411 protein-coding genes, 3 tRNA genes, 3 rRNA genes, 10 pseudogenes, 1 CRISPR repeat array and 3 riboswitches (2 of these 431 running past the window's edge) are annotated in these 461,373 nt (G+C 65.8%); of the genes and pseudogenes, 168 read left to right on the top strand and 259 right to left on the bottom strand.

The features are described 5' to 3' along the window. A CRISPR array of direct repeats spans positions 1 to 1,164; the repeat unit is 28 nt; unit sequence GTGCTCCCCGCGCGAGCGGGGATGGTCC; it reaches 517 nt to the left of the window's first position. A 137-nt stretch (positions 1,165 to 1,301) separates the two neighbouring features. From istB to ERC79_RS16020, 6 genes and pseudogenes are all read right to left on the bottom strand, one after another. Beyond that, positions 1,302 to 1,888, bottom strand: a pseudogene (gene istB / locus ERC79_RS16040) (IS21-like element helper ATPase IstB); the annotation flags it as partial. Then, positions 1,886 to 2,605, bottom strand: a pseudogene (locus tag ERC79_RS23280) (IS21 family transposase); the annotation flags it as partial. The pseudogenes istB and ERC79_RS23280, both read right to left, overlap by 3 nt. Before the next feature lie 56 nt (positions 2,606 to 2,661). Further along, positions 2,662 to 2,949, bottom strand: a complete 288-nt coding sequence (locus ERC79_RS23540; RefSeq protein ID WP_242676596.1) for a hypothetical protein — start codon at positions 2,947 to 2,949, stop codon at positions 2,662 to 2,664. A gap of 16 nt (positions 2,950 to 2,965) precedes the next feature. After that, complete coding sequence (locus ERC79_RS16030) at positions 2,966 to 3,691, bottom strand: ATP-binding cassette domain-containing protein (protein ID WP_242676595.1); 726 nt, start codon at positions 3,689 to 3,691, stop codon at positions 2,966 to 2,968. Beyond that, positions 3,688 to 6,432: a branched-chain amino acid ABC transporter permease/ATP-binding protein gene (locus ERC79_RS16025; protein ID WP_131579443.1), complete on the bottom strand. Its 2,745-nt coding sequence runs from the start codon at positions 6,430 to 6,432 to the stop codon at positions 3,688 to 3,690. The genes ERC79_RS16030 and ERC79_RS16025 overlap by 4 nt, the downstream gene beginning before the upstream one ends. 63 nt (positions 6,433 to 6,495) lie before the next feature. Further along, positions 6,496 to 7,716, bottom strand: a complete 1,221-nt coding sequence (locus tag ERC79_RS16020) for an ABC transporter substrate-binding protein (protein WP_131579442.1) — start codon at positions 7,714 to 7,716, stop codon at positions 6,496 to 6,498. A 279-nt stretch (positions 7,717 to 7,995) separates the two neighbouring features. Here ERC79_RS16020 and ERC79_RS16015 point away from each other — a divergent pair, with 279 nt between their 5' ends. Continuing rightward, positions 7,996 to 9,006, top strand: coding sequence for an endonuclease/exonuclease/phosphatase family protein (locus tag ERC79_RS16015; protein ID WP_131579441.1), 1,011 nt, complete (start codon positions 7,996 to 7,998; stop codon positions 9,004 to 9,006). A 13-nt stretch (positions 9,007 to 9,019) separates the two neighbouring features. Here the strand turns inward: ERC79_RS16015 and pstB are convergent, their stop codons facing one another. The 6 genes from pstB to ERC79_RS15985 form a co-directional block, all read right to left on the bottom strand. Next, complete coding sequence (gene pstB / locus ERC79_RS16010) at positions 9,020 to 9,796, bottom strand: phosphate ABC transporter ATP-binding protein PstB (protein ID WP_114720809.1); 777 nt, start codon at positions 9,794 to 9,796, stop codon at positions 9,020 to 9,022. A gap of 94 nt (positions 9,797 to 9,890) precedes the next feature. Further along, complete coding sequence (gene pstA, locus ERC79_RS16005; protein ID WP_131579440.1) at positions 9,891 to 10,796, bottom strand: phosphate ABC transporter permease PstA; 906 nt, start codon at positions 10,794 to 10,796, stop codon at positions 9,891 to 9,893. A gap of 3 nt (positions 10,797 to 10,799) precedes the next feature. Beyond that, positions 10,800 to 11,849, bottom strand: a complete 1,050-nt coding sequence (gene pstC, locus ERC79_RS16000) for a phosphate ABC transporter permease subunit PstC (protein WP_131579439.1) — start codon at positions 11,847 to 11,849, stop codon at positions 10,800 to 10,802. A gap of 73 nt (positions 11,850 to 11,922) precedes the next feature. Beyond that, complete coding sequence (pstS, locus tag ERC79_RS15995; protein WP_131579438.1) at positions 11,923 to 13,041, bottom strand: phosphate ABC transporter substrate-binding protein PstS; 1,119 nt, start codon at positions 13,039 to 13,041, stop codon at positions 11,923 to 11,925. 220 nt (positions 13,042 to 13,261) lie between these two features. Beyond that, complete coding sequence (mshD, locus tag ERC79_RS15990) at positions 13,262 to 14,182, bottom strand: mycothiol synthase (protein WP_131579437.1); 921 nt, start codon at positions 14,180 to 14,182, stop codon at positions 13,262 to 13,264. Next, a complete protein-coding gene (locus tag ERC79_RS15985; RefSeq protein WP_131579436.1) occupies positions 14,183 to 14,947 on the bottom strand; it encodes a response regulator transcription factor in 765 nt (254 codons plus the stop codon). It lies immediately after the preceding gene. Positions 14,948 to 15,088: 141 nt separating this feature from the next. Here ERC79_RS15985 and ERC79_RS15980 point away from each other — a divergent pair, with 141 nt between their 5' ends. The 5 genes from ERC79_RS15980 to ERC79_RS15960 all read left to right on the top strand — a co-directional run bounded on the left by ERC79_RS15980 (position 15,089) and on the right by ERC79_RS15960 (position 18,255). Further along, on the top strand, positions 15,089 to 15,871 hold the full coding sequence (locus tag ERC79_RS15980) for an LmeA family phospholipid-binding protein (RefSeq protein WP_165497146.1): 783 nt from the start codon (positions 15,089 to 15,091) through the stop codon (positions 15,869 to 15,871). Then, positions 15,868 to 16,341, top strand: a complete 474-nt coding sequence (locus ERC79_RS15975) for a thioredoxin family protein (protein ID WP_131579434.1) — start codon at positions 15,868 to 15,870, stop codon at positions 16,339 to 16,341. The genes ERC79_RS15980 and ERC79_RS15975 overlap by 4 nt, the downstream gene beginning before the upstream one ends. Before the next feature lie 235 nt (positions 16,342 to 16,576). Beyond that, positions 16,577 to 17,047, top strand: coding sequence for a DUF4395 domain-containing protein (locus ERC79_RS15970; protein ID WP_131581221.1), 471 nt, complete (start codon positions 16,577 to 16,579; stop codon positions 17,045 to 17,047). Between the two features lie 63 nt (positions 17,048 to 17,110). Then, entirely contained in the window at positions 17,111 to 17,944 is an 834-nt protein-coding gene (locus ERC79_RS15965; protein ID WP_131579433.1) for a sulfurtransferase, read from the top strand. Between the two features lie 5 nt (positions 17,945 to 17,949). After that, entirely contained in the window at positions 17,950 to 18,255 is a 306-nt protein-coding gene (locus ERC79_RS15960; RefSeq protein WP_131579432.1) for a DUF1416 domain-containing protein, read from the top strand. Positions 18,256 to 18,315: 60 nt separating this feature from the next. On the opposite strand, the gene ERC79_RS15955 is transcribed toward ERC79_RS15960, so the two are convergent. Then, on the bottom strand, positions 18,316 to 19,653 hold the full coding sequence (locus ERC79_RS15955; protein ID WP_242676594.1) for a cutinase family protein: 1,338 nt from the start codon (positions 19,651 to 19,653) through the stop codon (positions 18,316 to 18,318). Positions 19,654 to 19,913: 260 nt separating this feature from the next. On the opposite strand from ERC79_RS15955, the gene ERC79_RS15945 reads away from it, so the two are divergent. Further along, on the top strand, positions 19,914 to 20,621 hold the full coding sequence (locus ERC79_RS15945) for an FABP family protein (RefSeq protein ID WP_131579431.1): 708 nt from the start codon (positions 19,914 to 19,916) through the stop codon (positions 20,619 to 20,621). On the opposite strand, the gene cydC is transcribed toward ERC79_RS15945, so the two are convergent. The 5 genes and pseudogenes from cydC to ERC79_RS15920 form a co-directional block, all read right to left on the bottom strand. Further along, positions 20,609 to 22,327 (bottom strand): thiol reductant ABC exporter subunit CydC, encoded by a 1,719-nt coding sequence (gene cydC / locus ERC79_RS15940; RefSeq protein WP_131579430.1) that lies wholly within the window; start codon positions 22,325 to 22,327, stop codon positions 20,609 to 20,611. The two genes, ERC79_RS15945 and cydC, sit on opposite strands and share 13 nt — an antisense overlap. Then, positions 22,317 to 24,023, bottom strand: coding sequence for a thiol reductant ABC exporter subunit CydD (gene cydD, locus ERC79_RS15935; RefSeq protein ID WP_131579429.1), 1,707 nt, complete (start codon positions 24,021 to 24,023; stop codon positions 22,317 to 22,319). Before cydD ends, cydC begins: the two co-directional genes overlap by 11 nt. Then, a complete protein-coding gene (cydB, locus tag ERC79_RS15930) occupies positions 24,023 to 25,057 on the bottom strand; it encodes a cytochrome d ubiquinol oxidase subunit II (protein ID WP_131579428.1) in 1,035 nt (344 codons plus the stop codon). The genes cydD and cydB overlap by 1 nt, the downstream gene beginning before the upstream one ends. A 9-nt stretch (positions 25,058 to 25,066) precedes the next feature. After that, entirely contained in the window at positions 25,067 to 26,578 is a 1,512-nt protein-coding gene (locus ERC79_RS15925; RefSeq protein ID WP_131579427.1) for a cytochrome ubiquinol oxidase subunit I, read from the bottom strand. A 152-nt stretch (positions 26,579 to 26,730) separates the two neighbouring features. Then, positions 26,731 to 27,585 (bottom strand): annotated as a pseudogene (locus tag ERC79_RS15920) (aminodeoxychorismate lyase); the annotation flags it as partial. Positions 27,586 to 27,670: 85 nt separating this feature from the next. On the opposite strand from ERC79_RS15920, the gene ERC79_RS15915 reads away from it, so the two are divergent. From ERC79_RS15915 to ERC79_RS15900, 4 genes are all read left to right on the top strand, one after another. Beyond that, a complete protein-coding gene (locus tag ERC79_RS15915) occupies positions 27,671 to 28,801 on the top strand; it encodes a folate-binding protein YgfZ (RefSeq protein WP_131579425.1) in 1,131 nt (376 codons plus the stop codon). After that, entirely contained in the window at positions 28,798 to 29,445 is a 648-nt protein-coding gene (locus ERC79_RS15910; protein WP_131579424.1) for an MOSC domain-containing protein, read from the top strand. Before ERC79_RS15915 ends, ERC79_RS15910 begins: the two co-directional genes overlap by 4 nt. Further along, the gene (locus tag ERC79_RS15905) at positions 29,446 to 30,399 is read left to right on the top strand and encodes an asparaginase (protein WP_131579423.1); all 954 of its coding nucleotides are present in this window, start codon (positions 29,446 to 29,448) and stop codon (positions 30,397 to 30,399) included. Positions 30,400 to 30,583: 184 nt separating this feature from the next. After that, positions 30,584 to 30,799, top strand: coding sequence for a DUF3073 domain-containing protein (locus tag ERC79_RS15900; protein ID WP_131579422.1), 216 nt, complete (start codon positions 30,584 to 30,586; stop codon positions 30,797 to 30,799). Positions 30,800 to 30,961: 162 nt separating this feature from the next. On the opposite strand, the gene purM is transcribed toward ERC79_RS15900, so the two are convergent. From purM to ERC79_RS15855, 9 genes are all read right to left on the bottom strand, one after another. Further along, complete coding sequence (gene purM, locus ERC79_RS15895; RefSeq protein ID WP_131579421.1) at positions 30,962 to 32,041, bottom strand: phosphoribosylformylglycinamidine cyclo-ligase; 1,080 nt, start codon at positions 32,039 to 32,041, stop codon at positions 30,962 to 30,964. Between the two features lie 148 nt (positions 32,042 to 32,189). Then, positions 32,190 to 33,776: an amidophosphoribosyltransferase gene (gene purF / locus ERC79_RS15890; RefSeq protein ID WP_131579420.1), complete on the bottom strand. Its 1,587-nt coding sequence runs from the start codon at positions 33,774 to 33,776 to the stop codon at positions 32,190 to 32,192. Between the two features lie 109 nt (positions 33,777 to 33,885). Further along, the gene (locus ERC79_RS15885; RefSeq protein ID WP_131579419.1) at positions 33,886 to 34,272 is read right to left on the bottom strand and encodes a sterol carrier family protein; all 387 of its coding nucleotides are present in this window, start codon (positions 34,270 to 34,272) and stop codon (positions 33,886 to 33,888) included. A gap of 69 nt (positions 34,273 to 34,341) precedes the next feature. Beyond that, positions 34,342 to 35,007, bottom strand: coding sequence for a CPBP family intramembrane glutamic endopeptidase (locus ERC79_RS15880; RefSeq protein ID WP_242676593.1), 666 nt, complete (start codon positions 35,005 to 35,007; stop codon positions 34,342 to 34,344). Further along, positions 35,004 to 36,722 carry an alpha/beta hydrolase gene (locus ERC79_RS15875; RefSeq protein ID WP_242676896.1) on the bottom strand — a complete coding sequence of 573 codons (1,719 nt, stop codon included), beginning with the start codon at positions 36,720 to 36,722 and terminating at the stop codon, positions 35,004 to 35,006. The genes ERC79_RS15880 and ERC79_RS15875 overlap by 4 nt, the downstream gene beginning before the upstream one ends. Before the next feature lie 66 nt (positions 36,723 to 36,788). Beyond that, the gene (gene purL, locus ERC79_RS15870; protein WP_131579417.1) at positions 36,789 to 39,068 is read right to left on the bottom strand and encodes a phosphoribosylformylglycinamidine synthase subunit PurL; all 2,280 of its coding nucleotides are present in this window, start codon (positions 39,066 to 39,068) and stop codon (positions 36,789 to 36,791) included. A 195-nt stretch (positions 39,069 to 39,263) separates the two neighbouring features. Next, positions 39,264 to 39,977 (bottom strand): hypothetical protein, encoded by a 714-nt coding sequence (locus tag ERC79_RS15865; RefSeq protein ID WP_131579416.1) that lies wholly within the window; start codon positions 39,975 to 39,977, stop codon positions 39,264 to 39,266. Between the two features lie 161 nt (positions 39,978 to 40,138). After that, complete coding sequence (locus ERC79_RS15860) at positions 40,139 to 41,440, bottom strand: M18 family aminopeptidase (protein ID WP_165497145.1); 1,302 nt, start codon at positions 41,438 to 41,440, stop codon at positions 40,139 to 40,141. A gap of 68 nt (positions 41,441 to 41,508) precedes the next feature. Next, positions 41,509 to 41,859, bottom strand: coding sequence for a VOC family protein (locus ERC79_RS15855; protein WP_131579414.1), 351 nt, complete (start codon positions 41,857 to 41,859; stop codon positions 41,509 to 41,511). 116 nt (positions 41,860 to 41,975) lie between these two features. Between ERC79_RS15855 and ERC79_RS15850 the strand changes: the two genes are divergently transcribed. Then, positions 41,976 to 42,923: a Dyp-type peroxidase gene (locus ERC79_RS15850; RefSeq protein WP_131579413.1), complete on the top strand. Its 948-nt coding sequence runs from the start codon at positions 41,976 to 41,978 to the stop codon at positions 42,921 to 42,923. 99 nt (positions 42,924 to 43,022) lie between these two features. Here the strand turns inward: ERC79_RS15850 and purQ are convergent, their stop codons facing one another. Beyond that, positions 43,023 to 43,724, bottom strand: a complete 702-nt coding sequence (gene purQ, locus ERC79_RS15845) for a phosphoribosylformylglycinamidine synthase subunit PurQ (protein ID WP_131579412.1) — start codon at positions 43,722 to 43,724, stop codon at positions 43,023 to 43,025. A gap of 2 nt (positions 43,725 to 43,726) precedes the next feature. Then, entirely contained in the window at positions 43,727 to 43,963 is a 237-nt protein-coding gene (gene purS, locus ERC79_RS15840) for a phosphoribosylformylglycinamidine synthase subunit PurS (RefSeq protein ID WP_013414946.1), read from the bottom strand. A 142-nt stretch (positions 43,964 to 44,105) separates the two neighbouring features. Here purS and ERC79_RS15835 point away from each other — a divergent pair, with 142 nt between their 5' ends. Further along, positions 44,106 to 44,753, top strand: coding sequence for an MBL fold metallo-hydrolase (locus ERC79_RS15835; protein ID WP_131579411.1), 648 nt, complete (start codon positions 44,106 to 44,108; stop codon positions 44,751 to 44,753). Positions 44,754 to 44,765: 12 nt separating this feature from the next. On the opposite strand, the gene ERC79_RS15830 is transcribed toward ERC79_RS15835, so the two are convergent. The 3 genes from ERC79_RS15830 to ERC79_RS15820 all read right to left on the bottom strand — a co-directional run bounded on the left by ERC79_RS15830 (position 44,766) and on the right by ERC79_RS15820 (position 47,600). After that, entirely contained in the window at positions 44,766 to 45,470 is a 705-nt protein-coding gene (locus ERC79_RS15830; protein ID WP_131579410.1) for a DUF2334 domain-containing protein, read from the bottom strand. Positions 45,471 to 45,570: 100 nt separating this feature from the next. After that, positions 45,571 to 46,065, bottom strand: a complete 495-nt coding sequence (locus ERC79_RS15825; protein WP_131579409.1) for a glutathione peroxidase — start codon at positions 46,063 to 46,065, stop codon at positions 45,571 to 45,573. Between the two features lie 86 nt (positions 46,066 to 46,151). Beyond that, the gene (locus ERC79_RS15820) at positions 46,152 to 47,600 is read right to left on the bottom strand and encodes a cation:dicarboxylase symporter family transporter (protein ID WP_131579408.1); all 1,449 of its coding nucleotides are present in this window, start codon (positions 47,598 to 47,600) and stop codon (positions 46,152 to 46,154) included. A 175-nt stretch (positions 47,601 to 47,775) separates the two neighbouring features. Between ERC79_RS15820 and ERC79_RS15815 the strand changes: the two genes are divergently transcribed. Next, on the top strand, positions 47,776 to 49,377 hold the full coding sequence (locus tag ERC79_RS15815; protein WP_131581214.1) for a sensor histidine kinase: 1,602 nt from the start codon (positions 47,776 to 47,778) through the stop codon (positions 49,375 to 49,377). Continuing rightward, entirely contained in the window at positions 49,374 to 50,075 is a 702-nt protein-coding gene (locus tag ERC79_RS15810) for a response regulator (protein WP_131579407.1), read from the top strand. Before ERC79_RS15815 ends, ERC79_RS15810 begins: the two co-directional genes overlap by 4 nt. A 64-nt stretch (positions 50,076 to 50,139) precedes the next feature. Here ERC79_RS15810 and ERC79_RS15805 read toward each other — a convergent pair whose 3' ends face one another. Then, positions 50,140 to 52,257: a S9 family peptidase gene (locus tag ERC79_RS15805; protein ID WP_131579406.1), complete on the bottom strand. Its 2,118-nt coding sequence runs from the start codon at positions 52,255 to 52,257 to the stop codon at positions 50,140 to 50,142. Position 52,258: 1 nt separating this feature from the next. Beyond that, complete coding sequence (locus ERC79_RS15800; protein WP_131579405.1) at positions 52,259 to 53,143, bottom strand: phosphoribosylaminoimidazolesuccinocarboxamide synthase; 885 nt, start codon at positions 53,141 to 53,143, stop codon at positions 52,259 to 52,261. A 318-nt stretch (positions 53,144 to 53,461) separates the two neighbouring features. On the opposite strand from ERC79_RS15800, the gene ERC79_RS15795 reads away from it, so the two are divergent. Continuing rightward, positions 53,462 to 53,983 (top strand): hypothetical protein, encoded by a 522-nt coding sequence (locus tag ERC79_RS15795; RefSeq protein ID WP_131579404.1) that lies wholly within the window; start codon positions 53,462 to 53,464, stop codon positions 53,981 to 53,983. A gap of 43 nt (positions 53,984 to 54,026) precedes the next feature. Further along, a pseudogene (locus tag ERC79_RS15790) lies at positions 54,027 to 54,655 on the top strand (hypothetical protein). 49 nt (positions 54,656 to 54,704) lie between these two features. Here ERC79_RS15790 and ERC79_RS15785 read toward each other — a convergent pair. The 3 genes from ERC79_RS15785 to ERC79_RS15775 form a co-directional block, all read right to left on the bottom strand. Then, positions 54,705 to 57,170, bottom strand: coding sequence for a hypothetical protein (locus ERC79_RS15785; protein WP_207390344.1), 2,466 nt, complete (start codon positions 57,168 to 57,170; stop codon positions 54,705 to 54,707). Further along, positions 57,167 to 57,826 carry an ABC transporter ATP-binding protein gene (locus ERC79_RS15780; RefSeq protein WP_242676592.1) on the bottom strand — a complete coding sequence of 220 codons (660 nt, stop codon included), beginning with the start codon at positions 57,824 to 57,826 and terminating at the stop codon, positions 57,167 to 57,169. Before ERC79_RS15780 ends, ERC79_RS15785 begins: the two co-directional genes overlap by 4 nt. A gap of 120 nt (positions 57,827 to 57,946) precedes the next feature. After that, positions 57,947 to 58,255 carry a peptidase inhibitor family I36 protein gene (locus ERC79_RS15775; RefSeq protein ID WP_131579402.1) on the bottom strand — a complete coding sequence of 103 codons (309 nt, stop codon included), beginning with the start codon at positions 58,253 to 58,255 and terminating at the stop codon, positions 57,947 to 57,949. 241 nt (positions 58,256 to 58,496) lie between these two features. Here ERC79_RS15775 and ERC79_RS15770 point away from each other — a divergent pair, with 241 nt between their 5' ends. After that, positions 58,497 to 59,900 (top strand): MDR family MFS transporter, encoded by a 1,404-nt coding sequence (locus ERC79_RS15770; protein WP_131579401.1) that lies wholly within the window; start codon positions 58,497 to 58,499, stop codon positions 59,898 to 59,900. A gap of 331 nt (positions 59,901 to 60,231) precedes the next feature. Continuing rightward, a complete protein-coding gene (locus tag ERC79_RS15765; RefSeq protein WP_131579400.1) occupies positions 60,232 to 60,834 on the top strand; it encodes a hypothetical protein in 603 nt (200 codons plus the stop codon). Between the two features lie 171 nt (positions 60,835 to 61,005). Here ERC79_RS15765 and ERC79_RS15760 read toward each other — a convergent pair whose 3' ends face one another. Further along, positions 61,006 to 61,971, bottom strand: coding sequence for a nitroreductase/quinone reductase family protein (locus ERC79_RS15760; protein WP_131579399.1), 966 nt, complete (start codon positions 61,969 to 61,971; stop codon positions 61,006 to 61,008). Between the two features lie 604 nt (positions 61,972 to 62,575). Then, a riboswitch (M-box (ykoK) riboswitch) is annotated at positions 62,576 to 62,752 on the top strand. 524 nt (positions 62,753 to 63,276) lie between these two features. Here ERC79_RS15760 and ERC79_RS23140 point away from each other — a divergent pair. The 4 genes from ERC79_RS23140 to ERC79_RS15745 all read left to right on the top strand — a co-directional run bounded on the left by ERC79_RS23140 (position 63,277) and on the right by ERC79_RS15745 (position 67,209). After that, a complete protein-coding gene (locus ERC79_RS23140; protein WP_165497144.1) occupies positions 63,277 to 63,483 on the top strand; it encodes a hypothetical protein in 207 nt (68 codons plus the stop codon). A 56-nt stretch (positions 63,484 to 63,539) separates the two neighbouring features. Continuing rightward, positions 63,540 to 64,475 (top strand): CorA family divalent cation transporter, encoded by a 936-nt coding sequence (locus tag ERC79_RS15755; RefSeq protein ID WP_165497143.1) that lies wholly within the window; start codon positions 63,540 to 63,542, stop codon positions 64,473 to 64,475. A 468-nt stretch (positions 64,476 to 64,943) separates the two neighbouring features. Then, positions 64,944 to 65,336: a hypothetical protein gene (locus ERC79_RS15750; protein WP_131579397.1), complete on the top strand. Its 393-nt coding sequence runs from the start codon at positions 64,944 to 64,946 to the stop codon at positions 65,334 to 65,336. 1,333 nt (positions 65,337 to 66,669) lie between these two features. Then, a complete protein-coding gene (locus ERC79_RS15745; RefSeq protein ID WP_131579396.1) occupies positions 66,670 to 67,209 on the top strand; it encodes a LiaF domain-containing protein in 540 nt (179 codons plus the stop codon). A 676-nt stretch (positions 67,210 to 67,885) separates the two neighbouring features. Here the strand turns inward: ERC79_RS15745 and ERC79_RS23535 are convergent. From ERC79_RS23535 to ERC79_RS23530, 3 genes and pseudogenes are all read right to left on the bottom strand, one after another. Next, a pseudogene (locus ERC79_RS23535) lies at positions 67,886 to 68,050 on the bottom strand (helix-turn-helix domain-containing protein); the annotation flags it as partial. Between the two features lie 145 nt (positions 68,051 to 68,195). After that, entirely contained in the window at positions 68,196 to 68,618 is a 423-nt protein-coding gene (locus ERC79_RS15735) for a hypothetical protein (RefSeq protein WP_131579395.1), read from the bottom strand. A 351-nt stretch (positions 68,619 to 68,969) separates the two neighbouring features. Continuing rightward, positions 68,970 to 69,068, bottom strand: a pseudogene (locus ERC79_RS23530) (ABC transporter permease); the annotation flags it as partial. Positions 69,069 to 69,071: 3 nt separating this feature from the next. On the opposite strand from ERC79_RS23530, the gene ERC79_RS15730 reads away from it, so the two are divergent. Continuing rightward, complete coding sequence (locus ERC79_RS15730) at positions 69,072 to 69,380, top strand: DNA polymerase III subunit beta (protein ID WP_242676591.1); 309 nt, start codon at positions 69,072 to 69,074, stop codon at positions 69,378 to 69,380. A 210-nt stretch (positions 69,381 to 69,590) separates the two neighbouring features. Here the strand turns inward: ERC79_RS15730 and ERC79_RS15725 are convergent, their stop codons facing one another. From ERC79_RS15725 to ERC79_RS15710, 4 genes are all read right to left on the bottom strand, one after another. Further along, positions 69,591 to 69,986 (bottom strand): SRPBCC domain-containing protein, encoded by a 396-nt coding sequence (locus ERC79_RS15725; protein WP_165497142.1) that lies wholly within the window; start codon positions 69,984 to 69,986, stop codon positions 69,591 to 69,593. A 709-nt stretch (positions 69,987 to 70,695) separates the two neighbouring features. After that, positions 70,696 to 71,697 (bottom strand): pyridoxal-phosphate dependent enzyme, encoded by a 1,002-nt coding sequence (locus ERC79_RS15720; protein WP_131579392.1) that lies wholly within the window; start codon positions 71,695 to 71,697, stop codon positions 70,696 to 70,698. Between the two features lie 4 nt (positions 71,698 to 71,701). Next, on the bottom strand, positions 71,702 to 72,133 hold the full coding sequence (locus ERC79_RS15715; protein ID WP_131581211.1) for an HIT family protein: 432 nt from the start codon (positions 72,131 to 72,133) through the stop codon (positions 71,702 to 71,704). A gap of 148 nt (positions 72,134 to 72,281) precedes the next feature. Then, entirely contained in the window at positions 72,282 to 74,198 is a 1,917-nt protein-coding gene (locus ERC79_RS15710) for an ABC transporter ATP-binding protein (protein ID WP_131579391.1), read from the bottom strand. An 89-nt stretch (positions 74,199 to 74,287) separates the two neighbouring features. Between ERC79_RS15710 and ERC79_RS15705 the strand changes: the two genes are divergently transcribed. Further along, complete coding sequence (locus ERC79_RS15705; RefSeq protein ID WP_131579390.1) at positions 74,288 to 74,719, top strand: MarR family transcriptional regulator; 432 nt, start codon at positions 74,288 to 74,290, stop codon at positions 74,717 to 74,719. A 138-nt stretch (positions 74,720 to 74,857) separates the two neighbouring features. On the opposite strand, the gene ERC79_RS15700 is transcribed toward ERC79_RS15705, so the two are convergent. From ERC79_RS15700 to ERC79_RS15670, 7 genes are all read right to left on the bottom strand, one after another. Beyond that, positions 74,858 to 76,993, bottom strand: a complete 2,136-nt coding sequence (locus ERC79_RS15700) for an Ig-like domain repeat protein (RefSeq protein WP_165497141.1) — start codon at positions 76,991 to 76,993, stop codon at positions 74,858 to 74,860. Between the two features lie 346 nt (positions 76,994 to 77,339). Continuing rightward, a complete protein-coding gene (gene purB / locus ERC79_RS15695; RefSeq protein ID WP_131579388.1) occupies positions 77,340 to 78,761 on the bottom strand; it encodes an adenylosuccinate lyase in 1,422 nt (473 codons plus the stop codon). Positions 78,762 to 78,797: 36 nt separating this feature from the next. Next, entirely contained in the window at positions 78,798 to 79,415 is a 618-nt protein-coding gene (locus ERC79_RS15690; protein ID WP_131579387.1) for a TetR family transcriptional regulator, read from the bottom strand. A gap of 121 nt (positions 79,416 to 79,536) precedes the next feature. Beyond that, positions 79,537 to 80,703 (bottom strand): pyridoxal phosphate-dependent aminotransferase, encoded by a 1,167-nt coding sequence (locus ERC79_RS15685; RefSeq protein WP_131579386.1) that lies wholly within the window; start codon positions 80,701 to 80,703, stop codon positions 79,537 to 79,539. A gap of 111 nt (positions 80,704 to 80,814) precedes the next feature. After that, entirely contained in the window at positions 80,815 to 81,159 is a 345-nt protein-coding gene (locus ERC79_RS15680) for a pyrophosphatase (RefSeq protein WP_131579385.1), read from the bottom strand. 31 nt (positions 81,160 to 81,190) lie between these two features. After that, entirely contained in the window at positions 81,191 to 82,528 is a 1,338-nt protein-coding gene (locus tag ERC79_RS15675; protein ID WP_131579384.1) for an aminotransferase class III-fold pyridoxal phosphate-dependent enzyme, read from the bottom strand. Between the two features lie 38 nt (positions 82,529 to 82,566). Continuing rightward, positions 82,567 to 83,937 (bottom strand): aminotransferase class I/II-fold pyridoxal phosphate-dependent enzyme, encoded by a 1,371-nt coding sequence (locus tag ERC79_RS15670; RefSeq protein ID WP_131579383.1) that lies wholly within the window; start codon positions 83,935 to 83,937, stop codon positions 82,567 to 82,569. A 66-nt stretch (positions 83,938 to 84,003) separates the two neighbouring features. Between ERC79_RS15670 and ERC79_RS15665 the strand changes: the two genes are divergently transcribed. Further along, positions 84,004 to 84,795 carry a YggS family pyridoxal phosphate-dependent enzyme gene (locus tag ERC79_RS15665; protein WP_207390342.1) on the top strand — a complete coding sequence of 264 codons (792 nt, stop codon included), beginning with the start codon at positions 84,004 to 84,006 and terminating at the stop codon, positions 84,793 to 84,795. A gap of 58 nt (positions 84,796 to 84,853) precedes the next feature. Here the strand turns inward: ERC79_RS15665 and purD are convergent, their stop codons facing one another. After that, positions 84,854 to 86,107 (bottom strand): phosphoribosylamine--glycine ligase, encoded by a 1,254-nt coding sequence (purD, locus tag ERC79_RS15660; RefSeq protein WP_131579382.1) that lies wholly within the window; start codon positions 86,105 to 86,107, stop codon positions 84,854 to 84,856. 177 nt (positions 86,108 to 86,284) lie between these two features. On the opposite strand from purD, the gene ERC79_RS15655 reads away from it, so the two are divergent. Continuing rightward, positions 86,285 to 86,845 carry a sugar O-acetyltransferase gene (locus ERC79_RS15655; protein ID WP_131579381.1) on the top strand — a complete coding sequence of 187 codons (561 nt, stop codon included), beginning with the start codon at positions 86,285 to 86,287 and terminating at the stop codon, positions 86,843 to 86,845. A gap of 38 nt (positions 86,846 to 86,883) precedes the next feature. Here the strand turns inward: ERC79_RS15655 and ERC79_RS15650 are convergent, their stop codons facing one another. Beyond that, positions 86,884 to 87,543, bottom strand: a complete 660-nt coding sequence (locus tag ERC79_RS15650; protein WP_131579380.1) for a YdcF family protein — start codon at positions 87,541 to 87,543, stop codon at positions 86,884 to 86,886. Positions 87,544 to 87,733: 190 nt separating this feature from the next. Here ERC79_RS15650 and ERC79_RS15645 point away from each other — a divergent pair, with 190 nt between their 5' ends. The 3 genes from ERC79_RS15645 (at position 87,734) to ERC79_RS15635 (ending at position 89,515) form a co-directional block, all read left to right on the top strand. Beyond that, positions 87,734 to 88,159: an HIT family protein gene (locus ERC79_RS15645; RefSeq protein ID WP_131579379.1), complete on the top strand. Its 426-nt coding sequence runs from the start codon at positions 87,734 to 87,736 to the stop codon at positions 88,157 to 88,159. Positions 88,160 to 88,176: 17 nt separating this feature from the next. Next, positions 88,177 to 88,238, top strand: a riboswitch (guanidine-III (ykkC-III) riboswitch). Between the two features lie 12 nt (positions 88,239 to 88,250). After that, positions 88,251 to 88,565 carry a multidrug efflux SMR transporter gene (locus ERC79_RS15640; RefSeq protein WP_131579378.1) on the top strand — a complete coding sequence of 105 codons (315 nt, stop codon included), beginning with the start codon at positions 88,251 to 88,253 and terminating at the stop codon, positions 88,563 to 88,565. A 113-nt stretch (positions 88,566 to 88,678) separates the two neighbouring features. Further along, entirely contained in the window at positions 88,679 to 89,515 is an 837-nt protein-coding gene (locus tag ERC79_RS15635) for an ABC transporter (protein WP_131579377.1), read from the top strand. On the opposite strand, the gene ERC79_RS15630 is transcribed toward ERC79_RS15635, so the two are convergent. Beyond that, complete coding sequence (locus ERC79_RS15630; RefSeq protein ID WP_131579376.1) at positions 89,495 to 90,214, bottom strand: dienelactone hydrolase family protein; 720 nt, start codon at positions 90,212 to 90,214, stop codon at positions 89,495 to 89,497. The two genes, ERC79_RS15635 and ERC79_RS15630, sit on opposite strands and share 21 nt — an antisense overlap. Positions 90,215 to 90,352: 138 nt before the next feature. On the opposite strand from ERC79_RS15630, the gene ERC79_RS15625 reads away from it, so the two are divergent. Then, entirely contained in the window at positions 90,353 to 90,589 is a 237-nt protein-coding gene (locus ERC79_RS15625) for a hypothetical protein (RefSeq protein ID WP_131579375.1), read from the top strand. A gap of 16 nt (positions 90,590 to 90,605) precedes the next feature. On the opposite strand, the gene ERC79_RS15620 is transcribed toward ERC79_RS15625, so the two are convergent. Continuing rightward, entirely contained in the window at positions 90,606 to 91,199 is a 594-nt protein-coding gene (locus ERC79_RS15620; protein ID WP_131579374.1) for an XRE family transcriptional regulator, read from the bottom strand. Between the two features lie 80 nt (positions 91,200 to 91,279). Between ERC79_RS15620 and ERC79_RS15615 the strand changes: the two genes are divergently transcribed. The 3 genes from ERC79_RS15615 (at position 91,280) to ERC79_RS15605 (ending at position 93,227) form a co-directional block, all read left to right on the top strand. After that, positions 91,280 to 92,266, top strand: a complete 987-nt coding sequence (locus ERC79_RS15615) for an NAD(P)/FAD-dependent oxidoreductase (protein ID WP_131579373.1) — start codon at positions 91,280 to 91,282, stop codon at positions 92,264 to 92,266. Further along, complete coding sequence (locus tag ERC79_RS15610; protein WP_131579372.1) at positions 92,263 to 92,901, top strand: class I SAM-dependent methyltransferase; 639 nt, start codon at positions 92,263 to 92,265, stop codon at positions 92,899 to 92,901. The genes ERC79_RS15615 and ERC79_RS15610 overlap by 4 nt, the downstream gene beginning before the upstream one ends. A 140-nt stretch (positions 92,902 to 93,041) precedes the next feature. After that, a complete protein-coding gene (locus ERC79_RS15605) occupies positions 93,042 to 93,227 on the top strand; it encodes an enoyl-CoA hydratase (RefSeq protein WP_131579371.1) in 186 nt (61 codons plus the stop codon). Between the two features lie 68 nt (positions 93,228 to 93,295). Here the strand turns inward: ERC79_RS15605 and ERC79_RS15600 are convergent. Beyond that, positions 93,296 to 93,367: transfer RNA gene (locus tag ERC79_RS15600), tRNA-Thr, on the bottom strand. Positions 93,368 to 93,449: 82 nt separating this feature from the next. Here ERC79_RS15600 and ERC79_RS15595 point away from each other — a divergent pair. Next, positions 93,450 to 93,830 (top strand): nuclear transport factor 2 family protein, encoded by a 381-nt coding sequence (locus ERC79_RS15595; RefSeq protein ID WP_131579370.1) that lies wholly within the window; start codon positions 93,450 to 93,452, stop codon positions 93,828 to 93,830. A 189-nt stretch (positions 93,831 to 94,019) separates the two neighbouring features. Here ERC79_RS15595 and ERC79_RS15590 read toward each other — a convergent pair whose 3' ends face one another. From ERC79_RS15590 to ERC79_RS15580, 3 genes are all read right to left on the bottom strand, one after another. Beyond that, the gene (locus ERC79_RS15590) at positions 94,020 to 94,253 is read right to left on the bottom strand and encodes an MbtH family protein (RefSeq protein WP_031937199.1); all 234 of its coding nucleotides are present in this window, start codon (positions 94,251 to 94,253) and stop codon (positions 94,020 to 94,022) included. A 391-nt stretch (positions 94,254 to 94,644) separates the two neighbouring features. Beyond that, the gene (locus tag ERC79_RS15585) at positions 94,645 to 95,445 is read right to left on the bottom strand and encodes an alpha/beta hydrolase (protein ID WP_131579369.1); all 801 of its coding nucleotides are present in this window, start codon (positions 95,443 to 95,445) and stop codon (positions 94,645 to 94,647) included. Positions 95,446 to 95,837: 392 nt separating this feature from the next. Beyond that, on the bottom strand, positions 95,838 to 97,661 hold the full coding sequence (locus ERC79_RS15580) for an NAD(P)/FAD-dependent oxidoreductase (RefSeq protein WP_131579368.1): 1,824 nt from the start codon (positions 97,659 to 97,661) through the stop codon (positions 95,838 to 95,840). Positions 97,662 to 97,880: 219 nt separating this feature from the next. Here ERC79_RS15580 and ERC79_RS15575 point away from each other — a divergent pair, with 219 nt between their 5' ends. Beyond that, positions 97,881 to 99,062, top strand: a complete 1,182-nt coding sequence (locus ERC79_RS15575) for a GAF domain-containing protein (RefSeq protein WP_131581208.1) — start codon at positions 97,881 to 97,883, stop codon at positions 99,060 to 99,062. A 7-nt stretch (positions 99,063 to 99,069) separates the two neighbouring features. Here the strand turns inward: ERC79_RS15575 and ERC79_RS23135 are convergent, their stop codons facing one another. The 8 genes from ERC79_RS23135 to ERC79_RS15540 form a co-directional block, all read right to left on the bottom strand. Next, positions 99,070 to 99,219 carry a hypothetical protein gene (locus tag ERC79_RS23135; RefSeq protein ID WP_165497140.1) on the bottom strand — a complete coding sequence of 50 codons (150 nt, stop codon included), beginning with the start codon at positions 99,217 to 99,219 and terminating at the stop codon, positions 99,070 to 99,072. Between the two features lie 331 nt (positions 99,220 to 99,550). Next, entirely contained in the window at positions 99,551 to 100,828 is a 1,278-nt protein-coding gene (locus tag ERC79_RS15570; RefSeq protein WP_131581207.1) for a Glu/Leu/Phe/Val dehydrogenase, read from the bottom strand. A 56-nt stretch (positions 100,829 to 100,884) separates the two neighbouring features. Next, positions 100,885 to 102,249: an aspartate aminotransferase family protein gene (locus tag ERC79_RS15565; protein WP_131579367.1), complete on the bottom strand. Its 1,365-nt coding sequence runs from the start codon at positions 102,247 to 102,249 to the stop codon at positions 100,885 to 100,887. A gap of 276 nt (positions 102,250 to 102,525) precedes the next feature. Beyond that, positions 102,526 to 103,995, bottom strand: a complete 1,470-nt coding sequence (locus ERC79_RS15560; protein ID WP_131579366.1) for an aldehyde dehydrogenase family protein — start codon at positions 103,993 to 103,995, stop codon at positions 102,526 to 102,528. Positions 103,996 to 104,032: 37 nt separating this feature from the next. Further along, positions 104,033 to 105,643, bottom strand: coding sequence for a PucR family transcriptional regulator (locus tag ERC79_RS15555; RefSeq protein ID WP_131579365.1), 1,611 nt, complete (start codon positions 105,641 to 105,643; stop codon positions 104,033 to 104,035). A gap of 241 nt (positions 105,644 to 105,884) precedes the next feature. Further along, positions 105,885 to 106,973: a Zn-dependent alcohol dehydrogenase gene (locus ERC79_RS15550; RefSeq protein WP_131579364.1), complete on the bottom strand. Its 1,089-nt coding sequence runs from the start codon at positions 106,971 to 106,973 to the stop codon at positions 105,885 to 105,887. Positions 106,974 to 107,033: 60 nt separating this feature from the next. Continuing rightward, entirely contained in the window at positions 107,034 to 108,395 is a 1,362-nt protein-coding gene (locus ERC79_RS15545) for an aldehyde dehydrogenase family protein (protein ID WP_207390527.1), read from the bottom strand. Positions 108,396 to 108,597: 202 nt separating this feature from the next. Beyond that, on the bottom strand, positions 108,598 to 109,401 hold the full coding sequence (locus tag ERC79_RS15540; protein WP_165497139.1) for a gamma-glutamyl-gamma-aminobutyrate hydrolase family protein: 804 nt from the start codon (positions 109,399 to 109,401) through the stop codon (positions 108,598 to 108,600). A 137-nt stretch (positions 109,402 to 109,538) separates the two neighbouring features. Between ERC79_RS15540 and ERC79_RS15535 the strand changes: the two genes are divergently transcribed. The 3 genes from ERC79_RS15535 to ERC79_RS15525 all read left to right on the top strand — a co-directional run bounded on the left by ERC79_RS15535 (position 109,539) and on the right by ERC79_RS15525 (position 113,533). Then, positions 109,539 to 110,243 carry an FCD domain-containing protein gene (locus tag ERC79_RS15535; protein WP_131579361.1) on the top strand — a complete coding sequence of 235 codons (705 nt, stop codon included), beginning with the start codon at positions 109,539 to 109,541 and terminating at the stop codon, positions 110,241 to 110,243. Positions 110,244 to 110,785: 542 nt separating this feature from the next. Then, positions 110,786 to 111,439 (top strand): type 1 glutamine amidotransferase, encoded by a 654-nt coding sequence (locus ERC79_RS15530; protein WP_207390340.1) that lies wholly within the window; start codon positions 110,786 to 110,788, stop codon positions 111,437 to 111,439. Positions 111,440 to 112,078: 639 nt separating this feature from the next. Then, positions 112,079 to 113,533, top strand: a complete 1,455-nt coding sequence (locus ERC79_RS15525; RefSeq protein ID WP_131579360.1) for an APC family permease — start codon at positions 112,079 to 112,081, stop codon at positions 113,531 to 113,533. A gap of 46 nt (positions 113,534 to 113,579) precedes the next feature. On the opposite strand, the gene ERC79_RS15520 is transcribed toward ERC79_RS15525, so the two are convergent. The 5 genes from ERC79_RS15520 to ERC79_RS15500 all read right to left on the bottom strand — a co-directional run bounded on the left by ERC79_RS15520 (position 113,580) and on the right by ERC79_RS15500 (position 119,375). Beyond that, a complete protein-coding gene (locus ERC79_RS15520; RefSeq protein WP_131579359.1) occupies positions 113,580 to 115,412 on the bottom strand; it encodes a GAF domain-containing protein in 1,833 nt (610 codons plus the stop codon). A gap of 6 nt (positions 115,413 to 115,418) precedes the next feature. Further along, the gene (locus tag ERC79_RS15515) at positions 115,419 to 116,588 is read right to left on the bottom strand and encodes an FAD-dependent oxidoreductase (RefSeq protein ID WP_131579358.1); all 1,170 of its coding nucleotides are present in this window, start codon (positions 116,586 to 116,588) and stop codon (positions 115,419 to 115,421) included. A gap of 2 nt (positions 116,589 to 116,590) precedes the next feature. Further along, the gene (locus tag ERC79_RS15510) at positions 116,591 to 116,794 is read right to left on the bottom strand and encodes a ferredoxin (RefSeq protein WP_131579357.1); all 204 of its coding nucleotides are present in this window, start codon (positions 116,792 to 116,794) and stop codon (positions 116,591 to 116,593) included. 4 nt (positions 116,795 to 116,798) lie between these two features. After that, entirely contained in the window at positions 116,799 to 117,965 is a 1,167-nt protein-coding gene (locus ERC79_RS15505; RefSeq protein WP_131579356.1) for a cytochrome P450, read from the bottom strand. A gap of 81 nt (positions 117,966 to 118,046) precedes the next feature. Beyond that, positions 118,047 to 119,375 (bottom strand): glutamine synthetase family protein, encoded by a 1,329-nt coding sequence (locus tag ERC79_RS15500; RefSeq protein ID WP_207390339.1) that lies wholly within the window; start codon positions 119,373 to 119,375, stop codon positions 118,047 to 118,049. A gap of 395 nt (positions 119,376 to 119,770) precedes the next feature. Here ERC79_RS15500 and ERC79_RS15495 point away from each other — a divergent pair, with 395 nt between their 5' ends. Next, a complete protein-coding gene (locus ERC79_RS15495; protein WP_131579354.1) occupies positions 119,771 to 121,462 on the top strand; it encodes a 4Fe-4S binding protein in 1,692 nt (563 codons plus the stop codon). A gap of 138 nt (positions 121,463 to 121,600) precedes the next feature. Then, the gene (locus ERC79_RS15490) at positions 121,601 to 123,139 is read left to right on the top strand and encodes a CoA-acylating methylmalonate-semialdehyde dehydrogenase (protein WP_131579353.1); all 1,539 of its coding nucleotides are present in this window, start codon (positions 121,601 to 121,603) and stop codon (positions 123,137 to 123,139) included. A gap of 79 nt (positions 123,140 to 123,218) precedes the next feature. Here ERC79_RS15490 and ERC79_RS15485 read toward each other — a convergent pair whose 3' ends face one another. From ERC79_RS15485 to ERC79_RS15470, 4 genes and pseudogenes are all read right to left on the bottom strand, one after another. Further along, positions 123,219 to 123,866 (bottom strand): methyltransferase domain-containing protein, encoded by a 648-nt coding sequence (locus tag ERC79_RS15485; protein WP_242676590.1) that lies wholly within the window; start codon positions 123,864 to 123,866, stop codon positions 123,219 to 123,221. 174 nt (positions 123,867 to 124,040) lie between these two features. Next, complete coding sequence (locus ERC79_RS15480) at positions 124,041 to 125,708, bottom strand: metallophosphoesterase (protein WP_207390338.1); 1,668 nt, start codon at positions 125,706 to 125,708, stop codon at positions 124,041 to 124,043. Positions 125,709 to 126,102: 394 nt separating this feature from the next. Then, positions 126,103 to 126,213 (bottom strand): annotated as a pseudogene (locus tag ERC79_RS15475) (IS481 family transposase); the annotation flags it as partial. Positions 126,214 to 126,456: 243 nt separating this feature from the next. After that, a complete protein-coding gene (locus ERC79_RS15470; RefSeq protein WP_131579352.1) occupies positions 126,457 to 127,944 on the bottom strand; it encodes a thioesterase domain-containing protein in 1,488 nt (495 codons plus the stop codon). Positions 127,945 to 128,615: 671 nt separating this feature from the next. Between ERC79_RS15470 and ERC79_RS15465 the strand changes: the two genes are divergently transcribed. Then, a complete protein-coding gene (locus ERC79_RS15465; RefSeq protein WP_131579351.1) occupies positions 128,616 to 134,876 on the top strand; it encodes a type I polyketide synthase in 6,261 nt (2,086 codons plus the stop codon). A 46-nt stretch (positions 134,877 to 134,922) separates the two neighbouring features. Then, the gene (locus ERC79_RS15460; RefSeq protein ID WP_242676589.1) at positions 134,923 to 136,461 is read left to right on the top strand and encodes an NAD(P)/FAD-dependent oxidoreductase; all 1,539 of its coding nucleotides are present in this window, start codon (positions 134,923 to 134,925) and stop codon (positions 136,459 to 136,461) included. 432 nt (positions 136,462 to 136,893) lie between these two features. On the opposite strand, the gene ERC79_RS15455 is transcribed toward ERC79_RS15460, so the two are convergent. The 3 genes and pseudogenes from ERC79_RS15455 to ERC79_RS15445 all read right to left on the bottom strand — a co-directional run bounded on the left by ERC79_RS15455 (position 136,894) and on the right by ERC79_RS15445 (position 148,234). Beyond that, positions 136,894 to 137,616, bottom strand: a complete 723-nt coding sequence (locus tag ERC79_RS15455) for a hypothetical protein (protein WP_131579349.1) — start codon at positions 137,614 to 137,616, stop codon at positions 136,894 to 136,896. A 440-nt stretch (positions 137,617 to 138,056) separates the two neighbouring features. Further along, positions 138,057 to 138,258, bottom strand: a pseudogene (locus ERC79_RS15450) (integrase core domain-containing protein); the annotation flags it as partial. A 157-nt stretch (positions 138,259 to 138,415) separates the two neighbouring features. After that, positions 138,416 to 148,234 (bottom strand): type I polyketide synthase, encoded by a 9,819-nt coding sequence (locus tag ERC79_RS15445; protein WP_207390337.1) that lies wholly within the window; start codon positions 148,232 to 148,234, stop codon positions 138,416 to 138,418. 751 nt (positions 148,235 to 148,985) lie between these two features. On the opposite strand from ERC79_RS15445, the gene ERC79_RS15440 reads away from it, so the two are divergent. After that, entirely contained in the window at positions 148,986 to 149,930 is a 945-nt protein-coding gene (locus ERC79_RS15440) for a class I SAM-dependent methyltransferase (protein ID WP_131579348.1), read from the top strand. Positions 149,931 to 150,022: 92 nt separating this feature from the next. Here ERC79_RS15440 and ERC79_RS15435 read toward each other — a convergent pair. Then, positions 150,023 to 150,208, bottom strand: a pseudogene (locus ERC79_RS15435) (transposase); the annotation flags it as partial. A gap of 231 nt (positions 150,209 to 150,439) precedes the next feature. Between ERC79_RS15435 and ERC79_RS23130 the strand changes: the two are divergent. Together ERC79_RS23130 and ERC79_RS15430 are read left to right on the top strand one after the other, a co-directional pair. Then, entirely contained in the window at positions 150,440 to 150,613 is a 174-nt protein-coding gene (locus ERC79_RS23130; RefSeq protein ID WP_165497138.1) for a hypothetical protein, read from the top strand. 154 nt (positions 150,614 to 150,767) lie between these two features. Continuing rightward, on the top strand, positions 150,768 to 152,171 hold the full coding sequence (locus ERC79_RS15430; RefSeq protein WP_242676895.1) for a trehalose-6-phosphate synthase: 1,404 nt from the start codon (positions 150,768 to 150,770) through the stop codon (positions 152,169 to 152,171). Positions 152,172 to 152,249: 78 nt separating this feature from the next. Here the strand turns inward: ERC79_RS15430 and ERC79_RS15425 are convergent, their stop codons facing one another. From ERC79_RS15425 to ERC79_RS15370, 12 genes are all read right to left on the bottom strand, one after another. Then, on the bottom strand, positions 152,250 to 152,828 hold the full coding sequence (locus tag ERC79_RS15425; RefSeq protein ID WP_242676588.1) for a h domain protein: 579 nt from the start codon (positions 152,826 to 152,828) through the stop codon (positions 152,250 to 152,252). Then, positions 152,825 to 153,610 carry a hypothetical protein gene (locus ERC79_RS15420; RefSeq protein ID WP_207390336.1) on the bottom strand — a complete coding sequence of 262 codons (786 nt, stop codon included), beginning with the start codon at positions 153,608 to 153,610 and terminating at the stop codon, positions 152,825 to 152,827. Before ERC79_RS15420 ends, ERC79_RS15425 begins: the two co-directional genes overlap by 4 nt. Then, positions 153,577 to 154,992, bottom strand: coding sequence for an MlaD family protein (locus ERC79_RS15415; protein WP_131579344.1), 1,416 nt, complete (start codon positions 154,990 to 154,992; stop codon positions 153,577 to 153,579). The genes ERC79_RS15420 and ERC79_RS15415 overlap by 34 nt, the downstream gene beginning before the upstream one ends. After that, positions 154,989 to 156,212: an MCE family protein gene (locus ERC79_RS15410; protein ID WP_131579342.1), complete on the bottom strand. Its 1,224-nt coding sequence runs from the start codon at positions 156,210 to 156,212 to the stop codon at positions 154,989 to 154,991. The genes ERC79_RS15415 and ERC79_RS15410 overlap by 4 nt, the downstream gene beginning before the upstream one ends. Further along, positions 156,209 to 157,504, bottom strand: coding sequence for an MCE family protein (locus ERC79_RS15405; protein ID WP_131579341.1), 1,296 nt, complete (start codon positions 157,502 to 157,504; stop codon positions 156,209 to 156,211). The genes ERC79_RS15410 and ERC79_RS15405 overlap by 4 nt, the downstream gene beginning before the upstream one ends. Continuing rightward, positions 157,501 to 158,553, bottom strand: a complete 1,053-nt coding sequence (locus tag ERC79_RS15400) for an MCE family protein (RefSeq protein ID WP_131579339.1) — start codon at positions 158,551 to 158,553, stop codon at positions 157,501 to 157,503. The genes ERC79_RS15405 and ERC79_RS15400 overlap by 4 nt, the downstream gene beginning before the upstream one ends. Continuing rightward, positions 158,540 to 159,574: an MCE family protein gene (locus tag ERC79_RS15395; RefSeq protein WP_131579337.1), complete on the bottom strand. Its 1,035-nt coding sequence runs from the start codon at positions 159,572 to 159,574 to the stop codon at positions 158,540 to 158,542. Before ERC79_RS15395 ends, ERC79_RS15400 begins: the two co-directional genes overlap by 14 nt. Further along, on the bottom strand, positions 159,574 to 160,755 hold the full coding sequence (locus ERC79_RS15390; RefSeq protein ID WP_131579335.1) for an MCE family protein: 1,182 nt from the start codon (positions 160,753 to 160,755) through the stop codon (positions 159,574 to 159,576). The genes ERC79_RS15395 and ERC79_RS15390 overlap by 1 nt, the downstream gene beginning before the upstream one ends. Before the next feature lie 12 nt (positions 160,756 to 160,767). Further along, on the bottom strand, positions 160,768 to 161,619 hold the full coding sequence (locus ERC79_RS15385) for an ABC transporter permease (protein ID WP_131579333.1): 852 nt from the start codon (positions 161,617 to 161,619) through the stop codon (positions 160,768 to 160,770). A gap of 20 nt (positions 161,620 to 161,639) precedes the next feature. Next, entirely contained in the window at positions 161,640 to 162,404 is a 765-nt protein-coding gene (locus tag ERC79_RS15380; protein WP_131579331.1) for an ABC transporter permease, read from the bottom strand. Between the two features lie 622 nt (positions 162,405 to 163,026). After that, the gene (locus tag ERC79_RS15375) at positions 163,027 to 163,953 is read right to left on the bottom strand and encodes a 3-oxoacyl-ACP reductase (RefSeq protein ID WP_131579329.1); all 927 of its coding nucleotides are present in this window, start codon (positions 163,951 to 163,953) and stop codon (positions 163,027 to 163,029) included. Between the two features lie 114 nt (positions 163,954 to 164,067). After that, a complete protein-coding gene (locus ERC79_RS15370; RefSeq protein ID WP_131579327.1) occupies positions 164,068 to 164,259 on the bottom strand; it encodes a ferredoxin in 192 nt (63 codons plus the stop codon). Positions 164,260 to 164,524: 265 nt separating this feature from the next. On the opposite strand from ERC79_RS15370, the gene ERC79_RS15365 reads away from it, so the two are divergent. The 3 genes from ERC79_RS15365 to ERC79_RS15355 all read left to right on the top strand — a co-directional run bounded on the left by ERC79_RS15365 (position 164,525) and on the right by ERC79_RS15355 (position 168,572). Then, positions 164,525 to 165,706 (top strand): acyl-CoA dehydrogenase family protein, encoded by a 1,182-nt coding sequence (locus tag ERC79_RS15365; RefSeq protein WP_131579325.1) that lies wholly within the window; start codon positions 164,525 to 164,527, stop codon positions 165,704 to 165,706. A gap of 14 nt (positions 165,707 to 165,720) precedes the next feature. Next, complete coding sequence (locus tag ERC79_RS15360) at positions 165,721 to 166,842, top strand: acyl-CoA dehydrogenase family protein (protein WP_131579323.1); 1,122 nt, start codon at positions 165,721 to 165,723, stop codon at positions 166,840 to 166,842. A 98-nt stretch (positions 166,843 to 166,940) separates the two neighbouring features. Next, positions 166,941 to 168,572 carry a long-chain-fatty-acid--CoA ligase gene (locus ERC79_RS15355; RefSeq protein WP_131579321.1) on the top strand — a complete coding sequence of 544 codons (1,632 nt, stop codon included), beginning with the start codon at positions 166,941 to 166,943 and terminating at the stop codon, positions 168,570 to 168,572. Positions 168,573 to 168,634: 62 nt separating this feature from the next. Here ERC79_RS15355 and ERC79_RS15350 read toward each other — a convergent pair whose 3' ends face one another. Further along, positions 168,635 to 169,747, bottom strand: a complete 1,113-nt coding sequence (locus ERC79_RS15350) for a nitronate monooxygenase family protein (RefSeq protein ID WP_131579319.1) — start codon at positions 169,745 to 169,747, stop codon at positions 168,635 to 168,637. Beyond that, positions 169,747 to 171,396 (bottom strand): acyl-CoA synthetase, encoded by a 1,650-nt coding sequence (locus ERC79_RS15345; protein ID WP_131579317.1) that lies wholly within the window; start codon positions 171,394 to 171,396, stop codon positions 169,747 to 169,749. Before ERC79_RS15345 ends, ERC79_RS15350 begins: the two co-directional genes overlap by 1 nt. 79 nt (positions 171,397 to 171,475) lie before the next feature. Between ERC79_RS15345 and ERC79_RS15340 the strand changes: the two genes are divergently transcribed. The 4 genes from ERC79_RS15340 (at position 171,476) to ERC79_RS15325 (ending at position 175,196) form a co-directional block, all read left to right on the top strand. Further along, positions 171,476 to 172,300: a crotonase/enoyl-CoA hydratase family protein gene (locus ERC79_RS15340; RefSeq protein WP_131579315.1), complete on the top strand. Its 825-nt coding sequence runs from the start codon at positions 171,476 to 171,478 to the stop codon at positions 172,298 to 172,300. Positions 172,301 to 172,490: 190 nt separating this feature from the next. Then, complete coding sequence (locus tag ERC79_RS15335; RefSeq protein ID WP_131579313.1) at positions 172,491 to 173,114, top strand: TetR/AcrR family transcriptional regulator; 624 nt, start codon at positions 172,491 to 172,493, stop codon at positions 173,112 to 173,114. A gap of 83 nt (positions 173,115 to 173,197) precedes the next feature. Next, entirely contained in the window at positions 173,198 to 174,391 is a 1,194-nt protein-coding gene (locus ERC79_RS15330) for an acetyl-CoA C-acyltransferase (RefSeq protein WP_131579311.1), read from the top strand. A 43-nt stretch (positions 174,392 to 174,434) separates the two neighbouring features. Beyond that, the gene (locus tag ERC79_RS15325) at positions 174,435 to 175,196 is read left to right on the top strand and encodes a 3-hydroxyacyl-CoA dehydrogenase (protein WP_131579309.1); all 762 of its coding nucleotides are present in this window, start codon (positions 174,435 to 174,437) and stop codon (positions 175,194 to 175,196) included. A 79-nt stretch (positions 175,197 to 175,275) separates the two neighbouring features. Here ERC79_RS15325 and ERC79_RS15320 read toward each other — a convergent pair whose 3' ends face one another. Then, positions 175,276 to 176,316, bottom strand: coding sequence for an LLM class F420-dependent oxidoreductase (locus ERC79_RS15320; RefSeq protein WP_131579307.1), 1,041 nt, complete (start codon positions 176,314 to 176,316; stop codon positions 175,276 to 175,278). Positions 176,317 to 176,433: 117 nt separating this feature from the next. On the opposite strand from ERC79_RS15320, the gene ERC79_RS15315 reads away from it, so the two are divergent. The 5 genes from ERC79_RS15315 to ERC79_RS15295 are packed head-to-tail and all read left to right on the top strand — an operon-like array spanning position 176,434 to position 180,965. Next, entirely contained in the window at positions 176,434 to 177,390 is a 957-nt protein-coding gene (locus ERC79_RS15315) for an OB-fold nucleic acid binding domain-containing protein (RefSeq protein WP_131581194.1), read from the top strand. A 14-nt stretch (positions 177,391 to 177,404) separates the two neighbouring features. Beyond that, complete coding sequence (locus tag ERC79_RS15310; protein WP_131579306.1) at positions 177,405 to 178,469, top strand: thiolase domain-containing protein; 1,065 nt, start codon at positions 177,405 to 177,407, stop codon at positions 178,467 to 178,469. After that, complete coding sequence (locus tag ERC79_RS15305) at positions 178,469 to 179,644, top strand: thiolase domain-containing protein (RefSeq protein WP_131579304.1); 1,176 nt, start codon at positions 178,469 to 178,471, stop codon at positions 179,642 to 179,644. The genes ERC79_RS15310 and ERC79_RS15305 overlap by 1 nt, the downstream gene beginning before the upstream one ends. 12 nt (positions 179,645 to 179,656) lie before the next feature. After that, the gene (locus ERC79_RS15300; RefSeq protein ID WP_131579302.1) at positions 179,657 to 180,520 is read left to right on the top strand and encodes a TIGR03619 family F420-dependent LLM class oxidoreductase; all 864 of its coding nucleotides are present in this window, start codon (positions 179,657 to 179,659) and stop codon (positions 180,518 to 180,520) included. Between the two features lie 25 nt (positions 180,521 to 180,545). Further along, positions 180,546 to 180,965, top strand: a complete 420-nt coding sequence (locus tag ERC79_RS15295; protein WP_131579301.1) for a nuclear transport factor 2 family protein — start codon at positions 180,546 to 180,548, stop codon at positions 180,963 to 180,965. A 220-nt stretch (positions 180,966 to 181,185) separates the two neighbouring features. Here ERC79_RS15295 and ERC79_RS15290 read toward each other — a convergent pair whose 3' ends face one another. Beyond that, entirely contained in the window at positions 181,186 to 182,436 is a 1,251-nt protein-coding gene (locus ERC79_RS15290) for a cytochrome P450 (RefSeq protein WP_131579299.1), read from the bottom strand. Positions 182,437 to 182,610: 174 nt separating this feature from the next. Between ERC79_RS15290 and ERC79_RS15285 the strand changes: the two genes are divergently transcribed. The 3 genes from ERC79_RS15285 (at position 182,611) to ERC79_RS15275 (ending at position 185,034) form a co-directional block, all read left to right on the top strand. Next, positions 182,611 to 183,774: a steroid 3-ketoacyl-CoA thiolase gene (locus ERC79_RS15285; RefSeq protein WP_131579297.1), complete on the top strand. Its 1,164-nt coding sequence runs from the start codon at positions 182,611 to 182,613 to the stop codon at positions 183,772 to 183,774. Positions 183,775 to 183,790: 16 nt separating this feature from the next. Beyond that, the gene (locus ERC79_RS15280) at positions 183,791 to 184,261 is read left to right on the top strand and encodes a nitroreductase family deazaflavin-dependent oxidoreductase (protein WP_131579295.1); all 471 of its coding nucleotides are present in this window, start codon (positions 183,791 to 183,793) and stop codon (positions 184,259 to 184,261) included. A gap of 101 nt (positions 184,262 to 184,362) precedes the next feature. Beyond that, positions 184,363 to 185,034: a GNAT family N-acetyltransferase gene (locus tag ERC79_RS15275; protein ID WP_131579293.1), complete on the top strand. Its 672-nt coding sequence runs from the start codon at positions 184,363 to 184,365 to the stop codon at positions 185,032 to 185,034. 72 nt (positions 185,035 to 185,106) lie between these two features. Here the strand turns inward: ERC79_RS15275 and ERC79_RS15270 are convergent, their stop codons facing one another. Next, positions 185,107 to 186,021, bottom strand: a complete 915-nt coding sequence (locus ERC79_RS15270; protein ID WP_131579292.1) for an SDR family oxidoreductase — start codon at positions 186,019 to 186,021, stop codon at positions 185,107 to 185,109. After that, positions 186,018 to 186,794, bottom strand: coding sequence for an SDR family oxidoreductase (locus ERC79_RS15265; RefSeq protein ID WP_131579290.1), 777 nt, complete (start codon positions 186,792 to 186,794; stop codon positions 186,018 to 186,020). The genes ERC79_RS15270 and ERC79_RS15265 overlap by 4 nt, the downstream gene beginning before the upstream one ends. A gap of 97 nt (positions 186,795 to 186,891) precedes the next feature. On the opposite strand from ERC79_RS15265, the gene echA20 reads away from it, so the two are divergent. The 4 genes from echA20 to ERC79_RS15245 are packed head-to-tail and all read left to right on the top strand — an operon-like array spanning position 186,892 to position 190,412. Next, complete coding sequence (gene echA20 / locus ERC79_RS15260) at positions 186,892 to 187,653, top strand: (7aS)-7a-methyl-1,5-dioxo-2,3,5,6,7,7a-hexahydro-1H-indene-carboxyl-CoA hydrolase (RefSeq protein ID WP_131579289.1); 762 nt, start codon at positions 186,892 to 186,894, stop codon at positions 187,651 to 187,653. A gap of 13 nt (positions 187,654 to 187,666) precedes the next feature. Further along, on the top strand, positions 187,667 to 188,551 hold the full coding sequence (ipdA, locus tag ERC79_RS15255) for a cholesterol ring-cleaving hydrolase subunit IpdA (RefSeq protein ID WP_131579287.1): 885 nt from the start codon (positions 187,667 to 187,669) through the stop codon (positions 188,549 to 188,551). Then, complete coding sequence (ipdB, locus tag ERC79_RS15250; protein WP_131579285.1) at positions 188,548 to 189,321, top strand: cholesterol ring-cleaving hydrolase subunit IpdB; 774 nt, start codon at positions 188,548 to 188,550, stop codon at positions 189,319 to 189,321. The genes ipdA and ipdB overlap by 4 nt, the downstream gene beginning before the upstream one ends. Then, entirely contained in the window at positions 189,318 to 190,412 is a 1,095-nt protein-coding gene (locus ERC79_RS15245) for a nitronate monooxygenase (protein WP_242676587.1), read from the top strand. Before ipdB ends, ERC79_RS15245 begins: the two co-directional genes overlap by 4 nt. 71 nt (positions 190,413 to 190,483) lie before the next feature. Here ERC79_RS15245 and ERC79_RS15240 read toward each other — a convergent pair whose 3' ends face one another. The 4 genes from ERC79_RS15240 to ERC79_RS15225 form a co-directional block, all read right to left on the bottom strand. Continuing rightward, the gene (locus tag ERC79_RS15240; RefSeq protein WP_131579284.1) at positions 190,484 to 191,260 is read right to left on the bottom strand and encodes a hypothetical protein; all 777 of its coding nucleotides are present in this window, start codon (positions 191,258 to 191,260) and stop codon (positions 190,484 to 190,486) included. Beyond that, on the bottom strand, positions 191,257 to 191,760 hold the full coding sequence (locus tag ERC79_RS23525; protein WP_242676586.1) for a hypothetical protein: 504 nt from the start codon (positions 191,758 to 191,760) through the stop codon (positions 191,257 to 191,259). Before ERC79_RS23525 ends, ERC79_RS15240 begins: the two co-directional genes overlap by 4 nt. A gap of 383 nt (positions 191,761 to 192,143) precedes the next feature. Continuing rightward, entirely contained in the window at positions 192,144 to 193,295 is a 1,152-nt protein-coding gene (locus ERC79_RS15230) for a hypothetical protein (RefSeq protein ID WP_131579280.1), read from the bottom strand. A 363-nt stretch (positions 193,296 to 193,658) separates the two neighbouring features. Continuing rightward, positions 193,659 to 193,943 carry a DUF2277 domain-containing protein gene (locus ERC79_RS15225; RefSeq protein WP_131579279.1) on the bottom strand — a complete coding sequence of 95 codons (285 nt, stop codon included), beginning with the start codon at positions 193,941 to 193,943 and terminating at the stop codon, positions 193,659 to 193,661. Between the two features lie 103 nt (positions 193,944 to 194,046). On the opposite strand from ERC79_RS15225, the gene ERC79_RS15220 reads away from it, so the two are divergent. Continuing rightward, positions 194,047 to 195,453: a cytochrome P450 gene (locus ERC79_RS15220; protein ID WP_131579277.1), complete on the top strand. Its 1,407-nt coding sequence runs from the start codon at positions 194,047 to 194,049 to the stop codon at positions 195,451 to 195,453. Between the two features lie 192 nt (positions 195,454 to 195,645). Further along, on the top strand, positions 195,646 to 196,566 hold the full coding sequence (locus tag ERC79_RS15215) for a bile acid:sodium symporter family protein (protein ID WP_242676585.1): 921 nt from the start codon (positions 195,646 to 195,648) through the stop codon (positions 196,564 to 196,566). Here the strand turns inward: ERC79_RS15215 and ERC79_RS15210 are convergent, their stop codons facing one another. The 4 genes from ERC79_RS15210 to ERC79_RS15195 all read right to left on the bottom strand — a co-directional run bounded on the left by ERC79_RS15210 (position 196,567) and on the right by ERC79_RS15195 (position 200,467). Next, entirely contained in the window at positions 196,567 to 197,718 is a 1,152-nt protein-coding gene (locus tag ERC79_RS15210) for an acetyl-CoA C-acetyltransferase (protein ID WP_131579275.1), read from the bottom strand. A gap of 20 nt (positions 197,719 to 197,738) precedes the next feature. Next, a complete protein-coding gene (locus ERC79_RS15205) occupies positions 197,739 to 198,362 on the bottom strand; it encodes a TetR/AcrR family transcriptional regulator (RefSeq protein ID WP_131579274.1) in 624 nt (207 codons plus the stop codon). An 87-nt stretch (positions 198,363 to 198,449) separates the two neighbouring features. Then, positions 198,450 to 199,259: an SDR family oxidoreductase gene (locus ERC79_RS15200; protein WP_131579272.1), complete on the bottom strand. Its 810-nt coding sequence runs from the start codon at positions 199,257 to 199,259 to the stop codon at positions 198,450 to 198,452. Beyond that, positions 199,256 to 200,467 carry an acyl-CoA dehydrogenase family protein gene (locus ERC79_RS15195; RefSeq protein WP_131579271.1) on the bottom strand — a complete coding sequence of 404 codons (1,212 nt, stop codon included), beginning with the start codon at positions 200,465 to 200,467 and terminating at the stop codon, positions 199,256 to 199,258. Before ERC79_RS15195 ends, ERC79_RS15200 begins: the two co-directional genes overlap by 4 nt. Positions 200,468 to 200,544: 77 nt before the next feature. On the opposite strand from ERC79_RS15195, the gene ERC79_RS15190 reads away from it, so the two are divergent. Genes ERC79_RS15190 through ERC79_RS15170 form a run of 5 tightly spaced genes read left to right on the top strand, consistent with a single transcriptional unit; the run spans position 200,545 to position 206,228 of the window. Continuing rightward, complete coding sequence (locus ERC79_RS15190) at positions 200,545 to 202,122, top strand: FadD3 family acyl-CoA ligase (protein WP_131581188.1); 1,578 nt, start codon at positions 200,545 to 200,547, stop codon at positions 202,120 to 202,122. After that, positions 202,119 to 202,982, top strand: a complete 864-nt coding sequence (locus tag ERC79_RS15185; RefSeq protein WP_131579269.1) for an enoyl-CoA hydratase — start codon at positions 202,119 to 202,121, stop codon at positions 202,980 to 202,982. Before ERC79_RS15190 ends, ERC79_RS15185 begins: the two co-directional genes overlap by 4 nt. Continuing rightward, entirely contained in the window at positions 202,982 to 204,121 is a 1,140-nt protein-coding gene (locus ERC79_RS15180) for an acyl-CoA dehydrogenase family protein (protein WP_131579268.1), read from the top strand. The genes ERC79_RS15185 and ERC79_RS15180 overlap by 1 nt, the downstream gene beginning before the upstream one ends. Further along, on the top strand, positions 204,118 to 205,104 hold the full coding sequence (locus tag ERC79_RS15175) for an acyl-CoA dehydrogenase family protein (RefSeq protein ID WP_131579266.1): 987 nt from the start codon (positions 204,118 to 204,120) through the stop codon (positions 205,102 to 205,104). Before ERC79_RS15180 ends, ERC79_RS15175 begins: the two co-directional genes overlap by 4 nt. Beyond that, positions 205,101 to 206,228 (top strand): acyl-CoA dehydrogenase family protein, encoded by a 1,128-nt coding sequence (locus ERC79_RS15170; protein ID WP_242676584.1) that lies wholly within the window; start codon positions 205,101 to 205,103, stop codon positions 206,226 to 206,228. Before ERC79_RS15175 ends, ERC79_RS15170 begins: the two co-directional genes overlap by 4 nt. 62 nt (positions 206,229 to 206,290) lie before the next feature. Here the strand turns inward: ERC79_RS15170 and ERC79_RS15165 are convergent, their stop codons facing one another. Beyond that, entirely contained in the window at positions 206,291 to 207,109 is an 819-nt protein-coding gene (locus ERC79_RS15165) for an HAD family hydrolase (RefSeq protein ID WP_131579265.1), read from the bottom strand. Positions 207,110 to 207,221: 112 nt separating this feature from the next. On the opposite strand from ERC79_RS15165, the gene ERC79_RS15160 reads away from it, so the two are divergent. From ERC79_RS15160 to ERC79_RS15140, 5 genes are all read left to right on the top strand, one after another. Next, entirely contained in the window at positions 207,222 to 207,551 is a 330-nt protein-coding gene (locus ERC79_RS15160; RefSeq protein ID WP_131579264.1) for a metalloregulator ArsR/SmtB family transcription factor, read from the top strand. After that, entirely contained in the window at positions 207,551 to 208,210 is a 660-nt protein-coding gene (locus tag ERC79_RS15155) for a cation transporter (protein ID WP_131581184.1), read from the top strand. Before ERC79_RS15160 ends, ERC79_RS15155 begins: the two co-directional genes overlap by 1 nt. Before the next feature lie 46 nt (positions 208,211 to 208,256). Continuing rightward, positions 208,257 to 208,763 carry a nuclear transport factor 2 family protein gene (locus ERC79_RS15150; RefSeq protein WP_242676583.1) on the top strand — a complete coding sequence of 169 codons (507 nt, stop codon included), beginning with the start codon at positions 208,257 to 208,259 and terminating at the stop codon, positions 208,761 to 208,763. A 40-nt stretch (positions 208,764 to 208,803) separates the two neighbouring features. Then, the gene (locus ERC79_RS15145) at positions 208,804 to 209,682 is read left to right on the top strand and encodes an aldo/keto reductase (protein WP_131579261.1); all 879 of its coding nucleotides are present in this window, start codon (positions 208,804 to 208,806) and stop codon (positions 209,680 to 209,682) included. A gap of 94 nt (positions 209,683 to 209,776) precedes the next feature. Next, positions 209,777 to 210,226, top strand: coding sequence for a cupin domain-containing protein (locus ERC79_RS15140; protein WP_131581182.1), 450 nt, complete (start codon positions 209,777 to 209,779; stop codon positions 210,224 to 210,226). On the opposite strand, the gene ERC79_RS23520 is transcribed toward ERC79_RS15140, so the two are convergent. Further along, positions 210,223 to 210,738, bottom strand: a complete 516-nt coding sequence (locus ERC79_RS23520) for a hypothetical protein (protein WP_242676931.1) — start codon at positions 210,736 to 210,738, stop codon at positions 210,223 to 210,225. The two genes, ERC79_RS15140 and ERC79_RS23520, sit on opposite strands and share 4 nt — an antisense overlap. Here ERC79_RS23520 and ERC79_RS15135 point away from each other — a divergent pair. Together ERC79_RS15135 and ERC79_RS15130 are read left to right on the top strand one after the other, a co-directional pair. After that, positions 210,647 to 211,942, top strand: a complete 1,296-nt coding sequence (locus tag ERC79_RS15135; RefSeq protein ID WP_242676582.1) for an HNH endonuclease signature motif containing protein — start codon at positions 210,647 to 210,649, stop codon at positions 211,940 to 211,942. The two genes, ERC79_RS23520 and ERC79_RS15135, sit on opposite strands and share 92 nt — an antisense overlap. Before the next feature lie 63 nt (positions 211,943 to 212,005). Next, positions 212,006 to 212,587, top strand: coding sequence for a hypothetical protein (locus ERC79_RS15130; RefSeq protein WP_131579260.1), 582 nt, complete (start codon positions 212,006 to 212,008; stop codon positions 212,585 to 212,587). Between the two features lie 46 nt (positions 212,588 to 212,633). Here ERC79_RS15130 and ERC79_RS15125 read toward each other — a convergent pair whose 3' ends face one another. Continuing rightward, complete coding sequence (locus ERC79_RS15125) at positions 212,634 to 213,833, bottom strand: cytochrome P450 (protein ID WP_131579259.1); 1,200 nt, start codon at positions 213,831 to 213,833, stop codon at positions 212,634 to 212,636. Between the two features lie 127 nt (positions 213,834 to 213,960). Between ERC79_RS15125 and ERC79_RS15120 the strand changes: the two genes are divergently transcribed. From ERC79_RS15120 to ERC79_RS15110, 3 genes are all read left to right on the top strand, one after another. Continuing rightward, positions 213,961 to 214,821 (top strand): SDR family oxidoreductase, encoded by an 861-nt coding sequence (locus ERC79_RS15120; RefSeq protein ID WP_131579258.1) that lies wholly within the window; start codon positions 213,961 to 213,963, stop codon positions 214,819 to 214,821. Further along, positions 214,818 to 215,549 (top strand): acetoacetate decarboxylase family protein, encoded by a 732-nt coding sequence (locus ERC79_RS15115; protein WP_131579257.1) that lies wholly within the window; start codon positions 214,818 to 214,820, stop codon positions 215,547 to 215,549. The genes ERC79_RS15120 and ERC79_RS15115 overlap by 4 nt, the downstream gene beginning before the upstream one ends. A 110-nt stretch (positions 215,550 to 215,659) precedes the next feature. Next, on the top strand, positions 215,660 to 217,717 hold the full coding sequence (locus tag ERC79_RS15110) for a neutral/alkaline ceramidase (RefSeq protein WP_131579255.1): 2,058 nt from the start codon (positions 215,660 to 215,662) through the stop codon (positions 217,715 to 217,717). A gap of 83 nt (positions 217,718 to 217,800) precedes the next feature. Here the strand turns inward: ERC79_RS15110 and ERC79_RS15105 are convergent, their stop codons facing one another. Genes ERC79_RS15105 through ERC79_RS15095 form a run of 3 tightly spaced genes read right to left on the bottom strand, consistent with a single transcriptional unit; the run spans position 217,801 to position 220,267 of the window. Continuing rightward, on the bottom strand, positions 217,801 to 219,420 hold the full coding sequence (locus ERC79_RS15105; protein ID WP_131579254.1) for a cation acetate symporter: 1,620 nt from the start codon (positions 219,418 to 219,420) through the stop codon (positions 217,801 to 217,803). Next, positions 219,417 to 219,719, bottom strand: a complete 303-nt coding sequence (locus ERC79_RS15100; RefSeq protein WP_131581180.1) for a DUF485 domain-containing protein — start codon at positions 219,717 to 219,719, stop codon at positions 219,417 to 219,419. Before ERC79_RS15100 ends, ERC79_RS15105 begins: the two co-directional genes overlap by 4 nt. Before the next feature lie 56 nt (positions 219,720 to 219,775). Beyond that, positions 219,776 to 220,267, bottom strand: a complete 492-nt coding sequence (locus ERC79_RS15095) for a nuclear transport factor 2 family protein (RefSeq protein ID WP_131579253.1) — start codon at positions 220,265 to 220,267, stop codon at positions 219,776 to 219,778. A 172-nt stretch (positions 220,268 to 220,439) separates the two neighbouring features. Between ERC79_RS15095 and ERC79_RS15090 the strand changes: the two genes are divergently transcribed. The 9 genes from ERC79_RS15090 (at position 220,440) to ERC79_RS15050 (ending at position 229,970) form a co-directional block, all read left to right on the top strand. Next, positions 220,440 to 221,069, top strand: a complete 630-nt coding sequence (locus ERC79_RS15090; protein ID WP_131579251.1) for a TetR/AcrR family transcriptional regulator — start codon at positions 220,440 to 220,442, stop codon at positions 221,067 to 221,069. 111 nt (positions 221,070 to 221,180) lie between these two features. Next, positions 221,181 to 222,374: an acyl-CoA dehydrogenase family protein gene (locus ERC79_RS15085; protein ID WP_131579250.1), complete on the top strand. Its 1,194-nt coding sequence runs from the start codon at positions 221,181 to 221,183 to the stop codon at positions 222,372 to 222,374. Beyond that, a complete protein-coding gene (locus ERC79_RS15080; RefSeq protein ID WP_131579249.1) occupies positions 222,371 to 223,138 on the top strand; it encodes a hypothetical protein in 768 nt (255 codons plus the stop codon). Before ERC79_RS15085 ends, ERC79_RS15080 begins: the two co-directional genes overlap by 4 nt. After that, complete coding sequence (locus tag ERC79_RS15075) at positions 223,135 to 223,995, top strand: alpha/beta hydrolase (protein ID WP_131579248.1); 861 nt, start codon at positions 223,135 to 223,137, stop codon at positions 223,993 to 223,995. Before ERC79_RS15080 ends, ERC79_RS15075 begins: the two co-directional genes overlap by 4 nt. Next, positions 223,992 to 225,689, top strand: coding sequence for an AMP-binding protein (locus ERC79_RS15070; protein ID WP_131579247.1), 1,698 nt, complete (start codon positions 223,992 to 223,994; stop codon positions 225,687 to 225,689). Before ERC79_RS15075 ends, ERC79_RS15070 begins: the two co-directional genes overlap by 4 nt. Then, a complete protein-coding gene (locus ERC79_RS15065; protein WP_131581178.1) occupies positions 225,673 to 226,914 on the top strand; it encodes an acetyl-CoA C-acetyltransferase in 1,242 nt (413 codons plus the stop codon). The genes ERC79_RS15070 and ERC79_RS15065 overlap by 17 nt, the downstream gene beginning before the upstream one ends. Next, complete coding sequence (locus tag ERC79_RS15060) at positions 226,911 to 228,116, top strand: CoA transferase (protein WP_131579246.1); 1,206 nt, start codon at positions 226,911 to 226,913, stop codon at positions 228,114 to 228,116. The genes ERC79_RS15065 and ERC79_RS15060 overlap by 4 nt, the downstream gene beginning before the upstream one ends. Next, positions 228,113 to 228,967, top strand: a complete 855-nt coding sequence (locus tag ERC79_RS15055) for a CoA ester lyase (RefSeq protein WP_131579245.1) — start codon at positions 228,113 to 228,115, stop codon at positions 228,965 to 228,967. The genes ERC79_RS15060 and ERC79_RS15055 overlap by 4 nt, the downstream gene beginning before the upstream one ends. Before the next feature lie 4 nt (positions 228,968 to 228,971). Beyond that, positions 228,972 to 229,970: a MaoC family dehydratase gene (locus ERC79_RS15050; RefSeq protein ID WP_131579244.1), complete on the top strand. Its 999-nt coding sequence runs from the start codon at positions 228,972 to 228,974 to the stop codon at positions 229,968 to 229,970. Positions 229,971 to 230,059: 89 nt separating this feature from the next. On the opposite strand, the gene hsaB is transcribed toward ERC79_RS15050, so the two are convergent. From hsaB to hsaA, 4 genes are read right to left on the bottom strand one after another with little or no spacing between them, the layout of a single operon-like run. Beyond that, positions 230,060 to 230,650: a 3-hydroxy-9,10-secoandrosta-1,3,5(10)-triene-9,17-dione monooxygenase reductase subunit gene (gene hsaB / locus ERC79_RS15045; protein ID WP_131579243.1), complete on the bottom strand. Its 591-nt coding sequence runs from the start codon at positions 230,648 to 230,650 to the stop codon at positions 230,060 to 230,062. Beyond that, positions 230,650 to 231,549 (bottom strand): iron-dependent extradiol dioxygenase HsaC, encoded by a 900-nt coding sequence (hsaC, locus tag ERC79_RS15040; protein ID WP_131579242.1) that lies wholly within the window; start codon positions 231,547 to 231,549, stop codon positions 230,650 to 230,652. The genes hsaB and hsaC overlap by 1 nt, the downstream gene beginning before the upstream one ends. Next, on the bottom strand, positions 231,549 to 232,454 hold the full coding sequence (gene hsaD / locus ERC79_RS15035) for a 4,5:9,10-diseco-3-hydroxy-5,9,17-trioxoandrosta-1(10),2-diene-4-oate hydrolase (protein WP_131579241.1): 906 nt from the start codon (positions 232,452 to 232,454) through the stop codon (positions 231,549 to 231,551). The genes hsaC and hsaD overlap by 1 nt, the downstream gene beginning before the upstream one ends. 12 nt (positions 232,455 to 232,466) lie before the next feature. Further along, complete coding sequence (hsaA, locus tag ERC79_RS15030; protein WP_131579240.1) at positions 232,467 to 233,642, bottom strand: 3-hydroxy-9,10-secoandrosta-1,3,5(10)-triene-9,17-dione monooxygenase oxygenase subunit; 1,176 nt, start codon at positions 233,640 to 233,642, stop codon at positions 232,467 to 232,469. 190 nt (positions 233,643 to 233,832) lie between these two features. Between hsaA and ERC79_RS15025 the strand changes: the two genes are divergently transcribed. Together ERC79_RS15025 and ERC79_RS15020 are read left to right on the top strand one after the other, a co-directional pair. Beyond that, the gene (locus ERC79_RS15025) at positions 233,833 to 234,972 is read left to right on the top strand and encodes a Rieske 2Fe-2S domain-containing protein (protein ID WP_131579239.1); all 1,140 of its coding nucleotides are present in this window, start codon (positions 233,833 to 233,835) and stop codon (positions 234,970 to 234,972) included. A 2-nt stretch (positions 234,973 to 234,974) separates the two neighbouring features. Then, positions 234,975 to 235,346 (top strand): hypothetical protein, encoded by a 372-nt coding sequence (locus ERC79_RS15020; protein ID WP_131579238.1) that lies wholly within the window; start codon positions 234,975 to 234,977, stop codon positions 235,344 to 235,346. 106 nt (positions 235,347 to 235,452) lie between these two features. On the opposite strand, the gene ERC79_RS15015 is transcribed toward ERC79_RS15020, so the two are convergent. The 5 genes from ERC79_RS15015 to ERC79_RS23125 all read right to left on the bottom strand — a co-directional run bounded on the left by ERC79_RS15015 (position 235,453) and on the right by ERC79_RS23125 (position 241,098). Beyond that, positions 235,453 to 238,035: a LuxR C-terminal-related transcriptional regulator gene (locus ERC79_RS15015; RefSeq protein ID WP_165497137.1), complete on the bottom strand. Its 2,583-nt coding sequence runs from the start codon at positions 238,033 to 238,035 to the stop codon at positions 235,453 to 235,455. Positions 238,036 to 238,179: 144 nt separating this feature from the next. Further along, positions 238,180 to 239,214 carry a 4-hydroxy-2-oxovalerate aldolase gene (gene dmpG, locus ERC79_RS15010; protein WP_131579236.1) on the bottom strand — a complete coding sequence of 345 codons (1,035 nt, stop codon included), beginning with the start codon at positions 239,212 to 239,214 and terminating at the stop codon, positions 238,180 to 238,182. Between the two features lie 9 nt (positions 239,215 to 239,223). Next, positions 239,224 to 240,144, bottom strand: a complete 921-nt coding sequence (locus ERC79_RS15005; protein ID WP_131579235.1) for an acetaldehyde dehydrogenase (acetylating) — start codon at positions 240,142 to 240,144, stop codon at positions 239,224 to 239,226. 8 nt (positions 240,145 to 240,152) lie between these two features. After that, positions 240,153 to 240,938, bottom strand: coding sequence for a 2-keto-4-pentenoate hydratase (locus ERC79_RS15000; RefSeq protein WP_131579234.1), 786 nt, complete (start codon positions 240,936 to 240,938; stop codon positions 240,153 to 240,155). Positions 240,939 to 240,957: 19 nt separating this feature from the next. Continuing rightward, on the bottom strand, positions 240,958 to 241,098 hold the full coding sequence (locus tag ERC79_RS23125; RefSeq protein WP_165497136.1) for a hypothetical protein: 141 nt from the start codon (positions 241,096 to 241,098) through the stop codon (positions 240,958 to 240,960). Between the two features lie 27 nt (positions 241,099 to 241,125). Between ERC79_RS23125 and kstD the strand changes: the two genes are divergently transcribed. From kstD to ERC79_RS14980, 4 genes are all read left to right on the top strand, one after another. Continuing rightward, a complete protein-coding gene (kstD, locus tag ERC79_RS14995; protein ID WP_131579233.1) occupies positions 241,126 to 242,826 on the top strand; it encodes a 3-oxosteroid 1-dehydrogenase in 1,701 nt (566 codons plus the stop codon). A 14-nt stretch (positions 242,827 to 242,840) separates the two neighbouring features. Then, complete coding sequence (locus ERC79_RS14990) at positions 242,841 to 243,701, top strand: MaoC/PaaZ C-terminal domain-containing protein (protein ID WP_131579232.1); 861 nt, start codon at positions 242,841 to 242,843, stop codon at positions 243,699 to 243,701. 108 nt (positions 243,702 to 243,809) lie between these two features. Beyond that, positions 243,810 to 245,639 (top strand): cholesterol oxidase substrate-binding domain-containing protein, encoded by a 1,830-nt coding sequence (locus tag ERC79_RS14985; RefSeq protein ID WP_131579231.1) that lies wholly within the window; start codon positions 243,810 to 243,812, stop codon positions 245,637 to 245,639. Between the two features lie 156 nt (positions 245,640 to 245,795). Further along, the gene (locus ERC79_RS14980; protein WP_131579230.1) at positions 245,796 to 246,170 is read left to right on the top strand and encodes a CD225/dispanin family protein; all 375 of its coding nucleotides are present in this window, start codon (positions 245,796 to 245,798) and stop codon (positions 246,168 to 246,170) included. 25 nt (positions 246,171 to 246,195) lie between these two features. Here ERC79_RS14980 and ERC79_RS14975 read toward each other — a convergent pair whose 3' ends face one another. From ERC79_RS14975 to ERC79_RS14935, 9 genes are all read right to left on the bottom strand, one after another. Then, positions 246,196 to 246,528 (bottom strand): DUF202 domain-containing protein, encoded by a 333-nt coding sequence (locus ERC79_RS14975; RefSeq protein WP_131579229.1) that lies wholly within the window; start codon positions 246,526 to 246,528, stop codon positions 246,196 to 246,198. Further along, positions 246,528 to 246,893, bottom strand: coding sequence for a DUF202 domain-containing protein (locus ERC79_RS14970; protein ID WP_131579228.1), 366 nt, complete (start codon positions 246,891 to 246,893; stop codon positions 246,528 to 246,530). Before ERC79_RS14970 ends, ERC79_RS14975 begins: the two co-directional genes overlap by 1 nt. Positions 246,894 to 247,059: 166 nt before the next feature. Continuing rightward, positions 247,060 to 247,734, bottom strand: coding sequence for a TetR/AcrR family transcriptional regulator (locus tag ERC79_RS14965; RefSeq protein WP_242676580.1), 675 nt, complete (start codon positions 247,732 to 247,734; stop codon positions 247,060 to 247,062). A 108-nt stretch (positions 247,735 to 247,842) separates the two neighbouring features. Further along, positions 247,843 to 249,012 (bottom strand): lipid-transfer protein, encoded by a 1,170-nt coding sequence (locus ERC79_RS14960; protein WP_131579227.1) that lies wholly within the window; start codon positions 249,010 to 249,012, stop codon positions 247,843 to 247,845. Continuing rightward, positions 249,009 to 249,428 carry a MaoC family dehydratase gene (locus ERC79_RS14955; RefSeq protein ID WP_131579226.1) on the bottom strand — a complete coding sequence of 140 codons (420 nt, stop codon included), beginning with the start codon at positions 249,426 to 249,428 and terminating at the stop codon, positions 249,009 to 249,011. Before ERC79_RS14955 ends, ERC79_RS14960 begins: the two co-directional genes overlap by 4 nt. Further along, positions 249,428 to 250,456, bottom strand: a complete 1,029-nt coding sequence (locus ERC79_RS14950; protein ID WP_131579225.1) for a bifunctional MaoC family dehydratase N-terminal/OB-fold nucleic acid binding domain-containing protein — start codon at positions 250,454 to 250,456, stop codon at positions 249,428 to 249,430. Before ERC79_RS14950 ends, ERC79_RS14955 begins: the two co-directional genes overlap by 1 nt. Then, complete coding sequence (locus ERC79_RS14945) at positions 250,453 to 251,601, bottom strand: acyl-CoA dehydrogenase family protein (protein WP_131579224.1); 1,149 nt, start codon at positions 251,599 to 251,601, stop codon at positions 250,453 to 250,455. Before ERC79_RS14945 ends, ERC79_RS14950 begins: the two co-directional genes overlap by 4 nt. Continuing rightward, on the bottom strand, positions 251,586 to 252,659 hold the full coding sequence (locus tag ERC79_RS14940; RefSeq protein WP_131579223.1) for an acyl-CoA dehydrogenase family protein: 1,074 nt from the start codon (positions 252,657 to 252,659) through the stop codon (positions 251,586 to 251,588). Before ERC79_RS14940 ends, ERC79_RS14945 begins: the two co-directional genes overlap by 16 nt. A gap of 126 nt (positions 252,660 to 252,785) precedes the next feature. Then, positions 252,786 to 254,978: an acyl-CoA dehydrogenase gene (locus ERC79_RS14935; protein WP_131579222.1), complete on the bottom strand. Its 2,193-nt coding sequence runs from the start codon at positions 254,976 to 254,978 to the stop codon at positions 252,786 to 252,788. 92 nt (positions 254,979 to 255,070) lie between these two features. Here ERC79_RS14935 and kstR point away from each other — a divergent pair, with 92 nt between their 5' ends. Further along, positions 255,071 to 255,709, top strand: a complete 639-nt coding sequence (kstR, locus tag ERC79_RS14930; protein ID WP_131579221.1) for a cholesterol catabolism transcriptional regulator KstR — start codon at positions 255,071 to 255,073, stop codon at positions 255,707 to 255,709. Between the two features lie 78 nt (positions 255,710 to 255,787). Continuing rightward, positions 255,788 to 258,349, top strand: coding sequence for a trehalose-phosphatase (otsB, locus tag ERC79_RS14925; protein WP_131579220.1), 2,562 nt, complete (start codon positions 255,788 to 255,790; stop codon positions 258,347 to 258,349). Between the two features lie 23 nt (positions 258,350 to 258,372). Here the strand turns inward: otsB and ERC79_RS14920 are convergent, their stop codons facing one another. Next, positions 258,373 to 259,464, bottom strand: coding sequence for a LacI family DNA-binding transcriptional regulator (locus ERC79_RS14920; protein WP_131579219.1), 1,092 nt, complete (start codon positions 259,462 to 259,464; stop codon positions 258,373 to 258,375). Positions 259,465 to 259,651: 187 nt separating this feature from the next. Between ERC79_RS14920 and ERC79_RS14915 the strand changes: the two genes are divergently transcribed. The 3 genes from ERC79_RS14915 to ERC79_RS14905 are packed head-to-tail and all read left to right on the top strand — an operon-like array spanning position 259,652 to position 262,364. Then, a complete protein-coding gene (locus tag ERC79_RS14915) occupies positions 259,652 to 260,605 on the top strand; it encodes a zinc ABC transporter substrate-binding protein (RefSeq protein WP_131579218.1) in 954 nt (317 codons plus the stop codon). Further along, positions 260,602 to 261,474 (top strand): metal ABC transporter ATP-binding protein, encoded by an 873-nt coding sequence (locus ERC79_RS14910; protein ID WP_242676579.1) that lies wholly within the window; start codon positions 260,602 to 260,604, stop codon positions 261,472 to 261,474. Before ERC79_RS14915 ends, ERC79_RS14910 begins: the two co-directional genes overlap by 4 nt. Then, on the top strand, positions 261,471 to 262,364 hold the full coding sequence (locus ERC79_RS14905; RefSeq protein ID WP_131579217.1) for a metal ABC transporter permease: 894 nt from the start codon (positions 261,471 to 261,473) through the stop codon (positions 262,362 to 262,364). Before ERC79_RS14910 ends, ERC79_RS14905 begins: the two co-directional genes overlap by 4 nt. Positions 262,365 to 262,413: 49 nt before the next feature. On the opposite strand, the gene ERC79_RS14900 is transcribed toward ERC79_RS14905, so the two are convergent. From ERC79_RS14900 to ERC79_RS14885, 4 genes are all read right to left on the bottom strand, one after another. Continuing rightward, a complete protein-coding gene (locus ERC79_RS14900) occupies positions 262,414 to 263,256 on the bottom strand; it encodes a class I SAM-dependent methyltransferase (protein WP_131579216.1) in 843 nt (280 codons plus the stop codon). A 232-nt stretch (positions 263,257 to 263,488) separates the two neighbouring features. Next, a complete protein-coding gene (locus ERC79_RS14895; protein WP_131579215.1) occupies positions 263,489 to 264,730 on the bottom strand; it encodes an alkaline phosphatase family protein in 1,242 nt (413 codons plus the stop codon). After that, positions 264,727 to 265,632, bottom strand: coding sequence for a LysR family transcriptional regulator (locus tag ERC79_RS14890; RefSeq protein ID WP_165497135.1), 906 nt, complete (start codon positions 265,630 to 265,632; stop codon positions 264,727 to 264,729). Before ERC79_RS14890 ends, ERC79_RS14895 begins: the two co-directional genes overlap by 4 nt. Before the next feature lie 11 nt (positions 265,633 to 265,643). Continuing rightward, positions 265,644 to 267,020, bottom strand: coding sequence for a cation:dicarboxylase symporter family transporter (locus ERC79_RS14885; protein WP_131579213.1), 1,377 nt, complete (start codon positions 267,018 to 267,020; stop codon positions 265,644 to 265,646). A 424-nt stretch (positions 267,021 to 267,444) separates the two neighbouring features. Here ERC79_RS14885 and ERC79_RS14880 point away from each other — a divergent pair, with 424 nt between their 5' ends. Genes ERC79_RS14880 through ERC79_RS14870 form a run of 3 tightly spaced genes read left to right on the top strand, consistent with a single transcriptional unit; the run spans position 267,445 to position 269,645 of the window. Continuing rightward, positions 267,445 to 268,221, top strand: a complete 777-nt coding sequence (locus ERC79_RS14880) for a thioesterase family protein (protein WP_131581172.1) — start codon at positions 267,445 to 267,447, stop codon at positions 268,219 to 268,221. A 57-nt stretch (positions 268,222 to 268,278) separates the two neighbouring features. Beyond that, positions 268,279 to 269,037, top strand: coding sequence for a 5-oxoprolinase subunit PxpA (locus ERC79_RS14875; RefSeq protein ID WP_131579212.1), 759 nt, complete (start codon positions 268,279 to 268,281; stop codon positions 269,035 to 269,037). After that, on the top strand, positions 269,037 to 269,645 hold the full coding sequence (locus ERC79_RS14870; RefSeq protein ID WP_131579211.1) for an allophanate hydrolase subunit 1: 609 nt from the start codon (positions 269,037 to 269,039) through the stop codon (positions 269,643 to 269,645). Before ERC79_RS14875 ends, ERC79_RS14870 begins: the two co-directional genes overlap by 1 nt. Before the next feature lie 7 nt (positions 269,646 to 269,652). Here the strand turns inward: ERC79_RS14870 and ERC79_RS14865 are convergent, their stop codons facing one another. Continuing rightward, a complete protein-coding gene (locus ERC79_RS14865; protein WP_242676578.1) occupies positions 269,653 to 271,260 on the bottom strand; it encodes an AMP-binding protein in 1,608 nt (535 codons plus the stop codon). A gap of 200 nt (positions 271,261 to 271,460) precedes the next feature. Next, positions 271,461 to 272,150, bottom strand: coding sequence for a ZIP family metal transporter (locus ERC79_RS14860; protein ID WP_131579210.1), 690 nt, complete (start codon positions 272,148 to 272,150; stop codon positions 271,461 to 271,463). A gap of 45 nt (positions 272,151 to 272,195) precedes the next feature. On the opposite strand from ERC79_RS14860, the gene ERC79_RS14855 reads away from it, so the two are divergent. After that, positions 272,196 to 273,059, top strand: coding sequence for a biotin-dependent carboxyltransferase family protein (locus ERC79_RS14855; RefSeq protein ID WP_131579209.1), 864 nt, complete (start codon positions 272,196 to 272,198; stop codon positions 273,057 to 273,059). Between the two features lie 3 nt (positions 273,060 to 273,062). Here the strand turns inward: ERC79_RS14855 and rlmB are convergent, their stop codons facing one another. From rlmB to carD, 5 genes are read right to left on the bottom strand one after another with little or no spacing between them, the layout of a single operon-like run. Then, positions 273,063 to 274,049, bottom strand: coding sequence for a 23S rRNA (guanosine(2251)-2'-O)-methyltransferase RlmB (gene rlmB, locus ERC79_RS14850; RefSeq protein WP_131579208.1), 987 nt, complete (start codon positions 274,047 to 274,049; stop codon positions 273,063 to 273,065). Then, positions 274,049 to 275,458: a cysteine--tRNA ligase gene (gene cysS / locus ERC79_RS14845; protein ID WP_131579207.1), complete on the bottom strand. Its 1,410-nt coding sequence runs from the start codon at positions 275,456 to 275,458 to the stop codon at positions 274,049 to 274,051. The genes rlmB and cysS overlap by 1 nt, the downstream gene beginning before the upstream one ends. 11 nt (positions 275,459 to 275,469) lie before the next feature. Beyond that, positions 275,470 to 275,946 carry a 2-C-methyl-D-erythritol 2,4-cyclodiphosphate synthase gene (gene ispF / locus ERC79_RS14840; RefSeq protein ID WP_131579206.1) on the bottom strand — a complete coding sequence of 159 codons (477 nt, stop codon included), beginning with the start codon at positions 275,944 to 275,946 and terminating at the stop codon, positions 275,470 to 275,472. Between the two features lie 3 nt (positions 275,947 to 275,949). Continuing rightward, on the bottom strand, positions 275,950 to 276,642 hold the full coding sequence (gene ispD, locus ERC79_RS14835; RefSeq protein ID WP_131579205.1) for a 2-C-methyl-D-erythritol 4-phosphate cytidylyltransferase: 693 nt from the start codon (positions 276,640 to 276,642) through the stop codon (positions 275,950 to 275,952). Between the two features lie 2 nt (positions 276,643 to 276,644). Continuing rightward, entirely contained in the window at positions 276,645 to 277,133 is a 489-nt protein-coding gene (gene carD, locus ERC79_RS14830) for an RNA polymerase-binding transcription factor CarD (protein ID WP_107984697.1), read from the bottom strand. A 296-nt stretch (positions 277,134 to 277,429) separates the two neighbouring features. On the opposite strand from carD, the gene ERC79_RS14825 reads away from it, so the two are divergent. Together ERC79_RS14825 and radA are read left to right on the top strand one after the other, a co-directional pair. Beyond that, positions 277,430 to 278,026 (top strand): copper chaperone PCu(A)C, encoded by a 597-nt coding sequence (locus ERC79_RS14825; RefSeq protein ID WP_131579204.1) that lies wholly within the window; start codon positions 277,430 to 277,432, stop codon positions 278,024 to 278,026. Positions 278,027 to 278,113: 87 nt separating this feature from the next. Next, positions 278,114 to 279,502, top strand: a complete 1,389-nt coding sequence (gene radA / locus ERC79_RS14820) for a DNA repair protein RadA (RefSeq protein WP_131579203.1) — start codon at positions 278,114 to 278,116, stop codon at positions 279,500 to 279,502. Between the two features lie 9 nt (positions 279,503 to 279,511). On the opposite strand, the gene ERC79_RS14815 is transcribed toward radA, so the two are convergent. After that, positions 279,512 to 280,072, bottom strand: coding sequence for a PaaI family thioesterase (locus ERC79_RS14815; RefSeq protein ID WP_131579202.1), 561 nt, complete (start codon positions 280,070 to 280,072; stop codon positions 279,512 to 279,514). A gap of 149 nt (positions 280,073 to 280,221) precedes the next feature. Between ERC79_RS14815 and disA the strand changes: the two genes are divergently transcribed. Next, positions 280,222 to 281,307 carry a DNA integrity scanning diadenylate cyclase DisA gene (gene disA, locus ERC79_RS14810; protein ID WP_131579201.1) on the top strand — a complete coding sequence of 362 codons (1,086 nt, stop codon included), beginning with the start codon at positions 280,222 to 280,224 and terminating at the stop codon, positions 281,305 to 281,307. A gap of 17 nt (positions 281,308 to 281,324) precedes the next feature. On the opposite strand, the gene ERC79_RS14805 is transcribed toward disA, so the two are convergent. Together ERC79_RS14805 and ERC79_RS14800 are read right to left on the bottom strand one after the other, a co-directional pair. After that, positions 281,325 to 282,035 carry a DUF4232 domain-containing protein gene (locus ERC79_RS14805; RefSeq protein ID WP_131579200.1) on the bottom strand — a complete coding sequence of 237 codons (711 nt, stop codon included), beginning with the start codon at positions 282,033 to 282,035 and terminating at the stop codon, positions 281,325 to 281,327. A 99-nt stretch (positions 282,036 to 282,134) separates the two neighbouring features. Beyond that, entirely contained in the window at positions 282,135 to 282,767 is a 633-nt protein-coding gene (locus ERC79_RS14800) for a carbonic anhydrase (protein WP_131579199.1), read from the bottom strand. 100 nt (positions 282,768 to 282,867) lie between these two features. On the opposite strand from ERC79_RS14800, the gene ERC79_RS14795 reads away from it, so the two are divergent. Continuing rightward, positions 282,868 to 283,746: an A/G-specific adenine glycosylase gene (locus tag ERC79_RS14795; RefSeq protein ID WP_131579198.1), complete on the top strand. Its 879-nt coding sequence runs from the start codon at positions 282,868 to 282,870 to the stop codon at positions 283,744 to 283,746. A gap of 3 nt (positions 283,747 to 283,749) precedes the next feature. Here the strand turns inward: ERC79_RS14795 and ERC79_RS14790 are convergent, their stop codons facing one another. Continuing rightward, positions 283,750 to 284,490 carry an alpha/beta hydrolase gene (locus tag ERC79_RS14790; RefSeq protein WP_131579197.1) on the bottom strand — a complete coding sequence of 247 codons (741 nt, stop codon included), beginning with the start codon at positions 284,488 to 284,490 and terminating at the stop codon, positions 283,750 to 283,752. 44 nt (positions 284,491 to 284,534) lie between these two features. Between ERC79_RS14790 and mhuD the strand changes: the two genes are divergently transcribed. The 3 genes from mhuD to ERC79_RS14775 all read left to right on the top strand — a co-directional run bounded on the left by mhuD (position 284,535) and on the right by ERC79_RS14775 (position 286,057). Beyond that, entirely contained in the window at positions 284,535 to 284,849 is a 315-nt protein-coding gene (mhuD, locus tag ERC79_RS14785) for a mycobilin-forming heme oxygenase MhuD (RefSeq protein ID WP_131579196.1), read from the top strand. A 216-nt stretch (positions 284,850 to 285,065) separates the two neighbouring features. After that, positions 285,066 to 285,260 (top strand): CbtB-domain containing protein, encoded by a 195-nt coding sequence (locus tag ERC79_RS14780; RefSeq protein ID WP_131579195.1) that lies wholly within the window; start codon positions 285,066 to 285,068, stop codon positions 285,258 to 285,260. Then, positions 285,251 to 286,057, top strand: coding sequence for a CbtA family protein (locus ERC79_RS14775; RefSeq protein WP_131579194.1), 807 nt, complete (start codon positions 285,251 to 285,253; stop codon positions 286,055 to 286,057). Before ERC79_RS14780 ends, ERC79_RS14775 begins: the two co-directional genes overlap by 10 nt. A gap of 1 nt (position 286,058) precedes the next feature. Here ERC79_RS14775 and ERC79_RS14770 read toward each other — a convergent pair whose 3' ends face one another. The 3 genes from ERC79_RS14770 to ERC79_RS14760 form a co-directional block, all read right to left on the bottom strand. Next, on the bottom strand, positions 286,059 to 286,802 hold the full coding sequence (locus tag ERC79_RS14770; protein WP_242676577.1) for a DsbA family oxidoreductase: 744 nt from the start codon (positions 286,800 to 286,802) through the stop codon (positions 286,059 to 286,061). 42 nt (positions 286,803 to 286,844) lie between these two features. Next, positions 286,845 to 288,515 carry a class I adenylate-forming enzyme family protein gene (locus ERC79_RS14765; protein WP_131579192.1) on the bottom strand — a complete coding sequence of 557 codons (1,671 nt, stop codon included), beginning with the start codon at positions 288,513 to 288,515 and terminating at the stop codon, positions 286,845 to 286,847. 200 nt (positions 288,516 to 288,715) lie between these two features. Next, complete coding sequence (locus ERC79_RS14760; RefSeq protein ID WP_207390334.1) at positions 288,716 to 289,651, bottom strand: helix-turn-helix domain-containing protein; 936 nt, start codon at positions 289,649 to 289,651, stop codon at positions 288,716 to 288,718. 127 nt (positions 289,652 to 289,778) lie between these two features. On the opposite strand from ERC79_RS14760, the gene ERC79_RS14755 reads away from it, so the two are divergent. Beyond that, on the top strand, positions 289,779 to 290,384 hold the full coding sequence (locus ERC79_RS14755; protein ID WP_131579191.1) for a TIGR03086 family metal-binding protein: 606 nt from the start codon (positions 289,779 to 289,781) through the stop codon (positions 290,382 to 290,384). 85 nt (positions 290,385 to 290,469) lie between these two features. Here the strand turns inward: ERC79_RS14755 and ERC79_RS14750 are convergent, their stop codons facing one another. Further along, complete coding sequence (locus ERC79_RS14750) at positions 290,470 to 293,016, bottom strand: ATP-dependent Clp protease ATP-binding subunit (RefSeq protein ID WP_131579190.1); 2,547 nt, start codon at positions 293,014 to 293,016, stop codon at positions 290,470 to 290,472. A 310-nt stretch (positions 293,017 to 293,326) separates the two neighbouring features. Beyond that, on the bottom strand, positions 293,327 to 293,920 hold the full coding sequence (locus ERC79_RS14745; RefSeq protein WP_165497134.1) for a TetR/AcrR family transcriptional regulator: 594 nt from the start codon (positions 293,918 to 293,920) through the stop codon (positions 293,327 to 293,329). Positions 293,921 to 293,983: 63 nt separating this feature from the next. Between ERC79_RS14745 and ERC79_RS14740 the strand changes: the two genes are divergently transcribed. Further along, a complete protein-coding gene (locus ERC79_RS14740) occupies positions 293,984 to 295,555 on the top strand; it encodes an MFS transporter (RefSeq protein ID WP_207390333.1) in 1,572 nt (523 codons plus the stop codon). Beyond that, positions 295,552 to 296,229 (top strand): pentapeptide repeat-containing protein, encoded by a 678-nt coding sequence (locus ERC79_RS14735; protein WP_131579188.1) that lies wholly within the window; start codon positions 295,552 to 295,554, stop codon positions 296,227 to 296,229. The genes ERC79_RS14740 and ERC79_RS14735 overlap by 4 nt, the downstream gene beginning before the upstream one ends. A 40-nt stretch (positions 296,230 to 296,269) precedes the next feature. On the opposite strand, the gene ERC79_RS14730 is transcribed toward ERC79_RS14735, so the two are convergent. The 21 genes and pseudogenes from ERC79_RS14730 to dacB form a co-directional block, all read right to left on the bottom strand. Then, positions 296,270 to 298,126: a hypothetical protein gene (locus ERC79_RS14730; protein WP_131579187.1), complete on the bottom strand. Its 1,857-nt coding sequence runs from the start codon at positions 298,124 to 298,126 to the stop codon at positions 296,270 to 296,272. Positions 298,127 to 298,400: 274 nt separating this feature from the next. Continuing rightward, positions 298,401 to 298,704 (bottom strand): annotated as a pseudogene (locus tag ERC79_RS23515) (lipase); the annotation flags it as partial. A gap of 158 nt (positions 298,705 to 298,862) precedes the next feature. Then, complete coding sequence (locus ERC79_RS14720; RefSeq protein WP_131579186.1) at positions 298,863 to 299,210, bottom strand: Lsr2 family protein; 348 nt, start codon at positions 299,208 to 299,210, stop codon at positions 298,863 to 298,865. Between the two features lie 129 nt (positions 299,211 to 299,339). Beyond that, the gene (lysS, locus tag ERC79_RS14715; protein WP_131579185.1) at positions 299,340 to 300,851 is read right to left on the bottom strand and encodes a lysine--tRNA ligase; all 1,512 of its coding nucleotides are present in this window, start codon (positions 300,849 to 300,851) and stop codon (positions 299,340 to 299,342) included. Between the two features lie 147 nt (positions 300,852 to 300,998). Further along, positions 300,999 to 301,421 (bottom strand): rhodanese-like domain-containing protein, encoded by a 423-nt coding sequence (locus ERC79_RS14710; RefSeq protein WP_131579184.1) that lies wholly within the window; start codon positions 301,419 to 301,421, stop codon positions 300,999 to 301,001. Next, complete coding sequence (locus ERC79_RS14705) at positions 301,418 to 301,993, bottom strand: cysteine dioxygenase family protein (RefSeq protein WP_131579183.1); 576 nt, start codon at positions 301,991 to 301,993, stop codon at positions 301,418 to 301,420. The genes ERC79_RS14710 and ERC79_RS14705 overlap by 4 nt, the downstream gene beginning before the upstream one ends. Positions 301,994 to 302,130: 137 nt before the next feature. Further along, positions 302,131 to 302,949 carry a type III pantothenate kinase gene (locus tag ERC79_RS14700; protein ID WP_131579182.1) on the bottom strand — a complete coding sequence of 273 codons (819 nt, stop codon included), beginning with the start codon at positions 302,947 to 302,949 and terminating at the stop codon, positions 302,131 to 302,133. A gap of 2 nt (positions 302,950 to 302,951) precedes the next feature. Continuing rightward, a complete protein-coding gene (panD, locus tag ERC79_RS14695; protein WP_131579181.1) occupies positions 302,952 to 303,374 on the bottom strand; it encodes an aspartate 1-decarboxylase in 423 nt (140 codons plus the stop codon). A 19-nt stretch (positions 303,375 to 303,393) separates the two neighbouring features. After that, a complete protein-coding gene (gene panC / locus ERC79_RS14690; protein WP_131579180.1) occupies positions 303,394 to 304,350 on the bottom strand; it encodes a pantoate--beta-alanine ligase in 957 nt (318 codons plus the stop codon). 7 nt (positions 304,351 to 304,357) lie between these two features. Then, positions 304,358 to 305,284: a DUF2520 domain-containing protein gene (locus tag ERC79_RS14685; RefSeq protein ID WP_131579179.1), complete on the bottom strand. Its 927-nt coding sequence runs from the start codon at positions 305,282 to 305,284 to the stop codon at positions 304,358 to 304,360. A 146-nt stretch (positions 305,285 to 305,430) separates the two neighbouring features. Next, the gene (locus tag ERC79_RS14680) at positions 305,431 to 306,357 is read right to left on the bottom strand and encodes a DUF6779 domain-containing protein (RefSeq protein WP_131579178.1); all 927 of its coding nucleotides are present in this window, start codon (positions 306,355 to 306,357) and stop codon (positions 305,431 to 305,433) included. Between the two features lie 77 nt (positions 306,358 to 306,434). Next, positions 306,435 to 306,902, bottom strand: a complete 468-nt coding sequence (locus ERC79_RS14675) for a DUF3180 domain-containing protein (protein WP_131579177.1) — start codon at positions 306,900 to 306,902, stop codon at positions 306,435 to 306,437. A 5-nt stretch (positions 306,903 to 306,907) separates the two neighbouring features. After that, complete coding sequence (folK, locus tag ERC79_RS14670; protein WP_131579176.1) at positions 306,908 to 307,414, bottom strand: 2-amino-4-hydroxy-6-hydroxymethyldihydropteridine diphosphokinase; 507 nt, start codon at positions 307,412 to 307,414, stop codon at positions 306,908 to 306,910. After that, complete coding sequence (gene folB, locus ERC79_RS14665) at positions 307,411 to 307,812, bottom strand: dihydroneopterin aldolase (protein WP_242676576.1); 402 nt, start codon at positions 307,810 to 307,812, stop codon at positions 307,411 to 307,413. The genes folK and folB overlap by 4 nt, the downstream gene beginning before the upstream one ends. Continuing rightward, a complete protein-coding gene (folP, locus tag ERC79_RS14660; RefSeq protein ID WP_131581164.1) occupies positions 307,805 to 308,626 on the bottom strand; it encodes a dihydropteroate synthase in 822 nt (273 codons plus the stop codon). The genes folB and folP overlap by 8 nt, the downstream gene beginning before the upstream one ends. 32 nt (positions 308,627 to 308,658) lie before the next feature. Next, positions 308,659 to 309,276, bottom strand: a complete 618-nt coding sequence (gene folE, locus ERC79_RS14655) for a GTP cyclohydrolase I FolE (RefSeq protein WP_131579174.1) — start codon at positions 309,274 to 309,276, stop codon at positions 308,659 to 308,661. Between the two features lie 98 nt (positions 309,277 to 309,374). Beyond that, positions 309,375 to 311,711, bottom strand: coding sequence for an ATP-dependent zinc metalloprotease FtsH (gene ftsH / locus ERC79_RS14650; protein WP_131579173.1), 2,337 nt, complete (start codon positions 311,709 to 311,711; stop codon positions 309,375 to 309,377). 384 nt (positions 311,712 to 312,095) lie between these two features. Then, positions 312,096 to 312,650 (bottom strand): hypoxanthine phosphoribosyltransferase, encoded by a 555-nt coding sequence (hpt, locus tag ERC79_RS14645; protein WP_131579172.1) that lies wholly within the window; start codon positions 312,648 to 312,650, stop codon positions 312,096 to 312,098. A gap of 12 nt (positions 312,651 to 312,662) precedes the next feature. Next, the gene (gene tilS, locus ERC79_RS14640; protein WP_242676575.1) at positions 312,663 to 313,643 is read right to left on the bottom strand and encodes a tRNA lysidine(34) synthetase TilS; all 981 of its coding nucleotides are present in this window, start codon (positions 313,641 to 313,643) and stop codon (positions 312,663 to 312,665) included. Next, positions 313,640 to 314,698 carry a zinc-dependent metalloprotease gene (locus tag ERC79_RS14635; RefSeq protein ID WP_131579171.1) on the bottom strand — a complete coding sequence of 353 codons (1,059 nt, stop codon included), beginning with the start codon at positions 314,696 to 314,698 and terminating at the stop codon, positions 313,640 to 313,642. The genes tilS and ERC79_RS14635 overlap by 4 nt, the downstream gene beginning before the upstream one ends. A 13-nt stretch (positions 314,699 to 314,711) precedes the next feature. Further along, positions 314,712 to 316,124, bottom strand: a complete 1,413-nt coding sequence (gene dacB, locus ERC79_RS14630; RefSeq protein ID WP_131579170.1) for a D-alanyl-D-alanine carboxypeptidase/D-alanyl-D-alanine-endopeptidase — start codon at positions 316,122 to 316,124, stop codon at positions 314,712 to 314,714. Between the two features lie 165 nt (positions 316,125 to 316,289). Here dacB and ERC79_RS14625 point away from each other — a divergent pair, with 165 nt between their 5' ends. Then, positions 316,290 to 316,781, top strand: a complete 492-nt coding sequence (locus ERC79_RS14625; protein ID WP_131579169.1) for an inorganic diphosphatase — start codon at positions 316,290 to 316,292, stop codon at positions 316,779 to 316,781. A gap of 110 nt (positions 316,782 to 316,891) precedes the next feature. After that, positions 316,892 to 317,554, top strand: coding sequence for a transcriptional repressor LexA (lexA, locus tag ERC79_RS14620; RefSeq protein ID WP_131579168.1), 663 nt, complete (start codon positions 316,892 to 316,894; stop codon positions 317,552 to 317,554). A 13-nt stretch (positions 317,555 to 317,567) separates the two neighbouring features. Here lexA and ERC79_RS14615 read toward each other — a convergent pair whose 3' ends face one another. Continuing rightward, positions 317,568 to 319,001, bottom strand: a complete 1,434-nt coding sequence (locus ERC79_RS14615) for an amidase family protein (RefSeq protein ID WP_131579167.1) — start codon at positions 318,999 to 319,001, stop codon at positions 317,568 to 317,570. 137 nt (positions 319,002 to 319,138) lie between these two features. Here ERC79_RS14615 and ERC79_RS23510 point away from each other — a divergent pair, with 137 nt between their 5' ends. The 4 genes from ERC79_RS23510 to ERC79_RS14595 all read left to right on the top strand — a co-directional run bounded on the left by ERC79_RS23510 (position 319,139) and on the right by ERC79_RS14595 (position 322,387). Then, complete coding sequence (locus tag ERC79_RS23510; protein WP_242676574.1) at positions 319,139 to 320,161, top strand: helix-turn-helix transcriptional regulator; 1,023 nt, start codon at positions 319,139 to 319,141, stop codon at positions 320,159 to 320,161. Between the two features lie 135 nt (positions 320,162 to 320,296). Beyond that, on the top strand, positions 320,297 to 321,259 hold the full coding sequence (locus ERC79_RS14605) for a carbon-nitrogen hydrolase family protein (RefSeq protein ID WP_165497218.1): 963 nt from the start codon (positions 320,297 to 320,299) through the stop codon (positions 321,257 to 321,259). Next, entirely contained in the window at positions 321,256 to 321,669 is a 414-nt protein-coding gene (locus ERC79_RS14600) for a hypothetical protein (protein WP_131579165.1), read from the top strand. Before ERC79_RS14605 ends, ERC79_RS14600 begins: the two co-directional genes overlap by 4 nt. 43 nt (positions 321,670 to 321,712) lie before the next feature. After that, positions 321,713 to 322,387, top strand: coding sequence for a TetR/AcrR family transcriptional regulator (locus ERC79_RS14595; RefSeq protein WP_131579164.1), 675 nt, complete (start codon positions 321,713 to 321,715; stop codon positions 322,385 to 322,387). Between the two features lie 4 nt (positions 322,388 to 322,391). Here the strand turns inward: ERC79_RS14595 and ERC79_RS14590 are convergent, their stop codons facing one another. Genes ERC79_RS14590 through ERC79_RS14580 form a run of 3 tightly spaced genes read right to left on the bottom strand, consistent with a single transcriptional unit; the run spans position 322,392 to position 325,421 of the window. Then, positions 322,392 to 324,077, bottom strand: a complete 1,686-nt coding sequence (locus ERC79_RS14590) for an MDR family MFS transporter (protein ID WP_131579163.1) — start codon at positions 324,075 to 324,077, stop codon at positions 322,392 to 322,394. 36 nt (positions 324,078 to 324,113) lie between these two features. Next, the gene (locus ERC79_RS14585; RefSeq protein ID WP_131579162.1) at positions 324,114 to 324,944 is read right to left on the bottom strand and encodes a crotonase/enoyl-CoA hydratase family protein; all 831 of its coding nucleotides are present in this window, start codon (positions 324,942 to 324,944) and stop codon (positions 324,114 to 324,116) included. A 39-nt stretch (positions 324,945 to 324,983) separates the two neighbouring features. Further along, a complete protein-coding gene (locus tag ERC79_RS14580; protein ID WP_131579161.1) occupies positions 324,984 to 325,421 on the bottom strand; it encodes a carboxymuconolactone decarboxylase family protein in 438 nt (145 codons plus the stop codon). A gap of 260 nt (positions 325,422 to 325,681) precedes the next feature. On the opposite strand from ERC79_RS14580, the gene ERC79_RS14575 reads away from it, so the two are divergent. After that, complete coding sequence (locus ERC79_RS14575; protein WP_242676573.1) at positions 325,682 to 326,248, top strand: 2-oxo-4-hydroxy-4-carboxy-5-ureidoimidazoline decarboxylase; 567 nt, start codon at positions 325,682 to 325,684, stop codon at positions 326,246 to 326,248. Positions 326,249 to 326,252: 4 nt separating this feature from the next. On the opposite strand, the gene ERC79_RS14570 is transcribed toward ERC79_RS14575, so the two are convergent. Continuing rightward, a complete protein-coding gene (locus tag ERC79_RS14570; protein WP_242676894.1) occupies positions 326,253 to 326,891 on the bottom strand; it encodes a TetR/AcrR family transcriptional regulator in 639 nt (212 codons plus the stop codon). Between the two features lie 156 nt (positions 326,892 to 327,047). Here ERC79_RS14570 and ERC79_RS14565 point away from each other — a divergent pair, with 156 nt between their 5' ends. The 4 genes from ERC79_RS14565 (at position 327,048) to ERC79_RS14550 (ending at position 331,895) form a co-directional block, all read left to right on the top strand. Next, entirely contained in the window at positions 327,048 to 328,049 is a 1,002-nt protein-coding gene (locus ERC79_RS14565; RefSeq protein WP_242676893.1) for a hypothetical protein, read from the top strand. 15 nt (positions 328,050 to 328,064) lie between these two features. Further along, positions 328,065 to 328,538, top strand: a complete 474-nt coding sequence (locus ERC79_RS14560) for a YbaK/EbsC family protein (protein ID WP_131579159.1) — start codon at positions 328,065 to 328,067, stop codon at positions 328,536 to 328,538. A 204-nt stretch (positions 328,539 to 328,742) separates the two neighbouring features. Then, a complete protein-coding gene (locus ERC79_RS14555; RefSeq protein ID WP_242676892.1) occupies positions 328,743 to 329,207 on the top strand; it encodes a flavin reductase family protein in 465 nt (154 codons plus the stop codon). Positions 329,208 to 329,369: 162 nt separating this feature from the next. Further along, the gene (locus ERC79_RS14550; RefSeq protein WP_131579157.1) at positions 329,370 to 331,895 is read left to right on the top strand and encodes a LuxR C-terminal-related transcriptional regulator; all 2,526 of its coding nucleotides are present in this window, start codon (positions 329,370 to 329,372) and stop codon (positions 331,893 to 331,895) included. Positions 331,896 to 332,007: 112 nt separating this feature from the next. Here the strand turns inward: ERC79_RS14550 and ERC79_RS14545 are convergent, their stop codons facing one another. The 3 genes from ERC79_RS14545 to ERC79_RS14535 form a co-directional block, all read right to left on the bottom strand. Then, complete coding sequence (locus ERC79_RS14545) at positions 332,008 to 333,321, bottom strand: aminotransferase class V-fold PLP-dependent enzyme (protein WP_131579156.1); 1,314 nt, start codon at positions 333,319 to 333,321, stop codon at positions 332,008 to 332,010. A 55-nt stretch (positions 333,322 to 333,376) separates the two neighbouring features. After that, positions 333,377 to 333,491: riboswitch (SAM riboswitch) on the bottom strand. Between the two features lie 61 nt (positions 333,492 to 333,552). Then, positions 333,553 to 334,782, bottom strand: a complete 1,230-nt coding sequence (locus ERC79_RS14540; protein WP_131579155.1) for a sigma-70 family RNA polymerase sigma factor — start codon at positions 334,780 to 334,782, stop codon at positions 333,553 to 333,555. A gap of 31 nt (positions 334,783 to 334,813) precedes the next feature. Next, positions 334,814 to 335,518 carry a YciI family protein gene (locus tag ERC79_RS14535; RefSeq protein ID WP_131579154.1) on the bottom strand — a complete coding sequence of 235 codons (705 nt, stop codon included), beginning with the start codon at positions 335,516 to 335,518 and terminating at the stop codon, positions 334,814 to 334,816. Between the two features lie 211 nt (positions 335,519 to 335,729). On the opposite strand from ERC79_RS14535, the gene ERC79_RS14530 reads away from it, so the two are divergent. Together ERC79_RS14530 and ERC79_RS14525 are read left to right on the top strand one after the other, a co-directional pair. Further along, positions 335,730 to 339,656, top strand: a complete 3,927-nt coding sequence (locus ERC79_RS14530; protein ID WP_131579153.1) for a Pls/PosA family non-ribosomal peptide synthetase — start codon at positions 335,730 to 335,732, stop codon at positions 339,654 to 339,656. Continuing rightward, a complete protein-coding gene (locus tag ERC79_RS14525) occupies positions 339,620 to 340,969 on the top strand; it encodes a M1 family metallopeptidase (RefSeq protein ID WP_242676572.1) in 1,350 nt (449 codons plus the stop codon). Before ERC79_RS14530 ends, ERC79_RS14525 begins: the two co-directional genes overlap by 37 nt. Here ERC79_RS14525 and ERC79_RS14520 read toward each other — a convergent pair. The 13 genes from ERC79_RS14520 to ERC79_RS14465 form a co-directional block, all read right to left on the bottom strand. After that, positions 340,955 to 342,229 carry an MFS transporter gene (locus ERC79_RS14520; RefSeq protein ID WP_131579152.1) on the bottom strand — a complete coding sequence of 425 codons (1,275 nt, stop codon included), beginning with the start codon at positions 342,227 to 342,229 and terminating at the stop codon, positions 340,955 to 340,957. The genes ERC79_RS14525 and ERC79_RS14520 overlap by 15 nt on opposite strands. A gap of 94 nt (positions 342,230 to 342,323) precedes the next feature. Beyond that, entirely contained in the window at positions 342,324 to 342,446 is a 123-nt protein-coding gene (locus ERC79_RS23750) for a hypothetical protein (protein ID WP_278249707.1), read from the bottom strand. A gap of 50 nt (positions 342,447 to 342,496) precedes the next feature. After that, positions 342,497 to 343,318: an ATP-binding cassette domain-containing protein gene (locus ERC79_RS14515; RefSeq protein WP_165497132.1), complete on the bottom strand. Its 822-nt coding sequence runs from the start codon at positions 343,316 to 343,318 to the stop codon at positions 342,497 to 342,499. Then, positions 343,315 to 344,001: an FCD domain-containing protein gene (locus tag ERC79_RS14510; protein ID WP_131579151.1), complete on the bottom strand. Its 687-nt coding sequence runs from the start codon at positions 343,999 to 344,001 to the stop codon at positions 343,315 to 343,317. The genes ERC79_RS14515 and ERC79_RS14510 overlap by 4 nt, the downstream gene beginning before the upstream one ends. Before the next feature lie 150 nt (positions 344,002 to 344,151). Beyond that, a 5S ribosomal RNA gene (rrf, locus tag ERC79_RS14505) occupies positions 344,152 to 344,268 on the bottom strand. A gap of 131 nt (positions 344,269 to 344,399) precedes the next feature. Beyond that, positions 344,400 to 347,528: ribosomal RNA gene (locus ERC79_RS14500) — 23S ribosomal RNA — on the bottom strand. A gap of 328 nt (positions 347,529 to 347,856) precedes the next feature. Continuing rightward, a 16S ribosomal RNA gene (locus ERC79_RS14495) occupies positions 347,857 to 349,373 on the bottom strand. Together the 16S, 23S and 5S rRNA genes form the textbook arrangement of a ribosomal RNA operon. Before the next feature lie 500 nt (positions 349,374 to 349,873). Continuing rightward, the gene (locus tag ERC79_RS14490; protein ID WP_131579150.1) at positions 349,874 to 350,071 is read right to left on the bottom strand and encodes a hypothetical protein; all 198 of its coding nucleotides are present in this window, start codon (positions 350,069 to 350,071) and stop codon (positions 349,874 to 349,876) included. Between the two features lie 373 nt (positions 350,072 to 350,444). After that, positions 350,445 to 350,517 (bottom strand) — tRNA-Thr (locus ERC79_RS14485). Between the two features lie 61 nt (positions 350,518 to 350,578). Next, entirely contained in the window at positions 350,579 to 351,766 is a 1,188-nt protein-coding gene (locus ERC79_RS14480) for a DNA polymerase III subunit delta' (protein ID WP_131579149.1), read from the bottom strand. Positions 351,767 to 351,801: 35 nt separating this feature from the next. Continuing rightward, positions 351,802 to 354,711 carry a type I DNA topoisomerase gene (gene topA / locus ERC79_RS14475; protein ID WP_131579148.1) on the bottom strand — a complete coding sequence of 970 codons (2,910 nt, stop codon included), beginning with the start codon at positions 354,709 to 354,711 and terminating at the stop codon, positions 351,802 to 351,804. A gap of 144 nt (positions 354,712 to 354,855) precedes the next feature. After that, a complete protein-coding gene (locus ERC79_RS14470; protein WP_131579147.1) occupies positions 354,856 to 355,440 on the bottom strand; it encodes a hypothetical protein in 585 nt (194 codons plus the stop codon). Between the two features lie 172 nt (positions 355,441 to 355,612). After that, positions 355,613 to 355,816, bottom strand: coding sequence for a cold-shock protein (locus ERC79_RS14465; RefSeq protein WP_005515803.1), 204 nt, complete (start codon positions 355,814 to 355,816; stop codon positions 355,613 to 355,615). A gap of 411 nt (positions 355,817 to 356,227) precedes the next feature. Between ERC79_RS14465 and ERC79_RS14460 the strand changes: the two genes are divergently transcribed. After that, positions 356,228 to 358,579 carry a DEAD/DEAH box helicase gene (locus ERC79_RS14460; RefSeq protein WP_131581150.1) on the top strand — a complete coding sequence of 784 codons (2,352 nt, stop codon included), beginning with the start codon at positions 356,228 to 356,230 and terminating at the stop codon, positions 358,577 to 358,579. Here ERC79_RS14460 and ERC79_RS14455 read toward each other — a convergent pair. The 8 genes from ERC79_RS14455 to ssd all read right to left on the bottom strand — a co-directional run bounded on the left by ERC79_RS14455 (position 358,555) and on the right by ssd (position 363,724). Further along, positions 358,555 to 358,809, bottom strand: a complete 255-nt coding sequence (locus ERC79_RS14455) for a hypothetical protein (RefSeq protein ID WP_131579146.1) — start codon at positions 358,807 to 358,809, stop codon at positions 358,555 to 358,557. The two genes, ERC79_RS14460 and ERC79_RS14455, sit on opposite strands and share 25 nt — an antisense overlap. Positions 358,810 to 359,037: 228 nt before the next feature. Next, positions 359,038 to 359,403 (bottom strand): Rv3654c family TadE-like protein, encoded by a 366-nt coding sequence (locus tag ERC79_RS14450; RefSeq protein ID WP_131579145.1) that lies wholly within the window; start codon positions 359,401 to 359,403, stop codon positions 359,038 to 359,040. Further along, positions 359,400 to 359,765 (bottom strand): TadE family type IV pilus minor pilin, encoded by a 366-nt coding sequence (locus tag ERC79_RS14445; RefSeq protein WP_131579144.1) that lies wholly within the window; start codon positions 359,763 to 359,765, stop codon positions 359,400 to 359,402. Before ERC79_RS14445 ends, ERC79_RS14450 begins: the two co-directional genes overlap by 4 nt. Further along, positions 359,762 to 359,965, bottom strand: a complete 204-nt coding sequence (locus ERC79_RS14440; RefSeq protein ID WP_131579143.1) for a DUF4244 domain-containing protein — start codon at positions 359,963 to 359,965, stop codon at positions 359,762 to 359,764. Before ERC79_RS14440 ends, ERC79_RS14445 begins: the two co-directional genes overlap by 4 nt. A gap of 60 nt (positions 359,966 to 360,025) precedes the next feature. Beyond that, positions 360,026 to 360,619, bottom strand: a complete 594-nt coding sequence (locus tag ERC79_RS14435) for a type II secretion system F family protein (RefSeq protein ID WP_131581148.1) — start codon at positions 360,617 to 360,619, stop codon at positions 360,026 to 360,028. Then, entirely contained in the window at positions 360,616 to 361,422 is an 807-nt protein-coding gene (locus ERC79_RS14430; RefSeq protein ID WP_131579142.1) for a type II secretion system F family protein, read from the bottom strand. Before ERC79_RS14430 ends, ERC79_RS14435 begins: the two co-directional genes overlap by 4 nt. Then, a complete protein-coding gene (locus ERC79_RS14425; RefSeq protein ID WP_131579141.1) occupies positions 361,419 to 362,597 on the bottom strand; it encodes a TadA family conjugal transfer-associated ATPase in 1,179 nt (392 codons plus the stop codon). The genes ERC79_RS14430 and ERC79_RS14425 overlap by 4 nt, the downstream gene beginning before the upstream one ends. A gap of 5 nt (positions 362,598 to 362,602) precedes the next feature. Continuing rightward, positions 362,603 to 363,724, bottom strand: coding sequence for a septum site-determining protein Ssd (ssd, locus tag ERC79_RS14420; RefSeq protein ID WP_131579140.1), 1,122 nt, complete (start codon positions 363,722 to 363,724; stop codon positions 362,603 to 362,605). A gap of 452 nt (positions 363,725 to 364,176) precedes the next feature. Here ssd and ERC79_RS14410 point away from each other — a divergent pair, with 452 nt between their 5' ends. Further along, the gene (locus tag ERC79_RS14410) at positions 364,177 to 364,995 is read left to right on the top strand and encodes an HAD-IB family hydrolase (RefSeq protein WP_131579138.1); all 819 of its coding nucleotides are present in this window, start codon (positions 364,177 to 364,179) and stop codon (positions 364,993 to 364,995) included. Positions 364,996 to 365,378: 383 nt separating this feature from the next. Here the strand turns inward: ERC79_RS14410 and ERC79_RS14405 are convergent, their stop codons facing one another. Both ERC79_RS14405 and ERC79_RS14400 read right to left on the bottom strand, forming a co-directional pair. Further along, on the bottom strand, positions 365,379 to 366,128 hold the full coding sequence (locus ERC79_RS14405) for an oxidoreductase (RefSeq protein ID WP_131581146.1): 750 nt from the start codon (positions 366,126 to 366,128) through the stop codon (positions 365,379 to 365,381). Between the two features lie 160 nt (positions 366,129 to 366,288). After that, a complete protein-coding gene (locus tag ERC79_RS14400) occupies positions 366,289 to 366,972 on the bottom strand; it encodes a helix-turn-helix domain-containing protein (protein WP_131579137.1) in 684 nt (227 codons plus the stop codon). Positions 366,973 to 367,128: 156 nt separating this feature from the next. Between ERC79_RS14400 and ERC79_RS14395 the strand changes: the two genes are divergently transcribed. Together ERC79_RS14395 and ERC79_RS14390 are read left to right on the top strand one after the other, a co-directional pair. Then, positions 367,129 to 367,485, top strand: coding sequence for a DUF1801 domain-containing protein (locus ERC79_RS14395; RefSeq protein ID WP_131579136.1), 357 nt, complete (start codon positions 367,129 to 367,131; stop codon positions 367,483 to 367,485). 142 nt (positions 367,486 to 367,627) lie between these two features. Beyond that, positions 367,628 to 368,023 (top strand): VOC family protein, encoded by a 396-nt coding sequence (locus ERC79_RS14390; RefSeq protein WP_131579135.1) that lies wholly within the window; start codon positions 367,628 to 367,630, stop codon positions 368,021 to 368,023. 20 nt (positions 368,024 to 368,043) lie between these two features. On the opposite strand, the gene ERC79_RS14385 is transcribed toward ERC79_RS14390, so the two are convergent. The 7 genes from ERC79_RS14385 to ERC79_RS14355 form a co-directional block, all read right to left on the bottom strand. Then, positions 368,044 to 369,075: a LacI family DNA-binding transcriptional regulator gene (locus ERC79_RS14385; protein ID WP_165497131.1), complete on the bottom strand. Its 1,032-nt coding sequence runs from the start codon at positions 369,073 to 369,075 to the stop codon at positions 368,044 to 368,046. Next, complete coding sequence (locus ERC79_RS14380) at positions 369,068 to 369,937, bottom strand: endonuclease/exonuclease/phosphatase family protein (RefSeq protein ID WP_131579133.1); 870 nt, start codon at positions 369,935 to 369,937, stop codon at positions 369,068 to 369,070. The genes ERC79_RS14385 and ERC79_RS14380 overlap by 8 nt, the downstream gene beginning before the upstream one ends. A 2-nt stretch (positions 369,938 to 369,939) precedes the next feature. Next, positions 369,940 to 370,821: a hypothetical protein gene (locus ERC79_RS14375; protein ID WP_131579132.1), complete on the bottom strand. Its 882-nt coding sequence runs from the start codon at positions 370,819 to 370,821 to the stop codon at positions 369,940 to 369,942. 38 nt (positions 370,822 to 370,859) lie between these two features. Next, complete coding sequence (locus ERC79_RS14370) at positions 370,860 to 372,620, bottom strand: iron ABC transporter permease (protein ID WP_207390331.1); 1,761 nt, start codon at positions 372,618 to 372,620, stop codon at positions 370,860 to 370,862. Then, positions 372,617 to 373,609, bottom strand: a complete 993-nt coding sequence (locus ERC79_RS14365; protein WP_131579131.1) for an ABC transporter ATP-binding protein — start codon at positions 373,607 to 373,609, stop codon at positions 372,617 to 372,619. Before ERC79_RS14365 ends, ERC79_RS14370 begins: the two co-directional genes overlap by 4 nt. A 35-nt stretch (positions 373,610 to 373,644) precedes the next feature. Further along, positions 373,645 to 374,694, bottom strand: a complete 1,050-nt coding sequence (locus ERC79_RS14360; protein WP_131579130.1) for an extracellular solute-binding protein — start codon at positions 374,692 to 374,694, stop codon at positions 373,645 to 373,647. Positions 374,695 to 374,963: 269 nt separating this feature from the next. Then, positions 374,964 to 375,413 (bottom strand): GNAT family N-acetyltransferase, encoded by a 450-nt coding sequence (locus ERC79_RS14355; protein ID WP_131579129.1) that lies wholly within the window; start codon positions 375,411 to 375,413, stop codon positions 374,964 to 374,966. 278 nt (positions 375,414 to 375,691) lie between these two features. Between ERC79_RS14355 and ERC79_RS14350 the strand changes: the two genes are divergently transcribed. Together ERC79_RS14350 and ERC79_RS14345 are read left to right on the top strand one after the other, a co-directional pair. Beyond that, complete coding sequence (locus ERC79_RS14350) at positions 375,692 to 376,657, top strand: ATP-binding cassette domain-containing protein (RefSeq protein ID WP_131577074.1); 966 nt, start codon at positions 375,692 to 375,694, stop codon at positions 376,655 to 376,657. Continuing rightward, a complete protein-coding gene (locus ERC79_RS14345) occupies positions 376,654 to 377,406 on the top strand; it encodes an ABC transporter permease (RefSeq protein WP_131579128.1) in 753 nt (250 codons plus the stop codon). Before ERC79_RS14350 ends, ERC79_RS14345 begins: the two co-directional genes overlap by 4 nt. Before the next feature lie 153 nt (positions 377,407 to 377,559). Here ERC79_RS14345 and ERC79_RS14340 read toward each other — a convergent pair whose 3' ends face one another. The 9 genes from ERC79_RS14340 to ERC79_RS14300 all read right to left on the bottom strand — a co-directional run bounded on the left by ERC79_RS14340 (position 377,560) and on the right by ERC79_RS14300 (position 385,974). Continuing rightward, the gene (locus ERC79_RS14340) at positions 377,560 to 378,753 is read right to left on the bottom strand and encodes an MFS transporter (protein ID WP_131579127.1); all 1,194 of its coding nucleotides are present in this window, start codon (positions 378,751 to 378,753) and stop codon (positions 377,560 to 377,562) included. 74 nt (positions 378,754 to 378,827) lie between these two features. After that, positions 378,828 to 379,379: an NUDIX domain-containing protein gene (locus tag ERC79_RS14335; RefSeq protein WP_131579126.1), complete on the bottom strand. Its 552-nt coding sequence runs from the start codon at positions 379,377 to 379,379 to the stop codon at positions 378,828 to 378,830. Beyond that, positions 379,376 to 380,245, bottom strand: a complete 870-nt coding sequence (locus ERC79_RS14330; protein ID WP_131579125.1) for a metallophosphoesterase — start codon at positions 380,243 to 380,245, stop codon at positions 379,376 to 379,378. The genes ERC79_RS14335 and ERC79_RS14330 overlap by 4 nt, the downstream gene beginning before the upstream one ends. Next, positions 380,242 to 381,105: an HAD hydrolase family protein gene (locus tag ERC79_RS14325; protein ID WP_131579124.1), complete on the bottom strand. Its 864-nt coding sequence runs from the start codon at positions 381,103 to 381,105 to the stop codon at positions 380,242 to 380,244. Before ERC79_RS14325 ends, ERC79_RS14330 begins: the two co-directional genes overlap by 4 nt. Continuing rightward, positions 381,065 to 382,117 (bottom strand): ABC transporter ATP-binding protein, encoded by a 1,053-nt coding sequence (locus ERC79_RS14320; protein ID WP_131579123.1) that lies wholly within the window; start codon positions 382,115 to 382,117, stop codon positions 381,065 to 381,067. The genes ERC79_RS14325 and ERC79_RS14320 overlap by 41 nt, the downstream gene beginning before the upstream one ends. Next, positions 382,114 to 383,385 carry an extracellular solute-binding protein gene (locus ERC79_RS14315; RefSeq protein ID WP_131579122.1) on the bottom strand — a complete coding sequence of 424 codons (1,272 nt, stop codon included), beginning with the start codon at positions 383,383 to 383,385 and terminating at the stop codon, positions 382,114 to 382,116. Before ERC79_RS14315 ends, ERC79_RS14320 begins: the two co-directional genes overlap by 4 nt. Positions 383,386 to 383,420: 35 nt before the next feature. Further along, the gene (locus tag ERC79_RS14310) at positions 383,421 to 384,233 is read right to left on the bottom strand and encodes a carbohydrate ABC transporter permease (protein WP_131579121.1); all 813 of its coding nucleotides are present in this window, start codon (positions 384,231 to 384,233) and stop codon (positions 383,421 to 383,423) included. Further along, on the bottom strand, positions 384,230 to 385,111 hold the full coding sequence (locus tag ERC79_RS14305; RefSeq protein WP_131579120.1) for a sugar ABC transporter permease: 882 nt from the start codon (positions 385,109 to 385,111) through the stop codon (positions 384,230 to 384,232). Before ERC79_RS14305 ends, ERC79_RS14310 begins: the two co-directional genes overlap by 4 nt. Beyond that, entirely contained in the window at positions 385,108 to 385,974 is an 867-nt protein-coding gene (locus tag ERC79_RS14300; RefSeq protein ID WP_165497130.1) for a MurR/RpiR family transcriptional regulator, read from the bottom strand. Before ERC79_RS14300 ends, ERC79_RS14305 begins: the two co-directional genes overlap by 4 nt. 416 nt (positions 385,975 to 386,390) lie before the next feature. Here ERC79_RS14300 and acs point away from each other — a divergent pair, with 416 nt between their 5' ends. After that, a complete protein-coding gene (gene acs / locus ERC79_RS14295) occupies positions 386,391 to 388,322 on the top strand; it encodes an acetate--CoA ligase (RefSeq protein WP_131579118.1) in 1,932 nt (643 codons plus the stop codon). 17 nt (positions 388,323 to 388,339) lie between these two features. Here the strand turns inward: acs and ERC79_RS23120 are convergent, their stop codons facing one another. Next, on the bottom strand, positions 388,340 to 388,510 hold the full coding sequence (locus ERC79_RS23120) for a hypothetical protein (RefSeq protein WP_165497129.1): 171 nt from the start codon (positions 388,508 to 388,510) through the stop codon (positions 388,340 to 388,342). 43 nt (positions 388,511 to 388,553) lie between these two features. Here ERC79_RS23120 and ERC79_RS14290 point away from each other — a divergent pair, with 43 nt between their 5' ends. Next, positions 388,554 to 390,893 (top strand): LuxR C-terminal-related transcriptional regulator, encoded by a 2,340-nt coding sequence (locus tag ERC79_RS14290; protein WP_131579117.1) that lies wholly within the window; start codon positions 388,554 to 388,556, stop codon positions 390,891 to 390,893. A gap of 140 nt (positions 390,894 to 391,033) precedes the next feature. After that, complete coding sequence (locus ERC79_RS14285; RefSeq protein ID WP_131579116.1) at positions 391,034 to 391,408, top strand: OB-fold domain-containing protein; 375 nt, start codon at positions 391,034 to 391,036, stop codon at positions 391,406 to 391,408. 137 nt (positions 391,409 to 391,545) lie between these two features. Here ERC79_RS14285 and ERC79_RS14280 read toward each other — a convergent pair whose 3' ends face one another. After that, a complete protein-coding gene (locus ERC79_RS14280) occupies positions 391,546 to 392,913 on the bottom strand; it encodes an MFS transporter (protein WP_131581142.1) in 1,368 nt (455 codons plus the stop codon). Positions 392,914 to 393,206: 293 nt separating this feature from the next. On the opposite strand from ERC79_RS14280, the gene nhaA reads away from it, so the two are divergent. The 3 genes from nhaA to ERC79_RS14265 are packed head-to-tail and all read left to right on the top strand — an operon-like array spanning position 393,207 to position 395,912. After that, positions 393,207 to 394,415, top strand: coding sequence for a Na+/H+ antiporter NhaA (gene nhaA, locus ERC79_RS14275; protein WP_131579115.1), 1,209 nt, complete (start codon positions 393,207 to 393,209; stop codon positions 394,413 to 394,415). 37 nt (positions 394,416 to 394,452) lie between these two features. After that, positions 394,453 to 394,980, top strand: a complete 528-nt coding sequence (locus ERC79_RS14270) for a phage holin family protein (protein WP_131579114.1) — start codon at positions 394,453 to 394,455, stop codon at positions 394,978 to 394,980. Then, positions 394,977 to 395,912: an alpha/beta hydrolase gene (locus tag ERC79_RS14265; RefSeq protein WP_131579113.1), complete on the top strand. Its 936-nt coding sequence runs from the start codon at positions 394,977 to 394,979 to the stop codon at positions 395,910 to 395,912. Before ERC79_RS14270 ends, ERC79_RS14265 begins: the two co-directional genes overlap by 4 nt. 34 nt (positions 395,913 to 395,946) lie before the next feature. On the opposite strand, the gene marP is transcribed toward ERC79_RS14265, so the two are convergent. Genes marP through nth form a run of 4 tightly spaced genes read right to left on the bottom strand, consistent with a single transcriptional unit; the run spans position 395,947 to position 399,264 of the window. After that, positions 395,947 to 397,137 carry an acid resistance serine protease MarP gene (gene marP, locus ERC79_RS14260; protein WP_131579112.1) on the bottom strand — a complete coding sequence of 397 codons (1,191 nt, stop codon included), beginning with the start codon at positions 397,135 to 397,137 and terminating at the stop codon, positions 395,947 to 395,949. Continuing rightward, positions 397,134 to 397,913 carry a CoA pyrophosphatase gene (locus tag ERC79_RS14255; protein WP_131579111.1) on the bottom strand — a complete coding sequence of 260 codons (780 nt, stop codon included), beginning with the start codon at positions 397,911 to 397,913 and terminating at the stop codon, positions 397,134 to 397,136. The genes marP and ERC79_RS14255 overlap by 4 nt, the downstream gene beginning before the upstream one ends. Continuing rightward, a complete protein-coding gene (locus ERC79_RS14250) occupies positions 397,910 to 398,578 on the bottom strand; it encodes a TlpA disulfide reductase family protein (protein ID WP_131579110.1) in 669 nt (222 codons plus the stop codon). Before ERC79_RS14250 ends, ERC79_RS14255 begins: the two co-directional genes overlap by 4 nt. A 5-nt stretch (positions 398,579 to 398,583) precedes the next feature. After that, on the bottom strand, positions 398,584 to 399,264 hold the full coding sequence (gene nth, locus ERC79_RS14245) for an endonuclease III (RefSeq protein WP_242676891.1): 681 nt from the start codon (positions 399,262 to 399,264) through the stop codon (positions 398,584 to 398,586). 175 nt (positions 399,265 to 399,439) lie between these two features. On the opposite strand from nth, the gene ERC79_RS14240 reads away from it, so the two are divergent. Both ERC79_RS14240 and ERC79_RS14235 read left to right on the top strand, forming a co-directional pair. Continuing rightward, entirely contained in the window at positions 399,440 to 399,712 is a 273-nt protein-coding gene (locus ERC79_RS14240) for a hypothetical protein (protein WP_131579109.1), read from the top strand. Positions 399,713 to 399,900: 188 nt separating this feature from the next. Then, positions 399,901 to 400,575: a Crp/Fnr family transcriptional regulator gene (locus ERC79_RS14235; RefSeq protein WP_005515884.1), complete on the top strand. Its 675-nt coding sequence runs from the start codon at positions 399,901 to 399,903 to the stop codon at positions 400,573 to 400,575. Between the two features lie 85 nt (positions 400,576 to 400,660). Here ERC79_RS14235 and ERC79_RS14230 read toward each other — a convergent pair whose 3' ends face one another. Together ERC79_RS14230 and ERC79_RS14225 are read right to left on the bottom strand one after the other, a co-directional pair. Beyond that, the gene (locus ERC79_RS14230) at positions 400,661 to 401,446 is read right to left on the bottom strand and encodes an MBL fold metallo-hydrolase (protein ID WP_131579108.1); all 786 of its coding nucleotides are present in this window, start codon (positions 401,444 to 401,446) and stop codon (positions 400,661 to 400,663) included. Between the two features lie 139 nt (positions 401,447 to 401,585). Beyond that, the gene (locus ERC79_RS14225; protein ID WP_131579107.1) at positions 401,586 to 402,350 is read right to left on the bottom strand and encodes an SDR family NAD(P)-dependent oxidoreductase; all 765 of its coding nucleotides are present in this window, start codon (positions 402,348 to 402,350) and stop codon (positions 401,586 to 401,588) included. A gap of 136 nt (positions 402,351 to 402,486) precedes the next feature. On the opposite strand from ERC79_RS14225, the gene ERC79_RS14220 reads away from it, so the two are divergent. After that, positions 402,487 to 403,110 (top strand): TetR family transcriptional regulator, encoded by a 624-nt coding sequence (locus ERC79_RS14220; protein ID WP_131579106.1) that lies wholly within the window; start codon positions 402,487 to 402,489, stop codon positions 403,108 to 403,110. Between the two features lie 68 nt (positions 403,111 to 403,178). Here ERC79_RS14220 and ERC79_RS14215 read toward each other — a convergent pair whose 3' ends face one another. Both ERC79_RS14215 and ERC79_RS23115 read right to left on the bottom strand, forming a co-directional pair. Next, complete coding sequence (locus ERC79_RS14215; protein ID WP_131579105.1) at positions 403,179 to 403,649, bottom strand: RidA family protein; 471 nt, start codon at positions 403,647 to 403,649, stop codon at positions 403,179 to 403,181. 5 nt (positions 403,650 to 403,654) lie between these two features. Continuing rightward, positions 403,655 to 403,819, bottom strand: a complete 165-nt coding sequence (locus tag ERC79_RS23115; protein ID WP_165497128.1) for a hypothetical protein — start codon at positions 403,817 to 403,819, stop codon at positions 403,655 to 403,657. Between the two features lie 54 nt (positions 403,820 to 403,873). Here ERC79_RS23115 and ERC79_RS14210 point away from each other — a divergent pair, with 54 nt between their 5' ends. Both ERC79_RS14210 and ERC79_RS14205 read left to right on the top strand, forming a co-directional pair. Next, positions 403,874 to 404,914 carry an ArsA-related P-loop ATPase gene (locus ERC79_RS14210; RefSeq protein ID WP_131579104.1) on the top strand — a complete coding sequence of 347 codons (1,041 nt, stop codon included), beginning with the start codon at positions 403,874 to 403,876 and terminating at the stop codon, positions 404,912 to 404,914. Further along, positions 404,911 to 406,050 carry an ArsA family ATPase gene (locus tag ERC79_RS14205; RefSeq protein ID WP_131579103.1) on the top strand — a complete coding sequence of 380 codons (1,140 nt, stop codon included), beginning with the start codon at positions 404,911 to 404,913 and terminating at the stop codon, positions 406,048 to 406,050. Before ERC79_RS14210 ends, ERC79_RS14205 begins: the two co-directional genes overlap by 4 nt. 64 nt (positions 406,051 to 406,114) lie before the next feature. On the opposite strand, the gene ERC79_RS14200 is transcribed toward ERC79_RS14205, so the two are convergent. Continuing rightward, positions 406,115 to 406,438 carry a WhiB family transcriptional regulator gene (locus tag ERC79_RS14200; protein ID WP_131579102.1) on the bottom strand — a complete coding sequence of 108 codons (324 nt, stop codon included), beginning with the start codon at positions 406,436 to 406,438 and terminating at the stop codon, positions 406,115 to 406,117. A 315-nt stretch (positions 406,439 to 406,753) separates the two neighbouring features. Here ERC79_RS14200 and ERC79_RS14195 point away from each other — a divergent pair, with 315 nt between their 5' ends. Together ERC79_RS14195 and ERC79_RS14190 are read left to right on the top strand one after the other, a co-directional pair. Further along, positions 406,754 to 409,063, top strand: coding sequence for a transglycosylase domain-containing protein (locus tag ERC79_RS14195; protein ID WP_131581138.1), 2,310 nt, complete (start codon positions 406,754 to 406,756; stop codon positions 409,061 to 409,063). A 292-nt stretch (positions 409,064 to 409,355) separates the two neighbouring features. Further along, a complete protein-coding gene (locus ERC79_RS14190) occupies positions 409,356 to 410,357 on the top strand; it encodes an AraC family transcriptional regulator (protein ID WP_165497127.1) in 1,002 nt (333 codons plus the stop codon). A 66-nt stretch (positions 410,358 to 410,423) separates the two neighbouring features. Here ERC79_RS14190 and ERC79_RS14185 read toward each other — a convergent pair whose 3' ends face one another. From ERC79_RS14185 to ERC79_RS14170, 4 genes are all read right to left on the bottom strand, one after another. Beyond that, a complete protein-coding gene (locus tag ERC79_RS14185) occupies positions 410,424 to 411,896 on the bottom strand; it encodes an aldehyde dehydrogenase family protein (RefSeq protein ID WP_242676571.1) in 1,473 nt (490 codons plus the stop codon). Positions 411,897 to 411,930: 34 nt separating this feature from the next. Further along, complete coding sequence (locus ERC79_RS14180) at positions 411,931 to 412,494, bottom strand: NAD(P)H-dependent oxidoreductase (RefSeq protein WP_131579100.1); 564 nt, start codon at positions 412,492 to 412,494, stop codon at positions 411,931 to 411,933. A 30-nt stretch (positions 412,495 to 412,524) separates the two neighbouring features. Further along, positions 412,525 to 413,664 (bottom strand): LLM class flavin-dependent oxidoreductase, encoded by a 1,140-nt coding sequence (locus tag ERC79_RS14175; RefSeq protein WP_131579099.1) that lies wholly within the window; start codon positions 413,662 to 413,664, stop codon positions 412,525 to 412,527. A 252-nt stretch (positions 413,665 to 413,916) separates the two neighbouring features. After that, on the bottom strand, positions 413,917 to 414,393 hold the full coding sequence (locus ERC79_RS14170; protein ID WP_131579097.1) for a GatB/YqeY domain-containing protein: 477 nt from the start codon (positions 414,391 to 414,393) through the stop codon (positions 413,917 to 413,919). Between the two features lie 63 nt (positions 414,394 to 414,456). On the opposite strand from ERC79_RS14170, the gene ERC79_RS14165 reads away from it, so the two are divergent. From ERC79_RS14165 to ERC79_RS14155, 3 genes are all read left to right on the top strand, one after another. Next, complete coding sequence (locus ERC79_RS14165) at positions 414,457 to 415,437, top strand: metallophosphoesterase (protein WP_131579095.1); 981 nt, start codon at positions 414,457 to 414,459, stop codon at positions 415,435 to 415,437. Positions 415,438 to 415,491: 54 nt separating this feature from the next. Beyond that, a tRNA-Pro gene (locus ERC79_RS14160) sits at positions 415,492 to 415,565 on the top strand. Positions 415,566 to 415,762: 197 nt separating this feature from the next. Further along, the gene (locus ERC79_RS14155; protein ID WP_131579093.1) at positions 415,763 to 416,107 is read left to right on the top strand and encodes a hypothetical protein; all 345 of its coding nucleotides are present in this window, start codon (positions 415,763 to 415,765) and stop codon (positions 416,105 to 416,107) included. A 112-nt stretch (positions 416,108 to 416,219) separates the two neighbouring features. Here the strand turns inward: ERC79_RS14155 and ERC79_RS14150 are convergent, their stop codons facing one another. The 14 genes from ERC79_RS14150 to ERC79_RS14085 all read right to left on the bottom strand — a co-directional run bounded on the left by ERC79_RS14150 (position 416,220) and on the right by ERC79_RS14085 (position 432,641). Continuing rightward, entirely contained in the window at positions 416,220 to 416,936 is a 717-nt protein-coding gene (locus tag ERC79_RS14150; RefSeq protein ID WP_131579091.1) for a maleylpyruvate isomerase family mycothiol-dependent enzyme, read from the bottom strand. Positions 416,937 to 416,944: 8 nt separating this feature from the next. Next, the gene (locus ERC79_RS14145; RefSeq protein ID WP_131579089.1) at positions 416,945 to 417,766 is read right to left on the bottom strand and encodes a fumarylacetoacetate hydrolase family protein; all 822 of its coding nucleotides are present in this window, start codon (positions 417,764 to 417,766) and stop codon (positions 416,945 to 416,947) included. 5 nt (positions 417,767 to 417,771) lie between these two features. Continuing rightward, on the bottom strand, positions 417,772 to 418,842 hold the full coding sequence (locus tag ERC79_RS14140) for a cupin domain-containing protein (RefSeq protein ID WP_131579087.1): 1,071 nt from the start codon (positions 418,840 to 418,842) through the stop codon (positions 417,772 to 417,774). A gap of 104 nt (positions 418,843 to 418,946) precedes the next feature. Further along, positions 418,947 to 419,753, bottom strand: coding sequence for an IclR family transcriptional regulator (locus ERC79_RS14135; RefSeq protein WP_131579085.1), 807 nt, complete (start codon positions 419,751 to 419,753; stop codon positions 418,947 to 418,949). A gap of 187 nt (positions 419,754 to 419,940) precedes the next feature. Then, positions 419,941 to 421,695 (bottom strand): cholesterol oxidase substrate-binding domain-containing protein, encoded by a 1,755-nt coding sequence (locus ERC79_RS14130; protein WP_131579083.1) that lies wholly within the window; start codon positions 421,693 to 421,695, stop codon positions 419,941 to 419,943. A gap of 183 nt (positions 421,696 to 421,878) precedes the next feature. After that, positions 421,879 to 422,694 carry a metal-dependent hydrolase gene (locus ERC79_RS14125; RefSeq protein WP_131579081.1) on the bottom strand — a complete coding sequence of 272 codons (816 nt, stop codon included), beginning with the start codon at positions 422,692 to 422,694 and terminating at the stop codon, positions 421,879 to 421,881. Between the two features lie 546 nt (positions 422,695 to 423,240). Further along, the gene (locus tag ERC79_RS14120) at positions 423,241 to 424,707 is read right to left on the bottom strand and encodes a catalase (RefSeq protein ID WP_131579079.1); all 1,467 of its coding nucleotides are present in this window, start codon (positions 424,705 to 424,707) and stop codon (positions 423,241 to 423,243) included. Beyond that, positions 424,704 to 425,258, bottom strand: coding sequence for a Fur family transcriptional regulator (locus ERC79_RS14115; protein WP_131579077.1), 555 nt, complete (start codon positions 425,256 to 425,258; stop codon positions 424,704 to 424,706). The genes ERC79_RS14120 and ERC79_RS14115 overlap by 4 nt, the downstream gene beginning before the upstream one ends. A gap of 153 nt (positions 425,259 to 425,411) precedes the next feature. Continuing rightward, a complete protein-coding gene (locus tag ERC79_RS14110) occupies positions 425,412 to 426,461 on the bottom strand; it encodes an alpha/beta hydrolase family protein (protein WP_131579075.1) in 1,050 nt (349 codons plus the stop codon). A gap of 451 nt (positions 426,462 to 426,912) precedes the next feature. Then, complete coding sequence (locus ERC79_RS14105) at positions 426,913 to 428,637, bottom strand: AMP-binding protein (RefSeq protein WP_131579073.1); 1,725 nt, start codon at positions 428,635 to 428,637, stop codon at positions 426,913 to 426,915. Next, on the bottom strand, positions 428,634 to 429,983 hold the full coding sequence (locus ERC79_RS14100) for an MFS transporter (RefSeq protein ID WP_131579071.1): 1,350 nt from the start codon (positions 429,981 to 429,983) through the stop codon (positions 428,634 to 428,636). The genes ERC79_RS14105 and ERC79_RS14100 overlap by 4 nt, the downstream gene beginning before the upstream one ends. Further along, positions 429,980 to 430,513, bottom strand: coding sequence for a 3-isopropylmalate dehydratase (locus tag ERC79_RS14095; RefSeq protein ID WP_131579069.1), 534 nt, complete (start codon positions 430,511 to 430,513; stop codon positions 429,980 to 429,982). The genes ERC79_RS14100 and ERC79_RS14095 overlap by 4 nt, the downstream gene beginning before the upstream one ends. Next, positions 430,510 to 431,766 (bottom strand): aconitase family protein, encoded by a 1,257-nt coding sequence (locus tag ERC79_RS14090; protein WP_165497216.1) that lies wholly within the window; start codon positions 431,764 to 431,766, stop codon positions 430,510 to 430,512. Before ERC79_RS14090 ends, ERC79_RS14095 begins: the two co-directional genes overlap by 4 nt. 5 nt (positions 431,767 to 431,771) lie before the next feature. Then, on the bottom strand, positions 431,772 to 432,641 hold the full coding sequence (locus ERC79_RS14085) for an isocitrate lyase/PEP mutase family protein (protein WP_131579067.1): 870 nt from the start codon (positions 432,639 to 432,641) through the stop codon (positions 431,772 to 431,774). 147 nt (positions 432,642 to 432,788) lie between these two features. On the opposite strand from ERC79_RS14085, the gene ERC79_RS14080 reads away from it, so the two are divergent. Then, positions 432,789 to 433,583 (top strand): IclR family transcriptional regulator, encoded by a 795-nt coding sequence (locus ERC79_RS14080; RefSeq protein ID WP_131579065.1) that lies wholly within the window; start codon positions 432,789 to 432,791, stop codon positions 433,581 to 433,583. A gap of 320 nt (positions 433,584 to 433,903) precedes the next feature. On the opposite strand, the gene ERC79_RS14075 is transcribed toward ERC79_RS14080, so the two are convergent. Continuing rightward, complete coding sequence (locus tag ERC79_RS14075) at positions 433,904 to 435,751, bottom strand: multicopper oxidase domain-containing protein (protein ID WP_131579063.1); 1,848 nt, start codon at positions 435,749 to 435,751, stop codon at positions 433,904 to 433,906. A 308-nt stretch (positions 435,752 to 436,059) separates the two neighbouring features. Between ERC79_RS14075 and ERC79_RS14070 the strand changes: the two genes are divergently transcribed. From ERC79_RS14070 to ERC79_RS14060, 3 genes are all read left to right on the top strand, one after another. Continuing rightward, the gene (locus ERC79_RS14070) at positions 436,060 to 437,037 is read left to right on the top strand and encodes a hypothetical protein (RefSeq protein ID WP_242676570.1); all 978 of its coding nucleotides are present in this window, start codon (positions 436,060 to 436,062) and stop codon (positions 437,035 to 437,037) included. A gap of 144 nt (positions 437,038 to 437,181) precedes the next feature. Beyond that, the gene (locus tag ERC79_RS14065; protein ID WP_131579062.1) at positions 437,182 to 437,472 is read left to right on the top strand and encodes a hypothetical protein; all 291 of its coding nucleotides are present in this window, start codon (positions 437,182 to 437,184) and stop codon (positions 437,470 to 437,472) included. A 407-nt stretch (positions 437,473 to 437,879) separates the two neighbouring features. Continuing rightward, entirely contained in the window at positions 437,880 to 438,143 is a 264-nt protein-coding gene (locus tag ERC79_RS14060) for a hypothetical protein (RefSeq protein WP_131579060.1), read from the top strand. Positions 438,144 to 438,236: 93 nt separating this feature from the next. Here ERC79_RS14060 and ERC79_RS14055 read toward each other — a convergent pair whose 3' ends face one another. Further along, positions 438,237 to 439,199, bottom strand: coding sequence for a hypothetical protein (locus ERC79_RS14055; RefSeq protein WP_131579059.1), 963 nt, complete (start codon positions 439,197 to 439,199; stop codon positions 438,237 to 438,239). A gap of 193 nt (positions 439,200 to 439,392) precedes the next feature. Between ERC79_RS14055 and ERC79_RS14050 the strand changes: the two genes are divergently transcribed. Both ERC79_RS14050 and ERC79_RS14045 read left to right on the top strand, forming a co-directional pair. Continuing rightward, complete coding sequence (locus tag ERC79_RS14050; protein ID WP_131579057.1) at positions 439,393 to 439,848, top strand: DUF6069 family protein; 456 nt, start codon at positions 439,393 to 439,395, stop codon at positions 439,846 to 439,848. 172 nt (positions 439,849 to 440,020) lie between these two features. Further along, complete coding sequence (locus ERC79_RS14045; protein WP_131579056.1) at positions 440,021 to 440,362, top strand: Imm51 family immunity protein; 342 nt, start codon at positions 440,021 to 440,023, stop codon at positions 440,360 to 440,362. A gap of 69 nt (positions 440,363 to 440,431) precedes the next feature. Here the strand turns inward: ERC79_RS14045 and ERC79_RS14040 are convergent, their stop codons facing one another. Together ERC79_RS14040 and ERC79_RS14035 are read right to left on the bottom strand one after the other, a co-directional pair. Beyond that, positions 440,432 to 441,496, bottom strand: coding sequence for an aspartate-semialdehyde dehydrogenase (locus tag ERC79_RS14040; protein WP_131579054.1), 1,065 nt, complete (start codon positions 441,494 to 441,496; stop codon positions 440,432 to 440,434). An 8-nt stretch (positions 441,497 to 441,504) separates the two neighbouring features. Further along, positions 441,505 to 442,770: an aspartate kinase gene (locus tag ERC79_RS14035; RefSeq protein WP_131579053.1), complete on the bottom strand. Its 1,266-nt coding sequence runs from the start codon at positions 442,768 to 442,770 to the stop codon at positions 441,505 to 441,507. Between the two features lie 136 nt (positions 442,771 to 442,906). Between ERC79_RS14035 and ERC79_RS14030 the strand changes: the two genes are divergently transcribed. Further along, positions 442,907 to 444,103, top strand: coding sequence for a low temperature requirement protein A (locus ERC79_RS14030; RefSeq protein WP_131579052.1), 1,197 nt, complete (start codon positions 442,907 to 442,909; stop codon positions 444,101 to 444,103). Between the two features lie 171 nt (positions 444,104 to 444,274). Here the strand turns inward: ERC79_RS14030 and ERC79_RS14025 are convergent, their stop codons facing one another. From ERC79_RS14025 to ERC79_RS14015, 3 genes are all read right to left on the bottom strand, one after another. After that, positions 444,275 to 445,558 carry an MFS transporter gene (locus ERC79_RS14025; protein ID WP_207390329.1) on the bottom strand — a complete coding sequence of 428 codons (1,284 nt, stop codon included), beginning with the start codon at positions 445,556 to 445,558 and terminating at the stop codon, positions 444,275 to 444,277. Between the two features lie 146 nt (positions 445,559 to 445,704). Beyond that, positions 445,705 to 446,691 (bottom strand): amidohydrolase family protein, encoded by a 987-nt coding sequence (locus ERC79_RS14020; RefSeq protein WP_207390328.1) that lies wholly within the window; start codon positions 446,689 to 446,691, stop codon positions 445,705 to 445,707. 217 nt (positions 446,692 to 446,908) lie between these two features. Continuing rightward, positions 446,909 to 447,661 (bottom strand): IclR family transcriptional regulator, encoded by a 753-nt coding sequence (locus ERC79_RS14015; RefSeq protein WP_165497126.1) that lies wholly within the window; start codon positions 447,659 to 447,661, stop codon positions 446,909 to 446,911. A gap of 253 nt (positions 447,662 to 447,914) precedes the next feature. Between ERC79_RS14015 and ERC79_RS14010 the strand changes: the two genes are divergently transcribed. Further along, positions 447,915 to 448,373, top strand: a complete 459-nt coding sequence (locus ERC79_RS14010; protein WP_131579046.1) for a cupin domain-containing protein — start codon at positions 447,915 to 447,917, stop codon at positions 448,371 to 448,373. 182 nt (positions 448,374 to 448,555) lie between these two features. On the opposite strand, the gene ERC79_RS14005 is transcribed toward ERC79_RS14010, so the two are convergent. Then, entirely contained in the window at positions 448,556 to 449,194 is a 639-nt protein-coding gene (locus tag ERC79_RS14005; protein ID WP_242676569.1) for a hypothetical protein, read from the bottom strand. 111 nt (positions 449,195 to 449,305) lie between these two features. On the opposite strand from ERC79_RS14005, the gene ERC79_RS14000 reads away from it, so the two are divergent. Continuing rightward, complete coding sequence (locus ERC79_RS14000) at positions 449,306 to 451,954, top strand: LuxR C-terminal-related transcriptional regulator (RefSeq protein ID WP_242676568.1); 2,649 nt, start codon at positions 449,306 to 449,308, stop codon at positions 451,952 to 451,954. 111 nt (positions 451,955 to 452,065) lie between these two features. Further along, positions 452,066 to 452,299: a hypothetical protein gene (locus ERC79_RS13995; RefSeq protein WP_131579044.1), complete on the top strand. Its 234-nt coding sequence runs from the start codon at positions 452,066 to 452,068 to the stop codon at positions 452,297 to 452,299. Between the two features lie 7 nt (positions 452,300 to 452,306). Here ERC79_RS13995 and ERC79_RS13990 read toward each other — a convergent pair whose 3' ends face one another. Further along, the gene (locus ERC79_RS13990) at positions 452,307 to 452,663 is read right to left on the bottom strand and encodes a hypothetical protein (protein WP_131579043.1); all 357 of its coding nucleotides are present in this window, start codon (positions 452,661 to 452,663) and stop codon (positions 452,307 to 452,309) included. Between the two features lie 228 nt (positions 452,664 to 452,891). Between ERC79_RS13990 and leuA the strand changes: the two genes are divergently transcribed. Next, the gene (gene leuA / locus ERC79_RS13985; RefSeq protein ID WP_131579041.1) at positions 452,892 to 454,700 is read left to right on the top strand and encodes a 2-isopropylmalate synthase; all 1,809 of its coding nucleotides are present in this window, start codon (positions 452,892 to 452,894) and stop codon (positions 454,698 to 454,700) included. A gap of 194 nt (positions 454,701 to 454,894) precedes the next feature. Continuing rightward, positions 454,895 to 456,358, top strand: coding sequence for a DNA-3-methyladenine glycosylase 2 family protein (locus ERC79_RS13980; protein ID WP_242676567.1), 1,464 nt, complete (start codon positions 454,895 to 454,897; stop codon positions 456,356 to 456,358). A 69-nt stretch (positions 456,359 to 456,427) separates the two neighbouring features. Here the strand turns inward: ERC79_RS13980 and ERC79_RS13975 are convergent, their stop codons facing one another. Further along, the gene (locus ERC79_RS13975) at positions 456,428 to 457,186 is read right to left on the bottom strand and encodes a glucose 1-dehydrogenase (protein ID WP_131579040.1); all 759 of its coding nucleotides are present in this window, start codon (positions 457,184 to 457,186) and stop codon (positions 456,428 to 456,430) included. 304 nt (positions 457,187 to 457,490) lie between these two features. Between ERC79_RS13975 and ERC79_RS13970 the strand changes: the two genes are divergently transcribed. The 5 genes from ERC79_RS13970 to ERC79_RS13950 all read left to right on the top strand — a co-directional run. Beyond that, entirely contained in the window at positions 457,491 to 457,868 is a 378-nt protein-coding gene (locus ERC79_RS13970) for an SHOCT domain-containing protein (RefSeq protein WP_131579039.1), read from the top strand. Between the two features lie 141 nt (positions 457,869 to 458,009). Then, on the top strand, positions 458,010 to 459,266 hold the full coding sequence (locus ERC79_RS13965) for a MurT ligase domain-containing protein (protein ID WP_131579037.1): 1,257 nt from the start codon (positions 458,010 to 458,012) through the stop codon (positions 459,264 to 459,266). Next, the gene (locus ERC79_RS13960; protein ID WP_131579035.1) at positions 459,259 to 459,972 is read left to right on the top strand and encodes a glutamine amidotransferase; all 714 of its coding nucleotides are present in this window, start codon (positions 459,259 to 459,261) and stop codon (positions 459,970 to 459,972) included. Before ERC79_RS13965 ends, ERC79_RS13960 begins: the two co-directional genes overlap by 8 nt. A 349-nt stretch (positions 459,973 to 460,321) precedes the next feature. After that, on the top strand, positions 460,322 to 460,837 hold the full coding sequence (locus ERC79_RS13955; RefSeq protein ID WP_131579033.1) for a DUF4334 domain-containing protein: 516 nt from the start codon (positions 460,322 to 460,324) through the stop codon (positions 460,835 to 460,837). Positions 460,838 to 460,878: 41 nt separating this feature from the next. Next, positions 460,879 to 461,373, top strand: partial view of a site-2 protease family protein gene (locus ERC79_RS13950; RefSeq protein WP_131579031.1) — the beginning only. The gene runs 660 nt beyond the window's last position; 495 of the gene's 1,155 nt are visible here — the first part of the coding sequence; it begins with the start codon at positions 460,879 to 460,881; its stop codon lies beyond the right edge, outside the window.

The raw sequence follows: 461,373 nt of genomic DNA, 5'->3' as shown, positions 1-461,373 counted from the left end.
CCTTCAACGGCGTCGGCCAGCCGAACCGCACGACCGGTGCTCCCCGCGCGAGCGGGGATGGTCCCAGGAACCCTTGAGGGTCAGTGCCGAGGGTGACGTGCTCCCCGCGCGAGCGGGGATGGTCCGCGCCTTAGGGGGTTGGCTAAGGCTGCTCCTAGGTGCTCCCCGCGCGAGCGGGGATGGTCCCTGTATCACGCGATACAGATAAAAAGTCAAACAGTGCTCCCCGCGCGAGCGGGGATGGTCCCTGACGTACGCCATCCCACGACAACACAAGCGGGTGCTCCCCGCGCGAGCGGGGATGGTCCGGCCGAGGGCGCCATGGACTTCCGCAAGCAGACGTGCTCCCCGCGCGAGCGGGGATGGTCCCAGCCCCGTGCCCTTGAGGAACGCATTCAGGTCGTGCTCCCCGCGCGAGCGGGGATGGTCCGCCGGGGTTGACGGCGGTCTACAACGGTACTGGGTGCTCCCCGCGCGAGCGGGGATGGTCCCGGGATCACCGACACCTACCTGTTGACCATTGAGTGCTCCCCGCGCGAGCGGGGATGGTCCCGTCTGCCCCGTCTCGCAGCTGCGCGGGGCCGGGGTGCTCCCCGCGCGAGCGGGGATGGTCCCGTCGACCAGGGCTGCCAGTTGGTGCCGCCGCTGTGCTCCCCGCGCGAGCGGGGATGGTCCCGCCATCTTCGCCACGCCGATCGCGGGCCCGAGGTGCTCCCCGCGCGAGCGGGGATGGTCCGGCCGCGATGAAGTCGGCGGCGTGGGACCACCGCGTGCTCCCCGCGCGAGCGGGGATGGTCCCCTTGTCACGATTCCTCCTCTGTCAAGACGTCAGTGCTCCCCGCGCGAGCGGGGATGGTCCTGGGTGGTAGGTGACGTCGTCTTCGGTGCCGCAGTGCTCCCCGCGCGAGCGGGGATGGTCCGTGGCTGCACGACGACGCGGCTACCGATTTCGCGTGCTCCCCGCGCGAGCGGGGATGGTCCCTCCCACCCCTGGGCCAGGATCGCGCCCGTGTCGTGCTCCCCGCGCGAGCGGGGATGGTCCCATGCGTGTGCGGGTCCCGTCCGACAGCGGTGCGTGCTCCCCGCGCGAGCGGGGATGGTCCCTGCGTCGGCCCGTCCGAGGTCGCACTTCCCGGGTGCTCCCCGCGTGAGCGGGGATGGTCCCACGGCCCGCAGCCGCTCCGGCAGGCACGTTGAGGTTCCCCCGGGCAGCGGACACCGAGATAGCGGGATCGGAGTGTCAACGACGGACCAAAACTGATCAGTGAGCGACGGATGAAAACTGACCACCCTGGCGTCGGTTAGTTGTTGCCAGCTCGGTCTTTGGCGAGGAGTTCTCGTCGTTGCCGGGTGCGGTAGGAGTCGCCGGTGAGGGTGAGGACTTCGGCGTGGTGGACGAGGCGGTCGATCATGGCGGCTGCGACGACGTCGTCGGAGAAGGTCTCGCCCCAGCGTCCGAAGGGCAGGTTCGAGGTGACCATGATCGAACCTTGTTCGTAGCGGGATGCGGCGAGCTGGAAGAACAAGTTGGCGGCGTCCTGGTCGAACGGGATGTAGCCGACCTCGTCGACGATGATGAGTTTGTAGCGGCGGATCTTCTTCAGCTCGGCTTCGAGCCGTCCTGCGTGGTGTGCGGCGCCGAGTCGGGCGATCCAGTTGCTGGCGGTGTCGAACAGGACCGAGTAGCCGGCGTGCGCGGCCTTGATCCCGAGCCCGATCGCGAGGTGGGTTTTCCCGATGCCGGGTGGGCCACGGAGGATCACGTCTCTGCTTTCGCGACGAACGTTCCGGTGGCCAAGTGCGCCAACACGTCACGCCGCAAGCTCGGTAGGTGGTCGAGGTTGAAATCTTCGAGGGTTTTAATCGCCGGGAAGTGCGCGGTGCGGATGAACGAGGTCTCCAAATAGCCGTTGTGGCGTTCGACCATGCCTTTGTATTCCGGATCCCGGGGCGGGCCGAGCTTGATCTGCGTCGCCAACGTTCCCGCGAACCCGGCCGCTGGGGTCGTCACCTTCCCGGTCCCCCCCCCGATGGCGGCTTCCCGATCCCAGACCAGGGTCTTGGCGACCCTCCCGACCTGGGAGATCGACGCCCACATGCCTGACAGGATGTCGCCGCCCTGACGGGACGGGATCATCGTCGCAGTGATGAACCGTGAGAACGCCAACGTCATCACCAGCACCGGCAGCACCCCGTCCTGACCAGGTGCGACCGGGACCTTCGTCTCCGGGAACCACAAGTCGCACTGGGCTATCTGCCCCGGCTCATACGAAACCCGGTCGACGGGGTCGACACCGAGATACTCGGGCCGGATCAGCCGGATGCGGTCCTTGAGCGTGGTCATCGAGTACTGCCACCCGATTCGCTCGGCGATCACCGTCGCCGGCATCGTCGGCCACTCCGCCAGCAACACCCGGATCTGCGGCTCGACAGCGTCCGCAAGGTTTGGTCGTGGCGGCTGCTCATACTTCGGCGGACGGTCCTTGTTCAACGCGGACCTGACTGTGTTCCTGCTGATCCCCAGCCGCCTCGCGATCTCGCTGATCGGCAACTCATCGGACCGATGCAACCGGCGGATCTCCGCCCAACCCTCCACACTCATCACCCCACAAGGCTTGTTGCAGGGTGGTCAGTTTTCGTTCGTCGACACCTGATCAGTTTTCACTCGTCGTCGACAACAAGATCGAGGCCGCCCACCGCGTGATCGATTCGGGCCGCACGATCGCCGAGGTCGCCCGTGACCTCGGGCTCAACGAGGGCCTGCTCGGTAAGTGGGTCGCCAACCAGGAGAAGGACATCGCCTTCCTGAAAAAAGCGTCGGCTGGGGGTCCCTCCCTGGACGTAGTCCTTGGGGGAACTCTGCCGCGAATCAGCAGAAGTAGAGCGCTTCGAGCTGATGGCCGCGGAGTGCGCCACCACCGAGATCACCCGGATGTCCTGACTGCTCAACGTTGTTCGCGCGCGGTCAGTCTCCGCCGGACAGGTAAGCCCGCTGAACTGCATCGAGGTCGGCGGCGATATCGGAGGCGGCACCTTCGAGGATGATCCGACCCCGGCGCATCACGTACACCCGGTCCGCCACCTCGAGGACCTGGCGGACGTGCTGCTCCACCAACAGCACTCCGAGGTTCTCACTCGTGGCCGCCTCGCGGACTACGGCCAGTAGCCGGCGCACGATCTGTGGGGCCAGGCCCAGCGAAAGCTCGTCCGCGAGTAGCAGTTTCGGCTTTCGGGCCAGCGCCCGGGCGAGGGTCAGCATCTGCTGCTCGCCGCCCGACAACAATCCGGCGGGCCGCGCGAGGAGGCTGCGTAACTCGGGGAAGATCGCGCACGCCGAGTCGGCAGTCACCCCCGCCAACCGAAGATTCTCGCCCGCCGTCAATCCACGGATCACCGAACGCTCCTCGGTGACGTAGCTCAGTCCGCTCCGCGCGAGCCGCGCCAACGACGTCGGCCGCGACGCGTCGAGTACCCGCAGTCGGCCCGCGATCGGGGGCAGCTCCCCGGCCGCCGTGAGCATCGTGGTGGTCTTGCCCGCACCGTTGGCGCCGATGAGGGCGACCACCTCACCCGCGTGCACGGTGAGATTCAGGTCCCGGCACACCGCGGCGCCGCCGTATCCGGCGCTGACGCCGTCGCATTCGAGCACCGTCGTGCGTTCCGCGGCCCGATCGTCCGTCATGATCGTCATGTGGCCGTACCCGTCATCTCGTTGTCCTCCTCCACGCCCAGGTAGGCGTCGCGCACTCGCTCATCGCGCGCGATCTCGGCCGGGGTGCCCTCCGCGATCACCCGTCCCGCCTCCAGCACCACCACCCGATCACAGGTCGACATCACCAGGTCCATGTCGTGTTCGACGAGCAGTACCGATGCTCGCTGTCGATCCGCCAATTCCCTTATGCAGTGCGCCAATTCACGACTCTCTGCGTCATCCAGGCCGGCAGCTGGCTCGTCGAGCAGCACCACCGACGGACCGGAGGCGACTGCACGGGCAATCCCGACCAGACGGCGACGCCCGTACGAAAGCTGACCGGGGAAGGCGTCCAGGTCGTCGGCGAGTTCGAAGTCGCGTAGCGCGGCCGATGCCGTCGGCGAGAAGCGGTGGCGTCCGGGCATGATCAGGTCCGTCAACCAGGTCCATCCGCGGGCGGCGTCGTCGCCCGCATGGATGTTCTCGGCGACGGTGATGTCCTCGAACAGCTCGAGCGACTGGAACGAGCGCCGCAGGCCGGCCCGCGAGCGTCGCGCGGCACCCCACTTGACCACGTCACGGTCCCCCAGCAGGACCGCACCGGACGATGGTGCAACGAATCCGGTGACGGCATCGATCACCGTCGTCTTACCCGCCCCGTTGGGCCCGATCAGCCCGACAACCTGTCCCGGCTCCACCCTGAGACTCACGCCCTCGACGGCCGTCACGCCGCCGAACCGCACGGTGAGATCGCGTACCGTGAGCGTCACCGGGGCAACGGGTTCGAGCTCGAAGTTGCGGACCTCGGACAGCCGGTGCACTCGATGGTGTCGGGCAGCGCGATGGGGAATCCTCCGCTCCACCGCCCCACGGACCCGCGAGAACATGTCCGCGATGCCGTTCTGGTTGGTGAGCAGGATGAGGATGAGAACGACACCGCCGATCAGTGTCGCGGCAATTCCGGTCCCTGAACCACTTTCGACCAGACGACTGAGTATCGCGCCCGGTGCCAGCATGGCACCGATGACGCTGCCCAGCACGAATCCCAGGCCGCCGGTAACCGCCTGGACCACCGCGTTGATCGATGCGAAGACGTTGAAATCGCCGTAGGTGACCGCGATATTGCGCAGCCCCAACAGAATCCCGGCGACGGCAGCGAGCCCGGCAGCGACCGCGAACGCGTAGATCTTCACGGCGAACACGCTGATCCCCAACGATGCAGCAGCGCGCTCGTTGGTACGCACGGCGATGAGCCGACGTCCGGTACCTGAGCGCCGCAAGTTCGCGACCATCAGCGCTGCCAGCACCAGCACGATCAGGCACAGCAACGCCCAGCGCTCCGGGTGCCGGGTGGCGGAAACGTCGAATCCGAGCAGCATCACCTTCTCGATGCGAACGGCGCCCTCGATCTTGTCGCCGGTGAGGGTCGGGTTGTTGAACACCATCTCCTGCACCGTGAATCCGAGCCCGAGTGTGACCACCGCCAGGTTCACGCCGCGTGTGCGCAGAGCCGGCAACGCGAACAACACACCGACCGCGATCACACCTGCCACGCTGACCAGGGCTGCCGGGCCCAGCGGCCACCCGGCCTGACCGACGAGACGGGCCGCGACCAGCGCGCCGAGCCCGCCGACGGTGTACTGCGCGAGGGACAGCTGGCCCGCGAAGCCGGTAAGCACGACGATCGAGAGCAGGAACACCGCGGCCGCCAATGTGAAGGTCAACGACCGCAGCCAGTCGCCACTGAAGGCGATCACGACAGTCGCGAGCGCCGTCACGGCGACGATCATTGTTACCCAGCGGATCTCGCCGGATCCCAGCCGCGGCAGCCGATCAGAGACGTGACTGCGAAGCGGCAGCCCCTTACCCTGCACGACGAGTACCACGAGGATCACCAGAAAGGGCACCGCCCGGTTGATCCCGGTGAGCGTCTCCATGCCGAGCAGGTCTCGAATGTCGTCCTGGTACAGGACCACCACACTCTCTCCGACCCCGAGCAACAGTCCACCGAGGAGCGTGAGCGGGAAGGAGCGGAAACCTCCGAGCAGCGCCGCCGCGAGCGCCGAAACGGTGACGATGACGACGAACGCGGTGGGCGTCAGGCCCGTGAGCGGCGCCACCAGGACACCGGCCGCCCCGGCGAGGGCGCCACCGACCGTCCACGTGAGCGTCGCCAATCGTTGCGGGGACCACCCGAGTGCGGCGGTGGCCCGTTCGTTCTCCGCGGCCGCGGTGATCGCCAGTCCCACCCGTGTGTACCGCGTGCCCGCCCACAGTGCCACGGTGGTCGCCACTGCGATCGCGAGCAGGATCAGACGGTCCTGCTGAACGACGATGTCACCCCAGTGGTAGGCATCGTTGGGCAGAAATGCCCGCACCCGAATGGATTTCGAACCGTAGTACTGCTGCACACCGGCCTGCAGAATCACCAGCAGACCCAACGTTGCGGCAAGCCGGACGATCGGCGCCGCCGCGGCGAGCCAGCGCAGCACCAACTGCTGGAACGCGAACCCGATGGCTCCCGCCACCAGTACCGCCACCGCAAAGGCAGGCAGCATCGACCAACCGTGATCGCGCTGCAGGGTTTCCAGACACACGTAGGCGGCGACCATGGCGATCGCACCCTGTGCAAAGTTGACGACGCCGGATCCGCGGTAGACGAGGACGACGCCCTGTGCCAGCAACGCATACGCCGAGCCCGCGCCGAGTCCGAGAATGGCGAACTGCAGCAGTTCTGTCATGCATTCCTCCGGTAGAGCCGGTTCGGGGCGCGGTGGTCGATCCCGCGCCCCGAACCGAAGGTGTTACTGAGTCCGCAGATCGAACATGTTCGGATCGGTGACCATCGAGTCACCGTCGAACGTCATGCGGTACATCATCGAATTCGATACGCGCTGGAAAATCCCGAGCGGCTGAACCGCATTCGGGGTCCAGGTCGGCACCAGGCCGAGCATGTCGATGTCCTTCGCATTCTGGAAGCCAGTCATCACCGAGGGCGCGTCGATGATGTCGATCGTCTTGACGACCTCACTGAACGCGCGCACCGAAAGCCAGGAGAACAGTTCGGTGCCATTGAGGTTCGGGCGCTCGAGCGCCTGCTCCTTCGCCGCCGACATGTCCTCGAGGAACGGAACCAGACCGGGGAACTGGTCGGTACTCGACGACGGCGCCGGCACCGGGCTCGTGTAGATCGACGAGGTCGCGAACGTTCCGAGATTCTGCAGATCGGTCTGCGTGAATCCCGTTGCAGCGAGTGCAAATCCAAGCTTGGATCCGAGCTGTTCGAAGGCCTCGGCGATCTGGTTGGCCTCGGTGGCAGTCAGTGCCATGATCACGCCCTGCGCACCGTTACGCTCGGCAGCCGCAATGAACTGCGTGTAGTCGGTAGCACCGGCACCCACCGCCACCTCGTTGACGATCTCGGCGCCCTTGGCCTGGACGGCAGGCGCGAGCATCTTGCTGAGCATCGCCGCGACCGGCACATCGGGTCGCATGAGCGAGAGCTTCGTCTTACCCTGCGAAACCAGCGCGTCGACGTTCCCGTACAGAGTCAGAAGCGATCCGGAGAACGGGGTGAACACGTTGGGAGAGGTGAAGTCCGCGATGTTCATCGGGTTCATGCCGATCCGCGCAATGCCTGCTGTCGCGAGGATCTGCGATACCGATTCCGGTGAAGCCGGGGTGAAGTCGGCCAGTGTCGCAGTCACGCCCTCCGTGACCATCGTGTTGGCGCAGTCGACTTCCTTGTTGGGGTTGCCCATCGAATCACACTGGATGAGCTCGAGCGGGCGGCCCTCGACTCCCCCACGGTCGTTGAGCGCCGCGATCGAGGCCTTCATACCAGCCGCCTGGCTTCCGACCGAAACGCCTCCCGCCTCGATCGGAAGGATCTGACCCACTTTGATCGGGTTTCCGGTTGCTGCGTTCTCCGTGGGCTCCGCGGAGCTGTTGTCACTGCAACCGGTAACCACGAGACCGACCGCAGCGAGCGCCGCGATTGCCGGGGCGAATGTCTTCAGTTTCACCTGTCATCCTCTTCGGGTTGGCAACTCCGTTTCGGGCGCAACGCGGTCCTCTCAACGCACCCGGCGTGGCACCCGACTTGCCGCTGGAGCGTAGTCAAAGACACAGCAATGTTTGGGCGATTCGGACATTTGCATCAAGGTTGCAGTTAACGCCCAAACCTTCGTTCGGCGTGAGACACTCGGCTCATGTTTCGCTACCGATCCGAATGACACGGTGAGCACGACCGTCGTCAAGAAAGCCGTGGGTCGACAGTCCGCGGAACCAGGCATGATCGAACGGTGATCGATCGCGAGAACACCCGGAGGACCGCTGGGTCCTTCGCGGCATGCTGCGGACTACTGGGCGCGATGGGTCTGTTGGCGTCGAAGGTATCCGTCGAGAACCGCTTCGTCGTGCTCCTCGCCGGGCAGACCCCGGTGCTGCTCCTCGTGGCCATGCTCGGCGCGGTCGTCGCCGCGGTCTCCCGGCGATGGGTAGCCGAGGCCGCGTGTCTCGTCGTATGCGCGCTCGGCGCCTGGATGCTCAGCCCGCTCTACATTGCCAGCGCGGACGGCGCCGCGCCCGCCGACCCGTCCGGCCCCTCGATCACGATCATGCAAGCCAACATCAAGATCGGGCAGGCTGATCCCGACGCGCTGGTCCGCACCGTCCAGGATCGCGGCGTCGACATCCTCACCGTCCAGGAACTCACCGACGAGTACATCGAGGCACTGGGCACCGCAGGACTGGACGTCCTTCTACCGCACCGCTTCGTCGTGTCGTACGGTCCGGGTGGGGAGGGCAGCGGCATCTACAGCCGGTTCCCACTGTCGAATACCCGCAACCTCGACGGATTCCAGTCGGCGAATCTCGCAGCCGACGTCGATGTCGGTCTCCGGGAACCGGTGGCCCTGTTCGCTGTTCACCCCGCGCCCGCCTACCTGTTCCCAGCACAGCAGTGGGCGGCGGACCTGCGGAGGCTGCGCGGCGAGTTCGAATCGGATGCGCTGCGCGACAACGTAATCGCGAGCGGGGACTTCAACGCGAGCTACACCCAACGCCAGTACAGAGACCTACTCACCGGCGGTTACTCCGACGCCGCCGACCAGGTGGGCGCGGGACTGCTACCGACGATGCCGGCAAACCGCCGGCTTCCCGCGTTCATCGGGATCGACCGCATCATCACCAAGGGTGCCGCCGTGACGTCACTCGAACGGATCGAGATCGTCGACTCGGATCATCACGGCCTGCTCGCCGAAGTCCGGCTGGCGAATTCGTCCACGGGTCAGACAACCCCTGTAGCCGAGTAGCGCCGCGACCAGATCAGCCGAAGCGGCCGGAGATGTAGTCCTCGGTAGCCTTCTGGGTGGGGTTGGAGAAGATCTTCTCGGTGTCGTCGATCTCGATGAGGCGGCCCGGCTTACCGGTGGCTTCGAGGTTGAAGAACGCCGTCTGGTCACTCACACGCGCGGCCTGCTGCATGTTGTGCGTGACGATCACGATGGTGAAGTCCTTCTTCAGCTCCGTGATGAGATCCTCGATCGCGAGGGTCGAGATGGGATCCAGCGCGGAACACGGCTCATCCATCAGCAACACGTCGGGTGAGACCGCGATGGCCCGTGCGATGCACAGACGCTGCTGCTGACCGCCGGAAAGGCCGCCGCCCGGCTTGTCCAGCCGGTCCTTGACCTCGTTCCACAGGTTGGCGCCGCGCAGCGACTCCTCGGCGACCTCGTCGAGCTTCTTCTTGTTGCGCTCACCCTGCAGCTTGAGGCCGGCAACAACGTTGTCGCGAATGGACATGGTGGGGAAAGGGTTCGGTCGCTGGAACACCATGCCGATGGTCTTGCGCACCCCGACCGGGTCGACGGACGAGCCGTAGATGTCCTCGCCGTCGAGCAGCACCGAGCCTTCCACCCGAGCGCCCGGGGTGACCTCGTGCATGCGGTTGAGCGAGCGCAGCACCGTCGACTTGCCGCAACCAGACGGGCCGATGAAGGCCGTCACGCTGCGCGGGGGCACCGACAGACCGACATCGGCGACGGCATGGAACTTGCCGTAGTAGATGTTGACGTCCTTGAGATCCAGACGCTTGGCCATTACCGGCTCCCTACTGATGTGAGCGCTAGCTCGAGTATGTGCTGACGAGATTCGGGGGATGTGACGATTTCGTCGATCGCCACCGATTCGGTGCTCATTTGTTGCGCGCCGACGTGAAGTGACCGATCGTCTTGGCGACGATGTTGAGCACTGCAATCAACAGGATCAGGGTCAGCGCAGCGCCCCAGATCCGGTTGGATCCGGCGTCCGTCGGGTTGTTCATCTCGGCCACCATCACACCGGGCAGCGTGCCCATCTCCCCACCGAACAGGTTGAAGTTGATGAACGGTGCGTATCCCACCAGGATCAGCAGCGGCGCAGTCTCGCCGAGCACGCGGGCCAGCGCGAGCATGACGCCGGTGATGATTCCGGGCAGCGCCGTCGGAACCACGATGCGCGCGATGGTCTTCCACTTCGGCACACCTAGCGCGTACGACGCTTCTCGCAGGTCGTGGGGCACGATCCGCAGCATTTCCTCCGTGCTGCGGACCACGACCGGAACCATCAGTAGCACCAGCGCAAGTGAAACCGCGAATGCAGACTTCGGGAAGCCGAACGTCGCAATCCAGAGCGCGTAGATGAACAGTGCCGCGACGATCGACGGGACGCCGCTGAGGATGTCGACCATGAACGTCGTGAGCTTGCCGAGCCGGGACTTACCCGCGTACTCGACGAGGTACACCGCAACGAACAGGCCGAGCGGAACGGACAGCGCCGCGCACACCAGCCCCTGGATGAGCGTTCCGACGAGTGCGTGGTAGACGCCGCCACCCTCCGCCGACGCGGACAGGCCGCTGAGCGAGTTCGTGAACCACGTCTGCGATGTGACGGCCCCGATCCCCTTCACGACCACCGTCCACAACACCCACACCAGCGGGACGAGCGCTACGAGGACGGACAGGGTGACCAGCACCGTGGCGGTGAGATCGGTGGCGCGGCGGCGGAGGCCGACACCCTGAAACGCAGGCGCCTTGATCGGCTTGTCGAGCAGGCTCGTCATAGGTCAGTCCCGCTTTCCGGCGATCGCGGCGCGAGCCGCCGCGTTGACCACGAAGGTGAGCACGAACAGAACCAGGCCGGCCGCGATGTAGGCACCTGCCTGAATGTTGTTGTTGAATTCGGCGTATCCGAGCGCGATCTTCGACGCGATCGTCGAACCGCTGTCGAACAGCGATCCGCTGAACGCCTGCGACGTCGTGCGCAGGATCATGTACAGCGCCATCGTCTCGCCGAGCGCGCGGCCGAGGCCGAGCATCGAGCCGCTGATGTAGCCGGACTTGCCGAACGGGATGACCGTGGTACGCACCACTTCCCAGCGAGTCGCGCCGAGCGCGAGCGCGGCCTCGATGTGCGTCTTCGGTGTCTGCGCGAACACCTCGCGGGTCACCGCGGTGATCACCGGCAGAATCATCACTGCCAGGACGATTCCGGCGGTGAAGATCGTGCCGCCGCCACGGATCGAACCGGATCCGTCTGCGAAGATCGGGATCCACCCGAGGTTCTCGTTGAGCCACACCGCGACGGGCGCGATCGCCGGCGCGAAGATCAGCAGACCCCACAGGCCGTACACGATCGACGGGACGGCCGCGAGCAGGTCGATCACATACGCCAGCGGCCGTGCCAGCTTGTTCGGCGCGTACTCGGTGAGGAAAATCGCGATCCCGAGCGCGACCGGCATCGCCAGCACGAGCGCAAAGACCGAGACCATCACTGTCACCTGCAGCAGATCCAGGACACCGAACGCCATCGAGTTGATGCTGTCGGTATCCCAGACCCGGCTGGTGAGGAAGTTGACCTCGTTACGCTGCAGAGCCGGAACCGCCCGCCAGATCAGGAAGACTCCGACAGCCGCGACCAGCAGCGTGATGAAGACCGCGGACCCGGAGGCCAGCGAGCTGAAGATCCGGTCTCCCGGGCGGGTGACCGTCTTACGTTTTGTGCCCTGTGGGGAAGTGATCGGGGCCTCCGGGTTGCCGTTCGGACCGCCCACCCCGGCCCCGCCTTCCGCGGGGCCGGAGGCGCGAGGTGTTGACCGTATGCTCGCGTCAGTCATCTGCGCTCACATTCTCCGTCTGAATATAGAGCCACTCGAGATCCACGGACGGTCCGTTCATTTCGAATCCGAATCAGGCGATCGCGGAGATCGACTCGTTGATCTTGGCTCGGAACGACTCCGGCAGCGGCACATAGCCCTGCGTCGCCAGAGTCTGCTGGCCCTCGTTGGCAGCGCTGGTGAGGAAGGACTTCATGGCTGCGGCGGTCGGGGCGTCGTAGCCCTTGGAGCAGACGATCTGGTAGGTCGCGAGCACCAGCGGGTAGGCGCCGGCTTCCTTGGTGCCGTAGATCGACTTCAGGTCCAGCGTGAGGTCGCCGGTGCCCGAACCCTTGAACGTCGCGTTGGCAATGGCCTTGGAGGCCGTCTCCTGCGACAGCTCCACCGGGCCGGCGCCGGTGTCGATCTGAGCGGACGGCAGCTTCTGCTGATCGGCGAACGACTTCTCGACGTAGGTGATCGAGCCGGGTGCGGACTTGACGGCCTGTGCGACACCGGCCGAGCCCTTCGCACCCTCGCCGACGCCGCCCTTGAAGTCCGAACCCGCGCCAGCGGTCCACGCGCCGTTCGAGGAGGCCTCGAGGTACTGCTGGAAGTTGTCGCTGGTGCCGGAGGAATCCGAACGGACAACGGGGTTGATCTTCTCGTCGGGGAGCTTGACGCCGGAGTTGAGCGCTGCGATCGCCGGATCGGTCCACTTGGTGATGCCGCCGTTGAAGATCTTGGCGATGGTCTCGCCGCTCAGCACCAGATTGTCGACACCGTCGAGGTTGTAGGCGATCGCGACCGGGCCGAACACCAGCGGCAGGTTCCACGCGTCGTTGCCCTGGCAGCGGGCCTTGGCCTGCGCGGCCTGATCACCCTTGATCGCCGAATCCGAGCCCGCGAAGTCGATCTGACCGGCAATGAACTGCGTGCGGCCATCACCGGATCCGCTGGGGTTGTAGGCGACGTTGACGGACTTGCCCTTCTGCTGGCAGGCCGCGATGTAGGTCGAGGTGAACTCGTCCATCGCATTCTTCTGCGCAGACGATCCAGCGCCCGACAGCTTCTCCTTGCCGTCGCACGCGGCGGTCGATGCCGATGTATCGACCGAGGACGATGCAGCGTTGTTGTCGCTGCCGCACGCCGCCAGGGTCATGGCGCCGACGGCCACCACTCCGAGCAGTGCACCGTTTCGCTTGAGGTTCACCCTTGTCCTCCGCAGTTCGCTACCGTCTCGCCCGGGGTCGGGCGGCATGGGAGGCGCGAATCAACTCGAACTCGCACCGGGCGACTGAATGCCACCCAGGCCAGAAAGGTAGGGGGCGCCGGTAGCCAACTGGACCCGGTTCGGTGAACAGAAGGTGAACTCCCGAGAGAAACCTCATCCGAGATGCGTCGCGCCCCCTCCGAACGTGCACGAACGGACGTTATCGGGACGGCTGGGCGTATGCGACGTCGATGTGGAAACGCTCGAAGGCGAGTCGCTCGTACGTGTGCAGCGCCGCCGTGTTGTCGCCCTCGACGTACAGCAGTACCGTCTCCAGCCCGCGGTCGCGCAGGTAGTGCAAACCAGCCAGAGTCAGCACGCGTCCGAGCCCGCGCCCCTGTGCATCCGGATCGATGCCGACCACATACACCTCGCCGAGCGCAGGAGCGCCGCCCTGCGGCGCGTGCACCTTGGTCCAGTGGAAACCGAGTAGGCGATCGGTGTCGCCCTCGGCCGGGTAGGCGAGGAACAGGCCCGCGGGATCGAACCACGCTTCGGCACGACGCTCGTCGACCTCACGCTGCGTCCACGCCCCCTGCTCGGGGTGCCATGCGAACGCGGCGGAGTTGACCCTCAGTAGTTCCGCGTCGTCCTCCGGCCCCCGGTAGGTGCGCAGCGTCACACCGGCGGGCACGACGACGTCCGGGAGTTCGGGGGTGGCGAGCGGACGGCGTAACTGCAGCAGCTCACGTACTCCGGTGAGCCCCAGCCGCTGCGCCACCGAGACCGCCGACGGCAGATTCCCATGCGCCCACACCCGTGTGCCGGGTCCGCCGACCTGCAAGACCTCGGTCACGAGCCGGCCACCGATACCCGCACCACGAGCCGACGGGTCGACCACGACCTCCGCCATCGCCGGGTGCTCACCGTGGCCGGGCTCGAGCTGGGCATAGCCGACGGTCCGGCCGTCGGACACATACACCAGGTGCCGCGCCGCGCCGCCCGCAGAGAGGGCATGCACCGCCTGTTCGGAGATCGGCGCGGTGCCGTCCTGCGCGGCTGCCCGCTCGATCACCGCGCGCACCTCCTCCGTGACTGCACTCGGGGGTGTATCGATCCAGTCGAGCTGCTGGGTGTCCATCTAGTAAGCCGATCCATTCGTTGGGGTCAGATCGGGTTCGTCGGCGTCGTCGGGTTCGCTGACGCCCTGTGCACCACCGCCGGACCGGTTCGACGGCCGCGCCGGGCGCACGGCCTTGTAGCCGACGTTACGCACGGTGCCGATGAGCGACTCGTACTCCGTGCCGAGCTTCGCGCGCAGTCGTCGAACGTGGACGTCGACGGTGCGGGTACCGCCGAAGAAGTCGTATCCCCACACCTCCTGCAGCAGCTGCGCTCGGGTGAACACCCGCCCCGCGTGCTGCGCCAGGTACTTGAGAAGCTCGAACTCCTTGTAAGTCAGATCGAGGGGACGACCCCGCAATCTCGCGGTGTATGTCCCCTCGTCGATCACCAGTTCACCGAGCGTGATCTTGCCTGCCGATTCCGGGCTGGCCGCACCTCCGTTGCGCCCGACCAACAGACGCAGACGTGCGTCGAGTTCGGCCGGACCCGTGGCAGGCAGCAGGATGTCGTCGAGACCCCAGTCGGAGTTGACGGCCACCAGTCCGCCCTCGGTCAGAACCGCGACCACGGGCACTGCGGAACCGGTGCTGCCGAGCAAGCGACAGAGACCCCGCGCGGCGGCCAGGTCGGTACGGGCGTCGACGAGCGCCACATCCGCGGACCCCGCCTCGAGCAGGGAGGACACTTCCGTCGGCGCAGGTCGGACAGTATGTGACAACAGCGCCAGCGAAGGCAGGACTGTCTCCGGATTTGGGTCGGAGGTCAGAAGCAGGAGCTCCACTCAACCTCCCTCTCTTGCGCCGCGAATGCCGGCGGAGGGGCCGACACCGAGTGGACCGACGTTCATGTTCGGGGACAGATTAGCGCGATTCCACACCGTACCGTCGCACCGGCATCGATGGTGCCCAGTAAGAATGATGTGGTGCGCAAACTCATCATCGGCCTGGTGTGCCTCATCGGACTCGCCGTCGTCATCGATTTCGGAGCGGCGGCCTACTCCGAATTCCGGGTCTCTCGTGCGCTACGCGACGGCGGCTCCCTCCCCGCCGACCCGGAGGTCACCATCCACGGCTTTCCATTCCTCACACAGGCCTGGAAGGGGAAGTACGACAACATCGAGATCCGGGCGCAACAGGTCCCGAACGACATGATCGGCGAGGTGACGATCGAGGCCACCCTCAACGGCGTGACGATCCCCACATCCACACTGCTCGACGGATCGGTGAGCGCGGTGCCGGTGGACCATCTCGACGGCCGCATGATGATCGACGCCACCGACCTGGGAAAGTTCCTCGGCATCCCTGACCTGCAGGTTTCCGCACCCCCAGCCAGCAAGTCCGATGGCACCGGCGGCTCCGGCGGCTCCGGCTCCCCCACCACCGGCGGCATCGTCCTGACCGGCACCGTGCCGGTCGGACCGATTCAGACGTCGGTGAGTGTGCAGGCCGCGCTGATGTTGCGTGGCGAGCAGGTGATGATCGTGGCGACCGACTTCTCCGTCGGCCATGAGGGCCAAGCCGACTCCACCGTGCCCGGGCCCCTCAAGCAGGGGGTCCTCGGCCTGTTCACCAAGACCATCGACCGGCAGGAACTGCCGTTCGGCGTCATGCCCACGGACGTGTACGCCGAGGGTTCCCGCATCGTGGTCGAGGGGTCCAGCAACAACGTCGTTGTCAACCTCGACGAGCTGCAGGCGTCGATGTGACTGCAATCACGATTCTCGTCATCGCACTCGCCGTCACCCTCGCCGTCGGGATCGTCCTGCGAAGCAGAGCCGGCAAGGTGCGTGTGAGCGCCCCCGCTCCGACGGGCACGCCGGATGACGAGCGCACGGCGCTGCTCGAAGCCGCCGGCGTGACACCGGGAAACGGACCCATCGTCCTGCACTTCTCGGCCGATTGGTGCGGCCCGTGCGCCGCCGTGCGCCGCGTGGTCGGCCAGGTGCTCACGAAGCTCGACGGCCGTGAGTCCACCCTGCCGACAATCACCGAGGTTGAACTCGATATCGACGAATACCCCTCTCTTGCAAAGACACTCGGAGTCCTCTCCCTACCCACCACATTCATCCTGGATGCCGCCCTCGGCGAACGGTTCCGGATCTCCGGAGTTCCGTCGGCGGCCGATCTGGAAGCGGCCCTGAAACCGATTCTCGAATTCGGGGGACCCAAATCCTGAAAAAGCAGGTACGCTGCACCACGTGTACGCCAACCATGAGCTGATGCTCACCCGTCGCCGCACAGTGGATCTGTGCCGCCTCGGTGGTTGTTGCTGTCCCTGCTGTTGATCACGCAGACGGTCGAAATCTTCTCTCCCCAGCGTTATCGCTGAAGGTCCCTGTCCGTGATCGGCAATGCCCCGGAATCCGGTCCTTGCCGCGTCGGCACTCGGTAACTCGCAGGAGCACTTCCAGATGTCCACACCCACCTTTCAGACCAAGCAGGTCGACGTCCGCGGTCCACGGTTCGCCGCATGGATCACGACCGCAGTCCTGGTCGCCGTGCTGATTCTCTCGAGCATCTCGACGCTCGCGGCCGGACTACTACTGGCCGTCCAGGCTGTCGTCTTCGCGATCGGCGCGGCGTTCGGCCCGCGCCGCAGCCCGTACGGGCAGCTGTACGCAGCGGCAGTCGCTCCGCGACTGAGCCCCACTGTCGATCTCGAACCCGTTGCGCCACTGCGCTTTGCACAGTTGGTCGGCCTGGTCTTCGCAGTCACCGGAACCGTGGGCTTCCTGCTGGGAGCCGGCCTGGTCGGCGGGATCGCAACCGGCTTCGCCCTGTTCGCCGCACTCCTCAATGCGGCCTTCGGGATCTGCCTCGGCTGCCAGATCTACCCGCTGGTGAGCCGGCTGCGCGGACCCGCTACCTCACCCGCAGCCTGACTGTAATCCGCTGCACCCCATAGTTTTCACACCACCACCGTCCCAAAACCGAAAGGACAATTCATGGCTCGCTCCGATGTCCTGGTCTCCGCAGACTGGGCAGAGCAGAACCTCGAGGCCCCCAAAACCGTCTTCGTCGAGGTCGACGAGGACACCTCCGCGTACGACGGTGGGCACATCGCGGGTGCGATCCGCCTCGACTGGCGCAAGGACCTACAGGACGGCGTCCGACGCGATTTCCTGAACCAGGAACAGTTCTCCGCGCTCCTGTCGGCCAAGGGCGTCGCCAACGACGACACCGTAGTGCTGTACGGCGGCAACAACAACTGGTTCGCCGCGTACGCCTACTGGTACTTCAAGCTGTACGGCCACCAGGACATCAAGCTGATCGACGGCGGCCGGAAGAAGTGGGAACTGGACGGCCGCCCGCTGTCCAAGGACGAGGTCACCCGCCCGGTCACCGAGTACAAGGCCGCCGCGCCCGACACCTCGATCCGCGCATTCCGTGACGACGTCATCGCCGCTATCGGCAACAAGAACCTGGTCGACGTGCGCAGCCCCGATGAGTTCTCCGGCAAGATCCTTGCGCCGGCACACCTTCCGCAGGAGCAGGCTCAGCAGCGCGGCCACGTCCCCGGCGCCATCAACATCCCGTGGAGCACCACCGCGAACGAGGACGGCACTTTCAAGTCGGATGACGACCTGGCAAAGCTGTACGCGGACAAGGGCTTCGACGAGAGCCTCGAGACCATCGCTTACTGCCGGATCGGTGAGCGATCGAGCCACACCTGGTTTGTGCTGCAGGAGATCCTGGGCAAGCAGAACGTGAAGAACTACGACGGCAGCTGGGTCGAGTACGGCTCGCTGGTCGGCGCACCGATCGAGTTGGGAGCATAAGAGTTATGTGCGGAGCACCTGTTCAGACCCAGACCCTGCCCGCGGGCGTCGACGTCGAGAAGGAGACGGTCATCATCGGCCGCGTGTTGGCCACTGACGGCCAGCCCGTCGGCGGCGCGTTCGTGCGCCTGCTCGACGGCACCGGCGAGTTCACCGCCGAGGTCGTCGCCTCCGCGACGGGCGACTTCCGCTTCTTCGCGGCCCCCGGTAATTGGAAGGTGCGTGCACTCTCCAGCTCCGGTAACGGCGACGTGACGATCAGCCCGGACAGCGCCGGCGTCTACGCCGTCGACGTGACGGTCAGTAAGTAGCGAACCCGTACCGAGGGCCCCGCTCCGAATCGGAGCGGGGCCCTCGGTCATTGACGGTCGTCACGAACCGGTGTTCATCGACCTGGCACTGCCCGAGCCCGTGCTTCCCGCACCGCCGGCGCCCGACGGCTGACCGCCTGCGAGCTCGGTGATCCAGTCGACGATCTGCTCGCTGTCCCAGTACCAGGGATCATCGGGATTGTCGTTCCAATAGAACGCGTGCTGGAGCGGCCCCAGCAGGATGTACGGCCCGAGGATCAGGTCGACGATGCCGCTGTTGTCCGCGACGAATCCCGGTCCGTCGGCACGGAGCTTCGCACGCACCACTCCGGCGCCAGGCCCGTTCATCCAGGCCACCATCGCCGCAATCTGCTCGGGGGTCACGGCCTCCGCGGCGTCGTCGCGGTAGGTGCGGTCGGCGACCTTCCGCAGGACGTCGAGCAGCGACTCGTCGGAGGTGAACCAGCCGCTCCTCGCCGCGATGTGCGCGAGTGTGCGCGCCCGCATCTCCGACACCACCCGATCGAGGTCCGCGACCGTCTGGATCGGGTCGAGCAGGGTGAACCGCACCTGACCGAGGACACCGAGCGCCAACTCGAGCAGTGCGATCTGCTGTGGTGCGTCGCATGCGATGTCGTAGGGACGGCACACCGAGAGGATCTTGCCCTCGAGGGAGCCGTAGTCGGCCGGCTCCGACGACATGAAGCCGCCGCCGCTCGGACCGGCCCCGTCGAGTGACGGCGTGCCCGCAGGGCGGTACGGATCACCGATGAGAGCCACCCCCGCGATGTCGTCCGCGGTGACCAGCGCCGACGGGCCCCGATGGCCCAGCTCGCGTGCGACGCGTTCGACCACCTCGCCGCCGACGCTGTACCCGAGCAGCACGAATTCGGTCGCGCCCGCGCACTGGGTCTTCTTCTCATTCAGGATCCGGTTGGTCGACGCGACGCCCGCGGCCACCGAATCCTGATAGGTCGGGACATCCGTGAGCAGGCCCAGGCCGTAGGTCGACGGGTACGGGACATACATCCAGCCGACGGCACCCGGGCGGTCCCGATTGGCCTCACCCAGCGGAACGGTGATGTTGGCCAACCAGTTCGACCACGGCACCGCCCGCTTGTCGTCGAACGGATCGCGGTCGGCACTCGAATCCGTCGCACCCGACACCGCGACCACCAAGATGTCGGGGCAGCCGTCGCCGTAGTTGTCCGAGCTCTTGGTCGGGAGCCGCCAGGAGCCGGTGGACGCCGAGCCCTCGGATCCCGCGCTCGCGCTACCGATGTCCGCACCCACCGAGCCGGAACTGCGAATCTCCGCCGCCGACGGACCCGCGGAAACGATCAGCATCAGTACCGCGATCACACCGCTCGACGCGGACGCGCGCATACGACGGCCCATCCATACCTCCGACTGTGTGCTCCCCCAACGCGGAACAGTTGGTGACCCCGCGAGCACGGTACTACCGCAGGTCAGCGCTGATCGCGATTCCGTCGAATCCCCTCCCACGCGACGGATTCGTCCGCCGATTTCGGACCCTCCGGGGGGCCGGTCTAAGATGGTCCGGTGGTCATTTTCTTCGAGGTTCTCCTGGTTCTTGCCGCCATCCTGATCACCTGGTTCTCGCTGTACGTCGTGTACCGACTGGTCACCGACAAGCCGTGAGCCAGGACCGGGACGCGGGCTCTGAGACGCAGCCTGCGCACCCTGACGGCGCCGAGTCGCCCGTTGCCCGTGGCAGCGGCGACCGAGCAGTCGCGGGTGCCGTAGAGCGCGCCAAGGAGACGTCGGGGCGAAACATCCCCGTACTTCCTGATCTCCCTCTGCCCGAGGACACCGCGAATCTGCGACTCGGGCCGGATCTCCATCCCGGAATGCTCGCGCTGCTGCCGCTCGTCGGCGTGTGGCGCGGCGAGGGTGAGGGTCACGATCCGGCGACCGGCGGCTACCGCTTCGGGCAGCAGATCGTGGTTTCACACGACGGTGGCAACTACCTGTCCTGGGAAGCGAAGTCCTGGGTTCTCGACGCCGAAGGCGAGTACGTCCGCCCCGATCAACGTGAGAGCGGCTACTGGCGCGTCGCCGGAGACGGCACTCCCGGCAGCGTCGACGAAGAGGTCGTCGAACTACTCCTCACCCACGCCTCCGGCGTCGTCGAGCTGTTCTACGGCCAGGCGCTGACGCAGTCGTCGTGGGAACTGGCGACGGACGTCGTGATCCGCAGCCAATCCGGTGAGCTGATCGGCGGCGCCAAGCGCCTCTACGGCATCGTCGAGGGCGGCGACCTGGCCTATGTCGAGGAACGCGTCGTCGCAGACGGCCCCCTCGAGCCCCGCTTCTCCGCGCGGCTCTCTCGCTACATCGGCTGAGACGGCGCCGCAAGGTCCCGTTCGCGGTTACCATCAGCCGCCGTTGGAGTGCAGGTCACGATCCGGTCGGCATGAGTTCCGGACGGCAGCTGATGGGTGACCACCACCACCGTCCGGTCACCGTCGACCAGTGCGCCGCCCCGGTCCAGGAGCTCGCGCAGGATCGCGGCGCCGTCTGCCGCGTCGAGGTGTTCAGTGGGCTCGTCGAGCAGTAGCACCCGCGCCGGCGACACCAGCGCCCGCGCGAGCAACAGCCGTCGTCGCTGCCCACCCGAAACCGCGCGGGCCCCACCGCCCAACGAGGTGTGGACGCCTTCCGGCAACTGCTCCACCCAGTCGCCCAGCCCCACCGCGTGCAGCGCCGTCACCGCGCCGTCCTCGTCGAGGTCCCCACGGGCTACGCGCAGATTCTCGAGCACCGACGTGTCGAACAAGTGGGCATCCTCGGCAAAGAACCCGACCTCCCGGCGCAGCGCGTCGGGCACCAACTGCCCGACCGGCACGCCGTCGACCGTCACCGTTCCGTCGATCGGCGGCAGCAGACCCGCCAACGTCATCAGCAGCGTCGTCTTGCCGGTACCGCTGCCGCCCACGACCGCAACCCGCGCGCCCGGCGGCAGATCCACGTCGAGCGCAGCGGTCACCTTCTCCCCGCCGGGCCAGCCGCAGCGCACGCCGCGCGCCTGGACATGTCCGGGGCCGGACGGCGCCTCGGCACCCTCCGGCATCGGCGTATCTGCGCGGTCGAGCAGCGACAGGATGCGGCCTGATGCGATTCGCGCGCGAGTGAGCGCAACCGCCGCCGCCGGCAATGCCCCGGTAGCCTCGAATGCGGCCAGCGGCACCAGCACGAGGATCGCCAGTGACATCGGCGTCATCGCGCCGGACGCACCGCCGTCGGGGCCGTACAGCGTGATGCCGATCAATAGCGCACCGATCACACTCGCACCGATCGCCAGCGGCGTCGCAGCGGCCGCGAACGCCGACGGCATCGCAGCCCGGTCCGTCGCGCGGACGGCCTCGTCGTCCGCCGCGGCGGCCCGGGCGAGGACGCCTTCGAGACGGCCGGCCACCCGAAGTTCGGCGGCGTGATCGAGGGCGGTCACCGCGGCCTCACTGAATCGCGCGTTTGCTGCGGCACTCTCGGACTCCGCAAGTCGGGCCGCGCGCGCGGACAGCGCGGGCGCGAGCACACCCGACACCAGCAACGCGATCGCGAGTACCCCGGCCGCGGCCGGGGAAATCAGCGCGAGCAGCGCGACGGCCGAGAGCGCCATGAGCACCGCGACCGCGATCGGGATCAGGGCCCGCACCACGACATCACCGAGCGCGTCGACATCCGCACCCGTGCGGGCAAGCAGATCGCCGCGACGCAGCCCGGCGGCTGCCGCAGGATCACCGTCGGCGAGCCGGCGGTAGATCAGCGTGCGCGCCTCGGTGGTGCCGCGGAGCGCGGCGTCGTGGGTGGCAAGGCGCTCGAGGTAACGGAACACTCCCCGGGAGATACCGAGCGCCCGCACCGCGACCACCGCTACGGACAGATCCAGGACCGGCGGCATCTGCCAGGCACGAGTGATCAGCCAGGCCGACAACGCAGCCAGTGCCAGCGCGCTCCCCAGCGTCGCGGCGCCGGCGAGAACCGCCCGCAGGATCCGCCCCGGCTGTAGGTCCAGCAGACGCAGTGCCCGCACCAGGTCACGATTCATACTGCTGGGCCTCGACTTCCACGATCCGATCGGCGGCCGCGAGCACACTCGGCCGGTGCCCCACCACAATGACGGTCCGCCCCGACTCGGCCAGCCGCCGCAACGACGTGAGCACCGTCGCCTCGGTAGCTTCGTCGAGGTGTGCCGTCGGCTCGTCGAGCAGCAGCACCGGGCGTGGTGACATCAGCAGCCGGGTCAGCGCGAGCCGCTGCCGCTGTCCCAGCGACAGACCGGTGCCACCGGCCCCGACCGTGGTATCCCATCCGCGCGGAAGGTCCTCCAGCACTGCGTCGAATCCGGTTGCGATACAGGCATTGTGCAAACCGTCGCCTGTCCGGTCGACGTGACCGGTGAGCTCGAGATTCTCGGAGAGAGTTCCGGGCACCAGCACCGGATGCTGGGGCAGCCAGGCTATCTGGCCCCACCACTGTTCCCGGTTCAGGTCCGCGACGTCGATCCCGTCGACCCGGACCGCACCTTCGGCGGGATCGGCGAGACCTAGAACCGCCTGTAGTGCAGTAGATTTGCCGGAACCGTTGGCGCCCGTCAGCACCGTCACCTCACCCGGACGGAACGTCGCGTCCAGCCGGTGTGGCGCCATCCCGGACCTGGATCGCATGCTCAGCCCGTGCAACTCGATGACGGCGCCGCCGGCGGCCACCGCGACCGCGCCGGGCCGCTGCTCGCCGGGTGCCTCGTCGAGCACACCGAACGCCTTGTGCGCCGCAGCCAGCCCGTCCTCGGCCGCATGGAACTGTGCTCCGACCATCCGCAGCGGCAGGTACACCTCCGGCGCCAGAATGAGCGCGACGATGCCTGGTTCGAGCTCCATTCCGCCGTACACGAGCCGCAGGCCGATGCTGACCGCGATGAGCGCCACGGACAGTGTCGCCAGCAGCTCGAGCACCATCGACGACAGAAAGGCGACCCGCAGCGACGACATCGTGGTGCGCCGGTGCGCGTCGCCGAGTTCCCGGACCCTGGCGACCGGTCCATGTTCGCGTCCGAGCGCTCGCAGCGTCGGCAGTCCCGCAAGCAGATCGAGCAGCTGCGACGACAACCGCGTCATCGTCGCGAGCGTCTTTTCCGACTTCCCCTTGGTGAGCAGTCCGATCAGGATCATGAAGACCGGGATCAGCGGCAGCGTGACCACCACGATCAATGCGGCCGTCAGGTCCTGGAAGAAGATGACCGCCAGGGTTGCCGGAGTCAGTGTGGCCGCGAGGATCAAGGCCGGCAGATAGCCCGTCAAGTAGGGTCCGAGCCCACGGATTCCGCGGGTGACGACCGTTGCTACGTCGTCCCGGCGAGGATCGAGCTGCCGCGGCGGCATCCGTACCGCCGCGGCGAGCACCTCCATCTCGAGTTCGGCAACCACGCGGTTGGCGGCACGATGCGCGTATCGCGCCTGCAGCCACGCCGCCAGCACCCGCACCCCGATGGCACCGGCCAGCAGCAGCAGGTCGACGCGCCACTCCGCGAGGCTGCGTCGATCGGACGTGATCACCCCGGCGAGGATCGTGCCGATCAGCACCGCGGAGACGATCACCATCGCGACGTTGATCGCCGACAGCACCACCGTGAGAATCAGGTAGCCGCGGGCCGATGCCGAGTACTTCCACAGCCGGGGATCCACCGGACCCCGACGCCCCGCCGGCCGATCGGGCCGGGCGGGGCTGTCGGTCTCGATGCTCATCAGGCCTTCGTGGATCCGGCCTTGCGGGACAAGCCGATCGACGGCGGAATGTGCTTGGTGGAGATCCGCTTACGGAACACCCAGTACGTCCAGCCCTGGTACATCATCACGATCGGCGTGAGAATCACCGCCGCCCAACTCATCACCTTCAGCGTGTACGGACTCGACGACGCATTCTCGATGGTGAGGCTGTACGCCGGATCGGTGGTCGACGGCATCACATTCGGGAACAGCGACGCGAACAGGAGCACCACCGTGGCGATCACGGCGACCGTCGTGAACACGAACGCCCACCCCTCGCTCTCCGCGCGGGTCAGGAACACCACCGCGATGACCGCGACCGCGGCCAGTGCGACAAGGATCCACGTCCAGCCCTTACCGTGGGCCAGCTGCGTCCACAGCACGAATCCACCGGCGACCGGCACGGCCGGGATCGCGAGCTTCTTCGCCAGATCGGCCGCGTCGATCCGCACGTCGTCCGCAGTCTTCAACGCGATGAACACCGCACCGTGCAGCGCGAACACCAACGCGGTGGTGGCACCGCCCAGCAGCGCGTACGGGTTGAGCAGGTCGAAAAATCCTGACGTGACCTTCTTGTCCGCGTTGATCGCGACACCGCGGATGATGTTCGCGAACGCCACGCCCCACAGCACCGCCGGCACCCACGACCCGATCATGATGCCCCAGTCGGCGCGGGCCCTCCACTTGTCGTCGTCGATCTTGCCGCGCCACTCGATCGCGACGATCCGCAGGATCAGCGCCACCAGAATGATCAGCAACGGTAGATAGAACCCGGAGAACAGGGTGGCGTACCAGTCCGGGAACGCCGCGAACAGCGCACCACCGCCGACGATCAACCACACCTCGTTGCCGTCCCATACCGGGCCGATCGTGTTGAGCAGCACGCGACGGCGCTTCTCCGTCTTGCCTAGTACGGGCAACAGCATTCCCACACCGAAGTCGAACCCCTCGAGTACGAAGTACCCGACGAAGAGCACCGCGATGAGGATGAACCAGAATTCCTGCAATCCCATGACGGTCTCCTAGTACGCGAACGACAGTTGTTCGTCGGCTTCCGGCTCGCCCGGTTCACCCGGGCCACCGGCCTTCGGTCCCTGCCCCGGCGGATGCATATCGTGCGGCGACGGCCCCTCGATCGCGTACCGGCGGATCAGGTAGAACCACACGACACCCAGCGCGCCGTACAGCAGCGTGAACACCACCAGCGATGTCACGACGAGCGCGGTCGGATGATCGGAGACACCCTGATCGACGGTGAGCCGGATGAGGTCTACGCCTGTCGGATTCGGATGCACCACCCACGGCTGACGGCCCATCTCGGTGAAGACCCATCCGGCACTGTTCGCGAGGAACGGTGTCGGAATCGCGATGAGCGACAACCACTTGAACCAGTTCTGGTCCGGGACCCTGCCGCGCCTGGTGACCCACAGCCCGGCAAGCGCCAGGGCCAGCGAGCCGACGCCGAGGCCGATCATCGCGCGGAACGACCAGTACGTGACGAACAGGTTCGGGCTGTAGTTGCCGGGTCCGAACTGGGCCTCGGCCTGCGCCTGCAGATCCTCGACGCCCTGGAGAGTCACCCCGCTGAACTTGCCCTCGGCCAGGAAGGACAGCACGCCCGGCACCTTGAGCACGTGCGTGACACTGTCACAGTTGTTGTGCGTGCCGACGGTCAGGATCGAGAACTCCGGATCTGTCTCGGTGACACACAACGATTCCGCCGATGCCATCTTCATCGGCTGCTGCTGGAACATCAGCTTGGCCTGGATGTCGCCGGTGAAGATCAAGGCGACACCCGAGATGATCATCACCAGCATGCCCATCCGCGCGGCCGGCCGGAACATGTTCCGTGCGTCGGAGACGAAGACCTCCGCCTCCTCGGGAGCAGCAGTCTTGGCCTTACGCATGTTGCGCACCATCCACCAACCGGCGATACCGGCGACGAACGTCGCAGCGGTGAGGAAGCCGCCTGCGACCGCATGGAAGTACGCAGCGATCGCGGTGTTGTTGGTGAGCAGCGCCCAGATGCTCTCCAGCTCGGCACGTCCCGTCTCCGGGTTGTAACGTGCGCCGACCGGATGCTGCATGAACGAGTTCGCGACGATGATGAAGTACGCGGAGGCATTCACCCCGATCGCGGCCAGCCAGATCGTGGCGAGGTGGACGCCCTTGGGCAGCCGCGTCCAACCGAAGATCCAGAGCCCGAGGAAGGTCGACTCCAGGAAGAAGGCGATCAGCCCCTCGAGCGCGAGCGGCGCGCCGAAGACATCACCGACGAATCGGGAGTACTCGCTCCAGTTCATGCCGAACTGGAATTCCTGCACGATGCCGGTCGCGACACCGATCGCGAAGTTGATCAGGAAGAACTTGCCGAAGAACTTGGTGAGTCGATACCAGTGGTCCTTCTTGGTGACCACCCACATGGTCTGCATGATCGCGACGAGCGGAGCCAGCCCGATCGTGAGTGGTACGAAGATGAAGTGATAGACGGTGGTGATCCCGAACTGCCACCTAGAGACATCCAAGACATCCATGGCTACTCCGAAAAATCGGCCCGTAGGACAGGCTTCGGTATCGAGACGTGGGCGTCCGCTCGATCCCTGTTCACAAAGCTACTGCTGGTGGTATCCCGCCGCAGCTGATTGTTACTACGGAATGTAGTAGACCTTTCGGTCGACAGCCAACCGGAACCCACCGCCTCCACCGCCAGGTCCACCATCGAGGCGACGTCCTCGGCCGCCGGGGCGACCGGCAGCGCGAGTCCGTCCAGAGTATGCACGCGGGCCGCCAGCGTCACACTGGAAACCAGCCAGATACCTTCTGCCACAACGAGATCCATGGGTAGAAGGGTGTCGTACTCGCACCGGTAACCCTTGTCCGCGGCCACCTCGAAGAGCGCCTTCTGGGTGGTGCCGGGAAGGATGCCCTGCTCGGGCGGCGGAGTGATCAAGGTCTTACCGCGGGCGATCACCACCGTCGAACGAGGACCCTCCAGAACTCGGCCCTCACTGCTCGTGAAGACGACATCGTCGACCCCGAGTGCGCGCGCGTGCCGCAGCGCCGCCATGTTCGTCGCGTAGGACAGCGTCTTGGCGCCGAGCAACTGCCACGGCGCCGCCTGCGACAGATCGACCGAGAAACCCCTGGGCAAGGTGATCACGGAGATCCCGTCCCGGCGCGCCCGCAGCACGTGCTCCCCCACCGGCCCGACCGTCACGAACGCCGTCGGCGGGCCGCCGCTCTCCCGACCCCGACTGAGGACCAGCCGCATCAGCCCCTCGCGATCGCGTCCCCATTCGCGTGTAGCCGTCTCGACCGCCGTCCGCCAGTGCGCACGGTCCGGCTCCGGCAACTCCAGCGCCGCCGCCGAGGACGCCAGACGGTCCAGGTGCAGCGCGACCTTGCATGCCCGCCCGTCCCGCACCAGCAACGTCTCGAAGATGCCGTCACCGCGCACCGCCGCGAGATCGTCGGCATGCAGGTGCGGGACGTCCGCATCCCGCACCTGTCCGTCCAGCGTGACCAGTACTTGCTCAGCCATGGCGCTCACCCTAGCCAGAACCCGGCACAACCAGCAGTTCCCTGCATCACGCGGCCCTGTCACTCGGCGCTCCTAGAATGGGGCGGTGGCCGACACCTCGCAAGTTTCACCCAGTCCACTGCTCTCCACGCCCGGCGCCGTGCCGCCACCCGACGAATCACCCGACACCGGAGTCGCGTGGCACTACGGAGACCCGTTCGCCGAACAGCGCGCCGCCGTCGAATCCGTCGCAGTGATCGATCGTTCCGCGCGGTTCGTCATCGCGATCGCCGGCGAGGAGCGGCTCACCTGGCTGCACACCATCTCCAGCCAGCACATCGCATCGCTCCCCGACGGAGCCAGTGCCGAAAACCTCAGCCTCGACATCAACGGCCGGATCGAGCACCACTTCGTGCAGACCGACCTCGGCGGCACAACCTGGATCGACACGGAGGCCGCGCGTGGGCCGGCGCTCCTGAGCTTCCTGAAAAAGATGGTGTTCTGGTCCAAGGCCGAGCCCCGCGATGGCAACGACATGGCGGTCTCGAGCCTGATCGGCCCGGCCGTCGACTCCCCCGAGATCCTTGCCGCGCTCGGACTGCCCGAACTCCCCGGCACGTACGCGGCGGTCCCACTGCCCGGCGGCGGGTTCCTGCGACGGATGCCGTGGCCCACATCCGACTCGTTCGACCTCGTGATACCCCGCGCCGCGCTCACTCAATGGTGGTCTGCGCTCACCGCGGCCGGCGCGCGGCCCGCGGGCTCGTGGGCGTTCGAGGCTCTGCGCGTCGCGGCCATCCGCCCGCGCATCGGTCTCGACACCGACGACCGCACCATCCCGCACGAGGCGAGGTGGATCGGCGGTCCCGCCGAGCACGGCGCCGTACACCTGGACAAGGGCTGCTACCGGGGACAGGAGACGGTGGCGCGCGTGCACAACCTCGGCAAACCACCGCGGCACCTAGTGCTGCTGCACCTCGACGGATCTGCCGAAGGGCGCCCCGAGGTGGGCGAGGACGTCACGGCGGGTGGGCGCACGGTGGGGCGCCTGGGCACGGTCGTCGATCACTACGAGTGGGGTCCGATCGCGCTGGCGCTGGTAAGGCGGACCGTCCCGGTGGACACGGCGCTGGTCGCCGGTCCCTGCGCCGCGTCGATCGACCCGGACTCGGTGCCGCACCACGACGAGGTGCAGGCGGGCCGCGCCGCCGTCGACCGCCTGCGCGGACGCGGGTGACGGGCCGGCTCGAGGCGGTGTGCGTGGTCTTCGCCGACCGGGACGCCCCGAGTAGACGGGCACCGCGGACCGCGATCGACAAGCGGCCCCTGAACGGCCCTGTGCGCGTCGACACCGCTGGGGTGACCGGAGACCACGTGTGCGACACCCAGTTCCACGGGGGCCGCGACAAGGCCGTGTACGCCTACTCGCAGGAGGAGTCCGACCGCTGGGCCGACGAACTCGGCCGTGTCCTGCCCGCTGGGTGGTTCGGTGAGAACCTGCGCGTATCCGGTGTCCCTGCCACCGACGCCGTGATCGGAACCCGCTGGCGGATCGGGACCGTCGAACTCGAGGTCACCGGCCCGCGCGTGCCGTGCGGCACCTTCGCGCACTGGGCCGGCGAACCGCGGTGGGTCAAGCGGTTCACCGAACGCGCCGACGTCGGGGCGTATCTGCGGGTGCTCACGCCGGGTCATCTCCGGGCCGGCGACGCCGTCGAGATCGTGTCGGCGCCCACCCACGGAGTCACCGTCCGCGACGTGTTCGTCGGCGACGATTCCACGCGCCTGGCAGCTCTGCTGGCCGCGCAGACCGACCTGGCGGACACGGTCGAGGCGCGGGTCCGCAAATCTCTCCATCAACTGGAAGCGCAGGTGTCGTAGGTGAGTGTCGAACTGGTGGAGGTCGTTCGCTCCGGATTCCGCGAGTGCGTGCACCGCGGGTCGCTCGTGGTGCTGGCGCCGGACGGCACGCCAACCTTCACGCTCGGCGAGGTGCACACCCCGATCTACCCGCGGTCGTCGAACAAGCCGCTACAGGCGGTCGCGTTGCTGCGCAGCGGCTTCGTCCCCGAGAGCGCCGAGCAGCTGGCGATCGCGTCGGCGTCCCACGACGGCGAGGCCGCGCACGTGGAGTTGGTGGAGGAGATCCTGGCCCACTGCGGACTCCTCGAGACGCAGCTGCTGTGTCCGCCGGATCTGCCTGCCAACGAGCTCGCCCGCGCCGAGGTCCTCGCCGCCGGCCGGCCGCCGCGGGCGGTCTTCATGAACTGCTCCGGCAAGCACGCCGCCATGCTCGCCGCGTGCGCCGCGAACGGCTGGCCGATGGACACCTATCTCGATCCCGCCCATCCACTGCAACGCGTGGTGATCGAGACCATCGCCGAACTCAGCGGCGAGCCGGAGACCGAACTCGGCATCGACGGCTGCGGCTTGCCGATCATCCCGGTGTCGCTGACGAACCTCGCCCGCGCATTCGGCCGGCTGGTGACCGCCTCGCCCGGGACCCCGGAACGCTCGGTGGCCGACGCTATCCGGCAGAGCCCGCATCTGGTGTCGGGCACCGGCCGCGACGACGCCCGGCTCATGCCCGCCGTGCCCGGACTGCTGTGCAAGGCCGGCGCCGACGGCGTCCACGCCGGCGCGCTGCCCGACGGGACGGCCTTCGCGTTCAAGATCGACGACGGGCACGACCGGGCTCGGCTGCCCCTGACCGCGGCACTGCTGCATCGCCTCGGCGTCGAGTGGTCCGAGGACCACGCGGCACTCGCATCGCAGCCGGTCCTCGGTGGCGGTGCCCGCGTGGGCACGATACGCGCCGTCCCGGGTGTGTTCTAACCAGCACACATCATGCATTACTGCTGTTCACTGGGGTGCTGAGACAAATCAGACACCTCGGTGAGCGCCGCATGGAGGCGGAAGCGACTTTTGCACGCTAGAGTGTGAGTCAGGAAAACATCAACACTCACGCGGGGCCGCCAAATTCCCCAGGCCGCCCCGCGAAAGCGCGAGGGGGTCAGCCATGGGCCGCGGCCGGGCTAAGGCAAAGCAGACCAAGGTTGCACGGGAGCTCAAGTACAGCTCACCGTCCACGGATTTCGACAGCCTGCAACGAGAGCTCTCGAACGGTGGTGCACCGAGCTCGCCCCGCAATGGCGGAGTGATCGCGGACAAGCGCACCGACGAGGATCCTCGCTCGCGCTGGGACGAGGACGACTACGACGACTGGCGTCGTTGACTGTCGTACTGACGTCACCTGAAAACCATGAAATGAGGGGGAGCCCGACGGCTCCCCCTCATTTGGTGGTTGTCGAATTCCTCCGCGCCCGTAGTACCTGAAAAGCGGCATCGTCCCCGGCCCCAAACGGGACCGGGGACGATGCCGACGGTAAGCCAGGTGTCAGAAGCGTGGGTGATCACCCAGGAGAATCGCGCGGGTCGCATCGGAATCTGATGCCTTCTTTACGCTGCCGAGCGTCCAGCAGTCGATGTGCCGTGCCGTGAGCACCGCGAGAGCGCGGTCGACGTCCTCGGGCGCGACGATCGCAACCATGCCGACGCCCATGTTGAACGTCTGCTCCATCTCGGCGCGCTCGACACGACCACGCTGCGCGATCATCGCGAATACCGGAGCCGGACTCCAGGTTCCGCGATCCAGCTCTGCCACGAGGCCCTTGGGCATGACGCGGGCGAGGTTGTTGGCCAAGCCGCCGCCGGTGACGTGGCAGAAGGTGCGCACATCGGTCTCGGCCGCGAGGGCCAGGCAGTCCTTGGCGTAGATCTTGGTGGGCTCGAGCAGCTCCTCGCCCAGCGTGCGGCCGAACTCCTCGACATGACCGGTCAGCGACATGCGATCGATCTCGAGCAGCACCTTGCGGGCCAGCGAGTACCCGTTGGAGTGCAGACCCGACGAGCCCATGCCGATCACGACATCGCCGGGTCGGACGCGGTCCGAGCCGAGCACCTGATCGGCTTCGACCACGCCGACGCCAGTCGCGGACAGGTCGTAGTCACCGTCGGCCATCAGGCCGGGGTGCTCGGCCGTCTCGCCGCCGAGCAACGCACAGCCGGCCAGGATGCAGCCGTCGGCGATGCCGGAGACCAGCTCCGCGACCCGCTCGGGAACTACCCGGCCGACCGCGATGTAGTCCTGCAGGAACAGCGGCTCGGCGCCGCACACCACCAAGTCGTCGACGACCATCGCAACGAGGTCGAGGCCGACGGTGTCGTGCTTGTCCATCGCCTGCGCGACAGCGATCTTGGTTCCGACGCCGTCGGTCGAGGCGGCAAGCAGAGGCTCCTTGTAGCCGCCCTTGAGGGAGAAGAGTCCGGCGAATCCGCCGAGACCACCCATGACCTCGGGGCGGCTGGCCTTCTTCGCCAGTGGAGCGAAGAGCTCTACTGCCCGATCGCCAGCGGCGATATCCACTCCGGCGGCGGCGTAAGAAACGCCCTGGGTGCGGGTACTGTGCTCGGTCATGGGGTTCTGGCTCCAGCCTTGATACTCGGTGAACGTCTCAACTGACGCAGTATCTCAGTGTTCACGCATGCGTCTGCACACGCGCAGTCACCTCGATTGCGTCCTTACGGTACCGGAGTTGCTCGGGTACCCGACTGCGTCCTGTCGACTACGGCCGCGAGAGGGCGTCTGCGTTGTCGTTCTCGTGCGTCATTGCCGCGCCCGCAGCGGACTCCAACAGCCCCTCCAGGACGTTCTTGCCCATCGACGCCTCGCTCGGCAATGCGATCGGGTAATGCCCGTCGAAGCACGCCGAACACAGCCGCGTCGAAGGCTGTTCGGTCGCGGCGACCATGCCGTCGATCGAGATGTAGCCGAGAGAGTCGGCGCCGATGGACCGGCGCACACCCTCGAGCATCTCGTCGAACGTGTCGGTCGTCGGGCCGCTGCCCTCGGCGCCGTTCGCGATGAGCTCGGCCGGAGAAGCGAAGTCGATGCCGTAGAAGCATGGCCACTTCACCGGCGGCGACGCGATCCGCACGTGGATCTCGAGCGCACCGGCCTCACGGAGCATCCGGATCAGCGCGCGCTGCGTGTTGCCGCGGACGATCGAGTCGTCGACGACCACCAGGCGCTTGCCGCGGATGACTTCCTTGAGCGGGTTGAGCTTGAGCCGGATACCCAGCTGGCGGATGGTCTGCGACGGTTGGATGAAGGTGCGGCCCACATACGCGTTCTTCATCAACCCCTGGCCGTACGGGATACCCGAGCCCTGCGCATAGCCGACCGCGGCAGGGGTACCGGACTCAGGCACCGGAATCACCAGGTCGCCGTCTGCGGGATGTTCCTTGGCCAGGCGCCGGCCGATCTCGACGCGGGTGGAATGCACCGAACGGCCGCCGATGACGCTGTCCGGCCGGGCCAGATACACGTACTCGAACACGCAGCCCTTGGGTTCCGGGTTCGCGAAGCGCGACGAACGGACGCCATCGGCATCGATCGCGAGCAGCTCACCGGGTTCGATGTCGCGGACGAACGACGCGCCGACGATGTCGAGCGCGGCGGTCTCGCTGGCGACCACCCAGCCGCGATCGAGGCGACCGAGGCACAGTGGGCGGATGCCGTGTGGATCACGCGCCGCGTACAGCGTGTGCTCATCCATGAACGTCAGGCAGAAGGCGCCGCGCAGCGTCGGGAGCAATTCCATCGCGGCCTGCTCGAGGGTGCGGTCGGCGGCCCCGTGCGCAAGCAGCGCGCCCACGACGTCCGAGTCCGAGGTCGCAGCACCGGGGCGCTTGTCGTTGATCAGTCGCGCCTCACGGGCCCGCTGCGCGAGCTCCGCAGTGTTGACCAGGTTGCCGTTGTGGCCCAGGGCGACTCCCGTGCCGGCCGCGGTGGTGCGGAAGATCGGCTGCGCGTTCTCCCACGTCGTGGAACCAGTGGTGGAGTAGCGGCAGTGACCGATGGCGACGTGCCCGGGCATGGCACCGAGCGTCTGCTCGTCAAACACCTGACTGACCAGACCCAGGTCCTTGAAGACCAGCACCTGCGCGCCGTCGGCGACGGCGATGCCCGCCGCTTCCTGACCGCGATGCTGCAGCGCGTAGAGGCCGTAGTACGTCAGCTTCGCAACGTCCTCACCCGGCGCCCAGACACCGAAGACGCCACACTCTTCGCGAGGTTCGTTCTCGTCCTCGTCTGGTGCGGTCGTAGCGAGAAGATTCTGACTGTTGACCGACAGTTCGGCACGAGTCACGGCAAGCGCTCCCTTAGGGGATTCGGTGCGGGGGGCGTGGCCCAGTCTACGTTCCGTACTCGAAGGCCCCAACGCTCGGTGCGCCGGATCAACGTCGATGCGACCCGCATCACAGGCGCAACAGCGGCAGCCAGTGTGCGATCTCACCCGCCCGGCTGCCCGAAGCGGTGAGCACCCCTCCCGTTGACGCCTCGTCGAATCCCAAGAGCCCGGTCGCGAGCAGCAGCCAGGTCCGGGGGTCGGTCTCGACCACATTCGGCGGAGTTCCGCGCGTGTGCCGCGGGCCCTCGATGCACTGCACCGCGACGAACGGCGGCACCCGCACCTCGACGCTGGACCCGGGCGCGACATCCTCGAGCGTGCGGGCGCTGAGCCGCACCGCGGCGGCCAGCTCGGCGCGGGCCGGCTTGGTAGCCTCCTCGCCCCGCAGCCACAGCCCCACGGCGAGCAGCGCGCTGCGGAGTTCGGCGGGGTCGACGGCGCGGCGGGCAGGCATGGGCGTCAATCTACTGAAGCGATCGCGGAGGCCCGAACAAGCCCGGTATCGGCGGGACTCACGCCCTCCTCACACGGGCGGTAGCGGGGTCTCGGCGACGCCCCGAACGACAGTGATCCGCCGAAGCGCCAGCGCGCCACCGACATTGATCACCAGGTGCAGCAACGCGGGGGCGAGGACGCTACCGCTCGCGCGGCGCAGCCCGTCGAACAGCAGCGACGAGGCCGCCGTCAGCGCGACCGTGCCCACCACCGGATCCCCCGCCACCCGAGCCGGGTGCACGTGCCACAGACCGAACACCGCAGCCCGGACCGCGGCGGCCGCCCCAGGCGGCCAAGCGCGCTCGGTCAGCGCGGTCAGCACACTGCGGAACAGCAGTTCCTCCGTGACTACGGTCCCGAACGGGATGTGTGCGGCGACCCACTCGGCGAAGTCGTGCCGCACCTCGGCGGTGAGGGCGAGCCTGTCGTGCAGCGCCGGCACCGCGAGCAGCACCGCGTATGCAGCGACCGGCACGCCAGCTGTCACACTCCCCCACCGCAAGCCCGAGCGAATGTTGCCCAGCCCCAGTTCGTTTCGGCTCAAACCAGCCGCCAGCGCCGTCCCGGTCGCACCGAGCGCGAGCAGTGTCCCTGCTGTCGCACGACCCCGCGGCGACAGCCCCATCGACGGCAGCAGCCCGTTGTTCCACGCCACCAGCGCCGCCGCCGCGAACAGCGCCGGTGGCCGTCTCACTTCTCCGGCCCGTCGTGCCCACTCAGCGATTCGAGCACTCCCCGAACCCGCTCGGTGTCCGCAGGCGTCCAGCCATCGGGGGTCGTGACTGCGACCCAGCCGTCGAGGATGACGGTGCCATAGTTGTGTCCGTGCCCGTCAGGTACGCCCGCCGCATTCGCGAGATCCGCGCTGACCTGCCAGAACGTGACGAACGGGAACCACTTCATCGACGGCAGTCGATCGAATCCGGGCGGCTCGGAGAGCCAGTCGGGGCGCGTGAAGGCGAGATCGGTGGACCACCACACCACCGGATCCGACGGATGCTGGATGTACAGCACGCGAGGATCGAGCCACGGACCCGGTGTACCGGGAATTGATCCGGCACCGTCCGCGAACCGCGCCACGAGTCCGTCCGCATATACCGGCAGCACCTCGGGGGTGCCCGGGTCACGGCGCTCGGTGAGCGCACTCCACAGCGGATTCGAGTTGGGCGGACCGACCCACAGCACACCGTCGACGGTGTCCCGAATGTCAGCGAGACCGTCGAAGGCTCCCTCACCTGCCTGCGTGCCGAGGCTCTCGCCGTAGACGTACAGCTTGGGTCGGGTGTTCTCGGGCTTGGTGAGCCACCGGTCGTGCACCGCACGGATCAGTGCGTTGCCGGCGACCGCGGCCCGGCCTCGGTCGGCGATGAACGAAATCCAGCTCGGCATGTACGAGTACTGGGCCGCGACGAGCGCGCTGTCCCCGTTCTCGACGAGTTCGATCGCCTGCGCGGCGGTGGGGTTGACCCAACCGGTGCCGGTGGTCGGAATGATGACGAGCGTCTTACGTTCGAAGGCCTTGGTCCGCTCGAGTTCGTCCAGCACGATGTCCATGCGCGCGGCCGTATCGTCGGCGGTCTCGAGACCCGCGTATACCCGGATGGGTTCTTTCGCCGGTGTGCCGTTCGCCGCGGTGAGCTCGTCGGCGTGGATGCCACCGGAGACGAAGTTGCGCCCCTCGAATCCGAGACTGTCCCACGGCGCCAGCGACATCGGGCTGCCGGAGCGCTCGGGCTGTGCCGGTTGCACGGCGCCCGCGCGAGTCTGGTTGTTCTGCAGGCTGAAGACCGAGTTGATCGCGGCATACGCGCCGCGCAGCAGAATGCCGTCGACGAGCATGAACACCAGCACCAGCACCACGGCCAGACCGGCGGCCGAAGCTGCGGGGCGTGGGATCTTGAGCCACTTGTTGAGCTGCCGGGCAACCCACCGGACGAGGTCGCGCAGGACCCGCCACAACGAGATCAGGGCGGCCGCGACCAGCAGACTCAAACCGCCGGTGCGAATGTAACCGGTGGTGGTGGTGCCTTCCGCGTTCATGAGCGCGGACAGTTCCCGCTGCCACCCGGCGGCGTAGACCAGCATGATCACGGCGGCCAGCGCCGAGGCCACCGGCACGAACACCTTGATCGCGAACATGACGCGGGCGGGAAGCGGCCACCAAGGGCGGCGGGCCAGTCCGAATTCGTAGACCAGCCAGCCGGCCGCGGTGCCGACGCCGTAACCGATCGCGGCGCTGATACCGCCGATGAGTCCCTGGAACAACCAGTCACGCGGCAGCAGCGAGGGTGTCAGGGACCAGCAGAAGAACAGTGATGCGAACGCAATGCCGGTGAAGTCGAGCTTCAGCAGGCTCCACGCCCAGACGACGAAGGGGTGGCGATCGTCGAACCGGGAGACGGCAGGAATCACCGGCTGCGGGTCCTCCCGCAGCTCAGTGACCGCCTCCCGTTCGACCCCCGAGTCCGTCACACATCATCCAAACAGTGCCGGCAAGGTCGATTCGGCCGTCTCGCGCAGCTTGGCCATCGTGACCGAGAACTGGCCCTGCACCTCGACGGAGTCGGAGCCCTCGTCGACGACACCGATCCGGACCCACGGCAGGCCTCGGGCGGAGCACATTCCGGTGAAGCGGGTCTCCTCGGTGCGCGGCACCGCAACCAGCACGCGACCGGCGGACTCGGAGAACAGCATCACGAACGGGTCCGCATCCTCCGGAAGCAGGATCCGGCAGCCGGTCTCGCCGGCCAGCGCGGCCTCGACGACGGCCTGCGCGAGGCCACCCTCGGACAGGTCGTGCGCAGCCGAGATCAGGCCGTCACGCGATCCGGCCAGCAGGATGTCGGCCAGCAGCTGCTCGCGCTCGAGGTCGACCTTCGGCGGCACGCCGCCGAGGTGGCCGTGTTCGACCTGCGCCCAGATGGAGCCGTCGAGCTCATCGCGAGTCTCCCCCAGGAGGATCAGCGTCTCGCCGGGCTCGAGGCCGACTCCGGTCGGGATGCGACGGTGCACGTCGTCGATCACACCCAGGACCGCGACTACCGGGGTCGGCAGGATCGCGGTCGCGCCGGTCTGGTTGTAGAAGCTGACGTTGCCGCCGGTGACGGGGATGCCGAGCTGCGCGCAGCCGTCCGCCAGACCGCGGACGGCCTGCTGGAACTGCCACATGACGCCCGGATCCTCAGGCGAACCGAAGTTGAGGCAGTTGGAAACGGCCTTCGGGGTCGCTCCGGTGACCGCAACGTTGCGGAACGCCTCGGCCAGCGCGAGCTGCGCGCCGGCGTACGGGTCGAGCATGGTGTAGCGGCCCGACGCGTCGGTGGCCAGCGCGATGCCACGTCCGGTCTCCTCGTCGATGCGGACCATGCCACCGTCGGCGTTCTCGGCGAGCACGGTGTTACCGCGCACGTAGCGGTCGTACTGCTCGGTGATCCACTTGCGGCTGCACAGCGCCGGCGACGCGATCATCTTCAGCAATGTCGCCTCGAGTTCGTCCGCGGTCGCGGGGCGCTCGAGCCCCGCGGTGGAGTTCGCGATCAGTGCGTCCTGCGTGTCGGGACGCTTGACGGGGCGCTCGTACACCGGGCCCTCGTGCGCGACAGTGCGCGGCGGGACGTCGACGACGGTTTCGCCGTGCCAGTCGATGACGAGGTGCTCACCATCGGTGACCTCACCGATGACAGTGGCGAGGACGTCCCACTTCTTGCAGACCTCCATGAACGCATCGACGTTCTCGGGAGTGACCACCGCGCACATGCGCTCCTGAGACTCACTGGAGAGCACCTCGGCAGCAGTCATGCCGGTGGCACGCATCGGGACCAGGTCGAGGTCGATGTGCATGCCGCCGTCACCGGCAGCTGCCAGCTCCGACGTGGCGCAGGACAGTCCGGCGCCGCCGAGGTCCTGGATACCGACGACCAGCTTGGCCTTGTACAGGTCGAGGCAGCACTCGATGAGCACCTTCTCGGTGAACGGGTCACCCACCTGGACGGCGGGGAGCTTCTTGGGGCGTCCGCCCGAGCTCTCGTCGAAGGTCTCCGATGCGAGCACGGACACGCCGCCGATGCCGTCGAGCCCAGTGCGGGCGCCGAACAGAATGATCTTGTTACCCGCGCCGGACGCGAACGCCAGGTGCAGGTCCTCGACGCGCATCGCGCCGGCGCACAGTGCGTTCACGAGCGGGTTGCCCTGGTAGGACGCGTCGAAGACGGTCTCACCGCCGATGTTGGGCAGGCCGAGGGAGTTGCCGTAGCCGCCGACGCCGCGCACGACACCGTCTACGACGCGACGGGTGTCGGCGTGATCCGCGGCGCCGAAGCGCAGCTGGTCCATGACCGCAATCGGACGCGCGCCCATCGCCATGATGTCGCGGACGATGCCGCCGACGCCGGTGGCCGCGCCCTGGTACGGCTCGATGTACGACGGGTGGTTGTGCGACTCGACCTTGAAGGTGACCGCCCAGCCGTCGCCGATGTCGACGACGCCCGCGTTCTCGCCGATGCCCGCGAGCATCGAGGCTTTCATCTCGTCGGTGGTGGTCTCGCCGAAGTACTTGAGGTGCACCTTCGAGGACTTGTAGGAGCAGTGCTCGCTCCACATCACCGAGTACATCGCGAGTTCGGCATCGGTGGGACGGCGGCCGAGAATCTCCTTGATGCGGGCGTACTCGTCGTCCTTGAGGCCCAGCTCCTTGAAGGGCTGGGCGACGTCGGGAGTCGCGGAAGCGTGCGTGACGGTATCTACCTGCGGAGACACGGGGCTTATGGTCCCTTCCCTCTGGGATCGAATCGGCAGGCCGGGCGGCGCGCTGCCAGGGCAAAGTCTAGCCGGGGTCACCGACACGCCACGCACCCGCCGCGCACCCGCGGATCGAGTCTCGTGGCGATCACCCCGGCCACAGCGCGACCGCCCCCGGAAGCGAGGCTTCCGGGGGCGGTCGAAGGCTTTGTACTAGCTACCGTTCTGCAGGATACGGCTGATCGTGTCGCCGAGGACGTCACTGATCGACCCGGTCGAGGACATCTGCCCGTCCGAGGAGCCGAGGCCTGCCCCGTCGAGACTGCCGTTGACCGACTCGCCGGCGTTCTTGGCGCGGACGGTGAAGCAGGCCGTCAGGTTCGAGAAGGTTTCCGCGACGCCGACGGTTCCGCCAGTCGAGATCCCGCGGCTCACCACCTGATCACCGACCGAAACGTTCCCGGGAACCTTGTAGGTGATCTCGAGCGTCACGGGATTGCCGGAGTTGACGAACCAGCCGGTGCTGGTGACCTTCCAGCCGATCCCGTCGACAACCGGAGTCACCGGCTCGGTGACCTGCCCCAGCGGCAGGTGGTAAGCCGTCACCTGCGCCCGAACCGGCGCGCCGAAGCCGACCGGCGGGATATCGGTGATCCGATCGACGTAGGGGTTACCGATCCCGGTGGTGCCCACCACGATCTTGTAGGTGACCTCGGTGTCCGCCGCAGCCTGCTCGGTCATCACAGTCTTGCTGTAGGTGTGCGTCACACCCCAGGTGGAAATATCGTTCTTGGTCGTGTTCGACGACGGCGAGCAGGTCGGGGCAGCCCCGGCGACACCCGAGCCGAGGCCGACGGTGACACCGGTGGCGACTAGGGCGGCAGCGGCGGTTGCCGCCGCAAAGCGGCGCATCGAGATACGGGACATGTAGATCTCCGTTCAGTACGAAAGATTGCAACTACTGTGTGCCGGAACTCCCCGAGGCCCGCACATGGGCAGCACCCGCATCGCAGAGACGACACGAGGACAGCCGAGTCCTTTCTACTGGACCTTCGTCCAACTTCGCAGGAGAACGGGAAAAATCGCCCCTACCGTGCAGGAGTGAGGAATGCTGCCAGTGCGTCCGCGTACATCCGGATGTCATCGACACCCATCAGTTCACGCGAGGAGTGCATCGCCAGCTGCGGCGCACCGACATCGACAGTGGACAGGCCGGTCCGCGACGCGGTGATGGGACCGATCGTCGAGCCACACGGCAAGTCCGCTCGATGTACGTACCGCTGCAGCGGTACCCTCGCTCGGTCGCACGCCAACGCGAACTCGGCGGAGCCGCGAGCATCGGACGCGTAGCGCAGGTTCTGGTTCACCTTCAACACCGGTCCGCCGTTGACCGCAATCCGGTGAGCAGGCTCGTGCCGGTCCGGATAGTTCGGGTGCGTCGCGTGCGCCATGTCGCCGGACGCACACACCGAGCCGGACATCGCACGCAGGAAATCCTCACGCCCACCGCCGCGCAGCAGCACGATTCGCTCGAGCACGGAGTTCAGCAGGTCCGAGAACGCACCCCGATCAGACATGCTGCCCACCTCTTCGTGATCGAACAGCGCGAGCACGGGGGTGCACCGGCCCGGCTCGTCGACGGCCGCGAGCAACGCCCGCATCCCCGCATAGCAGGTGCCCTGATTGTCCAGCCGGGGCGCACTGATCAGGGACGCGTCCCCACCGACCACCACACTGGGTGCGAGGTCGTGCGTCATCAGCTCCCACCCCAGCACCGACTCCGGCGAGACCCCGGCCTCGGCAGCGAGGAAGCCGATGAAGGACCGCGGCTCCGTGCCCGTCCCCCACACCGCGTTCACGTGCCGCTGCGGGTCCAGCTGAATGCCCTTGCGGTCCTCGGACAGGTGAATCGCCAGCTGCGGCACCCGCAGGATCGGCCGGTCGACCCGGATCAACACGTCCTCGACAGTGTCGCCCGCCCGGACGCTGAGCCGACCGGACACCCCGAGGTCGCGGTCCAGCCACGAATTGAGCAGCGCACCGCCGTAGGGCTCGAGGCCCACCAGCTGCCATCCGGCCGACAACAGGTCCGGGTGCTGCTTGACCCGCAGGTTCGGGCTGTCCGTGTGCCCGCCGACGATCCGGAACGGCTGCGAAGCAACAGCCGCACCGGATTCCCGCACGCCCTCTGTGCTCCATGCGATCAGCGATCCACCACGAATCAGGTAGTACCGACCGGGCGCCGAGGGCCAGGCCTCGGTCTCCCGTAGTGCGGTGAATCCGTGCTCGGTGAGCGCGGCCGCGACCGTCGTGCACACGTGAAACGGCGACGGCGACGCGTCAACGAACGAACACAATCCGGGGGCGTCGGCCTGCGTCATCAATGGCATACCGACAATCATGCAATACCGGTATCAGTGCGCTCGGGATACCCAGATCAGTGCGCTCGGGATACCTATCAGTGCGCACCGGATACACAGAACTGGTTGCCCTGCGGGTCGGCGAACACCACCCAGCGGAAGCCGTCCATGTTCTCCCGGCGTACCTCGACGGCGCCCGCCGCAAGCACCCGGTCGACCTCCGCGTCCAAGTCGAGAGAACCCAAATCCATGTGGAGGCGGTTCTTGCCGGCCGCCGGATCATCGACCTTCTGGAATCCCAGCTTCTGCCCCCAGCCCGGAATCCCGACCATGTAGAACCAGCCGTCGTTCTCCGTCTCGATCGTGCCGCCCGTGAGGTCTGCCCACCAGCGCGCAAGCGGCCCGGGGTCCGTCGAATCGAACGTGATCATGCCCAGTGTCAATGTCATGCTCGGACGCTAGCGCGTGGGACCGACATTCGCCTGTCCGAATCAGACGCTAGATTGACCACGCCCAGATCGACTGCGGTCGCACGTGCGGCCGCGCCGCACGAACCGGAGTCCCGATGCCCGACGCTCCCCTCCCCCAGTCTCAGCCGGTGGCCACACCGCTGTCCCCGGCCGCGATCTTCCTCGTCGCCACCATCGCACCCGGAGGGGAGACGACGGTCCGAACCCTGCTCACCGACGTCACCGGGCTGGGCCGCGCAGTGGGCCTGCGGGTTCCCGGATCCAACCTCGAACTCGTGGTCGCGATCGGATCGACCGCCTGGGACCGGCTGTTCACGGGCCCGCGGCCGGCGCAGCTGCACGAGTTCGTCGAACTGCGCGGCGACAAGCACCTCGCGCCCGCCACCCCGGGCGACCTGCTGTTCCACATCCGGGCGCAAACACCGGATGCGTGCTTCGAGCTCGCCCACCAGATCGTCAAACGTCTCGACGGTGCAGCCACCGTGGTCGACGAGGTGCACGGCTTCCAGTACTTCGAGAACCGTGACCTCATCGGATTCGTGGACGGCACCGAGAACCCGAGTGGACAGCAGGCGGTCGCGGCGGTGACCGTCGGCGCGGAGGATGCGCGATTCGCCGGCGGCTCGTACGTGCACATCCAGCGCTACGTACACACAATGGCCGACTGGGAGGCACTGCCCGTCACCGAGCAGGAGCGAGTGATCGGCCGCAGCAAGCACGACGACATCGAGATGACCGCCGATGTCAAGCCCGCCAACTCACACGTCGCGCTCAACGCCATCAAGGACGAGGACGGCAACGCACTCGAGATCCTGCGCGCCAACATGCCGTACGGCCGGGTCGGCGACGAGATGGGCACATTCTTCATCGGCTACTGCCGGAAGCCCGCTATCACCGAGCAGATGCTCGAGAACATGTTCCTCGGCAACCCGCGTGGCAATTACGATCGGCTGCTCGACTTCTCGGTCGCCGTCACCGGTTCGCTGTTCTTCGCCCCCACCGAGGACTTCCTCGACGCACTGCCGCCGGCCCCGGCGATCTGACGCGGAGGGGTTGCCGCCGCCCGAACCATTCAGACGAAGGGACCCTTCGGTCGCTCGCAGCGACCGAAGGGTCCGTTCAGGTCTCGAAAAGCCGGTGGCTCAGGCCGTCAGCACGCTCTCGAGCGCGGAGTAGAACATGCCGAGTCCATCGTCGCTCGGGCCGGTGAGCGCCTCGGTGGCATGCTCGGGGTGCGGCATGAGACCCACGACGCGGCCGTTGGCCGAGGCGATGCCGGCGATGCCACGCTGCGAGCCGTTCGGATTCTCGCCGGCGTAGCGGAACACCACGCGGCCCTCACCCTCGAGCTCGTCGAGCACCCGCTCGGAGGCCTGGTAGCGGCCCTCACCCGACTTGAGTGGAACGAGGATCTCGGCACCCACCTCGTAGCGAGACGACCATGCCGTCGAGTTGGACTCGACCTTCAGCCACTGGTCGCGGCATACGAAGTGCAGACCCGCGTTGCGGGTCAGCGCGCCCGGCAACAGACCCGCCTCGCACAGCACCTGGAAGCCATTGCAGATGCCGAGGACCGGCATGCCGCCGTCGGCAGCCTTGACGACCTCGCCCATCACCGGCGCGAAGCGTGCGATGGCACCACAGCGCAGGTAGTCGCCGTACGAGAAACCACCGGGCACGATGACCGCGTCCACGCCCTTGAGGTCGGCGTCGCCGTGCCACAGGCTGACGGCCTCGCCGCCGGCCAGGCGGACAGCGCGGGCAGCGTCGACGTCGTCGAGCGTGCCCGGGAACGTGATGACTCCGATACGCGCGCCGGTCTTACCGGTCGTCGCTGCGCTCATGTTCACTGGACTCGCGTGACCTTCCAGTCCTCGATCACCGTGTTCGCCAGCAGCGACTCGGCGATCGTCGCGAGCTCGTCGTCGCTGACGGTGTCGTCGACCTCGAGTTCGAATCGCTTACCCTGCCGAACATCCGACACACCGGCATGACCGAGTCGAGACAGGGCCCCGACAATGGCCTGCCCCTGAGGGTCGAGAATTTCGGCCTTGGGCATGACATCGACAACGACACGGGCCACGTGCTGCTCCTCGCTATGGCTGGGTTCCGCCCGGGATCTCACCGGGCATCCAGGAGTTTACCGTTGAGGCAAACCGCGCTCCGCATCGAGTGATCGTCCGACGCCACTCCCACTGCCGGATGTGATCCCGCATACTCGTCTCATGCGACTGACGCACTTCGGCCACTCCTGTGTCCTCGTTGAACTCGATGGCGCGAAAATCCTGTTCGACCCGGGCAACTTCTCGCACGGATTCGAGGGGATCACGGGCCTCGACGCCATCCTGATCACCCACCAGCACCCCGACCATGCCGACCCGGCACGGCTCCCCGCGCTGGTCGACGCGAACCCCGGCGCGGGCTTGTACGCCGACCCACAGACGACGGCGATGCTGGGCGATGCGTGGACGGCGGTGTACCCGGGCGACGTCTTCAACGTCGGCGAGGTCCAGGTGACCGGCACCGGTGGCACGCACGCGGTGATCCATCCGGAGATCCCGCTGATCGACAACACCGCGTACCTGCTCGGCGATGCCGAGAACCCGGCCAAGCTGATGCACCCGGGTGACTCGCTTTTCGTCCCGGAGCAGAAAGTGGACGTGCTGGCGATCCCCGCGGCGGCCCCGTGGCTGAAGATCTCCGAGTCGGTCGACTACCTGCGCGCGGTGCATCCGAGGGTCGCGGTCCCGATCCACCAGGGCATCGTCGCAAAGGAGGCCCGGGGCATCTACTACGGGCGTCTCACCGAAATGGGACCGGGCGGAACGGAATTCCGCGTTCTCCCGGAAGAGTCGAGCGTCGAGGTTTCCTGAGCGGCCGCTGGGTCAAGCCACCTCGCGTACCCCGTCCTGCAACGGCCAGCGGTAGACCGTCGGCCGAGCGCCGTGGTGCAGTGCGAGATCGACGGCGTCGAGTACGGCCTGACGCGGTCCGGGCTTGCCAAGTTGCTTCGCGGAGATCGCGAGCCGGACGAGGCGTCCGCGCCGAGCGCCGCGGGAAGCGCCGAGAACCATCGCGCGGCACCGCCACGGCTCGGCGCGGAAGCCATCACCGACACCGATGACGTGGCTGCGCACGGTGGCCCCGTCGGCGAGATCGCGGACCGCGGTCATGCCGGCGAGTAGCCGGAATCCGACACTCGGCAGCACAGTGACGGCGCCCGGCGAGGCGATCCAGCGCGGCGGTGCGAACAGCCGAGTCCGCAACCCCACCTCCTCGAGCACGCGGTCCGCAGCGAGCAGGCGCAGCCGCGCCTCGTGCTCGGGCAGTGCCGCGAACTCGGCCCGGCGATGCTTGGTGGCGGCCTGGTCGTAGCCGTGCAGAACGATCGCGTCGCCGCGATCGCGCCGGTCCCGCAACCAGTCCTGTGTGACGGCGTCGGAGACCAGCCGGTACTTGTCCTTGAGCCGGGGCGCCACGAGCAGCGACAGCGGGACGGACCGGCAGTCCATCTCGGTGGCGAAGTCAGCAACCACCTGGGCGGTCTCGTCCCTGATTCCCGACACCGACACGATCAACTGTCCGGTCATGATTCCGAGGATGCCAGCCGCAGGTGAACAGGCGCTTACGCGCCCGTGCGCCTTTTTGGTCGTTCTGGCTACCAAAAAGGCGCACGGGCGTCGAAGCCGCCTACCGGGGCAGGACGGCCTCGATGGCTGCGATCACCTCGGGTGCGTCGGGCTCGGTGCGAGGACGGAACCGGTTCACGACGGTGCCGTCCGGGGCGATCAGGAACTTCTCGAAGTTCCACTGGATGTCGCCGGCCTCGCCGTCGGCGTCCGCGGTCTTGGTGAGCTCGGCGTACAGCGGGTGCCTGTTCTCACCATTGACCTCGACCTTCTCCATCAGCGGGAACGTGACGCCGTACGTGGTGGAGCAGAAAGTCTCGATCTCCTCGGGCGTGCCCGGCTCCTGGCCCATGAACTGGTTGCACGGGATGCCGATCACGGTGAGGCCGCGCTCGGAGTACTCGGTGGCCAGCTTCTCGAGGGCGGTGTACTGCGGAGTCAGTCCGCATTTGGAGGCCACGTTCACCAGGAGGACGGCGCGGCCCCCGTACTCACCGAGCGAGGTCGGCACACCGCCGAGGGTGTTGATACCGATGTTCTGCAGTGGGGTCGTCATGGTGTCCAACCTAGCGAAGGTGACCTGTGTGCGCTCCATCCACGCGCGGGTCCCGTCCACCGGGAAAGGCATCCGTCTCATGAACATCATGCGCTTGCCAGTTCCCGCTCGGCGGAGGCCGGTAGTGCCGTTGGGCGCACCGGCCCCTCCACCGGCTGTTGCGGCGGCTCGGCAGGCACGTCGTGGTCGTCGACCATACTGCCCTCGTCGAACGGCAGTTCACCTGCGAGCACTGCACGGACGCGCTCGGTGTCGACGGACTTGGTCCACGTCCCGACCAACAGCGTGGCGACGGCGTTTCCGGAGAAGTTGGTGACCGCACGAGCCTCGGACATGAATCGGTCGATACCGACGATCAGTCCGACGCCGTCGAGCAGTTCGGGCCGGTGGCTCTGCAGGCCGCCCGCCAGGGTGGCGAGACCGGCACCGCTGACACCCGCCGCACCCTTCGACGCGATGATCATGAAGACCAACAGCGACAACTGCTCGGGAAGTGCCAGCGGTTGCCCCATCGCGTCGGCGATGAAGATCGACGCCATGGTCAGGTAGATCGCGGTGCCGTCGAGGTTGAACGAGTAGCCGGTGGGCACGACGACGCCGACAGTGGTGCGCTCGACACCGACGTGCTCCATCTTCGCGATGAGGCGCGGCAGGGCCGACTCCGACGATGACGTCGCGAAGATCAGCAGGTACTCCCGTGCGAGGTAGCGCACGAGCTTGAAGATCGACACCCCGGCAACGACCCGCAGTATGCTGCCGAGCACGCCGAACACGAAGATCAGGCACGTCAGGTAGAAGCCGAGCATGAGGGCGCCGAGCTGCACCACGGCCCCGAGGCCGGTCTGACCCACGACGTTCGCGATGGCGCCGAATGCACCGATGGGCGCGAGCCACAGGATCATCGACAGCACCTTGAACACGAGCTTCTGCACGTACCCGATGCCACGCAGCACCGGCTCGCCCTGGCGGCCCATGGCCTGCAGTCCGAATCCGACCAGCAGCGCGACGAAGAGGGTCTGCAGCACGCTGCCCTCGGTGAGCGACGAGAGCATCGAGGTAGGAATGATCGACCCGATGAAGTCCATGGTGCCGCCGGCCGCATGTGCCTTCTCGGCTAGGGCCGCGCCGGTGCTCGCGGTGTCTGCGGTGATATCGAGCCCGCTACCGGGGTTGAGCAGGTTGCCGACGACCAGCCCGATTCCGAGCGCAGCGGTGGACATGCCGATGAAGTACGCAAGGGCGAGCCCGCCGACCTTACCGACGCTGGCGGCCGCCCGCACCGATCCGATTCCGAGGACGATGGTGCAGAAGATCACCGGGCTGATCATCATCTTGATCAGATCCACGAACATCGTGCCGAGCACGCCGAGGGACTTGCCCGCCTCGGGGGCCAGCCAGCCGACTAGGACTCCGGCGACCACGGCGATGATGACGCCGACGTACAGCCAATGTGTGCGGTCGCGGGTCTTCTTCTTGTCCGCCGGTTGCGGCGTCAGTTGCGCGGCGCCCGGCTTCCCTGTTGCACTCGTGCTCATGAGGTGTCCTCTTGATCGGGTGGTTTCTCGAGGAGCCGAAGCAGGTGATCTTCGAGTGATCGGGGTCACCTTGGGCTCGTCAGTGAATGCTGGTCCCGATCGACGGGCCGGTGAAGTTTGTGTTCATTAGTTTCACGAGTGGATCGAGGTGACCCGGGCCGTGTCCCGCAAGCCGATGAGCGTCGCCAGGCGGCTGCTGATCCTCCAGCTGGTCGTGTTGACGCTGGTCATCACCGCGATCTCGGTGCTGGCCGTCCTAGACGAGCGCCACGACTCCGACGCCGCGATCCGCCGTGAGGTGACCGGAATCGCAGAGACCCTCGCGCTGTCCAAGTCGACGGTCGCGGCGCTGCGCAGTCCTGACCCGACCGCATTGCTACAGCCGGAGACCGAACGCATCCGCGCAGCCACGGACACCGATTTCATCGTCGTCATGGCGCCGGACCGCACGCGATACACCCACACCGATCCGACGTTGATCGGGCAGCGCTTCACAGGGAGCATCGAGCGGGCCCTGGCCGGCGAGACATTCACCGAGACTTACGCCGGATCGCTCGGTCCGTCGATCCGGGCGGTGACGCCCGTCCGCGACGGCGGCGAACTACTCGGCTTGGTCGCGGTCGGGGTCACCCGCGAACGGATCGGCAAGGAATTCGAGCGGGGGCTGCCATCGCTGCTGGGGATCGCCGCGCTCGCGGTCGGGATCGCTGCGATCGGTGCGATGTGGGTGAGCAATCGCATCCGACGCCAGACGCTGGGGCTCGACCCGGACGAACTGCGCCGTTTGTACGAGCATCACGACGCGGTGCTGCGTTCCATCGGCGAAGGACTGATCGTGTTCGGTCGCGAGCACGACGGGCGCGGGCGGGTGGACGTCGTCAACGACGAGGCACGCCGGTTGCTGTGGCTTCCGGACGGGCCGATCACGCTCGATCAGTTGCCCGAGACGCTGCGCCGGATCGGACCCGACGCCGACGAGGAGCAGGATGAGGTCCATGTGACGGCCGACCGGGTACTACTCGTAGGACGTGCCCCCGTGCTGTGGGAGGGAAGGCGGATCGGCACGGTCGTTACGTTGCGCGACCGCACCGAATTGCAGAACACCCTGGGCGAATTGGACTCGGCGCGCAGTGTCGCAGAGTCGCTGCGCGCCCAGGCCCACGAGTACGCCAATCGTCTCCACACGATTGTGACAATGGTGGAGTTGGGCCGGCACGACGAGGCCGTCGCTTTCACCACTGCGGAACTGCAGATGTCGCAGCAGTTGATCGACAGACTGATGACGGCGGTACACGAGCCGGCGCTGGCAGCGCTGCTACTCGGCAAGGTCAACGAGGCCGCACAGCACGGTGTGGAGCTGACGATCACCGAGGACACCGCACTCGGACCGGTCCGTACGCTGAGCCCAATCGAGTTGGTGACCGTGGTGGGCAACCTGATCGACAACGCCGTCGACGCGGCACGATCTGCCGACGCGGAAGGCTCGACGCCTTGGGTGGAAGTGACCGTCTCGGAGGAGGATTCGAATCTCGTGATCCGCGTTGCCGACAGTGGTCCAGGCCTGGATCCGAACACACTGGCGCGCGCGATGACCCGCGGATACTCGACCAAGCAGGTGAACGGTCGACCGGCGATGCAGCGCGGGCTCGGCCTGGCACTGGTAGCGCAGGTGGTGACCCGGCACGGCGGGCGCCTGCGGACCGAACCGTCGCTCGCCGGAATGCTGGTCGTCGAGATCCCCTTGCACGGCCCCGAAACGAAGGACGGAACCGCATGATCCGGGTCCTGATCGTCGAGGACGAACCACTGATCGCGGAGGCACATCGCTCGTATGTCGAACGGATGGAAGGCTTCTCGGTTCACACCGTGGTGCATACCGCGAACGCCGCAATTCGTGCTGTCACCGACGCCGCCGTCGGTGACGACCCGATCGATCTCGTCCTGCTCGACATCGGTCTGCCCGACGCCAGCGGGCTGGACCTCGCGGGCGCGCTGAGTGGTCTGCGCCCCAGCCCCGACATCATCGCCGTCACCTCGGCTCGCGACCTCGCGGTGGTCCGGGCGGCGGTGACCCGAGGAGTTGTGCTGTACCTGCTCAAGCCGTTCACGTTCGCCGCACTGCGGGACAAGCTCGAGCACTTCCGCGAGTTCCGGGCCGCGCTGACCGAGGGCGGCACCGCCGCGAGCCAGCGGGACATCGACCGCGCGATGGCGGTGCTGCGCAGCGTCGACGAACGCGCCACCTCACCGAAAGGCGTTGCGCCGCAGACTGCGGACCGCATCGGCGCGTGCATCCGCGACGCCGATCGGCCGATGACGGCAGCGGAGGTCGCCGCTGCCGTCGGGGTCTCGCGTGTGACGGCGTGGCGGTATCTCGAACGCCTAGCCGACGACGGGGCACTCGCCCGGGAAACCGAATACGGTCGGGCAGGTCGGCCGCAGGTGCGATACGCCTGGGCCGACGCCGCGCACTGACTGCGGTGCTACTGCCGTCGACAAGGTCGGAACCTCGATACCGCGCAGGTGGCGTCCGAGCGCGCTACACCGCGCCTGCGGTGTCGAGCACCCACGCGTACTCGAATGCGACTTCCTTCCACTTCTCGTAGCGTCCGCTGACGCCACCGTGCCCGGCACTCATCTCGGTCTTGAGCAACAGTGGTGTGTCACCGGTCTTTGTTGCCCGCAACGCCGCAACCCATTTCGCGGGCTCGACGTACAAAACTCTGGTGTCGTTGATGCTGGTGATCGCGAGGATCGCCGGATAGTCCTTGGCCTCGACGTTCTCGTACGGGCTGTAGGACCGCATGTACTCGTACACCTGCGGATCCTCGAGCGGGTTGCCCCACTCGTCCCACTCGATCACCGTCAGCGGAAGTTCCGGGTCCAGTATCGAAGTGAGCGGATCGACGAACGGCACGTTCGCGAGGATGCCGGCAAACAGCTCGGGCGCAAGGTTCGCGACGGCTCCCATCAGCAGACCACCCGCACTGCCACCGTCGGCCACCAGTTGCGCTGGCGTCGTCCAACCTTCAGCGACGAGATGCCTTGCGCAGGAAACAAAGTCCGTGAAGGTGTTCTTCTTGGTGAGCGCCTTGCCGTTCTCGTACCAGTGCCGCCCCATCTCGCCACCACCGCGCACGTGCGCGACAGCGAACACCATGCCCCGGTCGAGTAACGACAGTCGAGCCACCGAGAAGGCCGGGTCGATGCTGACCTCGTACGACCCATACCCGTACAGCAATGTCGGAGCCGGGCCACTGCCGACCCCCTTGCGCCGCACCATCGACAGCGGAATGCGAGTGCCGTCTTCTGCGATAGCCCACTCACGCAACTGCTCGTACTCGGCCGGATCGAACCCGCCGAGCACCGGCTGGGTCTTGCGCAGCAGCAATTCACCGGTCGCAAGCTGGTAGTCGTACACCCGAGACGGCGTGATGAACGATGTATAGCCCAGACGCAGGGTGGGCTGGTCCCACTCAGGATTGGAGCCCAGGCCCACCGAGAACAGTTCCTCGTCGAACTCCATCTCGGTGAGCTCGCCGTAGCCGTCCGCGGTGAGCGGCCAGATTGCCAACCGGGTCAGCACGTCCCGGCGGTAGCTGAGCACGAGGTAGTCAGCGAACGTGTCGATGTCCTCGAGGCGCACATCGTGACGGTGCGGGACGAGGATCTCCATCGCGGCCGGATCCGACGCCGGGGCCTGCGCGAGCACAAAGTTCTCGGCCTTCTCACCGTCGACGACGTCGTTGTGCAGGATCAGGAAACGGTCCTCGCCGGCGATCACGGCATGTTCCGCCGAGTATTCGACACCCTCACGGCGGGGCAGGATCACCCGGAAACTGCCCTCGGGATTCGCCGACTCGAGCATCCAGCCCTCAGTCGTCACCTTCGACCCGAGCCAGATCATCAGGTACTTCTCGCTACGAGTGGACCCGACCGCCACCCAGTAGCGCTCGTCCGGCTCGTGGAAGACCTGGACGTCCTGGTTCTGCGTGGTGCCGAGCTTGTGCCGCCACACGGTGTCGGGCCGCCACGACTCGTCCACCGTCAGATAGAAGACGTGCTGGTGATCGATCGCCCACGTGACACCCGGCGCGGTGTCGGGAATCTCATCGGCAAGCAGCTCACCGGTGGTGAGGTTCTTGAACCGCAGCGTGTAGCGCTCGTCGCCTATCACGTCGACGGAGTACGCCAGCAGAGTGCCGTCGTGGCTCACCGAGAACGCGCCGAGCGAGAAGAACTCGTGTCCGTCGGCCAGGGCGTTGGCGTCGAGCAGCACCTGCTCGCCGGGGATGACGGTATCGACGGACAGTTCGGGCGGAGTCCAGTCGTCCGGTCCCGCGATCGGGCACCGGCATTGCACGCCGTACTGCTTTCCCTCGGTGGTGCGGGCGTAGTACCACCAGTCGCCCAGCCGCGTCGGCACCGACATGTCGGTTTCCTGCGTGCGAGACTTGATCTCTTGGAAGAGCTTCTCGCGCAACGGCTCCAGATGCTCGAGCTGCTGCGCGGTGTACGCGTTCTCGGCCTCCAGGTACTCGACGACCTCCGGATCCTCCTTGGCGCGCAACCACTCGTAGTGGTCCACGAACGTGTCACCGTGATGGGTGCGCTCGAGGGGAACCCGATTGGCCACGGGAGGAGTGAGCGCAGTCATCTCAGCCCGCCCAATCCTCGAAGGAGAGCCCGGAGATGCGCTCGTACGCCTCGATGTAGCGCGCGCGGGTCGCATCCACGATCTCCTGCGGCAGCGCCGGCGGCGGGGTGTCCGACGCACGGTCCCAGCCCGACGCAGGGCTGGTGAGCCAGTTGCGCACGAACTGCTTGTCGAAGCTCGGCTGCACCTTGCCCGGCTCGTAACCGTCCGCCGGCCAGTAACGCGACGAATCCGGCGTCAGCACCTCGTCGGCGAGGACGAGGTTGCCGTCGGAGTCGAGCCCGAACTCGAACTTCGTGTCGGCGAGGATGACTCCGCGTTCGGCTGCGAAGCTCGACGCCCGGAAGTAGATGTCGAGGGTGTCCTCGCGCAACTTCACCGCGAGATCCTGACCCACCTTCTCGATGACGGTCTGGAAGTCGATGTTCTCGTCGTGATCGCCGAGGTCGGCCTTGCTGGCCGGGGTGAAGATCGGATCCGGCAGCTTGCTCGCCTCGACCAGGCCCTCCGGTAGTTCGACGCCGCACACCGCGCCCGTGCGCTGGTAGTCCAGCAGTCCCGAGCCGGTGAGATACCCCCGGGCGACGCACTCGACGGGGAGCATGTTCAGCTTGCGGACCACGAGGGCCCGACCGAGGACCTCCTCGGGGATGCGCTCGTCCAGCGGGTCCCCCGCCAGGTGGTTGTTGCCACCGAGCTTCTCGAAGAAGAACACGCTCATCGCGGTGAGCACACGGCCCTTGTCGGGGATCGGGGTCGTCAGCACGTGGTCGTAGGCCGAGATCCGGTCACTCGCGACCAGCAGCAGGTGCTCGTCGTCGATCGTGTACAGATCGCGGACCTTGCCGCCTGCCAGGTGGGTGTAGGACTCGAGTGAAGGACGCACGTTGGCTACCCTATCGGGCCCGCGGATCGGTGCACGGCACAGCACACGCGTGGCCGGTCATCCGGACACCGGCGACCACGACCGCCCCTCCCTCCCGCGTTTTGCGCACTTATCGCCCGGAATCGGTCCCCGAAACCGCGACAAGTGCGCAAAACGCGGAGAGGGGCATCGCTGTGTTCGCGGTCGGGGCGCTGCTGACGGTGTCGTCGACGCTGATGCCGCGGGCCGAGCAGGCGAACGCGGGCTGATCCGGACGACCGGACTCACCGAAAAAAGAAGGATCTCGGTTTGTGGCAGGCACTGTGGCAGCCTGGCGGGATGAGCGAGCTGCATGGAACGGACGCACCCGCCGGCCCCGGGATCGACAACCCCTCCCGGCACGACACCGGGTGGCACCCACGTGACGCCGCCTGGGTCACGTGGGTGGCGCTGCTGCCGATCCTGCTGCTCATCCTTTCGGTGCTGGCGGCAGCCGTCGAAGGCAATCGTTGGCCGCTGATCGACGATGTGGTGCTCACCTGGCTTTTCGCGGGCTTCGTCGGCCTGGTCGTGTTCGTGCCGGCGATCCTGGTGTCACTGTTCGGGGCAACCGCCCTGAAACGACGGTTCCGCTTCGGACGCCGGCTCGCCTCGATCGGCAGTGCGGCAGTCGTGCTCGTCGTCGCGGTCCTCGCCTACAACATCGTCGCCGACACGGTGGCACTCGCCGGGCAGCACGATCCGAGCAGCTCGGAGCTGTCGTTCTCGCCCTTGGCAGCGTGCGTGGTCCTCATCCCGTACGTCGCGATCGCCGCCCTCAACGGGTACGTGATCGTCCGGCTCTGGAGGCGAGCCCTCTAGGTGTCTTGAGTCATAAATTGTCCATCAGTAGATACTGTTGGGTATGGCGACTCGGGGTCCGCGTGCTGCTGTGATTGTTCTCAGCGATGCGGAGCGGGCCGAGTTGGAGGGTTGGGTTCGCCGTCCCACGAGTGCGGCAGGATTGGCGATGCGGTCGCGGATCGTTTTGGCGTGCGCGGATGGTGGATGACGCGAAGATCGAGGACCTGATCACCGCGACGCTCGAATTGACACCGAAGGATGCGACGCATTGGTCGACACGGTCGATGGCGGAACATCTGGGCATGTCACAGTCCACGGTGTCGAGGGTGTGGCGGTTGGCTCCACACAAGCAGGATTCGTGGAAGCTCGAAGGATCCGCTGTTCACCGAGAAGGTCCGTGACGTAGTCGGCCTGTACCTGAACCCGCTGGAGCGGGCGTTGGTGCTGTGCGTGGATGAGAAGACCCCGATCCAGGCGCTGGACCGGACTCAACCGATCTTCCCGATGCTGCCGGACAAGTGGCTTCGCCGCTCCGCTCACCGATCCGTACGTGAACTCAACGCCGACATCCGCGCCTGGAACGACAAACCGCGACCCTGCACCGCCGATCAGATCCTCGAATCCATCGCGAACTACTGCGGCCGAACTAACGACTCAGAACACTGGAAGGGATACACCAAGCATCGGTAGTGTCGGCCGTTCGCTTCTGGCTACTGCGTTTGTGGTTGGCAGCGCTTGTTCACCTCAGGCTGGCGCGTTCCTTCGTTTGGAGTCTGTGTCCGGCCAGCCGGTACGCGGCGAGCCCGCCGACGAGGAAACTCGCCGAGATCACGCCGTAGAGGTTCCAGGGAGCAGCGAAGACCATGATGTCGGAATGCAATGCCACCACCAGAGCGACTCCGGCGAGCGAGGAGCACACTGCCCCCACAAGTGCGAGCGCCAGGATGGGTGCCAGGTAGGCGCCAACCACGGCGCGGCCCCATCGGCGGGGTACCCCAGCCGCGTGCAGGGACGCGAGCGTGGGACGTAACTGGGCGATGACCCCGCGAGAGGCGAGTAGCGCGACGAGGATGACAAGCAGCGCGAACGCCCATACAGCCGCTTGCACACCGGCAGGTATAGGGCTCTGATCGGCCGGGGTGTGACGGGAGAGGAAGACACGGTCGAATCCGGCGTTCTCGGGAGCGTGGGCGACCTTCTCGTCCTGTTCGGCCGTCACGCCGCTGTAGACGAAGGCATGAGAGCCGGTCGGCAAGGAGAGCTGTGTTGCGGTCTCGACCAGAATCACCCCGCGTGCGGTCGACACTTCCCATTCTCGGGGGAACTGCGCGTGGGTGTAGGCCAGGCTGAGAGGGTGTGCAGTTCCACTGGGGTCCATCACCGTGACCGCATGGTCACCCTGTTTGTCGTCGGCTCCGAGCATGCCGCCCGTGGACAGGGTTTCGCGCTGACGATCGGTCAGAGGAGCGCCGAGCCATCGCTCCACATCATCTGGAGTATTGAAGGCGACCAGCATGCCTTTCCCACGAGCGTAGAGTGCAGCGGATCCAGTCGCGTCGCTCAGATACAGCATCTGCACCGGATCGCTCAGCCCTGTAACGTCTTCGAATCTTTGACGCAGAGACATCGGAAGGTCCATTCCAGATGTACCGAGGAGTGCCTGTCTCGCGGGAACGTGCGGTATCTGGTCACGATTGATGCTTGCCTCGAACATCGTCGCAGTGGTGGCCAGCGTCAGTGGCAGTGCCGCTGCGACAATCAAGGTCGCTACTGCGGCAGTGACCTTGCCCCGGTCTCTAACATGGATCCGCGTCGCCAGTAGTGGTGCCGAGCCCAGGCCGCCGAGCCGACGGATCAGCGGGGTCACCGCACCGGCGAGTCCGCAGGTAGTCAGTAGGACGACGCCTATACCGGCAGCATTGATCTCTTCGACCTGCGGTATGCGGGTCGATACGCGGATGATCGCCAGTACCGAACCTGCGACGACGAGAGCGATTGCAGCCCAACCGATACGGCGTGCCGATGCACGCCATCTACTCCAGGCTGCGAATCGGCGGACCGGGTCGGACCACAGCAAGGCAGCCCCCGCCGTGACACCGAGCACGGGGGCCAGGATGAGCCCCGGCAGTTCGGAGACTGGCCACGTCACTGGAGACAGCGGAGTCGAAATTACCTCTGCTACCAGTGGCCGGACCGACCAGCCGATCACACTTCCCACCGCGACACCGGAGATGACCGAGGCCGTGGCGCCGGCAAGGAGCACTGCGAGCGCTGCGGTGAGTGTGGCACGTCGCGGGACACCGACCGCGAACATCGTCTGCCCCACTCCCCTCAGCCATCGGGAACTGAAGGACACACACAGAATGCCGAGTGCCAGCGGAATGAGGAGCGCTGGCCACCGATAGAGCAGCGGAATGGACTCGACCATCGTCGACGGTGTGGAGCTCAGGAGCGTCTCCCGACTGAGCATCGATGCCCGGGCTGTCTGGTCTGCGGATCCGCGATCTACACCGCCAGCAGCAGCCGAGTCGATGATGCTCCGCAGGACCGGGTCTGCGTCCGTTCCGTCCCAGTACAGCGAACCGGAGGCCGATACCGTGGGGTAGTCCTCTCGTGCCCGCGCACCCATCGCTTCCCATGTACCTGGCCCGGCAACCATTTCGTAACTGGTTTGCGCGTAACGATTTTCATAAACTCCCGTTACAGTCCACTGTCCAGAGCCGGACAGCACACTGAAAGTGCTGCCCACGGGGTGATCCGCTTGAAGAGTGGTCGATACCGCCACTTCGCTGGGGGAATCGGGAAACGTCCCCTCTGCGAGGACCATGGCGTCGGGGAACGGGTTGGGATCCCATTCGGACTCGATGAAACTGATTCGACGATCCGGTTCACCGTCGATGCGGACGCCGACCGAGACCAGCGCCACCCGGCCGAGGGCGTCGAACTCAGCTCTGCCCGGCAGCTGTTCCGCGGGCGGTGCACCCACAGCCATCGATGCGGTGAAGTCTGCGAACCCGAGACTGCGTTCGACCCGCTGCACGGAAGTCAGGGTCACCGCATGCGCCGTCATGAAGATCACCACCAGGACGGCCGCGGTCACACCAAGCACCGCGAAGGAACGACGCAGTGGCCGGTAGCGCGCTAGGCCGCGGGCGATGAGCCCGACCACGGGCGGTTGTAGCCTGTCCCCCCTCGTCCGGGTCATGCGTCGACCAGCTCTTCGGAGACCGCGCCGTCGACGATGGAGAACACTCGGTCTGCGTACCGCCTGGCCAAGGGATCGTGGGTGGCGACGACGACAGTCAATCCGCCGTCTGCAAGCTCGCGCAGCAGCGCGAACAGCGACTCGGAGTTCGCCGTGTCCAGTGCGCCGGTCGGTTCATCGGCGATCAGTACCTTCCGCGCCCCGACCAGGGCGCGCGCGACGCCGACGCGCTGACGCTGCCCACCGGAGAGTTGATCGGGAAACCGGTCACCCAGATCCGCCAGGCCCACCTTCTGTAGTGCGCCCTCAGCATCCTGTTTCGCGGTGCGTACCCGTGAGCCTCCGGCTACCTGCGGAAGCGAAACATTCTCCGCAGCAGTGAACTCGGCGATCAGGTTGTGATCTTGGAAGACCACGCCGATCGTCTCCCGGCGCATCGCCGCACGCTGGTCTTCGTCGAGGGCAGTGATCTCCACACCTGCAACTTCCACCGTTCCCGAGTCCGCGTCATCCAAACCGGCGATCAGGTTCATCAACGTGGTCTTGCCGGATCCACTGGCTCCGTACAGCGTGACAAGTTGGCCCGGCCCAATTGCGAACGAGACCCGATCGACAGCATGCACCTCCTCGATTCCGGAGACATAGGTCTTACTCACTGAATCGACGACTATCACGAACCCTCCCACCCCCGAGGTTGCCTCCGGGGGCCCACCCCCGGAGGCAACACTGTCAAACTCTGTCAGTCAACGATCAGCACAAACTCTGTCAGTCAACAATCAGCACGCGCCCCTCGTCTTCCAGGAGCTGGCCTCGTCGTTGTCCGCGAACCCGACGTAGCTGTTCTCACTGAAGGCGAACATGGTGTGGCAGATGCCCTGACCGTTACCGTGCTCATACCATGCAGCGTGGGCGGAGGACCTGTTCTCCCAGGAACTGAGCTTGTCGTTGGCGGTCCCCGACATGTTCTCCACATTGGTGCTGGTGCCCCAGCGCCATCCGAGCTGCGCACCGAAGCCCTGGTTGTCGTAGATGCACACCTGATTCACCCGGCGCAGGTTGCTGCCCGCGAGAGCCGTACCAGGCACAGCAACCGCTGCCCCCGCTGTTACCGGCGCCGATGACGGCGATCATAGCAAGCTTCGCCAACTTCATAGTTCCCCCCAAACCTAGCGCGGATTCACCGGGGGCACTGGAGCGCTAGGTGCGCAAAACGCGAGGTAAGAGTCTCCGGGAATACCTGCACGCCGCAGATCGTTAGCTATGTTTCGCAACTACTGTGTGTCTGGACGCCGTGGATCGGACCAGGCTTCGATCGGCGGGAGGGTGATGGCGACCGATACCGCCGCCACATCGGTAGGACTGCGCTCGGAGCGGGGTCCCATTCTGCTCTCGCTGATGCTCAGCACCTCACTCGTCGCCCTCGACAGCACCATCATCGCGACCGCGGTGCTTACGATCGTCGGCGATCTCGGCGGCTTCTCGCAGTTCCCGTGGCTGTTCTCGGTGTATCTGCTGGCGCAGGCAGTATCGGTGCCGATCTACGGCAAGCTAGCCGACATGTTCGGCCGCAAACCGATCATGCTGCTGGGCATCGCACTGTTCGCGGCCGGGTCGGTGCTGTGCGGTCTGGCCTGGAGCATGCCGGCGCTGATCGTTTTCCGTGCGATCCAGGGACTGGGTGCCGGCGCAGTGCAGCCGATGAGCCTGACGATCGCCGGCGACATCTACACCGTCGCCGAGCGCGCTCGGGTGCAGGGCTACATCGCGAGCGTGTGGGGTATGTCGTCCGTGCTCGGGCCGACGCTCGGCGGCGTCTTCTCCGAATTCCTGTCGTGGCGCTGGATCTTCCTCATCAACGTTCCGCTGTGTGCGCTCGCCGCCTGGATGCTGATGCGCAAATTCGCCGAGAAGACGATCACGCAGAAGCGGCGCATCGACTACCTGGGCGCAGCCCTCCTGACCGGCGGCGCCTCCGCAATGATCCTCGGCCTGCTCGAAGGTGGTCAATCGTGGGAGTGGCTGTCCCCGATGGGGATCGGCACGTTCGTCGTCAGCGCCATGCTACTGGTCGGGTTCGTGTTCGTGGAACGCCGCGCGGACGATCCGATCCTGCCGCTACACATGCTGACCCGGCGGGTGCTGGTGGCGAGCAGCCTGGTGTCGCTGTGGGTCGGCGCGATCCTGATGGGCCTCACATCCTATGTGCCGACCTTCGTGCAGGGTGTCCTCGGAACCGGTGCGCTGGTAGCAGGATTCGCGCTCGCCGTACTCACGATCGGCTGGCCCATCGCTGCGTCACTGGCCGGACGACTGTATCTGCGCGTCGGGTTCCGAACCACCGCGCTCATCGGCAGCACCCTCGCCCTCGTCGGCACTGCCCTGCTGGTTCTTCTCACCGAAGGCTCGCCCGTGTGGCAGGTGGGCGCGACATGCTTCGTCATCGGCTCCGGCATGGGCCTGATCGCCACTCCGACGCTGATCGCGGCGCAGTCGAGCGTCGACTGGTCCGAGCGCGGGGTCGTCACCTCGACCAACATGTTCGCGCGCTCGATCGGCAGCGCCGTGGGTGTCGCGGTGTTCGGTGCACTCGTCAACTCACGAGTGGGCGATGCCGCCGAGCCGGATCCGGGCGGTCTGGCGGACGCGATCCAACTGGTGTTCCTCGGCCTGCTGGGAATCGCGGCGCTGCTGGCGGCGTCGTCCGCCCTGATGCCGAGAGCAGAGAAGTAGAACGCACGCGATCACGTCGAGGATCAGGCAACTCCCGACGAAGGCGCAGACTGTCCTCGCCGATCTCGGGTTCCCGGGTCCCGCAGCTCGATTCGCCGATGGGCGGCAAGACTGTCGACAGCATGGACTTTCGGACTCCGACTTTTGGAGGATCTTCCTGCCGCACGGTGAGCAGTAGGGGCCGTAACCGGCGGTCCCGCACTGGTCAGGCGCTTGCATCCCCGTGCGCGGGCGGAAGCTGCGATGCGCACGCATTGATGCGCATCGCCATAGGGCAGCACGATCGCGACAATCGGCGGATACACCGGCGTCGGGAAGGACCACACAAGCCATGAGCGTTACTGCCGCGGAGGCAACCGCTTCCAGCAGTCCGATTCTAACGATGATCATCGCGTGCGAGATCGGATTCTGGGTACTCGTCCTTGGCGGACTGACAGTCCGCTACCTGCTGCGATTGCGGCGAACGTCCACGGTGCTGCTGTCCCTTCTGCCGATCTTGGACGTCGTGCTCCTCATTGTCGTTGCCATCGATATCCACAACGGCGGCGAGGTCGGATCGGCGCACCGTCTCGTCGGCATCTATCTAGGCTGGACAGTGATGTTCGCGCATTCGACAGTGCAGGCGCTCGACATACGATTCGCCCACAAGTTTGCAGGTGGGCCACCTCCCGTGAAGCGCCCGAAGTCCGGTCCAGAAGCATTTGCATACGAGATGCGGGCTTGGTTGAAGTGGCTGTGCGCCGCAGGAATCGCGCTGGCCGTGACCTTTGGACTGGCCGGGACTGTCGCGGACCCGGAGCAGGCAGCACAGCTTCGACAGACTGTCATGCCCGTCGGGATCATCACCGTCGGCTGGCTGTTGTTCGGACCTTTGTGGGTCAACTCGCGCAACGACAGCGGCGCGGATTCGACCCCCCGATCCGGTCACCGCTAGCTGCACCGGTCATGACGTTGGCCACGCCGCTGTAGCGCTCGGTTGTCGTACCGGGGCGGGTCGAGGAACCGGCGGCAGGCAACTCCCGATGCGCGAGTTGCCTGCCGACGAATCACACCGAGACAGTGACGCCGTCACCGGCCAGTTCCAGCCGATGCGGCGGCGGCGCCATCATCCCTCGCGAGCAGATTCCGACTCCCCTCCACCATCCAAGGGGGGTGCATCAGCAACGGCATTGAGTGCTTCGGCGATCGCAGCTTCCTCGAACGCGAAGTGCTCGCGCAGCCGGGAAACGAGACCGTCAAGCGTGTCCCGCAGTTCACCTATGTCGCTTGCTCCCGGCACATAACCTTCGAGTAGTTCACGGATCGAGCGATTGGTCTCGGCCACCACGACATGCTCGGTCCGGAGCTTCTCCAGTGTCGGGGCAAGAGCGGGGAGCGCCTCCGCCAGCATCGGGAAGGCGCCGAAGTCTTCACCCGTATGGTGCCGTTCGAGCGCACCACAGAAGGCAAGGCAGCGTTCACGCAACTGAGCGTGCAGATCCATCGGTGGCATCACCACCGGTGTCGTGATGTCGTTTGCCGCGATGAGTGTGTCGACCTGCATCAGCACGACATCGAGTTCCGCAGACAGCCACTGGTGCACTTCCTTCAGGAAATCACCCATCCCACGCACCCGGTCGAGGCCTTCGCGAGACACGAGAGGGTTGAGCTCCACCAGAGGGATGACCCGGGTGGTCAGCTGCTGGTAGTCGCCGTAGCCGGGCTCCCCGCGCACCACCTCCTCCCAGAGACGGTCGCGATCCGCACCGGGCAGGATGGTCGCAACAGCCCGATAGGTTTCATCGCCCACCTCGACGGTCACCACCGGATGCGCCCGCAAGTTGTGCAGCCAGGCCGGGCTTCGGTCGGCGCCACCGGCAGAGGCAACGACAATGCGCTTGCCTTCGATATCCACATAGCCCAACGGGGTGGTGTGGTGACGCCGGCTCCGAGCACCCACGGTGGTGAGCAGAAGGAGAGACGAACCGTCGAAGGGGCCACCGACAACTCCGGCGTTCGCGCGGAAGTCATCGATCAGGCGTTGCTGAAAGCCATTCGACGTCGACAGTGAATTGGGATCGTTCGAGTACATACGAGGTTCCTTTTGTCCGCAGCGCTGGATGCGGCACCGCCAAGACCTCCGCACGACTCGCCGCCGAACGCAGGCGGGTGGGACGGGCGCATACCAGCAACGAAAGAGAGCACTATGACAGCGCCGTCGAACTTCCTCAGCGGACGAAAGTAGACCTGAGGCATCGATTCACGCCTGGAGGACGTCTGAATCCTCGTCCGCCTCCATCACGGACACGCTGCATACGGCAGAGACACCGACATCCGGCACCATGCTGCCATCGACAGGTGGAGCGAATCAACCGCTCCCCGACAAAGCGCGACAGCGACAATCCCGCCGCCGATCGGCCGGTGGCGCAGCACCACGGATCGATGGGGGCGCGTCGACTCCACTCACCGCGGTCACGGGTACACCGATTCCCACAACCTCCCCGGGTGCGTGCACCCGTTTCGAGATCGAAGACGGACGTGCAATCAGCCTGCGGAACAGAGAGATTGCACGTTCAGCGAGGCCGTCACTCGGACCAGCAGCTTCGTGGCCGACCGAACACGAGTTCGTCAGGAACACGTCAACAGGACTTGCGGTAGTCAGTGAAATGTGACTAACTTGGCTGAGATTCAATGGGAAGGCACCTTGTTCGGTGAGGCTCCTTCGCGGATACAGGCCAGCGACCCCGAACGTCGAGAGACGCCCCGGGTCAGGACAGGCATCCCCGACTTAAGGGGTTGCCCCGATTGGCTCCCGACTCCTGTGTCGGGTTCACGCCGCGAAGTGCCAAAGCTCTGACGAGTTGGGGTGAACCAGCCGCGGTGGTTGGTCCGCTCCTTGCCGAGTCGAGGACGACGCCGTTTCGAGGCGTCACCGGCCGGAAGGAGGCGAGGATGGACAGTAGCCCGGGCCATAGTTGGCCCTATTCCGAACTTCTCGCTATCACTTCCGCACGCCCCGGCGACTCCCTCATCGTCGCCGTCCGCACGTAGACCAATCCCGTAGGCCGCAGGGCATGTATGCGGCCGTGCGAGCGCACTCCGGTGCCGGCGCACGGTCCAATCCTGCGCCCGCGCGCCGGCCTCTCTTCACCGGGTGAGTGTCTGCGCCGGACCCAAGGCGCTCATCACCGACGGACATTCCTCATGAACAACCTGAATCATGCTCGACCTCAACCCATTTCAAATGATCCGCGATCGCTGAGGGCGCACTGGTCGATCGATCCCGCAGACGGCCGGATGCGATGCCGCTGGCGGCTCGATGCGCCACCCCAGAACGGGCCGCACCCGCTCGCCGTCAACCGATTTCACCGCTGAACCACCCTCACAGGAGCTCCTCATGACCACCCTCGTCTCCCGGCCGCGCCCAGCACAGAAGGGCTCACGGCTCGAGAAGCAGGCGATCTCGTTCACCATCGGCCTGTACCTGTTCATCTGCGCGGCGCTGTTGGCCATTCACTACGGTGCACCGGAACCCGCCCCGGCGCCGGCGGACGGCGCGTCCACCACCTCGGGCAGCTCGTCGACTTCGCCGTTCAACCCCTGACCAACCCTGCCCCGCGCATCCCACCCACGGACTGCGTTGTCCCTCAGGAGCACACCGTGACCACTCGAACCATCACTCCCCGCTACGACCCACTCGTGCTACGCAGCCGTTGGCTCCAGTTGCCTGCCGGCGACCCCGATGCGATCGCCGCCGCGCGCAGCAACGCCGGCGTCGACTTCGCCGCTGCCAGCGGACGCATCTGGGAGACCGACGACTACATCTACCTGCCGGTGACCGTGAACGTGCGCGACGGTGACACCATCCGCCGCGAACGGGTGTCCTTCGCCCTCGGTAGCGACCTGTTGGTCACTCTCCAGCCGGTCGCCAACTTCGCCCCGTTCGGTAAGGCGCTGGCCCGGATCAGCCGCACGCCGCACCTGGCCGACAGCCCACACGGAGTGATGTATGCACTGCTCCACGCATTGAATGAGGAATCCGAACGCGTCATCGACCGCGCCAGTGAGGTTCTCGAGTCGATGAGCGACGAGATCGACCTCGCCACCACCGGCTACAACGAACGGGGCCGGGAAATCGGCGTCAGCGACATGCAGGACACCATCGCCCGAATGAACGACGCGGAGGAGATCGTCTCTCGCTGCCAGGAAACGCAGCTACTACTGGCTCGGGCCGCCAGGCACCTGCGCGCAGATCTGCCCGCGGAGCAGACACAGCTCGCCAGCCTCCTCGACATTCTCATCGCCGACATCAACGGCGTCCAGGAGCACGCCAGCTACGAACACGACAAGGTCCGCTACCTTCAGCAGTCGATCATGACCTCCCTCGATGTGAAGCAGAACCAGATCGTCAAGGTGTTCACCATCATCACTGCCGTGTTCCTCCCACCCACCCTGGTGGCCACCTTCTACGGGATGAACTTCACCTTCATGCCTGAACTCAGTTGGGAGCACGGCTTTCTCACCACCACGCTACTCACTCTGATCTCAGCCATGATCCCGCTGTGGTACATCCATCGCAGGGGCTGGCTGCGCTGACTGGCACCAGGAAGCAACCGCATCGGAAACACTTGGATCCCAGGTGTTTCCGATGCTTGCAGCTGAATCAAAACCGATTGGGAAGCCGAACTGGGCGGCCACGACTGATGCGGTGGCTTCGGTGGCGATCAGGAGCATCAGCTGATCGAACTTTCCCGAAGAAGACGCAGCAGACACCGTAGGCTTGGATCCTTCTCATGGTTGTTATGCCCTCGCACCGAACCCCTCGTCGATATCGTCGACACCATGAAGGTGAGGGACGTCGGCGTAGTCGCTCTGGCAGCAGGCCTTGCGACTGCCGGATTGGTCTATCTGCATGAACGGCCACCGGGCCGACCCGCCACGGCACAGGCTGTTACGGAGGCGACCTGTCTGGATCCAGGCATGTTCCCAGGTCACTTCCCGCCACCGGAGCCACAAACCTTCACACCACCTGAACCAGGCACCGTCCCCGAGAGTTTCGATCCGGTGGCTGTAGTGACCTGCAGCGGCGGCTCGGGCAGAACCTACTTCGGCCCAGATGGACAGCAGCCTGCCGGGACGGCGGTGGTAGTCGAGGAAGTGCGACGCGAAGGAGATCTTCGTGACCTGCTGACCGCACTGTCCGAACACTCGGACCCGCAGGGATGGTGGATCGAGGCCTGGTTCGGAAAGACTCGCCAGCCGCCGTCCGGTCATTGCATCTCCGGGACGACGTGCCCGCTGCTGTGGCTGGTCGACCGCGATGGCCGTGCGATCCGCCCGTCGATTCCAGTCGACCGTTCCGGAGCAGACAAGGCCGATGCTCGCCACGCCATCGCGCACTTGCCGATCGTCAGCCGCGTCGAACACAGTCTGGACGTGCCAACCGCCTCTGGTTGAGTTCAGCGCGTCGCCGGCTCCACGAGTGCCTCGGCGGGCTTCGACGTCACACCGGTCGGACGCCCCGAAACTCTCAACCCTCGGAACCGTGTCATCCATCGCTGAAGATCACTGTCAGTTTCAGAATTCGGTTGCACGACGCGGTGGGCAAACCGAGCGTCGTGAGGAGGTCTTCCGATCGTCCTCGAGGATCATCCATCCTCTGCCTCCTCACCTCCATCCGAGAATGTGGTGATCTTCGAAGATATGCAGCTCTCCAGGGTGTCCACGACAAGGCGGGCGAACTGGTCCCGGCGTCACCTCGTAGCCGTGTCGTGCGACTTGCGGCGAACCGTTGCCATCGTCGGACCTGGCGGACCCTTCTCTGGCTCAACTACAAGGTCACTCAGTTCGATTTCCCATACCAAAGCGCCATTCGGGTTGTAGACTCTCCACCCCGTCAACAATCCAATCCCGGTGTCGAGGAACAACTCGGCCCACGCTTGCGGATTCAAGCGATTCCTCACGTGGATTCGGAAGCCTTCCTTCGACAGCCTCGGCGGCTTGCAGCGCCCATTGGTCACCAGCGCGTGGCCAGATTTCGAGATCCAACGGAAAACACAGACGGATGGAGGTCTTGTGCCCTCGGGTTCAGCGTGAGACTCCAGAGATGCGTTGCACGCGGTCGATGTCGAGAACGGCGCCGACTGCGCGCAACGTGATCGAGTGAGCATTGACAGCCAGTGGACACGCCATACTCAATCTCGCTCCCCCAACCGCAGAACCGATTCCTATGTCTCCCCGCAGGTTTCGCTGTATGTCAGGGTGAAGTTATTTCAGCGGTTCACACAACCCGGTCGGCAAGGCAAGATACGGATCAACCCGACGATGACGATTTCCAGCCTGGGCGGTGGTCGACAGTGTTTCAGACATCCTGGTGCGCAACGGTTTACAAGTTGACCGCTAGGGTGCGCGCTGGTCGACGCGTTTCGACGACGCGTCAGCGTTCCTCGGATCTTTGTCGTCGGCGATTGTGCCGCCGTCCCCAGTGCCTGGCTAAGCGCGCCACCGTGTCGGTGCAAGGTGCGCACGCGTCCGGTACATTCACGCGAATAGTCAAGGGACACAATCCTAAACCGTAATCGATGGACTGCATCGGACCAGCCCTGAGATTGGGACGCAAGAACGCGGTGGTGCAGGCAAGTCTTCGCGACGAGAGACCGCGGCGGCTGTATGTCACCGGCCGACTTGCAGTCACCATTATGGAGTTGGTGTGCAGATACACAAAGTACGGACCACGGAAGGCGAACTACGCATGGCTACCCGGCAAACGGAATCGAGTTACGGTGCATGCATGACAGCTGCTGAAGAGGACCATGAGGTTGATCAACTTCGCGTCGTTGCACAAGCCCTCCTGGAAGCGGCGGTGGGAGAAGGGCGCCTGACGCTCGAAGAGTACTCGGACAAGGCGGCAGTGGTCTGGTCGCCGACCGCCGATCAAGCGCAACTTGCGGAGATCGTGCCATACAGCGCGGATCCGCCGGCGGTAGTGTCGCCGCCGCAGTCGACTATCGTGGGTGTCTTCGGTGACACGAAGCGGTCCGGTCGTTGGTCTTTGGCAACAAAGACATTGGCGTTGCTGTTGTTCGGGGATCTCAAGTTCGATCTGCGTTCCGCGGTTATCACGGCGCCCTCCTCGTCGATCACCGTCGTGTCATTTTTCGGTGACACCAGTGTGGTGGTTCCGGAGGGAGTCTCGGTGGAGCTTGGTGGTTTCGATCTCTTCGGGGATCGTGACTTCGACGGAGGTCGGCAGGATGCCGGGCACGGTGCGCCGGTCATCCGCGTTGTCTCGTATTCGTTGTTCGGTGATCTGAAAGTACGTACGCGATAGCTGGGATCATGCGCGCGACACAGCTGAACTGCGGTGCCAGGTCCGGCAGTGGTGTTCGGAGGCGTGGGCACGCCGATGTGCTTGGAATCGTTCGATCTTGCTTGTGGGCGGCGTGAGGACGAATGTGTCGACCGCACTCCGGAGAAACGGAGGCACGATAATCAAATCCGGTGTAGCAGGAGGTTTGGTTGACATCACTGTTGTTGTCCTGGAAGAGGAATGGCGGATTCTGACAGTCATTGCAACAGCAGACGGTCCATCTCTTCGATGGACGTCCGAACTTCTAGCCGTTTACGAGGTTGCTGATTGAGTTCCCGGGCAACCCCCTCGAATTCGGTTTTCGAGTGCATACTGAGATCCGAGCCTTTCGGGAAATATTGTCTGAGTATGCCGTTGGCGTTTTCGTTGGACCCCGCTGCCACGCGAATGCGGATCACAGGAATAGATGGACCGGGTGAGGTTATGTTCGAGTGCTCCGCGCCAGGGCTGGTAGAGGGATTGATAGATGGTTTCGATACTCACCCGCATCTGTGGATCGTCGGGGAACTCGAGCCGGAGTCGATCTACGATCTGTTCGGGTGAACGACGCAGGGTCAGGGTATTGTCCATGTTCTCACGCGGGGGTCGCATTGGTGGCGAGTTTGGCGGGCTTCGGGCGGGAGGCTCGGTGGTAGGCCGCTGCGTGCGCTGATCGTGCTCGATACCGTCCGGAAGTTTCGCGGTTGCGGGTGACCTCCCGCGAGATCGTCGATGGACTCCGCGTCAGGGTTCGGGCGATGTCACGGATACTGTGGCCTGCAGCGACGCCGACGGCGATCTCCTCGCGTTCGGCGTAGGTCAGGCATCGTCCTTTGAGGTTGCAGCCGCGGCGTGGACGTACTCCGCCACATGCGGTGAGCCATGGTCAAAACGCACACCGAAACCCGAAAAAGCGGTCTGAGAAAAAATCGGTCGTCGAGGTCCACGAATCCGAACTACATCGTGAATCAGTGTGCAGAATCTGCGGGATAGTACACGGATGCTGCGCCGAAGGAAATGGCTGAGATCGTCAACGCAGGCCAGGTGATACTCCACCCATCCGCTCCTGCGACGGAGAGCACAGCAGTGACGATCATCGCGACCACCACAGCCGTCGACGTTGCGAATGCGAGCCGCCACGTCGTCGGCGCCGCGGCGCGGACGTTTCGCTCGCCGACCGCGAGGACGCCCTTCCCCGTCAGGATTGCTGCCATTCCCAACAGCGCGCCGGCAGGAAGCGAGCACAACGACCCGACGCAGACCGCGGTAAGAACACTACTGACATCGCTGGAATCTGCGAAGAGAAGCGCGAAGTAACTTCCGAATACAGCTCCCACGATCAGCGGCCACGCCATCGCTCGGCTCTGCCAGGAAACATCGGGACGGGTCATACCGCGACGATACCGATCAGGTGGCAACGTCCCCCTCGAATCACCTGACGGTCAAGCCTATGCCGAATAATTCGGTGAAAAACGTGCCAGATAGTTCCGGAAGTCGCAGTGTATGTCAGCAGATAAGTGTCCGGGGCGATCTCGCGTAGCCGGAATTCGCTGGTCTCCCGGAGGTCCGCGTCCGTGATTCGATTGAAGCCTTCCCGCCTGGTGCCCAGCTCTGAAAGGTGGAAGATGGGCTCTCGAAGTTTGAGTTCCTCGAGCAGTGGAGTTCGGCTTCGGCGTTTTGGTCGGGCTCGCTCGCGGTTCGTTCCACGGCGTTGAGTATTCGGCACCTGTGCCATGGCAGGCCATCTGCCTCCACACCAGACGATAGACGTGCACACTCAGCGCCGACGGCAACTGCTTGATCAGGCCCACGTTCGTAATGAAGACCTCGAAGCCATCAAGCGAGTGTCGCCCCTGGCCAGTCGGGGATCGAAGATCCTGTTCTCGTTCTCCGACGGTGCCGTCCATCTCTCCGCTGGCAGCGACGGTGAAGGACGTGGCGAGGAGACGCTTGCTTGTGAGTTCGAGGGTGAACCTCTGACCATCGCATTCAGCCCGCGGTATCTGATGGATGGCCTCGGCGCAGCACGTGCAACCAAGATCGAGATCGTCATGAACGGATCGATCCGCGCCGCCACCTTGCGGCCTGTCGATGATTCCGGGGACGCGGACCTGGCATCTGGACGTCGTCTGTATGTGCTGATGCCGCTCTAGCCTTCGTGAGTCGCGCGTGAGAGCCGGATGGCGAGCACGTCGGGGAACCAGTGCCACACCTGTGGTGATCTGCAGTCTTCTCCCCAGGGTGCGCTGATCTCCGAAAGCGTCTCTGCGAGTGTCCATCTCGATCAGGTGCCACGTGGTCACCGGCGAGCCCGCGCCCGACGGAGAGTCGAGAGCCTACGCGTCGCTTCGATGAGACGCCGGCTAAGTGCGGGGCTCTGTTCGGTTGAATAGTACGAAATCCTCGAGTTGACTGAGTGCCTTGAGGTGACCGTTGCGGTGTCCTTCGATCATGCTGTCCCCAACGAATGAGGTGACCTGGTTCGTGACTTTGACCGTCGTATAGCCATCGTGATCGTCAGTGAACTCCCAAGTCAGCAGTGCGGCGGCCAGCAGGTCCCCGTTCGTGGTCACTGTGTCGGTATGGACGATGAGCGCCGAAGATGCAATGTGTAGGTAGTCAACCACTCCATGGAACGGTAACGAGTCGATCGGCCCGCATCGGTACTCGTCCCGCCCTCCTGGGCGAAAATCCGTACGGTCGAAGACCAGCGCTTCGCCAGCTGGCACCGACCAAATGGCCCGTGCAGACGGGTCCATGTAAGCCCTCCATACGACATCTGGCGTCGCCGGAATTTTACGTTCGAAAGTCAAGGTATCGCGAATGATGGGTGATGACGTCATGCTGATACTGACCTCCGGCACAGCAGAAAGTAATCGCACAGCCCGGGGTTATCTTGCCATCCTTTCCCGCAGCCCCTCCAGTCGATTACCCACGGCCGCCGGGACGCTCTACTCGAATAGATGCGGACTCGTCGGGGCTTCATAGATGTTCACCGCGCAGGTTTCGAAATTATCGAATACATATTCGAACTATGGCACCATCCTGTCCGTCGGGTGCCCGCGCCGACGGGAGTAGCACTCCGACGAAGCATCACGTCAGGTGATTGCTCCGGACCGGATTGTCGTGCCACACCTGTTGCAATCTGCTATCTTCGCAGCGAAAGCTGTTGGGCTGCATAGACCGTGCTCCCGAATTCCTGCGACAGCTCTGCACCCCAAGAGAAGTCGCTGCGGTACCGGTCGACAGGATCGACCTCGTCCTGCTCTCACTCAGCGGTACTGACGTGCCGCCGGGCTGAGCCCGGGCCGTCACCGCTCGCGCCCGCCGCAAAGTCCTCCCGTTTGAGCGGAAAGTCCATCACGACCACCTCTCCAGGTCCGGTGGAAGGTGCATCGCGCCTCACCCTCCGGGTGTTGCAGGCGGTGGCCCGGCCCGCGGACCGGCATCACCCAGCCGGGGCCACCGTCAGTCCGGCCGGGGCCCGAATGTGTCGAGCATGACGATAGGGCCATCGTCGACCAGCGTCTTCGCGTCGATTTCGAGCAATCCGGCAAACGCCTTGGCGGTGTAGACGGGGTCGAGCGGGATCCCATGCTCGAGCCCGACGCGCTGCGCCGCCCGCCCCTCGGCGGTGGCGTATCCGTATCCGGGACCGAGATATTCACGGGTCACTGTCAGCTTCCCCGACGTCAGATCGATGTCGCCGAGCTTCGCACCACGCCGACGCAGGAGAGTCTCGGTCCGACCCGCAAGATCACGAATCTCCCGTGGTCCCAAAGGCAGGGTGTCGTTGACCACCACCGCGACGACGCCCGTCCGCAGCCCGGCCAGACGCAGGCCCAGCAGTAGACCCGCGGCGGTACCTCCGGACCCGACGGCTGCTACGACGTGTGCCGGCTCCGGAATGTCGCCCGCCTCAACCTGCGCCGCGATCTCCAGACCCGCCTCGACATACCCGAGCGCACCGACCGGCGACGAACCACCAGGCGGCAGATAGTACGGCAATCGTCCACCACGAGTATGCCGCAGCATCAGCCAGGGTGCGCACGCCACGGTACGGGCCTTGTTCCGGGTCAAATGCAGCGTCGCGCCCGATCGACGCAGCCGCTCGAGCTGCGCACGCACATGGTCGTCGACGGGCTGATCGATCAGGGCAAGTGCGGTGCCTATTCCGAATCTCTTGGCATACAACGCCGTCGCCAGACCCCAGTTGGTACCGAGCCCACCGACGGTGATGATCCGCCGCGATTTCCGTGCCAGAACATCGGGAAGGATCCACTCGAGCTTGCGAACCTTGTTACCACCCCAGCCACCGTCGCCGAACACACTCTCGTCCTTGAGCCACAGCCGGTTCCGGCTTCCCAGACCGTCTAGTCTCCGGACCGGGGTAGGCGCCGTACCGAGCCGCACGTATGGCAGTCTCGACACGAGCTCGGGAAACTTGTGATGCAGCAGTGGCTGGTTCATGACGTCAGGCCTCCCGGCCGGAACCGAGGCGGCCACGAATCGAACCGGCGAGATAGTCCAGATCGGGTCGCGGCGGCATGGTCGGACGCGCCCGAATCCCGAAGCCGTCCCCCACCGTCCGGGGGATCACGTGCAGATGCACGTGAAACACTTCCTGGCCGGCCTCCACCCCGTCAGCGAGGAAGAAGTTCACCCCAGCTGCATCGACCTCACTGTCCCGCAAGGCGCGGGCCAATCGCTGACCGACCCGGAACATCCTGCCGCCGGCGCCGGGATCGAGTTCCGACAAATCCGCGGCATGCACCCTCGGTACCACCAGCAGGTGCCCGGGTGTGAGGGGCCGGATATCCATGAACGCGACCGTGTGCTCGTCCTCGTACACGACGCTCGATTCTGCCGCGCCAGCGACGATGGCGCAGAAGACGCAGCGAGTCATGGGAATCGGGCTCATGAGAAGATGTTAGGTGCCAGATGCGGGCGCGGCGAAGAGCCGGACGATATACCGCTTCGTGTCGGAGTTGGTAGAGGATGCGCACGGATGGAGGCGCCCTGACAGTCGGCTGCGCCGGCGCGGCGGCCGCACCTCAGACCTCGACGGCGACCCGCTCCCCGGACTCCTCGCGGCCGGCAGCATGACGTCGGCACGGCACCTCAGCGGCCGCACGGTCGTCGCTCCCGGCGCTGTCCCCGCGAGCGAGCAGCGCGGCATAGCGACCGCCCAGCACACGCAACTGATCGTGGTTGCCGCGCTCGGCAACCCGGCCATGGTCGAGAACCACAATCTGGTCGGCGTCACGGATCGTGGAGAGCCGGTGCGCGATCGATATCGTGGTGCGACCGCGGCTGACGACGTCGAGCGCGGCCTGCACCGCCCGCTCAGTCTCGTTGTCGAGGGCGCTGGTGGCCTCGTCGAGCACGAGAATTCGGGGGTCGCGCAACAGGGTTCGCGCGATGGCGATGCGCTGCTTCTCGCCACCGGAGAACCGGTGGCCGCGGGCGCCGACGACAGTGTCGTAGCCGTCGGGCAGCGACTCGATCAGCTCGTGTACCTGCGCGGCCCGTGCCGCGGCAACGATCTCGGCGTCGGTCGCCGCCGCCCTGGCGTGCCGCAGATTCTCCCGGATCGTCGCGTGCAGCAGGTACGTCTCCTGCGAGACGACGCCGACCAGTTCGGACAACTCCGCGAGCGAGATGTCGCGGAGGTCGACGCCGTCGATCATCACCCGGCCGGACGTCGGATCGTGTAACCGCGCCACGAGCGACGCGAGAGTGGTCTTACCCGAGCCGGTTTCGCCGACCAGCGCCAGCGACGACCCGGCGGGCACGTCGATGGTGACACCGGCGAGGGCGTGACGGTCGGCGTTCTCGTAGCGGAAGCCGACGTCCTCGAACCGCACAGCACCGGACACCTTCTCGCGCGGCATCGGCACCGGCTTGTCGGGGTCGTCGATCTCGACGGGCAGGTCGAGATACTGGAAGATGCGGCTGAACAGGGCGAGTGAACTCGTCACGGACACACCGACGTCCAGCAGACCCATGAGCGGCCGGAACAGCGTGGTCTGCAGACCGGTGAACGCAACCAGGGTGCCGATCGTCATGCCGCCCGACGTCGCAGGCAGGCCCGCCGCAAGGTACAGCAGCGCGGGGATGGCCGAGAAGACGATGCTCATCGTCGCCATCCGCCACCGGCCGGACAGCTGCGAGCGAACCTCGAGATCCACCAGCCGGTGCGACGTGTCGGCGAAGCGGCCGGACATCGCCGGGCCGGCGCCGAGCGTCTTGCCCAGCTGCACACCACTGATCGACAGGCTCTCTTCGATCTGGGTCTGCATGTCCGCGAGTGCGTGCTGGCGCTGCGCGGTGATCTCGCGGCGCATCAGCGCGACCTTACGAGTGAGCCAGATCGCCGGCGGCAGCACGATCAGGGAGAGCAGGGACAGCCGCCAGCTGAGGACGGCCATCGCGATCACGGTGCCGACGACCGTGGTGACGTTGGAGGCGATCGACGTCGCGGTGGACGTGACGACGGTCTGCATGCCGCCGATGTCGTTGGTGAGTCGGGACTGGATCTCGCCGCCGCGAGTACGGGTGAAGAAGCCGAGTGACTGCCGCTGCAGATGCGTGAACACGCGGGTGCGCAGATCGTGCATGATGTGCTGCCCGACGGTGGTCGAGATCCACGTCTGCACTACACCGAGCACGGAGCCGGCAATCGTGATGGCGAGCATGCCGAGCACGGCCCACACAAGCAGGCTCACGTTCTGGTCGGGAATCGCGCGGTCGATCACCTCTCGGACCAGGAAGGGGTTGGCCAGAGAGATCGTGGACGACACCACGATCAGCACCATCACCACGCAAATCTGCCAGCGGTACGGCGCGAACAGTGAGCCGATCCGGCGCAGACTCACCGGGGAATCCTCGAGCTGGGCACGGTCGGCGGGATCGATCTTGCGGGTACGTATGGGACCCCCGCCGGGCCCACCGAAGTGAGGGCTTGTCACTACACCACCCCTCTCGGAAGTCGGGGCAAGCCAATTACTGAGGTTGCCTCAACATGAGGTAGCTGTCAAGTGAGGTAAGCTCCGGCACCATGACGGAGGTACCCGCCGAAGAGCTCCGCGATCTCGTGATGTCGACATCCCGGACCCTGCGTCGGAACTGGTTCACCGCGCTCGAGCCATGGGAACTCTCGCCCCACGAGTTCCGTGCGCTGCGCGTCATCCACCACGAGGCCGACGGCCGACCACGACTGGGCGACGTCGCGAAGGCACTGAGCATCGCGCCCCGATCAGCCACCGAGGTGGTCGACCGGCTACAGAAACGCAATCTCGTCGAGCGCGTCGCCGACGGCGTCGACCGTCGTGCCGTCTGCGTGCAGCTCACCGACACCGGCCTGAAGCTGATCACCGAGATGTCGGCCGCACGCGACGCCCAGGCCGCGGACTTCTTCGGCTCGCTCGATGCCCACGACCGCGCCGAGCTGCGCCGGATCCTCGGCAAGCTCGCGCCCGACGACTGCTGACTCTCCTCGACCGTCGGCCACGGCTCGACGCACAACCCCGCCGCGGCGACTGAAGTACCGAACGAGCCCCCAACGGATCTCTCCGATGGGGGCTCGTTGCCGAATGGCGTACTTACGCTGCCCGACTGATTTTACCGACTAGCTGGATCCCAGCAATCCGGCCAACGAACCGAGAGATCCGGTGGGACTGCCCGGGACCTCCTCGGCTTCGACGGTGACGACCTTGGTGACCGTGTTCGCGGTACCGCCCACGGTGACGTCCACGGTCAGAACCTGGCTGCCCGCAGCGGTCGGGGTCCAGGTACAAGTGGCCGTTCCGTCCGCAGTAACCGTTGCGGTGCAGATGGTCTCGGCGCCAACCTTGATGGTCACGTCCGTTCCCGTGTCTGCGCCGGTGACCGTGATGGCTGAAGGGGCGCCCGAGATGGGTGCGGCCGGGTTCACGGCGATCACTACGCTACCGACCGGAGCCGCAGCAACCGTGCCCGTCTGCGCCACCGACACCGACGCCGCATTCGAGGCATCACCCAGATACTTCGCAATCACCGAAAACGACTGACCCGCATCCGCAACACCCGGAGTCCACGAATACGTCGCAACACCATCAACCGCAGTACCAGTCCCCAGAACAACACCATTGTTCGAGAACTCGACAACACCAGCGACACCACCAGACACAGTCGCCGTCAACGTCGACACCGAATCAACCTGCGGAACAGGAGAAACCGTCAACGAAGTCGCCGTCGCACGCTTGGAAACCTCGACAGAAACCGGAACCGACGCCGGACCACTACCGACACCATTGCTCGCAACCGCAGTCACACTCACCGAACCGACAACATCAACGACGACATCACAACTGAAAACCCCACCGACATCCGCCGTCGCACTACAAGTCTGACCACCCGCAGTCACCACCACAGACGAACCAGCCTCAGCCTTACCCGACACAGTCACCGTGTCCCCGACCACCACAGCAGCCGGAGAAACAACCACATCACTCGGAGCCGCCGGCACCGCCGGAGCCGCAGCAACCGTGCCCGTCTGCGCCACCGACACCGACGCCGCATTCGACGCATCACCCAGATACTTCGCAATCACCGAAAACGACTGACCCGCATCCGCAACACCCGGAGTCCACGAATACGTCGCAACACCATCAACCGCAGTACCAGTCCCCAGAACAACACCATTGTTCGAGAACTCGACAACACCAGCGACACCACCAGACACAGTCGCCGTCAACGTCGACACCGAATCAACCTGCGGAACAGGAGAAACCGTCAACGAAGTCGCCGTCGCACGCTTGGAAACCTCGACAGAAACCGGAACCGACGCCGGACCACTACCGACACCATTGCTCGCAACCGCAGTCACACTCACCGAACCGACAACATCAACGACGACATCACAACTGAAAACCCCACCGACATCCGCCGTCGCACTACAAGTCTGACCACCCGCAGTCACCACCACAGACGAACCAGCCTCAGCCTTACCCGACACAGTCACCGTGTCCCCGACCACCACAGCAGCCGGAGAAACAACCACATCACTCGGAGCCGCCGGCACCGCCGGAGCCGCAGCAACCGTGCCCGTCTGCGCCACCGACACCGACGCCGCATTCGACGCATCACCCAGATACTTCGCAATCACCGAAAACGACTGACCCGCATCCGCAACACCCGGAGTCCACGAATACGTCGCAACACCATCAACCGCAGTACCAGTCCCCAGAACAACACCATTGTTCGAGAACTCGACAACACCAGCGACACCACCAGACACAGTCGCCGTCAACGTCGACACCGAATCAACCTGCGGAACAGGAGAAACCGTCAAAGAGGTCGTCGTCGCGGACTTCGCGACCGTGATCGACGGACCCGCGTTGGCGGTTTCGGAGCCGGTGCCCTGGTTCGCGGAGATTCCGGCGCCGGTTGTCAGGGCGACGTCGCGAGCGCAGTTCTGACCGACGGTGTACTGAACCGTGTAGTCGATATTCCGGTCGACGGCACTACGAATCCACGATCCCGTCATGCGCACGACAGTCGGGTCGCTCGAATCAGTGCCGACACCCTTGCCGGAGACTCGCGACGAATTCGCGACGTACGTCAGGCAGGCCGGGTGAATGTCCTTGAAGGCGCTGATGGTCGGTGCGAGGCCGCCGTTCCAACGAATGTTGTTCGTGACGGTGATCGTCTCGCCCGGGACCGGCGTGCCGTTGCTGATCGTTCGGTTGAACGTCCAACTGCCGGAATTTGTCGATCCGCTCACGGGTGCCGCGGATGCTGTCCCGACGCCCAACGATGCGGCGAAGCCTGCTGTCATGGCGACTGCGCTCGCGCCGGCTAGCAGCCGGCGTGTGTTCTTTTTCTTCAACTTCGTTCAGCCCCTCTTTGGATGATGCACCAACCCCGACAGTTGGACACGCGTCCAACCGCCGCCGAATGAGGTCACAGTACTGCATCGATCACGGCGCAACCGGCGGTTTCGCCGAACGCTCGCGCCCCGCCACCAGGACGGACGACATAGCGCGACAGCCGAGAACGTCGGCAGGCCGGCGCCTCACTCCTCGGAGAGGGGCGCCGGCCTGCCGGCAGTCGTAGTTCGGGGGGCCGACCTAGAGGATCGCTCCGGGTGCGTATCGGGCGGCGTCCGGGTTGGCATCGACGAGCTTCTGTACCTGCGCCACCACCGAGTCCACCTGCGCGCCGGCGGCACCGACAAACGCGGACTTGTCGGCGAGGGCCTCGTCGAGCGCGGCGCGATCGAGCGGCAGACGGTCGTCGGCGGCCAGACGATCCAGCAGGTCCGGATCCTTGCCCTGCTCACGCATCGCGAGCGCGACCGAGACGGCATGCTCCTTGATGACCTCGTGTGCGGTCTCGCGTCCGACACCCGCGCGCACCGCGGCCATGAGGACCTTGGTGGTCGCGAGGAACGGCAGGTAGCGGGTGAGTTCCTTCTCGATGACGGCCGGGTACGCACCGAACTCGGCGAGCACGGTCAGGAAGGTCTCCATCTGTCCGTCAATCGCGAAGAACGCGTCGGGCAACGCGACGCGGCGGACGACGGAGCAGAACACGTCGCCCTCGTTCCACTGCGCACCCGCCAGTTCGGCGGCCATCGACGCGTAGCCGCGCAGCACCACCTGCAGGCCGTTGACCCGCTCACACGAGCGGGTGTTCATCTTGTGTGGCATGGCCGACGAGCCCACCTGGCCGGGCTGGAAGCCCTCGGTGACCAGCTCGTGACCGGCCATCAGGCGGATCGTGTGCGCAAACGACGACGGTGCTGCGCCCACCTGGACCAGCGCGGACAGCACGTCGTGGTCGAGCGAGCGCGGGTACACCTGGCCGACGCTGGTGAACACGTGCGCGAAGCCGAGGTGCTCGGCAACCTTCTTCTCGAGCTGCTCGAGCTTGGCCGCATCGCCGTCGAGCAGGTCCAGCATGTCCTGTGCGGTACCCATCGGGCCCTTGATGCCGCGCAGCGGATAACGGTCGATGAGCTCCCGCAGACGGGTGAGCGCAACGAGCAGCTCGTCGGCGGCCGACGCGAAACGCTTCCCGAGCGTGGTGGCCTGTGCGGCGACGTTGTGGGAGCGTCCGGCCATAACGAAACCGGTGTACTCGGCTGCCCGCTCGCCCAGGCGGGCGACGATCGCCACGCCGTGGTCGTAGACGTGTTCGAGCGACCGCAGCACCTGCAACTGCTCGACGTTCTCGGTGAGGTCGCGGCTGGTCAGACCCTTGTGCACATGCTCGTGGCCGGCGAGGGCGTTGAACTCCTCGATGCGCGCCTTCACATCATGGCGGGTGATGCGCTCACGCTCGGCGATCGAGTCCAGGTCGACCGTCTCGAGCACCCGCTCGTAGTCGGCGAGAGCCTCCTGCGGAACGTCGATTCCGAGCTCTGCCTGCGCCCGCAGCACCGCCAGCCACAGCTGACGCTCGAGCACGATCTTGTACTCCGGCGACCACAGCGCCTTCAGCTCGGGGCTGGCGTAACGGTTGGCAAGGACGTTCGGGATGCGGCTCACGAGGCCCCAGTTTACGGCGAGACCCGAAGCCCCTCGTCAGCGCGTGCTCGGAGGCGCGAACTCGTCGATGAGGTCGAGCAGCATTGCGCGCGCCATGCCCCGGGGATCAGGGTCCACCTCGCTGAGCGCACCGACCACGACACCGTCGACCACGGCCACCAGCCGACGTAGTTGGGGCTCGCGCACGATGCGGCCGGACCGGCGCAGCACCTCGGTGAGCAGGTCGTCGAGCTGAGCACGCAGCCGCAGCTGCACCTCCCGCAGCTCCGGATGCCGGGCCGACGCGACGAACCGTTCGTACCGCGCGATCAGCCGCTCGCGGGCGCCGTCACCCTCGCCATCCAGATCCGGGCCCACCAGCAGGTCGACGATGAGGTCGACGGTGGACTCGACGCCGCGGCGGCGCTGCGTCACCTCCTCGATGCGTTCGCGGATCGCGTCGAGTTCACGGTTTCCGTTGTGCTCCACGGCGAGCGCCACCAGCTCGTCCAGCGAACCGAAGTAATACGTGGTGGACGCCAGTGGCAGGCCCGCCCGCGTTGCCACTGCACGGTGGCGGACGGCGTCGAAGCCACCCTCGAGCAACAGATCCGCTGCGGCAACGACGAGTGCCTGACGACGCCGCTCGCCCTTGGGGGTCGCCGCGGAAGTCATCCCCCCATGGTGCCAGCCGCCGGTCAGGTACCACGACGGATTGTGCGAAGAGTGGGGCTTTGACACAGAAGGAGGAGGGGGACACAGAAGGAGGGGGACGCAGGGGAAGGGGCCTTCTCCCCTAACGTGGCGCGGGCAACCACCGCTCGAGACGCGCGAGGGCGTCGCGGATCTCCGCCGTCGACCCGGCGAACGACAGGCGGACGGTGTGGTCGCCGTGCACGGTGTCGAAGTCGATGCCCGGCGCCAGCGCGAGGCCGGTATCTGCGAGCAGTCGTGCGCACCATGCCGTCGAGTCGCCGGTGAGGTGCGAGATGTCGGCGTATACGTAGAACGCGCCGTCAGCCGGCGCGAGCTCGGTGAGCCCCAGCTTCGGCAGGCCGGTCAGCAACAGCTCCCGATTCACCGCGTACCGCCGGACGTGACCGTCGAGCTCGGCACGCGACTCATCGGTGAACGCAGCGGCGGCCGCGTACTGCGAGATCGCCGGCGGACACACCGTCATATTCGACGCGAGCCGCTGCAACGGCCGGCGCAGGCTCTCGGGCACGAGCATCCAGCCCAGACGCCAGCCGGTCATCGAGAAGTACTTCGACACCGAGCCGATGACGACGGCCTCACGCGAGGTCTCCCACGCCGACGCGGTCACCTGCCCACCCCCGAATCCGATCCCGTGATAGATCTCGTCGGAGATCAGCAGCGTGTCGTGCTCCTCGCACCAACGGGCCAATGCCGCCAGTTCGGCGGGATCGATGACGGTGCCGGTGGGGTTGGCGGGGCTCGCGACGATCAGCCCAGCCGGCGGGGTGTCCATCTCCTCGAGCATCGCGACGGTCGGCTGGAATCGGGTCTCGGGACCGCAGTCGATCTCGATCACGTTGCAGCCCAACGCCGTCAGCGTATTGCGGTAGGCGGGGTAGCCGGGCCGGGCGACGACGACGGTGTCTCCGGCATCGAACGCAGCCAGGAACAGCAGCGTGAACGCGCCCGACGAACCGGTGGTAACCACGACATCGTCGGCATCGACGGCGATCGCGGAGAGCCTGCTGTGGTAGTCAGCGATGGCCTCACGCAGCGACTCGATCCCGAACGTCTCGGTGTATCCGAGGAGATGATTGTCCAGCGCTTCCCGGGCAGCACGCAACACCGGCTGCGGCGCCGGCGTAGACGGTTGCCCCGCCGCGAGCGACAACACGTCGCCATGAGTGCGCTGCCGCTCGGTGGCGGCCTTCCACACGTCCATGACGTGGAAGGCCGGGATGGTCGATCGCTGAGATTCGGTACGCACGCCTTCGACGCTAGCAACGGCGTCGAGGTACCGAAATCCGGTGTCTACTCTGCAGTCGAGCAGCAGGTCATCGCTGATCCATCGGGTCGCATCTCCTTCAGGTCAGCATCTTCAGGTCACCATCGCGACGGCGGGATCGTCGGGGCCGAAGTCGTATCCCCACGACCGGTAGCGCGCCACGACCTCCGCCTCGCAATCGACGCCGTGTTCGTCGGCGATCAGAAGCACCTGGCACAGCACATCGGACAACTCGAGACGGAACCGATCGTCCAACTCTTCGGAGCTCAGGCCTTTGTCCCGGGCCTGCCCGGCGCGCATCAAATAGACCTGCACCAGCTCGCCGACCTCCTCCTGCAGCTTCAACAGAAACCAGGCCGGGTCCCTGACGATCGCATTCTCGACGGCGTACTGCTCCGACCGGGCGCGCACATGCGCCTGCAACCGGGCTAGGTCCATGACCGTCCCGCTGGATGCACGGATCGTGTCTTCATCGGCCGTTCCCCCCCTGGGCGATGTCCGCCAGGGCCGCGTCGAGCACTTCGAGGGTGTAGTCGATCTCCGCGTCTGGGGTGGTGAAGTTCGGCAAGAGGCGAACAACGTTTCCGTCGCTTCCTGCAGTGACGAGGATGACGCCGCGGCCGGCCGCGTAGCGGCTGATCGTCCCGGCCGCCCCGGCCAGCGGCAGACCAGTGTTCGGGTCGGTGAGCTCGAATGCCTGCATGGCTCCGATTCCGCGGACCTCCCCCACCGTCGGATGCCGACGCTGGAGAGCATCGAGGCCGGTGCGCAGTCTCGACCCGATCCGATCTGCTTCGGCAAGCAGTCCGGCACGGTCGATCTCGTCGAACACGGCCGCCGCCGCGGCGACTGCGACGGGATTGCCACCGAACGTTCCCCCGATCCCGCCGACGTGGACGCTGTCCATGATCTCGGCGCGCCCGGTGACACCGGCCAACGGCAGACCCGCGGCGATGGCCTTCGCGGTCAGCACAATGTCGGGGGTGATACCGAAGTGCTCGCTGGCGAACCACGCGCCGGTGCGCCCCATCCCGGACTGAATCTCGTCGGCGATGAACACGACTCCGTTCGCGTTCGCCCAGTCCTGGAGGGCGGGCAGATAACCGTCGGCGGGAACGATGAACCCGCCCTCGCCCTGAATGGGTTCGACGATCAGTGCGGCCAGGGCGGACGCGCCGATGCGCTGCTCGATGTGGTCGATGGCGCGGTGCGCGGCGGCGACGCCCGAGAGCCGGTCGCGGTACGGGTAGGAGTTCGGGACGTGGTGCACGTCGGAGGCGAACGGGCCGAACCCGAGCCCGTAGGGCGTCATCTTGTGGTTCATCGTGATGGTCAGGTTCGTGCGGCCGTGGAATGCATGGTCGAGGACCGCGATGCCGGTCCGCCCAGTGTGCTTGCGGGCGATCTTGACCGCATTCTCGACCGCCTCGGAACCCGAGTTCACGAGCAGAGTCTTCTTCGGATGGGTGCCGGGGGTGGTGCGGGCCAGATGCTCGGCGACAGTGACGTAGCCCTCGTAGGGCAGGATTCCGAACAGGGTGTGGGTGAAGCGGCCGATCTGCTCGGTGACGGCATCGATCACGGCCTGGTTCGCGTGACCGATGCTGGTCACGCCGATCCCGGATCCCATGTCGACGAACGCGTTCCCGTCGACATCGATCAGATAGGCACCGACAGCGCGATCGATGTAGACGGGCAGATTCCACGGAATTCCCGCGGGGACGACCGCGGTCCGGCGGGCATGGATGGCCTGGCTCTTCGGCCCCGGAATCGGGGTGTGTACGGCGGGCTGGAGGGTGTCGGTCATAGTCTGCCTGGTTTCCTGATCGGTTCGTGGTGATGGGCTCAGTCGAGAAGGGCGGTGCGGGTCGGCGGGCGCCTGCGACGGGCGCTGCGGTCGACGTCGTCGAGCGCGGCCGCCAGTGCCGACGCGAACGTGGTGGCGATGCTCTCGGTCATGGTCGCGATGGTGACGCGGATGGCATTGCGGGCCGGGTCGGTCGCCGCGGAGAAGCTGCGTCCGGCACGGACGAGCCAGCCGCGACGCATGAGCGCCGCGCCGACCTGTTGCGCATCGACATCCAGGTCGATCCACACATTCAAGCCCTCCTGCGGCCCCCGCACGGCGATGTCCTCGGCGGCGAGCGCGGTGACGAGCATCCCGGCCCGGCGCCGATAGGTGTCCGCGGCGGCGACGATCGCCGTCTCGGCGGTCGTGCTGTTCAACAGGGCGGCGGTGAGGCGCTGCAGCAGGTGACTGACCCAGTTGGTGCCAGGCCCGAAGCGGGCACTCACCAGTGCCGCGGTCGCCTCGTCGGAGGCGAGTAGCCCCACACGCAGGTCGGGACCGAAGAATTTCGACACCGACCGCACCAGTGCCCAGTGCTGCGTCCCAGCGGAAGCGACGCGTCGATACGGTTCGGCGGCAAGTAGCGAGTAGTGATCGTCCTCGATGACCAGCACCTGCGGGAACTGCGACACCACCTGCTGCAACTCCTGGGCGCGTGCGGCCGTCAGGCTGACGCCGGTGGGGTTGTGGGCGCGGGAGGTGACGATGACAGCGCGGGCGCCGCCGGACAGGGCGGCCCGCAACCGGTCCGGGCGCATCCCCTCCGCATCCACCGGGACGGGCACCGAGCGCAGTCCCGCGTGGTTCAGCGCGTTGATCGAGGAAAGGAAGCAGGGATCCTCGACGGCGACCTGGTCGCCGGGCGACAGGTAGGCGGCGAGGATCCGCTCGTGCGCATCGACCGCACCGCCGGTCACCGACAGCACCCACCCGGCGCGGGTGATCTCGGCCGTTAGGTCTGCGAACGTGCGCTCGGCGGCGTCGGCCAGGCCCGGATCGATGGTCGCTCCGCCGTACAGCTTCGCCGTCACATCGAGGCCCACCAGGGCCGTGGTCAGGTCCGGCAGGAGTGCCGGGTCGGGGTTACCACTGGCCAGGTCCGTCAACGGAGTGCCCTCGGCGGAGCCTTCCTGCTCGCCCGCGTCACGGTTGTCGCGCAGCACCGTGCCACCCCGCCCGCGGGTCTCCGCAACACCCGCAAGGACCAGGGTCCGGTAGGCCGCGGCGACCGTGTTGCGGTTGACCCCCAACTCGGCCGCCAATTGCCGCACCGGAGGCAGGGTCGCTCCAACCGTCAGGGCACCCTCCTGTAGAAGGCCCCGGACGCTGTCGGCGATCTCCTGTGCCGTACCACCCTCGATGCCCATGCATACCGCCTCATGATGCTAGTTTTGTCCTATGACATTAACATTTTTGACTCGGAACACAATCCGATGGGAGGGCTGATGTACCCGACAGCGGCAAGCGTGGCCGACTTCGATCGCAACCTTGCGCACGTACGAGCCCGGATCGAGCAAGCGCGGGCGCGCTCGCCTTTCGGTCAGGACGTGCGACTGCTTCCGGTGAGCAAGACGGTTCCCGAAGAGCGGATCCGGCTGGCCATCGAAGCCGGGTGCGGGCAGCTGGGCGAGAACAAGGTGCAGGAGGCCCACCGCAAGTGGAGGTCCCTGGCCGATACGCCGGTCTCCTGGTCGGTGATCGGTCACCTACAGACGAACAAGGCGAAGCTGGTGGCCGAATTCGCCACCGAGTTCCAGGCATTGGACAGCCTCCGCGTTGCCGAGACGCTCGACCGGAGACTGCAGGCCGCCGGGCGTTCCCTGGACGTCTTCGTCCAGGTGAACACCTCCGCCGAGGACAGCAAGTTCGGCCTGGCACCCGGCGAGGTCGAGGCGTTTGTGCGTCAGCTGCCGTCGTACTCGGCGCTGCGCGTCCGCGGGCTGATGACGCTCGCGATCTTCTCGACCGACACCGACCGCGTCAGGGCGTGTTTCGCCAGGCTGCGCACCCTGCGCGACCAACTTCGGCAGAGCGCCCCAGACGGTGTCGGACTGGATGAGCTGTCGATGGGGATGTCCGGCGACTTCGAACTGGCCATCGAGGAGGGGGCCAGCGTGGTCCGCGTCGGACAGGCCATCTTCGGCGCCCGCGCCCTACCCAACGATCACTACTGGCCCGAGCCGACCAACCCCGGAACGAGCCCGGGAGGCGCTGCGCGGATCTGAGTGGAGCGTGCGAGTTCCCTCGCGGCAGAAGGCTCCTCGGAGTTCCGGAGGCCTACCTTCAGATCGAGATGCGTCCCTCGACTGCAGCCAGGCCGATGTCGGTGCGGAAGTGCCCGCCGGGCAGTTTGACCTCCGCGAGGCGCGCGTACGCGTCCTCGCGGGCCTCGGTCAGATCGGCGCCGACGCCGACGACGCTCAGCACACGACCACCGGCGGAGACGACGGCGCCATCCTCACGGGCGGAGGTGCCTGCGTGCAGGACACCGTCGGCCTCGGACCCGGTGATGACGTCGCCGGTGCGCGGGGTGGCCGGGTAGTTCTCGGCGGCCAGCACGACGGTGACGGCGGCGCCATCCCGCCACTGCAGCGGGGGCACCGATTCGAGCGTGCCGGTCGCGGCGGCGTTGAGGATCTCGCCGAGCGGGCTGTCGAGCAGCGCCAGGACGGCCTGCGTCTCGGGGTCGCCGAAGCGGCAGTTGAACTCGACGACGGCGGGGCCGTTCTTACCGACCGCGAGGCCGGCGTACAGCAGGCCAGTGAAGCCGCAGCCGCGCTTGACCATCTCGGCCGCAACGGGCTTGACGACATCCTCGACGATCTCCGTGACGGTCTCGGCGGGCAACCACGGCAGCGGTGTGTAGGCGCCCATACCCCCGGTGTTGGGGCCGGTGTCGCCGTCGCCGACGCGCTTGTGATCCTGCGCGGGCAGCAACGGGACAACGGTCTCGCCGTCGACAAGACAGAACAGAGACACCTCGGGGCCGTCGAGAAACGACTCGAGCAGCACCGGATGGCCGGTCTCGAGCAGTTCGGCGGCGTGATCGCGCGCGGCACTGCGGTCGGTGGTGACGACGACGCCCTTGCCGGCGGCCAGCCCGTCGTCCTTGACCACCCAGTTGGGGCCGAAGCGATCCAGGGCCGCGTCGAGCTCGGCCGGGGTGTCGACGATCTCACTGTGCGCGGTGCGGACACCAGCGGCGGCCATGACATCCTTCGCGAACGCCTTGGAACCCTCGATGCGGGCGGCGTCAGCGGACGGGCCGAAGCACGCGATGCCGGCTGCGCGAACGGCGTCGGCGACACCGAGAACCAGCGGCACCTCGGGGCCGATCACCACCAGATCGGCCAACAGCGTTTTCGCGAGTTCGGTGACTGCATCGCCGGAGGCGACGTCGACGGGGTGAGTCTCGGCGATGCGGGCGATTCCGGCGTTGCCGGGGGCACACATCAGCGTGTCCACACCCGGGTCACGGGCGAGGGCCAGCAGGAGGGCATGTTCACGGGCTCCGGAGCCGATCACGAGTACGCGCACGGGTCCCAGACTACGGGCCGATGTTCCCGCCTCGACCACGACCTCGCCGCAACCCGACGTCGCTCCGGTTTCCGATTGCCGACTCCAGATTGCCGACTCCAGGCCCAGTCGGCCGAGTGACGCGACGCCATCTGCGCCGTCCCCGCACCGACAGTTGCTCCTCTATGGTCGATTCTCGTGAGCGAACAGCGTGAACGCATGTTGAGTGGCGACCTCTACCGGGACAACGACAACGATCTGGTCGCCGGCCGCAAGGCATGTCAACGGCTTCTCGACCGGTTCAATTCGACCGTCGCCGACGAGGATGCCCTGCGGCGAGAGCTGCTCGACGAGCTCCTCGGGTCACTGGGCGCGGGCTCGTGGATCATGCCGCGATTCCAGTGCGACTACGGCATCTACATCCGGATCGGCTCGAACAGCTTCCTCAACTACGACGCGGTCCTGTTGGATTGCGCGCCGATCACGATCGGCGACGACGTGTCGATCGGCCCCCGAGCGCAACTACTGACCGCACTGCACCCGATGACCGACCATCAAGCTCGCCGAGAACGCTGGGAATCTGCTGCACCCATCGTGATCGGCAACAACGTCTGGATGGGGGGCGGCGTCATCGTCTGCCCCGGTGTGACGATCGGCGACAACACGGTGATCGGCGCCGGAAGCGTCGTCACTCGAGACATCCCGGCGCACGTGTTCGCGGCCGGGAACCCCTGCCGCGTCATCAAGGCGCTGCCGTAGACCGGGTACCGACCGGAGTCATCCTCACCGCGACGCGGTCAGGGCGCGATGACGCCCGCGATCGGGATACGCCCGCGGACCGCGTAGCGGAAGTCGACCATTGCGCGCTGCAGGTGGTCGGGACTGGTGACGACGACGGCACCGGGCGCACCGCGCTGCTGTAGGATCGCATCGGTTCTCGCGGCGTTCTCGACGGTGGACCGCGAGGTGTTCTCCTCCGTGATCCGGAAAGGCAGGACGCCATTGGCGACGAGCCACTGCCGCATCGCCTGTGCCTCGGTCACGCCGGACTTCGGCACACCGCCGCTCACGATGATCGGTGCGAACGGATACTGTTGCGCCAGTTGCAGAGCCGCTCGCAGGCGAGACACCAGGACCGGACGCATCGTCCCGTCGTCGTGCAGGCCGGCTCCGAGAACGACGACGTGCGTGGTGAACGGGTTGAGGGCCAGCATCACGGGCACCTGGGTGGTCAATGTCTCGAGCCGCGTACAGGTCACGATCAGGTCCCGGCTCGGCGTCTGACACCCCCCGACCACCGACAGCGCACCGTTGACGAGTGTGACCGGCGAGATCGCGTTGACGACATCGAGAGAGGACTCGGCACCGGCCTGCGCAGGCAGTGCCAATCCGGCGGCAGCGGCCGCGATGACGGCGGAAATCAGGATCCGGCGGGGACGGAACGAACGCATGGACATGCGACTCCTTCGAGTAACGGTCCCCCGACCGGTATATGAAAGCCGAGATACATTGTGGCCTACATCATGTGACCCCGCATCCTGAACCGTGACATTCGACGGTCACAGAGCGTGTCCTGCCGGCATCCGACACGATCCGCGCCGGAGGACCGGCATGTCCTCATGGGCGGTCGCAACCTATCCTCGCGGTATGCCTTCAGTGTTCAGCGCCATCATCGCCGGAGACCTGCCCGGACGTTTCGTATGGGAAGACGAGGACGTCGTCGCCTTCCTCACCATCGCCCCGGTCACCCAGGGCCACACCCTGGTCGTGCCGCGTCGGGAGGTCGACCAGTGGCAGGACATCGACGACGAACTGTTCGCCAAGTGCACCACCGTCGCTCGCACGATCGCCAAGGGCGTCCGGCAGGCGTTCGACGCTCCCCGCGCGGGCTTCCTGATCGCCGGACTCGAAGTGCCGCACCTGCACATGCACGTGTTCCCGGCCTACGACATGGGCAACTTCGACATCAGCAAGGCCGACCCGAACCCCTCACCGGAATCGATGGACGAGGCCGCGACCAAGCTCAAGGCCGCGCTGCGCGACCTCGGGTACGGCGAGCACGTCCCCGCCTGACGAATTCGGTACCCTAGTACCAGTCAGTAGGACATCCGGACGAGCACACCGTACCCGGCCAGCGACAAGACGGTGTTGGGAGTTGAACACCATGGCCTGGATCGTTCTCGTCGTATCCGGAATTCTCGAAGCAGTGTGGGCGACGGCCCTCGGCAAGTCCGACGGCTTCACTCGCCTGGCCCCGTCGGTCGTATTCGGCGTCGGCCTGTTGCTCAGCATGGCGGGCCTCGCATACGCGATGCGCACCCTCCCGACCGGCACCGCCTACGCCATCTGGGTGGGCATCGGCGCCTCGCTGACTGTGGCCTATGCGATGGTCACGGGCGCCGAGAGCACGTCGGTCGTGAAGATCCTCCTGATCCTCGGCATCGTCGGCTGCGTGATCGGCTTGAAGGTTCTGCACTGACGCGCATGCCACGCACAGCCTTTGCGCGCCGACTGTTCCGGACCCCGGAGTGACAGTGGTGCTCGCGTGTGCTCTCCCCCGCTCACCAGTGTGGCGGGGGTTACTGTAAATCCATGAATCTGGTGTCAGCGATCACACTGCCGATCCGCGCGGGCCTCGCCATTGCGGACGCAGCGCTCGACGTCGCCGAAACTGCGCTGGCCACGACAAGGTTGGCCATGGCCAGCACCAACGTCACCGGCGTGAGCGCGGTAGCGCTGGCGAACCCGAGGGGCCCGCTGCAGCTGGTGCAACAGTTGGCCGAGCTTGCTTCCGACGACCGGCCATTGGGTCAGGCACTCCGGCCGGGCGGACCGCTCGATCGGCTGTTGGCACCGGGCGGCGTCGTCGACCGACTCACCTCCGACGGCGGCACCCTCGAGCGACTGTTCGAGCCCGGCGGCGCGCTCGATCGGGTACTGGCGCCGGGCGGTCCGCTCGACCGGGTCACCAAGGAAGACGGCCCGCTCGAGCGGGTGCTGTCCGAGGACGGGCCACTCGAACGCCTGCTCGCACCGGGTGGGCTACTCGATCGACTCACCGCCGAGGACGGACCGCTCGAACGCCTGACCTCGGAGGACGGTGCGGTGGAACGACTGACGAAGAAGGACGGCATCGTCGATCGGGCGCTCGCGGAGAACGGCGTCCTCGAGACTCTGCTCGCCGAGGACGGCGCCATCGAAAGGCTCATCGCCGAGGGCGGGCCGCTCGACCAGATCGTCGCGCTGTCCGAGACGCTGACGGCGTTGGCACCGAACCTGCATCGAATGAGCGCCAGCGTCGACCTGCTGCAGGAGACCGTTGGGGTGCTCAGCGCCGCCGTCGGCCCGCTCGGCGATCTGGCCGGACGCCTGCCCGGCCGCTGGCTCAAGGGTGGACGCGGACCCGATCTATCCCTCGGCCCCGCCTGACAGGTGCGCGTCGAAGAACTCGAAGACTCGACGCCACGCGTCCTCGGCCTTCTCGTGGTCATACCCCATTCCGGCGATTCGCAGCAGGGGATTCGCCCTGTCCGGGACCAGCCGGTTCGCAAAGCTGTGCCCCACACCGGGATACGTCTCGACATCGTGCTCGACTCCCAGTCCGGTGAGCGCGGCGTCGAGCTTGCGACCGGCACCCCACAACATCGGGTCGCGTGCGCCATAGCTGCCGACGATCGGGCATGCGCCGTCGAGCGCCTCGTCGAGGCGCCGCGGCAGCGGACCGTAGAACGGCGCCGACGCGTCGAACCCTTTGGGCGCCAACACCAGCGCGAATCCACCACCCATGCAGAATCCGACGACACCGACCGCCCCGGTGCAGTCGGGGCGCGCCGCCAGCAGGTCGCGGGCCGCGAGCAGGTCGTCGACCGCCCTGCCCCGACGGGCGATCAATTCGCGGAACACCCGCGTGACGCACCGCGTCCGCCCGCCCCGTGAGTACAGGTCGGGGGTGAGCGCGAGGTATCCATGATTTGCGAGGCGCGCAGTGATGCCGCGAATGTCGCGCCCCAACCCCAGCGCGTCGTGTACCACCACGACGCCTGGCCACGGGCCCGAACGCCCGCCTCCGGGAACCTCGAGCACCGCGTCGATCGGACCGTCCGGCGTGGACACAGTCGCTAGGGGCATTGCCCAAGCGTAATTCGCGCAATCCTCCGCACACTCCGGATCGGTAACGATTCGACGCCTCCATTGCGGCGATCATTCCGGTTGCATAACCACTTTGCCGCCGCCCGCGCTGAGCGAGATTCCGTCGCTAGCCTGGCCTTGGCGCCGTTGCTCCGGCTCGGACGCGGCGCCGCCGGACATCCCGGGCGCAAAGACCGGGACGGCAACGGATGTACCTGGAAGGGCACGGGAACAGTCGATATGAACTTCATCTCGAACACGCGTGAGACCACGCCGAGCGGAATCCGTTCCGGATCCATCAGCACCGAAGAGATCAAGTCCCGCATCGCGGCGATGTTCGGAGACACACCCGCACCAGCCCACCAGGACAAGTAGGCTCCCCCACTTTCGATCACTCCCCAGCCGGACGCGCCCGAATGTGCGCGCGTTCGCCCTGTCGGCCGAACAGGCCCAGGAATTCCACCGCGTCCGCGTCTGCAGCCCCGAACCAGTGCGGCACGCGGGTGTCGAACTCGGCCGCCTCCCCCGGTAGCAGGATCAGGTCCTGGTCGCCGAGGACCAGACGTAGCCGCCCATTGAGGACGTAGAGCCATTCGTAGCCCTCGTGCACGCGCGGGTCGGGGACCTGTCGGTCCTTCGCGCCGGGGATCACGTGCTTGTATGCCTGGATGCCGCCCGCCCGGCGCGTCAGCGGCACGATGGTCTTGCCGCCGCGGCTGATCGGCTTCAGATGGATACGCGGGTCCCCGGTCGGAGGTGCCCCGACCAGCTCGTCGAGCGGCACTCCGTGCGCCCGCGCCAGCGGCAGCAACAGTTCCAGATTGGGCTTGCGCCGGCCCGACTCCAGCCGCGACAGCGTGCTCACCGAGATGCCCGTGTCCGCGGACAGTTCTGCAAGCGTCGTGCCGTGTTGTCGGCGCAGCGCCCGCAGTCGCGGCCCGACGGCATCGAGGATCCGGTCCATATCGGCAACGTCGCCATCCATGACCCCAGATTGCCACTTCGGCAACAAAGCTTGCACCCTTCCGTACCGAATCGGCATGGTGGACGGCAAGGGAGGTCTTGATGAGCGATCAGGTGGAGCAGGCAATGAACAGGTACGACGTGGTAGTGATCGGCGGTGGAGCCGCCGGACTGAGCGGTGCACTGATGCTGGCGCGGGCGCGCCGCAGCGTGCTGGTGATCGACGCCGGAGAGCCACGCAACGCACCGGCCGCGGGCGTGCACGGGTTCCTGTCCCGGGACGGCGTAGCACCCGCTGAATTGACGGAAGTCGGCCGCGACGAGGTACTCCGGTACGGCGGGCAGGTCATCCGCGGCGAGGTGGCCCGTATCGACCGCGATGCCGACGGCTTCACGTCGGCCCTGGCCGACGGCCGGACCGTACACGCGCGTCGACTGCTGGTCGCGACCGGACTCGTCGACGAACTGCCCGACCTCCCCGGCCTGCGGGAACGCTGGGGCCGCGACGTGCTGCACTGCCCGTACTGCCACGGCTGGGAGGTCAACGATCAGGCCGTCGGCGTGCTCTCGACCGGGCCCATGGGGGTGCATCAGGCGCTGATGTTCCGGCAGTGGAGCGACGACGTCACCCTCTTCCAGCACACCGGTCCGGAACCCACCGAGGCCGAGAGGGAACAGTTCGCCGCCCGCAACATCACCGTGGTGACCGGCGCGGTGGACTCGCTCGTGACCGACGGCGACCGTCTCGCGGGGGTCCGCCTCATCGACGGCACCGTCGTCTCACGACAGGCCCTCGTCGTTGCGCCGCGGTTCGTCCCCCGCATCGCCGCCATCGCCTCACTGGGCATCGAGACCGCCACGGATCCGTTGACCGGCGCGCAGTTCATACCGGCCGATCCGTCCGGGCAGACGGCGGTGCCGGGGGTGTGGGTCGCGGGCAACGTCGCCGACTTCAAGGCGCAGGTGCTCGGCGCCGCCGCGGCCGCCGCTGCCTGCGCGATCGCGATCAACAACGACCTGATCACCGAAGACACGAACCGTGCCGTGGCCGAGTACCGGTCGCGTGAATCGAAGGGAGTCAACGCATGACCGAGATGTTCACCCAGGCGTTCTGGGACGAGCGCTACGCCTCGAGCCATGACCACCTCTGGAGCGGCAAACCGAACGCCAGCCTGGTGAACGAAGTCGCGGACCTGACTCCGGGCACCGCGCTCGAGGTCGGCTGCGGAGAAGGCGCCGACGCGATCTGGCTCGCCGGACGAGGCTGGCGCGTCACCGCGCTCGACGTGTCGACCGTCGCCATCGAACGTGCCGCACGTCACGCCGCCGATGCCGGGGACGAGATCGCCGAGCGGATCACGTGGACGCAGGCCGACGTGCTGGGGTGGGAGCCGAGCACCGATCGCTACGACCTGGTGACCGCCCACTATGTGCATCTGCCCACCGATCCGCGCGACATCCTGTTCCGGCACCTCGCGGACGCCGTTTCGCCAGGCGGAACACTACTGATCGTCGGCCATCATCCCTCGGACCTGCAGACCTCGATTCCCAGGCCACCCATTCCGGAGCTGTTCTTCGCCCCGGACGATGTTGTAACGCTGCTCGATCCACAGGAGTGGACGGTGGTCACCGCGACGGCGGCGTCCCGGAGCGCAACCGATCCCCACGGCAACGACATCACCATCCACGACGCGATCGCACGGCTGAGGCGCAACCCCGCCTGATCTACGCGACCGGCGCAAACCGATCCCGCCGACACAGACCGAACACAGGTAGTGGAACAGGTAGTTCTGACGTGGCCCCGCCACCCCTCCGAGAGAGAGCCTGGAGTAAGTCATCGGGGATGAAGTCTGAGGAGAGGTTCATGATGCGTCGCGGACGCAAGACACTCGTTGCTCTCGACAGCGGCGACTGGTGCTTCGGCAGGATCGTCGGAAGACGACGCTGCGAGTCCGGCGTCCGCGTGCAGTTGCTCGAGCACGACGCGCGGGGCAAGCACCTGATCTTCACAGTCGCCGATTCGAACACGGGAGATGGCTTCGCCCTGTGAGGCGACACCCCGTACACCAGGCTGACGGCCCCTCACCGGCATCTACCGGCGAGGGGTCTTCCCTGTTGAGCCCCCTGTCAGGATTGAACTGACGACCTTTCGCTTACAAGGCGAGTGCTCTACCACTGAGCTAAGGAGGCAGTCGGGCGCGCCAATCATATCCATAGCCCACCGCGGCGTGGTAACTGTGCCCCGACCGCCCGTTTTCGTTAGCGTTGTCCCATGCGCATCTCTGAGATCGCCACGGTTCTCGCGTGGCACGACGCCCTCAACTCGTCGGACATCGACACGCTGCTTGCCGTGTCGAGCGACGACATCGACCTCGCCGGCACGGAAGGTGCAGCTCAGGGCCTGTCCGCGCTGCGCGAATGGGCCACCACCGCGGGTCTGACCCTGGTGCCCGGCCGGATGTTCATGCACGACGGTGTCATCGTCATCGAGGAGCAGGCCACCTGGGCGTCGAAGCCGAATGAGCCTCGGACCGTCGCGACCGCGTTCCGAGTGGTCCACGACCAGGTGACCGCCGTCTTCCGGCACGACACCCTCGAATCGGCACTCGAGGCCACCGATCTCAGCGAGAAGGATCTCGTTACCGACATCTGACGTATGCAGCGTCGCCCGGCCGTCCCTCGAGGAGCGCCGGGCGACGGCCGAATCGGTCTCCGCAACCGACGTACCGAAATGCGACACAACGGCCAAACACGACGCTGCGCCGTCCAAGGTTCGGACAGCGCAGCGTGTTGATGAGCGACCGCGTGGCATCAGCCAGCGGGCCGGACCCAGCGGTTCGGGCTACTTCCCGGCGTTCTTCTGGTCCTGCTCCATGGCCTCGCGGAGACTCTTGGGGCGCATATCGGTCCAGTTCTTCTCGACGTATTCGACGCATGCTTGACGCGAATCCTCGCCGAAAACGATCCTCCAGCCCTGCGGCACCTCGGAAAAGGTGGGCCAGAGGGAATGCTGATCCTCATCGTTGACCAGCACGTAGAAGCGGCCGTCTTCGTCGTCGAACGGATTGGTGCTCATCTAACCTCGCTTGTCGCGTACGGGTTGTCTGCGCTCAGCCTAGCAAGGCTACCGCCGAGATCTCGATGAGCGAGAATCGAATTGGAAATCGCTCCGGTAAACACTGCTGCATTGAACCGCGGGGACACCGCAAGACCGTGGGTCTTCCCTGCGGCCGGCCGGGCCGGCCTCGAACCGGTAGTCGCCGCCATTCGGTACGAAACGAAGCTCCCACAAAGGCTCTGCCACGACAGTTTCCGTCGCTCCGCTCGCAGCCGACGCAAGGCCGTAAACCCTTCGGTACCAGCATTATCCGCTGGTGAAACCGCGAAGTACACGCTCGACACCCCAGATTCGAAATCACGGGTCGCAGGTGCGTGTGAACTGATGACGAACGTGCAGACGACGTGGGTCAGCCGGCGAGGAAGTCCAGAACCACCTTGTTCACGGCCTCCGGGCGCTCGAGGTAGCCATAGTGCCCGGTGTCGGGAATCTCCTGATACACGGCGCCAGGGATCGCGCTGGCCAATTCCTTCGACAAGTAGGCCGGGATCATCCGGTCATCGGCGAATCCCACCGACAGACACGGACGGGTGATCGCCCGATACGCGTCGACGCGGTCGAAGTCCCGGGCCATCGCGAGCTGGGCACGCACACCGGCCGACGTCTTGGCGCCGGAGAATTCGAACACGTCGAGCCAGTCCCGAGCGGCGTGCTGATCGGCCAGCGTCGCCGGCGAGAGGTTCATGACTGCCGTGACGGCCGCGCGGTACTTGGGCGGCAGTGCGATCCCGGCGTCCTCGAGTTCTCTCTCACCCTCGTTGAGAGTGCGCTGAAACTGGTCCATCCGGGCATGCCCGGCAAGGAACACGGCCTTGCGCACCAGTTCCGGTCGTGCAAGCGCCAGCTCCTGCGCAACCCTGGCGCCCATCGACGTGCCGACGACGTGGGCAGGTCCGCCCAGCAACTCGATCAGGCCCGCGGTGTCGGCCACCATGTCCTCGATCGTGATGCCGTCGAGGCTCTCCCCCGACGGCGCGATACCGCGGTTGTCGAATGTGCACACCCGGTATCCCGCGGCCAGCAGCGCCGGAACCTGATGTAGATCCCACACCCGGCCGGGGCTGCCGGTCCCCATGATCATCACGACCAGGTCGCCGTCACCCTTGACCTGGTAGTTCAGAGGAATCCCGTTGATCGTGGCGATGGGCATGTCGGCCTTCCTCATGGCGATTGAACTGAGCAAACAGGGCTGGGTAACCTAACCCAGGCTCGGGCACCAGGCCTGGGGCCACCACCGTACCTTGCAGGTCGCTCTCGATACGGATCACGAGCGGCAGCCTGTTGGTGGGCCTGCACCCAGGCCCACCCGCCGACCCCGGGTTCCGTCCGACACACCCGCTCCGCCCCACCGGACTCGGGAATGCTCAGGGAAATGTGCTCCATCAGGGTCGGCGCCCCGCACCACAGCACCGGCCGGCGGCCACGGATCGCCGGACGCGAGCTGTCATTCGGATCCGATTCGGGCACAACACAGCCCATTGCCGGATTCGAATCCGGCCAGGAAGTGCCGTACTGGATGGGAGGCGCCGGCACCGGACTCCACTATCGCAGATGATGAACCTCTTGCAGTCCGTAGACCGGGGTGGGGATGCCCTCATAACGCGCCTTGAGCTGCAACGCCAGATACAGCGAATAGTGCCGCGACTGATGCAGATTGCCGCCGTGGAACCACAGCGCCTCCTGCTGGGTGGGCTTCCACATGTTGCGCTGCTCGCCCTCCCACGGCCCGGGGTCCTTCGTGGTGTCGGAGCCGAGACCCCACACCTTGCCGACCTTGTCCGCAACGTCCTGGCCGATCAGGTCCGCGACCCAGCCATTCATGGAGCCGAAGCCAGTCGCGTACACCACCAGGTCCGCCGGCAACTCGGTGCCGTCCTCGAGGATCACGCTGCGCTCGGTCAATTCCCGGACGTTGCCGTGCGCCAACTTGATGTCACCGTTCGCGACCAGTTCCGCGGCGCCCACGTCGATGTAGTAGCCCGATCCTCGCCGCAGGTACTTCATGAACAGTCCGGAACCGTCGTCACCCCAATCGTGCCGGAAGCCCGCCGCCTCGAGTCGGTCGTAGAAGTCCTTGTCCCGCTCGCGAATCGCGTCGTAGATCGGAATCTGGAACTGGTGCATGATCCGGTACGGCAGCGATCCGAAGGTGAGATCCGCCTTGGCGGTGGTCATTCCGGCGGCCAGCGCTCGCTCCGAGTACAGGTCACCGAGCCCGAGGTCCATGAGCGAATCCGACTTCACGATGTGCGTCGAGGAGCGCTGCACCATCGTCACGTCGACGCCGGCCTCCCACAGTGCCCCGCAGATGTCGTGCGCCGAGTTGTTGGCACCGATGACCACCACCTTCTTACCGACGTAGGCGTCGGGGCCGGGGTGTTTGCTCGAGTGATGTTGTTCGCCCGCGAACACGTCCTGTCCGGGGAAGGCCGGCACGTTCGGTTTGCCCGACATCCCGGTCGCCATCACCAGATGCTTAGGCCGCAACGTGAGCCGCTCGCCGGCCCGGTTCACGTGCACCGCCCACTCCCCGGCATCCTCGTCGAAGGCGGCGGACGTGCACGTCGTCGAACTCCAGTACGGCACCTCCATGACCTTGGTGTACATCTCGAGCCAGTCGCCGATCTTGTCCTTCGGCGCGAATACCGGCCAGTTCTCCGGGAACGGCAGGTACGGAAGGTGGTCGTACCAGACCGGATCGTGCAGGCACAGCGACTTGTAGCGGCCGCGCCACTGGTCGCCGGGACGCTCGTGACTGTCGAGAACGAGGGCGGGCACCCCGAGCTGACGCATCCGGGCGCCGAGCGCGATGCCACCCTGGCCGCCGCCCACGATCACCACGTACGGCTGCTCGGTATATCCGAGTTCGCGCGCCTCGATCTCGCGCTGTTCGGACCACGTCACCCGGTTCGGGTCGGCGCCGTGCTTCGCGCCGCGCGGACGGCGGACGCCCTTGCTCTCCTCGTGCCCGTCGAGCTCCTGCAGTGCGGTCAGCAGGGTCCAGGCGCCCTCGTCGGTGAGCCTCAGGTGCCCCACACCGCGGCCGACTCCTGTCTCGAACCCGATCCACGCGCTGATCACGCCGTCGGCCTCCACCGGCGGTTCGGTGGCATGGAATCCCGACGGGTCGGTGGTGTCGAGCTGCGCCGTCAGCATGTCCGCGATTCCGTCGCGGCCCTCGACGGTCTTGATGTTCCACGTGAACGCGGTCAGATCTCGCCAGAAGCTGTCGACGGCGAACAGCCCAGCGGCCGCGTCGACGTCACGGTCGGCCAGGGCGGTCTCGAAGGCCGCCAACCAGGAGTCGACGCGCTGCTGAGGGGTGCCTGCCTCCGTCAGCAGGGCCGGATCGAGGGTCTGGGTCATCACTGTTCCTTCCATCGAATGTGACCCACAGCACACTCGCTCGGAAGGGTGGCGGCAACCGTTGCATCACGTTGCACGACTCGGCCGGACCTACACCCTCGATGTGGCGTGGACCACACTCCCGGGCCTATCATCGCGGGGACCGATGGAGAGGATGCCGTGGACGGATTCGGAGGAATCGGGGCGGGGACGGACCTGTCCCGGCACGCCCACGAACTGATGTCCCTGCACAACGCCGTGATCGGCGGCAGCCGCACCTCCCTGCGCCCCCGCGAAGTGGTAGCCCGCTCGTGGTCCCGCTCACTGGGCGCCGGATTGGCCCCCGACGGCTCCAACCCCCGCGCGCTGCTGCCACTGGACGAGGTGGAGCGGCGCCGTCAGCGATCCTCCTTGCGCGAAGTGATCGACGACCTCGGCGCAGTGGTCGCGGGAGTGGGAGACGCCTCGCAACTGATGATGGTCGTCACCGATGCCGACGGAATCGTGTTGTGGCGCAACGGGTCGTCGCGAGTCCGGCGGCACGCGGACGGGCTCGGTTTCCGCGAGGGCGCCACCTGGACGGAGTCGGCGGTCGGCACCAACGCAATCGGCACTGCACTGACGGAATCCGCTCCGGTGCAGCTGTTCTCCGGGGAACACTTCGAGCAGTCCCAGCATCCGTGGTACTGCTCCGCCGCCCCGATCCACGACCCGAGGACGGGGCAGCTGCTCGGGGTGGTCGACCTCAGCGGTCCCGCCATGACACTGCACCCGGCGGTCACCGCATTGGTCGCCACCGCCGCCAGGATGGCCGAATCCCAACTGTGGCGACGCCAGGAGGACCGGCTCGAACGACTACGCACGGCCTCCGCGCCAGCGGTGGCAGGGCTGTCCGGACCGCTGCTGGTGGTGGACGAACACGGCTGGGTCGCGCACGCCACCGGCGTGGCCGGAACGCGACGGGTGGCGGCACCCCGGATCGACCGTGCCGTCAACGTGCCAGGCCTGGGCCTGTGCACACCGGAACCGCTCGGCGGCGGGTGGCTGATCCGGCCCCTCGGCGGTGCGGAACGAATCCGAATGAGACTGGACCTCAACGACACCCCGAGCCTGGTAGTAACGGGCGGGGACTCCACGTGGCACAGTCCGCTGACCGCTCGGCACGCCGAGATCCTGCTGCGGCTGCACCTGTCCGGGCCCGCCGGACTGAGCGTCACCGCGCTCAGCGAGGCGCTCTACGGCGACGCGGAACACGCCGTGGCAGTCCGCGCCGAACTCTCCCGGCTGCGTCGCGCCCTCGGTCCCGTCGTGGACAGCCGCCCGTACCGTCTGAGTAGAACCGTTGAGCTGACAGTGGATTTCGGTGACGTCGAGACGCCTGGGGACTGCGCGTTCGTCCGCTCACTGCGCGTAGAGACCTAACCAGCGGTCAATGCCTCAGGTCCTTCGCTGCGGCGTTACCCTTCAACGCCGCATAGATCGGGACGATGAACGCCGCCCTGCACACGACCGTTGCAGCGGCAGCTGACACCACGGATCCGAAGTCGGCCACGACACCGATCACTATCTGAATGCACAATCCCACAACGGACGTCCACACCGTCCGTCGGAGGAAAGGCCGCGCAGCCCCGCGGGCAACCTGCCATGCTTTCGGGCTCGACATCATCGACTTCGTGTGTCAGCACATTGCGGCCTGGCGGAGATTACCTACGAACTGGCCCAGGCATGCTGCTGGGCTCACCCAGCTGCATGCGAACCCGACATTGACTCCGTTCAGGACACGCGACAGCACCGAGTTCGGTGAGCGGGCTCCGTACCCGAGCGGCACGACCGACCGCTCACCGATCTCGCCGCACTGGACAACCATCTCCTACACCCCGGCCATGTACGTCACGCGGGCACAGTGGGGTCTACGGGTAGAGGCCACGCTGCTGATGCGCTTGCGCGACGCGCTCGACCGCAATTGCGGTCGCCGCGGTACGCAGTGGAACGTCGAGCTGTGCACTCTTCTCGAGTACCGAACGCCACGCATAGGTCATCCGTTCGGCAAGTCGCTCCTCGACGTCGCCGACACTCCACCAGTAGGCCTGATTGGCCTGAACCCATTCGAAGTACGAGACGATCACGCCACCCGCATTGGCGAGGATGTCCGGCACGATCAGGCAGCTCTTGTTCGCCAGGATCTTGTCGGCTTCCTTGGTGATCGGACCATTGGCACCTTCGACGATCACACGAGCCTGAACTCGATTGGCGTTGCGTTCGTTGACAGTGCCCTCGATTGCAGCGGGCACGAGCAGGTCCACGGGGAGCTCCAGTATCAACTCCCGTTCTGTTTGCTCTGCACCTGGGAACCCGGCGACAGTTCCGTAGGCGTCCACGTAGGCTTCGAGAGCGTCGATGTCGAGACCCTCCTCGAGGGTGACAGCACCGTGCATGTCGCTTACCGCGACAACCCGAACGCCGGCATCGGCCAGGAAACGCGCCGCGTGTCGACCGACCTTGCCGTACCCTTCAATGGCTGCCGACGCGCGTATCGGGTCAATTCCACACTCGCGCAACGCCTCCAACGCTACGTGAACGACCCCGCGGGATGTAGCGGTAGCCCTACCCAAGGATCCGCCGAGACTTATCGGCTTTCCAGTTGTCACCCCGAGGACCGTGTGACCATGCTGGGCGGAATAGGTGTCCATCATCCACGCCATGGTCCGTTCGTCGGTACCGACATCAGGTGCCGGGATGTCCCGTTCCGGGCCGATGAGCGGACTGATCTCGCTCGTGTATCGACGAGTGACCCTTTCGAGTTCCGAATCGGAGTAGAGGGTCGGATCAATCTTCACACCACCCTTCGCACCGCCGTAGGGCACATCGAGAAGTGCGCACTTCCACGTCATCCACATCGCCAAGGCCCTGACCTCGTCGAGCGACACATCGGGGCTGTAGCGCAGACCGCCCTTGGCAGGCCCTCGCGAGAAGTTGTGCTGCACTCGATGACCGGTGAGGACTTCGACGCGACCGTTGTCGCGACGAAGAGGAATGCTCACCGTCACCTCGCGGCGCGGCTGAGACAACAACGTGAAGAGTCCGTCGTCATAGCCGAGTAATTCCACAGCCTCAGCCAACTGGGACTGTGCATCGATTAGCGGGTTGGGAGCTTGACGGGTAGCTTCCGGGGGAAGAACAGTGAGCATGGTCACGTCGCCGTATTCCTTCCAGTTCCTTGTCGGACCTCGTTGTCCTTGTAGCTTCAGGCCTCGGTGTGAGCATCCGCGATGTCGAGCGCAGCATCGATGAGACGGAGTCCCTCGTCGGCGTCGGCGTCGGCGATGTTGCACGGCGGAACCACGTGCAGGCGATTGAAGTTGATCATCGGCAACAATCCGTTCGACTTGAGGAATCCGGCGAGTTCGGTCATTGCCGGGCTCGTTCCGCCATACGGAGCCAGGGGCTCACGCGTCTCGGCATTCGCGACGAGCTCGATCGCCCACATCGCACCGAGACCACGAACTTCGCCGACGCTCGGATGCCGCTCGGCGATCTCACGCAGGCGCGGCCCGAAAACCTCCGTGCCGAGTCGGGCAGCGTTCTTCACGATGCCCTCGTCCTCCATCGTCTCGATGGTGGCAACAGCGGATGCGGTGGCGAGTGGGTGCCCGGAGTAGGTGAGGCCGCCCGGGTACTGCTTGGGGCCGAAGTAGTCGGCTATGCGATCGTTGATCGCGACGCCTCCGAGCGGAATGTATCCCGAGTTCACCCCTTTCGCGAAGGTGATGAGATCGGGAACGACTCCCTCCTCCCCCATCGCGAACCACGCTCCCGTGCGACCGAAACCAGTCATGACTTCGTCCGCGATCATGACGATGCCGAATCGGTCGCACAGCTCGCGAACACCACGCATGTAGCCGGCCGGAGGAACCATGACGCCGGCGGTCCCGGGAACTGCTTCGAGTACCACTGCGGCGATCGTGTTCGGACCTTCGAACGAAATCGTCTGTTCGAGGTGCTCGAGTGCTCGTTGGCACTCCTGTTCCTCGGTCTGCGCGTGAAATGCGCTGCGGTAGAGGAAGGGACCCCAAAAGTGGATCGTTCCGGTAGTGCCATGGTCATTCGACCACCGACGTGGGTCTCCGGTCATGTTGATCGCGGTCGATGTACCACCGTGGTACGAGCGATAAGTCGTCAATACCTTGTATCGACCGGTGACCTGCCTCGCCATTCGAACAGCATGTTCGTTGGCGTCCGCTCCACCGTTCGTGAAGAAGACGCGATCGAGGTCGCCGGGTGTGCGTTCGGCAATCAGACGGGCGGCCTCACTCCGCACATCGTTGGCGTACTGCGGCGCGATAGTGCACATCCGTCCAGCTTGTTCCTGGATCGCCGCGACAACCCGTGGATGCTGGTGTCCGATGTTGGTGTTGACGAGCTGGCTCGCGAAGTCGAGGTACCGCTTGCCGTCGCCGTCCCACACGTGAGAACCCTGGGCCTTGACGATGACCATGGGGTCCAACAGTTCTTGCGCGGACCAAGAATGGAAGACGTGTTTGCGGTCGAGGCGGTACGCACGCTGCGCTTCGGTTTCGTCTGTTTCCCGCTGAATGTCTGCAATACTCATGAGGTATTTCCTTTCCTGGAATCGGGTAGTAGCAGGCCTTCTCGGCCTCTCTCCTTCTGCTCCCACTTTCCCAATATCGGCAAACCTCCAGTACCGACAAAACGTCCGTTCCCTGCGCAGAGCCCAACATCTCGTCGCGGGGCGGCAAGCCATGGCCGATACGCAGGGTGCGCCACGCCCGATGACGTGACAAACACGTTCTCGCCGGCGCAGCCGACGGCAGCGCAGAGCGGTTGGAGGGGTGAAGTTTTCGTCCAGCGCGCGCTTGCAGTGCCGTCAGTGAGCGAGGTTCACCGAAACATGCTTCTGCTGCGTGTAGCTCTCCACCATTCCCTCGAGGGAGAACTCGCGACCGATACCGCTCTGCTTGTAACCGCCGTATGACTGACCCAGCGCTTGGCCCCCACCCTGGTTGACCTGCACCCACCCGGCCTCGACTCGATGAGCTGTCCGAACGGCCTGACCCAAGCCCTTTGACCAGATGAAGGCCGCAAGCCCGTAGTGCGAGTCGTTTGCCATCTCGACAACCTCGTCCTCGGCACTCCATGGGATGACAACCACGACGGGTCCGAAGATTTCCTCGCGGGCCAGTCTCCACGAATTGTCCACGCCGGCAATGACCGTCGGCCGGATCGACAAGCGTGGATCCTCAGGCCCGGGCACACCGCCGGCAAGTAGCCGCGCGCCCGGCTGCTGGAGTCCGTCCTCGATGTAGGCGCAGATCTTGTCGTACTGGCTTTGGTTGACGATGGACCCCATGTCCGAGGTCTCGTCGAGCGGGTCACCGACCTTCAGTTCGGTCAGTTCCGCGACCAACTTCTCGGTGAAAGATTCGAAGATGTCACGGTGGACGAATAGCCGAGATCCTGCAGTACAGGACTGGCCCTGACGGAAGAAGCGCATGCCCGCGATCACGCCCTGCACGACCCAGTCCTCGTCGGCATCGGGAAAGACGATCTGAGGACTCTTCCCTCCCAGTTCGAGCGAGACCGGGACGATGCGCTCCGCTCCCTTCTCCATGACACGCCGACCGACACCCGTGGACCCGGTGAAGGAGAGCTTCGCGACGTCTGGATGCGAGGTCAGCGCTTCGCCAGCTTCACGTCCATAACCCGTGACGATGTTCAGTACCCCTGGAGGCAGGAACCGCTGGCAGATACGAGACAGCTCCAGCACGGCAAATGGTGCGTCCTCGGCGACTTTCATCACCATTGTGTTGCCCATGACCAACGCGGGGGCGATCTTCACCGCTGCGAGCATCAGAGGGGCATTCCACGGAATGATCGCACCCACGACCCCCAATGGTTCACGGCGCGAGTAATCGAGAACGTCCTGCCGGATCGGAATGGTCTCACCCTTGGCTTCCTGGGCAAGCCCCCCGAAGTAGCGGAAGCAATCGACCAGGAAGGCGGCCTCACCCCGGGTCTGTGTTCTGAGAGCATTGCCGTTCTCGAGCGAAGAGATCCTGGCGAGGTGCTCCAATTCGGCGACGAGTGCAGTCGCGATGTCGGAAATGATCTTTCCTCGCTCACGAGAAGGTCGGTCACGCCATTCCCGGAACGCACCACGAGCTGCGGCCACAGCGGCGGCCACCTCAGCGTCACCGCCACGAGGAACCCTGCCGATGATCGAGCCGTCGCGGGGGCTCTCGACCTCGATCCAGCCCTGCTCCGCCGAGAGTCCGGAGCCATCGACCAACATCTCCACGTCCCCGACGAAATAGGGGGATGCATCTACTCGAGTCATGAGCCCCATTGCACCCGGCTGCATCAGCACGCGGGCGTTACGAAACGTCGGATTTCCTCCGCTGTCCCGACGCCGCGTCACCAATCAATGAGTGCGCGATGATCGCGGTGTGCAGTGACGTCTTGATGTGTGGATCCTCGAGGTCAACTCCCAGAATCGATTCGATTTTCGCCAGCCGCTCGTACAGAACGGGACGCGACAACAACAAGCGCTTTGCTGCTGCCGTCTTTCCTCCCTTGTGTTCCAGCACTACGAACAGCAGCTCGACGAGCGAGGTTCCTCGTTTGTTGTCGTATTCGAAGAGCGGCCCCAATTCCCGCAGTACGAAGAGCTCCAAACGCTCGTCGTCGCGCATCAGGTGCAGGAGGCCTCGCAGATGTACGTCGGCGAGAGTCACCCAGGGCCGTTGGTCGTCCGCGTCCGCCGCAGCGAGAACGTTCTTCGCACCGATCAGCGTCCGGAAGGTGTTTTCGATGCCGTCGACCACTTCGCCCTGGGCGATCACAATGTTCGCGGCCCTGTGAAGCCCCTGAGCCAATCGGGTCATCACCGCCTCGGCCGCCAGTGTCTCCTGAATGCTGAGAAGTCCGATGACGTGGTCGGTGTCGATCCCCACCAGAGTAGGGACTTGCATGGATCGAGTGGTCGAGGCGAGTACCGAGGCCAGATCCGTCAAGGACCATTGTTTGTGGTCCTGGGCGGTTAGCCGGCCGCGCACCGCCACAGCGAAGAACCGGCGTGACCTGGTCGGTATGTTCGCTGCCTCACATCGCATGGTCAGTTCGGGGGTAATCCGCGCAGAACGCAACTCCGCCAGGAGGATTGCATGGGCATTCCGTTCGACGCTGTCGCGTGCGCGAGCACGCATCTGAGATAGCGTGAGAGCTGCGGCGGCGCGTTCGATCAGGACATAGTCCCTGCGGTTCGGGAGCGCGTTCGTCATGAGAATCAGCCGACCCCAATCGTCGCCGCGGGATCCGACTATCGTCATCAGCCAGCCCGATCGGCGATCGTAGCCCGTGCGTCCCGACAACACCGCCCCCCGCGAACGCCGCGGCCAGTCGGCGAGGATCTCGGCGGCGTCCTTCGTGGCGGTGTCGTAGCCGATGACCTGATGTCGTGACGATTCCAGTACGACTGGAACGTTGGACAATCGGACCACCGCCGACAGGGTTTCTTCCGTCGTGGCGGATTCGAGGTCCAGGCGGGTGAAGGTCTCATGGATGAATTCACTGACACGAAGGTCTTCGACCTGAGCCTCCAGAATGAGCGCCCCCACCTCCTCGACTACCGCCGCGAATCGGACCTCGCGGTGCAGGGCGATGAGAACGAGGCCGGCCTCGCGACACGCCTCGACGAATGGCCGAGGTAGCGACGACCACCTTCGTCCCAGTTCGACAAGCACACCGACTACCCCGGCCTCTGCCAACGACTCCACATATGCGCGAAGCGCCGTGCCGCTGTCCGGGAGATACAAACCAGTGGTCAGGACAATCTCGTCGCCACGCAGCAGGTGCGCGATATCGGCGACCTCGGCTGGGTGCAGCCAACGAACTGGACGTCCGAGTTGATCCTGGCCGGCAAGGACCTCAGGGTCGGCCTCAGCGAGTATCGGCATGGCCAGAACCTGGCGCACAGTTGGCAACATCACTTGCTCCTCGACAACACTGGTACGCAACCACTTCCGTGCACCGACCCGGCGCTCCAGCGGAGGGCACCCGACCCGGCTGACCGTGTGGCGCTCGTTGCTGTCAACGCCAATCCCACGATTGCCGGGGGGCGAGGCCGGACGCTACGGCGAGAGTCGCGGCCTCGGCCCTGATGGCGTGCGCGGGCGAAGATGACGCTGCGGGCACTGATGTAGGGCTGAGTTCACACAAAAGTCCAACTCAGAAGACGACGACGTCCCGCAGGGTGTCGCCTGCCTCCATCGCCCGGAACGAGGCACCGATACCGTCCAGTTCAATTCTGGAACTGACCATTTCGTCCAGAAGGAGACGCCCGTCGAGATACATGTCGACATACCTCGGCATCGCCATCCGGAAGTTCATCGCGCCCATGTAGGCGCCTTGGATCCGGCGGTCGTCGAGTAGAAGCCTGCCCTGAACAGGAAAGGTCTTCCCGGAAGGCATCAGACCGACGATGGTGGAGGTTCCGCCGATACCCAGTGCTTCGACCGAGGCGGTGGCAGTCATGGCTGATCCGACCGCCTCGATGGCATGGTCGACGCCTCCCGAGGTGAGATCGCGAATTGCTGCGGCCACGTCGCCGTCCTCCAGTTGAGAGCCGTCGACGATATCGGTCGCGCCCATCGTTCGGGCGGTCTCGAGCTTGTTGGCGTTGAGGTCGACCGCAATGATCCGTGATGCGCCGGCGATTCGTGCCCCTTGGACTGCACTGAGGCCGATCCCCCCACATCCGATGACTGCAACGGTGTCACCGGGCGCGACGCGCGCCTTGTTCAGAACGGCTCCGAGACCGGTGGTCACGCCGCAGCCGATCAACGCAGCGAGGTCCAAGGGCATCTCGGATTTGATGCGAACCGCTGCGGTCTCGTGCACGAGCAACTGTTCGGCGAAGCTGGACACATTGAGGAATTGATGGACCTCGGTGGTGCCCTGATGTAGCCGGGGAGGTTCTCCTGCAGCCCGAACGCTGTGCTGACCGGCGCAGAGGTATGACCGGCCAGTAAGACACAGCGAGCACTTACCGCAGAACGGCGCCAAACAGGTGATGACATGATCGCCCGGTGCAAAGTCGGTGACATCGCTGCCGACTTCCACCACCACACCCGCTGATTCGTGCCCGAGTACCGTCGGCATGGGCAATTCGAAGACTCCGCGCAAGTGGTACAGGTCGCTGTGGCACAGACCCGCGGCTGCCGTCTGGACCAGCAACTCGCGAGGTCCCACGGCCGACACCTCAACGTCTTCGACGGCGAGTTCTGATTCCGGGCCTCGGAAGACCGATGCTTTCATTCTTTGACTCCTGGGGAATGAGGTGCGGCCGAGGCCAATGGCTCTGCCGCAGAGGCCGACCTAAGTGGTCGAGATGAAGACCGTCTTCTTCTCGGTGAACTCGAACGGGGCGTCAGGACCAAGTTCGCGGCCGATACCTGATTGCTTGAAACCGCCGAACGGCGTCTGGTAGCGGACCGCCGAGTTGTTGTTGACCGAGAGGTTTCCTGCACGAACTCCACGTGCGGTTCGCATCGCGCGCGCAATATCTCGCGTCCAGATCGAGCCGGCCAGACCGTAGTCGGTCGAGTTGGCCAACCGGATGGCGTCGGCCTCGTCGGCGAATGGGGTGATCGTCACCACCGGCCCGAAGATCTCTTGGCTCACGCTGGGCGCGGATCCGTCGTCCGAGCGCAGCACCGTCGGCGGAAACCAGAACCCGGGACCATCCGGAATCTGCCCCTGTGTAACGATCTGCTCGTCCTCGGTGACGAATGAGGCGACGCGCTCCCGATGACCGGCACTGATCAGTGGGCCAACTTGAGTCTTCTCGTCCAGCGGCGAGCCGACAATGATGTCGTTCACAGCGGGGACCAGATACTCGACGAACTCGTTGAGAATGCTGGACTGGACCAGCAAACGCGAACGCGCACAACAGTCTTGTCCGGTGTTGAAGAACACGCCCATGGGAGCGGCGGCGGCAGCGGCGGCAAGATCGGAATCCGCATAGACGATGTTGGCCGACTTGCCGCCCAATTCCAGGGTGACCTTCTTCAGGTTGGCCGCAGCGCTCGACATGACCTTGCGTCCGACGTCCGTCGAGCCCGTGAACACCACTTTGTCCACAAGAGGATGGTCCAGCAGGGCCTGTCCCACGACGGCGCCCTCGCCGACGACAACCTGGACCACATCTCGGGGCAGACCCGCCTCGAGGGCGAGCTCGGCAAGCCGGACAGTGGTGAGTGGCGTGAGTTCAGACGGCTTGAGTATCACGGTGTTACCCGCCGCGAGCGCTGGCATCATGCCCCAGACCGCGATCATCAGCGGGAAGTTCCACGGCGCGATCACTGCGACGACGCCGATCGGTTCGTGGAAGGTGAGCGCGACACCGTTGGGCACCGGGATCTGTTGACCGATCATCCGTTCGGGAGCTGCGGCGTAATACTCCATGCAATCGACCACAGCTCGCAGGGTCCCGTGCGAATTGCTGATCGGGTGGCCACAGTTCGCGGTCTCCATGTGCGCGAGATTCTCCGCGTCGGCCTCCACCATGGCGGCGAATCTCCGCAGCAACTTGGCTCGGTCGGCAGCATCGACCCGCTGCCACTCCTCGAAGGCGCGTGCCGACCGCCGAACCACGTCGTCGGTCTGTCGCGCGTCCATGAGCTCGATCGTCGACAGAACCTGCTCGGTCGCTGGATTGAGTACCTTCGTTTGCATCAGTTCACATCCTTTGGTTTCGCGATGCCTTTCCCAGTTGGTCATGGGCGCTGTCATGCCCGCACCTCCTCGGCGCTGCCGCGTCGAATGTGCCGGCACCGTGCTTGCCCGGGATGGCAAGAGAAGTTGTGTAATTGTCCTCGTCACGGCGTGTGAGTCGGTTTCGAAAGCACCCACATTTCTGGTCGGCTCCGAAGGAACCGATTCAGGTCGATGCGCCAGAGCCTCGTGACACCGGGGCTGCGACGCCACTCGATGTACTGGGTTTGACGATGCGAGTCACGAAATACGTGAAGACGGCATTATTTTCGGCGACTTCAGGATGCCACTGGACAGCGAGGATCCGGCCGTCCGCATCCTCGAGCGCCTCGATTGTCCCGTCCTCGGCCCAGGCGACAGCGCGGAAACGTGATGACACATTGTCGACCGCCTGGTGATGGTAGGACGGCACGTCGACGCGCGTGCCGATGCCCTCGGCGAGAAGGGCATCAGGGGACACGGTCACCGAGTGGATACCGAAGTCGTCCTTGGTTGGATTGTGGGACTCGTTGTCGAGAACATCCGGAAGATGCTGGGTCAGCGTGCCGCCGAGTATGGCGTTGAGCAACTGCATTCCGCGACAGATGCCGAGTATCGGAATGTCGCGAGCCAGTGCCGCGTGGGCCAGGGCTACTTCCCAATCATCACGCGTCCGGTCGAAGGGACCCGCCGCCGGATGGGGCGCGGCACCATAGAGACCGGGATCGACGTCTCCGCCTCCGGGGAGGACGAGTGCATCGAGCCGATCGACGAGCTGGTCCGCGTCGGGCTTGCTGCCGCCGACGGGCAGCATCACCGGAATAGCTCCCGCGCTCCACAACCGATCGGCATAAGCACTGGAAAGCAAGTGCGCCTCCCTGTTCCACACTCGCCATGTGGCGTTCTCGACCGGCGCCGGCACGCCGATGACAGGCTTGGGGGCGTCGCCGAGGACGCTTGCGGGGGTGGCTACCGAGGCTTTAATGGACACACCAAATAAGTACCATCCAGGACAGAGGACTGCAATGGTGTGTACAAATAATCCTGGTAGGCAGAACCTGAGAGACTTCACCTGTGCACACAGGGTGACGAGCGCACTCGTGGCGACGGAAGGAGCAAGCGCCAAACATGACAATTCAGACAGGCAGCGGTTCCGCAGGGCGCAACCCATTCGAGGAGGCCCTGCGTCAGCTCGTCGACGAGATCCACGCCGGAAGGTTGCCGGCAGGCACTCGCTTGCCTCCCGAGCGCGAGCTCAGCGAGCAGCTGTCCATCGGCAGAACCACACTGCGAGCGGTGATCCGGGCGCTTCAACAGGCTGGATACATCCAGACTCAACGAGGTCGCAGCGGCGGTAGCGTCGTCGTCTGGGAACCGCGCGGCGATAGGGCCGCACCTACGGCCCTCACCGACGAAATGAAGACTCGCCTCTTCGACATGCTGAAGTTCCGATCCGTACTGGAGCCTGGATCGGCGGGGCTGGCGGCTTCACGTCAGCTCACCGAACAGGAATCGCAAGCCTTACAGGACCGCCTACACGCCGTTGCCTCGAGTGGGAGCGATTTCAGGCGAGCCGACTGCAATCTGCACAGCTACATCGCAGACCTCAGTGAATGTCACGCCCTCGTGGAGGCCATCGCGAATGTGCAACTCATCCTCAACGAAAGCCTACTTCGGGTGGTGCCGGTGATGGGTCCGGCGCTGGAGCATTCGAACGAACAGCACGAGATGATCGTCGAAGCAATCTTGAAGGGAGATCCTGATCGGGCCCGACAGGTCATGAGCGACCATGTCGAGGCGACCGCCGAACTGGTTCGCGGCTTCCTCAGCTGACACGAGTTGACGAGGACGAGATCAGCGGTGAGAGTCGTCCCACTCCTTCGATCGGTGAGGGTTGCGAACCGCACGGCCGAGATCCGCTGTCCGCGTAGCCGCGGCGCGGCGGGATAGGCCCATCCGGCGGAACCGAAACCACTTTGGCTGGCATCGTATTCAGTATGGATACCCGGACGAAGCGGAAGTAGCCGCGCACCATCAGGGTCAGCGAAATTCGCGTCGAAGGGCGCAAGAGCTGTCCGACGGACCAGAGCAATCGTTATGGAACAGCACAGGCATGGGCGCGCGCGGCCCGACCGATATGATCCGTTTCCATCAAGGTCAACAGACGGTCGGTGTCGATGACGCCCGCCGCACGAAATGATCAAACCACCGGTGAGATGCGAGAGGGAATAGAAGTGGACGCCAGCGGTCGGACGGAAGTACGAAGGGCCTCTCATGGGGCAAATGAACCGGCGAGGTCGCCCCGCGTCCTCGTCATACAGCCGGACCCCGACGTCCCGATCGGTCAATTCGGCCCCTGGCTGGAGGAGTCCGGCGTGATCATCGAGATGGTGTGCCCGTTCAATGGCGATCCTGTACCTTCGCGGCTCGACGCAGACGGTCTCATCGTGCTCGGTGGGGACATGAGCTCGCTCGACGATGCCAAATACTCATGGCTGGAGGACATTAGGAGCCTGGTCCGGAGTGTGGCGACAGATAGCCGACCCGCCCTGGGCATCTGCCTCGGCGGCCAGCTGATGGCACAGGCATTGGGTGGGGAGACCGCGGTCGGCGACCACGGACTCGAGACCGGTGTGGCATCTGTGCAGTGGAGGCCAGCGGCCACGGACGATCCGATCTTCTGCGATCTGCCGAATCCGTTCACGGTCGGAACCATGCACCGCGACGCCATTTCTGTATTGCCGCCTGGAGCTGTCTGGCTAGGTGAATCGACCCCCTACCCCCACCAGGCCTTCCGAGTGGCGGACAACATGTGGGGTATTCAGTTCCATCCGGAAGCCGATCATCGGCAGTACGAGTTGTGGGCGGAAGCCATCGGGGGGCCGAACAACCCTGCATGGCAACAGATTCAGGACGGCGCTCACGCCTTCGCGCTTGCAGAGGGTTCAATAGCGCTACACTGCAAGAAGATAGCGATTAGGTTCGCCGGTATCGTCCATGTCGACACTCGCGCTAAGTCGCGCGCCTGATGCGATCGCCGGTTCAACCGATGTGATCACATCGGCATGCATGAATGACGGACGTCGACCCGGCAGCACCTGGATCGCCTCTCGCCAATATCCGTCAGCGGGTAGTCCAGGGCGCGGTCGACATAACCTCACCTGACCACCGAGCTGCGCCGGCCAAGCAGCTACTGCGCCAATGCCGCTGCTGCAATAGGCAATCCAAGATGGACAGTGAGCGATCGACGTCACCCTGCCGCCCTGTCTCACTCCAAGACAAATCGCCCTCATTCCAGGTCCTGGCGCACCCTCCCGGATAACAGGAGGCGCGGGCGCCTGCGCGTAGAACTCCGTCCATGAAGCACAGACGGAGTTCTACGCGCTGAAGAACCAACCCGCGGCACTGCCACCAACACGCCGATCCAGGCGGCCCCGATCACGTGACGAGGCAGTCAGTCCTGATCGCGTCGAGTCCGCCTAGCGAGGTAGCGGCACATATGCGTGATCGATTGTGTACCAAAAGCACATAGAGCCCAAGTGTGATCCATGCCACGCTCATCGGGTCCACGCCCGCTGAGACACCAACTGATGGCGAAGCGGCCCATCGAGATTTGGCATCCCCCGGCGTATGTGAGGCGCACGCCCTAGGAAGAGGAGTCCACTCAAATGTCCCAGGAATCAATCGAAGGTGCCGCCGGAGGAACGCTGCTACCGGGGGTCGATGCCCCTGACGGATCAGCCGAGCGCCGGCTGTCCGGTTCACTCGGAGTCTGGTCGATCGTCTTCATGGTCGTTGCTGCAGCCGCACCTTTGACCGTGGTGGCGGGGGTCATGCCGCTCGGTATCGCGCTCGGTAACGGATCCGCCTTCCCCGCTGCTTACATTCTCTGCTCGATCGTGTTGTTGCTGTTCGCAGTTGGCTTCACACGAATGACACCCCACCTACCGAATGCTGGGGCCTTTTACACGTATATCCGGTCCGGCCTGGGTCGCCCCTTCGGCTTGGGCGCCGCGTACCTGGCTCTGGCGACGTATGCATCCGTCATGCTCGGGGTTTTCGGCTACGTCGGCGCAGCGACACGCGACCTCGTCGACAGCTACACAGGATTCAGCTGTCCGTGGTGGGTCTACTCGGCGATAGCGGTGGTGTCGGTTGCATTGCTGGGGTATCGACACATCGAGGTGTCCGGAAAAGTTCTCGCGGTGCTGCTCGTCTGCGAAATCGGCGTAGTTCTCATTCTGAATCTCGTTGTCGTGGTAAAGGGCGGAGAGTCCGGCTTGTCCACGGATATCATCAACCCGGCCGAGTTCCTGTCCGGATCGCCAGGCATCGCTTTGATGTTCGCGATCGCGAGCTTTCTGGGTTTCGAGGCCACCGTCGTCTACCGGGATGAGGCCAAGGACCCGGACCGCACCATCCCGCGAGCCACCTACCTCGCGCTGGTTCTCATCGGTGGCTTCTACGCGTTCTCGGCCTGGGCACTGGTCACGGCGTGGGGCGATGACGGCGCGGTGGCGGAGGCAAACAACGATCCGGGTGGCATGCTTCTGAGCACCGTGGACCGATATCTCGGTGGTGTGGGAACTGACATCGTCCTGGTCTTGCTGGTCAGCAGCATCTTCGCGGCAATTCTCTCTTTCCACAATGTGGCGTCACGGTACATCTTCTCGCTGGCAAACGCCGGCGCACTGCCGGGACGTGCCGGCCGAAGCCACACGCGCCACGGGTCGCCGTACGCAGCATCTCTGGCCCTGAGCGTCTTCACCGTCATCATGCTGATCATGTTCGTGGCGTTCGATATGGACCCGGTCGCGCAGATCTTTGCGTGGCTCGTCGGCACCGCAACGCTCGGCGTGCTGACCCTCATGTCCCTGACGAGCGTGTCGGTCATCGTCTTCTTCCGGCGCTCCAGCCTCGAACGGAACATGTGGACCACGACGGTGGCGCCTGTGGCAGCGCTCGTCGGCCTCGGCGTATGTCTGATTCTCACCGTGAAGAACTTCTCGCTGTTGATCGGAGGCTCGATGGGACTTGCACTGGCCATCCAGGCAGTCCTGGTCGCGTTCTTCACCACCGGTGTATGCGTGGCACTGTGTCGGCCGAATGCCGCAACCGTCTGACCGAACCGGTGTGAACCATCCCCCGAAGCGTGACGCGGATTCCGCGTCACGCTTCGGCATGACCGGTCGGCGATTTCTCTCCCGCTCTGTCACCGTTGTTTTCAGGGCTTCGCGACAGGAGAGCATCCCCCGAGAACGTCATGCGTGCAGCGAGAGAGGCGACGGCCCCATCACCGAAATCCTCGACCGGACGGCCGATAATCTCCTCGATGCGAGTCAGCCTCTGTCGCAGCGTATTGCGGTGAATGAACAGCGTCTTGGCTGTCTCGACCGCCGAACAACGCGTCGCAAGATAACAGTCGAGAGTGGCGGCCAAGTTCGTTCCATGGCGATGGTCGTACCGGGAGACCGCATCGAAACGGCCGGCCACTTCTCTCAGTTCATCGCCGATGTCGAGGGCGACTCTGGGTAGACGCCTGAGGTGTTCGACATCGACGTGCCTCACCACCGGCACCGGATCGTCCAGCAGATCTGCCCAGGCGAGAGCGGACTCCGCGGAGTCGAGTGCGGACAGCAGATCGTCCGCGTCGCGAGCCGGGGGCCCTATTCCGACGGCTACGTCGAGTCTGGAGTGCCGGATGACCTGCCTAAGCGAGGCCTCGAATTGCCGCAGAACCTCAGGTGAGTAAGGCACGAGGACAGTCACCAACGGAGGTGAGGGGACAACGAGTGTTCCCTCGGTCAGCGAACTCACCTCGAACATCGCGTTGCTGAGCTGCTCCGCAGCGAGGTGCGACATGTGCTTCGCCGATCGGAGACGTACGAGGATCGGGCAGGAAGCCCCGCCCTTCCACCCGAGATCGCGAAGTATCTCGTGCGGAAGGCGCTGGCCTGCGGCCACCGTGAGCCGCCCGGCGAGTGGAGTGGGTGACGAGTCGTTGCGTAACGAGGAGAGGAGGACACCAGCTTGAGCACCCAGCGCTTCCAGGAGGCCGGCGGCAGACTCTGGGAACTGACGAGTTCGATAGCACGTAACAGCGCCCTCCGGGAACTGCGCGCCGAACGAACTACTGATCTTGGTCAGGCGTCCGCCCATCTGATCGACCAGTTCGGAAAGGTCTGCTCGGCTCCGTACCCGACGGCCGGCCGATACTACGGACGCTTCGACGTTCTCCGAAAATGCCAGCCCCGGAGAACAATGGGACCTGGTGGGAGACCGCTCAGCCATCTCGACCACACACAGGTCGGCGTCGACTTGCATGCGGACCGACCGAGCAAGCTCGTCGACACATTGTTGCAGAGATGTCGTGGCCTGAGGTGAAACGTCCAGCAAGAATCGGGCCGCCGACGACTGCCGCCGTAGATCATCCAGCATCTCCGCCTGGGTGAGCCCGTTGGCGAGGAGAACGCCGACCTCGGTGGCCAACTCGACGTCATGCTTGCGGAATCGTGACGACTGTTCGGAATACAGGCTGAAAACCCCGAGCAGATCACCACCGGGCACCGCGATGGGTACCGCCAGCATCGAGCGAAATTCTTCTTCCTCGATGCCTGGAAGCCCGACAAACCGTGGATCCTCGGTGATCGCATCGTCGATGACCACGGTTTGTCGCATCAAGGCGGCCCAGCCGTTGATGCCCTCGCCCAGACGGAGTTTGATCTTCCCCAGATAGGAAGCGACCCGGCCGGTTGTCGCTACCCTCATGACCAGACGCTCACTCTCGGCGTCCCAGCGATAGACGTACGTGCCGGACGCACCGGTGGCCCGCATGACGAGATCGACGGCGCGTTGGGCGAGCGCCAACGGATCGCTCCCCTGTGACAGCAGCCTGTTCAGCTCGGCCAGCGTCTTGGCGCGCCGCTCCAACACGACGAGTTGGGCCGTCATCTGTTCCAGCTGGGTGTGGAACCCCTCCGAGCTGTCCTCGTTGGCGAGCATCGCGGGCTACACGACCAACTGGATGGCGTCTTGCATTGCCCTAGCAAACTCGCGTGGGGTGTTCACCGCAACCCATGCTGTCGGGCGGCCGTCACTTTCGATGGTGTAGAAGGCCGCTCGACGCTCGGGGATATCCACGTGCTGGACGAGGCGGGCATCGCGGTCGGGGGTGCCGAGTATCTGAATCCGCCGACCGAACTGGCGTGTCCAGAAGTACGGCAATTCCCGGTCGGGAGGAGGAGCGTCGCCGAACAACTGTTTGGCCACGTGGCTCCCCTGTCGCTGTGCGGAGGTCCAGTCCTCACGACGTCGATGCTTCCCATTGCCGTCCTGCCAGGAGGCGACGTCACCGATCGCGTACACGGCGGCCACGGGATCGCCGTCGGACCCGAGCGCGCGGCCGTCACCGTCACACATGATCCCGTCAGAGATGTCCAAGCCGGAATTCTCCAGCCATCCGGTACACGGCCTCGTCCCGACGGCGCTGATGAGAATGTCGGAGCGAAGTAGTGCGTCGTCCAGCTGAACGCTCCAGCCCCCTCCGTCTCGATTGATCCTGTTGATCGACGTCCCGAAGTGCACCTCTACCCCAGCACCTGTCAGCCACTGCGTCGTCTCCGATCCCAGATGACCTCCCAGGAGACGCTCGAGGGGGTGGTCGGCCCTGTCGACCACGCTCACCCGGCATCCCGCATCCGTCAACGAAGACGCGAGTTCAGTGCCCACGGTTCCGGCACCGATGATGATCACAGAAGCATCTGCGCGCGCTGAGGCACGCAGTCGCCGTGCGTCATCCGCGGTACGTAGCCGCAGCACGGACTCGGGCTCGTCAGGCAGTCGAACCGGCGTGGAACCTGTCGCAATCACGATGCGCGCACCGCTGATGCCCTGGACGGAGCCATCGGCCATCTTCACCTGGACTCTGCCCGCCTCGGCATCCAGGCCGAGGGCCCGACCGTTCACCAAGCGGCAATCCCCATTCCACCACGGCGCAGCCGGTTGCTGATCGTCAGATGTGAGGAACTCCTTCGACAACGGCGGGCGGTCGTACGGAGCGTCTGGGTCAGCATCGATCACGACAATCGGTCCACGGTGCCCCAGAGCTCGCGCTTCGGTAACGAAAGACGCCCCAGCGACTGATGCACCGATGACGACGACCGCCTCGCCGGTCGGCACGCTCAGTCCTCCTTCACGATCACGGCACGCTCTGGACAGTTCGCCTCAGCGAGGCGGAGCTCCGCAGACACAGTCGGCACCTCGCGATGGCCTTCGAGGACGAACGAGTATCCCTCATCGTCGAGGTCGAACACCTTGGGCGCGAAGGCGAAACAGCGTGCGTGACCCTGACACCGCGCAGTGTCCACATGTACGTGGGCGGTCATGGCCTCATCCTCCGATCTCGAGATCGAGAGGACCGACTCCATGCCACGGTTGGCTCTCATCTGCCAGAGAGAACTGCGGTACCGCGTTGAGGAACTCCTCGAGACCGACGATCAGCTCCTGACGCGCCAGGTTCGAACCGAGGCAGCGGTGGACTCCGCCGCCGAATGACAGGTGGCGATTGTTCTCGCGGTCGAGGATGATCTCGTCCGGATCGTCGAAGGTCTCCGGGTCGCGGTTACCAGCACCGAAAACCAGGACAACTCGCTCCCCGCTCTTGATTTCCTGACCGGATACCTCCGTGTCCCGCATACAGGTTCGCGCCATGGCCTGGACCGGTGACATCGTCCGTAGCCATTCTTCGACTGCGGCAGGAAGCAGTTCGGGATCTTCGCGAAGTCTCGTCTGCTCCTCTGGATGCTGGGCAAGATGCCAGAGACTGGATCTGATCGCCCACGCCGTGGTGTCGAGACCGGCCAGAAAGAGCAGATAGCAATAGGACACGAGTTCGGGACGGCTCAACGGGCGTCCGTTGACCTCGGCCCCGAGAAGGTACTTGATCAGGTCGTCGGCATCGATCGGATTGTCGATCCGTGATTCGAGGAGGGCGTCGAAGTACTGTTCCACTTCGCGACTCGCTGCTGTCGAACGGTCGTGATCGAGGACTCGTTCGTAGATGACCTCGTCGACCCAACGATCGAACTTCGGCCAATCGGATTCCGGGAAGCCGGCGAGACGGCTGAAGATGATCGTCGGCATCGGGCGCGCGAACAATGCCGAGACGTCGGCGACGTCCTGTGCTGCGACCTGGTCAGCCAATCGCTTGGCCGTCTCACGCATGCCAACGGTCAACTGCGCGATCTTCTTCGGCGTGAAGAGTGGGAGGAGGATACGTCGGTACTCACCGTGATCCGGCGGGTCGATATCGATCGGAATCATCGGGGTTTCATTGCCGAAGCTGGGCAGGAGCATCGAGGGAGTCACCGAAAATGTCTCCGGATCCTGCTCTGCGGCAAGGATGTCTTCGCTACGGGTCAGGAACACGAATCCGCCGAGCTGCTCACTGCGCCCGACCGGGCACTTGTCGAGCAGCTCTTTGTAGGTTTCCGTGATGGTGTCGAGCGCAGGCCCGTGGTAAGTGAACTTGCGGGCGATGTCAGGAGTGGCGGACATTGCGTTCTCTTTCTGTCTTGCGGGCGATCTCTCGACCGCCCTTCGGAGGCCGGAGGGAAGAGGGCTGGGCTTGCCCCACCGCTAGATGGGCTCGAGATAGCGGGCGATCTCCCAATCGGTGACGGCGGCGGCGCTCTGCTCGACCTCCCAGCGTCGAATCGCAGCGTAATGATCTACGAAACGGTCTCCGAAGAACTTGCGCGCCACGGTGCTCGACGTCATCTGAGTGATCGCGTCCGCCAGTGTCATGGTGACCGCAGTCGTTCCGGTCTTCGCTTCAGTGGGGCCATCACAACTCGCGGCAGGCGGGGGGACCGATTTGTTCTCGAGTCCGCTCAGCCCGGACGCCAAGCTGGCGGCGATCACGAGGTACGGGTTGGCGTCTGCGCCGGCAATACGATTCTCCACTCGCGCGGCCGGGCCGGCGCTCGGTATGGCGCGCATCGCGACGAAACGATTGTCCACTGCCCAACTCATGGTCGTCGGAGAGAACTCGGCTCTGGCAACTCGCTTGTAGGAGTTCATGTTCGGCAGATATGTCGCCATGAAATCGGGGGCGTTCTCGATCAGTCCTGCCATGAACTGCAATCCGATCTCGCTGAGCGCAGAGGGGTTACCTGGGTTCGCGAACGCCGGTTCGCCATGCTCGTCCTCGAGGCTCAGATGTACATGTCCCGACGAGCCGGACCACTCGGAGTTCAGCTTGGCAATGAACGTCGCGGTATAGCCGTGCCGGTTGGCTATTTCCTTGACTGAGTGCTTGAGCAGCATCGCACTGTCCGCCGCGGAAAGTGCGTCCGCGTAATGGATGTTGACCTCGAACTGTCCAGGTCCGTACTCGCCGTTGCTGGCCTCGATATCGACTCCGTACTCAGCCAGTTGTCGGCGGATATCGCCGATGATGAAATCGACTCCGCTGTCGCGGACGATGCTGTAAGTGTGGTGCCCCTTGGAGATCGGTTCCAGCTCCCGCCATCCGCGAGCAGCTAGGTCGTCAGCAGCGCCTTTGAGGAGATAGAACTCGAACTCGTAGGCAGCGACCGGGCGATACCCCAGGGCCTCCGAACGCTGCACCAACGATCGCAGCACATCCCGCGGCGACAGGTCGAGCGGCGAACCGTCGCGCTCGAAGACATCACAGATGACCGATGCCACCCCCGGTTCCCATGGCACGAGTGCAAGCGTCGACATGTCCGGACGGAAGTTGATGTCCGGATAGCCGGTGTGGCTGCCGGTGTACTCGAGTCCTGGGATCGGCTCGTCCAGCACGTCCCAGGCAAACAGGATGTTGCTGATGAAGCAGCCCTTGTCTGCAACGCTGTCCACGAAGTAGTCGGCAGCGACTCGTTTACCTCGCCAGATTCCGTCAAGGTCGACTGCACCGATCTTGAACGTGTGAATTCCATTCATCTCGACATAGGCGCGCAAGTCGTCCTTGTCAAGACTTTGCGGTACTCGTTTCATGTGATCCTCGCTAAGTCTGTGGGCTGCAAGTGACTCTAAGGTGAACGATTGCGATCGTCAGTGTTCGTCGTGCACATGATCGGCGACCAGACGGGGCGATCTGCATGTTGTTCATGCGGGACAGGTCGTCAAGTATCGGCGAGGAGGGTGTTGCGTCGCCGTTCAGCGTCGGACCTCGGCGGGTGCGCTCGCGCAGAGCTGGCCGGCCGACAGTCCCGATGCTGTTGAGGTGCCGGACAATCCGCCCACCTCGCGAGTCACGAGGCTCCGAGTGGGCGTTCTGCACACATGCAGCGCACAGGCCGCGACGAAATCGATTGATGTCATGAGTGGAGATACGAATGGCCCACGTGGTCACCCAGAATTGCTGCAACGACGCCACCTGCGTCTCGGTGTGCCCGGTCAACTGCATCCACCCGACACCAGAAGAGTCGGGTTACGCCACATCGGAGATGCTGTACATCGACCCGGAGACATGTATTGACTGCGGCGCGTGTGTAGAGGTGTGTCCGGTCAACGCGATCACGCCCGACTTCGAACTCGTGGATTCGGAGCAGATCTACCTCGAGGTGAACGCACAGTACTTCGCCGATCCCACACACCGTGACTACGACCAGGCCCCCGTCCGCACACGAGCGCCGTCGGTGTCCATTGTCCAGCCCCAGCCCCTGCGCGTCGCCGTGGTCGGCTCTGGGCCTTCGGCCCTGTACGCCGTCGAGGAGCTGAAGTCCTATCGCGGACTCGACGTCGAAGTCACCATCTTCGAACGGCTCCCGAGCTTCGGTGGGCTGGTTCGATATGGAGTCGCACCGGACCACCAGTCGACGAAGTCGGTGGACAAGCTGTTCATGACCACCGCGCGTCGCGCCGGCGTTTCGGTCCACCTCAACGTCGAGGTGGGCAGCGACCTGAGCTTGGCCGAGTTACTCCGCCACCACCATGCGGTGATCTGGGCAGGGGGAGCCTCCAGCGACCGCCAGTTGGGCATCCCCGGGGAAGGCCTGTCCGGCAGCCATGCCGCGACCGACTTCGTCGCCTGGTACAACGGGCATCCCGAGCACACGAACGCCGAGTTCGATCTGACCTGCGAACGCGCCGTCATCATCGGCAACGGCAATGTGGCATTGGACGTCGCCCGTGTTCTCACCACTCCGGTCGACGAACTGGCCAGGACCGACATCGCCCAGCACGCTCTCGATTCCCTGGCAGCTAGCAAGATCCGCGAAGTCGTGATCATGGGGCGCCGCGGACCGGGTCAGGCAGCGTTCACGACGCCGGAGTTGGTCGGGCTGATCTCGAACGACGCCCTCGACGTCACCGTCCTCGCAGACGATCTGGGTCTCGACGCCACCGGCCTTGCTGCAACCGATCCCCCACCCGGATCGATGGCCGAGCTGAAGGTCAGGTTGATCCGAGGACTCCCCCGCGCACACGTCAGCAGCGAGGCCCGGCAGATCTGTCTGAGATTTCTGGGGTCGCCGATCGCCATCAAGGGCGCCGACCGCGTCACCGGCGTGAGTTTTGCACGCACAGAACTGGATCTCGTCGACGGTCGTGCTTCGGCCCGGACAACGGACACGGCATTCGACATCGACTGCGGTCTGGTTCTTCGATCGATCGGATACCGAGGAAGCGTGATTCCGGATCTGCCCTTCGACGAGACCACGGGAACGGTACCCAACATCGCCGGCAGGGTGATCGATCCCGGCACAAACGAGGCGCTCGCGGGACTCTACACAGCCGGGTGGATCAAGCGCGGACCTTCGGGGGTGATCGGCACGAACAAGCGCTGTTCGCGAGAGACGGTCCGTGCCCTGATCGAGGATTACTCGAGCGGGAAGCTCCCGGCGCCCGAGGCCGACGCAGCAGCGCTCGCCGGTTTGCTCGCCGAACGGAAACCGGACTCCTTGACGCTCGAGGATTGGCGTGTGATCGACAAGTTCGAACGAAGTCAGGGCAGATCACAGCAGCGCGCTCGAACAAAGCTCGTGACAATCGAGGAACTACTCGCCACGGCGCGCTCGAGTAGATAGGGCACACTTCTCCGGAACGGTCTGATGGTCGCGGGACTCGAATTCCCCCATTTGGAGGCCCATTTCGCGAACCGGATCTGTACTTCTCGTTCGAACGTGGATTCCCCACAATACGTCCCCCATCAGTTAGGACAGAAAATGACACGAGAGCTCTCCCATTTCATCGGCGGCAAGCACATCCCGGGATCGTCCGGGAGGTTTGCTGACGTTTTCGATCCCAATACCGGGCGGGTGCAGGCACGGGTTCCGCTTGCGGACCAGGCCGAGACCGAGGCCGTGATCGCGAATGCTGTTGATGCGCAGCGTGAGTGGGCGTCGTGGAATCCGCAGCGCCGCGCCCGCGTGCTGATGCGGTTCCTGCAGCTGATCCAGGAGGAGATGGACCCGCTCGCGCGTCTGCTCTCGTCCGAGCACGGTAAGACCATCGCCGACGCCAAGGGCGACATCCAGCGTGGCCTCGAGGTCGTCGAGTTCGCTGTCGGGATCCCGCACCTGCTCAAGGGCGAGTACACCGAGTCCGCCGGCAACGGCATCGACGTGTTCTCGATGCGCCAGCCCCTCGGTGTGGTCGCGGGTATCACCCCGTTCAACTTCCCGGCGATGATCCCGTTGTGGAAGGCCGCGCCCGCTCTGGCGTGCGGTAACGCGTTCATCCTCAAGCCGTCCGAGCGGGACCCGTCGGTGCCGCTGCGGCTGGCGGAGTTGTTCCTCGAGGCGGGGCTGCCGCCGGGGGTGTTCAACGTCGTCAACGGCGACAAGGGTGCGGTGGACGTGCTGCTGACCGATCCGCGGGTCAAGGCCCTCGGTTTCGTCGGCTCCACCCCGATCGCGCAGTACATCTACGAGACCGCGGCCGCGCACGGCAAGCGTGCCCAGTGCTTCGGTGGCGCGAAGAACCATGCGATCGTGATGCCCGACGCCGACCTCGACCAGGTCGCCGATGCTCTCGTCGGTGCCGGCTACGGCTCTGCCGGTGAGCGGTGCATGGCGATCTCCGTCGCGGTCCCGGTCGGTGAGGAGACCGCGGACGCGCTGGTGGCGAAGCTCACCGAGCGGGTCGCCACGCTCCGTATCGGCACCTCCGACGACGAGAACGCCGATTTCGGCCCGCTCGTCGGCGCCGACGCCCTCGCCCGGGTGAACGACTACGTGCAGATCGGTGTCGACGAGGGCGCCGAGCTGGTCGTCGACGGCCGCGGTTTCACCCTCGACGGCCACGAGGACGGATTCTTCGCCGGCGCAACCCTGTTCGACCGGGTCACCCCGGACATGCGGATCTACCAGGAGGAGATCTTCGGTCCCGTCCTGCAGGTGGTCCGCGCGGGTGACTACGAGGAGGCGTTGCGTCTGCCGTCCGAGCACCAGTACGGCAACGGTGTCGCGATCTTCACCCGTGACGGTGACACCGCCCGCGACTTCTGTGCTCGTGTCGATACCGGCATGGTGGGCGTCAACGTCCCGATCCCGGTCCCGATCGCCTACCACACCTTCGGTGGCTGGAAGCGCTCCGGATTCGGTGACCTCAACCAGCACGGCCCGGACTCGATCCGTTTCTACACCAAGACCAAGACCGTCACCCAACGCTGGCCGTCGGGCGTCAAGGAGGCGTCCTCGGGTCGCTCCGCAAGCTCCGCTCCTGAAGCGTCCAACCACTTCGTCATCCCGACGATGGACTAGATGCCGGATGGCAAGGGTGGCTTCGCGACCGATTCTGGTTGCGGGGCCACCCATTCCGTCCAGTCGTAGGGGTGACCGTCTAACCGGCAGCTGTCCCTGGCTTGTGTGCCAGGACCCGAAAGACGATGCCGCCGCGCCCGGTACGCTCGACCTGGTCGATCTCGAACCCGGCATCCACTAGATACGGCACAGGGTTTCGGGTGAGGTGATCGGCACCGAAGCGAACGCTCAACGGCTCGACCACCCGCATCAGTGCCCGGCCGAGCGCGTTCGTAGACGGCCCGTGCTCGGCCAGAACGAATTGCCCGCCCGGCACCAGGACCCGAAATGCCTCCTCACTCGCCAGTTTCGGGTCGGGGATAGTGCAGAACGTGAACGTGGAAACCACGGTGTCGACCGAATCGTCCGGCAGGTCCAAGGCCTGCGCGTCACCCTGACGTAACTCGATCCGCGCCGTGTCGGCGCGGGCCACCTTCCGCCGGGCGATGTCGAGCATGCCCTCCGACAGATCCACTCCCACGATGTGATCGACCTGTGAGCCGTAGAGCGGCAGGTTCAACCCGCTGCCCACCGCGATCTCGAGCACCGCGCCCTCGGCCTGCGCGACAGCCCACTGGCGAGCCCGCCCCAGAACGAACCGCTCGAACAGGCCCATCTGCTTCTCGTATCTGGCAGCCATCCTGTCGAAGACCTCGACGACCTTGTCATTTCCGGCGTCCTGCCCCACCCCAATCCCCTTCCGATCGTCCGACCGCTCTCGGCTCTGTCAGTCTGCCTCGAGCGGCGGCGCTGGATCGGTGTTTGCCTCTCTCGTCCATGCATTCGAGACAAGCGGGGTATTCGCGAAGTTCGGCCCGGGGTGGCGGGTGCACCGACCCGCCACCCCGGAAGTCCCGCGCGATCAGCGCGTGAACGTCAGAGCCGTCTCCGGAGACGCGTTGCCGTACGCGTCCACCGCAACGACCTTCGCCTCGTACGCGTTACCAACCACCGCGTCCGGGACCGGGATGTCCAGACTGTTCGGGCGCGGCATGAAGTAGAAGTCCGACAACACCTTCGACGACACGACCTTCGCGCCGGTAGTCGTATTCGTGATGTCGACCCGGTAGTGGTGGACCATCTGGTCGTCCCGAGCCTGCGCGATCCGCACGGACGTCGCACCGTCCGCGCCGGTCACCATCGACAGCGGGGTGGTCGAGGTGAACTCCGGGGGCACCGTGTTGCGTGCGGCGGCCGCGTACCGGAAGTTGTCCTTGATCTGCTGGCTCGTCGATCCCTTCAGCTCAACCTTCCAACTCGATCCGCTCAACGTGCCCGCGCTCGAGTACGGCGGCTGCCAGTCCGAAGACCACTGTCCGCCGGTGTAGATGTCGTGCTTGTCGGCGGCCATATTGACGCGGCCGATCTCAACGCGGTCCTGGTAGACCTCGACGAAGAGCGCCTGGGAGGTCGGGGACTCGAAACGATTCGCGAGCCCTGTCTCGGTGACCATCTGATAACCACGATCGAACTCGATGTACGACATGGAACCGTCGTTCACGGACGTGAAATCTCGCTGATGGATGGACCGGTCGTCATTGTTGTTCAGATGCGAGTGCCCTGAGAAGTAGAACACCTGAGGGAACGCCTTCAGATCCTCGGCCAGCCGCGGATTGGACGCCTGCTGGCCATCCATTGCCGTGCCGGTGGTGGGACGGTGCCCCTGAACGAGAATCGGCTTGGTGACCTGAGCCGGATCGGCAGTAAGCTCGGTCAGCCTGCCCTTCAACCAGTTTCGCTGCGCAGTGTCGTTGTTGTACTTCTCCGTGTTCACCGTGAACACGTGCACACCGTTGACGTCGGATTCGTAGTAGCCGCCGCCGGAGTCCGGGAACCACTCCTTGGGATAGCCGGCACGCATGTCCTCGAGGTACGCGTCGTGGTTGCCGTACGACATCAGCACCTGGGTGTCCGTCATGCCCTTGCGCTCGAGATTCTCCTGGAAGATCCTCGAGACGATCTTGTGGTCCGGTCCCTTGCCATTCCAGTTGTCGTTGATCATGTCGCCGTTGGACAAGATCGCGTCGGGCTTCGGGAAGATCGATCCGATGGTGTCGAAGAAGCTCTCGTACTTCTTCGTGTTCTTGTCGTAGTCGCCCACATGGACATCGGACATTACGACGACCTGCGCGATCGGCTTCTCCGTCGTCCGGATCAGGTAACCGAACGAGACGGGTGCGCTTGCCTTGTCGCCGCGGAACGCGACGGCAGTCACGTTCGTGTCCGCGGTGATCTTCAGCGGGTGGCCCGGCCGGTAGGCCTGGCTGTCGCTGGTCGGGGTCGTCCCGTCCAACGTGTAGCGGACGGTCGCTCCCCACTCGGTGCTGAACTTCAGCTCGACGGCGTGCTCGTACCGTCCACCGGGAACACTGACGCCCGGCGCTGCGGGCGCCGCGTCGTTCCCGCCAACCGAGCTGCCCCACCCGGGGCCGAGGCTTCCCGCGCTACCCCACACAGGGTCTGCCTGGGCAATGCCCGGTGCAGCGAGCGCCGCAGTCACGGCGGCAATCACAAGAGTTTTGCGTCTCACGAGGATTCCTTGTCTTCGGCGTCACCAGACCACATCCAGAAATTGGTCTGGACCAATCAAGTTAGGTGGCGTCGGACACTGAAGAGGGGTGCGCGGATTGACAGGAGGGTGAAAAGATCATGAACTTCACAATTCGGGCATCACCCGGACTCGGCTGCTGGTATCGCACCCAGCCATCCATTGGTGGCGTGCGTCATGGCATGAGTCGATACACCTCGACGACCGTCGCGGCCCCGCTTGCCAACTCGACGTACGACTCTCCTCGACGCGCAGCCCTGCCGTTGCCCGCGTCACCGGCGCCCCTCACCCTCCAACCCGTTGCCAGACCACAAAGGTAAGCGCACCCCAACTCCGTGGCGAGTGGCGCTGACCGGTGCAATTCCTGCAGAGGCGCGGGCCGGTTCCAGGCGGCGGTGTGGGGTCGAAGGCAGTTGTAGTGAATGTTCCGGACCGCGAGGGCAGCGGCCCGTTGGGATTCCGACGTCGATTCGCGGGTGTAGAGGAAACCTATTGCCGTGGCCACTTTTTCATCGGGCAACCTTCTCGATATCGACATGCACGAGGTGGCCTTCGATATCGGGAAACGATGGTGATCGCAGGCTTGCGGTCGCCGGTGCCGTTCGGGTCGAGGAAGCGACGCCGCCTGTGCTCAGACCAACGTGGCGGCAGCGGTGTTGCCAGGCACCCGACCCCGGCTCCATGGCGACCTCGCCATGGAGCCGGCCGCGCCGAATGACATCGGACTAGGTCAACCGTCGTTTGCGCTCAACTGCCTCAACCATTGGTCAACCACCTGTGCGGTCGTATGCGCCTCAGTACTGCACAGTGCGACATGTTCCGCATCCACGGTCTGGACAGTCTGTTCGGTTGACCAACTTTCGATGGGCCACTCGTTGAGGTTGTGCGTTGGTGACGGTTTCGTGCACCTGATGACGAGCGCCTTGCATTCGACAGGCTGGTACTCGAGTTGCAGTAACAGATCGAGCCAGCACGCTAGAGCGGTCAACCGTTCAGTGGTGAAGCCGGCAAGGTCGGGGATCATTGCTTCCGTATCGACCACAGCGTCTCTCGCGGTTCCCACTTGGCGCTCGTTCGCCTCTCGAGCAATGAAGGAATCGAAGATGATCAAACCCTGCAGCCGGCTATTGCCTTCTTTCAGCAATCGAGCTGCAGTGGCGTGGGCGAGGTTTCCTCCTCCTGACATGCCGGCCAGGACGAATTCGTCGTCCCCAACCGTATCGAGGACGGTCTTGGCGATACTTTCGATGGCGGCGTCGAGCGACGCCGGCAAGGGCTCCTCCGGCTCGTATCCCGAGAGCGGGATGACCGATACACGGCGGTGACCGCCCAAATGCGCGGCAAGCAGAATGTACTGAATGTATCCGCCGAGGAATGCCGGGGTGCAAATCAATACAACGTGAGGCAGGGTATCTCCGCCACTATTATGGGGCGTGCCACCACTGAGTCCGATGCCGCTCGGTATTCCTGTCGTATGGTGGTCGAACGCCGGTCGGAGCTTCGCAGCCGCAAGAAGGAACTCCAGGCCGTCGCCGAACTTGTCGTCCGCGACCGCCTGTCTGAACATGCGGACAATTGATGGGTCAGCGGATTCCGAGCTCACTGCGGGAGACTGCTCGACGTCCTCGGCGGCCACGGCGGCTCGGTCTGGGGCGTGTCCGGTCCCGTCGCGTCGCGGTGCAAACAGGATGTCTCCGCGCATGGCGAGGCGAGGTTCGGCGCTGGCGACTGCGGTGACGGTCATGTTCCGCACAGCCATGAGCCCGGACAATTCCCCGAGGCCTTTGTCGGGAGAGTCGGTGTCTACGAGAATGATCCGCCCCGGGTTCTCTGATTGAGCCGACTTCACAAGCTCCCATATCGCCGATCCTGTCGGGTGCACAACTTCGTCAGTCGATACCGAAACAGCGCCGCGGGTGAGCACCAGGAACGTGCTGGAATCGAACCGTTGTTGCCCGGACCAGGACCGCAAAGCGGCCGACACCTTCTGGGTCATGGCATTCGTGTCGGCTGGAAGCGCACCGGATTCATCTCTGCGGCAGTCCAGAACTATGACCTGGTTATTGTCAATTTCGGGCCCGTTCAGCGCTTCAGTCCAGTCGCAGGGCGCCACCGCGGGCAATGATGTAGGAGTGGGAATTTTGGACCACTCGATGGGGTGATTCTCATCCATGGATTCGCCCGATGCCTCGACGAGCTGGCCTTTCTCTTTGGTCATTTCTCAAAGCTCCCGTACAGTCGACAATTTCGGCGGAATGGACGTATGTTCACAATCGACAATGGCTACTTCTTTCCGGATTGCAGCTGCGGCACCCCGAGGTGTAGAACCTGTTCTCGCGACTGACATGCAGAGCCTTGCCGAGGCCGCGCCGGCGGTCTGCAATGAACCGACCGCACGGAGTGCTCTGCGCTGCACCATGGCGTCGCCGGCCTGACATGCCGCCAGCATGCCATGAGGAACTGGCGCCGTCCATCGCTTGACTAGAACGTGTTCTTGCGTGATGCTGATACGCACTTTTCGAGTTAGCTAATGGGGGCGGGCGGATGGACCGGGCGACGGCAATGCGGAACGATGGCAGTCGGCTTTCCGCAGACGTCGGTGGTACCTGGCAAGGTGCGCAACTGACGGCACGGCTGGCAGACCAATGGCTCACGCAGTCGAGCGCAGACTGAAGTCGAGTGTGCCGCGACCCTCGTGACAGATGCTGTCGAGCTCGAGCCGATCGCGGCCGATGTCAAACGAATTCATCGCCCCGTCGAACTCTGCTCAGTTGGCATATATCGAATCGACGACAGATGATGAGGTTTCCGCTTTGTTGAACGACGAGTTCGGCATACCCCAGCCTCTACCTGGATTCGGTTCTTGCTATTTGGAATAGAGGTTCCGAAATGGTCGATCAGCAAAAGTTGCAACATCTCCTACGACGTGTCACAGCCGAGCTTCAGGAAAGCAGGGCCAAGCTGCGCGAGTTGACGCAGCAGGCCTCGGAGCCGGTAGCGATCATCGGTATGGGGTGTCGTTTTCCGGGCGGTGTGGAGTCGCCGGACGATCTGTGGCGTCTGGTTACCGAGGGTCGTGACGTGGTGTCGGTGTGGCCATCTGATCGTGGGTGGGATCAGTCGGGCTTGTTTTCCCCGGAGCCGGGTGTTGCGGGAAAGTCGTATGTGCGGGAGGGCGGGTTCCTCTACCAAGCGGGCGATTTCGATCCGGAGTTCTTCGGGATCAGTCCGCGAGAAGCGATTGCGATGGATCCTCAGCAGCGATTGCTGTTGGAGACGGCATGGGAGGCGTTGGAACGGGCGGGTATCAGGCCGGATTCGTTGCTTGGCAGTGACACTGGCGTGTTCGTCGGTGTCCTCGGACAGACTTTTGGCGGGATACTCGGAGTCGGGGCTGACCATGAAGTGGAGGGGTATCGACTGACCGGCTCTTCGCCCAGTGTGGTGTCGGGTCGGGTGTCGTATGTGCTGGGGTTGGAAGGGCCTGCGGTATCGGTGGATACGGCGTGTTCGTCAGGTCTGGTGGCGTTGCATCAGGCGGTGGCGGCGTTGCGGTCGGGGGAATGTTCGCTGGCGTTGGCCGGTGGGGTCACGGTGATGACAACCCCGGGGACGTTTGTGGAGTTCTCCCGGCAGCGAGGGTTGGCGCCGGATGGCCGGTGCAAGCCCTTCGCCGACGCGGCCGACGGGACCGCGTTCGGTGAGGGTTCGGGTGTGCTGGTGTTGGAGCGGTTGTCCGATGCCCAACGTAACGGGCATCGGGTGTTGGCGGTGGTGCGGGGCAGTGCGGTCAATCAGGATGGTGCGTCCAATGGTTTGACCGCGCCGAACGGTCCTTCGCAGCAGCGGGTGATTCGGCGTGCGTTGGCCAATGCGGGGGTGTCCGCGGCTGAGGTGGATGTGGTGGAGGCGCACGGTACGGGGACCAGGTTGGGTGATCCGATCGAGGCGCAGGCTTTGCTGGCCACGTATGGGCAGGATCGGCCGGAGGATCGGCCGGTGTGGTTGGGTTCGGTCAAGTCGAACATCGGGCACACGCAGGCGGCTGCCGGTGTGGCCGGGGTGATCAAGATGGTGCAGGCGATGCGTCATGGGGTGTTGCCCAAGACGTTGCATGTGGATTCCCCGTCCTCGCATGTGGATTGGGATGCGGGGCGGGTGGCGCTGCTCACTGAGCAACGGGACTGGCCTGAGGCCGGTCGTCCGCGTCGTGCTGCGGTGTCGGCGTTCGGTATCAGTGGTACCAATGCCCACGTCATCCTCGAGCAGGCACCGGAGTCGGTGACCGAACCGGTGACCGACTCCGGTCCTGGTGGGGACGGGCCGGTGGCGTGGGTGGTCTCGGGTCGCACGCCGGAGGCGTTGACGGGGCAGGTGCGGCGTCTGCGAGATTTCGTGGCCGGTGACCCGTCGATGAACGTGCAGGACGTGGCGCGGTCGTTGGTGTCTCAGCGGTCGCGGTTCGACCACCGTGCGGTGGCGGTAGGTGCGGATCGTGACCAGTTGCTTGCGGGGCTGACTGCGCTGTTGGAACAGACTCCGAGGCCTGGCGTGGTTACCGGTGTGGCTGGAGTGCCGCGCAAAACCGTGCTGGTATTCCCTGGTCAAGGGGCTCAATGGCTGGGCATGGGAAGACAGCTACTGGACTGTTCGCCGGTGTTCGCTCGGAAGATGGCCGAGTGTGACGCTGCGTTTTCTCCGCTGGTGGATTGGTCGCTGTTTACCGTGCTCGCGGGTACGGAAGGAACGCCGTCGCTGGATCGCGTCGACGTGGTTCAACCTGTGCTGTTCGCGGTGATGGTGTCGCTGGCCGAGCTGTGGCGCTCGGCCGGTGTTGTTCCGGACGCGGTCGTGGGTCATTCCCAAGGCGAGATTGCTGCGGCGTGTGTGGCCGGGGCCTTGTCTCTCGAGGATGCCGCTCGGGTAGTAGTCCTGCGGTCGGCGGCCTTGATTGCTGTGACCGAGCAGGGCGGGATGGTGACGGTGTCCTTGCCTGTCGACCCGGTCACCACGCTGCTGGCCGGATACGACGAATTGTCGGTGGCTGCGGTGAACGGCCCACAGGCAACGGTGGTGTCCGGTGCGGCAGAGCAGCTCGAGGATTTCCTGGAAGCATGTGCACGCGACAACGTTCACGCCCGCCGGATCCCGGTGGACTACGGCTCACATTCGCCGCAGGTCGACGTGCTCCGCAAACCGCTGTTGAAGGCGCTGACCGAACTTTCGCCCAGATCGTCACAGGTGGCGTTCTGGTCCAGCGTGACCGGTGGTGTACTGGACGGCACCGAGTTGGACGCGGACTACTGGTTCCGGAATCTGCGGGAACCAGTGTGTTTCCAACAAGCAGCTCAGGCCCTACTGGAGGACGGGTACAACGTCTTCGTCGAGGTCAGTCCGCATCCACTGCTCACGGTCGGTATCGAGCAAATTTGTGACCTTCAGGTGAGCGCAGATCCGGTGACCGTGGTGGGTTCGCTGCGGCGTGACGACGGGGGCATGGACGCGTTCCTACTGTCCGCGGCGCAGCTCGAGGTGTCGGGTGTGGGAGTGGATTGGGCCGCGTTGCTGGGACCTGCTCATGGGGGCGGGGTGTCTTTGCCGACGTATGCGTTTCAGCGGCGCAGGTATTGGTTGGATGGAGTCTCGAGTAGTGGGGATGCCTCGTCATTGGGGTTATCGGCGGCTGGTCATCCGTTGTTGGGGGCGGTGGTGACGTCCCCGGACGGGGACGGTGTGGTACTGACCGGCCGAGTCGGCCTGGCGACCCATCCGTGGCTGGCCGATCGTGCCGTGGGTGGGTTTGTGCTGTTACCGGGGACCGCCTTCTTGGAGCTGGTGTTGCGTGCGGCAGCGGAAGTGGGGTGTGCGCTGGTGAAGGAGCTGACTTTGCTGACGCCTCTCGTGCTCCCAGACGAGGTCGGGATGCAGTTGCAGGTAGTGGTGGACAGTGCCGACGAGCTCGGCTACCGGTCGGTGTCGGTGCATTCCCGTGCCGAGGCCGCCGACAGCATGTGGGTTCTTCACGCACAGGGCGTGTTGGGTATCGAAGGTGTGCCGGAACTGGATGCGGGGTTGGCAGTGTGGCCGCCGGATGGTGCGGTCGCCGTGCCTGTGGATGGTCTGTATGACCGGCTGGCTGTTGCCGGTGACGAGTATGGACCGGCGTTCCAGGGGTTGCGATCGGTATGGCGGTGTGGCGCGGAACTGTTCGTGGAGGTCGAGCTGCCTGAGTCGATGACCGATGTCTCGCGGTTCGGGGTACATCCGGCCTTGCTCGAGTCGATGTTGCACGGACAGCTCGTCGACGTCGATCCCAATCCCGGACGAGTGAGGTTGCCATTCTGCTGGCAGGGGGTGACTTTGCACGCGACCGGAGCCTCGCTGCTGCGGGCGCGTATCACCCCAGTACCTGGCGATATCGATGCAGTATCGATCCAGGTCGCCGATGCGGTTGGCCGGACGGTGCTCACAACGCGGTCCTTGACTGTGCAGGAGGTGTCTTCCGCACAGCTGGACTCCGTCTCGGTACAGAACGGGTTGCATGGAGTGCAGTGGACGCCCCTAGCGGCGCAGGTTATCTCGCAGGTCGATGCCGAAACCTTCGTCGATGGCGAGGTTTTCGGTAGCCGGGTGCAGAACCAGGACGTGACCGTTCCTGCGGTAGTCGTATTCGATCGTGGTGCAGTCGTTGCCGGTGAAGACCAGGATGTGCCGAGACGTGTCCGCGATTCGACCCATGAGATGTTGCGGGTGTTGCAGGTCTGGCTGGGTGGGGTGCGGTGTGCGGCGAGCACCCTGGTTGTGGTCACTCATGGTGCGGTCGGCCAGGCTGGGCACGATGTCACTGATTTGGCCGGATCCGCGGTCTGGGGTCTGGTGCGTTCAGCTCAGTCGGAGGCTCCGGGTCGTATCGTGCTGGTCGACACCGACACTGACGAGCTGACTGCCGAAGGGCTGGCAGCGGTGATCGTTTCGGGTGAGCCCCAGGTTGTGATCCGTGCCGGTGTCGTGCACGTAGCCCGATTGACCCGGCTACCCGTTCCGGCCGCGCGGGATACCGGGAAGACCATCCGCCCGGTGCCCGTCGACTTGCCACGGCCGGTATCGGGCGCGGGTGGTGTGGTGTCGGCTGGGACGGTGCTCGTAACCGGCGGTACGGGTGGTTTGGGTGCGGCGTTGGCGCGGCATCTGGTGGCCAACCATGGGGTGCAGTCGCTGGTGTTGGGAAGTCGTCGTGGTGCGGCTGCGCCGGGAGCGTCTCAGTTGGTGACGGAGTTGGGCGAGCTGGGTGCACTGGTGCGGATTGTGGCTTGCGATGTCGCGACTCGCGAGGGGGTGGCCGAGTTGTTGGCGGCGGTGCCTGAGCAGTTTCCGTTGACGGGTGTGGTGCATGCGGCCGGTGTTCTCGACGACGGTGTGATCGCATCGCTGACACCGGACCGGATGGACAAGGTGCTGGCAGCGAAGGCTGATGCCGCCTGGTATCTGCACGAGGCCACGAGCCGTATGGATTTGGGGATGTTCGCGCTCTACTCGTCGGCGGCGGGTGTGCTGGGCAATGCAGGGCAGGGCAACTACGCAGCCGCGAATGTGTTCCTGGATGGGTTCGCCGAGCATCGGCGCGCAAGTGGGCTGGCCGCGACTTCGATCGCGTGGGGGTTTTGGGCTTCCAACACCGGGATGACCGGGCATCTGGCCGATACCGACACCGCTCGGTTGGGTCGTGTCGGGCTGTCACCTATCTCGACCGAGCAAGGTCTGGCAATGTTCGATGCTGCGCTCGTTGCGGGCCGTGCCGCAGTGGTTGCCGCACCGCTGGATCACGTTGCACTGGATGCGCAGGTCAGGGCTGGGACGTTGATCCCGCTGCTGCGGGGATTGGTATCGAGTGCACGGCGTCGCCCGATGCCGGAGCAGTCGCGGGCGCGTGAGGCCGTTCTGCGAGAGCGGGTTTCAGCGCTGGCGGATGCCGAGCGACTGCCGATGCTACTGGGCGTGGTGCGAGACCAGATGGCGGTTGTGCTCGGCCATGATGGTCGCGACGCGATCGATCCCGCTCGCCACTTCCGGGAGTTGGGCTTTGATTCGCTGGCCGCGGTCGAGGCCCGCAACCGACTCAACACGATCACGGGACTGCGACTGCCCGCGACCCTGATCTTCGACCATCCCACACCGGCCACCCTCGCCCGACACATTCTGGACGAACTACTCGGATCCCATGGGGAGACCGTGGCAGCACAGATGCGGCCGTCGGATGCGGTTCACGAATCCACCGAGGTTCGGGCGGCGGAACCCGCCGCTCCCGAAGGGACTTTGGTCGGTCTCATCCGGCAAGCGATCGCAGACAACAAGTTCACACAGGGTTTGGCGTTCCTGCGAGCAGCAGCGAAACTCCGTCCACGGTTCGACCACTCCAGCGGGAGAATGCCGGCCGCCATCGGAATCAGTGGCGGCGATGTCATGCCGCACTTGGTATTCATCAATGCCCCGGAAGTCCTCGGCGGATCCGTTCAGTACACGCAGCTTGCCGCCCATCTGGGCGACCATCGCCGCGTCTCTGCCATCCCGCTGTCGGGATACGAACCGGATGAGCCGCTCCCGACCTCGCTCGACGCCGCTATCGACAGCATCGTCAAGACGGTCCTCGATACGGTGGGCCAGGACGAATTCGTCCTGGGCGGTTACGCGGTTGGAGGAAACATCGCCCACGCGGTAGCGGCTCGGCTGTTGGAACAAGGAGATACCCAGCTGCAGGGTCTGGTCATCCTTGACGGCCATATCGCCCACGAGGCGAATGAACGCCAACTGAACGGCCGTGGGGACCACATGCTCGAGATGGACACGACGATGCCCGACGTCGCCGGCCTGACCACCGCACGATTGACTGCATTCGGTTGGTGGTTCGACCTGGCGATGCAGATCGAACACAAGCCTCTTGACTGCGCGACGCTCTTCGTCGCGTTCACGCGATCGTCGCCTGTGCATCAGGGGCTCGATGAGGTGCCGATCGAAGAGTGGTCGACCGCGCAGACGGTCCGGGCCGTTGATGCGGATCACGCTGCTCTATCCGGCGCCGAGGCCCGAGTGACGGCACGGCTCATGGACCAATGGCTCACGCAGCTGAGCGCCGGAATCCGACCAATTCAGTGAGGGAGACTCCATGAGCACTACGACATCGGAACCAGATCACGAGATCGTGGTGATCGGGGCGGGTCCCGGCGGCATCGCAGCGGGTGCGCTGCTCAAGCGCGCGGGGATCGAAGAGTTCACCATCCTGGAACGCGCGGGCGAGGTCGGCGGCAGTTGGCGCGAAAACACCTACCCGGGGATCAGCGTGGACGTACCCGCGCTCATTTACCAGTACTCGTTCGCCCGCAAGGCCGATTGGCCAACGGCGTTCCCCACAGGTGCCGAGGTTCAGGCATATCACCAGGACGTCGCCCGCCGCTACGGTCTCTATCGGCATCTACGGTTCCACACCGAGGTCGTTCGCGAAGTCTGGGACGAGAAACACCACCGATGGGCGTTGCACACCGCTGACAACGAGATCATTACGACCAGGTTCGTGATCAGCGCAGTCGGTGCCTTTCTGCGACCCAAGGTCGATCGTGGCATAAAGGGGCTCGATGACTTTGCCGGTAGCGTGCAAAGCCCGGCCACCTGGGACCATGCACTCGACATGACGGGTAAGCGCGTGGCTGTGGTCGGTACCGGCGCGAGTTCCGTGCAAATAACGCCCGCGATCGCGCCTGAGGTCGGTCATCTTGATGTCTACCAGCGGACGCCTGCGTGGTGCTTACCCAAACCCAACTTCTCGATCCCGCGCTGGCTCCAAGCCGCCTTGCGGGTGCCAGGCGTGGCAGCGGCCCAGTCCGGGATGATATTGCTGGGGTTGGAACCCATCGCGAGACTGGCTACGTATTTGCCTTTGGCAGTGGCGAAACCGTTGATGGCCGCATTCGATTCCCTCACCAAACGGGCTTACCGAGCGTATCTCCGACGAGTCATTGACGACCCCGAAACGGCGGCCGCATTGACACCCAGCTATGGACCCATGGCGAAACGACTCGCCCTGTCAACCGGATATCCGGCGGTGTTCAATCGCGACAATGTTCGCCTGGTCACCGACGACATTGAGCGGTTCATCGAGCAGGGCATCCGGACCAGCGATGGCGCCGATCATCCATACGACATCATCGTGCTGGCAACCGGCTACGAGATGCACACCGAGCCGGAAAGCTACACCGAAGGCACCGTTGTCGGGCGGGACGGATTCGATCTCGGTCAGTTCTTTCACACCAATGGCGTACAGGCCTACGAGGGTGTAGCCATTGCCGGCCTGCCGAACCGCTGGATGCTGGTCGGACCGTACTCGTTGTCCGATATCGGATGGCACGGGATGGTGGAAACAACTGCATCACACGCTATTCGAGCGATAGCGGAGGCGCGGCGCCGGCAGGCGTCGACTGTCGAGGTGAGCGAAGAGGCGCACGCCACTTACCATGCCGAGATCTGCAAGCGTGGTCAGGTCCTTCGACACTACGTCGGGACGCAGGGTGTTCCAACCTACTACCTCAACTCGCACGGCGACACGCCGTACTTCCGTCCCGCTGGCGCCCTCGAAACGCGTTGGCGTGGAAGACATTTCCCATTCACTGACTACAACTTCGACGCGGAGAATCAGATTCCGGGCCGACGCGTGGACCATGATCAGCAATCGGGGCGCGTCGAGTAGTCCTCGGCGCGCCGTCGCCAGGCTTGTGCCGAAGTTCGGAAACACGAATATCATTACAGGACAGCCATTTTCAATCACAACCCCTATCGTCGACAGCGGCGGTTGCGGAAGCCTTCGATGTACCCGTTACAACAAACTCGCACTCGTCTACCGCGCGAGCATGACCCTCTCGCCACTGTTCACCTTGCTTGGAGCGATCACGAAACGGGATATACACCCTAGTTCTGTCGACGACGAATAATCATGGCAATGGGGTTTCTACGAGGATTGGTGGATGGCAGGGAGGTGCGGGCGCGATTCGTGCCGCACCCCCCTTCCACGGTCCAGTGGATGCCCGACAGGCGAGGGATCCGAAAACTACTGGATCGCGCGCCCAGACATTCTGTCCGCTTCGATCTTCGGACCCATCGGAATCCGAGCACTTTCGCTGTTTCAGGAGTGCAGGACTCCAGCACCGGCGTTCAGTATGGGAAACGCCCCGACACTCGGAAACTGGACGTTGGTCGGCAGGCAGGTTGTCGGCGCGGTCACCGTACCGATGAGGGGAACGGTGACAATCGAATCGAAGGTGAAGAAGTTGCCCGCACCATAGCCGTACTTCCCCTCGTTCTGGGTCGCGGCAATGCCGTTGCCTCCGTTACCGGTGGAGAACTTCGGCGCGACAGTGGACCCCTGGACAACGGTCAAGGTCGGCAGCGTAACTGTCACACCCGCGGGTATGTTGGGGATTGCAATCTCGATGATGGCGCTGCCCGTCGGAGTACTCGTCGTCTTGGTCGCGGTGGCCGTCCCGGAGTAGCCCGATCCACCCGACAACGAGTGTGAAACGTATGTGCTGCCGTCGATCTGGACGCGGATCTTGGTATTCGAGAGTCCACTCACCTTGTAACCGAGGGCCGTGGATGGCACCGTTTGCGAGTCGAACGAGATTGCGAACGACTGGTTGGAACCAGAAACCTGATGGTCCACGGTCGCTCCATACGACTGCGCCTGGCTCTGCGAGAGCCCCATCGCAGTTCCAACACACGAGATGGAAAACGCCGTGTAGGTCGATCCGACAGTTGCCGAAGCTGCCGGCGTGACCCCCAGGGCGATTCCGGCGGACGCTGCCACCGCGCAGAGCGCGATGGGCAGCTTCCGGTTGATCTTGGACATATGATCTCCTTCATTCTGGTTGTTGGTGATCGATCCTTGATGTCGCAGACTCCCGGAAGCCCCCACCTACTCGAGCCCACGGTCCCCCAATCCAGAATTGACGGTGTCCACCCGATTGGTAGCAAGTCCGTTGCCCAATCAGAAATAGCTGTCGCTACCGCAGCAAGGGTCTGCTACAGAATATCCGGACAAAGGGTGGTCAGCGCAGGAATCATCCGAAAAAGAAAAGATTTGCGCAAAAATTCCTCTGGACTCGGGTTCTTCCAGCCAAGCCTGTGGCTCCCTAAACGTTCAGAATGTGGGCGATCATCAGCCTGGTTTCGCGGGACACGAACTGACGGCCGATACAGCTCTGCGGCCCGGGGTGGAGCGTCAGAGTAGTGGACGCCGGTTCGGTGGTCTCGGGCAGCTGTTGCTGCGCTTCGATACTCCGCGAGCGCTTCGACGGGGGTGCGGTAGCCCAGCGTCGAGTGCAGACGCTTCCGGTCGAAAACACCGCGATGTACTCGGCGACGGCGAACCGTGCCCGACCTCTGGTGTCGAACGCCTACCGGGCAATACATCTTGTTCTTCGAGGTCGTGAAGAACGACTCGGCGGCGGCGTTGTCCCAACACCCCGGTCCGCCCAGCACTGGTCCGCACGTCCCGCGAACAGATCCTCTGGAACATGAAACGGTGTTCGCTGACTTCTTCTACGCCACCAAAGAATTCGATCAGTTACCCAAAATCCGATTCGACTCGCTGCTCGGATAGGCTCCAAAACCTGGACCGCCCGTTCTCCATCAGCAGGTTCCCCGAGCTACGAAATGCCGAATTCGTCCTCTAGCAGATCCAGCAATTTTTGGTCACTCATGGCCATGACGTCCTCCGACGGCGATGTACCCCGCTCTTCGTTCGCCCGACTGGCAATTCGGGTCAAATCCAACAACCTCGAGTAGAATTCATTGGTCATTGTCTTGCCGTCAACCATCTCTATCACCTCTTTTTCTAGGCGCGACAAGGAGTCGGAGATTCCACTGTCCGAGATTTCGGTGTCGGTGAGCTGACTAAGGATGTGCGCGGTCACCGCGTCCGGTGTCGGATAGTCGAAGACCAGCGTCGCGGGCAACCGCAACCCGGTGACGGAGTTCAACCGGTTGCGTGTCTCGACCGCGGTAAGCGAGTCGAAACCCAGGTCCCGGAAATTGCGGCCGGCATCGATGACCACACCGCTGTCGTGACCCAACACGGCCGCGACCTGACCGCGAACTGTATCCAGAACCAATGCCTCTCGCTCTGCGCCGGTCAATCCCGCCAGCCGCTGACGCAGGCCCGCCACAATTCCCGTGACGCGGCGGCCCTCCGGCAGCAAGCCCTCGAGCAACGGAGCCAGAGTCCCCGCGCGTGCACCGGCAGCCAACGAAGCCGTGTCCACGCGAGCAGCGACCACACCCGCGCGATGTTGCGCCACAGCGGCGTCGAACAATGCCAAACCCTCCTCGTCCGACATCGCGACCACTCCACCCCGACCCAGACGTGTGGTGTCGGCCTCGCCGAGATGCCCGGTCATCGCCGTGCCCGCAGCCCACAAACCCCACGCGATCGACACCGCCGTCCGACCCTCGCCACGGCGACACTCGGCCAACCCGTCCAGGAACGCATTCGCAGCCGCATAGTTGCCCTGACCCGCAGTGCCCAACACACCCGCAACCGAGGAGTACAACACGAACAGTGCCGGATCCAAGTCGCGAGTCAACTCATGCAGATGCCACGCCGCATCCGCCTTGGCCGCCAACACCGCATCGGCCCGCTCCGGGGTCAACGACACCACCACACCGTCATCGAGCACACCCGCGGTATGCACCACACCGGTCAACGGTGCATCCTCGGCTACCGCGGCCAACAACTCCACGACCTCACCGCGATCGGATACATCACACGCCAACACCCGCACCCGGGCGCCCAACCCGGTCAACTCCGTGACCAAGTCCTCCGCCCCCGACGCCGCCAGGCCACGACGACTGGCCAACACCAACGACCGCACCCCATACTCGGTCACCAGATGCCGCGCCAGCATCGACCCCAACCCACCGGTACCACCGGTGATCAACACAGTGCCCGCCGACACCGCCGAAACCACACCCGAATCCACACCACCGGAACCCGCCGGGATGGACAAGGCGATCTTGCCGATATGACGTGCCTGACTGAAGTATCGGAACGCATCGCGCGCGCGCCGAATGTCATATGTCCTGACGGGTAGCGGAACGATCACTTCCCTGTCGAACATCGCCTTGAGATCGGCCAGCATCTCCGCGATCCGGTCCGGTCCGGCATCCCATAGGTCGAACGCACGGTAGTGCACTCCAGGATAGCGAGCGGCAATGTCTCCGCTATCGCGTATGTCGGTTTTGCCCATCTCCAAGAAACGACCACCGCGCGGCAGCAGCCGCAAAGACGTGTCGACGAATTCCCCGGCCAGCGAGTCCAAGACGATGTCCACACCACGACCACCCGTGGCCGTCATGAACTGTTCCCCGAACTGCAGAGACCGGGAATCACCGATGTGCTGCTCATCGAACCCCATGGAAGCCAAGGTGTCCCACTTACCCTGGCTCGCGGTCCCGTACACCTCGATTCCCCAGTATCGGGCCAGCTGGGTAGCCGCCATACCCACCCCGCCGGCAGCCGCGTGCACCAGCAAGGTCTCTCCCGGCTGGGCCCGAGCCAAATCCCGGAGCCCGTAATAGGCGGTGAGAAAGACAATCGGAACCGTGGCCGCATCGACGAACGACCACCCCTCGGGCATGTGGACCATCAATCGCTGATCCGTCACCACAAGAGGACCCAGACCATCCGTGATCAGCCCCATCACCCGGTCTCCGAGGGCGAAGCCCTTTACCCCCGGGCCGACCTCGACGACCACCCCGGAAACTTCCATGCCCATCGCGGTGTTCCCCACGTCCACCGCACCCAGGCAGATGAGAACGTCTCTGAAGTTCAGGCCACCGGCCCGCACCGCAACACGGACCTGCCCGTCCCCCAATTGTTGATCCGCAGCACGGCACGCGTTCAGACTGAGCCCATCAACAGTGTCGTCACCGGCTTCCAGTCGCCACGAGACCGACTCCGGCACAACCATACCCAGCGAATCGGTCAGCCGGGTAAGTCGGGCAAGGTGCAGCACCCCGCCGCGAACCATCACCTGGGGTTCACCACAAGCCAGCACTTCGGTCAGATCCACCCCCAGCATCGACGAGTCCGCGGCGACCGAGCTGACCCCGTTCTCGGGATCGGTATCAGCGGAAAGGCCGTTGGGATGATCGGTGTCGACGAGCACGACCCGGCCCGGGTCCTCCGACTGCGCCGAACGCACCAACCCCCACACCGCGGCACCCGCCAGATCGGTGACCGGCTCACCCTCGCGCGCAACCGCCCCACAGGTCCACACCACCAACACACTCGCAGCGAACCGCGACTCACCCAGCCAGGCCTGCAACCCGACCAAGGTGTCGGCGACCGCCCGATGCACCCGCCCCGGCACATCGACACCGGTGTCACAGGTCTCGCGCCGGTCCAACACCACCACCGGAGGCACCGATGCAGTTTCGTCGCGCGCCCACGCCAAAAATCCCTCGACCGTGGTGAACACCCGAGACTCCGGTACCGACCCCGGGATCGGCGTCGGCGCTGGTGCCCACTGCACCGCGCACAACCGCTCACGCGTGCCCGCGGCACCCAATTGTCCCGGCGACACCGGCCGCAAGGTCAACGACCCAGCCGTCAACACCGGGCGCCCGGCAGGGTCGGCAACCTCGATCGCCACCGCGCCGGTACCGGAATCGTTCGGCGAGATCCGGGCCCGCACCATCGACGCGCCGACCGCATGCAGCGACACCTCCGACCACGCGAACGGCAACATCACCTCGCCACCGGCACCGGCGTCGGCCATCACCGCGGCATGCAGCACCGAATCCAACAACACCGGATGCAGTCCGTATCGCGATGCATCGGCGACTGTTTCGGGCAGCGCCGCTTCGACGAACAACTCCTCACCACGATGCCACAATGACCGCAACCCCTGGAAAGTCGGACCGTAGTCATATCCGAGTCCGGCCAACACCGAATACAGATCGTGCACTGCCACCGCCACCGCGCCACGCGGCGGCCACACCGTCAATCCCTCCAACAGCGCTTCGGCGGCAACCGAATTCGCGAAATCGACACCCTGCCGCTCGAGCACCCCCTCAGCATGAGTGACCCACCCCGCCTGCGGGTCCCCGGCAGCACGGGAATACACCACCACCCGCCGAACACCCTGCTCCTGGTCATCGGCGTCGTCGACCACGACCTGCACCTGCCGCGCAGTCTCACCCGCCAAGATCAGCGGAGTCATCAATGTCAGGTCCCGCACCACCGGGCACCCGACCTCCTCCCCGGCCCGCAACACCAACTCCACGAACCCGGTACCCGGGAACAACACCACCCCACCAACCGCGTGATCGACCAACCACGGCTGCGACGCCAACGACAACCGACCCGTCAACACCACGCCACCCGAACCCGCCGACGCCATCACCGCACCCAACAACGGATGCCCAGCCCCGGCCAACCCCAACGACACCGCATCACCGGTCCCGGTCGAGGTCAACCAGTAATGGCGACGCTGGAACGCATACGTGGGCAACTCGATTCGACGACCACGACCCGGAAGCATCGCTTCCCACACCACACCCACACCCGACACCTCCAGCTGGGCCATCGAACGCGTGAACGCGACCGCGCAATCCTCGCCACGCAGCAACGAACCCACGATCACCGGCGAAGGAGAATCGGAAACTTCTGTGTCGCAAGCCTGTTCGATGTCCACGGTCAGCAGCGGGTGCGGGCTCGCCTCTACGAACACGCTGTATCCGTCACGGCGCAACGCCTGCACCGTCTCCTCGAAACACACCGTGTCCCGCAAATTCCGGAACCAGTACCGGGCATCCAACTCCGTCGGGTCCAGAATCGTACCGGTGACCGTGGAATAGAACACCACCCCCGACGAACCCTCCGAACCGGCGGAACCCTGCGAACATGGCTGGATGTCGCCGAGCACCTCGAGCAGCTGATCACGGAGTTGTTCGACCTGCGGCGAATGCGAGGCATAGTCCACCGCAATCCGACGTGCACGAACATCACGTCGCTCACACTCGGTCAGGAACGACTCCGCCTGCCCGACATCGCCGGACACCACTGTCGACCCCGGGCCATTGACGGCCGCCACCGTCAACCCGTCGAACCGCTCGAGCAACTCCTCGACCCGCTCCCGCGACGCGAACACCGACACCATCGCGCCCTGACCAGCCAACACCGCCAACGCCGCCGACCGCCGGATCACGATCCGGGCAGCATCCTCGAGCGACAATCCGCCCGCGACATGAGCTGCGGCGATCTCGCCTTGAGAATGACCCACCACCGCATCAGGTTCCACGCCGACCGAACGCCACAACTCCGCCAGCGACACCATCACCGCGAACAACACCGGCTGCACGATCTCGACGTGTTCGAGCCACCCCTCATCATCAGTAGCAAGCACATCCAGCAACGACCACTCCACCAAAGGAGCGAACACCCGATCACACTCGGCCATCTTCTGCGCGAACACCGGAAACCGAGCCGACAGTTCCCGGCCCATCCCCAGCCACTGTGCACCCTGACCCGGGAACACCAACACCGTCTTGCCGTGTGCGCGTGCGGTCCCCGACACCACACCATCGCCGGGCACCCCGTGGACCACCGCGTCGAGCCCACCCGACAACGCCGCCCGGTCCCCGCCCACGATCACCGCACGATGATCGAACCGCGACCGACCCGCCAACGTCGCCGCCACATCCACCGCGTCCACATCCGGACGCTCGATCAGATAACGCGACAACCGAGCCGCCTGCCCCGCCAACGCCTCGTCGGTCCGCGCCGACACCACCCACGCCACCGGCACCGACCCGTCCCCACCGACACCAGTCGCGGGATCGGTCACCGGTTCGGTCACAGGATCGGTCTCCGACTCCGGCGTCTGTGGTCGCGGCGCCTGCTCACTCACCGGCGCCTGCTCGAGAATCACGTGCGCATTCGTGCCACTGATACCGAACGCCGACACCGCAGCACGACGCGGACGACCGGCCTCAGGCCAATCCCGTTGCTCAGTGAGCAGCGCCACCCGCCCCGCATCCCAATCCACATGCGAGGACGGGGAATCCACATGCAACGTCTTGGGCAACACCCCATGACGCATCGCCTGCACCATCTTGATCACCCCGGCCACACCGGCAGCCGCCTGCGTGTGCCCGATGTTCGACTTGACCGAACCCAACCACACCGGCCGATCCTCCGGCCGATCCTGCCCATACGTGGCCAGCAACGCCTGCGCCTCGATCGGATCACCCAACCTGGTACCGGTACCGTGCGCCTCCACCACATCCACCTCAGCCGCGGACACCCCCGCATTGGCCAACGCCCGCCGAATCACCCGCTGCTGCGAAGGACCGTTCGGCGCGGTCAAACCATTGGACGCACCATCCTGATTGACCGCACTGCCCCGCACCACCGCCAACACCCGATGCCCGTTACGTTGGGCATCGGACAACCGCTCCAACACCAACACACCCGAACCCTCACCGAACGCGGTCCCGTCGGCCGCGTCGGCGAAGGGCTTGCACCGGCCATCCGGCGCCAACCCTCGCTGCCGGGAGAACTCCACAAACGTCCCCGGGGTTGTCATCACCGTGACCCCACCGGCCAAAGCCAGCGAACACTCCCCCGACCGCAACGCCGCCACCGCCTGATGCAACGCCACCAGACCCGCCGAACACGCCGTATCCACCGATACCGCAGGCCCTTCCAACCCCAACACATACGACACCCGACCCGACACCACACTCGCTGTCACACCGGTGAATGCGTTATCCCCGACCCCGTCACTACCAGCGGCGCCATAGGACTGGTCGATCACACCGACGTACACGCCGGTGTCGCTTCCGCGCAACGTCGCAGGCCGAATCCCGGCGTGTTCGAGTGCCTCCCAAACCGTTTCCAGCAGGATCCGCTGCTGGGGGTCCATCCCGATCGCCTCACGCGGACTGATCCCGAAGAAGTCCGCGTCGAACTCTGCCGCGTCGTACAGGAATCCGCCCTCATTCGTGTACGACTTGCCTGCCACACCGGGCTCCGGATCGAATACCCCGTCCCAGCCGCGATCGGCCGGAAACCCCGCAATCACATCACGCCCGTCAACCACCAGCTGCCACAATTCTTCTGCGGAATTGACCCCACCCGGAAGGCGGCACCCCACCCCCACGATCGCCACCGGCTCCGAAGACGACAGCGACACCACCGACGCGGATTCCGAAGCCGCAGCGACATCGGTGTCGATTAGCTGGGTAAGGATCTGCGCGGTCACCGCGTCCGGTGTCGGATAGTCGAAGACCAGCGTCACAGGCAACCGCAACCCGGTGAAGGTGTTCAACCGGTTGCGTGTCTCGACCGCGGTCAACGAATCGAAACCCAGATCCCGGAAACTACAGCCGGCATCGATGGCTGCACCGTTGTCGTGGCCCAACACGGCCGCTACCTGATCGCGAACAGTGTCCAGTACCAATGCCTTTTGCTCGGCATCGGTCAGTCCCGCCAACCGCTGCCGCAAACCCACCACAGTTCCTGGGCCGCGATGGGCCCCCGGATTCCCGGCCTCTGACAACCCCGACGACACCGCGTCACCGACCCCCGACGAACCCAACCAATACCGGCGGCGCTGGAACGCATAAGCCGGCAACTCCACACGCCGCCCACGGCACCCCAACACCGCATCCCACACCACACCCGCACCCACCACATCCAAGTGGGCCATCGAGCGGGTGAACGCGAGAACACTGTCCTGGTCGCGCTGCAACGAGCCCACGATCACCGGGTCTCGGCCATCATCGGAAGCCAAAGCCTCACAGATCTGTTCGATGTCGACAACCAGTAGCGGATGCGGGCTCGCCTCGACGAACACGGTGTACCCGTCCCCCCGCAACGCCTGCACCGCCTGCTCGAAACACACCGTGTCCCGCAAATTCCGGAACCAGTACCGGGCATCCAACTCCGTCGGGTCCAGAATCGTACCGGTGACCGTGGAATAGAACACCACCCCCGACGAACCCTCCGAACCGGCGGAACCCTGCGAACATGGCTGGATGTCGCCGAGCACCTCGAGCAGCTGATCACGGAGTTGTTCGACCTGCGGCGAATGCGAGGCATAGTCCACCGCAATCCGACGTGCACGAACATCACGTCGCTCACACTCGGTCAGGAACGACTCCGCCTGCCCGACATCGCCGGACACCACTGTCGACCCCGGGCCATTGACGGCCGCCACCGTCAACCCGTCGAACCGCTCGAGCAACTCCTCGACCCGCTCCCGCGACGCGAACACCGACACCATCGCGCCCTGACCAGCCAACACCGCCAACGCCGCCGACCGCCGGATCACGATCCGGGCAGCATCCTCGAGCGACAATCCGCCCGCGACATGAGCTGCGGCGATCTCGCCTTGAGAATGACCCACCACCGCATCAGGTTCCACGCCGACCGAACGCCACAACTCCGCCAGCGACACCATCACCGCGAACAACACCGGCTGCACGATCTCGACGTGTTCGAGCCACCCCTCATCATCAGTAGCAAGCACATCCAGCAACGACCACTCCACCAAAGGAGCGAACACCCGATCACACTCGGCCATCTTCTGCGCGAACACCGGAAACCGAGCCGACAGTTCCCGGCCCATCCCCAGCCACTGTGCACCCTGACCCGGGAACACCAACACCGTCTTGCCGTGTGCGCGTGCGGTCCCCGACACCACACCATCGCCGGGCACCCCGTGGACCACCGCGTCGAGCCCACCCGACAACGCCGCCCGGTCCCCGCCCACGATCACCGCACGATGATCGAACCGCGACCGACCCGCCAACGTCGCCGCCACATCCACCGCGTCCACATCCGGACGCTCGATCAGATAACGCGACAACCGAGCCGCCTGCCCCGCCAACGCCTCGTCGGTCCGCGCCGACACCACCCACGCCACCGGCCCGCCCCCACGAGCACCGACGTCGGTCACCGACTCCGGCGCCTGCTCGAGGATGACGTGGGCATTGGTACCACTGACACCGAACCCCGATACCGCCGCCCGCCGCGGGCGGTCCGACTGCGGCCAGTCCCGCGCCTCGGTCAGCAGCCCGACATGTCCCGAAGTCCAGTCCACACGGGAGGACGGCGCGTCCACGTTCAGGGTCTTCGGAAGCAGCCCGTGACGTAGGGCTTGCACCATCTTGATCACACCAGCCATACCCGCAGCCGCCTGAGTATGACCGATATTCGACTTGATCGAACCCAGCCACAACGGCTCCCGATCACGATCACGCTGGCCATAAGTCGCCAGCAAGGCGTGCGCCTCGATCGGATCCCCTACTCTGGTGCCGGTACCGTGCGCCTCCACCACATCCACCTCAGCGGCAGACACCCCCGCATTGGCCAACGCACGCCGAATCACCCGCTGCTGCGAAGGACCGTTCGGCGCGGTCAAACCATTGGACGCACCATCCTGATTGACCGCACTGCCCCGCACCACCGCCAACACCCGATGCCCGTTACGTTGGGCATCGGACAACCGCTCCAACACCAGCACACCCGAACCCTCACCCCACGCCGTCCCGTCGGCCGCATCGGCGAAGGGCTTGCACCGGCCATCCGGCGCCAACCCTCGCTGCCGGGAGAACTCCACAAACGTTCCAGGGGTGGACATCACCGTCACCCCACCCGCCAGCGCCAGCGAACACTCCCCCGACCGCAACGCCTGGACTGCCAGATGCAGCGCCACCAGCGATGACGAAGCCGAAGTGTCCACCGACACCGCCGGCCCCTCCAACCCCAACACATACGACACCCGACCCGACACCACACTGGATGAACCGCCGGTCAATCGATAGCCTTCGACATCGACCGGGACCTCCCCGCCGGCTCCGACCCCATAGTCGTTGTGCATCACCCCGCAGTACACGCCGGTGTCGCTTCCGCGGAGTGCCGATGGGTCGATGCCCGCTGATTCCAGCGCCTCCCATGCGGTTTCCAGCAGCACTCGCTGCTGAGGATCCATCGCCAACGCCTCGCGCGGACTGATACCGAAGAATTGGGCGTCGAAATCGGATGATTGATGGAGGAATCCGCCCACGCGCACATAGGATTTGCCTGGCACACCCGGCTCTGGGTCGTACAGGTGTTCCAGGTCCCAGCCGCGGTCCGTCGGAAAATCCGAGAACCCATCACGACCGTCAAATACCAACTGCCACAGGTCTTCGGACGACTCCACACCGCCCGGAAACCGGCAGCCGGTTCCCACTATCGCGATCGGCTGGCTCATAACCTGCCCATCGCTGGGCTGCGTCCACTCAGGCTCATCGTTGAGAAGCTCAGCGCGCCCTGGATACAGCCGAGTCATACAATCCCCTGTTGAGTCGAGTGGAGTTGGGTTGCGATGTGTGGCCGTACGGATCCGTCGGGTTGAACCACGAGAGGGTCGTGAAGGGCATCGGCCACGTCGATGATCTGGCGTGTTGCGCACTAGACAAGCTCAGGATCGAACTGGGCCCAAACTGCTAGATGCTTGCTTAGGCATAGTCCGCTGAACTCGGATTCAGCTGACGAGCCGGCCACATTTCATACTGAGCGGTCGCCACCAAAGGTCGACATTGCATTCGCAACGATGGGCGTAGGCACCACGTCTCCGAAACGCCGCAATCGCCGACATATGACTCCTCATACCTGATTTCACACCCCTCGGATCTGCCCGGACTGGCGAGCAGAACCCGAAGGCCGGTACGGGTGCCCTCGCAGAGACGGTCGATCCCCGAAGCCGTCTTGCTCGTGCCCGGCAGGATCGTCGGGCCGGTCAGGATCGTTTTCATCAAGGTAGAACACGTTCCTGCCTGATGCAAGCAGTCGCGACCGCGACCGCTGAAGCACGAGGCCCTTCCCATGCCTATTCGTCCCAAAGCTGTTTGGTGGACAACAGACTTCACAGAATCGGCGACCAGTCACCTCCTGAATGCCGCCATCCCCAGACCCGAAGTCGCCCAGGGCCAGATTGCCCCGGGTTGCCGTAGTTGGCCCCAATGTACTCACGAAAGGACTGGGCCGGACGCGCCTGCCAAGCGGTCGACTAGGCGACGTCCGAAAGTTCAGGTGCCGCATGGCCTGTCACGTACAGTCGCTCGAAAGCGGCTGTACGTATTCCGACGACATCGGTGTGCACAGACTGCTAGCATCGGCGAGCGGCCCAGCATGTCGGCTGGGTTCCAGCGAGGGGGCAAACCATGACAGTTGTGGAGTTCCGCGACTCCGAGAGCTCAACCCGACGTATTTTGCGGTGGGTCCGCGAATGGGGTTGGTTTGCATCCCTGGTCTTCGTGCCCGCGATTCCCGATCGATTCAGTCGGGTGTACGACGATATTCTCACTGCATCGAACTGGCTAGGTGAGGAATCGCTGTTCTTTAATCTGGGCTACTGGAAAGACAATCCCCGAACCTTCGATCAAGCAGGCGCGGCGTTGGCTCGGTTGCTAGCAACCGAAGCGCACCTCGGGCCCGACGACATAGTGGTTGACGTCGGCTGCGGATTCGGCGATCAAGATTTTCTCTGGGCTGATGAATTCGGCCCGAAACGAATTACAGGCGTTAACATATCCGCGAAACAAGTCGAAATCGCGACCGCGCGGGCCGCCGAACTGGGGCTCAGCGATATCATAGAGTATACGCACGGGTCCGCAAGCGATCTGCCTCAGCCCAGTGCATCTGCAACGAAAGTGACCGCGCTCGAATCGGCGCTTCACTTTCCGTCGCGTTCACGGTTTTTCGATGAAGCATTCCGAGTCTTGGCACCTGGGGGTCGGTTGGTGACCGCCGACGTTGTGCCGCTCGCAAATGAGCATGTTTCAAGCAGGACTAGTCGGCTACGCCCACTGGAAAAATTGGTGCACGGCATATTTACAACTTCCCGCCAGAATCACACCAATGCAGAGGAATACCGTCAAGCGCTCGTAACAGCCGGATTCAAAGATGTGAGGGTCTACTCCATCCGCAATCACGTCTACCCTCAATATGCGGAATATGTGAACCTGAAGCTCAGGCAGCCGGAGATGAGGAGAATTAATCCGTTGATTCGGACCTTCTTCGGCCGAAGAGGGGTCTCTTTCTGGGCCCCTTGGCTGGACTATATCGTTGCTACTGCAGACAAGCCGCCGTCAGGAGATGGTCTTTAGTCTCGATCTCTCGTGAGCCTGGCGCGTCGGCCTGATCGAGTTCTGATTACTTGTCCGGGAGATGGATTCGGGTGTGTCGAGGTGGAACGGGTGATACGGCCAGCGATGGAGAACAGACGCAGCCTGAGTCGCTCCGGTTCCCATCGGCGGGCCTCTTCGGAGTCGAACGCGAGCAGTTGCGTCCAGGCGATCAGTTTGCCGGCGAGTTGCACGATCTGAAGCCAGATCCGGTTCTGGTCGAACCCATGTAGCGGAAGGTTCTGCAAACCGCTGTCTTTCTCGACAACCTCGTGCAGGCTCACCAACACTCGAGCGGTCGTCCCCCGTTCTCGTGCGGGTGTGCGGCGCAGAACCGCGGCACCAACCGCAATCAACCCTCCAGCCCGCGATGCATGTGCAGGTACGGAGACCCTAACCGGGCGGTGAGTGGCGCTACACGGTGCGGTTCTCATAGAGTCGCAGTCAGGAACTACCTGCTAGCCAAGTAGCAGCAAGCCGGAAGGAACAAGATGGCCGCGAAGACAACCACCGAGAACGACATCGCGGACGAGGACCTCGAGCCCGTAGCCGACGAGACCGCCCGGCAGGCGCAGCGCGTCGTCGCCGCATACGCCGCCGACGCCGATGAGTGCCGCATGCTCCTCTCCATGCTCGGCATTGCGCCGATCGCGAAGCTAGACTGACGAATCACAGCTGAGAAAGAGTAGGGAATCCGTGTCTTCGCTCTCGGCGTCACCGACGAGTTCCGAGAGGCCTACGGGCACCGAGCCGGGTAGCAACACCGGAGGGTCCGACTTCGTCGTAGTCGCCAACCGTCTACCCGTCGACCTCGAGACACTGCCCGACGGCACGTCTCGCTGGAAGCGCAGCCCTGGTGGCCTTGTCACCGCGCTCGAGCCGATACTGCGCAACAACAAGGGCGCTTGGGTCGGATGGCCCGGAGTGGCCGACGTCGACCTCGACCCGATCGTCGAGGACGGTCTCGACCTCTACCCCATACCGCTGAGCGCGCAGGAGGTTGCGGACTACTACGAAGGCTTCTCCAACGCAACCCTGTGGCCGCTTTACCACGACGTCATCGTGAAGCCGGAGTACCGGCGCGAGTGGTGGAACGCCTATGTCGAGGTGAACCGGCGGTTCGCCGAGGCCACCTCGAAGGCCGCCGCCGAAGGCGCCACCGTATGGATACAGGACTACCAGCTACAGCTGGTGCCGAAGATGCTGCGCATGCTGCGCCCCGACCTGACCATCGGATTCTTCCTGCACATCCCGTTCCCGCCAGTCGAGCTGTTCATGCAGATGCCGTGGCGGCGCGAGATCGTCGAGGGCCTCCTCGGCGCCGACCTCATCGGCTTCCACCTCCCCGGTGGCGCAGAGAACTTCCTGTTCCTGGCCCGGAGACTGGCAGGCCAGCAAACCTCCCGCGGGTCTGTCGGAGTGCGCTCCAAACTCGGTGTCGTACAAGTCGGGTTCCGCAACGTGCGGGTCGGTGCGTTCCCGATCTCCATCGACTCCGGGCAGCTCGACGAACTGTCCCGCCGCAAGTCGATTCGTGACCGCGCCAAGCAGATCCGCAAGGAACTGGGCAACCCGAAGCACATCATGCTCGGCGTCGACCGGCTCGACTACACCAAGGGCATCGACGTCCGACTCGACGCGCTGTACGAACTGCTCGAGGAAGGCCGGGTCGATCCCGCCGATACCGTCATGGTGCAGCTAGCCACCCCGAGCCGCGAACGCGTCGAAAGCTATGTTCAGATGCGTGGTGCGATCGAGCAGACGGTCAGCCGAATCAACGGCGAGTACGCCGAGGTGGGTCGGCCGGTGGTGCACTACATCCACCGCGCCATTGCCCGCGATGAGTTGGTTGCATTCTTCGTGGCCGCTGACGTCATGTTGGTGACTCCGCTGCGCGACGGCATGAATCTGGTCGCCAAGGAGTACGTGGCCTGCCGAAGCGACCTCGGCGGCGCCCTGCTGCTGAGCGAATTCACCGGGGCCGCAGCCGAACTCCGCCAAGCCTTCCTGTGCAACCCCCACGACCTCGACGACGTCAAGGACAAGATGGAGGCGGCCCTCACCGTGGGCCGAGAGGAAGGCCGACGCCACATGCGCGCTCTGCGCCGTCAGGTCCTCGCGCACGACGTCGACCGGTGGGCGCATTCCTTCCTCGATGCCCTGGGCCAGCAGGGGGTAGCCGGTGCGGCGCTGCTGCCGTCCGATGGTGAGTACACCGAGTAGTTCTGCACCACAAATACATACGACGGAGGGCTCCCGAATTTTCGGGAGCCCTCCGTCGTGGAACCTGTGCGCGAATCGCTACATCGGCGTCAGTCGCCCAGTAAGCCAGCGATCGCCTTCCTTGTGCATCTCCATCCGCACGCGACTTCCGGTGGTCGCGGCGTCCGGCATCTCTTCGCTGGTCGTAATCTGGTTGACATACAACAGCACCACAGCGTCGTCCGGGCTCGCCGATTCAATCGCCCCGGCCTGCACGGTGGCCTCGACGGTGATCTTCTTCTCCTTGGCGCCCGGAGCGATCGTCTCCTTCACCAACTTGTCGTAGTCGCCTTTGAAGTCACTCGTCAGACCGTCTGCGGCGGCAGCCAACTGCTGGTCGACCTCGTTGAAGTTGTAGGACAGCATCGCAGTTGCCTGAGCAGTCGCCGCCTGGACAGCGTCCGAACGGGCCTGTTCGGTCGCACGGTCCTGCAAGTAGCCCCAGCCCAGAAAACCGACACCCACCAAAAGGGCGGCAACCACGACACCGGCGACAGCCAGGAGCGCTGTCGGCAGCGACGACTTCGTAGGAACAACAGCTGGCGTGGTCTGGATCGGCGACGCATCCGTCTCGGTGGTCACACCACCACCCTCATTCTCGGCACGATTCTCGGTCACGGCACGAACTCCACCTTCGATGCGGTCAACGTCCCGTCGTCATCGGTCACCGTGACACGCATCCGGAAGTCACGCGGACCGTTCTGATCACCGTTCGCACTGCTCACATCGGCTCGAGCCGACACGAGAACCGTTGCGGTGTTTCCATTCTCGCTCTCGAAGCCCGTCGCCACGATCCGGCCGACGGTGGTCACGCCGGCCTCCTTCACGATGCTGACGAAGGGGTCCTCACGGCCGTCGAACTCCGACTTGAACTCCCCACTCGCACCCGCCAGGATCCTCTCGACGTCTTCTTTGGCCGTATCCGGCTTGATGGTCGTCAGGTTCAGCACTGTCTGTTGAGCAGTGTCTACGAAGGCCTGCCGCTGAGCGTCCCGATCGTTCGCAGCCGCCCGCTCGAACAGTAGCCATCCGCCGACACCGAGAAGAGCGACGATCACCAAGCCCAATGCGACCGCAGCGGCCAGAGGGCCGCGACTCTTCTTGGGCGTGGTCGGATGCCATTCCTCCGGCGTGGCCTCCCCCGCCGACAGCGGGAGCGCAATTGTCTCTGTCTGCGTGACTGCTTCATCGACCGCGACAGCCTCAACCGCCCGAGTTCGATCCTTCTCCAACGTGATCGTGCCAGTGGTGGCCCCACCAGAGTCGACAACCCGCGCTTCCTCCACCGACCGCACACCGTTGCCACTTGCCGGTCCCGCACTGCGACTGGCTCGCCGACGCATCGGCCGCTTGCGCTCGTCGGGTGTCAGCCCTGCTGACGTGTCATCATCGTCTGCCACGTCGTGTCCTCTCTCGGTGTTCCGCCAGCCAACCCCGGCTGCGAGTACAGCAGGCCGTCGGGCCCGACGTACTTGCCAGTCGTCGGGTCGTAGGGGCGCGCTGTGGCAGGAACATTCGTACTCCCCTGAGCGCTCGCCGGTGCCGTCGTGTACGAGGGTACAGACGGATCCTGCGGCGGCCCACTGGGCGGGTTGTTTCCCAGTGGAACGTATCCCGCTGCGCTGCGGCATTCCTCGGGCGACGCCGCATACCTACCCGGGAACTCCATGCACGGGTAGTTGCGGGCGCCACGAACCACACTCGGGTCGTCCGGTGCCACCTTGCAGAACAGGTCCGACGGCGTGGGGACCGGTGCGTCGTCGTCGGGTGAACGCCACTGATCTGCCGGGAGGAAGCCCGTGGTGCACGGCGGCGGATCGTTCACCTGCAGAGCAAAGTTCACGATCGCACCGTCATCGAGAGGCCCGAGCGTGGCCGAAGTTACGAGCCAGTTCACGAGGGGCGGATAGATCACGAGTACCTGTTCGATGCTCTTGTGGTAGATCGTGGAGACCTCACCTACGCTCACCAGATTGGCGAGCAACAGCGGCAGCGTCGGCCTCAACTCCTGGAACAGGGCGTTGGCCTCATCGGCCGCGTTCGGCGTCTGCGCCAGCACGCTGCGAATCTGAGGATCGCTGGCCCGCAACTGATTCGAAAATGTCACGAGGTCCTGCGTCCACGCCCGGATCGCGTCGCTCGTGACCACCTGCGTATCGAGCAGGCCCTCGGCCTGCTCGATCAGGTTCTTGGTGGCGTCAGAGTTCGCGTTGGCCTCCTGTACGAACAGCCGCGCCGAGTCGATGAGCCGCTGCAGATCCGGACCCGCGCCGTTGAACGCCTTGAACGACTCGTCGACGACCTTTCGTAACTGGGTGTTCGAGATGCTCTGCACGAGGGTGTTCGCCTCGTCGAGCATCACGCCCACGTCCTGCGGAATACTCGTTCGGTCAACGGGAATCACGTCCCCGTCGGTGAGGTACGGCTCCGAATCTGTGCGCGGAATCAGATCGACATATTGCTCACCGACCGCGGACACACTCTTGACCGCCGCGTCGAGGTCGGCGGGGATGTCGTAACTGTCGCTGATGGACAGCTTCGCGTCGACGCCTTCCTCGGTCAGCACCACGTCCTCGACCTTGCCGATATTGGTGCCACGGAACGCGACGTTGGCGTTGACATACAGCCCACCACTCGAGGGCAGCTGCACGGTCACCCGGTTCTGTCCGATGCCGAACAGAGCGGGCAACTGCACGTATTGGCTGGCCATCACGACCAGACCGACGACAGTCAGGATCGAGAAGATCACCAACTGGATGCGGACGAACCTCGAGAGCATCATGGGGTCGGCGCTCCTAGTTGCGGAAGTCCGGGAATCTGCAGCGACGGAAAGTCGTTCGCCGTCGCAGGCTTGGGCTCGGCCTGCAGCAGGTCAGGCTTCTTTGGATTGGGGATCTGCAGCGGATCATTGACCTGTCCGGCCGTGCCCGCCAATCTGCCGAGCGCGCCCTCGACGCCCGCGAGTGTCGGTCCCAGACCCGTCTGATCGATGAAGTTGGTGGTCAGACGCTCATTCGTCATGTCGATCATCATGTTCAGGTTGCTGTAGTCGCCCCGGAACACCTGGTCCAGCGTCCTCATCGTGAATGGGAAGGTGAGCATCATCGACAGCGAATCGGTCAGGCTACTGCCGGTACCGGCAAGCTGTTCCAGCAGCGGAGAGAGCGAAGCCAGATTGGCCTTCAGGTCGTCTCCGCTCTCGTTGATCACCCGCGTCGCAGTATCGGAGAAACTGCCCAGCGCCACCAATGCATTCGTAAGATTCTGACGCTGCGATACCAGTACCTCGAGGGCAGGCGGAATGCCGTCCAGGGCCCGATTCAGCGTTTCGGTCTGTTGGTTGACGGTTCCGGCGAGCCGATCGATCCCCTCCATTGCGGAGATGATCTGTGTGCGCTGATCGTCGAGGCTGCCGACAAGCTGGTCGAGCTGCGGCAAGAGGTCCCGGATCGAGCCCTCTCGCCCGTCGAAGGCTGCGTTGAGCTCCCGGGTGATGTCGTTGATCTGAGCAAGGCCGCCGCCGTTGAGCACGACCGACAGCGACGACAGCGTCTGCTCCGTCGTGGGGTACGCGCCCGCACGCTCGAGCGGGATAACGTCGCCGGCCTGCAGGGTGCCCTGCGGCGCGATACCCACTGGCGCAGCGAGTTCGAGGTGCTGCGAACCGAGCAGGCTTGTCTGCCCGATCTTCGCCGTCGCGTTGGCCGGCAACTGCACATCCTTGTTCAGTGACACCGTGACGAGGGCGTGCCAGTCCTGGACCTCGATGCCGGTGACGGCCCCGACGGTGACGTCATTGACGCGAACCGGCGAGTTCTGCGACATGGTCGTCACGTTCGGCATCTGGACCTGAACGGTGTAGGAGTCGTCTCCACGACCTTCCGTGCCCGGCAACGGAACCGAGTTGAGGCCATTCCACTCACAGCCTGTCACCGCCATGGTGAGTGTCAGGGCAATGGCCGATGTGGCCACCGCCCGGGCACGCTTGCTATTCCTGGTCATCGTCCACCTCCCGGATTGAGCAGGGCTTCGAGATCCTTGGGGACGTCGATCGACGGCATCGTCGCAAGCGGCGCGGCGATGGGTGCCGGTGCCGGACGCTCCGGCACCTGACCGGCCAGGCTCGGCGGGCTGAACACAATCTGCTCCGGCAGAGCAAGCTGAGTATCGGCGACACGCGTCAGGATGGGCGGGTAATTGGTGGTGATCGAGTTCAGTACCGGCCCGAGGAACTGGGCACAGAGGTCGGCGGTCCGGTCCGAATCGTTATCCTCGAGCCCTCGGATCAACCCACAGACCATGTTGATCGGGTTTCTCGCGTTGCTGGCCGCCAGCACACCGTTGATCGAACCCGTCTTGGGGCTGTAGATGTTGTTGAAGTTGGCCAGCGCATTGGGTGCCACGTGCAGTACCTGCTCGAGCTGCGGACGCTTCTCGACGAGCACGGACGTCGCGTCAGCGAGTCGGCCGACCTGCTCGGTGAGCGAGGCCCGGTTGTCGGTGACGAAACGATTCACGTCGCCGATCGCGACGTCGAGATCCTGCAGCGCCGTTCCGAGTTCGTCGCTGGTGTCCGCGAGCAACGAGGACACCGACTGCAGACGTCCGCCGAACTGCACGATCTGCTGGTTGCTCGACGACAGTGCGGACACGAAGACCTGCAGGTTACGGATCGTCGCGAACAGATCGGTTCGGCCGTCGGACAGCGTCTTCATGGTGTCGGACAGCTCACGCAGCGTGTCGCGCAGTGCATCGCCGTTACCGTCGAGATTGTCTCCCACGGTGTCGATGAAGTTGCCGAGTGAACCCTGATCGGCACCGCCCTGCGGACCGAGCGCCTCCGACAGCTTGGTCAGCTCGGTCTTGATCTCGTCCCACTCGACCGGGACAGCGGTACGTTCCATCGGAATCTCGGCGCCGTCTGGCATCGCCTCACCCCCGGTGTACACCGGGGTCAGCTGCACGAACCGCGCCGCAACGAGGCTTGGCGCGATGATGACGGCTTTCGCGTCGGCCGGGATGTCGACGGAACGATCGACATTCATGACGACCGTCGCGCCGGTGCCGTTGGGGTCGATGCTCTCGATCGAGCCGACCGATACCCCGAGCACTCGGACGTCGTCACCGGCGTAAAGGCCCGTGGTCGATGGAAACTGGGCCGTGATGGTGGTCTTGCCCAGCCCGGGGAAGAGGTAGACGACCCCGGCAACGAGAACGGCAACCACGACGGCCGCGGTCGCACCGATCGTCAACCACTTCTTCTTGGCACTCATGTGCTTCTGTTCGTCGCTCATCGGTTCGGATCCTTGAGCTCGGTCTTCAATGGCGGGAACTGCGAGAGGTCCTGCGGTACATGCTCGGGCCACAACAGTTGATCGACCGCCGTCTGCGCCATCGGGCTGACGCTGAAGTTCGCGACGTATGCCATGAAGAATGGACCGCTGCCGACAGCCTCGCCCAGCGAGCGCGCGTACGGCGCCAGGCCATCGAGGGCCCGGCCGATATTGTCCTTGTTGTTCTGCAGATTCGCGACAACAGCATTCAGCTTGTCGAGCGTCGGCTTCATCTGCTGCTCGTTGTCCCGGACCAGACCGGTGAGCTGCTGCGATACTGCCGAGACGTTGACGATCAGCTCGCTGATCGCGTTACGGCGGCGGTCGAGCTCGCCGAGCAACTGGTTACCGTCGAGGATCAGGGAACTGATCTGGTCACTGCGGTCCGCGAGGATCTTCGTCACCCCCTCGGCCTGGCCCAGCAGGTCCTGTAGGGACTCGTCTCGCGAGTTGATGCTCTGCGACAGCCGCGTGACGCCGTCGAGCGCCGCCCGCAACTCCGGCGGCGTGTCGGACAACGTCTCGGACACCGCGTTGAGCGACTCGTTGAGCTGGTTGGTGTCGAGATCAGCGACGGTCGACGTGAGGTCCCCGAGTGCATCGTTGAGCGAGTACGGAGAGTTGGTGCGCTCCAACGGAATGGTGCTGCCGACCCGCATGACGTCCGAGCCTTCAGAAGTCACCTGCATCGACTTGCGTCCGAGCACCGTGTTGGTCTTGATATCGGCGCCCGTGCTGTCACCGAGGCGGATGCCCTCGTTCATGGAGAAGGCGACCCTCACTTCGGCACCGTCGAGTTCGACGCTCTCGACCTCGCCGACGTTGACGCCGGCGAGCGTCACGTAGTCGCCCGGCATCAGCCCGCCCGCGTCCTCGAACAGCGCCTCGTACCGCACGTTGCCGAACAGGAACGGCAGGCGGTCGTACTGTAGGCCGGCCAGCACGAGGCACGCCGAGACCGCGACACCGATGATGCCGATCCGCGAAAGATCCCGCTCACCCTTGGCCATCGAATGTGCACCTCCCCGTCGTCTGAGCCGGTGTGGTGGGCAGGTCCACATGCAACTCCTGCCCATCCGGTCCGGAGAACTTGAACTTCACCGAGCACGTGTAGAACTGGAAGAACGCACCATACGAACCGGTTCGAATCATCTTCCGATACGACTCCGGCAGCCGCTCGAGCACCCAGTTGATGTCGTCCTGACCGTTCTGCAGGTTCGTCGCGAGATCGCCCGCGCGCGCAATCGTCGATTGCAGATCCGGACGCGCGCCCTGTAGCAGCTGTGCCAGGTCACCGGTGGCCGTAGCGATCTTGGGAATCGCGGCCCCGATCGGATCGCGGTCCTGCGCCAGTCCACTCACCAACTGCTGCAACTGGTCGATCGTGGTCGAAAACTGATCGCCCTTGTCGTTGATCGTCGTCAACGTGGTGTTGAGGTTCGTGATGACGTCACCGATCAGCTTGTCCCGGTCCGCCAACGTGGATGTGAACGAGCTGGTGTTGCCGAGCAGCGACACCAGCGTGCCGCCCTGGCCTTGGAGAACCTGTAACAGTGCGCCGCTGAGGTCGTTCACCTGTTCTGCGCTCAGCCCCCGAAGGAGCGGCTTGAAGCCGCCGAGCAGCAGATCCAGGTCCAGAGCGGGGGCGGTCTGCGACTCCGGGATCGTCTGTCCCTTAGCGAGGGGCTCGGACGAGCCTTCCCCGTCGAGGAGCTCGAGGTATCGGTCTCCGACGAGGTTCTCGTAGCGGACCGTCGCCCGGGTGCTCTGGAGCAGGGGGTACTTCGTATCGACGTCGAACGTCACATTGGCGAGGTTGTCGGTCCCCACCTCGACACCCTTGACAGTGCCGACGGGCACGCCCGCGATCCGCACCTTCTCCCCCGATTTCAGGCCGGAGGCGTTGGTGAATTCGGCACGATAGCCGTCCGTGCTGCTGAATCGGGCCTGGCTGAACACGATCGCCAGCCCGGCGAAGATCAGCACCATGACGACGGTGAACGCGAGGAACTTTGCTGTGGTCGCGCGCATCAGTTCTGACCTCCCGCAACCGGAGTTCCGCCATAGAGCATCTGAAACAGCGTGGGCATGCTGATGGTCGACCTCGTCGACGGCATGTACGGAACGTTGCCGGTGTCGGTCACGACGAACGGCGCCTTGCCGTCACGTCGCGGGTTGGGGTTGGGCAGGGTCCAGCAGTTCGGACCACCCGTGGCGTTGACCTTGGGGAGGTCCCTCGGGTACGTGTACGGCTCGATGCCGCCCAGGAAGTTGGTGCTCATCGCGAAACCGGACTGGGCACCGCCCTCCATTCGTTCGGCGAGAGGCAGGAGGTTGTCGATGCCGACGACGAGGCACGAGATGGCTGGCGAATATCCGGACAGCAGAGCCGTGGTCGGTTCCAGCAGGGCTAGCGCCCGGGTCAGGTTCGCCTCGTTGTCGGTGAGCAACTGGTTACCGTTGTTCGACAGCGCCACCGCGTTCTCCAGCGTCATACGCAGGTTCTCCCGCTCCTCGACGATGCTGCCGCTGGTCGCGGTCAGATTGCCGAGCAGAGTCATCAGATCCGGTGTGACATCGGCGTAGGTGTTGGTCACAGTGGCCGCAGCGTCGAGATCCCGCTGCAGTTGCGGCAGAACCGGATTCATCTTCTTCAGGTACGTGTCGGTCTCGCTCAGCAGCTCACCGAGCTCGTTGCCGCGTCCGTTCAGCGCCGACGAGATGGCACCGAGGGTGGCGTTGAGCTTGTCCGGCTCGATCTGCTGCAGCAACGTCGACAGGTTCTGGAACAACGTGTTGAACTCGACGGTGACACTCTCGGCGCCGATCACCGAGCCCGGCTGCAAGGACTTGGGCGAGGGATCGGTGGGCGCAACGAAATTGACGTACTTGGAACCGAACACGGTGGTCGACTTGATCTCGACGGTCGAGTTCGCGGGGATGAGGTGCAGCTGCGACGGATCCATGTCGAGCTCGAGCCGGGCCTGACCGTCGACCTCGTCGATCGAGGCCACCCGACCCACCTCGACGCCGCGGAGCTTCACCTTGGCATCTGGTTCCATGACCAGACCCGAGCGTGCGGCCGTCACCGTCACCGGCTCGCTCTTTGTGAAGCCGCCACCGAACATCGTCAGTGCCACCCCAATGATCGCCACGAGGCCGAACACCAAGACGGCTGCAGCGAGTTTCGTCTTCCACCTTGCTTCGGGCATTGTTCCTCCGCCTTATCCCGAAAGGTTGAAGTTGCCGGACTGGCCGTAGATGGCCAGCGAAATCAACAGGGTCACGGTCACGACGGCGATGAGCGAGGCGCGGACCGCGTTACCGACCGCGACACCGACGCCGACCGGTCCGCCGCTGGCGTTATAGCCGTAGTAGGTGTGGATCAGCATCACAGCCACGCCCATCACGATCGCCTGCACGAACGACCAGAGGATGTCCGTCGGGATCAGGAATGTCGAGAAGTAGTGGTCGTAGACGCCGCCCGACTGCCCGTTGAACACAACCGTCGCAAATCGGCTCGCCATGAACGACGCAATGACGGCCAGCGAGTACAGCGGGACGATCGCGATGATGCCGGCCATGACGCGCGTCGAGACAAGGTACGGAATAGACGGGATGGCCATCGATTCGAGCGCATCGATCTCCTCGGAGACCCGCATGGCACCCAACTGCGCGGTGGAGCCGGCCCCGATGGTGGCGGCCAGGCCGATGCCCGCGATCACCGGTGCGGCGATGCGCACGTTGATGAACGCGGAGAAAAAGCCTGTGAGTGCCTCGACGCCGATGTTGCCGAGCGAGCTGAAGCCCTGGACGGCGATCACACCGCCGGTGAACAGGGTCAGGAAGCCGACGATGACCACGGTGCCGCCGATGACGGCGAGCGCGCCAGTGCCCATACCGATCTCGGCGATCAGGCGGACTACTTCTCGCCTGTAGTGCACAAGGGCGCGCGGCGCCCACACGAGCGCGCGCCAGTAGAACAGCGCCTGCTCGCCGATCTTGTCCACCGCCCGCGAAGATCTCGCGATCCGCCGACGAGTTCGGACAAAACGCCCCGATGCCACCAGAGCCATCTAGTTCACCACCCTGTCACTCATCCGGACGTCAACTTGATGCCGATGGCGGTGACGAGCACGTTGACCACGAACAGCGCCATGAACGAGAACACGACAGTCTGATTGACGGCATCGCCGACGCTCTTCGCGCCGCCCCTGACGTTGAGGCCCAGGTACGCGGCCATGAGACCGGCGATCATGCCGAACAGGCCTGCCTTGAGCATCGAGATCATCAACTCGCCGAAGCCGGTGAGCAGCGTGATGCCGTTGACGAAGGCACCCGGATTGACATCCTGCACATACACGGAGAAGAGGAAACCGCCAAAGATGCCGATCGTGCAGACCAGCCCATTGAGCAGTAGGGCGACCGCGGTTGAGGCGAGCACGCGCGGGACCACCAGCCGGTGGATCGGATTGATGCCGAGCACCCGCATCGCGTCAATTTCCTCGCGAATGGTTCTCGCCGCGAGGTCCGCACAGATGGCTGTGGCTCCGGCTCCCGCGACGATCAGCACCGTCACGATGGGGCCGACCTGGGTGACCGCGCCGAGCGCGGCGCCGGCGCCGCTGAGATCGGCAGCACCGATCTCGCGCAGCAGGATGTTGATCGTGAAGCTGACCAGGACCGTGAACGGAATTGCAACCAACACCGTCGGAATCATCGACACGCGTGCCACGAACCACGCCTGATCCACGAACTCGCGCCGCTGGAACGGACGCGCGAAGACGGCCTTGAGCGTATCCGCCGACATCGCGAAGAAGCCGCCAGCAGCCCGTAGTGGGACCTCGAGGAGGTCGACCATGTTTCCCTCCTCATTGGTCGTCGTAGCCGATCGGATTACCCTTTGCCGCCAGATGGCACGGCGCAAGCCACGGGGCGTCCAGAAGATACAGACGTCCTGTGATCCAAGTCATAGTAACTAGAACGTGTTCACCTGTCAAAGACTTGAAAAGCTGTCTTCATCACCCGAACCGCGGACCCGGCTCGAGAGCAACCGGGCGCGGCACTTCTGCCGAGATTGCCCCGTTCCGCCGAGTCGCGACCGATCGCACCACAACCGGGCCGCGCGCGATACCGAAACGGGCATTTGAACTGGGGTTTAAAAATTTCGAGGAGGAGGACCCGACCGGATAGACGTTCCCCGAGGCGACCCCGAGTGAGCCGCTGCACGCCACGGCCCAATCGACTGACCCGGACCTTTCACGCATGGCCAATCTCGGACTCGCCGCAATTCCTGACGCCCTGGCCGCCAACAAACTAGAACATGTTCTAGCAAAAGGTGGGTGCGTACAATTGCTTCGCACGGCCGACCGCTCCACTCCATCCTGACCGCGATCTGTCCTGTAGGTATCGAAAATCCCGCAATCTCCCGTTACTCGAGAGACTGCGGGATCGACCGTCCAAATCAGTCGAGCGCGTCTAGGTCAGCCGAGGGCGAGAGCCGCGGACGCCGAGAAGGTGCGCTCGGGATCGCGGTCCTCGAAGTACGCACCCATCTCGGCCGCGAGGCCTTCCGGAGTCCACTGCGCCGAGTCCGCGTCGAACCGCCGCTCGACGACGGGCGCCGCCATGAGCGCCACCATCGGGCCGTATACGACGAAAACCTGACCGTTGACCTTGTCCGCGGCCGGCGACGCGAGGTACGAGACGAGTGCCGCAACATGCTCGGGCGAGAGCGGATCGATCTGACCCTCCGGCGCATCGCCGAAGACGGACTCCGTCATCGACGTCCGCGCGCGCGGACAGATGGCATTTGCGCGCACGCCGTACCGCGACAGACCCCGTGCAGCGGAGAGGGTCAGCGCGGTGATCCCAGCCTTGGCCGCCCCATAGTTCGGCTGCCCCGCAGGGCCGAGCAGTCCAGCCTCCGATGAAGTGTTGACGAGTCGGCCGTAGACCGGGGCGCCGACAGCCTTCGATTTGTCCCGCCAGTAGGTAGCGGCATTGCGGCTCAACAGGAAATGCCCCCGCAGGTGCACCTTGAGAACCAGATCCCAGTCCTCGTCCGACATGCTGAACAGCATCCGGTCCCGAACGATGCCCGCGTTGTTCACAACGATGTCGACGCCGCCGAGACCTTCGGCGGCGGCCATCATTGCATCCGCGGTCGAGCGCTCGCCGACGTCACCGGCGACGAACTCGACCTTGCCGCCGAGCGCACGAATCTCGTCGAGCGTCGCCTCCACAGCCTCGTTGGCCTTCAGGTCGTTGACGACGACCGAGGCGCCGGATTGCGCAAGGCCGATGGCCTCGGCCCGACCGAGCCCCGACCCCGAACCGGTCACAATGGCAACCTTGCCCTCCAGACCGACTCCCCCGACCCTCAAATCGGAGTTGCTGACTGCATTCATGAACGCGCTCCCGTACCCGTGACGTCGACCAGCCTCGGCCGATCGGTGCCTTGTCGCCGCGGCTGTCGACGACACGGCAAATGTAGAACGCGTTCTACATTTGCCGCAAGATCCCTAAGGGTGCTCGGTGAGCGCCGCACGCGGGCACTGGGCGATCGCCGAGCGCACGTCCGCCTCACGGTCCGCGGGAGGGATCGGTGCCGAGATGATCAGCTCCTCGTCATCGTTCAGTTCGAAGATGTCGGGCGCAATTCCGACGCACACCCCGTTCGCTTCGCAGCGATCCGTGTCGACCCTGACCTCCATGGACATTCCTCATTTCGCGTTGGCTCGAAGATTCGGCAAAAGACGTCACACCGGGCTGTGGTCCAACGACTTCCGCCATAAGACTAGAACCCGTTCCACTGCTGTGCAATGATTCGGACAACCATCCTCGACGCGCCCCGCCACACGGTCGACAACGGTGTCTGACAGCCCGCCTCACAGCCCTCGGCCGTGGCCGCGACTTCGTTCCAGAGCCAGTCCCCGATCCGGCGTGGACCGCCGATGATTGCCCGGATTGGAGAGGTACGTGGATATCACCTATACCGCAGAACAGCAGGAGCTTCGGGCGGAATTGCGAAGCTACTTTGCAGCTCTGATGACCCCGGAGCGTCGCGAGGCACTGTCGGCAACGACCGGCGAGTACGGCGAAGGCAATGTCTACCGCGAGGTCGTTCAGCAGATGGGCAAGGACGGGTGGCTCACACTCGGCTGGCCCAAGCAGTACGGCGGTCAGGAGCGCTCCCCGATGGAGCAGCTCATCTTCACCGACGAAGCCGCAATCGCGGGCGCGCCGGTGCCCTTCCTGACGATCAACTCGGTCGCGCCGACCATCATGCATTTCGGTACGCCGGAGCAGAAGGCGTTCTTTCTCCCGAAGATCTCCGCGGGCGAGCTGCACTTCTCGATCGGCTATTCCGAGCCCGGCGCCGGCACCGACCTGGCATCGCTGCGCACATCCGCGGTCAAGGACGGTGACGACTACGTCATCAACGGCCAGAAGATGTGGACGAGCCTCATCCAGTACGCCGACTACGTCTGGCTGGCGTGCCGCACCGATCCGAACGCCAAGAAACACCGCGGCATCAGCATGCTGATCGTGCCGACCACCGCCGAGGGCTTCTCGTACACCCCGGTCCACACGATGGCCGGACCGGACACCAGCGCCACCTACTACCAGGACGTGCGCGTGCCGCAGAGCTCGCTCGTCGGCGAGGAGAACGGCGGCTGGAAGCTGGTCACCAACCAGCTCAACCACGAGCGGGTGGCGCTCACCTCGGCCGGTCCGATCCTCACCGCACTGCAGGAAGTGCGCGAGTGGGCGCAGAACACCAAGCTCCCCGACGGCCGCCGGGTCATCGACCAGGAATGGGTGCAGATCAACCTGGCCCGCGTCCACGCCAAGACCGAGTACCTGAAGCTGATGAACTGGGAGATCGCCTCCGCGACCGATCATGCGCCCGGACCCGAGGCCGCATCCGCGAACAAGGTGTACGGCACCGAGTTCGCGACCGAGGCGTACCGCCTCCTCATGGAGATCCTCGGTCCGTCCGCGACGCTGCGGCAGAACTCGCCCGGCGTCATCCTGCGTGGCCGGCTCGAGCGGATGCATCGCTCGGCATTGATCCTCACCTTCGGCGGCGGCACCAACGAGGTCCAGCGCGACATCATCGCCATGACAGCGCTCGGCCAGCCCGCATCCAAGCGATAGACAAGGGACCGACAATGGACTTCTCTCTCACCGAGGCCCAGCAGGACCTGGCCGGCCTCACCCACGGCATCGTCGCCGACATCGTCACCAACGAACATCTGCGGGAGCTCGATTCGGCCGAGGATCGGTTCGACCGCAAGCTGTGGGACGCGCTCGCCTCTTCCGGCGTGCTCGGCGCTGCCCTGCCAGAGTCCGTCGGCGGCGACGGTTTCGGCGTGCTCGAGCAGTGCAGCATCCTCATCGAGCTCGGTCGCGGTGTCGCCCCTGTTCCGTACCTGTCGTCGATCGTCATGGGCGCCGGAGCGATCGCTGAGTTCGGCTCGGACGCACAGCGTTCCGAATGGGGCACCCCCGCCGCAACTGGTTCGAAGATACTGGCCGTAGCCCTCGCCGAGGAGCTCAACGACAATCCGGCGGCACCGGTGACCCGGGCGGAGCCGAACGGAGACGGTTGGACGCTGAGCGGCACCAAGATCCTGGTGGACGGCGCGCCCGTCGCCGATCTGCTGCTGGTGCCCGCAACCACCCCGGACGGCATCGCGATCTTCCTCGTCCGCACCGGCGGGGCCGGAGTCACGGTGACCCGACAGCAGACGACGGACTTCGGGAGCACCGGCATCGTCGAGTTCGAAGACGTCCAGCTGGGCGCCGACTGCATTCTCGGCAGCGTTACGCAGGGCCGCGAGATCGTCGAGTGGATCCTCGACCGCGGGGCGGTCGGCTCGAGCGCCTTCCAGTTCGGCGTACTCGACCAGGCACTGAAGATCACCGCCGACTACGCGCGTGAGCGCGTCCAGTTCGAACGGCCGATCGGCAGCTTCCAGGCCGTCGCACAGCGGCTCGCAGACGGCTACATCGACGTCAAGGGCGTGCGGCTGACCCTGTGGCAGGCCGCGTTCCGCCTCGCATCCGGCCTGCCTCTCGAGGGCGAGATCGAGACCGCGAAGTTCTGGGCGGCGGACGCGGGCCACCGCGTCGCGCACTCCGTGGTGCACATCCACGGCGGCGTCGGCCTCGACGAGGACCACCCGGCGCACCGGTACTTCCTCGCGGCCAAGCGTCAGGAGTTCCTCCTGGGTTCGGCCACTGACCAGCTGCGCCGCCTCGGTGCGGAGCTGGCTACCGTGACCGCGTAAACGCTACGGCCACAACTGGTCCCACAAGAAGAGCCGAGCGAGCGGTCCCGAACAGTGAAATCGTCGACATGACGGGCATCACACGTCATGATGTGGGCATGACAGTGACACCGACGGTGGCGGACCTGCTCACACAGCTTCGTCACATCGACACGCACGGAATCCGATTCGAGGATGCGTACATTCCGTGGACCGACCATGTCCGCGGGATGTACGACCGTGCAGCCGCTTTGAACGAACTGCTCGATCCCGGGCGGCCGCGGCATTTCGGCGTACTCATGGACAACACCCCCGAGTTCTCCTCACTGATCGGTGCCGCCGCCTTCTCGGGTGCCGTTCTCGCCGGTCTCAACACCACCAGGCGCGGAGAAGCGCTGGCCCGCGACATCGCGCTCGCCGACTGCCAGATCGTCTTCACCGAGAACTCCCAGGAAGCGCTCCTCGATGGACTGGACTTGGGTGACGTCCGCGTCATCAACGTGGACTCCCCGGAATGGACGAAGATTCTGGCGCCCTTCCTCGGCAGCCCGGTCATTCCGGCCACCGCCGCCACCGACGACCTGCTGATGCTCATCTTCACGTCGGGAACGAGTGGCGATCCGAAGGCAGTGCGCTGCACGCACGGCAAGATCGCCGGTCCCGGTGTGATGCTTGCGGATCGATTCGGCCTCTCCCCCGACGACATCGTCTACATGTCGATGCCGATGTTCCACTCCAACGCGATGATGGCGGCGTGGGCGGTTGCACTGCGGGGCCGCACGGGTCTCGCGATGCGGCGCAGATTCTCCGCCTCCGGCTTCCTTCCCGATATCCGCCGCTACGGCGTCACGTACGCCAACTACGTCGGAAAACCGCTGTCCTTCGTCCTCGCGACGCCCGAGCAGCCCGATGACGCCGACAACACGCTGAGGATCATGTACGGCAACGAGGGCTCAGCCCCGGCGGTCCAGGAGTTCTCCCGCCGATTCGGGGCCCACGTCATCGACGGCTTCGGCTCCACCGAGGGCGGCGTCTTCGTCTCGGCGCATCCCGACTCTCCGTCCGGCGCCCTCGGGCTCCTCCCCGACAACGTCGAGATTCGCCACCCGGATACCGGTGCCGTCTGTCCTCCAGCAGAATTCGACGCCTCCGGCCGCCTCGTCAATGCTGAGGAGGCGACGGGTGAGATGGTCAACGTGACGGGCGCTGGCTCATTCGAGGGCTACTACAAGAATCCCGAGGCGGACGCCGAGCGCCTGCGGGACGGTATGTACTGGAGTGGCGACCTCGCATACCGCGACGCCGACGGCTTCGTCTACTTTGCGGGACGCAGCTCCGGGTGGCTTCGGGTCGACGGGGAGAATCTGGGCGCCGCACCGATCGAACGGATCCTGGTCCGCTACCCCGGCTTCGCGCAGGTTTCGGTGTACGCCGTGCCGGACCGCGAGGTCGGCGACCGCGTCATGGCCGCGGTGATTCCGAACACGGATTCGACGGACTTCGATCCGGTCGCCTTCGCCGAATTCCTGGACGCACAGCCCGATCTGGGGCCCAAGCAGCGACCGACCTTCATCCGCGTGTGCGTCGAGTTCCCGCGCACGGCGACGTTCAAGGTCGTCACCCGCACACTCAGCGCGGAACGCTGGCAATGCGCCGACCCGGTGTGGATCCGCGAACGCGGTCAGGACGAGTTCACGCTCCTCACAAAGGAAGTAGCGCGCACTCTCGAGCGTCAGTCCACATCCGCCTGACATGAAAGGCCCGCGGCGCCCGGAACGGATCTCGTTCCGGGCGCCGCGTGGTGGTTACCGGCCTACTTGAGGCTGTCGAGCCGGGACACTGCCGCCTCGAACCCTTCGACCAGTTCCGCCATGATCTCGGCGACGGGACGAATCTCGTTCATGCGACCGACGATCTGGCCGACGGGCATTGCGACGACCTCGGGATCGTCACTCGCCGAGATACGCTGGTGCGCCTCGCTCACGAGGATGTTCTGCAACGGCATCGGCAGCGGCTCGGGCGCATCGGGCTTGGCCCACGCCTGCGTCCACTTCGTCTTGAGCAGACGTGCCGGCTTGCCCGAGTAGATCCGCGAACGGACGGTGTCCGCCGACGTTGCACTCAGCAGCGCGCGCTGGATCGACGACGGCCCCTCGGCGGCACTGCCGAGTTTGTACTCGGAGGTCGTGAGCCAGTACGAGCCCATCCAGACTCCCGACGCACCGAGCGCGAGTGCCGCGGCGATCTGACGTCCGCTGCCGATGCCACCGGCGGCAAGGACGCCCGCGGAATCTCCGATCGCGTCGACGATCTCGGGCACCAGCACCATCGAGGCGATCTCGCCGGTGTGACCGCCGGCCTCGTACCCCTGCGCGATGACGATGTCGACACCGTTCGCGACGTGGCTGCGCGCGTGCTCGACAGCTCCGGCGAGTGCCGCGACCGGCACCCCCTTCTCGTGCGCCTGATCGATGACATCCTTCGGCGGCGAGCCGAGCGCGTTGGCGATCAGTGCGATCCGGTGTCCCAGAGCCACATCGACGTGCGAGCGGGCCACCGAATGCAGCCAGCCCAGGACACCGGTCGCGTGCTCGACGTCATCGGAAAGTTGCGGCACGCCCAGCTCGTCGAGCGTGCGGTTGACGAATGCTCGATGCTCGGCCGGGATCAGCTTGTCGAGGTCGACGGCCGCGCCCTCGGTGGGCACCTTGGCCGGCATCACGATGTCGACGCCGTACGGCTTGCCGTCAGTGTTCTGGTCCATCCAGGTCAGGGTCGCCTCGAGCTCCTCCGGGTCGTTGAACCGGACGCAGCCCAGGACGCCGAGCCCGCCGGCCCGCGAGATCGCGGCCGCAACGTGCTCGGACGGCGTGAAGCCGAAGATCGGGTATTCGATGCCGAACTTCTCGGCGAGATCGGTGTGCATCAGGCGTCCTTACCGGTTGTGAGGTGATCGTCGGCCGCACGCGACTGCGTCTGCGCGGTGGCCCATTTGTAGTCGGGCTTACCGGCGGGGGAACGCTTGATCTCGTCGACGACCCACATGCTGCGCGGCACCTTGTAGCCCGCAATCTCCTTGCGGGCCGCCTCGACGATGTCGGCGAGACTGGGCGTGGTGCCCGGTCGCGGCGCGACGACCGCCGCGACTCGCTGACCGAACCGCTCGTCGGGCACACCGACCACGAGGACGTCGAAGACGTCAGGATGCGACTTCACGGCGCCCTCCACCTCTTCGGGGTAGATCTTCTCGCCGCCGCTGTTGATGGATACGGACCCCCGGCCGAGCATCGTGACGGTGCCATCGGCCTCGACCGTTGCATAGTCACCCGGGATCGAATAACGGACGCCGTTGAAGACCTTGAACGTCGCCTTGGTCTTCTCCTCGTCCTTGTAGTATCCGAGCGGAATGTGGCCGTGTCGCGCCAGCAGTCCGACCTGACCTGATCCGGGCTCGACCTGGTTGCCCTCATCGTCGATGACGACCGTCGCGGCATCGATCTTCACCCGCGGGCCACCCGTGTGCTCGAAGCCCTTCGTGATGGCACTCAGGCCACCGAAACCGGTCTCCGACGAACCGATCGAGTCGGTGAGCAGGCGGTTGGGCAGCAGATCGAGGAACTGCTCCTTGAGCGCCGGCGAGAACAGAGCTGCGCTGCTGGCAATCACGTACAACGACGAAAGATCATACGGCTCACCGGTCTCCGGATTGCCGGCGACTATTGCGTCGATCATCGGCCGAGCCATCGCGTCGCCGGTGATGAAGATGAGGTTGACCTTGTGACGGTCGATGACCTGCCACACCGCGTGGCCGTCGAACTCGGGGTGCATCACCAGGGTTCCGCCACCGAAGAGACTGTGGAACACCGCGGACTGCGAGCCGCCATGGATCATCGGGGGGATCGGGAAGCGCACCATCGCCGGGTTCGCGGCGCCGACCTTGGCGAGCTCCCATTCGTCCTCGACCCGCTCACCGGTGACGAAGTTGACGCCGCCACCGAGTACGCGCCACCAGTCCTCATGCCGCCACATGACCCCCTTGGGCATACCCGTCGTGCCGCCGGTGTAGAGCATGAACATGTCGTCGGGGCTCCGCTCGCCGAAGTTGCGCTCGGGCGAAGCCTGCGACAGTGCCTGCTCGTACTCGACTCCGCCGTAGGACGAGTAGTCCAGATCCGACTCGTCCTCGACAACGACCACCGTCTTCACGAGCGGTGTCTTCGGCAGGACGTTGGCTACTCGGTCCGAGTAACGGCGCTCGTGGATGAGCGCAACCATGTCCGAGTTCTCGAAAATGTACTGCAACTCGTTCTCGACATACCGATAGTTGACGTTGACCATCACCGCTCGGGCCTTGAACACCGCGACCATGGCCTCGATGGCCTCCGTGGTGTTGCGGCTGAGGATGCCCACCTTGTCACCCGGCTTGACGCCGTGATCCCGCAGGTAGTTGGCCAGCCGATTCGCCCGCTCCTCCAGCTGCGCGTATGTGAATTCGCGGTCGGCGGATACCAGCGCGATACGGTCCGGGTTGAGGTCGATCGAGTGCTCTACGAGGTCTGCGATATTAATGGCCACGTCAACAAAGTAGAACGTGTTACTGTCGGTGACAAGACCCAGCTTGAGACTCAACTCACACACAATTCGGGAGCCTCCAGTGTCCACCGAAACCACCGAACACGCTGAAGCTCCGGCGAGCTCGCCCCATTGCCTCGTGGAGAAGCGCGGACACGTCCTGATCGTGACGATGAACCGCCCCGAGGCACGCAATGCTCTGTCCGGCGAGATGATGGCAATCATGACCGAAGCCTGGGACCAGGTCGATTCCGATCCCGACATCCGGGTAGCGATCCTCACCGGCGCGGGTGGCGCATTCTGCGCGGGCGCCGACCTCAAGGCCATGAACGAGAACTCCCCCGGAGACAAGTTCGAGGGGGGCGGCTGGGACCTGTCGAAGCTGCCCGCCCTGCTCAAGGGCCGTCGCCTCACGAAGCCGCTCATCGCGGCTGTCGAGGGCCCCGCAATCGCTGGTGGCACCGAAATCCTGCAGGGCACCGATATCCGAGTCGCCGGCGAGAGCGCCAAGTTCGGTGTCTCCGAAGCGAAGTGGGGCCTGTTCCCGCTCGGCGGTTCCGCGGTCCGGCTGGTGCGTCAGATTCCGTACACCGTCGCCGCCGACATCCTGCTCACCGGACGCCACATCAAGGCGACGGAAGCCAAGGAGCTCGGACTGATCGGTCACGTCGTGCCCGACGGTCAGGCACTCGAGAAGGCGCTCGAGATCGCCGAGACGATCTCGAACAACGGCCCGCTCGCAGTCCAGGCGATCCTCAAGACCATCCGCGACACCGAGGGTATGCACGAGGAGGAGGCGTTCCAGATCGACGCCAAGCTCGGCGCCGACGTGTTCAAGAGCGCAGACGCCAAGGAAGGCCCCCGCGCGTTCGCCGAGAAGCGCTCCCCCAACTTCTCCGGCAAGTAGGGCCCACCACACTCCAGCTGAAAGGTCCCTTCACGCGCCCACCGCGCATGAAGGGACCTTTCAGTCATTACTGGGCCGGCCCACGGCTCGTCGACGGGGTCGGCGCCCGAGCCGCGCGTATTCTCGACGGGCATTGACCGACGATGAGCATTGACCGACGATGAAGAGGTTTGGACAGGTGACGCCGCCCATGGGCACTACTGCAGGTGATGCGGCCCGGCCCGACTGGCGACGTGTCGAGCCCCTCGAACTCACCCCGATCCTGTCCGCAGCACTCGACGCGTTCTACGAGTTCGGCTTCCACGGCACCTCAGTACGCGAGATCGCCCGCCGCGTGGGGCTGACGGTGCCGGCTCTGTACTACCACTACGAGAGCAAGGAAGGGCTGCTCGTCGCGCTCATCGAGCTGTCCACCTGCGACGTCCTGACCAGGGCACATGCCGCCGATAACGCAGGCGGCAATGATCCCGCGAGCCGACTCGTGAACGTGGTGTCGGCAATCGTGCTGCAGATGACGAATCGAGCCCGCCTGGCCGCCGTCGAGGGCGAATCGCGGTACCTGAGCCCGGAGAATCGCGGGCGCTATCGCGCCGTCCGCAAGGGCGTCGAGAACCTCGTTCTCGACATCGTGCAGGAGGGCGTACGCATCGGCGCGTTCGACGCCGAGGATCCCGCCGAGACCACCCGCGCGATTCTCGGTATGTGTCAGGCGATCCCACGCTGGTATCACGCAGAGGGCGAGGTCGGACCACAGGCGGTGGCCGCCCGGTACGCCGCAATCGCGACGAGAATCGTCGGCGCCCGCACCGGATGACCCGCAGAATTGACCCCCGGGAGGTCGCCGTGATACCAAACTTAACGAGCGATAAGTAAGTGTTCCGCCGAGAGGAGACCACCATGCCCGAGGCAGTCATCGTCGACACCGTTCGGCTCGCGTCCGGCAAGGGGAAACCCAGCGGAGCGCTCGCGGGTACCCACCCAGTCGAACTGCTCGCCTACGTCCTGCGTGCGCTGGTCACCCGCAACGATCTGGATCCCGCTCAGGTCGACGACGTCATCGGCGGCTGCGTTCAGCAGGTCGGCGAGCAGGCGCTGAACATCTCCCGCTCCGCCTTACTGTCCGCAGGGTTCCCGGACTCCGTTCCGGCCACGACGATCGACCGGCAGTGCGGGTCCAGCCAGCAGGCCGCACATTTCGCAGCTCAGGGCGTCATCGCCGGCGCCTACGACATCGTGATCGCATGCGGCGTCGAATCGATGAGCCGGATCCCGATGGGCACCTCCTCGATCGGAATGGACACGTCGGGCCCGGGCATCGCCGCCCGCTACCCCGACGGCCTGGTTCACCAGGGCATCTCAGCCGAGCTGATCTCGGCGAAGTGGAAACTCGACCGGGACGCCCTCGACGCCTACGCCGCGCGCTCACACCAGCGGGCCGCCGCCGCGATCGCGAACGAGGCGTTTCAGCACGAGATCCTGCCGATCGACGTGGTCCGTGCGGACGGGCGCACCGTTGCGCACCGGATCGACGAGACTGTTCGCGCAGACACCACCGCCGAGGGCCTCGCGAGGCTGACGCCGTCGTTCCGCACCGAGGAGTTCGCGGCTCGCTTCCCCGAAGCGCCCTGGCAAATCACTCCGGGCAACTCGTCGCCGCTCACCGACGGCGCCTCCGCAGTCCTGATCATGAGCGAGGCGATGGCGGCCAAACTGGGCCTGACGCCACGTGCCCGCTTCCACTCGTTCGCAGTCGTCGGCGACGACCCGACACTCATGCTTACTGCCCCCATCCCGGCGACCCGAAAAGTGCTGGAGCGTGGCGGTCTACACATCGACGACCTGGACGCCTACGAGGTGAACGAGGCGTTCGCGCCGGTGCCACTGGCCTGGGCGCACGAACTCGGCGCCGATCCGGACAAGCTCAACCCGTGGGGTGGGGCGATCGCGCTCGGCCACGCCCTCGGATCGTCCGGAACCCGACTGCTCGGCACCCTCGTCAACTATCTCGAGGCGACCGGCGGCCGATACGGCCTGCAAACCATGTGCGAGGGCGCGGGCATGGCCAATGCCACCGTCATCGAACGACTCTGACCCGAACAAGGCTCGTACACAACCTGATCCGAAGGGACCCCACATGATCGTCAACGACAGCGTCGCCCTCGTCACGGGAGGCGCGTCCGGCCTCGGCCTGGCCACCGTCAAGGCTCTCCTGGCCGACGGCGCCAGCGTCGTGATCCTCGACCTCCCGTCCTCCGACGGCGAGGTCGTCGCGAAGGAACTGGGCGACCGCGTCCGGTTCGCTGCCGGAGACGTCACCGACGAGGCCTCCGTCACCGCAGCACTCGATCTCGCCGAGTCTCTCGGCCCGCTGCGTGTGACGGTGAACTGCGCGGGCATCGGCAACGCGGTCAAGACAATCGGGAAGAAGGGGGCGTTCCCGCTCGCCGACTTCAGCCGCGTCATCAACATCAACCTCGTCGGCACGTTCAATGTGATCCGCCTGGCAGCCGAGCGGATTGCGCGGACCGAACCGATCGACGGCGAGCGCGGCGTCATCATCAACACCGCATCGGTCGCCGCGTTCGACGGGCAGATCGGCCAGGCCGCCTACTCGGCATCGAAGGGCGGCGTCGTCGGCATGACCCTGCCGATCGCCCGTGACCTCGCGTCGCTGCTGATCCGCGTCGTCACCATCGCACCGGGCCTGTTCAAGACTCCGCTGCTCGGGTCGCTGCCGGAGGCGGCGCAGGCATCGCTGGGCCAGCAGGTGCCGCATCCGTCGCGTCTGGGCGATCCCGCCGAGTACGGCTCGCTCGCTGCGCACATCGTCTCGAACCCGATGCTCAACGGAGAGGTCATCCGCCTCGACGGCGCGATCCGCATGGCGCCGCGCTGACCTGTCGAACGATGATGACGGCGTGGGCCGTGGTGGATGTATCCACCACGGCCCGCGCCGTTTTCGTGCCGTCGAAGGATCAGACCGTTCCGACCGCCGCGGCGAGTTCACGCATGTGCTCGACGCTGCGGCACGTCACGAGCAGCATCGTCACGCCCGCGTCCTCCCACTGCTTGACCTGCGTTCGCACCTCTTCGGCGTTGCCGACGATCATGGTGTCCGCGACCATCTGGTCCGGGACGATCGCGGCGGCCTCCTCCTTACGGCCGGACAGGAACAGCTTCTGGATCTCCTTGACCTCATCGCCGTAACCCATCCGGGTGTAGACCTGAGCGTGGAAGTTCAGCTCGGCCGCGCCCATCCCGCCGACATACAACGCGGTGATCGGCTTGAGCTTCTCGATCTCGGCCTGCCGGTCGTCGGTGACGACGACCTGACACGTCGCGGCGATCTCGAAGTCCTCGCGACTGCGGCGCGCCCCCGGCCGGGCGAAACCCTCGTCGAGCCACTCGTTGTACATCGGCGCGAGCCGCGGCGTGTAGTAGATCGCGAGCCACCCGTCGGCGATCTCGCCGGTCAGCGCAACGTTCTTGGGGCCCTCCGCACCGAGCCAGATCGGTAGGTCCGCACGCAGCGGATGGGTGATCGGCTTGAGCGGCTTACCCAGGCCCATCGACCCGGAACCGTTGTACGGCAGCGGGTAGTGCGGTCCGTCACTGCGCACCGCCGCCTCGCGGGCGAGGACCTGACGCACGATCGATACGTACTCACGAGTCCTGGCGAGCGGCTTCTGGAAGGGTTGGCCATACCAGCCCTCCACGACCTGAGGGCCCGACACCCCGAGGCCGAGAATCGCCCGGCCACCGGAGAGGTGATCGAGCGTCAACGCGTGCATCGCGCAGTTCGTCGGCGTCCGCGCGGACATCTGCGCAACCGAGGTGCCCAGGCGGACCCGGTCGGTACTCGACCCCCACCACGCCAGCGGCGTGAACGCGTCGTTACCCCAGGATTCGGCGGAAAAGACGGCGTCGAAACCTGATGCGTCGGCCTCGTTCACCATCTCCTGTGCATTGGACGGCGGCTGCGCACCCCAGTATCCGAGTTGTAACCCCAGCTTCATTGTGTGCCTCCGAGTTTTCCCATATCCGCCGCGCTTCAGAAGTGACCCTTGCCACAATAATAGGAACCTGTTCTACTCGAATCCGTGACCCCAGGAAAGACAGCAAGCAAGAGCGGCGTGGCCGAGCAACCACTGAGAGCGCCACTGAATCTGAAATTCGACTACACCCGATCGGTAGGTCCGACCATCGGTGCATTCGTGACGGCCCTCCGCGACAGAAAGGTCATCGGCGCCCGCGGATCCGACGGCCGCGTACACGTGCCGCCGCCGGAATTCGATCCGGTCACCGCGGAACCGATGACCGACTTCGTAGACGTCTCCGACACCGGCACCGTCGTGAGCTGGTCGTGGATGGCCGAGCCCATCGAGGGTCAGCCACTGGCGCGTCCGTTCGCATGGGCACTGGTGAAGCTGGATGGCGCGGACACCTCGATCCTGCATGCGGTCGACGCCGGCTCCCCCGATGCAATGAGCACGGGCATGCGGGTGCGAGTTCGCTGGGCCGACGAGCGCAGCGGCCGCATCCAGGACATCGCGTGCTTCGAGCCGGGTGAGAGCGATTCCGATTCGTCCGCAGCGGTTTCCGGCGGCGAGCCGGTCACGATGATCACCACGCCGATCGACCTCAACTACACGCACACCGCGTCCGCAGAGGAGAGCTACTACCTCCGCGGACTGGCGGAGGGCAAGATCATCGGCGGTCGCACCGGTCCCGGCGCCAAGGTCTACGTCCCGCCGCGCGGCGCGAGCCCCACCGACGGAATCCCCACCAAGGAGCAGGTCGAGCTCACCGACAAGGGGGTCGTCACCACCTTCTGCATCGTCAACGTGCCGTTCCTGGGCCAGCAGATCAAGCCGCCCTACGTCGCGGCATACGTGCTGCTCGACGGCGCCGACATCCCCTTCCTGCACCTGATCCTGGACTGCGATGCGTCGGAGGTCCGGATGGGCATGCGCGTCGAGGCCGTGTGGAAGCCGAAGGAAGAGTGGGAGTACTCGCTCAAGAACATCTCCCACTTCCGCCCATCGGGTGAGCCGGACGCGGACTACGACACCTACAAGCACCACCTCTAGGAGCCTCGAGAACCATGACAGACATTGCAGTCGTCGGCTTCGCACAGGCCCCCCATGTGCGTGAGACCAGTGGCACCACCAACGGCGTCGAGATGCTGGTTCCCTGCTTTCAGGAGCTCTACTCCACTCTCGGAATAACCAAGTCGGACATCGGCTTCTGGTGCTCCGGTTCCTCCGACTACCTGGCCGGGCGTTCGTTCTCGTTCATCTCCGCGGTCGACGCGATCGGCGCCGTACCGCCGATCAACGAGTCGCACGTCGAAATGGACGCCGCGTGGGCGCTCTACGAGGCCTGGGTCAAGCTCATCACCGGCGAGGTGGACACCGCGCTGGTGTACGGCTTCGGTAAGTCCTCCGCCGGAAACCTCCGGCAGATCCTGTCGATGCAGATGGATCCGTACCTCGTGACCCCGCTGTGGCCGGACTCGATCTCCGTCGCAGGTCTGCAGGCCCGCCTGGGCCTCGACGCCGGCAAGTGGACCGCCGAGGACATGGCCCGGGTCGCACAGCGCAACCGCGCGTCGGCCATGAGCAACCCCAACGCGCAGATCTCCGGCGAGGTCGACCTCGAGGAACTACTCGCCGCCGAGTTCGTCGCCGATCCGTTGCGCGCACATGACTGTGCTCCGGTCACCGACGGCGCAGCCGCGATCATCCTGGCTCGCGGCGACCGTGCCCGCGAACTGTGCGAGCGTCCCGCGTGGATCTCCGGCATCGAGCATCGAATCGACTCACCCAACATGGGGTCCCGCGATCTCACCACGTCCCCGTCGACGGCCGCCGCAGCGCGTGCCGTCACGGGCGGCGATGTCGCAAGTATCGAATTTGCGGAGTTGCATGCGCCGTTCACGCATCAGGAGCTGATCCTGCGCGAGGCGATCGGACTCACCGATGCCACCGCGATCAACCCGTCGGGCGGTCCGCTCACCGGCAACCCGATGTTCGCCGGCGGACTCGAGCGCATCGGCTACGCCGCCCGCAAGATCATGAGCGGTGACGCACAGCGCACCCTCGCCCACGCCACCAGCGGTCCTGTGCTGCAACAGAACCTGGTCGCAGTCTTGGAAGGACGCAACTAATGGCGAAGCAGAATGCCGCTGTCCTCGGCACCGGCCAGACCTACTACGTCGCCAAGCGCCTCGACGTCACCATGGCCGGTCTCATTCGGGAGGCGATCGACCGCGCGATGGCCGATGCCCGCGTGGGCTGGGACGACATCGACGCCATCGTGATCGGCAAGGCGCCCGACCTGTTCGAGGGTTCGATGATGCCGGAGCTGGCGATGTCGGATGCGCTCGGTGCCAACGGAAAGCCGCTGCTGCGCGTGCACACCGCCGGATCGGTCGGCGGATCGACAGCCAACGTCGCGGCCAGCCTCGTGCAAGCGGGTGTCCACAAGCGGGTACTCGCCGTGTCGTGGGAGAAGCAGTCCGAGTCCAACGCCATGTGGGCGCTGTCCACTCCGGTGCCGTTCACGATGCCGGTCGGCGCGGGCGCTGGCGGCTACTTCGCACCGCACGTACGCTCGTACATCCGCCGCTCGGGCGCCCCTGAGCACATTGGCGCGATTGTCGCGGTCAAGGACCGCCGCAACGGCGCAATGAACCCGTACGCTCACCTCAAGCAGCCCGACATCACCATCGAGTCGGTGCAGGCATCCCAGATGCTGTGGGATCCCATCCGCTACGACGAGACATGCCCGTCGTCGGATGGTGCGTGCGCCGTCGTGATCGGCGACGAAGACGCAGCCGCCGCCATCCTCGCGGACGGTCGCAAGGTCGCTTGGATCCACGCCACCGCGATGCGCACCGAGCCCACCACGTACGCCGGACGCGATCAGGTCAATCCGCAGGCCGGTCGGGAAGCCGCCGCCGCGCTGTGGAAGGCCGCGGGCATCACCAATCCGCTGAAGGAGATCGACGCCGCCGAGATCTACGTACCGTTCTCGTGGTTCGAGCCGATGTGGCTCGAGAACCTCGGCTTCATGCCGGAAGGGCAGGGTTGGAAGCTCACCGAGGCGGGCGAGACCGCGATCGGTGGCGAGCTCCCGGTCAATGCGTCCGGCGGTGTGCTGTCGTCGAATCCGATCGGCGCGTCGGGCATGATCCGCTTCGCCGAAGCGGCCATCCAGGTGATGGAACGCGCCGGTGACCATCAGGTGGACGGCGCACGGAAGGCTCTCGGCCACGCGTACGGCGGTGGTTCACAGTACTTCTCGATGTGGGTGGTCGGCTCCGACCGTCCGACGAACTAGAAGGGTGTATTCATGAAGTTCACCGTCGGCGTCGCGATGTGCCCGCTGGACCAACTCACCGGGCTCGCCCAGACCGCCGAGGAATGCGGGTTCGCGAACATCGCACTCCCTGATTCGCTCTTCTTCATGGAGACGGCTGTTGCGGACTATCCGTACACCCCCGACGGCTCCCGGATGTGGAACGAGGAAACACCCTGGGTGGATCCACTGATCGCCGCCGCCGCGATGGGCGCGGTCACCACCACGATCGGCTTCTACACCAACGTCCTCAAGCTCGGCTCCCGCAATCCCCTACTGATTGCGCGGCAGGTGGGGTCGGTCGCGAACCTCACCGGCAACCGCTTCGGCTTCGGCGTCGGAATCGGCTGGGCACCGGAAGAGTTCGAGTGGTGTGGCGCTCCCTACAAGCGTCGCGGGGCCCGCGTCGACGAGATGATCGAGATCATCAAGAAGTTGCTGGCCGGCGGAATGGTCGAACACCACGGGGAGTTCTTCGACTTCGATCGACTGCAGATCAGCCCGGCGCCGAGCAAGCCCGTGCCGTTCTACGTGGGCGGCCACACCGACGTCGCGCTGCGCCGCGCTGCGCGGGAGGGCAACGGCTGGACGTCGGCGATGATCAAGTTCGACGACCTGGTTGCCACCATTGCCCGGCTCGACGAGCTTCGCGCCGAGTACGGTCGGGCCGACGAGCCATTCGAGATCCAGTCGGTGTGCATCGACCGGTTCGGCAAGGACGGGTACGCCCAGCTTGCCGACGCCGGAGTAACCGACAGCATTGTTGTCCCATGGATCTTCGACGGTCTCGGATTCGACGCCCCGCTGGAGGCCAAACAGGACTCGCTGCGCAAGTTCGCCGACATGTATCTGGATTGACACAGCCATCCACTAGGAGCACGCGATGACAACAACGGATACCGAACACCCGGCCCGGGCCGCCGCGAAGGCGTCCCAGTCCGCAGCAAGTGGCAAGCGCAAGGAGGAGTGGCTGGACCTCTTCGCGGAGGACGGCTGGGTCGAAGATCCCGTCGGCCCTTCGGGATTCGACCCCGAGGGCAAGGGTCATCATGGGCGCGAGGCGATTTCGAGGTTCTACGATATGACGATCGCCAACACCGAATCGCTGAAGTTCATCGTCAACGACTCCCTGGTGTGCGGTGACGAGAACGTCAACATCGGCACCATTCGCACCGTGATCGCCGGCAACCAGATCGACGCCGAGGGTGTCTTCATCTACCGCGTCAACGCCGCGGGCAAGCTGCAATCACTACGGGCCTTCTGGGAGGTCGACCGGGCGATGAAGACGCTGAAGAAGGTCTGATTCTCGAGACCCAGTTCCCGAAAAGCGATGGGGCGGTTACCGGATCCGGTGACCGCCCCATCCTCGTGTGTGCAATGCCGTGCACCGCCAGTCGGTATCAGCCGCGCCATCCACATACACAAAAGCAGTAGCGCCAGCGAGGGATGAGGGATCTCGCTGACGCTACTGCGTCCGTGTGGCCCGACTCTTGGTCGATTCGAGCCCGAGGAGAGCTTCGAGCCTAGTGTGCGACCGGGCAGCCCGAGGTCTTGTAGTCGACCTGGTACTCCTTGAGGCCGTTGAGCCAGCCGGAGCGCAGACGACGCGGGTTCGCGACCTCGGTGATGTCCGGAAGGAAGTCGGCGATCGCGTTGAAGATCAAGTCGATCTCCATGCGAGCCAGGTTCGCACCGAGGCAGTAATGGGCGCCGGTACCACCGAACGACAGGTGCGGGTTCGGGTCCCGCAGGATGTCGAACTTGTACGGCTCGTCGAAGACCTCTTCGTCGAAGTTCGCCGAGTTGTACATCATGACGACGCGCTGGCCCTTCTTGACCTGCACACCGCCGACCTCGGTGTCCTCGAGCGCGGTGCGCTGGAAGGAGCTGACCGGGGTGGCCCAGCGAATGATCTCGTCGGCCGCCGTCTTCGGGCGCTCCTTCTTGTACAACTCCCACTGATCGGGGTTGTCCATGAAGGCCTTCATACCGTGCGTGATGGCGTTACGGGTGGTCTCGTTACCGGCCACCGCGAGCAGGATCACGAAGAAGCCGAACTCCTCCGGGCTGAGCTCCTCGCCGTCGACGTCCGCTTCGATGAGCGTGGTGATGATGTCGTTGCTCGGGTTCTTCTTACGCTCGTCGGCCATCTGGTAGGCGTAGCCGAGGATCTCCATCGACGCGGCCTGCGGGTCGATGTCGAGCTCCGGGTCGTCGTAGCCGGTCATCTGGTTGGACCAGTCGAAGACCTTGCCACGGTCCTCCTGCGGCACACCGATCAGCTCGGCGATGGCCTGCAGCGGAAGCTCACATGCGACCTGGGTGACGAAGTCGCCCTTGCCCTCTTCGGCAGCAGCCTTGACGATCGCCTCGGCGCGCTCGGTGAGCTCCTGCTTGAGGCTGTTGATCGCGCGCGGCGTGAAACCACGGGCCACCAGCTTGCGCAGCTTGGTGTGCTGCGGCGCGTCCTGGTTCAGCAGGACGAAGCGCTGCAGCTCGATGTTCTCGCGCTGCATGTCGTCGGCGAAGCGCGGGATCGCCGTGTTCTCGTAAGTCGAGAACACCTCGCTGCGCATCGAGATGTCCTTGACGTCCGCATGCTTGGTGACCAGCCAGTAGCCGCCGTCGTTGAAGCCACCGACGCCGTCCGGCTGTTCGACCCAGAAGACCGGTGCGGACTTGCGCATCTCGGCCAGTTCCTCGACCGGGATCCGATGTGCGTAGATGTCAGGATCCGTAAAGTCGAACCCTGCGGGAATGTTGGGCTGCGCCACTGCTGTCTCCTGCCCTCGCGGTCAGGCCGCGAAGTGATGTGGAACACGTTCTACATGCATTGAATCACAGAGCGCCTATCTGGGAAAGACTAGGCAAATAACTACCCTACGCGCCCTTGCTCAATAGGGAGAACCTGTTCTACTTTTCGAAGTAGAGAGTGAAAGGAGCCCGCCGTGGGCACACCAGTAATCGTCGAGGCAGTTCGCACCCCGATCGGAAAGCGCGGTGGCTGGCTGTCCGGCCTGCACGCGGCCGAGATCCTCGGGGCCGCCCAGAAGGGAATCGTGGACCGAGCGGGTATCGATCCGCTGTTGGTCGAGCAGGTCATCGGCGGGTGTGTCACGCAAGCCGGGGCGCAGTCCAACAACGTCACCCGCACCGCGTGGCTCGCCGCCGGTCTGCCCTGGCAGACCGGCGCCACCACCGTCGACTGCCAGTGCGGCTCCGCACAACAGGCCAACCACCTCATCGCCGGTCTCATCGCCACCGGTGCGATCGACATCGGCATCGCGTGCGGCGTCGAGGCCATGAGCCAGGTTCCCCTGGGCGCCAACGTCGGCACCGAGGCCGGGCCGCGTCGTCCAGCGTCCTGGGACATCGACATGCCCAACCAGTTCGAGGCCGCCGAGCGCATCGCACGCCGCCGCGGCGTCACCCGCGACGACATCGACGCCCTCGGTGTCCGCTCACAGGCCCTCGCGAAGCAGGCGTGGGCCGAGGGCCGCTTCGCACGCGAGGTGCTCCCGGTGACCGCCCCCGTCATCGGCGCGGACAAGCTACCCACCTCGGAGACGAATGTCGTCGACCGCGATCAGGGCCTGCGCGACACCACCGCCGAGTCCCTCGCGAAGCTCAAGCCCGTCCTCGAGGGCGGCATCCACACCGCCGGCACCTCGTCACAGATCTCCGACGGCGCCGCGGCCGTCCTGCTCATGGACTCCGATCGCGCCCGCGCACTCGGACTGACACCACGCGCCCGTATCGTCAGCCAAGCCCTCGTCGGCGCCGAACCCGAGTACCACCTCGACGGCCCCGTCCAGGCCACCTCGCGGGTACTCGAGAAGGCCGGCATGAAGATCGGCGATCTCGACCTGTTCGAGGTCAACGAGGCGTTCGCGTCCGTCGCCCTGTCCTGGGCGCAGGTCCACGGCCCGGACATGGACAAGGTCAACGTCAACGGCGGCGCGCTCGCGCTCGGACATCCCGTGGGCAGCACCGGTTCCCGACTGATCACCACCGCCCTGCACGAGCTCGAACGCCGCGACGCGTCGACCGCGCTGATCACCATGTGCGCCGGCGGCGCACTGGCCACCGGCACCATCATCGAGCGGATCTGATCGGAGCCCCTGACAGATGACCACGCGGCGCCCGTCGGGCCTCGATTCGAAGTACACGGTCGACATCATGAAGTGGATGTCGAGGATCAACGTGAAGCTGTATCGGGCCACCGGCGGGCGTCTGGGTGGCAAGTGGCGGGTGGGCAGCGCATTCCCGTGGGGAATCCCCATCTGCCTGCTCACCACCACCGGGCGCAAGAGCGGACAGCCCCGGGTCAGTCCGCTGCTGTTCCTCGAGGACGGCGACCGCGTCGTGCTCGTCGCGTCGCAGGGCGGGCTGCCGAAGAATCCGATGTGGTACCTGAACATTCGCGCGAATCCGTCGGTGACCGTACAGATCAAGTCCGCGGTGCGAACGATGCAGGCCCGCGTCGCGACCGACGAGGAGCGCGCGCAACTGTGGCCGCGGCTGGTGGAGCTGTACGCCGACTTCGACAACTACCAGTCCTGGACCGACCGGCAGATCCCCGTCGTCATCTGCGAATAGCGCGCGGCACTCCCCCTGCTCGGCGCTGGGCGGGAATAATGGTGAACGACGCCCGGCACACCGGCGCCGGGCACCCGGTTCTCGAGGAGGAATGTCGCAACATGACAGTGAAGAACCACGACCAGGTGATCGATCGGCGCGAGATCGCTTCAGCCCTGCTGAAGGCGCTGGACCGTCGCCACGAGGTCCTGGACACAATCGTCGAGAGCAAGGATCGTGACGCCGCCGTTGCAGCCGTACGCGATCTGCTCGGGACCTCGGAGTTCTGCGCCGAGGCTGTACTGAACCTTCGTTTCGATCGACTGACGGTCAAGGAACGCGACCGTATCCGTACGGAGCTCGAGGACCTCGACGCCACCCTGCAGTGGCTGCCGGAGCAGCGACCGTACAGCACGGGAGCGGGAGTTCGACTGCGTCCCTTCAGCGATTCGAAGGATGACACCGAACTGTTCCGTACGCGGTCCACCGAGCGCCTCGACGAATCCGGTAGCCCGTGGGACCAGGAGCGCGTCGAGCAGGAGCGGCGCGACGGACTCAAGCGCATCGACGACGAGGCTGCGGCCTGGTTCGTCGCGGAATGCACGACGGGTGACGAACCGAGCAGCGTCGGCCTGGTGTTCGGCGAACTCGCCGACAACGAGGTGGACGTCGCGATCTGGGTGGCACCCGACGCCCGCAAGCAGGGCTACGGCACCGCCTCGCTCAAGCAGGCGCGCAGCGAGCTGGCCGCCTACTTCCCGGGCACGACGTTGATCATCCGCACCCCGGCATAGGCGCTTCGCGCCCGTGCGTGTTTCGCGAGTGTAGAGACTCGCAAGACACGCACGGGCGGCGTAGCCGCCTATCTACGCGCCGTAGACCGGAGTCGGGGTCTCTGCCTTCTCGAGTAGATCGGCGACGACCGGTCCGAGCTCCTTGGGATCCCAGCGCTCACCCTTGTCCTGCGTGGGACCGTGGCGCCAGCCCTCGGCGACCGTGATCTTGCCGCCCTCGACCTCGAAAACACGTCCAGTGACGTTCTTCGACTCGGCGGAGCCCAGCCACACGACCAGCGGGGAGATGTTCTCCGGCGCCATCGCGTCGAAGCCCTCCTCCGGTGCCGCCATCGCCTCGGCCATCGCGCCACCGGCACCGACGGTCATGCGGGTGCGGGCTGCGGGGGCGATCGCGTTGACGGAGACGCCGTAGTTCTTCAGCTCGGCGGCGGCCTGGATGGTCATCTCTGCGATGCCGGCCTTGGCCGCGGCGTAGTTGCCCTGGCCGATGGAGCCCTGCAGGCCCGCGCCCGAGCTGGTGTTGATGATGCGGGCGTCCACGGGACGCCCGGCCTTGGACTCGGCACGCCAGTACGCGGCGGCGTGGCGCAGCGGGGCGAAGTGGCCCTTGAGGTGCACGCGGATCACCGCGTCCCACTCCTCCTCGCTCATCCCGACGAGCATGCGGTCACGCAGGAAGCCCGCGTTGTTGACCAAAACGTCGAGGCGGCCGAAATTGTCCAACGCGGTCTGGATCAGGTTCTGGGCACCCTCCCACGACGCGACGTCGTCGCCGTTGGTGACGGCCTCGCCGCCAGCAGCCTTGATCTCGGCGACAACCTGCTCGGCCGGGGTCTCGCCGGTGGTGGAGCCGTCGCCGCCGACACCGATGTCGTTGACGACGACCTTGGCGCCCTCGGCCGCGAAGGCCAGCGCGTGGGCACGACCGATTCCACGGCCGGCGCCGGTGATGATGACGACTCTGCCGTCAAGCAATCCACTCACTTGTTCTCCTCTGTTTCTGCCGCAGCCAGGAAGGCAGGGCGCTCGCCGCCGCCGTGGACGGTCAATGTCGAGCCGCTGACGTAGGCCGCCAACGGTGATGCCAGGAATGCCGCAGAGTTGCCGATGTCCTCGGGCAGCGCCATCCGCCCCAGCGGGACGGTGGCGCCGACAGCCGCGACACCGGCCTCGTCGCCGTAGTGCAGGTGGCTCAGCTCGGTCTGCACCAGGCCGACGACGATCGAGTTGACCCGCACCTTGGGAGCCCACTCGACGGACAGGCTCGCCGCGAGCGAGTCGATACCGGCCTTGGCCGCGCCGTACGCAGCGGTGCCCGGCGACGGACGGCTGCCGCTGACGGAGGAGATCATCACGATCGATCCTCCGCCCTCCTGCTTCTGCATGACAGCATTGGCGATCTGTGAGATCAGCAGGGGTGCAAGCAGGTTCAGCTCGACGATCTTGGAGTGGAACTTGGGGCTCGCATCGGCCGCCATCGCGAACGGGGCGCCGCCGGCGTTGTTCACGACAGTGTCGAGCCGTCCGTGCCGGGCCACGATCTGATCGATCATCGACTGCACCTGGTCTGCGTCACGTACATCGCACGGGATGAACTCGACCTCGCGACCGTCTACCTCGACCGGTTCGTCGGCCGGACGACGCGCACACGTAACCACCGTCGCGCCCGCACGCAGGAAGGTACGGCTGATGCCCGCACCGATTCCGCGCACTCCACCGGTCACCAGCACGACCTTGCCTTCGAGACCGAGATCCACGTTCTTCCTCCCTGCAGCGGCACGGGTCATTCGCACCCGTCTGTGATAACTTACCAAGCAATCGCTTGGTTCGGTCAATAGACGTAAGGAACATGCCATGGGCATCACTTCGACCTCGGACGGTGCCGGGATCACCACGGTGACCGTCGACTATCCGCCCGTGAATGCCATCCCCTCGAAGGGCTGGTTCGAGTTGGCCGACGCCGTCCTCGCTGCGGGCAAGGATCCCGAGACCCACGTGGTGATCCTGCGAGCCGAGGGGCGCGGCTTCAACGCCGGCGTCGACATCAAGGAAATGCAGGCCACCGAGGGACACGGCGCGCTGATCGACGCCAACCGCGGCTGCGCTGCGGCCTTCTCCGCGGTCTACGACTGCGAGGTTCCGGTCGTGGTCGCCGTCAACGGCTTCTGCGTCGGTGGCGGCATCGGCCTGGTCGGCAACGCCGACGTCATCGTCGCGTCCGACGATGCGATCTTCGGTCTGCCCGAGGTGGACCGCGGCGCACTCGGTGCGGCCACGCACCTCGCTCGTCTGGTCCCGCAGCACATGATGCGCACGCTGTACTACACAGCCAAGAACGTCGACGCCCAGACGCTCAAGCACTTCGGCTCCGTGTACGACGTGGTCCCGCGCGCCGAGCTCGACGACGCCGCAATCGCGATCGCCACAGATATTGCCAAGAAGGACACCCGGGTCATCCGCCGCGCCAAGGAAGCCATCAACCGCATCGACGTGCAGGACGTGCACACCAGCTACCGGATCGAGCAGGGCTTCACGTTCGAGCTGAACCTCGCCGGCGTCGCCGACGAGCATCGCGACGAGTTCGTCGCCACCGGCAAGCCGCGCGCGAACAAGTAGGGAGTGATCAACAATGCGTGACAAGAGGATGTCGCTCGACGAGGTCGTCGGCGAACTGCGCAGTGGTATGACCATCGGCCTCGGTGGCTGGGGTTCGCGTCGTAAGCCGATGGCTTTCGTGCGCGCGATCCTGCGTTCGGACATCAAGGACCTGACCGTCGTCACTTACGGCGGACCGGACCTGGGCCTGTTGTGCTCGGCCGGCAAGGTCAAGAAGGCGTACTACGGCTTCGTATCCCTGGACTCGGCCCCGTTCTACGATCCGTGGTTCGCGAAGCGTCGACTCGAGGGCAGCATCGAATCTCGAGAAATGGACGAGGGCATGGTCAAGTGCGGCCTCGAGGCCGCCGCGGCCCGCCTGCCGTTCCTGCCGATCCGTGCCGGACTGGGCTCGGACGTCCGCAACTTCTGGGGCGACGAACTCAAGACCGTCACCTCGCCGTACGCCGATGCGTCGGGCAAGGCCGAGACGCTGATCGCGATGCCGGCCCTGAACCTGGACGCGTCGTTCGTGCACCTGAACATCGGTGACGCGCACGGCAACGCCGGCTACCAGGGCGTCGATCCGTACTTCGACGACCTTTACTGCATGGCCGCCGAGAAGCGCTACGTCTCCGTCGAGAAGGTCGTCGAGACCGAGCAACTCGTCAAGGAGGTTCCGCTGCAGCAGCTGATCCTCAACCGCATGATGGTCGACGGGGTCGTCGAGGCCCCGGGCGGCGCACACTTCACCCTCGCCGGCGAGAGCTACGGCCGCGACGAGAAGTTCCAGCGCCACTATGCCGAGGCATCCAAGACCGCCGAGTCGTGGCAGGCGTTCGTCGACCGATTCCTGTCCGGATCCGAGGACGACTACCAGGCCGCCGTCAAGAAGTTCGCAGAGGAGCAGCAGGCATGACCTCCACGGAAAGCACCGACACCCACACTGTGACCCGCGCCGAGTACTGCGCGATCGCGTGCGCTGAGATCTTCTCCGGTGCAGGCGAAATCATGGCCAGCCCGATGGCGACGCTGCCGCTCATCGGCGCCCGTCTGGCTCGCCTGACCTCCGAGCCGGATCTGCTCATCACCGACGGTGAGGCGCTGATCTTCGCGGACACCCCCGGCGTCGGTCAGAAGGGCGCCGTCGAGGGCTGGATGCCGTTCCGCAAGGTGTTCGACGTCGTCGCCGGTGGGCGTCGCCACGTCGTCATGGGCGCCAACCAGATCGACAAGCACGGCAACCAGAACCTCTCGGCGTTCGGCCCGCTGCAGCAGCCGACCCGTCAGATGTTCGGTGTGCGCGGCGCCCCGGGCAATACGATCAACCACGCCACCAGCTACTGGGTGGGCAAGCACTCCTCGCGCGTCTTCGTCGACAAGGTCGACGTCGTCTCTGGCGTCGGCTACGACCAGTTCGAGGAAGGCGACCCGGCCTTCCGCTTCCTGCACCTGCACCGCGTGGTCACCAACCTCGGTTCCTTCGACTTCGGCGGCCCGGGCCACACTCTGCGAGCGCTGACCCTGCACCCCGGCGTCTCGGCCGAGGACGTCGCCGCGAACACCTCCTTCGAGGTCGCGGGCCTGGACACGGCGGGCATCACCCGCGAGCCCACCGCCGAGGAGCTGCGGATCATCCGCGAGGTCCTGGATCCGCGCAACCTGCGTGACCGCGAGGTCTCGGCGTGAGTTCGGGCGAGCGAAGCGACGGGGGATCGAAGCAGGTGCTGAAAACACCGTTCACCGAACTGGTGGGCGTCGAGCATCCAATCGTGCAGACGGGCATGGGCTGGGTGTCCGGCCCGCGCCTGACCGCGGCCACCTGCAACGCAGGCGGCCTCGGCATCCTCGCCTCGGCGACGATGACGTACGAGGAGCTCGAGGCGGCGATTCGTAAGACCAAGCAGCTCACGACCAAGCCGTTCGGCGTCAACATGCGCGCCGACGCGTCGGACGCCTCGAAGCGGTGCGACCTGCTGATCCGCGAGGGTGTCAAGGTCGCGTCGTTCGCGTTGGCGCCCAAGAAGGATCTGATCGCCAAACTCAAGGACAACGGGATCGTCGTGGTTCCGTCGATCGGGGCCGCCAAGCACGCCGTGAAGGTCGCCTCGTGGGGCGCCGACGCGGTGGTCGTGCAGGGCGGCGAGGGCGGCGGCCACACCGGTGGCGTCGCGACGACGCTGTTGCTACCGTCCGTGCTCGATGCGGTCGACATCCCGGTGATCGCCGGCGGCGGCTTCTTCGACGGTCGCGGCCTGGCCGCGGCGCTGTCCTACGGGGCTGCAGGTGTCGCGATGGGCACCCGTTTCCTGCTCACCAGCGATTCGGCGGTGCCGGACTCGGTCAAGCAGGAGTACCTCAAGCGTGGTCTGACGGATACCACCGTGTCGGTCAAGGTCGACGGCATGCCGCACCGCGTGCTCAACACGGACCTGGTGAACAGCCTCGAGAAGTCCAGCTACATCAGGGGACTCGTCGCGGCAGCCAAGAACGCGCCGAAGGTCAGGAAGATGACCGGCAACTCGTGGCCGACTCTCCTCAAGGAGGGGCTGGCGATGCGCAAGAACACCGACAAGACGTGGCTGCAGATCGTCATGAACGCCAACACCCCGATGCTGCTCAAGGCCGGACTGGTCGACGGCGACACCGAGGCAGGCGTGCTGGCGTCGGGTCAGGTGGTCGGCATGATCGACGACCTGCCCAGCTGCCAGGAACTGATCGACCGGATCATGGCCGACGCCGCGGCACGGATCGATGCGCTCGGAGCCCTCAGGGCCTGACCGCTCGCTCCGGTTTCCAGCTGAATGGACCCTTCATGCGCCGCCAGCGCGTGAAGGGTCCCTGCGTCCGTTCAAGCGAGCTCCTCGCTGGCCGACGACGCCTCCTGCTGCGGCCGGGAGAACAGTCCGCCGAGCGCGTCGAGGGCATCGGTCCAGGCGTCGAGGGTGGCCGGTGCGAGCCGACGGTGGTCGAGCACCCCGGGCTGCGCGAGGGCCGCGTCGAACGGGACCTCGACGAATCCGGCGAGGCGCGGTGACAACGCGTCCCGGATCGGCCCCAGGTCCATCGGCCCCGCCGGCATCTGGTGCGAGAGGACGACGATCATCTCGCCGAGCACATGGGCGCCGTAGGTGTTCATCACCCAGGTCAGCGCGTCCCGCATGCGACTCAGCGGCTCGGAGCGCGCGGGTGCAACCACCACCAATGCGGCGCCGGACCGAATCAGCGGAGCCAGGCGTGGAGAGCGCAGCGCGGTACCGACATCGTGAACCCGCGCACTGTGGCGCGCGGCAAACAGTTCGTCGACTATCGCGGGGTCGACCGCCTGCGCGTTGCCGCCACCGACCACCACCACACCGGCCGACGTGAGCGCCATGCGCGATTCGAACTGCCGGATCGACCGGGCCGAGTCGATGGCGTCGACACCAGTGCGCGCGAGCAGGTTTCCGCCGTCACTGGTCGCATCAATGGCAGACACATCCTGCCCGGTTCCCAAACGCAGTGCCGTCGCCAGTCCGTACGCCGTCGTGGTTGTCGCTGCGCCGCCCGAACCCGCGACCACCATCGCAGACACCCGTGTGGGCTCCGGCACCTTGGGCGTGCGGCGCAGCGAGACAACGTTGCTCATCGCAGATCCTCCACCTTTGCGATCCTGAAGCCCGTCGGCGCGGGTGCCACCGTGATGCGTTGACGGATAACGCCTTCCGATCCCGCTGGCATTCGCAACCCAAGATCGACCGTGTAGACGTTCGGCTCCGGGGTGGCGGTGATGGTGACGCAGTGCTCCGTACCGAGTGGAACCTCGTCGATCCACTTCTGGATCTCCGGAACGGGATTGGGCGCGACCATGAGCGACGCAACTCGGCCGCCGTCCCGTTCGACGTAGTACGCGTGGTCGAACGCCCTGATCACCCCGGGCCCGTCGGCAATGCTCCCGGACCCTCGACCGACGCTGCGGCCGTCTGCGAAGGAATCCGCGCACCACACGGACGTGGCCGCCGGCGACTCGGCGACCACTGCCTCGCCCGGAGGTGCGACCGCGGGACTGGGCGCAGCGTTGGCCGCACCTGCGGTTTCACGGTCGGTTCCGCCCCACACCAGAACTGTTGCGGCCGTCGCAATAGCCACGAGCGAGGCCGCAGCACTGCCTATCAGGAGGTGCTTCCCTCTGCCGGAAGGCTTCTCTGCCGATGACGGAGAGTCCGTGGTCACCAGCCACTTCGGCAACTGTCCGAACTCCGTCGATTGCCCAGGCTGCACAGGCAGATCCAGAACCGGCGGATCCGGAATCGCCGCGGGCCCCACCCCCGCGTCTGATCGAGGGGCCAGGTCCGATACGGGGCTGTCGCTCCCGATCGATGCAGTAACATCCCCCCGGTTGCCGGAGTCCGCGTTCGGTCCGTAATGCTCGGGCACGTCCGGGAAGAGCGCGTTCTCCGTCCGGTTGTCCGCCGCCATAGTTCCTCCGAGGTAGGGCGGGTGGGGCGGATACGAACCGCCCCACCCGTGACTCAAGCTTGGATGCCGGCCCCGACGGCTTCGCTGATCATGCTCGATGCGACACCGAGGGACGAGTCTGTGAAAAACGTCGCCAGACCGGCATCAACCTCGTTCAGCACCTGCTCGCCGCCCGGCTGTGCCGCGACGAAATCGCGGGCCTGCTGGTCGATTCCGGGTGCCGCCGCGACAACGTCGCGGATTGCGGACGCGGCCACCGCTCCAACAGGCGTGCTATCCCACTCGGCGAGGGTGTTCTGCGTCTGGGCAGTCACTGCAGGCTCGTCGATGTCGGGGACCGTGATCTCCCGCGGTTCGCCCAGGTCACCAGCGCCGAACGCGGTGCCGGTGATGATGCCGAATCCGGCGCCTCCGACGGCACCGACAGCGGCTGCCGGGATGCCCGCGACCGCCGCCCCGATCGCGGTACCGGCTACTCCGCTTGTCACGACGGGAAGGCCGGGAATCACGAACGGCAGCGGAATGATCGTACCGATCTGCGCGCCCACGATTCCACCGACCGTTCCGCCGGCCAGTGCGGCCGGAACCCCAACCAACGCTGCACCCCCGACCGCACCGGTCGCTCCGCCGCCGATCTGCGCTGCCGCGAGACGGTTCGCACGCGGGGTCTCGACGCCGATCGACCGCCAGAACGTAGCGACCTCGGCCTCGATGATCGCCGAGGTGTTGTTGGTTCGCGCGAGATCTCCGTCAGTGAACCAGTTCGGCTGCGCGATGAGGAAGTCGCCGAGACGCAACGTGTTACGCGGGGCGATGATCGGCGCCGTCGGGTCGACATGGGTCGGCAGGTGCAGATCCTGGACCTGAATCGGGGCCACGTAGTAGTTCTGCGGTTGGGTGTAGGTGTTGGTGTCGTAGTCGTAGTTCTCGAGCGGCTGGTACTCGATGTTCTGATACTGGGCCGGCGGCTCCACCCAGTACACCGGTTCCGGCTGCGCGGGAGACGAAGTGACGCCACCCTGCGTCGACGGAGCCGAGGTCACGCCGCCCTGGGACGGCGCAGACGTGACGCCACCCTGCGACGGAAGCTCGTTCGGAGCAGCCGACGCCGTGCCTGTGGCCGCGGCGATCACTGCGACAGCCGCCGACGGAACCAACGCGGCCCGCGCGATGGCCCGCGCCCGGCTCTTGCGGTGCTTACCCATCAATCCACTTCCCTTCGGTGATTCAGGCTTTCGGTGATTCAGGCCGGAGGGACCCGTCCTGAATGGAGAGATCGCGAGAGATCCGGACCGGAAGAGCGGCACATCGGAAGAAGGTGATGAGCACAGACCCCGCATGTTCGTGGGGGCAGAGAAGGTGTGGGAGTACGGGGGCGCCGGAGGCAGTACATGCCCATACCCGGCAGCGGGCACGTGCGTGCCCGACCATCCCCCCGGCAAACAATGCCGCCCCCTCGCGAAGATCCTCCCCCGCCGATCCTCACCCCCGGATCGACCCTTTGTACGTGGAAATAATACAGAAGCGGCGGGCGGTCCCAGCGCGCCCGCGGTGGGGCCTGGGAGCGGTCAGGAACTCGGCGCCGCCTCCTTCGCCGCGATCCGAGCCCGGACCTCGGGGCGTCGAAGCGGCGGCACCGTGGCCGGTGGCTGCCTACGGGGCGGGAGCGCCGCGAGTAGCTCGGCCGTGGTCGCCGTGACCTCCTCGACGGCCTTCTCGAACGCGTCTCGGTTGGCGTCGGACAGCTTCTGTATCCCGCTGACCTTGCGGACGTACTGCCGGGCCGCGGCCTCGATCTCCTCGGGAGTGGCAGCCGGTTCGAGCCCGCGCAGCTCGGTGATGTTTCGGCACATGCCTCGAACGGTAGTCCTGCTTCGACGCGCCCGAAACGCGCTCACATACCGGAGATATCGCGTACTTTCGGTATCAGACACTGGACAGCAATTCGGGGGCACGATGCACGTCTCAGAGAACCTGCACAAGAGCACCGCCGCCACGGCAACCGTTCCCCATCCACCCCGGCGGCTCCCGATCCTCGGCGACGTACTGGGCGTCTCACTGCATACCCCGGTACAGGATTCGATGCGGCTGGGCCGGCAACTCGGTCCGATCTTCGAACGCAACGCACTCGGGCACCGCTTCGTATTCGTCTCGGACCCCGGCATGGTGGCCGAGCTGTCCGACGAGTCGCGTTTCGCAAAGAACGTCGCCCCCGGAATCGCGGAACTGCGCGGCATCGGCGGCGACGGGCTGTTCACTGCTTACAACGACGAACCGAACTGGGGCAAGGCGCACAACTTACTGCGTCCGGCGTTCACCCAGTCAGCAATGCGCTCCTACCACGACATCATGGTCGGCGTCGCCGGCGAGCTCACCGCGCACTGGGACAGCCGGATCGGCGGTACCCCTGTCGACGTTTCCGCCGACATGACGAAACTGACACTCGAGACCATCGCGCGTACGGGCTTCAGTTACTCTTTCGACTCGTTCGAGCGCACCAGGCCACACCCGTTCGTCGAGGCCATGGTTCGGGCTCTCACATATGCGCAATGGCGGACGTTCCGGAACGTACCGGGCCTGGGGAAGTACCTGTACCGCAAGTCGGATCGGCAGAACGCCGCCGACACCGCGTACCTCGCGGAAGTGGTCGACGAGGTGATCCGTAGCCGCCGCGACGCGTCCGGACCAGGTCACGAAGACCTGCTCGAGATCATGCTCCGTGCCGCCCGCGAGAACGACCCCAACCGACTCGACGAAGTGAACATCCGCCACCAGGTCGTGACCTTCCTCGTCGCGGGACACGAAACCACTTCGGGTGCACTATCGTTCGCACTTCACTACCTTTCCCGGAATCCCGATGTACTCGCGAAGGCGCGCGCAGAGGTGGACGAGGTGTGGGGCGAGGAGGTACCGCCGTTCGAGAAGGTCGCGAAACTCCGGTACGTCCGTCGGGTCCTCGACGAGACACTGAGGCTGTGGCCCACCGCCCCGGCGTATGCACGTGAAGCGCGCACGGATACCGTGCTGGCGGATCGCTACCCGATGAAGGCGGGAGACTGGGTCCTGGTGCTGATCCCGTCGCTGCACCGCGACCCCGCGTGGGGCGCCGATCCTGAACTCTTCGACCCGGACCGCTTCACGCCCGAACGCGTCCGGGCTCGTCCAGCGCACATCTACAAGCCGTTCGGCACGGGGGAACGTGCGTGCATCGGCCGCCAATTCGCCATCCACGAGGCCCTTCTCGTACTGGGGACGATCCTGCGCAGGTACGACTTCTCCGCCGATCCCGACTACCAGCTGCGGATACAGGAACGGCTGACGCTCATGCCGGTGGGGTTCAACCTCACCGTTCGCCACCGCTGACCGCTGCACCCGGCCCGCGAACGGTCGAATCCAGCCAGGTCGCAGACGCCCCGAACAGCTGATCCTCCGCAGCGAATCGGATTCGCGCTGAGCAGATCCGGTCGAATCGCCCACACGGTCCGGGTGCTGCCGTTACTGTGCGCTCACCTGGCCCCATCCGCTGCACCGCACACAAGAACGGCGAACATCGACATGGACTCTGCTCTCACCTCGGTGGCCCTACCGGCCGCATTGGCGATCATCATGTTCGGGCTCGGGCTCTCGCTGACATCGGCGGACTTCGCCCGCGTCGCAAGGCATCCCAAGGTGGTCACCATCGCCCTGGCGTGTCAGCTGCTGATCCTGCCCGCAGTCGCATTCGGCCTGGTTCTGATGTTCGATCTACCGCCGCTGCTGGCGGTCGGCATGATGGTGCTCGCGGCGTCGCCGGGCGGCACCACAGCGAACCTCTTCAGCCATCTCTACCGCGGCGACGTCGCCCTCAACATCACACTTACCGCAGTGAACTCGGTGATCGCGGTCGTCACGCTGCCGATCATCACGAACTTTGCCCTCGGCTATTTCGACCCCGCAGAGACCGGCGGAACGATGGGCCTGCAGTTCACGAAGGTCCTGCAGGTGTTCGCGATCGTGCTCATCCCGGTCGCGATCGGGATGGCGGTCCGCGCGCGGCGCGAGGACTTCGCGCGGCGAATGGACCGGCCGGTGCGGATCGCGTCGGCCGTCGTGCTGGTGGCGGTGATCGTCGGCACCATCGCGGCGGAGCGGGAGAACGTGCCGTCGTACCTCGCAGACGTCGGCGTGATCGTGACCATGTTCTGCCTAGCCAGCCTCGGGTTGGGTTACTGGGTTCCGAAACTGCTGGGAGTCCATCGGCGGCAGGCGATCGCCTGCTCGATGGAGATCGGGGTGCACAACAGCACGCTGGCCATCGCGATTGCGATCAGCGTCCTCGACAGTGTCGACCTCGCGATCCCTGCGGCCGTGTACGGCGTCGTGATGTTCCCCGCCGCCGCAGCCGTCGGCTGGCTGATCAGCCGGGGAGCGCGGGCCGAAACGGCGGATGCCCTCCCGGTTCAGGATCGAACCGAAAGGGCATCCGAGAGCGGGTAGCTACTGGACTCGCTCGATGATCGTGACGTTCGCGGTGCCGCCACCCTCACAAATGGTGAGCAGTCCGTAACGGCCGTTCGTGCGCTCGAGCTCGTTGAGCAGCGTCGCCATCAGCTTGGTGCCGGTGGCACCGAGCGGGTGGCCGAGCGCGATTGCCCCACCGTTGACGTTGACCTTGGCCGGGTCGGCGCCCAGCTCCTTGATCCAGGCGAGGACGACGGGTGCGAAGGCCTCGTTGATCTCGATCAGGTCGATGTCGTCGAGGGTCAGGCCGGTCTTCGCCAGCGCGTGCTGGGTGGCCGGGATCGGCGCGCTCAGCATGAAGATCGGGTCGTCGCCGCGGGCGCTCATGTGGTGGATGCGGGCACGGGGCTTCAGGTTGTACTTCTGCACGGCCTCCTCCGACGCGAGCAGCAGCGCGCTGGCTCCGTCGGAGATCTGGCTGGCGACGGCGGCGGTCAGGCGGCCACCCTCGACGAGAACCTTGAGGCTCGCCATCTTCTCGAGGCTGGTCTCGCGCGGACCCTCGTCGGTGGTGACGTCTCCGAAGGGGACGATCTCGCCGTCGAAGCGGCCCTCGACGATCGCGGCCTTGGCACGCTCGTGGCTCTGCAGAGCCCACTTCTCGAGCTCCTCGCGGCTGATGTCCCACTTGTCGGCGATCATCTCGGCGCCGCGGAACTGCGACACCTCCTCGTCGCCGTAGCGCTCGGTCCAGCCCGTGGACTCGGCGGTCGGGGTGCTGAAGCCGTACTGCTCGCCGACGATCATGGCGGCCGAGATCGGAATCTGGCTCATGTTCTGGACGCCGCCGGCGACGATCAGGTCGGCGGTGCCGGCCAGGATCGCCTGCGCGCCGAACTGGATGGCCTGCTGGCTGGAGCCGCACTGACGGTCGACCGTCACTCCGGGTACGTGCTGTGGCAGACCCGCGGCCAGCCACGACAGGCGGGCGATGTTGCCAGCCTGTCCACCGATCGCGTCGACACAACCGAAGATGACGTCGTCGACGTTCGATGGGTCGATGCCGGTGCGCTCGACGAGCGCCTTGATGATGTGCGCGCCCAGGTCGATCGGATGAACGGGGGCCAGACCACCGTTCTTCTTGCCGATCGGGGTGCGGACGGCGTCGACGATGTAGACCTCGGGCATGAACAGCTCCTGGATTCGGGTTATTTGCGGGAGTCGGGGCTGGCAAGCCCGTCGAGAACGATGGAGAGGTACTGCTTGGCAACGGCCTCGGCGGTCATCGATCCACCGGGCCGGTACCAGCGCACGGCAACCCACACCGTGTCGCGCATGAAACGGAAGACAAGCTCGATGTCGAGGTCCTGACGGAAGCTGCCGTCGGCGACACCGGCCTCGAGCACCCCGACCCACAGGTCGCGGAACTCCTGGTTACGCTCGGCGAGGTACGCGAACCGCTCGTTGGACGCGAGGTGCTTGACCTCGTCCTGGTAGATCGCGACCGCGCTGTGCGAGGCGTCGATCGCCTCGAACGACGCGATCACGAGCGCCTCGAAGGTTTCGCGCGAGCCCACGCCGGCGGCGACGATCTCGCGGTAGCGGCCGAACAGGTCGTCCTGGAAGCCGCGCAGGATCTCGTCGACCATCGACTCCTTGGAGTCGAAGTGGTGGTAGAGGCTGCCGGAGAGGATGCCCGCCGCGTCGGCGATGTCGCGCACCGTGGTGGCCCGCAGACCGCGTTCGGCAAACAGGCCCGCGGCGAGTTCCAGGAGCTCGGCGCGACGGCCGGACTTGCTCGAAGACTCGTCGGCGTCTCGGGGTGGAGTCATGCCGGACATCCTACCAACCAAGCGATTGCTAGGGTATCGGCGAGTTTCACCCAGTTTGCACTCTCCCACAACGGTCACGGGCGTCAGTTACGCGCGCTGGCTCGAGATCGAGACGATCTCACCGGTGAGGTAGGTGGTGTAGTCGCTCGCGAGCATCGCAATGGTCGCGGCGATCTCCCACACCTCGGCGGCACGGCCGAACGCCTCGGACGAAGCCAGCTGATCCAGCAGCTCCTCGCTGGTGACCTTCGCCAGGAATGCATGGCGCGCGATGGACGGTGCGACGGCGTTGATGCGGACGCCGTACTCGGCCGCCTCGATCGCGGAGCAGCGGGTGAGCGCCATGACACCGGCCTTGGCAGCCGCGTAGTGGGCCTGCGAGTGCTGCGCACGCCAGCCGAGTACCGACGCGTTGTTCACCAGAACACCGTTGTGGTCGACGGACTTGAAGTAGCGCAGCGCCGCGCGGGTGGCGCGGAAGGTACTCGTGAGCGTGATGTCGAGGACGCGATCCCACTGCTCATCGGTCATGTCGACGACGGGGGTCTCGCCGCCCAGGCCGGCGTTGTTGACGAGAACGTCGATACGGCCCAGCCTCTCGGCCGCACCGGTGATGAGCGCGTCGACCTGCTCGGTGCTCGAGACGTCACACACGAGAGACTCGACCTGCTGGCCGCCGAACTCGGCAGACAGCTTCTCGACGGTCTCACCGAGGCGACGCTCGTGGAAGTCGGAGACCAGGACGTCGGCGCCCTCGAGCAGCGCGCGGCGCGCGGTCGCGAAGCCGATGCCGGTACCGGCGGCGGCGGTCACGACGACCTTCTTGCCCCCGAGCAGGTTGTGACCCTCGATCTCCTCGGGTGCGGCGGAGAGCGGGGACTTGATGGTGGCGGTCACGGGCGTGCCTCTCGAGGAAGGCCGAGCACGCGCTCGGCGATGATGTTGCGCTGGATCTCGTTGGATCCGCCGTAGATGGTGTCGGCGCGGGTGAACAGCCACAGCCGCTGCAGGTCGCCCAGTTCCTCGCCGGGCTCGGTGTTCTCGACACCGACCAGGGAGGCCGCACCCTGGACCTCCATCGCGAGCTCACCGAGACCGCGGTGCCAGTTGGCCCACAACAGCTTTGCGACCGAGGCTTCACCGCCGTTGGTGCTGGCGTCGACCGTCGCGAGCGTCCGCAGCGCGTGGGCGCGCATGACCTGCAAGCCCATCCACGCACGGGTGATCTTGTTCCGGATGGCCGGATCATGCGCCGCACCATTACGCTCGGCCAATTCGACGATGGACGCGAGCTCGCGGGCGAAGCCGGTCTGCTGCCCCAGCGTCGAGACGCCGCGTTCGAAGGTGAGCGTGCCCATCGCAACGCTCCAACCGTTGCCCTCGCCGCCGACGACGAGGTCGGCGTCGGTGCGGGCGTCGTCGAAGAACACCTCGTTGAACTCGGAGGTGCCGGTGAGCTGGATGATCGGGCGGACCTCGACACCTGCCTGGTTCATCGGAACCAGCAGGTACGACAAACCCTTGTGGCGAGACGAGCCCGGCTCGGTGCGCGCGACCACGAAGCACCAGTCGGACAGGTGCGCGAGCGAGGTCCATACCTTCTGCCCGTTGACCGACCAATGGTCGCCGTCGAGGCGCGCCGTGGTCGCCACGTTCGCGAGGTCGGACCCCGCACCGGGCTCGGAGTAGCCCTGGCACCACAGTTCGGTGACAGTCTTGATCCCGGGCAGGAAGCGCCGCTTCTGCTCCTCGGTTCCGAAGGCGATGAGCGTCGGCCCGAGCAGCTCCTCACCGATATGACTCACGCGTGCAGGCGCATTCGCCCGTGCGTACTCCTGATGGAAGATGATCTGCTGACTCAGCGTCGCCTCACGCCCGCCGTACTCCTTCGGCCATCCGAGGCAGGTCCAGCCGGCCGCAGCCAGATGACGGTCCCACTCGAGGCGTTCCTCGAACGCTTCGTGTTCGCGTCCCGGCCCGCCCAGGCCCTTCAGCTCGGCAAACTTCCCGGAGAGGTTCTCTTCGAGCCATTCACGAATTTCCCGCGCAAAGGCCTCGTCAGCGGCTGCACTCTCGCTGGTCTCAATACCCTGGCTATCGTCCACAGCGATACGGTACCCTACCAAGCACTTGCTTTGTATAGAGGTTCCGCCTCGCCTTAGGAGAGATTGTGAGCACGAAAGTGACCACCGAGCCCCGGACGACTCCGGCCGCGCTGTGGCGCGCCGTTGAACAATTCGGATCGAACGAGGCTGTTGCGGACGGTTCCGACCGGACCACTTACACCGAACTGCTCGAGCGTGTACGCACTGCGGCAAGGGCTTTGATTGCCAAGGGCGTGGAGGCTGGCGACCGCGTTGCGGTCTGGGCGCCGAACACCCATCACTGGGTCGAGGCCTTCCTCGCCGCTCAGTACGTAGGCGCCATCCTGGTGCCGATCAGCACCCGCTACACCGGTCATGAGGCCCTCGACCTCCTCGAGCGCACCAAGGCGAAGGTCCTGGTCGCCCCTGACCGCTTCCTCGGGAGCGATCGCCTCGCGGCCGTCCTGAAGGCCGCTGGCCCCGAGGGCATCCCGATGCTCAGCCTCGTGCTGCGCACCCCGTCGGACGACCCCGCGTCCGGTACGCCGACCACGACACTGCCCGGCGGCGAGATCCTCGAGTGGGATCAGCTCGCCGTCGCCGCCGAGTCGGTCACCGTCGAGGAGGCCGACACGCGTGCCCGCGCCGTCTCCCCCGACGACGTCGCAGACATCCTCTTCACATCCGGCACCACCGGAAAGAGCAAGGGCGTCATGAGCGCTCACCGGCAGACCGTCGGCATCGCCGACGCATGGGCCGACTGCGCGGAGGTCGTCGCTAGCGACCGATATCTGGTGATCAACCCGTTCTTCCACACCTTCGGCTACAAGGCCGGAATCATGGTGTGCATCCTGCGGGGCGCCACGATCGTGCCGGCCGCTGTTTTCGACGTCCCCACGATCATGGCGACGATCGCGAACGAGAAGATCAGCGTGCTGCCGGGTGCCCCGACCATCCACCAGACGATCCTCGACTTCCCGACCCGCGACGACTACGACCTGTCGAGCCTGCGCGTCGCGATCACCGGCGCGGCAGCGGTTCCGGTCGCGCTGGTCGAGCGCATGCAGTCCGAGCTCGGTTACGACGCGGTCCTCACCGCGTACGGCCAGACCGAGGCGGTCGTGGTGACGATGTGCCGCACGGACGACGACCCGGTCACCGTCTCGACCTCGTCCGGCCGGGCCATCCCCGGCATGGAGGTCAAGATCGGCGAGCAGGGCGAGATCCTGGTCCGCGGCGAGAACGTCATGCTCGGATACCTCGATGATCCCGAGGCCACCGCCAACACGATCGACCCGGACGGCTGGCTGCACACCGGCGACGTCGGAGTCCTCGACGAGCGCGGCTACCTCGACATCACCGACCGGCTCAAGGACATGTACATTTCGGGCGGCTTCAATGTGTACCCCGCCGAGATCGAGAACGCACTCGCCCGTTTGGATTCGATCGCGGAGTCGGCCGTGATCGGCATCCCCGACGAGCGGATGGGCGAGGTCGGTCGCGCGTACGTCGTACCGAAGGCCGGCGCGGCCGTGACCGAGGACGAGATCATCGCGTTCTGCAAGGAACGCCTGGCGAACTTCAAGATTCCGCGCGAGGTCAAGATCGTCGGTTCCCTACCGCGCAACCCGTCGGGCAAGGTGCTCAAGAACGATCTGCGGGAGGGCAAGGCATGACCGACCCCCACGGCGTTCCCGACGAGGGGGAAGTCGTCACCTACGAGGTTCGCGACCGAGTCGCGTTCGTGACACTGAACCGCCCCGAATTCCGCAACGCGCAGAACTCGGTCATGACGTACGCGCTCGACGCCGCCTTCGAGCGTGCGGTCGAGGACGATGACGTGAAGGTGATCGTGCTGGCCGGCAACGGCGAGCACTTCAGCGCCGGCCACGACATCGGTACGCCAGGCCGCGACCACCACGTCCACTACGAGAACAAGGCCGCCATCTGGTGGGACCATCTCGGCAAGGCCGGTGGCGATCAGCGCTTCGCGCGCGAGACCGAGGTGTACCTGGGGATGTGCCGCCGGTGGCGCGAGATCCCGAAGCCGATGATCGCGCAGATCCACGGCGCCTGCATCGCCGGTGGCCTCATGCTCGCGTGGTGCTGCGACCTGATCGTCGCCTCGGAAGATGCGTACTTCTCGGATCCCGTTGTGCGCATGGGCGTTCCGGGTGTCGAGTACTTCGCACACCCGTGGGTGCTGGGATCGCGGTTCGCGAAGGAGATCCTCTTCACGGGCGATCGCTTCTCCGCGCAGCGCGCGTACGAGGTGGGCATGGTCAATCGGGTGGTTCCGCGCGCCGACCTGGGGGCCGAGACCCTCGCGCTGGCCGCCCGGGTCGCGGAGATGCCGCAGTTCGGTTTGGCACTGACCAAGAAGGCCGTCAACCAGTGCGAGGACCTGATGGGTCAGCGCGCCGGAATGGATTCGGTGTTCGGTCTGCACCACTTTGCCCACGCACACAATGCCGAGGTGGGCAGGGACTCGCTGGGTGGAATGGACGTCAACAGTATGAAAGCGAAGGCGAAATAGTGGATCTCGAACTGGACGAGAAGGCCCGCGCCTTCCAGCTGGAAGTGCGTGAGTGGCTCGCGGCCAACGTCCCGGCACAGCCGCTGCCGTCGATGGATACCGCGGAGGGCTTCGAGGCCCACCGGGAGTGGGAGCACAAGCTCGCCGACGCCCGCCTGTCGACCGTCTCGTGGCCGACGGAGTTCGGTGGCCGGGACGCGTCGATGATCGAGTGGGTGCTCTTTGAGGAGGAGTACTACAAGGCGGGCGCCCCTGGACGAGTCAGCCAGAACGGCATCTTCCTCTTCGCACCGACGCTGTTCGAGCACGGGACCGAGGAGCAGCTCGCGCGCATCATGCCGCGCATGTCCCGCGCCGACGACATCTGGGCGCAGGCATGGTCCGAGCCGGAGGCCGGCAGCGACCTCGCGGGCATCCGCTCGACGGCCCGCCGCACCGAGGGCGGCTGGATCCTCAACGGCCAGAAGACGTGGAGCTCGCGTGCCGTGTACGCGGACTGGGGTTTCGGCATGTTCCGCACCGACCCGGAGGCCCAGCGCCACAAGGGCCTGACGTACTTCATGTTCCCGCTGAACCAGAACGGCGTGACCGTCCGCGCCATCCCGCAGCTGGACGGCGAACCCGGCTTCGCGGAGATCTTCTTCGAGGACGTCTTCGTCCCGGACGCCGACGTCGTCGGTGAGGTCGACAACGGGTGGCGCGTCGCGATGAGCACCGCTTCCAACGAGCGCGGCCTGTCGCTGCGCAGCCCGGGTCGCTTCACCTCGGCGGTCGACCGTCTGGTCGAGGTGTGGAAGGCGAACACCGACGACACCGACACCGCCGCACGCGACCGCGTCGTGGACGCGTGGATCGGCGCCGAGGCGTACCGCCTGCACACGTGGGGCACCGTCACCCGCATGCTCGAGGGCGTGCCCCTCGGCGTGGAGGGCTCGATCAACAAGATCTTCTGGTCCGAACTCGACGTCCGCATCCACGAGACGGCCCTCGACCTGATGGGCGCCGACGGCGAGCTCGCCGGCAAATGGCAGGACGGCTACCTGTTCTCGCTCTCCGGCCCGATCTACGCCGGCACCAACGAAATTCAGCGCAACATCGTTGCCGAGCGTCTGCTCGGACTCCCGAAGGCGGATCGATGAAATTCTCCCTGTCCACCGAGCAGCGCGATTTCGCGGACAGCCTCCGCAACCTGCTCGCCAGCGCCGACACCCCGGCCGTCGTCCGGTCGTGGGGCGAGAACGACACCGCGCCGGGCCTTGCCCTGCTGCAGCAGCTCGCCGAGACCGGCGTGACCGCGCTCGCCGTGCCCGAGGACCTCGACGGCATCGGCGCGCATCCGGCCGACCTGGCCGTCGCGTTCATCGAACTGGGCCGCGCCGCGGTCCCCGGCCCGATCCTCGAGACGGCCGCCGCCGTCCCGGCTCTGTTGTCGGCGCTGGACGACCAGGAGCTGGCCAAGCGCTTCCTGCCCGGCATCGCCGAGGGCACCCTCGCATCGCTGGTGCTCGAGCCGTCCACGCCGCGCGCCCTCGACGCCGACGTCGCGGAATCGGTGCTGCGGGTTTCGGGCGACACCCTCGAGCTGGTTCGTGCCACCACGCAGCTCGAGTCGGTGGACCCGGCCCGACGCCTGTTCGAGGTCGAGTCGGTCGAAACGCTCGCGCAGGGTGCGGACGTCGTCGCCGCCGCGGACAAGGCGTACGACCTCGCGGTCCTCGCCGCGTCGGCGCAGCTGATCGGCGCCGGCCACGCGATGATCGAGACCGCCACCGAATACGCCAAGAACCGTTCGCAGTTCGGCCGCGTCATCGGCAGCTTCCAGGCCGTCAAGCACCACCTGTCGGACGCCCTGGTTGCCGTCGAGATGGCGAAGCCGCTCGTCTACGGCGCGGCGATCTCCATCGCCGAGGGATCCGACACCATCGCTCGCGACGTCTCGGCAGCGAAGGTCGCCGCCGCGAACGCCGCCTACGTGGCCTCGCGCAAGGCGCTGCAGGTACACGGCGCCATCGGTTACACCCTCGAGTGCGATCTGTCCCTGTGGCTGACCAAGACGCGGGCACTGCAATCCGCGTGGGGCACCGCCTCCGCACATCGCGCACGGATTGCGAGCGCGCTGTGAGCGGGGTCGGAGTGTTCTCGGAGGAGCAGCTCGAGCTACGCAAGACCGTTGCGGCGCTGCTGGCCAAGCGCGCCGATCCGGCCGCGCTGCGCAAGACGCTCGAGTCGGGCGAGGCGTTCGACCGCGGCCTGTGGGACGTGCTGTGCCAGCAGGTCGGTGTCGCGGCGCTCGCGATCCCGGAGGAGTTCGGCGGCTTCGGTGCCACCTTCGTCGAGCAGCACCTGGTGCTCGAGGAGCTCGGCGCCGCGCTGACGCCGTCGCCGATGTTCGGTTCCGCGGTCCTGGCCGCGCAGGCGATCCTGGCGACCGGCAACGCGGAGGCGTGCGAGCGCCTGCTGCCCGGCATCGCCGAGGGTGCGTCCATCGCTGCCCTGTGCTGGGTGGGCCCCGAGGGACACTGGCGCAGTGACGATGTCGCGTGCACCGCGATCGGCAACGATGCCGACGGCTACACCGTCTCGGGCTCCGCGCACTACGTGCTCGACGGTGCGCACGCCGATGTGCTGATCGTCGCCGCAGCAGTCGACGGGATCATCGCGCTGTTCGAGGTGGACCCGTCAGCCGACGGCGTCGCCCGTCGTGCGCTGCCGACGATGGACCTCACCCGTCCGATGTCGTTGGTGGATTTCACATCCGCGAATGCCGTCCGGCTCACCGCCGATGATGCGACCGCCGCACTGAACCGGGTCCGCGACATCGCCCTGGTGGCCCTGTCCGCGGAGCAGGTCGGCGCCTCCGCGCGCTGCCTGCAGATGACGGTGGACTACAGCAAGGATCGCGTCCAGTTCGGTCGTGCGATCGGCAGCTTCCAGGCGCTCAAGCACCGCATGGCAGACCTGTTCGCACTGGTCGAGGTGGCCCGTTCCGCCTCGTACGCGGCGGTCTACGCACTGTCGGAGGGTCTGCCGTCGGCGTCCGCGGACGCTGCTGTCGCCAAGGTCTACTGCTCGGAGGCGTTCAACGCTGTGACCGGCGATTCGATCCAGCTACACGGCGGCATCGCGATCACGTGGGAGCACGACGCGCACCTGTTCTTCAAGCGCGCTCACGGCAGCTCGCAGCTGTTCGGTCAGCCGGAGGAGTACCTCACCCGGATGGAGTCGCTCGCGGGTCTGCCTGCCTGATTCGATCCCACCGACGCCGAGGGCCGGTCCGGAATTCTCCGAGCCGGCCCTCGTGCCGTCCGTCAGGACTGGTCGCACAGCTCCTCGAGGTACTGCGCGACGCCGTCGTCGTCGTTGGACGGGAGCACCCGGTCGGCCAGCGCCAGGATCTCCGGCAGTGCGTTGGCCGGGGCGAGGGCCGTACCCGCCCACGTCAGCATCGGCACGTCGTTGTGAGCGTCGCCGATGACCGCAACTTCCTCGGCCACAATTTCTCTCGCCGCGCACAGGCCCGCGAGAGCGCTGGCCTTCGACACCCCGGACGCCGCCATCTCCACGTAGGGCGCACCGGAATGCGTCAGCTCCACCCCGTCCACCCCGGCCGCCACCGCGAGCCGATACAGCTCGGGACTGGGCACCTCCGGATGCCGAGCCACGATCTTCACCATCGGCTCGCCCGTCCGTGGCAACCGCTCCTCGAGGACCATCTCGTCGAGGGTGCGGTGGTGGTCGGCGTAGTCGCACAGCGCCGCGTACTCGGGCTCTGCGACGAACGTCGTCGGCCCCACGTTCGCGAACACCGTACCCGGAACGAGCGTGCGCACCCGGTCCATCGCGGCGAGGGCCTGAGAAACCTCGATCGAGACGGTGCCGGTGATCTCGGGGGTGCCGTCCGCGAGGTCGAGGGTGACGGCCCCGTTGGCGCAGATCACCTCGCCGCGAAATCCGCACGAGCGGGCCAGCGCATCCACCGAGTGCCGGGCGCGGGCCGTCGCCCACACCACCTCGACGCCGGCGTCCCGGGCAGCGGCCATCGCCCGCGCCGTGCGCGGTGAGACCGTCCGGTCGGACCGCAGCAGTGTGCCGTCGAGATCGGATGCCACCAGTCTGATTCGCCTCACCTGTCCATGGTCCCAGCCTCACGACCACGGCCACGGACCCCGTCCGTCGGGGAGCCCGAATGCCCATCGGTTCAACCTTTTCTGAATACAGAATCCGATGTACTGTCAGGGAATGGAGACCCTCGTCCACAGGGACGCCTTGGCGCGCTTCGGATACGCCCTCTCCGACGCGACCCGCGCGCAGATCCTGCTGAGCCTGCGGGCCGGTCCGGGCTACCCGTCCGATCTCGCCGATACCATCGGGGTATCGCGGCAGCTGGTTTCCAATCACCTTGCCTGCCTGCGCGGCTGCGGGCTGGTGGTCGCGGCGGCGGAGGGCAGACGCAGCCGCTACGAACTGGCCGACCCTCGGATCGGGCGCGTGCTGGACGATCTGCTGGGCCTCGTGCTCGCGGTGGATCCGTCGTGCTGTCCGAACGCCGAATCCGAGAACTGCTGCTGATGACACCTCCGGCCGGAGTCTCCTCTCCCGCGCGCCGGGCCCTACTGGCGCGCCGGATCCGGTTCCTGGTCGCCGCCACCATCACTTACAACGTGATCGAGGCAGCGGTCGCGCTCACCGAGGGCGCCCGGGTGTCGTCGGCGGCGCTGATCGGCTTCGGACTCGACTCGGTGATCGAGGTGTCGTCGGCCGCGGCGGTCGCGTGGCAGTTCGCGGGACACGACCCCGAGTCGCGGGAGAAGGTGGCGCTGCGGATCATCGCGTTCTCGTTCTTCGGCCTCGCGGCATACGTCACCGTCGACGCGGTTCGCTCGCTCATCGGGGTGGGCGAGCCGCAGCACTCGACGGTCGGCATCGTGCTGGCGGCAGCAAGTCTGGCGATCATGCCGATGCTGTCGTGGGCGCAGCGCCGGACGGGCCGGGAGCTGGGATCACTGTCCGCAGTGGCAGATTCGAAACAGACGCTGCTGTGCACCTATCTGTCCGGCGTCCTATTGGTGGGGCTGCTCCTCAACAGCCTTTTCGGCTGGACCTGGGCCGACCCCATCGCCGCACTGGTCATCGCCGTGATAGCCGTCAAAGAAGGCGTGAACGCTTGGCGGGGCGACACATGTTGTCCCGCACCCGCTGCCCCACGCCCGGATTGCTGCGAGTCCTGATGCGAATCGCCTGCGGGTGGCCGACACAACGTGCCATGCTCCGCGCGTGACCCTCCGCACTGTCGAGGAACTCGACGCCCTCGAAGATCTCCGCCAGCTCAAGTACCGCTACTTCCGGACTTTGGATCTCAAGCGCTGGGACGAGTTCGCGGACACGCTGGCCGACGACATCGTCGCCAGCTACGGCACGCACGCGCTGCGCGACCCGCTGGTCTTCCGTGGCCGCGACGCCCTCGCCGGATTCATGCGGGACGCACTCGGCCCCGCAGTCACGACAGTCCACATCGCAAACCATCCTGAGCTCTCCGTCGAGGGCACGGATGCGACCGGAACCTGGTCTTTCGAGGACACGGTGATCGTGCCCGACGCCAAGAGCATCATCCGCGGCGCCGGTTACTACACGGACCGCTACCGCCGTGACGACGACGGCCGCTGGCGGATCACCGAGACGTCCTATGAGCGAATCTACGAGTCGATCACCTCCCTCGACGACATCCCGAGCTTCCGATTCCTCTCGCACATGTGGGCCGTTCCACCGACTGCGAGCGCGTGACCGTGCAGCGGAAGCGGCCGCCAGCTCCTAGCCTGGATACATGACCACCCCCGAGATCACCCTGAATTCCGGAACCGTCATCCCGCAGCTCGGCCTGGGCGTATGGCAGGCCACCAACGACGAGACCGAGCACGCCGTCCGCTTCGCGCTCGACGACGCCGGGTATCGGCATATCGACACCGCCGCTGCGTACGGCAACGAGGAGGGCGTCGGCCGCGGTATCGCGTCCTCGTCGGTGCCGCGCGAGGACATCTTCGTCACCACCAAGCTGTGGAACTCTGACCAGGGCTACCAACCCGCCCTCGACGCATTCGACGCCAGCCTCACCCGCCTCGGCCTCGACTATGTCGACCTGTACCTCATCCACTGGCCGCTGCAGGACCCGGCGCGACGCCTGCACACGTGGGAGGCGCTCGAGAAGATCGCCGATTCGGGCCGCGCGAAGGCAATCGGCGTGTGCAACTTCGAACCCCATCACCTCCAGGAACTCGTCGACCGCGGCGGCATGCTACCGGCCGTCGACCAGGTGGAACTGCACCCGCATCTGCCGCAGCACGCCATCCGGGACTTCGCGGCCCTACACGGCATCGCGGTCGAATCGTGGAGCCCGCTCGGCGGCACCAGCAACTCCGGCTGGGGCAAGGCCTCCAAGCCCAACACGCTGCTCGACGACCCCGTCATCGCTCGGATCGGTGAGCGCCACGGCAAGTCGGCGGCGCAGGTCCTCATCCGCTGGCACCTGCAGAACGGGCTCATCGTCATTCCGAAATCGGTGCACGACAGTCGAATTGCGCAGAACTTCGACGTCTTCGACTTCTCGCTCACCGAACAGGATCTCGACGACATCGCAACCCTCGACGACGGCGTCCGGGTCGGCTTCCATCCGGACCAGATGAATCTCGGAGCCCCCACCGGGTAGTGATTCGTACCCGACATTCACGAAAAGCCCGCCGCTGTCTCCGACCTGCGCGCACTATGTTCTCGCACCTCCACAGGTTCGGGAAAGGACCATGATGCGCAGTCGGTATCGGCTCGCTCTCGCCACCACTTCGGTCGCCCTCGCTGTGGGCCTGACGCCCGCCACAGCCGCAGCGACCCCGAGTTCCGGCGTCACCGGGGAGATCCTGGCGCAGGCGACGGTCGGCAACCAGGATTACATCCTCCGCAAGATCACGATTGCGCCCGGCGGCACGACAGGCTGGCACTTCCACGACGGCATGCTCTACGGCATCGTCACCGAAGGCACCCTGACGCACTACAAGTCGGACTGCACCACCGACGGCATCTACAACGCCGGCGGCACCATCGTCGAGCCCAGCGGGAACGGCTACGTCCACATGGGCCGCAACATCGGGTCGACGCCGATGGTGCTGCACGTGCTGTACGTGCTTCCGACCGGCAGCCCCCTCTCCGAGGACGCGCCCGCGCCGAGTTGCACACTCGTAGCTGGGGTGCGCGATTAGTCGAGGCCGAACCGGCAATAGATCGAGATCAGCGTCGACGCCTGAAAGTGTCGGCAGGTCCCGCTATGATCGAAAACATGTTCGATACCGGGGTGGTGGACGGCGCGGTGGTGGATGGCGTGGTGGTGGATGGCGTGGTGGTGAACGCTGATGTGTCCGCCGTGCTCTCCGAGCAGCACGCCCGCATCGCCCGTGAACAGTTCCGCGAGATCGACTCGGTGACCACACTGTTCGTCGTGCGCTGCGAGGAAGATGCGCGCGCGGGACGCAACGAGGCACGCCACGGCGAGTTCGCCGGCATCCTCGGTCTCACCGAGACCTCGGCGCGGCGCATGATCGGACTGGGCTGCGATCTGCGGTGGCATCTGCATCAGGTTCGTGCCGCGTTCCAAACGGGGCGGATCGACCTCGCGAAAGCGTATGCACTGTCCGAGGCGCTGGCGAACGTCTCCGACGACAAACTCGAAGACATCGAACGCCTCCTGCTCGACGGCGCGGCCCCGCTCGAACACCTCCCGACTCAAGGACCGTGCCCGACGGCTGATCGCCCGACTCGACCCCGACGGCACACGGGAACGACGTCTCCGCGCCGCCGGGGACCGCGACGTCCGGGTGATCGCGGGCGACAATGCGACCTCACATCTCGAGGGGCTGCTCCCCGCCGAGGGCGGCCGCATCCTCGCCGGCCGCCTCCGCGCGATGACCTTCGACGTCTGCGCCCACGACCCCCGAACCCAGGCGCAACGCCGCGCAGATGCGCTCGTCGCCCTGGCCGCCGGCCACACCCACCTCGACTGCCGCTGCGCCCGCCCCGACTGCACCGCTCGAACCAGCACCCCAACCACCAGTGCTCCAGCCGCCAGCACCCAAACCACCAGTGCTCCAGCCACCGGGGGCAGGGGTGTCGGGGTGCAGGTACTCGTCGGAGTGGATGCGTCGACCCTCCTCGGGTTCGACGACAACCCCGGTTACCTGTCCGGCTACGGGGCCATCGACGCCGACCTCGCCCGTGAACTCGCCGCGGATGCCACCTGGAAGCAGGTCCTCACCCTGTCCGCAGGAGATCGCGCCCGGCTGACCGCAGATCTGCCCACCGGACCGGTACTCGGTATCGGTCACCCCTTACCTGCCCCCGAGTGTTCCCCGCGCTCGGTAGCGGCAAGAACACGAGCGCACCGGCAGGAAAGAACGTATCGGCCTGCCGCCGCGTTGGCGGACATCGTCCGTACCCGCGATGGCGGATGTCGATTCCCGAACTGTGCCGCACCGGCCACCGACTGCGACCTCGACCACACGGTTCCGTTCGATCACGACAACCCCGATCGGGGCGGGCTCACCACCGAATCGAACCTGGCGTGTCTGTGCAGGACCCATCACCGACTCAAGACCCTCGGCTACTGGGCTGTCCGTCACATCGGGGAAGGCCACCTCGAATGGATCGACCCCACCGGCCGGGCCACCGTGACACAGCCACACGGACCGTTCTGCGATCCGGCAATGCCGCCCGGTCTCACCGCCGGACTCGACGACGAACTCCTCGCCCGACTCACCGACACCCGCACCCTCACCCGGCTGAACTACTCGAGCGCCGAACTCGACCTCGACTACCTACTCGACAGCCTGATCCCCGCACGCCACCGACACCGCACCACCCCGACACCCCCCACACCCCCGCCGCCGCGGATCATCGACTTCGACGAGCCCCCGCCCTTCTGAAACGGCTACTCCGCCATGTCCGTTCTCGCACGATCCCGACCCCCAGTCCGTAGGGTGCCCGATATGGGGCCTTCAAGGATCTTCGTCGGGATGATTGCAATCGCGGCGCTGGCAGGCTGCGGAACGCAAGACGAGGACACCACCGCGGCCGCACCGCCGCCGACCACCTCGACGGAAGTGCCGGGCCTGGTCGAGCCGACGTGCCTGGCCGGAAATCTGCTGGGCTTCTCGGGGCTGCCCCAGACCGCGCCGCCCGCACCCGAACCCATGCCGATCCCAGCCGGCTTCGCGCCGGTCCGGGTTGTCACGTGCGAGAACGACTCGGGTCCCGGCACCGGCGCAGACACTGCGGCGTGGATCGAGGAGCAGCGCGAAGGCGACTTGACCGCAGTTCTCGAGGGCTACGCCCTGCCGTCGGACCCTCCACAGACCACGCGGATCAATGGCGTAGACGAGCGGACCTGCTTCGTAGATCAGCCGAATCCCCCGATCGTCTGGCTCGTCGATGATCGCGGGCTGGGCATGCGACCGACTCTCCCCGTCGACGACTGCGGAGGATTCAAGTGGGACGCGATCACCGCCATCCGCGCGCTTCCGCTCGTTGAGCGAATCGTGCACCAGGTACCGATGTCACCGGGGCGGTAGACCGGCGGCACCGCCGCTGCATCAACCTCGCGGCACCGCCGCTGCATCAACCTCGCGGCACCGCCGCGGTGAACTTCACCGGCATCTCTTCGAGCCCCGACACAAAGTTCGCCGGCCGCAGCGGTAACGGCGCCGAGGTGGCCAGCGCCATGTCCGGCAGCCGGGCCAGGAGCCGCTCGAACATCATGTTCCCCTCGAGCCGGGCCAGTTGGTTGCCGAGGCAGAAGTGGGTGCCGAAACCGAAGGCCACGTGCGGGTTCGGCGAGCGTCCGATGTCGAAGCGGTCGGGATCGTCGAACACTGTCTCGTCGAAGTTGGCGGACTCGAAGAGCAACAGCATCTTCTCGCCCTCCTTCAAATCGGCGCCGAAGAAGGTGGTGTCGCGGGTGACGGTCCGGGCCATGTTCTTGATCGGCGAAACCCACCGCAGCATCTCCTCGATCGCGAGTGGGATACCCGAGCGGTCTGCCAGCAGCCGGTCACGCTGATCCTCATGTCTCAGCAGCTGTTCCATACCACCGCTGAGTACATGGCGGGTGGTCTCGTCGCCGCCGATGAGGATCAACAACGACTCGTTGACGATCTCCTGATCGGACAGCCGCTCGCCGTCGATCTCCGCGTGGACGAGGACGCTGATCAGATCGTCTGCAGGGTTCTCCCGCCGCTCACCGATGGTGCGGAAGGTGAACTCGGTGAACGCGACATACGCGTCGATCATCGCCTTCAGTTGCTCTTCGGAGGCGTTGCTGCCCAATGCCTTCACCAGATCGTCGGACCAGCGCAGGAACGTCGCTCGATCCTCGGGCCGGACACCGAGCATGTCCCCGATGACAGCCATCGGCAGCGGCGCCGCGAGATCGGCCACGAAGTCGCACTCCCCCTGCTCGCACACCGAGTCGATCAACTGATCGCAGATCTCCCGGATCCGGCCGATCTTCGCCTCCACCTTCTTGCGGGTGAACCCGGTGTTGACGAGTCGCCGACGTTGCAGATGCGCCGGATCGTCCATGTCGATCATCTGCGGCAGCGGGCCGGTCTCCGGGCGGATCCCGCCGGCGTTGGAGAACAGGCCCGGATCCCGTTCCGCAGCGATCAGCGCCGCGTAGGTCGACGCCGCCGCGAGCCCGTTCCGGTCCCGGTACACCGGCTCGTTTTCACGCATCCACGCATACGCCGCGCGGGGGTCACCGAGATCACCCGAGTAGAAGCGCCCGTCCAGCAGATCGAAGTCGTTCCCGATAGTCATCCACGCACTCCTCAGCCCGGTGTCCCGGCCAGTATGGAAAGTCCTGTGAATCTGGCAAACCTGCCCCGATAGTAGAACTTGTTCCTACTATCGGCGGGGGTATCGGATCTACGACGGGAGAAGTTGGATGGATTCGCAGCCGAACTCCGGTTCGTTCGAAAGAAGGTCCGTCCTGATCACCGGCGGAGGCAGCGGGATCGGACTCGGGATCGCCGAGTTGCTCGCTGCCGATGGAGTCCACGTGACGATCTGCGGCCGCAGCGCCGAGCGGCTGGCCACCGCGGCCGAGAAGATCTCCGCCACCGGCGCGCTCGCCTCCGGCGGATCGGTCACCACCGTGGCCGCGAACGTTACTGACGAGACCGATGTAGAACGCGCCGTCGCCCGCGCGATCGAGACCACCGGCCGCCTCGACGGCGTCGTCGCATGCGCCGGCGGAAACGAGACCATTGCCCCGGTCACGCAGCTGGACGTGGACGCCTGGCGGCGCACGGTCGACCTCAACGTCACGGGCACGATGCTCACCATCAAGCACGGCGCCCGCGCCCTGGTCGCGGCCGGCGGCGGATCGATCGTGGCAATCTCCTCGATCGCGGCCAGCAACACCCACCGCTGGTTCGGCGCGTACGGCGTCTCGAAGTCCGGCGTCGACCATCTGGTGCAGCTAGCCGCCGACGAGCTGGGTGCCAGCGGCGTGCGGGTCAACGGCATCCGTCCCGGACTCACCGGCACCGATCTGGTTTCAATGATCACCGACGGTGGTCCCATCCTCGACGACTACCTGGAGTGCACCCCGCTGGGCCGGGTCGGCGAGGTCGCCGACATCGCCGGTCTCGCCAAGTTCCTCCTCGGCCCCGAGTCGACGTGGATCACCGGGCAGGTCATCAACGTCGACGGCGGTCAGATGCTGCGCCGCGGGCCGAACTTCCGGTCGATGCTCGAACAGGTCTACGGCGCCGACGGCCTGCGCGGGGTGGTGGTCCCGTGAGCTCACACCAGGTACTCGGCAAGCAGATCGACATGCCCGTCGAAATCCGCAGCGCATCGGCCTTCATGGCCATGTACTCGGTGCCGACTACAGCAGCCCAGGCGCTCATCGACTACTCCGGGCTCGAGATCCTGCAGTTCCGTCCGGGCCGAGGGCTGTGCGGGCTGGTGTTCGTCGACTACGTGGACGGAGACCTCGGTCCGTACAACGAATTCGGCGTCACCTTCATGGTCCGTGACCATCGTCGGCGCGGCCGCACCTCCGTGTTCGGGGACATCCGGAGCCTGGCGACCGGTGAAGCCGGTGCGCTGATCCACCAGCTCCCAGTGGACGGTGATTTCACGCTCGCCGCCGGCCGGGGCATCTGGGGATTCCCCAAGGTGCTGGCCGACTTCGAGGCCGACCACACGAGCTCGGTCCGGCGCGGCAGGGTAAGTCAGGATGGCAGACTCATCGCCGAACTGACGGTGAAGCCCGGACTACCGATGCCCGGATCCGGAACCAACACCTCACTCGAGGCGTACTCGCACCTCGACGGAATCACTCGTCACACTGCCTGGGACATGAACCCCAGCGGCGTCCGCTCCCGGATCGGGGGCGCAGACCTGCGACTGGGCAATCACCCGATCGCCGCCGAACTCCATTCCCTCGGCCTGCCGAGGAGAGCACTGATGACCACAACGATCCCGGATCTGCAGATGACGTTCGGCGAGGCCGCGACCGTCTAGGCACAACACCCCGGGCGAGTGGTCTTGCGATTCGAGACCGACTGGTGTGTGCTGAGAACTTGGACATTTGATCAACTCCTGATTCTATTCCTCGCGCAAAGGATTACGTCGTGAAGATCAGTCGACGCAGTGTGCTGGCCGGAGCTGCGGCCGCACCGGCGATCGCAGCACTTGCCGGAACTACCGCCGAAGCACTGCCCCGTTCAATCTCCTCACCAGCCCGCCGTGCCCCCTCCGGCCAGGGCTTCCGCGTGGGTGTCGGCCTCTCCGACATGACCGGCCCCGTTGCCGAGAACGGCATGATGGGCTATTCGAGCTTCGAGCAGCGCGCGGAAGGTCTGCACCAGCGGACCCGGGTGCGCGCGTACATCTTCGCCGACGCCCAGGACAACCGAGTCGTCTTCGCCTGTGCCGACACCTGCATGGTGTTCCAAGCCGTGCACGACGCTGTTCTTCGCCGCCTAGCCGAGAAGTACGGCAACCTCTACACCGAGAAGAACGTGATGCTCACGGCCGTACACTCGCACGCCGCGTGTGGCGGTGCGTCGCAGGATTATGCGTACAGCCTTGCGACGCTGGGCTTCCAGCCGCAAGTGTTCGACGCCGAGGTCGACGGCATGGTCGAGGCGATTGTCGCCGCGCACGACAATCTGGCCGCGGGCACCGTCTCGTATGGCCGCAGCGAACTGAAAGATGCCAGTGTCAACCGCTCGCGCGCCGCGTTCGAGCGGAACCCGCAGCGCGACAGGGACTACTATCCGCTCGGAATCGACACCTCGATGCGGGTGCTCAAGATCAGCCAGGGCGGCGACAACATCGGTGGCATCGGCTGGTTCCCCACTCACGGCGCGTCGCTCACCAACGATAACCATCTGATCTCGGGCGACAACAAGGGTGCCGCAGCGTACTTCTGGGAGCATGACATCGCCGGGGTGCGCTATCTCGACGGCAAACCCGGATTCGTCGCGTGCTTCCCGCAGACCAATACCGGCGACATGTCCCCCAACCTGGATCTCGAGCCGGGTCGCGGCCCCACCGACAACGACTTCGAGAACACCCGGATCATCGGGGAACGCCAGGTGGCCGCGGCCCGGACCGCATTCAAATCGGCGACACCGCTGGCCTCCACCACCGTCGACAGCCGAATCATGTACCTGGACATGGCGGATCAGCTCGTCGACGGCAAGTACACCTCGGACGGCCAGCCGCGCCGCACCGCACCGGCGTGCATCGGCGCCGCGATGGCCGCGGGCAGCACCGAGGACGGACCGGCCATCGAAGTCTTCACCGAGGGCACCCGCAACCCGGTGATCGACGCCCTCGGCGGCATCGACACGCCTACCCCACAGTGGCTGGCCGACGCTCAGGCCCCCAAGCTGGTGCTGGTCCCGGTCGGGCTGCTGCCCCCGGACGGCTGGGTACCGCACGTGCTCAAGATCCAGCTCATCCGGATCGGCGACGTCTACGTGGTCGGCGGTCCGGCCGAGTTCACCATCGTCTCGGGCCTGCGGATCCGCCGCACCGTCGCCGAGGAGCTCGGTGTCCCGCTCGAGAACGTCATCTTCCAGGGCTACGCCAACGCGTACTCGAGTTACTGCACCACCCCCGAGGAGTACGACGCGCAGCAGTACGAAGGCGGTTCGACGCTGTTCGGCCGCAACACCCTTCCCGCTTACCAGCAGGGCTTCGCGACACTCGCCGCAGCGATGAAGACCGGAGCCGAGGTTCCCCGCGGACCGGCGCCGCGCGACCTGTCGGGATTCCAGCCCGGATTCGGACGCGACTACCCGTTCGACGAACCGCTACCGGGCCGCGCGTTCGGCGACGCAATCCTCCAGCCCGCGGGCAACGTCGGCGCAGGCCGGCAGGTCGCCGTCGAGTTCGTCACCGGCCACCCCAAGAACAACCTGCACCGTCGCGGCACGTACTTCGAGGTGCAGCGCCGCGACGGCGACCGCTGGGTGCGGCACGCCGACGACGGCGACTGGGCCACCAAGTACCACTGGCGCCGTGAGGGTTCCAACGCCTCGGTCGCGCGAATCACCTGGGACGTCCCGGCGGGAACCCCGTCGGGCACCTACCGGATCCAGCACTTCGGCGACCACAAGGCACCGAACGGCGCGGTCTTCCCCTTCACCGGGACGTCGGCGGAGTTCACCGTCGGCTGACACCTCCCCAAACGACTGAAAGGTCCCTTCACACGCGTACAGCGCATGAAGGGACCTTTCAGTCAGTGATCGTGGCGCCGAACTCAGTGGGAAGCCGCGGCTTCCGCCCCGATTCCGGTCTCCGCACGGACGAGCATCTCGGCGAACTTCTCATCGGAGGCCGCCCGTGAACCGACTCCCCGCTCCCCCGCCAGCGAACCGACGACACAGGCCAGAAGGCCGAGCGGCAGCGTAATGACCACCGGCAACTGGATGTGCAGCGGTGCCGGGCCACTACCCATCCACAGCGCCTCGGTGAGCATCAGGCTGACGATCGTCGACACCAGTCCGACGACAATTCCCCACACCGCACCGGTGCTGTTGAACCGGCGCCAGTTCAGGCTCAACAGCAGGCTCGGCAGGTGAGCGCTCGCCGCCACCATGAATGCCATGCCCATGAAGTACGTGATGTTCGTGCTGTCGCCGATCGCCATGGTCAGCAGGATCGCGATGACACTGAGGCCGACCGCGCCGAATCTGGCGACCTTCGCATCCCGTGCGTCGTCGGCAGCAGTATCCGCGACGACATCCGCACTGTTCCCGCGGTCGCGGCGGGTCAGCGTCGGCCACACGTCGCGCGCGAAGGTACCGGCGGCCGAGATGACCACACCGGCGACGACCGCCACGATGCTCGCGAACGCGACCGCCGAGACCAGTGCCAACGCGATGGACCCGCCAACTGTTCCGATGCCCCCACCGAGTTCGGTCACCAGCACTGGTGCAGCGAGATTGCCTCCGGGACCGACACGTTGAGCGCCACCGTCACCGAGCACGGCCGCGGCGCCGAAGCCCATCAGCACCACGACGAGGTAGAAGCCGCTGCACAGGGCGACGGTCCAGCCGAGCGAGCGCCGCGCGGTGGCGGCCTCGGGCACGGTGAAGAAGCGAATCAGGATGTGCGCCATACCTGCCGTACCGAGCGCGAAGGTGAGGCCGTACGAGATGAGGTTGACTGCCCCGCCCGAGGCGAAGATCAGGCCGGGCGAGAGTACGGCATCACCGGCGACGGCGTGCTCGGTGGCACTCGACAGCACCTTCGGGAAGCTGAAGCCGAACTTCGACAGGATGCCCAGGCCGACGATCAGCGCGAGAATCGACAGGATCGACGACTTGATCACCTGGACCCAGGTGGTGGCGAGCATGCCTCCGACGAAAACATAGATACCCATGAGGCTTCCGGCGACAATCACCGACAGCCAGAATGGGATCCCGGATACGGACTCGAGCAGCACACCGGCCGCCACGAGCTGCGCCAGTAGGACGAACATGCCGGTCGTGATGGTGCTGAACGCGACGACCACCCGCACCCGCCGCGCCTGGGTGCGGAACACCAGCACGTCCGCGAGCGTGTACTTGCCGACGTTACGCATCTTCTCCGCGAGCAGGAACAGTACGGGCAGGAACGAGACCACCGACGCGCACAGGATCACCGTCCCATCCACACCCTTGTAGAAGATCAGGCCCGTTGTTCCGAGAAAGCTTCCAGCCGAGATGAATTCGCCCGCAATCGCGAATCCGTTCTGCCAGCCGGTGATTGAGCGGCCGGCAGCGAAGAAGCCGTCTGCGCTACGGCTTCGACGCGAGGCAGCGAAGGTCACCCACAGCGTCAGGGAGATCACCGCCGCGCAGATGGCGATGGCGAGGAAATCGGGTTCGCCGGTCATGCCACATGCTCCTGTCGATACTGCTCGATGGCCGTGAGAGCTGCGTCGGCCGCGGGCTGGATGTAGGTACGGGTAAGGCGGAAGTACAGGTAGACCAGCACCCAGGTGCCGGCGAACTGGGAGAACATCAGCCACAGCGACAGCGGAATTCCGGCCATCGTGGTGCCGCCGAGCTGATCAGGGAAGTACGCGAAACCCAGCAGGAAGGTGGCAAGCAGCGCGATAGCCGCGCCGCCGAGACTGTTGGTCAGCGCGCGCCGACGGCGGCGCAATTCGACGAACTCGGCGACGGTGAGCATGTCGGTCCATCGCACGTCCGGAGCCGAACCCGTGCGGTCCCCGTGGACCGGCGCGCTCACGGATTGACCGCCGCACGCCGCGCGGTGTCCAGTGCAAAGAGGTTCTCGTCCCAGCCTGCGGCGAGGGGGCCGAAAAAGTGGAACCGGACCTGTTTGACGCGGTACATCCAGCGACCGTCGACCCGGACCACCTGATCCTCGTAACGCCCCGCTGCGATCGACGGAGCGCCGTCGGTGACGCACGGCTGCCACAGGAACGATCGAACGGTGGCGCGGTCTCCGTCGAGCTCGATCTCCATATTGGTGATGAAGTGCCAGAACGCGGTGAGGCCGCCGTCGGCCAGGCCCGCGAAGAACTCGCGCATTTCTGCGCGGCCCTTCGGGTGGGACAGTCCGTCGAACTCGCCATCCTCGGTGAACAGGTCCATCAACTGGTCCCAATCGCCGTCGTCCAGGTGGCGGCAATAGCGGGCGTCGAGCTGGCGGATCGCCTCGATGTCCTCCAGTCGGCGGATCCGGGCTTCGAGTCGGTCTTCGGAAGTGCTCATGGGGGTAAGCCTCCTCGTGAGGGGAATGAGCGGGGGCATGGGGGAAGTATTCGACACAGTTTGATTAACGTACGTTCATGTGATGCAGACCATATGACTAGTGGCCCGATTTGGTCAAGGCCCCTGGGCGAGTCCTTGATCAGCGGGGTCGTGCCGCTCTACCCTCCGAGGCATGAACACTCGATCGGGCGCGAACGCCCTGACCAGGACGCGTGGCACGGCGCACGAGGGTGTCCGCGAACGCATCCTCGAGACCGCACTCGACGAGTTCTACACCGCCGGCTTTCACGGAGCGACCATGCGGAACATCGCCACCAGCGCCGGTTGCAGCGCCGCCAACGTCTACAACCACTTCGAGAACAAGGCCGAACTGCTGGTCGAAATCCTGCGGGCCGCCAGCGACGAACAGTTCACCGCCACGCGCAATGCCCTGCGCAAAGCCGGTTCCGCACCAGCCGATCAGTGGCGGACCGCCGTCACCGCACACGCGCTCTACACGGCCCGCAATCAGCGGGCCTGCCTCGTCGCCAACACGGAATTGCGTTACCTCGAAGAGATCGACCGCAAGCGGGTCGTCGGATCCCGTGACGCCCAGGAGCACCTGTTCGTCACGATCGCCGAGGAAGGCATCGCCCAAGGAACATTCGATGTTCCCCACGTTCACCAAGCAGTGACCGCAGTGCTGACCATGTGCGCGGGAATCGCACTGTGGTTCCGCCCAGACGGCGCACTATCAGCTCAAGAGGTCGCCGACACGCACGGCGTTTACGCCCTCAACCTGGTCGGATACCACGCTCCCTGAGCCAATCCGGCACCACGGTCCCGCCGTCGTCAATCTCGCAGTCCGTTGACTCGTCCCGCGACCACATGCTCTACTTGGTTAACAAGCGTTAATCTTTACTAGGGAGAGCGCATGACTCACCGACCTTCACAGCCGCGTGTCGATTCACCGCGGTACCTCACCGAGGAACGCCTCGCCATCCGGGATCTGGCGCGCGAGTTCGCCATGAAGCAGGTACTTCCGGTCGCCAACGAACTCGACCCGGTGCAGGGCACGATTCCCGATTCGCTCAAGCAGGCTATGGCCGACATCGGCTTCTTCGGAATCATGATCCCCGAGGAGCACGGTGGCCTGGGCCTGGGCGTATTCGAATACTGCCTGGTCGCCGAGGAACTCTCCCGCGCCTGGATGAGCGTGTCGGGCCTGCTGGCCCGCGGCAACGGGATGGGCGGCGGCTTCACCGCCGAGCAGGAAGCGGCGCTGCTGCCCAAGGTTGCGCGCGGCGAATACCTCGGCGCGTACGCGCTGTCGGAAGCAGAGGCCGGATCGGACGTTGCGAACATCTCGTGCCGCGCGGTACGCGACGGTGACGAGTGGGTCGTGAACGGCACCAAGATGTGGTGTACCTACGCCGACGACGCGGACTACCTCGTGCTGTTCGCCCGCACGGATCCGAACAGGGATCCGGCCAAGCCGCACCGCGGCATCAGCGCCTTCCTGATCGAGAAGGAGCGCGGCTCCTTTCCCGACGGCATCTCCGGTAACAAGGTCCGCAAGATCGGCTACTTTGGTTGGAGCACATGGGAGTTGGCTTTCGACAACTTCCGGATTCCGGCCGGGAAGATGCTCGGAGAGGAAGGCAAGGGCTTCTACCTCGCCGTCAGCGGTCTCGAGGTGGGCCGCGCGCACACCGCCGCTCGCGCGATCGGCCTGGCGCGCGCCGCGCTCGAGGACTCGATCGAGTACGTCCACACCCGTCGTCAGTTCGGCAAGCCGATCGGCGATTTCCAGCACCTGCGGTTCAAGATTGCCAAGATGGCCGCCGACATCGAGGCGGCCCGCCAACTGATGTACTCCGTCGCCACCGACATCGATACCGGTCGACGCTGCTCGCTCGAGGCGTCGATGGCCAAGCTGGTCGCCACCGAGATGGCCGAACAGGTCACCAGCGAGGCCGTGCAGATCCACGGCGGCGCCGGCTACACCACCGACTTCCAGGTCGAGCGGCACTGGCGTGATGCTCGTCTGACGAAAATCTTCGAGGGCACCAGCGAGATCCAGATGCGGATCATCTCCGACGAGCTGCTCGGTCGGGCCACGTCATGAGCCCCGGCACAACCTCAGGCCACACGCTTCGCGTCGGGACACAGACGCAGAGCCGATACGCCCGGGTCAACGCCCTACTCGCCGAGTCCGGCATCGCTCTGCCCGCAGGCACCTCGCTCCTGGGTCCGGCTGTGGCCGAACTGCTGACGCCGCCCCCCGGCACCTCCTCAGGAGTACGGGAGTACCTGTCGTGGCGCGCGCACGATCCCATCGAGCCGGACGACAGCGTCCGCACCGAGTCCATGATCACCCGGGTGGTAGCAGACGGCGACACGACGATCGTGGTACGTCGGGTTGTCCTGCGGGACAATGTGAACGCTCTGCGCGAGGAGGCGGTCGAGACATGGCAGCTTCGCGATGTCGGCACCGCCCTCGCCCTGCCCGCCACGGACTTCTGCACCGACCGGTGGGGCGTACTCGTGCGTGACTCGCTCGCAGCAGACCCCGACTTCGCATCGTCCCTGGCCACGTGGGACGGGACCATCGGGCTGCGCTGCGACGACCGTGAGATCCACCTGCGCGTCTACCGCGGCCGGATCATCGACGTCACCCGGCGCACCCCCGGCGGCGCGACCTTCACGTTCGTCGCGCCGGGCCACACCTGGGTGGATGTGATGCTCGGCGAACGCGACGACTTCATGCGCCGCGCAATTGCCGGCGAGTTCTCCTCCACGGGGAACGGTTACGAGTATCTGCGGCTGACCAAGCCGCTCAACATCATCATCGCGCACGCTCGCACGATCGCTCAGGAGGCACAGTCGTGATCGAAGCCCGCTACCTGATGATCGACTCGGCGCTGGGCTTCGTCGAGATCGTTCATCCGACAGCCGGATCCACTGTGGCCGAGGCTGACGCACCGACCGTGCTGTGCATCCATACGGCCGGACAGAATGGTGTGCAGTGGCGTCACGTCGCTTCTGCGCTCGCAGACAAGGGATACCGGGTGATCGTGCCCGACCTACCCGGCCACGGCCGATCGGAGCCCGCCGTCGGCGGCCCGGTCGTCGACCTCACGGTGTACGGCGACTGGCTGTGGAAACTGCTCGACGCCCTCGATGTCGAGCGCCCGTTCGTGATCGGCTGTTCGATCGGCGGCAAACTGACACTCGAACTTGCCACGCGACCGGAGCGCCCCCTTGCCGGCGCCATCGCCATGGCCGCCGAGGCCGGGCCGGGCCGGGTGAATGTGGCCGGCCTGCGACGGGAACTCGAGGACGTCGCCGGACCGTCACGTGGCGAACGCACGTACCTCGGCACCCTGGCATCGGTGGGCGACAGCGTTCCCGCCCACCGGGCAAATCTGATCGCCACCATGCACCGACGCGAAGATCCGATGATCTCGTCCTCCGATCTGATCGGCTGGGGCATCCACGACGTCCGCGACCGGCTGTGCCTGACCACCTGCCCCGTGCACATGGTTGCGGGAGAGCAGGATCCGTGGATTCTTCCCGACACGGTCAAGACCGACTCGTCCCGCATCCGCGGCGCCCGCTTCACGCTCCTGACCGGCATCGGCCACTATCCGATGGAGGAGGTCGAGGACTTCGCCGACATCGCATCCGGGTGGCTGGACGAACTGGCGGAGCGTGCCGCGCCCGAACGAGTGGAGGCCGCATCATGACCCGTGTGACACTCGCATCGTTCCTCGACGAGTTCGTCGCCGCAGCTCCCCAGGCGACCGCAGCAATCGACCTGATCGGTACGGACCCCGTCACCAGCACCCGAACTCGACTGCGCGACCGTGTCCGCGTCCTCGAGGCGGAACTGGCCGAGGTCGGGCTCCGGCGCGGACAATGCGTCGCGGTATTCCTGCCCAACTGGTCCGACACCGTGGTCTGGCAGTTCGCGGCGTCTGCGCTGGGGGCCCACGTCATCGGTATCAACACCCGCTACAACATCGGCGAGGTCGAGCACGTGCTCCGCGCCACACGGCCCGCCGTGGTGGCCGTTGCCGAGAACTTCCACGGTCTCGACCTGTTCGGCATGCTCGGCCAGGCGCTGTCGGCCACCGCTGGTGAAGTTGATCCCCCGGCGGTCGCAGTCGTGCGGGCGCCCGGCATCGCACTGTCGTCTACGGCCGATTTCGACTCCGCGGCATTCGATCTCGGATCCGGTTCATGGTCCGCCGGTAGCGGCGACACGCGCCGAGCGTCGGCGCCTCGCACGCCCTCGACCGCGACCGTGACCGTGGCGGGTGCTCTCGGCGACCCCGACGATCCCTTGGCCGTCGCCTTCACCACGTCGGGCTCGACGGGCACCCCCAAACTGGCCGCCCACCGGGAATCGGCGGTGGTGCGCCATGCGCGTGCCGACGCTGCAGGGATGGGCATCGTCCCCGGCGACGTGACGCTGTGTGTGCTGCCGCTGTCCGGAGTGTTCGGCTTCAACACCGCGATGGCGACGCTCGCAGGCGGCGGCGCTGTCCTCATGGTTCCGGTATTCGACCCCGTCGAAACCCTGCGCGCCATGGAGTCCGAACGGGTATCGCACATCGTCGGCGGTGACGATCTCTACGGCCGGCTCCACGACACATGGTGGGACGTTCGCGCGGACCTGTCCTCGCTGGAGTGGCTCGGCATCGCAGATTTCCTCGGGCGTTCTCACGAGATCGCGCGCTGGGCGCGGGACGAGTTCGGCGCCCTCACCACCGGTGTGTTCGGGTCGTCGGAAGTCTTCTCGCTCATGCTCTTCTGGAACTCCGACGATCCGGAATCGGTGCGGTGGAACGGCGGTGGACGTCCGGTGAGCCCCGAGATCTCGGTGCGCATCGCCGACCCGTACGACGACTCCGTCACGCCCGACGGTGAGCAGGGCGAACTCCAGGTCCGCGGACCTAACGTCGCGGACGCGTACCTGGGCAACCACGAGGCGGCGGCCCAGTCGTTCACGGCGGACGGCTGGTTCCGCAGCGGCGATCTCGCGGTCGCGACCGGAGACGGCGGCTTCACCTATGTGTGCCGGGCCGGAGATGCGCTGCGGCTGCGCGGATTCCTCGTCGACCCCGCCGAGATCGAGACCCGCCTCGCCGCACACGCCGGCGTCCAGACCGCGAAGGTCGTCGGGATCACCGGGCCCGGCGGCTACGCGCAGGCCATCGGGTTCGTCGTTCCCGTCGAGGGTTCGGCGGTCACTGCTGCCGACCTCAGACAGTGGTGTGCGGACTCACTGGCCGCATTCAAGGTGCCGTCGGCCGTGCACGTGATCGAGAAGATGCCCACCACCGTGGGCGGGAACGGTACCAAGATCCGGGCAGTCGAACTGCGCGAGTGGGCGCAGCAATGGACCGATCGTGAAAGGGATTTTCGCAGTGAGTAACTCACCGTCAGCAACCGATATCGTCGTCTGCGAGCCGCTGCGTACCCCCGTCGGGCGGTACGGCGGGGTGTTCCGCGATGTTCCCGCCGCCGACCTCGGTGCCCGAGTGATCTCGGAGCTCCTGCGGCGCACAGGGGTTGCCCCCGAGTCCATCGACGACGTCATCTTCGGCCAGTGTTACCCCAACGGTGAAGCCCCGGCGATCGGCCGGGTGGCCGCCCTCGACGCCGGCCTGCCGGTCACCGTGCCCGGCCAGCAGCTGGACCGGCGTTGCGGCTCCGGTTTGCAGGCGGTACTCGACGCGGCCATGCGAGTCCAGACCGGCGTCGCCGATCTGATCATCGCCGGCGGCGTCGAATCCATGAGCCGCGCCGAGTATTACACCGAATCGATGCGCTGGGGCGCCAAGGGCGCTCCAGCGGCCCTCCACGATCGCCTGGCCCGAGGACGCGTCACCGCCGGCGGCCGAAACCACCCGGTGCCCGGCGGCATGCTCGAGACCGCCGAGAACCTGCGCCGCACCTACGGCATCGGCAGGCAGGAGCAGGACGAGCTTGCCGCAGCATCCCACCAGAGCGCCGTGGCGGCAATCGAGGCAGGGCTGTTCGCGGAGGAGATTGTGCCCGTGGATGTCCCGGTCAAGGGTGGTGGTACTGACACCGTCACGCGGGACGAGCACCCCCGCTCCGACACCACCGTCGAATCGCTCGCCCGCCTGCGTCCGGTCATGTCGAGGACCGACCCGGACTCGACAGTCACCGCAGGCAACTCCAGCGGCCAGAACGACGGTGCCGCAGCATGCCTCGTGACGACGCGAGCCAATGCGGAGCGGCTGGGACTCAATCCACTCGCGCGCCTGGTCACATGGGCCGTCGCAGGCGTGCAGCCGTCGGTCATGGGTATCGGTCCGGTCCCTTCCACCGCCCGCGCACTAGAGCGCGCCGGACTGGAGCTGTCCGCAATCGATCTGATCGAACTCAACGAGGCCTTCGCAGCACAGGCCCTCGCGTGCATGCGGGAGTGGAACTTCGGCCTCGCCGATCACGAGCGCACCAACGTCAACGGATCGGGCATCTCGCTCGGCCACCCGGTCGGTGCCACCGGCGTGCGTATCCTCGCCACTCTGTTGCGTGAGATGCAGCGCCGCGATGCACGCTACGGCCTCGAGACGATGTGCATCGGCGGCGGGCAAGGACTGACCGCGATCTTCGAGAGGGTGTCATGACCGCACGGCCACTGGACGGTATCCGCGTCGTCGACATGTCATCGTTCGTCGCCGGACCCACCGCCGGACGCGTTCTCGCCGAACTCGGCGCCGAGGTGATCCGGGTCGATCCGATCTCCGGCGCGGTCGACGGCGCCCGCTGGCCCGTCACCGACGACGGCGCAAGCCTCTACTGGGCCGGCCTCAACCAGGCGAAGAAGTCGGTGACCGTCGACCTGCGCAGCGCGGCCGGTCGCGACTTCGTCACCGACCTCGTCGCCGAGGCCGGGATCCTGCTGGAGAACGCAGCACACGCGCGGTGGCTGGACAACGCCGTCCTCACCCAGCGCTGTCCCGGTCTGATCCACCTGCACATCGAGGGCCATGCCGACGGCGCTCCCGCCGTCGACTACACCGTCAATGCCGAGGTCGGGTTACCGCTCATGACGGGGCCGCAGGGTTCCGACGCCCCTGTCAATCATGTTCTGCCCGCATGGGATCTGCTGACCGGGCTGTACGCCGCAGTGGGGCTGGTGACGGCGCTGCGCCGGCGCGAGCAGACCGGGGAGGGCGCGTATCTGCAACTGGCGCTGGGTGATGTCGCACTGTCCGCTGTTGCCAGCATGGGCTGGGTCGCGGAGGCCGACCGCTGCGGTACCGGGCGCGCACGACAGGGCAACGCGCTGTTCGGTAGCTACGGCGCCGACTTCCCCACCGCTGACGGCCGCGCCGTCATGGTTGTGGGCTTGACGACCGGCCAGTGGCGTGCACTCGTCGACGTCACCGGCACTGCCGACATCTTCTCCGCCTTCGAACGCCACCGCGGGCTCGACCTGAGCGTGGAGGCCGATCGGTACGCGGCCCGAGACGCCGTCACCTCCATCCTGCGCCCCTGGTTCGAGTCCCGCACGCTCGAACAGATAGAAACCGAGTTCGACGGAACTCGCGTTCTGTGGAGCGCGTACCGCACACTCGCGGAGGTTGCCACGGATATCCGCCAAACCGCGGGTGACGCCGTCGTTCAGGAGATCGATCAGCCGGGCATCGGGGCCATGCTGACCTCACGTTCCCCGCTCCGGTGGTCCGGTGTATATACCGATGCCGCACCGGCTCCGACGTCCGGAGCACACACCAGGGAGGTGGCCGCGGCTGCCGGACTGGACGACAGCGCTATCGACGCCCTCGTCGACGCGGGCATTCTCGGGAAGCCAGGGACGATATGAGCAGTCCTACGACTCCCGTCCGCCGCCGATGCACCCTGGTCGCCCCGGGCTCGGACGAACGCAAGATCGCCAAAGCTCTCGAATCGGCCGCCGACGAGGTTGTGCTCGACCTGGAAGACGCGGTCACGTCCGCGCGCAAGGATGAGGCGCGTGCCCTGGTGTGCCGGACTATCCGGGAACTCCGGACCGGTCGATCGATCTCCGTCCGCGTCAACGGCCTCGGCACGGAGTGGGCACGGGACGACCTCAGAACGGTCGGGGCGCTCGACGGCGTCGGAATCGTACTACCCAAGGTCGACACCGCGGACGACCTGATCACCGCCGACCGACTACTCGCCGAGCTGGGCTCGACGGCCCGGCTGCAGGCACTGGTCGAGACGCCGCAGGGAGTTCGTTCGATCGACGAGATATGCAGTGCCACTGGACGTCTCGAGGCCGTCGTGATCGGGTACGCCGACCTTGGAGCAGCGCTCGGTCGAGTTGGCGGGTATACGGCCGAACGTTGGCTCCACGTCCAGGACCGGATCCTGATCGCCGCCCGCGCCGCTGGTATCCAGGCAATCGACGGACCACATCTGTCCATCCTCGACGACGCCGGCTTCCGGGCTGCGGCGCAGTGGACCCGCGATCTCGGCTTCGACGGAAAGTGGGTCATCCACCCCGGACAGATCGACGCAACCACCGAAATCTTCACGCCCACAAGCGCAGCCGTCGAGCACGCTCGCCGAGTTCTCGATGCCATGGCCGAGGCCGAGACCACCGGAGCCGGGGCCGCGCAACTCGACGGGCACATGCTCGACGAGGCCGTCGCGGTGGCCGCTCGACGCGTACTGGCACAGACTGGAGGCTGAGGACATGACCGGACCACACTTCGTCGGGGGACCCTACTTCGACGAGTTGACCGTCGGCATGGTGTTCGACACCGCGCCCGGCGTCACCCTCACCGACGGACTCTCCGCCGCGCATCAGGCCATTCTCGGCGACCGGATACGACTGGCCCTCGACGCTCACCTGTCTCGGGCGGTCACCGGGTCCCGGACCGCGGTTGCGAACCCAGGCCTGGTGTGCGACATCGCCATCGGGCAGTCGACGCTGGCCACCCACCACGTGAAGGCCAACCTCTTCTACCGGGGGCTCCACTTCCACCGGTTCCCGCACCTGACCGATACTCTGTACACGCGAACGGAAGTGGTCGGACTACGCGAGAACTCAGCGCGTCCGGGCCGGCGACCCACCGGTCTGGCGGCGCTCCGGATGACGACGACCGACCAGGAAGATCGGACCGTCCTCGACTTCTATCGGTGCGCGATGTTGCCGTTGAGCGACGCCCCCGACCCGGCACGTGTCGTTCACGCTGCCGATCTATCCTCGATCGGACCGTCCGGCGTCCCCGCATGGTCGATCCCCGAGGGTTGGGACATGAACACCTATCGGCACCGGGTTCCCGGCGAGCACTTCTCCCCAGATCTGGTCGGTGCGGAGTTCACCAGCAGCGGCGACGCCGTCACGAGCGCTCCCGAACTGGCCCGGCTGAGCCTGAACATCGCCGCCGTCCACCACGACGAGCGCATCAGCGGGTCCCGCTTGGTCTACGGCGGACACACGATCGGAATTGCGCTGGCGCAAGCAGTCAGGGCGCTGCCGAACCTGGTGACCGTGTTGGGCTGGCAGTCGTGCGACCACACCGGTCCGGTCCAGGAGGGTGACACCCTCACCAGCACCCTGCAAGTCGTTCGTGCCGACCTGATCGCTGACGCGTGGGCCGTGCAGCTGCGCTCGGTGGTGCATGCTCACGGCGACGCCGGGGCCGATCGCCCGGTGCTGGATTGGCACTTCACCGCCCTGATGGCCTGAACAGCTCGCTCGCCGAACGGTTGAATGGTCCCTTCGCACGCTCGTAGCGTACGAAGGGACCATTCAACCTCACCCCCGATGGGCGGAACCTACAGCCAGGTGTCCTCGCTGGCGGTGGTGAGGAACGCCTCGAGGTCGTCCCGCCACGGCGCCGGCACCGTCTTGTCCGGCTCGATTCCGGTGTACTGCCCGCGGTAGAACAGCAATGGCCGCTCGGTCTTGATCTCACTCATCGAATGCACCCGCCCGAAGACCACATAGTGGTCACCGCCGTCATGCACGGTCTCGACCGTGCAGTCGATGTGAGCGAGCGATCCGGTGAGGATCGGCGATCCCAACGGTGATGGTGTCCAGTCGATTCCAGCGAACTTGTCCGGCTCCCGTGACCCGAAGCGGGCGCAGGTCGACTGCTGTTCCTCGGCAAGGACATTGACACAGAATCGGCCGGACCGTTCGATCGCCGCCCACGACCGCGACCCCTTCGTCGGGCAGAACAACACCAGCGGCGGCTCCAGTGACAGCGCCGCAAAGGACTGGCACGCGAATCCGACGGGCTCACCGTCGTCGACGGTCGTGATGATCGTGACGCCGGTACAGAACTGACCGAGGACGGTCCGGAACTGGCGCGGATCGATCTCCGCGGCGGTCTCCGACGTCCCCGGCGCCTCCTGCGCAGTCATTACTTCATTCCCACCGTGAAGTCGTGGCCCCACAGGCTCACTGCCGTGCTCTCCCGGGCAATCCAATTCTCGTCCTCGACTTCGAGCCCCTCACAACCGAACTCGATGTCGAATCCGCCGGGCGTCTTCATGTAGAACGACAGCATCAGATCGTTGACGTGGCGGCCCAGAGTCGCCGACATCTTGACCTTCTTGCGTAGCGCGCGATCGAGGCACAGTCCGACGTCGTCGGAGTTTTCCACCTCGACCATGAGATGAACGATCCCGGTGGGATTCGGCAGCGGCAGGAACGCGAGGCTGTGGTGGCGCGGGTTGCAGCCGAGGAAGCGCAGCCACGCCGGGTCGCCGTCGGCAGGACGGCCCACCAACTGCGGAGGCAGTCGCATCGAGTCCCGCAGTTTGAAGCCGAGTACGTCGCGGTAGAACCGCAACGAAGCCTCGTCGTCGTTGGTGGTGAGCACGACATGGCCCAGACCCTGCTCGCCGGTGACGAACTTGTGCCCGTACGGGCTCACGATCCGGCGGTGCTCGAGTGCCGCCCCATGGAACACCTCGAGGGTGTTACCCGAGGTGTCCTCGAAGGTGATGAGTTCGACGACACGACGGTCCTTCAGCTGATCGGCCGTGCCCTCCTTGAAGGGCACGCCGGCGGCGCTCAGGTTGTCCCGAACCTCCTGAAGCTCTGCGGCATTGGCAGTCTCCCAGCCGGACACCTGCAGCCGGTCGCGCTCGCCGGGCACGATCACCAAACGGGCGGGGAAGTCGTCCATTCGCAGGTACAGGGCGTCGGGATTGGTGCCCTTGCCCTCGATCATGCCGAGAACTTTGAGTCCGTACTCGCGCCAGGCGGCCATGTCGGTGGCCTCGACGCGCATGTACGCGAGTGAACGAATACCCATCAGTTGCCTCCATCTCGGGCGGAGCCTCGGGCAATGTCACTGTCGAGCAGGAAGTCGCCTGCGAGCCGGTTGAACTCGTCGAACTTCTCGAGCTGCGCCCAGTGACCGCAGCCGCCGAACACATGCAGCTGCACCCGCGGGATCATCTTGAGTGCCACCAGGGCGCCGTCGATCGGGTTGACCCGATCCTCGCGCCCCCAGATGAGCAGCACACGCTGGCGCAGCTTGTAGGCGTCGCGCCAGAGCATGCCGAGCTCGAAGTCCGCGCTGGAGAACGACTTCCCCATCGCCTTCGCAGCCGCCAACGACTCCGGGGTGCTGGCCGCGGCGAACCGCTCGTCGATCAGCTCGTCGGTGATCAGCTTCTGATCGAAAACCATGATCCGCAGGAAGGCCTCGAGGTTCTCCCGCGTCGGCTGGTAGCTGAACTTGCCTAGATTCTTCACGCCCTCGGTGGGGTCCGGAGCGAAAAGGTTGACGCTCAGGCCGCCGGGGCCCATGAGCACGAGGCGTCCCGCGCGGTCCTGGTAGTCGAGCGCGAACCGCACTGCGGTGCCACCACCGAGCGAATTACCCAGCAGGTGAACGCGATCGGTGATCTCGAGCGTGTCGAGCAGGTCCTTCAAGGCCGATGCGCTGTGCACGAAGTACTGCGGGTGGTCGGTGGGCTTGTCCGACCGACCGTAGCCGGGCTGATCGACCGCAATCACGTGGAACTGCTGCGCCAGAACAGGGATGTTCTTCGAGAAGTTCGACCACGACGACGCGCCGGGCCCGCCGCCGTGCAACAGCACGATCGTGGGACCGTTGCCGACGCCAGCCTCGTGGTAATGCAGCTTCAGGTCCGGGCGGACCTGAGCGAAACGGGACGTCGACTCGTACGTGAGCTCTTCGGTAATCGTCATTCGAGCCAGCCCCTAGACCATCGTGTCGGTGAGCGGCAGGCCGAACTCGGCTCCACCGAACATCACGTACGCGCGCTCGGCGTCGTTCGCAGCGTGCACCCGGCCGGCATGGGCGTCACGCCAGAATCGCTGGATCGGAGTGCCGTTCGCGAGCGCGGTGGCGCCGGAGTTCTCGAAGAGCAGATCGATCGAGGCGATCGCGCGGCCGGTCGCCCGCACCTGGTCGCGGCGCGCGCGCAGACGCAGCTCCATCGGAACCTCCTCGCCCGCGAGCAGGTGAGCGTACTCGTCGGCGACGTTGCCGGACAGCTGACGCCACGCGGCATCGATGTCGCTGGACGCCTCCGCGATCCGCACCTTGGCGAACGGATCGTCCTTGGCCTTCTCGCCGGCGTAGGCCGCACGCACACGCTTGCCCTGATGCTCGACATGAGCGTCGTAGGCGCCGTATGCCATACCGACGATCGGCGTCGAGATGGTCGTGGGATGGATGGTGCCCCAAGGCATCTTGTAAACCGGAGCGGTGTTGTGCGCGAGACCCGGAGCGGTGAGGTCGCTCATCGCCTTGAAACTCAGGAAGCGGTGCCGTGGCACGAAAACATCCTTGACGACGACCGTGTTGCTGCCGGTACCGCGCAAACCCACCACATTCCAGACATCGTCTATCTGGTAGTCCTCGCGCGGAATGAGGAAGCTGCCGAAGTCGACCGGACGCCCGTCCTTGATGACCGGGCCACCCACGACGACCCACGTCGCGTGGTCGCTGCCGGACGACCAGGCCCATGCCCCGTTGACCTTGTAACCACCCTCGACAGCCTCACCGGCGCCCATGGGCGCGTATGACGAGGAGATCCGGACATCGGTGTCCTGGCCCCACACGTCCTCCTGCGCCTGCTGGTCGAACAGCGCAAGGTGCCAGTTGTGCACACCGATGATCCCGGCGACCCAGCCGGTGGAGCCGCAGGCGCTCGCAATGTTGCGCACCGCGGTGTAGAAGGTGACCGGGTCGGCCTCGTAGCCGCCCCACTGCTTCGGCTGCACCAACCGGAAGAAGCCGGTCTCCTGCAGTGCCTTGATGGACTCGTCGGGGATACGGCGCAGATCCTCGGTCTCCTGCGCGCGTTCACGCAGCGCCGGCAGTAGTGCGTCGATCCGCTGCATCACCTCAAGGCTGTCATGGTCACCCACTGGACGCTCCCGTCTGTAAGAGATGTTCACTTGTTCCTGAGACTAGAACACGTTCCCATCCATGTCGAGGAAACCTCGAATCCAGCGGTAACAGGTGTTCCATGCGGATCCCCGGCCGTTGAAATCTAGCGAAATCCGATGAAGTTCTATAACGTGTTCTACTGACAGCTAGAAGGGATGTGAGGTACTGATGGCGCAGATTCGTGAGATCGACGTGGGAACGCTGCAAACGCGTTTCGCACGAGGCTGGCACTGCCTCGGCCTGACCAAGACTTTCAAGGATGGCAAACCACATTCAGTGGAGGCCTTCGGCACGAAGTTGGTGGTCTTCGCCGACAGCAAGGGCGAGCTCCAGATCCTCGACGCGTACTGCCGTCACCTGGGTGGGGACCTGAGTCAGGGCACGATCAAGGGTGACACCGTCGCGTGCCCGTTCCACGACTGGCGCTGGAACGGTAAGGGTAAGTGCACCGAGATTCCCTACGCCCGCCGCGTGCCACCTATCGCGAAGACGCGTGCGTGGATCTCGCTCGAGCGGAACGGGCAGCTGTTCGTGTGGAACGACCCGGAGGGAAATCCGCCGCCGGCAGACGTCACCATCCCCCGGATCGAGGGCGCCTACAGCGACGAATGGACCGACTGGACGTGGAACTCGATGCTGATCGAGGGCTCCAACTGCCGTGAGATCATCGACAACGTCGTGGACATGGCCCACTTCTTCTACATCCACTACGCATTCCCGACGTACTTCAAGAACGTCTTCGAGGGCCACCTTGCGTCGCAGTACCTCAACACCAAGGGCCGCCCGGACATCGGCATGGCGTCGCAGTACGGCGGCGACTCTCTTCTTCGGTCGGAGGCCTCCTACTACGGCCCCTCCTACATGATCAATCCGCTGTGGAACAGCTACAGCGGATACGAGGTCGAGAGCGTCCTGATCAACTGCCACTACCCGGTCACTCCTAACTCGTTCGTGCTGCAGTGGGGCGTGACAGTCAAGAAGCCCACCGGCATGGCCGATGAGATGTCCACCAGGCTCGCGGAGAAGTTCACCGAGGGCATCAGCGCGGGCTTCCTCCAGGATGTCGCGATCTGGAGGAGCAAGACCAAGATCGAGAATCCGCTTCTCTGCGAGGAGGACGGTCCGGTCTACCAGCTGCGCCGTTGGTACGAGCAGTTCTATGTGGACGTCGCGGATATCACTCCCGAGATGACTCAGCGTTTCGAGTTCGAGGTCGACACGACCAAGGCGAACGAGGCGTGGCACCGCGAAGTCGAGGAGAACCTGGCTCGGCAGCAGGCCGAGAAGCAGCAGAACGCCGAGGTGTAGCGATGGGAACTTCGACCGGGCCGGACGAGCGCAGCGCGAGCTGGGCAAAGGCTCCGGACTTCGCCGGGCAGCCGGCCCGTGTCGAGGCCATCCATGCTCAGACCGTTCTGGACAAGCAGAACTATCTCGATTCGGGACTGCATCCCATCGAGTGCCGTACGTGCGGTACCCACGTGCTGGTGCGAAAGAACAGCTTCAAGCACACCAGTGTCCAGTGGACATCGGATCCCGCCGAGAGCTGCCCGACGTTCAAGGCAGCCGTGGCGGCAGGACACATCACCGCCCTCCAAGACGGCTGTCCCAGACTGCGTGACAGCATCAATCACGCAGTGATGGAAGGCTTCCTGGACGTTCCGGACGACACCAGGCGCTGAGCGATCTGATGAGTGTGGCCCCCTCGAGAGGCGGAGTCTGCGCGTCGCATTGCCCGGCGTTTGCCCCGGGTGGCAACGAACGCGATCAGGCGGCGGGATCACGGGATCACAGCAGACCGAGTCGCCGGGCCTTTGCCAGGGCGTCCTGCCGCGAATTCACGCCGAGCTTGCGATACGCGCTTCGGAGCTGACTTTTCACAGTGTTGGGCGAGACGAACAGTGTGGCAGCAACTTCTGCTACCCCGGTGGCGTCCCCGAGTGCCCCCAGCACCACCCGTTCACGATCACTCAGTTCGATCACGGGGACCGATTCGGGGAAGATCCCCTGAGCGTAATCGGGGGCCAAACGAACCCACGCGCCGGGAAGTTCGGCGTCGAGAGCAAGCGCCTCGAGAGCTGAGGCCGGCAGGGCGGCGAAGGACCGCAGCGAACCGGTCTGCTCCGCGAGTGAGAGCACGCGGCCGAATGCCCGCCGCGCGCGATCGACCCGGCCCTGGTCGAGATGTGCCAGCGTTTCGACTACGGCGACGTCCATCTGCAACCTCGTGAATGACGGCAGTTTTCGCCCCAGCAACCGACATTCCGCCAGGGCCGCGGCGGGGTTGCCGGTGAGCAACTCGATTCGTGCGCACGCAAGACGGACGAAGGAGTGGTCCTCGTGACTGCGGGTAACGAGGACCCGCGCCTCGTTACCCCTGCCCATCGCGCACAGAAGCTCAGCCTCCGCGGCAACGAGCAGGGGTGCCGCGGCCGACGAACCGGTCATCCATCGGCCGAAGATACTCTCAGCTCGATGAAGATGCAGGCGTCCTCGCTCCGCATCACCGGTCAACAGTTTGTACTGGGCCTGTGCGTACTGCGCAAACGCCCAGAATTCGTCGTTGTCGAATGTCCTGTCCAGCTCGGCGAGTGTGCTCTTGGCACACACCATGTCGAGCCGCTCCAACGCGATCAGCGCCCGCGCAATCTGCCCGGGCACCCTGATCAGGTCGGCGAGCCTGCCCGTCGCTCCCTCGTGGCGTTCCTCACGCGCGATCCATTTTTCGGCATGTACCAGTTCGCCGGCCATCGCGAAGTGCAGCGCGAGCAACCCAGCGGCCTTCTCGGCGATCCAATCGAAGCCCGCTGTCGCACCCGCCATGTAGGCAGATCGAAGGGTCGTCACCGCTTGCTCGTAGTGCCCCGACAACTGCAGGGTGATCCCCCATTGCAGTTGGAGCGCAGACCTCTCCGGATCGCCCACGCCATGTTCGGGTGCACGTTTGACAAGCTCGGCCATCCGTTTCGTCAGTGCTGCCGCGCGGTCGTACTCACCCGCGATCCGAATGCTGATCGATTGAACTGTTCCGACCGAGATCGCCCCCGCCAGATCCCTTGACGAACTTGTCAATACAGGATCATCCAAGTCGACCACCGATTCGAGGGCCAACGCCCAGCCGGCACGATATCCCAGGAGCATCTGCCGAGCGGCGCTCATCGTCGGCTCCCCCTGCACCGCATACTGGGGGAGCGCCAATATCGTTTCCACGAGCAGCATTCCGTGATCGGGAAGCAGTTGGAGCCAGCCTCGTTTGAGGATGACAACGACCAGATCCCAATCCTCGGCCTCGGCCGCATGCAACAGTGCCGCCGAGTAATTCCCCTCGGCGAGCAGAAACCGTGCCAGGCGCGCGGACGCCGGCAGCGGGCGAGTCGTCGTGGCGACGCGAGTCCTTCGCATCAAAGCCTCCCGCACCGGCGGGAACATCTTCCACTCCAGCACTCCCGGTATCGGCGAGCGCATCAGAATCCCCGCGTACTCCAGGTCGATCAGGCGCCGCAGGCTGTCCCCGTCGCTGCTGAGCATGATTGCTGTTCGTGGTGTCAGGTCGACCGCAGTCGAACTGGCGATGAGGAAGTCCGCCGATTCTGCGACAACAGGATCAGCCATGATCGTGTTCTCGACATACGAATCGATGACCCGCTGGAGGGAAGCGAGCGCGCGACCCCGATCCGCGGCAAACTCGCCCCCGAACGCGCGCGCGATAGACATCGCCGTGCCCGCCAGCACGGGGAGACCGTCGACCAGTTCGCGGATCCGATCAGTGACTTCCCGCCCCAGATCGAGGTCGTTCTGCTCGAAGAATGCGGCCGTCTCGCCGGCCGTGAACCGAAGATCGGCATACGAGACGACGTACCGGCCGAGATCGAGTTGATCGAGAGTGCCGAAGTGCACGACAGTGCGCACCATCGCGACGGCGCGCACGTGGCCGAATCGAAAGAGGACCTCCGAGATCCTGTCCCTGAATAGTGGATCCGCGACCCGATCCGGATGATCGAGCACCAGTACGACCGGCACATCGACGTCGGCGAGCGAGCTGCAGAAGGTCCTGAAGGCGTCCTCACTCGAGGCGGTGGCGTCCTCTGCCGCAGCAATCCCAGCGGCCCGTGCCGCGGATGCTACGGAACGCCAATACACACCGGAATCGCAGCGCATCTCGGGCTCAGGTACCGAGACGACGACCCGATGCGGTTCACTCGCTGACGACGCGCCGAGCCATTGCGAGACGAGAGTGCTCTTCCCCGACCCGCGGGGTCCCCGGAGAACGGTGAGCGCCGAGCCACTGTCGAGTGTCGCCTGTAGCCGAGGACGGTCGAGGACCAGGCCTCCCGATCGGAACGGCCCACTCCCCCAATTCCCCCTGTGCATACCGGCTCCGTCGACATCCATCCCCGACAGACGAATTAGAACACGGCCAGTTTACGACCGAACGGTTTGTCAATCGACGGGGGGATGCCACTGAGCCGGGACGGCGAGAGCGACCGCCGGCGCTCACGCCGTCCCGATACACACCTACGCGGAGGCAGCCGCCTCGCGCTGCAGCTCGAGTGCGATGTCGATGAGCTGGTCCTCCTGACCGCCGACGAGCTTGCGCTGACCGGCGCGCACCAGGAGCTCCGCAGAGGAAACGCCGTAACGCTCGGCCTGACGCTCCGCGTGCTTGAGGAAGCTCGAGTACACGCCCGCGTAGCCCATCATCAGGGCCTGACGATCGAGCAGGCACTCCTGCGGCATCACCGGACGCACCACGTCCTCCGCAGCATCAGCGATCTTGAAGAAGTCGATACCCGTCTTGATACCGAGCTTGTCGCACACGCCGACGAACGCCTCGACCGGAGTGTTACCGGCTCCGGCACCGAACCGGCGAGTACTGCCGTCGATTTGGGTGGCGCCGGCCCGCACCGCGAACACCGAGTTCGCGACGGCGAGATCCATGTTCTCGTGACCGTGGAAGCCGACCTGCGCGTCGTTCCCGATCTCGGCGACGACCGCGGCGACGCGATCAGAGACCTGCTCGAGCACCAGCGCACCGGCCGAGTCGACGACATACACACACTGGCAACCCGCATCGACCATGATGCGCGCCTGCTTGGCGAGCACCTCCGGAGGCTGGGAATGCGCCATCATGAGGAAGCCGACGGTCTCGAGACCCTGCTCGCGGGCAAGACCGAAGTGCTGGATCGAGACGTCTGCCTCGGTGCAGTGAGTGGCAATACGGCAGATGGACGCGCCGTTGTCCTGGGCGACGACGATGTCCTCTTTGATGCCCAGTCCCGGCAGCATGAGAAACGCGATCTTGGCGTTCTTGGCGGTCTCGGCCGCGATCGAGATCAGTTCCTGCTCAGGGGTCTTCGAGAAGCCGTAGTTGAGCGAGGAACCGCCGAGACCGTCACCGTGGGTGACCTCGATGACCGGAACGCCGGCACCGTCCAGGGCGGCGACGATGTTGCGCACGTCGTCGGCGGTGAACTGGTGGCGCTTGTGGTGCGAGCCGTCACGCAACGAGGTGTCGGTAACGCGGATATCGAGTGTGTCCGAAAAAGTCATGCTGTTCCCCTAGACCCGTGCGTTCTGAGATGAGCGGCTGTCGACGATCTTCCGGGCGATCTCCTCGCCAACCTTGGTCGCGGCGGCGGTCATGATGTCGAGGTTGCCCGCATACGGCGGCAGGAAGTCGCCGGCGCCCTCGACCTCGACGAAGATCGAGACGGTGGCGTGGCCACCGGAGACGATGCTCGGCTTGTCGAACTGCGGGTCATTGAGCAACCGGTAGCCGGGCACGTACTCGGCGATGTCCTTCGCCATGCGGTGCACCGATTCGGAGATCGCGTCCGTGTCGGCATCCTCGGGAATCGCGCAGAAAATGGTGTCACGCATGATCATCGGCGGCTCGGCCGGGTTCAGGATGATGATGGCCTTGCCGCGCTCGGCGCCACCGATCACCTCGACACCGCGGCTGGTGGTCTTGGTGAACTCGTCGATGTTGGCGCGGGTACCCGGCCCCGCACTCTCCGAGGCGACCGATGCGACGATCTCGGCGTAGGGCACCGGCACAACACGAGACACCGCGTGCACCATCGGGATCGTCGCCTGGCCGCCACACGTGATCATGTTGACGTTGGGCGCGTCGAGATGGGCGTGCAGGTTCACCGGGGGCACGACGGCGGGGCCGACGGCGGCCGGTGTCAGGTCGATGGCCTGGATCCCGGCCTCCGCATAGCGCGGAGCCGCGGCGCGGTGCACGTACGCCGACGTCGCCTCGAAAACCAGATCCGGCTTCTCATCCTGATTCAGCAGCCAGTCCACACCCTCGGCGGAGGTCTCGAGACCCATCTTGCGCGCGCGGGCAAGGCCCTCGCTGGCGGGATCGATACCGATCATCCAGCGCGGCTCGAGCCACTGGGACCGCTGCAGCTTGTAGAGCAGGTCGGTGCTGATGTTGCCCGAACCCACGATTGCGACACTTGCCTTGGTCATGAGAACTCCTACTTGAACTGCAGGGACACCGAACCGAGCCCAGCAAAATCGGCACGGAAGTGGTCGCCCGGATGGGCGTCGATCGCGCGGGTGCACGACCCGGGGAGGACGATGTCGCCGGCCTTGAGACGCACGCCGAAGCTCTCGACCTTGCGGGCCAGCCAGGCCACGGCAGTCACCGGATTCCCGAGGACCGCGTCGCTGCGGCCCTCCGCGATGCGCTCACCGTTGCACGTGAGCACGGCGTCGATGGCCTTGATGTCGATGTCGGCCGGGGCGACACGGGCCTTGCCGAGCACGAAACCCGCCGATGACGCATTGTCGGCGATGGTGTCGGCCAGACCGATCTTCCAATCCTTGATGCGGCTGTCGATGAGCTCGATCGACGGCGCGAACGCGATGGTCGCGTCGAGCACATCCTGCTCGGTACAGTCGGCGCCGGGCAGGTCCGCCCCGAGCACGAAGCCGACCTCGACCTCGACGCGGGGGAAACAGTAGCGCGAGGTATCGACCGGCTGTTCCTCGAAAACTTCCATCTCGTCGAGGAGATGGCCATAGTCCGGCTCATCGACCCCCATCATCTGCTGCATTGCCAGCGAGGACAGCCCGACCTTGTGCCCGACGACCTTCGCACCCGCGTCGAGCCGACGACGGATGTTCACCAGCTGGATCTCGTACGCGTCCACGACGTCGATGTCGGGGTGTGCGGCGACGAGCGGATCGATGGGCACGCGCCCGCGTTCCGCGGCGTCGAGCCGGTCCGCGATTTCGGTACGGAGTTGGGTCGACAGCATGTCCTGTTCCTCTTCGGCCTCAGTGCTTCCCGGGATGCCCCGGCGGTTTCCAGCAGATCTCGTACGCCGTTCGCTGCTGCAACAGCTCCCGGTGCAACGTGTTTTCGTTTGCCAACGCCGCGTTCGCCAGCGCCAGGTGATACTTACTGGCAGCAAGCATGGACTATCCGCCTCATCATTCTATAACGTGTTCTACATGAGCAAGCAGGAATACGACATCGTCGTCGTCGGCAGCGGTGCCGCCGGTATGACCGCAGCCCTGACCGCCGCGCACCAGGGTCTCAGCGTGGTCGTCGTCGAGAAGGCGGCCCACTACGGCGGCTCGTCCGCACGGTCCGGCGGAGGTGTCTGGATCCCCAACAACGAGGTGCTACAACGCGACGGCGTCACCGACACGACCGACGCCGCACGCACGTACCTGCACAGCATCATCGGCGACGTCGTCGCCCCGGAGAAGATCGACACCTACATCGATCGCGGCCCGGAAATGCTGTCGTTCGTGCTGAGGAACAGCGCACTCGAGCTGCAGTGGGTTCCGGACTACTCGGACTACTACCCGGAGGCGCCCGGGGGACGCCTCGGTGGACGCTCGGTCGAGCCTGTCCCCTTCGACGGCAATCGGCTCGGCGACGACCGTCGCAACCTCGAGCCCGACTACGTGAAGGCCCCCAAGAACTTTGTCATCACCCAGGCCGACTACCGCTGGCTCAACCTGCTGATGCGCAACCGCCGCGGACCACTGCGCGCGATGAAGGTAGGCACCCGATTCATCGCTGCGAAGCTGCGCGGCAAGGATCTGCTGGTGCGCGGCCAGGCACTGATGGCCGGCCTGCGCCTGGGCCTGCGGGACGCCGGCGTACCGATCCTGCTCAACACGCCCCTGACCGAGCTCTACACCGAGGGCGACGTCGTGCGCGGCGTGAAGGTGCTCGTCGACGGGCAGGAGCAGATCATCCACGCCCGCCACGGTGTCGTACTGGGCTCCGGCGGCTTCGAGCACAATGACGAGATGCGTAAGAAGTACCAGCGTGCCCCGATCGGCACCGAGTGGACCGTCGGCGCCAAGGCCAACACCGGCGACGGCATCATTGCGGGCCAGAAGCTCGGTGCAGCAGTCGAATTCATGGAGGACGCGTGGTGGGGTCCGTCGATCCCACTGACCGGCGGCCCGTGGTTCGCACTGTCCGAGCGCACGCTGCCCGGCTGCATGATGGTCAACACCCGAGGCAAGCGCTTCGGCAACGAGGCCGCACCGTACGTCGAGGCCACGCACATGATGTACGGCGGCAAGTACGGCCAAGGCGAGGGTCCCGGCGAGAACATCCCCACCTGGATGATCCTCGACCAGCGCTACCGCAACCGCTACACCTTCGCCGGCATCACGCCGCGCTCACCGTTCCCGGGTCGCTGGCTCAAGGCCGGCATCATCGTCAAGGCCGGCACCATTGCCGAACTGGCCGAGAAGACCGGGCTTCCGGCGGACACACTTGCCGAAACGGTGGAGCGGTTCAACGGCTTTGCCCGAGCCGGCAAGGACGAGGACTTCGGCCGTGGAGACAGCGGATACGACCACTACTACGGAGATCCGCGCCTGAAGAACCCGAGCCTCGCCGAGATCTCCAAGCCGCCCTACTACGCGATCAAGATGGTCCCGGGCGACCTCGGCACCAAGGGCGGAATCTCTACCGATATCGACGGTCGCGCGCTGCGCGAGGACGGCAGCGTCATCGAGGGCCTCTACGCCGCAGGAAACGTCAGTGCACCGGTAATGGGACACACGTACGCCGGCCCCGGCGCCACCATCGGTCCCGCGATGACCTTCGCGTACCTCGCCGTCCTCGACATCGCCGACCGTGCCCGCGCCGCAGCGCAGTCCGTCAACAACTGATAGGAGGATCGACAGTGCCCATCGATCCCGCGATCGCCATCGGCGCCGAGCTTCCGGCGCAAGAGTTCTCCTGGACGGCATCGGACGTCCAGCTCTACCACCTGGGTATCGGTGCCGGTGCGCACCCACTCGATCCCCGCGAGCTGATGTACCTCGACGATTCCAAGCCCCAGGTGCTTCCGACGTTCGCCACTGTTGTGGCGAACATCCACGCAACCGAGGCTCCCCGAGTCTCGTTCCCCGGCGTCGAGATCGACCTCGCGAAGGTCGTACACGGAAGTCAGGAAGTCACCGTTCACCAACCGATTCCGTCGTCCGGATCGGCCCGCACGACGACGCGGATCGCCGAGGTGTGGGACAAGGGCAAGGCCGCGGTCATCGTGCAGGAGTCTTCGACGGTCGCACACGACGGAACCCCGCTCTGGACCGCCCGCTCGTCGATCTTCGCGCGTGGCGAGGGTGGATTCGGGGGTGAACGCGGCCCGTCGGATGCGATCGCGCTGCCCGACCGCGAACCCGATTTCGAGGTACTCTCGCCGACCCTGCCGCAGCAGGCTCTGTTGTACCGGATGTGCGGAGACAGGAACCCGTTGCACTCGGATCCCGAATTCGCCACCGCGGCGGGGTTCCCTGCACCTATTCTGCATGGACTGTGTACATACGGGATTATTTGCAAGGCCGCGACCGACACCGCCCTTGGCGGTGATGCGAATCGCGTCAAGGGATTCCGGGCTCGCTTCGCTGGGGTTGTCTTCCCCGGCGAGTCTCTGCGAACTCGGATCTGGCGCGAGGACGATCGGTTGCTGATCTCGGCAACCGTTCCCGAGCGCGAAGATTCGCCGGCTCTGGCCGACGTCGTGCTCACCATCTCGTAGCGAACGGCGTACACGAAGCTGTGCCGATCGGATCGACCTCACCGTCGATCCGATCGGGTCTATCTGCATACGGACTTTCTCCCCCACAACACACTTTGGAGTACACAAATGACGGCACAAGATGAGCAGCTCCGCTTATCGCGGAGAGGATTCCTCGCCGCCGGAGCGGGCGCCCTGGCAGTAAGCGCAGCCGGCGCCTGGACCCCTGCTTTCGCAGTTCCCGCCGGCTCCTCCGGCTCGCTCGGCTCCCTCGGTTCCTCGGGCCCGGTCGCGCCGCTGCCCACGCCGCCGAACTTCCCGAACGGCATCGCGCTTTTCCAGCAGGCGTACCAGAACTGGTCCAAGGAGATCATGCTGGACGCGACCTGGGTCTGCTCACCGAAGACTGCGGACGATGTCGTCCGGCTTACCAACTGGGCGCACGAGAACGGTTACAAGATCCGTCCCCGAGGCGCGATGCACGGTTGGACCCCGCTCACCGTCGAGAACGGTGCGAACGTCGACAAGGTGATTCTCGCCGACACGATGACGCACCTCAATGCGGTCACAGTGCACCCGGGATCCCCGGCGACCGTCACCGCCGGTGCCGGTGCCAGCATCGAGGCGATCGTGACCGAACTGCAGAAGCACAACCTCGGTTGGGCCAACCTGCCGGCTCCCGGTGTGCTGTCGATCGGCGGCGCACTTGCAGTCAACGCACACGGTGCGGCCCTGCCCGCCGCTGACGAGGAGCCGGTGCCGGGCCACACATTCGGCTCGCTGAGTAACCTGGTCACCTCACTGACCGCGGTCGTGTGGGACGGCAACAAGTACGCGCTGAAGACGTACCAGCGCAACGATCCTAAGATCACCCCGATGCTCGCGAACCTCGGGCGTTGCTTCATCACCTCGGTGACGATGCAGGCTGGCCCGAATGTCCGGCAGCGCTGCCAGAGCTTCACCGACATCGGCTGGCGGGAATTGTTCGGCCCGAAGGGTGCGCCCGGCCGGACTTTCGAGAAGTTCATCGCGGAATCCGGTCGCGCGGAAGCTATCTGGTACCCCTTCACCGACAAGCCGTGGATGAAGGTCTGGTCGAACTCACCGACCAAGCCGGACACGTCCAACGAGCTCGGCAGCCTCGGTAGCGCCGGATCGCTCGTGGGCAAGCCTCCGCAGTCGCGTGAGGTCACCGGCCCGTACAACTACATCTTCTCCGACAACCTGCCGGAACCGCTCACCGACATGATCGGTGCTATCAATGCCGGGAATCCCGGTATCGCACCACTGTTCGGTCCCGCGATGTACGAGATCACCAAGCTCGGACTCGCCGCGACGAATGCCAACGACATCTGGGGCTGGTCCAAGGATGTCCAGTTCTATATCAAGGCCACGACGCTGCGGCTGACCGAGGGCGGCGGCGCCGTCATCACGAGCCGCGCCAATATCGCGACGGTTATCCACGACTTCGCCCACTGGTTCAACGAGCGCATCGAGTTCTACCGCGCCAAGGGCCAGTTCCCGCTCAACGGCCCAGTCGAGATCCGCTGCTGCGGTCTCGATCAGCCCGCCGACGTCCAGGTGCCGTCGGCCGGTCCGCCGACCATCGCGGCTACCCGTCCGCGTCCCGATCACCCCGAGTGGGACGTCGCCATCTGGCTGAACGTGCTGGGCGTTCCGGGCACCCCCGGAATGTTCGAGTTCTACCAGGAGATGGAGCAGTGGATGCGGACGCACTACAACAACTCCGACGCCACGTTCCGTCCCGAATGGTCGAAGGGCTGGGCGTTCGGTCCCAACCCGTACACCGACGTCGACATCGTCACGAACAAGATGCCCGCCACCTACCGCCAGGGCGTTCCGGTCACCGAGAACTGGGACACGGCCCGCGCGCGTTTCAACGAGATCGACCCGCACCGCATCTTCACCAACGCCTTCATGGATCAGCTGCTGCCGTAACGCACGCAGAACCCGTTCCATCGATGCCGGTGATGCCTGCGCAACTGCACAGGCACCACCGGCATTTCTCGTACCGCGAGCTCCTTCCGCTTTCGGAGTACCGTCGAAGGTGATGCACGACAACCGGTGACAGACGTGACCTTAGGGAGTGCCGTCATGACCGCATCCACGCCGGATCCCACTCCGCCCCCACCGTCGGAGCCGATCCCTCCCGCGCCCTCGCCGCAACAGCCGCCGCCGCCGCCGAGCAACGCCGGCTGGGCGGTCGCCGCTCTCGTCGCGTTCTGGCCTCTCGCGTTCGCCGCCTTCAGCAACGCATTCGACGTGTACCCACGGTGGGCACGGGGGGACTTCGCCGGAGCCCAGTACGCATCCGATCGCGTCCGTAAGCTCGGCCAGCTGTCGCTGTGGATCCTCGGAGGAATCCTCGTCCTGGTCGCGATCGCGTACATCGTGATGGCCGCGGTGTGGATCTCACACGGCGGTGACTACGACGATTCGTGGCGACGCCACGGCCGGATGGACTGGTAACCGGTACCGAGCAAGACCCGAGGCATCACCGGCCGGTCGCGAGGATCACGACGGCACAGGCCCCAGCGAGACCGGACACCGTTGCGGCCACCCCTGCCATCAGCAGGAAGGGCGGTTCCGACCGTTCGGCACCGAACTCCTCCGCCGCCCGCTCGTAACGGCGTCGAGCCGTCACCACCACGACCGAGGCGGCCGCAATCGCCCACAGCCCCACCGCTTGCACGACGACCGACGACCCAGGCACGTACCGCAGACAGAGGAACGCGACGGCCGCCAGACTCGCTGAGGTGCGTACCCACGCGAGTGTCGTTCGTTCGGGCTGCAGACCCGGGTCTCGATGCGACGCGGCCGGGGCCATCAGCGCCCCGCCACCACGATCAACAGCGTGACACCCGCCCCTGCGATCAACCCGACGAGCAGCGCCGCGACCGCGGGCACCGGCAGACTCCGCCCCATCCGCATCGCCGCCTCGACGCCCATCCAACGGAGAAACGCAAACAGCACCAGCAAGATCGCGCCCACCAGCAGGCCGATAACCAGAACTCCGTGGACGACGGGACCAACGACACTGTCCCCGAACGCCTCGAGCCCGACGGCAGCGGCAATCAATCCGAGCGCAGTCCGGATCCAGGCGAGGAAGGTGCGTTCGTTCGCGAGCGTGAACCGGGGATCCGGGTCGTCGCCGTCCCGGAATGCCTTGGGCCGCCACCCTCGAACCGTCAAAGCCAAGGTCCTTCCTCGCCGTTCGTGTACCTCATCGGACGTCACCCGGCCGTTCGGCGAGTACGTCGTCGAACCTCACCTTAGTCGGCGGATCGGTATCGGTGGAGCCCCGCGCGCGCCATGACTTGCGGCGCCGCCTCCGGATGAGTGCGAACGATCTGCTGACTCAATCCACCTGGGTATGTGGAGCTTCGAGCGCGCCCACCGACATGTCGATCAGATGGGCCACCGTCTGGTCGGAGCTGACCTGCAGAATCTGGGTTCCGTTTGCGCGGCGCTGCTCGAACACGGCGAGCGCGGACATCGCCATCGTGAGCATCAGGTCCACCCGCGCCGCCGCGACACTGTGCGGAAGGTGCGTGAGAGCTTTCAACAGCCTCTCCGACACTTGACCACTGGCCTCGGTAATCGACGACAGTCCGGGACTGGTGAGGTCCACCGACGGCGAAACCCGTGCAATGAACTGCACATGGAACGAGTCGGTACTCGAGGTACGTAGCATGTCCGCGAGCGGCACCACGACCGCTTCGACCAGTGCACGCACGTCTTGCCCACGCCCCTCGGCGTCGATCTGATCGAGAAAACGGTGCCTCGTGCGGTCGATCTCCTTCATCCGCCGCCGAAACACCTCCAGCACAAGCCCCTCCCGGCCACCGAAGTGGTACTGCACGGCCGAGTTGTTCTTCTGCCCGGACGCCGAGGCTATGTCCCGCATCGAAACTCCGTCGAGACCGCGCTCAGCGAACATGCGTTCCGCCACCTCGATCATGGCATGCTTCGAATTGCCGGGGTTCGACACGGTGTCGACGCTAAAAATCGCTGACGGGAAAGTCAATACCACCGCTCGCCGATGCACCCGTGGCGGGCCTAACGAACGACCCACCGCCTGGACGAGAAGCGGGGTGAGGCAATGAATCCACTGCCCCACCCCGTTCCACGTCTGTTCGGACTAGACCGAAAGCACAAGCCCCGATGTCGGGACTCCGGTGCCGGCGGTCACGAGAACGTTCTCGACATCCGGCACCTGGTTCACCGAGGTCCCCCGAATCTGCCGCACGCCCTCCGCGATGCCGTTCATGCCGTGGATGTAGCCCTCGCCGAGCTGGCCACCGTGAGTGTTGAGCGGTAGTCGTCCACCCAGCTCGATCGCACCGCCGGCGATGAAGTCGCGCGCCTCGCCCCGGCCACAGAACCCGAGCTCCTCGAGCTGCATCAGCACGAACGGCGTGAAGTGGTCGTACAGCACCGCGGTCTGCATGTCCGACGGCCCCAGACCCGACTGCCCCCACAACTGGTTGCCGACGAGCCCCATTTCCGGCAGCCCTGTGAGACCGTCCCGGTAGTAGCTGGTCATGATGTACTGATCGGTGCCACTACCCTGCGCGGCCGCGGCGATGATTGCGGGTGTGTTCGGCAGATCACGGGCACGCTCCGCGGACGTCACGACGATCGCGATGCCGCCGTCGGTCTCCTGACAGCAGTCCAGCAGGTGCAGCGGCTCGGCGATGAATCTCGAATTCTGGTGGTCCTCGAGCGTGATCGGCTTGCCGTAGAAGAACGCCTTCGGATTTGTGGCCGCATGCTTGCGGTCCGCGACCGCGACACGGCCGAAATCCTCACTGGTGGCGCCGTACACGTGCATGTACCGCTGCGCGACCATCGCGACGAACGAAGCCGGTGTGCCCAGCCCGTGTGGGTACGAGAACGCATTGTCCGTGCCGGACGAGTTGACTTGTTGCACCAGTCCGGCATTGACCTGACCGAAGCGGGCACCCGAGCGCTCGTTGAACGCGCGATAGGCCACCACGACATCCGCGATGCCGGTCGCGACCGCCATCGCGGCCTGTTGAATGGTTGCGCACGCCGCACCGCCGCCGTAGTGGATGCGGCTGAAGAACTTCAGGTTCGGAATGCCCACTGAACGGGCAACGGCCGCCTCAGTATTGGTGTCCATCGTGAACGACGTGAGGCCGTCCACTTCCGACGGCTTCAGACCCGCGTCGTCGAGCGCGGCCTGGACTGCCTCCGCCGCGAGCCGCAGCTCGCTGCGCCCCGAGTCCTTCGAGAAGTCGGTGGCGCCGATGCCGACGATCGCGGCCTTACCGGAAAGCCCGCTCATTTCGCTACTCCCTCAATGTCATTGACTACGAGGGTGACCGTGGAGGTGATGTGGTCGCCGAGGCTGTCAGTGCCGACCACCGTGACAGTCACGAGGCCGTCCGCAGCGGCGGTCACCTCACCGGACAGGTGCAGCGTGTCGTAGGCGTACCACGGCACACCGAGCCGCAGCTTGATGGACGTGATCCGCGCCCGCGGTCCGGCCCAGTCGGTGACGAATCGCTGCACGAGCCCGGTGTCGGTCAGGATATTGACGAAGATGTCCTTCGACCCGCGCTGCTGAGCCTTGTCCCGATCGTGGTGCACGTCCTGGAAGTCCCTGGTGGCCAAGGCCGTCGAGACGATGAATGTGGGATCTCCGTGGATCGACAGGCCCGGGAGCTTGTCGCCGATGGAGATATCGAGTGCGCTGGTCATCACGACTCCTTCACCGGACGCCATGCGTACAGCGTCCAGGGTTCGTTCCCGGTCTCGTCATCACCCGGGAAGTCGAGGTAGATCGCCTCCACGGGCATGCCGACGGTAACCTCGGACGGATCGGCGACACGCAGCTCGCCGAGCATGCGCACGCCCTCCTCGAGTTCGACGAGGGCCACCACGAACGGCAACGACCGACCGGGCACCTTGGGGGCGTGGTGGACGACGAAGCTGAACACCGTTCCACGACCCGACGCGATGACATAGTCGGTGGTCTCGGACTTGTCCTTCCACAACGCGGGCACCGGCGGATGCTGCAGCGTCCCGTCGGGCCGCTGCTGAATCCGCAGCTCGTGTGCAGCAACGCCGTCCCAGAAGAACTGGGTGTCGCGCGACGGTGTGGGGCGCAACATCCGCTTCGGATCGAGATCCTCAGGGACTCCGGATGTCTCGGATGCGGACAGCTCCGATACCTTCGCCGGCGGCGCAAACTTCAGGATGCGGAACATCATCTCGGCGACGACCTCGTCGCCCACCTTCCAGAAGTTGCGGGTGGTGAAGAACCAGCCCTCGCCGAGGCCCGTCTTCTTGGGCCCGACAACGTCTTCGAGGGTCGACTCGATGGTCACCTCCTCCCCCAGGCGGAGGTACCGGTGGTAGATCTGATCGCAGTTGGTGGCGACGACGGACGTATAGCCGGCGTCGTCGAGGATCTGCGTCATCCGCCCCAGCGGATCGTCTTCCTCTCGGACCGCGCCGAGCCCACGCATCGTCCACACCTGCGCCATCGCGGGCGGTGCGACGATGCCGCCGTGACCGGCCGCTACCGCGGCGTCGGCGTCCACGTAGATCGGGTTCTCGTCGCCGATCGCCTCGAGCCAGCTGCGGATCATCGGCATGTTCACCGGGTCGCGGCCGGCTCGTGCCTTGCTCTCGCCGTCAGCCTTGATCTGCGCGGCGCCGGCGAGGATCTGCGCGGCGCTGTCGTCTTCGTCGGAAACAGCGCTCACCTTGGTTGCGTCGGTCATCGCGGCACCTTCGGCAATCCCAGGCCGGCCATGGCGATGAGCTCACGCATCACCTCGTTGACACCGCCGCCGAATGTGATGACCACGTTCCGCTTGACCTGAACGTCGAGCCAGCGCATCAGCGCGGCCGTCTCCGGGTCGCCGGGGTCTCCGTGCGTGCCGATGATCTCGTCCGCAATCCGGCCGACCCGTTGAATCCGTTCGGTGGCAAAAACCTTGGTTGCCGAAGCATCGGCGATGTCGACGTCACCGGTCGCGGCGGCTACCTGCCAGTTCAGCAGCTCGTTGAGCCGGTAGGTGGCATGGATCTCGCCGAGCCCACGCTGGACATCAGGTAGGGCGAGCAGGTCATGCTTCGCGGCCCACCCGTGCACCTTCTCGTACAGGCCCGCGACTCGGCCGGCCGGGCCGAGCATGACGCGCTCGTGGTTGAGCTGCGTCGTGATCAGCCTCCAACCCTTGTTCTCCTCTCCGACAAGCATGCTCGCGGGCACGCGGACGTCGGAGTAGTACGTCGCGTTGACGTGGTGGGCGCCATCCGCGGTGATGATCGGGGTCCACGTGAAACCGGGATCCTTGGTGTCGACGATGAGGATCGAGATGCCCCGGTGCCGCGAGTCGGCGGCACCGGTGCGCACCGCGAGCCAGATGTAGTCCGCGTCGTGGCCGCCGGTGGTGAAGATCTTCTGTCCGTTGACGACATAGTCGTCACCGTCGCGCACCGCCGTCGTCCGCAACGCCGCCAGGTCTGTGCCGGCGTCGGGCTCGGAGTAGCCGATCGCGAAGTGCACCTCGCCGGCGAGGATCGCCGGCAGGAACTTGCGCTTCTGCTCCTCGGTTCCGTAGGTCTGCAGCGTCGGCCCGACCGTCTGCAGCGTCACCGACGGCAACGGAACATCCGCTCGCACAGCCTCGTTGACGAAGATCTGCTGTTCGATCTCACCGAAGCCGCGGCCGCCGAACTCGACCGGCCAGCCGACACCGAGCCAGCCGTCCTTGCCCATCCGGCGGATGACCTCGCGATAGGTGGTGCCGTGCCGTTCGGTCAGCATGATCTCGGCCTCGGCCGGCGAGATCAGTCCGGAGAAGTAGCGGCGCAGTTCCGCCTGCAGCTCACGCTGCTCGGGTGTCAGATCGATGAACACCGGGCCCCCACGAGGTCGAGTCGGTACGAGGCGCCGCCGACGAGGCGCGCCAGGTCTTTGGCAATGGAGAAGTAGCGGTGCATCGGGTAGGTCACGTCCACACCCAGCCCGCCGTGCAGATGGTGCAGCGTGCGCATCGCGGCCGGCACCTCGGCTGCGATCCAGTAGGCCATCACCTCGAGATCGTCATCCGCGTCAAGCCCCTCGGTGACCCGCCATACGGCTGCCAGGGCCGAGACGTGCAGCGTCCGGGAAGTGACGTAGACGTCAGCGATCTGCTGGGCCACCGCCTGGAACGTGGCCAGCGGCTTGCCGAACTGCTCGCGGGTGGCCAGGTGACCGGCGGCGAGGCCGGTGGCACCGGCGAGCAGTCCGTCCGCGTACGCGCCGATGCTCGCCAGCGCGATCCGGTAGAGCGTCGCGACGCCGTCCACGCCGCCCGTCAGGACATCGGCGGCCGGAACGCGCACGCCGTCGAGGCGTAGCGAGAACTCCGGTCCACCAGACGAACTCGGGCTACGGGTGAGCGTCACACCCGGAGCATCCGGCGCCACCAGCACGACACCGGCATCGGTGGGTACCAAGATCCGGAATGCAATGTCCGCGAACGGAACCGCAATCTTGTGACCGGTCACCACAACGCCGTCACCGTCCGCGACTGCGGTCGTCGACGGCTGCGCCGGGAAGGCCGCACCCCGCTCCGCAAGCGCCGCGGTGAGCACCCGCCCGGCCGCTATCTCGCCGAGTAGCGAATCCTGCTGCTCGGGCGTGCCGAGTGCGAGCACGGGCAGTACGCCGAAACCGAGCGTCGCGAGCGCTGGCACCGGAGCGGCACCGCGGCCGATCTCGGTGAGCATCGTCGCCACCTCGGCCAGGCCGAATCCGTCGCCACCGAGCCGCTCCGGCACGGCGAGCGAAAGCAGATCCGCCTTCGCCAGGGCCTGCCACAGCTCTGGGCTGAATCCACTGGTGTCAGCGGGATCGGTGTGCTCGCGGGCCAGCAGGCCCACGACGATCTCCGCCACCGTTTCTTGAGTCTGATCCTGAGAGAAGTCCACGCTGACAATCCTGCCTACGAGTTAGAACGTGTTCCAGTTGTATCACCTGAGGCAGTGCGGCGAAAGGCCTGGCACCGGGACGGCCCGCTCATCACGTTCCGCCCCGGGCCAGGCCGTCTCACCTGGTCAGTCGCGCGGCAGTCCCAGCAGGCGTTCGGCCGCCACCGTGAGCAGGATCTGCGTCGTACCCCCCGCGATCGACAGGCAGCGCGTGTTGAGGAACTCTCGCGTGAGCGGGCCCTCCAACCAGCCGTCCGAACCGGCCAGTTCCATCGCGAACTCGGCGACGGCCTGCCGATTGCGGACGCCGACGAGCTTGCGAACACTCGAGCCCGGACCCGGGTCCTGCCCGTCCAGCTGCCGGAGCGTCGTGCGGAGCTCGAGTAGCGAACCCACGAGTGCCTCGGCGATGAGCGCCCCCAGATGGTCGGCAGTCACCGCGTCCGGCTCGCCGGCCAGCTCGAGGAGTTCCTCGACGGCCTTGCCCAGCGACGAACCTCCACTCATGGCGACCCGCTCGTTGGCCAGGGTCGTGCGGGCGAGCTTCCAGCCGCCGTTGACCTGCCCCACGACGCAGTCGTCCGGCACGAAGACGTCGTCGAGGAATACCTCGTTGAACAACGCGTCGCCGGTGATCTCCCGCAGCGGCGAGATCCGGATCCCGGCGGTGCGCATGTCGAGCACGAAGTACGTGATGCCCTTGTGCTTGGGCGCGTCCTTGTCCGTGCGCGCCAGGCAGATCGCCCAGTCGGCCTCGCGGGCCAACGACGTCCACACCTTCTGGCCGTTGAGTTTCCAACCGCCGTCGACCTTCTCAGCCGTAGTGCGCAGGGCGGCCAGATCGGAGCCTGCGCCAGGCTCGCTGAACAGCTGGCACCAGGTGAGCTCGCCGCGCAACGTCGGCAGCGCAAACCGCTCGATCTGCTCGGGGCTGCCGTGTTCGAGGACGGTCGGCACCGCCCACCATCCGATCACCAGATCCGGCCGGTCGATGCCCGCCTCGTTGAGCTCCTCACCGATCAGGATCTGCTCCGCGGCACTGGCCCCTCGACCGTACGGGCGGGGCCAGTGCGGCGCCGCGTAACCGGACTCTGCAAGCGCCACCCGGCGCTCCGCCTCCGGCAGCGCCACCAGCGCGGCCACCTCGGCACGGATGGAAGCCCGCTCGGCCTCGAGCTCGGACAGATCGATCGACAGGTGTCGGCGGGCACCTGCGCGCGTCAGTTCGGTGACCCGGGCGCGCCACACATTGCTGCCACCGAGCACCTGCCGCAGCGATACCGCGCGACGCAGGTAGAAGTGCGCGTCGTGCTCCCACGTGAAGCCGATGCCGCCGAGGATCTGGATGCAGTCCTTGGCGGTCTGTGCGGCAGCGTCGAGCGCTATGGAAGCGGCGACTGCGGCAGCGATCGACAGCTCGGGCTCACCGCCCACGCGATCCGAATCTGGATCCGGCAGTGCGTCCTCGGCCGCCACCGCGGAATCCCATGCGACTGCACGAGCCTGCTCGACCCGGCAGAGCATCTCCGCACACAGGTGCTTGATCGCCTGGAACGAGCCGATCGGCTTGCCGAACTGCTCGCGGATCTTGGCGTACTCGACCGCGGTGCGCAGGCACCAGCCGGCGACACCGGCCGCCTCGGCGGCCCCGAGTGTGGCGGCCAGATCTCGCACCAATTCCGGGGTGACGCCGGTGACGATCCGGTCCGCCGAGACCGCCACGCCGTCCAAGCGAACGCGGGCGAGGGAGCGACTCTTGTCGATCGAGTCGGCAGCCTCCACCGCGAGCCCCCCTGCAGCGCCGTCGACCAGGCACCACACCGGGCCGTCGGCGGAATCGCCCACGGCAGCCGGCACGAGCACCGCGACACCCTGCTCGCCGCCGAGAGCGAAGCCCGCGTCACCGGTGAGCACGAGACCGCCATCGGCGTCCCGCACAGCGGACACGGCCGGTCCGTCGAGTGCCACCGCACAGGGCAATTCGCCCTCCGCGATCTGCGCAGCCCACTGTTTCGCGGCGGCGCCGCGGGTGCGTCCGAGCACCAGAGATGCGAGCGCGGTCGACAGAACCGGACCGCCGACAAGTTCGGTTGCGGCCTGTTCCAGCATCGCGGCCAGGTCCACGATCTGACCCCCCACACCGCCGACCGATTCCGGAACACCCACCGCGAACAGCCCCAGATCGGCCACCGCGGGCCACATCCGACGCCACGAATCCGCAGGTCCTTCGCGTAATGTATCTATTGGGGCCGCGGAGCGGGCCCACGCTCGAATCGACTCCTGGACGGCCCTCTGCTCGTCGGTGGTGGCGATTGTCACAACGTCTGCCCGCCTTTCATGGATGACATTTTCATCTAGAACGTGTTCTAATATGCTCGGCCGTCAAGAGTCAAGGCGCGAAGGAAATGTCGATGACCACCTCATCTCGATCCCAAGCTGCAGGGGGCACCGTCACTACCCTCAGCGAGGACGATCTCAGCTCGAACGCTCAGCGCGAGCGTCGCAAGAGAATCCTGGACGCCACCCTGGCGCTCGCCTCCAAGGGAGGCTACGAGGCCGTGCAGATGCGCGCAGTGGCCGAGCGGGCCGATGTCGCCGTCGGAACCCTGTACCGCTACTTTCCGTCCAAGGTGCATCTCCTGGTATCCGCCCTGGCACGCGAGTTCGAGAAGATCGAGTCCAAGGGCAAGATCCCCCCTGGCCAGAGCGCGCTCGAGCGGATGCAATTGATCCTCGGCCAGATCACGAAGGCCATGCAGCGCGACCCCCTCCTCACCGAGGCGATGACCCGCGCCTTCATGTTCGCCGACGCGTCCGCGGCCGCCGAGGTGGACCAGGTCGGAAAACTCATGGACACCCTGTTCGCGCGTGCCATGACCGACGGTAAGCCCACCGAGGAAGAGCTCGCGATCGCGCGGGTCATCAGCGATGTGTGGCTGTCGAACCTCGTCGCCTGGCTCACTCGCCGGTCCTCGGCTACCGACGTCGCAAAGCGGCTGGAACTGACCGTCGAACTCCTCCTCGGCGAAGGATTCCGCACCCCGCTGTAAGACCTGGGCGGCACGCGAAAGCGCCGGTGTGACGTATGCAGCGCGCCTCCTCGTCCGTCATCGCTTAGGTTTGAACCTGTGAGCGCCCTGGATCTGCCGATCGAACTCCGCCGAGCCCTGTCCACCGTTGCCCGGACACCACGGTTACTGGTGGCATCCGACTACGACGGCACAATGGCCCCCATCGTGTCGGACCCCGAGAAGGCCTACCCGCACGCGGAATCGGTACGGGCATTGCGCGCCCTCGCGGGACTGGCCGCCACCACTGCAGCGGTCATTTCCGGCCGTGCGCTCAAGGATCTGGCGACGCTGTCCCGCCTGCCCGTGGAAGTCCAGCTGGTCGGCAGCCATGGTTCGGAGTTCGACGTCGGCTTCGTGCACGCGATCGACGCCAACGCCCGCAAGCTCCTGAGCGAGGTCACCTCCGAACTGACCCGGATCGCCCACCTGCACTCCGGTGTCACCGTCGAGACGAAACCGGCCAGCGCAGCTCTACACGTGCGCAACGCGAGCCCCGAAGCGGGCGCGATGGCCCTCTCTGCCGTCCGCGCCGAGGCCGCACTGTGGACCGGCGTCCAGGTCACCGAAGGCAAGTCGGTCATCGAGCTCGCCGTCGTCGCAACCGACAAAGGCAACGCACTCGACATCCTGCGCCACCAGGAGGGCGCAACGGCCGCGGTGTTCTTCGGCGACGATGTCACCGACGAGAAGGCCTTCGGCCGCCTGCAGGGTCCCGATCTCGGCATCAAGGTCGGCGACGGCGACACCCTCGCCGAGTACCGCGTCGAATCCACCGAGGACGTCGCGGCGGCACTGGCGTTCCTGTTCGAGGAGCGCCGCACCTGGCTGTCGGGGGCGGACGCGCCTCCCATCGAGCGGCTCACGATGCTCGCGAGCCCGCGCTCGGTCGCGCTCATCACGCCCGATGCGAACATGACCTGGATGTGCCACCCCGAGCCGGATTCGGCCGCGGTGTTCGCGCACCTCCTCGGAGGAACCGAGGCCGGACACTTCAGCGTCGGCCCCCAGCGGGCGGCGCTCCCGCTGAGCCAGCAGTACCTCGACGGAACCATGACGGTGCAGACCCGCTGGGCCAGCCTGACGGTCACCGACTATCTGCCGCACGACGTCCAGCCGAGCCGCACCGACCTCACGCGCGTTATCACCGGCCGCGCGAAGGCAGTCGTGAGTTTCGCGCCGCGACCCGAATTCGGCCAGGTGCCCGTCCAGCTCGAGCCGGAGGCCGAGGGTCTGCGGGTCTCCGGCACCAGCGAACCGATGGTGCTGCGCTCCCCCGGCGTGCGCTGGAACATCACCACCGACGGCACCCAGCAGACCGCGCACGCGGTCATCAATCCCTCACAGGGACCGATCGTTCTCGAACTCCGTTGCGGCACCGAAGATCTGGGCCCCTCACTGCTGTCGGAGTCGGAGCGCCGGGAGATCGCCGAATCGTACTGGCGGGACTGGGCCAACACGCTCGACCTGCCGCCGCTCAAGCCGGATCTGATGAAGCGGTCGGCTCTCACGCTGCGCGGCCTGGTACACGCTCCCAGCGGATCGATCCTCGCGGCGGCCACGACGTCGCTGCCGGAGGAGATCGGCGGCGTCCGCAACTGGGACTACCGCTACTGCTGGCTGCGCGACGCGGCACTGACCGCGTCCGCGCTGGTGAGCCTCGGCTCCCTCGGGGAGGCCGAGAACTACCTCGAGTGGGTGCACCGCGTGCTCGAGACGTTGCACGGTCCGGAGCGGTTGCACCCGCTGTACACGCTGTACGGCACCGGCCTGCCGCCCGAGGCGGTGATCGACTCGCTGCCCGGGTATGCGGGATCGCGCCCCGTGCGCGTCGGCAACGCCGCGAACCAGCAGGTCCAGCTGGATGTGTTCGGCCCCATCGTCGACCTGATCTCGAACCTGGCCCTGGCCCGACAGAAGAAGGGCATCACCGGATCGGACGCACTCACCGACCGCGACTGGGAACTCGTGTCCGCGATGGTCGAGGCGGTCGAGCGGCGTTGGAGCGAACCGGATCACGGCATCTGGGAGATCCGCGACAACCCGCGGCACCACGTGTACTCGAAGGTGATGGGCTGGCTCACCGTCGACCGCGCCCTCACGCTGGCCGAGAGCTTCGGCCGCCAGGCGGGCGATACGTGGACGGCGCTGCGCGACGAGATCTCCGAGGAGGTGACCGAGAAGGGGTGGAACGCGGATGTCGAGTCGTACACCGCCGCGTACGACGGCACCGATCTCGACGCCGCAACGCTGCACATCGGACTGTCCGGGTTGATCGACCCTTCGGACGAGCGTTTCGCCGCGACCGTGGTCGCGACCGAGGCCGAGCTGCGCAGCGGTTCGACGGTGTACCGGTACCACCACGACGACGGACTGCCCGGCACCGAGGGCGGGTTCCACCTGTGCGCGGCATGGCTGGTGGAGGCCTACCTACTGATCGGTCAGCGCTCAGACGCCGAGGCATTGTTCAAACAGCTGGTGAACGCGGCGGGCCCGACGGGCCTGCTCGCGGAGGAGTACGACCCCGTCGCGGAACGCTCGCTGGGCAACCATCCACAGGCATACAGCCACCTGGGTCTACTGCGCTGTGCGCAGTTGCTCAGCGCGGACGCCCGGCGCTGACACTGTCGGCGTCCCCGCCGAGCCTATGGCTCGGGCGGGGATGCTGCCGTGTGGCCGCGCACGAGCTCGGTTTCGAGCATCTCCACGGTGGTGACACCGGAGTCCGACCGCGACATCAGTAGCGCACCGGCGCGACGCCCCTTGTCCTCCTGCGGCTGACGTACCGTGGTGAGGCCCTCTCGCAGGGCGTCCTCGACGCCGTCGAATCCGGTGATCGACAGCCGCCCGGGAACATCGATGCCCTCGCACCGCGCCCAGTCCAGCGCGCCGAGAGCAAGGACATCCGTGGTGCAGATCAGTGCGGTGATCCGGGGATTGACGACGAGCGCCTGCGCCGCCGCGGAGTGCCCCGCACGTCCGTTGTGCTCGTAGCGTTCGATCACGGTGAGCGACTGCGGGTGTAAGCCGGCGGCCGCCATCGCGTCGCGCACCCCGAGTATCCGCTCGCGCTGGACGTGGAAGTTGGGCGAGTGCAGCCGGGTGCCGTCGACGACACCATCGGACCGGTCGCGCCCGAGTCGCATGCAGAGAACACCGATCTCCTTGTGTCCCAACGAAATAAGATGGTCGGCAACCTTGCGCATCGCCCCCCGGTCGTCGATGCCGACGAGTGAGGCCCCCGGCATCTCGCGGGGCTGGTCACAGATGACGGTCGGCAGGTTCCGTTCGCGCACCGCGGTCAGATAGGGATCGTCGTCGGCAACGGAATACACCACGAAGCCGTCGACACCGGCTTGCTGCACCACAGCGGCGGCTTCGACATCGTGACGACCGGGGCCGGCTGGAATGAGCAGCAGACCCTGCCCGGCCGCCTCACACGACTCGGTGAGGCCCGCCAGGAAGCTCATCGCGGCCGGATCACGGAACGAGTAACTCAAGGCCTCGGTGAGCAGTAGGCCCACCGCGCCGGCGCGGCGGGTGCGCAAGGACCGGGCCACCGGGTCCGGCCCCGGGTAGCCGCGGCGCTTGGCGGCCTGCAGCACACGCTCGCGCAGCTCAGCCGACAGCTGGTCGGGGCGGTTGTAGGCATTGGAGACGGTCGTCCGCGAGACCTTCAACTCGGCGGCGAGCGACGCCAGAGTGGCTTGGCGGCGTGGCTGTCGAGACCTTGGCATAACGGGACGGTAGCGGGTGACGGAGCGATCAGGGAACTGAGCCGCGACCCCGGGTGACGCGACCTGCGAACTTCCGCTAATGTGTAAACGGGAACCGTTACCAATAGCGTTTTCGGTCGATCCGGAACAGCAGACGTTTCCGGTTGACAGCAGAACAGTCGTCAGCGACCAGGAGAGATTTGTGAGCATGCCCCGCAGGTCCCGTGTCTTACGTTCCGCCACGGCGGCCGTCGGGTTGTCCCTCGCTGCAGTGGCACTGACCGCGTGCGGCGGCTCGGGAGGATCCGACGGCGAGCTCCGCGTAGTGGCCTCCACCAACGTGTGGGGCAGCGTCGCGCAGGCCGTCGCCGGCGACCGAGTCCAGGTCACGTCGATCATCTCGGAGCCGTCGGCCGACCCCCACTCGTACGAGGCCAGCCCATCCGATGCGGCCAAGGTCACCGACGCATCGCTGGTGATCCTCAACGGCGGCGGCTACGACCAGTTCGCCGAGAACATCCTCGAATCCACCGGCTCCAAGCCCACCGTCAACGCCTTCGACCTGTTCGAGGAGCGCACCGGCACCCACGCGGCCGAGTCCGAAGGCGAGCACGCGGACCACGCACACGGCTCGGTCAACGAGCACATCTGGTACGACATGCCCACCGTCGACGCCACCGCGAGCGCGATTGCCGAACAGCTCGGCACGCTCGATCCGGACGGCGCCGCCACCTACCGCAGCAACGCCGAGGCGTTCCGCACGCAGCTGCGTCAGGTATCGGAGACATCCGCCGCGATCGCCGCCGCGCACCGCGACGCTCCGGTCGCGCAGACCGAACCGATCGCCTACTACCTCCTGCAGGCCGCCGAGTTGAAGGACCGCACCCCTACCGACTTCACGAGCGCCGTCGAGAACGGGACCGATCCGTCGCCCGCCGCGATCGCCGCGACCCGTCAGCTGATCACCGACCGGCAGGTACGGATCCTCGTCTACAACATCCAGACCCAGGACAAGGTGACTCGCAACATCCGTGAGACCGCCGAACGCTCGGGCATCCCGATCGTCGAGATCACCGAGACGCTGCCCGAGGGCCTGGACTTCGTGCAGTGGCAGACGCGGACAGCGCAGTCACTGGCCGACGCGCTTGACTCCGCGTCGTGAGCGTCTCCATCGATGTGGCCGGTTCCTCCGCCGCGCCGCCCGCAGTGGAACTGCGCGACGCGTGCCTCGCGTTCGGCGACCGCACCCTGTGGTCGGGCCTGAACCTGGCCGTCCAGCAGGGTGAGTTCATCGCCGTCCTGGGACCCAACGGATCCGGGAAGACATCGCTGCTGAAGGTGCTGCTCGGGCAGCTGGCGCCGACCTCGGGAACGGTGACGATCGCGGGGACTCCGGCACAGGCGGGCAACTCGCACGTCGGTTACGTGCCACAACAGAAGTCGATGGACGACGGACTACCACTGCGCGGACGCGACCTCGTCGGCCTCGGCTTCGACGGGCACCGTTGGGGCACAGGACTACTGGGCCGCAGCAAGCGGCGCACGATAGTCGACTCGGCCATCGCGCAGGTGGGGGCGCAGTCCTATGCCGACGCACCGATCGGATCGATGTCGGGAGGTGAGCAGCAGCGGCTGCGGATCGCGCAGGCCCTCGTCGGCGACCCCAAGGTACTGCTGTGCGACGAGCCACTGCTGAGCCTGGATCTCGCGAACCAGCACCGCGTTTCCGAACTGATCGACAGGCGCCGTCGTGAGCACGACACCGCGGTCCTGTTCGTCACCCACGAGATCAACCCGATCCTGCCGCTCGTCGACCGCGTGCTCTACCTCGTCGACGGCAAGTTCAAGATCGGCACCCCCGCAGAGGTCATGACGGCCGAGGTCCTGTCCGAGCTGTACCGCACTGACGTCGAGGTGCTGCACGTGCGTGGGCGCCTGGTGGTCGTCGGCACCGGCGATGCCATCGACGCGCTCGGCGGCGGCGGGCCGCGCCCCGGCGAGGGTGTCCACCACACCGAGGACCACGCATGAGCATCGAGTTCAGCAGCAAATTCTCAGACGCGATGTCGCGGATGTTCGACTTCTCCGCAACCGCGGACCTGCTGCAGTACGACTTCGTGCAGCAGGCCCTGATCGCGGGCGCGATCCTCGGCCTGCTCGCCGGCGTGATCGGCCCACTGATCGTGAGCCGGCAGATGTCGTTCGCGGTGCACGGGACGTCGGAGCTGTCACTGACCGGTGCATCGGCCGCGCTGCTGATCGGAGTCGGTGTCGGCATCGGCGCTGTCGTCGGCTCCGTTGTCGCGGCAGTCCTGTTCGGACTTCTGGGAACTAAAGCGCGCGAACGTGATTCGGTGATCGGCGTCATCATGGCGTTCGGCCTGGGTCTGTCGGTGCTGTTCCTGTGGGCATACGACGGCCGCACCGGCACCAGTTTCTCGCTACTCGTCGGGCAGATCGTGGCCCCTGGCAACTCCGGCCTGGCATTGCTGCTCGGCTGCGCCGTCGTCGTGATCGGCACGCTCGCCGTGATCTACCGGCCGCTGCTGTTCGCGAGCACCGACCCCGACGTCGCCGCCGCCCGCGGCGTCCCGGTGCGCGGGCTGTCGATCGTGTTCGCCGTCCTCGTCGGCATCACTGCCGCGCTGGGCGTGCAGATCGTCGGCGCACTACTCGTCATGGCGCTGCTGATCACCCCGGCCGCTGCAGCCGCGCACGTCACCGCGAGCCCCCTGCGTGCGACCGTGCTCGCCGTCCTGTTCGCCGAGCTCGCTGCCGTCGGCGGCATCCTGCTCTCGCTCGCGCCCGGCGTTCCGGTGTCGACGTTCGTCACCGCCATCTCGTTCGTGATCTACCTGGTGTGCCGAGCCGTCGGATCTGTCCGTCGCCGATCGGCGGGGCGCGTGCTCGTCACTGCCTGACCGCGAGGCACGAATCGCTATCGCATTCGGAAACTCTGGCAGGTGGCGTTCACGACTTCCGTGCGGTGATCGAGAACATCAGCGGGATACTCGCGAACTCTGACGGTGGAGCGAATCGCCGCCCGGGGAGTTCCTCCATGCGGTCGAACCCACGCCATCCGTTCGCATAGGGGTACTCGGATATCGACTCGATCGTCAGTCCCGCCGACCTCAGCGCTGTAGCGATCTCGGCGATGGACCAATTGAACTCGGTCGACGGGTACGGGTTGGCAAACACGGCAGCACCCGGAGCAGAGTCCGGGGCGATGGTGTCCGCAACGTAGTCACCGACACCGGTCGATTCGACGATCGGAGTTGCACCCCCATAGGGGTAGGCCGGTCTCCAGTTTTCGTCGAACACGAGCGAGAATGGATGGAAGTCGATCAGTACGAACAGCCCTCCGGGGGCGAGCGCCCGGGCAATGCCCTGCGCCCAGGCGGTGAGATCGGTCAGCCAGATGACGGCTCCGTAGGAGGAGAAGACGCGGTCGAAACGGTTGCTGCCACACGCGGCCGAATCGAACCAGTCGTAGATGTCTGCGCGCTCGAACAGCGCATCGACTGGCACCTCCGCGGCCAGTTCTCGCGCGAAATCGATGGCCTCGTCCGAGATATCGACGCCCACGACGTCAGCGCCCAGCAGGGCAAGACTGAGAGAGTCCTGCCCGCTGTTGCATTGCAGATGAACGACTTTGCGGCCGGAGAGTTCGCCGAGCAACTCGATCTCCTCGGGAAACAGAGTGCTGCCGCCCGATCGGAAGTACTCGGCCTGATCCCCCTTGTGCGAGTTGTGCGCGACGGTCGCGGCATTCCACGACCGACGGTTGACCTCATGTACAGCGCGGTCGACCATATCTCCCTAACTACTGTTCGAATGTCCGGATTCGGAACCTACGCCGATCACACCTGAATCGGCCACCCATTTTCCGCACAGCCGCGCCCAACACCGAGGAGTGGACAGTCGCAGACCCGCCACGGGCGAGATAGGTGTGGTTGCGTCACGCAGACCCGCGAGCCTGGGGGCCCGCGGGTCCGAGCGGCAATGCGACATCCGCGGCTGCCCGTCGATGCGGCCGGGCAGGCCTCTATGTGGTCTGCGCGAGGTGGTTGAGGACGAGTTCATGCACATCACGGCTGCGCAGTGTGTTCGCATCGAATCGGGTCTTCAGGTCCCCAGTGACCGGGTGGCTGACGATCAGCGGAATCAGCTGCTCGTGGCGTCCGCCGTGTGAACGTAGCGGTCCGTGCAGTCCGGTGAGGTCATGCTCCGACGACCGTGTTCCCAGGGCGGTAGCAGCGCCCGCCACAATCGCCAGGTCGCCGATCCGGTCCGCTGGGTGCTCGAAGATCGATGCCGCCTCCTCTCGGCCATAGATCTCCTCGATACCGGCAGTGGCCGACAGGAGGTCGATGGCACGTGCGCGGGCACTTTCCGGCAAGTACACCCAAGCGAACGATCCGAGTGCCCCATGGTGCTTGACGTAGGGATCGGTGATGGGCAACACGACCTCGTCGAAGACGATCCCGGCGCGATCCAGATGGTCGGCAAGATAGATGACGTTCGGGTCCCCTTCGGCACCGTGCTTGGCGCTCATGCCGTGATCTGCGGTTATTCCGACGACAAAGCCCTCGTCGAGGTACTCCCCCAACAGTCGGTCGAGTTCAGCGAGGTATTCGTCCGACTGGGGCGTCCCCGGACCGAAGGCATGCTGGACCCGGTCGGTCAACGAGACGTACATCAACCGGACGTGGGGATTCGCACGGAAAACTGCCAGACCGATTTCCATCGCGTAATGGCTGGCTCCGAAGTCGTACACTCCAGGCGCTGGGCGCCCCACCAGCGTCTCGATGTCATCGATACCGTAATCCGTTGCAAGGCTGTGCTCGTGAACCTTCTCGACGCTGACGCTCGGCACGTTCCCGTGACCGAGCAGCCTCCGCAGCTTGTCCTTCGCAGTCACCATGAGGCACGGCACTCCCGCACCGTGCATGACCGAATGAATACTCGGCGCTCGCAAGAACTCGGGGCTGTTCAGTAGTTGCAGACTCCCGTCCGGGAGACGGCAGTAGTTTCCCGGAATACCGTGCAACGCAGGAGAAACACCGGTGACGATCGACAGGTTGTTCGGATTGGTCAGACTCGGCATCTCCGACGCGCCGAGGCGCATCTGCCCGCCATCGGTGAGCATGGCAGCCAATCGCGGCATCTGTCCACGTTCGAGAGCGTCACGAAAGTACTCCGGGTCACCGCCATCGACGGTGAGCACCATCGTGGGGGCTTGCGGAACACGGTAGGCGCGCCCGTTCGCCATAATGGACGTGGTCATCGATCTACTTTCCCTTCCCTTATTTCGGCGCCGGCAAGCGGCGCCATCTTGACGAACAGCTCCTCGGGCCGGGTAAGTGGATGGCCCCGGCGGTGTATGAGGTTGATCGATCGTGTCGGTGGCGACGGAGACATCTGGATTGCCGCGATGCGCCCGGACGCCAGCGCGTCCGCGGCAGCCGATTCCGGGACGATGGCAAGTCCCAGACCCGCTGCCACACACGCGACGATCGCGTGCGTGCTCTCGACCGTAGATGTCGAAAGATCGCGAATTCTCCAATGTCCCAATGCTTCTTCTTGGTATCGGCGAGTATTCGATCCGGCCTCGCGCAACAGGAACCGAGATCCACGTAGCAGCGAAGCGGTGGCGTGCGATCCCGCTAAGGGATGTGTCGGCGCTGCGACGAGAAGGTGCTCCTCATCCAGGATATGAGTTGTCTCGAGACTCGGATGCGACGGTGAACCAGCCACGACTGCGACCGAAGTTTCTCCGTCACAGACGCGCTGGGTGAGATCGGCGACGTTTGCCACGATGAACTCGATGCTCACTTGCGGGTACAGGTCGGCGAATCGAGCCAGCAGGTCCGGAAAGACACGCGCTCCAGCGGTGGTGCTTCCGCCGACGCGCAGCTCACCCGCCACTGGCCCGGGCGCCGATCGATTGACCCGGTCCAGCGCAGCCTGGCCCAATGAGACCACCGAGTACGCGTACTCCAGTAGGATTTCGCCCTCGGGCGTGAGCTTGGCAACCGAGGTCGACCGGTCGAACAGCGTTGCGCCCACTTCGATTTCGAGTTGACGAATATGCGATGACACTGTCGATTGCGAGAGCGGGAGGACGCGAGCGGCCGCCGAGAAGCCACCCGTTTCCACGATCGCGATCAGGACCTGAAGTCGGTGCACACCAGGGATCGTCACTGCAGACTTCCCACCCGGTCGTGCGGTGTCGTGTCCTCGGCAGGGGTAGCGGGTGCGCTGTCCCGACCCGATGCGATGTAGTCGGCCATCCGGGCACAGACGTCGGAGGGGTCGATCTCCCGCTGCCATCGCGCCACCACCAGACCTGCCACCGCGTTGCCGAGGGAATTGACCACCGCACGGCACTCTGACATGAACCTGTCGATGCCGAGCACCAGCATCACACCCGCAGTAGGGATGAACGACAGCGACGAGACGGTCGTGGTGAGCATGACGAATCCACCACCAGTGACGCCCGCCGTACCCTTCGACGTCAGTAGCATCGTGCCGATCATGACCAACTGCTGTTCCAGCGTCAGGTCGATTCCCAACGCCTGCGCGATGAACACAGTCGAAAGGGTCAAGTAGATGCTCGTGCCGTCGAGATTGAACGAGTAGCCTGCTCCGACGGTGACCCCCGCGGTCGACTTCGGAACCCCCGCGGCCTCGAGTTTGCGGACGATCCCGGGTAGCGCGACCTCCGACGAAGATGCGCCCAGCGCCAACAGGATCTCGTCCTTGAGATACCGCCACACCAGGAACGGCTTCAACCCGATGGCGGCAAGAATGCCCCCGAGCACCACCAGAACGAAGATCAGCGACGTCAGATAGAAGGTACCGACCAGCGCTGCAAGGGCGCCCAGGGTGGCCGCGCCGTAGTTCCCGACGGTGTATGCCATGGCACCGAAAACACCGACAGGCGCAACCCACATGACGATCTGCACAACCTTGAACAACGCGTCGCCGACACGGGTGATGGAGCCGGCGATCTGTCGTCCGGTGTCTCCCATCGCCAGCAGAGCTGCAGCGAACAGCACTGAGAAGACAAGGATTTGAAGGATCAGGTTCTCGGCGAAAGCTTCCACGATGTTCGACGGGATGACCTGGAGTATGTAGTCATACCAATGCAGTTGACCACCTGCCTCGATACTGGACTGAACCTTCTCACTGACCTCGAGGTCATCGGCGTCGGCGTTCATCCCGGCGCCAGGCTGAATCAGATTCACGGCAAGTAGACCCAGCAGCAAGGCGATGGTGGTGACGATCTCGAAGTAGATCAGCGACCTGCCCGCCACACCGCCGAGACGTTTCATCGAGCCAGCCGAAGCGACACCGCCGACCACCATGCAGAAGACGATCGGGCCGATCACCATCGTCAACAGGTCGACGAATGCCTCGCCGATCGGTTTGAGTTCGACTGCGACATCCGGTGTCACGAGGCCGAAGACTGCCCCCGACGCCATCGCGATCAGTACCCATACATACAGTTGCCGGTACCAGTCTTTACGAATCTGACGTCGCCGGGCGCCACGCGCCCATGGGACTGATGCCATCACAGTATTCCTCAACTTTCCGCGCCGCAGTGCTGCCAACTCCCCGTCGGGACTCACTATCAGCCACCGGACATGCACCGATCAGAACTGCGGACAGTCGGTTCGCCAACACGGGGTGAACACCTGATGACTCGTCGATGGCACCGATCGAACAGATCGATCTGCGGGTCGACGCCAAACTCAATCGACTACCCCGGCCCGCATTCTCTTCTGAAAGATGTTGCAAGGAAACGTCTTCAAACAATCGTCGCGACTAAATCCAGATGATTGTCCTGGCCGGTGTCCGCACGGCGATCGACCTCGATACCGAACCCTCCAACCTGCCGTTCACCGGGTACCCCCGATCGGGGGTACCCGGATCGGTACCGTCCCCCTAGATTCGGTGCGCAACCGCGCGTCGGCACCGAACACGAGGGAGAGAACGATTCACTACTTCGAGCGACTTTCCGAAACGGCCTTCCTCGCGAGTAACCACACCGGCGGCGCCTGGAACACCGAGGAACAGCACATCGCGCCCGCACTGGGGCTGCTGGCACACGCCATCGAGACCGACCGCGACCAACGCCGCGAAGACCGCCCGACCATCGGCAGGCTGTCTTACGACATCCTCGGGACCCTCCCCATCGGCGTCGTGGACACGTCCGTTCGGACGCTTCGCCCCGGTCGCACGATCGAACTGGTCGAGGCCACGCTCAGCCACGACGGCCGCGCCGCAGTCGTCGCGCGGGCCTGGTTGATGCAGTCCTTCGAAACCCAGCCGTTCCACGCAACCCCCTTCTCCACCATCGCCGCACCGGAGGACATGCCGGCGTGGGACGCGACGACGGTCTGGCCGGGCGGGTTCATCGAATCGGCCGATGTGCGTCGCGACCAGATCGAACCTGGCCGCGCCTCGTTCTGGGTACGTACACCGGTCGACCTGGTCGCCGGCGAGCCCGTCAGCGCGGTCGCGCGAACCGCGGGATTGCTCGATATCGCCAACGGCATGACCACCCGCATCAGCCCGGCCGATGCGGCCTTCCCCAACCTCGACCTCACCGTCCACCTATTCGCAGAACCGCATGGAGAATGGGTCGGGTTCGATACGAACGTCAGCTTCGGCGCTTCGGGGATCGGGCTGACGCACAGCGTCGTCAGCGACGTCAGAGGTCCCATCGGAACGTCATCGCAGATCCTCACCGTCCGCCCCGCCACGCGGTAAGGAAGTCGCGCGACCAGCCGCCAACGGCGCCGCGCCGCGCGGAACTAGGATCGAAGTGTGGGAATGATCGATCTCAACAGCGACCTGGGCGAGAGCTACGGCGCATGGACGCTCGGCGACGACACGGCGATGCTGGGCCTCGTCACGAGCGCGAACGTTGCCAGCGGGTTCCACGCCGGTGATCCCGCGACACTGCTGCGCACGTGCCGCGAGGCCGCCGCACTGGGTGTGCGGATCGGTGCGCAGGTGGGCTACCGCGATCTCGCCGGGTTCGGGCGCCGTTTCATCGACATCGCACCCGTCGACCTCACCGCCGAGATCATCTACCAGATCGGCGCCCTCGATGCCCTCGCGCGGACTGTCGGCTCGGCCGTCACGTACGTCAAACCACACGGTGCGCTCTACAACGCAATCGTCCACCACCGTGAGCAGGCGCGCGCCGTGGTGGCGGCGGTACGCGCGATCGATCGATCCCTGCCGGTGCTAGGACTGCATGGATCCGTCTTTCTCGAGGAGGCCGAAGCGGCCGGGCTGCGCACGGTGACAGAGGCTTTCGCAGACCGCGCCTACACGCCCGCCGGAATTCTGGTCCCCCGAACCGAGGGCGGTGCCGTGCTGCACGACCCCGAACATGTGGCAGCAAGGGTGCTGGATCTGGTGACCACGGGCACCGTCGAGGCGATCGACGGGTCGCGGATAACGGTGCCGGCGGAGACGATCTGTGTGCACGGCGACAGTCCCGCCGCGGTCGCGATGGCGACCGCGATCCGCAAGCTGCTCGACTCCGAGCGGATCCACGTGAAACCGTTCGTGTGATGCGCATCCTCGACGCGGGAGACCGGGCGTTGCTGATCGAGTTCGACGGACTAGATGCTGCGCTGGCCCACTACCGCGCGCTGGAGGCGGACCGGCACCCCGAGGTCATCGACCTGGTGCCGGCAGCCCGGACGATCCTGGTGCGCTACCGCCACCGCACCCACCGTGAACGCGTCGCGGCATGGCTTCGCACGGTGACCACTGCAGCCACCCACATCTCGGACGCACCGAGCACTGTGCAGATCCCGGTCCGGTACGACGGCCCGGATCTTGCCGAAGTCGGCGCACTCACCGGGCTCGGAGCCGACGGCGTCGTCGCGGCGCACACATCGCAGATATGGACGGTGGCATTCGGCGGGTTCAGTCCCGGCTTCGGCTACCTCGTCGGGGCCGACACCCGTCTGCACGTGCCGCGCCGGGCCACACCCCGCACCGCCGTTCCCGCCGGCGCGGTCGGGCTGGCGAGTGAGTTTTCCGGCATCTACCCGCGCAGTTCGCCCGGCGGCTGGCAGCTTATCGGGACCACCGCTGAACAGTTGTGGAACGTGGACCGCGACCCGCCTGCACTGCTGCAGCCGGGTGCGGTGGTCACGTTCGTCGCGATCTGACGGGCCCTCACCCCACCGACAGCATCGCCGCCCGCAGCTCGTGCTTTCGCGTCTTGCCGGTCGCGGTCTTCGGGAGGGCGTTCAGTACCACCACCCGCTTGGGCACCTGGAAACCCGCGAGGTGCTCCCGCGCGTGCGCGACGATCAGGTCCGGCAGAGCGTCTTCGTCACAGTCCGGCGTCGGCACGACTGCAACACAGACCGCCTCCCCCCAACGTTCGTCGGACAGACCGACCACCGAGCACTCGAGCACCCCGGGCACATTGGCCACGACCCGTTCGACCTCGATCGAGGACACGTTCTCGCCACCGGACTTGATGATGTCCTTGAGCCGGTCGGTGAACCACACGACGCCCTCGTCGTCGATATGACCGATATCGCCGCTGTGAAACCAGCCATGCGCGAACGACTTCGAGTTGGCCTCGACGTTGTTCCAGTAGCCGCTGCACACATGCGGGCCGCGGTAGACGATCTCGCCGGTCTCACCGGTCGGCAGCAGCGTGCCATCCGCTCCCATGATCGCGACCTCGACCGTGGGTACCGGAGGGCCCCACGAGCCAGGCTTGGTCGTGCGATGCTCGGGCCACTGCAGCACGGTCGCCGGGACCACCTCGGTCTGCCCCGAACCCAGGATCACCGCAGCATTGGTGAACACCGCATCGACGCGGTCGAGGACATCGGACGGCATCTGCGCCATCGCGTAGAGGCACAACCGTACGGAGCCGAGATCCCGTGGCGCCAGCGAGTTGACGTCGACCAGCGCTTTCCACATGACCGGCAGCAGCATCGCATGGGTCACGCCCAATTCCTCGATGGAGTCCAGCACCACGGCGGGGTCGAACCGCCCGGGCAGCACGACACGCCCCCCGGTGATCAGCATCGGCAGGACAAGGGTATTCAGGCCGGTCGTGTGGAAGAGCGGCAGCACGTTGAGCAGCGTCGCCGGCGTGCTCCCCCAACCCGATCCCTGCAGGAGCGCGTTGGTCATACCGCCGATCAGTGCCGAGACATGGCTGGTGAGAACACCTTTGGGGTTGGACGTGGTGCCCGAAGTGTAGAGGCACTGGACGAGGTCACGATCCTCGACCATCACCTCCACCGGACCGGCATACCTGCGGGTGGCCAGTTCCTCCCACCGGTCCACGGGTCGGTCGGCAAGTTCGCGAATCTCGGCTTCCACCGCGACCACCATCCGGACCGACTCGAGCCGCGGCAGCATCGATTCGAGCAGCGGCACGAATACCGGGTCGACTACGACTACCGTCGCGCCGGCGTCCCGCAGGATCCACTCGATGTCGTCTGCGCTGAGCGCCACGTTGACGGGCATCGCCACGAGCGCCGACTTCGCGCACGCGAAGTAGGTGGCCAGCAGCTTCCATCCGTCGAGCATCAGCATCGCCACCGGCTGCTGACGCTCGATTCCGCCTTCCAGGAAGGCGTGGCCGAGCGCCTCCGCGGCGCTGTTCAGTTCGGAGTAGGTGATCGATTGCCCACGATCGACGATCGCCTCACGCGCACCGAACGTCCGGGCGACGCGGGTCAGGGCGTCGCCCATGCTGACCCGTGTCGCGAGGTTGACTTCCAACGAATCCAGGCCGGACAAATCGGACTCCATGGATGCGATTCTCCTTCTGCTGTAACGAACCGTGCCTGCATCGAACCGAGTCGGCGATCCTCGAGCGGGCCGCCGCATGCCAGGCCACCGACCGCCGATCGGTGACCTGGATCACTTCTGACCGAAGCCGCAGCCAGCATTCCACCCGAAGCGAAACAAAGCAAGCACGCTTGCTTGTTGTCTGGTCCAGCGGAGGAACGTCAGGCTCCGAGAGCGAACGCGACCAGGAACCCGAGGGCAGTGGACAGCCCGACCCACCAGCCGCCCTCGCGGTACGCCTCGGGCATCAGCGAATCCGCAAGCACCGCAATGGTGGCACCGCCTGCGAAAGCCTGGATGACGGCGATGCGGCTATCCGGGATGGTGTCGGAGACGGCGTTGGCCGCGATGACGACGAGTACGAGCACGACCGCGGTGATCGCCCAGACCCTGAACGCCCGACGCGAGTTGAAACCGGGCTGCCCCCGCATCGACGCTGCGCCCGCGACCGCCTCCGGGACGTTGCCCACCGCCACCGCAACGAGCAGTACCACTCCCCCGCCCTCGATGAGGGAGACGCCGAGAGCCGTGTTCTCGGGAATACCGTCGAGTAGCGCCCCGAGCATCAACGCCCACCCCAGAGCAGCGGGGCCGAGCTTTTTCTCGATCAAATGGTCGGCCACCACATACACCAGTGCACCAGCCAGCAGAGCCGACCCCGCCACCCACACACCCTCGGTCGCGAAAGCCGGCGCGAAAAGTTCCGACGACACCGCCGCCACCATCGTGCCCGCACCGAACGCCATCAACGCGGCGAGCAACGGGCGAGGCAGGTCGTAACGCAGGCCGACGAACGCGCCGAACAACAGCGGCAGCGCCGTCCCCAGACCGTAGAGCGCGGCTGTCAGCATCGATCGATCGTAGTGAGCGGACCCCGATGGGCGACAATCGAACGCATGGCATGGCTCGAAGTCCTGCGCGCCGGCGCACGCACCACCGTCCAGGACCGGGGCCGGCCCGGGCACGCCGCCCTCGGGGTCGGGACCTCCGGTGCGGCCGACATCGTCGCCCACGACAGCGCGAACCGCCTCGTCGGCAACGATCCCGCCGCCGCGACCCTGGAGATGACGCTCGGGGGGCTGCGGGTGCGCCTGCACGGAGCCGCCACGGTCGCCGCCACCGGCGCGTCGGCACCGCTGACGGTGAACGGCGAACCCAGGCCGCTGTACTCGACGCTGCACGTCCGGGACGGTGACGAGCTCGCATTCGGAACCGCACCCACCGGTCTGCGCAGCTACCTGGCGGTGCGCGGCGGCATCGACGTGCCTCTCGTCCTGAGCAGCCGGTCCACCGACACGCTCTCGGGAATCGGGCCCGAACAGATTCGCGACGGCGATCGGCTGGCCATCGGAAACCTCCACGGCGAGTTGCCGATCGAGGAGCTCATCCCGCCCCCTGCGGCAGCGAAGGATCCAACCGAGCTGCGAATTCGGATGGGCCCGCGCGACGACTGGTTCACACCGGCGGCCCGAGCCGCACTCGTGGAGCGGACATGGACCGTCACCGCCGACACGGACCGGATCGGTGCACGCTTGACGGGGCCGGGTCCGCTGCACCGCACCCGTCGCGGGGAGCTGCCGAGCGAGGGCATGGTGACCGGCGCCCTCCAGGTACCGCCCAGCGGGATGCCGGTCCTTTTCCTCGCCGACCACCCGGTGACCGGCGGATACCCGGTGATAGCCGTGGTTGTGGACCGCGATATCCCGGCTGCAGCGCAGCTACGGCCGGGACAGCGAATTCGGTTCAGGCAGGACCGGTGAACGCTATCCGCGTCGCTGGCGGGCGATCTCCGACAACACAACTCCCGCGGCGACGGACGCGTTGAGCGACTCCACCGGACCGGCCATCGGGATACTGAGTACGGCGTCGCAGGTCTCGCGGACCAACCGTGACAAGCCCTTGCCCTCGGAGCCGACCACGATGACGACCGGACCGGTCCCGTCGTAGCTGTCGAGGGTGGTGTCGCCGCCGGCGTCGAGACCGACGACCTGAATACCCTTCGCCTGCCAATCCTTAAGCGTGCGGGTGAGATTCGTGGCACGTGCGACCGGCAACCGTGCCGCAGCACCGGCGCTGGTTCGCCACGCGACGGCCGAAACGCTCGCGCTGCGGCGCTGCGGAATGACTACACCGTGACCACCGAACGCGGCAACCGACCGCACGACGGCACCGAGGTTGCGCGGATCGGTGATGTTGTCCAGCGCCACCAGCAGCGCCGGCTCCTGATGGGTACGGGCCGAGGCGATCAGATCGTCCGGGTGCGCGTACTTGTACGGCGGCACCTGCAGCGCGATGCCCTGGTGCAGTCCGTTGGCGCTGAGCCGATCCAGGTCGGTGCGGGGCACCTCGAGGATGGAGATCCCGGCGTCGGCGGCACGCTGGACAGACTCCTTGAGTCGGTCGTCGCTCTCCGTGCCTACCGCGACGTACAGCGCCGTAGCGGGGACTCCCGCGCGCAGGCACTCGACGACGGGGTTGCGTCCGAGCACGGTCTCGGGACCGTCGTCGGACTTGCGGGTGACCGGTCCGCGACCGCCACCGGGACGCCCGCCGCCGGTGGACCGCTGGTCCGCCGCCTTGGCAGCGGCCCGCGCCCGCTTGGCAGCGGGATGCTTGGTGCGCTCCTCGGCGGGAGGCGTCGCACCGCGGCCCGCGAGACCACGGCGATGCTTACCGCCGGATCCGCTGACCTGGCCCTTCTTCGTGCCGTCCTTGCGGACCGCGCCGCGCCTGCTCGAATTACCAGCCATCACTGTCCCGATTCATTGGAAGAAGCTTGTTCGAGGGACCACTCGGCCCCGTTCGCGGTGTCGGTCACCGCGATACCCGCCCGGGCGAGCCGGTCACGAACCTCGTCGGCCACCGCCCAGTTCTTCTCGGCCCGCGCCTGCTGACGCCGGTCGAGCTCGGCACGCACCAACACGTCCAGCGCGTCGAGTGCGGTCGAGTTGTCGCTCGCCGACGCCCACTGCGGATCCAAGGGATCCACGCCGAGAATTCCGAGCATCGCCCGCACCTGGGATGCCAGCGCCCGGGCCCCGTCGAGGTCACCGGATTCGAGCGCGATGTTGCCCTCACGCACCCGGCCGTGGATCTCGGCCAGCGCCGCAGGCACTCCGAGATCGTCGTCCAGAGCGCTCGCGAACTCGTCGGTCCACTTGCCGATCGCAACCTCACCGGCCCGCTCGACCACTCGCAGCACGAACGACTCGAGTCGTCGGTACGCCGCCGCACCCTCGTGCAGCGCGGCCTCGGAGTACTCGAGCATCGACCGGTAATGGGCGCTGCCGAGGTAGTACCGCAGTTCCTGCGGACGGACCTGCTCGAGCACATTGGGCACCGACAGCACGTTGCCGAGCGACTTCGACATCTTCTCGCCGCCCATGGTGACCCAGCCGTTGTGCAGCCAGTACTGTGCGAAGTCGTCGCCCGCGCACTTGGCCTGCGCGATCTCGTTCTCGTGATGCGGGAACACCAGATCCATTCCACCGCAATGGATATCGAAGGCTGCACCCAAGTAGTACTCGGCCATCGCGGAGCACTCGAGGTGCCAGCCCGGCCGGCCGCGGCCCCACGGCGTCGGCCAGGACGGCTCGCCCGGCTTCGCAGCCTTCCACAGCGTGAAGTCCCGCGGATCGCGCTTACCCTCGGCCACACTCTCGCCCTGGTGCACGTCGTCGAGCTTGTGGCCGGACAGTCGGCCGTACTCCGGGTAGCTCACGACATCGAAGTACACGTCGCCCGCGGACGCGTACGCATGGCCTTTGTCGATGAGGCGCTGCATCATCTCGACCATCTGCGTCACGTGCCCGGTGGCCCGCGGTTCGATGGACGGCGGTAGCACGCCGAGCTGCTGGTACGCCCAGTCGAATGACCGCTCGTACGTCGCGGCCCATTCCCACCAGGGGCGTCCGGCCTCGGCAGCCTTGTTCAGAATCTTGTCGTCGATGTCGGTGACATTCCGCACGAACGCGACGTCGTAGTCGTGCGCGAGCAGCCAGCGTCGCAGCACATCGAACGCGACACCGCTGCGCACGTGACCGATGTGGGGGTGCCCCTGAACGGTTGCCCCACACAGGTACACCGAGGCATGTCCGGGGCGCAGCGGGACGAAGTCACGCATAGCCCGTGTCACGGTGTCGTATAGGCGCAGGGTCACGACGAACGATTCTACCGGGCGCCATCTGCGGAGATGACCAACGCCGTGGCGATCGCGGCGATCCCCTCACCACGGCCCGTGAGCCCGAGTCCGTCGGTGGTCGTAGCCGACACGGACACCGGTGCGCCGAGCACCTCGCCGAGCAGCCGCTGGGCCTCCTCGCGGCGCGGTCCGATCTTGGGTCGGTTGCCGATGATCTGGACGGCCGCATTGCCGACCACGAGGTCGGCGTCGGCCAGCAACCGGCGGACCTCGGTCAGCATCCTCACACCACTGACGCCGTCCCATTCGGGTCGGCCGGTGCCGAACACCGAACCCAGGTCGCCCAGGCCAGCGGCCGAGAGCAGCGCATCACACAGCGCATGTGACGCGACGTCACCGTCGGAATGACCGGCGCAGCCGTCCGCATTCTCGAACAGCAACCCGGCTATCCAGCAGGGACGGCCCGGTTCGATCGGATGGACGTCGGTGCCGATTCCGACTCGCACGCGTCAGCTCCCTTGCTCGGATCCCGACCGCCCGAGGAGAACTCGAGCCAGAGTGAGATCCCATGGTGTGGTGATCTTGAATGCCTCAGGTTCGCCGACGATCGTGCGGACCCGTTCCCCCAGCCGCTCGACCAGGCCGGCATCGTCAGTAGCATCGCCGTTGACGTCACGGTAGGCGCGGCGAAGTAGTTCGGTAGTGAAGCCCTGCGGCGTCTGCACGGCCCGCAGTTCGGACCGCAACGGGGTTCCGGTGACAGCCCCGAGGACGTCGACAGTCTTGATGGTGTCGCTGACCGGCAGAACCGGAATGACCGCGGTGCGTCCGGCCTGAAGTTCAGCGACCACGCGCGCGATCAGTGACGGCGGAGTGAGTGCCCGGGCCGCATCGTGCACCAGCACGAACTCGGCTCCATCGACCACGGAGAGTCCGGCACGAACCGAATCGGCCCGCTCCTCACCTCCGGCAACCACAACGACACCGTCAGGCAATCGAGCCCGCGCGGTATCGATGAGATCCTCGGGAACGATCACGACCACAGTGTCCACGGCGCCCGACTCCAGCAGCCCGTCCACCGCTCGCCTCAGCATGCTGCGTCCGCCCAGTTCGACGAACGCCTTGGGAACGGACTCACCCAACCGGACGCCACGCCCGGCCGCAGGGACGAGCGCTACGACCGGCCCCCGATTCTCACTCACTGTCAGGAAGCTGCGGCGAGAACCTCATCGAGGATGATGTCAGCCTTGGCGGCGTCGGTGCCTTCCGCCAACGCGAGCTCACCCACGAGGATCTGCCGCGCCTTTGCCAGCATCCGCTTCTCGCCGGCGGACAGACCACGATCCTGCTCACGACGCCACAGGTCACGAACGACCTCGGCGACCTTGTTCACGTCACCCGAAGCCAGCTTCTCGAGGTTCGCCTTGTACCGGCGCGACCAGTTCGTAGGCTCCTCGGTGTGCGGCGCCCGAAGCACCTGGAACACCTTGTCGAGACCCTCCTGCCCGACCACGTCGCGCACACCGACATACTCGGCATTGTCCGCGGGAACGCGAACGGTGAGATCGCCCTGCGCGACCTTGAGAACTAGGTATTCCTTCTGCTCACCCTTGATGGTGCGGGTCTCGATTGCCTCGATCAGCGCCGCTCCGTGATGGGGGTATACGACGGTGTCTCCGACCTTAAAAATCATCTGTCCCGTGCCCCTTTCGATCTTCCGAGTTTAACACGTAACCAAAGGACCGTCCCATCAACGGTGCAGGTCAGGGGCATCCCGGCCCCACTGTGGGGCTTGACACGCTGCAGCAATCGTGCATTTCGGGCCGAGTGAGCGTCCCTCTCGAAGCGCCCGAACCTGCACTCGGACAACCCTTGTGCCGTCGGCGGAGACCCGCCACGACCACGCTGGCAGTACCCAGCGCACAGCCGCTCGAGGCTGACTACTACTCTGCCTAGTGGATTGTGAACCTGACCCATGGAGGACAACCCGTGACTGCTCTCACTGCGTCGACGACTCGCCGAGTCGCAACCGCTGTCGCCCTCGCTGCCGGCGCGACGCTCGTGCTGTCCGCATGTGGCGCGGGGCAGGTCTCCCAGACTGCCACCCAGGTGGCCGCTGTGAACGGCAACCCGGCGTCGGGCGGCGATATCGCACTCCGCAACGTGCACGTGGTCTACCCGAACTCCGAGGAGTACAGCATCGAACCGGGCGGTACCGCCGCACTCGCGTTCACCGCTGTGAACCTGAGTGAGTCCAAGGAAGACCGTCTGACCGGGATCCGGACGGACTTCGCCGGTTCCGTCACGATTTCCGAGTTGGAGGGCGGCGCCGTGATTGCGCCGCAGACCGCACTCGGCGCGGGCGTTCCAGCCGTCACGGTGCCCGAGAATGCCCCCGAGTCGACCAGCCTCATCGAGGTGAAGCTGAACGACATTCGCGAGGGCGTGCGACCTGGCCTGACCTTCCCGGTCACATTCACCTTCAAGAATGCCGGCGATATCGTCGTGCAGGTACCGGTCGACGCCGGCCCCGCGACCGAGCGCCACGAGTCGGAGAAGTCGCCGGACGTGGCCGAGGGCCACTGATAGTCCAGGATTCGCAGCACTCCGGAAGAGCCCGGGCGACAACGTCGCCCGGGCTCTTCTGTCGGTCGAGGCAACTAGGCTTCCGCCGTGGCAAAACCTAAATCGAACTTCCGGTGTTCCTCGTGTCAGCACACGGTGGCCAAGTGGGTCGGCCGCTGCCCCGAATGCGGCACGTGGGGTTCGATGGACGAGGCGCCCACGCTCGCGGCCGTGGCTGCGCGGCCCGGTGCCTCGCTCGCTCGCAGCGGTGCCGCAGCTCTCCTGCCCACAACCCCCGCCACGCCGATCACCCAGATCGACGGAAAGACCACGCGGGCGAAGGCCACGGGAGTCGACGAACTCGACCGAGTGCTCGGCGGCGGGGTCGTGCCCGGCTCGGTGGTGCTGCTCGCCGGCGAGCCCGGCGTCGGCAAGTCGACCCTCCTACTCGAGGTCGTGCACCGGTGGGCATCCCGCAGCCCCGACGACCGGGCGCTCTACGTCACGGGTGAGGAATCCGCCGGGCAGGTACGGCTGCGTGCCGACCGCACCGGGTCGGTGCACGAGCGGGTGTACCTGGCCGCCGAATCGGACCTGGCGACAGTGCTGGGACATATCGAGCAGGTCCGTCCGACGCTCCTGATCGTCGACTCGGTGCAGACCATGCTTGCGGCCGACGTCGACGGCGTGGTCGGCGGCGTCACCCAGGTCCGGGCCATCACGAGCGCGCTCACCTCACTGGCAAAGGCCACCGGCGTGCCGGTACTGCTGATCGGTCACGTCACCAAGGACGGCGCCGTGGCCGGTCCGCGCTCGCTCGAGCACCTGGTGGACGTGGTGCTGCACTTCGAGGGCGACAAACACTCGACGCTGCGGATGATCCGGGGCATCAAGAATCGCTTCGGGGCCGCGGACGAGGTGGGCTGCTTCGAACTGCGCGAGGACGGCATCGTCGGTGTCAGCGACCCGTCCGGGCTGTTCCTGCACCATCGAATCGAGGAGGTGCCCGGCACCGCGGTCACCGTCACGATGGACGGCAAGCGACCACTGCTCGGCGAGGTGCAGGCGCTGGTGGTGCCCACCAACAATCCGTCGCCGCGTCGAGCTGTGAGCGGGCTCGACTCGGCACGGGTGTCGATGGTCCTGGCAGTCCTCGAACGACGACACGGGATCAAACTGTCGGACCGCGAGGTCTATGCCGCGACCGTCGGCGGGATGCGGATGACCGATCCGTCGTGCGATCTGGCGCTCGCGGTCGCCGTCGCGTCCGCCGGCAAGGACCGGCCCATCCCCGCAGGAACCGTCGTCCTCGGCGAGGTGGGCCTGGCCGGGGAGGTCCGCCGGGTGTCCGGCGTCGGCCGCCGGGTTGCCGAGGCCGCCCGGCTCGGCTTCACCCGGGCGGTCGTACCGAGCGATGCCGGCGAGCTCCCGAAGGGCATCAAGGCAATCGAGGTCGCGACCCTCGGCGACGCACTCCGCGCGTTGAGAATCGGTTAGGGCGTCAGGTCAGACAGCCGATGTGCCGAACGGTGACGTCGGTTCGCCGTCGACAAATGCCACGGTGGGCGCGAAGTGCTCGGGGTTGACCGTCAGGAAGAGCCCCCGCGAGGTCGCGACCGGGGTGTCCGGATCGGCCCCGGGACCCTCCACGATGAATGCCTCGGAAGTGGTGTAGGCCTTGCGCCGGACGGTGCCCTCGATCCGGGCCCGGAACTCGAGCACCGAACCGAGCGGGATCGGCCGGACGAAGTCGATCTCGAGGTGCGCGGTCACAACCGGGCCACCGAGCACCATGCACGCCATACCCTGGGCCTCGTCAAACGCGGTGGAGAGGATTCCGCCGTGGATCACGCCCGGACCGCCCTGGTAACGCTTGGCCACTTCGAGACGTCCGGTGACCGACAGGTTCTCACCCGCCACGAAACTCATCGCCATACCGGCAGGCTGATCGTCGCCACAGCCGAAGCACTTGGCCCAATGCTGAGGTAGGGGTTCGCCCGGCGCGGGGAAGATCTCCGACGGGACGGGCATGACGAGGTCATCGGGCAAAGTCCAAGTACTGCTCACGACTGGGTAATGTAGACGGGGGTCGGACCGCGGCTCGAAGGCGGCTCGACACAATGTGACGTCGAACGCACACTGGAGTCTGGAGTTGCCGACCGGACGAACTCGGGGATGTCGACCGTCGACTCCGACCGCACGAGGGGGATTTCGCGATGAACGACGCCACACCGACTGCGGTGCTGCGCGACACCATCGCCCGACTCGCCCCGGGAACCGCGTTGCGCGACGGTCTCGAGCGGATTCTCCGCGGTCGCACCGGAGGACTGATCGTGCTCGGATACGACGAGCAGGTCGAGGCGTTGTGCGACGGCGGATTCGAACTCGACGTCGAGTTCGCGCCGACCCGGCTCCGGGAGCTGTCGAAGATGGACGGCGCCGTCGTGCTCTCGACCGACGGGTCCCGCATCGTCCGCGCCAACGTGCAGCTCGTGCCTGACCACAAGATCCCGACTGTCGAATCCGGTACCCGGCACCGCGCCGCCGAGCGGACCGCGATCGAAACCGGCTTCCCTGTGGTGTCGGTAAGCCAGTCGATGAGCATCGTCAGTGTGTACATCGGTGGAATCCGCCACGTCATCAACGGGTCCTCGACAATTCTCTCGCGTGCCAATCAGGCCGTCGCAACCCTCGAACGCTACAAGGCTCGCCTCGACGAGGTGACCCGGCAACTGTCGGTAGTCGAGATCGAGGACTTTGTGACCCTGCGCGACGCGCTGACCGTCGTGCAACGCCTCGAGATGGTGCGCCGCGTGTCGGTGGAGATCGAACAGGATGTACTCGAATTGGGCACCGACGGGCGGCAGCTCGCGCTGCAGCTCGAGGAGTTGGTCGGCGACAACGACACGTCCCGCGAGCTCGTGGTCCGCGACTATCTCGCCGGACCCGAACCCGCATCCACGAACGCGGTCGACAACACGCTCGCGTCGCTGGACAAGCTGACCGACGTGGACCTGCTCGACTTGACCACGATGGCGCGGGCGTTCGGCTATCCCGGCACCATCGAGGCGCTCGACGCACCGATGAGCCCACGCGGCTACCGAGTCCTGACCCGAGTGCCACGACTGCAGTTCCTGCAAATCCACCGGCTCGTGAGCTCGTTCGGAACCTTGCAGGGGCTGCTCGCGGCCACCGCGGCGGACCTTCAATCGGTCGACGGTATCGGCGGGCTGTGGGCTCGGCACATCCGCGAGGGCCTCTCACGCCTGGCAGAGACCTCCATCAGCGGACCGTACGACTAGGTCGCGTCGAAACGGCGTCAGGCGATGTTGAACGGCTCGGGTGCGCTGCGCAGTGCACCGAGCTGCGCGACCACCGTGTAGGCGCCCGGCGGCACCTTGTTACGCGGGGCGGCGCATCCCGGCTCCGATGTCGCGGCCGACCACTTCACCGCGAACGCGGCCTGCCCACCCGGCTCGAGGGTACGTAGCTCCGGGTCCGAGTTCGGGTAGCAGTCGACGTTCGACCACAGCCGCTTGTTGCCGTCCAGGGTGTACACCAGCGCCTGTTGGAATCCCGAGCCGAGATCCCGCTCACATGCGCTGCTGCCGATGTTGGTGATCACGATCGTGAAGCCGGGCTCCTGCCCCGCCTGGTACTGCGGTTGATCTGTCGTCACCTTCACGGCCAGCGACTGGTCGGAGCACTGCTGGCCCGACGGCGTACCGGACGTGGTGGCCGCGGCGCTGGTACCCGAAACACCCGTACCCGAGGCGTTCGCACCCGAGGCATTCGCTCCAGAGGCACCACCGTCCACGGAATCGCCAGAGGACGGCGGCACCGCCGACGTACTGGTGGCGGTGAGCTCGGAAGTAGACGCCGCTGAGGCAGCCTCGGCGTCGTCGCCGCCTCCGCGAACAGACGCGATGATCCACACGAGCAGCGCCACGACCACGATGACACCACCGATGGCGAGCGCCCGTCGTCGCCAGTAGATCTCGGGGGGCAGCGGTCCATTCGGTTCAAGCACGAGTCAACCGTAAGTCCATGTGAGCAGCGGTTGCCTCAGCAGAGTCGGCGTGTCGCCTCAGACCACCTATTCGGCCCGGCCTCGGTCCAAGTATTCGGCTCAGTCTCGGTCGACCGACTCCCCGATGTCACCGACGGCGCCCTGCAGCTTGATGTCACCGTCGGACAACTTGTAGGTGACGCCGACGATTGCACACGTGCCCCGCTCGACCCGTTCGGCGATGATGCGCGAACGCTGCATCAGCAGCGAACCGGTCTCCACGACATGCCGGCCTTCGAGTTCGTCGACCGTCGTCAGACCTTCCTTGCGGCCCATCAGGATCGACGGCGCGACGCGCTCGACGACGTCGCGGATGAACCCGTTGGGGATCCGACCATTGTCGAGAGCATCGAGGGTCGCCTTGACCGCACCGCAGCCGTCATGACCGAACACGACGATGAGCGGCACATTGAGGATCTCGACGGCGTACTCGATGGAGCCGAGGACCGAACTGTCGATGACGTGGCCGGCCGTGCGGACGACGAACATGTCACCGAGGCCGACGTCGAAGATGATCTCGGCAGCGACGCGGGAGTCGCCACAGCCGAAGAGGACTGCCGTCGGATGCTGGGCGTCGACCAACTTCGCCCGGTCGGCAATACCCTGGCTCGGATGCATCGGGGTGCCGCTGACGAATCGCTCGTTACCCTGCTTGAGGGCCTTCCAAGCGGAGATCGGGTTGGAATTGGGCATGCGGTAATTGTGCACCTCCGTGCGCCTGCCGTCTCATCTGGATGAGCGACAAAGACATACTCGGGGCCGCCAGGCCCATGGAGAAGGGCGAGAAGAACCGATGCAGGTGGACAGTTCGGCACTGCTGCGGTGGTACGAGGAGCAGGCCCGGGACCTGCCGTGGCGGCGCGACGGCGTCACCGCCTGGCAGATCCTCATGAGCGAGATCATGCTGCAGCAGACGCCCGTCGTCCGCGTCGCGCCGATCTGGGAGGAATGGGTGCGCAGGTGGCCGGTGCCCTCGCTGATGGCGGCGTCCAGCCAGGCCGACGTCCTCCGTGCATGGGGCAAGCTCGGATACCCGCGTCGGGCACTGCGCCTGCACGAATGCGCTGGAGTAATCGCCAACCAACACGGCGACGTGGTACCCGCCGACGTCGACGTCCTGCTCAGCCTGCCCGGCATCGGCGATTACACCGCGCGAGCCGTTGCCTGCTTCGCATATGGCCAGCGAGTCCCCGTGGTGGACACCAATGTTCGACGCGTCGTCGCCCGCGCGATACACGGTCGCGCCGACCAGGGAAGCCCGTCGGCGAAGCGCGATATGGCAGACGTGGACCAACTACTGCCCCGTACACGCCACCGCGCGGCGACATTCTCCGCAGCACTGATGGAACTCGGCGCCACCGTATGCACCGCCCGGACCCCCGGCTGCGAGCGCTGCCCACTGCCCTCGTGTGCGTGGGTGGAGGCCGGCAAGCCGGCGCACATCGGGGAGCCACGCAAGGTGCAGAAGTTCGCCGGCACCGACCGTCAGGTTCGCGGCAAGCTGATGGATGTGCTGCGCGAGAGCGCCCATCCCGTCGAACGCGCTCGCCTGGATCTGGTGTGGCTCAGCGACCCGGGCCAGCGGGATCGAGCCCTGGATTCGCTGCTGGTGGACGGGCTCGTCGAGCAGACCGAGGACGGGTTGTTCGCACTCGCCGGTGAGGGCAGCTGACGATCAGTCGAGCGACTTCAAGAACTCCTCGACGGCGTTACGGTACCGCTCGGGCTGGTCGTCGTGGACGAGGTGCCCGGCGTCCGAGACCCAGACGTATCGAGCGCCGTCATGCCCTTCCAGCATGCGGCGCATCTGCCCCTCCGGGGTGATGGTGAACTCCCCCTCGATCAGCAGAGCCGGCGCGCGCACCGACTCCCACTGGGACCAGAAGTGGCGGTTGCCCCACTCCTCGGAGATGCTGCGGAACACCTCGACCTCACCGTGCAGATACCAGCCGTCGGCGCGGCGCTCGAACGAGTCCAGGAAGTAGCGGCCAGCCACCTCACCGAAATAGTCGAGCACCGACTGCTCACTCGGGAACGGCTGGGGCCACGCGGAAACCATTGCGGCCCAGTCGTTCGCGGTGCGTCCCCGAAAATCCGGTGCCATGTCTTCGAGAACCAGCGCCCGAACCCGCTCGGGGTGGACCGCAGCAAAGCACCAGGCGTGCAGCGCCCCCATCGAGTGCCCGATCACGGTGATGGGTTCTGCTATCTCGCCGAGTGACGCAGCGAGATCGGCGACGAAGTTTTCGGTCGTGGGATTTCCGTCGATCGGGCGTCCATGCCCGGCGGCGTCGAACGTGTAGACACGGCCGTGCTCCCGCAGCCACGGCACATGCCGCGCCCACGTCCGCGAGCTGCCCATCAGGCCGTGCAACAGCAGTATCGGCCGACCCGTCCCACCCTCGTCGTGCAACACGAGACCGACGGTAGCTCACTCGCCCGCGGAGTACTCTCGCGTCCATGGCAGTCGTGAAGATCAATGCAATCGAGATCCCCGAGGGCGCCGGCCCCGAACTGGAGAAGCGGTTCGCGGCTCGCGCGCACGCGGTCGAGAACTCACCCGGATTCCTCGGGTTCCAGCTCCTGCGCCCAGTGAAGGGCGACAACCGCTACTTCGTCGTCACGCAGTGGGAGTCGGACGAGGCGTTCCAGGCATGGGCGAGCGGTCCCGCCCGTGAGGCGCACGCGGGCGAACGCGCGAAGCCCGTCGCGAGCGGCGCATCGTTGCTCGAGTTCGAGGTGGTCCTCGACGTCCCCGCCGGCTCGAAGTCCTGACTCGGATCAGCACATGATTCGGTCACGGTGTCGACCGCCCGATTGACACCGTGACCCGTGGGATGAAAAAGTGCGCTCGACAGAGCGATGGATCGACGGTAATCCGGTGCAATTACCGGAGCGGTCGCGCCACTGTGATCGAGGATGCTTCCTCGACAGCCAGACACCTCGGCCATCGCATGGACCTAGCGGGACGCGAAATCCCAGGAGGCACCCATGGCAATCGCCTATTCACCCGGTAAGTCGACGGAGTCGGCTGCAGTCGCGGTCACCACCGTCGCAGTACTGCTCCTAGCAATGCTCGCCCTCTACCTGGTCGGATTCGACCAGGGCGCTATCTCCCGCAGCGGCATGTACATGCACGAACTCATGCATGACGGTCGGCACCTGCTGGGACTGCCGTGCCACTAGAGACAATCACCGAGACCTTCAAGACCCTCCTTGTTCGTGGCCTGCTGGCCGGCCTGATCGCCGGGCTGATCGCGGGCGCCGTGGCGTTCACGCTCGGCGAGCCGCACGTACAGGCCGCGATCGCGCTCGAGGAATCAGCCGCCGCGGTGGAAGAGTCGGATCACCATGCGGGCGGGTCCGCCCCTGACCATGGCCACGGATCGGAAGCGGCTGAGCCCGAAGGTCATTCACACGGTGAGGACGCCCTGGTGAGCCGCACCGGCCAGCGCGTGGGCCTGTTTCTGGCCGCAGGTCTGGCGGGACTCGCGTTCGGCGCCATCTTCGCGGTCGTGGTGCACCATGCACGCCGGTTCACCGCGATGACGGGAACCCTCCTCACCATCGTGGTGGCTGGACTCGGTTGGCTCGCAATCGAAGCCGTACCGTTCTTCAAGTACCCGGCCAATCCACCGGCCGTCGGCGACCCCGACACGATCAACGAGCGGACACTGTTGTGGCTCGCATCGGTCACTCTCGGACTGCTCTCGGTCGCCGCAGCGGTGTACGTGGGACGGCTACTGAAGAACCAGCAGCTGGTGACGGTCCGGGCGGCCGGGCAGATCGCCGCGTTCCTCGGCGTGGTCGCGATCGGGTACGCCGTGCTTCCCAGCATCGACGAGGTGGGCGAGGACTTCCCCGCGACCCTGCTGTGGCAGTTCCGGATCTCGTCTCTCGCGACGCAGGCCTCGTTGTGGCTGGCGCTGGGACTGGCGTTCGCGTTCCTGACGGAACGCGCCCACCGCCGCGGGATCAGCTAGCTCAGATCGCGCACGAATCGTCAGTGCAGCCCTCGGCCTCACCGCCGAGGGCTGCACTGCTTTCGCCCTCCACGTGGTCGTGCGCCTGACGCAAAAACTCCGCGAATACGTCCTGGGGCTGCGCGCCCGAGACCGCGAGCCGCCGGTTGGCGACGAAGAACGGCACCCCCGTCACCTGTAGCTGCCGAGCCGTATCGATGTCCGCACGCACCAGGTCGGCAGCCGCGTCACCGTCGAGCGCGGCGGCGACCTCCTCGGCGTCGAGCCCGACGCTCGCGGCCACGTCGACGAGGACAGCCCGGTCGTCGATCACCCTGCCCTCGGTGAAGTGAGCACGGAACAGCGCTTCCAGCAGTGCGTTCCGATGTTCGCCGGCCAGATGCAGCAACCGGTGCGCGTCGAACGTGTTCGCCGCAATCACCGTGTCGAAGTCCATGTCGAGACCGTCCGCGGCGGCCGTATTCGCGACGTGCGCGAACATCTGCCGCACCTGATCAGCTGGCATGCCCTTCTGCTCAACCAGCGCCGCGAGCTCGGTACGGCGCGCGCCCACCGGGGTGTCGGGGGCGAGTTGGTAGGAGCGCCACACCACCGACACGCGGTCACGGTGCGGGAATTCGGCAAGCGCCGCTGCGAAGCGGTGCTTGCCGATATAGCACCAGGGGCATGCGATATCCGACCACACCTCGATCTCGACGACGGGTGCGGACGGCGGTACGGAGGAAGCCTCGGTCTGGGTAGTCACACAGCATTCGAACACACCCGGATCCGCGGATGTTCCCGTCCGCTACCCGCGGCTGACTTCCTGACGGAGGAGGCGCTTGAGTACCCGGCCGCCGAGGTTGCGCGGTAGTCCTTTGGAGATCACGAGCCGCTCGGGGACCGTCGCGGGGTCGACACCCCGAGCCACGAGGTGCTCGACCAGCTGTTCCAGGCTCAGCATCTGTCCGGGGCGGCACACCACGACCGCGACGATGCGCTCGCCGACTTCATCGTCGGGACACCCGACGACTGCCGCCTCGGCGACCGCCGGAAGTTCGGCGATCAGGCTCTCCCTGTGCACGGAACTCACGGTGACACCGTTCCGGACGATCACATCGGCCGCCCGATCGAAGAATCGGAGGTACTCACCCTGTTCGCCCGCGATGACGAACAGGTCGCCGGTCATCAGACGGCCGTCCGAGTCGAACGGGTCCGGGTTCCGCGCCGGGTTCAGGTAGCCGGAGAACACCGTCGGTCCCTTGATGCGCAGCTCGCCGGGAACGTCCGGCACACCGATCTCCGCACCAGTCCGAAGATCGACCAATCCCAGCTCGGTGCCGGGGCGGGCCATCCTCGGGAAGCAGGCGCCGCTGCCCGCAAACTCCGACGCGGACACGGGCTCACCGACGAGGCTGACCCCCTCGATGGACCCGAAGTGGCTGACGACCTCGAGCCCATACCGCTCGAGCCAGTTCTGGACGGTCGGGGACGGCAACGGAGCCGCCGAAGTCAAGATCCGGGTCAGGGTGGACAGATCGAGCCCCGGGCCGTCTCGCAACTCGATCGCCGCCAAGGCGGCCGGACTGGCAGCGGTGTAGGTGACCTTCTCCTCGGCGATCTGACGCAGGAAGGAGCCCAGATCGAACGGCTCGTGCTGGACCAGAACGGCGCCGGTGACGAGCCACGGCAGCAACATCCCGGTGATCCCTGCGGCCGTCATCATCGGGAAGGGGTTGAGCAGCACGTCCTCAGCGGTGAGCCGGGACGCGTCAACGACGATGCGAGCCAGGCTCAAAGACTCGTAGTGGGCATACGGCACTCCCTTCGAAGCACCCTCGGTCCCGGCCGTCCAGGAGATCGCCAGGCAGTCATTGGGATCGACCCGGTGGGCAGCGGTGTACGCGGCCACCGCGACCGTGTCGGTTGCCGTCGGGGCCGAGTGACCGAGCCGGACGACACCGTCCGGCACTCCCACCCCGTAGCTCAGCACCACCCGGAGCGTAGAGATCTCGGACCGGACCGACGCGATGCGGTCCGCGGCGGCGAGGTGGCCGATCCGACCCGCGGTGACGAAAGCACTGACACACAACTCGTCACAGGCGTCGATGATTGCATCGCCCTGCACTTGCACCGGAAGTGGCGAGACGATGGCACCTATCCGCCAGGACGCGAGGAAAACGACGACCTGCTCCACGGTGTTCGGCAGTTGCACGCCGATCACGTCACCGGCGCGGACGCCAGCGGTGAGCAGAATCGCTGCCAGTCGATCGACCTCGGCGTCCAGTTCCGCCCACGTGAGCCGAACCGGCAGCGCATCAACGTGTTCCGCCTTGTTGACCGGGTCGACGATCGCCAGCTGTGAGCCGCGTTCGCGTACCCGGTCGACCAGCAGTTGCTGCACGGTCTCACGCGTCCAGGCACCCGACTCTGTGTACTCGTTGATCCGGACCTGGGGGTGAATCTTCAGGCTCCCCATGTGGCCTCCCTTCTGGAGATCCGACGCCCCGGCTCGTCATCACTTCAGTTAGCAGTGTGATCTACATCACTATAGATATCACGTCGAATATCTGTTTCGAAAGTGGGCCCCCATTCGGGTCCCCTCGAGACGGATTTCACGTGCCGGGCAGCACCCGAAAAGCCTCGGCGGCGACGGCGATGGACACCGAGACGGGCCGACTACGAGCCGATCACGATCTCTCGTGCCTGCAACGGCTGCGCGCACTCACTACAGACCAGGCGCGGGGCGAACGAGCCCCGGCAGGAGCGGTGCCAGAACAGCAGTGCATCACCCTCCGGCGCACGGAACCACCACTGCCCCCACGCCATCATCCCGACGACCACCGGAAAGAAGTTCCAGCCCTTCTCGGTCAGGTGATAAGTGACGCGGTCGGAGCGCTCAGGCGCCGACTCCGCCCGAAACACGCCCAATCCGGTGAATGTACGCAGCCGGTCCGCGACGATCGCTGTCGACGCACCCATGCGTTCTTCGAATTCGCGGTAGCGAGTGGCCCCGAGGAAGGCCACCCCCAGCATCGCCGCCGACCACCGATTCCCCAGCAGCTCCATCGTGTGGGGCAGATGCGCCGGCAGTCGCGCGGCAGATCCGGATCGTCGCCGGCTCGACGCCGCCGGAATGCTCCGCGAACCGGCGCCGCTCGGACCCAGCCGCACGACGACGTCGTCCCGCGCCGCCGGTTCACAACAGTGCGCACACACCAGAATCGGGGTGAACTCCGACCCGCAGGCCTTGTGCCGCACCACCATCCGTGATGCCAGCCCGTCCGGGCCCCAACGCTTCTCCCACGACCACATCGCCATCAGGATCGGCCACACCGCCCTGCCCCGGTCGGTCAGCACGTACTGGTATCGCACGGGCGACTGCACGAGCCTGACGCGCTCGAACAGCCCGGCCTCCGTCAGCCGGGCGAGGCGCCCGGTCAGAACCGAATTCGATATCGGCCCACGGCTGAGCCAGTCGCTGTAGCGGCAGGTGCCGCGCAAGGCCTCGGCCAGGATCCACAGGTTCCACTCGTCACCCAGAATGCCCAGAGTGATCGCAACGGCGTTGTCGCCGCCCGGTTCCAGCACATCACCGGCCTCTGATGTCCCCACGGCCAGCACCCCCTCGTCCTCGCGGGGAGTATTCCATGACCTTCTCCCCTCGATACGTGACAGTAGATGTCACGTATCGAGGGGAGTGTGGTACTTGCACGCAACAACGTCGCCGAGAGGAATCACGATGACAACACCCGCCGATCCCCGACCGCTCTACCGTCAGGCGCTGCACTGGACCGCGTCCGTCATGGCGGCGGTCCGTACCGACCAATGGAGCAATCCGACACCGTGCAGCGAGTTCGACGCACGCACACTGGCCGGGCATCTGGTCGCAACCGTTGACCGGGTCCGAGTCATCGGCGAGGGCGGAGATCCGCTGAGTGTAGCCCTCGTCGCCGACGGCATCCCGGACAATGCGCTGAGCCAGTCCTATCGGCAAGCCGCGCACCGCCTCGGGGAGATCTGGGACGACGACGCCATCCTCGACGAAGTCCTCACCGCGCCCTGGGGACGGATCTCCGGCCGCGAGGCCGTGTGGGCCTATCCGAACGAAACCCTGGTTCACGGTTGGGATCTGGCCGTAGCAACCGGCCAGAGGTCGGAGGCAGACCCCGAACTGGCTGAGACGATGCTGGTCGCCGCCTACGAAGCCATCCCCGAAACGCCACGCGGGCAACACATCCCGTTCGACGCCGTGGTGCGCCCACGAGACGACGCCGGCCCCACCGAAAGGCTCGCAAACTGGTCGGGTCGCGACAGCACACTGTGGTTGAACCGGCAGCCGAGCTGACGTGCGGAACACGACACCAGACCGCGCGAAGGGGCGGCCTTCCGGTCAGGGAAGGCCGCCCCTTCGTCAGTTCGATCGGACGGTGCTACTCGGCCGAGGTGTTGTCGCTCTCGGTGGCCTTGGCCATGTCGATCGGCAGTGAGTCAGGAACCGTGACCGGCTTCGGGCTGCCATGGAACGTGAACTTCGCGTTCTCGCCGGCACCCTCGCCGTCCCAGCCTTCGACGTCGACCAATACGATCTGACCCGCGCCCAGCTCGTTGAAGAGGATCTTCTCCGACAGCTGGTCCTCGATCTCCCGCTGGATGGTGCGGCGCAGCGGACGCGCGCCCAGCACTGGATCGAAGCCACGCTTCGCGAGCAGCGCCTTCGCCTGCTCGGTCAGCTCGATGCCCATGTCCTTGTTCTTCAACTGAACCTCGACGCGACCGATCATCAGATCCACCATCTGGATGATCTCGTCGCGCGAGAGCTGATGGAAGACGATGATGTCGTCGATGCGGTTGAGGAACTCGGGGCGGAAGTGCTTCTTGAGCTCGTCGTTGACCTTGAGCTTCATCCGCTCGTAGTTCGACTCGCTGCCACTGCCCTGGGTGAAGCCCAGACCCACGGCCTTCGAGATGTCCGAGGTACCGAGGTTGGAGGTGAAGATCAGCACGGTGTTCTTGAAATCGACCGTACGCCCCTGACCGTCGGTGAGACGGCCGTCCTCGAGCACCTGCAGGAGCGTGTTGTAGATCTCCTGATGTGCCTTCTCGATCTCGTCGAAAAGGACCACCGAGAACGGCTTGCGACGCACCTTCTCGGTGAGCTGGCCGCCCTCTTCATACCCGACGTAGCCGGGAGGCGCGCCGAACAGACGCGACGCGGTGAACCGGTCGTGGAACTCGCCCATATCGATCTGAATGAGGGCATCGTCGTCGCCGAACAGGAAGTTCGCGAGCGCCTTGGACAGCTCGGTCTTACCGACTCCGGACGGACCGGCGAAGATGAACGAACCGGACGGGCGCTTCGGATCCTTGAGACCCGCGCGGGTGCGGCGAATCGCCTTGGAAACGGCCCTGACGGCGTCCTCCTGGCCGATGATCCGCTTGTGCAGCTCTTCCTCCATGCGGAGCAGACGCGTGGTCTCCTCCTCGGTGAGCTTGAAGACCGGGATACCGGTCCAGTTGCCCAGCACCTCGGCGATCTGCTCGTCGTCGACCTCGGCGATGACGTCCAGATCACCGGATCGCCACTGCTTCTCCCGCTCGGCACGCTGCGCGACGAGGGTCTTCTCCTTGTCACGCAGGTTTGCGGCCTTCTCGAAGTCCTGCGCGTCGATCGCGGACTCCTTCTCGCGGCGCGCGTCGGCGATCTTGTCATCGAACTCGCGCAGGTCCGGCGGCGCGGTCATCCGACGGATGCGCATTCGGGCGCCCGCCTCGTCGATGAGGTCGATAGCCTTGTCCGGCAGGAAGCGGTCGTTGATGTAGCGGTCGGCCAGCGTGGCCGCCGCGACGAGCGCGCTGTCGGTGATCGAGACGCGGTGGTGCGCCTCGTAGCGGTCGCGCAGACCCTTGAGGATCTCGATGGTGTGCTCGACCGTCGGCTCACCGACCTGGACCGGCTGGAACCGGCGCTCGAGGGCGGCGTCCTTCTCGATGTACTTGCGGTACTCGTCGAGCGTGGTGGCGCCGATGGTCTGCAGCTCGCCACGGGCCAGCTTCGGCTTGAGGATCGAGGCCGCGTCGATCGCGCCCTCGGCCGCGCCCGCACCGACGAGTGTGTGCAGCTCGTCGATGAACAGGATGATGTCGCCGCGGGTGTTGATCTCCTTGAGCACCTTCTTCAGGCGCTCCTCGAAGTCGCCGCGGTAGCGGCTGCCGGCGACGAGTGAACCAAGGTCCAGCGTGTAGAGCTGCTTGTCCTTGAGGGTCTCCGGGACCTCGCCGTTGACGATGGCCTGCGCCAGGCCCTCGACGACGGCGGTCTTGCCGACACCCGGCTCACCGATCAGGACGGGGTTGTTCTTGGTTCGGCGACTCAGCACCTGCATGACGCGCTCGATTTCCTTCGAGCGGCCGATGACCGGGTCGAGCTTGCCCTCGAGAGCTGCCTGGGTGAGGTTGCGGCCGAACTGGTCGAGGACCAGCGACGTCGACGGGGTGCCCGCCTCGCCGCGGCTGCTGCCCGCCTCGGCCGGCTCCTTGCCCTGGTAGCCCGAAAGCAGCTGGATCACCTGCTGGCGGACACGGTTGAGGTCGGCGCCGAGCTTGACGAGTACCTGGGCCGCGACGCCCTCGCCCTCACGGATAAGGCCGAGCAGGATGTGCTCGGTGCCGATGTAGTTGTGGCCGAGCTGCAGCGCCTCGCGCAGGCTGAGCTCGAGGACCTTCTTGGCACGCGGAGTGAACGGAATGTGGCCGGACGGGGCCTGCTGGCCCTGGCCGATGATCTCCTCGACCTGGCTGCGGACACCTTCGAGGGAGATACCCAACGACTCCAGCGACTTCGCCGCCACACCCTCACCCTCGTGGATGAGACCGAGCAGGATGTGTTCCGTGCCGATGTAGTTGTGGTTGAGCATCCTGGCCTCTTCTTGCGCCAGGACAACAACGCGCCGCGCGCGATCGGTGAACCTCTCGAACATCGCTCTCCCTCACACTTTCCGGCGGTCCAGGTCAGAGGCCCCGCTTGTCACAGTGTCTCGTACCTTCCCGCCGCGTTTCGCTCCGGCACAACAGGCTGACGGCCTCCGGAACCGACGAAGGTTCCACGACCCCACCTCATACTCTAGTGGGCGACCACTAGAGCTACCGCTCCTCCACCCGTGAAAGGCGTGGAGCGGACCTATTCGAGGTTTTCAACGTCGCAGGTCGCGGAATCGTTTCCCGCAAGCTGTACGCCGGGAGCGAACACCTTCGCCGGGCCTCCCGGTATGCGAAATCACCGCAGGGAAATCACGGATTGGGGCCGGCGAAGGCGTCCGCCAGGGTGCGGCCGAGCAATCGGCCCGCTTCCTCAGCGGATCTTCGGCCCGCAAGGACCTCTTCGTTGGCAGCGCGGGCAAGTCCGTGGATCATCGCGTACATCCATTCGGGGGGAAGGTCCGCACGGAGTTCGCCCCGCTCGGCAGCATCGGTGAGCCATTCGAGAAGCGGCTCGCCGGCCGTCGGATGACGCAGTGGCGCATCAGCGATCGCGCCGGGACGGTTGTCGAGGAACCGATAGCGCTCACCTACTCGAATAATCCCGGGGCCGAGACGGTGAAAGACCGCGGCCGCCGCAGCGTCCGGCGTGATCGCCGCTCTGACGATGGCTCTCTGCTCGTCGACAACGAGATCGACGAGCGCTTGCATGAGGTGCTCGCGCGTAGGGAAGTGCCGGTAGACGGTGGTTCGTCCCACACCGGACTGTGCGGCGATCTGCTGCATGCTCGCCTCCGGATCGGCCGCCAGCATTCGGATGGCAGCAGCGATCACGGCGTCCCGGTTGCGTTGAGCGTCCGAGCGCAGTGCGTGTTCTGTCGTGTTCGTGCCAGTAGCGTCACCCACCCAGCAAATGGTACAACATGTTCTAATTGGAACACGGTGTTCCATTTAATGGGAGGATTCGCCATGGGCAATGCCGAACTGATGACCCAGACCTACCCGTCGAGGCGGCGACGGCGGTCCGCCCTGATCGCGGTGGCGTCGGGTGTGGTGATGGTCAGCCTCGACGGCACCGTCGTCCACATCGCCAACCCGACGATCAGCCGCGACCTCGGCTCCTCACTGACCGGTCTGCAATGGGTGACCAACGGCTATCTACTCGCGCTGGCGGTGACGATGATCGTCGGCGGAAAGCTCGGCGACAGGTTCGGTCGCCGCCGGATTTTCGTCATCGGGGTCATCGGGTTCGCGCTCGCTTCCCTGGGATGCGGTCTGTCGCCGACGACGCCGGCGCTGATCACCTTCCGCGTGCTGCAGGGGCTCGCCGGCGCAATGCTGGTACCGAACACCCTCGCAATCTTGAGATCGACCTTTCCTCCCGCCGAATTGAACCGTGCCATCGGGACGTGGGGTGCGGCGTCGGCGTTCGCGGCCGCCGCCGGTCCCATCGTCGGCGGGCTGCTGGTCGAGTACTTGTCGTGGTCGGCGATCTTTCTGCTGAATGTGCCGATCGGACTGATCGCCGCTGCCGCGGCAGTTCGGTGGGTGGACGAGAGCCGCGCCCCTGACCGCGCCGGCAGGATCGACACGGTCGGTGCCGGCGTTCTCGCGGCGGCGTTGTTCGCGGTGGTGTGGACACTGACGGGCGCGCGCAGCAGCGGCTGGGCGTCCGCGCATGTCGCCGCAAGCGCGGTCACGGCCCTGGTGCTGCTGGCGGTATTCGTGGCTCGGCAGCACCGCGGTCCCGAACCACTCGTCCCGCTGTCGCTGTTTCGTTCCCGCACGCTGTCGGTCGGAGTCGTCCTGCTCGTCAGCGGGAATCTTGCGCTGTACGGGGTGCTGTTCTCCATCGGTCTCTACATGCAGAACGTGCACGGCTATTCGCCGCTGGAGACCGGCGTTCGCTTGCTTCCGCTGATGGTGGTGTTCACCGTCAGCTCTCCGCTCGGCGGAATCCTGACCGAGAAGTTGGGGTGTCGTTGGCCGTTGGCACTGGGGATGACGCTTCTTGCGGTCAGCTTCGCCGGGCTCGCCAGCCTGTCGGCGCATTCCTCCTACAACGAACAGTGGCCCTGGTTGACCCTGCTCGGCTCTGGCATGGGGATCATCGTCGTCGCCGCGACCGAGGCCATCGTCGGCACCGCACCTGTCGAGCACAGCGGCGTCGCCGGGGGCCTGCAGACGACCGCAAGCCAGCTCGGTGGAGTACTCGGCACAGCGGTGTTCGGAACAGTGATCGCGACGATCGTCGCTCGAACACTGCCGTCCGAACTTCACGGTGCAGACGTTCCCGATGAGATTTCGGAACAGGTCGTCGCGCAAGCCGGACTCGTCGAACAGGGAATTGCTCCCGTTACCGCACAGATGAACGACACGACAGCGGCGGCGGTCACCCGCGGAACCGAACTCGCATTCATGTCCGGAATGCAGGCGGTCATGTGGATCGGAGCCGGCATCGCGCTCGCCAGTGCAGTGCTGGCGTTGCTGATCCAGCCGAACAGCACACGGACGGCGACCGAGACGACGGAAGCGGCATGAAGAAGATGCGGCCGATCATTCAGCACATCAATGAACTGTCCTTCGCCCATTGCCTTTCCCCGTCCGAGGACGCGCCCGAGGCCTCCGAGGACCATAGCGGGGCCCACTTCGACGACATCGATCTCGCCAATCTTCGTGCCGAGGGCACGCATTTCACTCAGGTCGTCTTCACCGACGTCAACTTCTCCGATGGACATCTGGCCCGATCACATTTCAACGAAGTCTGGATCCATCAAGCCCAGTTGATCGGTACCGATCTGGCCGAAACCCGGTGGATCGACTCCCAGATCGGCACCAGCGTGCTCGCCGGCACCGCGCTGTTCGACACCGAAATCTTTCGAGTGACCTTCGTCGGCTGCAAATTGACTGGCGTCAACCTTCGCGGCGCGGAACTGCGCGATGTGTCCTTCGTGGACTGTGCACTTCGGGAAATCGATCTATCCGATACGAAGATGACCGACGTCACGTTTCCAGGGTCGACCGTGGATGACGTACGGCTGGACAAAGCCAGACTGCACAATGTCGACCTCCGTGACGCGCGCGCAATCGGTGTCGCGAGCGGCTACGACTCTCTGACCGGGATGATCATCAGCCCTCATCAACTTCTGGACCTGGCACACGAATTCGCCCTCGCGCTCGGAGTCACGGTGTCCGCGGATGAACCATCCGTGTGAGGTCGGCGACCGCAGATCGCCCGGCAACGTGTGTCAGTGCTCACTCGCCTGATCGCGGAGCCGGAACAACCGAGCCGACCGGACCCGCCCCGATGCACAGTGCCAGACCTGGCGTCATCGGCCGCACACGCAGCGTGTCACCGGCCCCGAACAATCGAACGAACGCGTGGTTGAGCCCGGCCTGGACCGGAACGGTGACCGGGTCCGTGACCTCGCGCCCGTCACCGAACCCGACCTCGATCTTCCCGTCGGCGCTTGCAAGGTAGGTGAGCTGCGCCGTCCACTCCCAGTCGATCAGCGGACCGTCGAGCGGGATCTCGGCGGCGCCGCCCTCGACAAGGTATCCGCAACCGGGCACCGGTCCCTGACCGATGTTGCGGGCCGGTGCGACGGCAGCGGGGACGAGCCTTCCTGAGTCGTCGAGCAGTTGCAGGTAGTTCGTGGACCGAGCGAACTCTGGACGCTCACGCAGTGGGCCGAAGATGCCGCTGGCCATGTTGTGCGGATACGCGACGGGCAACAGCACCCAGATCGACACCGGCTGGTCGAGCAGCGGGGTGTTTCGGTTCGCGGCCAGCGACTCCCGCACATTCGCGAGGTAGTCGACGGTGGGGCTCTCCCGCCACCGTTGGACGAACGTGACCGTCGACCACATGCTGCTCACAAAGAAGAGTGCGGTCAGCCCCGCCACTAGCACGGGCTGCGGCTGCGGGAGGACACGTGCACCGGGCCGCCGCGGTGCGTGCGCGATCAGCGCCCAGCCGATCGCGATCACGACCGCGCTGTCTGCGACGTACCGGAGCGTCTGTGCCAATTCGTAGGCGGTGTCCGGGCCGGACCGGGTCGACACCATCGCCGCCTCCGACGCCGCGATGTACGCCACCATCGACAGCCACACCGCTCCGGTGCGGCGTTTGCGGATCAGCGACCACGCAAGGGCAGCGAGAACCGCGGCCCACCCGAGGACAGCCAGCGCGATCGGAGGCGTCGCCCACGGCGGGCTCGGTGACCACCGCTCCCACGCCCAAGGCCCGCCGAGCAGTGTCGGCACCAGGCCCAGTGACGTGCCGTGGTGGACGAGCCCGGCGGTCTGCGCCGCGCTCGGGACATTGAACCGGGACTCGGTGAAGGCCGGATACGCCACCGTCCACACCGCGGTGACGACCACCAGCGGAATCCACAGCGCCCGCCCGCCACGCACCGCGGAGCGGATCGGACTCTCGATTCCGTCGACGTGGTTCAGCAGGACGACGGTCATGCACGCGACTATCGGCACCAGCACCGATTTCTCGAAGAACGCGAACGACAACGCGGCCACGATCGCGCCGGAGACCGCGAACCTGATCCGCGCGGTGCGCTGCAGCCGGATCGCGTCGCCCGCCACCCACGCAATGGCGATCTGCATCGGCAGCGAGTTCAGGCCCGCCGCCCACCATTGGAACGACGGCAGGGTCAGCGGTGAGAACAGATAGAAGGCGAACGGCAGCAGCAGCGCCGGACGGGGACCCAGCAGCAGCCACAGCACCCGCAGCACCGCGAGCGACGCCAGAAGCTGCAGAAGAATCAGCATGAGCGCCGGCACCACCCAGCTCAGCGGTGCCACCGTAGTCGCGAACCAGGCGGCCAGAAACGCGGCGGGCATGAAATGGCCGTCGTGGTCGTAGAACAGGAACTCCCCCGACAATGCCGGGTATTGCCCCGAGCGGCTGATCAGGATCAGGTCGTCCCAGTAGAAGTCGCCCGAGAACGCGACCCCGGCGCGCACCACCGACTGCACCGCGACAAGGGCGACGGCAAGGGTGAGGACCTGCCGTGACGTCGGCGTCCACCATCGATTCCGGGTGGGGTTCGCGGACGCGATCGCATCGTCCGCCCCTGTCTCCGGAACCGCTCGCACCCGCACACTCCTTCCCACCAGCCGCATCGCCGGAGCGGGAACCCGCCCGCGTATCCGATGTGATCGAGAGGGTCCGCGTGAGGGCTGGGTACTGCTGATCAGCCCCCGTGATCGGCGCGACGAACTGGCATGGAACCGGACGGGGATCGACCCGGGTCCGAGGCGTTGAGCAGATACGCCGCGGATACCGGCTCCGTGGCCAGGGCCACCTGCTCACCGTAGTCGGAGGTGCACCCGTCCCGCACGACGATGTCGGTCGCCGCTCGGCCGCATTTCCGCCAATCCCGGAAATCAGCCAGGGCAACTCGTCGAATGCACCGTAGGTGAGCGAGAAGACGCAATATCCTTCGCGCCCCAGTAAGGGGACATTGGTTACCCAATTGTCCTGGCGGTTGCCTTGCCATGGGAGGGTTGTCACCAGTTCCGTGTGCGCGGACGGCCGGATTTGGATGCCACTCGGTCGGTTTACCCGACCAGTCGTTCGACCCCGGCGCCAACCCGCCCGGATTGCCCAATTCCAGGGGTATTCCCGCAAGGAAGTTGTCGGACACCGGATGTACGCCGCCGGCCGCCGACAGTGCGGCGATGCAAACCTAAACACATTACAGAAAGCACCGCGCCGGAGAAAATCGCTTCAGCTGCACACCGCGGACACTGGCCGCGGGATTTACAGGCGCGCCCGGATCGTCAAAGCCGCAACGACGTCGAAGCTTTGTCCGGGCGCGCCCCGACCCACTCAGTGAGCCTTGTTGTATGCCTCGGAGATCTCCGCCGAGATGCGTCCGCGAGAGGACACTGCGAATCCGTTACGACGTGCCCATTCCCGAATGGCCGCACTCTGCTCGCGGTCCACAGCCACACGCGAGGTCGAACCGCTCGCTGCGCCCTTGACCGCACGACGACGATTCGTCACCTTGCGGGCATGTGAAACCCACACATCGAGTTGCTCACGCAGTTTCGCAGCATTCTCGGACGATAGATCGATCTCGTACAGAACCCCGTCCAGTCCGAACTCGACAGTTTCGTCGGCAGTGGCATCCTGATCGACGTCGTCGATCAGCGTAACAGTGACCTTCTTTGCCATGGGTTCTATTCCTTCCGAATGACGCGATGTTCATCAGACTCGATGAGCCTTACTCGGTAACTCGAATGCAATAGTACCCCGAAATCACCGATTACGATGACACGGCATTAACCGCAATAAAACGGCCGGTCAGCGGGCACTCGGCCGGACAATTGGGAACAAGATGGTTTCCCGGATTCCCAATCCGGTCAGCGCCATGAGCAGACGGTCGATTCCCATACCGGTACCGGTCGTCGGCGGCATTCCCTGTTCCATCGCCGCAAGGAACTCCTCGTCCAGGACCATCGCCTCGTCGTCCCCCGCAGACGCAAGACGCGCTTGGTCGACGAACCGCTCGCGCTGGATCACCGGATCCACCAGTTCGGAATACCCTGTCGCGAGCTCGAATCCGCGAACGTACAGATCCCACTTCTCCGTCACACCCGGCTGACTGCGATGCTGGCGGGTCAGGGGCGAGGTCTCGACCGGGAAATTCCGCACGAAGGTGGGCCCGTACAGCTGGTCACCGCACTGGTGCTCCCACAGCTCCTCGACAAGCTTGCCGTGACCGTACCCCTTGTCCTTGGGCACCTCGAGTCCGACCTTCGCCGCCAGCTCCAGAAGCTCGTCGACAGTGGTGTCGGGTGTGACCGTCACGCCGATGGCTTCGGACAGCGACGGATACATCTCCATCGTCTTCCATTCGCCACTGAGGTCGTACTCGCTGCCGTCGGCGAGCGTGACGACCTGTGTACCGAATGCCGCCTGCGCGACTTCCTGGACGAGTTCGCGGATCATCTTCGCGGAATCGTCGTAAGTGCCGTATGCCTCGTATGTCTCGAGCATCGCGAACTCCGGCGAATGCGTCGAATCGACGCCCTCGTTGCGGAAGTTCCTGTTGATCTCGAAGACCTTCTCGATTCCTCCGACGACGCAGCGCTTGAGGAACAACTCGGGCGCGATGCGCAGGTACAGATCGATGTCGAGTGCATTGGAGTGCGTCACGAACGGACGGGCCGCGGCACCGCCGTGCAGGGTCTGCAGCATCGGGGTCTCGACCTCGAGGAATCCGCGGCGCTCGAGCGCATTGCGCAGCTCCCTGACCACGGCCACGCGCTTGCGCGCGTTCTCCCGGGCCTCGGGACGCACGATGAGGTCCGCGTAGCGCTGGCGGACGCGGGACTCCTCGCTCATCTCCTTGTGCGCGACCGGCAGCGGACGCAGCGACTTGGCCGCCATCTGCCACGCGTCTGCCATCACGCTGAGTTCACCGCGGCGAGAGCTGATCACCTCACCGTGCACGAACACGAAGTCGCCGAGGTCGATGTCCGACTTCCAGGCCGCCAGCGCGTCCGCGCCGACGTTCGCGAGGCTGAGCATCGCCTGCAGTTGAGTGCCGTCGCCCTCCTGCAGCGTCGCGAAGCAGAGCTTGCCGGTATTTCGCACGAAGATGACACGGCCGACGACGCCAACCTGCTCGCCGGTGCTCGAGTCGGGCTCGAGATCGGGGTACTTGGCGCGGACCTCCGCGAGGCTGTGAGTGCGCGGCACCGCCACCGGATACGGCTCCTGCCCCTGGGCGAGCAGACGCTCCCGCTTCTCCCGGCGGATCCGGAGCTGCTCGGGGGTGTCGTCGACTGGCTGGGCTGGTGCTTCACTCACGGGGTACAAGACTATAGGGCGGTGTCCTCCGTGCGTGTTGCCGGTAGCACGACAGCCCTCGTAACCCTATACGACGTCGCGAGAGGTAGCCGAATGTCACACGCGTTCAGTCGAACTGAACCAGTGCGACATTCGGCCGAAGTGAAGTCAGTGTGCCGATACCGTCGCTAGTTCGCGGGAGCAATGACGCTCACCCATGAGCGCGCCGAGCAGACCGGCCGCCTTGATCGCCGCATAGCCGCCGACCAGATCGGTCGCCCTGTGCAGTCCGAGCTGCCGCAGCGACGCCGCCGCCAGGCTCGAGGTATAGCCCTCGGAGCAGACGACGACCCACTCGACGTCGTGATCGACCGCGAGCGCCAGGTGTGCACTGCTCGTGGGATCCAGGCGCCATTCGAGGACGTTGCGCTCGATCGCGAGCGCACCGGGCAACGTGCCCTCGAGCGCGCGCTGGGCCTGCGGACGAATGTCCACGAAGATCGCACCGCGGCGATGCGCCTCGATCAGTTCGAAAACGTACATCCGGTCGATCTGGGAACGAGCGTCGTCGAGCATCTGGTCGATGGTCACTTGGAGCCCCCTTCGGGCAGGTCGGTCAGCTCGGTACGAGTGCGGCGCAGTGCGCCATGCGCGGTGACCTCGTAGTAGGACATGGCGGTGAGCGGCGGCGAGTACGCGTGCACGCTCAGCGTGGGTTCGGTGGTAGCAGTGACGGGACCCGGTGCACGCATCATGTCGTGCACCCATCCGAGCGGGAACGACGCCTGATCGCCGGCCTCGAGTGTGCGACGACGCAGCTCGCTGCCGGACCAGCGGTATTCCTCGAGGCTGCCACTGAGCACCGTCAGAGCGCCGAAAGAGCCCGCGTGATCATGTAATTCGGTGGCCTCGCCGGGTACCCAGCTGATCAACCAGACATCGACATCGTCGTCGGTGTAGAGACGGGCCGACCACCGCTCGCTCGTCGGGAACGCACCCGGCAGCAGCTGGTCGTGCCGGCCCTCGAGGACGTCGGCGGCACCCTGGTCGGTGATGCACAACAGATCTGCAGGACGCAGCCGAGTGGGCAATGCGGAATCGAGGCGTCGGGCACCGCGATCAGAGGTGGACGTGAAAACGTCACGAGAATATGCAGAGAGCATGAGTCGAGCTCCAGGAAGTGAAATTGGTCAAGGCAGCGTTCAGCCTCGACAACACTCCTGGGCACTCATGCAACGGAACACGTCGAACATCCTGACACAACATCGCCGTCAAGGAAAGCCCACCGGCATGACGCCGATTACCCGTCGGCGACTCGGCGCGATGCCCCGCGGCGAGCAAGATTGCGCTCGTACACCAGTCGCAGGCCCTCGAGGGTCAGGTCCGGCTCGTGATGCTCGACGGTCGCGCATTCCGGCATGATCAGCGGCGCAGTGTCACCCGTGGCGATCACCGCGACGTCGGAACCGCCGAATGCCGCGAGCTCCCGGCGCACCCGTCCGACCAGCCCGTCGACCAGACCCGCGAACCCGAACACGGCACCGGCCTGCATGCACTCGACAGTGTTCTTGCCCACCACCGATCGCGGCCGCACCAGTTCCACCTTGCGTAGTGCAGCGGACTGGGAGGCCAAGGCATCCGTGGAGATCTCGAGCCCCGGCGCGATCGCTCCGCCGAGGAATTCTCCCTTCGCGGAAACGACGTCGACACACGTCGAGGTTCCGAAGTCGACGACGATACAAGCACCGTCGTAGAGATGGTGCGCGGCAAGACTGTTGACGATCCGGTCCGCACCCACCTCCTTCGGGTTGTCCACCAGCAGCGGCACACCGGTCCGGACGCCGGGTTCTACTACGACGTGCGGCACGTGTTTCCAGTAACGGTCCAGCATCACCCGGATCTCACGGAGCACCGACGGCACCGTCGACAGCGCCGAAACGCCGGTGATCTCGTCGACGTGCGCACCGAGCAGGCCCCGGAATGTCAGCGCCAACTCGTCCGCGGTCATCCGCGCGTCGGTGCGCATCCTCCAGTCCTGCACCAACTTCGAGTGCGAACCGCTGCCCGTGAAGAGCCCGAGAACAATGTTGGTGTTCCGGACATCGACGGTGAGGAGCATCGCTACACCAGGCTGGAGAGCATCCGTGGGGTGATCAGCCCGGATCCCTCGGGCGCGTACGCCGGATCCGAACCGAGCTCCACCGGCTTGTTGTCACCGTCGACGAATACCACGCGCGGGGCGTAATCGCGGCACTCCTGCTCGTCCATCACGCCATAGGCGATCAGGATCACCAAGTCACCCGGATTGACCAGATGCGCTGCCGCACCGTTGATCCCGATCACGCCGGTGCCACGCTCTCCGGTGATGACGTACGTCTCGAGGCGGGCGCCGTTGTCGATGTCGACGATCGTGACCTGCTCGCCCTCGAGCAGATCGGCCGCCTCCATCAGATCCTGATCGACGGTCACCGATCCCACGTAGTGCAGGTCCGCGTGTGTGACCGTGGCGCGGTGAATCTTCGACTTCATCATGGTGCGCAGCATCTTCGGGGCCCTTCGGTTTCTAGTGGGAGAGGAGGTCGTCGATGGCAGCAGAGCCGTCGGAGTCGCCGGTGTCTCTTTCGAGGAATCCGGTTCCCACCGCGACGCCGACGTTGTCGATCAGCCGGGTGGTTCCGATGCGCGCGGCTACGAGCAGCCGGCCGTCGCCGCGCTCGGGCGCCGGCCCCAGATCGACGCCACGCACCTCCAGATATTCCACCTCGACGCCAGGCGCCGCCGCGAGCACCTCCCTGGCAGTCGCCAGGATTGCCTCCGCGCCGCCGGCGGCCGCATGCGCGCCAGCCACGAGAGACGCCGACAGGACCGTTGCCAGTTCACGCTGCTCGGCATCGAGGTAGCGGTTACGCGAGGACAGCGCCAGGCCGTCGCGCTCACGCACAGTCGGCACACCGATGATCCGGACGTCGAAGTTGAGGTCGCGGACCATCTGGCGGATCAGCGTGAGCTGCTGATAGTCCTTCTCGCCGAAGAACGCCGCGTTGGGGGCAGCGATCTGCAGGAGCTTCGCGACAACGGTGAGCATCCCTTCGAAGTGCGTCGGCCTACTTCTGCCATCGAGATCGGCGCCCAGCGGACCCGGGAGCACTGTGGTCCGCATGCCATTCGGGTACATCGCGGCCGCGGTGGGCGCGAACACCAGCTCGACGCCTTCGGCGCGCAGCAGTTCGAGGTCCGCGTCGAGCGTGCGCGGGTACGCGTCGAGGTCCTCGTTCGCGGCGAACTGGAGCGGATTGACGAAGATCGACACGATCACGACCGCACCGGTCAGTTTCGCCTGCCGGACCAGCTCGATGTGCCCCGCATGCAGAGCCCCCATCGTGGGGACCAGCGCGACCTGACGGCCGACCCCGCGCAACGCCTTCGACACCCGCGTCACGATCGCGGGGTCGTGGTGCACGGTCAGTTCGCCGCGCTTGTACCCGCCCTGCAGTGCAGACGCTTCGGTCACAGTGCCCATCCCTCGCTCATTCTCGATCCTCGAGTACTTCCATCAGTTCCGGCTTCGATCCCGTGCGCTGCGCGGTCCGCAGTGACAGGACCCGATATCCGGCGGCCAGTTGTGGGTCGACCTCCCCCAGCACCTCGAGGTGCTTTGCGACGGCGGTCGCGTCGCCTCGGGCCACTGGTCCGGTCAGGGCCGCCTGGCCCCGGCGCAGCGCATTGTCCAGGGCCGCCGACAGCAACGGTTGCAACACTCGCTCGGGCAGCCCGTTGGGGTCCCTGCCGACGAGTTCCTGGCCCATCAGTTCCTCGCCCTCGAGCGCCACGCGTAGCGCCGCGACCGCGTCGACGACGAGGGTCACCAGGTGGTTACTGCCGTGTGCAAGGGCCGCGTGATAGAGCGGCCGAACAGCTTCCCGGACCCGCACCGGCTCGCCACCGATCTCGAGCACGAGCGACTGGGCGATCGCGTAGCCGATGTCGTCGGCGGCAGTGATGCCGAAGCAGGCGTCGGACAGGCGGGCGGTGTCCTCGTCGTGGCCGGTGAACGTCATCGCTGGGTGAATCGCCAGCGGGGTCACGCCCTGCGCGGTGAGCGGCGCGAGAATTCCGACGCCGTTGGCGCCGGAGGTGTGCACCACGATCGTGCCCGGGCGGACGGCCTCGGTGGCTGCCAAACCTTTGATCAGGGCGTCGAGCTCGTCGTCGGGAACTGCGAGAATCAGCAACTCGGCTCGGGCCGCGACGTCGGCAACGGGAAGGATCTCGGACTCCGGGAGCCTGGTCCGGGCACGATGAAGGGAAGCGTCCGACACTGCGGAACAGGCGACAACCAGGTGACCGACCCGCTCCAGCGCGGCGCCGATGGCTGTCCCGACCCGACCTGCGGAGACGATTCCTACCGTCAATCGCGCAGGTGCAGGCCCATTAGTGATCCCGAAGGAGGTCACTGTCGTCCTCTCGTTCGTTCCAGTCCCGCTCGGCGGGTACCAGACGTTCTGCGGAGAGAATAGCGCCGCTCGTAGACGCGCCGCCACGTGCTGCGCACGTGATCTACAGCTCACTTCGCGTGGGAAGAGCGCGCGAGCTCAGCCGATCACTCAGCCCGGCGGCGACGCCGGGGCCCGGCGTCCTTCGACTCGGACTTCATATTGGCCATTATCTCCGCAACCGTCAGACCGCTCGAGTGCGCACCGCTGGTCTCGGTGCTCTCCGCGAGCCGGCGTGATCGGCGGGACGGCTGGAGATCCGCCTCCGCCTCGTTATCGAGCGGCTCGGCGTCCACTCGACCTGACTCGTCGGCCTCAGCTGTTGTCGATCCAGCTGTTGTCGATCCGGCCGCTGCCGGCTCGACGGCATGCTCCGCCTCAGCGGGCGCATCCTCCACGGCCTCGACGTCTATCGGCTCGGGCGCCACCGCCGACGTTTCTGCGGTCACCGGGTCGTCGTACGGTGTCGCAAACGCCGGTCCGTGCGGCATCGGTGGCTGCTCGTGGCTGCTCGACTCGCTCCCGCGCGAGTGCAACTCGGATGCTCCCGACTGGTAGCTGCCCGCGATCTCCTGGACACGCGTCGACTCGGCCCGCAAGGCCACCCGATCCTCGGGCAGCCGGCCCTCGAACAGAACCTCGAGATGTTTGCGCAGCGCCGCGAGCTCGGCCCGCAGGCCGGCGATGTCCTCCGACTCGGCCCCCAGTTCGCCGCGGACCCTCGCCTCGACGCCCAACTCGTACTCGCGGCGGGCGCTGACCTCACGTTCGAGTTGCAGTTCGTACACCTTCTGCAGATCCCGGACCTTGGCCTTGTCGAGCGCCGATTCGCGCCGGTACTTGGTCATCGCGATGGCTCCCAGCGTGGCCGCCCAGAGCGCAAGGACCAGGCCCACACGGAGCAGCTGGACACTTTCACTGAAGATCAGGAACAGCGACGCCGCCACGGCGAGAACGAGTAGCCCGGCAACGATCATCTGGCTCGTACTGCGCCGGTTGCGGCGCGCTGACTTGGCGCGACCCGGAACCGTCATGCAGCCAGGGTAACCGGACAACTCGGCAACTCGGCCCAATCTGACGGTGATTCCGGTCCCGTTACCGGGGCGGCCGGTCAGTGCGCGGGTTCGTCCGGCGGTTGGTCAGGCGTGCGGCAGCAATGTTCCAGCCACAACGCGGCCACCACCAGCAGCACGGCCGCCACCAGACCGACGATCACGCCCGGACTGTCCGAGACGGCCGCGCGCAGCGCCGAACGCTGGGGCCACAGGAAAACGAGGAAGCCCGTCCACACCCCGGCACTCGCCGCGCCGACGAGTGCCGACGCCTTGGCAAGCGCCGCCGCCCTCGCGGCGGTAATGGGATGCAGCTGACGCGGGCCCGGCCCGATCGCATGGTCACGCACTCGCGCGCGGATCACGAACGCGAGCGCGGTCTCGATCAGAGCGACCGGGTAGAGCGACGCACCGGCATAGATCGGAATCGGCGGCAACGAGCCATACGACACACGCACCAGCAACCACGTCGCGACCGCGGCAAGCAGCGCCAGTGACAACAGGTCCCAGATCCGCGTCGGCTTCATCGCAGCTACCGTAGTTCCAGTCGCAGCGCAGTCCGCTGAACACCGTCTCGCTCGGCCGCGTCGAGGCCGGACAGCAGTCCGTCCACGCGCATCTCGGCACCATCGACAACGAGCGTCGCATCCGGTTCGACAGCCAGCCACGGAACCAGGACGAAGGCCCGCTCGTGAGCCCGCGGATGCGGCAGCGTCAACTCGGGACCGTCGCAGCGGATCCCATCACACGTGACGACGTCCACATCCAGTGTGCGAGGCCCCCAGCGCTGTTCACGGACCCGATCGGCCTCGGCCTCCAGTTGCTGGCCGCGCCGAAGCCACCCCAGGCCGTCGATGTCCGGGTCGTCGACGATCACGATCGCGTTCAGGAAGTCCTGCTGCTCCACCCCTCCCCACGGCGCCGTCGAGTACACCGGGGACACCGCGACAACGTGACCTTGCAGCCCGTCGACGACGCTCTGCAGGTGGGCCAGGCTGTCCCCGATGTTGGATCCGATGGACAGCACGGCCCGAGTCACCGGGAACCTCCGGCTGCAGCCCGCACGCGGCCCGCAACCACCGCAACGTCGGCGAAGGTCAACGGTATCGGCGCGGCCGGCTTGTGCAGGACCACCTCCACGCGCTGCACGCGGGCGTCCTGCATGATGTCGTCCGCGATCTCTGCGGCCACGGTCTCGATGAGGTCCCGGGCCGGGCCGCCGACGATCGCGGCCGCGCGCTGTGCGAGATCGCCGTAGTCGAAAGTGTCCGCCAGATCGTCCGATGCCGCGGCCGGCGCCAGATCCATCCAGAGCGTCACGTCGACGAGGAAGTCCTGACCGTCTCGCTTCTCGTGCTCGAAGACCCCGTGGTTTCCCCGGACCTTCAGGCCCCGCAATTCGATGCGATCGCCCGAGACATCACTGCCATCACTCACTCGCCATCTCCTGCCTGCCGCGTGTCCACGCTCCCGCGACCGCGATCGCGTCGAGTGAAGCCTGCGCATCGTGAACCCGTACCCCCCACACACCGTGGGACACCGCAAGAGCCGAGATCACCGCGGTCGCGACCTCACGGCCGGCGGGAGGACGCACCGTGCCATCGGTATCGGCCAGTAGCGATCCGAGGAAACGCTTGCGGGAGGCCCCGATCAGCACAGGGAAACCGAGCTCGACCAGTTCCGGGAGCCGGTGCAGCAGCTGCCAGTTGTGGTCCGGAGCTTTCACGAAGCCCAGACCCGGGTCGAGCGCGATGGTCTTCGGATCGACCCCAGCCGCCACAGCCGCGTCCACCTGAAAGAGCAACTCGTCGCGGACCTCACGGACCACGTCGTCGTAGTGCGCCGAACCACCTGCGTGGACGAACTCCCCCGCGGGACGCCAGTGCATCAGGATCCACGGCACGCCCGCATCGGCGACGACCCGCGCCATATCGGCGTCCGCGCGACCACCCGAGACATCGTTGATCACGGTGGCCCCGGCCTCGATCGCCGCCGCCGCCACCGACGCGCGCATGGTGTCCACGCTGACGGTTACGCCCGCCCCGACCAGATCTGCGATGACCGGTGCGACGCGGGTCGCTTCCACCACAGGATCTACGCGGGCAGCGCCCGGCCGCGTGGACTCGCCACCGACATCGACGATGTCGACGCCGAGGCGGTGCAGGTGTACACCGTGCGCAATGGCCGCGTCACGATCGAGAAATCGACCACCGTCCGAAAAAGAATCGGCGGTCACATTCAGGACGCCCATCACGACGGGGCGGCCTGGATTCGGCAAAGCGATCACTTGCGCAGAATCAGATCCAGCGCCTCGGCCCGCGAAGCCGAGTTCGATTGGAATAGTCCTCGTACGGCCGATGTCGTGGTGCTCGCGCCGGGCTTGCGGATGCCGCGCATCGCCATGCACAGATGCTCGGCCTCCACCACGACGATCACGCCGCGCGGATCGAGCTTGCGCATCATGGCGTCGGCGATCTGGCTCGTGAGCCGCTCCTGCACCTGCGGGCGCTTGGCGTACAGATCGACCAGCCGCGCCAGCTTCGACAAGCCGGTCACTCGGCCTGTCGTGCCGGGGATGTAGCCGACGTGCGCGACGCCGTGGAACGAGACCAGGTGGTGCTCACAGGTCGAGTACATGGGGATATCGCGCACGAGCACGAGCTCCTGATGTCCCTCGTCGAACGTCGTGTTCAGGACCGCGTCCGGGTCGGTGTAGAGGCCGGCGAAGACCTCACGATACGCGCGTGCCACACGGGCTGGGGTATCGAGGAGACCCGGCCGATCAGGGTCCTCACCGACCGCAATCAGCAGTTCGCGCACGGCGGCCTCGGCACGCGCCTGATCGAAAGGCCTTCCGGTCATGAGCGCGACCGGCTCACTTCCCAGCTGATTCACCGACAACCGACCGCACCTCCAGTATCGGGGCTCAATGCCCTGACCCACATGCCCTGACCCACACCGGTAGGGGTGAGCCAGGGCCAAGCCTAGTTGCGAGCCGACTACTGCGGGCCGCTCGGCCCCTCCCAGGCCTGCGTCCGCGTGTCGTCGTCAGACCGTTCGGTACCCTGATCGCCCGGACGCCGCTCGTCATATCCGGGGGGCCGCTGCTGCGGTGGATCCCATTGCGGATACGGCTGCCAGCCACCCTGCGCCTGCGGCCGGTTGCGGTTCTCCGGCACCTCCTTCGGCGGCCAGCCCGGAGCCGACCAGCCGGCGGGAGCCCCATAGTCCGGCATCGTCGTGTGCCCGGGTCCGGGTTCCGGAGGCGTGGCGGCGACCGGGGGTGCCGGGGGTGCGATCCGGCCCAGGGCCGGATCGGCGACGGTGCGGCCGTTGGCCGGCGGCACCGGGGTCGTCTCACGCTTGGCGAACACCGGCTGCGCAACGGTCGGCTCGGCCGGCGGCCACGACTCGCCGCGCTCGACGGCTAGCTCGCGTGGCGTCTTGATCGGCGGCTTGTCCGACGGGACGCGCTCCCCGAAGACGTTGAACGCGGTGATCCGCGGACGCTTCTCGACGCTCGTGAAGATCTTCTCGAGATCCTTGCGCGTGAGCGTCTCCCGCTCGAGCAGCTCGCGGGCCAGGATGTCGAGAATGTCGCGGTACTCGTTGAGGATCGACCACGCCTCGGTGTGTGCGGCCTCGATCAGGTTGCGCACCTCCTCGTCGATCTCGCGGGCGACCTCATGCGAGTAGTCCGACTGCATGCCCATCGAACGGCCCAGGAACGGATCGCCCTGCTCCTGGCCGTAGCGGACCGCGCCCAGCTTGGCGCTCATGCCGTATTCGGTCACCATCGCCCGGGCAATCTTGGTGGCCTGGTCGATATCGGACGACGCACCGGTTGTGGGCTCGTGGAACACGAGTTCCTCGGCGGCACGTCCGCCCATCGCCATCACCAGGCGTGCGATCATCTCCGATCGCGTCATCAGGCCCTTGTCGTCCTCGGGCACGGTCATCGCATGTCCACCGGTCCTGCCACGAGCCAGGATGGTGACCTTGTAGATCGGTTCGATGTCCGGCATCGCCCACGCGGCCAGGGTGTGGCCGCCCTCGTGGTACGCGGTGATCTTCTTCTCGTGCTCGGAAATGATCCGGCTCTTGCGGCGCGGGCCACCGATGACGCGGTCGACGGACTCCTCGAGCGCCGCCTCGGTGATCACCGTGCCGTTCTCGCGCGCGGTGAGCAGCGCGGCCTCGTTGATGACATTCGCCAAATCCGCACCCGACATGCCGACGGTCCGCTTGGCAAGACCCTCCAGGTCCGCATCCTGCGCAATCGGCTTGCCCTGGGAGTGGACCTTGAGGATCGCTCGGCGGCCAGCCAGGTCGGGGGCGCCGACCGGAATCTGACGGTCGAAACGGCCCGGACGCAGCAGCGCCGGATCGAGGATGTCGGGGCGGTTGGTCGCGGCGATCAGGATGATCCCGGTGCGATCGCCGAAGCCGTCCATCTCGACCAGCAACTGGTTGAGGGTCTGCTCGCGCTCGTCGTGACCACCGCCCAGTCCGGCGCCACGCTGGCGGCCGACCGCGTCGATCTCGTCGACGAAGATGATGCAGGGGCTGTTCTGCTTGGCCTGCTCGAACAGGTCGCGCACGCGCGAGGCACCGACACCGACGAACATCTCCACGAAATCCGAACCCGAGATCGTGAAGAACGGCACTCCGGCCTCGCCCGCGACGGCGCGCGCCAGCAGAGTCTTGCCGGTACCGGGAGGACCGTAGAGGAGCACGCCCTTGGGGATCTTCGCGCCCAGCGCCTGGTAACGCGCCGGGTTCTGCAGGAAGTCCTTGATCTCGTAGAGCTCCTCGACCGCCTCGTCAGCGCCGGCGACATCCGCGAACGTCGTCTTGGGCATGTCCTTCGACAGCTGCTTGGCGGTCGACTTGCCGAAGCCCATCATGCCGCCACGGCCACCGCCCTGCATGCGGTTCATCACGAAGAAGAAGATGCCGAGCAGGATCACCATCGGCAGCACGAACAGCAGGATCGACGTCAGCCAGCTCTCCTTGCTCACGTTCGTGTTGAACTCCTGCAGACCGGCACCGGAGACCTTGTCGAAGATCTGTTCGGAGGCGGCATTCGGGTACTTGGCGATGACCTGCGTCTTGCCGTCGGTGGCGTCGCCATTCTTGAGCCACAGCCGAACCTGCTGCTCGCGGTCGTCGATCTGCGCCCTCTCGACATTCTTGGAGTCGAGCTGCGTGATCGCCACCGAGGTGTCGACAGACTTGAACCCGCGCGTGTCGTTACCGAAGTAGCTGAAGGCGTAGATCACCAGCAGAATTCCAGCGACTATCGCCAGGTTGCGGAACACAGTCTTGCGATTCATACAGGTTCGGCCTGCTGCGGCCGGTCCTTTCGGTAGTGCGAGTCACGCTCGTGCAGGTGCGGGGCTGGGCGGTCCGGCGCGCCGGACAAGTTGACATTCCGGCTGCCCGGACACCTCAGATTACCGCGAACGATGATGCTCGACGCCTGGTAGCAGCCATCCACTCCGAGAAGTGGCGTCATCCAGCTCAACGCACGCGGACGCCACCCCGGTTCCCGACCGCCCCGAAAACGCCCACCCGACGACGATACGTGCCGAAACTCACATGAGTGCGCGACGCCGCCAGCCCCAGCACCCACTCGAGTTCGGCGGCTGTGCACGGGCTGGGTGAACACGACGTCGCAGGCCTGGACAAGGCCCTACCGACCGGTGGTGCCGCGGGAGCTACCCGCCGTACACCGTGGGGTCGAGGGTGCCGATATAGGGCAGGTCGCGGTAGCGCTCGGCGTAATCGAGGCCGTAGCCGACGACGAACTCATTGGGGATGTCGAAACCGACGTGCGCGACCTCGATGTCGACCTTGCAGGCCTCAGGCTTGCGCAGCAGCGTGACGACCTCGAGCGATGCGGGATTGCGGGTCTTGAGATTGCGCATCAGCCACGACAGCGTCAGACCGGAGTCGATGATGTCCTCGACGATCAGCACGTGGCGGCCGGCGATGTCCTTGTCGAGGTCCTTGAGGATCCGCACGACACCGGAGGAAGACGTGGACGAGCCGTACGAGCTGACGGCCATGAACTCCATCTGTGTGGGGATCCGCAGGGCCCGCGCGAAGTCGGTCATGAAGAAGATGGCGCCCTTGAGGACACCGACCAGCAGCAGGTCACCCTCGGGCGCGTCCGCCGGGTAACGGGCAGCGACGGCGTCGGCCAGCTCGACCGTCCGCTCCCTGATCTGCTCCTCGGAGATCAGTACCGATGCGATGTCGCCCTCGTACACGGAGCATTCCCTTCAGTCGTTCACGAACCCCGCCGACAGCCTGCCACGCCGCCGGGATGCAACCAACCTGACTCCCGGCCGACCTCCACCCACCGCGACGCCACCCTGTCCCCGCCAGCGCCCGATCAGCTCGTCCACGGCCCGCAATTGCTTGTCCGTCAACGCCTTCGCGCCCTGTCCCAGCAGCCACGTACGCAATGCCCGGCGGCGCAGCGCGACCGGGACGGCCGTCAGCTCCGCAACTTGCAGTTCATTTCCGTCCAGCGCGGCACCCAGCACCTGCTCGGCCGAGGCGTCGAGCACTTCGCCATCCTCGCGGAGCTGCTCGGCGGTGCGTGCCAACGCGGCCGCCACGCCCCCGCCGAGGACATCCTCGAGCAGCGGCAGCACCTCGGTCCGCAGCCGCACCCGGGTGAATCGGGGATCGGAATTGTGTGGGTCCTCGTACGTTTCGAGACCCAGTTCGGCGCACGCCTGCCGAGTCACCGACCGGCGCACCCCCAGGAGCGGGCGCCCCCACGGAGCGTCATGGTCGCTCATCCCACGAATCGACCGGCCGCCCGAGCCGCGGGCGAGACCCAGCAACACCGTCTCGGCCTGGTCGTCGAGAGTGTGCCCCAGCAACACCGGCCGGTCGTCACGACCGGCGTCGAGCGCGGCATACCGCGCGGCCCGCGCGGCAGCCTCGAGGCCGCCCGGCCCGGTGACGCTGACCGCCAGGACCTCCGCCGAAACGCAGCCGAGATCGAGCGCCCGGGCCGCGGCTGCACCGGCGACCGCACTGGATCCAGACTGCAGCCGGTGGTCGACGACCAGGGCCCGCACCGCCGGAGACTCCGCGACGGCGGCCGCGGTCAGTGCCAGCGAATCCGCTCCACCGGAGAGTGCGACGGCGACCGCGCCCGTGGGCGCGTGCCGACCCAGCCAGGCGCGCACCGCGTGCCGTACTTCCAGGATCGCGGGTTTCTCCGGCAGCACTGTGGGTACCGTCACCCCAGCACCCGAGCGATCCACGCCTCGGGGACATCGATCTCCGTGGTGGTCGGCAGGGCGTCGGGTTCCGACCAGATCGCGTTGAACTGCTCCATCCCGACGCGGCCGACGACGGCGTCGACGAAGATCTTGCCGCGCACGTACTGCGCGATCTTGGCATCCATACCGAGCAGGGCGCGCACGACTCGCTGCACCGGGTTGGTCCGGCGCCCGCGCCGGGCGTCGAACGCGGTACGGATACTCGCCACGGACGGGACGACGGACGGACCGACGGCATCCATGACGTGGTCGGCATGACCTTCCAGAACGGTGCCGAGCATCAGCATCCGGTCCAATGCCTGTCGCTGCGGCTCGGCCTGCGTGGCGCGCAGCAGGCCCACGACGCCGCGCTGGCCTGCAGGCAACTCGTCGCCTCGGCCGCGTTCCCGCAGGGCTCCGGAGAGGCGGGCGACGAACTCCGTCAGCGGCTCATCCGAGGACTCCCCGAGCGTCGCGACGGACTGCCGCATGTAGTCGGCGATCCACGGCGCGGACGAGAACTGGACGCGATGGGTGACCTCGTGCAGGCACACCCACAGGCGGAAGTCACTGGGCCGCACCCCGAGTGTGCGCTCGACCGACAGCACGTTCGGAGCCACCAGTAGCAGGGTGCCGTGCGGACCGGTGAACGGATCGTACTGGCCGAGGATCGCCGAGGACAGGAACGCGAGCATCGCCCCGGCCTGGACGCCGCCGGGCTTGCCCGCGAGCAGTTTGGGTTGTGCGGCATCGACGTCGGATCCGGTGAGCTGGGCCATCGAGTGGGCGGCAGCACGGATCCAGCCGGCCCGGTCGAGGATCTGCGCGGGCGGGACCGGCAAGCCGTCCAGGAGCCCGGTCACCTCTCGGACCGGTCCCTCGGCGCGGACGGCGGCATCGGCGAGCTCGGTCACCACCGCCTCCGCGGTGTAGCGGGACGTGGAGGGCCCGCCCGGAGCCAGCCGTGCACCCGTTCGCGCGGCGAGACCCCAGTCCACCGCACCCGCGAACCCGCTCTCCGGCTCCGGCTTGCTCATCTCATCGCCTCACTCATCTGCACCCGCACAACCGCAGCGTGGATGCGACGGCGTCGAGCGCCGGGCGGCTGGCCTCGGGCGGGCGATCGTTTGACATCAGTGTGAACGTCAGGACCCGGCCATCGACGTCGACGACGTAGCCGGTGAGCGCGCTCGCTACCGACAGTGTGCCCGTCTTGGCCCGCACCCAACCGGCTCCCGCGCGATCGCCGGACGCATACCGGCCCGACAACGTGCCGGTGGCGCCGGCAACGGGCAGATAGTCGAGCATCGGACGCAGTTGCGGCTTGGCGTCGCCCGCCGCGGCTGTCAGCGCCTCGGTGAGCAACCGCGCCGGGATCCGGTTGTCCACCGACAGCCCGCTGCCGTCGTGCAGCGTCAGCCCGTCGAGGCCGAATCCCGTCTCGTAGAGCGTCTGCCCAATGGCCGCAGTGGCACCCGCGAACGACGGTTCGGCGTTCTTTGCGACGGCGATCTCGCGGGCTATCGCCTCTGCGAGCACGTTGTCGGAACCGCGGATCATCTGCCCGAGCCGGTCCCGTAGCGGCGCCGACAGCACACTCGCAACGGGCGCGGCGCCGGATTCTGCCTGGCCCAGGCTCACCCGCGCGGGATCCACCCCGAGCGTCTGGGCCAGCACCCGGCCGGCGTCGAGCGCAGGCGTCGAGCTGCGCGGCGACTCGTCCTCGAAGGGTTTGATGCGGGCGCCGTCGATCATGACGGGCTCGGTGGGCGCGATGTATCCGGCCGCGACGTCGGCGGGGAACCAGCCCTGCGCCATTGTCGGGCCGGCGTAGGCGCCGGTGTCGACGACGATGCTGTCGACCGGGACGTCGGCGCGGCGGATCTGTTCCACCAGGTCCGCGATGCGCGGCGAACCCGCGTAGTAGCTGGGTTCGCCCGCGGGCTGCGCGGTCAGCGTCGGATCGCCCTCGCCGATCAGCACCAGTTCGCCGGGGCGCGAACCCTGGACCACCCGCGTCGCAACGCGGTGGTCCTGCGGCAGCGCAAGCATTGCCGCGGTTGCCGTGAGGATCTTGGTTGTGGATGCCGGCGTCATGGGGGTGTCCGGATTCTGGCTCCACAACACGGTGCCGGTCTGAGCATCGGCGACTGATCCGGTGAACACTCCGAGTGCCGGGTTCGCCACCACCGGAGCCAGTGCCGCCGACAATGCCTGCGGCGACGGCATGGGGGCGTTCCCGGACAACGGCACCACCTGCGGGGTTGCCGTAACAGGCGCCGGCTGCGCGGAGGTAGCGGGAGCTTCCTGCGCGGCGGTTGCCGTACCGCGCTGGGTGAGCACGAGGGTCGTGCCCCCGGCCGCGAGTACGGCGACGGCGGCGAGCGACATCAGGATCCGGACGTTTCGACGCCGACGCCCGGCCAACGTGCCGATCTTCTTCTTTCCGTCGCCCGCCAACATCCCTCCGATTATCGTCCGGCTGACACATCGAACCGCCCAGATCGCTGCGCACTGCGGCTGTCGACGAGCCCGGCACCTGCACCACACACTATCTCCGACCGGCTACCCTTTTCCCGAACCGTCTACCCAGACGGCAGTCGCAGACGCAGACAGTGAGGAAAATACGTGGAGTTCGACGTCACCATCGAAATCCCCAAGGGCCAGCGCAACAAGTACGAGGTCGATCACGAGACCGGCCGCGTCAAGCTGGACCGCTACCTCTACACCTCCTTCGGCTATCCGGCCGACTACGGCTACATCGAGAACACCCTCGGTGAGGACGGCGATCCGCTGGACGCGATGGTGCTGCTGCCCGAGTCCGTGTTCCCCGGTGTCATCGTCGAGGCGCGCCCGGTCGGCATGTTCAAGATGGTCGACGAGGCCGGCGGCGACGACAAGGTGCTGTGCGTGCCCGCGGGCGATCCGCGCTGGGATCACATCCAGGATCTGGCCGACGTCCCGCAGTTCGAACTGGACGCGATCAAGCACTTCTTCGTGCACTACAAGGATCTCGAGCCGAACAAGCACGTCACGGGCGCCGACTGGGTCGGTCGCGCCGAGGCGGACAAGGTCATCGGGGAAGCCTTCGAGCGTTTGAAGGCCAACGGCGGACACTGATCTGTTGGCCAGTGAAGGGGTGGGACCGCGCTCGCGGTCCCACCCCTTCACTGTTTCTGCTATTTCTGCTGTTTCCGGGGCCGTCGGCCTCCCCCACTACGATTCGCCGGGTGACCGGTTACGACGATCTCGACATGTTCGGCGGCCTCGACGCCTCCACCCTGCCGCCCCGCCAGCAACTGATTCTGCTGACGATCCGGGATTGTGTGGCCTCCAACGGATGTCCGCCGAGTACCCGCGAGATCGCGGACGCAGTCGGCCTGCGTTCGACATCCTCGGTGTCGAAGCATCTCAAGAGCCTGGAACAGCAGGGTTTTCTCCGCCGCGGCTCGTCGATGGCACGGCAGCTGGACGTGCGCCCGTTCCTCGCCGGGTCCGCCCCGGGGCGTTCATCGGAGAACACGGTGACCGTCCCCGTAGTCGGCGACATCGCCGCCGGCGCACCGATCCTCGCCGAGGAGCACACCGACGAGATGCTGGCCCTGCCGCGTGAGCTGGTCGGCTCCGGCACCGTGTTCGCGCTGCGAGTGCGCGGCGAGTCGATGGTCGACGCCGCGATCTGCGACGGCGACATCGTCGTGGTGCGCCGCCAGGACGAGGCGCATTCCGGCGAGATCGTCGCCGCGATGATCGACGGTGAGGCCACCGTGAAGGTGTTGCGGCGACGCGGCGGCCACGTATTTCTCGAGCCCCGCAACCCCGCGTACCAGGTCATCGACGGTGACGACGCCGTCGTCCTGGGCAAGGTGGTATCGGTGATGCGCCGGATCTGAGACCCGGCACGCGTCACAGCGTCGTCACGTGGACGCCCGGGCGCCGATCGGCCCACGGCAGGGCCTTCTCGAGCTCTGCCGCTACGCGCAGCAGCATCGACTCCGAGCACATGGGTCCGGCCAGCTGGACACCGATCGGCAAGCCCTGGGTCGACTGCGCGAGCGGCAGACTGATCGCGGGGGTGCCTGTCGCATTGAACAACGGTGTGAACGAACAGGTATCGAAAATCTGCTGGGTCCACTCCGCGGCCGTCAGATCGGCGTTCGCATTCAGCTGACCCAACGGGACCGACGGCGAGTTGGCGGTCGGGGTCAGCAGCACGTCGTACTCGGTGAAGAACCGGCCCACCTCACGCGACACCGCATTGATCGTCGCGTTGGCCATGCCGAGTTCCACCGCAGTGACCCGACGGCCGTATCGGACACACTCCCACGTGGTTCGTTCGAGATTGTCCGGGCCGGCGAGAATGCCGGTCATGGCCTCGACGCCGGCGACCGACTCGGCCAGGAATGCCGACCAGATCACGACGTGAGCCTCGAGTAGCTGCTGCCAGTCGAAGATCGGCGTATTGCGATCGACGTGATGACCCGCGGCTTCGAGGGTGGCAGCCACCGAGTCGACGGCGGCGGCTACCTCGGGGTCGACGTACGTTCCCGCCCACGATTCGGTATGGACGGCGATGCGCAGCCGGCCCGGATCGGCACCGACTTCGTCAGCCCATGGGCGGCTGGGCGGTGCGATGACGAAGCGGTCACCGGGGTAGCTCACCGCCACCTCGTCGAGTAGCGCGGCAGTGTCGCGGACCGAGCGCGTCACCGCGAATTCCATCGCGAACCCGCTCAACGCATCACCCAGGTCGGGCCCCAGCGGCACTCGACCACGACTGGGCTTGAGGCCGATCAGTCCATTACAGGCGGCCGGAATGCGAATGGAGCCGCCGCCGTCATTCGCGTGGGCGACCGGAATCGCACCAGCTGCGACAAGTGCGGCCGAGCCACCGCTCGATCCTCCCGCGCTGTAGCCGAGGTTCCACGGATTCCGCGTGGAGCCGTAGGCGAGGGCTTCGGTATTGGCGTTGAATCCGAACTCGGGTGTCGTGGAGACCGCGAGCGTTGCGAGACCGGCGGCACGGAAGCGTTCCATCAGATGGGTGTCGGCGGGCGGGCGGACTCCGTCCCCCAGCATGCGGGTACCCATCCGCGTCGGCACACCCTCGGCATGACACACCAGATCCTTGATCACGAACGGCACACCGGCGAATCGACCGTCTTCCGCGTAGTCGAGGGGTTTGTCGAACGGTCCCGTCGCCACGGCATTGAGCTGTGCGTCGACGTCGGCGAGCGCCTTCGTGGCGATAGCTGCAACCTCGTCGGCGGTCACCTCGCCCGAGGCGATCACTTCGGCCATGCCGGTCGCGTCGAGGGCTGCGTACTCATCGATGTTCACGGATGATTCTCCTCCATGTGGTGGTGAAGCCACCCGACTCGGTGTGGCTCGACGGCGATGGTGCCCGACTGTGGCGTAGCCCACATCGGCCGAATTGCCGATGCCGCGGGTAGGCTTCGGCCAATTCGGGAGGTGACGTGGCAAACAGCATGCAATGGTGGACCCGGTTTGCAGCCGAAGTGCGCGCCGCTGGGCGCGGTGACGCGCCGGTCGAAGTTCCCATCCGCACTGCACGCGACGGGTTGGGTTTCGACTGCGCCGCCCTCGTCGGAAGCGGATTCGACGGTGGCGATCGTGGACAGCCGGTGCTCGTCAACATCGACTACCCGCGTGATGTCGTCGAGTTCCTTGCCACGACCTATGCGCGCAGCTGCCCCGGTCACGATTACGTCCTCAGACACCCCTCTGCAATGAGGTTCATCGATCTTCCCTTCGATTTTCATTCGACGCGCACGTATCAAGAAGTCTTGCAACCGAACGGTTTTCATGAAGGTCTGACGCTGCCGTTGGCTGTCGACCCCGGTGGCGCGGTGCGCCCAGGCTTCGTCGCGATGAGCTCGACGCATGCCCGGCCACTCGACGATGACGCGCGCCTGGCGCTGACACTGCTGTCGAGCGAGCTTGCCGGCCTGATCGATCCGGGTGCAGAGGCCGACGACTCCCCGGCCGAACTCGTCGCCTGGGTAAAGGGAGATTCGGTTGACGTCCGGGTCGGAACGCTGGACGGCGCCGCGCTGTCGACGACGGCTCTGTGTCGATTGGCTCGCCTCGTGGCCGACGGCGCCGTTCGAGCCGGCTTCCATCAGCGCGGAGCGGACGGGCAGTGGTGGCGCGTACGCGTCGTCGCCAGGTCGGGCGCCGCATTGGTCCGTATCGGCCGCGCCGAGGTTCGCGGCGGTCTCACCGCCCGTGAGCTCGACGTCGTCGGCCTGGTAGCCCGGGGCTGGTCGAACGAGCAGATTTCCGAGGCGCTGGGCATTTCGGTCCGAACTGCGCGCAGCCACATCGAGTCGGCTTTGACCAAGATCGAAGTGCCCAATCGAACGGCGCTGGCCCGTGCCGCATTCGAGCACGACCTCGACAGCTTCGATGCCCTGCGGTGCGCGGCGGAGCCAGTTCGATTCCACAACCGGTCCCGCGTATCGACGGATTGCAGATAGATCTCGTCCTCTCGATCCAGGAACGAGCGGCCCGATATCGCCTCCGAGAACGCAGACAATGCCAAAGTTCTGAAGTACCGTTCAGTTTTGTAGTTACGTTCAGAACTTGGTGACGGGAGTGGCGGAATGACGGAACTGACGAGAGTGGCCGCATTGCAGATCGAAGCGGAGGTCGGCAACATCGACGCGAATCTGGCGATGTGCGCCGATCTCGCCGGCCGGGCGGTGCGCGAGGGCGCGAGTTGGGTGGTGCTGCCGGAGTTCTTCTCCACCGGGGTGGCGAACCGGCCTGACCTGGCGCAGAACGCACCGGGTCCGGACGGGGCACCGACCAGACTGCTGCGCGAGCTGGCACGAGAGCATGGCGTGCACGTCGGCGGGTCGACGCTGGTGCGCGACAGCGACGGCCACGTCCGCAACGCCTTCTTCCTGGTCGGCCCCGACGGCGAGGTACTCGGCCGGCACGACAAGGACCTGCCGACGATGTGGGAGAACGCGCTGTACATCGGCGGCGGCGACCCCGGCCGGGTCGAGACCGCCGATGTGACGGTCGGTCTGGCGATGTGCTGGGAGCTGCTGCGTACGCAGACCGCCTCCCGGCTGGCCGGGAGGGTGGACCTGATCCTCGCCGGCTCCGGATGGTGGAGCATCCCGCCGTGGCCGCCGCGCCAGCTCACCCGATGGCTGGAACGACGCAACAATGCCCGCGCAGTCGAGGCCGCCTCGGTGCTGGCCGCCTACTGCGGCGCTCCCACGGTGCACGCCGCGCACGCCGGTCCGGTGCAGTGCCCGATGCCGCTGGCCGGGGTCACCTACGGCGGCCACTATGAGGGTGGGGCCTCCGTCACCGCAGCCGACGGCACCGTTCTCGCGCTGCGCCGACGCGAGGAGGGCCCCGGGTTCGCGATCGCCGATGTCCGGCTGGGCCGCACCGATCCGCGGCCGCTGCCCGATCGGTTCTGGCTCCAGCGCCGCGGCGTTGTCCCCGCCCTGGCTTGGGCTTACCAGAATCCCTACGGCCGAAGGGAGTATCGGCGCTCCGGCGGTCAGCGTCCGCTCGCGCCGGCACCGCTGGACCGGGTCGGGGCACCCGCGTGAGCCGCCGCCCCGCGGCGCCGTCGGCACTCGTGGTCAGCGGGCTCACCGAACTCGCGGCGGGCGCCCTGTCCGGCTGGGTGTACACCGCGGTCAAACGGGACCCGAAGAGCCTGCGCGGACTCGGTGTCCGCGCGCCGCACCGAATCCGGCAGTGGCATCTGGATCTGGCGATGCTCGGCGGGTTCACCGCAATCTGCGGGATCGCCGTACCCGACGCACCACGGCTCACCACCGCGGCCCTCGCGGTGGGCGCGTGGACGAATGCATTCGCTTTCCTGCCGTTGGCCTTTCGCCCCGACCTCGAGGACCGGCCAATCTACGCCGCACCGGTCGCGGCTTCATTCGTCGCCACGTCGATCGGTTTCTGCGGCATCGCCCGGACCGCATACTTGCGATACCGTGGCGCCTAGCATCGCGGGCGATCCGCGCCCACCGAGCCAGGACTGACATCGCATGACATCCGCTGCCGACGACTCCGGCCCGAGAGCGCGGCGGCCCGACCGGCGACGCGCGCGGACCCGCCGGACGATCATCGCCTCGGCATTGGGACTGTTCAACGAGCGCGGCGTGCAGAAGGCCACCATCGACGACATCGCGGCGGCGGCGGGCGTATCGCCCGGGGCGGTGTACTTCCACTTCCAGTCCAAGGAAGGCTTGTACCTCGCAGTCATCGACGAGGCATTGGCCGTCAACACCGAGGCCATGACGGCGGTTGATCGGTCGCTGCCACCGCTCGAGCGGGTGCTGGAGGCGGGGCAGGCCTACATGCGATTCGCCCTCGAGCACCCGGAGTACTTCCGCATGGTGGCGCTCCGGGTGCTCGACCCGCAGACCGACCCGTCGATGGCCGACGTCGAGGCCCGCGTGGCCGCCCGGGTGGAGGCGCTGGTCTCCACCGTCGAACGGGACCTGGCCGAGGCGGTGGCCGACGGCACCGTCCGCGCAGTGCCGACCGAGGACGCGATGCGGTTCCTGTGGGGCGCGTGGAACGGCGTGACCGCGCTCGGCTTCCGCCCGGACCGGCTGCGCTTGACCCCCGACGAGGTGCGGCGGGCTCTGACCCTGGGCCAGTCACTGATGGAAGCGGCGCTGCGCGTGCCCGAGACGGATCCCGAGCACTCCAGCTGATCCTTCAGCCGGATCCGGCGTCGTCGATGCCGGATTTGGTGCGCAAAGGAACCTCGCGCCAGATCAGAATCAGAACCAGCGCCGCGATGGCAAGGACGACGATCGGCGGGTACACCGCCTCGAACGCGGTCGCGAAGCCGTCCTTGAACGGCGCCGCGAGTGTCGGGTTCAGTTGGTCGAGGAACGACGTGTCGTTCATCGCGGCCTGTGCGGCAGCCGGGTTGCCGCTCATCAGTCCCCGCGCGATCTCCGCCTCCACCGGGTTCGGGCTGTTGACGCCGGCCGCGACGGCCTGCTGGAACTCCGGCGTGCGAGCGGCTTCCTGCAGCTGCGTCGTGATCGCCGGCGTCAATTGCGCAAACAGAATCGACAGGAACAGCGCGACGCCCATCGTTCCGCCGATCTGGCGGAAGAACGTCGCGGCGGCGGTGGAGACACCCATGTCCCTGGGCGGCAGGGCGTTCTGGATCGCCAGAGTCAATGGTTGCAGCAGATTACCGAGGCCCAAGCCCAGCACGAAGATGTACGCCATGAACACCGGCAGAGCGGTCTGCGCGGTCACCGAGTGAAGCAGCAGTGCCGCGACGGCGATCAGCACTGCGCCGAGGATCGTGAAGATGCGATATCGGCCGGTTCTGGCAATCAACTGGCCGGACAGGATCGATCCCACCGCGATACCGAGTACCGCCGGCAGCATCTGAAACCCGGCCAGCGTCGGACTCGATCCCTTGACGACCTGCAGGAACTGCGGGATGACGGTGATCGCGCCGAACATCACCGCGCCGACGAGGAAGCTGATGAGCACGCCGAGGGCGAACGTCTGCCCGCGGAAGAAATGCAGCGGGAAGAGCGCCGCATCGCGCATGACGTATTCGACGGCGACGAAGCCGAGGACGCCGACGACGCCGATCCCGTAGCAGATCAACGACTTCGGGCTGCCCCACCCCCATTCACGACCCTGCTCGGCCACCACCAACAGCGGCACGAGCCCGATCGCGAGAACCAGCGCGCCCCACCAGTCGATCCGCATCACGCGGTGCACGGGCGGCAGGTGCAGGACCCGCCACACGACCGCGAGCGCGAGCAGCCCGATCGGCACGTTGACCAGGAACACCCAGCGCCACCCGGCGATCCCGAGAATCGACTCCTGACCGGACAGCAGGCCACCGATCACCGGGCCGAGCACGCTCGACGTGCCGAAGACCGCCAGGAAGTAGCCCTGGTACTTGGCGCGTTCACGCGGCGGGACGATGTCACCGACGATCGCCAGCGCCAGCGAGAACAGGCCGCCGGCACCGAGCCCCTGGATCGCACGGAACACGGCCAGCGCGTACATCGACTGCGCGAAGGTACACAGCACCGACCCGAGCACGAACAGCACGATCGCGGCCATGAAGAACGGCTTGCGGCCATGGATGTCGGAGAGCTTTCCGTACAGCGGAGTGACAAGCGTCGCGGTGATGAGGTAGGCGGTGGTCACCCATGCCTGTAACGCGTACCCGTTGAGGTCGTCGGCGATAGTGCGCATCGCGGTGGTGACGACCGTCTGGTCGAGCGCCGCCAGGAACATCCCGAGCAGCAGACCACTGAGGATCGCCAGAATCTGACGATGTGTGAAGGTGGCCTGCTGCTCGGGGGCGAGGGCGGGCTCGGCAGTCGATCCGGCGCTGTGTCGCGGGTCCTCTGCCATGCCTTGTCCTCACCGTCGCTGTCACACCTGCAGTGGTCAGCGCCCCTTGAACTCGGGCGAACGCTTCTGGAATACCGCTGCAATCGCCTCGGTGAGGTCCTCTGACGGCAGGAAGGCAGCATTCCACGCGGCAACGTAACGAAGGCTGTCGTCCACCGCCGCGGAACGGCCGTGGTCGAGCACGTCCTTGATGCCGTGCACCACCAGCGGCGGGTTGGCCGCGATGTCCGCAGCGGTCGCATGCGCCGCGGCCAGCACCGCGTCAGCGTCTTCGAACACGTCGTTGACCAGTCCGATCTTCTCGGCGCGGGCGGCATCGATGTCCTTGCCGGTGAGCGCGAGTTCACGCAGATGCCCGTCACCGATGATCGCCGGCAGGCGGGCGAAACTGCCCATGTCGGCGACGATAGCAACCTTCACCTCACGGATGCTGAACTTCGCGTCGGCACTTGCGTATCGGATGTCGGCCGCCGCGATCAGGTCCACGCCTCCGCCGATGCACCAGCCTTGGATCGCGGCGACGACGGGCTTGCGGCAGTCCGCGACGGCGTTGACTCCGGCCTGCATACGCTTGATGAGATTGTGGAAGTCGGTTCGGGGACCGGCCTGCGCCTTATCGGCCAGGACGGATCCGAATCCGCCGCTCATTGCGGGCAGGTCGAGCCCGAACGAGAAGTGCTTACCGGACCCGGCAAGCACGACAGCACGCACCTCGGGGTCGGCATCGAGTTCGGCGAAGACCCCGGGCAGTTCCTCCCAGAAGTCGGGGCCCATCGCATTTCCCTTGCCGGGGCCAATCAGGGTGACCTGGGCGACATGATCCTTGCGTTCGACTGTGAACGCCTTCCAACTCTGCTTTTCCGTCATTACCGAAGAGTAACCTTTGACTCCACCATGCACATCTGGTCAGGGTGCGACGGGATACTGGCTGCTGATCGCGACGCGGTTCCACGCGTTCATCACTATCGCGAGCCAACTGACCGCCGACACCTGCTCGTCGGTGAGCGATCCGTCGTCCCACGTCCGCGACTCCGGTACCGACAGCCGGGTCACCTGCTCCGCCAGGCCGAGGGCCGCCTGCTCCTGTGGCGTGAAGTACTGCGACTCCCACCACGCCGCGAGCACCGCCACCCGATCGCTCGTCTCGCCCTTCGCGAGCGCGTCGCGGGTGTGCAAGCGCAGACAGAATGCGCAGCCGTTGAGCTGCGAGATCCTGATCTTGACCAGATCACCGACCAGAGGTCCCAGGCCCGACGCCTCGACGGCGGCGTCGGCCTGCCCGTTGAGGGCGATCAGCTGTTTGTACACCTCCGGATGCTGCTTGCCGAGGTTCACGGGACTCATACGCGCTCCTTCGATTCTCACGAACCCGGCGGCATCATTCGCAGTGCCGCCCGCACGGTGTTCAGGACATTCCCGTCCGGCGCGCGGACAGAGAATCTGCGCACCCCCCACGGTTCCCTGGTGAATGGGTACACGATCTCATAGCCATGCTCCTGAGCTTCTCCGCACACCGCGATCTTCGAAGCGTGCTGGGTCCGCGGACGCGTTAAATGTGCGCAAAATCGTCACCGCCCGAACCCGTACTGCGCTGCGCCGGACGCATGATCGAACTGCCCGCACGCGGCAGCGACGTCGAGAGGTTGCGCATGCTCATGCACCAGGGAATCGGCCTGGACCGGTTCAACGAATTGCCCCGCGAACGTGCGGTGCACGCCCTGTTCGAGTGCTGCAGCTGCCTTCCGTGGTCTGCCCATCTGGCCGACGGCCGCGCGTACGCAACCCACGCGGACCTGCTGACCCACGCAGAGAATGAACTGCGCATGCTGCCGGAACCTCAGATCGAGCAGGCCCTACAAGGGCATCCTCGAATCGGCGCCCGCGCTGGCAGCGCGCGGTCGTACCGGGAGCAGTGCGCCGTGTGGATGGACGACGAAGCGGCTATGCGCACGCTCGACGAAGCCGGCGCTGCATACGAGGAGCGGTTCGGGTTCCGTTACGTGTGGTGCGCCGACGGTCGCGACGGCCGCTCACTTCTTGCCGACCTCACCGCCCGGATGCGCAACGACCTCGACGCCGAGCGCGACATCCGCACTGCCGAACTCGGGAAGATCACCCGCACCCGGCTCGAGCGCATGCTCGGACCGGAAGGTGGATTCCCCGACTATTGACCAGCTATCGAACTACTCGCCCGGCCTGCGCGACTGCGCCCGCGAACAACGCGGTCACCGCGGCACCCATTGCACACTGATCCACTTCCTCGGGGTCGACGGAGTGCTCGAGCACCAGCCCTGAGATGAGCGCCATCAGCGAGATCGCGATGGTGCGGACGTCGAGGTCGACGCCCCACTCGCGGGCCCGGTCACCGATGAGATCGACGAGTTTGCCCCGCAGATAGCGGCGTTCACGAAGATAGGCCTGCTTGATCCTCGGGTCGCGGCCGGCCTGCACACCGAATTCCAGGACCAGCAGGGACCATCCGGGGTCAGCGATCAACGCCGATGCAACAGCCGCTCCGCCCCGCCCTACCGCGTCGGCGGGGTCCAGCCCCGAGATTTCGGCGAGCACGCGTCCCGCCAAGTCGAGCGAGCGCTGCGCGAACAGCTCGGCAAACAGGTCCTGCTTGGAGTCGAAGTTCGAGTACACCGCGCCCTTGGTGAATCCGGCCCGCCGGGCGATCTCCGCGAGCCGCGCGGCCGCGAACCCCCGTTCAGCAAACTCGTCGGCAGCAGCCTCGAGGAGGCGCCCGCGGACCACGTCACGTGCCGGTCGCCCGCTCACGAAGACCTCGGTTTGACGACTACCAGTCACGATACCTACGGTATTCAATACCCACGGTATTGACAAGACCGCATTCAGACTTCGAGGACGCCCGTGACCGCATCGACCGCCACCCCGCCGACCACCGTCGGCAGCTCCCCCCCCCCCCACCACCCCCGCCCCGTCGAGCGATTCGGCCGCGCCAAGGTCATGGCTGCGCTCATCGTCGGCGTCCTCGCCCTGCAACTCGGCTTCATCCTCAGCTACGTCGCCGCGTTCCATCAGCCGACGCCGCGCGACATCGCGATCGCGGTCGTCGCCGCCCCCGGCATCCCGGACGGCGTCGCCGCACAGTCGGTCGACAACCTCAACGCCCTCGACGGTCACCCCGTCGACGCCCGCACCGCCGCCGACACCTCCCAGGTGCGACAGCTGTTGCGCACCCGGGAGATCCAGGGCGCCTATGTGATCGAGCCGAGCGGAACGGACACGCTGATCACCGCGAGCGCGGGCGGAAGTTCGATCGCGTCGGCGCTCGAGTCGATTTTCGACCGGGTAACTGCGGATCAGGACCGGCAGATCGTGGTGCGCGACGAGATCCCCGTCGGCTCGCACGACAACCGCGGACTCTCGGGCTTCTACCTGGCGATCGGCTGGGTCGTCGGCGGCTACCTGCTGGCCGCCGCGATCGGCCTGATCCTCGGTGCCCCGGCGACGATGCGGCAGGCGTGGACTCAACTCGCAGTCCTGTTCGGCTATTCGGTGATCTCCGGAGCGTTCGGCGCGCTGATCACGACACATGTGCTGGGAACTTTTGCCGGACACTGGTTTCCGCTGTGGCTGCTCGGCGCCGGAGTGGTGTTCGGAACGGCGGTGTTCACGCTGGGACTGCGGGCCGCCGTCGGCATCCTCGCGGTGCCACTCGCGATCGCCGTGTTCGTCGTGCTGGGCAATCCCAGCGCGGGCGGCGCGTTCGGCGCAAACGTGATCCCCAGCTTCTACGCGGCCATCGGACGATGGATCACGCCAGGCGCGGGCACCGAGGGCGTCCGCAGCATCGTCTACTTCGGCAACGTCGGACTCGGCCAACCGGCACTCGCGCTTGCGCTGTATGCCGCGCTCGGCACGGGAATGCTGCTGGGGTTCACTGCGCGGCGAACTCGTCGCGCTGCCAGATCGACCTCACATACGCCTGCCCACGCGACGAGTTAGTCCTACGCTGAATCCATGCCCCGGCTGCTGCATCCCCATGCGGCGCACGTCGCCGACACACTGATCGCGCGCGGACACCACGGCGTCATCGTCACCCAGCCCGCGCCGACACACAGTGCCGAGACCGCGGCCGAGACCCTCGGTGTCCAACCGGGCGCCATCGTCAAGTCGCTGGTATTCCTGCTCGACGACGAGCCGGTGCTGTTACTCGTCTCGGGCGCACACGAGGTGAACCTGGCTGCGGCGGGCGGGCGATTGCAGGGCACTCTCGTCCGGGCTCCGCTCGACATCGCCCGGGAGGTAACCGGCCAGCCGATCGGCGGAATCGCCCCACTCGGACACCCCACCAACCTACCGACATACCTCGACACCGCCCTCGCCGAGTTCCCAGAATTGTGGGCGGCCGCCGGGCATCCAGACACGGTGTTTCGCACCACATTCCGGGAACTGTTGCGCGTCACTGCCGGGCTCGCTGTCGAAATGGACTGAGCCCGAGCCACATGCCCTGGATGGCCGGTTGGTCCGCTCAGCGAACGTGAGCCTGGTTCGCCGATGAGCGTCGCCTTATAGTGACGGCAACCCACCAGGCCTGAATCGGAGAATGCCTTGTCACACCCTGTCGAGAACGTGCCCGACCTCACCGTAGTCCCCGCCGAACAGGTGGGCATCGGCAACGACGAGTACAAGGCCGCGATGCGACGCCACCCGGCCGGCGTCACGATCGTCACCCTCGACTCGGAGTCCGGACCGGTCGGATTCACTGCCACGTCCTTCGCGTCGCTGTCGATGAATCCGCCGCTGATCTCGTTCAATATCGCACTGAACTCGTCGAGCATTGCAGCGCTGCAGGCCGCGGGCTCGATCGTCGTACACCTGCTCGGTGAGCACCAGCAGCACCTGTCGCAGCGATTCTCCCGCAGCGCCGACGAGCGCTTCAGCGACGAATCCCTGTGGGCTCGCCTCGAGACCGGCGAGCCGGTGCTGCACGGCACCCCGATCTGGATGCGCACCACGGTGCATCAGCTCATCCCGGCAGGCGATCACGTGCTCGTGATCGGCCTGATCACCCGCATTCACAATGAGAACGACGGCGAGGCGGCGGCGGCCCCGCTGCTCTATCACGAGGGTCGCTACCATCGCGCGACGCCGCTCGACTAGGACGGACCTCCTGATCCGCAAGTGCGCGAAGGCCGCCTTGTCGAGAAGGAAACAAGATCAACTTCACTGTTAGTCTTCCCTGAATGTCTAGTCAGTAGCTCTGGTGCTCCGCTGTGGAAAAGCCCGTGCGGCCATGGACCGCGCAGGTGAGAGAGGGATGCCGTGTCCAAGGCGCAGACACTGGGTCTGTTCCGAAACAGGTTGTTCTCTGCTTTGTCGGACTCGGCGTCGTTGGTGGTCATCCACGGCTCACGGTTCTCGGGAAAGTCGACGCTGGTACGGACCTGGCTGGCAACTGACCCAGTTCCCGATTCCGTCCCGGTCTTTGTCGCCGCACCCGCATCGGGTATTACCGAGCGTGAGTACTGGTCGCACGTGCTCTCCGCTGTGTCCACGCACATCACTGTGTCCGCCCGCGTCGCCGGCGCTTGGGAGGTCGGCGAATCGTCACCGATCGAGGCGCTGCGCGATTGCCTGGCAACTCTGGACGGGCCGGTCACGCTCATCCTCGATGGTGTCCACGCAGTCACGGCGGCCGAGCACCGGGTACGTGAACTCCTCGCACTGAGCCTCGCGCTACGGATCATTGTCACGACCCGGGTGATGGGATCCTGGTACGAACTCGTCGAGGAGCGTCCTCGTCGGACAGTGCTCACACCTACCGACTTGGCCTTCACCACCAGCGAAACGTCCGCATACTTCCAGCTGTCCTCGGTACCACAGGATCTGCGGTCGGCGCGGGCGATCACGCGTCGGACCGGCGGGTTGCCGGCCCTGATCGAGGCAGTCCGAGTAGCGAAATCCGCAGTCGATACGGGGACCGACGGACGCACCGGCCGGCAGGATGACCTCATCGATGCCGCAGTCGACCAATTGATCGCCCGCACCGTGTCCGACGATCCCGTGTTGGCGCCGGTTCGTCTGCTCGTCACGCTGTCAGCAGCGGCTGATCCCGCGACAGCAGCGTCCATGAGTGCACTTCCCGGCCCTATCGACGGCGCAGCATTCTTGGATGCGATCGAAGCCGCCGGACTCGTCGAACTGAAACCGAGCCCGGGTGGTCAGGTGTGGCTGTATCCCGAGGCCGTCCGGGAGTCGCTGCTCCGACTGGCAGGCGAGCACCATCCCGGCGAGTTGCAGAACTTTCGGGCCGCTCTGGTCCGGCATTGGCTCGACCGCGGGGAGCCCCACCGTGCGCTGACACACGCGTTCGAGTCCGAGGACTGGCGGCAGGTCTTGGACATCATCGGCGAGCACTGGACCTCGCTGTACAGCGGAGGTTTTCTCGACACCCTCGACGACGCCCTGATCGAACGCATTCCTGAAGAGATCGCCCGAGACCACCCGACGATCGTGGCCATCCGCCGCCTCCATCGGCAGTTCGCGGCGCCGCGGGATGTCCCGGTCGTGGCTCCCGAATCCAAAGCTGCATCCGACGAAACCTCAAGCCCTGCCGAAGTGATGATGCGCGTTATGGCGCTGCGTATCGAGGGTCACTTCATGGAGGCGGCCGAACTGTGTGATTCCCTCGCCGCGGCGCCCGTGCCGGTGTTCGACGAACTCGAGGACCACAGACGGCACGCCTATGCCTTCCTCTACCTGCACATCGGAATCACCTACCAACTCGTCAACCGCTCCGATGACGCGGTCGTGATGTTCCGGCGCGCGCACTACGCGGGGGCCGGCATGTTCGTCGAGCGAGACGCCGCTGGCAAGCTCGCCTTGGCCTACGCTATGCGCGGCGGCTGCATCGACGCTCAGAAGTGGATCGACGAAGAACATCGACACCCCCGGCTACCCGAGGACAGCGAGCGACTGGTGCGGACCGCAGGCATGGTCGCGACTGCCCTGATCGCGCTGGACCGGATCGAACCGGATTCGGCACTCGAGGTGCTCACCGATCTCGGCCCACCCGCCGACAACGAGGAATACTGGGGCTTGGTTCTGTACGCACATGGACAGCACGCCTTGCTCACCGGGATGCCTGCCGACGGTTTACGGCAGATCAACCATCGCCTCAGTCGCTATCCAACGCTGCACGGCGACGGCGCCGTAGTCGGTCCACTCCTCGATGTCGTCCGTGCCGACCTGCACCTGGCGCTCGGCCAGGTCGAGCAGGCCAGGCAGCTGGTCGCGCAGTCCACCCATCCGCTCACCGCTGCCGCCCGGGCCAGGATCTGCCTCCTTACCGCGAATCCCGCCGCTGCCGAAGCAATCGTCGACGAGTACCGGACCGACACCCGCTGCACGGCACGCGATTCGATGGAACTTGCCGTCGTCGGCGCCGCCGCCGCGCGCGCCAACGGTAATCAATCAGGCGCCCAACGACACCTCAACCGCGCGATCATCCTGTCCCGCCAGACCGGGCTGCTCCGGCCGTTCACCACGATTGCGCCATCGATGCTCAACGACATTGCCACCCTCGGCATCGACCTGCCGGTGGACGTCCATCTGATAACGACCCAGTTCGTCGTCTTCGAGACCGTCGTTCCCTATGTCCGGCTGACGAAGCAGGAACGAGTCGTCCTCTCCGCACTGATGGCAGGCGGTACGACCGCCACGATCGCGCAAAAGCAGTTCGTCAGCGTCAATACGATCAAGTCGCACATGCGCTCGCTGTACCGAAAACTGGGAGTGCACTCACGCGAGGAGGCTGTCGCCTTCGCCCGCAGATTCGACATTGTCTGATCCCGGTGCCGCCTGAACCCGGTGCCGCCGTCGCCCTTCGAGCGCTCTGCACGATCACCAACCCTGCGCGGCTACGCCACCGTCCGAATCGTGCAGATTCCGGCAGCGCCGGTCAAACGCATTCGGCTGCACCGGAAGCCTGATCAGTGAAGCCCCGGGTCTCGGGAAGCGGGTTCCACAGCCCCTCGGTCTTGCCGTAGCTCCAGCAGGCTTCGCCATCGACCAGTTGTCGGATGGCGGCGATCAGACGATCGACGTCGTCGGATCCGGTCCCGAGGCCGAGACTCGCGCGCACGGCGCCGGACGCGTGACCGATCCGGGCGAGCAGTGGGTGCGCGCAGAATCGCCCGTCCCGCACGCCGATGCCATGCTCGGCAGAGAGGAACGCCGCGATCTGGCCCGGTTCGAAGCCATCGATCGTGAACGTGACGATGCCGACGCTGTCGGGCGCGTCGGACCACAGGCGCAGCAGATGCACACCATCGATGTCGGCCAAGCCGTCCGCAAGGCGCGCAGCCAGTGTGCGCTCGTGGTCGACGACACGGTCGAAGTCCAACGCGGCCAGCGCATCACACGCGGCAGCGAGCGCGGCTACACCGAGAACGTTGGGGCTTCCGGCCTCGTGCCGTGCGGGCGCGGGCGCCCAGCAGGTCTCGTCGAGAGTCACCTCGCGTACCGCGCCACCGCCGGCGAGGTACGGCTGCGCCTCGTCAAGCCAGTCGCGGCGGCCGACGAGCACGCCCGCGCCGAACGGTGCGTACAACTTGTGCCCGGAGAAGGCCAGGTAGTCGACGCCCAGCTCCGCCAGGTTCACCCGACGGTGCGGCGCCAGCTGCGCGCCGTCGACTAGGATGCGGGCGCCACAGCGATGCGCGAGCTCCGCCAGTTCGGCGATGGGCAGCACCTCGCCGGTGACGTTGGAGGCGCCGGTGACAGCGAGCAGCGCAGCAGGCTTGGCACACAGCTCTGCGACGAGGCGGCGGATGGTCTCGGCAACCGTGTCGGCGGCCTCGACGACACGGCAGTTGTTCCACGGCAACAGGTTTGCGTGGTGCTCGACGTCCAGGACGACGGTGTCACCGGGCACGCAGCCCGCGAGGAGATTCAGCGAATCGGTGGTATTGCGGGTGAACACGACCACCTGATCGCTGTCCGCGCCGACAAACCGCTCCACCGACCCGCGGGCCTTCTCGTAGGCCTCGGTGCTGACGCGGGAGGCGTAGCCGGCGCCGCGGTGCACGCTGGCGTAGAACGGCAGCAATTCCTGGACCCGGTCGGTGACGGCCGCGAGGGCCGGTGCGCTGGCAGCGTAGTCGAAGTTGGCGTAGGTGCAGGATCCACCCTGAACCAGGGGAACCTGCAGGTCACAACCCGAAACGCGAGCGAGCGGAGTGGCGCAGGCGGTGGGGGCCGATACAGCAGTCATCACGACATCCTTCGAAATCAAGGACCCGTCGGCGAGAGAGGTATGACGCCCTCGGAGTCCGCGCTTGCCGTGCCCTTTTGGGCGACAGCCTGGTCGTCACCCGGAGCACCCCACCGCGGTTGGAGGGTTGCCGACCAGCTAGCCGGGGCTTGATGCTGGTACTCGTGACCTGGCAACGAGGATGGCAGAGCGGCCCGCGCCATGTCAACCCGCACCTCAACGAGATCGGCGTCACACCTCGTGGAGTTCGGCGAGCCGACGCTCGAGGAAGCGGCGGGACGCGGCGTTGCGGGCCAACGACACGGCACGCCGGTACTCGTCCGCTGCCTCGGAGGCACGTCCGGCGCGCCGAAGCAGGTCCGCGCGGACCGCGGCCACGGCGTGCCCGAGTTGCGCTCCGCACCCATCCCCCAGCTCCTCCACCGACGCCAGTCCGACCTCCGGTCCGTCCCGGAATCCCACCGCCACAGCGCGATTGAGTATCAGCGCCGGGGATTCACCGAGTGAGAGCAGGTTGTCGTACCCGGCGACCACTGCAGGCCAGTCAGTTTCCGCGAAACTGGGGGCGACAGCGTGCGCCGCGGCGATCGAAGCTTCCGTCGAGTAGCGCCCGCCGCCGAGTCTTCCCGCAATCGCCAAGTGCGACATACCCTCCGAGATCGTCGCGTGGTTCCAGAGACTGCGGTCCTGCTCGTCGAGCGACACCGCTTCGCCCGCCGCGTCGACCCGCTGGTCGCGGCGGCTGTCCTGCAGGCACATCAACGATGACAGTCCCCACACCTCGGCCTCGCCCGGCATCAGTTCGCACAGCAGCCGGCCCAGCCGCAGGGCCTCATCGCACAGCTCCGCCCGCACCGATGAATCGCCAGCTGTGGACGAATATCCCTCGGTGAAAACCAGATACAGGCACGCCAATACCTGAGGAAGGCGCTCGGGCAGGAGCTCGGCGGAAGGCAACCGCAGCGGAATGCCGGCCCGGCGGATCTTCGACTTGGCGCGACTGAGCCGTTGCCCCACGGTCGGTTCGGGCTGGAGAAAGGCACGCGCGATCTCCGCGGTGGTGAGCCCACAGACCAGCCGCAACGTCAACGCGACCTGCGACTGCGGCGCCAGCGCGGGATGGCAGCAGGTGAAGATCATCCGCAGCTGGTCGTCGGCCACCGGAAACACTTCCACTACCTCGCCGTCCGGGCGCAACCGGTACGCGTCGGTCTCACGGATTCCGCGCAGCGATTCGTGCCGGAGCCGATCGACCGCCCGGTTGCGCGCAACCGTGGTGATCCACGCGCCAGGGTTGCGCGGAAGGCCGGCGGACGGCCAACTGCGCAGCGCCTCGGCGAACGCGTCTTGCACAGCATCCTCGGCGAGGTCGATATCGCCGAGCATACGGGCGACGGTGGCCAACGCACGTCCCCACTCGTCCCGGAAGACGTGCGCCAGATCCACTGTCGCCGATGCCATCTCAAACCGTCGCCCGTACGGATCGATCAGCTCAGTCCGCGACGATCTGCCGGAGCTCGACGCACCCGTCCGGGCCGAGTGGGATCCCCGATGCCAAAGCGATCGCGGAGTCCCGGTCGGGCGCCGACAGTACATACACGCCGTTGGCGATCTCGACCGACTCGGTGAACGGCCCATCGGTGAGCAGCAGTTCACCGTCCCGCAGTCGTACCGTCGTCGCCGACGACGGTGGGAACAGCGCGCCGCCGCCCTTCATCCGGTCGCCGGCACGTTCACCGAACCGGCCGTGCTCGATCATTCCCTGCTCCCACTCCATGGATCCGGGTTCCACCGCGCCGCCCTGCGGCTCACGCAGGAGCGCCAGCCACCAGTCCCGCTGCGGCTCGTCCTTCGAGAACCAGTCGACCATGGGCCACAGTTCCACGTGTCCGGTCGAGGCCTCGGGGAGCTGACGGGCCAGGGCGAGCGCCACGTCGAGATCGGCGGCGTCGAACACGTAGTAGCCGCCGACCACCTCGGTCGTCTCGGCAAATGGGCCATCGGTGACCAGCGTACGGCCACCGTAGTGCCGGATCGTTGCCGCCTCGGCGGTCGGGTACAGCCCACCGCCCGCGACTGCCTCCTGCGCCTTCGACCAGAATTCCTGATGCTGTTCCATCGAGGCGTTGTACTCGTCGGTGCCCGGAATCGAGTCCGGGCCGTTCTCGGCGGCACCCAACAATGCCAAGTAATACATGCCCTCATCCTTACTTCGGCGCGGGGTCCGTTACCCCGCTTTCGTCAACACGACGTGCGCGAAGCCCCGATTTCGACATGTTCAGTGGAGAATCGAGGAAGAACCGACCGCCTGAAGGACGGATGCGCCACGACGCGGTTCATCCGCCGGACACCTGGCCGTGAGATAACCGGGTGTCCGCACCATCAGGCACAGAGAGGGACACCCCGGATTGTCTGCCCAGCCAGCAACGAACCAGACGGATCCACACCAGCAGCACCGGATACCCAGCGAGTTCATCCGGTCGTCACTGGCGCCCGCTCCGCGCACGCTCGTGGACATCCTCACGGCCACCGCCCAGACGTACCCCGATGCGACCGCAATCGACGACGGGACGGCGCCCCTCACCTACCGCGAACTGCTCGACGAGATCGCGGCCGGGGCCCGCTGGCTCGCCGACGCCGGCGTGGGCGCCGGCGACCGGGTCGGGGTGCGCATGCCGTCGGGCTCGCGTGATCTGTACGTCGCGATCCTGTCCGTGCTTGCGGCGGGCGCGGCCTACGTGCCTGTCGACGCGGACGATCCCGAGGAACGCGCCGAACTGGTGTTCGGTGAGGCCGCAGTGGCCGCAATCCTGACCGCCGACGGTGTCCAGCCCGGCACCGCGCCACGACGCGCACAGGCCCCCGCGGTCCGGCCGCCGACACCCGGCGACGATGCCTGGATCATCTTCACCTCCGGCTCAACCGGCACCCCGAAGGGCGTCGCGGTCACGCACCGGAACGCGGCCGCATTCGTCGATGCCGAGGCACGGATGTTCCTGCAGGACAGCCCGATCGGCCCGGAGGACCGGGTGCTCGCCGGGCTGTCGGTGGCCTTCGACGCGTCGTGCGAGGAGATGTGGCTGGCATGGCGGCACGGCGCCGCGCTGGTGCCCGCACCGCGGTCGCTGGTACGCAGCGGGATGGACCTGGGGCCGTGGCTGGTCTCTCGCGACGTCACCGTCGTCTCCACCGTCCCCACGCTGGCCGCACTGTGGCCGGCGGAGGCGCTCGAGGCGGTGCGACTGCTGATCTTCGGCGGTGAGGCCTGCCCACCGGATCTCGCCGAGCGGCTCGCGGTGCCGGGACGCGAGGTGTGGAACACGTACGGTCCCACCGAGGCCACCGTCGTCGCGTGCGGCGCGATCATGGACGGCACCGGCCCGGTACGGATCGGGCTGCCGCTCGACGGCTGGGATCTCGCTGTGGTCGACGCCACCGGCGAGCCGGTCGCCGACGGCGAGGTCGGTGAGCTCGTCATCGGCGGTGTCGGACTCGCGCGCTATCTGGATCCCGCGAAAGACGCAGAAAAATACGCACCGATGCCGACGCTCGGCTGGGACCGCGCGTACCGCAGTGGCGACCTGGTGCGCCTCGATCGCGCCGGTCTGCTGTTTCAGGGCAGGGCCGACGACCAGGTGAAGCTGGGTGGACGCCGCATCGAGCTGGGCGAGGTGGACAACGCGCTGCAGAACCTGCCCGGCGTCAGCGGCGCCGCGGCCGCGGTCCGCAAGACCGCGGCGGGCACCGCGATCCTCGTCGGCTATCTCGCGAGCACCGACCCGGACTTCGATCTCAAGGCGGCGCGGGATCAGCTGTCCGCGCAGCTGCCGGCGGCGCTGGTACCGCGACTCGCACTGGTCGACGAGCTGCCCACCCGCACGTCCGGCAAGGTCGACCGGAACGCCCTGCCGTGGCCGCTTCCCGGCACAAATGTGGAGGACACCAGCGGATCCGTCGAACTCGATGGCACCGCCGGCTGGGTCGCGGGACTGTGGGCGTCGATCCTCGGCGCCGGCATCACCGGCCTGGACGACGACTTCTTCGAGATGGGCGGCGGTTCTCTCTCGGCCGCGCAGCTAGTCACTGCGCTGCGCGCGCGATTCCCCGAAGTGACCGTCGCACAGCTGTACGACCACCCTCGTCTCGGTTCTCTCGCCCGGTTCCTCGACGAGCTCTCCCCCATCGAGACCGCAGAACCGCGGCACGTCGAACCGACTCCTCGGCGCGCGCGACTCGTACAGATCGCCGCGACCGTCCCGCTCACGACGCTCACCGGCCTGCAGTGGGTCACCTGGCTCGCGATCGCCGGCAACGTGCTGTCGTGGTTCGACGTGGCATGGAACCCACCAACGCTGTCCTGGTGGTGGGTAGCACTCGCGTTCGTCCTGTTCATCACCCCGCTCGGCCGGATGGCAATCGCAGTCGGCGGGGCACGGCTGCTCCTTCGCGGACTGAAGCCGGGCACTTACCGGCGCGGCGGCGGCGAACATCTGCGGTTGTGGATCGCGCTGCGTCTGGTCGAGGCGAGCGGCGCCGACAACCTGTCCGGTGCCCCGTGGATGCTGTACTTCGCCCGCGCCCTCGGAGCAAAGGTGGGTCAGGGCGTCGACCTGCACACCCTGCCGCCCGTCACCGGCATGCTCGAGCTCGGCGACGGATGTTCGGTGGAGCCCGAGGTCGACCTCGCCGGTCACTGGATCGACGGCGACGTCGTGCACATCGGCGAGATCAAGATCGGTGCAGGGGCGGCAATCGGCGCGCGGTCGACATTGCTGCCGGGTGCCCGGATCGGTTGCGGCGCCGAGATCGCGCCGGGATCGGCGGTCTTCGGCAAGGTCAAGGCCGATCAGCACTGGGCGGGCTCGCCCGCGGTGAAGGTGGGCAAGGCAACACATCCGTGGCCCGATCACGCGCCTGAGCGTGCGTCCTACTGGGTGCCGATTTTCGGTGTCACGTCCGTCGTCCTGGCGGGGATGCCGATCTTCGGGCTCGCCGCCGGCATCCTGCTCATCGGCTGGTGGATCCGCGACGCCGCCAGCCTCGGTGACGCCGCCATGCAGGCGCTGGTGATCCTGCCGGTCGCGACCGTGCTGAGCCTGTTCGTCTTCGCTGCGCTGACGGTGATCGCGGTGCGGCTGTTGTCGATCGGACTCACCGAGGGCTACCACCCGGTACGCAGCCGCGTCGGCTGGCAGGTATGGGCCACCGAGCGGCTCATGGACTCGGCACGCACGTTCCTGTTCCCGCTGTATGCAAGTCTTCTGACACCCGGCTGGCTGCGTCTGCTCGGGGCGAAGGTAGGCAAGAACACCGAGATCTCTACCGCATTGGTGCTGCCGAAGTTCACCACCGTCGCCGACGGCGCGTTCCTCGCCGACGACACCATGGTCGCGAGCTACGAACTCGGCGGCGGCTGGCTGCGGATCGAGCCGGCCAAGATCGGTAAGCGCGCATTCCTCGGCAACTCCGGCATGGCCGGACCGGGCCGGCGGGTGCCCAAGAACGGGCTGGTGGCGGTGCTGTCCGCGGCGCCGAGCAAGGCCAAGTCGGGATCGTCATGGCTGGGCAGCCCGCCGGTGCGACTGCGCCGCGCAGCGACCGCGTCCGACGCTTCCCGCACCTTCCACCCGCCATTGCGGCTCAAGATCGCCCGTGCCGTCGTCGAGACGTGCCGGCTGATCCCGGTGATGGTGACCTTCGGGATCGGCCTCGGCGTGCTGTTTGCGCTGGCGTGGCTGGTCTCGGTCGGCGGATTCTGGCTCGCAGCGCTCGGTGGTGGGGTGGTCCTGCTGATCGCCGGCGCCGTTGCGGGCGCGGTATCGGTGGCCGCGAAATGGCTGGTCGTCGGACGCATCCGCAAGGTCGAACATCCCCTGTGGAGTTCGTTCGTATGGCGCAACGAGGTATCCGACGCATTCGTCGAGACCGTCGCCGCTCCCTGGTTCGCGCGCGCCGCGACCGGCACCGCGGTCCTCAACGTGTGGCTACGCGGCCTGGGCGCAACCATCGGCCGCGGCGTGTGGTGTGAGACGTATTGGCTGCCGGAGGCCGACCTGGTCACGCTCGGCGACGGTGCGACCGTCGAGAGGGGGTGCGTCGTGCAGACTCACCTGTTCCATGATCGGATCATGGCCATGGACACCGTCACCTTGGGCGCCGGGGCCACCCTCGGTCCGCATTGCGTCGCGCTCCCCGCGGCCGGGCTCGGCGACGGCGCCACTGTCGGCCCGGCCTCGCTCGTGATGCGCGGCGACACCGTCCCGGCGTCCACCCGCTGGCAGGGCAATCCGATTGCGCCGTGGACCAAGTCGGCGACGGATGGCGGCGCTCCGTGAAGCCCGGCAAGTTCCACGAGGAGCCCATCGACCCGTATCTGCCACAGAACGGTAACCGCGGCTACCGGGTCTCCCGTTACGAACTCGAACTGACGTACAAGGTGCACAGCAACCGACTGTCCGGCAAGGCCTCGATCACCGCGGCCACCACCGACGTCCGCAGCAAGTTCACACTGGATCTCGCACAGACATTGCAGGTTTCGAAGGTATCGGTCAACGGCGGCCGCGGCGCCAAGTACACACACCGCGGCGGCAAGCTCACGATTACTCCCGCGCAGAAGATCCCGGCCGGGGGCCTGCTCGCGATCACCGTGCAGTATTCCGGCAACCCCGAGCCGATCGTCAGCATGTGGGGCGACGTCGGTTGGGAAGAGCTGGATGAAGGGTCGCTCGTCGCGAGCCAACCCAACGGCGCCGCGTCATGGTTTCCGTGCGACGACCACCCGAGTTCCAAAGCGAGTTACCAGATCTCGATCACCACAGACTCGCCGTACCATGCGGTCGCGAACGGCGCACTCGTCCGCAAGCAGACCCGTGCGAGCCAGACGACCTGGGTGTACGAGCAGCCAGAACCGATGGCGAGCTATCTCGCGACCGTCCAGATCGGACCGTACGAGCGCCGACGCGTGGGCCACGGCCGGGTTCCGATCCACGCGCTGCACCCCAAGGAGCTCCGGGTGCCGTTCGACCGCGAGTTCGCCCGACAGTCCGAGATGATGGAGGTCTTCGAGAAGCTCTTCGGCCCGTACCCATTCGAGGACTACTCGGTGGTCGTGACCGGCGATGAGCTCGAGATCCCGATCGAGGCACAGGGTCTGTCGATCTTCGGCGCCAACCATTGTGACGGAAGTGGCGGCTCCGAACGTCTCGTCGCACATGAGCTTGCGCACCAGTGGTTCGGCAACAGTCTCACTCTCCGAGTGTGGAAGGACATCTGGCTGCACGAGGGCTTCGCCTGTTACGCCGAGTGGTTGTGGTCGGAGCACTCAGGCGGGCCCGACGCCCACACCCACGCACTGCAGGCACACCGCGGTCTTGCCGCCAAGCCGCAGGACATCCTGGTCGGCGACCCCGGACCGAAGTTGATGTTCGACGACCGCATCTACAAACGTGGAGCCCTCACCCTGCATGCGCTGCGGCAGCAAATCGGCGACGACGCCTTCGTCGCACTGCTGCAGAAGTGGACCGCCAAGTACCGCCATTCGACGGTCTCCACCGAACAGTTCACCGATCTGGCGGCGTATTTCACCGACCGACCGTTGCGCCCGCTGTGGGAGGCATGGCTTGCGGAGAAGCCGCTACCGGCGCTCTGAAGCCGTTGCCTCCGGTACGTGCGCACGCCACTTCACGATCACGAGTACCAGGCTGGCCGCAGCCGCGACGGCGCCCACGACGAACATAATCGGATAGGTGATCGCCGAACCGGTCCCGGCGATCGCAGCCATCACAGCGGGCACCGCGAATCCGAGGTAGCTCAGCGAGTAGAAGACGGCGGTAAGACCGGCCAGGTCGTCCGGGCCCGCAATGCGCTGGATCTCCTGTAGTCCCGACACCAGCGCCATACCGTAGCCGCAGCCGAGCATCATCGCCGCGATCATCGCGAGCGGCACCGTCAGTGCACTCGAGGCAACTGCCGCGAGCACCATGCCCGCGACCAGCACCGCGAGTGCCACCGCAACTGCACGCGCGTTCGACGGGGTGTCGATCCGACGACCCACGGCCTGGATTGCGAACCCGGCTCCGAGCCCGATGACGCACAGCAGCGCCGAGAACGCGATCGGGGCGCCGCCGCTGTGTGGCGTCATGAGCGCCGGTATCACCGCGTAGGCCGACGCGGCCGCACCGAACACCCACGGCGCGACCGGGGCCACGACGTACAGGAATCGCCGGTGTCCGGCGGACGGAATCTTCAAGTCGGTCGACAGCTTCCGCCGCTCGGCCTTCGGCACCGCGGCGCGGGTCTCCGGAACTCTCCACATCCCGATACCCGCTGCCAACGCGATCACGATATGCACCGCGTAAGGGAAGACGCTCGGCCATGGGCCCCACTGCGCGAGCACCCCTGCAATCCCCGCGCCGATACCGAATCCGGCCGTCAGACTCATCGCCGCACGGCGCGCGCCGGCGCCCGCACGGGCAGTCGGATCGTGCTCGGTGCTGGAGAGTTCCTTGAGCCAGCTGCCGCCGACAGCCATGCCGATCCCGAGCGCCACACCGGACAGGATGCGCCCGGCGATCAACCACACAGCCGAATCGGCTCCGGTCGCCAGGATGAGGGACCCTGCCACCGCGACGAACGGCGCCGGCAACATCAACGGACGCCGCCCCAGCCTGTCCGAGAGCGGACCGCCGATCAGGAGCGCCGGCACGATGCCGAGCACGTACGCAAACAGGAAGGTGTCGACCACCAACTGCGAGAAGCCGTGGTCCAGCCGGTACATCACCAGCAGCGGTGTGAACTCGTTGCCACCCCACGCAACCGCAAACATGCCCGACGCAACGAGCACCCACGCCCGCACACGCTCGCGGGATGGGGACGCCGTTCCTGTGGTGGCGTCGTCGACCGCCGTCATCGCGTCGCCCCGATTCCCTGAGCGTGAACCTCACGCAGATGACGGAGGACGGCCGAGGAGAAACCCTCCGCGTCGCGAGCCAGCGCGTGCGCGGTCATCCGACGCCGAGTTTCCGATACGGCCTCTTCCGGCCCTCGGCCTCGAGGCGCTCCCCGGTCAGGATGAAATCCTTCACGTCGCGGCACGCGAGCGCAGCAATCGAGTACAAGGTGGACACAACATGTATTTATATGCCTTGCGAACGATCTCACCGCATCCAGGGTCGTGTCAGGCGATCGCTTCCACCTGCCGCGAACGCGACTGGGCCGAGTACCGGCCACCGATTCGGAGAATGTCGATCCGATGATCGAAGCACTCACTGATCCGCTCGGTGGTGATCACCGACTCGGCCGGCCCCTGCGCAGTGACTCGACCACCGCGAATCAGCAGCGCGTGCGTCGTGGTCGTCGGAATCTCCTCGATGTGATGTGTGACGAGGATGCTGGCCATCGACGGGTGCTGCGCGCGCATCTCGTCGAGCGCGGTCAGGAGTTGCTCTCGCGCCGCCAGGTCCAGACCGGTCGCGGGTTCGTCGAGTAGCAGGACCGGCGGCTCCGGCATCAGCGCACGAGCAATAAGCGCACGCCCGCGCTCACCCTGGGACAGGACGGGCCACCGAGCCTCGGCGCGTTGTTCCATGCCCATCATCGCGATCAGCTCATCCGCGCGCGCCCGGTCCGCCTCGGTCGGCTGCCACCGGTGCACGAACCCGGGGGTGTTGGTGAGACCGGTCAGCACGACGTCCCGCACCGTCATCGGCTGTTCCACGACATGGCGTGGATTGACGTGACCGATGTGCGCGCGCAGTTCGCGCATGTCCACGCGGCCGAGTCGGTGACCGAGTACATGGACAGCTCCTCGCGAGGGATGCGAAACCGCGCCGAGCAGGCTCAACAGCGTGCTCTTACCGGCACCGTTGGCCCCCAGCAAAACCCAGTGCTGGCCCTGCTCGATCTGCACGTTCACATCACCGAGCAGCAACCGTCCGTCGCGAACGAGATCGACATTCTCGGCGCTCAGTACCACGTCACCGTGGTCGCGGGTACTCACTTGTGGTCTCCTCCTCGGAGCTTGACAATCATCGGATCCAAGTTCGCGGCCGTCGCCGCAACGGCGGCCGCGCTGTCGCCCGCCTCCAGGGCATCGATCAGCGCGTCATGGGCGCCCGAGGTGTCCGGTAACCGCGGCTCGTTCGCGACCATGTCGACCAGCGCGGAATGCAACACCGGCCGAACCGAATCGAACAGGGCCGTCAGCACGGAATTGCCGGCGAGCGCCACAACGGCGTGATGGAAGTCCAGATCGGCAGTGACGAACGCATTCGGGTCCAGCGCATGTAGTGCATGCCGCTCGGCGAGCTGTCGCCGCACAGCCGCCAGTTCCTCGGGCCCAGCCCGCTCCGCAGCCAGGCGCGCGGCCTCCATCTCGAGCGCACGTCGCACTTCCAGAACCTCGAGGACCCGGGACCGGCGAAGTAGCTGCTCGAGTAGTGGCTCCCCTGCCGATTCAGCGACGAAGGTGCCTACCCCGTGCCGGACGTCGAGCAGGCCGCCCCTCGCTAGCAGGCGCACCGCCTCCCGCACGGACGATCGCCCCACCCCGAGTTCCGCCGCGAGCTCCGTCTCGCTCGGCAGGCGATCACCGACCGCCCACTCCCCGGTCCGGATGCGCTGTGCCAGCAACTCCTCGAGCTGCGGCACCAGCGGGCCGCTGCGCAGCGTGATTCCTGTCATCGACGTCACCTCCTGACCAGTAGTCTACAGACCTCAGACGTCTGATGTCCGAGGGGCTCTCAACCGCGCTGGCTGCAGTGCGCTACGGCCCTCGATATAGAAATGCCGAAGGCCCCCACGGTGATCCGTGGGGGCCTTCGGTGAAAAGGTGTTCGGCGGTGTCCTACTCTCCCACACCCTGTCGAGTGCAGTACCATCGGCGCTGGAGGGCTTAGCTTCCGGGTTCGGAATGGGACCGGGCGTTTCCCCTCCGCTATGGCCGCCGTAACTCTATGAAACTGTCACACATTCACCTCTCCCCGCCCGAACCATCCGTCGACCCGAAGGCTTCGGAATGTGGGGGGTGAATGATATCTGTGTGTTGTTTCAGATACCGCACAGTGGACGCGTAGCTTCTTTGTGGTAAGTCCTCGGCCTATTAGTACCAGTCACCTCCATCCGTTACCGGACTTCCAGTTCTGGCCTATCAACCCGGTGGTCTGCCGGGGGCCTTACCCCCTCGAAGGGGTGAGAAACCTCATCTTGGAACAGGCTTCCCGCTTAGATGCTTTCAGCGGTTATCCCTTCCGAACGTAGCTAACCAGCAGTGCTCCTGGCGGAACAACTGGCACACCAGAGGTTCGTCCGTCCCGGTCCTCTCGTACTAGGGACAGCCTTCCTCAAGTTTCTAACGCGCGCGGCGGATAGAGACCGAACTGTCTCACGACGTTCTAAACCCAGCTCGCGTGCCGCTTTAATGGGCGAACAGCCCAACCCTTGGGACCTACTCCAGCCCCAGGATGCGACGAGCCGACATCGAGGTGCCAAACCATCCCGTCGATATGGACTCTTGGGGAAGATCAGCCTGTTATCCCCGGGGTACCTTTTATCCGTTGAGCGACACCGCTTCCACTTGCCGGTGCCGGATCACTAGTCCCGACTTTCGTCCCTGCTCGACTTGTCAGTCTCACAGTCAAGCTCCCTTGTGCACGTGCACTCGACACCTGATTGCCAACCAGGCTGAGGGAACCTTTGGGCGCCTCCGTTACATTTTGGGAGGCAACCGCCCCAGTTAAACTACCCACCAGGCACTGTCCCTGAACCAGATCATGGTCCGAGGTTAGATATCCAATACGATCAGAGTGGTATTTCAACAACGACTCCACGAACACTGGCGTGCCCGCTTCACAGTCTCCCACCTATCCTACACAAACCGAACCGAACACCAATACCAAGCTATAGTGAAGGTCCCGGGGTCTTTTCGTCCTGCCGCGCGTAACGAGCATCTTTACTCGTAATGCAATTTCGCCGAGTCTGTGGTTGAGACAGCAGAGAAGTCGTTACGCCATTCGTGCAGGTCGGAACTTACCCGACAAGGAATTTCGCTACCTTAGGATGGTTATAGTTACCACCGCCGTTTACTGGGGCTTAAATTCTCAGCTTCGCCATCACTGGCTAACCGGTCCTCTTAACCTTCCAGCACCGGGCAGGCGTCAGTCCGTATACATCGTCTTACGACTTCGCACGGACCTGTGTTTTTAGTAAACAGTCGCTTCTCTCTGGTCTCTGCGGCCCCCACCAGCTCACGGAGCAAGTCCGATCACCAGCGAAGGCCCCCCTTCTCCCGAAGTTACGGGGGCATTTTGCCGAGTTCCTTAACCACAGTTATCTCGATCGCCTTAGTATTCTCTACCTGACCACCTGTGTCGGTTTGGGGTACGGGCCGTGTGAAAGCTCGCTAGAGGCTTTTCTCGGCAGCATAGGATCACTGAATTCGCCTCAATCGGCTACGCATCACGTCTCAGGCTGTATGCGACCCGGATTTGCCTAGGTCACGCCCTACACGCTTACACCAGTATTACCACTGACTGGCTCAGCTACCTTCCTGCGTCACCCCATCGCTTGGCTACTACCAGATCGGTTCACACGCATCCACCACCCACCGTCCCGAAGGACAACGAATAGCTTCAGGGTGCTTAGCATCACTGATTCACCAGGGGCGCGTTCACACGGGTACGGGAATATCAACCCGTTGTCCATCGACTACGCCTGTCGGCCTCGCCTTAGGTCCCGACTCACCCTGGGCGGATTAACCTGGCCCAGGAACCCTTGGTCATTCGGCGGACGAGTTTCTCACTCGTCTTTCGCTACTCATGCCTGCATTCTCACTCGTGTGGCCTCCACACCTGGATCACTCCGGCGCTTCCATGGCCACACGACGCTCCCCTACCCATCCACACCACTGCACATCCCCCCGCAAGGGAACATGGGTGTTATGCGAATGCCGCAGCTTCGGTGGTGTACTTGAGCCCCGCTACATTGTCGGCGCAGAATCACTTGACCAGTGAGCTATTACGCACTCTTTCAAGGGTGGCTGCTTCTAAGCCAACCTCCTGGTTGTCTTCGCGACCCCACATCCTTTTCCACTTAGTACACGCTTAGGGACCTTAGCTGGCGATCTGGGCTGTTTCCCTCTCGACTACGAAGCTTATCCCCCGCAGTCTCACTGCCGCGCTCTCACTCACCGGCATTCGGAGTTTGGCTGATTTCGGTAAGCTTGTGGGCCCCCTAGACCATCCAGTAGCTCTACCTCCGGTGAGAAACACGCGACGCTGCACCTAAATGCATTTCGGGGAGAACCAGCTATCACGGAGTTTGATTGGCCTTTCACCCCTACCCACAACTCATCCCCTCAGTTTTCAACCTAAGTGGGTTCGGGCCTCCACGACGTCTTACCGTCGCTTCACCCTGGCCATGGGTAGATCACTCCGCTTCGGGTCTAGAACATGCCACTACGAACGCCCTATTCAGACTCGCTTTCGCTACGGCTACCCCACACGGGTTAACCTCGCGACATGTCACTAACTCGCAGGCTCATTCTTCAAAAGGCACGCCATCACCCCCCACCCGAAGGTGCAAAGGCTCTGACGGATTGTAAGCGCACGGTTTCAGGTACTATTTCACTCCCCTCCCGGGGTACTTTTCACCTTTCCCTCACGGTACTAGTCCGCTATCGGTCACCAGGGAGTATTCAGGCTTATCGGGTGGTCCCGACAGATTCACAGCAGATTTCACGGGCCCGCTGCTACTTGGGTGTCCACTACGACAGTCGTCATGTTTTCGTCTACGGGATTCTCACCCTCTACGACAGGCCGTTCCAGACCACTTCGACTAACACAACGATTTCTTACTGTCGGCCGACTCGGCAGAATCGACAAAATGAATCCCACAACCCCACGAATGCAACGCCTGCCGGCTATCACACATCCACGGTTTAGCCTCTTCCGCTTTCGCTCGCCACTACTCACGGAATCACTGTTGTTTTCTCTTCCTGTGGGTACTGAGATGTTTCACTTCCCCACGTTCCCTCCACACGCCCTATATATTCAGGCGCGGGTAACCACACATCACTGTGGCTGGGTTTCCCCATTCGGACATCCTCGGATCTCAGCTCGGTTGACAGCTCCCCGAGGCTTATCGCAGCCTCCTACGTCCTTCATCGGCTCCTGGTGCCAAGGCATCCACCGTACGCTCTTCATTACTTACAACAAAGATGCTCGCGTCCACTGTGCAGTTCTCAAACAACACACCCCACTCGAACTCCGCCAGCACCATGCCCACCACCGAAGTAGTGCGGTCTGCCTGACATCCGAACAGGATCGTCTCTCCTTCGAGGAAACACTCACGTGTTCTCTCAGGACCCAACAGTATGCCGATATATCACCTGCCGAACAACCATCATGGCCATCCGATACGCAGACGAAACAGTCAGTGTTCCACCCATGAGCAACCGCAGTGAAACATGTGTTCACTCAACGGCCTCTGCCTCACTCCCCCAACACCTACGTGCTGGTCCGAGAAGGAGATGCTCCTTAGAAAGGAGGTGATCCAGCCGCACCTTCCGGTACGGCTACCTTGTTACGACTTCGTCCCAATCGCCGATCCCACCTTCGACGGCTCCCTCCACAAGGGTTAGGCCACCGGCTTCGGGTGTTACCGACTTTCATGACGTGACGGGCGGTGTGTACAAGGCCCGGGAACGTATTCACCGCAGCGTTGCTGATCTGCGATTACTAGCGACTCCGACTTCACGGGGTCGAGTTGCAGACCCCGATCCGAACTGAGACCGGCTTTAAGGGATTCGCTCCACCTCACGGTATCGCAGCCCTCTGTACCGGCCATTGTAGCATGTGTGAAGCCCTGGACATAAGGGGCATGATGACTTGACGTCGTCCCCACCTTCCTCCGAGTTGACCCCGGCGGTCTCCTGCGAGTCCCCACCATTACGTGCTGGCAACACAGGACAAGGGTTGCGCTCGTTGCGGGACTTAACCCAACATCTCACGACACGAGCTGACGACAGCCATGCACCACCTGTATACCGACCACAAGGGGGGCCGTATCTCTACGGCTTTCCGGTATATGTCAAACCCAGGTAAGGTTCTTCGCGTTGCATCGAATTAATCCACATGCTCCGCCGCTTGTGCGGGCCCCCGTCAATTCCTTTGAGTTTTAGCCTTGCGGCCGTACTCCCCAGGCGGGGCGCTTAATGCGTTAGCTACGGCACGGATCCCGTGGAAGGAAACCCACACCTAGCGCCCACCGTTTACGGCGTGGACTACCAGGGTATCTAATCCTGTTCGCTACCCACGCTTTCGCTCCTCAGCGTCAGTTACTGCCCAGAGACCCGCCTTCGCCACCGGTGTTCCTCCTGATATCTGCGCATTTCACCGCTACACCAGGAATTCCAGTCTCCCCTGCAGTACTCAAGTCTGCCCGTATCGCCTGCAAGCCAGCAGTTGAGCTGCTGGTTTTCACCGACGACGCGACAAACCGCCTACGAGCTCTTTACGCCCAGTAATTCCGGACAACGCTCGCACCCTACGTATTACCGCGGCTGCTGGCACGTAGTTGGCCGGTGCTTCTTCTGCAGGTACCGTCACTCTCGCTTCGTCCCTGCTGAAAGAGGTTTACAACCCGAAGGCCGTCATCCCTCACGCGGCGTCGCTGCATCAGGCTTTCGCCCATTGTGCAATATTCCCCACTGCTGCCTCCCGTAGGAGTCTGGGCCGTGTCTCAGTCCCAGTGTGGCCGGTCGCCCTCTCAGGCCGGCTACCCGTCGTCGCCTTGGTAGGCCATTACCCCACCAACAAGCTGATAGGCCGCGGGCCCATCCTGCACCAGTAAACCTTTCCAACCTCCACCATGCAGTAGAGGCTCATATCCGGTATTAGACCCAGTTTCCCAAGCTTATCCCGAAGTGCAGGGCAGATCACCCACGTGTTACTCACCCGTTCGCCGCTCGTGTACCCCGAAGGGCCCTACCGCTCGACTTGCATGTGTTAAGCACGCCGCCAGCGTTCGTCCTGAGCCAGGATCAAACTCTCCGTTGAAGACTCTAGATTACGCAGCCGAAGCCACCAATCAGTCATAGACATCGAGTCAAATCACTAGCAAAAAAACTCAAACTAGCTATTGCGCTGACCATCCCAGACGGAAGAATGGAACAATCAGCAAACCCACACCCAAAAAAGATGCGGGGCACCAAAATAATTGGCACTGACATTCATCGACACACTGTTGAGTTCTCAAAGAACACGCGCACACCACCACTCCGAACCCACAGGCTCATCGTTTCGGGGCAACTGTTCCAGCCTAACCAGATCAACACCCGAACGCAAATCCGAGATCCTGAACCAGTCGAAGCAGATTCGCCAGGCGCTCTCCGTACAACCTCGTTTTCCCAGTCCCTCAGGCCCGGGTCGGTGTCCGTGTCGCTCTGACCTGGAATAAGTTACGCGAACCGTTCGCGGAACACCAAATCGCCAGGTCAATCGCCAAAGGACGCGACAGAACGGCTCGAGCAGATCGGTGATGAACGGCTGACGAACGACTATGGAACCCAGTATTTCGCGGACAACTCCTCCACCAGCGGGTCGTCATCAGCGACCTCCTCGAGCGCGGCGAGGTCACCGTCGATCGCTACCAGACGCGGATCGTCACCCTCGAACTCCTCGACCGGGTGGCCGCCGTTCTCGGCCAGCTGCCGCAGCAGCTTCTCCCGCACGCGGTGCTTCAGTGATTCACCCACCCTCCGAGCATGGCGGGTCTCCACAAACTTGTCGAGCGGTTTCGGGGCGTCAGTCGCCGTCGTTACGGCGGAAGACTCGCCGAGCAACGGGGATCAAGGTCACGAGAGCGCCGACCAGGATGATCAGCCAGAAGATCTGCATCAACACGATGTCCGCCTCTTGTCGAGAACGTTCTGCGCACAGTGCAGCCCATTGTCCCCTCAGAGAAGAGACCTGAGTCGCCGCCACGGCCAACGGCCCGCCCGGGCAGCCGTATGTGCGGCGGCGGCATCAACGCCATCGAATGGACTCGCCGCACGTGCCGGTAGCACCACGGCGGCAACACGCAAAGGCCCCCCACCCGGTTTCCCGTGGTGAGGGGCCCTACTGCTGAGCTGCCTGCGAGAATCGAACTCGCGACCTTTTCATTACGAGTGAAATGCTCTACCGACTGAGCTAAGGCAGCGTGCCTTTCGGCGCACGCGAGTTTAGCCTGCACCCCCTGCCCCAACGCAAATCGGGCGCCGCTAGCGGAACTCCGCGCCCAGCCGCGCGACGAGTGCACCGACCGCGAACTTGGGCTTGACGTTCATCTCCAGCGACTCCCGGCACTCGAGGATGGCCTCGATGCAGCGCAGCAGGCCCTCCTTGGGGGTCCGTGCCGCCAACTTCGCCGCCTGGTCCGCCATGTCCGGGTGGTTGGCGACGGCATTCGAGCCGAAAGCGACCGCCAGCGCATCACGGTAGAGACCGGCGAGATCCATCAGTGCGCGGTCGAGCGAATCGCGTCCGGTGCGGGTAGCCCGCGACTTCTGACGTCGTTCCAGGTCTTTGAGGACGCCTGCCGATCCACGCAGTGCGCCCGCCGCGCCCTTTCCGGTGCCACCGGCACCGAGCGCCGTACGCAGTTCCTCGGTTTCGCGTTCGTCCCGCGTGGCGGTGAGTTCCTTCGCCTCGCGCTCGGCAGCCTGCACGAGCTCTTCTGCCGCCGCGTACGCGGTTCCGGGACGGATCGCGGCCTCAGCCAATGACAGTGCACGCTTGCGCCGCGACCGAGCGTCCTCGTCCCGGGCGAGCCGTCGGGCACGACCGACGTGACCACCACTGACGGAGGCTGCCCACGCCGCAGCTTCCGCATCCAACTGGTCCCGTTCCCGCAGAACCTGGGCGATCGCGCCTACCGACGGGGTCACCAAGGGCACGTGCCGGCACCGCGAACGCAGCGTCACGGAGATGTCCTGCGGATCGACCGAGGGCGCGCACAGCAAAAACACCGTTCGCTCCGGCGGCTCCTCGACGACCTTGAGCAGCGCATTCGCGGCGCCCTCGGTGAGCCGGTCCGCGTCTTCGATGACGACCACCTGCCAGCGTCCGGTACTCGGCCGCCTGGACGCCGTCTGCACGATCCCGCGCATCTCGTGGACGCTGATGCTCAATCCCTCGGGCACCACGCGTCGGACGTCACCGTGAGTGCCGGCCATCGTCGTCGTGCACGGCTGACAGTGGCCGCATCCCGGGGCACCGTCCGATGTGCACTGCAGGGCTGCCGCGAAACACAGCGCCGCTACCGAACGACCCGAACCGGGCGGACCGGTGAACAGCCACGAGTGCGTCATCCGCGACCCGCGGTCGCCACCCCGGGCGGCGACCGCGGCAGCCGTCAGCTCGGCCTCGACATGCTCCTGGCCGACCAATCGATCGAAGACACCTGCCACGAACCGACCCTATCGATCCGTGCCGACAACTCGCGTCACGACTTCTCGGCAGTCGTCTTCTTCGCAGCAGCCTTCTTCGCCGGCGCCTTCTTCGCTGCCGTCTTCTTGGCCGCAGCCTTCTTGGCTGGCGCCTTCTTCGCGGCGGCCTTCTTCTTCACCGGCCCGCGTGCACGACGATCCGCGAGCAACTCGGAGGCGCGCTCGTCGGTGATGGACTCCACCTCGTCGCCCTTGCGCAGGCTCGCATTGGTCTCGCCGTCGGTGACATACGGACCGAATCGTCCGTCCTTGATCACCATCGGCTGGCCCGTCGCAGAGTCGTTTCCGAGTTCCCGGAGCGGCGGCGCCGCCGAGGCCTGCCGGCCGCGACGCTTGGGCTCGGCGTAGATCTTGAGCGCGTCCTCGAGGGTCACCGTGAACATCTGCTCCTCGTTCTCCAACGAACGAGAGTCGGTGCCCTTCTTCAGGTACGGGCCATAGCGGCCGTTCTGCGCGGTGATCTCTTCCTTGGACTCGGGATCGACACCGACGACCCGCGGCAGCGACAGCAGTCGCAGCGCATCCTCGAGTGTGACCGTCTCCAGGTCCATCGACTTGAGCAGCGAGCCGGTGCGCGGCTTGGGGCCGGCGGCCTTCTTGGCAGCCTTCTTCGCAGGCGCTTTCTTGGCCGCTGTGGTCTTGACCGTGCCGTCGGCGCCGGTCTCGACCGGCACAATGTCCGGCTCGGGTGCGGCCTCCGGCTCGGGCAGGATCTCGGTCACGTACGGGCCGAATCGGCCCTCCTTCGCGACGATCTCATGCCCAGTCAGAGGGTCGACACCGAGCTTGCGACCCTCCTGCGGGGTCGAGAACAGCTTCTCCGCGTACTCCACGGTGAGCTCGTCCGGCGGCAGATCATCGGGCAGATTCGCCCGCTGGGAAACGAGCGAGTCCGGAGCTGCCCCTTCAGCGGAATCTGCAACCATCCGCTCGAGGTAAGGACCGAAGCGGCCGACACGCACATGGACCTCGCGGCCCTCGGCGTCATCGAAAAGGCGAATCGAGTTGATCTCGCGGGCATCGATGTCCTCGAGATTCTCGCCGACCATCTTCTTCAGGCCGCCAGCACGAGCGATCGAGTCGTCCGCCCCCTCGGCATCACCGAAGTAGAAGCCCGACAACCAGCTTCCGCGCTGCGCACGGCCACCGGCAATCTCGTCGAGGTCGTCCTCCATAGCAGCCGTGAAGTCGAAGTCGACGAGCCGCCCGAAGTGCGTCTCGAGTAGGCCTATCACCGCAAACGCGACCCACGACGGGACAAGCGCGCTGCCACGCTTGTATACGTAACCGCGGTCGAGGATGGTCTTGATGATCGAGGAGTACGTCGACGGGCGGCCGATGCCGAGTTCCTCGAGCGACTTGATGAGGCTGGCCTCGGTGTAGCGCGCGGGCGGGTTGGTGTTGTGTCCGTCGGGATCCAGCTTGGTAGCAGTCACACCCTGGCCCCGCGTCAACGCCGGCAGGCGCGACTCAGCGTCGTCGGACTGACCACCGGCCTCCTCGTCGACGCTCTCGACATACGCCTTCAAGAAGCCGGGGAACGTGATCGTGCGACCCGACGACGAGAAGATGCACTCCTCTCCGGTGCCGGCCGTACCGGTGATCCGAAGCGTCAGCGTCGTGCCGCGGACGTCAGCCATCTGAGATGCGACGGTGCGCTGCCAGATCAGTTCGTACAGACGGAACTCGTCGTTGTCGACACGTGAGTGCAGCTGCCCCGGGGTCTGGAAGACGTCACCGGCAGGGCGGATCGCCTCGTGTGCTTCCTGGGCGTTCTTGACCTTGCGGGTGTACTGACGCGGGCTCGAGTGCAGATACTCGGCGCCGTAGAGCTCGGTGGCCTGCGCACGGGCCGCGGCGATCGCCGAGTCCGACAGCGTTGTCGAGTCGGTTCGCATGTAAGTGATGTAGCCGTTTTCGTACAGCCGCTGTGCGATCCGCATCGTCCGCTCCGAGCTGAAACGCAGCTTGCGTGCGGCCTCCTGCTGGAGCGTCGATGTCATGAACGGCGCGTACGGCTTGCGCGTGTACGGCTTGTCCTCGGCAGACGAGACAACCAGGTCGGCGCCGTCGAGCGCTTCCGCGAGTCGGCGCGCGTACGCCTCGTCGAGCACCACGACACCGGACGACTTGAGATTGCCATCGGGACCGAAGTCGCGACCGGCAGCGACCCGGGAGCCGTCGACGGACACCAGGCGCGCGCCGAAACTACGGGGGCTGGCCTCGGCACCGGCGTCGAGCGTCGCCGAGATGTCCCAGTACGACGCCGACCGGAATGCCATCCGCTCGCGCTCGCGCTGCACGATCACCCGGGTCGCGACGGACTGGACACGGCCTGCCGACAGCCGCGGCATGACCTTCTTCCACAGCACGGGGCTGACCTCGTAGCCGTACAGACGGTCAAGGATGCGGCGGGTCTCCTGCGCGTCGACCAGGTCGTTGTCGAGATCGCGGGTGTCCTCGGCGGCCGCACGGATGGCCGGCTCGGTGATCTCGTGGAAGACCATCCGGCGGACCGGGATCTTCGGCTTGAGCGTCTCGAGCAGGTGCCAGGCGATGGCCTCGCCCTCGCGGTCGGGGTCGGTCGCGAGATAGAGCTCATCGGCATCCTTGAGGAGGCCCTTGAGCTCGGTGACCTTCGACTTCTTCTCCGGGCTCACGACGTACAGCGGCTCGAAGTCGTGATCGACGTTCACACCGAGGCGCGCCCAGGATTCGCCCTTGTACTTGGCCGGGACGTCCGCTGCGCCGCGGGGCAGGTCGCGGATATGCCCGACGGACGCCTCCACGATGTAGTTTTTGCCCAGGTAAGGCGCGATCTTCTTGGCTTTCGTCGGTGACTCGACGATAACCAGGCGGCGTGTGGCGGACGATCCGTCCGCCGCGCTCTTGTCCCGTGCTGCCACCAGCAGTCCGCACCTTTCCTGCTCGATCAGTGCCGCTGAGCACCTGATGCGAATCTCGTCTCCGACCCCGTTATACCGGGTCCGGTCAGTTACAGGGTGTCACACCGCGAAGATGAACGCGCATATCCGCCCCGGTCCGTTCGCTCAAATGTGCGGCCAGTTCTGTCGGGCATCGGGATGATCGGGCGGTTCTCCGATGTTTTCAGCGAGATGCATGAGGCGCCGACGGCCCGAAATTCGCAAGCCAGGGCAGGAGCCCCGGATGCCCACGATCGTGGGTGCCACACCGGCGCGCATCAGCGACTGAGCAAGCACGACGTGCGTTTCCGGTGCGTGCGGATCCAGCCCCAGCACGTAACGTTGTCCGTCGGCCTCGACGCGTCCGGACGCCAGTACCCAAGCTCGCTGTTCGCGAGGGCTCGGTACCCAGTCTGCGGGCACGAACTTGACCGCTCCCCTGGTCCACTCCAGCGCGAGCGCCACCAACTCCGGAACCGGCGCGGTACGAACGAGCGGCCGACCCTCTTCGGAAGTTCCGATCTCCGATTCCAGGCCGGCTTCGCGCATCATCTGGGCGATCGACTCGGCGCGCCACCCGCTGTCGACCACAACCGACACCCGGGCGCCCTCACGCGAGCTGACCACCTGCCCCTGCGCAGCCAGCAGCCCGCTCAGGTCGGTCACCGCGGGCGGCACCGACTCGGCGGAGAAGAATGAAAGCTGACCCACAGAGTGGACATTAGGCCACACTCACGATTTGTTCGCCCCGTTCGCCGATTCACGAAAGAGCAGAGTGCCCTGAAAGAACTCGTCCCCCACCACCGTGACCGGAGATGGGGGACGAATCAGGCAGCGGTCATTACGACCGGCCTTCAACTCAATAGTTCAGCTGGTGAACAGATCAGATTGCGCGAACGCCGGTGGCCTGCGGGCCCTTGGTGCCCTGGCCGACCTCGAACTCGACGCGCTGGTTCTCCTCAAGGGTGCGGAAGCCGCTGCCCTGGATCTCGGAGTAGTGAACGAAGACGTCAGCGGAGCCGTCCTCGGGAGCGATGAAGCCGAAGCCCTTCTCCGCGTTGAACCACTTCACAGTGCCCTGTGCCATGCTATTCCTTCTCTTTCTTACACCGGATTCGATGGACAGCACTTCCGGTCCATCGGGCCGGTTCCGACCGCTGTACTTCTCGATTCCCCCTCAGGAACGCATAAGCACCGCGCTCGCAACATCGATCCTGCGGGCGTTTAAACGAACACAGAAGCTGCGACCAGGTCATAGTCAACCATGTTCGACGCGCGCGCAACAGTCGAAAGACGAACAAAAACTGCAAATAGTTGATCTTGCACAGCGTGCCATTTTCACCGCCGCCGGGGCCACCCGTCGAGGACTTCCGAACGATTCCGTGGATAAGATCGAAACCGCAGGTCCGACGCTCGCAACAGGCTCCGACGAACACCGTCGATCATCCCGGAAGAGGTTCCAGTGAACCCCTCGTCCCAAACCCTTCCAACGGGCGAAATCGACGATGATTCGTACGGTCGGAGGCTCCTCGACCGAGTAATCGCCGGTACACCATCCGGCGAGACGCCACTCACCCACATAGCCGAGCTGCCACCACGAATCTCGCGATCAACCGACTGGCCGGTCTGGGCGGCCTCGGCCGCAGTGCGAGCGATGACTGGGAGCGGAATTCCGCGACCGTGGAGTCATCAGGCCGCGGCCGCCTCGTACGCACACTCCGGCGAGCACGTGGTTGTCGCGACGGGCACGGCGTCGGGCAAGTCGCTCGCGTACCAACTGCCGATCCTCACCTCATTGTCCTCGGACTCGCGCGCAACCGCCCTCTATCTCGCGCCGACCAAGGCCCTCGGGGCGGACCAACTGCGGGCTGCGATAGCGCTCACTGAATCCGAGCCGGAACTGACGTCCATTCACCCGAGCGGGTTCGACGGCGATACCCCCACCGAAATCCGGCAGTGGGCGCGGGAGAACTCTCGCTGGCTCTTCACCAACCCCGACATGCTGCACATCGGGATCCTGCGTTCGCACCAGCGATGGGCGCACATGTTCCGCAATCTGCGGTACGTCGTGGTCGACGAGTGTCATTCCTATCGCGGCGTCTTCGGCTCGAACGTGGCGCTGGTCCTGCGACGGCTGCGCAGGATCGCCGCACGGTACGGTGCGCAGCCGACGTTCGTGCTGGCCAGTGCCACCACCGCAGAGCCCGGGGCAGCGGCCGCCCGACTGATCGGTGCGCCGTGCGCGGAGGTCACCGAGGACGGCTCGCCGCACGGCCCGCGCACGGTCGCCCTGTGGGAGCCGCCGCTGTTGGACGCAATCGCCGGGGAAAACGGCGCACCGGTCCGCCGCGCGGCCGGCTCCGAAGCCGCGCGGATCATGGCCGACTTGGTGGTCGAGGGTGCGCGAACGCTGACGTTCGTACGCTCGCGCCGCAGCGCCGAACTGACCGCGTTGGGCGCCCAGCGAATGCTGGCCGAGGTGGACCCCGACCTCGCGAGCCGCGTCGCGGCCTACCGCGCCGGCTACCTCGCCGAAGACCGCCGGGAGCTCGAGGCCGCACTGGCCGACGGCACCCTCCTGGGCGTCGCGACCACCAACGCGCTGGAACTCGGCGTGGATATCGCGGGACTCGACGCCGTGGTCCTCGCTGGTTTCCCCGGCACCGTCGCATCGTTCTGGCAGCAGGCCGGGCGGTCCGGACGACGTGGTGAGGGATCGCTCGTCGTGCTCGTCGCGCGTGACGACCCGCTCGACACCTACCTGGTGCACCACCCGGCGGCGCTACTCGAACGGCCGGTCGAGGCCACCGTCACCGATCCTGCCAATCCATACGTGCTGGGCCCGCAGCTACTCTGCGCCGCATTGGAGCTGCCGCTGTCAGACGCCGAAGTGGCCGACTTCGGCGCGCTCGAAGTGCTCACCGAGCTTGCCGGGCAAGGGCTCATCCGGCGTCGCACTCACGGCTGGTTCGTCGCAGCCGGCACCGATCCGCACAGCGCACTCGACATCCGCGGTGGAATCGGCACGCAGGTCGCGATCGTCGACGGCGAATCCGGGCGCATGCTCGGCACCGTCGACACCGGTCGTGCTCCCGCCACCACGCACCCCGGCGCGGTGCACATCCATCAAGGCGAGTCGTTCGTCGTCGACGAACTCGACCTCGAACACGGCGTGGCGCTGGTCCATCCCGAGACCCCGGACTGGAGCACGTCGGCGCGCGAGATCACCGAGATCGCGATCATCGACGTCGCAGAGCACAAACCATACGGCGATGTCGGCGTCGCTCTGGTCCAGGTGGAGGTGACCCACCAGGTAATCGGATATCTCCGTCGCCTGTCGTCCGGCGAGGTACTCGACTCGGTCGAATTGGACATGCCCGCCCAGACCCTGAGCACCCGCGCCGTGATGTACACGGCGACCCCCGAACTGCTCGAGGACGCCGGGATCGGCGCCGACCGGGTACCGGGCGCCCTGCACGCCGCCGAGCACGCCGCTATCGGCCTGCTTCCCCTGGTCGCTACGTGCGACCGAGGTGACATCGGCGGCGTCTCCACTGCCCTGCACCCGGACACCGGCCTGCCGACAGTGTTCGTCTACGACGGGCACCCGGGCGGAGCCGGATTCGCCGACCGCGGCCACGCAGAACTGGTCCGGTGGCTCAGCGCCGCCCGCGACGCCATCGACGCGTGCGAGTGCGCAACCGGCTGCCCGTCCTGCGTGCACTCCCCCAAATGCGGCAATGGCAACCATCCTCTCGACAAGGACGGCGCGGTCCGGGTCCTCACTGCAGTCCTCGCAGCAGTGGCCCCGGACCACGGGCCGGGTCAGATACCGAACGGCGGCGCGTAACGGACTGCGCCGCTCGGCGGCGTAAGCCCCGCCATCGAGACCAGTGCCAGCAATACCTCGTCCGGGACGTCGATGCTCAGCCGAATGCCATGCAGTGATGCGCGGGTGAACCCGCTCCCGCCCTCCAGGTCGGCCTCCTCCGCAGTCCCGAAGGCCGCAAGGTTGATGTTGCGGACGGCCGAGATGTCATCCGCAGTCTCGGGGCGGGTGATCCAGCTACTTGCGGGCATGGCGAATTTTCCTCGAGCGAAATACCTTTCAGGCGCGAAGTGATCATTGCTGCTGTTCTCGGAACCTCGGGATCTCCCGCAGGTGACGCGAGAGCGCTTGCCCGCGCGACACCATTTGCAGCATCCTGCAGAACGATGCCGCGCAGCGCAGCGGCCTTCACCGCGGCCATCAAGACCCATCCCCTCGCCCTATCCGTCTCAACCAATACGGTTGGCGCAGCGGCCTTCTCATGATGGTTCATCCGCCGGACCGGCCCTTGCCCGCGCCCGAGCGGGACCTGTGCCGAGCGAGACGGGCCCGGTCGCTACCGTAGCCTCCACCACCACGTCCCAACCGTCGACCGTGCACCTCGCAAGCTCCACGCCCATCCGAGTGATGATCGACGCTGCTGCCCCACAAGCGGATTCGTCACCACTGGAGAGCGCGGACGCCGCCGCCAGCGCCGAGAGGTCCGCTGCCGACTGCGCGCGGTGTCGCGCCGACACCGCGCCACCGAAGTGCAGCAGACCGGTGGTCACCGCGACCAGGACCGCCAGCGCACAACACGCGAGGATCGTGGCACCACCGGACTCGTCCTGCAGGGATCGTCTCACGTCCCCTCCTTCGACTGCGGTTCCCGGGCCGCGACAGCCTCCGCGGACACCTCCAGCAATGGCAACAACGGAGCCCGTGCCCGCACGGTCGCGACCACGAGCGCGCCGTCGTCCCGCAGCGTGATCTGCGCGCCATCGGGTGCGACCCGGCGCGCCGTCGCGACTGCGTTCGCCCGGTCGTCCTGGGCCGCGAGACGAGCCGCCTCCCGGGCCGCGTCGATGCAGCGGACGTGCGTTGTCACTGCCAACACCGCTCCGATGCACAACATGACCACGGTCACGATGGACGCGATCGCGATTGCCGCCTCCACCGTGACCGCACCGGACTCGCCACTCCGACCGGGGACTGCCGGCGACGTCACATCGACGTGTTGAGTGCCTTGTCGATGATTCCCGTCAGCGCATTCACGATGGAGTCCCCCGTCACCACCGTGTAGAGCACCGCGCCGAATGCTGCAGCAGCAATCGTGCCTATCGCATACTCCGCCGTCGACATGCCGTCCTCGGCAGTCACCGCCAGCATCAGCCGAGCCTGAATCTCCTGGAACTTGTTCGACCACATGAACTTCCCCCTTCATTCGACGCCGATGCAGATTCTCCGCACCGGCACACCTCCACCCGGTCACAGCAACCCGCCCTGAAGCACCCGACCGGCGAGCCCGATCACCACCGGGACGATGCCCAGGCAGATGAACGCGGGCAGGAAGCACAGGCCGAGCGGGCCGCTAATCAGGACGCCGGCTCGTTCAGCCGATGCGGCCGCGCGATCCTCGGCGTCGGCGCGCTGATGTGCCGCCAACTCGGCCATCGCACCCGACAGGGCCACCCCCGATCGGGCCGACCGGCGAGCCATCCGGGCGAGCGCTTCCGTCGCCGGTTCCTCAGCCACGACATCCCACGCAGTCGCCGGATCCGCGCCCAGCGCAAGCAAATCTGCTGTGCGGCGAAGCGATTCCGCAAGCGGGGACGGCGCCGACCGCGACACCGCCGCAGCGGCGGAGGACACCGGCAGGCCCGCCTTCATGCACGCCGCAAGCAGATCGAACGCACCTGCAACAGCGAGCGGGTCCACCGGCGCCGGAGTCGCCGTCCGATCGCTTGCCACGTCTTCGCCATCGCGGAGTCCGGCGCCGCCCCGGAGTCGTCGCCGGATCCGGGCCGATCCGGGCGCGATCAGCAGCGCCGCGGCGGTCAGCACCATCGCGATCCACATCAGCGTGCTACCGAACCGACAATGCGGTCTGTCCACGCCAGCCCAGCGGACGTCAGTACCGTCCCCGCGACCAGCAGCACACCACCGAGCCCACCACCGAACAGCACCTGTACGGGAGAGGCTCCCATGAGCTGCCCCAGGACCACGCCCAGGATCGGCAGTCCGGCCAGCACCGCGGCGGTGGCCCGGGCACCGGCGAGACCTGCCTCTGCACGCTGACGGAATCGCATGCGACCCATCAGGTCCGAGCGTGCAGCCTGGAGTAGATCAGCAAGCGCGAGGCCGTGATGTTCGGCCACCGTCCACGCGTGCGCGATTCTCGCCAGCTCCCTCGCGGCCAGACCCGACGCCGCCGCGAAACCGCTCGCAGCGGACCCGCCGAGCCGAGCCCGGGCCGCGGCACCCCGGAACACATCGGCCACTGCACCGCCGCACTCCTCGGCCGCCGCCTCACACGCGACAGCAGGATGGGCGCCCACCCGCAGTTCCCCGATCACCACGTCGAGGCCCGCGAGGACCGCCCGGCGTGCGGCATCGCGCAGGGTGGCGGCGCGGCGGCGCCGCTGCCGGCCACGCAGGGTGGCGAAGGCGATCGCCGCAGCTACCGCCGGTGCGATCGCTCCCACCAGTAGCAGCGGCACACAGCCCACCAGCGCGACATCGAACAGAGACAGCCGACGCCACGGCACCGACGCCACGCCCCTGCGTGCAGAATCGGCCGACAGCGCGGTCCGTAACCGTTTGCGCGCGCTGCAACTGGGCGTCATCACCAGCGCCGTCGACAATAGCAACAACGATGCTGTCATCGGGATGACCTGGCCTGCAACATCTCCCGCAAGAGTCCGTTGGCGGGCGCGGATCCGCCCCGCAGAGTCCACGCGGGCACGACCTCGACCAGGCCGGTCGAGTCCCGCTCGAGCACACCGATCTCCACCAACCGGCGGGCGCCGCTCGCATCGCGGCGCACGTGCAGCACCGCCTGCAGCGCCGCGGCCAGCTGGCTGTGCACGGCCTGGCGATCCAGTCCCCCGAGAGCGGCGAGGGCCTCGAGTCGGGCCGGGACCTCGCGGGGAGAGTTTGCATGCACCGTGCCAGCCCCACCGTCGTGCCCGGTGTTGAGCGCGGTGAGCAGGTCCACCACTTCGGCGCCGCGCACCTCCCCGACCACGATCCGGTCCGGCCGCATCCGCAGTGCCTGCCGGACCAGGTCCCGCACCGTGACCTCGCCGACGCCCTCGACGTTGGGAGCGCGGGCAACCAGACGCACGACGTGCGGATGGGCGGGTGCGAGTTCGGCGGCGTCCTCGACACATACGATCCGCTCGGCCGCATCGACCCGGCCCAGCATCGCGGCGAGCATCGTCGTCTTTCCCGCCCCGGTGCCTCCGGTTACCAGGAATGCCAGGCGCGCCCGCACGATGGTCTCGAGCAACTCGCGCGCGTCGGAGTCGACCGTGCCGTCGGCCGTCAGCTCGTCGAGTCCCTGCGTCGCGGGCCGTAACACCCGCAGGGACACACACGTTCCACCCTGCGCTACCGGTGAGAGCACCGCGTGCAACCGAACACCGAAGTCCCCATTGCCAATTCCAGGAAGCCGCCCGTCCACCCACGGCTGCGCGTCGTCGAGCCGTCGACCCGCAGACAACGCCAGCCGCTGAGCCAATCGCCGGACCGCTGCCTCGTCAGGAAACGACACAGCGGCACGCTCGAGCCCGGAACCGCGATCGATCCATACCTGGTCCGGGGCGGTGACGAGGACGTCGGCAACTCCTGCGACACTCAGCAGCGCCTCGAGCGGTCCCGCGCCGGTGAGTTCGGTCTGCAGAATCCGCAACGCGGCCAAGAGGTCCGTATCACCCAACACGCCCCCGGACTCGGCTCGGATGGCTGCCGCGACCGTCGCGGGCGTCGGCTCGCCCTCCGTCTGAGCAAGGCGTTCGCGCACCCGATCGAGCAGTTCTGGGGATGTCAGCACACTCATGCCGTTCACCACCTGCCGCGCGGCCGGGCACCGAGCACCCCGAGCACCGATCGGGCCGCCGAGGACAGCGGCGAACGCCGGCTCAACTGCAATCCACCGCGTTCGAGCATCGCCTCGAGCTGCGGTTCGGGACGCATCGCCGCCAGCAACGGCGCACCCAGTGCTCCGGCGATGTCCGTCCCACGCAATCCGCCCGGCGCTGGCCCCCGAACCACTATGCCCTGGTGCGGATTCCGCTCCGCTACCCGGGCCAGCACGCGCTCGGCAGACAGGCCCGCACGCACCCTCGCGGGGATCACCATCACTATGAGATCGGCGATGTCCAGCAAGCCGTCACCGGCTGGAGAGGGCTGTCGTGAAACGTCACAGATCACCACGTTGCCGGCGCACCGCCCGGCCTCGGCCACCGCGATGGCCGCCGGCGGGGTGGGGCCGGAGAGGGCGAGCGGCCCACGACCGCACGCGAGCACGCTCAGACCCGGCCCTCGCCCGGGCAGGGCCGCGTGCAGCGCGTCGGCAGACACCCGCCCACCCTCGACAGACAACCCCGACCACCGCAATCCAGGGGTGTCCTCGATCCCGAGCAACAGATCCAGTCCACCACCGAACGGATCCGCATCGAGCAGCAGCACCGACGGGACGCGGGACCCCGAGCGGGACGGTGGGCGAGCAGCCTCGAGTGCGAGCGCGGCAGCGAGCGTCGAGGCGCCGGCCCCGCCGCAGCCACCGACCACGGCAACCACCGCACCATCCGCCTCCCGCCGCATGCCGTGGTCGCCGAACACCGTGACAAGGTCGGCTTCCTCGGCAGGGAGCCCGAGGACGTGATCCGCCCCGACGCCGGTTGCCGCCTGCCAATCGGCGAGCGTGGGCACTCCGTCACACACGAGCACGACACCGCGGCGCCGTGGCAGCCGCGTCGCACATTCGCGCGCCGCTGCGGCATCCAGTACGACAAGACTCGCCCCACTCCAGACCGACCGCGCGGGCAGTTCACTGCACGCGTCAAATGTTTGATTTGTCGCCGCTGCAACCGACCGGAGACAGTGGGCGACGGCGGTCGCGTTCACCCATGCCAGCACACCGGGGCGGTCGGCAACCGTGGATGCTCGGGTGTCGTTGTCCATGCCCACAAGCTTGCGATGCTGTACGAGCGGCCGACAGCACCGATCGGAGAATGTGGACAGAATTGGACGCTGTGGATAATTAACGGTACTTCAGTACCAATAATTGTCGACAGTGCTGTGTGCGCCCGATTTTCGGTGCATACCCTGTCACCTCTGGAAGTACTGCGACATCTGGAAGTTCGACACAGATGGTGCGATTCGCAACCCTGCTCTCGGCAAGGAAACTGGGGCAAACCGGAGAAGTTAGGGGACGACCCCCGCCAGGGGGGGAGGAGGCGGGGGTCGTCAGAGTTCAGCCCCGGGGGGTCGGGCTGAACACGCCTGGATCGCGTCCAGGTAAGAATAATAATACACCTAGATCCAGGAAAGTTTGCAAGTTCACCGATTGGCCCGGGCACGCCCAGACCGACATCCGCCCCGACGTGCGCGCCGACTCCCCTATCCTGAGTCTCGTGACCGCCCAATCGAGCGAACTCACCGAACGCGGCCGAGTCGCCGCGTTCTTCGACCTGGACAAGACGATCATCGCGAAGTCCAGCGCTCTCGCATTCAGCAGACCGTTCTTCGCCCAGGGTCTGATCACCCGTCGATCCGTGCTCCAGAGCAGCTACGCCCAGTTCCTGTTCCTGCTATCCGGCGCCGACCACGATCAGATGGAGCGGATGCGCACCCACCTGACGAACATGTGCGCCGGCTGGGACGTCGAACAGGTCCGGGCCATCGTCGCGGAGACACTGCACGAGATCGTAGATCCGCTGGTGTTCGCCGAGGCGGCCGATCTGATCGCCGATCACACCGCACGTGGCCACGACGTGGTGGTGGTCTCTGCGTCCGGGGAGGAAGTGGTGACCCCCATAGCAGCGGCGCTCGGGGCGACGCACAGCAGCGCGACTCGGATGGTGGTCGAGGACGGCCGGTACACCGGAGCGCTGGAGTTCTACTGCTACGGCGCGGGCAAGGTCGAAGCGATGCGCGAGCTTGCCGAGCGCCAGGGCTACGACCTCGAACACTGCTACGCATACTCCGATTCGGTGACGGATCTGCCGATGCTTCTCGCCGTCGGGCATCCGACAGCGGTCAACCCGGACCGGGCCCTTCGCCGGGAGGCCGCCGGAAGAGGTTGGCCCATACTGACTTTCTCCAACCCGATCTCGTTACGATCCCGGCTGCAGGCGCCCTCCCCCACCACGCTCGCAGCCGGGGCGGCCGTGCTGTCGAGCGCCATCCTGGCCGGCGCGTTCACATACGGCCTGCGGCGCCGAAATCGCTGAACCCGGGTCTCCCACAAAGAAAAATTGGCTCTTGAAGTGGATCGGGGCAGGGGGTACAAAGGAGGTACGGAAGGCCGGATGGCCAGGATCGACTCGGAAGAGAAGGCTCGATTCCCCGAACGGACTTCCCAGCACGGACACCAGGCACCCACGCGGAGCTGCAAGCCACTATAAGGGCAGAAGCGTTGTGGGCCTGCGTAACTCGGGCGTTCTCGGCAAGTACCCTGCACGAGTTGCAGGGGCGACCCGGCAACCTTCGAGCCTACGCCGAGGCCGTTGACACACAACCCACCTCGCACGCTTGGTAACCCGGCGGTCCGTGCTAGCGGGTGGCGGTATCGACTCTGATCGGTAGCGCCACCCGCTTCGTATGTGCGGACCCGTCAGCCGGCGGCGGCATCTGCGATCGACATCGCCTCTCGGGCGCCGGCTTCGAGCGCGCCGCAGCACAGGATCACCCAGCTCCCGACACCCTCGGCGGTCCCCGACGCGAACCCGGCGATACCGTCGCGGTAAGCCGGAGCCCGACGCATCCAGCTCACCTCGGGCACACCGAGATTGTGGGGGTCCAACCCCGTCGATGTGGCCACGAGCCTGGACGCGGCACGGGCAACGATGCCGTCGGCGACACCGAACGGCCGCAACGTCAGCAGTTCTCCGTGCACGATCGCCGCAAGTACCGGCGCGGGCGCCTTGGTTCCGCCGGTCACGAGCTGCGCGAGCATGTCCAGACGCTGACCGACCTCACGGTCCGCGCGCGGGCGCCCCAACTCCTCCGGATCGGTGACCAGATCGGCGGCCGCAAGCAGATGGAGACGAGCGAGCACCTGCAGGGGTGCCCGCTGCCAGGTCGGCAGGATGACGGTGAGCGCGTCGCCGTCGAGCGCCTGGGCGACCCGCAACGCACCAGAAAGTACCTGATCACCAACGGTCCCGGGCGTCGGCAACTCAGTCGACCCACCGTCGATCGACGCCGACGCACGCGCTGCGCGAACGGACGCCTCCGTGGCCGTCTGCGGCCAGCCCCGCCGGTTGGTCTTGTGCCGGTGCACCTCGCCGAGCGCATCGCGAGCGCGATCCGCGGCATCGCGGACACCAGGCAGGTCGAGCAGCGGCTGCAGGGGATCAGTCACGGGATTGCTCACAGCATCGACGCTACCCGCCGCCCGAGTCAGCTCCGCCGGTCGCCCGAGGTTGCTGCTCCGCCGGCAGCCACCTGGTGCACGCACGCCGGGGAGACCGTGCGCGCGCCGAGGACGTCATCAGGGGCGGCCTCGGTCGATACCGGATCAGCTAGTTGAGTAGTGCGGTGAGCGTTGTTCCGGTCAATCGTTTGACTTCGCGTGACAGGTGGGCCTGGTCGGCGTAGCCGGCCTTTGCCGCGGTTTCACCGAAGGAGGTTCCTCCCCGCAGTAGCCGCAGGGCCCGCCGGAATCGGTGAATCGAGGTGAGCGTTTTGGGTCCGTATCCGAACAGGTGATCGCTCAGGCGCCGCAATGATCGCTCGGACAGGTAGTGCTCCTCCGCAATGGCGGTCACACTGAGTCCGTTTCGCGCGGCGCGATCGAGCGAAGCGGCGAGCCGAAGCTCATTGACGTTGACGGCGGCACGAATCCATAGGGTGTGCACCAGAGCCGTCAGAGCCGTTTCAGGGTCCTGGTAGGCGGCGTCGACAAGCGAAGCGGGCAGGCTGACAAGATCGTCAAGTGCCACTCGTTCGCCACGTACGTCGTTGGCAGGAATGCCGATCAGCGCGTGCGCAACGCCCGGCGCGAGGTGAAGGCCCCACGTCGCGCTGCCGGACGGCACCTTGACCGAGACTGCCTTCGTATCCGGCCCTGCGAACATGAACTTGCCGTCGGAGCACACCAGATCCATGACACCATCGGGGAGTATTCGGTGTTGAGGCTCGTCGGAAATGACGCGCCAGAGTGTCCCAGCGGGGCTCGCATCGGGCCAGGATCGGTAGTAGATCATCGCGCCCCTCTCCGCTTCGGTTCCACACTCACTCTAACAAGTGCGCCTCCTTCGAAGGGACAGAGGAGATCTGGCCGATTCGTTCAAGACAGACCTGGGGCATATCGACCAGAATCGATGCGACACCAGTGACCATTCATCAGGAGAGTTCCACCAATGCAGGAAAAGATCGAGTCCTTCTTGACGAGCCTTGAGGCTCTTGATGACGATCGCCACGAGATCATCTGCCGCGTGCGCGACAGACTGCTTGCGAAACACCCCGGGCTTGACGAGAAGTTCCAGTACGGCGGGATCCTGTTCTACGACGGAGCGCAGGCCTACTGTGGGCTCTTTGCACGCAAGGACTACGTGACCCTGGAACTCGGAAACGCCGCCTACATCGAGGATTCCTTCGGCTACCTCGAAGGCAGAGGCACCAAAGAGGGCCGCCGCCACCTTCGCCTCCACACGCTCTCGGACGTCGCAGACAAGCACGTAGAGGACTACCTCGATCTCACCTGGGAGACGTTCTAGGAGTTGTCAAGTTCCTATCGCACCCGCGGAGAGCAGGCCGGAGCTGACGATTGGCCGATTCATTCAAGAACTGACTCAGTAGCCCGCGGAAGGATGAGAAAGGGCCCCTCCCAAGCCCATACACCTACCAAGAGAGATTCTCATGCGCCCGTCGTCGGCATCGCCTGCAATCATCACGCCCAATGTCACTGAATCACGGAGCTTCTACCAGAAGTACCTCGGTGCCCGGCTGATCTTCGATTGCGGCTGGTTCATCAACCTGGAGTTCGGAAAAGGACTCTCGGTTCAGTTCATGGAGCCGCAGGAAGGTATGGCGGCCTGTAAGGCTGCCGGGCTCACCTACAACTTCTGCGTCGAGGACGTGGATGCCGAGTACCAACATCTGATCGGACTCGGCCTCACGCCGGAAACTTCCCCGGAGGACCACCCCTGGGGAGACCGAGGGTTCACAGTGCTCGACCCCAACGGCGTCAGTCTCTACATCTACTCCGACATCGAACCGGCCCCAGAGTTCAAGTCGGCCTTCCGTACCGCTTGACGCCGGGGTTCCGGCCTGGATCATCGCTGGGACGGACGAGGTGTGACGCCAACGCTGTCACTTGTCCAGGGCGCCGTCGGTAGTGTTCGTCCGCGAATCAGACTCCCTGTGAGCTCGGTGTGCTGAGGTGCGCTTTCGCCGGTCAACCGGCGCAAGACCTGCCGAGCCGTGGCCGCGGTGATTTCCTCGATTGGCTGCCTCCAGGTGGTCAGACCGAGGACGGGGCTGGCGAGTTGGCCGATTCCGTCGTATCCGGTGAGTGCTATGTCCTCGGGCACTCGGATGCCGAGCGCGGTGAGCTGTTCCCACGTGCTCAACAGGGTGGGGTCGTTGGGGCACATGATGACCGAGACGTGGTCGAGGCAGCGGGCAAGGGCACCCGGGTCGGGATGGTCGCCGTCGGCCGCACGGGGAATCGTGACGGTGTCGACACCGGCCGCGGCCAGCGCTCGCTGCATCCGGGTCGAGCGTTGATACAGGGTCGTCGAATGCTCTGCAGCCACATGCAACACCCCCACGACGCGGTGACCGGCATGGGTGATCAGCCCTGCAAGCACTTCCGCCCCACGACCGTCGTCGCAGACCGATCCGATCGACGGCGCGGCGCTCGAACGTCCCATCAGGACGGTTGGGAGCCGCCGAGCGACCGGAACGATCTGCGGCTCAGGTATCCGTCCGGAGGCGATGACGAGCGCTTCGGGCCGTAGCCCGAGCAGTCCGGCCAACGCATCGGCGGTCGTGGTACCGGCCGAGGCCGTGCCCACCGCGAGTGCGAATCCCGCCTCCTCGAGGTGTTCTTGAAGGTGAGCGATCATCTCACCGTAGAACGACAGCCGCACGGAACGGACGAACACTCCGACGATATTGGTGTTCTTTGCCTTCAATGCTTGGGCGCGAATGTCTTTGACATATCCGAGCCGGGCCGCGACTGCCTCGATGTGCTGTTTGGCGTCATCGGAGACACCCGGTTGTGCGAGCAGGGCGCGGCTGGCCGCCGACTTCGAGACTCCGGCGGCGGCAGCGACGTCCGCAATGGTGATGCGGTCAGCCATGTCCGGAGCCCGGCGTGCGTCGGTCGGCCGGCGTGTAGTCGACGACCAGTCCGAGATGGTCACTCGGCCAGGTGCCTCCATCCGTCGGTTCGCCGATCGTCTCGGTCCGATCGACCTCCATTCCGGACGAATGGAATTGATAGTCGAGGGTGTAATCGAGCATCCGCGCTGCCGAGCCGGCCGAACGAAGGCGTGGTGGTGTATCGCCGACCAGCGGATTCCTGGCGAGCACCGTCGCCTGAGGTGTGAGGGCGGTGGCGTCGTTCCAGCTGTCCCGAAGACTGCCGCCGATGATCGCTCGGTACTCACGGCTACCGGGAACGAGGTTGAAGTCTCCTCCCAGAATCTCGTGGTCCACCGGCTTCATCGTCCGGTGGAGAAGATCGTCGATCTCGGCCAGTTGCCGGAGACGCACTTCGACGGTGGCTTCGATTGTGTTGGAATCGATTCGGATGTCCGATTCTGCCGCGAACTTTCTGCCGGCCTCGGTCATCTGCCACGCCGACGGCGTGTGCCGAAGATGAGTCGAGCCGATTCGGATCCGAACGGAGTCCATCTGGATCACCGCAGTGGTGAGGTAGTAGTTGCGGCCCTCGTCCCCGGAGAGTCGGTCGACGCGGACCTCCGACGGCTCCTGCACGGACAGCACCGCGGGAACACTGACGAGGCCGACGGAGTCGTCCGGGACAGCAGCGACGCGCATGCCCAGCTCGGACGCGAGGTCCTCGGCGTGCCGAATACTCGATTCCTGCAGGAGGACGACATCCGGTCGATGGGGCGCAACGGTCGTCGCCAGCAGCCTGAGCCGCTGATCCCGGTTCGTATGCAGGACATTCCAAGTCACCACGCGCAGCGTGCTCATCGTCAAGATTCTCTCTCTGTGTCGAAACCGGCGTACGAAATCGTTGGGTCGAACCGGAGGTAGGTGCGGTCATCGGGGGTATCGGCACCCTGCTTGAGCGGCTTGCCCATGGCAGCCAGTTCGCCGATGCAGGCCGGGTCACGTTCGATAGCGGCGAACAGTTCACGCTCGGCGCACTCGAATGTGGCCGCCGGCCCCGGATACCCGTCGCTGGCGAAGACCACGGTTGTGGCATCGGCAACCGGGAAAACCTCGAGGTGACAGTCGGGGACGGCACTACCGTCGAGCACTCCGTAGCCGAAGACGGCGTCCCGATTGGCGAGATTGTGTTGCAGTTCGAGCAACGGCCGGCTGGCTGCCAGCCCCGGGTCCTGATCACGCAGTACGTCGAGCGATTCGCCGGCCGCCACATGGGCCGCAACGACAGCCGCCCGGAACAGAGTCATGGCCTCATCGACGCGCTTCTCGCCCAGGACCACCCGGTCACCGATGCGCAGGTGAACATCGCCGATCCGCCAGATCTCACGGTGTGCCCGCGAATAGACGGCGGCGACGGCGCCGGACGGGCCGGCGTGATCGGATCGGATGTGTCGGAGCGCACGGCTGATCGAATCGACCGCAACCCTTGCAGACACCGTCGGCTCCAGCCGGGCGATCTCCCTGGCGACGGTCTCGGCGTAGCGCCGGCCGCTCGGCGCCTGGCCCCTGTCACGTAACGGGCTCGACATCCCGTCGACAACGGCCGCGAAGTGTTCGGTGACGACGACAGCGTCCTCACACTCCGACCCGGCGCTCTTCGGTGCGATGAACCACTCCTGAACGTACGCGGTCTCATCCGAGAGCTCGACGACGGCACAGGGGGGAGGTTGGGGGGCCACGAGCACGGGAGGTCGGCTCCTGTTCTTCTGTCGTAGTTGATAATTCATCGTCTTCCGACTCCACGGCGCGATGCCCGCAGTGCCATGCGGTCGGCGAACAGCACGACCACAACCGATAGCGCCGTGATGATGACGACATACGCGGTGGTCAGGCCGACCAGGTTCGGGTCCTGTTCGGCGGCCAGCGTTCCGAGCGTGACACCGAGTGGTTTGTTGTTGATGTTGTAGAGCATCACCGAGACGGTGTACTCGGAGAGGGTGTCGTTGAACCCTAGCGCTGCGACCTGTAGGAGTACTGGCGTCAATGCCGGCAGGATCACCGTCAGAAATCTTCTCGACGGGCTCGCCCCGAGCGACCGCGCCGCGTCTTCGAGAGAGGGATCGAGACCGGCGTAGGTTGCGGTGACGAAGCGCGACACCACAGGGAGAAGCAGCACGGTGTACGCCAGCGGCAGAATCCAATACGTGCCGACCAGGACCTGTCCACCCACAAGTGCGCTCCCCGAACCGAACGCGATGAGAAAACCCAGCGCAACAAGGATTCCGGGCAGAAAGTACGGCAGGAACATCGTGAGCTGGATGGCATCACCGACGAACCTTCGCCGTGACCGATACGAGAGGTGCGCAGCGACGGTTCCGATGACAAGCGCCAACGGGATCGCGATTGCGGCAAGAGTGAGCGAATTGACCAGCGGCTCATACGCAGTCGTGCTCGTCAGCATACGAACGTAATGCTCGACCGTAAGTTCTGGACTGAGCTCGCCGCGACGGATGGCCTCCACCGGTGCGAGCGACAGCAGCGCCGTCACGACCAGCGGAGCCAGGTTGACGATCGCCAACAGGTACGCACACGCGTAGGCGAGGAACTTCGCTCCCCGGCCGCGTAGCCGCATCGGCTCGAACGGCCGCGGCGTCTTGCTCGTCATCATGGCACTGCTGCGACGTTCTTGGCGCAGCGCCCAAACCAGCAGGACCGTCGTCGCCGCACCCAGGAGCAATCCGAGCAGCGCGGCCATATCCATGCGCCCCAGCCCCGCCAGGGCCTGGATCATCGGGGCGATCATGGTCAGCTCGGGTCCACCGAGGATCGTCGGCGCGGCGAACGATGTGAGGGTCGAAATGAAGGCCATCAGCACCGACGCCAGGATCGTCGGCTTCAGTACCGGAAGGACCACCCGGAAGAGCGCCGGGAGCGGCTTCATTCCCAGCGACCGGGCCGCCTCGACCATCGAGAAGTCGACACGCCGGATCGCGGGCCGCAGGAACAGGAAGTGGTACCCGGTCATGGTGAAGGTGTGCACGAAGATCACCGCTCCCATACCGGAGAACCAGTCATCGGGAATACTCGGGATCACCGTCTGCAGGGTCCGGGTAATGAGCCCATTCTCGCCGTAGACCATTGCGTACCCGGTTACCGCCGCGATGGATCCGAACACCAGCGGCACCGCGTACGCGACTGTGAGAAGACCCTTTCCACGAATCGCGAACGCTTCGAGGAAGAACACCTGCGCGATTCCGACCACGTTTGCGGTGACGGTCGAGATCACCGCGATCACCAGCGTGTCGCGGATTGCACCTACGACCCGGCCCGATTCCATCAACCTCGACGCAACCTGTCCGACTGAGCCGTGGCCCGAGCGCAGTACCGCGTCGATCACGCTGAGATTCGGAAAGAACAGAAAAGTGATGACGAACCACCCGAACGCGGCTACCGTGGCGGCAACCAACAGTCGTTTCACACGCCGGGAGAGACCGCCGGGCCGCGCCGTCGCTGTCGTCCCCGTCATCTCGGTCATCTCGGTCATGCGGACAGCTCGATCAGATCGGGCAGGTCGAAGCCGCACCGCACTTCATCGCCGACGTGCAGAACCGTGTTCCGGTCCGAGCCGGCGAGCATCGTCAACGCCTGGCCGCCGACCTCGACTCGATAACGCGTCGTCGAGCCGAGGAAGGCTGCATCGGTGACGGTGCCGCTGGCGACACATTCGAGTCCCGCGCCGTCGGCCAGCCGCAATCGCTCGGGACGAAGCGCAAGGTCACCACCGCGGACCACGCCGAACAGCGATCTGGTCCGGGATTCGAGAACGTCGATCGAACCCACGAACTCGCCGACATAACGGTTGACCGGCGAATGATAGACCTCCTGCGGGCTGCCGATCTGCTCGATCCGGCCCGCATTCATCACCGCCACCCGATCGGCGAGCGCCAATGCCTCTTCCTGGTCGTGGGTGACGTACACGGTCGTGACGCCCAGCTCCCGGTGCAGTCGCTTGATCTCGTCGCGCAGCGTAACCCGCAGCCGTGCATCGAGATTCGACAGCGGCTCGTCCATCAGCATCACCGACGGCTTCGTCGCCAGGACCCTGGCGATCGCGACCCGCTGCTGTTGACCGCCCGACAGCTCACTCGGCGTCGCGTTCGCGAACGTGTCCAGCCCCGTCAGCTCCAGGACTTCCGTGGTTCGAGCGACAACCTCCGTTTTGGGCAGGCGGTGCACCTTCAATCCGAACTGCACGTTCTGTGCCACTGTCAGGTGTGGAAACAGTGCGTAGCTTTGGAACACGAAGCCGATTCCGCGACGCTCGGGTTCGACCTTCGTGACATCGCGGCCGTCGACGACTATGGAACCGGACGAGATCGGGACGAATCCTCCGAGTGCCCGAAGCAGTGTCGACTTGCCACACCCGGACGGTCCCAGCAGCGCCACGAACTCGCCACTACCGACCTCGAGATCCAGGTGAGGAACAACCGTCTTGTCGCCGTATCGAACCCGTACACCCTTGATACCGATCATCGTCGGACACACACTCCCCGTTGCGCCGGCACCGCTCAGCCGCCGAGAATGTCGAGCTGGATCCGCTCGAGCCACGACGACATCCGTGGTGCCACGACGCCCCAGTCGATGTCTTGCTTGCCGATCTCCGTCAGTGCCGCTGCGGCTTCGGGCAGCTGCGCCAACGCCTGCGGATTCACCGGGGTATCGCTGCGGGTTGTCTTCACGAAGTCCGCCTGGACCTCGGCCGACCCGAACCAATCGATGAAGCGCTTCGCCGCATCTGTGCGATCACTGCCCGCCACCAGACCGATTCCGGTCGACACGAAGGGGGAACCGCCCTCTGCATCGACCACCCGCAGATCCAACCCGTTGTCCTTCGCACCAGTCTCGATGCCGCCGAGCCAGTTCACGACAACCGGCTGCTCTCCGGAGACGACCCAGTTCCAATCGAACTTCTGGCCCGACGCGACCGGAACCGCATTCTTCAGAATCCGGGTCAGCATCTCCCAGCCCACGTCCGAGACCTCACCCGACTCACGGTCGGTGTAGGGCCACAGGATCCCCGCGACCGCCGCCTGTCCGGTCTGACTCGTCACGCTCGGGAACACGAACTTGTTCGCGAACCGCTCCTCCGCCAGATCCTCCCACTTCCGCGGCGCCTGCTCCTCGCCGAGAGCTGCCGCGTTGTACGCCATCACGATCGGAGTTTGCGAGAAGAGTGTGAAGGACTCTGTGCCCGAATCGAAGGCATCCGGTACCAGGTCCCTCCATGCGGGCGAGTAGTCGGCGAGCACACCGGCAGTCTCCACCTGGTTCAGCTGCGCCTCTCCGAGCCCGAGAACGACATCGGCCTGGGAATTGTTCTTTTCGGCAAGGAGTCGCTCGGTCAACTCACCACCACCACCGGAGACAAACGAAACATCTAGACCCAGAGCATCTTTCGCATGGGAGGCGATGTACTCACCTCGTGGCCCCTCGCCCTGAGGCGAATAGACCAGGATCGAATCCGCGCTCGCTTCTCCACCACCCGACGAACACCCAACGAGGGTGAGTGCACCCGCCAAGGCAGCTACACCCACCGCCAACACCGACCGTTTAACCATCGCGCAACCCTCACTCTCGGGAACCTCGTTACGAAGTGATCGTCGACGGTCGAACCGACTCGATGGTGGCGCCGTTGGTTCTGGCAGATGAACAGACGGGAACGGTCCCGGGAGCGATCCCGGGACCGTTCCCGGGACCGCATCTCCGGATGGGGGTAGCGCACTGCCGACGGCCTAGCGCACTACCGACGGCCTAGCGCACTGCGGACTACGCCCGGGTGCCAGCGGACTCCGCCGATCACGGCACTGCACAATTCTCCGCCCGCTACCTAACTGGTCGCGGTCGGGACCTGCAGGATGTCTTCGCCGCCGATGAACAGGCCGGTAGGCCGGAATCCGAAGGACTCATACAGCGACTTGGCAACGACATTCTCGGGGGCGACCCCCAGCCGTAGAACGTGCGCCCCGAGGTGCTCGCGGGCGTCACGGACGACTTCGTGAAGTGCCGCCCGGCCCAGTCCTCGATGCTGGAAGCGGTGGTCGATCATCAGTCGATAGAGCCAAACATGGCCATCATCAGGATCCGGACCGTACATGACGAAACCAACTATGTCGCCTTCGAATACCACCGCCTTGGTCAAGAAGTCAGGAAGAAACCGGCTCTCGGCAATCGAGTACAGGTTCGAGGCAATCAACCCGGCCTGCCCGTCAGCGACGGCAAGTTCAGCCACCTCTTCCCAGTTGTCTCGATTCAGATTCTCGAGTTGCACTGTCATCATCACAGCCCCGTTCTACCGAGACCCGCCGCGCCCACGCCACCGATTTTCACTGCCGCGAGCGGCTAACCCCGACTGCGGCCGACTGGGACAGGTACACGCAAGAAGGTTCCTACATATCAACGGCCAGTTGATCATTGGCCTTCATCTATCGGGTCGGCGGAATCGGGAAGCCTCATACTCTCGGGGTATGTGGGGTGACTTTTTCATCCTTGGGGATGACTCGAATGTAGACCTCCGGCCGATGCACAGGACGGAGCGTTTCGGGCAGCCTGGTTCCCATGATTGAAGTGAGCGGACTGACGAAGGCCTACGGGTCGACGAAAGCGGTGGACAATCTCACGTTCTCCGTGAAGCCGGGCATCGTCACCGGCTTCCTCGGCCCGAACGGTGCCGGTAAGTCGACGACGATGCGGATGATTCTCGGACTGGATACGCCGACGGCGGGTACCGCGCTGATCGAGGGGGTGCCGTACCAGCAGCTCAAGCAGCCACTTCGCACGGTCGGTGCGCTGTTGGACGCGAAGTGGGTGCACCCCAACCGGTCGGCGAAGGCGCATCTGCAGTGGATGGCGGCGGCCAACTCGCTGCCTGCATCACGTGTGGACGAGGTGCTGCGGTTGGTGGGTTTGAGCGAGGTTGCGGGTAAGAAGGCGGGTGGGTTCTCGCTGGGTATGTCGCAGCGGCTGGGTCTGGCCGGTGCGTTGCTGGGCGATCCGAAGGTGTTGCTGTTCGACGAGCCGGTCAACGGTCTCGATCCCGAGGGCATCGTGTGGATCCGCAAGTTCATGCAGAGCCTCGCGGCGGAGGGCCGTACCGTGCTGGTGTCGAGTCATCTGTTGTCGGAGATGTCGCTCACCGCAGAGCATCTGATCGTGATCGGGCGTGGTCGGTTGATCGCGGACACGAGCGTCAAGGACTTCGTCGACCGTTCGTCGGAGTCGTCGGTGCGGGTGCGTAGCCCCCAGCTCGACGCGTTGCGCAGTGTCCTGACCGGGCAGGGTTTCGCGGTCCGCGAGGATGCGGGTGTCGATCATCAGCCGGCGTTGCTGGTCTCGGGTGCGGTGACCGACGACATCGGTGCGCTCGCCGGTGCCAACGGAATCGTCCTGCACGAGTTGGCGTCTCAGCGTGGTTCGCTCGAGGAAGCGTTCATGAAGCTCACCGGTGACGATGTGCAGTATCACGCGCAGGTCGCCGGAGTGCCCGTCGACGGTGCGCAGAACATGGGAGGTGCGCTCCGATGAGCGTGTTGAATGCAGAACGTATCAAGTTGACGTCCACCAAGTCGCCGATGTGGTGCTCGCTGATCGCGGTCGTCGTCAGCATCGGATTCGCGGCCATCATGGGTGCGGCGTACAAGTCGCTGGTGTCGTCGGGCGACAATTCGATGGGCGAGTTCACGGTCGCCTACACCCAGGCCGGCGCGGCGCAGTTCGGCGCCATGCTGGTGATGATCATGTCGGCGCTGGCCGTCACCACGGAGTACCGGTTCGGCGTCATCCGCACGACCTTCCAGGCGATCCCCAACCGGACCCAGGTGATCGGGGGCAAGGCGCTGCTGCTGGCAGCCGTCGCCGCCGTGCTCGGTCTCGTGATCGCGCTCGCCTCGTTCTTCGTAGCGCAGGCGATTTCGGGGGAGTCGCTGTCCATCGGATCGGGCAGCAACGCCCGTGAGCTGTTCGGCATCCCGATCTACTACGCCCTCCTGGCCGTGCTCGCGGTCGGTGTGGGCACGCTGATCCGTCAGTCGGCGGGTGCGATCTCGCTGCTGCTGCTGTGGCCGCTGGTGATCGAGAGCCTCGCGACGATGATTCCCAAGGTGGGCAAGTACATCGTCGAATTCGGCCCGTTCAACAACGTCAGCTACTTCCTGGGCCAGGGTTCCGACGCGGATTTCCACTGGGGCCCGTGGGGTGCGCTGGCGTACTTCGCAGCGTTCGTCGCGGTCGTGTTCGGCGCCAGCCTCGTCGTGGTGAAGAACCGCGACGCCTGACGAGCGCCCGAAGTGGACACCCGGCACCGCGAGATTCGGATAACGATCTCGCGGTGCCATTGCTTCCGGAACTCGCTTGTCAGAGAAGAACTCGCCGCTTGCACTCTCCATCCAATCAGCTGCTGCCGCGTGATCGGTCGCGACTACTGCGTTTCAGCTGAACCGGCTCCGGCTGCGCAAGTTCCATGCCAGGGGGATGAGAGTGATTCCGGCAGCGATGATTCCAACAACGGCCGGTCCTCTCAGGCCTAGGTCGGATTCCAGCGCGAGAGCGGAGGCAGCGGTGCCGAGGGCGGTACCGATGTTGAGGAACGAGGTGGGCATCGCGGCGGCGAGCGTCGGGGCGCTTCCGCCGAGTCGGATAGCGAGCCCGACGAGGATGGGAATCGCCGACAGTCCGGACAGGCCGAGAAGCGTGAACAGAGCAATTGCCGGAACCGGTGAGTTGGCCAGCGCGTAGATGGCGATCGTCGCGAGGAGCGTGATCGTGGCGACGGTCAATGCGGTGATGTGCGGGTGGTTTTCACCGACACGGCTGGTGACGATCGAGCCGACGAGTGCTGCGAGTCCGAACGCCATGAGGACTGCCGGCACGACACTCTGGGGCAGTCCAGCGCGGAGAGTGAGCAGTGGAGTGATGTAGCTGTAGATCGACAACACGCTAGCGGTGACTCCTGCGCATGCGGCAAGGACCAACCACAGACACGGTGATCGCAGCGTGCGCAGTTCCACGCGGATGGACGGAGCGGGTCGATCGATATTGTCAGCGGGCACGAGCAGGGCGACGAAGACGGCAGTGACTGCGGCCAGGACAGCCAGCGCCCAGAAGGCGCCGCGCCAACCAATGAGTTGTCCACAGAATGCCCCGAGAGGGACACCGAGAACGGTGGCGAGTATGCCGCCGGCATTGACGATGCCGAGCGCGCGCGACGCCGCTCGGGGACCCGCAGTGGATGCGGCCACCACGGACGAGACGGTCCAGAACGTACCGGTTGCGACCGCGGTAAGGACTCGAGCAGCCAGCAGCATGGTGAATTCGGGAACGAGAGTCGCAATGACATGTCCAGCGGCGAACACGGTGAGTGCCAACGTGAGAGTGACTCGCCGAGGCAGGCGCAGGGTCAGGATGGCCATGAGTGGCGCGCCGATGATCATCCCGATGGCGAACAGCGTGATCGACAAACCTGCCTGCGCGACCGTGACATCGAAGTCGGTGGCGAGAGCGGGCAGCAGGCCCGCGACGACGAACTCGCTGGTGCCCATGAGGAAGGTTCCCGCGGCAAGAAGGTAGGTGACCGGGGGGACCGCCGCGCGCGCAAGCGTGGTTGGCGAGGTGGTTGTTGTCATGTGGAGTGCTCTTCACTGGAGGTGGCGTGGCCGAGTCCGTCTCGGCGGTGCAATCGACCGCGGCTGCCACAGGGTCAGGTGGGTCGGACGCGGTCGAGAACCTGCGCAAGCCGCGTGTCGAGCCCCGGCGCGGTGTTCGGTGGAAGTCCGTCTACCGGGAACCAACGTACATCTTGCGACTCGTCGCTGACCACGACCGGGACGGCAGGGTCGGTCGTTCCGACGAAGGCGATATCGAGATGCGACCGGCAGCCGCGGAACCCGGCGCCGAGTGGGTGATGGTCGAGGTCGGCCATCGTGACCCCGGTGATCGCGTCACGTGGTATGCCGGTCTCCTCGACGGCCTCTCGGACGGCCGCGTCCTCGATGCTCCGGTCATCCGGTTCGAGGTGCCCACCCGGTTGTACCCAGAAGCCACCCTTTCGGTGATGACACAACAGGATTCGAATTCGCTGGGGGTCCAGTACGAACAGGCTCGCCGTGACGTGCGTCGGGAGTGGGCTCCGCCTGAGCACCGCCTCCCCGGCGACCAGCCGTTGCAGGAACTCGGCGCGAGCCCGGGTCTGCTCCGCGGTGTGAGGTACCCAGTCGGTGACGGCAGTCAGGACGGACCGCAGCATCGTCATGTCAAAGCCTCCTGTGCGCAATCGTGCTCAGCTGGCGACGAGTTGGTGCTGTGTGCGGTCACGCTGATGCGGCCTGTGCGGCTGAGCCGGTAAGTCAGCCACCCCGGTTCCGCGTCACCCTGCGCCTGCGCCATGTCCGGTCTGGAGGGAATGGCGCCGACCAGACTCGGTGCCGTCACCTGGTTGATACCGCCGATCGCCCATTCGAGGTGACGGTGCGTGTGGCCTGCGGACACCAACCGAACCGGGCGCCGCCGGAACAGGTCTGCCAGTCGCTCGGACGACTCCCGGGGCATGCTCATCCAGCTGTCGGCGCCACCCGTCCCGTCCGAGTGTTCTGGGCGCAGATGCAACGACTCGTGTGCAACGACGAGGGTCGGTCGCTGCAGATCCACCGGAAGTGCCTTGTGCTCGAGCCAGGTCCACTGCTGGTCTTCGCGGTCGAGTCCACTGCCGAACAGTTGCGAGTTGATGCCTACCACCCTCCAGCCCCGCAGGTCGTGCAGCCAGTAGGACGGTCCCCACTCGGCCTCCCATGTGGTGACTCGTGATTCGGACACCGGTTTGCCGTGCCAGTCGACGGGCAGGCCGTCGCGAACCGGATGATCGCCGACGTCGTGGTTGCCTGGCACGACGACGAACGGCACGGGCAGCCCTCCGATCATGTTCCGGGCCTCTCGCTGGTCGGCGATGTCGTCCGGGTCATCGACAACGATGTCCCCGCCGACAACGACGAGATCCGGCCTGGTGGCATCGACGAAACGCCGGAAAGCGCTCCAGCCCGATCTACCGCGTTCGTGCCGCTCCGGTCCGGCCGCGCGCCCGATGTGGAGATCGGAAGTGTGCGCGATCAACAGGTCCGTCACGTTCGCACCGGCCTCGCCCCGGACAGCACTGCCCGCGTGAGAAAGGACGCGACCCCGTCCTCGTCATTGGACGTGGTGACGGCCGTTGCGGCTGCGCGCACCGGGGCGGAGGCGTTGCCCATCGCGACGCCGACGCCTGCACGAGTGAGGAGCGGAAGGTCGTTGTGCTCGTCACCGAATGCGATCACCTGGTCCATCGAGAACTCCAGCGACTGTGCCAGCCAGTGGGCCGCGGCGCCCTTGTCGGCACGGGCAAGGGAGATCTCGACGACGCCGCCGAGTGAGTCGGTGACGGCGAAGGATTCGCCGAGAGCCGCCGCGACCACATCGACGAGGTCGCGGGGCACGCGGCCGGGGACGGCCATGACCAACTGGTGCACCGGCGCGGCCGGGCCGGCAGCGACCAGATCCGGATGGGGGTCTCGCAAGATCGTCTCGGTGCGGGTCAGGGTGAGAAACTCGGGGTCGCAGGCGAAGTGCGTCCCGAACTCCCATCCGAATCCGGCATCCGGCCATCGCCGACGAAGCACGCGTATCAGGTCCCCACCAGCGTCCGCGCTCACTGCGACCTCGTGCAGCGGCCCGCCCTTCGACCGCGGGTCGACTATCGCGGCGCCGTTGGACACGATGACGGCGGACAGCAGGTCCAGCACGACGGGCGACAGAACCGACTCGATCAGTCGAAGTGGTCGTGCGGAGGCCACCGCGAGGTGCAGTCCCGCGTCCCGCGCGGCGCGCAGGGCCGCGACGGTCGCGGCTGACACCGTCTTGTGTGAGGTGAGCAGGGTGCCGTCCAGATCGGTCACTACCAGGCGAGGATCAGGCAGCACGGCGTTCCCCCGTAGCGGTGTCGAATCCATGAACGTTCTCCCGTCGTGCGACGAGCCGCACCGTGTCTGACAACGGTGCCGCCGCGTCGAGCCGTGCCCGCCACGTCGCGTGCGGGGTCTCTACATGCACGACGCGATCCGCGCCGTGCAGCTCGTCGAACCTCAGTCGCCCCTCGACCACGAGGTCGCCGGGCCGCTCCGATTCGGCGGCCGCAAGGGCAAAATGCTCGGGCCTCACTCCGATCGTCGTCTCCCGCGTCGCCGGGGCCAGACCCGCGGCTGCCCCGTCGACGAGGTTCATGTTGCCGAGGAAAGCCGCGACGTACATCGTGGTGGGTCTGGCGAAGACCTCGCTTGGCGAGCCCATCTGCTCGATCTTGCCGTGGCGCATCACGACGATGAGGTCGGACATCGACATGGCCTCCACCTGATCATGTGTCACGTACAGCATGGTGGCGCCGATACGCCGCTGCAGCGCAACGAGTTCGGTACGCATCTCGATTCGAAGGCGCGAGTCCAGGTTCGACAACGGCTCGTCCATGAGCAGGATATGCGGGTCACGCACCAACGCACGACAGATGCCGACCCGTTGCCGCTGGCCGCCGGACAGCTGTGCTGGCATCCGATCGAGTAGATGGTCGATGTGCAGGGACTGGGCAACAGCTTGGGTCCGGGCGCGACGCTCTTCAGCGGGCACTTTCGCCATCTGCATCGGGAACTCGATGTTCTTCGCGACGGTCTTGGCGGGGTAGAGGCCGTAGTTCTGGAACACCATCGCTACCCCGCGTTTCGACGGGGCAGTCGAGGTGATGTCGCGATCGTCGATGTAGACACGGCCGGACGACGGGACCTCGAGTCCGGCGACAACACGGAGCAATGTGGTCTTCCCGCAACCGGACTCACCGAGAATCGTGGTGATTCGACCGGCCTGCGCCTCGAACGACACCCCGGCGAGCACTGGGGGTGGGTCCGGCGTCGACTTCCTGCCCTTCTTGTGGCCGTAGCTCTTGCGGAGGTCAGCCACGGTGACTGCGGCAGTCACTGGTCCTCCAGCAGCTGATCGGCACGATCCGCGAGTCGGGCGGCGGCGTCAGCTGGCGCGAGGTCGCCACGCAGGACCTGCAACTGCGTGTCCACGTAGGCCTGCGAGTATTCGGCATTCACCTCGCCGGGCAGTGCCGCCCATGCGACCGTGGGCTGATCTCGTACCGCTACCCAGCTGGGGTTGGCCTCGTACACCGGCCGCAGTCGGGCCGGGTCGTCGACAACCGACATCCGCAGGGGCAATGTGGCAGTCGCCGAGACCGTCTCGGTGACCGCCTCGGGGGTCACAAGGCTCAGCAGCGCGTCGCATACCGCCTTCTGCCGTTCGGGGTCCTTCGTCGTTATGACGAAACCGTTGGTGGACGTGGTCGCGACGGCGCGGCCGCCGTCAATCGTGGGCACCGGCGCAATGCGGATGTCGCCCGCGCTGCGCGCCCGGTACGCCGGGTAGCCCGAAGCGGACGAGATGTACATCCCCAGTCTGCCACCGGCGAAGGCATCGTTCGCTTCCTGGAAGAAGTTCGTATACACCGGGCTACTGCCGTCTGCGGCCATCGTGGCAAACAGATCGAACGCGGCCTTGCCGGCGTCGGAGTCGATGCCGACGGTCCCGCCGGCCGGATCGTAGACCTGACCGCCGCCCTGAGACACGTAGGTCTGGAAGTTGTAGTCGTTCCCGAAGTACGCAACCCCACCTCCGGTTCCGGTGGCGGCGATTGCCCTGGCCGCGTTGTGGAACTCCGTCATCGTGGTCGGCGGCCGATTCGGGTCCAGGCCCGCGGCGGTGAACAGCTTCGCATTGTAGAACAGGGCATTAGGCGTTACATACCACGGGATCTGGTACAGCTCACCGTCCACACGTATGCCGTCGAGCAAATCCTGATCGAGATCGTCGCGAAGGGCCGGGTCGGTATCCAAACAGCTGTCGACCGGCTGCGCGGCGCCCGCCTCGACAAACGTGCGGTAGGTCGCACCGGTGACGCGGACGGCGTCAGGTCCGTGTCCGGAGCTGATGTCCAGCAAAGCCTTCTGTGCCGTGGCAAGGTCGGAGTCGGCGCTCATCTCGAGCGTGACGGGCAGCGCGGCCCCGGACGTATCGAGGAGAGATTCGAGCAGTTCACCGTTCTGGCCGGACTGACCCGACACGATGCGGATGGGACCGGTGTCACCGGAGCCGGAGGTTCCGGTGGACGAGCAAGCGGTGGCGACGAGCAGCGCGGCGACAACCGTCGTGGTAGCGAGTGGTCGGATGACTTTGCGTGACATGAGAATTCCTCAAAGAAGCTGGGGCGGGAGGGGTGTCAGTCGGCCTGGCCGGCGAGGGACAGGCCGCGGATGAACTGGCGCTGGGCGAAGAGGAAGGCAATCAGGAGGGGCAGAACGGACAGGGTGGCCATTGCCATCTGCGGGCCATAGTCGGTGACTGCGTCGGAGTTGACGAAGTCGACGACGCCGAACGGGATGGTGGCGGCGCGGTCACTGGTGAGGACGAACGACGGCCAGAAGTAGGCGTTCCAGGCGGCAGTGACGGTGAAGACGCCAAGGGACACGAGGGCCGGGCGGCTCGACGGGATCACCAACCGCAGGATGATCGCGGGGGTGCCGGCGCCGTCGAGTCGGGCGGCGTCGAACATCGAGCCCGGTAGGGACAGGAAGAACTGGCGCAACAGGTAGATCGAGAACGCGGAGCCGACGAACGGAAGGACGAGTGCTGGAAGGGCGTCTATCAGCCCGACTGCACGGAACATCAGGTAGACCGGGATCGCGACCACCTGGAACGGGATGAGGATGAGAACGCCGAGGAGCCAGACCGACAGGTCCCGTCCCCGATAGCGCAGCCGGGCCATCGCATACGCGGCGGGCACGCACACGACGACCTGCAGCAGAAATGTGCACACGCACACCAGGATCGAGTTGCGGTAGTACGTTCCCAACGGCACGCGGTCGGCGACCTGGGCGAAGTTGTCCAGCGTCGCGTTGTGCAGGTAGTTGCCCGCGAGGATGTCGGCGGTGGGGGTCACCGAACCAGCCAGCATCAGGGCTACGGGCAGGAGCATGTAGATGCCACCCACCGCGAGGGCGACGTGGCGGGAGATCTGACCGGCGGCCTTCACCGGGTTCCTCCTTCCTCGAGTCGCCGCGCGTAACCGGTTCGCTGAGCGGCGGTCACGAGAAGCGACAGGGCCAGCAGGGCGATCGACAGGACCGCGGCACGGCCGATGTCGAAGTAGTTCACGCCGCGGACCCAGATCATGTAGGTGAGGGTTTCGGTCGAACCGAGCGGACCGCCCTGCGTCATCGCCGCGATGACGTCATAGGCCTGTAGGGCCGATCCGACAGTCGTGATGAACGCGAAGATCGTGGTCGGGCCCAGCGCAGGCCAGGTCACGTGCCAGAACACATTCCACGATGCGGCGCCGTCGATGCGCGCACTGTCGAACTGATCGCGCGGAAGGCTACCCAGCGCGGCGAGGTAGAGGATCGCCACCAGTCCGATCTGATGCCAGTTGCCGACGATCGCGACCGCACCGAGTGCAAGATCGGGGTTGGCGAGCCAATCCCGCACCCCGAAGATTGGAGACAGGACGGTGTCCACGATGCCGGTGTCGGTGTGGAACATCCATCGCCACACCGCGCTCATCGCGACCAGCGTCGTCGCGACAGGCAGAAAGTAGACGCTGCGCCAGAACCCCTTGCCGTGCGTCAGTCCGTTCACGAGGAGAGCGACGCCCAGTCCGATCGTCATCGACGGAACAACGGTGAGCACGCCGTACACGACCGTGTTACGCAGGCTTCGGGCGAACTCGTCGTGGGCGATCTCGGTACGGAAGTTGTCCAGTCCGACATAGGTTCCCGCGCCGCTGACCAGGTTGATGTCGAAGAAGGCGAGAACTACGACGAGCACGATCGGTACCATGACGAACATCAGCGCAAGGACGCCCGCTGCGAGAAGCAGCAGATATGGGAGGGACCGCTGCCGCAGGGCTCTCACAGCTGATCCCGGTCGATGATCTCCGAAAGATGATCGCGCACAGCGCGATAGCGAGTCGGATCGGTGTTGACGATCGCGACGACAAGCGCGTCGACGACGGTGAGCGCGGCGAGCCTGCTCGTCCACGCGTCCACGCCGGTCCGCGCGGTCGAGGCACCGACAATCAGAGGATGGTCGGCCAGGTCCGCGAGCGGGGTCCCCACGAATGTGGTGATCGCGACAACGCGGGCCCCAACGGATTTCGCCGCCTGGGCGGTGGCGACAACCTGTTTGTAGCTACCACCGTGCAGAAACGCGACCAGGACATCATCCGGAGTCAGTCCCTCCGCACGGACACGCTGAATCTGGCCGTCCGCCGGGGCGTCCGCAGCGAGCCCGAGGTTGTTCAACCGGTAGGCGAGGTCGAGGGCGATCGGGGTGGTGAGCCCGGCACCGACCACCAAGGTGTGCCGAGCGGAGCGGAGCGCGGAAACGGCCGCGGCGAAGGATTCCACGGAAACGGAACCCGCCACGCCGTCGACCGCCGCCGCGGCGAGAGCGGAAACCGCGCGCAGCGTCTCGGCGGGGGTGTCGGAATCGCTGAGCACAGGCGCCCGCCCGAGTTGCTCCTCGGTGATCGCCAGAGCGATCGACAACTCCTGGTAACCACTGAAGCCCACGGTGCGGGCGAAACGGATGACGGTCATTGCGGATGTCTGAGCACGCTTGGCGAGCTGAGCGGCGGACGTGCCGATGATGCTCGCCGGGTCGGCCAGCACGACCTCCGCCACACGCCGTTCGGCGGCACCGAGCGACCCGAGATGCGCCTTGACCTGAGTGATGGCACGAATGCCGGGCGACGGGGATGTAGGAGAACTGCTCACAGGCCAAGACGGTAGAAGGCCCCGGTGAATGAAGTTACGGCGAAACATTAATGGCAGGTGAAATGTTACCGCGTATCAGGCGACCGTCGCGGCGGCACTCCGTCACATGCTCGCTGGACGATTCGACCCCATTCTCGATTGCGTCTTCGGCGGTATCGACCAGGCCCCGTAGCTGCCCGCGGGAACGCCGAGTATCGCCCATTCGGGGCCAAATCGAATCGCCACCTCCAGCACGAGCGGGCAGCGTCGACCGTCTGGCGCACCAATTCGACCGGTCGCCGCACACAGCGGTCACTCCGCGGGAGCGAACGCTGCGAGCTAGGTTACCTGTGACTACCCTCACACGTGCGAGAACCGTTGCCGTGACAGTTCCCGAGGGTCCGCCCGAGAGCTCGACCGAAAGAAGGCAAGCCGAGATGACGAGCAGTGCAACCGACGCCGCCCCCGAGGTGTACCCGCCCAGTGCCGAGTTCACGGCCAATGCCAATGCCGGGCCGGAGCTCCAGGTAGAGGCGGATCGCGACCGGCTCGCGTTCTGGGAAGCGCAGGCACGTCGGCTGGACTGGGTCACCCCGTGGACAGAGGTCCTCGACTGGTCGGACGCCCCCGTCGCGAAGTGGTTCGTCGGCGGCAGCCTGAACGTCGCTTACAACTGCGTCGACCGGCACGTACTCGCCGGCAACGGTGACCGGGTCGCGATCCACTTCGAAGGCGAGCCCGGCGACAGCCGTGACGTCACCTACAACGATCTACTCGCCGAAGTGAGCCGGGCGGCAAACACTTTCACCGACCTCGGCCTCGTCGCCGGCGACCGCGTCGCGATCTACATGCCGATGATCCCCGAGGCCATCGTGACGATGCTCGCGTGCGCCCGACTGGGACTGACCCACTCGGTGGTGTTCGCCGGATTCTCCGCGACCGCACTGCGCTCGCGCGTCGACGATGCCGAGGCCAAGCTCGTCGTCACCGTCGACGGGCAGTGGCGGCGCGGGCAGGCCGCCCCGCTCAAGCCGGCCGTCGACGAGGCGGTAACCGGGGCGGCATCCGTGCAGAACGTGCTGGTGGTCAAGCGCACCGGCATCGACGTCGACTTCACCGACGGTCGGGACCTGTGGTGGCACGAGACCGTCGAGAAGGCCTCCCCGGAACACGCGGCACAGCCCTTCGACGCGGAGCACCCACTGTTCATCCTCTACACCTCCGGTACCACCGGTAAGCCCAAGGGCATCATCCACACCTCCGGCGGCTACCTGACGCAGGCGTCGTACACCCACCACAACGTCTTCGACCACAAGGCCGGCGAGGACGTCTACTGGTGCACCGCCGACATCGGCTGGGTCACCGGACATTCCTACATCGTGTACGGCCCGCTCTCGAACGGTGTCACGCAGGTCGTCTACGAGGGCACCCCCAACTCCCCCGACGAGCACCGCCACTTCCAGATCATCGAAAAGTACGGCGTCAGCATCTACTACACCGCGCCCACACTGGTCCGCACATTCATGAAGTGGGGCAGGGAAATTCCCGACGCGCACGACCTGTCGTCGATCCGCCTGCTCGGTAGCGTCGGCGAGCCCATCAATCCGGAAGCGTGGCGCTGGTTCCGCGACGTCATCGGCGGCGACAAGGCCCCGATCGTCGACACGTGGTGGCAGACCGAGACCGGCGCGATCATGATCTCCCCGCTGCCCGGCCTCACCGCCACCAAGCCCGGGTCGGCGATGGCACCGCTGCCCGGCATCTCCGCGAAGATCGTCGACGACGAGGCCCGCCCGCTCGGCCCCGGCGGCAGCGGCTATCTCGTGCTCGACGAGCCGTGGCCGGCGATGCTGCGCGGGATCTGGGGCGATATGGACCGCTACCGCGACACCTACTGGTCCCGGTACGCCGAGGAGGGCTGGTACTTCGCCGGAGACGGCGCCAAGTACGACGAGGACGGCGCACTGTGGGTCCTGGGCCGCGTCGATGACGTCATGAACGTCTCCGGGCACCGAATCTCGACCTCCGAGGTGGAGTCGGCCTTGGTCGGGCACCACGCCGTTGCCGAGGCCGCTGTGGTCGGCGCCGCCGACGAGACCACCGGTCAGGGCATCGTCGCGTTCGTCATCCTGCGAGAGGGCAGCGAAAACACGGGCGAGACTCTGATCGCCGAACTGCGGGCCCAGGTGTCCACCGAGATCAGCCCCATCGCGAAGCCGCGCCAGATCACCGTGGTGCCCGAGCTACCCAAGACGCGTTCCGGCAAGATCATGCGCCGGCTGCTGCGCGACGTCGCGGAAGGCCGCGACCTCGGTGACACCTCGACACTGGTCGACCCCAAGGTGTTCGACGCGATCCGCGGCAAGTAGTTCCCCGGCTCGGCCGATCAGGACGAGCTGAAGACGGTGCCCCATCCGGCGTTCTGCGGGTGGGGCACCGTCGTCGATGCGGGGCTCCCGAACTCGAGCCGGATCACGCCGTATCGCTCGAACACCCCGAACGCGAGCCACCTCGGATACCGATCCTTCCTGCAGGTCAGGACGTTGACGCCACGCACAGGGGTAGCGTGACGGAAGGTGAGCGGAAGTTGAGGGTCACGGATGGTGTCCGCCGTGCGGGGCAAGGTCGGCAACCTGCCTCTGGATCTGACAAGTTTCGTCGGTCGCCGCAACGAGGTGACCGAAGCGAGACGACTCCTCTCTGCGTCGCGTCTGGTGACACTGACCGGCACCGGCGGCGTCGGCAAGACCCGGCTCGCACTTCGGGTCGCGGCCGACTCCCAACGGGCGTTCGACGACGGAGTGTGGTTCGTCGAGTTCGGCGAACAGCGCGATCCGCAGCTCGTCGCCGATACCGTCGCAGCAACCCTCAGACTGCGTGAACAGTCGACGAATCCGCCGCTGCAGGTGCTCACCGACTACCTCGCTGCCAGGAAGGTCCTGCTCGTACTCGACAACTGCGAGCACCTCATCGACGCCGCGGCCAAGCTCGCCGAGACCCTGTTGCGGACCTGTCCAGAACTGCGGATCCTGGCGACGAGCCGCGAACCACTCGTGATCAGCGGGGAAACCATACTGCGGGTGCCGCCGTTGACGCTGCCCGAGCCCGACGACGAGCCGACATCGCTGAGCGGCCTCGCACAGTACGAGGCGGTGACCCTGTTCACCGAGCGCGCCGCAGCCGCAGTACCTGGATTCGAACTCGCCGAGGACAACAAGGACACCGTCGCCCAGATCTGCCGACAACTCGACGGACTGCCGCTGCCCATCGAACTCGCAGCCGCGCGGCTGCGCGCAATGACGGCCGACCAGATTCTCGAACGCCTCACCGACCGGTACCGGCTGCTGACGGTGGGGAGCCGGGCGGCACCGAATCGCCAGCAGACACTACGGATGTCCATCGACTGGAGCCACGAACTGTGCACCGAGACCGAGCAGGAACTGTGGCGGCGGCTCGCGGTGTTCGCCCAGGGATTCGAACTCGACGCGGCCGAGGGGATCGCGGCCGGCGACCTCACCCCGGACGCCCTGCTCGACGTCATCGCCTCGCTGGTCGACAAGTCGATACTCATTCGCGAGGAATCGGCCGGCATAGTGCGGTATCGGCTGCTCGAGACGTTGCGCGACTACGGCCTCGAGCGGCTCGAGACGGCCGGGGAGTTCGGCCGGCTGCGCCGACGGCACCGGGACTGGCACGAGCAGTTGGCGTTGCATGCGGAGACTGAGTGGATCGGGCCGCGGCAGCACGAGTGGATCGCCCGTCTGTGCCGTGAGCGGGCCAATCTGCGCGCCGCCCTCGAGTTCTGCGTCGAGCAACCGGACGAGGCCGAGCACGGCCTGCGCATCGCCAACGCCCTGTATCTGGTCTGGCTGTCCCGCGGGCTGCTCAGCGAGGGTCGGCTGTGGCTCGAGCGGACCCTCGACGCGCAGGGCGGCGAGCCCACACTCGAACGCGTCCGGGCCTTGTGTGCGGCGACGCTGATGGCCGGCAGTCAGGGCGACATCGACGCAGGTGCGACGCTGGTCGCGCAGGCCCGCACCACCGCGAACCTCCTCGCTGACCCCGAAGCCGATACGGCCGTCACCCACGCCGAGGGCTATCTCGCGATCTTCCGGGGCGATCTGCCTCACGCCGTCCACTGCCTGAGCAGCATCCTCGACACGGCCCGGGCGGGAACCGACCTGCTCCGGCTGATCTCGACGCTGTTGGGACTGGCGATGGCGTCCACCCTCCTCGGTGAGACCGCACGGACGCTCGACTACGCCGAGGAAGCGCTCACTATCACGCAGGTACGCCACGAATCGGTGTACCGGGCGTATGCGCTGACCATTCTCGGGCTCGCACTCTGGCGGACCGAACCGGAGCGCGCACGGGATCTGTTCGGACAGGGTTTGCGCCTGAGCGCAGACGTCGACAACACGCTCGGCTCGGCGACGTGCGTCGAGGCGCTGGCCTGGCTCGCTGCCGAGACCGCCGACCACCAGCGGTCCGCCATGCTGATCGGGGCCGCGGAATCGCTGTGGCTGACCGTCGGCCACCAGGGTGTGGTGGTGCTGACCACACTGCGCGAACACCACGACGAGTGCGAGAACCTGACCCGTCGGGCCCTCAGCGACCGCGCCTACGAGAGCGCGGTCCGTCAGGGTGCCGGGCTGAGCCTCCGCGAGATCGTCACATACGCCGTCGACGAGCAGCTCCCCCAGGCGCGGCCCGCGACGGCTCGCGCAGCCACCGATCTCACTCCGCGCGAGCAGGAGGTCGCCGACCTCGTCGCGCAGGGCCTGACCAACAAGGCGATCGCCGAACAACTGGTGATCTCGCAGCGAACCGCCCAGGGCCACGTCGAGCACGTACTGGCGAAACTGGGCTTCAACTCACGGACCCAAATCGCCGCCTGGGTCGTTGAGCAGGGACAACAGGGCACCGACGACGTGATGTGAGCGGATTCGGGTACCCGTCCGCGTGGAAACAGGTATGGCGAAACAGGTATATGTTCCGGTATTTCTGCCGTCGTCTGACCGTCCCCGACGCGGGAGTGTGGGACTCGAACAAGCCTACTTCCCGAAGTCGAGGTATTCCGATGCAGCTTCAAGAGTCACCGATCACCACGCACGTGAGGGACCGCTTCGCCATCCGTCGCTGCGACCGCTGCGAAGCCCTGCTCGCGCCCGACGCATCGACATGTTCGTCGTGCGCCGGCACCGAGCTGTCGCGAGTACCGTCGTCGGGCACCGGATCGATCGTGTCCTGGACGGTCGTCGAAGTCTCGCAGAGCCGCACGAGCGCCGACATCACGCCGTTCACCATCGCGATCGTCGCGCTCGACGACGGTCCGTGGACCTACGCCTGGATCGAGGGAACACTCCCGGACGAGTCGTCGGGCAAGATCCGCGTCCGGTACGACCGAATGATCTCCGGTGAGCCCTACCCGCTGTTCGTGCACCAGGACGCGTAGGAAACGGCTGCCCGATCCTGTCGACGGCCTCGACTACCTGACACTGTCGACGGCCTCGACTACCTGACACTGTCGACGGCCTCGACTACCTGACACTGTCGACGGCCTCGACTATCTGACACTGTCGACGGCCTCGACTATCTGACACTGTCGAGCGATTCGTCCTTCGTCTCGCGCATCACCAGCAATGAGGCGAACGTCAGCGCCGAGGCGATCAGCAGGTAGATACCGACCCATCCGACACCGTGCTTCTCGGCAAGCCACGTCGCGATGAACGGGGCCACGGCAGCGCCCAGGATGCTCGCGGTGTTGTACGCGATTCCCGAACCCGTGTAGCGGACGTTCGTGGGGAACAGCTCCGGGAGGACCGCGCTCATCGGTCCGAACGTCAGCCCCATCAGTAGCATGCCGATGATCAGGAAGCCCAGCATGCGGGCATCGGTCATGCCGTCCGGGTCGAGCATGACGCCGAAGCCGAGTCCGAAAACCATCATCGCGGCGGTGATGACAAGCAGGGTGATGCGGCGCCCGAATCGATCGGCTAGCCATCCTGCGACCGGCACCGAGGCTGCGAAGAACACGACGGCGACCAGCTGAAGTACCAGGAAGTCGCGGTACTGGAACCCCGCTCCGTGTCCACCGTCGGCGGCGGTCTTACCGGTGCCGTAGCTCAGGACCCACGTAGTCATGATGTAAAAGAGCGTGTATGTCGCCAACATGACGAACGTGCCGATGATCAACTGCCGCCAGCTGGTCTTGAACACCTCTGCGAGCGGAGTCTTGACCTTCTCGCCGTTCGCGACGGCGCGGGCGAACACCGGCGTCTCCTCGAGCTTGAGGCGTACGTACAGGCCGACCATCACCATCGCCGCGCTGAGCAGGAACGGGATGCGCCAGCCCCACGAGAGGAAAGCACTGTCCAGATCCGGTGACGCACTGCTGGTGTAGCCGAGAGCGAGCGTGATCAGCAGGAACAGCCCGTTCGCGAGGAAGAAGCCGATCGGGGCACCGAGCTGCGGCCACATAGCCGCCCATGCCCGTTTACCGCTCTTCGCTGTCTCGGTCGCCAGCAGTGCTGCGCCCGACCACTCACCGCCGAGCCCGAGACCCTGACAGAACCGCATCAACGCAAGCAGCGCGGGCGCCCACAGCCCCACCTGGACGTAGGTGGGCAGCAGGCCGATCAGGAACGTCGCGATGCCCATCGTGAGCAGGGAACCCACGAGTGTGACTTTGCGGCCGATACGGTCACCGAAGTGGCCGAAAAGGATGGATCCGACCGGCCGGGCGACGAACGCAAGACCGAATGTCGCAAACGAGGCGAGCAGTGCCGTCGTGTCGTTGCCCTTGGGGAAGAACAGGTGCGGGAACACCGAGACCGCCGCGGTGGCATAGATATAGAAGTCGTAGAACTCGATCGAAGTGCCGACCATGCTCGCCACGACGACGCGGCTGCGGGGAACGCCACCCACGGTCGCCGAATCCGGCGAGTCCGCGTCCACCAGCTCACCGGCGGATCCGCGGTCGGCGGATTCCACACCTCTGCTCACGTGACAATCTCCTGCTCCCGCGTCTCGCGCGGCACTCGAATTTCCCGGAAAGGTTCCCAGAGGTTCCATTGAGTGGAACTCCATCCCAAACCTCAGGAATTGAACACGCCGCGGAGTTGGCGCCGCAAGCCGACGACTACCGACTGAGCGGTTGCAAAGAATACGTTAAGATCTACGGGGAGTGCCGGGAAGCCTGGTCGGCGATGTGTTTGCGATACCCCGACAAGATCCCAGGTGAGAGGCACTCCTTGATCGCCCCCAATCGATCCGAACTCGCTCGCTTCCTACGCACCGAGACGGTAGGCGGATCGATCCTGCTCATCGCTGGAGCGACCGCCATTCTGTGGGCAAACTCTCCTTTGTCCGCCTCGTACAGCGCGCTGCGGGACTGGCAGGTGGGTCCGGGCGCACTGCACCTCAATCTCAGCCTCGGCACGTGGGCGCAGGACGGCCTGCTCGCAGTCTTCTTCTTCGTCGCCGGGCTCGAGCTCAAACGCGAACTCGTCGTCGGTGAACTGGCCGACCGCAAGAGGGCGCTGCTGCCGATCATCGCCGCTTTGGGCGGTGTGCTCGTGCCCGCGCTGATTGCCGCCGTGATCGGTGCCGGTACCCCGGGAATGGATCGCGGGTGGGCCATCCCCGTGGCGACCGACATCGCGTTCGCGCTCGGCGTCCTTGCGCTGACCGGCTCCCGCATCCCGGCTGGCGCCCGGGTCTTCCTACTCAGCCTGGCCGTCGTCGACGACCTGCTCGCAATGGTCCTGATCGCGGTGCTGTTCACCAGTTCGATCGCGATGATGTGGGTCCTCAGCGCGATCGCGTGCATGGCGGCCTACTGGTACGCCCAGCACAAGCGAATCACGACGCCGCTGCTCTACGTACCCCTTGCGTTCCTGACCTGGTACAGCGTTCACGAAGCCGGTATCCACGCGACCCTCGCAGGCGTCGCACTCGGCCTGCTCACCCGGGTTCGCCGCGATGCCGGCGAAGACCTCGCGCCGGCGAGCCGGCTCGAGCACCGGATCCAGCCGTACTCGGCGACCCTGTGTGTGCCACTGTTCGCACTGTTCGCCTCGGGGGTCCCCATCAACGGCCACGTCCTGGGACAGATCTTCACCAACCCGATCGGGCTTTCGGTGGTCGTCGGGCTGCTGGTCGGAAAGACCGTGGGCATCTTCGGTGTCTCGTGGCTCGCGATCCGCCTCGGCATCGCCACCAAGCCACGTCAACTGGGCTTGCGCGATATGTTCGCCCTGTCGGTGCTCGGCGCGATCGGCTTCACCGTTAGCCTTCTGATAGCCGATCTCGCCCTCGCGGGAGTCGGCGACGGCAGCGAGGCAGACATCGCGAAGGCCGCAGTCCTCATCACGTCGTTGACTGCGTCCCTGATCGGATCGGCGCTACTGTTGCGACGCGGACGGATTCATCACGCCCGCAAAACCACCGCGGGCGCGTAGGAAGACACGTGCCAGAGCTACCTGGAGGGGTCGAGAAGTGAGCTTCACCAACGGCAATGGAGTCCCGGGAGACAGCAGTCGACACACCGGCGACGGGGTGCCCACGTCCATCTCCTCGATTCCGCTCACCGACATCCACAACCCGGAGTCGGCATCGATCGGCATGCTCGTCCGCGACGCGACCGCACAGGTATCGACCCTGTTCCGCGCCGAAGTGGAGCTGGCGAAGGCCGAGATCACCGGCGAGGTCAAGAAGGGCCTGCAGGGCAGCCTGTTCTTTGTCCTCGCGCTGGCGGTGCTGGTGTTCAGCGCGTTCTTCTTCTTCTTCTTCCTCGCTGAACTGCTGAGCGTCTGGCTGGATCGGTGGGCGTCGTTCCTCATCGTGTTCGTGCTGATGCTCGTGGTCACCGGCGTTCTCGCACTGTTCGGCTATCTGCGGGTCCGCCGCCTGCGCGCGCCGAACAAGACCATCGATTCGCTCAAGCAGGCCGCAACGGTGCTACCGGGTCAGCATCCGGACGCGCGTTCCCCGCTGGGCGCCAGGTCCGGTTCTGCCCGCGAGTGACTCAGCCCGATCCGTCCACGGTCCGTTTCGACGGTCCGTGGACGCACCGTGACATTCATGCCAATGGCATCCGCCTCCACACCGTCGAAACCGGTCCCGCGCGCGCCGACGCACCACTCGTCGTGCTCCTGCACGGGTTCGCGGACTTCTGGTGGTCGTGGCGCAACCAACTGACGCCACTCGCGGACGCCGGGTTCCGGACGGTCGCGGTCGACCTGCGCGGCTACGGGGACACCGATACTCCTCCCCGCGGCTACGACGGATGGACTCTGGCCGGTGACATCGCCGGGCTGATCCGGGCGATGGGGCACAACAACGCCACGCTGATCGGGCACGCCGACGGCGGCTTGGTCTGCTGGGCGACGGCACTGCTGCATCCGACGCTGGTCAAATCCATCGCGTTGGTCAGCTCGCCTCATCCGATCGCGTTGCGGCAGGCTGTCGTGCACGACGGCCGTCAGCGGGCAGCGCTGCTGCCGACGTTCCTCGATTATCAGGTGCCGTGGCGCCCCGAGCGACGTCTGGTCCGACACGACGGCGCGGAGGTGGAGCGTCTGCTGCGGGCCCGCTCCGGACCCGCGTGGCCGCAGTCGACCGGCTTCGACCAGGTGGCCCGACGGTTACGATCCGCAATCCAGATCCCCGGTGTCGCGCACTCTGCACTGGAGTACCAGCGCTGGGCGTTCCGCAGTCAGTTCCGGCCCGACGGACGCCGGTTCATGGCGGCGATGGACCACCGACTGCAGATCCCGGCGCTACAGATCCACGGCGAACTCGACCCGTATGTGCTCACCGGAACCCTGGAGCGATGCACCGAATTCGCCCCACAGCAGCAGTTGCACCTCGTCGCCGGTGTCGGGCACTTCGCGCACCAGGAAGCCCCCGACGAGGTAACCGCCGAGCTGACGCGGTTCGCGCTCGCGTCCCGGTGAGATATCCCCCGAGATGACTTGACCGGCGGCAGCGTCAGACGATGCACACCCCGGTGCCTACCGACGCCGACGACTGCTTCGCCTGGTCGAGCTGGCGGGAGACCTCGCTGGCGGTGAGCACGAAACCGGTGTCGCTGTCGTCGACGGCCGCACCGAACACCACGCCCAGCACCTGGCCCCGGTCGTCGACCAGCGGCCCGCCCGAGTTGCCCTGGCGGATCGAGCCGCGCACGGTGTAGACCTCGCGTTCGACGGTGTCGGACCGGTAGATGTCGGGGCCGCGGAGGTCGAGTACCTCGCGGATCCGGGCGGCGCTGGCGGTGTACGGGCCGCCGCCGGGGTACCCGAGCACTATCGCGTTGTCACCGGTGCGCGCCTGCTTCGGTGCGAACCTCAGTGGCTCGGCCGTCAGACCCGGCACATCGAGGACGGCGATATCGACGGCCGGATCGAACAGCACGACGCGGGCGTCGAGCGGGCCGTCAGCCGTGTCGACAGTGACCGAGGACGTGCCGGCCACGACGTGCGCGTTGGTCATGACCCGCTCAGGTTCCACCACGAAACCGGAGCCCTCGAGCGCCTTCTGGCAGCTCGGTGCGACCCCGCGGATTCGTAGCACGCTCGGCTGCAGCTGCCGCGCGATCGGGCTCGCAAGGACACTGCCGTCGGGCGGGGAGACGTCGGTGATCGGGGTGCGCCCGAACGGACCGATCACGTCAGGCAGACCCGACGTGTCGAGGAGTGCGGAGAACTCGCTGGGCACCCGCCGCAGCCAGTCGGGGGCGACATCGTCGACGGTGCTGAGCACCTTCGACCCGCGTACCGCGGTAGCTACGTTGACCTGGGTCGATGTGGTCAGCGGGATCGCGAGCAGCCACGCGGCCACCAGCACCGCAACCAGTTGCAGGCCGGCGCCGACAAAGCTGTCGACGGACCGCGCGGCCGGGCTGTGCATGCCACTGCGTGCCGCTCGGCCGAGGACCATTCCCGCGACCTCACCGACGATCACCAGTACGACGATGAGAGCGACACCCGCGAGTACCCGCATCCGGCCCTCGTCGACGTGGACGAGCACGTGCGGGGCGATCAGGATGCCGGCGACGGCGCCGAGCACGACGCCGAGGAAGGCCAGTGCCGACGCGACTGCGCCGTGCCGCCATCCGGACGACGCGGCAAGTAGCGCGACCAGTACCACTGCCACATCGAGCCAAGCGGATCCGGTCAACGCTCCCCCACTCCTCTGTGTACCGATCCGCGCCCGTGCGCCGATTCGCGATGGCCGGTGTCGTCGACGTCCACCTCGACCTCAGCCAGCGTGACATCCAGATCACGGACGTCACGGTGATCCCACTCGAGCTCCCAGCCGGATACCACCAGGAGGCCGGCAAGAACGCCGGCAGTGAAACCCCACACCAGCATTCCGTCCACCTGGAAGGCCGGCCCCTGGTAGCCGGCGCGATGCCGGACCTGGAATCGATTGTCCGGGTCGATAAGTTCCCGCACGGGCACCCGCACCACCCGTTCGGCCTCGGCAGGATCGACGACGCCGACGGGGCTGGGATCGCGCCAGTACGCGAGCACCGGGGTGACCTCGAAACCGGACGGCGGAATGAAGATCTGCGGCAGGGTCGCGAGCGGCTGGACCCCGGCGCGGTCGAGCCCGGTCTCCTCCTCGGCCTCGCGCAGCGCGGTATCGACGGGACCGTCGTCCTCCGGGTCTGCGGCACCGCCGGGGAACGCGACCTGCCCGCCGTGCTGACGCATCGTCGACGCCCGCTGTGTCAGCAGGACGTCGGCGTCAGCGGGAAGTCCCCCTACCGCGAGCGGGTCGGAATCGTGGGAGCCGCCGAACAGCACCAGGACGGACGCCGGACGTGCCGACGTCCCAGCAGGCGAGCGCCGGTTGAGAATCGGATTGACGCGGTTGGGGTCGGCAGGGACGGTGCTGGTCACCGCGCGGAGCCACTCGGGTGCACCGTCCGGCTGCAGATGCAGGCTCATACGGCGACCCCGAGGTGCTGCTGAACTGCATCGGCGATTTCGTCGACGCTGCGGAAGGACTGCGGCAGGATCTTCGCGACGGTGCCGTCGGCGCGGATCAGCACCGACACCGGCAGCACCGCCGGAGACCCGACCGCCGTCTGCACCCGCGCGGAGCCGTCCTGGACACCGGGCAGGTGCACGCCGTACTCGGCCAGGCGGGCCAGCGCGTTTCGCTCATTTGGATCGGTGTGCACCGTCAGAACGGTAACCGCGTCGCCCGCCCGATCCGAATACTGCTGCAGATACGGCAGTTCCTCGCGGCACGGCCCACACCAGTAGGCCCACAGGTTCAGCAGGACCGGCTTGCCGGCAAGCGCTGCCGCAAGGTCGACGCGACTGCCGTCGCCGACGCACTCGAGCGTGATGCCCTTCAAGACGGAGGCGTCGGGGGCTGGCCCGGTGGGAGCCGGACACGGCCCGAGCGCCGCATCGGCCCGAGCCGCCGCCAACGCCTCCGGAGTATCTGCTTGCCGGCGTTCCTGCTGCGCCGTCGGACGATTCGAGCCGGGGTAGTCGCCGACGTCCACGGTCTCGTCGCCACCACGCGGCCAGATCGCGACGATCAACGCAGCCACCACCACCAGTGCGGCCAAACTCCACCGCGCACCACTCGACATTCGCATCCTGCTCACATACCCGCCAGTTCGAGCAGATGCCCGGTCTCGGGTCCCTTCACCAGCGCGGCGGCCGTGACTGGGTCGGTGGGGCCGGCCCCGAAGGACGGGCAGTCCTTCGCCAGGACACACACCCCACAGGCGGGCTTGCGCGAGTGACACACACGCCGGCCGTGGAAGATCACCCGATGGGACAGATCGGTCCACTCCTTGCGCTCGATGAGCGCTCCGACGGCGTGCTCCACCTTGACCGGGTCGGTCTCCTCGGTCCACCTCCACCGCCGGACGAGCCGTCCGAAGTGGGTGTCGACTGTGATTCCAGGCACGCCGAAGGCGTTGCCGAGGACGACGTTCGCTGTCTTGCGGCCGATCCCCGGCAGCGTCACGAGGTCCTTCAGCTTGCCCGGGACCTCGCCGTCGTAGCGCTCGAGGAGGGCCTGCCCGAGGCCGATGATCGAGTTCGCCTTGTTCCGGTAGAAACCGGTTGACCGGATGTACTCCTCGAGCTCCACTCGATCGGCCTCGGCATACGCGCGGGCATCGGGGTAGCGCGCGAAAAGTGCCGGAGTTACCTGGTTGACCCGCACGTCCGTGCACTGCGCGGACAGGATCGTCGCAACCGTCAGCTCGAGCGGCGTGGTGAAATCGAGCTCGCAGTAGACGTGCGGGAACGCCTCCTTCAGACGGCGGTTCATCCGCCGCGCGCGGCGCACGAGCGCCAGCCGAGATTCGTTCCCGGCGGGCAGGCCCGCGCCCGCATCCGGGCCATCAGCTGGGGTCGCATGCACCCGGACAACTCTACGTACTGGGCTGCCGATCGGATTCCGGACTGTGTCGATTCTGAGACCTTTGCAGTGTTTACTTCCCGGTATGCAAGGTCTGGCTGTCGTGCTGTTTCCGGTGCTACTGATGCTGTTCGCACTCGCCATGGAGCGCGTCGAGTTCCGTCTGCGTCGGCTCACCGTGCGGGAACAGGAGGTCGAGGAGTTTCTCGACCAGGCAAGCCAGGCCGAGGTCGCAACCCTCGCCAGCGAGGGGTTCCCTCACGCTCTCGCCCGATTCAACCGACGCCGCAAGCGCGGCGGTGGGACCTCCACCGACCGCGACACCGACGCGGGAGAGAACACACGCCGCGCCAGCTGAGCCTCCCGGGTGAACCCCTGAGTCCATCGCGCCCAAAGAATTTTCACAAAGTCGACGAACTCTCCGCAGTGTCCGTGACTCGTCCCACAGCGTCGCCAAGTAGACTTCATCCCTGTACTCGTTGCATGAGACCCAGTCGATGTGCAGCAACTTGCATTGATGAACAGTTTTTTTCCAAAGGAGCGCACGTGGACGAGGTCCTGGCCAGAGCCGGCATCTTCCAAGGAGTCGAGCCGTCGGCGGTGGCTGCGCTGGTCAAGCAGCTTCAGCCCGTCGATTTCCCCCGCGGGCACGTCATCTTCAACGAAGGTGAGCCCGGTGACCGGCTGTACATCATCGTCTCAGGCAAGGTGAAGCTCGGTCGCCGCTCGCCGGACGGCCGCGAGAACCTGCTGACGATCATGGGCCCGTCCGATATGTTCGGCGAGCTGTCGATCTTCGACCCGGGTCCGCGTACGTCGACGGCTACCACCGTCACCGAGGTCCGCGCCGTGAGCATGGATCGCGACGCGCTGAAATCGTGGATAGATCAGCGCCCCGAAATCGCCGAGCAGCTGCTTCGCGTCCTCGCGCGTCGTCTGCGCCGCACCAACAACAACCTCGCGGACCTCATCTTCACCGACGTCCCGGGGCGCGTCGCCAAGGCGCTGCTGCAGCTCGCCCAGCGCTTCGGCACGCAGGAGGCCGGTTCGCTGCGCGTGACGCACGACCTCACGCAGGAAGAGATCGCCCAGCTCGTCGGCGCCTCCCGCGAGACCGTGAACAAGGCTCTGGCCGACTTCGCGCACCGCGGATGGCTCCGTCTGGAGGGCAAGAGCGTGCTGATCTCCGACTCGGAGCGTCTGGCGCGCCGCGCTCGCTAGCGCGAACGCAGAATCGACGCAGCCGCCCGTCCCCCTTGTGGGGCGGGCGGTTTCGTTGCACCTGTTTGCAGTCGCAGAACCCCGCTCAACTGCGCAGATACTCCAACTGCACCCGCACCGACTGCTCCGCGGCGGGCCACAGGGTCTCGTCGACATCGGTGTAGACGTGCTCGACCACAGCCCGGACGTCGGCATGGGAACCCAGGGTGTCGAGCGCGTCGCGGACCTGCGCGAGCCGCTCCTCCCGGTGCGCCCGGTAGTACCGGGCCACGGTCTCGAGGTCGGGCAGTTCGGGCCCGTGCCCCGGAAGAACCGTCCGACCCGGGCCCAGCCCGATGAGCAGGTCCAGCGAGTCCAGGTAGTCGCGCAGGTTGCCGTCGGACGCATCGAGCACCGTGGTACCGCGACCGAGGATGGTGTCGGCGGTGAGCACCGAACCCTCCCCCTCGATCACGAACGACACCGAGTCCGCGGTGTGGCCGGGAGTGTGCAGCACACGCACGGCGAGTCCGGCTGCCTCGATCACCTCGTCCCGTTCGAATGCCCCACCGGCGCCGCGATGGAACTCCTCATGCACGGCACGCACGGGAGCCCCGGTCAGTTCGTGGAACCGCTGGAGGCCGCCGGTGTGATCGTGATGCCGGTGCGAGACGAGCGTCAGCGCCACCGTCCCGACTCCCGCCACCCGCGCCAGGTGCTCGGGATCGTCGTCTCCGGGATCGACGACGATGCAGTCGTCGCGTCCCGGCGCCCGCAGGACCCACGTGTTGGTGCCGTCGAGTGAGTACATTCCAGGGTTGTTCTCGAGCATCACCGCGGCGACCGGCGTGATCTGACGCAGTTGGGCGTACGCGGGGTGCTGCAGCGTCATGGACGCACCTTTCTCCAGGGACCGTGCGGGCTCGCCATCGTGGGGACCGACAGTGCGTCCGGCGACAACCGAACATCACTGTACGACTCCCCCGGCGGCGCGCCGCTCCGCCCCGACACCTGGTGCGCAGCAAGCGCACTCACATATGTGTACCGCCGTCGATCCGGATCTCGGTGCCGGTGACGAACGCACCGTCGTCCGAGGCCAGCATCGCGACGACGCCCGCGACCGTATCGGGGCCTGCGAATCCCTGGCCGATCCACGGGTACAGCTTGCCGATCAGACTCGCGTCGACGCCCTCCGGGAAGCCCGGGTTGCTGGTCATACCGGACGCAATACTGCCCGGTGCAACCGCAACGGCCCGCAAGCCCTGCTTGGCATACTCGAGCGCGATCGCGTGGGTGAAGGACTGGATGCCACCCTTGGACGCCGCATACGCCGCCATGTAGGGGTGCGCGAACTGCGCGGACGTGGAACTGAAGTTCACGATGACACCCTTACCGGTCTCGAGGAGCGCTGGCAGCGCTTGCCGGGTCACGAGGAACGTGCCGGTGAGATTGGTGCCGATCACCTTGTTCCAGAACTCGAGCGCGGTCTCGTGGGTGTGCGACGACCGCAGGATCCCGGCCGCGTTGACCAGTACGTCCAGCCCACCGAGATCCGCGATCGCCCCGCCGAGACTCTCACGAACCGAGGCCTCGTCGGAGATGTCGGCGACCGCAGTGCGGAGCCGATCGGCGGTCCCGGCATCCCCGGCGCGTTCGGCGGTGACGGCCAGACCGGACTCGGACACATCGGCACCGGTGACGATGCCGCCCTCCTCGAGAATCCGTGCCACCACGGCCTGCCCGATCCCGGATCCCGCGCCGGTGACCAGAACTCGTCGACCTTCGAACCGCTTCATGTTCGTTCCTGTCCGCATAGAATCAGTGTTGTCCCGATAACTGGCACACTAAGCAGTATTGGCACGTTGTGTCATCATTTTGGCTGGAACAGGACCGGTAGTCTGCGATCTGCAGCCCAGCAGAGGAGCCCCGTACATGGCCGGCGCACAGCCCACGACGTCGCTCACCGAGCGACGGAAGGCGGAGACGCAACTCGAGATCTCCCGTCGCGCAGCGGAGCTCTTTTCCGAGCGGGGCGCGTCCGCGGTGACAGCCGAGGAGATCGCGGCGGCGGCCGGCATCGGTCTGCGCACGTTCTACCGCTACTTTCGCACCAAGGAGGACGCCGTCGCCCCCCTGCTGGCGGGCGGGGTAACCGGATGGATCACCTACCTCACCGACGACGGGGACGCCCGGCGCGACGAGTCCGTGCAGGCCGCCCTCGAGCGGGCGACGCGACGCGCCCTCACCGTGTCCGACGACGTCACCGAGGAGATGCTGGAGTGGACTCGCGGCCTGCTGCGGACCGTGCACGACGAACCCGGACTCCGCGCGGTGTGGCTGCGCGTGCAGGCCGATTCGGAGGACGGACTGGTCGCGGCGCTCGCGGAGCTGATGGGGCCGACGGCCGATCCGCTGACGGTCCGGCTCACCGCCGCCTCCGCGAACGCCGCGATGCGGATCGCGGTCGAGACGTGGGCCGCGACCGACGCCCCCAGTACCGGACCCGACGGGCCCGCCGATCTCGCGGCGCGGTGTATCCGCACTCTCATCGGTTGACCTGCGAAAACAACCGAGCCGCATTCCATTCGGGAATGCGGCTCAGTTCACATAGATGGCGTCAGGACTCAGCGAACCTCAGCGATCAACTCCACCTCGACGGGCGCGCCCAGCGGCAGCTCGGCGACCCCCACCGCGGAACGTGCGTGGATGCCGGCATCGCCGAACACCTCACTGAGGAACTCCGACGCTCCGTTGACAACACCGGGCTGACCGGTGAAACCCTCCGCCGAAGCAACGAAGCCGACGACCTTCACGATCCGCACGATCGAGTCGAGGCCGACCAGCGCATCGATCGCGGCGAGCGCGTTGAGTGCGCACGTGCGGGCAGCGGCCTTGGCATCGGCGTCGGAAACGTGAGCCCCCAACTTGCCGGTCAAGGACAGCTTGCCGTCCACGAACGGCAGCTGGCCCGAGGTGTAGACGTGGTCGCCGGTACGCACCGCCGGCACGTACGCGGCGACCGGAGCGGCCACCGGCGGAAGTTCGATCCCCAACTCCGCGAGGCGTGCGGTCCAGGACTGCGCCTTCTCTGCCACGACCCTCAGCCCTTCGGACGCTTGAGGTAGGCCACGTGCTGCTCACCGGTGGGGCCGGGGAGCACGGCGACCAGTTCCCAGCCGTCGCCGCCCCACTGATCGAGGATCGCCTTGGTCGCGTGCGTCAGCAGCGGCACGGTCGCGTACTCCCAGGTAGTCAATTCGCTCATACCGGTGAGCCTATCCCCCGTACATTCGCGCCCCTCGATATATAGGCTCGTGCCGTGGCAGCACCGACAGATAGAGCCGCGCAGGAGCGGCCGCACGCAGACGAGCCGGCATGGCCCCCCAATGCCGACGCGGCGCGACTGCACTTCGTATCGGGTAAGGGTGGCACCGGCAAGTCCACCGTGGCGGCAGCGTTGGCTCTGGCCCTCGCCGCCAAGGGCCGGCGTGTGCTGCTGGTCGAGGTGGAGGGCAGGCAGGGCATCGCGCAGTTGTTCGACGTGCCTCCGCTTCCGCCACAGGAGACCAAGATCGCCACTGCGGACGGTGGTGGCGAGGTGGTGGCTCTCGCGATCGACCTCGAGACCGCGTTCCTCGAGTACCTCGACATGTTCTACAACCTCGGCTTCGCGGGCCGTGCGATGAAGAAGATCGGCGCAATCGAGTTCGCGACGACCCTCGCACCGGGCCTGCGCGACGTTCTGCTCACCGGCAAGATCAAGGAGTGCGCGGTGCGGACCGACAAGTCCGGTCGGCCCGTGTACGACGCTGTCGTGGTCGACGCGCCGCCCACCGGCCGGATCGGCAAGTTCCTCGACGTCACCCGCGCGATGTCGGACCTCGCGAAGGGCGGGCCGATCCACTCGCAGAGTCAGGGCGTGGTGCGGCTGCTGCACTCGAACGCCACGGCCGTGCACCTGGTGACGCTGCTCGAGGCCCTGCCTGTGCAGGAGACCGCCGACGCGGTTGCCGAACTGCAGGCGGCCGAACTGCGGTTGGGCACGGTGATCGTCAACCGGTCCAACACTCAGTACCTGCCGGACGGCGCGCTGGCCGATGCGGCAAAGGGCCGGGTCGATGCCGACGCGGTGCGCGCCGGTCTATCGAAGGCCGGCGTCGAGCTGTCGGAGGGCGACTTCGCCGGGCTCCTCACCGAGACCATCGAGCACGCGGCCACGCTGGCCGCCCAGGACGAGAGCGCGACGCAGCTCGACGACGTGAAGGTGGCCCGCATGTACCTGCCCGCGCTGACAGACGGCGTCGATCTCGGGGGGCTGTACGAGCTCGCCGAGTGCCTCACCGAACAGGGCGTGCGATGAACCCGCCGCGCACCGCACCGGCACTGGACATGGCCGGTGTGCTGATGAATCCGAAGACGCGGATCGTGGTGTGCTGCGGCGCCGGTGGTGTCGGCAAGACCACCACCGCGGCGTCGATGGCGCTTCGGGCCGCGGAACAGGGCCGACGGGTGGCCGTGCTGACGATCGACCCAGCACGCCGGCTCGCGCAGGCGCTGGGCGTCGAGGCCCTCGACAACGAGCCACAACTGGTGGATCTGGCTCCCGGCTCCACCGGCGAGCTGCACGCGATGATGCTGAACATGCGCCGCACGTTCGACGAGATGGTGATCGAGCATTCGACGCCCGACAAGGCGCAGCAGATTCTCGCCAATCCCTTCTATCAGACCGTCGCCACATCGTTCTCCGGAACACAGGAGTACATGGCAATGGAGAAGCTGGGCCAGCTCGCCGCCGACGGGCGCTGGGACCTGGTGATCGTGGACACCCCACCATCGCGCAACGCCCTGGATTTCCTCGATGCCCCGCAGCGGCTGGGCGCATTCCTCGACGGCCGAATGATCCGGCTGCTCACCGCACCGGGTCGCGGAATCGGCCGTCTGGTGACCGGGGCGATGGGCCTGGCGCTCAAGGGCATCTCGACGGTGGTCGGCAGTCAGATGCTCGCCGACGCGTCGGCGTTCGTGCAGTCGCTGGACTCGATGTTCGGCGGATTCCGCGAACGCGCGAGCCGCACGTACGAACTGCTCCGACAGGAGGGCACCCAGTTCGTCGTCATCGCTGCCGCAGAACCCGATGCACTGCGCGAGGCCGCGTTCTTCGTCGACCGGCTCTCCTCCGACGGGATGCCGCTCGCCGGACTGGTCCTCAACCGCACGCACCCAACACTGTGTTCGCTGTCCGCCGACCACGCGCTCACCGCGGCCGACTTTCTCGACGAGGCCGAACCGGCCGGAGCCGGCGACGAACTGACGGCCGCGGTTCTGCGAGTGCACGCGCACCGTGCGGTGACCGCGAAGCGCGAGGTCCGGCTCCTCGGCCGGTTCACCGCCGCGCACCCCCGGGTGCCGATCATCGGAGTGCCGTCCCTGCCGTTCGAGGTATCCGATCTTGAGGCATTGCGCGCGGTCGGGGATCAGCTCACCCGGCAGGCCTGAGCTTTCACGACTGTTACTGGCGGGTCGGACCTACTCCCCGACAAGGGCCGACGACCGAATTCGATCAGACAGCAGACTGGTGCTGACGTTGTGCCTCGAAGAAGTCCGCCCAGGACTCCACCTCAGGGTGCTGCTTGAGCAGCGCTCGACGCTGACGTTCGGTCATCCCTCCCCAGACACCGAACTCGACCCGGTTGTCGAGCGCATCGGCGCCGCATTGCATGAGCACCGGGCAGTGCCGGCAGATGGTTGCGGCCTTGCGCTGAGCAGCACCGCGGACGAAGAGCTGATCGGGGTCCACTTCACGGCATCGCGCCTGCGTGACCCACTGGATCCGGGCTTCTGCCTCCTCGTAGTCGAGCCGCACGGCGGGGGTGGTCATGTGCATTAGGTTCCCCTTCAGTCCGAACGCCGTTCCCCACGACGCTCAGGATTCACGCAATCTCCCGCTATCACGCGAGGACTGCACCACATTCCTAATCCAGTGTTAGCTGTATCACACACCGACTGGAGTCGAATTTAGGTAAAGAAAGCTCGGCGCGCAAGATCAGACCGATAATTTCTGGTACGACCGTGCACACTTCGCGGCATTTGCCCGGGACGCGGGGGCCGTTCGTCCATAACCGACCGGCCCGTTCTTCTTGTCCATCGGGGCAGTCGGTCGGTTCCACGTACTCTGTAGGACGTGTCGAGAGCCAAAACGATCGCCAAGCTCGCGGGCTGTTCCGCACTCGCCGGAGTCCTGCTTGCAGGAGTGATGTTTCCGCTGGCAGGAGGGTTCGGCTTCGCGTCGAACCGTGCCGCGGACGCTGTAGACAACGTTTCCGCCGAACTCGTCGAGGGCACTGTCCCAGCCGTCTCGACAATGACCGACGTTGCCGGGAATCCGATCGCGTGGCTCTACGAGCAGCGCCGGTTCGAGGTTCCGAGCGACAAGATCTCCAACGAGATGAAACTTGCGATCGTCTCGATCGAGGACAAGCGGTTCGCCGATCACCACGGCGTCGACTGGCAGGGCACGCTGCGCGCGTTCATGACGAACACGACGAGCGGCGAGGTCCAGCAGGGTGCCTCAACCATCGACCAGCAGTACGTGAAGAACTACCAGCTGTTGGTGGTGGCGAAGAACGACGCCGAGCGACGCGCAGCTATCGAGACGACCCCGGCCCGCAAGATCCGCGAGATCCGGATGGCGCTGACGCTGGACAAGAAGCTGACCAAGGACGAGATCCTCACCCGCTACCTCAACCTGGTGCCGTTCGGCAACGCATCGTTCGGCGTGCAGGACGCCGCGCAAACCTACTTCGGCGTGGACGCCAAGGACCTGAGTCTCACGCAGTCCGCGATGCTCGCCGGCATGGTGCAGTCCAGCTCGGCTCTCAACCCGTACACCAACCCCCAGGGCGTGCTCGAACGCCGCAACACCGTCCTCGACACGATGGTCGTCAACATCCCGGACCGGGCGAACGAGATCCGGGCAGCCAAAGACGCCCCACTCGGTGTGCTTCCCGAGCCGAAAGCTCTGCCCCGCGGTTGCATCGCCGCCGGCGACCGCGGCTTCTTCTGTGACTACGCGCTGCAGTATCTGGCCGCCTCCGGCATCAGTCGCGACCAGATCAGTAAGGGCGGCTACACGATCAAGACCACGCTCGATCCGGCCGTGCAGAACGCCACCACTGCCGCTCTGGTCGCCAATGCCGACCCCAAGCTCGACGGGATCGCGAACGTGATGAACGTGGTACAGCCGGGCCAGGATCGGCACCGGGTGCTGGCGATGGGATCGAGCCGCACCTACGGCCTCGACACCTCAGCGGAGCAGACCGTGCAGCCGCAGCCGTACACACTGGTCGGACACGGCGCCGGATCGATCTTCAAGATCTTCACGGTGGCGGCCGCGATGGAGAAGGGCCTGGGGACCAGCGCAGTGCTCGACGTACCCCAACGCTTCGAGGCCCGCGGTATGGGCAACGGCGGCGCCCGCGGCTGTCCCGCCGCCACGTATTGCGTCGAGAACGCCACCAACAACTATCCGGCGAAGATGTCGGTGACCGACGCCCTTGCGAAGTCACCGAACACCGCGTTCGTCAAGCTCATCGAGGCGACGGGCGTGACCCCGACGGTGGACATGGCGGTCCGGCTGGGGCTGCGGTCGTACACGGCCACCGGGTCCTCCGGGTTCGGTGACCAGAGCATGGCAGACATGCAGAAGGCACAGAACCTCGGTTCGTTCACACTGGGCCCGACGTGGGTGAACCCGCTCGAGCTCGCGAACGTGGCCGCCACCCTTGCCTCCCACGGCAAATGGTGCCCGCCGAGCCCGATCGATTCAATCACCGATCGCGAGGGCAAGCAGGTTCCCATCACCCAGCAGGCGTGCGAGCAGGTGGTCGATCCAGGTCTGGCCGACACCCTGTCGGTGGCGCTGAGCAAGGACGACGCGCCCGGCGGTACGTCCGCCGGGGCCGCCGCCGCCGCGGGCTGGAAGCTGCCGATGTCCGGCAAGACCGGGACCACCGAGTCACACATGTCCTCCGGCTTCGTCGGCTTCACCAACAACCTGGCCGGCAGCGTCCTGGTGTACGGCGACTCGCCGACGCCTGGCGAGATCTGCTCGGGCCCACTGCGTCCGTGCAGCGACGGCAACCTGTACGGCGGCACGGAACCCGCCCGCACGTGGTTCCAGGCGATGATGCCGGTGGTCGGCAACTTCGGCCCCACCACCCTCCCTCCCGTGAGCGACAAATACGTCCGCGGGTCGCAGAACGCTCAGGTGCCGGACGTGAAGGGAATGACGCAGGACGCAGCTGCGGCTGCGCTGAAGGCCGCGGGCTTCACCGTCAACCCGGTCATCACCAAATCCGACGCCACGAAGGGCAACGTCACCGGTAGCTCCCCCGCGGGGCTAGCGGTGCCGGGATCATCGGTCACGATTTACGTCAGTGACGGCTCTGCCGTGCCCGCGGCCCCACCGGCACGAGTGGCACCGCGTCCGACGCCGTCGCCCGGCGGGTGACGTTTCCGCACCTCTCGCCATTTCCCCGAGCACGCCGGCCACACCGATTTCTCGCCGCGTATTTTTCCGAGAAGCTTGCCCTGTCGCGCGCCTGACCAGAAACCTTCGCGCCCTGGGCGTTCTATCGCCTAGTTCGGAAAACAAAAGATCCTCCCGATTACCGGTCACATAATCTAGCCACGGGAATGAGGGGGTCGAAATATGCGGGCTGAATGGATACTATGGGCGCTGTCCAATAGCAGGGGCCGCAACCAACGGCGCTGAATAGCGAAATCAGTTCATGGAGGTGGCCGTGCCCCTGCCGTTCTCGCCCGCGGAACCGCTCGTCCAGCACGGGCGCCTGCGCACCGACGACGTCGATCTCGCGCAGACCGTAGTATCCGAGGTCTACGAACCCCACCTACTCGAACCGCGGAGCGCGACTCGACTCGACGCCCGGCTCAACGCCGTCCAGAACGGCTCGATCACCTTCGGGTACCTCACTTACGGTGCGGGAGCGACCATAACCCTTCCTCCCAGCGAGTACTGGTACCACGTCAACATCACCCTCGCCGGAGGCAGTCGCATATCGCGCGGCGATGCGGTCAGCGGCGAGACCTCGGCAATGTCCGGCGCGGCAATGCTCCTACCCCACCACGCACAGACCATCGAGTGGGATTCCGACACCGCGCAATTCGCATTGCGGGTGCCGCGCGCCGACCTCGAGGGTCATCTTGCCGAACTGACCCGCACGAGAATCACTGCACCCCTGGATTTCGATCTAGTGGTCGACCTGAATTCGGCCGCCGGACGCGGATTACTCCGGTGCATCGAATTCGTGCGTGCCGAATGGGACGATGGCGGAATTCTCACACACCACGAGAATTCTCGCCGACATTTGGAATCGATGACACTGACAAATCTGCTCATGGCCGCTACCGGGCCGCACCGGATGCTCCTCGACGAACCGTCGGATTCGGCAATTCCCGAAACGCTGCAACGCGCACTGGACTACATCCACGACCATGCCCGGACGTTGCCCACCCTGTCGGACCTGACCAACGCGTCCGGGACGAGTGCCCGCACGCTGCAGAACCAGTTCCTGCGAAATCTGGACCGGACACCGATCCAGTACATCCGTGACGTTCGATTGAAGTCGGCCCATGAGGATCTGCTCCACCCGGCGACCGCGGAGGTCACCGTCACCGACATCGCGACCGCGTGGGGCTTCTACAACCTCGGTCGGTTCTCCTCGCTGTACCGGGACATGTACGGCGAGACACCGTCGGAGACTCTGCGACGCAACCGGTTCTGATCCGGTAGACGGTGCGGGAGTGGGGCGGCGCCGACTTGCGGCGCCCCCCCACTCCTAGTCGGGAACTCAGACCACCTGGACTACGTGCTTGTACTCCTGGAACTCTTCGATCGCGCGGTGCCCGTTGAGACGGCCGAGGCCGCTCTGCTTGTAGCCACCCTCTTCGAACTGGTCGACCACGACGGCCCATCCGTTGGTCCACACCGTGCCTGCGTCGAGCGCGTCGGCCATCCGGAGGCCGCGGGCTCCGTCGCGAGTCCACACCGACGCAGCCAGCCCGTACTCGGTGGCATTGGCCATTCGAACGGCTTCCTCCTCGGACTCGAACACCTCGAAAGTTGCGACGGGTCCGAACAGCTCCTGCTGTACGAGTGGGGAATCGGTATCGCCGACGCCGAGCAGTGTCGGCCGGTAGTAGGCTCCGGCCGCCAGCGCTTCGTCCTCGGGGCGGCCGCCGCGGACGATCACGTCCGCGCCGGACAGGTGCTGCTCGACGAGCGCGTCCAGCCGGTCTCTCGACGCGATGTCGATCAGCGGACCCATGTGCGAGCCGTCCGCGTCGCCCGGCCCGACGCGGACGTTCCCGAGCGCAGCGGCGAGCATCGTCCGCACCTGATCGGCAACCGCAGCGTGCACCAGCACACGGCTGCCGGTCATGCAGAACTGTCCGGTGAACGTCGTGATGCCGGCGACGATGGTCCCCACCGCGGTGTCGAGGTCAGCGTCGTCGAAAACGATCATCGGCGTCTTGCCGCCCAGTTCGAGGGACAGCCGCTTGAGGTTGGCTGCGGCGTCCGCCATGATCTGGCGGCCCACCGCGGTGCTGCCGGTGTAGCTCAGCGCCGCGACATCGGGCGACGAGACGAGCAGTTTCGCTCCGTCGCTGCCAGATTCGGTGAAGATGTTGAGGACACCGTCGGGCAACGACGGGCAGTCCGCAAGGAGCTCGGCGAGTCGGGCATTGACCAGCGCTGTCTGCGCCGCCATTTTCATCACCACCGTGCAGCCCGCCGCGAGGGCCGGCGCGAACGAACGCACCGACAGCACCACCGGGGAGTTCCATGGAACTACGACACCCGCGACACCGACCGGCTCGGACAGCAGGAGCGAGTAGACGCCGTCGCGGACCCGGCCGCCGCGACCGGTGTCGGTCAGTGCCTGCGCCGCGTAGTACCGCAGCTTCGACGGGGTGAGGCTCAGCTCGAAATCGGCCTCCGGCAGAATCTTTCCGTTCTCCCGGGCGAGCAGCATCGCCAGCTCACCGGATGCCGCCTCGATCCGGTCGGCCATCTCGTTGAGCACCCGGGCGCGCAGCTGGCGGTCCCGCCGCCAGATATGGGTTGCGAACGTGTCCTTGGCAATACGAATCGCCTCGCGAACCTGCACCTCGTCGGCTTCGTAGTACGTCCCCAGCGATTCACCGGTGGCGGGAGAATAGGAGGTGCCCTTCGTGGCGGAAGTGACCCACTGGCCGCCGATGTAGTTGCGGGCGGTGTCGTTACGCAGCTGCGGGAGCTGCCGATCAGTCGTCATAGTCATGTAGTCCTCTTTCTCGCAGGTGTCGGTGCGGGACTCAGCGCCCGGCTGGTGGGGACATGCGCACGTGCAGGGGGTCGGGCCCGAACCGGTGTCCGGACAGCCGCTCGGTCAGCACGGTCAGTTGTTCGGTGAACTCACCGAGATCGCAGCGCACGTCGTCGGAGACCTCATCGGTGGCGAATGCCCGGTCGACGAAGAATGCACTGTTGGGCACCGTGAGAGCGCCGAACCAAGCCAGGATGTCGCGCAGGTGCCGCTCGGCGGACAGGAAGTGGTGCGGCGCAGCGGCGACGGTGAGGACACCCACCGGCTTCGACCGCAGCGCCTCGCCGGGCAGGGTATCGAGCAGCAGTTTCAGTGTGCCGGAGAGCGAGCCGCGGAACACAGGCGAGGCGAGCACGACGGCGTCGGCCTCCCGCACGCGATCCACCGCGTCGGCCTCCCAGATCGCAACGACGGGATCGGTCGTTGTTTGTGGAGAGAGCCGTTCAGCCTGCCATCCGGGAAACCGTGCCCGCACATCCTCCTCGATCAGACCTAGCGCCCGGGCCAGCTTGCCCGGCGGTGTCGGGCTTCCATAGACGGTGAGAAGCTTCATGCGACAGTCACTTTCCGAGCGTCCGGACCGTCATTCCCGCAGTCCCGCTTCACGCATGAGCGGCATGACGCGCTCGCCGAAGTACTCGAGTTCCTGGGCGTAGTCGAGGAAGCCGACCATCATGCCACCGACGCCCGCCTGCTCGAGCTCGAGCAGCTGCTCGACGATCTGCTCAGGAGTGCCGATCAACGGGTAGCCACCGTAGCCGAGGATGAACCGCTCCTGCATCGCCTTGATCTTGTCGAAAGATCCGCTCTCGCTGCCCAATCCGCTCGACACCTGACGCGCGACATCCCAGTCACCCTGCTCGAGGATGTGGTCGAGGAGCTGCTTGGTCTCCTTCTCGGTATCGCGGCAGATGATGTTGCCGTAGCTCAGGATGCCGAGGTCACTACCCTGCTCGTGTGCGATCGAGCGGACGCGGGACGCGGTGTCCTTCGCCTCGGCAGGATCGGAGAAGGCGATGAAGTTGAAATCGCATTCGCGGGCGCAGAATTCGAGCCCGGCCGGTGAGTTGCCGGCGTTCACCAGCACCGGGTATGGCTGTTGGATCGGCTTGGGCGACGAGAACGCGTCCTTGATCTCGAAGAACTCGCCGGTGAAGTTCACGCCTTCACCCTCGGTCCACATGCGCTTGGCGATCTCGATCCACTCGGATCCGTATCGGTAGCGGACGTCGTGCTCGCGCTGTGTGCCGCCGAACATCTCCATCTCGGCCTTGTACCAGCCCATGGTCATGTTCAGTCCGTGCCGGCCGTTCGAGATGTGGTCGACGGTGACCGATTCTTTCGCGGCCACGATCGGATGCTTGGTGGGCACGTGAATGGTCGTGAACACCATGATGTTCTCGGTGGCCTCTGCGATCCCGGCCGCCCATGCATGCGTCTCGTAGTTCGAGCCGTTGAAGTTCGTCTCCCCGCCCATACCGCGGTAGCGGGCTACCGGCAGCATCGCCTCGAAGCCGAGTCGATCGGCGAGTTGCGCGATCTTCTTACCGTGCGCCCACGTGAGCTCGTAGGTGGTCTCGGCGTGGGTGGCCATCAGGCCGTGGCTGACGTTGGACCCGAAGATGCCGAGTTTCATCCGGTTGTCGTTGAACATCGCGACTCCGCTCGCGCGACGCGCTTCGAGCAGTTCGTCGTGGCTGAGCTTCGGGGCAATGGCGGTCATACCGTTCTCCTCTGCGACTGGCACGTGACCGAGCGGGATGTTTCACCGTCGGGTCCGTGACGTGTGCAGGAACGGTAGGCAGCGGGGCCTAGCTGGGACTATTCGCGCAGCGCAACCGGACTGGCCATTTTGCGCAGCACCCCGAACATGCTGGTCAGGAGTCATCGCCTGGGGAGGAAATTGCCCGAATCCTCAGGCACATCCGATTTTTCGGTGCGCCGGGACCAGAGTTCGCGCCAGTCCGGCCGGGATCTACAGGCGGTCCTTGACCGCCTTGGAAACACGGGAGCCGTCCGCCTTGCCGGCAGCGAGCGCGGTGGCGGCCTTCATGACCTGACCCATCTGACGCGGCCCGGGACGCTCACCGAGCTCCTCGGCAACCTGGGCGATCGCGGTGTCAGCGACATCGGCGAGCTCGGCGTCGGTGAGCGGGGTGGGCAGGTAGGCGTCGATGATCTGCGCCTCAGCCCGCTCCTTCGCGGCGAGTTCACCGCGTCCGGCCTCGGTGTAGACCTCGGCCGCCTCACCGCGCTTCTTCGACTCCTTAGCGAGGACCTTGAGCACCTCGTCGTCGGTGAGCTCGCGGGCTTCCTTGCCGGAAACCTCCTCCGTCTGTACCGCGGCCAGGATCATGCGCAGCGTAGCCAGGCGCAGTGCGTCCTTGTCCTTCATCGCGGCGGTGAGGTCGGCACGGAGCGTGGACTTGAGAGCGGGAGTCGAATCAGCCATGGCCGAACGGTACGCGCTCGGAGCGGTGAACTGCACCTTCATTGCACAGACCCGTATCCTGAAATGGTGTCTGATCCGTCTCGCAGTATCTCCACTCGCAGCGTCCTGACGCGGACCGCGCTCGCAACCGCGGGCGCCGCCGTCGCCGGTATCGGCTATGCGTCACTGATCGAGCGCAACGCGTTCACGGTGCGGGAGGCCACGATGCCGGTGCTGGAACCGGGGTCGTCGACCCTGCGCGTGCTGCACATCAGCGACCTGCACATGATGCCGAACCAGAAACTCAAACAGAACTGGCTGCGCGAACTTGACCGGCTCGAACCGGACCTGGTGGTCAACACCGGCGACAACCTCTCGCACCTCAAGTCGGTGCCCGCAGTAGTGCAGTCACTCGGTGGGCTGCTGGCGCGGCCGGGCCTGTTCGTCTTCGGCAGCAACGACTACTTCGCACCCAAGCTGAAGAATCCGCTCAAGTACTTCGAGAAGGAGCACCGCCGGGTGCTCGGCGCACCGTTGCCATGGGGCGACCTGCGGGCCGCATTCACCGAGCGTGGCTGGCTCGACGTCACACACGTCCGCCGCGAACTCGAGGTCGCCGGTGTGCGGATCGCGGCGGCCGGCGTGGACGACCCGCACCTGAAACGGGACCGGTACGACACCATCGCCGGACCACCCAATCCGCTCGCGCACCTCAAGCTGGGCATCACACACTCCCCCGAGCCGCGGGTGCTGGACCGGTTCGCCGACGACGGCTACGACCTCGTGCTCGCCGGCCACACGCACGGCGGTCAGCTGTGCCTGCCGTTCTACGGCGCCCTGGTCACCAACTGCCAGCTGGACCGGTCCCGGGTCAAGGGCCCGTCGCGGTGGGGTGCGCACACCCGACTGCACGTTTCCGCCGGTATCGGCACCTCGCCATACGCTCCGGCACGGTTCTGCTGCCGCCCCGAGGCGACACTGCTGACGCTGGTGCCGGCACCGCGTAACACCACCGCTGAAGCCCGCGGATCCGCCGCCGTGGAAAGCGCCGTTCTAGGCCGCTGACCATACGATTTAACCCCCGCGAGATCGGTGCTGTAAGCTAACCGAGGTTCAACACGGGGTGTGGCGCAGCTTGGTAGCGCGCTTCGTTCGGGACGAAGAGGTCGTGGGTTCAAATCCCGCCACCCCGACAGTGTTAAAGCAGGTAGAGGCCCTATCCGAGAGATCGGATAGGGCCTCTACTCGTTTCCGGTCTGCAGTGGGTCCGCAGTGGTTTCAGCGAGCCGTGCGAATCGCCTCATAGAGCGAGTCCGCAACGCCCTCGCGATCGTCGTCGTACTATCGGCTACTCCTCGCGGTCACTGAGAAATCCGCGTGGGAAGAGTGGTTGCTCTATGTCCTCAGAGGCATCGAGCTGACATCACGGGCAACGCTCAAGAAGATCATCGCCATCAGAGACCTCCAAGACGACTTCACCCGCCGAGCGCGTGCTGCCTCACGGGGTGCTGCCGACTCGGAGTTTCAGGCGGCCCTATTCGAACAACCGTACTGCCGGATCGGCACCGTCATGGAGCGGTGTGATGTCTCGAGACCTACCGCCACGAGCTGGCTCAATGCACTAGCCAGCGAGGGTCTTCTCCAGGACCTCAGGGTTGGACGTGACCGCTTGTTCATCAACCGGGAGCTTCTGCAGCTACTCGTTCGTCGTGAGCTCGACGACGTCCAGGGGTGACGTGGAAAAGAAACTTGACAGGTTCCGTTGACGTGTAAACATTTGCCGAAACAGTTTCCACAATCGCCGCGCCTGGAACTTGACTCCCTCGACAGGCTCGGTTGTCGTGATGTCAGAGCCAGCGCGGCGGACCTTCGTCCGCGCCGGCCACCGTGACCCCGACGGCGCCGCGCCCGGCGGCCCAGCGAACCACTCCGGCGAGCGAGCCGGACACCCGACGCGTCTCCGCCGTCTCATCGACCGCGACGGAAGCAGCGCCGTCGACCTGCAGGACCAATCCCCCACCCTCGCCCTTGCGCCGCCACATGCCGACTATCTCGGCGAGCAGCGACTCGAGAACCACCGTCGGGAAGTCCCCGAACCGGCCGCCGTTACCGAGGTCGACGGCATGGATCCACACCTCCCGGCTGCGAATCCATGCCGTCTCCGACACCGGGACCGTGCGCCCCTGGGCGGTGCGGACCTCCGCGTTCCACGCCGCGTCGGGCAGGCTGCGCCAACTCCCGTCGAGACGGGCCACTGTGTGCTCGAACAGGTTCCGTATCGCCGCGGGACTCAGCGTCGCACCCTCTGCGATCTCCTGTGCCCGCTGCTCCGCCGACTCGTACATCGGTGTCTCCACGCCGGTCGCCGCCCAATCCAGCAGTCGGCACAGCGCGGCCGCGTTGTAGCCGACGTGCGCCACCAGGTGCGCCCGAGTCCACCCGTCGAGCAGACTCGGACCCGACAGGCCCCCGTCCGGCAGATCAGCGAGGCGCTGCGCGAAGTACGCGGTCCCGCGGCGGGCGAGGTCCAGCCGTTCGGACAGATCGAGATCGTTGAACGCCATGAACCCTCCTACTTGACGATGGTCTTGTTGCGCACCGAGCCGAGCCCCTCGATGCTGACCTCGACGGTGTCGCCGTCGCCGATGTAGCGTGCGGGCGTGCGGGCGTGGCCGACGCCGCCGGTGGTGCCGGTGATGATGACGTCGCCGGGCTGCAGGGTGACGATGTGCGAGATGTACTCGACCAGTTTGGCCGGTGTGAACACCAGATCATCGGTGGTGGCCGACTGCATGACCTCGCCCTCGAGTCGCGTCTCGATGCGGGTGCCGAGACGGTAGTCGGTGTCGAGGAAGGGGCCGAACCCGCTGGTCTTCTCGAACGTCTTTCCCTGGTCCCACTGCAGCGTGCGGTACTGGTAGTCGCGCATCGTGTAGTCGTTGATCACCGAGTAGCCGGCGATGTACACGTCGGCGTCGGCCTCGGCAACCTGGTACGCCCGCTGGCCGACGACAACGGCCAGTTCGGCCTCCCAATCCAGCTGCGCCGCAGCGTAGGCGGGAACGATCACGTCATCGTACGGTCCGGTAAGGGCTTCCTTGAACTTAGAGAACAGCGTCGGGTACTCCGGCAGCTCCCGACCCATCTCCGTAATGTGCGTGCCATAGTTCAGGCCCACACACACGATCTTCCCCGGGCTGGGGACCACCGGCGCGTAGTCCGCTCCGGCCAGCTCCACCAACGGCCCCGACGCGTTCGCAGCGATCGTCTTCCAGTTCGGATCACTCAACAGTGCAGACAGGTCCGTGTAGCCGTCGATGACGGTCGCGGTGCTGCCGGAATCGACGCGTACCGCGGCGGTGCCGCCGTCGAGGCGGAGGGTTGCAAGACGCATGGTACTCAAGCTCCTTCAGAAATATGGGTACGGTGAAAGTGCAGACGCTCCACGATCGGAGCATCCGAGAATGCGAAAAGATCTATGCCCGCGTCAGTTTCGAGGGACCACGGCACCCACGAGGGGACAACTATCATGTCGCCCTTCGCGACATCATGGGTGTGCTCGCCGAGGCGGAAGCGGCCCTCGCCCTCGAAGACCTGGAACACCGTCGAACCGACGTCCTGGCGGGTGCGAGTCGCCGCACTGGGCCGCAGCCGGTGGAACTCGGCGCGAATGGTGGGCATCACATCGCCCCCGGTGGTCGGGTTCGTGTATCGGACGGCGGCGTGCCCGGGCTCTACAGTTGCGGCATGGCCTTCGTCCTCGAGCGCGAGCTGTTCGGAAAGCGCGCGGTCGGTGTGCTCCCAGCGATAGCACGCGATGGGCGAGCTGGTGCGGGCGTCGAGCCCGATCAGCGGGCGCAGCCCCGGATGCGCCCAAAGACGCTCCGACCTAGAGATATCGGGGGTCGACTCGTCGGTGACGCCGTCGGCACCGAACTCGAAGAACCCGGTATCGGTGTAGCGGACGAACGGAATGTCGAGGCCATCGATCCACGCCATCGGCCGGTCGGTCTCGTTGTGGTGGCCGTGGAACGCCCAGCCCGGAGTCAGCAGGAAGTCGCCGCGCCGCATCGCAACCGGATCGCCGTTGACGACCGTCCACACTCCCTCGCCCTCTACGACGAAGCGGAAAGCGTTCTGCGAGTGCCGATGTTCAGGCGCGGTCTCCCGCGGGCCGAGATACTGGATCGCCGCCCACAGAGTGGGGGTGACGTACGGCACGCCGCCCAGACCCGGATTCGCGAGCGCAATCGCGCGGCGCTCGCCGCCCCGGCCGACCGGCACGAGATCCCCGGCACGCTGCGCCAGCGGGTACAGCGTGGACCACTTCCATACGAACGGTACAGCTTTGGACGTCGGCACCATCGGCATGAGGTCTCCGAGCTGCGTCCACAGCGGGTTGAGGTTCTCGGCGGCGAAATCGGTGTAGAGCTGCGCCAGCTCCGGGTCGGTGTTCTCGATGTCGGTCATCGGTCTCCTCGTGAGGCGTGCCGCGTGTTTCCGGCGTGGCCTCAACGTAGGGCGGGGTCCGCGAACCGAGCCAGTAGATTCTGCTGTGCGGAATCATCGAGGATTCACTCGAGATCGGCGACGTCCACCGAAATGCCACGCACCGCGGCGTGCAGGCGCGCGACGAGGTCCCCCTGTAACTGCCGCCGATAGCGGGCGGCCGGGACAGTCGCCGTCAACGCGCCGAGGATCCGGCCACGACCGTTGCGGATCGCGACACCGATCGCCGTTACCCCCGCCTCCGTCTGTTCGACATTCACCGCGAAGCCCACGTTCCGGACGGCGTCGAGCTCGCGTACGAACGCCGCGAAGTCGGACGCCGCCATCCGGTTGTCGCCCGCATGGTCGGCGCCGGGCTCCTCGTCCGGGCGCAGGTACAGCTGTTCGAGCACCGGCCGGGGTAGTTCGGCGAGCAGGATGCGTCCGCCCGCGGTGTGCTCGGCAGGCAGAACCTGCCCCTGCCGATCGCCCACACGCAGTAGGGACCGGCTCTCGGCCGAGTACAAGAACCGCACCTGGGCGCCGACGCGGATGACGAGGTTGACCGTCTCCCCGCACCCGACAGCGAGGGCCTCCATGTGTGGCCGGCAGACGTCGGTGAACTCGCGGGTCCAGCCGTGCCGCGCAGGACCGACGCCCATTGCGGGCCCCGGGTGGTACCGGCGCTTCTCGTCCTGGACGGCGAAACCCCGGTAGACGAGCATTGCGAGCAGCCGGTGCGCCGTCGACGGAGAGATGCCCAGTTCCTCGGCGGCGTCCTTGAGTCGCAGCGCACCGGAATCGCGCAGCATTTGCAGCAGTCGCAGTGCGTTGTCGACCGAGTCGAGGGCATATGCGGGACGAAGGATCGTCGTCGTAGCCTTCTTCTGCATGAAAGAACTATATGGCTGTGGGTGCCCAGAGCGTGAATGCGTGGTCGGACAGGAAGGGGTTCTGCCAGTAGGGCGAGGGGCAACCCCATGCGACCGTCGATACCCGGTTGAGATCAACGAAAGTGGCGGCGCCGACGTCGAGCCCGGCACCGCCACCTTCATCAGCCCACTTCCGAGGGAGGGGAGCCTACGGAAGCAGACGATCGTGGAAGCTGTTGGCGAACACCCGGTGCGGGTCGTGCGCGTTGAGCGAGGCGCGAGTGGCCGCCCAGTTCCCGGATGCGGGAATCCCCTCGGTGTACGCGGCCGGCAGCGTCTCCCCTAGCCACTCCGGATCGCGGTACCCGCCCTGGTCCGTGAAGCCCCAGCCCTTCGCCCACTCGGATCGGAACGTCGCGTAGTCGCCCGAGTAGTTGTCTGCCATCCAGCGCTCCATCTCCCGGAAGTATGCGGACGCACCCGGCGTTCCGGGGAGTGTGACGACGTTCATCCAGATGCAGGTGTCCCAGTCGGGGTGGTCCGGGCGCGGACGGACCGCGGAGATATTCGGCGGCCCAGCCGATTCCACCAGTACCTCGGACTGGTCGTCGACGCCGCACATCCGGACTTCGAACGGACCATTGATCGGATACTTGCCTTCGGCAGCCAACTCACTCATCCGCCGGTTGTGCCATGTCGTGAACTCGTTGATCACTCTCTGGATGTTGGCACGCTTCGTCACGACCACGCCGCCGCCCGCGGTGACCCGCATCGTGGTGTGCCGCAGGTAGAACAGCACGTCCTTGGACCAACCCCACAGGTCGTCTGTGTCGGTGAGCGCCAGGCCGGCCTGTACGGCCACCAACTGCCCGATTCCGAACGCCGGCGTGGCCGCCTGGATACCCGCGGCCACCTGTCCGAGTAGATCGGTGAGCGGTTCGGGCAGGTTGTCGGTGAAAAAGTAGTTGTAGGGGCCGAACACTTCCCGCGACTCCGGCGGCCGAACCGGCGTCGGGGTCCAGATCTTCAGCCACGGCTTGTCGGTGAACGGGAACCAGATCGCCTCGACGCGACCCGACCGCTCGACGAAACTCTCGTACGTCCGGCCCGGCGCTCCCGGTTGCGCAAACATCTCCTGCCACGGGATGTCCATAATGCTCTGACAGCGCAGCCGGACGTTGGCGCCGGCCTGCAGGGTCACCGCGGTGACGAAGCTGCGGCCCAGATGAGTGAGCAGCGCGGTGATCTCGGGATCGGCGCGGGTGAAATCGCGCAACACGAATCGATCGATGTTCTCGTCCCACACCACTGCGGTCATCGCAGTCACCAGATTCGACAGCGAGCCATACGACTGACCGGGCGTCACGGTCTCACCCGCCGCTGGGTAGGTGGCGCCGTGTGCGCCGATCGCGAGGACGCCGGCAATCGAGAGATCTCCGATGGCGGGCGAGTTCGCCCAACCGAGGCCGTGTTGCTGCAGCGCGGTAAGGATCGCCTCGAGACTCGCGCCCCCGCCGGCCGTCACAGTTGCCGGGGTACCGGACGGGTTCACGTTCACCCAGTTCAGGTGAGTCATCGTGTCGACAAGCAGGGTTTTCTCGACGCTCTCACCCGGCACGACGGTGAGCGGGCTCCAGCCGTGCATGGTGCCCCTCGCCCGGACCCGGAAGCCGTTGTCCTTGGCCCAGTTCGCGATCCGCACCACGTCGTCCGGCGTCCGCGCGATCGCCGTCCAGACGGCGTCGAACCGGATGTCCTTGGCCCAGTTGACGTAGGCCTGCTGGGTCAGCGGGATGTCCGACGGGAACGTCGGCGGCACCGGAAGAGCGGACACCGGTCCACCACCGGAACCAGTCGAGCCGGCCGGCGGTAGCGCGAAGACCGGGGACCAGCCCATTCCCGTCAGGGCCGCGGCGCCCGCCGCTGCCCCGGCCGCCTTGCCGAGGAATCCCCTGCGGGACATTCCGTTACGCGACGGGCTCGTCGACATCTTGTACTCGCCGGCATCCACAGGTTCGACTCCGAATCTCTCGTCGGGGAAGCGGCATCACCAGCCCGCCGCGCATGATCTCGAGTCAAACTAGAACAAGTCCGGTTCCGATGCCAGTGGTTCCGTAATACTGCCTGGGTGAATCGTCCGGACGCGTCACTTCTCGACGCCCTGCACCGACGTCCGGAGGGCATCGGTGATCGCCTGGGGCGCCCCATCCACCGCCCACACCCCGAGCGCAACGGCGAGGACCGTCAGCAACGGACCGAGGATCACCTTCTCGAATCCGCCGCCCGCACGGATCGCCAGGAAGGACGGCAGACGGATCTCCCACCAACGGCGGCCGCCGAACGGCACGAACGGCGCCAGAAACGGCACACCCTCCTTGGTGATCATGTCGCCGAGACAGTGCGTAGCGCAGCCGAGAGCCACCGCCACCCCGAGCCCGGTAGAGCCCACCTGGTCCGGGAACCACTGCCACGTCAGGATCGACAGGAAGGCGGCCGCCGCAGTCACGACCAGCCAGCCCTTGTCCCGCGCCCAGTCCCCCGCCAATCCGCGCAGCGCCAGCCCCAGCGTGAAGAAGAGAGTGACGATGATCGCGGGCCGGCCGAACTGTCCCACCAGTGCGGAGACACCTGCTCCGAGCCCCACCGCGAACAGTGCGGTGTGCGTCAGCGTGCGATGCCCACCTCGCCGCGGACCGTCCCTGCGGCCCTTCGTCACCCGATACACCGCGAGCGAGATCGCGTCGATACCGGCGGCGAGCGCCCGGCTTATGGGCCCGAACGAGCGGGCGACGGTGGACTGGTTGGTGTCCAGGTCTGGCAGCAGCGCGGCACCGGCGCACACACCGGCGAACGCAAACGTCTCCGCGGTCGAGGTCGGCCCTCCCCAGTCGGTCGGCAACAGATCCGCGACGGCGAGGCCGACCACGGCACCGGACATTGCATGGGTAGGACCCATAACCATGTGGGAGAACACCTTTCACGCTGACGAACAGAGTCGGGGCCCGACACCGGAAGTGTCGGACCCCGCACCCTGAACCGTAGCAACGACCACCGACACGCGGGTTCGACGGACACGACGGACCATCGCGGGGCCGGCGCCCCCGTCGAGGAACTACCGGCCCCCGCCGCCGAGCGGTTGCCGATCGATTTCCTGGCAGGGTTTCTCGAAACCGTGACCCGCCCGCCGCCGCGGCGGCGGTGAGGCCACACTCCACACACGGCAACGGTGTCGACGCGGTCATTCGAAACCACACAATCTGCCCGTGGCAGTCATTGCTCCGCAACCGGTCGTCGCCGCCGTTGGTCAGCGTCGACTCCGAGGGGCATGATGGAAGTAATCCTCGAGTGCCCGGGAGGCGGTTATGGACACGGTGATTCTGTGGCTGGCAGCAACCATCATCTACTGGTGGGGACTCCTCCCCTGACGAGTAGGTAGGCCGAGAAGTCCTCGAACGCGGAAGGATCCGCCCCGACACACGGGGCGGATCCTTCCTGGTTCGTACGGCCGTTACTTCTGGCCGGCGCGCACGCCTTCCTCGACCTTCTTGCCGAGCTCGGCGTCCACGTTCTTCCAGTACTCGAAGACGCGCTGCAGCACCGGCTCGCTGACACCGCCGAGCGCATGGCCGACGATGTTGCTCACCAGACGCTCACGGGCGGCGTCGTCGAGCACCTCGCGGACCAAGGTTCCGGCCTGGGTGAAGTCGCCGTCCTCCGGGTGCTGAATGTATCCGGCGCGCACTGCCTCGCCGTCGAACGCCCACAGGCCCTCGTCGCCGGCGGCCGACGGATCGGCGTGCGGTCCGCCATACGAGTTGGGCGCGTATACCGGGGTGTCGGCGGAGTTGAAGCTGTAGCGCATCGCGCCCTCCTTGGAGTAGGAGTTCACGGGCGCTTTGGGTGCATTCACCGGGAGGTCGGCGTAGTTGGTGCCGATCCGGTACCGGTGCGCGTCGGCGTAGGAGAACACGCGGCCGAGCAGCATCTTGTCGGGGCTGAATCCGATGCCCGGCACCACGTTCGACGGCTCGAACGACGCCTGCTCGATCTGCGCGAAGAAGTTCTCCGGATTGCGATTGAGGGTCCACTTGCCGACCTCGATCAGGGGGTAGTCCTTTTGGGACCACACCTTGGTCAGGTCGAATGGGTTGAAGCGGTAGCCCTCCGCCTCCGCGACCGGCATGACCTGGACCTTCATGGTCCAGGTGGGGAACTCACCGCGGTCGATCGCGTTGTACAGATCGGCGCGGTGGTAGTCCGGGTCGGAGCCGGCGAGCGTGTCTGCCTCGGCCTGCGTGAGGAACTCGATGCCCTGGTCGGTCTTGAAGTGGTACTTGACCCAGAAGCGCTCACCGGCAGCATTGACCCACTGGTAGGTGTGCGAACCGAAACCGTCCATGTGCCGCCACGTCTTCGGGATGCCGCGATCCCCCATCAGCCAGGTCACCTGATGCGCGGTCTCCGGACGCAGCGTCCAGAAGTCCCACTGCATGTCGTGGTCACGCAGACCCGAACCCGGCAACCGCTTCTGTGAGCGGATGAAGTCGGGGAACTTGATGGGGTCCTTGATGAAGAAGATCGGCGTGTTGTTGCCGACGAGGTCGTAGTTGCCCTCTTCGGTGTAGAACTTCATCGCGAACCCGCGCGGATCGCGCCAGGTGTCGGGGCTGCCCTGCTCGCCGGCGACGGTGGAGAACCGCACCAGCGACTCGGTCTTCTTGCCGGGCTGCAGGAACTTCGCCTTGGTGTATTTGCTGACGTCACCGGTGATGACCAGTTCGCCGAATGCACCACCGCCCTTGGCATGCACGATGCGCTCGGGCACCCGCTCGCGGTTGAACTGCGCCAGCTTCTCGATCAGGTAGTGGTCGTGCAGAAGAATCGGTCCCTGCGTCCCCGCGGTGAGCGACTCGTCGTCGCTGGCGACGGGGATTCCGAAGTTGTTCGTCGTCGGACGTGACTGTGCGGACGTCATTTTGCGAAGCCTCCTTGGCACTGATGGGCTGTGGCTGTCTTCGAAGTGATCGACCCACCCGATCCGGGTACATCGTCTTGATTCTGTGAGCTGGCATCGGCCCGTGCCCCGGTTTTCGCCGAATCCTTCCGGCATTCGGAACACAGACCCCAGAACACGACCTCGGCCTCGTCGATTACGAACCCGTGGTCACTCGAGGGCTCCAGGCAGGGAGCATGACCGACGACGCAATCGACGTCGACGACCGCGCCGCAGGCGCGGCACACCAGGTGGTGATGGTTGTCCGCGGTGCGGGTCTCGTACCGCGCCGACGAGCCTGCGGGCTCGATCCGGCGCAGCAACCCCGCACGGACGCAGGCCCCGAGGACGTCGTAGACAGCCTGTCTCGAGACCGAACCGAGCTGACGGCGCACCTCGGCAGCGACCTGCTCCGCATCCGAATGTGGATTCGCGGCAACGGTGTTCAGAACCGCAACGCGAGGAGCGGTGACACGCAGACCCGCTTCCCGCAGCCGTGTGCGGGGCTCGACGTCGCGCTCTCCAGGTTGCATGAGCCCAGTATCCGCCTTTTCTGGAATAAGTCAAAAGAACAACTGGCTCCAGTTTCGCCGAGAGTGCTCGCAAGTCCTCGGGCCACGTCACGGCAGAGGCCGTCGACACCTGAGGTGTCGACGGCCTCTGCCGAAGTGCCGAAGTGCTGCGGGCTAAATCCCCATCGACCGGGCGATCATCGGCCAGGAGTTGTGCAGATCGTCCTGCCAGTAGCCCCATGAATGGGTGCCGCCGGGCTTGAAGTCGAAGGTCGCCGGAATCTTCAGCTGGGCGAGACGGTTCGCCAGGTTGAAAGTGCAGTAGTTGGTTCCGGCCTCGAGCACACCGCCCACAATGACCTGATTGGCGAGCGCCCCCATCTGACCGTTGATACCCGGACCGTTCAACGTCTCGTGCGGGCCGGGCAGTCCGGAGCCGGTGGTGATGTAGAGCTCGGTCCCGCGGAGCCTTTCGGCATTGACGACCGGATCGTTGTCGATCCAACCCCGTCCATCGAGGGGGCCCCACATGTTGGTGATGTCGACTCCCCCGCGCACACCGGTCACCAACTGGATCGCATTCTGACCGACCCAGGTGCTGGTCTCGGCGCAGCCGCTGAAGGAACCGACACTCTTGTAGAAGCCAGGCTTGGCGATTGCGTAGTTGAGTACCGAGGTACCGGTCATGGAGATCGCCGCGATGGACTGCACCTTGTTGGTGTCGAACTCGGCGTCGATGACGGGCGGCAGTTCCTCGAGCATGAAGGTCTGCCACTTCTGGCGGCCGAGCGTCGGATCGTCCTTGACCCAGTCGGTGTAGTAGCTGAACGCGCCTTCGAGGGGGGTGACGACGTTGACGTTCTTGTCCCGGAAGAAGTTCATGACATCGGTCTTCCGCTGCCAGGTAGCCGAGTCCTCACCGCCGCCCGCGCCGTTGAGGAGATAGAGCGTCGGGCGCGGCTGACTGGTGTCTGCGGGGAGGATGACCTCGAGCGGGATCTTCCGGTCCATCGACGGCGAGTACACCGAGATCGTGACCTTGCGGTCGGAGTTCTTGGTGGTGCTCACGAGGTATGCGCCGGTCGCCGTCATCGTCGCGTCCTTTGCCGGCGACGTGGTGGCGCCCCCGGCGAAAGCTGTTGCCGGCGCCGCGAGCACCGACGCGGCGGTCACGATAATCGCAGCCGCCAGAACACGCGCGCGCCCGATCTTCACATTCCTCATCCGAAAATCCTCCCCAAAGCATGAACATGCCGGCACCACTGAACGTGCTCGTTATCGCCCGTCGATGAAGCTGCCGAAGATCACCTCAGCGCGGCATTCGTGCAACACCATACCGACTGAAAAGCCCTGAGTGTCCTGATCCGGGATACCGGCTCGAAGATTCACCCATCGGTCCACCAGACACCCTTGGCCGCAGCCTCGACCGTAGCCGCGAAAACAGCCTTGAGTTCAAGAGACATCGCGCCCCGATGCTTCGAGGATCGAATCGAAACCTGCTGCGGATCAAGTCGATTGCACAGGTCTGCGCGACCGCGGGTTCCCACACCGTGTTGGTCGCCTCGGACAGCTCTTTCAGCCAGTTGCACAAACCACGATGAGCCCGTACGCCGCGCGGCCCGCTGTCATCTCCCCGGCGAACTTGCCGGTGACCCTCGAGATGGTGGCTCCGGACTCACGAGGACAATTCAGGATCACGCAGTGCGCGTCTGCGGATTTTACCCGTTTGCGTTTTCGGTAGTTCCGCAACGATTTTGACGGTTCTGGGGCGCTTGTAGGGCGCAAGGCGCTCGCGGGCGAACGACAGTAAATCGTCGGGGCCGATGCTGTGCCCATCCCTCAGCGAGATGTAGGCGGCTACCGACTCCCCGCGATACTCGTCGGGAACTCCCACGACCGCCGCCTCGAGTACAGCCGGATGCGCGTGGAGCACGTCCTCGACTTCTCGTGGCCATACTTTGTACCCGGAGACGTTGATCTGGTCCTTGATCCGGTCTACTAGGTAGACCCAGCCATGTTCGTCCACGATTGCGCTGTCACCGGATCGGAGCCTTCCCCCGAGCATAATCGCGTCGGAATCCATTGGTTTGCGCCAGTACCCGGAGACCACTTGTGGGGCGGTAATGACGAGTTCGCCTTGATGTCCGGGTGGGAGTGGCCGGCATTCGGAGTCGATCACTTCCAACTTCACACCGGGTAATGGTCGTCCGATTGACAGTGTTCCGCTGCCGGGATCCACCGGCGCGGATGTGCCGGGCGGTACTGCGGCGACTGCCGATGAGGTTTCAGTCATGCCGTAGGCGTTGTGGATGTAGTGGCCGAACCGTTCCTGGAATCGGACGACCGTACTCGGCGGCACCGGAGCTCCCCCGCTGAACAGCGTCTTCACGTGGGAGAAGTGCTCGGCAGAAGCGTAATTGGAGTTCATTATCGCGTTGAAGGCGGTGATCGATCCTATGGTGTAGGTGACCCTGTGCTCATGCATGGCATCGACAGCCACGTCGTTCTGGAAGCGCCCAGCGAACACCAGGGTGGTTTGTTCGGTAAGGGCGAGCGAAGCGATGACGACGGCGCCGGTGATGTGGAACAACGGAGCGAGCGCGAAGACGACATCTCCTGGGGCGATGCCAGCGAGTCGCGCGAAGTTGGTGGTCACCGCGAGCACGTTGGCGTGTGTGTTCATCGCACCCTTCGGAGGCCCGGTCGTGCCTGAGGTGTAGGCGAGGAACGCCAAATCGTCGCTGCCAAGTCTGACCTGAGGAGGACGTTTGCCGATGTACTCGTCAGCGAGCCGCAGTAGATCGATCTCGGGGGACGCCAATGGTGTTGCTGTCGTTGCCGGAGCATCTCGGGTGAGCCCCTCTGATTCTGAGCTCCCGGAGGGCGAGCCGAAAACCCGGGGATCGTCACGCGACTGCAGATCGGATTCTGCGGTCCCGAGCACCCACCGAACCGTCGTTCCGGTGACGCTCTCCCTGACCGCCTGCACATCGTGGTCGGTGGTGATGATCCCGAGCGGTTCCGCATCGGTGACCAACTCCCGCAGCTCCCGGCCGCGGTACATTGGGTTGATCAAGAGCGCGGTCGCGCCGAGTTTCCACAGTGCGAGTAGAACAAGCGCATATTGCGGAATGTTCTGGAGGTGGATGCCCACCCGATCGCGGTGCCCCACGCCGAGTTCGGCGAGGGCAACTGCGAGCGCATTCGCGAAGTCATCGGCCTGGCGCACGGAGAGCGTGTTGTCGAAGTACACCAGGGCTGGAGAGTCAGGATCGTGTCGGACCCGGTTACTCCAGGCTTCGATGAGTGTGCACAAGCGGGGCCGGGCCTCGAACTGTGCGGCGACCGCGCTCTTTTGGGACTCATCGGTTGGTGCCGTTTCCGGGTCGTGGGTGCTCATGCCGGGAGTTCCTTCTGTCCGGTCTCACGGACCGTGAGGACCGTGAGGAGGCCGATGACGCAAACTCCCATGACCCAGTAGGCGGGTGACATTGCGTTGCCGGTCGATTCGACGAGCTGGGCGGCGACGTAGGGCGCTGTTCCACCAGCGGCAATGGTGCCGATATTGAAGCCCAGGGATACTCCGGTGTAGCGGACCGTACGGGGGAAGAGTTCCGTGAACAGGGGGAAAGCGGGGACCTGCACGACCCCGTTGAGCACCATATAGACGAAGTAGACGATGCCGATGACAAGAATGCTGGATGTTGAGCTCATGATGATGAAGGCAGGGAGCGCGATCACGACAAAAGCGAGGTAGCCGCCAATCAGTATCGGTTTGCGGCCCCATCTATCAGTGAGCATGCCGCTGAGCGGGAATGTGGTGCAGGCCAGAGCAATACTGATGGCCGATGTCCAGTAGACGGTGTCCTTCGAAAACCCGACGTCGTTGATCAGATATACGCTGAAGTACGTCAATCCGATGTAGCCGGAACCGTTCATGGCGATGGCGATGCCCACGACTCGGAGGACTGCCAGCGGATTTTGGGTGATGGTGTCAAGTAGCGGACTCTTTGTGACCTGCTGCTTTTCGGCCATCTCCTCAAATTCAGGGGTGTCCTCCAGCTTCATCCTGACCCGGAGACAGAGAGCGGCGAGGGGAAGTGCGAGCAAGAATGGGATGCGCCAACCCCACGACTCCATCTGTTCTTCCGTGGTGAGAAGGGCCACCACGCCAACGACTGCGGCAGCCACGGCGAAGCCGAGTGTCGAACCGACCGGTGTGAAGGACCCGAAGAATCCGCGCTTTCCGGTCGGTGCCGATTCGGCGATGTAAGTAGCCGCGCCGCCGACTTCACCGCCGGCAGAGAATCCTTGGGCAAGCCGGACGAGTACCAGTAAGACGGGGGCGACGACGCCGACATTGGAGTGAGTCGGGAGTAGGCCGAGAATGCCGCAGGCCACGCCCATGCTGACGACGGTGATAACGAGTGCGGACCGACGTCCGCGGCGGTCGCCGAGGCGACCAAAAAAGATCCCGCCGAGCGGACGAGCGACGTAGGCAACGCCGAAAACAGCCAGAGTGGACAGAATCGACACCGAGGAACTGTCCGACGGGAAGAAGAGGGGCGCGATGGTGATGGCGAGGAAGCCATACACCGCGAAGTCATAGTATTCGATGAGGGTGCCGACACCGCCTGCAATGGCGGCGCGCCGGGCCACGGAACTCGACTTTTTCAACGGTATTGCCGGGAGTGGTTCGGAGGGGCGAAGGTCACTGGCCTCGAGGGAAGGTTCGGTGTTCATCATTGAGCCTGTCTTTCGCGTGCGCGCTCAGCGAGCAGGAGGTTGTAGGAACCGCCGGCCTCGATGACCTGTACGGTCCGAGGATTGGGCGGGGTGCCGACCAGGCGGGTTCCGTCGGACAGTCGCAGAGTGGCAGCGCGCCAGTCGAGGGCTACGGAATCGTGAACCCGTACTGCGGTCGATACACCGGGGACCGTGATCAACGGCATGCCGTTGAAGGTCTCGCCGCGCCAAAAACCGGGCGAGAAGGACTCTGCGACTATGGCGGCGATACCGGCATTCCGGAGAGCGACCATGGGCGGATAGTGCGGATGGCCATAGCCGAAGTTGCGACCCCCGACGATGATGTCGCCGGGGCAGACGCGATCGGTGAACGTCGGATCGTATTCCTTCATGCACACCGAACGCAGATGGTCGGGATTGTAGGACTTGATATTGGACACGCCGACGACGAGATCGATATCGAAATCGTGGCCAAAGATCCAAGCGATCTTGCCTTCGATGATGTCGGGAGGTGGCGGGTAGGAACTCACTGGACCGATTCCTGAATTGTGCCTGCCAGGGCGCTGGCTGCGACTGTGTACGGCGACCCCATGTATATGTTGGCGTCGGAACTGCCCATCCGGCCCGCGATGTTCAGGACACCGGTTGAGATGCAGTTCTCGCCGGCCTGCAGTGGTTTCTGGTAACCGAAGCAGAAGTCGCAACTCGACTGATTGATGTGCGCACCAGCCTGCCGAAGCACATCGAGGATGCCTTCTTCCTCGGCCTGGTCGTACACTCGCTGGGAAGTCGGCACGATGTTGAGTTCGACGCCTGGCGCGACTTTTCCCCCGTCAAGCACCAGCGCCGCAGCACGCAGATCCTCGATTCGACCGCTGGCGCATGAGCCGATGAAGGCTCTCGTGATGGGTGTGCCAGCAAGCTCTTCTGCCGTCTTGGTATTGGCAACGCGAGCCGAGCCGGGCAATACCACCCGTGGGGTCAGGGTCGCGAGGTCGATCGTGTGGCGGGCGGTATAGATGGCGTCGGTATCGGGATACACCGGATCGAAGTTGCGGCGGGCGACTTCATTCGCGTAGGCCAGCGACATCTCATCCGGTTCGAATACCGCGGAGACGGCTCCGGTGAACATTGCCATTCCACAGAGGCCCTGGCGGTGATCGATGGCCATCGAGCGTGCCCCCGGTCCACCGAATTCCATCACTTGGTGAGCGCAACCGTCGGCGCCGACCATTTCGATGATGGTGTGGACGAGGTCGCGGCTATCGACGCCACGTGGGAACTCACCGAGGAGGTCGAATCGAGTAGTGGCTGGGATATCGACGAACACCTGGCCGGTGACCCAGGCTTCGATGAGATCTCGTCGGATACCCCAGCCGAGCGCCCCAAAAGCCCCAACCCCACTGATGTGGCCGTCGAAATGCACGAGGAACTCGCCGGGAATAGCGAGGCCGAGTTCGGCAGTCAGCTGGTGACCGATGCCGCGCCCTTCGTGCAGCTCGATGCCGTAGAAATCGCACCAATCTCGAGTAACCTGGTGGACTTCGGCTTCCGTGTCGTTGTGCTTGGTGAGCATGTGATCGATGAAAACGATATAGCGACTCGGGTCCTGCAATTCGGTGATCCCGAAGTCGTTGTGCATCTGGCGGAACATCACGTCGGTGTAGCCGGGAAAGTCGTAGGCGATCATCCGAGCGGGCTTCACCGCGTGGTTTTCACCGGCGCGAACCGCGTGCCGACTCGAGGCGCGACCCAGTATCTTCTCCGTCATCGTGTACCCCATGGCGATCACTGCTCCTGGCCGGACGGTAGGTACTTTTTCTGCATGGCTTCGACCTCGGGGAAGCCGATCAGTTCCATGAATTCGTGGTGCTCGAGTGCGTCTGCGCCGACCTCGGCGGGTGGTTCGCCGGCGGCCAATCGCTTCAGTGTTGCGCGGGCAGCACCGGCCGCAGCCATCAGCACTTGGGTGGGCAGCAGGGCCAGTCGGACACCGATCTGGTCGAGGACCTCGGGGGTGAACTCGCGTTCGGTCCAGGTCGAGGCGGTCAGGGTAGCCATCAGTGGAACCCCGACTTCTTCGTGGCAGCGTTGCCACTGTTCGACAGTTTCGAAGGTCTTGGTGACCGGCATGATCATGTCTGCGCCGGCCGCGACATAGGTCTGGGCACGGCGGATGGCGTCGTCCCCGCGCGCATCGGTACGGGCGATCAGGAGGATGTCGTCAGGAATCGAGTCGCGGACGGCGCGGATCTTGCCAGTCGCCTCGGCGACGCTGATCAGGTCGACGGGATTGCCAACACAGATCGGGCAGGATTTGGGAGAGACCTGGTCCTCCATGAACATGCCACCGACGCCCGCGGCGGCAAATTTGGCAGCGGTGCGTGCGGCGTTCACCGCATTCCCGTACCCGGTGTCGATATCGGCCACCAGTGGCAGTTTCGACGCTTCGAGGATCGTGCGGACTGCCTGCAAGTTCTCGGTCTGGGTGTAGAGCTCGGCATCGGGGAGTCCGAGCGCGGCCGAGACCGCGAAGCCCGAGGCGCACAGGGCGCTGAATCCCGCCTGGTCTGCCAGTCGGGCAGTAAGGCCGTCCCATACGCCTGGGGCGTAGACGAGGCCGTGTGATGTGAGGTCTTTCAAAGTCCGACGGTACACAGTCGCTCCGTTTCGCCATGCGGAATCGATTTCGTATTGCGGTACGCACCGTAGGGTGGTTCAAGTCACAAAGTCAACCCCGACCGGTGACTCTGTTCGTATGGTGGCCACACTGGCCGTGCAACCAAAGAAAGCGAGTGAGTATCAGTGACTGTGCCTATCGAGCACGAATCGCCGGGAGGTCGCGATACTGTGGGGGCCGTCCTCAAGGCCTGCGCACTGCTCGAGCACTTCGGCGCCGACCGGCCGGTCTGGACTTTGAACGCCCTCACAGCGGCGAGCGGGATGAACAAGACCACGGTGCATCGCCTGATGGCCACACTGATCCACGCAGGATGGGTGGATCGGACCGGCGAAGGTGCCTACCGAATCGCGATGCCGGTGTTCGAGATCGGTTCCGCTGCGTTGGCGAAACTCGATATCCGTTCCGCAGCAAGACCATTCTTGTCCGATCTTGCCGCAGCTTTCGGCAATACCGCGTACTTGATGGTGCCTGCCGAACAGGGTGCGGTGTGCATAGATCTCCTGGAGGGAAGGAATACGCTCGTCGTCGCGGGAATCAATGTCGGGTCGGTGCTGCCGTATCACGCTGCGGCGGGCCCAACTGTCATGCTTGCGAACTCGAAAGTATTGCAGGACAGGTGGATCAAGGAAGAACTCCCGGCGATCACCGATCGGACGATCACTGATGTGAATGAACTCGTCCAACACCTCGACAAGATTAGAGAGGTAGGGTATTCCGTCAGCAACTCCGACTATTTGCCAGGGGTGGCCGCAGTGGCGGCACCGATTCTCGGGCGGGACGGGTCGGTCCTCGCGTCCATCAGCGTGGGTGGACGGGCTGACGAGTTCGAAGACGAGTCACTCCGCGTGAAGATCGACAAGGTATGCGAAGCCGGAGAACACATCACACGGATCGTGCAGGCATTGCCACGAGGCTGACATGTACCGCCGCGACGTCCTCGCCCACCTGTTCGCCGGGCGTCGGGCGTCGGGCGTCGGGCGTCGGGCGTCGTCACCAGCGAATCGGGGCGGTCCCACCGATCGACGCGTCGAGTCTCCACGGACGCATCGTGTTTCGGTCGCTGTCGAGCACCTTCGCTGATTTCGATTCTGGGCCGATCCATCCACGGCCAGCTGACGGCGTGGCAGCGGCGAAGGCTGCTGGTCGGTAACCGGGCAGAGGGAACAGACAGCCGGGCTCATAGCTGACGTCGTCGGGTCCGGGGACGCGTCAGATCGAACCGCGACGGAGCCGTCGATCACTCTGCGACAGTCCGGAATCCGAGCATCATGTCGTGGTCCTCGTGATCGAGCATGTGACAGTGCCACACGTATCCCTGCAGCGTCCCGGCGCCCGCCGGGGCGCTGTCGCGTCCGGCGTGGGCGGGCATCTGGTGCCCCGGCATGTCGGGCATGTCGTGTGTGGATGGAACCGGTGCTGGGCCCCCGAACGTGGTGTCGGGATCGAAGCCGAGCCCGGCCGCGGTCGGGAACACCACGACGATCCTGGTGATCGAACCTGGATTCGCGACGACGGTGTCCTTGAATCCAGTCTCCCACGACTCCGGCGGTATCAGCGGGGAGGTGACGAATTCGTCGGCGGGCGGCGTCCACTTGGTGCCGATCGGCGGTTGCGGATACTGCCGCGCGTAACGCGCGATGTCGATGTGCTGCCGACCCAAGACCCGAAAGGTAACCAGGTGCAGGTGAATCGGATGCGGCTCGGGAGTGACGTTGACGATGTTCCACTGCTCGACGGTGCCCTGCCGGGGTGTTTCGACGTCCGGGTCGCCGAACAGCAGGTTGTTCAGCGACATGATCGTGCCGCCGGTAGACGGATCGATCAGCTGCATGACGGTGACGGTGCGCTGCACCTGCGGCGCCGGGACGGGCTCGAGGTCGGCGGGCTGCCCAGCACCGCCACGCAGAGTCTGCGGCACCACGCCGGCGAACCCCCGCTGCTCCCCCACCCGGAACCGGCAGAACAGCGGCATCGGCCGTGCCCCACGCTGGGACGCAGCGAGCGGCGGCGGCTCGTCGTTGCGCAGTTCCACCGTTGCCCCGGGCTCGAGCATCCCGAAGTCGGCAAGCAGGTCGACGCGTTCGCCAGGCGCGAGGCGCACGTGGTCCGACGGCACCGGGGTGGGCAGCATGCCGCCTTCCATGCCGAGGATCCAAAAGCGCATCCGGTTGCCGAAGAACAGGTTCCAAACGCTGAATGAAGCAGCGTTCACCAGTCGGAGCCGATACATCCCCCGCGCCACCGCGAGTTCCGGCCAGATCTTGCCATTGACGACACCGACGTCGCCGGGGGTGCCGCCGTCCCAGCGCCCCTGCGGCACCAGCGGCGTGGCACGGATGCTCTGCCGTCCGTCGGCGGTGAAGATCTTCTCCTGCAGGATCAGCGGGATCTCGAACTCCCCCGACGGCAGACCCCACGCGTTAGTCTTTGTGCCCGTGTCGAATTCGTCACGAAGCAAGAAGATCCCGGCGAGCCCGGCGTACACGTTCAATCGGGTGATCCCCATCGCGTGATCGTGGTACCACAGCTGAGTGGCCTCGTGACCGTTCGGATAGTGGTGCACGTGCCCCTGCCCGGGCCGCTGCAGGAACGCTGGATGCCCGTCGTGCTCGGGCGGAGTGACCGCCCCGTGCAGGTGCATCGACGTGGGCACCGCAGTTCGGTCCTGTTCGGTCACCCCGTGCAGGGTGGTATCGAAGTCGGCGGCGAGCGGATGCACGCCGATCTCGTTGCGGTAGGCCACCGTCAGCGGATCGCCGGTGTGCGCCTCCACCGTGGGTCCGAGGTAGTCCATACCGCCGTAGGCCAAGGCGGGGGACGGGTCCAGGTCGCGGTGGAAGCGGTGCATCGTGCTGCCCGCTCGCAGCTCGAGCTGCGAGCCGGTCAGGACCGGCAGCAGCGGCAGCTCGTCGCGAAACGGCTCGAGCCGGGGCGAGGCGAACAGCAGCGGGCGGGAGGGGTCGATGTTGCCGAGGTCGCCGAGATCCTGGGCGCGCACCGCCGCCATGCCCGCCGACACCGCCCCGAAGCCCGCACTCAGCGCGAGCCCGCGAGCGAAGGCACGACGGGAGATTCCTCCACTCATGTCACGTCACACTCCTCGTCGTCGCCGCCGGACCGGAGCACACGGAAACGCGTCGTCCCGACCGTACGCCGGAGTCGCTGCGCTGCTGCTATTTTCCGGGGAACCATCCCGATTCCAGGGCCACGTACCAGACGACTCGGACGAATTGTCACGACCGCGCGCGCCGCGATGGACTCCGCGGCCGACACCGTACGTCCGCGGAGCCGACCGGCACGGCCGTATCCACCCGAACCCGACGGCTCACCTACGCTGACGGGATCCATCGGGACCGGTCACGCCGCGCTCCCGCCGAGCCGGAGCGGGGTGCTGTGAAGCCGTCGAAGTTCAATGTCGCGTTGGCGCGGGAGGCTCTCGCGGCGCGATCGGAATCCGCGCAGGGCTGGCTGCGCGGCACCGCGCCTGGACGGACTGTCGAGCGCGTCCTTTCGGGCCTGGTCGACATCGAACTGGTGGACCGGTCGATGACGCTCGCCGCCCAGTCGTTCACATCGGTGTTGCCGGTGATCATCGCGGTGTCCACGCTCAGCCGGCATGACACGTTCACGAAGGGGTTCTTCGACCAGTTCGGCATCGATGTCGACGCCGTGGACGTCCACCCGGGCACCTTCAACACCGACCAGCCGACGTCCGCGGCGTTCGGCATCGTCGGGCTCCTCATGGTGGTGCTCTCCGGGACGTCGTTCGCACGAGCCCTCGGACGAATGTACGGGCGGATTTGGCACGTGCCGACGCTCCGCATCACGAACTGGTGGCGGTGGGTGGCCGTACTGATGACCGTCGCGTCGTCCGCTGCGCTCGTAGGCACTACGCGCGTGCTGCGCGACGTCGCATACGTCGGAGGCACGCTGGCACTGATCGCACAGTTCCTGGTCTGGATGGGTCTGTGGACGCTGGTGCCGTACCTGTTGACCGAGCGTCGGCTGTCGGCGCGCGTGCTGTGGGCGACCGGGACGATAACCGCGGCGGGTCTGGCCGCGTTGCGGGTCGGCGGCAACATCGTGCTGCCGCGGACGGTGGCGAGCGCCGTAGCCAAGTTCGGCGAGCTGGGTCTGGTGTTCACCGCGATCGGCTGGATGTTCGTGGCCTGCGGGATCATCGTCAGCGCCGCGGTGATCACGAAGGCCCTCGCGCTCGACGAGGGGCCGATCGGACGGTTCCTTCGAGGACCGACGACCGGACTCACAGACAGTGCCCCCGCTTCCCGAGCGGAAGACGCCACCCAGCGGAAGTTAGCCCAGCCATCGGGCCTGCGCTACCCGACCGACGGGCAAGCGCCGGACGGGTAACTCGCAGAATTGGGTGCGGCGCCCGCTGTACCCGAATTCCCAGCCGAAGGCGACGGGGTGCCTATTCTCGAGCATGGTGTAGCGGACGTCGCAACGGTGACGAACCGTCTGGCGGCGGCGAAATTGAAGGAGAGAACTTTCCCGATGACTGTCTACTTCCTGGTCGGCCTGCCGATCCTCGTCGTCGGCGCGGCCCTGCTCGTCACCAGCAGGACGAAAGCCACCACGCCCGCTGCCCGACAGCTACCGGCAGGCAAGTACCGCACCCGGTATGCGATCGGACTTGTCACGGCAACGCTCGCCTGTGTGCTGATGAACATCGGTTCGCTGACGACCGACATTCCTGGACCGATGAAAGCCCTGTCCGTGCTAGGAACCGTACTGCTGCTCGCGACCGTTCTGATCACGACCGTCAGGCTCCGCTCCGCCGATTGACCTCCACAACCCGCAGCCCCTGCGCCCGCCCCCACCGCGGAGTTACAGCGTTCGCCATGCACGACGCCCGACGACCGAACCCCATCATCGCCTGCCGCGAGCCGACAACCGTCGGCTTCGGACCGACGCGCACGAGCCAACCGAGGAGGGTCGACCGCCCGGACACGGACACGGACACTGCCAAGATCTTCTGAATTGGGGCGGATTCACCGACCCACGAAAAAGGTACATAACGGCCTTGACGTTGCACGTTGATCGGCGGACGATGAAAACACAGCGCTGCCAAAGAATAAGAATTACCAGAGTTGCTGACCGGGTCGCCCAAGCATGCCCAAAATTGGGCCACGGACCAGAAACGGCTATGACCTGATCGCGGTCGGCAACCGGACCCGAACAGGCGGATTGCCATGAGTCCCACCCGCGCGAATCACAATATCGATTCACTCGAATCCAAGGTCGAAAGCATGGGTAGAGAATTGCATCGACTGGCCGATACGGAGCGTCTCATCGAGAAAATCAAGACAGATATTCGAGGTCCCGGGTATACGACTCCGGCAGAATTCTTCCTCGTACGTGAACTGGTCGAAGCTATAACGGCAGCAGCTTCGGGGCTGGCTCACATGGAGAACACGCTACTCGAAAGCAGCGGGCTTATTGTCGATCAGGGATAGAGCTGAGTAGCTCGCGGGGCGGGGCCTCGACGCTTACAAACGACCTCTACAGCCGAGTCCATCCGACATCGAGCGAGGTCGCCGATCCGGTAACTAACCGCCCGCGTCGGTCCGAAGCTCCCGCAACCCGATCAGCCGGGCACCGACGGCCACCACGACACCGCCGAGGAAGACCCACACGAGCGTCGTCCGCAGCGGGCCGGCGAAGGCATCGACCACGGCCCCCGCGGCAAGCGGCGAGAAAGCCTGCGCGGACAGATCGTCGAGATACATCCACCGCACGATCACCAGGGCCAGCGCCAGTACCGACATCGCAACAGCTACCGCGACGCCCGCCAGGCTCACCGCCCGCAGCCGCCCGCCGCGAGGCGCGATGAGCACCGCTCCGGCGGCCGCGATCAGCGACCCCCACGGCAGCCACGTCGCGGCCGCATCGAGCGCACGAACCGCGCGCTGCGACGAGGCCAAGTTGTCCGACTGCAAGAGCACGAACTCGGCATCGGTGTCCGATATCCGGTCGGCGAAGGTGAAGCCCCGTTCGATCAGTCGGTCGCGTGCCGCTTCCACGAAGGGCTGCAACGGAACACTGACGGTTCCGGACTCGTCGACCTGCACGGCACGCCCACCGATCTCGCCGGTCGCGACCGCGACGAGGGTCCGGTGCGCGGCCCTGTTGGCGGTGGTCCACAGCGACGCGAATCGATCACTCGCGACCATCGAGTCGACCGCCTCCCGGACGAAGTCCTCCGCCTGCTTCGCCAGGACCGGGGAGAAGCCGACGATGATGCCCGACCCCCGGGGAAGGTTCTCGGTCAGCGAGGTCAGGGCCTCGGTCGTGAGCGCATCCAGGTCGATCCGATCGAGGATGATGCCGCTGATGCGATCGCCGACTGCGTCCTGCACTGCCGGGTCGGAGGCCAACGGGCCGACGGTGGCGACGTAGCGGTCGGTGTCGAGCACCTCGGATCGGGTGTATCTCGCAAGAACCGACCCGAGCACCAGCACGGCCACCAGGATCAGCAACAGCCCGGAGACACCCCATCTCACCTTCGTCACTACGCGACCCCTTCTGCTGTCCTGTCGACGAATCCTGGCACGTTCACGAGCGATGGAGAAGCCGAGGCAGACGCTCCGGACGTTCGGTTCCTCCGAAACCCGGTTCACCCGCCGAGGATGACCGCGGACCACGCCTGTCGGCCTAATCTGGACGGCAGGGAACCGCCGGTTCGAGATCCGTGAGGAGCACTCGATGAGCACGGAACCGACAGCCCGGGTAGCCCGCACCGGGGTCAACGCGAGAAAGCTCTGGGCGGGCGGTGTCGCCACCGCTGTTGTCGCGGCGTTGGCCGCCATCGTGGGGGTCCTGGCGGTGCGCGGCCCGCTCGACACGCCCGTGATCACGCCGCCACACACCCCATGGGACTCGCAGGTGGCCACCGTCGCCGGTTACTCCGCCGTCGCGGCGCTGCTCGCCACCGGCCTGCTGCACCTGCTCCTGATATCGACGCCGCGAGCATCGACCTTCTTCACCTGGATCGGGGTGCTCGCAACGGCCGCTGCGGCGCTCTGGCCGTTCAGCGTGGACGGCACCACCAAGTCGCAGACCGCCAGCGGAGCGATCTACCTCGTCGTCGGTATCGCGACCGTGTCGCTGCTGTCGGGTGTCGCGGCGTCAGTGCAGAGCACGTTGGTCACACGATCATGACCGGAACATAGTGCTCCTTGGACGCTCCTCGGCCCCAATTGCGAGGAGGATCGCATCTACCACCGCCGATGCGCACATGCATCGAATCAAACTGGAGAGCAGTAGGACTCGGCTATGCAGGCAACCCTGGCACACGTACACACCTGTCGGTCCGTTCTGCTTCAATGCACGCATGACATCGCCTTCCATCGAGCCACTGCAACTTTTCGAGACGACACCGGGCAACTGGTCGCTGATGCTGACGGACCAGCACTTCGGCAAGGTGGCGGCGGTATTCGAGCAGGTGGAGGGCTTCGACGGTTCCGGATACGACTGGGCGTCGGTAGCCCACGCCGTCACCGAACGCGATGCGCCGCACCTGCAGGACCGCTTCCGCACCGATCCCGAAGCGGGGATGTTCGTCGCGTACGGCCCCGACCACGACGCGCTCGCCGAGCTTGGCGCGATCCTGGCCAGGGCGTACTCCGATTCCGAGTACCTGGGCGGGCTGGTCGCGATCGCCGAACTCGACTGAGGATTCCCCGAAACGGGCGATGCCCTGTACCGAATCCGGTACAGGGCATCGCCGAAAGTGGCTGCGCCGTCAGCGCACCAGTAGCTCGGCAATCTGAATCGTGTTGAGCGCCGCACCCTTACGCAGGTTGTCGCCCGAGACGAACAGCGCCAGGCCGCGGCCCTCGGGGACACCCGGGTCCTGACGGATCCGGCCGACGAGGGAGACGTCGCCACCGGCGGCGGAGAGCGGGTTCGGCACGTCCACCAGCTCGACGCCGGGGGCGTCGGCGAGCAGTTCCTTGGCGCGCTCCACCGACAGCGGTCGCTCGAACTCGGCGTTGATCGCGAGCGAGTGACCGGTGACGACCGGGACGCGCACGCACGTGCCCGACACCAGCAGGTCCGGCAGGCCGAGGATCTTGCGGCTCTCGTTGCGGAGCTTCTGATCCTCGTCGGTCTCGCCGCTGCCGTCGTCGACGAGGGCGCCGGCGAGCGGCACCACGTTGAACGCGATCGGCGCGACATACTTGTCCGGGGCCGGGAAGTCGACGGCCGCACCGGAATGGACCAGCTTCTCGGCGTCGTCGGCGACGGCACGCACCTGGCCGACGAGCTCCTCGACACCGGCGATGCCGGAGCCCGAGACCGCCTGGTAGCTACTGACGATCAGGCGCTGCAGGCCCGCCTCGTCGTGCAGCACCTTGAGGACCGGCATCGCGGCCATCGTGGTGCAGTTCGGGTTGGCGATGATGCCCTTCGGCGGATTCTTGGTCTCCTCCGGGTTGACCTCGCTGACAACGAGAGGAACCTCGGGATCCTTGCGCCACGCCGACGAGTTGTCGACGACGATCGCGCCGGCAGCCGCGAAGCGGGGGGCCTGCGCACGCGAGAGCGTCGCACCGGCCGAGAACAGCGCGATGTCGATGCCCTTCAGATCTTCATCGGATACGGCCGCAGCATCTTCCACGACAATTTGCTCCCCGCGGAACGGCAGCGTCTTGCCGGCCGATCGGGCCGAGGCGAAGAACCGCACCTTGTCGGCGGGGAAGTTGCGCTCCTCGAGCAGGGTGCGCATGACGATGCCGACCTGGCCGGTGGCGCCGACGACAGCGACTGTCACATTCTTCGTCGCTTCGCTCGTCTCACTGGTCATAGCTCCCACTACCGTCCCGTTCCTGCGTGTACGACGGCTGCTTCGTCGCCGCCGAGCTCGAATGCCGCGTGGATCGCGCGCACGGCGTCGTCCAGCTCGGTGTCCTTGACCAGCACCGAGATACGGATCTCGGAGGTGGAAATGAGGTCGATGTTGACGCCCGCGTCGGCGAGAGCCTCGCAGAACTTTGCGGTGACGCCGGGGTGGCTCTTCATGCCGGCACCGACGAGCGACACCTTGCCGATGAGGTCGTCGAACAGGATCTGCGTGAAGCCGATCTCCGACTGCAGCGCCGTCAGCTTCTCCACCGCGCGCGGGCCGTCGGACTTGGGCAGCGTGAAGGTGATGTCGGTCTTGCCGGTCTCGACCTTGGAGATGTTCTGCAGCACCATGTCGATGTTGATCTCGGCGTCCGCAACAGCCCGGAAGAGCTTCGCGGCGTGGCCCGGGGTATCGGGCAGGCCGACGACGGTGACCTTGGCCTCGCCGCGGTCGTGGGCAACACCGGTGATCAGGGCTTCTTCCACGGGAATGTCCTCCATCGATCCGGACACGATCGTTCCGGGCTTGGTCGTGTATGACGAGCGGACGTGCACGGGCACGTTGTAGCGGCGGGCGTACTCGACGCAGCGCAGCATGAGCACCTTCGCGCCGCACGCCGCCATCTCCAGCATCTCCTCGAAGGAGACGGTGTCGAGGCGCTGTGCGTCGGGCACGATGCGCGGGTCGGCGGTGAAGACACCGTCGACGTCGGTGTAGATCTCGCACACGTCGGCCTTGAGCGCCGCGGCGAGCGCAACGGCAGTGGTGTCGGAGCCGCCGCGACCGAGCGTCGTGACGTCCTTGCTGTCCTGGCTGACGCCCTGGAAGCCGGCGACCAGGACGATCGAGCCCTCGTCCAGGGCGGCACGCACACGGCCCGGGGTGACGTCGATGATCTTGGCGTTGCCGTGGCTACCGGTCGTGATCACCCCGGCCTGCGAGCCTGTGAACGACCGCGCCTGCGCACCGAGGGAATGAATCGCCATCGCGACGAGTGCATTGGAAATGCGCTCACCCGAGGTGAGCAGCATGTCCATCTCGCGCGCCGGCGGCACCGGGCACACCTGCTGCGCGAGGTCGAGCAGCTCGTCGGTGGTGTCGCCCATCGCCGAGACGACCACGACGACGTCGTTGCCCGCCTTCTTCGTCTCGACGATCCGTTCAGCGACGCGCCGGATGCGTTCGGCACTCGAGACCGAGGATCCCCCGTACTTCTGGACGACGAGAGCCACGCGTGTGTACCTCCGGCTAGATGAATTGGTGCAAGTCCAGCTGCCGAGCTTACCGACGAGCATCTGTTCGGGTGCAGGGCGTCCTCGCCCACGGCTGACCCGACAGTTCCGTGCAACGGATGGCAGCATCGCAGGTGTGGATCTCACCCGACGGTTGACCACCCGCCCCACCGAGGAACGCGCATCGGTCTCCCCGCTCGAGTTGTTCTTCGACCTGGTTTTCGTCTTCGCGCTCACCCGGGTCACGGACCTGATCGCGGATGACCCCAGCGGGCGCACTCTGCTGCACGGCGTCCTCGTGATGGCGGTGCTGTGGTGGAGCTGGGTCGGCTACTCGTGGCTGGCAAACCTGGTGCGCGCCGATGAGGGTGCCGTGCGCGTGGTCATGTTGGCTGCGATGAGCGCGATGTTCATCGTCGCTCTCACCATCCCGGAAGCGTTCGACGATCTACCGGGCGGGCTGGACGGACCGGTGGTGTTCGCGGTCGGCTACTTCGTGGTGCGGGTCCTGCACATCCTGATCTTCCTGGTAATCAGCAGGGACGACCCGCAGCTGCGCGGGCAGGTGATGCGGTTCGTGCCATCGATGTTCATCGGCACGACATTCCTGTTGATCGCGTCTCAGCTGACCGGCCCCTGGCAGACCGTGATGTGGTTCCTTGCGCTCGCAGGCGACTATCTCGGCACCCTCGTCGGTGGCACCGGCTGGCGGCTGCGATCGGTGAGTCACTTCGCGGAGCGTCACGGGCTGATTGTCATCGTCGCCCTCGGCGAGTCCATCGTCTCGATCGGCATCGGCGTCGCGAGTCTGCCCATCACGTGGGCCATCATCGTCGCGTCGCTGCTCGGGCTGGCGGTGTCCTCGCTGCTGTGGTGGGCGTACTTCGACGTCACCTCGCTCATGGTGGAGCACGCCTTCGAGGAATCCGCCGGCGACCGACGGATCCGGATCGCGCAGCGCTGCTACAGCTATGCCCACCTACCGATGGTCATCGGCATCGTGATGCTCTCACTGGGACTCAAGAAGATCCTCTACTACGTCGGCGATGACAATCACCACCGCCTGACGGATCCGCTGCAGGGCTGGCCACTGGTGACGCTGTACGGCGGCGCGGCGCTCTACCTGGCGGCACTGGTCTACTTCAAGCTGTACGGAGCCGGGTCACTGAGCCTGATCCGGACGGCGACCGTCGTGGTGCTGTTCGCGCTGATCCCGGTGGCATGGCATTTGCCCGCACTCGTCACGCTCGGCCTGCTCACCGTGGTGCTGCTCGCACTCATCGCGTACGAGATGCTCAGGTACGCGGAGCGGCGGCGCAGGATCCGGCACTGACCGCGGCACCCCCTACGGCACCTCCCAGGACGGCGGAGGGCGAGTGGCCGCGCGGCCCGCATGCGCGACGGCGGCCGCCCACCCCTGGGCGGAGTGGGCGGCCATCTTCTTGCGTCGCGGCGCCAATGGCGAACGTGGAGCGCCATTGTGAGGGTCATTTCCGGATATGGCCTACGGGTGCGCCGATTCGCGACTGCCGACGTCCTGGCGGGACAGGTCGGGCTGGTCTTGCCCATCACGCTTGGCCTTTCCGGGGAGAAAGGAAGCCGCAATGAACGAGATGACGCCCATCGCAAAGAGGTAGGTGGCGATGGCCGGCCAATTTCCAGTTCGATCGAGAAGGTAGGTCGCAATCAGGGGGGCGATTGCACTTCCCAAAATAGTTCCGATTGTATATCCGAGCCCCATACCACTGTATCGAACATGGGCCGGGAAAGCCTGCGCGTACAGGGTCGGCATCGTTCCGTAGTTGAGACAATAGGGAAGGTAGAGAATCGCGAACCCTAAGAACATCAGCGGAACCGAACGCGTGTCAAGAAGCGCAAACCATGCGATGGGAGCAAAGGTAAGACCGAAGATACTGGTCATGAACATCTTTTTGCGATCGAACCGGTCGGACAACCATCCACAGTAGATGATGCCCCCGATGGAAAAAGCCGTTGCCACCATCACCAGGGATAGCATCAACGATCTCTCCAACCCCAAGTGATTCTGACCATAGGTGAGCGAGAAAACCGCCGCAGTGTAGAACATTGCTCCATTGATAATATAGGAAAGCGACATGGCGAGCACGGTCTTGCCATGGTTTCTCAATACTTCAAGCAGTGGAGTCTTGCGCACTGCATTCTGACTCTCCAGGCGAGCAAACTCGGGGCTCTCCTCAACCCTCAGCCTCATGTACATACCAATGAAGACGAGGAGCGCACTGCTGATGAATGGGATTCGCCATCCCCACTGAATGAAAGCGGAATCATCGAGGAAGCTGATCGCCAGAAAGACGCCATTCCCCATCAACAGCCCGAGGGGTGCTCCCGCATTGATAATTGCACCGAAGAGTCCGCGCCGGTTTTCACTGGCGTGCTCGACGCTCATCAGGACGGCACCGCTGTACTCGCCTCCGAGGGACAGTCCTTGAATGAGACGAAGTACGACCAGCAGCACCGGCGCCGCAATCCCGATGGTGGCGTAACTGGGGAGGAGACCCATCGCGAACGTTGTCACACCCATGATGATCAGGGTCACCACAAGCATCCTCTTGCGGCCCAGACGATCTCCGAAGTGACCGCATACTACTGCACCAATTGGCCGAGCAATGAACGCCACGGCAAATGTGGAGAGCGACAACAGTGTGCCAATCAACGAGTCGAAACTCGGAAAGAACACTTTGTTGAATACTAGAGCGGCGGCCGTTCCATAGATGAAGAACTCATACCACTCCAAAGTCGTACCAGCCAAACTTGACAGTACAACCCGACGGCTTGTCGATTTATCTGACATCTTTTCCCTGTTCCGTGATCCGGCTTTCGCGGAGTTCTTACAGAATCTCAATTCCGCTACTTATTGGGCCGACTGATTGATGAGTTTCGTTCTGAACTTTCCTGTCACTCAATCAGTTTCGGAAAAACCGGAGTACGGCGCGGAGGGGCGGTGTTTCTGCTACGGGTAACCTTTATCTCTCCACCGATGACGACTGCGGCTACCGCAGGCGTGTCCCCGAATTCGAGGGCGGATGCCATATCGCTCGCCTGGCCCCCGTCCGGCGCATCGGCGATGACGAGATCTGCGTTCTCACCGATGCGGATGAAGCCGCCGGGAATGCCCCGAACTCTTGCGGTGTTGCCCGTTGCTGTCGCGATGGCAGAAGCAGGGGAGATCTTGGCCAGGGAGCACATGGTTGCAAGCAGTCGCATGATTCCGGCTGGCGCGATGCCCGCGCCAGCCGGCGAGTCGGTTCCCAGCACAAGGCGGTCGAGCTGGTTCGTCTCGGCTAGAAGCGCAGCGATGTCGCTCGCTGCTCGCTGATTTCCGTTGTAAACCAGTTCGACAGCGGATGAGCTTTGATCGAGGATCAGCTTGACATCGTCGATCGTGGGAGCGGTGGGTCCGCCGTTGACGTGGGCTGCGATATCAGGTTGTACCTGCACGCAGTACTCGCCGTCGATCGCCCGACTGGTCGGCACCGACTTGCCGCCTACGTGGACCATGACGCTCATGCCGACGTCGTGCGCCCATCGAGTCATCGTGGCGGCTGTTTCGGGATCTTTCACGCCCGAGATTCCGATCTCCCCCACGAGATGCACCCCGGCGTCGGCCAGTTCAACGAAGTCCTCCGGCGTGAGCCCTTCTTCGAGAAGGAGGGCTCCGCCGTAGACACGTAGTCCCAACGGCCGGTGATCGGCAAAGGCCTTGTGCGCCAAGATCGCGAGCGCTTTCGTGCCAGCTCGATCCTTGGGGCGCCCGGGGGTGTGTACCTCACCAGCAGAGACTGCTGAAGTCACGCCACCATGGACGAAGCCAGCAAGATAATCCGCTTGGGACTGCCGGGGCGTGTAGTCACCCAAGACCGGGTGGATGTGATTGTCGATCAACCCTGGCAGGACAGTGGCTCCCGCCGCGTCCAGCCATCGATCGGCGTCGAAGTCACTCTGGGCACCGATTCCGGCGATCTTGCCGTCTTCTATGAAGACGGTGTCAGCGGCGATCGTGGGAGAAGCCAAGTCTCCACTCATGAGTGTCCCGATGCCCGTCACTGCCAGGCTGCGTCTCATAAATACTCCTAAGTCGTTCGGCGACTGAAGGGGTCGCCTATTGGTCGCGTTTGGTGTTTGCGGTCAGCGGCGCTGCAAGCGAGAGCAGGTCGGTGACCCAGAGGTCGGCGCGGAAGCGCGAGGTCGGGCCGGCAATGCTCACCGAAGCGACGACCTCGCTTCCAATCTGGACAGGCACGGCGGCAGCAGATATACCGAGTCGCCACTCGTCCGCACTCGTTACGTAGCCAACTTCCCTGGCCTTGTCGATCTCGTCGAGAAGCTGGGTCCGGCCCCTTTCGGCGTGACTGTCCTCTCGCGGCAGATTCTCGTCAGGGAAGAGACTGCATATTTCTTCGTTGCTCATCCCCATCAGCAGTGCCTTGCCGGAAGCCGACGCATGCAGAGGCATGCGCGTCCCTTCGCGGATACTCGTTCCCAACACATGCGAGGTCTCGAAACGCTTGATGAAGAGAACTTCCGAGTCCACACGAACGCCAAGCGATACAGCTTCGCTCGAGCGAACCGCGAGCTCGGACATTGGTGCAGACAACATCGTCACCAGCTGCGAGTTCTCCTGGGCGGCAACCCCGAGCTGGGCGGCTGCCAAGCCCAGGCTGTACCGCCCACTTTCTGGATCTTGGACAACGAAGCTCAGCTCGCGCATCGTTCGGAGCCCCAGATGAACCGTGCTTTTCGAATAGCCGGTTCGTCGCGATATTTCACTGATTCCCACCGGCGTATCCGCCTTCGCTAGTTCACACAGGATGCAGAGAGCACGCTCTACAGAGCGAGAGGTTTCGTTCGACACAGCTGAACACCATTCTGGTTGACGGAACAGAGACTGGCATAGTTGCCGTGTGACGTCAAGCACTCTTCATGGCGGATGTAACCGCATATTCGCACTTGACCACCAACTGCAATCCATGCCATCGTTAACTTGGTTCTGAACAGCGTTCAGTCTAGCTGAACGATATGAAAGAGGCAAGGAACTGAGGGGCGCACGAGCCTGCGCTCCATCTCTCCGACGTCCGGAGCCCTGAACAGAAACTAGGAGGACGAGCATGTCTACTGCCGAGAAGCCGGTCATCACCGTCGAGGAAGCACTCGAGTCGCACAACCCGCCCATCATCCGTCGGCCGGACAGCGTCGAGGCGAAGATGGGGCGGTTCAAGAACACCACCCAGATGGTCTTTCACCCGTCCGAAGAGGATCCCACGCAGCCGAATGCAGGCATCATCAACTATCTTCCGGGCGCAGGCTTCCCGCTCCACATGCACGAGTTCGCCCAGATGTGGTACGTGATCGAAGGCGAGTGCTACTACGGTGACACGATCCTGCGGGCCGGCGACCTCGTGTACATGCAGGACCCCCACTTCGAGTACGAGATGAAGACGGACAACGGTTGCCGCATCCTCTTCCTGCAGTACCAGGGACCGACCACCGGACAGGGGCCGATCTATGACGGCCGGTTCAATGTGTCAGAGGTGAAGGAAGTGACTCGCCAGGATCTGGAGCGCTGAGCGCGATCGTCAATGCCCTGATTGTGTGACTCCGAACTGACGACCGTTCACACCATCGGCCGCCCAGAGTGGTCCGAGCCTATCCGCGTGGCCATCGGGGCTCGGACCACCTGCCAGAATCGCAGCTTCTCGCCATCGGCCCCGCCCCAGGCCACCGGGGCGGGGCCGATGGCGGCATCGCGTCACCGCGCCATCGGGCAGAGCTCCCGGGTGGCCAGATCCCAGAACGGAAAGAGCTGAGGGCTGGTCGCCTCGGGGTGCTCGACATTCGCTCGGTCCAGAAATTCGAGGTAGGTACGCCCCGGTGTTCGCGCCACGTCGCATGCCTGCAAACCCAGCAGCGCCGACGCCGCGAACCCCAGCTCCCGACCGTAAGGGCCGAGGGTGGGCGCGTCCTGGAAAACATCCAACTGCCTGCCCCAGCGGTTGTACGACAGTTGCAAGTTGTAGTCGCACACCCCGAACAGATCGCTGCACGTCGACGGCCGATCGCCGATGGTGAACGACTCGCTCACGATCGGACGGCTCGTGGGCGTCCGCGGCAACTCGGACACGAACCGGTAGAGCGCGACACCGAATCCGCACAGCGCCGCGATGATGGCGACACCGACCAGAACGCGCATCACCACGATCGCACCCCCTATCCGGTCCGCATCGCCGAGCAGCACAATGGAGCGGGCCACAGGAACTCCACACTCCGGACGATAGCCACCCGGACGACCGGCACCGCGGCATTCGGACCGAATGGTTGCGGCATCGACACCGAACCCCTGCACGTGGCAGCCGCCGGAAGTGATCGTCGAATCGGACAGTCCACGCATCGAGAAACACATTGGGACCAAAGGACTGAGCGACTTCGCACGCGAGAATCACCTGCCCGCGTTAAGCTTCGGCAGACGGGTCGTCCGAGATACTCGCCCGGACGCAAGCTCGTGATATGGGAGGCACGTCGGGTGTCAATCGCACAGGACGGGAATTCCACTGCGGGCGCCGATATCCCAGCGTTTCGCGGCGATCGAGTCGTGTCCCGAACTCGACTCGTAGACGCTCTCGATGCCGCGCTCACCACCGAAAACGGCTCGGCCCGAATCGCATTGGTCTGCGCACCAGCAGGTTCGGGAAAGACAACTCTGCTGTCCACCTGGGCGCGGCGCCTCCGGACCCGCCTTCACTCCCCAGCGATTGCATGGACCACGGTGGGAGAACGGGACAACACTGCAGACACGATGCACGCATCGCTCACCCGAGCGCTTGCCAATGCCGGGCATTCCGGACTACGACAGGCCTGCCTCGAGCTCTCGACTCCAGCACGTATGCAACCGGTTCCGATCGTCGATGCGCTGCGTGGGCTCGACGAGCCGCTGTGGTTGATCATCGACGACGCCCATCTGCTGCACGAACCCGCGGCGCTGGCCGAACTCGAGGCAATCCTGAGGGCTCCGCCCGAGAAGCTGAAGATTGTCGTCTGCGGCCGATTCGAGCCACCTCTCGCCTTCCAGCAACTTCGACTGGAGGGGCGGGTATTCGACCTCACCTTCGAGGAGCTCGCGTTCACCGGCAACGAAGCCGCGGAACTGCTCGCCGAACACACTGTGCGGCTCTCCGATCCCCAGCTGGCCGCCCTGATGGAACGCACCGAGGGGTGGGCAGCCGGACTTCGTCTCGCTGGAATGTCGTTGGCGGAGCACCCCGATCCGGGAACTCTGATCGCGAACTTCACCGGTGATCGCCGCGCGGTCGCGGACTACCTCATCGAACAGGTTCTCATCGGACTCGACGAAAGGGAACGGGACTTCCTCCTGCGCACGTCGGTTCCGAACGACTTCACTGTGGCGCTCGCGGAACAACTCACCGGTCGCGGCGACGCCCACGACGTCATAGACGCCCTCGAGCATCGAAACTTCCTTGTGACGCGAACCGACCTTTCTCCCAAGACCTTCCGCTATCACCCCCTGCTTCGCAGCTATCTGCGCGCCGAGATCAGCCGGTTGGGCCACGAGGCGGTCGCAGATCTCGAACACGTCGCGGCCCAGTGGTACGCGGAGTTCGGCAATACGCTGCTGTCACTCGAGCACGGCATCACGGCCGGCGATCACGACGACGTCGTCGCGATGCTCGCCGAATCAGGATTGACGCTGATCCAGGACGGTCACGGTGCCGCCGTCGAACGCTTGCTCGTCGACGCGCCACGCGAGGTCCGCAAGAACCCGATCACCCGCCTGATCCGCGCAGCCGGATTCCTCGATGCCGGGAATCCGAGGGTCGCGGCATCCATCCTTGCCTCGCTCGAAGACGAGTGGCCGCCCCCTGACTGCGCACGCGACAGGGTCACGCTCCTGAGGGAGTCGCTGCGCGTGCAGACGGCGTCGTACGTCGGTGACATCGCGCCGGCGCTCGATCGCCTCTGCCTTGTCGATATGGGGAACTCCGGGGATGCCGATCTCGATGCCTTCGTATTGCTACAGCGCGGACGCGGTCAACTGCACCTCGGCCGCCTCGCCGACGCCGAGGAGAGTTTGAGAACCGCCCTCATCCATGCACGCGAGAGCCGATCCCCGCGCACCGCGGCTCAGGCGAGGACCACCCTCGCAGTCCTCGCCGTCTGCAGTGGCCGCATCAGCGAGGCCACCGAACTCACCGCCGAGGTACTTCCCCGAGCACTGGGTTCATCTACATCCGAGTCGAATCGAGCAGTGCTCGTTCATGCACTGTGCCGCTACCTTCGGAACGAGAGCGCAGATGCGGCCGACCTGGCAGCATCGGTCGTGACTACGGAGACCGATCCCCAATCGGACCTCCATCAAGACGCCTCCATCGCATTGGCGCTGTATGCCATCGACAACGCAGACGATCGGCGCGCCGCGATTGCAGCCCTGCACGGCAGGACCACCCTGCGACGTCCCGCGCCGCGGCCTCCCGGTGCCATTGCGGCCGTCTTTCCGTCGATGCTGTTGGTGTACCTCGACATCGGTGAGACCGCTTGGGGTCGGGAACTTCTGACGGCCGCAAGGTCCACACTGGGACGAACCGGGGACGTCGCGCTCCTCGAGGCGATCTTTCATCTGTACGGCAACCACTTCGAGCGGGCGCGAGCGGAACTACGGCCCGTCCTCGACGGCGAGCTGCTGTGCGCCGCGGCAACCAATCTGGTGACGGCATGGCTGGTGGAGGCGGAGCTCGCACGTCGCCGCAACCACGATGCCCGTGCCCACAACGCCCTTGCCGAGGCACTGCGACTGGCCGAGCCCGAAACCGTGTTGCGCCCCTTCCACGACATGGCGGCGGCGAGCCGGGAACTGCTGTCCGCCAGTCACGGACGATTCGGGGCGCGTGACGATTTCGCCGGCCGAGTGTGGTCGTCGTTGCCCCGCGCGTCGAACAAGACCACCGAGAAGCTGACCCGGCGCGAACTCGACCTACTCGCGGAACTACCGACGTGGCGCACCGCCGAGGAGATCGCGGCAGACCTATGCGTGTCGGTGAACACCGTCAAGACGCACCTGCGCGGGATCTACCGCAAGCTCGGTGTCAGCACCCGCCGCGACGCGGTCACCGCAGCGCACACCCTCGGTCTGCTCTGACGGCGGTTTCACCACCGGAGGGTGAGGTACACCCGACGTACGCGCGGCATTCTCGATGGACCGCGCCGGCGACCCGGCGGGGCACATCCGACGACTGCCGAGGGAGGCGTGATGTCCACATCCGACTCGGGCTGGCCGGCCACCGTGCGTTACGCATTTCTCGTCGGGGGCGAACTGTCCGAGCGGGTGCTCGCGGCGTTCCCCGAGCTCCGCGTCTCCGAGTCCGCCCGCGCACACACGACGCTGTACGGTCCGGTGCGCAGCCCCACCGAACTGCGCGGGATGATCGCCCGCTTCGACTCCCTGGGGTTGACGCTCGTCGAGATGCGCCAGCTCCCGGACTGATCACCCGTTACCGACCGGCCAGTCTTATCTTGGCCTCGATTCGGTGGATCCGGGGATCGTCGGCCGGTATGACGAAGGTCTCATGGACCCGCGCGGTAGCCAGCGTGCGGCCGAACAAGCCGGCGTCGATCAGATAGTCGGCGATCACGAGGTCGCCGTCGACGCGGTACTGCTCGTCGCGGATCGCGCGGATCACCCGAAACTGTGGGCCACGCGAGAGGCTGCGGCGCAGGTGATTCCCGGAGCGGCCGGTCTTGAGTCCCAATTCGTATCGCACCGCGTCCGGCGCATAGGGAACCGAATCGCCGTCGTGGCTGAGGAGCGCGGCTACGTATGTCCGGGCCGCGTCGACCTGTGCTGTCATCCACACAGTCGATCACGGTCGGCCCGCCCTCGGTGTGAATTCCCTCCCCACTCCGCGCGTGGGAGCAGGACCCAGGAGTACAGTGCCCTTATGCAGCGCGCACTCCTTCTTGGCTGCCGCGGCGGGGTCTGATCCAGACTGGCCTTCCCGTCGCGGGGTTCTCTCGTGCGCCGGTCGACTCAGCTGTCGGACTCGAAGAGTCCACATTCGAACCTGGAGATCAATCCCATGTCCCCCGCTGACGCCTTTACTTCCGGATCGCGCACCATCACCCCGCCGACCAAGCCGGCGCCCGCCGACCAGCCGGCCTGGAACACCCAGAAGAACTCGTCGATGCCGACATTCCGCTACCGCTCGTTCGGCGAAGAGGTCGAGACGGTGTCGCTGCCGGACCGCACCTGGCCCGACAAGGTCATCGACCGCGCCCCGCAATGGTGCGCCGTGGACCTGCGCGACGGCAACCAGGCCCTGATCGACCCGATGAGCCCGGCCCGCAAGCGCCGCATGTTCGAGCTGCTGGTCCGGATGGGCTACAAGGAGATCGAGGTCGGCTTCCCGTCCGCGAGCCAGACGGACTTCGACTTCGTCCGCGAGATCATCGAGGACAACGCGATCCCCGACGACGTCACCATCCAGGTGCTGACGCAGTCTCGCCCCGAGCTGATCAAGCGCACCTTCGAGGCCTGCCAGGGCGCGAAGAGCGTGATCGTCCACTTCTACAACTCGACATCGATCCTGCAGCGCCGCGTCGTGTTCCGCGCCGACAAGGAGGCGATCAAGAAGATCGCCACCGACGCCGCGACGCTGGTACTGGAGGAGTCGAAGAGCTACCCGGACACCAACTGGCGCTGGGAGTACTCGCCGGAGTCGTACACCGGCACCGAGCTGTCGTACGCCAAGGAGGTGTGCGACGCGGTCGTCGAGACCCTCGGCGCCACCCCCGACAACCGGGTCATCATCAACCTGCCGGCCACCGTCGAGATGGCGACGCCCAACGTGTACGCCGACTCGATCGAGTGGATGCACCGCAACCTGGCGAACCGCGAGAGCATCATCCTGTCTCTTCACCCGCACAACGACCGCGGCACCGGTGTCGCGGCCGCCGAGCTGGGGTACCAGGCAGGCGCCGATCGCATCGAGGGCTGCCTGTTCGGCAACGGTGAGCGCACCGGCAACGTCTGCCTGGTGACGCTGGGCCTGAACATGTTCACCCGTGGCGTCGACCCGCAGATCGACTTCTCGAACATCGACGAGATCCGCCGCACGGTCGAGTACTGCAACCAGCTGCCGGTCCACGAGCGGCACCCGTACGGCGGCGACCTGGTCTACACCGCCTTCTCGGGCAGCCACCAGGACGCGATCAACAAGGGTCTCGATGCGATGAAGGTCGCGGCCGACGACCAGAACGCCGATGTCGACGACATCGTGTGGGAGGTCCCCTACCTGCCCATCGACCCGAAGGACGTCGGACGCACGTACGAGGCCGTCATCCGGGTCAACTCGCAGTCCGGCAAGGGTGGCGTCGCCTACATCATGAAGGCCGACCACGGTCTGGTGCTGCCGCGCCGCCTGCAGATCGAATTCTCACAGGCCGTCCAGAAGATCACCGACGGCGAGGGCGGCGAGGTATCCCCGAAGGAGATCTGGGACGTCTTCTCCGAGGAGTACCTGGCCCCGGTCCGCCCGCTCGAGCGCATGCGGCAGAAGGTGACAGCGTCCGAAGAGGACGGCGGCACCGACTCGATCACCGCCGTGGTCAAGGTGAACGGCCAGGAGCAGGAGATCTCCGGCGCCGGCAACGGCCCGCTGGCCGCGTTCGTCGACGCGCTCGGCACCATCGACATGGACGTGCGGGTACTTGATTACTCCGAGCACGCGATGTCCGCCGGCGACGACGCCCAGGCTGCCGCGTACGTCGAGTGCGCGGTGACCCTGCCCGACGGCACCAGCAAGGTTGTGTGGGGCGTCGGCATCGCCACCTCCATCACCACCGCGTCGCTGCGCGCCGTCGTCTCGGCGGTCAACCGGGCGCACTGAGTTCCGACTCGACGAAGGGGCCGCATCGTCCGGGTGCGGCCTCTTCGGCATTTCGAGATCCCGTCTGGCGCCCTCTCTCTTCGGGTGCGGAGTTCCCGAGCGCGCGAGGAGTGGGCGCTGAGACCGGCAGGTGTCCGGACGCTACGTCCGATTTCCGCCAGCGGGACCCGCATTTCCCCCGGCATCCTGGAGATGTGATCGGCGACGACAGCAAATACGAGGCCGTGTGCAGCCGCGATGCACGCTTCGACGGAGAGTTCTTCTTCGCCGTCGCCACTACCGGTATCTATTGCCGGCCAAGCTGTCCGGCGACCACACCCAAGCGCCGGAACGTCCGCTTCTACGCGACGGCCGCGGCAGCGCAGGGTTCGGGGTTCCGCGCCTGTCGTCGATGCCGCCCGGACGCGGTGCCCGGTTCAGCGGAGTGGAACGCCCGCGCCGACGTCGTCGGGCGGGCAATGCGGCTGATCGCGGACGGGGTCGTCGACCGGGAGGGCGTCGCCGGCCTGGCCGAGCGTCTGGGATACAGCGCCCGGCAGGTGCAGCGGCAGTTGTCGGCGGAACTCGGCGCGGGCCCTATCGCGCTCGCCCGGGCCCAGCGGGCTCACACCGCGCGAACCCTGCTGCAGACCACCGCCATGCCGATCACCGACATCGCATTCGCGGCAGGGTTCTCCAGCGTCCGACAGTTCAACGACACGGTCCGGGACATATACGCAGTCACCCCGAGTGAGCTGCGGGCGGCAGCCCCGGGCAGTACGGCGCGATTCGGTTCGATCGCCCCCGCGAGCACCGCACCCGGCATCGCCCTGCGCCTGCCGTTCCGAGGTCCGTACGATGCGGCCGCCGTCTTCGACTATCTCGAGGCGCGTGCCGTCACCGGGGTCGAGGAGATCACCGGGGCGCGGGGTAACCGTCACTACCGACGCACCCTGCGACTGCCGCACGGGCTCGGCGTCGCCGACGTGGACGAGGCGCTCGGCGACTCTTGGATGGCGTGCCACCTGTGCCTCGAGGATCTGCGCGACCTCACCACCGCAACACACCGGATGCGTCGAATGTTCGATCTCGACGCCGATCCGCGCGCCGTCGCCGAGCACCTGAGCGGGGATCCGGCGCTGGCCCCACTGGTAGCCGCACGCCCCGGACTGCGGGCCCCGGGCACCGCGGACCCGCACGAACTGGCGATCCGGGTGGTCTCGGGGGGACGCGCAGCAGCCACGTCGCTGGTACAGCGGTACGGCACATCACTGACGGTCCCCCGCGGCACCATCACTCACGTGTTCCCGTCGGCCGCCGAACTGGCCGACGCCCCGATGACGGAGTTGTGTGCCGAACGCCGACGGGCCACACGAGCGGTCGCGCGGGCCCTCATGGACGGCACGGTGCGCTTGGATCCAGGTGCCGACCGGAACGCGACCGAAGCGGCGCTCGCGTGTCTGCCCGGCGTCACGGCGGAGATGGCGCGCTACATTCGGATGCGCGGCCTCGGCGATCCCGATGTGCTCTCGACCTGTGACATCGTCGATCAGGAAGCACCCGAGCGCTGGGACACCGCTGCCTGGCGTCCGTGGCGCACCTATGGGGTACATCATCTGGCCGCGACACGCCCCGCCCACGTCCCCGTGCCGCGATGCGCTACACCCACCGAGATCTGATCCCGCAGCCGACGGCCGACCCCGAAGATCACCTCGGGGCCGGCCGTCGGCATGTTCGTCGAATGCTGCTCAGCGCGTAGTGAATCCACCGTCGATTGCGAGGGCAGCACCGGTGATGAACGATGCCTCGTCGCTCAGCAGGAACGCCACGAACGGCGCGATCTCCTCTGGTTGCGCTATGCGATTCACCGGGTGCAAGGACTCGATGTAGGCAAGTGCCTCGTCGGTGGTGGCCATCGACCCGCGGGCCAGGGGCGTGTCGACACCCCCGGTGGTGATGGCGTTGACGCGCACGCCGCGGTCTGCGACCTCGAGTGCCACGGACCGCGTCAACCCGACGACGGCGTGCTTGGCCGCCACATACGGAGCGGCCTCCGGCAGCGCGACGACGCCCATGTTCGAGGCGTTGTTGACGATCGCGCCGCCGGTCTGGAGAACGGCTGGGATCTGGTGCTTGAGGCAGTTGAAGACGCTGGTGACGTTCTGCGCCAATTCGGCGTTCCAGGTGTCGGCGTCGACAGTCGAGATCGGCCCGGACGCGTTCACACCACCCGCATTGTTGAAAGCGCCGTCCAGACGTCCGAATTCGGTGATCGCGGTCGTGACCAACAGCGCGGCATCCTCCTCGATCGAGACGTCCGCCGGGACGAAGATCGCCGTGCCACCGGCGGAGCGCAAGCTCTCCGCAGCCTTCTCGCCGACGTCCTTGCGCCGACTGCCGATGATCACGGCGGCGCCTTCGGCGGCGAGACGGCGCGCCACCGCGAGTCCGATGCCGGACGACCCGCCAGTGACGATCAAGACCTTGGATTCGAAGCGTGAAGACATGCTCAGTCCTTTTCCGAGAAGTGTGGTGGAAGGGCCGACCGGCCAGGCGATCGCCTCCGTCCACCTTGCTCGGCAGGAACGCCCGGCGCTGGCGGGAATCGGACTGGGCGTTCGATCTACCGCGACTGGGCGACGCAAGCGTGTCAAACGGATGTGTCGGAGTACGGATTGGCGGTTCAGCCCCCGCCCTTCAACCGAATAGTTGCGACTTGGATCTCACCCGTGTCGAACGACGCCGTTGCGGCGCTGGGTGTGCGAAAGTCAGGAGCACTTTCGATCGAACACGTGAATGGAGCCGTCCGACATGGACTCTTTCTTGGATTTTCTCTGGGTGATTCTCGTCAGCTTCGCGTTCATCGCGTACCTGATGCTCCTGTTCTCGATCATCACGGACCTGTTCCGCGATCACAAGAGTTCCGGCTGGGCCAAGGCCATCTGGGTGGTCTTCCTGATCATCCTTCCGTTCCTCACCGCCCTCGTGTATCTGATCGTCAAGGGCGACGACATGACGAAGCGTTCCATCGCGGCGGCGCAGCATATGAAGGAGTCGCAGGACGCCTACATCCGTCAGGTGGCGGGTAAGTCCGGACCTGAGCAGATCGCCGACGCGAAGGCGCTGCTCGACTCGGGCACCATCACCGAGGCCGAGTTCCAGGCGCTCAAGACCAAGGCTCTCGGCTGAGTCGTCTGACCCATACCAGGCTCCGGCCGCTCGGGTTTTCGTGATGCCGCGCTCCCAATCGGGAGCGCGGCATCGCTGTTTGTGGAGCGGCAACCTCGGCGCCGGAGGGCGTCCGGGATCGGCCTGTGGAAAACTCGGCACGTGGGAACTAGAACTCGGATCAACCTGCGCGGACGCCTCGCACTGCGCGCAGCGGCGGCAGCGGCATGGGCGTCGCAGAAGGCCGGACGCGGCAAGGGCTCGATGATCGGCGGCCTTATCGCGCTCAAGATCGACCCGACGCTCATGCAGCAGCTCGGCCGCGGACGCCGCAGTGTGGTGATCACCGGCACCAACGGTAAGTCCACCACCACCCGTATGACCGCCGCCGCGCTGGCGACCCTGGACGAGGTCGCCACGCAGGCCGACGGTGCCAATATGGATGCTGGCATCGTCGCCGCACTCACCGCCCGCGTCGACGCTCCCCTGGCGGCGCTCGAGGTCGACGAACTGCACGTCCCGCACGTGTGCGACGCCGTGAACCCCGAGGTCGTGGTGCTGCTCAACCTCAGCCGCGACCAGCTCGACCGCGTCGGCGAGATCAACATGATCGAGCGCAAGCTGCGCGCCGGTCTCGAGCGTCACCCCGATGCAGTCGTGATCGCGAACTGCGACGACGTGCTGGTCGCCTCGGTCGCCTACGACTGCAAGAACGTGGTCTGGGTGGCCGCTGGCGGCGGCTGGGCCAGCGATTCCGTCAGCTGCCCGCGTACCGGCGAGCCGATCGTGTGGGACGGCCCGCACTGGCGCAGCACCGGTTCCGACTTCGCGCGTCCGACGCCGGACTGGTGGCTCGACGACGACAACCTGTACGGCCCGAACGGGCTCGTGCTGCCGATGAAGCTGACCCTGCCTGGCAAGGCGAACCGCGGCAACGCCGCGCAGGCCGTGGCCGCGGCCGTCGCGATGGGTACGAGGGCGGAGGACGCCGTCGCCGCCGCCTCGATCGTCGAGGAGGTCGCCGGCCGCTACAGCACCGTCCAGGTGGGCGCGCACTCCGTGCACATGCTGCTGGCGAAGAACCCGGCCGGCTGGCAAGAGGCGCTGTCGATGATCGACCACAGTGTCGACGGCCTCGTCATTGCCGTCAACGGCCAGGTGCCCGACGGCGAGGACCTGTCGTGGCTGTGGGACGTGCGCTTCGAGCACTTCGAGGGCGTGAAGGTGGTGGCCGCCGGCGAACGCGGTACCGATCTGGCGGTCCGCCTGACGTATGCGGGCGTCGAGCACACGCTCGAGCCGGACCCGTTGAAGGCGATCGGGTCGTGCCCGCCCGGTCGGGTCGAGGTGCTGGCCAACTACACGGCGTTCCGTGACCTCAACACCGCGATTGCGAAGGAGAACAGCCGCGATGTCTGAGTCGACGGTCCGCATCGGCCTGGTCCTGCCCGACGTCATGGGCACGTACGGCGACGGCGGCAACGCCCTGATCCTGCGACAGCGCCTGCGCATGCGCGGGTACGACGCCGAGATCGTCGACATCACACTCAGCGATCCGGTTCCGGACTCGCTGGATGTCTACACCCTGGGCGGCGCCGAGGACTTCGCGCAGCGCCTCGCGACCCGGCACCTGAACACCTACCCGGGGCTGCAACGCGCGGCCGAGCGCGGTGCGCCCGTGCTGGCGATCTGCGCGGCGATCCAGGTTCTCGGGCACTGGTACGAGACATCGGCCGGCGAGCGCGTCGAGGGCGTCTCGATGCTCGATGCCACCACTACCCCGCAGGCGACGCGCTCGATCGGCGAGGTCATCACGACGCCGCTGATCGACGGCCTCACCGCTCCCCTGTCCGGATTCGAGAACCACCGCGGCGGAACAACTCTCGGAGCCGATGCCAAACCCGTGGGCCGCGTGACCCACGGCGTGGGCAACGGAGTCGGCGACGGTTTCGAAGGCGTCACACAGGGTTCGGTGATCGGCACCTACATGCATGGGCCCGTGCTCGCCCGGAACCCCGAACTGGCGGACCTGATACTGAAGCGCACCCTCGGAGTGGACGAGTTGGCACCGATGGATCTGCCCGAGGTGGAGCAGCTACGCCGCGAGCGGTTGCGGGTGCGCTGACGAGGCTCACGCGAATGTCCCCGAACAGGGGTTCGGCCGGGGATGCTTTCACATCCTCGGCCGGATCTCTGTTTCACGAGACTTTCACCGTTACCGACTACTCACTCGATCCGCACTACTGATACTACGCGCGGCGGCGGCTCCCGCAATGGCTGGAAGCACGGCTTTCCCGAGTTGTGACCTGTGCGCGGAAAGTGTGCTCGCATTGTGATCTTCGCGCGGACTGCGCGTTCGCGACCGGTAGAACCGACCGGTCCGCCTCACCCACCGCAGCGGGCGCTCCCGCGGTACGGTCGAGCGAGGTGATCTAGGCGGTACTCACGTTCGGAACGGGCGCAGGAGGATCGGCATGACTGTGTACGACGAGGTCGCGGCGCTGCGGGCACGGGGCGACCGGATCGACCCACGCGAGTTCGACGCGCTGTGGGACCGGCTCGCACCATGCCGTCCCGCCGATCTCATCGGATATCGTTGGCGCGGTTTCGCTTTCGACACCGGACACCGGACCGGCTCGCTCCTCGACCGCGCCCGCTGGTACGGAAAGGCGTTCACGAGCGAGACGGATGTGCAACCACTGCTGTGCCGCAGCAAATCTGGTCAGCTGTTTTCCGATGTGGGGACCGGGCACGGCGAGGCGAGCCTATGGGAGGTAGCCTTCCGCGGCGAGGTGACCGCCACGATGGTCTACGACGGGCTCCCGATCTTCGACCACTTCAAGAAGGTGGACGCCGACACGGTGATCGGCGTCATGAACGGCAAGAGCAATCTCGTCTTCGATGCCGGTGAACACTTCTGGTTCGGGCTCGAGCGCGACGCCGCACTGCCAGATCTCGTGACCAACGACCCTGCCGAACCCGCCCGCTGACGGGGTCGAATACAGGGACTGCGCGGATCGGAGGTGGCCGGATGCTGAAGTGGTCCATTCCGGCTGGCCGGGTATTCGGAGTTCGGCTCTATCTGCACTGGTCTCTGCTCGTGACGCTGGCCCTGATCGCCGGCATTCTCGCCACGTCCGTCCTCCCCACGGAGTTCAGCGACCGCAGCGCAGCCGAGTACTGGGCGGTCGGGACACTAGCGGCCGCGGTCTTCCTCGTTTCGCTTGCCGCACACGAGATGGCGCACTCGATCGTCGCGGTGCGGGACGGTGTGCCGGTGGAGCGCATCACTCTGTGGTTGCTCGGGGGGATGTCCGAGCTCCGCGGGGAACCGGCGGACCCGCGTTCGGAGCTGAGGATAGCCCTCTCGGGACCACTGACAAGCCTCACCATCGGCATCGCCGCATTGCTCCTCGCCACGGTCCTGAACTCCCACGTCGATCCGGTGGTCACGGCATCGATTGCCTGGCTCGGCACAGCGAATGTGGTTCTGGCCGTGTTCAATCTGCTGCCCGGCGCTCCCCTC

Source organism: Rhodococcus sp. ABRD24 (assembly GCF_004328705.1).
Taxonomy (GTDB): Bacteria; Actinomycetota; Actinomycetes; order Mycobacteriales; family Mycobacteriaceae; genus Prescottella.
This window is presented reverse-complemented; position numbering and strand designations above follow the sequence as displayed.

Coding starts and splice junctions, on each gene's coding strand:
- ERC79_RS16030 (WP_242676595.1), bottom strand. CDS start 3,691: ATGACGATCATGACGGACGATCGGGCCGCGGAACGCACGACGGTGCTC.
- ERC79_RS16025 (WP_131579443.1), bottom strand. CDS start 6,432: ATGACAGAACTGCTGCAGTTCGCCATTCTCGGACTCGGCGCGGGCTCG.
- pstB (WP_114720809.1), bottom strand. CDS start 9,796: ATGGCCAAGCGTCTGGATCTCAAGGACGTCAACATCTACTACGGCAAG.
- pstA (WP_131579440.1), bottom strand. CDS start 10,796: ATGACGAGCCTGCTCGACAAGCCGATCAAGGCGCCTGCGTTTCAGGGT.
- pstC (WP_131579439.1), bottom strand. CDS start 11,849: ATGACTGACGCGAGCATACGGTCAACACCTCGCGCCTCCGGCCCCGCG.
- mshD (WP_131579437.1), bottom strand. CDS start 14,182: ATGGACACCCAGCAGCTCGACTGGATCGATACACCCCCGAGTGCAGTC.
- ERC79_RS15970 (WP_131581221.1), top strand. CDS start 16,577: ATGTCCACACCCACCTTTCAGACCAAGCAGGTCGACGTCCGCGGTCCA.
- ERC79_RS15965 (WP_131579433.1), top strand. CDS start 17,111: ATGGCTCGCTCCGATGTCCTGGTCTCCGCAGACTGGGCAGAGCAGAAC.
- ERC79_RS15960 (WP_131579432.1), top strand. CDS start 17,950: ATGTGCGGAGCACCTGTTCAGACCCAGACCCTGCCCGCGGGCGTCGAC.
- ERC79_RS15955 (WP_242676594.1), bottom strand. CDS start 19,653: ATGGGCCGTCGTATGCGCGCGTCCGCGTCGAGCGGTGTGATCGCGGTA.
- cydC (WP_131579430.1), bottom strand. CDS start 22,327: ATGAATCGTGACCTGGTGCGGGCACTGCGTCTGCTGGACCTACAGCCG.
- cydD (WP_131579429.1), bottom strand. CDS start 24,023: ATGAGCATCGAGACCGACAGCCCCGCCCGGCCCGATCGGCCGGCGGGG.
- cydB (WP_131579428.1), bottom strand. CDS start 25,057: ATGGGATTGCAGGAATTCTGGTTCATCCTCATCGCGGTGCTCTTCGTC.
- ERC79_RS15925 (WP_131579427.1), bottom strand. CDS start 26,578: ATGGATGTCTTGGATGTCTCTAGGTGGCAGTTCGGGATCACCACCGTC.
- ERC79_RS15900 (WP_131579422.1), top strand. CDS start 30,584: ATGGGCCGCGGCCGGGCTAAGGCAAAGCAGACCAAGGTTGCACGGGAG.
- purM (WP_131579421.1), bottom strand. CDS start 32,041: ATGACCGAGCACAGTACCCGCACCCAGGGCGTTTCTTACGCCGCCGCC.
- ERC79_RS15885 (WP_131579419.1), bottom strand. CDS start 34,272: ATGCCTGCCCGCCGCGCCGTCGACCCCGCCGAACTCCGCAGCGCGCTG.
- ERC79_RS15865 (WP_131579416.1), bottom strand. CDS start 39,977: ATGTCCCGTATCTCGATGCGCCGCTTTGCGGCGGCAACCGCCGCTGCC.
- ERC79_RS15860 (WP_165497145.1), bottom strand. CDS start 41,440: ATGCCATTGATGACGCAGGCCGACGCCCCCGGATTGTGTTCGTTCGTT.
- ERC79_RS15855 (WP_131579414.1), bottom strand. CDS start 41,859: ATGACATTGACACTGGGCATGATCACGTTCGATTCGACGGACCCCGGG.
- ERC79_RS15850 (WP_131579413.1), top strand. CDS start 41,976: ATGCCCGACGCTCCCCTCCCCCAGTCTCAGCCGGTGGCCACACCGCTG.
- purQ (WP_131579412.1), bottom strand. CDS start 43,724: ATGAGCGCAGCGACGACCGGTAAGACCGGCGCGCGTATCGGAGTCATC.
- ERC79_RS15835 (WP_131579411.1), top strand. CDS start 44,106: ATGCGACTGACGCACTTCGGCCACTCCTGTGTCCTCGTTGAACTCGAT.
- ERC79_RS15830 (WP_131579410.1), bottom strand. CDS start 45,470: ATGACCGGACAGTTGATCGTGTCGGTGTCGGGAATCAGGGACGAGACC.
- ERC79_RS15825 (WP_131579409.1), bottom strand. CDS start 46,065: ATGACGACCCCACTGCAGAACATCGGTATCAACACCCTCGGCGGTGTG.
- ERC79_RS15820 (WP_131579408.1), bottom strand. CDS start 47,600: ATGAGCACGAGTGCAACAGGGAAGCCGGGCGCCGCGCAACTGACGCCG.
- ERC79_RS15815 (WP_131581214.1), top strand. CDS start 47,776: ATGAGCGTCGCCAGGCGGCTGCTGATCCTCCAGCTGGTCGTGTTGACG.
- ERC79_RS15810 (WP_131579407.1), top strand. CDS start 49,374: ATGATCCGGGTCCTGATCGTCGAGGACGAACCACTGATCGCGGAGGCA.
- ERC79_RS15805 (WP_131579406.1), bottom strand. CDS start 52,257: ATGACTGCGCTCACTCCTCCCGTGGCCAATCGGGTTCCCCTCGAGCGC.
- ERC79_RS15795 (WP_131579404.1), top strand. CDS start 53,462: ATGAGCGAGCTGCATGGAACGGACGCACCCGCCGGCCCCGGGATCGAC.
- ERC79_RS15785 (WP_207390344.1), bottom strand. CDS start 57,170: ATGACCCGGACGAGGGGGGACAGGCTACAACCGCCCGTGGTCGGGCTC.
- ERC79_RS15770 (WP_131579401.1), top strand. CDS start 58,497: ATGGCGACCGATACCGCCGCCACATCGGTAGGACTGCGCTCGGAGCGG.
- ERC79_RS15765 (WP_131579400.1), top strand. CDS start 60,232: ATGAGCGTTACTGCCGCGGAGGCAACCGCTTCCAGCAGTCCGATTCTA.
- ERC79_RS15760 (WP_131579399.1), bottom strand. CDS start 61,971: ATGTACTCGAACGATCCCAATTCACTGTCGACGTCGAATGGCTTTCAG.
- ERC79_RS23140 (WP_165497144.1), top strand. CDS start 63,277: ATGACCACCCTCGTCTCCCGGCCGCGCCCAGCACAGAAGGGCTCACGG.
- ERC79_RS15745 (WP_131579396.1), top strand. CDS start 66,670: ATGACAGCTGCTGAAGAGGACCATGAGGTTGATCAACTTCGCGTCGTT.
- ERC79_RS15735 (WP_131579395.1), bottom strand. CDS start 68,618: ATGACCCGTCCCGATGTTTCCTGGCAGAGCCGAGCGATGGCGTGGCCG.
- ERC79_RS15725 (WP_165497142.1), bottom strand. CDS start 69,986: ATGGACCCGTCTGCACGGGCCATTTGGTCGGTGCCAGCTGGCGAAGCG.
- ERC79_RS15720 (WP_131579392.1), bottom strand. CDS start 71,697: ATGAACCAGCCACTGCTGCATCACAAGTTTCCCGAGCTCGTGTCGAGA.
- ERC79_RS15715 (WP_131581211.1), bottom strand. CDS start 72,133: ATGACTCGCTGCGTCTTCTGCGCCATCGTCGCTGGCGCGGCAGAATCG.
- ERC79_RS15705 (WP_131579390.1), top strand. CDS start 74,288: ATGACGGAGGTACCCGCCGAAGAGCTCCGCGATCTCGTGATGTCGACA.
- ERC79_RS15690 (WP_131579387.1), bottom strand. CDS start 79,415: ATGACTTCCGCGGCGACCCCCAAGGGCGAGCGGCGTCGTCAGGCACTC.
- ERC79_RS15680 (WP_131579385.1), bottom strand. CDS start 81,159: ATGGACCTAGCCCGGTTGCAGGCGCATGTGCGCGCCCGGTCGGAGCAG.
- ERC79_RS15675 (WP_131579384.1), bottom strand. CDS start 82,528: ATGACCGACACCCTCCAGCCCGCCGTACACACCCCGATTCCGGGGCCG.
- ERC79_RS15670 (WP_131579383.1), bottom strand. CDS start 83,937: ATGGGCATCGAGGGTGGTACGGCACAGGAGATCGCCGACAGCGTCCGG.
- ERC79_RS15665 (WP_207390342.1), top strand. CDS start 84,004: ATGGGAGGGCTGATGTACCCGACAGCGGCAAGCGTGGCCGACTTCGAT.
- ERC79_RS15650 (WP_131579380.1), bottom strand. CDS start 87,543: ATGTCCATGCGTTCGTTCCGTCCCCGCCGGATCCTGATTTCCGCCGTC.
- ERC79_RS15645 (WP_131579379.1), top strand. CDS start 87,734: ATGCCTTCAGTGTTCAGCGCCATCATCGCCGGAGACCTGCCCGGACGT.
- ERC79_RS15640 (WP_131579378.1), top strand. CDS start 88,251: ATGGCCTGGATCGTTCTCGTCGTATCCGGAATTCTCGAAGCAGTGTGG.
- ERC79_RS15635 (WP_131579377.1), top strand. CDS start 88,679: ATGAATCTGGTGTCAGCGATCACACTGCCGATCCGCGCGGGCCTCGCC.
- ERC79_RS15630 (WP_131579376.1), bottom strand. CDS start 90,214: ATGCCCCTAGCGACTGTGTCCACGCCGGACGGTCCGATCGACGCGGTG.
- ERC79_RS15620 (WP_131579374.1), bottom strand. CDS start 91,199: ATGGATGGCGACGTTGCCGATATGGACCGGATCCTCGATGCCGTCGGG.
- ERC79_RS15615 (WP_131579373.1), top strand. CDS start 91,280: ATGAGCGATCAGGTGGAGCAGGCAATGAACAGGTACGACGTGGTAGTG.
- ERC79_RS15610 (WP_131579372.1), top strand. CDS start 92,263: ATGACCGAGATGTTCACCCAGGCGTTCTGGGACGAGCGCTACGCCTCG.
- ERC79_RS15605 (WP_131579371.1), top strand. CDS start 93,042: ATGATGCGTCGCGGACGCAAGACACTCGTTGCTCTCGACAGCGGCGAC.
- ERC79_RS15595 (WP_131579370.1), top strand. CDS start 93,450: ATGCGCATCTCTGAGATCGCCACGGTTCTCGCGTGGCACGACGCCCTC.
- ERC79_RS15590 (WP_031937199.1), bottom strand. CDS start 94,253: ATGAGCACCAATCCGTTCGACGACGAAGACGGCCGCTTCTACGTGCTG.
- ERC79_RS15585 (WP_131579369.1), bottom strand. CDS start 95,445: ATGCCCATCGCCACGATCAACGGGATTCCTCTGAACTACCAGGTCAAG.
- ERC79_RS15580 (WP_131579368.1), bottom strand. CDS start 97,661: ATGACCCAGACCCTCGATCCGGCCCTGCTGACGGAGGCAGGCACCCCT.
- ERC79_RS15575 (WP_131581208.1), top strand. CDS start 97,881: ATGTCCCTGCACAACGCCGTGATCGGCGGCAGCCGCACCTCCCTGCGC.
- ERC79_RS15570 (WP_131581207.1), bottom strand. CDS start 100,828: ATGCTCACTGTTCTTCCCCCGGAAGCTACCCGTCAAGCTCCCAACCCG.
- ERC79_RS15565 (WP_131579367.1), bottom strand. CDS start 102,249: ATGAGTATTGCAGACATTCAGCGGGAAACAGACGAAACCGAAGCGCAG.
- ERC79_RS15560 (WP_131579366.1), bottom strand. CDS start 103,995: ATGACTCGAGTAGATGCATCCCCCTATTTCGTCGGGGACGTGGAGATG.
- ERC79_RS15555 (WP_131579365.1), bottom strand. CDS start 105,643: ATGTTGCCAACTGTGCGCCAGGTTCTGGCCATGCCGATACTCGCTGAG.
- ERC79_RS15550 (WP_131579364.1), bottom strand. CDS start 106,973: ATGAAAGCATCGGTCTTCCGAGGCCCGGAATCAGAACTCGCCGTCGAA.
- ERC79_RS15535 (WP_131579361.1), top strand. CDS start 109,539: ATGACAATTCAGACAGGCAGCGGTTCCGCAGGGCGCAACCCATTCGAG.
- ERC79_RS15525 (WP_131579360.1), top strand. CDS start 112,079: ATGTCCCAGGAATCAATCGAAGGTGCCGCCGGAGGAACGCTGCTACCG.
- ERC79_RS15520 (WP_131579359.1), bottom strand. CDS start 115,412: ATGCTCGCCAACGAGGACAGCTCGGAGGGGTTCCACACCCAGCTGGAA.
- ERC79_RS15510 (WP_131579357.1), bottom strand. CDS start 116,794: ATGACCGCCCACGTACATGTGGACACTGCGCGGTGTCAGGGTCACGCA.
- ERC79_RS15505 (WP_131579356.1), bottom strand. CDS start 117,965: ATGTCCGCCACTCCTGACATCGCCCGCAAGTTCACTTACCACGGGCCT.
- ERC79_RS15500 (WP_207390339.1), bottom strand. CDS start 119,375: ATGAATGGAATTCACACGTTCAAGATCGGTGCAGTCGACCTTGACGGA.
- ERC79_RS15495 (WP_131579354.1), top strand. CDS start 119,771: ATGGCCCACGTGGTCACCCAGAATTGCTGCAACGACGCCACCTGCGTC.
- ERC79_RS15490 (WP_131579353.1), top strand. CDS start 121,601: ATGACACGAGAGCTCTCCCATTTCATCGGCGGCAAGCACATCCCGGGA.
- ERC79_RS15470 (WP_131579352.1), bottom strand. CDS start 127,944: ATGACCAAAGAGAAAGGCCAGCTCGTCGAGGCATCGGGCGAATCCATG.
- ERC79_RS15465 (WP_131579351.1), top strand. CDS start 128,616: ATGGTCGATCAGCAAAAGTTGCAACATCTCCTACGACGTGTCACAGCC.
- ERC79_RS15455 (WP_131579349.1), bottom strand. CDS start 137,616: ATGTCCAAGATCAACCGGAAGCTGCCCATCGCGCTCTGCGCGGTGGCA.
- ERC79_RS15440 (WP_131579348.1), top strand. CDS start 148,986: ATGACAGTTGTGGAGTTCCGCGACTCCGAGAGCTCAACCCGACGTATT.
- ERC79_RS23130 (WP_165497138.1), top strand. CDS start 150,440: ATGGCCGCGAAGACAACCACCGAGAACGACATCGCGGACGAGGACCTC.
- ERC79_RS15415 (WP_131579344.1), bottom strand. CDS start 154,992: ATGATGCTCTCGAGGTTCGTCCGCATCCAGTTGGTGATCTTCTCGATC.
- ERC79_RS15410 (WP_131579342.1), bottom strand. CDS start 156,212: ATGACCAGGAATAGCAAGCGTGCCCGGGCGGTGGCCACATCGGCCATT.
- ERC79_RS15405 (WP_131579341.1), bottom strand. CDS start 157,504: ATGAGCGACGAACAGAAGCACATGAGTGCCAAGAAGAAGTGGTTGACG.
- ERC79_RS15400 (WP_131579339.1), bottom strand. CDS start 158,553: ATGGCCAAGGGTGAGCGGGATCTTTCGCGGATCGGCATCATCGGTGTC.
- ERC79_RS15395 (WP_131579337.1), bottom strand. CDS start 159,574: ATGCGCGCGACCACAGCAAAGTTCCTCGCGTTCACCGTCGTCATGGTG.
- ERC79_RS15390 (WP_131579335.1), bottom strand. CDS start 160,755: ATGCCCGAAGCAAGGTGGAAGACGAAACTCGCTGCAGCCGTCTTGGTG.
- ERC79_RS15385 (WP_131579333.1), bottom strand. CDS start 161,619: ATGGCTCTGGTGGCATCGGGGCGTTTTGTCCGAACTCGTCGGCGGATC.
- ERC79_RS15380 (WP_131579331.1), bottom strand. CDS start 162,404: ATGGTCGACCTCCTCGAGGTCCCACTACGGGCTGCTGGCGGCTTCTTC.
- ERC79_RS15375 (WP_131579329.1), bottom strand. CDS start 163,953: ATGAATGCAGTCAGCAACTCCGATTTGAGGGTCGGGGGAGTCGGTCTG.
- ERC79_RS15370 (WP_131579327.1), bottom strand. CDS start 164,259: ATGGAGGTCAGGGTCGACACGGATCGCTGCGAAGCGAACGGGGTGTGC.
- ERC79_RS15360 (WP_131579323.1), top strand. CDS start 165,721: ATGGACTTCTCTCTCACCGAGGCCCAGCAGGACCTGGCCGGCCTCACC.
- ERC79_RS15355 (WP_131579321.1), top strand. CDS start 166,941: ATGACAGTGACACCGACGGTGGCGGACCTGCTCACACAGCTTCGTCAC.
- ERC79_RS15350 (WP_131579319.1), bottom strand. CDS start 169,747: ATGCACACCGATCTCGCCGAGAAGTTCGGCATCGAATACCCGATCTTC.
- ERC79_RS15335 (WP_131579313.1), top strand. CDS start 172,491: ATGGGCACTACTGCAGGTGATGCGGCCCGGCCCGACTGGCGACGTGTC.
- ERC79_RS15330 (WP_131579311.1), top strand. CDS start 173,198: ATGCCCGAGGCAGTCATCGTCGACACCGTTCGGCTCGCGTCCGGCAAG.
- ERC79_RS15325 (WP_131579309.1), top strand. CDS start 174,435: ATGATCGTCAACGACAGCGTCGCCCTCGTCACGGGAGGCGCGTCCGGC.
- ERC79_RS15320 (WP_131579307.1), bottom strand. CDS start 176,316: ATGAAGCTGGGGTTACAACTCGGATACTGGGGTGCGCAGCCGCCGTCC.
- ERC79_RS15310 (WP_131579306.1), top strand. CDS start 177,405: ATGACAGACATTGCAGTCGTCGGCTTCGCACAGGCCCCCCATGTGCGT.
- ERC79_RS15305 (WP_131579304.1), top strand. CDS start 178,469: ATGGCGAAGCAGAATGCCGCTGTCCTCGGCACCGGCCAGACCTACTAC.
- ERC79_RS15300 (WP_131579302.1), top strand. CDS start 179,657: ATGAAGTTCACCGTCGGCGTCGCGATGTGCCCGCTGGACCAACTCACC.
- ERC79_RS15295 (WP_131579301.1), top strand. CDS start 180,546: ATGACAACAACGGATACCGAACACCCGGCCCGGGCCGCCGCGAAGGCG.
- ERC79_RS15280 (WP_131579295.1), top strand. CDS start 183,791: ATGACCACGCGGCGCCCGTCGGGCCTCGATTCGAAGTACACGGTCGAC.
- ERC79_RS15275 (WP_131579293.1), top strand. CDS start 184,363: ATGACAGTGAAGAACCACGACCAGGTGATCGATCGGCGCGAGATCGCT.
- echA20 (WP_131579289.1), top strand. CDS start 186,892: ATGGGCATCACTTCGACCTCGGACGGTGCCGGGATCACCACGGTGACC.
- ipdA (WP_131579287.1), top strand. CDS start 187,667: ATGCGTGACAAGAGGATGTCGCTCGACGAGGTCGTCGGCGAACTGCGC.
- ipdB (WP_131579285.1), top strand. CDS start 188,548: ATGACCTCCACGGAAAGCACCGACACCCACACTGTGACCCGCGCCGAG.
- ERC79_RS15240 (WP_131579284.1), bottom strand. CDS start 191,260: ATGAGCAACGTTGTCTCGCTGCGCCGCACGCCCAAGGTGCCGGAGCCC.
- ERC79_RS15230 (WP_131579280.1), bottom strand. CDS start 193,295: ATGGGTAAGCACCGCAAGAGCCGGGCGCGGGCCATCGCGCGGGCCGCG.
- ERC79_RS15225 (WP_131579279.1), bottom strand. CDS start 193,943: ATGTGCCGAAACATCACCGAGCTGCGCGGGCTCGAACCGGCTGCCACT.
- ERC79_RS15220 (WP_131579277.1), top strand. CDS start 194,047: ATGCACGTCTCAGAGAACCTGCACAAGAGCACCGCCGCCACGGCAACC.
- ERC79_RS15215 (WP_242676585.1), top strand. CDS start 195,646: ATGGACTCTGCTCTCACCTCGGTGGCCCTACCGGCCGCATTGGCGATC.
- ERC79_RS15210 (WP_131579275.1), bottom strand. CDS start 197,718: ATGCCCGAGGTCTACATCGTCGACGCCGTCCGCACCCCGATCGGCAAG.
- ERC79_RS15205 (WP_131579274.1), bottom strand. CDS start 198,362: ATGACTCCACCCCGAGACGCCGACGAGTCTTCGAGCAAGTCCGGCCGT.
- ERC79_RS15185 (WP_131579269.1), top strand. CDS start 202,119: ATGACCGACCCCCACGGCGTTCCCGACGAGGGGGAAGTCGTCACCTAC.
- ERC79_RS15175 (WP_131579266.1), top strand. CDS start 204,118: ATGAAATTCTCCCTGTCCACCGAGCAGCGCGATTTCGCGGACAGCCTC.
- ERC79_RS15160 (WP_131579264.1), top strand. CDS start 207,222: ATGGAGACCCTCGTCCACAGGGACGCCTTGGCGCGCTTCGGATACGCC.
- ERC79_RS15155 (WP_131581184.1), top strand. CDS start 207,551: ATGACACCTCCGGCCGGAGTCTCCTCTCCCGCGCGCCGGGCCCTACTG.
- ERC79_RS15145 (WP_131579261.1), top strand. CDS start 208,804: ATGACCACCCCCGAGATCACCCTGAATTCCGGAACCGTCATCCCGCAG.
- ERC79_RS15140 (WP_131581182.1), top strand. CDS start 209,777: ATGCGCAGTCGGTATCGGCTCGCTCTCGCCACCACTTCGGTCGCCCTC.
- ERC79_RS15135 (WP_242676582.1), top strand. CDS start 210,647: ATGCACTGTCCGAGGCGCTGGCGAACGTCTCCGACGACAAACTCGAAG.
- ERC79_RS15130 (WP_131579260.1), top strand. CDS start 212,006: ATGGGGCCTTCAAGGATCTTCGTCGGGATGATTGCAATCGCGGCGCTG.
- ERC79_RS15125 (WP_131579259.1), bottom strand. CDS start 213,833: ATGACTATCGGGAACGACTTCGATCTGCTGGACGGGCGCTTCTACTCG.
- ERC79_RS15120 (WP_131579258.1), top strand. CDS start 213,961: ATGGATTCGCAGCCGAACTCCGGTTCGTTCGAAAGAAGGTCCGTCCTG.
- ERC79_RS15105 (WP_131579254.1), bottom strand. CDS start 219,420: ATGACCGGCGAACCCGATTTCCTCGCCATCGCCATCTGCGCGGCGGTG.
- ERC79_RS15100 (WP_131581180.1), bottom strand. CDS start 219,719: ATGCTCACCGTCGCCGAGTTCGTCGAATTGCGCCGCCGTCGGCGCGCG.
- ERC79_RS15095 (WP_131579253.1), bottom strand. CDS start 220,267: ATGAGCACTTCCGAAGACCGACTCGAAGCCCGGATCCGCCGACTGGAG.
- ERC79_RS15090 (WP_131579251.1), top strand. CDS start 220,440: ATGAACACTCGATCGGGCGCGAACGCCCTGACCAGGACGCGTGGCACG.
- ERC79_RS15085 (WP_131579250.1), top strand. CDS start 221,181: ATGACTCACCGACCTTCACAGCCGCGTGTCGATTCACCGCGGTACCTC.
- ERC79_RS15080 (WP_131579249.1), top strand. CDS start 222,371: ATGAGCCCCGGCACAACCTCAGGCCACACGCTTCGCGTCGGGACACAG.
- ERC79_RS15070 (WP_131579247.1), top strand. CDS start 223,992: ATGACCCGTGTGACACTCGCATCGTTCCTCGACGAGTTCGTCGCCGCA.
- ERC79_RS15060 (WP_131579246.1), top strand. CDS start 226,911: ATGACCGCACGGCCACTGGACGGTATCCGCGTCGTCGACATGTCATCG.
- ERC79_RS15055 (WP_131579245.1), top strand. CDS start 228,113: ATGAGCAGTCCTACGACTCCCGTCCGCCGCCGATGCACCCTGGTCGCC.
- ERC79_RS15050 (WP_131579244.1), top strand. CDS start 228,972: ATGACCGGACCACACTTCGTCGGGGGACCCTACTTCGACGAGTTGACC.
- hsaB (WP_131579243.1), bottom strand. CDS start 230,650: ATGACTGCGCAGGAGGCGCCGGGGACGTCGGAGACCGCCGCGGAGATC.
- hsaC (WP_131579242.1), bottom strand. CDS start 231,549: ATGGGTATTCGTTCACTCGCGTACATGCGCGTCGAGGCCACCGACATG.
- hsaD (WP_131579241.1), bottom strand. CDS start 232,454: ATGACGATTACCGAAGAGCTCACGTACGAGTCGACGTCCCGTTTCGCT.
- ERC79_RS15025 (WP_131579239.1), top strand. CDS start 233,833: ATGGCGCAGATTCGTGAGATCGACGTGGGAACGCTGCAAACGCGTTTC.
- ERC79_RS15020 (WP_131579238.1), top strand. CDS start 234,975: ATGGGAACTTCGACCGGGCCGGACGAGCGCAGCGCGAGCTGGGCAAAG.
- ERC79_RS15015 (WP_165497137.1), bottom strand. CDS start 238,035: ATGCACAGGGGGAATTGGGGGAGTGGGCCGTTCCGATCGGGAGGCCTG.
- dmpG (WP_131579236.1), bottom strand. CDS start 239,214: ATGACTTTTTCGGACACACTCGATATCCGCGTTACCGACACCTCGTTG.
- ERC79_RS15005 (WP_131579235.1), bottom strand. CDS start 240,144: ATGACCAAGGCAAGTGTCGCAATCGTGGGTTCGGGCAACATCAGCACC.
- ERC79_RS15000 (WP_131579234.1), bottom strand. CDS start 240,938: ATGCTGTCGACCCAACTCCGTACCGAAATCGCGGACCGGCTCGACGCC.
- ERC79_RS23125 (WP_165497136.1), bottom strand. CDS start 241,098: ATGCTTGCTGCCAGTAAGTATCACCTGGCGCTGGCGAACGCGGCGTTG.
- ERC79_RS14985 (WP_131579231.1), top strand. CDS start 243,810: ATGACGGCACAAGATGAGCAGCTCCGCTTATCGCGGAGAGGATTCCTC.
- ERC79_RS14980 (WP_131579230.1), top strand. CDS start 245,796: ATGACCGCATCCACGCCGGATCCCACTCCGCCCCCACCGTCGGAGCCG.
- ERC79_RS14975 (WP_131579229.1), bottom strand. CDS start 246,528: ATGGCCCCGGCCGCGTCGCATCGAGACCCGGGTCTGCAGCCCGAACGA.
- ERC79_RS14960 (WP_131579227.1), bottom strand. CDS start 249,012: ATGAGCGGGCTTTCCGGTAAGGCCGCGATCGTCGGCATCGGCGCCACC.
- ERC79_RS14955 (WP_131579226.1), bottom strand. CDS start 249,428: ATGACCAGCGCACTCGATATCTCCATCGGCGACAAGCTCCCGGGCCTG.
- ERC79_RS14950 (WP_131579225.1), bottom strand. CDS start 250,456: ATGACCGACGCAACCAAGGTGAGCGCTGTTTCCGACGAAGACGACAGC.
- kstR (WP_131579221.1), top strand. CDS start 255,071: ATGACCACCTCATCTCGATCCCAAGCTGCAGGGGGCACCGTCACTACC.
- ERC79_RS14920 (WP_131579219.1), bottom strand. CDS start 259,464: ATGCCAAGGTCTCGACAGCCACGCCGCCAAGCCACTCTGGCGTCGCTC.
- ERC79_RS14915 (WP_131579218.1), top strand. CDS start 259,652: ATGCCCCGCAGGTCCCGTGTCTTACGTTCCGCCACGGCGGCCGTCGGG.
- ERC79_RS14905 (WP_131579217.1), top strand. CDS start 261,471: ATGAGCATCGAGTTCAGCAGCAAATTCTCAGACGCGATGTCGCGGATG.
- ERC79_RS14900 (WP_131579216.1), bottom strand. CDS start 263,256: ATGGTCGACCGCGCTGTACATGAGGTCAACCGTCGGTCGTGGAATGCC.
- ERC79_RS14895 (WP_131579215.1), bottom strand. CDS start 264,730: ATGACCACGTCCATTATGGCGAACGGGCGCGCCTACCGTGTTCCGCAA.
- ERC79_RS14885 (WP_131579213.1), bottom strand. CDS start 267,020: ATGGCATCAGTCCCATGGGCGCGTGGCGCCCGGCGACGTCAGATTCGT.
- ERC79_RS14870 (WP_131579211.1), top strand. CDS start 269,037: ATGCGCATCCTCGACGCGGGAGACCGGGCGTTGCTGATCGAGTTCGAC.
- ERC79_RS14865 (WP_242676578.1), bottom strand. CDS start 271,260: ATGGAGTCCGATTTGTCCGGCCTGGATTCGTTGGAAGTCAACCTCGCG.
- ERC79_RS14860 (WP_131579210.1), bottom strand. CDS start 272,150: ATGCTGACAGCCGCGCTCTACGGTCTGGGGACGGCGCTGCCGCTGTTG.
- ERC79_RS14855 (WP_131579209.1), top strand. CDS start 272,196: ATGGCATGGCTCGAAGTCCTGCGCGCCGGCGCACGCACCACCGTCCAG.
- rlmB (WP_131579208.1), bottom strand. CDS start 274,049: ATGGCTGGTAATTCGAGCAGGCGCGGCGCGGTCCGCAAGGACGGCACG.
- carD (WP_107984697.1), bottom strand. CDS start 277,133: ATGATTTTTAAGGTCGGAGACACCGTCGTATACCCCCATCACGGAGCG.
- disA (WP_131579201.1), top strand. CDS start 280,222: ATGAACGACGCCACACCGACTGCGGTGCTGCGCGACACCATCGCCCGA.
- ERC79_RS14800 (WP_131579199.1), bottom strand. CDS start 282,767: ATGCCCAATTCCAACCCGATCTCCGCTTGGAAGGCCCTCAAGCAGGGT.
- ERC79_RS14795 (WP_131579198.1), top strand. CDS start 282,868: ATGCAGGTGGACAGTTCGGCACTGCTGCGGTGGTACGAGGAGCAGGCC.
- mhuD (WP_131579196.1), top strand. CDS start 284,535: ATGGCAGTCGTGAAGATCAATGCAATCGAGATCCCCGAGGGCGCCGGC.
- ERC79_RS14780 (WP_131579195.1), top strand. CDS start 285,066: ATGGCAATCGCCTATTCACCCGGTAAGTCGACGGAGTCGGCTGCAGTC.
- ERC79_RS14765 (WP_131579192.1), bottom strand. CDS start 288,515: ATGGGGAGCCTGAAGATTCACCCCCAGGTCCGGATCAACGAGTACACA.
- ERC79_RS14755 (WP_131579191.1), top strand. CDS start 289,779: ATGACAACACCCGCCGATCCCCGACCGCTCTACCGTCAGGCGCTGCAC.
- ERC79_RS14750 (WP_131579190.1), bottom strand. CDS start 293,016: ATGTTCGAGAGGTTCACCGATCGCGCGCGGCGCGTTGTTGTCCTGGCG.
- ERC79_RS14740 (WP_207390333.1), top strand. CDS start 293,984: ATGGGCAATGCCGAACTGATGACCCAGACCTACCCGTCGAGGCGGCGA.
- ERC79_RS14735 (WP_131579188.1), top strand. CDS start 295,552: ATGAAGAAGATGCGGCCGATCATTCAGCACATCAATGAACTGTCCTTC.
- ERC79_RS14720 (WP_131579186.1), bottom strand. CDS start 299,210: ATGGCAAAGAAGGTCACTGTTACGCTGATCGACGACGTCGATCAGGAT.
- ERC79_RS14705 (WP_131579183.1), bottom strand. CDS start 301,993: ATGCTCTCTGCATATTCTCGTGACGTTTTCACGTCCACCTCTGATCGC.
- ERC79_RS14700 (WP_131579182.1), bottom strand. CDS start 302,949: ATGCTCCTCACCGTCGATGTCCGGAACACCAACATTGTTCTCGGGCTC.
- panD (WP_131579181.1), bottom strand. CDS start 303,374: ATGCTGCGCACCATGATGAAGTCGAAGATTCACCGCGCCACGGTCACA.
- panC (WP_131579180.1), bottom strand. CDS start 304,350: ATGGGCACTGTGACCGAAGCGTCTGCACTGCAGGGCGGGTACAAGCGC.
- ERC79_RS14680 (WP_131579178.1), bottom strand. CDS start 306,357: ATGACGGTTCCGGGTCGCGCCAAGTCAGCGCGCCGCAACCGGCGCAGT.
- ERC79_RS14675 (WP_131579177.1), bottom strand. CDS start 306,902: ATGAAGCCGACGCGGATCTGGGACCTGTTGTCACTGGCGCTGCTTGCC.
- folP (WP_131581164.1), bottom strand. CDS start 308,626: ATGGGCGTCCTGAATGTGACCGCCGATTCTTTTTCGGACGGTGGTCGA.
- ftsH (WP_131579173.1), bottom strand. CDS start 311,711: ATGAATCGCAAGACTGTGTTCCGCAACCTGGCGATAGTCGCTGGAATT.
- ERC79_RS14635 (WP_131579171.1), bottom strand. CDS start 314,698: ATGAGCAAGCCGGAGCCGGAGAGCGGGTTCGCGGGTGCGGTGGACTGG.
- dacB (WP_131579170.1), bottom strand. CDS start 316,124: ATGTTGGCGGGCGACGGAAAGAAGAAGATCGGCACGTTGGCCGGGCGT.
- ERC79_RS14595 (WP_131579164.1), top strand. CDS start 321,713: ATGACATCCGCTGCCGACGACTCCGGCCCGAGAGCGCGGCGGCCCGAC.
- ERC79_RS14590 (WP_131579163.1), bottom strand. CDS start 324,077: ATGGCAGAGGACCCGCGACACAGCGCCGGATCGACTGCCGAGCCCGCC.
- ERC79_RS14585 (WP_131579162.1), bottom strand. CDS start 324,944: ATGACGGAAAAGCAGAGTTGGAAGGCGTTCACAGTCGAACGCAAGGAT.
- ERC79_RS14580 (WP_131579161.1), bottom strand. CDS start 325,421: ATGAGTCCCGTGAACCTCGGCAAGCAGCATCCGGAGGTGTACAAACAG.
- ERC79_RS14575 (WP_242676573.1), top strand. CDS start 325,682: ATGATCGAACTGCCCGCACGCGGCAGCGACGTCGAGAGGTTGCGCATG.
- ERC79_RS14565 (WP_242676893.1), top strand. CDS start 327,048: ATGGCTGCGCTCATCGTCGGCGTCCTCGCCCTGCAACTCGGCTTCATC.
- ERC79_RS14560 (WP_131579159.1), top strand. CDS start 328,065: ATGCCCCGGCTGCTGCATCCCCATGCGGCGCACGTCGCCGACACACTG.
- ERC79_RS14555 (WP_242676892.1), top strand. CDS start 328,743: ATGCGACGCCACCCGGCCGGCGTCACGATCGTCACCCTCGACTCGGAG.
- ERC79_RS14545 (WP_131579156.1), bottom strand. CDS start 333,321: ATGACTGCTGTATCGGCCCCCACCGCCTGCGCCACTCCGCTCGCTCGC.
- ERC79_RS14540 (WP_131579155.1), bottom strand. CDS start 334,782: ATGGCATCGGCGACAGTGGATCTGGCGCACGTCTTCCGGGACGAGTGG.
- ERC79_RS14535 (WP_131579154.1), bottom strand. CDS start 335,518: ATGTATTACTTGGCATTGTTGGGTGCCGCCGAGAACGGCCCGGACTCG.
- ERC79_RS14520 (WP_131579152.1), bottom strand. CDS start 342,229: ATGACGGCGGTCGACGACGCCACCACAGGAACGGCGTCCCCATCCCGC.
- ERC79_RS14510 (WP_131579151.1), bottom strand. CDS start 344,001: ATGACAGGAATCACGCTGCGCAGCGGCCCGCTGGTGCCGCAGCTCGAG.
- ERC79_RS14465 (WP_005515803.1), bottom strand. CDS start 355,816: ATGGCACAGGGCACTGTGAAGTGGTTCAACGCGGAGAAGGGCTTCGGC.
- ERC79_RS14455 (WP_131579146.1), bottom strand. CDS start 358,809: ATGCCCGCAAGTAGCTGGATCACCCGCCCCGAGACTGCGGATGACATC.
- ERC79_RS14440 (WP_131579143.1), bottom strand. CDS start 359,965: ATGTGGTCGAACAAGTTCCAGGAGATTCAGGCTCGGCTGATGCTGGCG.
- ERC79_RS14430 (WP_131579142.1), bottom strand. CDS start 361,422: ATGACAGCATCGTTGTTGCTATTGTCGACGGCGCTGGTGATGACGCCC.
- ERC79_RS14425 (WP_131579141.1), bottom strand. CDS start 362,597: ATGAGTGTGCTGACATCCCCAGAACTGCTCGATCGGGTGCGCGAACGC.
- ssd (WP_131579140.1), bottom strand. CDS start 363,724: ATGGACAACGACACCCGAGCATCCACGGTTGCCGACCGCCCCGGTGTG.
- ERC79_RS14400 (WP_131579137.1), bottom strand. CDS start 366,972: ATGATCTACTACCGATCCTGGCCCGATGCGAGCCCCGCTGGGACACTC.
- ERC79_RS14395 (WP_131579136.1), top strand. CDS start 367,129: ATGCAGGAAAAGATCGAGTCCTTCTTGACGAGCCTTGAGGCTCTTGAT.
- ERC79_RS14390 (WP_131579135.1), top strand. CDS start 367,628: ATGCGCCCGTCGTCGGCATCGCCTGCAATCATCACGCCCAATGTCACT.
- ERC79_RS14385 (WP_165497131.1), bottom strand. CDS start 369,075: ATGGCTGACCGCATCACCATTGCGGACGTCGCTGCCGCCGCCGGAGTC.
- ERC79_RS14380 (WP_131579133.1), bottom strand. CDS start 369,937: ATGAGCACGCTGCGCGTGGTGACTTGGAATGTCCTGCATACGAACCGG.
- ERC79_RS14370 (WP_207390331.1), bottom strand. CDS start 372,620: ATGACCGAGATGACCGAGATGACGGGGACGACAGCGACGGCGCGGCCC.
- ERC79_RS14365 (WP_131579131.1), bottom strand. CDS start 373,609: ATGATCGGTATCAAGGGTGTACGGGTTCGATACGGCGACAAGACGGTT.
- ERC79_RS14360 (WP_131579130.1), bottom strand. CDS start 374,694: ATGGTTAAACGGTCGGTGTTGGCGGTGGGTGTAGCTGCCTTGGCGGGT.
- ERC79_RS14355 (WP_131579129.1), bottom strand. CDS start 375,413: ATGATGACAGTGCAACTCGAGAATCTGAATCGAGACAACTGGGAAGAG.
- ERC79_RS14350 (WP_131577074.1), top strand. CDS start 375,692: ATGATTGAAGTGAGCGGACTGACGAAGGCCTACGGGTCGACGAAAGCG.
- ERC79_RS14345 (WP_131579128.1), top strand. CDS start 376,654: ATGAGCGTGTTGAATGCAGAACGTATCAAGTTGACGTCCACCAAGTCG.
- ERC79_RS14340 (WP_131579127.1), bottom strand. CDS start 378,753: ATGACAACAACCACCTCGCCAACCACGCTTGCGCGCGCGGCGGTCCCC.
- ERC79_RS14335 (WP_131579126.1), bottom strand. CDS start 379,379: ATGACGATGCTGCGGTCCGTCCTGACTGCCGTCACCGACTGGGTACCT.
- ERC79_RS14325 (WP_131579124.1), bottom strand. CDS start 381,105: ATGGATTCGACACCGCTACGGGGGAACGCCGTGCTGCCTGATCCTCGC.
- ERC79_RS14315 (WP_131579122.1), bottom strand. CDS start 383,385: ATGTCACGCAAAGTCATCCGACCACTCGCTACCACGACGGTTGTCGCC.
- acs (WP_131579118.1), top strand. CDS start 386,391: ATGACGAGCAGTGCAACCGACGCCGCCCCCGAGGTGTACCCGCCCAGT.
- ERC79_RS14290 (WP_131579117.1), top strand. CDS start 388,554: ATGGTGTCCGCCGTGCGGGGCAAGGTCGGCAACCTGCCTCTGGATCTG.
- ERC79_RS14285 (WP_131579116.1), top strand. CDS start 391,034: ATGCAGCTTCAAGAGTCACCGATCACCACGCACGTGAGGGACCGCTTC.
- ERC79_RS14255 (WP_131579111.1), bottom strand. CDS start 397,913: ATGAGCCTGCATCTGCAGCCGGACGGTGCACCCGAGTGGCTCCGCGCG.
- ERC79_RS14250 (WP_131579110.1), bottom strand. CDS start 398,578: ATGCGAATGTCGAGTGGTGCGCGGTGGAGTTTGGCCGCACTGGTGGTG.
- nth (WP_242676891.1), bottom strand. CDS start 399,264: ATGAACCGCCGTCTGAAGGAGGCGTTCCCGCACGTCTACTGCGAGCTC.
- ERC79_RS14240 (WP_131579109.1), top strand. CDS start 399,440: ATGCAAGGTCTGGCTGTCGTGCTGTTTCCGGTGCTACTGATGCTGTTC.
- ERC79_RS14230 (WP_131579108.1), bottom strand. CDS start 401,446: ATGACGCTGCAGCACCCCGCGTACGCCCAACTGCGTCAGATCACGCCG.
- ERC79_RS14225 (WP_131579107.1), bottom strand. CDS start 402,350: ATGAAGCGGTTCGAAGGTCGACGAGTTCTGGTCACCGGCGCGGGATCC.
- ERC79_RS14220 (WP_131579106.1), top strand. CDS start 402,487: ATGGCCGGCGCACAGCCCACGACGTCGCTCACCGAGCGACGGAAGGCG.
- ERC79_RS23115 (WP_165497128.1), bottom strand. CDS start 403,819: ATGAGCGAATTGACTACCTGGGAGTACGCGACCGTGCCGCTGCTGACG.
- ERC79_RS14205 (WP_131579103.1), top strand. CDS start 404,911: ATGAACCCGCCGCGCACCGCACCGGCACTGGACATGGCCGGTGTGCTG.
- ERC79_RS14200 (WP_131579102.1), bottom strand. CDS start 406,438: ATGCACATGACCACCCCCGCCGTGCGGCTCGACTACGAGGAGGCAGAA.
- ERC79_RS14185 (WP_242676571.1), bottom strand. CDS start 411,896: ATGACTATGACGACTGATCGGCAGCTCCCGCAGCTGCGTAACGACACC.
- ERC79_RS14180 (WP_131579100.1), bottom strand. CDS start 412,494: ATGAAGCTTCTCACCGTCTATGGAAGCCCGACACCGCCGGGCAAGCTG.
- ERC79_RS14175 (WP_131579099.1), bottom strand. CDS start 413,664: ATGACCGCCATTGCCCCGAAGCTCAGCCACGACGAACTGCTCGAAGCG.
- ERC79_RS14170 (WP_131579097.1), bottom strand. CDS start 414,393: ATGGCTGATTCGACTCCCGCTCTCAAGTCCACGCTCCGTGCCGACCTC.
- ERC79_RS14165 (WP_131579095.1), top strand. CDS start 414,457: ATGGTGTCTGATCCGTCTCGCAGTATCTCCACTCGCAGCGTCCTGACG.
- ERC79_RS14150 (WP_131579091.1), bottom strand. CDS start 416,936: ATGGCGTTCAACGATCTCGATCTGTCCGAACGGCTGGACCTCGCCCGC.
- ERC79_RS14145 (WP_131579089.1), bottom strand. CDS start 417,766: ATGCGTCTTGCAACCCTCCGCCTCGACGGCGGCACCGCCGCGGTACGC.
- ERC79_RS14140 (WP_131579087.1), bottom strand. CDS start 418,842: ATGACCGACATCGAGAACACCGACCCGGAGCTGGCGCAGCTCTACACC.
- ERC79_RS14135 (WP_131579085.1), bottom strand. CDS start 419,753: ATGCAGAAGAAGGCTACGACGACGATCCTTCGTCCCGCATATGCCCTC.
- ERC79_RS14130 (WP_131579083.1), bottom strand. CDS start 421,695: ATGTCCCGCAGGGGATTCCTCGGCAAGGCGGCCGGGGCAGCGGCGGGC.
- ERC79_RS14125 (WP_131579081.1), bottom strand. CDS start 422,694: ATGGTTATGGGTCCTACCCATGCAATGTCCGGTGCCGTGGTCGGCCTC.
- ERC79_RS14120 (WP_131579079.1), bottom strand. CDS start 424,707: ATGACGTCCGCACAGTCACGTCCGACGACGAACAACTTCGGAATCCCC.
- ERC79_RS14115 (WP_131579077.1), bottom strand. CDS start 425,258: ATGCAACCTGGAGAGCGCGACGTCGAGCCCCGCACACGGCTGCGGGAA.
- ERC79_RS14110 (WP_131579075.1), bottom strand. CDS start 426,461: ATGAGGAATGTGAAGATCGGGCGCGCGCGTGTTCTGGCGGCTGCGATT.
- ERC79_RS14105 (WP_131579073.1), bottom strand. CDS start 428,637: ATGAGCACCCACGACCCGGAAACGGCACCAACCGATGAGTCCCAAAAG.
- ERC79_RS14100 (WP_131579071.1), bottom strand. CDS start 429,983: ATGATGAACACCGAACCTTCCCTCGAGGCCAGTGACCTTCGCCCCTCC.
- ERC79_RS14090 (WP_165497216.1), bottom strand. CDS start 431,766: ATGGGGTACACGATGACGGAGAAGATACTGGGTCGCGCCTCGAGTCGG.
- ERC79_RS14075 (WP_131579063.1), bottom strand. CDS start 435,751: ATGAGTGGAGGAATCTCCCGTCGTGCCTTCGCTCGCGGGCTCGCGCTG.
- ERC79_RS14065 (WP_131579062.1), top strand. CDS start 437,182: ATGACTGTCTACTTCCTGGTCGGCCTGCCGATCCTCGTCGTCGGCGCG.
- ERC79_RS14060 (WP_131579060.1), top strand. CDS start 437,880: ATGAGTCCCACCCGCGCGAATCACAATATCGATTCACTCGAATCCAAG.
- ERC79_RS14050 (WP_131579057.1), top strand. CDS start 439,393: ATGAGCACGGAACCGACAGCCCGGGTAGCCCGCACCGGGGTCAACGCG.
- ERC79_RS14045 (WP_131579056.1), top strand. CDS start 440,021: ATGACATCGCCTTCCATCGAGCCACTGCAACTTTTCGAGACGACACCG.
- ERC79_RS14040 (WP_131579054.1), bottom strand. CDS start 441,496: ATGACCAGTGAGACGAGCGAAGCGACGAAGAATGTGACAGTCGCTGTC.
- ERC79_RS14010 (WP_131579046.1), top strand. CDS start 447,915: ATGTCTACTGCCGAGAAGCCGGTCATCACCGTCGAGGAAGCACTCGAG.
- ERC79_RS14005 (WP_242676569.1), bottom strand. CDS start 449,194: ATGCGTGGACTGTCCGATTCGACGATCACTTCCGGCGGCTGCCACGTG.
- ERC79_RS13995 (WP_131579044.1), top strand. CDS start 452,066: ATGTCCACATCCGACTCGGGCTGGCCGGCCACCGTGCGTTACGCATTT.
- ERC79_RS13990 (WP_131579043.1), bottom strand. CDS start 452,663: ATGACAGCACAGGTCGACGCGGCCCGGACATACGTAGCCGCGCTCCTC.
- leuA (WP_131579041.1), top strand. CDS start 452,892: ATGTCCCCCGCTGACGCCTTTACTTCCGGATCGCGCACCATCACCCCG.
- ERC79_RS13975 (WP_131579040.1), bottom strand. CDS start 457,186: ATGTCTTCACGCTTCGAATCCAAGGTCTTGATCGTCACTGGCGGGTCG.
- ERC79_RS13970 (WP_131579039.1), top strand. CDS start 457,491: ATGGACTCTTTCTTGGATTTTCTCTGGGTGATTCTCGTCAGCTTCGCG.
- ERC79_RS13960 (WP_131579035.1), top strand. CDS start 459,259: ATGTCTGAGTCGACGGTCCGCATCGGCCTGGTCCTGCCCGACGTCATG.
- ERC79_RS13955 (WP_131579033.1), top strand. CDS start 460,322: ATGACTGTGTACGACGAGGTCGCGGCGCTGCGGGCACGGGGCGACCGG.